The organism is Pseudomonas phoenicis (assembly GCF_047302395.1).
Taxonomy (GTDB): Bacteria; Pseudomonadota; Gammaproteobacteria; order Pseudomonadales; family Pseudomonadaceae; genus Aquipseudomonas.
In genome coordinates, this window is sequence record NZ_CP154852.1 from 2862018 (window position 1) to 3320511 (window position 458494).

Genomic DNA, 458494 nt, shown 5'->3' on the forward strand with positions numbered 1-458494 from the left:
TGCTCGAGCTGTCCCAGGTCGACCGCACCAGCCGGGCGCGACCGTTCATCCATCCGGAGGTCTCGTTACTGCGCGGGCAGTGCCTGGAACGGCAGAAGCTGTACGTCGATGCGGCGCAGACCTACCAGTACCTGATCCAGCGCTTCCCAGGCAACGAATACGCCTACCGCGCGGCTGCGCGCCTGGAAACGCTGGAGCGCCTGGGGCACTACCGACCCGCCGAAGCGGCGGTGGCCAGACCCGCGCCCGGTGCAACCTGGCGCTGAACGGTGATGGTGAACCCCACGCTTTATCTGCTATACCCAATGGATTGTGTCTTCGGATGATCGAAACCCACCTGCCAGTCGCGAGTTTTCCTGGCCCCACGTAGGAAAGCCATAAACGCCATGTTCACTGCCCGACAAATCGAACGCCACGAATTGCAACGCGTGTTGGAGGTCTTCAACCGCATCACTGGCTATTCCTTGGGTTACCTGGGCAACGTCTCGGAAAGTGGCCTGATGCTGATCAGCGAACTGCCGCTGATGGTCGGCCCGGATTTCGAACTGCAGATCCGCGTGCCGCTCAAGGGCGGCGGCGAGCAGTACATCAACCTGACCGCCAGTTGCGTGTGGTGCCAGGAAGACGAAACCCCAGGCCACTACAACTCCGGTTTCATGCTGTTGCAGGCGCCGCGCGACTACGATTCTTTCGTCCTGGCCTTGCAGGAGTTCTTCACCTTCCGCCAGATCGGCGCCTCGGCCTGACGCGGGCCTCGCCGCGGGCACCCGCGCCCCGCTAGACTCGGGTCGACCTACTGACAGGAAGACCCCGTGAGCTCCAGCATCTTCTGGCACGACTACGAAACCACCGGTATCAATCCGCGCTGCGACCGCCCCTTGCAAATGGCTGGGGTGCGCACCGACCTCGACCTCAACGAAATCGAAGCCCCGATCAGCCTGTACTGCCGGCCGAGCGACGACATCCTGCCGCACCCGGCCGCCTGCCTGGTCACCGGCATCACCCCCCAGCGCCTGGCCGAAGAAGGTTTGGGCGAAGCCGAGTTCATGACCCGCGTCCATGCCGAACTCGCACGACCGGGCACCTGCGGCGCCGGCTACAACACCCTGCGCTTCGACGACGAAGTGACCCGCTACAGCCTCTACCGCAATTTTTTCGACCCCTACGGCCGCGAGTGGCAGGGCGGCAACAGCCGCTGGGACCTCATCGACCTGGTGCGCACCGCCTGCGCTCTGCGCCCGGAAGGCCTGAACTGGCCGGAGCAGGACGGACGCATCAGCCTGCGCCTGGAACTGCTCAGCCGCGCCAATGGCATCGACCATGGCCATGCCCACGAAGCGCTGTCGGACGTGCGCGCCACGCTGGCATTGGCACGCTTGATTCGCGATCGCCAACCGAAGTTGTACAACTGGCTGTTCGAACTGCGCAGCAAACACAAGGTGCTGGAACAGATTCGGCTGTTGCAGCCGCTGGTACATATATCCGGGCGCTTCTCGGCCCAACGCAAATACCTGGGTGTGGTATTGCCCTTGGCGTGGCATCCGAGCAATCGAAACGCATTGATAGTCTGCGATTTACATCAGGATATTCTGCCATTGTTGCAGGAAAGTCCTGACGAACTGCGTCGGCGTTTATACACCCGACGCGAAGACTTGGGTGCCGATCAACTACCGGTGCCGCTCAAACTGGTACAGATCAATCGGTGTCCGGTGCTGGCACCGCTGTCGGTATTGCGTGCCGACGATGAGCAACGTCTGGGCATCGATCGAGGGCTGTATCTGCAACGTGCCGACGAATTGGTTCGGCAACAGGTCCGTTGGCAAGACAAACTCGCGCCGATGTACGGCGCGCAAGATTTTCAAGTCAATGAAGATCCCGAGCAGCAGTTATACGACGGTTTTATCGGCGAACGCGACCGTCGTTTGTGCGAGCAAGTACGTGCCTTGGACCCGCAGCAATTAGGCCAGGGCCAATGGATGTTCGACGATGCCCGTCTGCCGGAACTATTGTTCCGTTACCGCGCGCGCAACTTTCCCGCGACCTTGAACGAACAGGAGCGCCAGCGCTGGTACGCCTTCTGCCAACAGCGCCTGAGTCTGCCGCAGGCCGGCGCGCCCAATACCCTGGGCGACTTCCAGCAAGCGCTGCACGGCAGCCTCGCCACGGCGGACGAGGCCGGGCGGCGTGTGCTGCAGGCCTGGCACACTCATGCGCAGAGCTTGCAAGCGCGCTATGCCCTGTAACGCCAGCGGTATTCGCAGACCATAAAAAAACGCCAGCGAGTGCTGGCGTTTTCGATCAAGCAAGTGCGTGACGGATAATCAACCCAGCAGGGTCGACCAACCTTCAACCTCGTCACCGCCCCACTTGGCTTTCCACTCTTTCAGGGTTTTGTGGTTGCCACCTTTGGTTTCAATCACTTCACCGTTGTGTGGGTTCTTGTATTGCTTGACCTTGCGCGCGCGTTTGGTAGTCGCCGGTTTGGCGGCGCCACGTGGCGCTTTGCTGATTTTTGCATCGGGATCGAGCAGGGCGATGACATCGCGCAGCGACTTGGAGTATTCACCCATCAGGGCGCGCAGTTTGCCTTCGAACTCCAGCTCTTTTTTCAGCTTGTCGTCTTGCGAGAGATTGGCCAGGCGCGCTTGAAGTTCTTTGATGGCTTCTTCGGTGGCACGGTATTCATTGATCAGGGACATGGGACGTTCCTTGGTTGAAGATGTAGGGAGACAGTGGGGCAATAATAGACACGCGCCAGGGGCAAGTAAACAACTAACGTTGCCGGCTGAATATTTGCAGGCCCACACATGCCGATGTATTTGGTAAAAAATATTTTACTAAGCGGCCAGTGCCTGACTGCCTGTCTTCGTTCAACACATTGTCTGAGGCGCAAACGCTCGCCGTCGCCAGGCGACGATGATTACTGCGTTTTTTCCGACATGCCGCTACAATCGCCGCCTTTGCGAAGTTCTGGAGTCTGTTTGATGCGCACCTATCGTTTGGTGATCGCGTGCCCCGACCGTGTCGGTATCGTGGCCAAGGTCAGTAATTTCCTGGCGCTGTACAACGGCTGGATCAATGAAGCCAGCCACCACTCCGATGAGCAGAGCGGTTGGTTCTTCATGCGCCACGAAATCCGTGCCGACACCTTGCCGTTCGGCATCGAAGCGTTGCGCGAGGCGTTCGCGCCGATCGCCGAAGAGTTCTCCATGACCTGGCGGATCACCGATTCGGCGCAGAAGAAACGCGTCGTATTGATGGCCAGCCGCGAATCGCATTGCCTGGCCGACCTGTTGCACCGCTGGCATACCGATGAACTCGATTGCGACATTCCCTGCGTGATCTCCAACCACAACGACCTGCGCAGCATGGTCGAGTGGCACGGCATTCCGTTCTTCCACGTGCCGGTCGATCCACAGGACAAACAGCCGGCTTTCGCCGAAGTTTCGCGCTTGGTCGCCGAGCACTGCGCCGATGTCGTGGTGCTGGCGCGCTACATGCAAATCCTGCCGCCCCAGCTGTGCCAGGACTACGCCGAGCGCGTGATCAACATCCACCACAGCTTCCTGCCTTCGTTCGTCGGTGCCAAGCCGTACCACCAGGCGGCACTGCGCGGGGTGAAACTGATCGGCGCGACGTGCCACTACGTCACCGAGGAGCTGGACGCAGGCCCGATCATCGAGCAGGACGTGGTGCGCGTCAGCCACGCCGACACCATCGAAGACATGGTGCGTTTCGGCCGCGACGTGGAAAAGATGGTGCTGGCCCGCGGCCTGCGCTACCACCTCGAAGACCGTGTGCTGGTGCACGGCAACAAGACCGTGGTCTTCGACTGAGGCTCAGCCGGCCTGGCGCCGCCAGCGTTGCAACAGCGGGCGCGCCAGCAGGCAGACGAACACCGGCCCTCCGGCCAGCATATAGAAGTAATAGGTGATCGCCCGCCAGATGACGATCGCCGCCGCCGCGGTCGAGCCGCCCACCAGCGGCGTGAGCAGCGTGGCCGAGGTCAATTCGGCAGCCCCGGCACCCCCCGGCAACAGGCTGAACTGGCCCGCGCTCAAAGCCAGCATCTGCACCAGGAAGCTGGGTATCCAGCCCAGGTCGGTCTGCAATCCCCGTAAAACCAGATACATCACGCTGAAGCGCAGGCTCCAGTGCGCGCAGGTGAGCGCGAACACCAGCGCCAGCGTGCGTTTGGGCAGCCGCCAGGTTTGTGCCAGGGCATGCAGAAAGCGCAGCAGTTTGCGTGCCCAGCGCCGCTGGCGCGCCGCCGACAGGCCCATCCGACGCAGCACCCGACCATTCCAGCCCATCGCTTGCCGGCGCCAACGCATCAGCGCCAAGAGCAAGGCCAAGGCCGCGCAGAGCATCAGCGCGCTGCCCATCAACATGGTCTGCTGGCTATGGCCCAGACGGTTGAATACCGCATAGCCTGCGATGGCCAGCATGGCGCAGAAAAAGAACAGCAAGTCGTTGAGCTGGTCCATGGCGAACGCCGCGCCGCTGCGCGCCGCACCGATGCCTTCGCGGTTGAGCAGGGCGATCAGCGCCAAGGGGCCGCCACTGCCGCCGGGGGTGGTGCAGATGGCGAACTCGGTGGCCATCAACACACCCACGCTGCGTACCCGACCCAAGTGCGCGCCTTGCTGGCCGAGCAGCAAGCGCAAGCGCCAGGCGTTGATCACCCAGCACAGCACGATCATGCCGAGCAAACTGGCCAGCAGGCCTGGGGGGAAACTGCGCAGGCGCGGCAGCAGTTCGCCGCCCCCGAGAAACAGCGGGACGGCCAGTGCCAGCAACACTGCCAGCCCCAGCCAGACCCAACGCGTCATGAAGCGAGCTGGCGGTCGAGCCAGACGGATTTGGTCACAGGTTCCCGGCCTTGGGCCATCAGCTCGCGCAGGGTGTCCATCCAGTACTCGCGGGACGAACGATGGCGCATGTCCACCGGGTGCAGGCCTAGGCGCAAGGTCTCGGCCGACGCCAGGCGCTTGCGTTGCCAGTCGCTGATCATCCTGGACATGCCGCGCCGCCAGGCGCTGCGCGCGCTCCACACCAGCCCAGGGGCGTCGATGGCGGCGAAGTCCGGCAAACGATACAGGTGCTGCGGGGTGCTGGTGTAGCGCAGCGGCAATTGGCGCAAGGCCTGCCGGGTGCCTTCGCTCATCAGCCAGGCCGGGGCGACGAAACCGGCGACCGGCCAGCCCTGCGCCTGGAACAGTTGCAACCCTTCGCGCAATCTGTGCAGCGCCTGCGCCTGGTCCAGGCCATAGAACTCGCCTTCGTGGGTGTACACACGACGCATGAACAGCTCACGCGGCGTACGCGGCGTCGGGCCGTCGTCGGCGTGGTAGAAGCCGTGCAGGGCCAGTTCGTCGCCCTTGGCCAGGCGTTCGTCCAGCAAGCGGCAGAAGTCGGGAGCCTGTTGCAGGGCATTGCGATGATGGAAGTCCGGCACCACCAGCCAGGTCATGGGCACGTTGCCCAGCGCATCGACCGCCTCGACGAAGGGACGGTAATCGGGCCAGGTCTCCGGTGCCACATCGTGCAGCACCAGCATCACGCTGGGGGGGTTGGACGAGGTCTCACGCATGGACACGCACCATCGGCTGATGGCCGAGCACGGCCTGGTAATGGTCGAGCAGGCCGTTGACCACGCTGCTCCACGAATACTGTTGCTCCACGTGGCTGCGGGCTTGGGTGCCAAGCTTGCGCACGCCCTCTTCGAAGGCCTCGTGCACGGTGACGGCCATGGCCCTGCCGTCGTTCGGCGCGCACAGGCGGCCGCAGTCTTCGCGCACGATTTCGCTGAACGCGCCGGCGCGCACGGCCACCACTGGAGTGCCGCTGGCCATGGCTTCGAGAATCACCAGGCCGAAGGTCTCCTGGTCGCCGGCATGCACCAGCAGATCGGCGCTGGCCAGCAGGTTGGCGACTTCCTGAGGTGGGCAGAACTGGTTGATCACCGTGACGTTGTCCGGCACGTTGGCCGGCATGCCCGAGCCCACCAGCAGCAAGTGATAGCGGCTGCCCAGTTGGCGTATGCAGTCGAGCAGCACGGGCAGGTTCTTCTCCCGCGAACCGCGGCCGGCGAAGACCAGCAGGCGCGTGGTGTCAGGAATGCCCAGGCGGGCCTTGAGCTGCGTGTCGCGGTGCGAAGGGTTGAACATGTTCAGGTCCACGCCCAAACGCTGCACATGCACGTCCTTGACGCCCAGGCGGGTGAGCTTGTCGGCCATCACCTGGCTCGGCGCCAAGACCCGGTCGAAGTTGCCGTACAGCTTGCTGACGTAGGCCTCCACGTTGGGCGTGAACCAATTGCCCATGCGGTTGCTGACCAGCAGCGGCAGGTCGGAATGGTAGAAGCCGATCACCGGCACATCGAGCTGGCGCCGCGCTTCGAGCGCGGCCCAGGCCGTGAGGTACGGGTCGCCGACTTCGATCAGGTCGGGCTGCAAGGTGCGCAGCGTGTTGCACCACGGTGCCAGGCGTACGGGAAAGCGGTAACCCTTGCCGAACGGCAGAGGCATGGCCGGAACCTGGTAGACCCCATTGTCTGCGGTTGCCGAGGCCCCCGGAATGAGCAGGCTGTGACGCACGCCGGACATGGCGTCGAGGCGTCGGTGTTTGGCATCAAGGTACGTTCGTACGCCCCCGCTTGCCGGGGCATAGAACATGGTGATGTCAGCAATGTGCACGATCGGTATCCCTCCGGGATCATCTTCGGTCCTGTCCTACGGCTGTAACACACCGTTACAGAACACGCTTGAAGGTTGACCTTGAAGAAGGGGGATTTGTTCGATCGACCTGTGCGATCAAGGGTTTGGCGCTGATCCGCGACGTGCGGCGAACCGTCCCGGAGCGCCGTGGCCCGCGCTGCAAGCGGCACCACGGCTGGGCGGGGAGGGGTCAGATCCTGAACGTGCCGACCAGGTGCTTGAGACGGCCGGCCTGCTGTTCCAGGTCGGCGCAGGCGCGCAGAGTGGCCTGCAAGTTCTCCACGCCCTCTTGGTTGAGCATGTTGATCTCGCTGATGTCGACGTTGATCGCTTCGACCACGGCGGTCTGCTCCTCGGTGGCGGTGGCGACCGATTGGTTCATGCCGTCGATCTCGCCGATGCGCCCGGTCACGCTGCCCAGGCGTTCGCCGGCCTGGTTGGCGATCTCGACGCTTTCCTGGCTGTGGCGTTGGCTCTGGTCCATGGTGTCCACCGAAGCCCGCGCGCCGACCTGCAGCTCTTCGATCATGCCCTGCACCTGCTGCGCCGATTCCTGGGTGCGGTGCGCCAGGTTGCGCACTTCATCGGCCACTACGGCGAAGCCGCGACCGGCTTCGCCCGCGCGCGCCGCTTCGATGGCGGCGTTGAGCGCCAGGAGGTTGGTCTGCTGGGAAATGCTGGTGATCACTTCGAGAATCTGCCCGATGTTCACCGTCTTGCCGTTGAGCGTTTCGATGTGGGCGCTGGAGGTGACGATCAGGTCGGACAACCGCGTCATCGCCTGGATGTTGCGCTCCACCACCTGCTGGCCTTCTTCGGCCAGTACCCGTGCGGAGCTGGCGTGCTGCGACGCCAGGGCGGCGTTGCCGGCGATCTCCTGGGCGGCGGCGCCCAGTTCGTTGATCGCCGCGGCCACGCTGTTGGTGCGGTTGCTCTGCTCGTCGGAATTGCTCATCGACGAGTTCGAGGCGCTGATCACCCGCAAGGCCACTTCGTTGACCTGCTCGGTGGCCGACGACACTTCGCGGATCGAGCTGTGGATCCGTTCGACGAAGCGGTTGAAGGCGTTGCCCAGGATGCCGAATTCGTCGTGGTGCTGGATGTCCAGGCGGCGGGTCAGGTCGCCTTCACCTTCGGCGATGTTTTCCATAGCGCGGGTCATGACGTGCAGCGGTTGCATCAGCACACGAATCAGCAGGCCGAGCAGGGCGATGATGATCGCCACCGCCACCAGGGTGGCGATCACCGCCGAGGTGCGGAAGGTACTGAGCATGGCGAAGGCCTGATCCTTGTCGATGGACAGGCCCACGTACCAGTGGGCGTTGGGCAGGCCCTTGATCGGCGTGAAGCTGAGCAGGCGGCTCTGGCCGTCGGCCTCTTGCACCTCGCTGAGGTCTTGGGTGAGTTTCGGCGCCTGGCCGGGGAACAGATCGCCCAGCGACTTCATCACCAGCGCCTGTTGCGGATGCACGAGGATCTTGCCCTGGTCGTTGACCAGGAAGGCATAGCCCATGCCGCCGAAGTTCAGTGAGTTGATGATCTTGGCCAGCCCGTCCAGGGCCAGGTCGCCACCGACCACGCCGACGTTGGTCGCGGCTTTGCTGATGATGCTGATGACCATCTTCTGTGTGGTCAGGTCGATGTAGGGTTCGGTGAGGATGGCGCCGCTGGCGCTCATGCCGTCCTTGTACCAGGGCCTGATCCGCGGGTCGTAGCCGTCGGGCATCTTGGCGTCGGGACGTACGGTGAAGCGGCCGTCGACCTGGCCCAGGTAGACGGTCAGGAAGCTTGAGGTCAATGCCGGTTGACCGAGCAGGGTGGCAGCCTCGGCCGGCGCCTGGGCGATGTTTTGCGCCAGGTTGTCGACCATGCGGATGCGCCCGTCGAACAGGCTGTTGACGTTGGTGGCGGTGGACTGGCCCATTTCGGCCAGGTAGCTCTCCAGGTCTTCGCGGATGGCGTTGCGTTGCAGGTAATCGTTGAACAGGGTGAACAGGCTGAAGGCGACGATCACGATCAGTGACGCGGCGAGAAGAATCTTGTGGCTGAATCGAAGGCTTTTGCGCATGGCGTGCTCGGCTCCGCTGGGCTTGTGTGTCGAGTGGTTGCCGCCTGCGCGCTGCGCAGCGATGGCCTGACGGTATCGGCCGGCAGGGCCTTGAGCTTGAGCCTTGGTGGCCAGAAAAAAGCAGAAAGCGGGTGTGTCGCCGGTTTTTTTACCCACCTACGAAAAAGGCGCCCCTGAGGGCGCCTTATCGCATACCGCTTAGGGCTATCAGCCGATGAAGCGCGTCGCCAGCCAGAACAGCGCGGCGGACAGGGCCACGGTGGCGGGCAGGGTCAATACCCAGGCCAGCAGGATGGTCTTGATCGTGCCGCCTTGCAGGCCGCTCTTGTTGGCGACCATGGTGCCGGCCACGCCCGACGACAGCACATGGGTGGTCGACACCGGCAGGCTGAACACGTTGGCCATGCCGATCGCACACGCCGCAGTGATCTGCGCCGACATGCCCTGGGCATAGGTCATGCCCTGCTTGCCGATCTTCTCGCCGACGGTGAGGACCACGCGCTTCCAGCCGACCATGGTGCCCAGGCCCAGGGCCAGGGCGACCGCGACGATGACCCAGAAGGGCGCGTACTCGGTGGTGGCGGTGAGGTCTTTGCGTAGCTTGTCGAGGTCGGCACGCTCGCGCGCTTCGAGGCCCGGCAGCTTGCCGACCTTCTTCGCGGTGTCGTCCAGGCACAGCAGGTAGCGACGCACTTCCACGCGCTTCTCGGCGCCCAGGTCGTGGTAGTCGGTCACGCCCTTGAGCGAATGTTGCAAGGCGCTGATGGTCGGTTCGGTCTGCTTGGGGTCGCAGCTGAACTGGCCTGGCAGATCGCTGGCAGGGGCCTTGCCCAGGGCCAGGAACTCGCCGAGGGTGTCGGCGTTGCGCTGGTAGAACTGGCTCAGGTGCAGGGTGGCGTCGCGGGTGCGTTCGATCTGGTAGGTGCTGCTGCCCAGGTCGAGGACGAATTGCGAAGGCACGATGCCGATCAGCACCAGCATGATCAGGCCGATGCCTTTCTGGCCGTCGTTGGAACCGTGCACGAAGCTCACACCCATCGCCGAGATCACCAGGACCAGGCGATTCCAGAAGGGCGGGTGCTTCTTGTCGTCCAGCTTGCGCCGCTGCTCCGGCGTCTTGTGCATCTTCGACAGCGGCCGCCAGCGCTTGAGCATCAGCAGCACCAGGGCGGCGACGATGAAGCCGGCCAGCGGCGAGAACACCAGCGACAGGCCGATGTCGATCGCCTTCTGCCAGTTGACGCCATCACCCAGCGGGATGTGGTTGATCAAGGCATTGGCCAGGCCCACGCCGAGGATCGAGCCGATCAGCGTGTGCGAACTGGAAGCGGGAATGCCGAAGTACCAGGTGCCCAGGTTCCAGGCGATGGCGGCGGCGAGCAGGGAGAAGACCATGGCCAGTCCATGCCCGGTGTTCACGTTGATCAGCAGTTCCACCGGCAGCAGGTGGACGATCGCGTAGGCCACGCCCACCCCACCGAGCAGCACTCCCAGGAAGTTGAACACCCCCGAGAAGAACACCGCCAGATGCGGCGGCATGGCTTTGGTGTAGATGACGGTGGCTACCGCGTTGGCGGTGTCATGAAAGCCATTGATGAACTCGAAAGCGAGCACAAAGGTCAGCGCGAGCACCAAGCTCACGGCTACCCAGGCATCCAGTCCGCTGAATAAATCAATCATGAAAAGTTTTCTGGCGGTCGAAAGGGGGCCGGATTATGCCAGAAAAACCAGAGATTCGAAGCACCCGCTTTGACTCTAAAATCTTGCGTCAGGTCACATCAATGTGCGGTTGCGGGTCATCTCCCTGTCGTTGGCAGGGCATCAGCGTTTTTCGACGCCCTCGCCACGCAATTCCTTTTCCATCTTGTCGAGCTCTTCGGCGAAGGCCTGATCATGGATGGTGGAGCGTTTGCGCCACGGTTTGCGTTCCGGTTCCGGTTGCGCGGCATAGGTGGTGACTTCGCCGCCATAGAGTCCGGTAAAACGTTCGGCCTGACGCTCGAGTTCGGCGCGCAGTTCATCTTTTGTCACAACAATACCTGCCAATGGAAAGTTATATCCCGGTCGGCGACAGTTGTAGAAATGTCTGTCGGTTACGGACCTGGGGACGTCGCGCTGCCGTAACGTCAGGTTGAAGCTTGTCTGGAAGTTGCCGCCTACCGAAGACGCTGGCCGGCGTGGTCGGGCCGGGGAGGGCGCAGACCCGTTGGCGAAGCCGGTTGGCACGGGCGATCGGTCGAGCAAAGTTTGGCATCGAGCGATGAAGACGGCGAGATTATAACCAACTTGCCGGTCAGGCAAGATAGAGGCTCGAACATGGCGCGGTGCCCGCTAAGTGGCACGTGCGCTGTTTGACGAAACCGTTCGTCACGCAACTTCCGCCGTTACGAGCTTGGAACACTTGGCCAGCAGGAAAGTTCGCGGGTCCCTATAAATGAAAACGGCCTCGCTGTAGGGCGAGGCCGCTGCCTTGAAGCTTCCACGGTGGGTACCTGACCAGTCTCTCCAAAGAAGCCACATGGGCAGGTAGAAAGGTATAAGCAAACGTGTCGGCGGTCAATTGCGATTATCGGCCGCTTGTTCGATAATCGCACAACGCACCGTTTTCTTGAGGCAAGTCCCATGAGCGAAGAAACCCTCGACAGCGCAGGCGCCAACCCTCTGCGCGCCGCCAGCGCAGCGCTCGCGCCGCCCATCGTGGCCTCGGCGGCCAAACGCATTCAGGCGTTCACCGGCGATCCGGATTTCATGACTTCGCTGGCCCGCGGCCTGGCGGTGATCCAGGCCTTCCAGGAACGCAAACGCCACCTCACCATCGCCCAGATCAGCCACCGTACGGAAATTCCCCGCGCCGCCGTGCGGCGCTGCCTGCACACGCTGATCAAGCTCGGCTACGCCACCACCGACGGACGTACCTATTCGTTGTTGCCCAAGGTGCTGACCCTGGGCCATGCCTATCTGTCGTCCACGCCCCTGGCGGTCTCGGCGCAGCCGTATCTGGACCGCATCAGCGAAAAACTCCACGAAGCGGCCAACATGGCCACCCTGGAAGGCGACGACATCCTCTATATCGCCCGTTCGGCCACGGTCGAGCGGCTGATTTCGGTCGACCTGTCCGTCGGCGGGCGTCTGCCGGCCTACTGCACGTCGATGGGGCGGATCATGCTGGCGGCGCTGGACGATGCCAGCCTGCGCGAATACCTCGAACGCGCCGACCTCAAGGCCCGCACCAGCCGCACCCTGCACGACGCCGAATCGCTGTTCGCCTGTATCCAGCAAGTGCGCGAGCAGGGCTTCTGCGTGGTCGACCAGGAACTGGAGCAAGGCCTGCGTTCGATCGCCGTGCCCATCTACGATGCTTCCGGGCAGGTGCTGGCCGCGCTCAACGTCAGCACCCATGTGGGCCGGGTCAGCCGCAGCGAGCTGGAGCAGCGTTTCCTGCCCATCCTGTTGGCCACCAGCCAGGACCTGTGCACCCAACTGTTCGGCTGAAACGCACGGGAGCGGCAAGCCCTGCTCGGCGTTTAGCGTTCGGTAACCGCACACACTCGGGGCGCGTCAATTGCGCCCCTCGCGCTCGCTGATTACTGTTGTTGCCATCGGTCGGCCCTGCCGACCGCACAATAACAACAGGCGAGAACCCTCCATGAAAACGACTGCTTCGCTGCCGCGGCCGAGCGCACCTGCCGTGCCCCCGCATCCCGTCTAGCCAAAGGTTGCACCACATCCATTCCCCCACGGCTGCACTGTCGACAGTGCAGGCGTCCGTTTGTGCGCACCGTCTGGACGACCCCATGACCCTGACTTTCGACAAAGCCCCCGCGCCTGCCGGGCAGATCCTCGATGTACAACGCTTGATCAACCAGCAACCCCTGTCGCGCTATCAGTGGCGGGTGGTGCTGCTATGTTTCCTGATCGTCTTTCTCGACGGCCTGGACACCGCAGCCATGGGGTTCATCGCCCCGGCACTGTCCCAAGAGTGGGGCATCGACCGTGCCAGCCTGGGCCCGGTGATGAGCGCGGCATTGATCGGCATGGTCTTTGGTGCCTTGGGTTCGGGGCCGCTGGCCGACCGCTTCGGCCGCCGCGGCGTGCTGATCGGTGCAGTGCTGGTGTTCGGCGGTTTCAGCCTGGCCTCGGCCTATGCCACCTCGGTCAACGAATTGCTGATTCTGCGTTTTCTCACCGGGCTGGGTTTGGGGGCGGGCATGCCCAACGCCACCACCTTGCTCTCGGAGTACACCCCCGAACGGCTCAAGTCGTTGCTGGTCACCAGCATGTTCTGCGGCTTCAACCTGGGCATGGCCGGCGGCGGCTTCGTCTCTGCCAAACTGATTCCGGCCTACGGCTGGCACAGCCTGCTGGTGCTGGGTGGGGTACTGCCCTTGCTGCTGGTGCTGGCACTGCTGCTATGGTTGCCGGAGTCGGCGCGCTTTCTGGTGGTGCGCAAGCGCGGCACCGAGCAGGTGCGCAAGACCCTGGCGCCGATCGCGCCGGCCCTCGTCGCCCAGGCCCAGGGCTTCAGCGTGCCGGAGCAGAAGGCCGTGGCCGCGCGCAACGTCTTCGCGGTGATCTTCTCGGGCACCTATGGGCCCGGCACCCTGCTGCTGTGGCTGACCTATTTCATGGGCCTGGTGATCGTCTACCTGCTCACCAGCTGGCTACCGACCCTGATGCGCGACAGCGGCGCCAGCCTGGAGCAGGCCGCGTTCATCGGCGCCCTGTTCCAGTTCGGCGGGGTGCTCAGCGCGGTGCTGGTGGGCTGGGCGATGGACCGCTACAACCCGCACAAGGTCATCGGTGTCTGTTACCTGTTGGCCGGCGGCTTCGCCTACGCGGTGGGCCAGAGCTTGGGCAACATGGCATTGCTGGCGACCCTGGTGCTGGTCGCCGGCATGTGCGTGAACGGTGCGCAATCGGCCATGCCATCGCTGGCGGCGCGCTTCTACCCGACCCAGGCCCGGGCCACGGGTGTGTCCTGGATGCTGGGCATCGGCCGTTTCGGCGCAATCCTCGGCGCCTGGAGCGGGGCCACGCTGCTGGGCCTGGGTTGGACCTTCACACAAGTGCTCACAGCCTTGCTGGTACCGGCTGCCCTCGCGGCGCTAGGGGTGATAGTCAAGGGCTGGGTCAGTCATGCGGATGCCACATGAAGCCACGCCCGTCGAACACGCGCGAGTCGGCACATACCGTTCGATAATCGCCCATATAGACGATTATCGGATTGTAAAGGCCTGGCCCGGCTCCTTACTCTGAGCCCATCGCAGTGCCGCTCGCGCGCACTGCCCACCGCATCGACGCTTCCTGACCAGGAGTCTCCAATGGCAGCAATCCTTTCGCTTCACGAGGCCGTGAAGCAGTTCGTCCACGACGGCGACACCGTCGCGCTGGAAGGCTTCACCCACCTGATTCCGACCGCCGCCGGCCACGAGCTCATCCGCCAGCGCAAGCGCGACCTGACTCTGGTGCGCATGACCCCCGACCTGATCTACGACCAGCTGATCGGCGCCGGCTGCGCCAAGCGGTTGATCTTCTCCTGGGGCGGCAACCCCGGCGTAGGCTCGCTGCACCGGCTGCGCGACGCCGTGGAAAAGCAATGGCCGCATGCCTTGGAGATCGAAGAGCACAGCCACGCCGACCTGGCCAACGCCTACGTCGCCGGCGCCTCGGGCCTGCCGTTCGCGGTACTGCGCGCCTATGCCGGCTCCGACCTGCCCAAGGTCAACCCGCTGATCAAGAGCGTCACCTGCCCGTTCACCGGTGAGGTGCTGGCCGCCGTGCCCTCGGTGCGTCCCGACGTCACGGTGATCCACGCGCAGAAGGCCGACCGCAAGGGCAACGTGCTGCTGTGGGGCATTCTCGGCGTGCAGAAGGAAGCGGCGCTGGCGGCCAAGCGCTGCATCGTCACCGTCGAAGAAATCGTCGACGATCTGCAAGCACCGATGAACGCCTGCGTGCTGCCCACCTGGGCACTGAGCGCGGTATGCCTGGTGCCGGGCGGCGCGCACCCGTCCTACGCCCATGGCTACTACGAGCGCGACAACCGCTTCTACCAAGCCTGGGACCCGATCGCCCGCAGCCGCGAAGCCTTCAGCGCCTGGATCGACACGCACATCCACGGCACCGCCGATTTCAACGAATTCAAGGCCCGCCTGGCCAGCACCTCGGAGGCCGCGCAATGAACTACTCAACGTCCGAAATGATGACCGTCGCCGCTGCCCGGCGCCTGCGCAACGGCGCGGTGTGCTTCGTCGGCATCGGCTTGCCGTCCAAGGCCGCCAACCTGGCGCGCCTGACCTCCTCGCCCGATGTGGTGCTGATCTACGAATCCGGCCCGATCGGGGCCAAGCCCCGCGTGCTGCCACTGTCGATCGGCGACGGCGAACTGGCCGAAACCGCCGACACCGTGGTGCCGACCGGCGAGATCTTCCGCTACTGGCTGCAAGGCGGGCGCATCGATGTGGGCTTCCTCGGCGCTGCCCAGGTCGACCGCTTCGGCAACATCAACACCACCGTGGTCGGCGACTACCATGCGCCGCGCACGCGCTTGCCGGGGGCAGGGGGCGCGCCGGAGATCGCCGGTTCCGCCAAGCAGGTGCTGATCATCCTCAAGCAGTCGCCGCGGGCGTTCGTCGAGAAACTCGACTTCATCACTTCGGTCGGCCACGGCGAGGGCGGCGACTCGCGCCAGCGTCTCGGCCTGCCCGGCGAAGGGCCGGTGGGCATCATCACCGACCTGTGCATCCTGCAGCCCGAAGCCGGCAGCCATGAGTTCGTGGTGACCTCCATCCACCCCGGCGTGACCCGCGAACAGATCGTCGCCGCCACCGGCTGGGCGATTCGTTTCGCCGACGATGTGCAGACCACCGAAGCGCCCAGCGCCACCGAGCTGGACGCCCTGCGCGATCTCGAAGCGCGCACCGCCAGCGCCCACGGCCAAACGCCAGGAGAAGCCTGATGCGTGACGTATTCATCTGCGATGCCATCCGCACCCCCATCGGCCGCTTCGGCGGCGCCCTGGCCAGCGTGCGCGCCGACGATCTGGCGGCGGTGCCGCTCAAGGCGCTGATCGAACGCAACCCCAGCGTGCAATGGGCGCAGCTCGACGAGGTGTTCTTCGGCTGCGCCAACCAGGCCGGCGAAGACAATCGCAACGTGGCGCGCATGGCGCTGCTGCTGGCAGGCCTGCCGCCGAGCGTTCCGGGCGTGACCCTCAACCGTCTGTGCGCTTCGGGCATGGACGCCATCGGCACGGCCTTCCGCGCCATCGCCAGCGGCGAAATGGAGCTGGCCATCGCCGGGGGCGTGGAGTCGATGTCGCGCGCGCCCTTCGTCATGGGCAAGGCCGAAAGCGGTTATTCGCGCAGCATGAAGCTGGAGGACACCACCATCGGCTGGCGCTTCGTCAACCCGTCGATGCAGCAGCAGTACGGCGTCGACTCGATGCCCGAAACGGCCGACAACGTGGCCGACGAGCATCAGGTGTCGCGCGCCGATCAGGACGCCTTCGCCCTGCGCAGCCAGCAGAAGGCCGCGGCGGCACAGGCGGCCGGGTTCTTCGCCGAAGAGATCGTGCCGGTGCGCATCGCGCATAGGAAGGGCGAGACGGTGGTCACCGAGGACGAACACCTGCGCCCGGACACCACCCTCGAAGCGCTGGGCCGGCTCAAGCCGGTCAATGGCGCGGACAAGACGGTCACCGCCGGCAACGCTTCGGGCGTCAACGATGGCGCTGCCGCGCTGATCCTGGCGTCGGCCGAAGCGGTCGAGCGTCACGGCCTGACGCCGCGCGCACGGGTCCTGGGCATGGCCAGCGCCGGCGTGGCGCCGCGGGTGATGGGCATCGGCCCGGTGCCGGCAGTGCGCAAGTTGACCGAGCGCCTGGGCCTGGCGGTGGCCGACTTCGACGTCATCGAGCTCAACGAAGCCTTCGCCAGCCAAGGATTGGCGGTATTGCGCGAGTTGGGCGTGGCTGACGATGCGCCGCAGGTCAATCCCAACGGCGGCGCGATCGCCCTGGGCCACCCGCTGGGCATGAGCGGTGCGCGGTTGGTATTGACGGCCCTGCATCAGTTGGAGAAAAGCGACGGCCGTAAAGGGTTGGCGACCATGTGCGTGGGTGTCGGCCAAGGTTTGGCCCTGGCCATCGAGCGCGTGTCGTAGGCGCCGACCGTCTCTCACCAGGTGCCGCGTTGATCTTAGGTGATCGAGGTCGAGGCCATTGGGGCGGCGTTGCCGCCCATCGCGGCTGATCGGAGCGCCGAACCGGCCGCTCCTACAAGGTGGCAGAGTTTCGACTGCCTCCACAGTGTAGGAGCGGTTTCGAATGTTTCCACAGTGTAGGAGCGGCTTCAGCCGCGATGGGCGGCAAAGCCGCCCCAGGCCAGGCATCGCACAACTTCAGGCTTCCTGCGGTGGCGGTTAGGCGGGGATCGAAGACAAGCCCGCACCCCAGGCCAACCGCCACTGTTGAACAAGCATGTAACTGGGTATGTCTAGACTTACCTGTGACCTTCCAGGAGCAACCTGCCCATGACTACCCTCCACTACACCGGTGAAGAGCGCAAAAAACGCATCTTCGCCATCGTCGGCGCCTCATCGGGAAACCTGGTGGAGTGGTTCGACTTCTACGTCTACGCCTTCTGCGCCATCTATTTCGCGCCAGCGTTCTTCCCTTCCGACGACCCCACCGTGCAGTTGCTCAACACTGCCGGCGTGTTCGCGGCCGGCTTTCTGATGCGGCCAATCGGCGGCTGGATCTTCGGCCGTTTGGCCGACCGTCACGGGCGCAAGAACTCGCTGATGATCTCGGTGCTGATGATGTGCGCCGGCTCGCTGATGATCGCCTGCCTGCCCACCTACGCCAGCATCGGCACCTGGGCGCCGGCGTTGCTGTTGCTGGCGCGCCTGATCCAGGGCCTGTCGGTCGGCGGCGAATACGGCACCACCGCCACTTACATGAGCGAAGTGGCGCTGCGCGGCCAGCGCGGCTTCTTCGCCTCGTTCCAATACGTGACCCTGATCGGCGGCCAGTTGCTCGCGGTGCTGGTGGTGGTGATCCTGCAACAGCTGCTCACCGAACAGGAACTGAGCGCCTGGGGCTGGCGCATTCCGTTCGTGGTCGGCGCGGTGGCGGCGGTGATTTCGCTGATGCTGCGCCGCTCGCTGGAAGAGACCAGCAGCGCCGAAACCCGTCAGGACAAGGACGCCGGCTCCATCGGCGGGTTGTTCCGCAATCACGGCGCGGCGTTCGTCACCGTGCTCGGCTATACCGCCGGCGGCTCGCTGATCTTCTACACCTTCACCACCTACATGCAGAAGTTTCTGGTCAACACCGCCGGCATGCCGAAAAAGGACGCCAGCTATGTGATGACCGGCGCGCTGTTCCTGTTCATGCTCATGCAGCCGTTGTTCGGCATGCTCTCGGACCGTATCGGCCGGCGTAATTCGATGCTGCTGTTCGGTGCGTTGGGCACGCTGTTCACCGTGCCCCTGCTGTTGGCGCTGAAGACCGTCACCAGTCCATGGCTGGCCTTCGCCCTGGTGACGGTGGCGATGTGCATCGTCAGCCTCTACACCTCGATCAGCGGCCTGGTCAAAGCCGAGATGTTCCCGCCGCAGGTGCGCGCCCTGGGCGTGGGCCTGGCCTACGCGGTGGCCAACGCGGTGTTCGGCGGCTCGGCCGAGTACGTGGCGCTGAACCTCAAATCGATGGGCATCGAAAACACCTTCTATTGGTACGTCACCGCCATGATGGCCGTGGCCTTCCTGTTCAGCCTGCGCCTGCCCAAGCGGGCCGCGTACCTGCACGACGATCACTAAGGAGCGACCATGACCTCGCCTGCGGACAACCGCCTGCTCGACGCCTACTTCACCGCAGCGCCCATGCGCGAGGTATTTTCCGATCAGGGCCGCCTGCAAGGCATGCTCGATTTCGAGGCAGCGCTGGCCCGTGCCCAGGCGTCGGTAGGGCTGGTGCCGGCCAGTGCGGTGCCGGCCATCGAGGCCGCGTGCAAGGCCGAGCGGTATGACGTGGGCGCGTTGGCCGAGGCGGTGTGCAGCGCGGGCAACTCGGCCATTCCCTTGGTCAAGGCGCTGGGCAAGGTGGTGGCCAGCGGAGTGGCCGAGGCCGAGCGCTACGTGCACCTAGGCGCTACCAGCCAGGATGCGATGGACACCGGTCTGGTGCTGCAACTACGTGCGGCCCTGGATCTGATCGAAAAGGACCTGGCCCAGCTGGCCGAGACCCTCGCCGGACGAGCCTTGCAGCATGCCGACACGGTCATGGTCGGGCGTACCTGGCTGCAGCACGCCACCCCGGTGACCCTGGGCATGAAGCTCGCCGGCGTGCTGGGCGCGCTGACCCGCCATCGCGAGCGTTTGCGCGAACTGCGCCCGCGCCTGCTGGTGCTGCAGTTCGGCGGTGCTTCGGGCAGCCTCGCCGCCCTGGGCAGCAAGGCTTTGCCGGTGGCCGAAGCCCTGGCTGGGCAATTACGTCTGGGCCTGCCTGAGCAACCTTGGCACACCCAACGCGACCGCCTGGTGGAATTCGCTGCGGTGCTCGGCCTGGTCGCCGGTAGCCTGGGCAAGTTCGGCCGCGATGTGAGCCTGTTGATGCAGACCGAAGCGGGCGAGCTGTTCGAGCCTTCGGCACCGGGCAAGGGCGGCTCGTCGACCATGCCGCACAAGCGCAATCCGGTGGGTGCGGCGGCGCTGATCGGCGCCGCCACGCGCGTGCCGGGGCTGGTCTCGACCCTGCTCGCCGCCATGCCTCAGGAGCACGAACGCAGCCTTGGCCTGTGGCACGCCGAGTGGGAAACCCTGCCGGAGATCTGCTGCCTGGTGTCCGGTGCTCTGCGCCATGCCCAGGCCATCGCCGAGGGCCTGGAGGTGGATGCCGAGCGCATGCGCCGCAACCTCGACCTGACTCAGGGCCTGGTGCTGGCCGAAGCCGTCAGCATCGTCCTCGCTCAACGCTTGGGCCGCGACCGCGCCCATCACCTGCTGGAGCGATGCTGCCAGCGGGCGGTCGCCGAACGGCGGCATCTGCGCGCGGTGCTGGGCGAGGAGCCGCAGGTGGCCGAGCAGTTGTCGGGCGACGAGCTGGACTCTTTGCTCGACCCCGCCCATTACCTTGGCCAGGCCCGCGTCTGGGTGGCGCGCGCCGTGGCCGAACATCAACGTTCCATTGCCTGAAGGAGATCGCTGTGGCGCATGTGCAATTGGCCGATGGCGTACTGAACTATCGATTGGAAGGCCCTGAAGGGGCGCCTGTATTGGTGTTGTCCAACTCCCTGGGCACGGACCTGGGCATGTGGGACGCCCAGGTGGCGGTCTGGCGCGAGCACTTTCGGGTACTGCGCTACGACACCCGCGGGCATGGCGCTTCGCTGGTCACGGCGGGTCCCTACAACATTCCCCAATTGGGCGCCGATGTGCTGGCGCTACTGGACGCGCTGGACATCGCCAAGGCGCATTTCGTCGGCCTGTCGATGGGCGGTCTGATCGGCCAATGGCTGGGCATCGACGCCGGCGAGCGCTTGCTCAGCCTGACGCTGTGCAACACCGCCGCGCAGATCGGCACGGCCGAGGTGTGGAACACGCGCATCGACACGGTGCGCGAAGGTGGCGAGCAGGCGATGCGCGACCTGGGCGAGGCGTCGTTGGCACGCTGGTTCACGCCAGCCTTCGTGCAGACGCAGCCGGCGCAGGCTCAGCGCATCACCCGGATGCTCGCCGATACTTCGCCCGAAGGCTACGCCGCCAACTGCGCTGCGGTACGCGATGCCGACTACCGCGAGCAGGTGGGGCGGATCAGCGTGCCGACGCTGATCGTAGCCGGTAGCGACGACGCGGTGACCACGCCGGCGCACGGGCGCTTTCTGCACACGCAGATCGCCGGGGCGCAGTTCGTCGAGTTTGCGGCGGCGCACCTGTCCAACGTCGAGGTGGGCGCGCCGTTCACCCAGCGTGTGCTGACCTTCCTGCAAGCCTGCTGAGGATTTCCCATGGACGAGCAACAACGTTACGAAGCCGGCATGCAAGTACGCCGTGCGGTGTTGGGCGATGCCCATGTGGACCGCAGCCTGGACAAGCTGAACGACTTCAACGGCGAGTTCCAGAACATGATCACCCGACATGCCTGGGGCGACATCTGGACCCGCCCCGGCTTGCCACGCCATACCCGCAGCCTGATCACCATCGCCATGCTGATCGGCATGAACCGCAACGACGAGCTCAAGCTGCACCTGCGCGCCGCCGCCAACAACGGCGTGACCCGCGAAGAGATCAAGGAAGTGCTGATGCAGAGCGCGATCTATTGCGGCATTCCTGCGGCCAATGCCACGTTCCACCTCGCCGAGTCGGTGTGGGACGAGGTCGACGGCTGACAGCAGCGCCGAACCGGCCGCTCTAACAGGCCCCTGTAGGAGCCGCCTCTGTAGGAGCGGCTTTAGCCGCGATGGCCGGCAACGCCGGCCCAATGCCCTATACCCAAATCACCCAGGCGGGTGTGGCACCTGGACTAGGGCCGCGTTGCGGCCCATCGCGGCTGATCGGAGCGCCGAACCGGCCGCTCCTACAGGCCCTGCGGACTTCCATAGGCTCGCACAGGCTTTCACAGCCTCACGCAACCGGGCCTGCCACTGCCTCCACAGCGTGCTGCACCTCGCGGCGCCAGCCCAGCATGAATGCTACTTCTGCCACCACGAACAGCGGCCCGATGATCAGGCCGCTGAGGTCGTCGACGAAGGCCGGCTTGCGCCCCTCGAAGTAATGCCCGACGAACTGGATCGCCCAGCCCAGTACGAACAAGCCGATACCGCTGCCCAGCCACAGGCCGGTGCGCTGCCGCGCCAGCGCCTGCCCGGCCCATAGGCACAGACCCAGCAGCACGCCCATGGCCAGACCGAAACGGCGGTCCAGGCGCAGGTAGAACAGCGCTGCCGCCAGCGCCGCCAGCAGAGCGGGCGAGAGCCACAGTCCAGCCACCGCCACACCGGGCCGCGACAGCAGGGCGGTCACGGCCAGGACGATCAACGGAATGCCGAGCAAATGACTGAGCAGGTTGCGCCGGTCGCGGTGGTAACCGGCGTACTGGCTGAGGTGGTCGACCAAGGTTTTCATGCACGCCTCGAGAGGTTGTCCAGACAGCGCTGAGCATAGCGGGTCGCAGGTCGCCTGCACGTTGGCAGGTTGCAAACGCCGCGCCGGCTGCGGCGGTATCGAAGCTTTTGAAATGCTGTCCGCAGCGCATCGAACATGAGGATTTGCCGTGCGGCTGCGCCTGTGTAAACGCTGCGCCGGCTGCGACGGTACCGAGGCTTGCGAAACGTCGTCCGCAGCGCAACGATCATGCCGGGTCGCCGTGCGCCTGCGCGATGCACAGGCGTCGCAGCGGTTACAGCACGCTCAGTGGGTAGCTGACGATCAGGCGGTTCTCGTCGAAGGCATTGGTGTTGTAGTCACGGCGCATGGTGGAGTTGCGCCACTTCAGCGCCAGGTTCTTGAGCGCGCCGGACTGCACCACATAGGCCAGCTCGCTTTCCCGCGCCCATTCCTTGCCGTCGTCGACCGTCGCCGTCTGCACGTGGTCGCCTTTGATGTAGCGGTTCATCAGGGTCAGGCCGGGTAGGCCGACGCTGGCGAAGTTGAAGTCGTGGCGCACCTGCCAGGAGCGCTCCTTGGCGTTGTCGAAGCTGGAGTTGTAGCTGTCGTTGGCCAAGGTGCCGCCGCTGGTACCGTTGACCCGCAGCCAGGCGTCGTCGCCGCTGACTTTTTGCAAGCCGACATAGAAGGTGTGGCCCTGGTAGCGCGCCGAGAACAGACCGGAAGCGGTGCGGTTGTCCAGGTCGCCCGCGCGGGCGCTGCCGTCTTCCTGGCCGATGAAGTAGCCGAGGTTGGCCGTCAGCGTCCAGTCGCCGACGGGCTGGCTGTGCTGCAGGTTCAGGTACTGCTGCTGGTAGATGTCTTTGAGCTGGGCATGCCACAAGCCGAGCAAGGTGCGCTTGTCGTTGAAGGCATATTCGCCGGCGGCGAAGTTGAAGCGGTCGGAGGTCGCGGCGGGGCGGCCGTTGAGGAACATGTCCTCCATGCTGGCATCGTTGCGCGGGCTGTTGCCGCGGAACTGGCCGCCATACAGGCTTAAGCCCTCGATCTCCCGCGAGGCGATCTGCGCGCCCCTGAAGGTCTGCGGCAGCGAGCGGCCGTCGTCGGCGCGCAGGATCGGCAGCACCGGCATCCATTCGCCTACCTTGAACTCGGTTTCCGACACCTTGGCCTTGAACGCCACACCCAGGCGACCGAAGTCATCCGCCGGGCGGCCGTCGTCGTGCACCGGCAACAGGTGGGTGCCCGCCGTGCCGCGACCCCCATCGAGCTTGACCGAATACAGGCCCAGCACGTCCACGCCGAAACCGACGGTGCCCTGGGTGAAGCCGGAGCGGGCATCGAGGATGAAGCTTTGCGTCCACTCCTCGGCCTTGCTCTGGGCATTGTTGGGGTCGACGAAATTACGGTTGATGTAGAAATTGCGCAGGTTCAGCGTGGCTTTGGCGTCTTCCAGGAAGCCGCTCTCGGCGGCCAGGGCCGGCAGGCTGTAGGAAACGGCCAGCAGGCCAGGCAGCAGGTGGCGTGCGGGATGCGAAGTGTTCATCTGTCGAAGATCTCTTGTTGTTATCGGTGTGGCGCTACGTCGCGTTTCGACCCTGGGCTGAGCAGCTTGTGGGGAAGAAGCCAGATATGCGCCCACGCCGATGGTGCTGCGCAGAAGCAAGGCAGGACAATTGCGGACGAACGGAACCGGGCGATTACCGCACGGAATGTTCCAGTTGGTTCATTTTGCCTGGATGTGTGAGCGAGTGCACGAATCGGAGGGGGGAGAGGTGTTACACGAGGGGCAGACAGGAAGCCATGTGCAGGCATCATGGAGAGAGGTGACCCTGAACGAATGGGCCCGTCACAGTGGACGGGCCCATACGCGGATCAGCGAGCGGCTTGCCGATTGGCCTCGCCGGTACGCTCATACCAACCGCCGCCGAGCGCCTTGTACAGGTTGACCTCGCTGGTCAGCTGCGACAGCCGGTCGGTGATCAGCGCCTGTTGCACGCTGAACAGCGAGCGCTGGGCGTCGAGGAAGGTCAGGTTGCTGTCGATGCCGATGCGGTAGCGGCGCTCGGCCAGGCGGTAGTAGTCCTGGTTGGCGGCCACCAGATCGCGCTGGGCCTGCAACTGTTCCTTGTAGGTCTTGCGCGCGGTCAGGCCATCGGCGACTTCCTGGAAGGCGGTCTGGATGGTCTTCTCGTAACGGGCGACGTTGATGTCCTTCTGGATCTTCGCGTAGTCCAGGCTGGCGCGCAGCGCACCACCGTTGAAGATCGGCAGGCTGATCTGCGGTTGGAACAGCCAGGTGCCGGAACCGCCGCTGAACAGCCCGCCCATGTCCGGGCTCAGGGTGCCGGCGTTGGCGGTCAGGCTGATGCGCGGGAAGAACGCGGCACGCGCCGCTCCGATGTTGGCGTTGGCAGCCTTGAGCAGATGCTCGGCTTCCTGGATGTCCGGGCGACGCTGCAGCAGGTCCGAAGGCAAACCGGCAGGCACTTCGGACAACTGGTCGGCGTCGAGCTTGAGCGGCTCGGGCAGGTTGTTCGGGATGCCGGTGCCGATCAGCACGGCCAGGCTGTTGACATCCTGCGCGACCAGGCGCTGGTACTGCGCCAGCTTGACCCGCGCGCCTTCCACGGCGGTACGCGCCTGGCTCAGGTCGAGCGCCGAGGACACACCCACGTCGCTGGCGCGCTGAGTCAGGCTCAAGCTCTGCTCGTACGCCTTGAGGGTGTCCTGGGTCAGCTTGAGCTGGGCCTGGTCGGCCTGCCAGGCGTAGTAAGCGTTGGCCACACTGGCCACCAGGGCGATCTGTGTGGAACGCCGTGCCTCTTCGCTGGACAGGTAGGTTTCCAGCGCCTGTTCGCTGAGGCTGCGTACCCGGCCGAACAGGTCGAGCTCATAGGCGCTCACGCCCAGGGTCGCCGAGTATTGGCTGGAGATGGTCGACTGGCCGGAAGGCGACAGGTCGTCCGGCAAGCGCTGGCGAGTACCGGCACCTTCAGCCGACACCGCTGGCAGCAGATCGGCGCGCTGGATGCGGTACTGCGCGCGGTAGGCGTCGATGTTCAACGCCGCGACACGCAGGTCGCGGTTGTTTTCCAGCGACGTCTGGATCAGCTGTTGCAGCGCAGGATCGGTGAAGAACTGACGCCAGCCTTGTTCGGCAGCGGCGACGTTGGCCGATTCGGCCGGCGAATACGCCGGCCCCTGCGGGAACTGCGCCGGCACCGGCGCTTCGGGGCGCTGGTAATCGGGGATCAGCGAGCAGCCGCCCAGGATGAAGGCGGTGACCGCCAGGGACAACAGCGACTTGGTCATTGCCCAGCCTCGTAACGTGGAGTTTCAGGATTGTCAGGGGTGTCGTCTTTTTTCGGTTCCTTGCTGCCGAACAGCGAAGAAACGGCGACGAAGAACAGCGGCACCCAGAAGATGGCCAACACGGTCGCACTGATCATGCCGCCGATCACACCGGTACCGATGGCATGCTGGCTGCCCGAGCCGGCGCCGCTGGCGATGGTCAACGGTACCACGCCGAGAATGAACGCCAGCGAGGTCATGATGATCGGGCGCAGACGCATGCGGCACGCCTCGATGGCGGCGTCGTACAGACTGCGGCCCTGTTCGTGCAGTTCCTTGGCGAACTCGACGATCAGAATCGCGTTCTTCGCGGCCAGGCCGATGGTGGTCAGCAGGCCGACCAGGAAGTACACGTCGTTGGACAGCCCGCGCAGACTGGTGGCGATCAGCGCACCGATGATACCGAGCGGCACCACCAGGACCACTGCGATCGGGATCGACCAGCTTTCATACAGCGCCGCCAGGCAGAGGAACACGAACAGGATCGAGAGGGCGAACAGCGCCGGCATCTGCGAGCCCGACAACTTCTCCTCGTACGACATGCCGGTCCACGCATAGCCGATGCCGTCCGGCAGCTCGCCGGCGATGCGCTCGACTTCGGCCATGGCTTCGCCGGTGCTGTAGCCAGGCGCCGGAGTGCCGAGCACTTCGACCGCTTCCACACCGTTGTAGCGCGACAGTTTCGGCGAACCGTAGGTCCACTCGCCGCTGGCGAAGGAGGAGAACGGCACCATCTCGCCCTGACCGTTGCGTACGTACCACTTCTGCAGGTCTTCAGGGCTCATCCGGGCGCTGGATTCGCCCTGGATGTACACCTTCTTGACCCGACCACGGTCGATGAAGTCGTTGACGTAGCTGCCGCCCAAGGCGATCGACAGGGTGTTGTTGATGTCGGAGATGGTCACGCCCAAGGCGCTGGCGCGCTCGTCGTCGACGATCAGCTGGTACTGCGGCTCGTCGTTCAGACCGTTGGGTCGTACGCCGGCGAGGATCTTGCTCTGCGCGGCCTTGGCCAGGAGCTGGTTGCGCGCCTCCATGAGTTTCTCGTGGCCCACGCCTGCGCGGTCTTGCAGGAACACGTCGAAGCCGCTGGCGTTACCCAGTTCCAGCACCGCCGGTGGGGCGAAGGCGAACACCATGGCGTCGCGGAAGCTGAAGAAATGCTGCTGCGCGCGCTGGGCCAGGCCGAACACGCTGTTCTCGGCGCTGCGCTCGCCCCACGGCTTGAGCATGATGAAGGCCATGCCCGAGCTCTGGCCGCGACCGGCGAAGTTGAAGCCGGTGACCGTGAACACCGACGACACGGTGTCGGCTTCGTCCTTGAGCAGGTAGGCGCGCATCTGGTCGACCACATCCTGGGTACGTTCGGCACTCGAACCGGCCGGGGTCTGCACCTGGGCGAACAGCACGCCCTGGTCTTCCTCGGGCAGGAACGCGGCCGGAATGCGGGTGAACAGCCAGATCATGCCGACCACGATCAGCGCATAGGCCAGCAGGAACGGGATCTTGCGGCGCAGGATGAAACCGACGCTGCGCTCGTAGCGCTGCACGCTGCGGTCGAAGGTGCGGTTGAACCAGCCGAAGAAGCCACCTTTGGCGACATGGTGCTCGCCTTTTTTCAACGGTGTGAGCAGGGTGGCGCACAGCGCCGGGGTGAACACCAGCGCGACCAGCACCGACAGGCCCATGGCCGAGACGATGGTGATCGAGAACTGCCGGTAGATCACGCCGGTGGAACCGCCGAAGAAGGCCATCGGCAGCAGTACCGCCGAGAGCACCAGGGCGATACCGACCAGGGCGCCCTGGATCTGCTCCATGGACTTCTTGGTCGCCTGTTTGGGCGGCAAGCCTTCTTCGGACATCACCCGCTCGACGTTTTCCACCACCACGATGGCGTCGTCCACCAGCAAGCCGATGGCCAGGACCATGGCGAACATGGTCAGGGTGTTGATACTGAAGCCGAAGGCGGCCAGGATGCCGAAGGTACCGAGCAACACCACCGGCACGGTCATGGTGGTGATGATGGTGGCGCGGAAGTTCTGCAGGAACAGGTACATCACCAGGAACACCAGCACCACGGCCTCGATCAGGGTGTGGATCACCCCGCTGATCGATTCGGTGACCACCGGGGTGGTGTCGTACGGGAACACCGCCTTCATCCCAGGCGGGAAGAAGGGCTCCAGGTCGCTGATGGTCTGGCGCAATGCCTTGGCGGTGTCCAGGGCGTTGGCGCCGGTCGCCAGCTTGACCGCCAGGCCCGAAGCCGGCTTGCCGTTGAACTGGGCGCTGACCGAATAGTTCTCGCCACCCAGGCCGACCTTGGCGACGTCACGCAGGCGCACCTGGGAGCCGTCGCTGTTGACCTTGAGCAGGATCTTCTCGAATTGCTCGGCGGTTTGCAGACGGGTCTTGCCGATGATGGTGGCGTTGAGCTGCGTGCCGGGTACTGCAGGCAAACCGCCGAGCTGGCCGGAAGACACCTGCACGTTCTGCGCGGTGACCGCCGTGCGCACGTCCACTGGGGTCAGCTGGAATTTGTTCAGCTTGGCCGGATCGAGCCAGATGCGCATGGCGTACTGGGCACCGAACACCTGGAAGTCGCCGACGCCTGCGGTACGCGAGATCGGGTCCTGCATGGTGGAGACGATGTAGTTGGCCAGGTCGTCCTTGGTCATGCTGCCGTCTTCGGACACCAGGCCGATGACCATGAGGAAGTTCTTCACCGCCTTGGTCACACGGATACCCTGCTGCTGCACTTCCTGCGGCAACAGTGGGGTGGCCAGGTTGAGCTTGTTCTGCACCTGGACCTGCGCGGTGTCGGGGTTGGTGCCCTGTTCGAAGGTCGCGGTGATGGTCATGCTGCCGTCGGAGTTACTTTCCGAAGACACATAACGCAGGTTGTCGATGCCGTTGAGCTGCTGCTCAATGACCTGCACCACGGTGTCCTGCACGGTTTGCGCAGAAGCGCCCGGGTAGGTCACGGCGATGGCGATGGCCGGCGGCGCGATGCTGGGGTACTGGTTGATCGGCAACTTGAAGATCGACAAGGCGCCGACCAGCATGATCACCAAGGCGATCACCCACGCGAAGATCGGGCGATCGATAAAGAACTTCGACATGGTTTACTCCGCTTTGGCGTCTGCGTCGCCGGCCTTGGCTTGATCGGGGTCGTTGGACTTCTTCAGGTTAGTGGCTTCGCTGACCTTCACCTCGACGCCGGGGCGTACGTATTGCAGGCCCTCGGTGATCAGGCGGTCGCCCGGGTTGAGGCCTTCCTCGATCAGCCAGTCGCTGCCCAGGGTACGGTTGGCCTTGAGCTCGCGCAGCTCGACCTTGTTGTCCTTGTTCACCACCAGTGCGGTCGGCGTGCCCTTGAGGTCACGGGTCACGCCTTGTTGCGGCGCCAGAATGGCGTTGGCGTTGACCCCGGCCTGCAGCCGCGCATGCACGAACATGCCGGGCAGCAAGGTGTGCTCGGGGTTGGGGAAGATCGCGCGCAGGGTTACGGAACCGGTGGTTTCGTCGACCGCCACTTCGGAGAACTCCAGGCGGCCCTTCTGCTGGAACAGGCTGCCGTCTTCGAGCACCAGTTGCACTTCGGCGGCGTTGTCGCCGGCCTTCTGCAACTGGCCGCTGGCCAGATCCCGGCGCAGCTTGAGCAGCTCGGCGGTGGACTGGGTGACGTCGACGTAGATCGGATCGAGCTGTTGGATGGTGGCCATGGCGTTGGTCTGGCCGTTGCTGACCAAGGCGCCCTCGGTATAGGCCGAGCGCCCGATGCGACCGCTGATCGGTGCCAGGACCTTGGTATAGCGCAGGTCGATCTGTGCGCTCTTCAAGGTGGCCTCGGCTTGCAGGCGCTTGGCGTTGGCGTCGTCGTATTCCTGACGGCTGACGGCCTGCTCGTCGATCAACTGCTTGTAGCGACCCGCCAGCGAACGCGTGGCCTGCAGGTTGGCCTGGGCCTGGGCGAGGGTGGTTTCGTACACCGCTGGATCGATCTGGTAGAGCTGCTGGCCCTGCTTGACGTCGCTGCCTTCCTTGAACAGGCGCTTGAGGATGATGCCGTTGACCTGCGGTCGTACTTCGGCCACACGGAAGGCGCTGGTACGGCCCGGCAGTTCTTGGGTCAGCGTGAACGGTTGGGGTTGCAAGGTGACGACGCCGACCTGAGGAGCCTGCGCAGCTGGCGGCGCCTCTTCTTTCTTACAGCCGCTGAGCAGTGTGGCCAGGGCGACGGCGGAAACCAGAGCGGTGACAGCTGGCTTGAAGTGCATGAGGATCCTCGGATCGCAAGAGCAGGGGAGCTCGAGGGTAATAGGTAAGGTTTTACGGAAAGGCTACCGGTTGGATAAATAGCTTGCTAAGGAATATACTTACGTTCATGGTTGTTTGTAAATACCGTGCGGCGGCAATCGATTACCCCCGCACGCCGAAGAATTCAGTTCCGGAAGGCGCACGTTAGAGGCGCCCCGGCAGATCCCGCGCCGTCGTTTCGGCGCGGAGCCTGATTGAGGTATGTGCTGCCATGGTCCGTCGTACCAAAGAAGAAGCCCAGGAAACCCGCGCCCAGATCATCGACGCCGCGGAAAAAGCCTTTTACCGCCGGGGCGTCGCACGCACCACCTTGGCCGACATCGCTCAGCTGGCCGGCGTCACCCGCGGTGCCATCTACTGGCACTTCAACAACAAGGCCGAGTTGGTGCAGGCACTGCTCGACATGCTGCACGAAACCCACGACCACCTGGCCCGCGCCAGCGAGAGCGAGGACGAACTCGACCCACTCGGCTGCATGCGCGAGCTGTTGCTGCAAGTGTGCCGTGAGCTGGTGCTGGATGCGCGCACCCGGCGTATCAATGAGATTCTGCATTACAAGTGCGAGTTCACCGACGACATGTGCGAGATTCGCCAGCAGCGCCAGCATGCCGTGCTGGACTGCCACCGAGGCATCGTGATCGCCATGGGCAACGCCGTGCGCCGTGGACAGCTGCCGGCTGATCTGGACCCCGAGCTCGCAACCGTAGCACTGTTCGCCTACATCGATGGCCTGCTCGGCAGTTGGCTGTTGCTCCCCGAACGCTTCGATCTGCTCGGCGATGCGGAGAAATGGGTGGATGCTGGATTGGATATGCTGCGCTTGAGCCCGGCCCTACGCAAACGGTGATTTGTGAAGGTTTGTTAGGGCAGCGTTTCCCAGGGGCGAGCGGGCCGCCTTTCTCTCAATGACCGCGCAGTTGCCGATCTGGCAGCGCCACCGCCGCCGCCAGGGCTAACAGTGCCACCGCCGCACTGCCCAGCAGGACCTGACGAAATACCTCGAGCAGCTGCTGTTGCGCCTGCGCGTCCACCGGGCTGCCGCTCAGGCTCCCCAGCAGCGGATCGTCCTGCAACGCGATGCCGCCTCGCTGCAGGAGTGCCAACAGTAGCGTGGAGACGATCGCGACCCCCATTGCGCCCCCCAACGAACGGAACAGATTGGTGGTGCTGGTCGCCACGCCGATGTCCTGCCTGGCCACGGCGCTCTGCGTACCGACCAGCGAGGTCGGGAATTGCAAACCGCCGGCTACACCCGCCAGCAACATGAACAGCGCGCTCGGCCAGGTCGACTGCGGCGCGCTGAACGCCATCCCCAGGATCGCCAATGGCATCAGCAAGGCGCCTGCGAGAATCTGCGGCTTGTAACGCCCGGTGCGCGTGGTCAGGCGCCCGCCGGTGAAGGCACCGAGCGGTAAGCCCATGGCCAGCGGCAGCAGGTGCAGGGCAGCGCTGTCGGCACTGGCGCCCGTGATCGCCTGGTAGCGCAATGGCATGAGCATGGTCAGGGAAATCGACTGGAAGCTGGCGAAGAAGATCGCGCACCAGCACAGCACCGCCACTCGGTTGCGCAACAGCCCCAGCGGCAGCAGCGGCTCGGGGAAGCGCCGTTCGTGGACCAGCAGCAACGACAGCCCGACCCCGGCCCCTGCGAACAACCCCACTACCGGCAGCGAACGCCAATCCTGACCGTGACCGACCAGACTGATGGCCAACAGCAAACTGCCAAGGCCGAGGACCATCAGCAACGCCCCCAGGTAGTCGACCTGCGCCTGGCGCCGCGTGACCGGCAAGCCGGCCATCGCACGGTGCAGTGCCCACAGCGCCACCAGCCCCAACGGCAGGTTGATCCAGAACACCCAGTGCCATGACAGGTAGGCCGTCAACCAACCGCCAAGCACCGGCCCGGCGACACTGGCCAAGGCGTACATGCTGCTGAAATAGCCCTGATAGCGCCCGCGCTCGCGGGGCGGCACGTAATCGCCGATGATCGCCTGGCTGACCGAGACCATACCGCCTGCACCCACCCCTTGCAGCACCCGCGCCAGTACCAGTTGCTCCATGTTCTGCGCCAGTGCGCAGGCGACCGACGCCAGGGTGAACACAGCGGTCCCGGTCAGAATCATCCGTCGTCGGCCATACAGGTCGCCGAGCTTGCCGTAGATGGGGACGGCCACGGTCATGGCCACCAGATAACCCGAGATCACCCAGGCGAGCAGGCCGACGTCGTTGAAATCGGTGGAGATGGCCGGTAACGACACCGCCACGATGGTCTGGTCCAGCGCACCCAGGAAAATGGCCAGCATCAGCGCCGTGAGCACGGTGCGCAGTGCGGAGTCGGGAAGGGCAGTGGTCACGGTTCACCTTCGCATGCGGATTGGGTTCTGTCTGAAATGCGGGTGCTTGCCCGCACCGGGCTCAAAACCGGCGGGCTCGCCAGCAGCTCGGCCTGGCTTGGTCCCAGAACCTCTCAGGCAGAACTTGGAAAACAAGAGTTACAAAGCTTGGCGACAACGGAGTGTATCCCGAGTTACATAGCTATCTATGTAAAACATGCATCCCCTATGCACGATCGGCATACCAGCTTTCATTCTGGTATACCTGGCCGCGTGCTATCGTGGCAGCGCCCAACAGGCGGAATACATGGCTTTGCACCACCTTGGTGCAGCACATTGCCGCAGTATTTCTCGACATAGCATCCCACGCTTTCTATTCCCTGCTTGCATGCGACGCATGGAGTGCTTCCCATGGCAATGATTGGAACAGGTCGGCAAGGCCGGCTCTGGGAGCCAGTTAATATTTGACGTACTAGCGGAGTGACCATGCCCAAGGCTTCCCACCACGATCTGCGTTTGGCGTTTCGCCAGTTGCTCGCTGCGAACGCGTGCTACCACACCGCTTCGGTCTTCGACCCCATGTCCGCGCGCATCGCTGCCGACCTCGGCTTCGAAGTCGGTATTCTCGGCGGCTCGGTCGCCTCGTTGCAGGTGTTGGCCGCCCCGGATTTCGCCCTGATCACCCTCAGCGAGTTCGTCGAGCAGGCCACGCGCATCGGCCGCGTCGCACAACTGCCGTTCCTCGCCGATGCCGACCACGGCTACGGCAACGCACTGAACGTCATGCGCACGGTAGTCGAGCTGGAGCGTGCCGGGGTCAGCGCGCTGACCATCGAAGACACGTTGCTGCCTGCGCAGTTCGGACGCAAGTCGACCGACCTGATCTCGGTCGAGGAGGGTGCCGGCAAGGTCCGCGCCGCCATCGAGGCCCGGGTGGACTCGGCCATGGCGGTGATCGCCCGCACCAATGCCGGCGTGCTCAGCACCGAGGAAGTCATCCATCGCACGCAGAGCTACCAGAAAGCCGGCGCCGACGGCATCTGCATGGTCGGCATCAAGGACTTCGCCCACCTCGAGCAGATTTCCCGACACCTGAACGTGCCACTGATGCTGGTCAGCTACGGCAACCCGAACCTGCGCGACGACCAGCGCCTGGCCGAGCTCGGCGTGCGCATCGTGGTCGACGGCCATGCCGCTTATTTCGCCGCGATCAAGGCGACGTACGACTGCCTGCGCTTGCAGCGCGGCCAGCAGAACAAGTCAGAAAACCTCAGCGCCACCGAGCTGTCGCACACCTACACCCAACCGGAGGACTACATCCGCTGGGCCAAGGAATACATGAACGTCGAAGAGTGAAGTGGGTAGGCACGCCGTTGCCCGCCATGGCCGGCAACGCCGCAGTAGTGCAGCAGCGGCCGGTTCGACGCCTCGATAAGCCGCAATTGCCCGCAATGCCGCGGTGACTGTAGGAGCGGCCGGCGCACCGGTTCAGTCGCGATGGCCGGCCACGGCGGCCCCATTCAGCCACTGCGATCTGACAAGAGTACTGTATCGCGGCAATTGGGCCGGCGATGCCGGCCATCGCGGCTCAAGCCGCTCCTACAGGAGTGGACTGCCCCCCAATTGTTGGACACCCGTCCACCTTTGGGGCGCAGCTCAGGGTGAAAACCCTGGCTTCGGATGGGTTTTCCGGGAGCGCAGTGCACTGACCGATGGGAGCACCGCAGCGGCAACGCCAACTGGAGCTCATTGCGCAGGCCTCAAGGTGTGGCCAGCGCCACCTGCATCAACGCCGCCTCGAAGTCCCGCACGAAGCGCGGCGTATCGAACAGCACCGACGTCTCCCGCCCCGACCGCAAGCGCTCGCGCAAGGCCGTCAGCCGGCTCGGCTGGTTGGCCAGTTCCACCGCACGGTCTTCGTACGCCTGCAACGAATCGCAGATCAGTTCGGGCAACTCCAGCGCCGTCAACAGGCTCCCGGCCATGCGCGAAGCGAAGGTGCGTCCGGAGCGGGTCAGCACCGGCAGGCCCATCCACAACGCGTCGTTGGCCGTGGTGCCGGCATTGAAAGGGTAGGTGTCGAGGAACAGATCGGCGGCCGCGTAGCGCGCCAGGTACTGCGCCGGTGCCACGCGCGGGGCGAACAGCAGGCGTTGCGGGTCGACGCCGCGGTCGGCGGCGCGGGCGCACAGGTTGGCCTGGGCCCAGAGGTTGTCGGCCAGCAGCCACAGGACACTGTCCGGGCTGCGCTGGAGAATGCGCAGCCAGCAGTCGAACATCGCCTCGTTGAACTTGTAATTGTTGTTGAACGAGCAGAACACGAAGCGATCTTCCGGCAGCCCGCACTCGGCACGGCTGGGCAGGTCGCCTACCGGGCGCTGGCGGTCGCTGCACTGGTAGATCTGCGCCAGGTACAACGGCGTTTCGCTGTAGAAAGGCTGTTCGCCGTCGGGAATCAGGTAACGGTCGGCGATCACGTAGTCGATGCCGGGCAGGCCCGTGGTGCCGGGAAAGCCCAGGTAGGTGATCTGCACCGGTGCCGGGCGCCAGGCGGGAATGTCCGGGCGGGCGCCAGCGGTCAGGCCGTGCAGGTCGATGAGCACGTCGATTTCGTGCTCGCGGATGCAGCGCGCGGCGGCAGCGTCGTCCAGCGCGTCGATGCGCACGAAACGGTCCATCGCCCGCTTGACCCGCTCACGCAGCGGCGAGCCGTCCTCGCGGCTCCAGCAGAAACCGTAGACCTCGAACTGCGCGCGGTCGATCAGCTCGAACAGCTCCACGGTCAGCAGCGACACGGCATGCAGGCAGAAGTCCGAAGACAGGAAACCGATGCGCAGCCTGCCGTGGCCGTAACCACCGCTAGGTGCCAAAGCCGTGCCCGGCGCATTCACCCGGTCGCGCACGAAACGCATGGCCGCCGCCAGCTGCAAGCCCGGATCGTCGCTGGCCGCCAGCAACGCCAGGGGTGACGAAGCCTTGAGCAGATCGCCCTGGCTGATGCCGACGGGCGGCGCATAGGTCGGCCACACGCACTGCTTCTGACGCAGGTGCAGCCAATGCTGGATCACCTTGGGTTGCCGAGGATCGGCGGCAAGGCTAGCCCCCAGCGCCCGTTCGGCCGCCTGCAACTGCCGGGTTTCTTCGCTCAGGCGGCCGATGGCGTTGCAGGTCATCAGGTACAGCTCGCGGCTTTCGCCGGCGTCGACCAACTGCTCGTCGAGCATCGATTGCCAGGTGGTCAGGGCCCGCTGTGGCTGCTGCTGACGCTCCTGCAAGGCGCCGAGGTTGAACCAGGCCTGGGCGAAGCGGGCGTTCTGCGCGATGGCCGCCCGGTACGCCTGTTCGGCGGCGTCCAGTTGACCCAACAGGGTCAGGGTCGCGCCGAGGTTGAATTGGACGATGTAGTCGACCGCCGACTGGCAGTGTTGCAGCCAGTGTCGGTACAGCGCGGCCACATCGTGCGGACGTTGCGCTGCATTGAGCCGCTCGGCGATGTCGAGCAGCTGCATCGGTTCCAGGGCCACGCGTTCAATCGCGTGCAGGCTGGTGGCCAGCAGGCCGTCGAGATCGAGTGGCTGAGAGGGATCGGTAGGCATGAACGCCACTGTCTCCGAATAAGAACAGCTCCGTACAAAAAAATACCGAGCTCTTTCGAGCCCGGTATCGGGTCAGTCAAGGTTTACCACCGACGATCAGTGAATCCAAGTCTGCACGTCGGTCGCCACCAGCAATTGCACGTCACCGTCGTTGAACACGTTGTAGCTCGCGCCGTTCACCTCGGTGGTGCCCGCCGCCTGCCACTGGCCGGCATCGCCGGTGACGTTGAGGGTGTCGTTGGCGTTGCCGTCGACGATCATCTGCACCGGTGCTGCGGCGCCGTTGCCGGCATCCACTTGTCCGGCCTGGCCAAGGGCTGCCACTGCGGCCGCATCCACGGTCAGGGTGGTGGCCTGGCCGCCGTCGGCCGCAAGGTCGAGGTGGCCCAGAGCATGGGCACCCACCGCTTGCGGGTCGAGCTGGGTCAGGTCGATCGACTGCGCCCCGTTGCCGTCGGTACGGAACCATACGTCAGCAATGGTGTGGCTCTGACCGTCGCTGGTCTCGAAGCTGCCGTTCAGGCCGATCAGGTTGCCGTGGTTGAGCTCGGCGGTCTTGTGCGCATCCAGGTTGAACTGGGTGATGCCCAGGTCGTGCAGGCTGTGCAGTTCGCCAGCATCGGTGACCCCGTCGTTGTTGCGATCGACCCACACTTGCAGCGCCGAGAACAGCGTGTCGCTGGCGTTGACCACGCCATCATGGTTGCTGTCCAGGCTGGTCAGCGCTTCGAAACCGTCCTTGGCCAGCGAGCCGTCGGGCAGGCGGAAGGACGAACCGAAGAGTTCGCTGCCGTCGTTGACCTGGCCGTCGCCATTGCGGTCGAGCACCAGCAGGCCATCACCGCCGCTGGCCCAGCCGGTGGTTTCCTTGTGCCCGTCGGCGTTGAGGTCGAACTGCACCCCGGCGCGCAGGTGCTGGGTTTGCACGCCGTCACCGTTGAGGTCGAGCACCAGCGGCGTGGACAGCGCCAGGGCATCGATCTGCGTGGCGCTCATCGCTTGCAACTGCGCCGAGGTGAAGGCATCGACCTGATTCATCGACAGGTGCGACAACTGCGCGGTGGTCATGGCCGCGGCCTGGGCCGTGGTCAATGCCGCCACTTGCGCAGTGGTCAGCGCCGCCATGTCGGCGGTTTCGATGGCGGCGATCTGCGTAGTGGTCAAGGCTGCGACGTCGGCGGTTTCCAACGCGCTGATCTGAGTCGGCTTGAGCGCGACGATCTGGGCGGTGGTCAGCGCTGCGACTTGCGCGGTGGTCAGGGCGACGATCTGCGGCGCGGTGAGCGCGGCGATGTCGGCGGTTTCCATGGCCGCCACTTGCGTGGTGGTCAGGGCCGCGATCTGCCCGGCCTTGAGCGCCGCGACCTGCGCGGTGCCGAGGGCCACCACCTGGGCGGTGGTCAAGGCGGCGGTCTGTGCGGTGGTCAGGCTGGCGATGCTGGTGAGCGACAGGGCAGCCACGTCAGCGGTTTCCAACGCGGCCACTTGCGTGGTGGTCAGGGCGGCCGCCTGCGCGGTGGTCAGCGCCGCAACCTGGGCGGTGCTCAACGCGACGACCTGGGCGGTGGTGAGGGCGGCCACGTCGGCCGTCTCCAGCGCGGCGATCTGGACCGCTTTCAGCGCGCCGATCTGCGCGGTGGTCAAGGCCGCGACCTGCGCGGTGGTCAGCGCAGCCAGCTGCACATTGCTCAGCGCGGCCAGGTCGGCATTTTCCAGGGCCGCCACTTGCGTGGTGGTCATGGCGGCGACCTGGGTGACTTTCAACGCGCTGACCTGGGCCGTGGTCAAGGCCACCACTTGCGCCGTGGTCAGGGCCGCGAGGTCGGCGTTTTCCAGTGCGCTGACCTGTGCGGGTTTGAGCGCAGCCACCTGGGCTGTGGTCAGCGCCGCCACTTGCGCGGTGGTCAGGGCGACGATGCCGGCCGTGGTCAGCGCTGCGACATCGGCGGTTTCCATGGCCGCCACTTGCGTGGTGGTCAGTGCCGCGACCTGGGCCGGCTTGAGCGCGGCGACCTGGGCGGTGGTCAGGGCCACCACCTGGGCGGTGGTCAAGGCGGCGGTCTGCGCCGTGGTCAGGGCTGCGATGCTGTTGGCCGGCAGTGCGGCCAGGTCGGCCGTTTCGATGGCCGCCACTTGCGCGGTGGTCAGTGCCGCCACTTGCGCCGTGGTTAAGGCGCTCATCTGCGCAGTGGTCAGGGCGACGACCTGGGCCGTGGTCAGCGAAGCGACGTCGACGGTCTGCATCGCAGCGATCTGCGTCGGCTTGAGCGCGGCGACCTGGGCGGTGGTCAAGGCCGCGACCTGTGCGGTGGTCAGCGCCACGATGCCGGCCGTGGTCAACGCGCCGAGGTCGGCGGTTTCCAGGGCGGCCACTTGCGTGGTGGTCAGGGCGGCCACTTGAGCGGTGGTCAGGGCGGCGACCTGGCCGGTGCCCAGTGCCACCACTTGCGCAGTGGTCAGGGCGGCGACATCGGCCGTGGTCAAGGCGCCCACCTGGGTGGCGGTGAGCGCGGCGACCTGGGCCGTGGTCAGGGCGGCTGCTTGAGCGGTGGTCAAGGCGGCGACACCGGCAGTGGTCAAAGCCGCCAGATCGCCCGGCTGCATGGCCGCCACCTGGGTGGTGGTCAAAGCCGTGACCTGCGCGGGTTTGAGCGCAGCCACCTGTGCGGTGGTCAGCGCCACGACCTGCGCCGTGGTCAACGCGGCGGCCTGTGCGGTGCTCAGGGCAGCGATGCTGCCCGCGCTCAGCGCGGCGACGTCAGCGGTTTCCAGTGCGGCCACTTGCGTGGTGGTCAATGCCGCGACCTGGGTCGTGGTGAGCCCAGCCACCTGGGCGGTGGTCAGGGCCACCACCTGGGCGGTGGTCAGCGCAGCCACGTCGGCGGTCCCCAACGCCACGAGCTGGGTCGGCTTCAACGCCGCCACTTGCGCGGTGGTCAGTGCGGCCGTTTGCGCAGTGGTCAGCGCCGCGACTTGCGCGGTGGTCAGCGCGGCGACATCGACGGTTTCCAGCGCCGCGATCTGGGTGGTGGTGAGCGCGGCGACCTGCGTCGGTTTGAGGGCCGCCACCTGCGCCGTGGTCAGCGCCACGACTTGCGCGGTGGTCAGCGCGGCCACATCGGCGGTTTCCAGCACGGCGACCTGGGTCGGCTTGAGCGCGGCCACCTGCGCGGTGGTGAGGGCCGCGACCTGGGCGGTGGTCAGGGCGACGATGCCGGTAGTGGACAGCGACGCCACATCGACGGTTTGCAGCGCGGCGACCTGGGTGGTGGTCAGGGCGGCGACCTGGGTCGGTTTAAGTGCGGCCACCTGGGCGGTGGTCAGCGCCACCACCTGATCGGTGGTCAATGCGGCGGTCTGCGCCGTGGTCAGCGCCCCGACGCTGGCGACGGTGAGGGCGGCGATGTCGGCGGTTTCCATGGCCGCCACTTGCGCGGTGCTGAGGGCGGCGACTTGCGCGGTGGTCAGGGCCGCGACCTGGGCGGTGGTCAGCGCCACCACCTGGGCCGTGGTCAATGCCGCGACGTCGACGGTCTGCAAGGCAGCGACCTGGGCCGGTTTCAGCGCCGCGATCTGGGCGGTGGTGAGTGCGGCGACCTGCGCGGTGGTCAGGGCCACGACACTGGCCGCACTCAGCGCGGCGATGTCGGCGGTGACCATGGCTGCGACTTGCGTGGTGGTCAGCGCGGCCACTTGGGCAGTGGTCAGCGCCGCGACCTGTGCTGTGGTCAGGGCCGCCACTTGTGCGGTGGTCAGGGCGGCGACGTCGGCAGTTTCCATGGCCGCGACCTGGGTCGGCTTGAGCGCGGCGACCTGGGCGGTGGTCAGTGCGGCGACCTGTGCGGTGGTCAGGGCCACGACGCCGGCGTTGCTCAGCGACGCCACGTCGGCGGGCTGCAGGGCGGCGACCTGGGTGGTGGTCAAAGCGGCGACCTGGGTCGCCTTCAGGCCGGCCACCTGGGCGGTGGTCAGGGCCACGACCTGGGCGGTGGTGAGGGCGGCGGTTTGCGCGGTGGTCAGCGCGGCCACGCTGTTGACCGGCAAGGCGGCGATGTCGGCCGTTTCCAGTGCGGCCACCTGAGTGGTGGTCAGCGCTGCCACTTGGGCGGTGGTCAGGGCAGCGACCTGGCCGGTGCTCAAGGCCACGATCTGCGCGGTGGTCAACGCGGCGACGTCGGCGGTTTCCAGTGCGGCGACCTGGGTCGCCTTCAAGGCGACCACTTGGGCGGTGGTCAGTGCTGCGACTTGGGCGGTGGTCAGGGCGACCACGCCAGCGGTGGTCAGCGACGCCACGTCCGCAGTTTGCAGGGCGGCCACTTGGGTAGTGGTCAAGGCGGCGACCTGGGCGGGCTTGAGCGCGGCGATCTGGGCAGTGGTCAGGGCCACGACCTGATCGGTGGTCAGCGCGGCGGTCTGCGCCGTGGTCAGGGCTGCGATGCTGGTGGCCGGCAAGGCGGCCAGGTCGGCGGTTTCCAGGGCGGCGACCTGCGCAGTGGTCAGCGCCGCCACTTGCGCGGTGGTGAAGGCGCTCATCTGCGCAGTGGTCAAAGCGACGACCTGGGCGGTGGTCAGCGCCGCTACGTCGACGGTCTGCATCGCAGCGATCTGCGTCGGCTTGAGCGCGGCGACCTGGGCCGTAGTGAGGGCGGCGACCTGCGCCGTAGTCAAGGCCACGACACTGGCGTTGGTCAGCGCGGCGACATCGGCGGTGCCCAGGGCGGCCACTTGCGCGGTGGTCAAAGCAGCCACTTGCGCGGTGGTCAGGGTCGCGACCTGCGCGGTGGTCAGGGCGACCACCTGGGCCGTGGTCAATGCGGCGAGGTCGGCGGTTTCCATGGCTGCGACCTGGGCCGGTTTCAGCGCCGCGACTTGCGCGGTGGTCAGCGCCGCCACTTGCGCGGTGGTCAGGGCGACGATGCCGGCGGTGGTCAACGCGGCCAGGTCGCCAGGTTCCAAGGCCGCCACCTGCGTAGTGGTCAGGGCCGCGACCTGCGCGGGTTTGAGTGCGGCGACCTGGGCCGTGGTCAAGGCCACTACCTGCGCAGTGGTCAGGGCGGCGGTCTGTGCGGTGGTCAGCGCCGCGATGCTCGCGGCGGGCAGGGCGGCGACGTCGGCCGCTTCCATGGCCGCCACTTGCGTGGTGGTCAGGGCCGCGACCTGCGCGGGTTTGAGCGCGGCCACCTGGGCAGTGGTCAGAGCCACCACCTGAGCAGTGGTCAAGGCGGCGACGTCGGCGGTTTCCAGCGCCGCCACCTGGGCGACCTTGAGTGCGGCGACCTGGGCCGTGGTCAGGGCAGCCACCTGGGCGGTGGTCAGGGCCACGACACCGGCGGTGGTCAGCGCACCGAGATCGGCGGTTTCCAGCGCCGCCACTTGCGTGGTGGTCAGGGCGGCCACTTGCGTGGTCTTCAGTGCGGCCACTTGCGCGGTGGTCAGGGCCACCACTTGCGCGGTGGTCAGTGCGGCGGTCTGCGCGGTGGTCAGGCTGGCCAGCAGCGTGGCGGGCAGGGCGGCGACGTCGGCGGTTTCCAGGGCCGCGACCTGCGTGGTGGTCAGGGCGGTGACCTGAGTGGCCTTGAGCGCACTCACCTGGGCGGTGGTCAAGGCCACGATCTGAGCCGTGGTCAGGGCCGGCAACTGGCTGGTGGACAGCACGGCGATGTTGGGTTTGCTGATGACGGCGATCTGCGCGGTGGTCATCTGGGCCAGCTGAGCGGTGCTCAGCGCCGCGACGTCCTGGGTTGCCAGCCCGGCGATCGTGGTCGTACTCAAGGCAGCGACTTGCGCTGGAGTCAACGAAGAGATGTAGCTCATGAACGCATCCTGTCTAGGGTTTTAGTGCGCTGCCAGCGTTGTCGCCGTAGCCTTGGGCAGGACATTTGGTGGCCTCCCAGTCGTTTAGCGACGTGGCCTTGAGAAACATTAAGAATCTTTTTTGATGGCACTTTGCTGTTTGCTGCTTTTTGGTTATAAAAAGCAAGCTATCTATAGGCTGAGCTTGTAACGGCGCGGCTTGGCTTCGGGGTGGGTGCCGGCCCTCGAGCGCGCCGTTTCCAAGCCTTTCGGATGAGTGGTAGGGAACGATTCTGCGGTGTTCTGCCCTGGCTTGACCGCCTGGGCTCGGCGCACTAGTGTGCGCGGAACGCGGCCCCGTCGAGGCATGCTCGTGCGACCGCGCTCATCCTCTCCCTGTCATCCCGCGCGAGTAGCCGATTGTGAAAACCTTCCTGCATGTAGGTTGCGGTCCCAAGAACAAGAGCGGCACCACGCCGGGCTTTGCCTCCGCCGATTGGCACGAGCTGCGCTTCGACATCGACCAGAGCGTCAACCCGGACTTGATCGGCACCATGACCGACATGTCGCAGGTCGCCGACGCGTCGGTCGATGCAGTGTTCTCCAGCCACAACATCGAGCACCTGTACCCCCACGAAGTCCCGGTGGCCCTGGCCGAGTTCAAGCGTGTGCTCAAACCGGGCGGCTTTCTGGTGGTCACCTGCCCGGACTTGCAGTCGGTGTGCGCGCTGATCGCCGAAGACAAGCTGACCGACGAGGCCTACCGTTCCCCGGCCGGCCCCATCGCGCCCATCGACATCCTCTACGGCCACCGTCCGGCCATGGCCAACGGCAATCTGTACATGGCCCACCGCTGCGGTTTCACCAAGCGCGTACTGACCGGCTCGCTGCAGGCAGCCGGTTTCGACATGGTGCTGCCGATCCAGCGCGGGTACCCGGCGTTCGACCTGTGGGCCGTGGCGGCGCTGGCGCCGATCACCCAGGAAGCGGTGGTGGAGATCGCCAAGCAGCACTTCCCTGAATGACTACCTGAAACAGGCTTCACTTAATCTTTCGCAAATGCAGGTGTATCGTATTCGCCCTTGAGCGCCGGCCATGCCGGCAGACTGACTGCGTTTTACGAGGTGCCTGCTGCAATGTCCTTCACCCGTCGACAGATTCTTACGGGCCTCGCCGGTCTGGCAGTGGTGGGCCTGGGCGCCGGAGGGGCGACACGCTACTGGCTGGGCCGGGTCGAAGACGAGAACGCCGGGCACGATTACCAACTGATCGCAGCGCCCCTGGACGTGGAGCTGGTGCCAGGGCACACCACCGAAGCCTGGGCCTTCGGCCCTTCGGCGCCCGGCACCGAGTTGCGGGTGCGCCAGGGCACCTGGCTGCGCGTGCGCTTCATCAACCACCTGCCGGTCGAAACCACCATCCATTGGCACGGTATCCGCCTGCCGCTGGAAATGGACGGCGTGCCCTATGTGTCGCAGTTGCCGGTCAAGCCGGGCGAGTACTTCGACTACAGATTCCGCGTGCCGGATGCCGGTAGCTACTGGTACCACCCCCACGTCAGCAGCTCGGAAGAACTCGGCCGCGGCCTAGTCGGGCCGCTGATCGTCGAAGAGCGCGAGCCTACCGGCTTCCTGCACGAGCGCACGCTGAGCCTGAAAACCTGGCACGTCGACGAGCAGGGCGCGTTCATGCCCTTCAGCGTGCCGCGCGAAGCGGCACGTAACGGCACCGCCGGGCGCCTGATCACCATCAACGGCAAGGCCGATGCGGTCAGCGAGCTGCCGGCCGGGCAGGTGGTGCGTGTGCGTCTGCTGAACCTGGACAACACCTGGACCTACCGCATCAACCTCAAGGGCAACTGCGAAGCGCGCATCTATGCCCTCGACGGCAACCCCATCACCCCGCGCCCACTGGACGACGACTACTGGCTCGGCCCGGGCATGCGCATCTGCCTGGCCATCCGTATTCCCGAGGCGGGCGAAGAGATTTCCCTGCGCGACGGCTTCGTGCGCCTGGGCACCCTGCGTTCGGTCGCAAGCAGCCAAGCGCCCAGCGACTGGCCGCCGGCGCTGCCGCCCAACCCCATCGCCGAACCGGACCTGGCCAACGCGGAAAAGCTCAACTTCAACTTCGAATGGGCCGGCAAAGTGTCGGTAGGCGTGGAAGACGGCCGCCCGCCCAGCCTGTGGCAGATCAACGGCCAGGCCTGGGACATCACCGACAAGACCTGCGCCGACCGCCCCATCGCCACCTTGCAGAAGGGCAAGAGCTACATCTTCGAACTGAAGAACATGACCCAGTACCAGCACCCTATCCATTTGCACGGCATGAGTTTCAAGGTGATCAATTCCAACCGCCACGACATCCGCGAGCCGTGGTTCACCGACACCTACCTGCTGGGCAAGAACGAGCGCGCGCAGGTGGCGCTGGTCGCGGATAACCCCGGCACCTGGATGTTCCACTGCCACGTCATCGACCACATGGAAACCGGCCTGATGGCGGCGATCGCGGTGGTCTGATGCGTAACCGGATCATCGATCGCAGCCGCGATCAGGACTTCATGCGCCAGGCGCTGGACCTCGCCGCACAAGGCGCGGCCCTTGGCGAAGTGCCGGTGGGCGCGGTGCTGGTGCGGGACGGCGAGGTCGTCGGCGCCGGCTTCAACCGGCCGATCCTCGACAGCGACCCCAGCGCCCACGCCGAGATGGTCGCCATCCGCGCCGCCGCGCAGGCGGCCGGCAACTATCGGCTGCCGGGCAGCACCCTGTACGTCACCCTCGAGCCCTGCAGCATGTGCGCCGGTTTGATCGTGCACGCGCGCATCGCACGGGTAGTGTTCGGCGCCAGCGAGCCGAAAGCCGGGGTGGTGCAGAGCCAGGGGCGTTTCTTCGACCAGCTGTTTCTCAACCACCGGGTGCTGGTCGAAGGCGGGGTGTTGGGCGAAGAGTGCGGGCAGGCGTTGAGCGCCTTCTTCAAGGCGCGCAGAGCCAAGGATTGAGGCGTCGCACAGGCGATGTGGGCATCGCGCCAGAGCCATCGGTAGTCGAGCCAAGCTGGGCCAAGCGAGGCCTTTTTCCTGCCAGCGCACGCGACCTCAGCGTTGGCTGGGCTGCTCCGCCGGCTTGTCCTTGTTGATCCCCGGCTGGTGCAGGTTGGCATCGGCCGGCTGGCCTTCGAGCTGCGGTTGCGTCACCCAGGTCAGGATGTCGTAGTAGCGGCGGATGTTGGCCACGAAATGCACCGGTTCTCCGCCGCGGGCGTAGCCGTAGCGGGTCTTGCTGTACCACTGCTTCTGCGCCAGGCGCGGCAGCATCTTCTTCACGTCCAGCCATTTGTTCGGGTTCAGGCCTTCGCGCTTGGCCAGGGTGCGGGCGTCTTCCAGGTGGCCGCTGCCGACGTTGTAGCCGGCCAGGGCGAACCAGGTGCGGTCCGGTTCCTTGATGCTGTCGTCGAGCTGGTCCTTGACCAGCATGAAGTACTTGGCGCCGCCCATGATGCTCTGGCGCGGGTCGAGGCGGTTGGACACGCCCATGGCCTGGGCGGTGCGCTGGGTCAGCATCATCAGCCCGCGCACACCGGTCTTGGAAGTGACCTCCGGCTGCCACATCGATTCCTGGTAGCCGATGGCGGCCAGCAGACGCCAGTCGACCTGTTCGGTCTTGGCAGTGGCCTTGAACTGCTTTTCGTATTTGGGCAGGCGTTGCTGCAAGTGCTGGGCGAAGGTATAGGCGCCGACGTAGCCGAGCACGTCGACGTGGCCGTAGTAGCGTTCCTTCAAGCGTTGCAGGGTGCCGTTCTTTTCGGCTTCGTCGAGGAAGGCGTTGGCCTTGTCGAGCAGGCTGGTGTCTGCGCCGGCGGCCACGGCCCAACGCTGGTCGCGCGCTTCGCCCAGGTCGAAGGCCACGCGCACGTTGGAGAAGTACACCTGGTTCATGGCCAGTTCGTTGGAGTCGACCAGGGTCAGATCGATCTGGCCTTCGTCGACCATGCGCAGCAGGTCGACCACCTCGACGGCGTCGGATTCTTCGTATTCCAAGGCCGGGTACTGCTTTTTCAACTCGGCCAACTGCTCGGCGTGGCTGCTGCCCTTGAGCACCATGATCTTCTTGCCCACCAGGCCGCTGGGCTGGGTCGGGCGCGGGCGGCCGTTGCGGTAGATCACCTGGGGGGTGACTTCCAGGTAAGGGTGGGAGAACTGCGCCTGGGTCTTGCGCTGCGCGCTGCTGACCAGGCCTGCGGCGGCCAGGACCGGGCCGGAAGGCTGGCCCAGTTGGGTGAAGAGGTCGTCGAGGTTGTCGGCGGCCTCGATCTTCAGCTCCACCCCTAGCTCGTCGGCGAAACGCTTGACCAGCTCGTATTCGAAGCCGGTTTCGCCGTTGCGGTCCTGGAAATAGGTGGCTGGGCTGTTGCGGGTGACGACGCGCAGCACGCCGTCTTCCTTGACGCGCTCGAGTGTGCTGGGTTTTTCAACACAGGCAGCGAGCATCAGGAAGAGTCCGGTTGCGATGAGCCATTTGGCACAGCGCTGGCGCAAAGCAGTGTGGGCGAACATGGGGTGCAGTATACGCAAAGGGCCGGTTCCGCCATATCTCGACAACGCCGATGTTGTCTGATAGCGCCGCATGCGGCCCGGCAGCGCCCGTGCCATGGCGTCCCGAACGTGGGGCGAGTGCCCATGGCCTGCGACCGGACAGCGCTTTCTGCCCTGTGGCGGGTGCCGATTTCCCCTCACTTAGGCTAGAATGCCCGGCCTCCAAGCACACCCCTTCTTGAGGCTGTCCCGACGATGTTGATCCTGCGCGGCGCTCCTGCCCTTTCTGCCTTTCGCCACGGTAAGTTACTCGAGCAACTGAGCCAGAAAGTTCCCGCTGTTACCGGTTTGTATGCCGAATTCGCCCACTTTGCCGATGTCGACGGCGAGTTGAGCGCCGACCAGCAGCAGGTGCTGGGCCGCCTGCTCAAATACGGACCGAGCGTCGCGGTACAGGCGCCCGAAGGCCGTCTGTTCCTGGTGGTGCCACGCCTGGGCACCATTTCGCCCTGGGCCAGCAAGGCCAGCGACATCGCCCACAACTGCGGCCTGCAGAGCATCCAGCGTCTGGAACGGGGCATCGCCTACTACGTCGCCGGCGACCTGAGCGAGGCCCAGGCCCAACAGGTCGCGGCCGAGCTGCACGACCGCATGACCCAGCGCGTGCTGGCCCGTCTGGAAGACGCCGCCGACCTGTTCAACCACGCCCAACCGCGGCCGATGACCTCGGTGGACGTGCTCGGCGGTGGCCGCGCGGCCCTGGCGCAAGCCAACGTCGACCTGGGCCTGGCCCTGGCGGACGACGAGATCGACTACCTGGTCAACGCCTTCCAGAACCTGGAGCGCAACCCCAACGACATCGAACTGATGATGTTCGCCCAGGCCAACTCCGAGCACTGCCGGCACAAGATCTTCAACGCCACCTGGGACATCGACGGTCAGGCCCAGGAAAAAAGCCTGTTCGGCATGATCAAGAACACCTACCAGATGCACAGCGAAGGCGTGCTGTCGGCCTACAAGGACAACGCCTCGGTCATCGTCGGCAACGTCGCCGGGCGCTTCTTCCCCAACCCGGACAGCCGCGAATACGGCGCGGTGCAGGAACCTGTGCACATCCTCATGAAGGTCGAGACGCACAACCACCCGACCGCCATCGCGCCGTTCTCCGGCGCCTCCACCGGCTCCGGCGGCGAAATCCGCGACGAAGGCGCCACCGGTCGCGGGGCCAAGCCCAAGGCCGGCCTGACCGGCTTCACCGTGTCCAACCTGCGCATCCCGGGCTTCGCCCAGCCTTGGGAACAGGCCTACGGCAAGCCCGAGCGCATCGTCGACGCCCTCGACATCATGATCCAGGGCCCGCTCGGCGGCGCGGCGTTCAACAACGAGTTCGGCCGTCCGGCCCTGACCGGCTACTTCCGTACCTTCGAGCAGTCCATCGCCACCCCCCACGGCAGTGAGGTGCGCGGCTATCACAAGCCGATCATGCTCGCCGGCGGCATGGGCAACATCCGTGAAGACCACGTGCAGAAGGCCGAGATCACCGTCGGCGCCAAGCTGATCGTGCTCGGTGGCCCGGCCATGCTCATCGGCCTGGGCGGCGGCGCCGCCTCGTCGGTGGCCACCGGTGCCAGTTCGGCCGACCTCGACTTCGCCTCGGTCCAGCGCGAAAACCCGGAAATGGAACGCCGCTGCCAGGAGGTCATCGACCGCTGCTGGCAGTTGGGCGAGCACAACCCCATCGCCTTCATCCATGACGTCGGCGCCGGCGGCATCTCCAACGCCTTGCCGGAGCTGGTCAACGACGGCGGCCGCGGCGGGCGCTTCGAACTGCGCGACGTGCCCAACGACGAACCGGGCATGGCCCCGCACGAAATCTGGAGCAACGAGTCCCAGGAGCGTTACGTGCTGGCCGTCAGCGCCGTCGATTTCGAGCGCTTCCAGGCCATCTGCGAACGCGAGCGCTGCCCGTTCGCGGTGGTCGGCGAGGCGACCGCCGAGCCGCACCTGACCGTCACCGACCGCCACTTCGCCAACACCCCGGTGGACATGCCGCTCGACGTGCTGCTGGGCAAACCGCCGCGCATGCACCGTTCGGCCACCCGCGAAGCGGAACTGGGCGATGCCTTCGACCCGGCCGCCCTGGAATTGGAAGACGCCCTGCAGCGCGTGCTGCATCACCCGGCCGTGGCCAGCAAGAGCTTCCTGATCACCATCGGCGACCGCACCATCACCGGCCTGGTCGCCCGCGACCAGATGGTCGGCCCGTGGCAGGTGCCGGTCGCCGACTGCGCCGTCACCGCCACCAGCTTCGACGTCTACACCGGCGAAGCCATGGCGATGGGCGAACGCACACCGCTGGCGCTGCTCGACGCCCCGGCATCCGGGCGCATGGCCATCGGCGAAACTCTGACCAACCTGGCCGCCGCGCCCATCGCCAAGCTGTCCGACATCAAACTGTCGGCCAACTGGATGTCCGCCGCCGGCCACCCCGGCGAAGACGCGCGCCTGTACGACACGGTCAAGGCCGTGGGCATGGAGTTGTGCCCGGCGTTGGGCATCACCATCCCGGTCGGCAAGGACTCCATGTCCATGAAGACCCAGTGGAACGAGGCCGGCGTCGACAAGAGCGTGACCTCGCCGCTGTCGCTGATCATCACCGGTTTCGCCCCGGTCACCGACGTGCGCAAGACCCTGACTCCAGAGCTGCGCATGGACAAGGGCGAAACCGACCTGATCCTGATCGACCTGGGCCGCGGGCAGAACCGCATGGGCGCCTCGATCCTGGCACAGACCCACGGCAAGCTGGCCGACAAGGCCCCCGACGTCGACAACGCCGAAGACCTCAAGGCCTTCTTCGCGGTGATCCAGGGCCTCAACGCCGACGGCCACCTGCTGGCCTACCACGACCGCTCCGACGGTGGCCTGATGACCACCGTGCTGGAAATGGCCTTCGCCGGCCATTGTGGCGTGAACCTCGACCTCAAGACCCTCACCGGCGATGCGGACAAAGCCTGCGCCGTGCTCTTCAACGAAGAGCTGGGTGCGGTGATCCAGGTGCGTCGCGATTCCACCCCCGTGGTGCTGAGCCAATTCAGCGCGGCGGGCCTGGGCGAGAATTGCGCTGCGGTCATCGGCCAGCCGATCAACAACAACGACATCCACGTGCGCCTGGGCGATGAGGTGCTTTACAGCGGCAAGCGCTCCACCCTGCAGCGCGAGTGGGCCGAAACCAGCTACCGCATCCAGCGCCTGCGCGACAACGCCGAATGCGCCGACCAGGAATTCGACGCGCTGCTCGAAGAAGACAATCCCGGCCTGTCGGTCAAGCTGGGCTTCGACGTCAACGACGACATCGCCGCACCCTACATCAAGAAAGGCATTCGTCCGCAAGTGGCGATCCTGCGCGAGCAGGGCGTCAACGGTCAGGTGGAGATGGCTGCGGCCTTCGACCGCGCCGGTTTCGCCGCCATCGACGTGCACATGAGCGATATCCTCGCCGGTCGCGTCGATTTCGAAGCCTTCAAGGGCCTGGTCGCCTGCGGTGGCTTCTCCTACGGCGACGTGCTGGGCGCCGGTGAGGGTTGGGCCAAGTCGGCGCTGTTCAACAGCCGTGCGCGGGATGCCTTCCAAGCCTTCTTCGCCCGCAGCGACAGCTTCGCCCTGGGTGTGTGCAACGGTTGCCAGATGATGTCCAACCTGCACGAGCTGATCCCGGGCACCGAGCACTGGCCGCATTTCGTGCGCAACCGTTCGGAACAGTTCGAGGCCCGTGTGGCCATGGTCGAGGTGCAGAAGTCCAACTCGATCTTCCTTGAGGGCATGGCCGGTTCGCGCATGCCGATCGCCATCGCCCACGGTGAAGGCCATGCCGAGTTCGCCAACGAGCGGGCCCTGCAACAGGCCGATGCCTCGGGTTGCGTGGCGCTGCGCTTCGTCGACAACCATGGCAAGGTCACCGAAACCTACCCGGCCAACCCCAACGGCTCGCCGCGCGGGATCACCGGCCTGACCAGCCTCGACGGCCGTGTGACCATCATGATGCCGCACCCCGAGCGGGTCTTCCGCGCGGTGCAGAACTCCTGGCGCCCGGACGACTGGCAGGAAGACGCGGCCCTCATGCGCATGTTCCGCAATGCGCGGGTTTGGGTGGACTAAGGGGTGTACAAGCTGGCCTTCTTCGTGCCCGACAGCCACGTCGAAGCGGTCAAGGCCGCCGTGTTCGCCGCTGGTGGCGGGCACATCGGCAGCTATGACCACTGCGCCTGGCAGACCCTGGGCCACGGCCAGTTCCGCCCGCTGGACGGCAGCCAGCCGTTCGCCGGGCGTCAGGGCCAGGTCGAACGGGCGGAGGAGTGGAAGGTCGAGCTGGTGGTGGACGATGCGCTGATCGTTCCGGTGGTCGACGCGTTGAAAGCCCACCACCCGTACGAAACGCCCGCTTACGAAGTCTGGCGTCTGCTGGACATCTGAAAGGCCTCGCCCGGTTGCGTCCTGCGCCGGGCGGTGTCTGTTGCTTCTTGCTCGATTGTGCAACGGTCCAGCAGTTTTTCGCCCTCCGGCAGGAGGACGAGCCGCGGCACCCTCGATATCACTGCGTACCGATCTCGCCACCGTCGTCGCGCTGGATGACCACCGTCGCCGAGCGCGGCCGTACGCGTTGTCCGGCCGGGGTCGGTTCGGTGGCCCTGTCGCTGTAGGGCCAGTTGCCCGGATGCTGGATGTTGACGAACAGCGTCTTGTTGTCGGGCGTGAAGGCGAGGCCGGTCACTTCGCAGCCGTTGGGGCCGACGAAGAAACGTCGCAGCTCGGCCTGGTTGTCGGGATTGATCGGCGCCGACTTGCCTGCCGCATCGACCAGGCGTTGCGGCACTACGGCCAACAACTGGTCGTTGGTGTAGTCGGCGACGCTCGCCTCGCTGTTGTCGGTCTCGAACCACAGCACGCCGCGGCTATCGAAGCGCATGCCGTCGGGGCTGGCGAACTGGTTGAGCTCGGTCAGCCCCGAGCGGTTGAGTTCGGCGCCGCCCGTGGCATTGGCGCCGAATACGAAGATGTTCCAGGTGAAGCTGCGCCGATCGTCGGCCTCGTGCCAGCGAATGATGTGGCCATGGCGGTTCAGCCCGCGCGGGTTGGCGGCATCGGTCTTGTCGGCGCTGCGCACGCTGTTGTTGGTCAGGGTCACATAGACGTCGCCGTTGAGCGGGTTGACGGCGGTCCACTCGGGGCGGTCCATGGGTGTGGCGCCTACGGCATCGGCGGCGCTGCGGGTATCGAGCAGAATGCCCGCCAGGTCGCCGAAGCGCGCGCCGAGCGTGCTGCCGTCGCGGGTGGGGCTGGCGGCGTCGAGCGGCAGCCACAGACCACTGCCATCGGCGTCGAACCGGGCGACGTAGAGCGTGCCGTGGTCCAGGTACTTGGCGCCGGTGGCCAGTCGATCGGCCGGGTTGGCGTCGGCGGGGTCCCAATGCGCATCGGACACGTACTTGTACAGGTATTCGTTGTTGGAATCGTCGCCCATGTACCACACCAAGGGTTCGCCGGCCCGGGCCAAGCCCGGGCAGCAGCCTTCGTGGCGAAAACGCCCCAGGGCGGTGCGCTTGGTAGGCAGGGTGCGTGCGTCGTAGGGATCGATCTCGACGATGTAGCCGTAGGTGCTGGCCTCGTTGCGGTAGTCCTCGCTGGCATGGGCGGCACGGGGCGTGATGTCGAAGCGGGCGAACTCGTCCTGGTTTTCGTCCGCTGCGCCCGCTGCGCTTTCCCAACGGTACTGCCCGGTGCTGGTGGACACGCCAAGGCGCACCTGGTCGGCGCTGGGCGTGGCGGTGTTGACGAAGATCGCCGGCCAGTTCTCCTCGCACGTCAGGTAGGTGCCCCAGGGTGTGTAGCCGTTGCCGCAATTGTTGTTGGTGCCGCGGCAATGGCTGCCGTCAGGCGAATAGCGGGTCTTGACGTGTTCGCTGCCGTGCAGGGGGCCGGCGATGCGCATGCGCGAGGCGGTGGTGAAGCGGCGGTTGAGCGGATGGTTGTCGACCACTTGCCAACGCCCCTGGCGTTTGCTCAGGCGCACCACGCCCGCGCCGTGGGCGTTGATCTCCTTGCGCACCTCCTCGACCGGGCGCTTGCCGTCGGCTGTGCGGGTGGGGCCGGCGGGATGCAAGGCGGCAGGGTCGATGTATTCGAAATTGATCGCCAGCAGGCCGTCCTCGGCGCTGCCGTCGATGGGGAAAAAGTGCATGCCGTCGTGGTGCATGCCCATGGCGTTGGCCTGGTCGGCGGCGCTGTTGCTGCCGTCGCGCTGCCAGGGGCGGCCGCGCTCGTTGAGCGGCGTGCCCCAGGGCGCCAGCACATAGGCACTGTAGCCCGCTGCCACGGTACAGCCGTCGGTGCGCGAACCGGGAATGGAGGTGAAGCCTAACGCCAGAGGTCGAGCGGAGGCTGGCGCTCGACGATCGGCAACGGGTGCCGCGGCATGGGCCATGGCGCCGCCACCCAGCCCCACGCCAGCGATCATGGCGACAGCGGCGCCAAGGCTGCCGTGCAGCACGCTGCGACGGCTCAGGCGAGCGTCCATGACCCGCTCCAGGCTGAGGTTGCCACTGGTATTGCGATCCACGCTGTCGCCGCTTGCTCGACTCATCGGGTGTCCTTTTTCCTGTAGAGGGGGGAGAGAAGGGCGACTGTAGAGCCCTCTTGTGATGGTTTTGTGACGTCGGTTTCGTTTATTGACTGCGCGCAACGCCAACGGCCCGCGAAGGGCCGTTGGACGTTTGCCGATGGCTCAGGGTTTGCCGGCCTGTTGCTGGATCGACGCGGCCCACTCGCCGTCGCGGCTGTAACCGCTGGTGCGCAGCAGGCCGAGGTCCAGCGCGTTTTCGCCGTCCGCCGCGCCTTTGCCTTTGCTGAACTCGGCTACGGCCGTGCCCAGGTCGGGCGCCGAGTTGGACGCATCGATGCCGACGTCGCGGCGGTAATCCTGGCCGCGCAGCGTCTGCTGGGTGATGGCGCTGCCGCCCAGATCGACGCTACCGCGTGGCGCCTGCAGACGGGCACCGATCAGTTGCGTGTCGCCGGCGACGGTCAAGGCGATACCTTCGCTGCCCTTGAGCCCGCTCTGCTGGGCCACGCTGTCGCGGGCGATGCGCGAAGCATCGACCTTCAGGGTCGGCGAAAGGCCGGGGTCGATCGTGCTCAGGGCCGAGCCCGCCTTCTCCTTGACCTTGTCGGCTGCCGGCCCCGCCACTGAGGTGGCGGCATTCAGGTAACCCTGCGGATTCTTCTCATGGCTCAAGCGCGCATCCACTTGCACGCGGGTGCTGTCGACATGGTCCTTGCGGCTGGCGACCACCAGGTTGCCGTCGATGGCACCGCCGATGCGCTCGCCCTCGACGCGCACGCCCTCCACGCGGGTATCGCCGGCGCTGCTCAGGGTCACCTGATCGGCGCGCCAGGCGCTGTCGTTCCAGGTCAGGTTGTCGCGCTTGTCCAGCTCGACCTTGACCCGACCGTGCAGGCCGCGCACATCGTCGGCTGCCAGTGCGGCCTTGCTCAGATTGAAACCGGCACCGGCGGTGATCGCCAGGTTGTCGCGCCGGTCATAGCCGCTCGACGCTTCGGCGAGGACACCGCCCTTGGCGGCGTCGAGCGCCAGCGCCTGGGCATTGACCTGCAAGCCTTGCAGGTGGATGGCCTGGTCTTCGCGGGCCTGGCTGGCGGCGGTCAGCGTGCCACGGCTGTGCACGCTCGGGTCCTGGGCGGTCCGGCTGTCTTCGTCGACCTTGCCCGAGGTCAGGTGCCCGCCCAGTGCGCCTGCGCTGCTCGCACCATATGAGCCTGCCAGCTCCACGCCACCGCCGAGCACGCTACCCTTGGCCTGGTGCGTGTCGTAGGCGGCCACATCCTTGAGTACGCCAGCGCTGTCGAGCGTCACCTCGCCGACCGGCGCTTCGCGGCGGCCGATTTTCACGCCTTCGAGGGTGAGGTCGCCGCCACTGCGCAAGGTCACGTCGCCTTTGGCGTCGAGCTGTGCGACCTGGGCCTTGCGATCGCTGGCCTGGTGACTGGCGTAGTCGCCATAGACGCGTGCGTCCAGGCCAGTCCTGGCTGGGTTGTTGCCGCCTTTGCTCCACAGGTTGGCGTCGAGTTCGCTGCTGGTCTTGTCCAGCGAATCGCTGGCGGCGCTGACCGTCAGTGGGCCGGCGCTGTCTATCAGGATCGGGCCATCGCCGCCGTCCATACGCGTGCCTTCATACAGGCCATCGCTGCCCAGTTGCACCTGGATACCGCTTTGGCCCTGCAAGCTGCCGACCTTGGCCGTGCGGGTGGCGAGCCGGCTGTGGTCCTTTTCTACCGCACCGGTGACGCGTACGTTGACGTCCGCGCCGGTGCTGGTGTCGACACGTACTCCGCCATCGACCTTCAGCGTGTCGTCGATGAGCGTCCGGCTGTCGTGTGCGGCCAGCAGGTGGTGTTGCTGCGCGTCTATCGCCACTTGGCCAGCGCTGGCTTTGTAGGTGGTGCCGACGTCAGTGAGGGTGTCGGCCTTGAGTTCGATGGCGCCCGCGTCCAGTTCGGTCACGTGCGCCGTGGTTTGGGTGTCCAGACGCTGGCTGCTCACATGGGCGAGCGTGGCATCGGCGCCGACGCTGGGTGGCGCCATCGCATCCTCAGGGGACGCCTGCTGGAAGCGCGCCGCTTCCTCGCCCTGCGCCAGGCGTTCGATGGGCCGGGTGATGTCGCGGTACTCCAGGCTCGCGCCGAGGCTGGCGTTCCAGTTCCGGGTGCGGGTGTCGGTGTGCTCGATGTCGTCCGCCGCGCGGCTCTCCACCCGCTCGGCAACCATCTTCAGTTTGGAGCCCGTTTTGATCAGGGTGGCCTCGTTGACCACATCCGGCGCATCGATACGGACCTCGCCGCCCGCGCTCAGCTCACTGCGTTGGATCCGGCTTTCGAGACGTTCGGTGACGGTCTGGTCATGTTTGCCATGGAACGCGCTACCGACCCGATCGATGCCACCGGTCACGGCCAGGCCGCCACCGCTTTCGGTACGCGTGGTGAGTTCGCGGCTGTCGTTGCGTGTCACGCCCAGGTCGACTTTTTGCGCGGCCAGCGTGACGTCGCCCCCTTCGGCGCTGACCTTCGAGCCTTTGACCTGCAAGGTGTTGCCGCTGCGCAACGCGACGCTGGCGCCGCTGAGTTCGCTGGCGGTCTGCTGGGTGGCACTGCTGTGTTTTTCCGTGCTCGCGACTTCGTAGCCGACGCCCGCATCGAACTGCCGCGAGCCGGCTTTTTCCCCTTCGGCCTCACGGGTCTGTCTGGCGTGGGCGCTGAACGTGCGTTGCCGCTCGGCCTGCTGGCTGCTGCTCCGGCTCGCCGCACTGACGATGCTCAGGTCGCCGCCGGCCTCGGCCGTCAGTTGCTGGTCGGCATGGACGCGGGCGCCTTCGATGTGCAGGTCGCCGGCACTGGCCAGACGCAGATTGGTGCGCGAGCTGAGGTCGCTCGACAGCACCTGCTGCTCGCGGTCGGTACGCGCGCTGCTGTTGCCGAACACGCCGAACACTTTGCTGCTCGAAGCCGTGCGGCTTTGCGTGCTTTCGCCGGTGGCTGCGGCCACCTCCAGTGCGCCGACCGTGCTGTGCAGCAGCGCATCCTTGTCCCCGAACACTTCACTGCCGCGGATGCTGGCACGCTCTGCGGTGACCTTCAGCACTCCGTCTGCACGCACCTTGCTACCGACCATCCTACCGGCTTCGCCGTCATGGCCCTGGCGATCGCCGAAGAAAGTGCCGGACACCAGGTCGCCGCGATAGTCGCGGTGCTGCTCGCGCTCGTCGAGGCGCTGGGCGTCGATCTGCACATGGCGGCCGCTGATCTGCAGATCGTTCTGGCTCAGCACCTGGCTGCCGACGATGTGCACGTCGCCGCCCGCACCGAGCTGCACATTGGCGCCTTTGAGCACGCTAGGCACGGCGCTTTCACGGTACTGGTCGCTGTCGCTGTCGCCGCGCCAGAGGTGCTTGCGGTGGCGAACCTGACGCTGCTGCCGGTCGCTGTCGCTGGCGGCGAGGAGGTCGAGCCGGCCGCCGCTGTCCAGGTGCAGTCGGTCGGCGGCCGCGAGTTCAGTGCCGGTCAGGCGCATGTCGCCGCTGGCACGCAGTTTGATGTCGTCGCTGGCGGTGAGCAGCACGCCGTAGTGTTTACGCTGGGTGCGGGTGTCTTGCCGGCTGTAGGTTTCGGTGGTGACGAACCACAGCTTCTTGTTCCACTCGTCGCGGCTGCGGCTGACGTCTTCACGGGTTTTGCCGTCGAGCGTCAGCGCCTTGCCGGCCGCGACATCGACCGTGCGTGCGCTGCCGCTGACTGCGCTCAGGTGCAGGTCGCCAGCGGCCTCGAGGGTCAGGTCGCCCTCCGTCACCTGCAACCTGCTGTGGCCGCGTTCGCTGCCTTCCACGGTCAAGGACCCAGCCGAGCGTACGGTCAATTCCTTGTCCGCCGTTGCCTGCGTGGGGCCCATGCGCACGCCTGCCCCCTCGGCGGTGGACACGATGCGGATGCGCCCTGCGTGCATGGCGCCGAACAGGCTGGCATCGACGCTGCCCGATTCGCCAGGCAGGTGCTCCAGCACGTCCAGCGAGCCGCTGGCCAGGCGGTTGCGTCCGGCCAGCACGTTGAGGTCGCCTGCTGCCAGCAGCGAGCCGCTGCTGGTCACTTTGGGCGCGATCAGGTCCAGGCCGCCGCCGCTGTTGGCAGCGCCGCGCTCCAGCACCTGCAACTGACCCGTGGCGTCGAGGGTGTCCAGGCGCTTGAGCTGCTGGTCTTCGATCACAGGCTTGCCGACCAGGAAACTGGCCCGCGAGGTGTTGATGAACTGGCCGCCGTTGACCGTGATGCCATTAGGGTTGGCCAGGATGTAGTCGGCGGGGCGGCCGAAGATCTCTTGCGCGCCTTCGACCAGCGAGGCGTTGCGGCTGACCACTTCGTTGATGATGGTGGACGCGGCCTGTCCGTGGAACTGCGCATTGCCGGCCAGGGCGCCGGCCAGTTGCGACTGCCCCTCGCTCAACGAATTGTTCAGGACTACCCCCGCCTGGCCGACGTTGTAGTCGAGGAACTGGTTGTGCGACAGGCCGTTGGCGTTGGGGGCGACGATGTCGATCACCGGTACGCCGTGGCTCAGGTCGACCGACGCCATGCCAGCGGGGCCGCCGACGGCTTGCAGGGCATCGGCGGCAACGCCGAGCCCAGGGCTGGCCAGACACATGAAGATGGTCCAGCGCAGTACGTCGGGGCGGCGCTTCGAGGTTTCTCGGGCTTCATTCATGGTGATGCTCTCTTGTGGGTGAATCACAGGTTCAGTTGCCATTCCACGGCCCAGAAGCCGGGCTCCAGGGCGTGGCGGGGAAGGTCGCTGGCGTGCAAGGCGCGCTGGTATTGCAGGCGCAGCTGTTGCCTGCCTGGCAGTTGCAGGTCCAGCCCCACGGCCGCCCCGATCAGCCGCTGGGAGTCGACTTCGCCCTGCCGGCGTTCGAGGCGGGCGGCGCGATGATGGCGAGCCCAGCCCACGTCCAGGGCCAGATGGGGACGTACCGCCAAGCCAGGCCACCAGGAAAGCGAGAAGGTCTGGCCGAGTTCGTTGCGCCAGCTCAAGCCGCTGGCGGCGGCCACGCTGCGCTCGCGAAAACCGCGCACGGCGTTGTCGTTGTTCAAGGCGAGCTGTTCGATGGCTGGCAGCGGATCGGGGCTGTACTGGGCCTCTATCTGACTTTGCAGGCTGAGGCTGGCGTCGGCCGACAGCGCGCGGCGGTGCAGGAGGCTGGCTCGGTACTGGTTGAAACGCGGCGCGGCACTGCGGCGTTTGGGGTCGTCGCTGACGCTCTGGCCATAGCCCAGGCCGAGCGAGGCATACCACAGGCCGGGTCCGCGCCAGAGCAGGTTCACTCCCAGGTCGGCAGTCAACAGTTGCGGGCTCTGCACATCGATGCGCCAGCCGTTGAGGTCGCTGTGCAAGCGCTTGTGCGACACGCGCAGAGCGCTGCTGAGCAGGCCGCGCTGTCCGCGCCAGAGCAGCCGCTCGACGTTCGCGCCCAGCAGCTGGGTGGCGCCATGGCTGCGCAGACGCGTCTGTGGAATGGGCGTTTCGTGTTGGCTCTGCGCTACGAAGCCGGCGAAGGTCCAGGCCCCGTAAGGCAGGCTGTAGGAGCCGCCCCAGGCCAGGCTCTGGCCCGGCGCATGGAACACCAGGCGCTGCGCGTACAGGCGCAGGTCGCCATTGAGCCCCAGCGGGCTGTCCAGGCCGAACGTGAGGTTGAGTCGATGCCGGCCGCCGTACGCCGTGCCACGGTTGTCGAGCCTGGCATCCAAATGCCAGCGCTTGTCGGGTTGCCGGTTGTGCAGACGTATCCGCGATCCGCCTTGCAGTTCGCCTGGCAGCACGTCGAGGCCGAATTCGAAGGCGCGCAGGCGGTTGAGCTGGTCCAGGCCCTGTTCGAGTTGGGGCAGATACAGCGGTTCGCCGAGCACGCCGGGGAAAGCGCCGCGCAGCGACAGTGCCTCGGTGGGGTCGGCCAGTTCGATGCGTTCGACGAAGCCTTCGTCGATGAAGATGTCCAGCGGCGCGCCGTCTTCGGGTTGGCCGAGCAACGTTGGCCGGCTGGTCGGATAGCCGGCTGCCACATAGCGCGCGGTGAGGGCACGCAGTATCCGGTTGATGCCTTCGACCCCGACGCATGCAGTCAGAAGCGGTTGCAGTGCCTGGCGCAAGGTGTGCTCATCGAGGCGCCGGTTGCCGCGCAGGCGAATGCCGTCGAGGCGCCAGCACTGAGTGTCGGCATGGACGGGAGGTTGGCGCTCGGTGTGGTGCTCGACAGGCTCTTGTCGGCGTTGCCAACGCTCGATGCGCAGACGTTCCTGTTCGGTCCGCAGCGTCTGTTGCTGTTCGCGCAACACCCGTGTGGCGAAGTCTTCAGCCGCTGAGGATAGGGTGACCGTCGAACCCAGCAACAGGCCATACAGACAAAGCCGGACCTGCCGATTACTCACTTTGAACATCGCTCGATTCCGCAAAATGCGTACGTATCCGTACTTTTTGTTTGCGAAAAGTCTACGAGCGCAGGTCGATGGCGCGCTGCCGTACCCTACCTACATGGGTGTCAGGCAGAAGTGCAAAGTTTGTAGGCGTTTTCTTTGCGATCAGATCGAGACCGCAGGGTCAGGGGCGAATTTCCACCATGGTGCCGTCCTTGACCAGGCTCCAGACCTCACGCATGTCGGCATTGCGCATGGCGATGCAGCCTTCGGTCCAGTCCAGCGTATGGAAATACCACTCCGGGTACTGCTCGTCGATCGGCGTACCGTGGATCATGATCATGCCGCCGGGCGGCACGCCCTCCTGCTTGGCGCGCGCGGCATCGGCGACGTTGGGGTAGGAAACGTGCATGGCCAGGTTGTAGCGGCTGCTGTTCTTGCGCCAATCGATCCAGTAGAAGCCTTCGGGCGTGCGTTTGTCGCCTTCGCGCAGCTTGGCGCCTTTGGGTTGCTTGCCCAGGGAAATGCGGTAGGTCTTGAGCGGCTCGCCGCGGCTGAGCAGTTGCAGGCGGCGCTCGGATTTGACCACCAGGATCTTGTCCACCGCCGCGGCCGGCCGCACCGTGGTCACCGCAGGCGCGGCGGCGGGCGTCAGCGGTTTGCGAATGATGACTTCGGTGAAGGCGGCCTGGGCCGTCGAGGTCAGGCACAGGCAGAGCACGGCAAGCAAGCGACGCATGAAACGTTATTCCCGGGAAAGAGGGTTGGCAGAGGCGAGGTTCATCGGCTGCACGTATTCATGGCCAACGGGGTAGCGCTGCTCGATGCGGTCGCGATAGTAGCACTGCAGCGTGCGCGCCACGGTGCGAAACGCCAAGTGGTCCCAGGGAATCTCGTGCTCTTCGAACAGCCGCACTTCCAGGCTCTCGATGCCCACGGCGAAATCCAGGTCTTGCAGTTCGGCGCGGAAGAACACGTGCACCTGATTGATGTGCGGCAGGTCGAACAGCTGGTACAGGCTGGCCGCGCCGACCCGCGCGCAGGCTTCTTCGCCGGTTTCGCGGCGCGCGGCCTGTTCGAGGGTCTCGCCGTTTTCCATGAACCCGGCCGGAAGCGTCCAGAAGCCGCGGCGCGGCTCGATGGCACGGCGGCACAGCAGCACCTGGCTGCCCCAGGTCGGCAGCACGCCGGCGACCATGTTGGGGTTCTGGTAATGAATGGTGTGGCAGTTCGGACACACGAAGCGCAAACGGCTGTCGCCTTCGGGAATGCGTTGGATCACCGGGTTGCCGCAGGCGCTGCAAAAATTCATGTCGATGGCCGTCGTTCGAAAGTGCGGCTATCTTGGCGCGCCGCAGGCAGGCTCGGCAAGCAGGCCTTGCCGGGGCTTGGGCGACCGACGGCTTTTGGTGCATCATGCCGGGCAGACCCTGAAACCGAGAGTGCGTGAATGTTGGACGAGCTGGTTCGCAGAATGGGGAGCCACGTGCCTGCTGCCCTGGAAACGGACCGCCGTTTCCCGGAAGCGGCGGTGTTGCTGCCCATCACCCGCGGCGAGGTCCCCGAGCTGGTCCTGACCCTGCGCGCCCAAGGCCTTTCGACCCATGGCGGGGAGGTCGCCTTTCCTGGCGGCCGGCGCGACCCGGAAGACCCTGACCTGGTCTTCACCGCGCTGCGCGAAGCCGAAGAGGAAATCGGCCTGCCGCCCGGGCTGGTGGAAGTGCTCGGCCCGCTCAGCCCGCTGATCTCGCTGCACGGCTTGAAGGTGACGCCATTCGTCGGGCTGATCCCCGACTACGTCGACTACCGGCCCAACGATGCCGAAATCGCCGCCGTGTTCAGCGTGCCGCTGGCCTTCTTCGCCCAGGACCCGCGCGAGCACACCCATCGCATCGACTATCAGGGGCGCAGTTGGTACGTACCCAGCTATCGTTATGACGGCTACAAGATCTGGGGGCTGTCGGCGATCATGATCGTCGAGCTGGTCAACCTGCTGTTCGATGCCGGCATCAACCTGAATGAGCCGCCTGCGCGCTCCACTCCCATTTGAGCGGGACCACCCGCCAGCCGTGCAACCTGAGGACACCATCATGCATTACCGCCTGGGCCCGTTGCGGGTCGAAGCCCATCCCAGCAGTTGGACGGCGCCGAACGCCACGCTGATCGGCAAGGTACGCCTGCAAGCGCGCGCCAGCGTCTGGTTCAACGCCGTGCTGCGCGGCGACAACGAACTGATCGACATCGGCGAAGACAGCAACGTGCAGGACGGTGCGGTAATCCATACCGATCCCGGTTCGCCGCTGACCCTGGGCAAGGGCGTGACCATCGGCCACAAGGCCATGTTGCACGGCTGCACGGTCGGCGATTACAGCCTGATCGGCATCAATGCGGTGATCCTCAACGGCGCGCGTATCGGCAAGCACTGCATCATCGGCGCCAACGCGCTGATCCCCGAGGGCAAGGAGATTCCCGACGGCTCGCTGGTGATGGGCTCGCCCGGCAAGGTGGTGCGCGAGTTGACCGACACGCAGAAACGCATGCTCGAAGCCAGCGCCGCGCATTACGTGAGCAACGCCCAGCGCTATGCCGCCGAGCTGGTGGCCGACGATGAGTGAGCGGGCGGGGCGGCCGGTGGCTTCGCCGTGCGTGAGCATCTGTGCGTTGGACGAGCAGGATATTTGCACCGGTTGCCAGCGCAGCGTCGCGGAGATCGCGCGCTGGTCGAAGATGGACGACGACGAGCGGCGGGCGGTACTGGCGATGTGTCACGAGCGGGCTGTGGCGGCGGGATTGGTGTTCTCGTAAGCGGGGCGGGCGCAGGATGGAACGGGTTGCTGGCAGGTTTGGCAGGTCTTGGTGGGTTGATAGGTATGGGACCGCTTTGCGGTCCATCGCGGCTGAACCGGAGCGCCGGCCGGCCGCTCCCACAGGAGTCGGTAGAGGCCGCTTGGTGGTCCATCGCGGCTAATCGGAGCGCCGCCTGGCGGTTCAATGCGCGTGAATCGGCGTGCCCACACGGCCGTTCCTGCCGCAGGAGTGGGAGCGGCCGGTTCGGCGCTCCGATTAGCCGCGATGGCCGGCAACGCCGGCCCAACCCTGGCGACGCCATTCCAGAACTGTTCACAAAACCTCACTAATTCTGGCGACGCCATTCCAAGGCCGCTCGCAGCACCTGACCAACCCTCGCTTCAGCATCTTCGCCAGCCGACCCACAACGCCACCCACCCCATGGCCGGCTGCATTGCCCAGGGAAATTTAGTACCCTGTGCGGCTTGTCCGAAGGTCTACGTGCATGCTCTTTCTCATCGCCTACATCGGCAGCGTCGTGCTGATCAACTTCGCCTTCTCCAGCGCGCCCCACCTGGATGTGATCTGGTCCGCCTGGGGTGGGTTGGTGTTCATCCTGCGCGACATGGTGCAGACCCGCTACGGCCATGGTGCGCTGCTGGCCATGCTGGCGGCGCTGGTGCTGTCCTACGTCACTTCGCAGCCGGCCATCGCCCTGGCCAGCGCCACGGCGTTCTTCGTCTCCGAACTGATCGACTGGCTGGTCTTCAGCCTCACCCGCCGCCCGCTGCGAGACCGTCTGTGGTTGAGCTCGGCGCTGAGCATCCCGGTCGACACCCTGATTTTCTTCGGCATGATCGGCGCACTGACGCCCGTTGTGGTCGGCACGGCCATGGCTTCGAAATTCGCTGGTGTCACCGCCGTCTGGCTGGCCATGAGCTGGCGCGCGCGGCGTGGCGCGGCGCTGTCGTAAGCGCCTCCATACTTTCGCATCCCCCGTTCGCCTCCGGCGAGCGTCGCTATCCACCTGGAGAACCTGTGATGACCCGTATCGGAACCCCATTGTCGCCGACCGCGACCCGTGTACTGCTCTGTGGCTGTGGCGAGCTGGGCAAGGAAGTGGTGATCGAACTGCAACGCCTGGGCGTGGAGGTGATCGCCGTCGACCGTTATGCCGATGCCCCGGCCATGCAGGTGGCGCACCGCAGCCATGTGGTCAACATGCTCGACGGCGTGGCATTGCGCGCAGTGATCGAGGCGGAAAAGCCGCACTACATCGTCCCGGAAATCGAGGCCATCGCCACTGCCACCCTGGTCGAACTGGAGAGCGAAGGCTTCAACGTGGTACCCACCGCCCGCGCCACCCAGCTGACCATGAACCGCGAGGGCATCCGCCGCCTGGCCGCCGAAGAGTTGGACCTGCCCACCTCGCCTTACCACTTCGCCGACACCTACGAGGACTACGCCAAGGGCGTGGCCGACGTCGGTTATCCATGCGTGGTCAAGCCGGTGATGAGCTCCTCGGGCAAGGGCCAGAGCCTGCTGCGCAGCGACGCCGAGCTGCAGAGCGCCTGGACCTACGCCCAGGAAGGCGGCCGTGCCGGCGGCGGGCGGGTGATCGTCGAGGGCTTCATCGACTTCGACTACGAAATCACCTTGCTGACCGTGCGCCATGTGGGCGGCACCACCTTCCTCGAACCGGTCGGCCATCGCCAGGAAAAAGGGGACTACCAAGAGTCGTGGCAGCCCCAGGCGATGAGCGCCACGGCCCTGGCCGCCGCCCAGCACGTGGCCAAGGCGGTGACCGATGCCCTGGGCGGGCGCGGCCTGTTCGGCGTGGAGCTGTTCGTCAAGGGCGACCAGGTGTGGTTCAGCGAAGTCTCGCCACGGCCGCACGACACTGGCCTGGTGACCCTGATTTCCCAGGACCTGTCGCAGTTCGCCCTGCATGCCCGGGCCATCCTCGGTCTGCCGATTCCGGTGGTACGCCAGTTCGGCCCGTCGGCCTCGGCGGTGATCCTGCCCCAGGGCACCTCGACGCAGACCGCTTTCGCCAATCTGGGCGCGGCCCTGAGCGAACCCGACACGGCCCTGCGCCTGTTCGGCAAGCCGCAGATCGACGGCCAGCGGCGCATGGGCGTGTGCCTGGCGCGCGACGAGTCCACCGACGCTGCGCGGGCCAAGGCGAGCCGCGCCGCGCAGGCGGTCAACGTCGAGTTCTGAGGCCGGTCCGGCTGCTGGGCGGGTGGGAGTCACCTGGGGTCGCTGCCCTTGATCCCTGCCAGGTGGCCTGGTCGTCAGGACAGACCGCCATCTGACCTTCCAAGGGGCCAGCCCGGATACCGGCACAAGGTGCAATGCCTCGTGCCGGTTCTGCCTAAAGCTCGGTGTCGCGGGTTTCCTTCAGGCACAGCACCGCGATCAGGCTAAGCACCGCTGCCGCTGACACGTATCCGCCTACCCAGCTCAAGCCACCCATGCTCACCAGCTTCTGCGCGAAGAACGGTGCCGCCGAAGCCCCGACGATGCCCCCCAGGTTGTAGGCGGCCGATGCGCCGGTGTAGCGCACATGGGTCGGGAACAGCTCGGGCAGCAAGGCCCCCATCGGCGCGAAGGTCACCCCCATCAGGAACAGCTCCAGGCTCAGGAACAGCGCTACGCCCGCAGTCGAACCCGAGGTCAGCAGCGGCTCCATGGTGAAACCCGACGCCACGGCCAGGAGGCAGCCGACGATCAACACCGGCTTGCGCCCATAGCGGTCACTGAGCCAGGCCGACAACGGCGTTGCCAGCGCCATGAAGACCACGGCCAGGCACAGCAGGCCGAGGAAGGTTTCGCGGCTGTAGCCCAGCGTGGTCACGCCGTAACTCAGCGAGAACACCGTCGAGATGTAGAACAGCGCATAGCACACCACCATGGTTGCGGCGCCCAACACGGTCGGGCGCCAGTAGTGGGCGAACAGGTCGACCACCGGCAGCTTGACCCGCTCCTGAAGCGCCACGGCCTTCGCGAACACCGGACTTTCTTCGAGCTTGAGGCGCACGTACAGACCCACCAACACCAACGCGGCGCTGAGCAGGAAGGGGATGCGCCAGCCCCAGGCGCGGAATTGCTCGTCGCTCAGCAGCAGGGCCAGGGTCAGGAACAGACCGTTGGCGGCGAGAAAGCCGATCGACGGGCCGAGCTGCGGAAACATGCCGAACCAGGCGCGTTTGCCGGCCGGAGCGTTCTCGGTGGCCAGCAAGGCTGCGCCGCCCCATTCGCCGCCCAGGCCCAGACCCTGGCCGAAGCGCAGCAGACAGAGCAGGATCGGCGCCCACACGCCGATGCTGTCATAGCCCGGCAGCACGCCGATCAGCGTGGTGGAGACCCCCATCAGCAGCAGCGAGGCGACCAGGGTCGACTTGCGCCCGATGCGGTCGCCGAAGTGGCCGAACAGCGCCGACCCCAAAGGGCGGGCCAGGAAGGCGATGCCAAAGGTGAGAAAGGCCGCCAGCATCTGCACCGTGCCGGACCCGGAGGGGAAGAAGATCGGCCCGATCACCAGCGCTGCAGCCGTGGCGTAAACGTAGAAATCGTAGAACTCGATGGCGGTGCCGATGAAGCTGGCGGTCGCCACGCGGGCAGGTGAGTTGACTGGCGCGGACGGCCGGACGGAGGTGTCGCTGATGGTCATCGAGTAGGTCCCTGACGGTCGGATTCGCTACGCGGAGCTACCCACGGGCATGTCGCCACACGGCAAGACAGGCGCAGGTGGGTGAAGGCCGGAGCGTATTGTTGTTGTCGTGCTCGCCGGACTGACGATAGCCCAAGTGGGTAGGGGCGGGTGGGCGCTGTTCGGGGTATTGAAGCAGAACCGTGCGGGTGTCAGCGAAGCGGGCTGGCCGTGGGGCGCCGGGTGCGGGTAGCGGGCGGGACGGCAGGGCTGGATAAGCGTGAGCCGAGTATAACTAGGCTCTGGCTGAAAAGTCCTGATACTCGTCCAGGCTGCGTTGAAAACCCGTTCGGAATGCTCATGTACTTCAATACAGTGCGCTTGCTCACTGATTTACGCGGGGCCACCTTCGGCGGGGCCACCTTCGGCGGGGCCTGGCCTTCGTCTCAGAACTTTTCAGACAAAGCCTAACGCGCTGCAGTCCAGACCAGCACCTTGCTGACGCAATTGTCCTCGGTCTCGAAGACCTCCAGGCGATGCTTGCCGATCTTCAGGCATACCGCGCTCTGCGGAATGCTCTCCAGCGCTTCGGTGATCAGCCCGTTGAGGGTTTTCGGGCCACCGTCGCAGGGCAGGTGCCAGCCCAGGCAGCGGTTGATCTCGCGCAATGGGGTCGGCCCATCGATGAGGAAACGACCGTCGTCTTGCAGCGCGATGTGCGGATTTTCGAGGGTCTGCTCGTTTTCGAACTCACCGACCACTTCTTCGAGCAGGTCTTCCAGGGTGACGATGCCCAGCACCTCGCCGTATTCGTCGACCACGGTCGCCATGCGCCGCTGCTGCTTGTGGAAATTGAGCAACTGCAAGTGCAAGGGTGTGTTTTCGGGGATGAAGTAGGGAGCGTGGCACGCCGCCCGCAGGCTGTCCTTGCACAGTTGGCCGGCGTCGAGCAGGTGCTTGACCAACTTGACGTTGAGTACGGCCTCGATCTGGTTGATGTCGGCGTGGAACACCGGCAGGCGCGTATGGCGGCTGGCGCGCAACTGGGCGGCGATCAGCTCGATGGGGTCGTCCAGGTTGATGCCGTCGACTTCGTTGCGCGGAATCAGGATGTCCTGCACGGTGACCCGCGCCAAGGCTTGGAGGCTGTCGCCCAGACCCGTGCGCTTGGGCGCTGGCAGCGGCTCGTCTTCGAGTGCGTCGTCTTGCGTCTGCCCCGTCGCGTCGGTGGCTTGCGCTGGCCGTTTGAACGGTAGCAGCAGCAGACGGGCACAAGCGTCGAGCAGGCAGGCCAGGGGCTGCATGAGCACCAGCAAGGGTTTGAGCAGGTGCGTGCCGAGGGTGTGGCAGGCGGCAGCGTGGCGGCGCGCCATGCGTCGCGGCAGGTACTCGGCCACCACCAGCAGCACCAAGGCCGCGCCTAGCCCGGCCAGCCAGAAACCTTGTTCGCCCGCCTGCCGGTAACCCAGCAGGCATGCCAGGCACAGCACCAGCCATTTGCCCAGGGAAGCGCCGAACACCAGAGCCTGTGCAGGCAGGGCAGGCTGCGGGCGTTGGTCGTCCGCGCTGGCACTCGGCGCGCGTCGGGCAGCGTCCACGGTAGTGAACAGCGCTGCCCAAAGCAGCGCCAGGGCGAGCATGCCGTATAGGGTGGCAGGCGGCGGGATGGTCATGGGCGATCGTCAGATGTGCAGGATGAATTCACGTACCAGCTTGCTGCCGAAATAGGCCAGCATCAGCAGGCAGAAGCCGGCCAGGGTCCAGCGGATGGCCTTGTGGCCCCGCCAGCCGAGGCGGGTGCGGCCCCACAGCAATACGCCGAACACGATCCAGGCCACGCAGGCGAGCAGGGTCTTGTGCACCAGGTGCTGGGCGAACAGGTTGTCGAGGAACAACCAGCCCGAGAGCAGCGAGGCGCTGAGCAGGACCCAACCGGCCCAAAGGAAGCCGAACAGCAGGCTTTCCATGGTTTGCAACGGCGGGAAGTTGCGGATCAGCCCGGACGGATGCTTGTGCTTGAGCTGGTGGTCCTGCAACAACAGCAGCAGCGACTGGAACACGGCGATGGTGAACAGGCCATAGGCCAGGATCGACAACAGGATGTGCGCCAGGATGCCCGGTTCTTCGTTGATCAGCGGTACCGTGCCAGCCGGCGCGAATTGCGACAGCAGGGCGGTGATGGCGCCGAGCGGGAACAACAGCACCAGCAGGTTTTCCACCGGGATGCTCAGACAGGCGAGCAGGGTCAGGGCGATCACCGCCACGGCGATCAGGCTGGCGGCGCTGAAGAAGTCCAGGCTCAGGCCCAGGGGCGTGATCAGCTGGAAGAACAGCGCGCCGCCCTGGGCGAGCACGGCCAGCACGCCGAACAGGCCCAGCAGGCGTTTGTCGGCCAGGGTGCCCTGGCGGATGCGCGAGGCCTGGTAGAACGTGGCGAGCAGATACAGGCCAGCGGCGAGCAGATTGGGGATGAGGCTGGGTGAAGAGAGCATAAGTCCTGGCAGGCAAGCCCTTAAAGAAGCGGAGTGTGGCATAGAAGATAGCGGGCAAGGAAGTCTGCGGCCCATGCCGCGCACGCCTCTCCGGTGCTGGATCGGCGAAGTGCGTGTCCGTCGGCTGCGCGCTGTGCGCGATCCCAGGTCTGCGCTATAATCGCCGGCTTGCTGCGCCTCGGGCGTGTCCATCTTGCCCTCGGGCGCCTGACCACCCTCGGCTTTAATTGGGCCTGAAAGGATCACCATGTTCGAAAACCTGACCGACCGCCTGTCACAGACGCTGCGCCACGTTACCGGCAAGGCCAAGCTGACCGAAGACAACATCAAGGACACCCTGCGCGAAGTGCGCATGGCGTTGCTCGAGGCCGACGTGGCCTTGCCGGTGGTCAAGGATTTCGTCAACAGCGTCAAGGAGCGCGCGGTCGGCACCGAAGTCTCGCGCAGCCTCACGCCGGGCCAGGCCTTCGTCAAGATCGTCCAGGCCGAACTCGAAAGCCTGATGGGCGCGGCCAACGAAGAGCTGGCGCTCAATGCCGCGCCGCCTGCCGTGGTGCTCATGGCCGGCCTGCAGGGCGCGGGCAAGACCACCACCGCCGGCAAGCTGGCCCGCCACCTCAAAGAACGCAAGAAAAAGAGCGTGATGGTGGTCTCGGCCGACGTCTATCGTCCGGCGGCGATCAAGCAGTTGGAAACCCTGGCCGACGAAGTGGGCGTCACCTTCTTCCCGTCGGACCTGTCGCAAAAGCCGGTGGCCATCGCCGAAGCGGCGATCCGCGAGGCCAAACTCAAATACATCGACGTGGTCATCCTCGACACCGCCGGCCGTCTGCACGTAGACGCCGACATGATGGACGAGATCAAGGCCCTGCACGCTGCGGTCAAGCCGGTCGAAACCCTGTTCGTGGTCGACGCCATGACCGGCCAGGACGCCGCCAACACCGCCAAGGCCTTCGGTGAAGCGCTGCCGCTGACCGGCGTGGTGCTGACCAAGGTCGACGGCGACGCCCGTGGCGGTGCTGCGCTGTCGGTGCGCGCCATCACCGGCAAGCCGATCAAGTTCCTCGGTATGGGTGAGAAGAGCGATGCGCTCGAGCCGTTCCACCCCGACCGCATCGCCTCGCGCATCCTCGGCATGGGTGACGTGCTCAGCCTGATCGAGCAGGCCGAGCAGACCATCGACAAGGCCAAGGCCGACAAACTGGCCAAGAAGCTGAAGAAGGGCAAGGGCTTCGATCTTGAAGACTTCCGCGACCAGCTGCAGCAGATGAAGAACATGGGTGGCCTGGGCGGTCTGATGGACAAGCTGCCGAGCATCGGCGGCGTCAACCTGTCGCAGATGGGCAACGCTCAGGGCGCCGCAGAGAAGCAGTTCAAGCAGATGGACGCCATCATCAGCTCCATGACCCCGGCCGAGCGCCGCGACCCCGAGCTGATCAGCGGCTCGCGCAAGCGCCGCATCGCGTTGGGTTCCGGCACCCAGGTGCAGGACGTCGGCCGGCTGATCAAGCAGCACAAGCAAATGCAGAAAATGATGAAGAAATTCTCCACCAAAGGTGGCATGGCCAAGATGATGCGTGGCCTTGGCGGCATGATGCCCGGTGGCGGCATGCCGAAGCTGTAACCCATTCAGGGCGCTGGTGGTTCGCCGCCAGGCCCGGAACCCCCGTTTCGGCGGGGTCATCGCTGCCCGCCCTGGCTGGCAGCTTACCGTGCAGATCGTCACGCAGGCCTTCGCTCGATGCAAAAGGCATTTGCAAATGCCCGTATATTCCTTGAGAATGTGCGGCCTTTCGGGCGCCCGTGTGCCTGAAAGGATCACGATTTGCAGCACCGACTACAGGAACGATGTTCAATGCTAACCATCCGTCTTGCCCGTGGCGGCTCCAAAAAGCGCCCATTCTACCAACTGACCGTAACCGACTCGCGCAACCCGCGTGACGGCTCGCACATCGAGCAGGTTGGCTTCTTCAACCCCGTCGCTCGTGGTCAGGAAGTTCGCCTGTCCCTGAAAGAAGATCGCGTTGCTCACTGGTTGAGCGTCGGCGCGCAGCCGTCTGAGCGTGTTGCTCAGCTGCTGAAGGAAGCGGCCAAGGCTGCAGCCTGAACCGTATGAACGCGACGCCAGAAAAGGCTGACGACCTGATCGTCGTTGGCAAGATTTTTTCGGTTCACGGCGTTCGCGGCGAGGTGAAGGTCTTTTCCTTTACCGATCCGATTGAAAACCTGTTGGATTATCGTCACTGGACGCTTCGGCGCGAAGGGTCGGTCAAGCAGGTCGAGCTGGTCAGTGGCCGTTCCAATAAAAAGGACCTGGTCGCGAAACTCAAAGGGCTAGACGATCGTGACGAAGCGCGTCTTCTGAGCGGTTACGAGATCTGTATCTCACGCAGCCTTTTGCCCAACCTGAACGACGACGAGTACTACTGGTACCAGTTGGTCGGTCTGAGCGTCATCAACCAAGACGAGCAATTGTTCGGCAAGGTCGATCACCTGTTGGAAACCGGCGCCAACGATGTAGTAGTGGTCAAGCCTTGCGCGGGCAGCCTGGATGATCGCGAGCGTCTGTTGCCCTATACGCGGCAATGTGTGCTGGCCATCGATCTCGAGGCCGGTGTGATGCGGGTCGAGTGGGACGCGGACTTCTAAACGATGGGCAACCTTCGCGTAGACGTCATCACGTTGTTCCCCGAGATGTTTTCGGCCATTACCGAGTACGGCATTACCAGCCGCGCGGTGAAGCAGGGTCTGTTGCGACTGACTTGCTGGAATCCGCGGGACTACACCACGGATCGTCACCACACGGTGGACGATCGGCCTTTCGGGGGTGGTCCGGGAATGGTGATGAAAATCAAGCCTCTGGAAGACGCCTTGGCCAACGCCAGGCAGGCGACCGGAGCAGCGGCGAAGGTGATCTACCTCTCGCCACAAGGCCGCACGCTGACCCAGCAAGCGGTCAAAGACCTGGCAGAACAGGAGTCGTTGATCCTGATCGCCGGTCGTTACGAAGGCATCGACGAGCGTTTCATCGAAGCTCATGTCGATGAAGAGTGGTCGATTGGCGACTATGTACTGTCTGGTGGCGAGCTGCCAGCCATGGTCCTGATCGATGCGGTTACACGGCTGCTGCCCGGAGCTTTAGGGCATGTAGGCTCGGCGGAGGAAGACTCCTTCACCGATGGCCTGCTCGATTGCCCGCACTACACCCGACCCGAGGTGTATGCGGATCAGCGTGTACCCGACGTGTTGCTCAGCGGCAACCATGCACACATCCGGCAGTGGCGCTTGAAGCAGTCCTTAGGCAGGACCTTCGAACGACGCGCCGATCTTCTGGAAAGTCGCTCACTTTCTGGAGAAGAGAAAAAGCTGCTCGAGGAATACCTCCGCGAGCGGAACGATAGTTAACGTATCGATGGTGGATAAAGTTATCCACCTTAGGAGCACAGCATGACCAACAAGATCATCCAGCAGCTCGAAGCCGAGCAGATGAGCAAGGAAATCCCAACCTTCGCACCGGGCGACACCATTGTCGTCCAGGTCAAAGTGAAGGAAGGCGAGCGTTCCCGTCTGCAGGCGTTCGAAGGCGTCGTCATCGCCAAGCGTAACCGCGGTCTGAACAGCGCTTTCACCGTGCGCAAGATCTCCAGCGGCGTAGGCGTCGAGCGTACCTTCCAGACCTACAGCCCGCAGATCGACAGCATGGCCGTGAAACGTCGTGGTGACGTGCGTAAAGCCAAGCTGTACTACCTGCGTGACCTGTCCGGTAAAGCAGCTCGCATCAAGGAAAAACTGTCCTGAGTGCAGTTTGACCGGCAACCCAGGTTGCCATGCGAAAGAGAAAGCAGCCTTAGGGCTGCTTTTTTGTGGGCGTGATTTGCCAGACGACCGACGCACGAAAAGGCGGCCAATGGCCTAATGCCGGTCAGTTAAGCAATCGGGGCCGCTCAGCGGCTCCAATTACACCGGTCCGCTTACCTCAAGATGGAATAGCCCATGACCCTCTCCCGAGAGCAGGAAATCCAACGCCGCACCGAGCTGTCGGTCACCCGTGTGACCAAAGCGGTCTTCCCCAACACCACCAACCACCACAACACCCTGTTCGGCGGCACTGCGTTGGCCTGGATGGACGAAGTGTCGTTCATCGCCGCCACGCGCTTCTGTCGTCTGCCGTTGGTGACCGTGTCCACCGACCGTATCGACTTCAAGCACCCGATCCCGGCGGGCACCATCGTCGAGCTGGTGGGTACGGTGGTCAAGGTCGGCAACACCAGCCTGCAGGTGCAGGTCGATGTGTTCGTCGAGAACATGTACCTCGATGGCCGCGAGCGGGCGATCCACGGCGTGTTCAGCTTCGTCGCCATCGACGAGGACAAGCGGCCGGTACCGGTGTTGCCCTAGGCTCGGCGGCTGCTCATCGCTTGCCAAAACCACGAGACCGGACTGATAAAAATGCCAGTAGCCGCCCAGCCGTTCGACGCGCAGGATTGAAACCAGTTGGACGATGCTTGGCATCGGCGCTACCAGCTACTCGATCTTCAGACGATAAGGTGAGCGACGTGAATGACAGAAAAAATGGCACCGTGAAGTGGTTCAACGATGAGAAAGGCTTTGGATTCATCACGCCGGAGGACGGTGGCGCCGACTTGTTCGTTCATTACAAAGCGATTGAAGGAGGCGGTTTCAAAAGTTTGAAAGAAGGCCAGAGGGTGAGCTTCATTCCTGAACAAGGCCACAAGGGCATGCAGGCTTCCCAGGTTCAAGAGCTCAAGTAGGGTCTGTTACTTGCCCATCCGAGACACGCTCGAACAGAGGGCGTGTCACATGGAGACGCCATCATGTCCAGAAAAGATGTCCAGCCGAACCTGTCGTCCACAGCGCTCGATTTAACGACCGAGCCGGCAGCGCAAGAAGTCTATTTCCTGCCCGAAGTCGGCCAGCAGTTTCGCGAGGGTCAGACCGTCACCTACGAAGTTGGCACGGACGAAGCGGGTCGGCACTATGGATTCAACATACAGATCGTCGACGAACCTCCAGTGCATTAATACAGTACCTTGCGCCGTTGCCACAGGCTGTTCGGTTCTTGCGGGCTGTCAGCGATCTCAACCGCCATCGGCACGTTTGGGTGGCGGTCTTTACCGCACGTACATACCGGCAAGGCAGACAAGCCGCCTACCCTGTGAAACACTTGCCGGCTACCCGTTTACCAGCACCTTGCCATGCCCACCCTCGAACACCCCCTGATCGACCAATTCCTGGACGCCCTCTGGCTCGAAAAGGGCCTGTCGGACAACACCCGGGCGTCCTATCGCAGCGATCTGACCCTGTACAACGGTTGGCTGCACGCCCGTAGCGTGCGGCTGCCCGACGCCGATCGTCCGCTGATCCTCGACCACCTGGCCTGGCGCCTCGAACAAGGCTACAAGCCGCGCTCGACCGCGCGCTTCATTTCCGGGTTGCGCGGTTTCTATCGCTACCTGCTGCGGGAGAAGCACATCGGAGTCGACCCGACGCTGTTGGTGGAGATGCCGCAGCTGGGCCGGCCGCTGCCCAAATCGCTGTCCGAGGCTGACGTCGAGGCCCTGTTACGGGCGCCGGATCTGGGCGAAGCCATCGGCCAGCGCGACCGCGCCATGCTCGAAGTGCTGTACGCCTGCGGGCTGCGCGTCACCGAACTGGTGAGCCTGACCCTCGATCAGGTCAACCTGCGCCAGGGCGTACTGCGCGTGATGGGCAAAGGCAGCAAGGAGCGCTTGGTGCCCATGGGCGAAGAGGCCATCGTCTGGGTCGAGCGCTACCTGCGCGACGGTCGCGCCGAACTGCTCCACGGCCGGCCGAGCGATGTGATGTTTCCCAGCCTGCGCGGCGAGCAGATGACCCGGCAGACCTTCTGGCACCGCATCAAGCACCATGCGCGGGTGGCCGGCATCGACAAACCGCTGTCGCCGCACACCCTGCGCCACGCCTTCGCCACGCACCTGCTCAACCACGGCGCGGACCTGCGCGTGGTGCAGATGCTGCTGGGCCACAGCGACCTGTCGACCACGCAGATCTACACCCACGTGGCCAAGGCGCGCCTGCAGCAGTTGCATGCCCAGCACCACCCCCGAGGGTGAACGAAATTCATGTTCGGCCGAGCGGCGCCAGTGGCCACAGCCAGTACGGGCCCAGTGTGGTAGGCTTGGCCGGTTTTGTAGCAAGGGTCGTAGGGTGGTCGCGCCATGTACGCAGGCCGCACCCGCACGCCCCGTCCGATCTCAGGAGTATCCATGCGCATGACCCGGATTTTCGCTGCCGCCGCCCTGGCGCTGGCCAGCACCTTTGCCGTTGCGGCCCCAGCTGCCACGGCCGCTGCCGACAGCAACCCAGGCGCCGAGCAGGCCATCCGCAAGACCTTGCAAACCCTTGAACTGGACGTGCCCGTGGAAAGCGTGGCTGCAAGCCCCGTCGGCGGGCTGTACGAAGTCAAGCTGCAAGGCGGCCGCGTGCTCTACGCCAGCCCCGACGGGCAGTTCGTCATGCAGGGCTACCTCTACCAGATCAAGGACGGCAAGCCGGTCAACCTCACCGAGAAGACCGAGCGCCAGGGCGTCGCCAAACTCATCAACGGCATTCCGACCGGTGAGATGGTGATCTATCCGGCCAAAGGCGAAACCAAGTCGCACATCACCGTCTTCACCGACACCACCTGCCCGTACTGCCACAAGCTGCACGCCGAAGTGCCCGAGCTCAACCGCCAGGGCATCGAAGTGCGTTATCTGGCCTTCCCGCGCCAGGGCATGGGTTCGGACGGCGACAAGCAGTTGCAGGCGGTCTGGTGCTCCAGCGACCGCCGCGCGGCGCTGGACAAGATGGTCGAAGGTAAGGACATCAAGGCCGCCAAGTGCGCCAACCCGGTGAGCAAGCAATTCGAGCTGGGCCAGTCGATCGGCGTCAACGGCACGCCGGCCATCGTCCTGGAAAGCGGCCAGGTGATTCCGGGCTATCAGCCGGCACCGCAACTGGCCAAACTGGCCCTGGCCAAATAATTTCAGCACGCCGTCGCTATGGGGCGATGGCACGTTTCACGGACGGCGCAGGGCGCCGGCCGTTCTATGGGGAGTTCGCAGTGAAACCGGTCAAAGTAGGCATCTGTGGGTTGGGGACCGTCGGTGGCGGTACCTTCAATGTGCTTCAGCGTAACGCCGAGGAGATCGCCCGCCGTGCCGGGCGTGGTATCGAAGTGGCACAGATCGCCATGCGCTCGCCCAACCCGAACTGCCAGATTACCGGTACCCCCATTACCGCGGACGTGTTCGAGATCGCCAGCAACCCCGAGATCGACATCGTCATCGAGCTGATCGGTGGCTACACCATCGCCCGCGACCTGGTGCTCAAGGCCATCGACAACGGCAAGCACGTGGTCACCGCGAACAAGGCACTGATCGCCGTGCACGGCAACGAAATCTTCGCCAAAGCCCGTGAGAAGGGTGTGATCGTCGCCTTCGAAGCGGCGGTGGCCGGTGGCATTCCGGTGATCAAGGCCATTCGCGAGGGGCTGTCGGCCAACCGCATCAACTGGCTGGCCGGCATCATCAATGGCACCGGCAACTTCATCCTCACCGAGATGCGCGAGAAAGGCCGTGCCTTCCCCGACGTGCTCGCCGAAGCCCAGGCGTTGGGGTATGCCGAAGCCGACCCGACCTTCGACGTCGAAGGCATCGATGCCGCGCACAAGCTGACCATCCTGGCGTCCATCGCCTTCGGCATCCCGCTGCAGTTCGACAAGGCCTACACCGAAGGCATCACCCAGCTGACCACCGCCGACGTGAACTACGCCGAAGCCCTGGGCTACCGGATCAAGCACCTGGGCGTGGCGCGCAGCACGGCGGCCGGTATCGAGTTGCGCGTGCACCCGACCCTGATCCCCAGCGACCGGCTGATCGCCAACGTCAACGGCGTGATGAACGCGGTCATGGTCAACGGCGATGCCGCAGGTTCGACCCTGTACTACGGTGCCGGCGCCGGCATGGAGCCCACCGCTTCGTCGGTGGTGGCCGACCTGGTCGACGTGGTCCGCGCCATGACCTCCGACCCGGAGAACCGCGTACCGCACCTGGCCTTCCAGCCCGACTCGCTGTCGGCGCATCCGATCCTGCCGATCGAGGCCTGCGAAAGCGCCTATTACCTGCGTATCCAGGCCAAGGACCACCCTGGCGTGCTGGCCCAGGTGGCGAGCATCCTGTCCGAGCGCGGCATCAACATAGAATCGATCATGCAGAAGGAAGCCGAGGAGCAGGACGGCCTGGTGCCGATGATCCTGCTGACCCATCGGGTGATCGAGAAAGGCATCGACGACGCCATCGTCGCGCTCGAAGATTTGCAGGACGTAGTCGGCAGAGTCGTGCGCATCCGCGTCGAACAGTTGAATTAAGTGGCGAGCCTCGGGCGGTGGGCTGTATGTGAAGCAGCACCGCCCGCAGGCTTCATACCGTGAATATTCGTGGCAGCGGACAGCCGCAGCGCACCAGGGTGAGACCGCTCCCCACGCCGCTTGCGACCAGACGCCAGCCACCCAGCAAAGGTTTGCACCCATGCGCTATATCAGTACCCGTGGCCAAGCGCCTGCCCTGAACTTCGAAGACGTGCTGCTCGCCGGCCTTGCCAGCGACGGCGGCCTCTACGTGCCGGAAAACCTGCCGCGCTTCACCCAGGAGGAAATCGCCTCCTGGGCCGGCCTGCCGTACCACGAGCTGGCCTTCCGGGTGATGCGCCCGTTCGTCGAAGGCAGCATCGCCGACGCCGATTTCAAGAAGATCCTCGAAGAAACCTATGGCGCCTTCGCCCATTCGGCGGTCGCACCGCTGCGCCAGCTCGACGGCAACGAGTGGGTGATGGAGCTGTTCCACGGCCCGACCCTGGCGTTCAAGGACTTCGCCCTGCAACTGCTGGGTCGCCTGCTCGACCATGTGCTGGCCAAGCGCAACGAGCGCGTGGTGATCGTCGGTGCCACCAGCGGCGACACCGGCTCGGCCGCCATCGAAGGCTGCCGCCGTTGCGACAACGTCGACATCTTCATCCTGCACCCGCACCAGCGCGTGTCGGAAGTGCAGCGCCGGCAGATGACCACCATCCTGGGCGACAACATCCACAACATCGCCATCGAGGGCAACTTCGACGACTGCCAGGAGATGGTCAAGGCCAGCTTCGCCGACCAGTCGTTCCTCAAGGGCACGCGCCTGGTGGCGGTCAACTCGATCAACTGGGCGCGGATCATGGCCCAGATCGTTTACTACTTCCATGCGGCCTTGCAGTTGGGCGGCCCGGCGCGTTCGGTGGCGTTCTCGGTACCGACCGGCAACTTCGGCGACATCTTCGCCGGTTACCTGGCGCGCAACATGGGCCTGCCGATCAGCCAGCTGGTGGTCGCGACCAACCGCAACGACATTCTGCACCGCTTCATGAGCGGCAATCAGTACGTCAAGCAAACCCTGCACGCCACCTTGTCGCCGTCCATGGACATCATGGTCTCGTCGAACTTCGAGCGTCTGTTGTTCGACCTGCACGGACGCAACGGCGCCGCCATCGCCGACCTGATGGGCAACTTCCGCCAAGGTGGCGGCTTCAGCGTCGAAGAAGACCGCTGGACCGAGGCGCGCAAACTGTTCGATTCCCTGGCGGTGACCGACGAGCAGACCTGCGAAACCATCGCTTCGGTGTTCGCCAGCACCGGCGAAGTGCTCGACCCGCACACCGCCATCGGCGTGCATGCCGCGCGCGAATGCCGTCGTAGCCTGAGCACGCCGATGGTGGTGCTGGGCACGGCGCACCCGGTGAAATTCCCCGAAGCGGTGGAGCAGGCCGGTGTAGACAAGGCCCTGGAACTGCCGGCGCACTTGAGCGACCTGTTCAGCCGCGAGGAGCGTTGCACGGTACTGGCCAACGATCTGAAGGCCGTGCAGGCCTTCGTCAGCCAGCATGGCAACCGCGGCAAGCCGCTGTAATCCGCCTCGCGCCAACCGAATTGCCTTCTCTGTAGGAGCGGCCGGCCGGCGCTCCGGTTTAGCCGCGATGGGCGGCGGCGCCGCCCCACCTCAGGCACCGCTGAGCATCTGGCGCAAGCCGATTCTAGCCATTGGGCCTGCTGCGCAGGCCATCGCGGCTAATCGGAGCGCCGAACCGGCCATTCCTACGTGGCGGCCAGGCTGGGTCGCAGGGCGGCCCCAATCACTGCAACCTGGGAAGCGAGTGTTGTCACACAGGGGCGTGAAACGCCCCGTGTGGTGATGCCAGTCGCGCCTCGGGTTCCTGAGCCGCATAGACGTCAGACGTTCCATACCGCCTGAGGGTATGGGACGCTTCTGATCGCCGATTAAGTAATTTCCTATATATCTAGCCCGGGTGCTTTCCTAGAGTGGCGCGTCTTTCTCGCCGCGCAGGCGGCATGCGGAGCGATCCATGCAACGGCTCAGCGTCCTGATCCATCAGCAGCATCCTTTTCATCAAATTGCCCTGCACCAGGCCTGCAATGCACAAGGCGTCTATCGCGTGCGGCTGCTCGACGATCCTGAGTTGAGCTCGCAGCCACTGTATGCCGGCGCCCCTACGGATTTGCTGATCCTCGATCAGGCCATGCCGGTGCAACCCGCCAAGGCGCTGATCGAGCGACTGCGCAACGCAGCAGGTGTCCCGGCTGTGCTGTTCGTGGGGCGAGCGCGAATCCAGCAAGCCAGTCTGGCGCATCTGGCACGTGAGCAGGGCTTGTGCGTGGTAGGGGAGCTGCCTTGGCCGTTGTCCACCCCGGCCTTCGGTCACGCGTTGCGCCATGCGCGCCAACTCGCCAAGGCCGCTCGGCCAATGCCGGTAGCGCCGCTCTAGCAAGCGGCACGCGAACTTTCCGCTTCGCTTGCAGGTCTCTACCCCGTATCCAACACAACAAGCGAGTACGCCGGATGGAACGAATCTGCAGACTGCTCAACGATGCCTTGACGCCTTACCACACCCAGCTCGGCGCAGAAGATGCCAGCGGCCAACGCTTGCTCACCGTCCTCGACAGCCAAGGTCAGCAGACGCTCAGCCGCACGGTCAGCCGACATCAACTACAGGATCAGCGCCTGCTGATCGACCTGGTCGACGGTCTGCACCGCGACTTGCAGATCGCAGAAGGTCGTTTGCAGCCTTGTGTGATCGCGGCGTTGCAACAATGCAAGGTGCCGCAGGGAACCTTCGCCTGAGCGCACCGTCAGATTCATCAATGGTCGTCGGTACGGTACTCAGCTCCGGTACCGGCCCGATGTCCACGCAAAGCCCAGACTTGGCTTTGGCTTCGACCCCGGTCGTCTTTCCCCAGCGACCGGGGTTTCTTTTGTCCGCGTTTCGAGCACGGCATCGGCGCTCAGATCGCTCCGTCGCGGCGCAGCGCGGCGATGGCGGCAGCGTCGAAACCGAGTCCGGCCAGCAGGCTGTCGGTATGCTCGCCCAACGCCGGGCCTACCCATTCGGCGCTGCCCGGCGTCTCCGATAGCTTGGGCACGATACCCGGCATCTTGAACGGCTTGCCGTCCGGCAAGGTGGCTTGCAGCAACATGTCGCGAGCCAGAAATTGCGGGTCGCCGAACATGTCTTCGGCCGAATAGATGCGGCTGGCCGGCACCTCGGCGGTGTTCAGCGCACCCATCACCTCATCCAGCGTCAGGCCATTGACCCAGCGGTCGATCACCCCGTACAGCTCGTCGCGGCGCAGGTCGCGGCCGTCGTTGCTGGCCAGGCTCGGGTCTTCGGCCAGATCCGCGCGCCCCAGTGCGTGCATCAGGCGTTTGAAGATGGCATCGCCGTTGGCGCCGATCTGCACGTGACGGCCATCGGCGCTGGTGTGGATGCACGATGGGGTGATGCCCGGCATGATGTTGCCGGTGCGCTCGCGAATGAAGCCGAACACATCGAACTCCGGCACCATGCTTTCCATCATGGCGAAGATGGCTTCGTACAGCGCCACGTCCACCACCTGGCCATCGCCGCCGTTGACCTCGCGGTGACGCAAGGCCATCAGCGCCCCGATCACGCCCCAGAGCGCGGCGATCGAGTCGCCGATGGAGATGCCGGTGCGCACCGGCGGACGGTCCTCGAAGCCGGTGATGTAGCGCAGCCCGCCCATGGATTCGCCGACCGCGCCAAAGCCCGGTTGGTCTTTCATCGGCCCGGTCTGGCCGAAGCCCGACAGACGCACCATGACCAGGCGCGGATTGAGCGCGTGCAGCACGTCCCAACCCAGGCCGAGCTTTTCCAGCACGCCAGGGCGGAAGTTCTCGATCAGGATGTCGGCCTCGGCGAGCAGACGCTTGAGCACTTCGCGCCCGGCCTCGTGCTTGAGGTTGAGGGTCAGCGACCGCTTGTTGCGCGCCTGCACGAACCACCACAGCGAAGTACCCTCGTAGAGCTTGCGCCATTTGCGCAGCGGATCACCGCCGTCGGGGGATTCGACCTTGATCACCTCGGCGCCGAACTCGGCGCAGATGCGCGAGGCGAAAGGGCCGGCGATCAAGGTGCCGAGTTCGATGACCTTGAGGCCGGCGAGCGGTTTGCTGGGCGTAGACATGCGCGGTTCCATGGCGGCAGGGCAGAGCGGGGGGTTGTATCACAGGCCGCGACCAGCCGGTACCGGCCGGGTCGACGGTCCGCCGCTCGCGGTCGCGATCGGGTAGACTGGCGGACTTTTTTTACATCGAGCACGAAGCCCTTCCTATGGCCCAGCCGTCAACCACCTACAAATTCGAACTGAACCTGACCGACCTCGACCGAGGCGTTTACGAGAACGTCCGTCAGACCATCGCCCGCCACCCTTCGGAAACCGAAGAACGCATGGCCGTACGCCTGCTGGCCTACGCGCTCTGGTACAACGAAAACCTGTCGTTCGGTCGTGGGCTGTCGGACGTCGATGAAGCGGCTTTGTGGGAAAAGAGCCTGGACGATCGCATCCTGCACTGGATCGAAGTCGGCCAGCCCGACGCCGAGCGTCTGACCTGGTGCTCGCGCCGTACCGAGCGCACCAGCCTCTTGGCCTATGGCAGCCTGCGCGTTTGGGAGACCAAGGTGGTCGGCGCGGTGAAGTCGCTGAAGAACCTGAACATCGCCGCCGTGCCGCAGGAGGTGCTGGAAACCCTGGCCAAGGACATGCCGCGCACGATCAAGTGGGACGTGATGATCAGCGAAGGCACGGTATTCGTCACCGACGACCATGGCCAGCACGAAGTGCAGCTGCAATGGCTGCTCGGTGAGCGCGGCTGACCTGACTTTCCACGGATTACCCAAGACCCCATGCGTATCGAACCTCGAGCACTGCCTTCGCCGTTGCCTGTGCTGGGCAACCTTCCGCCCCTGTTGACCCGCCTGTACGCCGCCCGTGGCGTGCAGAGCGAGGCCGAGTTGGACAAGCGCCTGGCGCGCCTGCTGCCCTACCAGCAGCTCAAGGGCATCGACGCGGCGGTCGACCTGCTGGTGGCGGCCATCGACCAGGGCCAGCGCCTGCTGATCGTCGGCGACTTCGATGCCGATGGCGCCACCGCCAGCACGGTCGGGGTGCTGGGGTTGCGCCTGTTGGGCGCGGCGCATGTCGATTACCTGGTGCCCAATCGTTTCGAATACGGCTATGGCCTGACCCCGGAAATCGTCGAGGTTGCCCTGCAGCGCCAGCCGCAGATGCTGATCACCGTGGACAATGGCATCTCCAGCGTCGAGGGCGTGGCGGCGGCCAAAGCGGCGGGCCTTACGGTGCTGGTCACCGACCACCACTTGCCAGGTGCGCAGTTGCCCGCAGCCGACGCCATTGTCAACCCCAACCAGCCGGGCTGCGAGTTCCCTAGCAAGGCGCTGGCCGGGGTCGGGGTGATCTTCTACGTGCTGATGGCCTTGCGCGCGCGCCTGCGCAGCCTGGGCCGCTACGAGCACCGGCCGCAGCCCAACATCGGCGAGCTGCTCGACCTGGTGGCGCTGGGCAGCGTCGCCGACGTGGTGCCGCTCGATGCCAACAACCGCATTCTGGTGCACCAGGGCCTGGAGCGGATCAGGGCAGGGCGGGCGCGTCCAGGCCTGAAGGCCATCCTGGAAGTGGCTCGCCGCGACCACCGGCGGATCACCTCCACCGACCTCGGCTTCATCCTCGGCCCGCGCCTGAACGCTGCCGGCCGCCTGGACGACATGAGCCTGGGCATCGAATGCCTGCTCTGCGAAGACCCGTCCACGGCGCTGGCCATGGCCCAGGAGCTCGATGGCCTGAACCAGGACCGCAAGAGCATCGAACAGGGTATGCAGCGCGAAGCCCTGGCCCAGCTCAAGGACCTCTCGCTGGACGACATGCCCTACGGCCTGTGCCTGTTCGACGCAGACTGGCACCAGGGCGTGATCGGCATCCTCGCCTCACGCCTGAAGGAGCGCTACCACCGCCCGACCATCGCCTTCGCCGATGCCGGCGACGGCCTGCTCAAGGGCTCGGCGCGCTCGGTGCCGGGCTTTCACATCCGCGATGCGCTGGATGCGGTCGCGGCCCGTCATCCGACGCTGATCAGCAAGTTCGGCGGTCATGCCATGGCCGCGGGGTTGACCTTGCCGGCCGAGCATTTCGCCACCTTCGCCCAGGCCTTCGACGAGGAAGTGCGCCGGCAACTGGTGGAAGACGATCTGACCGGGCGGCTGTTGTCCGACGGCAGCCTGGCGGTGGAGGAATTCCACCTGGAGCTGGCCCGCGCCCTGCGCAATGCCGGGCCTTGGGGGCAGCACTTTCCCGAGCCGCTGTTCCATGGCGTGTTCGAGCTGGTGGAGCAACGCATCGTCGGCGAGCGCCACCTGAAGGTGGTGCTCAAAAGCGAGTGCGGGTCGTTGCGCCTGGACGGCATCGCCTTCGGCGTGGACCGCGAGGTATGGCCCAACCCTGGCGTGCGCTGGGTGGAACTGGCCTACAAACTGGACGTCAACGAGTTTCGTGGCAACGAAAGCGTGCAGTTGCTGATCGCCCATATCGAAGCGCGCTGACAGGATCTGGCGGGGAGCCCGTGCCACGCGGCGGCAGGGCAGGCAATCGAGTGGAACCATCGGCCTGCCCGTACGGGTCTAGTTTCTGAGAGCGGTAGCGGAGGCGGTCGTCAGACGCGCCTTTGCGCTGCATTACCTTTGGAACCTTGGGAGGTCTGTCCATGAGCCTGCTGCTCGAGCCGTACACGCTGCGTCAACTGACGCTGCCCAACCGCATCGTCGTCTCACCCATGTGCCAGTATTCGTCGGCCGACGGTCTGGCCAATGACTGGCATCTGGTGCACCTGGGCAGTCGCGCCGTCGGTGGTGCCGGGCTGGTGATCGCCGAAGCGACCGCCGTCACCGCCGATGGCCGCATCACTGCCGGCGATCTGGGGTTGTGGAACGATGAGCAGATCGCACCCTTGCAGCGCATTACCCGTTTCATCACTGCGCAAGGCGCCGTGCCGGGGCTGCAACTGGCCCACGCCGGGCGCAAGGCCAGCACCCATAAGCCCTGGACTGGCGAGCATGGCAGCGTGCCGGAAAGCGAGGGTGGCTGGCAGACCGTAGGCCCGTCGCCGATCGCCTTCGACCCCGAGCATGCTGCGCCGCGTGAACTCAGCGAAGCTGAGATCGCCGACATCGTCAAAGCCTTCGTCGACGCTACGCACCGTGCCTTGACCGCAGGCTTCAAAGTGGTCGAAGTGCACGCTGCGCATGGCTACCTGCTGCATCAGTTCCTCTCGCCGCTGAGCAACCAGCGCCGCGACAGCTATGGCGGCTCGTTCGAAAACCGTATCCGCCTGACCCTGGAAATCACCCAGGCCATGCGCGACGCCTGGCCGGCCGAGTTGCCGCTGTTCGTGCGCGTGTCGGCCACCGACTGGGTGGAGGATGGCTGGAACCCCGAGGAAACCGTCGAATTGGCGCGGCGTCTGCGCGCCATGGGTGTCGATTTGATCGATGTGTCCTCCGGTGGCACCTCGGCCAATGCCGAAATCCCCACCGGCCCGGGCTACCAGACCCGTTTTGCCGAATCCGTACGCAAGCAAGCGGACATTCCTACCGGCACAGTTGGCATGATCACCGAGCCTGCCCAAGCCGAGCACATCTTGCGCACCGGCCAGGCCGACCTGATCTTCCTGGCCCGCGAGTTGTTGCGCGACCCGTACTGGCCGCTGCACGCCGACGACGATCTGGGCGGCCACCAAGCGACCTGGCCTGCGCAGTACCAGCGCGCGACCAGCCGCTCCAGCCCGATCCATGAATCCGATCTGCGGGATTGACCGAGGGCGGGCCGCACTGCGGCCCCAACCCCCAGGGCTGAGCTTCGGACCCTGTGTCTGTGACCCCTTAGCCCGCTGCGCTTAGGCGCGATCCAAGTGCTCGAGCCTCTACAGCGCTCGATCGGTTCTTGAGCAACATCCCGAAGCAAATCTCATCACCGCTCAGCGCCAATCCCCGAACGCCCATCGGCTCGCATCAGTCCTATTTGGCACACCCCATCCCGTCTACGGAGATTCGCCATGAATACACGCGGCCTGCTCGATCAACTGCTCAAATCCGGTCAGGACCTGCTCCAGCAACATGCCGGTAAGGCCAGCGGCACGCCCAGCGGGGGCAATGCGGGGCTTGGTGGCGGGTTGGGCGGCTTGCTCTCGGGTATCGGCGGCAAGGCGCTGGGTGCCGGGGCCTTGGGCGCACTGCTCGGCGGCAAGAAAACCCGCAAAATGGGCGGCAAGGCCATCAGCTACGGCGGCCTGGCTGCGCTCGGCATGCTGGCCTACAAGGCCTACGGTGCCTGGCAGGCCAATCAGGTGAACCCGGCCAGCCAGGCCACTGCCGGTAGTACGGCGCCGCGCGAGCCGCAAACCCTCGACCGTGTCCCTGCCGATCAAGCCGAACAGCATAGCCAGGCGGTCCTTCGGGCGCTGGTGGCGGCGGCCAAGGCCGATGGGCATGTCGATGATCGCGAGCGAGCCTTGATCGAAGGCGAGTTCAGCCGTCTGGACGGCGATGCAGAGGTACGCCAATGGCTCCAGGCCGAGCTGGCCAAGCCGCTCGACCCGGCCGAAGTGGCGCAAGCGGCGCAGACCCCGGAAATGGCCGCCGAAATGTTCCTCGCCAGCCTGATGATGGTCGATCAGGAAAACTTCATGGAACGCGCCTATCTCGATGAGTTGGCCCGGCAACTGCGCCTGGATCCGGCTCTGCGCCAGGAACTGGAAAGCCAGGCGCATTTGGCCGGCGCGCAATGAGTACGACGTAGCGGGCGCAGACCGGCCGTGACGCGCGTTTGCCTTCAGGTTCAACAGGTCGACATTTTTTCTAGTCGTTGTCGGCTTGGCTGTCTCTGATAGACGCGATCCCCGTGCTAGGCGCTTTCTGGGCGAAAATACCTTTGCGTGTGGGAGCGACCTCAGTCGCGATGGCCGGCAAGGCCGGCCTAATGAACGCAACATCGCCCAACTGGAAGTGAAGGGTGCTTGAGTGGGGGGCGGCGCTGCCGCCCATCGCGGCTAAAGCCGCTCCCACGGGGTAGCGACTTCAAATTCTGAATGCGCCGAGGGGAAGGGTAGACACTCAAGTTCTGAGCGTACGGAGCCGCCAGTCCTGAGGCGGCCAACAGTTCGAGACGACCCGGTCTTGGTCGCGCTCAAGCGGCCTTGGCCGTATAACTTCTGACCAACGGTAGATTGACGAACCTCCAAACATTTGTTGTATTGAAACCGGTTTCATCAGCCCATTACAACGCCAACAAGGCTCGCAATGACCATCTCGTCACCCCCAAGCCAGTCCCGCGTCACCATCAGCGAAGTGGCCAAAGCCGCAGGCGTCTCCAAAGCCACCGTGTCGCGCTTCATCGGCGGCGACCGGCGGTTGCTGGCCGAAGCCACCGCCCGGCGCCTGGACGAGGTGATCCAGCATTTGGGTTACCGCCCCAACCAGATGGCCCGTGGCCTCAAGCGCGGACAGACGCGCCTGATCGGCATGCTGGTCGCCGACATCCTCAATCCCTATTCCGTCGCGGTGATCCGCGGTGTGGAAACGGCCTGCCGTCAGCACGGCTACAGCCTGATGCTGTGCAACACCAACCGCGACGACGAGCAGGAACGCCACCACTTGCAGGCGCTGCAGTCGTACAACGTCGAAGGCCTGATCGTGAACACGCTCGGCCACCAGCCCAGCCAGTTGCTCGACCTGCATCGGCGCCTGCCCATGGTCCTGGTGGATCGACAGCTGGCGGACCTGCAGGTCGACATGGTCGGGCTGGACAACACCGACGCCGTCGAGCAGGCCCTGGACCATCTCCAGGCCCAGGGCTACCGCGACATCGTTGCCATCGGCGAGCCGTTGGACGGCACCAGTTCGCGGCATGAGCGCGTGCAGGCCTTCACCACCTCTTTGCAACGGCGTGCCGGTATGCGCGGTCGTGTGCTGAGCCTCGATGCCCAGTTGCCGCAAGCACTCGAGCAGTGCCTGGCCAGCGACCGCCATGGTCCCCAGGCGCTGCTCACCTTCAATGGTGTCGCCACATTGGCCGTGACCCGCCTCTTGCAGGCGGCCGGGCGGACACTGGGCTGTGGCTTGGGCCTGATCGCCATCGACGAACTGGACTGGTGCCCGCTGGTCGGCCCTGGCATCACCGCTCTGGCCCAGCCCACCGAACGCATCGGCGCAGCCGCATTCGAGTGCCTGCTCGAACGCCTGCGCGGCAGTGAAGGGTCAGTTCGGCGCTTGGATTTCAAAGCCCGGTTGATCGTGCGCGGCTCCACCTCCCTTACCCCCTGACGAGATTGCAAAGACTCACCGCAGCCTGCCGCTGCGATAAAAATGAAACCGGTTTCATCCGAAGCAGACGAGGACAATAACAATGCAGCCCAATCCTGTTTCCATCAGCCTTTCCAGCTACGGTGCCGAGCAGGTGCGCAAGCGTGGCCAGGTCGCTTTCATCGACGTACTGGCCGACGCTGGCGTCGACCGCATCGAGCTGCGCGAAGAGTTGTTCACCGAACCGCCCGACACTGCCCGGCTCCAGGCCGCGATCGCCAGTCGGGGCCTGGAATGCCTGTACTCGGCGCCTCTGGAGTTGTGGACGCGCCATGGCCGACCCGACCCGCAGTTGCCGCAGGCGCTGGCCACGGCCCGAGCCTTGGGTGCCGTCGCGCTCAAGGTGTCGCTCGGGCATTTCCGCGCCGAGTGCGACCTGGCTGACCTGGGCCCTTGGCTCAAGCCAGGCGGCCCGCTGCTGCTGGTGGAAAACGACCAGACCGCGCACGGTGGTCGGCTCGAGGGGCTGCTGAGCTTCTTCCAGCGCGCGCAACAGGCCGCGCTGCCAGTGGGCATGACGTTCGATATCGGCAACTGGCAATGGCAGGGCGAATCGGCAGCGCACGCGGCGCGCCATCTGGGGGGTTGGGTGCGCTATGTGCACTGCAAGGCAGTGGCGCGCAACCCCGATGGCCGCCTGGTCGCCGTACCACCGCAGCCAAACGAACTGGCGGACTGGCAGCGCTTGTTCGCGCACTTCCCGGCAAGGGTGCCGCGGGCCGTAGAATATCCTCTGGTCGGCGCCGACCTCACCGCCGTGACCCATCTGCATGCCAGCGCCCTGGCGAGGCTCGGCACCCACCCGGAGGTGAGCCATGCTTGAGCATGACGTGCTGTGTTTCGGCGAAACCATGGCGATGTTCGTGGCTCAGCAAACGGGCGATCTGGACCAAGTGGAGACTTTCGCTCGGCGTATCGCCGGCGCCGACAGCAACGTGGCGATCGGCCTCGCGCGGCTGGGCTGGCGGGTGCGCTGGCTCAGCCGGGTGGGCGACGATGCGCTGGGCCGCTTCGTGCTCGCCAGCCTGCGCCGCGAAGGCCTGGACTGCAGCCAGGTGGCGGTCGATCCATGCCATCCCACCGGCTTCCAGCTCAAGGCCCGTCGCGACGACGGTGGCGATCCGGCGGTCGAATACTTTCGCGCCGGATCGGCGGCGAGCAAATTGTCGGTCGAGGATCTGGGCGTGGCCTTGCCCCAGGCGCGGCACTTGCACGCCACCGGCATCGTTCCGGCCTTGTCCGAGCGTTGCCGGCAGTTGTCCCATGCGCTGATCGAGCGTATGCGCGCAGCGGGCGCGAGCGTTTCCTTCGACCCCAACCTGCGGCCGTCCCTGTGGCCGGACCGCCGGACCATGATCCGTGAGATCAACGCCCTGGCGATCAAGGCGCATTGGGTGCTGCCGGGTCTCGAGGAAGGCCGCGTGCTGACGGGTTGGACCACGCCCGCCGACATCGCCGCGTTCTACCTCGACCAGGGTGTGCAGCGCGTGGCGATCAAGCTGGGTGAGCAGGGTGCCTACTACCGCGACGCGGCCGGCGAAGGGCTGGTCGCCCCAGTGCAAGTGGCCAAGGTCATCGACACCGTCGGAGCCGGCGATGCCTTCGCCGTGGGCGTGATCAGTGCGCTGCTCGACGGCCTGCCACTGGCGCTGGCCGTGGCCCGCGGCAACTGGTGTGGCAGCCGCGCCGTACAAAGCCTGGGCGACATGGAGGGCCTGCCGCTGCGCAACGAACTGGCCGCCCATGAGCTGCGCGCCAGCGCCTGATGAACATCGCCGGTCCGCCGGCCTGCTGAGACAACAACAATTCGCTCAGGAGCAATCCCATGCACTCGAACAAACTCGCCCCGCGGCGCTGGTGGTACCTGATTCCCATCGTCTTCATCACCTACAGCTTGGCTTACCTGGACCGCGCCAACTATGGCTTCGCTGCGGCCTCGGGCATGGCCGACGACCTGCAGATCACCCCGGCGCTGTCCTCGCTGCTGGGGGCGCTGTTCTTTCTGGGCTACTTCTTCTTCCAGGTGCCCGGTGCGCTTTACGCGCAGAAGGGCAGCGTGAAGAAGCTGATCTTCGCCAGTCTGATCCTGTGGGGCGGCCTGGCGACCCTCACCGGGATGGTCAGCAACGTCTACCTGCTGATCGCCATCCGCTTCCTGCTCGGCGTGGTGGAGGCGGTGGTGATGCCGGCGATGCTGGTGTACCTGTGCCACTGGTTCACCCGCGCCGAGCGCTCGCGGGCCAACACCTTCCTGATGCTCGGCAACCCGGTGACCATCCTCTGGATGTCGGTGGTCTCCGGCTACCTGATCAAACACCTGGACTGGCGCTGGATGTTCATCATCGAAGGCTTGCCGGCGGTGCTCTGGGCCTTCGTCTGGTGGCGTCTGGTGGACGACCGGCCGGCCCAGGCGAAATGGCTCGGCGAGGAAGACAAAGCCCGCCTGGCCCAGGCGTTGGCCGACGAGCAGCAAGGATTGAAACCGGTGAAGAACTACCGCGAGGCCTTTCGCTCGCCCCAGGTGATCATCCTCTCGCTGCAATACTGCTGCTGGAGCATCGGGGTGTACGGCTTCGTGCTGTGGCTGCCGTCGATCCTCAAGCAGGCCGCCCAGGTCGACATCGTCGAGGCCGGCTGGCTGGCCTCGGTGCCGTACCTCGCGGCCGTGCTGGCGATGGTCGGTGTGTCCTGGGCCTCGGACCGGCTGCAAGTGCGCAAGCGTTTCGTCTGGCCGCCGCTGCTGATCGCGGCCGTAGCCTTCTATGGCTCCTACGCGCTGGGCAGCGAGCATTTCTGGCTGTCTTACGCTTTGTTGGTCATCGCGGGCGCATGCATGTATGCGCCTTATGGTCCGTTCTTCGCCATCGTGCCGGAAATCCTGCCGAGCAACGTCGCCGGCGGCGCCATGGCCCTGATCAACAGCATGGGCGCGCTGGGCTCGTTCGGCGGGTCGTGGCTGGTGGGCTACCTCAACGGCATCACCGGCGGGCCGGGCAGTTCGTACCTGTTCATGGCTGGGGCGCTGCTGCTCGCCGTGGCGCTGACCGCCGCCTTCAAACCGCCGCATGGCGCCAGGCGCGACGCCCTGGGCGCGGTACCGCTGGCGACCAGTCATTAGGAGCTGACATGAACAAACGTATCGTCGTGTACAAAGCCCTGTCCCCCTCGCTGCTCGAGCGTCTGGAGCAGCATGTCGACGTCACCCAGGTGGACCTCACTGCCAGCGATGGGCTGGCCCGCCTGCGCGATGCCTTGCCCGGCGCCCATGGCCTGCTCGGCGCCAGCCTGCCGTTGGGCAATGATTTGCTGGACCTGGCGCCAGACCTGGAGGTGGTGTCGAGCATCTCGGTGGGCGTGGACAACTACGACATCCCCGACCTGACGCGGCGCAGGGTGATGCTCACCCACACCCCGGACGTGCTCACCGAAACCACCGCCGACACGGGTTTCGCGCTGCTCCTGGCCAGCGCGCGGCGGGTCGTCGAGCTGGCCAACTGGGTGCGCGACGGCCACTGGCACAAGAGTCTGGGGCCGGCGCATTTCGGCACCGACGTGCAGGGCAAGACCCTCGGCATCGTCGGCATGGGCCGCATCGGCGACGCCCTGGCGCGGCGAGCCGCCGCCGGCTTCGGCATGCGCGTGCTGTACCACAGCAACCAGCGCAAGCCCGACGCCGAGGCACGCCACGGGGCACGCTACCGCAGCCTCGACGCCTTGCTGGGCGAAGCCGACTTCGTCTGCCTGACCGTACCCTTGAGCGCCAGCACCGAAGGCCTGATCGGCGCCCGGGAATTGGCGCTGATGAAGCCCGAGGCGATCCTGGTGAACATCGCCCGCGGGCGTGTGGTCGACGAAGCGGCGCTGATCCAGGCCCTGCGCGACGGGCGCATTGGCGGCGCGGGGTTGGATGTCTTCGAGCAGGAACCACTGCCGGCCGACTCGCCGCTGTTGCGCTTGAGCAACGTGGTGGCGACGCCGCACATCGGCTCGGCGACCCACGAAACGCGCGAAGCCATGGCCCGCTGCGCGGTGGAGAACCTGCTCGAGGCATTGGCCGGGGAGCGGCCGAGGTATTGGGTCAACCCGTTCTGAGGCTGCAAGCGGGTGGCGGCGAGTACGGCTGTGCCGCCCGCATGCCGCGTCCGTTGGCGAATCCGCCGTTTGGCTTCACGGCCGCTCCACCCAGAGCGGCTCTACCGTCCCTCAAGGTACGGCCCAAGTGTCGGCTGCGATATCGGCACGCCAGCGCGCAGGATACTGGCTACCTGCCACAGTGGTTTATCTTGATCGGCCCATCAAGTTCTTGCCGCGCACGCCGCTGTTCATCATGGCTGGGCCTGATTTCGTAAGGAATAAGGCGTCCAAGTCGTAAGAACTATCCCGCAAACGTGTAGGAAGGCTGGGCTATACTCTGGCGATTTTTCCCGCTCCTAGAATGTCGCCGAGGGCTGAACGTGAAGAACTGGACCATGCGCCAACGGATTCTGGCGAGTTTCGCCGTGATCATCGCCATCATGCTGTTGATGATCGTGGCCGCCTACTCGCGCCTGATGGCCATCGAAACCAGTGAGGAGGCGGTGGGCTCCGACAGCATTCCGGGCGTGTACTACAGCTCGATGATCCGCAGCGCCTGGGTCGACAGCTACGTCAGCAGCCAGCAGTTGGTCGGGTTGTCGCGCCATCGTGAAATCACCACGGCCGACGTGGAGATGTTCAAGAGCTTCGAGCAGCGCTTGCAACAATCGATGGCCAGCTACCAGCAGACCATCCGCACGCCCGAAGACCGCGCCAGCTTCGATGCCTTCGTGGTCATGCAGCAGCGTTACGTCGAGCTGATCGATCAGGTGTTGCAGACCTACCGTCAACAGAACTACGCCGAGGCCGAGCGGCTGATCATCGAGGTGCTCACCCCAGCCTGGGCCGAAGGGCGCAAGCACCTCAACGAAGTCATCGAGCGCAACCGCGACCGCGCCAACGACGCCTCGCGCGACATCGTCGATGCCGTGGCCACGGCCAAGTTCAGCATGAGCGTGTCGCTGGTGCTGGCGATCATGGCCGCCGGCATCTGCGGGCTATTGCTGATGCGCGCGATCTTCGACCCCATGCACAAGATCGTCCAGGCCCTCGACCGTCTGCGCTCGGGAGATCTGAGCATGCGCCTGAACCTGGCGCGGCGCGACGAGTTCGGCGCCATCGAAACCGGCTTCAACGAGATGGCCGAATCCCTGGCCAACCTGGTGGCCCAGGCCCAGCGCTCTTCGGTGCAGGTGACCACCTCGGTGACCGAGATCGCCGCTACCTCCAAGCAGCAGCAGGCCACCGCCACCGAAACCGCAGCCACCACCACCGAGATCGGCGCCACCTCGCGGGAGATCGCCGCCACCTCGCGCGACCTGGTCCGCACCATGAGCGAAGTGACCAACGCCGCCGACCAGGCTTCGAGCCTGGCAGGCGCCGGGCAGCAGGGCGTGGCGCGCATGGAAGACACCATGCACCAGGTGATGGGCGCGGCCGAGCTGGTCAACGCCAAGCTGGGCATCCTCAACGAGAAGGCGGGCAACATCAATCAGGTGGTGGTGACCATCGTCAAGGTCGCCGACCAGACCAACCTGCTGTCGCTCAACGCTGCCATCGAAGCCGAGAAGGCCGGCGAGTACGGGCGCGGTTTCGCCGTGGTCGCCACCGAAGTGCGGCGCCTGGCCGACCAGACCGCCGTGGCCACCTACGACATCGAACAGATGGTGCGCGAGATCCAGTCGGCGGTGTCGGCCGGGGTCATGGGCATGGACAAGTTCTCCGAAGAGGTGCGCCGCGGCATGTTCGAAGTCACCCAGGTCGGCGAGCAACTGACGCAGATCATCCAGCAGGTGCAGGCCCTGGCGCCGCGCGTGCTGATGGTCAACGAGGGCATGCAGGCCCAGGCCACCGGCGCCGAACAGATCAACCAGGCGCTGGCCCAGCTCAGCGACGCGAGCACGCAGACCGTGGAATCGCTGCGCCAGGCGAGCTTTGCCATCGACGAGCTGAGCCAGGTCGCCGCCGGCCTGCGCGGTGGCGTCTCGCGGTTCAAAGTCTGAGCCGCCATGACCGACTCGCATGATCGCGTGGCGCCTGCGCGCGCCGGCAAGGGCAACCTGTACCTGCTGTTTCGGCTCAATGCCGAGCGCTTCGCCCTGGACGTGCGCGAGGTGATCGAGGTCCTGCACCATCGCCCGCTCAAGCCCATCGCCCAGGCCCCGGCCTGGGTGGCCGGGGTGTTCGCCCATCGCGGCGTGCTGGTGCCGGTGATCGACCTGGCGCAACTGACCTTCGCCACGCCCTCGCAGCAGCGCACCAGCACGCGCCTGGTGCGCGTGCATTACCGGCCGGGCGATGGCCGCGACCTGCAACTGGGCCTGATCCTCGAACAGGCCAGCGACACCCTGCGCTGCCACCCCGACGAGTTCCAGCCGTACGGCTTGGACAACCCCGACGCCAGCTACCTGGGGCCGGTGCGCCAGGACGGCCGTGGCTTGGTGCAGCGCATCCAGGTCAACGATCTGCTGACCGACGCCGTACGCCAGTTGCTGTTTCCGCGCCTCGGCGCCGAGGGCCGGCGATGAACGACACGCGCTTCTTCCGTTTCCTGCAACAGCGCATCGGCCTGGACGTCGACTCGGTCGGCGCCGCCATGATCGAGCGGGCCTTGCAGCAGCGCTGCGTGGCGGTGCAAGCCGAGGATCTCGACGACTATTGGCTGCACCTGCAGCAATCGGCTGGCGAGCAACAGGCGCTGATCGAGGCGGTGATCGTCCCCGAGACCTGGTTCTTCCGCTATGCCGAATCCTTCGCGGCGCTGCTGAGCCTGGCCCGCAAACGCTTGGCCGAGCCGGGCCGGGAACGGCCGCTGCGGCTGCTCAGCCTGCCGTGCTCGACCGGCGAGGAGCCGTATTCCATCGCCATGGCCCTGTTCGACGGCGGCCTGGCGGCGGACAGTTTCAGCATCGATGCGCTCGACATCAGCCCGTTGTCCATCACCAAGGCCGAGCAAGCGCTGTACGGGCGCAATTCGTTCCGCGGCGGCGAACAGGCCTTCAAGGCCCGCCATTTCGATGAGCGCGAAGGCGGCCAGCAGTTGCACGAGCGGGTACGGCGTCAGGTGACCCTGCAAGTGGGCAATGTCCTCGATCCGGCGCTGCTGGCGCGCGAGGGGCTGTACGATTTCGTCTTCTGCCGCAACCTGCTGATCTATTTCGACCTGCCCACCCAGCAGCGCGTGTTCGAGGTGCTCAAGCGCCTGATGACACCCAGCGGCGTGCTGTTCATCGGCCCGGCCGAAGGCAGCCTGCTGGCGCGTCTGGGCATGCGTCCGGTGGGCATCGCCCAGTCCTTCGCCTATGTGCGTGAGCAAGCCCCCAGCGTGGCGCCAGGTCTGATATCGCGCACCCTGCTCGGGCAGGCGCCATTACCGCAACAGACGCCACGTCCGCGGTCCGCTCGGTCCGATACGACTCGGTCCGATACGACCCGGTCTGACGCGACCCGGTCTGACGCGACCCGGTCCGACGCGACCCGACCTCATCTAGCCCGGCCGCCGGTCGCGGCCGCGCCGCGCTTGGCCGATCCGAACCCGCCAACGACGATCCCCCCGACCCAGAGCGAGGCTACCCTGCTGGCGCAAATCGCAGCGCAGGCCAATAGCGGTGACAGCCGCCAGGCCCGTGCCAGTTGCGAACAGTACCTGCGCCAGTTCGCACCCAAGGCCCAGGTCTATTACTGGCTGGGCCTGCTCAGCGATACCGAGGCCGACACCTCGCAGGCCCTGGCCCATTACCGCAAGGCGCTGTACCTGGAGCCGCAGCACGCCGAGGCGCTGATGCACCTGGCCGCACTGCTCGCGGCCCAAGGCGACCACAGCGGCGCGCGGCGCTTGCAAGAGCGTGCCGCGCGCGCCGGCCGGAGGGCTGACGGATGAGCGAGATCGATGCCTTGAACCTAGTGGCCCAGACCGACCAGCTCATCGACGACTGCTGGAACCGTATCGGCGTGCAGGGCGACAAGCAGTGTCCGCTGCTCGCCCGGCACATCCACTGCCGCAACTGCGAAGTCTACGCCGAGGCGGCCACGCGCTTGCTCGATCGCTATGCGCTGATGGCCGACGAGCAGGTCGAGCCGCCGGCCCCCGTGGAAGAAGACAGCGGCCGTTCGATGCTCCTGCTGCGCCTGGGCGAGGAGTGGATGGCGCTGGCCACCGCGTGCCTGGCCGAAATCGCCCCGACCCAACGCGTGCATGCCTTACCGCATCAGCGTGCGCGGGCCTTGCAAGGCGTGGTCAACGTACGTGGCGCACTGGTGCCGTGCCTGTCGCTCGCCCAGCTACTGGGACTGGCGCCTGTGCCTGCCGTGGAGCGCGCCACACGCAGCCTGCCGCGCATGCTCATCCTCTCGGCCGAAGGTGGACCGGTGGTGTTGCCGGTCGATGAGGTGGACGGTATCCACCGGCTCGATCCGACGCGTCTGCACAGCGATCGCAACGGCGCCGAATTCACTTTGGCCGTACTGCAGTGGCGGGGCCGTAGCGTACGCATCCTCGACGAGCGTCAGTTGTTGTCGGCCGTCAACCGGAGCCTGTCATGACCCCCGAGCAAATGCGCGATGCCTCGTTGCTCGAACTGTTCGGCCTGGAAGCCGAGGCGCAGACCCAAGTGCTCAGCGCCGGCCTGATGGCCCTGGAGCGCAGCCCGACCCAGGCCGACCAGCTGGAAGCCTGCATGCGTGCGGCACACTCGCTCAAGGGGGCGGCGCGGATCGTCGGCATCGATGCCGGGGTCAGCGTCGCCCACGTGATGGAGGACTGCCTGGTGGCGGCGCAGGAAGGGCGCCTGCTGCTGCGTCCCGAGCACATCGATGCCTTGTTGCAGGGCACCGATCTGCTGATGCGTATCGCCACCCCAGGCGACACGGCGGCGGCGACGGCTGTGGCGCCGTTCCTCGGCCAGATGGCCAGCCTGCTCGAGCCGACGGCCCAGGCCGCTGCTGGCCGACATCTGCCGCCGCCCATGCAGACCCCTGCGCCTACGTTGCCCACGCCCACGTCCACCCCTAGCGTGGCCGAACCTGCGCTTGCGCCGGCCGATCCCAGTGTCGAGCCGGCACCGCGGCGCGCTGCCGGGGAGAGCGGCGAGCGCGTGTTGCGGGTCACCGCCGATCGGCTCAACAGCCTGCTCGACCTGTCGAGCAAGTCGCTGGTGGAAACCCAGCGGCTCAAGCCTTACCTGGCCACCCTGCAGCGCCTCAAACGCATGCACGGCCAAGGGCTGCGTGCCCTCGACGGGCTCAAGGCGCAGCTCGAAGGGGGCGGGCAAAGCCCCGAGGTGCTCGAGGCGCTGGCGCAGACCCAGCGCATGCTGGTCGAGACCCAGCAGATTCTCGCCCAGCAGGCCGCCGACCTCGACGAGTTCGGCTGGCAGGCCAGCCAGCGCGCGCAATTGCTCTACGACACCGCGCTGGCCTGCCGCATGCGCCCGTTCGCCGACGTGCTCACCGGCCAGAGCCGCATGGTCCGCGATCTGGGCCGTTCGCTGGGCAAGCAGGTGAGCTTGCAGATCGATGGCGAGAAGACCCAAGTCGATCGCGACGTACTGGAAAAGCTCGATGCGCCCCTGACCCATCTGTTGCGCAACGCGGTCGACCACGGCATCGAAGCGCCCGAACAGCGCCTGCGCGCTGGCAAGCCCGAAGCCGGGGAGATCCGCCTGCGCGCCTCGCATCAGGCCGGTCTGCTGGTGCTGGAACTGACCGACGACGGCGCCGGCATCGACCTGGAGCGTCTGCGCCGCAGCATCGTCGCCCGCGCCCTGTCGCCGGCCGAGACCGTGGCGCAGATGAGCGAGGAGGAGTTGCTCAGCTTCCTGTTCCTGCCCGGCTTCAGCCTGCGTGATCAGGTCACCGAGGTGTCGGGCCGCGGCGTCGGCCTGGATGCGGTGCAGCACATGGTGCGCAACCTGCGCGGCGCCATCGCCCTGACCCACACGCCGGGGCAGGGCTGTCGCTTCCACATCGAGGTGCCGTTGACGCTGTCGGTGGTGCGCAGCCTGGTGGTGGAGGTCGGCGGCGAAGCCTATGCCTTCCCGCTGGCACACATCGAGCGCACCCTCGACGTACCGGCCGAGGCCATCGTGCAGATCGAAGGCCGTCAGCATTTCTGGCACGAAGACCGCCACATCGGCCTGGTCGCGGCCAGCCAGTTGCTCAACCGGCCGGCGGCTCAGGACGAGCGCAGCAGCCTGCGGGTGGTGGTGATCCGCGAGCACGACCAGTTGTACGGCGTGGCCGTCGAGCGCCTGGTCGGCGAGCGGGTGCTGGTGGTGATGCCGCTCGACCCGCGCCTGGGCAAGGTCCAGGACATTTCTTCCGGCGCCCTGCTCGACGATGGCTCGGTGGTGCTGATCATCGACGTCGAGGACCTCTTGCGGTCGGTGGAAAAGCTGCTCGCCACCGGGCGCCTGGAGCGCATCGAGCGCGGCGCGCAAGGGCCGGGCCTGGCGCGCAAGCGCGTGCTGGTGGTCGACGACTCGCTGACCGTGCGCGAGCTGCAACGCAAGCTGCTCGGCAACCGCGGCTATGAGGTGGCCGTGGCGGTGGACGGCATGGATGGCTGGAACGCACTGCGCAGTGACGATTTCGATCTGCTGATCACCGACATCGACATGCCGCGCATGGACGGTATCGAACTGGTGACCCTGGTGCGGCGCGACAATCGGTTGCAGTCGTTGCCCGTGATGGTGGTGTCGTACAAGGACCGCGAAGAAGACCGTCGCCGCGGGCTGGACGCTGGTGCCGACTACTATCTCGCCAAAGCCAGCTTCCATGATGATGCACTGCTGGATGCGGTGGTCGAGCTCATTGGAGAAGCCCAGGGATGAAGATCGCCATCGTCAACGACATGCCCATGGCCGTGGAGGCCCTGCGCCGGGCCATCGCGCTGGAGCCCGCGCACCAGGTGGTGTGGGTGGCCAGCACTGGCGCCGAGGCCGTCGCGCGTTGTCTGGAAGACACGCCGGATCTGCTGTTGATGGACCTGATCATGCCGGTCATGGACGGGGTCGAAGCCACGCGGCTGATCATGGCGCAGACCCCTTGCGCCATCGTCATCGTCACCGTGGACCGCAAGCAGAACGTGCACCGTGTGTTCGAAGCCATGGGCCATGGCGCGCTGGACGTGGTCGATACGCCGGCGTTGGGGGCAGGTGACCCGCGCGAAGCGGCGGCGCCTCTGCTGCGCAAGATCCTCAACATCAGTTGGCTGATCGGTCAGCAAAAGCCCGCCAGCGCGCGCGCAGTGACCACGGCACCGCGTCAGGACACGCAACGCCGCACCTTGGTGGCGATCGGCTCGTCAGCCGGTGGGCCGGCTGCGCTGGAGGTGTTGCTCAAGGGGCTGCCGAAGCATTTTCCGGCGGCGATCGTGTTGGTCCAGCACGTCGACCAGGTGTTCGCCAGCGGTATGGCCGACTGGCTGGCCGGGGCCTCGGGCTTGCCGGTGCGCCTGGCCAAGGAGGGCGAAACGCCGCAGCCGGGGCAGGTGCTGCTGGCCGGCACCAACCACCACCTGCGGCTGTTGCAGAACGGCACGTTGGCCTACACGCCCGAGCCGGTCAACGAAATCTACCGGCCTTCGATCGACGTGTTCTTTGAAAGTGTGGCGCGCTACTGGAGCGGCGATGCGGTCGGGGTGCTGCTCACCGGCATGGGCCGTGACGGTGCCCAAGGGCTGAAACTGATGCGCGAGCACGGTTTCCTGACCCTGGCCCAGGACCAGCAGAGCAGCGCCGTGTATGGCATGCCCAAAGCTGCGGCGGCGATCGGTGCCGCCGTGGAAATCCGCCCGTTGGAACGCATCGCCGGGCGCTTGACGGAAATCTTTTCGAAATGACGATAGTTGAGTCGTGCCGTGACATCGGTACAGGCCAGGTGAACAGGCATGAGTGAGTTACAGCTCGAGGGCTTCAACGGGGCCGACGAAAATTCGGCGATGGTGCTGCTGGTCGACGATCAGGCCATGATCGGCGAGGCGGTACGCCGCGGGCTGGCCCAGCAAGACAACATCGACTTCCATTTCTGCGCCGACCCGCACCAGGCGGTGGCCCAGGCCATCCGCATCAAGCCCACGGTGATCCTGCAAGACCTGATCATGCCGGGCCTCGACGGCCTGACCCTGGTGCGCGAATACCGCAACAACCCGGCCACCCAGGACATTCCGATCATCGTCCTGTCGACCAAGGAAGACCCGCTGGTGAAAAGCGCGGCCTTCGCCGCCGGCGCCAACGACTACCTGGTCAAGCTGCCCGACACCATCGAGCTGGTGGCGCGCATCCGCTACCACTCGCGTTCCTACATGACCTTGCTGCAACGCGACGAGGCCTACCGCGCCCTGCGCGTAAGCCAGCAGCAACTGCTCGACACCAACCTGATGCTGCAGCGCCTGATGAACTCCGACGGGCTGACCGCGTTGTCGAACCGCCGCCACTTCGACGAGTACCTGGAGCTGGAATGGCGCCGTGCCATGCGCGAACAGCAGCAGTTGTCCCTGTTGATGATCGACGTCGACTACTTCAAGGCCTTCAACGACACCTTCGGCCACTTGGCCGGTGACGAGGCGCTGCGCCAAGTGGCCGACGCCATCCGCCGCTCCTGCTCGCGGCCCAGCGATCTGCCGGCCCGCTACGGTGGCGAAGAGTTCGTCCTGGTGCTGCCCAACACCTCGCCCGGCGGCGCGCGCCTGGTGGCCGAGAAACTGCGCCAGACCGTGCTGGCGCTGGACATCGCCCACACCCGCCCGCAACCCGACTCGCGCCTGACCGTGAGCATCGGCCTGGCCACCCAGACGCCGGAGATCGGCAGCCAGTGCCGGCAATTGATCTCGGCGGCGGACAAGGGTCTCTACCAGGCCAAGGCCGAGGGCCGCAATCGCGTCGTGGTGGCCTGAGACGCGGCCTGGACCGATGAGGCGCTGTGTCGGATGGCCTGCCGCCGACCGGCAGAGTCGTTTATACTCTCCGGCTTTTCACCGAATCCCGCACGAGAGCCCGCCGACCATGGAAATCCAACCGATCCTCAATACCATCAAGGACCTCACCGAGCGGTCCCAGTCGATTCGGGGGTATCTTTGACTACGATCACAAGCATGACCGCCTGATCGAAGTCAATCGCGAGCTGGAAGACCCCAACGTCTGGAACAAGCCCGAATACGCCCAGGCCCTGGGCCGTGAGCGCGCCATGCTGATGCAGGTGGTCGAGACCCTGGACAAGATGTCCGGCGGCCTGGCCGACTGCAAGGACCTGCTCGACATGGCCGTCGAGGAAGACGACGAAAGTGCGGTCGCCGATGTGGTCGCCGAGCTGGACGGTCTGGAAACCGAACTGGCCAAGCTCGAGTTCCGCCGCATGTTCAGCGGCGAGATGGACATGAACAACGCCTACGTCGACATCCAGGCCGGCTCCGGCGGCACCGAAGCCCAGGACTGGGCCAACATCCTGCTGCGCATGTACCTGCGCTGGGCCGACAAGCGCGGCTTCGACGCCACCATCATCGAACTGTCCGAAGGCGAAGTCGCCGGCATCAAGGGCGCCACCGTGCACATCAAGGGCGAGTACGCCTTCGGTTGGCTGCGCACCGAGATCGGCGTGCACCGTCTGGTGCGCAAGAGCCCGTTCGACTCCGGCGCCCGTCGCCATACCTCGTTCTCGGCGGTGTTCGTGTCCCCGGAGATCGACGACAAGGTCGAGATCGACATCAACCCGTCGGACCTGCGCATCGACACCTACCGCTCCTCCGGTGCCGGCGGCCAGCACGTCAACACCACCGACTCGGCGGTGCGCATCACCCACGTGCCGACCAACACCGTGGTGGCTTGCCAGAACGAACGCTCCCAGCACGCCAACAAGGACACCGCCATGAAGATGCTGCGGGCCAAGTTGTACGAGCTGGAAATGCAGAAGCGCAACGCCGCGTCCCAGGCGCTGGAAGACAGCAAATCGGACATCGGCTGGGGCCACCAGATCCGTTCGTACGTGCTGGACGACTCGCGCATCAAGGACCTGCGTACCGGCGTCGAACGCAGCGACTGCAACAAGGTGCTGGACGGCGACATCGACCAGTATCTGGAAGCCAGCCTCAAGCAGGGCCTGTAAGCCTCCAGTCCCAGGCCGGCGCCGCCGTGCGGCGGTCCGGCGGTCCGGCGACCCGGCGATCCCTCACCCGCGAGGGCCACGAACACCTGATGGAAAGAATGACGAAATGAGCGACCTCAAGACCGAAGCCCAAGACCTGCAACAGGAAGAAAACGCCCTCATCGCCCTGCGCAAGGAAAAGCTGGCGGCCGAACGCGCCAAGGGCCAGGCCTTCCCCAACGACTTCCGCCGCGACAGCTACTGCGACGACCTGCAGAAGCAGTACGCCGACCAGACCAAGGAAGCCTTGGAAGCCGCAGCGATTCCGGTCAAGGTCGCCGGTCGCATCATGCTCAACCGTGGCTCGTTCATGGTCATCCAGGACATGACCGGGCGCATCCAGGTCTACGTCAACCGCAAGACCCTGCCGGCCGAAACCCTGGCCGCCGTGAAGACCTGGGACCTGGGCGACATCATCAGCGCCGAAGGCACCCTGGCCCGTTCCGGCAAGGGCGACCTGTACGTCGAGATGACCGACGTGCGCCTGCTGACCAAATCCCTGCGCCCGCTGCCGGACAAGCACCACGGCCTGACCGACACCGAGCAGCGCTACCGCCAGCGCTACGTCGACCTGATGGTCAACGAAGACACCCGCCATACCTTCCGCGTGCGCTCGCAGGTGATCTCGCACATCCGTCAGTTCCTCATCGAGCGCGACTTCCTCGAGGTCGAGACGCCGATGCTGCAGACCATTCCCGGGGGCGCCGCAGCCAAGCCGTTCGAAACCCACCACAATGCCCTGGACATGGCCATGTTCCTGCGCATCGCGCCGGAGCTGTACCTCAAGCGCCTGGTGGTCGGCGGTTTCGAGAAGGTCTTCGAGATCAACCGCAACTTCCGCAACGAAGGTGTCTCGACCCGGCACAACCCCGAGTTCACCATGCTCGAGTTCTACCAGGCCTACGCCGACTACCGCGACAACATGGACCTCACCGAGGAGCTGTTCCGCGAGTTGGCGCAGAAGGTGCTGGGCAGCACCGACGTGCCGTACGGCGACAAGGTGTTCCACTTCGGTGAGCCGTTCGTGCGCCTGTCGGTGTTCGACTCGATCCTCAAGTACAACCCGGACCTCACCGCCGCCGACCTGCAGGACGTCGAGCGCGCCCGCGCGATCGCCAAGGAGGCCGGTGCCAAGGTGCTCGGCCACGAAGGCCTGGGCAAGCTGCAGGTGATGATTTTCGAAGAGCTGGTCGAGCACAAGCTGGAGCAGCCGCACTTCATCACCGAGTACCCGTTCGAGGTCTCGCCTCTGGCGCGCCGCAACGACGACAACCCGGCAGTCACCGACCGTTTCGAGCTGTTCATCGGCGGCCGCGAAATCGCCAACGCCTACTCCGAGCTCAACGATGCCGAAGACCAGGCCGAACGCTTCCTGGCCCAGGTGGCCGAGAAAGACGCCGGCGACGACGAAGCCATGCACTTCGACGCCGACTTCGTGCGTGCACTGGAGTACGGCATGCCGCCGACGGCGGGCGAGGGCATCGGCATCGACCGTCTGGTCATGCTGCTGACCAACTCCCCGTCGATCCGCGACGTCATCCTGTTCCCGCACATGCGCCCGCAGGCTTGATCGACCAGCCGCCTTTCGAGGCGGCTTTTTATTGCCTGTGTATGCCGTATGCGTGCCGGTCGCCGTTACAGGAGATTGCCAATGACCCCCGCCATGCCCCACCCAGGCGCCGCCGGCATCGCCAGCGCGGTTGCCGAAAGCGTGCAGTACCAAGGGCGCAAGACCGTGCGCCACGGCAGCGAACAGCGCCGTCAGCAGATTCTCGACGCAGCCATGCGCATCGTCGTGCGCGATGGCGTGCGTGGCGTGCGCCACCGTGCCGTGGCTGCCGAGGCGCAGGTGCCGCTGTCGGCCACCACCTATTACTTCAAAGACATCGAGGACCTGCTGACCGACACCTTCGCCCAGTACGTCGCGCGCAGCGCCGACTACATGGCCACCCGTTGGGCCAGCACCGAAATCCTCTTGCGCGAGATGATCGCCCGTGGCGATGGCGGCGCGGCGGCACGCGCCCAGCTGGCCGACGAGGTGGCGCGCATGGCGGTCGATTACGTGATGCGCCAGTTGCAAGGCCGCCGTGATTACCTGGTCGCCGAACAGGCCTTCCGCCAGGAGGCGCTGTTGTGCCCGCGTCTGGCCGAACTGGTCAGGGCGCACGAGCAGATCCTGCTGCACGGCGCGCGCCAGTTGCTGCAGGTGATCGGCTCGCCCCAGCCGGAGCAGGACGCGCTGATGTTGACGGCCATCATCGAGCAGATGGAATATCGGGGGCTGCTCGAACGGACCGACACCCAGAGCGAAGCGCAGATGCTCGCCATCCTCAGCCGTTTCCTGCACCTGGTGCTGGCGGCGGGTTGAGCGCCACCGACCCTTTCAAGGAGAGCCCGATGAAACCCTGGCCCGTGCTGTTGGCGATGTCGCTGCTGCTGTTGGGCGGCTGCCTGGACACCTTCGAACACCCATTGCCCGGCGCCCAGGCCGCGCCCAAGGCCCTGCTCGGGCAATGGCGCAGCAAGGACGCCTGGCGCGAGCCGCTGACCTTGGCCATCAGCCAAACCAAGGGCGGTGCCTACCAGGCCGTGGCGCGGGCCAAGGGCAAGCCGGCGCAGACCTACCGTTTCAGCGTGACGCAGCATGGCAACCGCTGGTACGTCTCGGGTGCGGCCGCCCAAGCGGCAGGGCAGGGCTTCGTCATCGGCGGCTTCGAGCTGAACCAAGAGCAGCAACTGCTGCTCTACAGCCTCGATCCCGAACAACTGCGCCAGGCGGTCGAGCAGCATGCGTTGAGCGGGCGCAGCCGCGCGCCGGGCGATGACGACGAGATCGGCGCAGCCCTGCACATCGACAGCCCAGCGGCGCAAGTGGTGTCCTACCTGGACGATCCGGCCAATTCCGACGTGTTCGTGGAAGCCGCACGCTTCCAGCGCGTCCACCCTTGAGCGTTCGCCTTTAAGGAGTCCGTCGTGGACGAGTACCAACAGACCATCCGTGCGCTGTCCGACCGCATCGTCGCGGCGCAGACGCCGATTCGCGTGCTCGACGCAGTGAAGTGGGACGAGGGCATCAAGCAAGCGTTCATCGAGCACAACGGTACGGTGCCGCCTGCGGTGGACCGCGCCTATTACCAGAACCGGCCGCTGGGCTTCGACTCGAATGCGGTCAAGGCCGAGTTCCAGAGCATCGAGCGCGACATCACCCGGCGCCTGGGTCAGTTCAACCCGGTCGGGCAGATCATGCGGCGCATGTGCAAGGAGTACCGCATGGTGGTGCGCATGCTCGAAGCGCGCGGCACCGAGGATTTCGGCCTGATTTCCCAGGAGCTGTACGGCGCCGCCTCCGACGCCTTCCATGCCGGCGACCCGACCCTGGCCGACCTGGGCCTGATGCTGTCCGACTACCTGGACAACATCGACGGCCGCGGCGATCTGAAGGACGAGCCCAAGAACCTCACCGCCAAGGAAGCGGTGGAGATCCTCCAGCGGCGTCTGAACAAGGTGTTCGGCGAGGCGGAAAGCACCATCCGTGTGTTCGAGTCCGACGGCATCGTCGCCGACGCCGCCGCCGGTGCCGACTACATCAAGGTGCGCGCCGACGCGCTGTTCAACAGCCGCGATGTGCGCGCCCTGGAGGTGCACGAAGGGCTGGTGCACGTGGGCACTACCCTGAACGGTCTGAACCAGCCGATCTGCACTTTCCTGGCCAAGGGCCCGCCCTCGTCGACCGTGACCCAGGAGGGCCTGGCGATCCTCATGGAAGTGATCGCCTTCGCTTCCTACCCCAGCCGCCTGCGCAAGCTGGCCAACCGCACCCGTGCCATCCACATGGTCGAGCAGGGCGCCGACTTCATGCAGGTGTATGCCTTCTTCCGCGAGCAGGGCTTCGACCTGGGCCAGAGCTACAGCAACGCCAGCCGCGTGTTCCGCGGGTCGGTGCCCAACGGCCTGCCGTTCACCAAAGACCTGTCCTACCTCAAGGGCTTCATCATGGTTTACAACTACATTCAGTTGGCCGTGAAGAAGGGCAAGCTCGAACAGATTCCCTTGCTGTTCTGCGGCAAGACCACCCTCGAAGACATGCGCACCTTGCGCCAACTGGTCGAAGAGGGCCTGGTGGAGCCACCCAAATACCTGCCCGAGCAGTTCCGCGACATCAATGCGCTGGCGGCCTGGATGTGCTTCTCCAACTTCCTCAACCACCTGAGCCTCGACCGCATTGAAGCCGACTACGCGAACATTCTCTGAGCGCCTGCGCACCCTGGCCCTGGCCTCGACCCTGTTGCTGGTCGGCGGGTGCAGCAGCCTGCTGTTCTACCCCGAACCCGGTCAGCCCTTCACCCCGGAGCGTGCCAAGATCGCCTGGCGCGACCTGACCCTGACCACCGCCGACGGCGTGCGCCTGCATGCCTGGTGGTTGCCGGCCAAGGCCGGGCTGGCGGTCAAGGGCACGGTGCTGCACTTGCATGGCAACGGCGGCAACCTGGCCGGGCACCTGGGCGGTAGCTACTGGCTGCCCGAGCAAGGCTATCAGGTGCTGATGATCGACTATCGGGGTTATGGCCTGTCGCAGGGCACCCCGAGCCTGCCGGCGGTCTATCAGGACATCGCCGCAGCGCTGGACTGGCTTGACCGTGCGCCCGAGGTGCAAGGCAAGCCGCGCTATCTGCTGGGGCAGAGCCTGGGCGGTGCCATGGCCATCCATTACCTGGCGGCCCATCCCGAGCAGCGCCAGCGCTTCAGCGCACTGGTGTTCGACGGCGTTCCGGCCAGCTACCGCGACGTCGGCCGCTACGCGCTCGGCACCTCCTGGCTGACCTGGCCGTTGCAAGTGCCGCTGGCCTGGCTGGTACCCGACGGCGACAGCGCGATCCGTTCCATCGAGCGGCTCGACAGCCCGCCCAAGCTGTTCTTCCACAGCATCGACGACAACCTCGTGCCGCTGGACAACGGCATCCGCCTGTACCAGCACGCGCCGCCACCACGGGTGCTGCAACTGACCCGTGGCGGTCATGTGCAGACCTTCGCCGACCCCAACTGGCGTGAGGTGATGCTGCGCTTCCTCGACGACCCCCATCGTTTCAACGGGCTGCGGCGCCTTGCCGAAGTGCCCAGTTATCCAGAGCCCAAGAGCCCGCAATGAGTGAAGAACGCAACGCCATCCCACTGATCCTCACCGGGATCGGCAGCATCTTCGTGACGGTGGGCGCGCTGTGGTACTACGGCTACCTGCATTTCGCCAAGCCCGAAGACGCCTTGTTGTTGCAGGACTACACCATGCTCAAGACCCTGCCTGGCGAGGACTACAAAGTCTCGCTGCCACCGGCCGATCAGGTGGCGCAGTGCATCGACGGTGTGCTGGTACTGTTCGACACCCAGCAGAAGGGCTTGACCGGGGTGCTGGTGGACAACCGCAAGAGGGCGGTGCGCTGTACGGTAGCGCCTGCGCAGCCCTGATCTGGCGGCGCTTTGGCATATCCGCTCGTGTATCGCAGGCATAAAAAAACCCGCCATGGACAGCATGGTGCCATTCAGTTAAGCGACTAGGGCCGCCCTGCGGCCCATCGCGGCTGAAGCCGCTCCTACAGAATATAGATCCCTCTGTAGGAGCGGCTTCAGCCGCGATGGGCCGCAGGGCGGCCCTAAGCGATCACATGAATACCATTAAGCCATAAAAGCGAGGTTTTCACGTCCAGCCACAAGGCTTAGCGCATGGTGGAGCGCGCTTTCACTGGCTGGTTGTCGTTGGAAATGGTGACTTCCACGCGACGGTTCTGGGCACGGCCCGAGTTGCTGGAGTTATCGGCGATCGGGTATTCCTTGCCGTAGCCTTGCGAAACGATGCGCGATGGATCGACACCGGCGCGAACCAGGGCAGTGCTGACGGCGCCGGCACGGCGGTCGGACAGCGACAGGTTGTAGCTCTGCGAGCCGACGCTGTCGGTATAGCCTTCGACGATCACTTTGCGCTCTGGGTTCTCGGACAGGAACTGAGCCAGTTTGGTGATGTTCGGCAGGGCGCTAGGCTTGAGCTGGGCTTTGTTGAAGTCGAACAGCACGTCACCGAAGGTCACCAGGGTGCCACGGTCGGTCTGCTTGGCGTTCAGCTCGTTCTGCAGTTTCTTGATCTGCGCGTCACGGGCGTCCAGACGGGCCTTGGCGCGCTCGGCAGCAGCACCCTTCAACTCGCCTTCGGCGGTGCGCAGGGCGATGGTCTGCTTGGCGACTTCGACGCGCTGGTTGGTCAGGTAGGCCAACTGGTCGACTTTCTTTTCGTCTTCGCGGTCCATGTAGGCTTTGTCGGCCTTGTTCAGGAAGTCTTGCGCGTCCTTGGTTTCCAAGGCGGCGACTTTGCTCGACTGCGGATCGCTCTGCAGGGACGAGAAGTTGGTGCGGGCCGATTCCAGATTGGGGTTCGGATCGTGCGAGCAAGCTGCAAGACCGACGCTCAGGGCCAGAAGGGCAGGGATCATGACGTGTTTGCGCATTGTGTTCTTCCTTTGATCGTTAACGAAGTCTGGAGAGGGTAGGGCAGCGCTTATTCAGCGGCGCGCAGGCCTTCTTCACGTACGTCCTGGACCCCTTGGCGAGCGTCCTGTACGGCTTTCTGGGCCTTGGCGGCCTGAGCCTTACGCTCGGCTACGCGGGCATCCCATTCGGCCTGCTCGGCGAGGACCTTGGCGTCTTCGTACTTCTTGTCGTGCATGGCGATTTCGGCTTTCTTGAACTTGTCCTGGGCAGCTTTCATTTCCACTGCCGCGAACTCGGTGCCGCCAGCGCTGACCGCAGAGTTCACCGCCGACTGGGTCACGGCATACTGCTCGGTCGGGGGCTTGCCAGCGCAACCGGCCAGTACCAGGCTGCTGCCCAGGGCCAGTGCTGCCAGCTTGAGCCCGCGCACGTTGAAGGAAGAGGATTTTGCGATGCGGGTCTTCATGGTGGTCAACTCCATTGGTCACTCCTGATAACGACGATGTCCGACGGATCTATCGCTGTTTCCCTGGTCGTATCGAGCGCCGCAACGCCCGTGTTTACAGGGTTCTGCCGTGATGGCTACTGGGTGTGACCGGGCCGTTTTTTGAATAGTTCCGATAAATTCGTGCGCTAACGATCTTTTTAGCTGACTGATTGGTCAGGCATTTTTCATGGAACTAACCCGCGTAAAAAAGGCTCTGCCAAGCGCCCGAACTCCCGAACTCCCGAACTGCCCCAACTGTAGGAGCCAACTGTCTTTCACCTGCCACCGATCAGCGGTCATGTTCCAGGCGTTTTCATCTTGAAAACGCCCTGAACAGGCGCCGTCACACAGGCTGATCTCGCCACGGCGTACCATCCCTGACCATTGCGTTGAGCCTCACCAACAAGACTCTCATGCACGCCACCAACGCTACCTTCTTTGCTTTGCCACGGTTACACAGTCGTTCATAGCGCGCTTTGAAGTCCGGGTTATGGCGCACCATCACCAGTACGCTCATGTACGCTGCCCGTCGTAATTTCGCCCTGCCGCCGTAAATGCTGCGCTTACCACTCTTGGTGCCACTGTCGTTGTTGTAAGGCGCAACTCCGACCAAGGCACCTACCTGTTTGCGGTTCAGATCGCCTAATTCGGGCAAGTAACAGAACAGGCTGGCAATCGTGACGGGACCTATCCCTTTGATCACTTTCAATTGCTCCAGCAGTTGAGCATTTATCTTTTGCGTCTGCTGAGCGATCTGTTTATTGCAGGACTTGATCAGCATCTGCAGCTGCACCTCAAGCGTCTTGTAGGTCTGCTGCACGAACGCCGAGTCGGCCTGTTTGATCCGGCGTCGATTGTCGTCGCGTTGCTGGACCAGGCTTTCGCGCTGATTGACCAGCTGGGTCAACTCCTCGCGGTCTGCGTCGGGCTGGCAGCAGGGCTCTTCGTCAAGGTTGGCAGCGAACCGTGCCAGGATACGAGCATCGATTTTGTCAGTCTTGGCGCGCTTGTTCATTGAAAGCGCATACGAGCGGGCACGTACAGGATTGACGCGCTGAACTTTGAAGCCAGCACCCGCCAGCAACCTCACCGCCAACTTCTCATAACCGCCTGTGGCTTCCACAAGCACGCGATGGACGTCGTGCGCTTTGAAGTAATCCATGGCACTCGCCAGCCCTTCAGGCGTGTTGGCTACAGAGAGATCATCGGCTTGGGGATGCAGGGCAATCTGCAACGTCGCTTTAGAAACATCGATTCCGGCATAGGCAGACATGAATAAATTCTCTAGGCTCAGAAGTGAGAGATCACTCTGGCTTAGCTCCCGCTTGTTGTTCGAGGTCGGACTCAGTCAACTGTTCGAGCTTAAGGCCAGAGTGAGAAGAGTGGGCGACAGCTTGGCTCCTACACGTGCTCCAGGGCACCCCGGCGTTACAGCTGCCGCTCACTCCTCTCACCTTCGAATTTAGCTGCTTTGAAGACACAAGCGGCTTCAGCCGCGATGGGCGGCAACGCCGCCCCGTCCCAGGCACCGCTGAGCCCCTGAAGCTAAATAGCCTTGGCTATTAGGCCTGCTGCGCAGGCCATCGCGGCTGATCGGAGCGCCGAACCGGCCGCTCCTACAGGAACATGCAGATCTGCGGCTGAACTTGCTACAGCGAGGATTCGTGGTAGCGGCGGTTGATTGGGTGCCCCGATCGGTCGCAAAGCGGCCCGTACGAGGCTTCCCAAGCTTTCTGCAAACCAGCACCGTCCGCTCTCCGCTCTCCGCTCTCCGCTCTCCTTCGACTCTGCAGTCACTATCGCGCTGATGTGGGGTCAGGCTCTTCAGGTCGGCGCAAATGCTCGCGCGCCAGTGCCAGAAAACGTGGCGTGGCGCCAATGTCTTCATACAACGGGTCGCCTTCTTCGTCCGTGGCGATCACCTGCGTGCCTTTGACATAAGGAAAGCTCGCTTCCAACTCTTCCAGCGCCGCGCCGACCAACTCGCCCAGCAGCTCCTGGGCCGTACGTTTCGGGTACATCTCCACCAGCGCGGCCAGGCGCGCCTCGGATTCCGGGTCCAAGTGCAGGACATGGCCGGTCGGGCTCAGGGCGCCCTTGGCAGTGTTTTCCCAATGCTGGGCCAATTCGCGGATTTTCATGATCACCTCCGAGGTTTGGGCATGACTCTGTTTCAGAGAGGCGCCGGCACCGGTTAGTTGCGCTTGCTTTGGCGCGGCCTGCGTGGGCACTCTTGGTCACGAGCTGTTTCCAGGACCGGAGAAAGGCCGATGACCGATATCGATGTGCGCCTGCGTGAAGATGTCCACGTGTTGGGAGAGCTGTTGGGTGAAACGATTCGCCAGCAGCACGGCGACGATTTTCTACGCAAGATCGAAGCCATCCGCCACAGCGCCAAGGCCGACCGCGGCGGCGCCGACCAGCAACTGAGCGCTACGCTCGACTCGCTCGAGGACGACGAGCTGTTGCCGGTCGCCCGGGCATTCAACCAGTTCCTCAACCTCGCCAACATCGCCGAGCAGTACCAGCTGATCCACCGCCGTGGCGACGACCAGCCGGTACCCTTCGAGTCGCGCGTGCTGCCCGAACTGCTCGAACGGCTCAAGATTGCCGGCCATGAGCCACAGGCCCTGGCCACGCAGTTGGGCGGGCTGGACATCGAACTGGTGCTCACCGCGCATCCCACCGAAGTGGCGCGCCGCACGCTGATCCAGAAATACGACGCCATCGCCGCGCAATTGGCCGCGCAGGACCACCGCGACCTGACCGACGCCGAGCGCCAAACGGTGCGCACGCGCCTGCAACGGCTGATCGCCGAGGCCTGGCACACCGAAGAGATCCGCCGCAGCCGCCCCACCCCGGTGGACGAGGCCAAATGGGGCTTCGCCGTCATCGAACATTCGCTGTGGCAGGCCATCCCCGATCACTTGCGCCAGGTCGATCAGGCGCTGCTCGCGGCCACCGGCCAACGCTTGCCGCTGGACGCCGCACCCATTCGTTTCGCCTCGTGGATGGGCGGCGACCGCGACGGCAACCCCAACGTCACCGCGCCGGTCACCCGCGAGGTGCTGTTGCTGGCGCGCTGGATGGCCGCCGATCTCTTTCTGCGCGATATCGATGCCCTGGCTGCGGAGCTGTCCATGCAGGCCGCCAGTGCCGCGCTGCGCGAGCAGGTCGGCGACAGTCGCGAGCCGTACCGCGCCTTGCTCAAACAGCTGCGCGAACGCCTGCGCGCTACCCGCGCCTGGGCTCAGGCGTCGTTGGGCGGCCCGCAGGCCGCAAGCGCCGACGTGCTGGTCGACAACCACGACCTGATCGCGCCACTGCGTCTGTGCCACGACTCGCTGCACGCCTGTGGCATGGGCGTGATCGCCGACGGCCCATTGCTCGACTGCCTGCGCCGTGCGGTGACCTTCGGCCTGTTCCTGGTACGCCTGGACGTGCGCCAGGACGCCGCGCGGCACCGCGACGCCCTGGCCGAAATCACCCGTTACCTGGGCGTGGGCGACTACGCGGAGTGGGACGAGGCGCAGCGCGTGGCGTTTCTGCAAACCGAGCTGGCCAACCCGCGGCCGTTGCTGCCGGCGCATTTGCGCGCCGAGGACGACACCGCCGAGGTACTCGCGACCTGTCGTGAGGTGGCGGCGGCACCGGCGGCGTCGCTCGGCTCGTACGTCATCTCCATGGCCGGCGCAGCGTCCGATGTGCTGGCCGTGCAACTGCTGCTCAAGGAGGCCGGGCTGACCCGCGCCATGCGTGTGGTGCCACTGTTCGAGACCCTGGCCGACCTCGACCACGCCGGGCCGGTGATCGAACAGCTGCTGCAATTGCCGGGCTACCGCGCCGGTCTGCAAGGCCCCCAGGAAGTAATGATCGGTTATTCGGATTCGGCCAAGGACGCCGGCACCACGGCCGCAGCCTGGGCGCAGTACCGGGCCCAGGAAAGTCTGGTGCAGATCTGCGAGGCGCATGGCGTGGAGCTGCTTCTGTTCCATGGCCGCGGTGGCACGGTAGGGCGCGGCGGCGGTCCGGCGCATGCGGCGATCCTGTCGCAGCCGCCAGGCTCGGTGGCTGGACGTTTCCGCACCACCGAACAAGGCGAGATGATCCGCTTCAAGTTCGGCCTGCCGGGCATCGCCGAGCAGAACCTCAACCTCTACCTAGCCGCCGTGCTGGAAGCGACCCTGCTGCCGCCACCCTTGCCGCAGCCGGCCTGGCGCGAGGCGATGGACCAGCTGGCGGCCGACGGTGTAGCGGCCTACCGCGGTGTGGTGCGCGAACATGCCGACTTCGTCGAATACTTCCGCCAATCGACGCCCGAGCAGGAACTGGGTCGCCTACCGCTGGGCAGCCGCCCAGCCAAGCGCCGTGCCGGCGGCATCGAGAGCCTGCGCGCGATTCCGTGGATTTTCGGCTGGACCCAGACGCGGCTGATGTTGCCGGCCTGGCTCGGTTGGGAGACTGCGCTGAGCAATGCGTTGGCGCGTGGGCAAGGCGAGCTGTTGGGGCAGATGCGCGAGCAATGGCCGTTCTTCCGCACGCGCATCGACATGCTGGAAATGGTGTTGGCCAAGGCCGACGCGCAGATCGCCGAAGCCTACGACCAACGTCTGGTGCAACCGCACCTGCTGCCTTTGGGGGCTCACCTGCGCGACCTATTGTCGCAGTCGTGCCAGGTGGTGTTGGGCCTGACGGGGCAACCGGTGCTACTGGCCCACAGTCCGGAGACCTTGGAGTTCATCCGCCTGCGCAACACCTACCTCGACCCGTTGCACCGCCTGCAAGCCGAACTGTTGGCGCGCACCCGAGGCCGTGAAGCGGTGCTGGACAGCCCATTGGAGCAGGCGCTGCTGGTGACCGTGGCCGGTATTGCCGCCGGTTTGCGCAATACCGGGTGAGCCGATCCGGCGCCCACCTGCCATGCCCCACAACGGTGCCGTGCCAGGGTATGCAGTATGGGGTTGCGCTGGTCGCAACCCCTGCGACCCACAGTCGCAAGGGGCCTATTCCTGCCACTTTGGGATGCTTGTCTGGCTGACGGGCGCTGTGTATCTTGAGCAGCCTTTTGACTGCTTTTGCGGTCGAGACCGTTTTTCCGGAGTTGGCCCTTTCAGCCGAATCCATTGATTTACATAAAAATTATGAGGAGCACGAGATGCGCGTAATTCTGCTGGGAGCTCCCGGGGCCGGCAAAGGTACTCAGGCAAAGTTCATCACCGAAAAGTTCGGTATTCCGCAGATCTCCACCGGCGACATGTTGCGTGCCGCGGTCAAGGCCGGCACGCCGTTGGGCCTGGAGCTGAAGAAGGTCATGGATGCCGGCGACCTGGTTTCCGACGAGCTGATCATCAACCTGGTGAAAGAACGCCTGACCCAGCCCGACTGCGCCAATGGCTGCCTGTTCGACGGCTTCCCGCGCACCATTCCCCAGGCTGAAGCGATGCGCGACGCGGGTGTCGAAATCGACCATGTGCTCGAGATCGCCGTCGACGACGAAGAAATCGTCGGCCGTATGGCCGGCCGCCGCGTGCATCTGGCTTCGGGCCGTACCTACCACATTCTGTACAACCCGCCGAAAGTCGAAGGCAAGGATGACGCCACCGGCGAAGACCTGATCCAGCGCGAGGACGACCTCGAAGAGACCGTGCGCAATCGTCTGTCGGTCTACCACACCCAGACCAAGCCGCTGGTGGCCTTCTATCAAGCGCTGTCCGCCCAGAACGGCAAGCCCAAATGCAGCCATATAGCAGGCGTGGGCTCGGTGCAGGCGATCACCGATAAGGTGCTGGCCGCGCTCAGCTGAAGCACACCGCGCATCTCGCCACGGCCCGCTTGCGGGCCGTTGTCGTTTATACTGCCGCTCCTTTTTCCTTGCCTGGATACCCTGTTCGATGACCACCCTGCTGGCCCTGGATACCGCCACCGAAGCCTGTTCCGTCGCGCTGCTGCATGCGGGTGAGGTCACCAGCCACCATGAGGTCATTCCGCGCCAGCACGCGCAGAAGCTGCTACCGATGATCAAGCAGATTCTGGCCGAGGCCGGCCTGTCGCTGAGCGACCTGGACGCCATCGCCTTCGGCCGTGGCCCGGGCGCTTTCACCGGCGTGCGGATCGCCATCGGCGTGGTCCAGGGCCTGGGCTTCGCCCTCGAGCGGCCGGTGTTGCCGGTCTCCAATCTGGCCGCATTGGCCCAGGGCGCGTTGCGTGCGCGTGGCGTGCAGCAGGTGGCTGCGGCCATTGATGCGCGGATGGACGAGGTCTACTGGGGCTGCTACCAAGCCGAGCAAGGCGAGATGCGCTTGCTGGGGCATGAGGCGGTATTGCCGCCCGAGCAGGTGGCATTGCCGCAAACTGCCGTCGCGACGTGGTTCGGTGCGGGCACCGGCTGGGGCTATGGCGAACGTCTGGCCGCCACCGTCGAGCAGGCCGACGCTCAGCTGCTACCGACCGCACAGGACATCCTGGCCTTGGCCCGTTTCGCCTGGGCACGCGGCGAAGCGGTCGCGGCCGACCAGGCGCAACCTGTGTATCTGCGCGACAACGTGGCGACGCCCAAGGCGCGTTGAGGCCAGGGTGGGGGAGAAGGCGTCCGTCGGCTGTCGGCCGTCGCGTTAAACCTTCCCCATTACCTGTGGTCCAGTTATCAATCAGGCAGTAACGCTATCCGCGTAATTACTGTTAGATTGCCATTACTGCCTCCGAGTTTGCTTCCATGCGTATCGACGGTTTTTCCCCCCAATCGTACCCGATCAAGCGCTTGCCACCGCGCAAGGCGCCCGTGGTCGACGACAGTGCGGAAGAGGCCGAGACCCTCGAAGAAGCCGACTTGGTCGCCCTGGCCAAAGGCCAGCGCCGTGGCGGCTTGCCCGCTCGCCAGCAAGATCTCATCTTTCCCCGCGCCCGCGATCGGCGCACCGCAAGCGCGCTCGCCAGCTACCTGGCGACCGCCGGCTACAACAGCGAGTGGGACATGGATGTGCTCGGGCTCGACCTGTACATCTGAGCCATGACCGCACCTGCCATGCCTTATCACCTGGGTTGTCCGTCATGGGCCGACAATACCTGGCGCGACTATTTCTATCCGCAAGACGCCAAGCCAGGCGAGTTTCTCGGCCACTACGCCCAGGTCTTCAACGCCGTGGAAGGCAACACCACTTTCTATGCGCGCCCTTCGCCCAAGACCCTCGAACGCTGGGCGCAGACCATGCCCGCAGACTTTCGCTTCACCGCCAAATTCCCCCGCGAAGTCAGTCATGAGGGCGACCTGCGCGACAACCTGGACTCTGCTGCGGACTTCGTCCGATTGTTGGCGCCCTTGGGGCAGCGCGTTTCGCCCCATTGGCTGCAACTTCCGGCCAGTTTCGGGCCGCAGCGCCTGGCCGAACTGGAGCACTTCCTGCGCGAAATCGGCGTGACCGTGGCGGTGGAGGTGCGCCATCAAGCGTTCTTCGCCCGCGGCGCCGAGGAACGGCAATTGAACCGCATGCTGCACGGGCTGGGCGTGGAGCGTATCTGTCTCGACCCCCGGGCACTGTTCAGTTGCACCTCCACCTCACCTTCGGTGCTCGAAGCGCAGGCGAAGAAGCCGCACGTGCCGCTGCGCCCGGCGGCTTTCACCGACTACCCGCAAGTACGCTTCATCGGCCACCCGCAGTTGGCCGAGAACGAGCCGTTCATGACGCCGTGGATCGACAAGGTCGCCGGCTGGATCGAAGAGGGCAAGCATCCTTACGTGTTCCTGCACACCGCCGACAACCACCTGGCGGCGGCCTTGGCGATGCGTTTCCATGAACGCCTGAGCGAACGCCTGCCGGGGCTTGCGTCCCTCACGGCGATACCTCGGGCGCCCGAGGCCGAACAGCTCGGCCTGCTTTGAGCGACCTGTCATGCGTTTATTGGGAATTGCGCTGTTCGTTCTGTCACTGGTCGCCGGCCAAGCCTGGCACTTGGGCTGGCGCCCCCCGGACGCCTGGAACCCGTGGGCGGTGTTGGACGTCAGGCAAGCGCCGAACGCGCTGACCGCCTACAAGCTGTCGCGTCTGCGCGACGATCCGGCGCTGTGCCGTCAGGCCTTGGAAACGTCGCAGCTGCGCTACCGCGCCCAGAACGACAGCCCCGAGACCGCCAACTGCCCACTGCGCAACGTCTGGCGCGTCGAGGCCGGGCAGGCCCGTCTGAGCAGCAGCTTTCTCGCTACCTGTCCCTTGGCGGTGGCCTACGCCCTGTTCGAGCGCAACGGCTTGCAGCCGGCCGCGCAGCGCCTGTACGGCCAGCCGGTGGCGCAGGTCGACCACCTCGGCAGCTTCGCTTGCCGCAACGTCTACCATCGCAAGCAGGGGCGTCTGAGCCAACACGCCACTGCCAATGCCCTGGACATCAGCGGTTTCCGCCTGCAAGACGGCCGGCGCATCGTGCTGGCTCGAGATTGGAAGGGGCAAGGGCGTGACGCCCAGTTCCTGCGCGAGGTGCAGCAAGGGGCGTGCAAAGCGTTCAACACGGTGTTGGGGCCTGAGTACAATGCCGCCCACGCCAACCACTTCCATCTGGACATGGGCCTGTGGCAAGCCTGCCGCTGAATCAGGCGTAGGCGCGCACGTTGTTCAGCACCACGGGGCGCGCCCAGTGCAGATCGAAGGCCAATGCCTGTTCCTGTTCCGCCAGGGTCGACTCGGTGAAGGGCTCGGCGGCCGGTTCCAGCAAATCCAGTTCGAATTCGGCGATCGGCAGATGCAGAGGACGCGGTGCCGGGCCTGGCGCAGGCTCCCCCAGGGCTTGACCTTGGCTCATCACGACCGGTCGCAACCAGCTGTTGCTCAGGTCCAGATCGCGTTGCTGGGCGATCAGCTCGGCCGCGCCGAAGGGCTCCGGTGCCGGTGGTAGCAACGCGGCTTCGAGTTCGGCCTTGGGCAGGAACAATGGCTCGGGCGGCTCGACGATGTGGTCCTGCACGCCACAGGCGCGCTGGGCGTCGATCAGTTCCAAGGCACGTGTGCCGCCCAAGGGCTCGCCACTGTTCGGATCGTAGCGCACCAGCGACTGGCTGAAAGCATCGACCGGCAACGCCTGCTGTTCGGCCATGGCGCTGGCGAAGAAGTCCTGCCACAAGTGGCTGACGCCGCCCAGGGCCTGGGTGTTCTGCTGGCCGTAGTGGCCGACAGGGGACAGGTAGGTCAGGCCGATGGGAAGGACGTCAGTCATGGCGGTCGCGGAGGGGGCGCTCTGGCACAATGGGTGATGTAGCTTCTATCGGCCACGGCCGGGGTTTCATTAATTTTTCGGGTAAGTGGGTCATGGTCGAGCAAGAGCACAGCACAGCAATCCGCGTCGAGGCCCTGGCCGCCTCGTTTCAGGCCCAGGCCGAAACCTGGGCGCAGCGTCTGGGATTGCCGTTGCACGATGAGCAGGCAGGCTTTGCCGTGCAGGTAGGCGGCGACGGTTTGCAGATCCAGCAGTTGGGACCGGACGCTCCAGGGCCGGTACGGGTGGATTTCGTCGAGGGGCAAGCCGCGCATCGGCGTCTGTTCGGCGGCGGCAGCGGACAGATGATCGCCAAGGCCGTAGGCATTGCCCAAGGCATCCGGCCGCGCGTGCTCGATGCCACCGCAGGTTTGGGCAAGGACGCTTTCGTGCTGGCCAGCCTGGGCTGCGAGATGACGCTCATCGAGCGCCAGCCCCTGATTGCCGCCCTGCTCGAAGACGGCTTGGCCCGCGCTCGACTGGATACACACGTCGCGCCCATCGTCGAGCGCATGCGCCTGCTGACCGGCAACGCCATCGAACATTTGCGCGATTGGCAAGGCGAAGCGCCGCAGGTGATCTACCTCGACCCGATGTTCCCGCACCGCGACAAGAGCGCCTTGGTGAAAAAGGAAATGCGCGTGTTCCGCCCGTTGGTGGGCGACGACCAGGATGCGCCAGCGCTCCTCGCCGCTGCCTTGGCCCTGGCCACCCATCGGGTGGTGGTCAAGCGTCCGCGCAAGGCACCGATCATCGAAGGTGCCAAGCCCAGCCTCAGCATCGACGGCAAGTCGAGCCGCTACGACATCTACCCGAAGAAAACCCTCAAGGCGCCCGCCGCCTGAGGGGCGCTACTTGCGTGCCAGCAAGGTCGCACGGCGTGGCGCTGGCAGGCCTTCGACGGTGCGCGAGCGGTCGTCCGGATCGAGGAAGTCGCTCAGGGACTGGTAGCGCATCCACTCGGTGCTGCGCTGCTCTTCGACGCTGGTGACACACACGTCCACGCAACGCACGTCGCTGAAGCCGGCGCGGCGCAGCAGGCGTTCCAAGGCCGGCACCGACGGCAGGAACCAGACGTTGCGCATCTGCGCGTAACGGTCTTCGGGCACCAGCATCCGCTGTTCGTCGCCTTCGACGACCAAGGTCTCCAACACCAGCTCGCCGCCTTTGACCAGGCAATCCTTGAGCGCCAGCAGATGCTCGATGGGCGAGCGGCGGTGGTAGAACACGCCCATGGAGAACACCGTGTCGAATCCCTCGAGCTGGGCGGGTAGCTCTTCCAGCGCGAAGGGCAGATGCCAGGCGGCATGCTCGGGCAGGTAGCGCTGCACGGCCTGGAACTGGCAGAAGAACAGCCAATTGGGGTCGACGCCGACCACCGTCTGCGCACCGGCGCCGAGCATGCGCCACTGGTAGTAGCCGTTGCCGCAGCCCACATCCAGCACGCGCTTGCCGGCCAGGTCCAGATGCGGGGCGATGCGCGCCCACTTCCAGTCCGAGCGCCACTCGGTGTCGACGTGCACGCCGAACAGCTCGAAGGGGCCTTTGCGCCAGGGCGACAAACCCATCAGCGCACCGTGCAGCTGCGCGCGGGTGGCCTCGTCGCAGGGGCCGTCCAGACGCAAACCGTTGCGCAGGTCGATGTCGGTGGTGTGCAGAGCGGGCAGGGCCGCCAGCGCGCCGCGCCAACGCTCGAGGTCGCCGTGGCCTTTGTCCAGCTTGGCGTCGAGTTGCGCTTGCAGGCCGCCGGCCCAACGCTGTAGGGGCGTGCCAGCCAGGCGCTGGACGAGTGCGGATAGATCGATCATGGCAGGGCTATCAACGAGGCGAAATTCAGGCATTGGAACCAAGGCACGACTTTGCTGAAGCCGGCGGCGTGCAAACGTTCGGTATGAGTGTGCAGGGTGTCGGGTTTCATTACGTGCTCGATGGCGCTGCGCTTCTGGGCGATTTCCAGCTCGCTGTAGCCGTTGGCCCGTTTGAAATCCAGGTGCAGCTCGTTGAGCAGGTCCTGCTCCTGCGGATCGGCCATCAGCAATTTTTCCGAAAGGATCAACGCCCCGCCCGGCAGCAGTGCTCGACGGATGCGGGTCAGTAACGACAGGCGCTGGTCTGGAGCAATGAATTGCAGCGTGAAGTTCATCGCCACGACCGAAGCGGGTTGCAGGGGCAACTCGAGAATATCGGCCTCGAGGATCTGCACCGGCAGCAGCTCCTGAAACATCGAGTCCTGCGCGACCAGGTACTGCCGGCAACGCTCTACCATGGCCGCCGAGTTGTCCACCGCGATCACCCGACAGCCCTCACTGCGCACATGTCGGCGCAAGGCCTGGCTGACGGCTCCCAGGGAAGCGCCAAGATCGTACAGTGCGGTATGCGGCTGCGCGAAGCGCGCCGCCAGCACGCCAAGGTTCTCGACGATGGTCGGATAGCCGGGCACCGAGCGCTTGATCATGTCGGGAAAGACCTGCACCACGTCTTCGTTGAAGACGAAGTCAGGAACCTGCTCCATAGGCTGAGCGAACAGGCGGTCGGGGATTTTGCTCACGAGAATCCAATGCGCTGACGGAAAAGGGCATGCATTCTAGCCAAACTGCGCCATACGTGCATGGCTACGCAGGGTGTGTGGCGTAAACGATCCGATTGTCTGGGTACCAGGGCATTGTCATTTCGAGGGTGAACGACCTGCCGCTCGCAGGTTGAAAGGAATACTTGCCAACTGCTTCACGAATAGTCGATGCCATAGCGTGGAGCTCCCAGGCCCTTTCAGGCCTGCGTAAGGAGCAACGCAATGAATCTGGATAGCCCTGAATATCTCGAGCTTCAAAATAATGCCGCTACACAACCCCTCGTACTGACGCGAGCCTTGGTCGACCTCGATGGGGAGGAACAAGGAGGCTTGACCCTTACCCGTGAGCACATCATTACCCTGAAAAACTACTACGACTTCGCGATGACGCTGCCGATCGCCGAGGCCGAAGCCATCCAGTGGCTAGGGTATGAAGAGATTGCCAAACCCGAACTCATGCCGGCGAGCATGGCTGAACTGTTCACTGAAGTCCGTAAGCACGCCAGTGGTTGGGATCCTTTGTCGGATGAATGCAAGCAGTTGGCGCACTCGTTGGGCACGACGGCGCAAGCGATCACGGCAGCAGGTGAGTTGGTGCTTTCAGCCTGTAAGGAGGTGAAAAAAATCGGTGGTGGAAAAACACCTTGGCAGGAGATCAAACTCAAAGAACCGGTCGCCTTGGACGCTGATGATCACGTCGTCATCGATGAAGTGACGACGTTCATCGAAGAAATCAAAAGAAAGGCGCTTGATTATGACCAGAAGGTCAGGGCGGTCATCGCCCACACCGAACAGTTCCGCTCGACGCTGTCGGATGAGTTGATTCCAAAAACGAAAAACAAGAGCCGCGCCATCGGGCAGTACCAGGACGATCAAAAAGTCGCCGGTGTCAAAGCCCAGATCACCGAACTCGATCAGGAGATCACGGCGCTGCAAAAGGAATATGACAGCCTGGTCGGCAAAGCTTTAGGTAGCGCCTCGGGTGGGTTGCTCGCGTTGATCATTGCGGGGAGCATCTTCGGCTATCAGGCCGAGACCGCGCGAAAGGCCAGGAACCGAGCACAAGAAAAGAGACGGGCGCTGAGTGTCGAACTCAAGAAGCTCGTCAAAATAGATGGCGCCATTGAAGAATTGGCAACCAATACCAGTATGTTGATGGATCGGCTCAGCGACGCGCGAACGGCTGCTAATTACCTGCATACCGCATGGGGCAGCGTCGGATCTTACTTGCAGGCGTCGCTCGATAGTTTGAAGAGTATTGACGATACGCAAAAACTACTGATCTTCATTTTGCACTTTTCAACGTTCCTGAAGCAGTGGGGGGAGATCAAAGATAAATCCCATCGCCTCACCATCATATTCGACGAAGCCGTTCAGGCTTGAAGGAGCTCCGCATGTCCACTACCTCCGCCGTTAGCCCATCCCCCTTGGACTCGGTCAAAATAGATGCGATGGCATCGGCCACGAACTTTTATCTGAAAACGTGGCAGCAGAATGACTTCGAATTTTCCCCGCGTGTCGCGGATGTCATGTCGCGTCACACCAAACTTTTGGAACGGTTTCGCGATAAATTCATAAGTACGGCTCAGCGCCTCGAAGCCAAGATGTCGCCCGATGCGCTAGGCGCCATCATGGAGATGTCCAACGAACAAGACGACGCCGATTTGATCGAGCAGGCCCGGGAAGAGGTGTCGGGCATCGCTGATCTGCTTGCCCAGCAAGTAAGCTTCGTGGCTCAGGAGTTCAAGGCGCTGGCTTCGCTGCCCGAACTGGATGCGCTGGACGACATACAGCGACTGCGTAAAAGTCTGGAACAGAAGACCTCATCTACCACCGCGGCCGAGCAAGTGGCTGCGCAACTGGCTGCCGAGCTTGAATCCGTGGATAAGGCCATTGCAACCCTGAAGGGCAGCAACGTGGAAATCAAATCCGGTGGTCTGGTACCCGCCGCCGACCAATTGACCCACCTGTTGGGCACTGCAGCCAACGCCGAGCCTGTCATCGCGGGCGTGCAATTGGCGTTGAAGACGCTAGAGCAGGTATTAGGGTCTGCGGTCTCAGGGATAGGGTTCAAAAGTTTGTACAACCAAGCCAATCAACTGCGCGAACGTGCCCATCAAAAAGCCGCCGAAGCGAGGGAGTTGTCGACCCAGTCCTCAACACTTAAAAGCCAGATCGACGTGCTCGAAAAATTGCCGCAACTTCAGCAACAGCTTGAACAATGGAAGGGCGCTGGAAAGCAGTTGTCGGACCGATTGGTCCAATATCAAAATGCGCTGAGCGCCGTCGTCGTGCAAAAGATTTCAAATGTTCGCGAACTGCAGCCCCTGTGCCATGAGTTGTTGTCGTTCGAGCGCACACTGATGACGCAAATGGAAGGCTGACTCCAGGCTGAAGTCCTATACCGCTTGGCCTGCATGGCAAGATGATTCAAACATTGTTGGACCTTGAACACACCGGTCGTGTGCCCGCCGTGAGCCGTTGCGCCACCGACCGGGTGTGCAAGTTGAAGGATCTCGAGGGACCTTATGTACAAGGAGTCGTAATATGAATCTAGCGTCTTCGACACACCCTGGCGTTGCCGATGATGTAGTGGGATCGCCCATGGCGAAGCTCGATGCCTATACCCGAATATATACAGGTGGCCTGAACCAGCTGACGCTCAACCGCGAACATGTCGTGACATTGAATCGGTACTATGAATATGCCACTGCCCTGCCGACCGATGCAGCGACGCTCGGTGCCGGGTCGAGCGCTGCTTTCATCGCGTCTTCGGGTTTATCGCCACTTGCCGCCCAGTCCCTATTCGATGCCGTGCGCGAACATGCCGCACAGTGGCCGTTACTTGCCGGCGAAAGTACAAAGCTCGCGAGTTACCTGGCCAGTGAAAAAACGGTGTTGCCCAATTGGGATGACACGATCATCGCGCACTACCCTGCGCTGGCGGACGGGGATCGGTTGAGCGTTTGGCAAACCCTGTCGTCAGCCGCACCCGTGAAATTAGCGGCGAACGTCAAAGCAGACATTTCGAGTTTCCATGAGGCTTTCGAAGACTTTCAGGGTGAGATGATCGCCTACACGTTCATGGTGGCGCGTATTTCTGAACAAGCCGTGACGTTTCGGCGTGGATTATCTGAACAACTGATCCCTGCATTGAAAAAAGCATGGTCCAGCCTCGCCAAGTCGGCTATCGCGCGTGACGGTAGCGATGCGCCGCGAAACATTGATGCGCTCGATAGCGACGTCGAGCAGTGTGCGCAGGCTTATCTGCTCGCCAAACAGAAGTGTCTCGACGCGCTTATGCAAGGCGTCGCCGACGTCGATAAGGACTTGCAATACCTCGAGGCCAGGTTGCGGCACTACAAGACAGCCTGCCAAAAAAGAAGTGAAGCGCTTCGCGCTTTGCCGCTCGGAGGTCGGGTCGAAAACACGCTCACGGAGTTGGTGCTGCGTCTTGTCGAACTCGGCACGCTTCTGGAAGACGTTCGCACCGCCGCGAATCATCTGCATACCGCATGGGGCAGCATCGGTACCTATATCAGTGAGGCGCTCGAGCGCGTGCAGTCGATAGAGGATAGCCAGGCACTGGCAACATTCATGATCAACTACCTCTTGTTCCGGCGTTGCTGGGATGAGATTCGGGGGCGCGCCACTCAGGTGACAGCAGTGTTTGCCGAAGCCAACAATCACATCGCCACAAGGACATCTCCATGACCGCTAGTCTCTCCACGCTCGACGTCGGTTTGCGCACTGTCGACCTTACGAACATGGTCGAAGCGTCTCGCCAACATACCCAAATCTGGGAAGAGAGCGATTTCCGCGCCTTGCCCTTGGTGCAGGAAAATCTCGAACGGTACAAGAAACTGCTCAGCCGCTGCATAGACCGCACGGTCAGCACAGCACGTAACCTGGAAACGCATCTGAGCTCGCACATGCTCAACGATGTCATCCACGCCTGGACCATGGAGGACAGTGCCGAACTGCTCGAGGTGGCCGAGCAGGAGAGAGAAAAAATCACGTCACTGCTCCAGGCCCAGATCACTTACCTGGAGGAAGAATCCAAGGCATTGGTCTCGTTGCCTGAACTCAACGGCACGCACGAACGTGCGCGCTTGCGTGCAACACTGCTCAACAATGCCGAGCATACTCAAATCGGTACCGAGACAGTGGAGCGCTTGGAGGAAGACCTTCGCAAGGCGTTGTGTGCGCTCGACACGCTGGAAATCAGTGATCTACCGCATTATTTCGTGGGGCGCTTGCCATCCATCGAGGCGCTGCTCGAGGCATCGGTTCTCGACACCATCAAACTGCGGACTCCGGTGGGCATCGTCGGCCAGGCGCTCAACGACCTGGAGGCTGCGCTAGGCCAGACGCCAACGGGGATGTCTTATGCCGAGCTGGTCGAGCAGATCGATCTGCTGATCAAGCGCGTGGGCGAGGAGCGGGCTTTGTTGCGTCAGGCTGCGCAGAAGCAAACTACGCTCACCGGCACACTGGCGGCGCTCGACAGTCTTGAACCTTTGACGCTACAGCGCTGTAAGTGGAAAGGCACGGTGGCGCGTCTGGTCCATGCTTTGAGGTTGCACATGAACCTGTTGCATGACCTCAAGGGCCAGACGTTGGCCGATGTGCTGCGCTTGGACAGCCTGGCCAACAAACTCTTGAACTTTGAACGCCACATGCTCGGCCAACTGCTGCGCTGAGGGCGCGCGCTTGACGAGAACACCGTCTTCAAGACGGTGTTCTCGTTCTAGGGTTTCTCGATGGCCTATCCGTATGAGGCCATTACAGGCGGTCTGTTCGACGGCTAAGGCTCAACGCTAGGTTTCATTGAAACAGCACCTGCGCTACGTCTGCATATTTACGAGCGAAATGCACCGTCATCCCTTCCCGCAAGTAGGCTGGCAGTTCCTGGAAGTCGCCACGGTTGGCTTCGGGCAGAATCAGCTCGAAGATCTTCTGCCGTCTGGCCGCGATGACCTTCTCGCGTACGCCACCGATGGGCAGTACCTGCCCGGTCAAGGTCAGCTCCCCGGTCATCGCCACGCCTTTCTTCGGCGCCTGATCCCGCGCCAGCGACAGTAGGGCACTGGCCATGGTCACCCCGGCACTGGGGCCGTCCTTGGGCGTGGCGCCTTCGGGCACGTGCAGATGGATGAACGCTTCGTCGAAGAAGCGCGGATCGCCGCCGAACTGCTCGAGGTTCGAGCTGACGTAGCTCAGGGCGATGTCCGCCGACTCCTTCATCACATCGCCCAGTTTGCCGGTCAGCTTGAAGCCGCGATTGAGGGTGTGGATACGCGTCGCTTCGATCGGCAGGGTGGCGCCGCCCATGCTGGTCCAGGCCAGGCCTGTGATCACGCCCTTGCCCGACAGTACCTGTTCGCTGCGGAACACCGGTACGCCCAAGGCAGGTTCGAGGTCTTTGGGGCCGATCTTGAGTTTGGCATCCGGATTCTCCAACAGCTTGAGCACTGCCTTGCGCACCAGCTTGCCCAACTGCTTCTCCAGTTGACGCACGCCGGCCTCGCGGGCATAGCCCTCGATCACCAGGCGCAGGGCGCTGTCGCTGATACTCAGGCTGGTCTTGGCCACACCGGCCTTGGCCAGCTGTTTGGGCCAGAGGTGGCGTTTGGCGATGGCCAGCTTTTCCTCGGTGATATAGCCCGACAGACGAATCACCTCCATACGGTCGAGCAACGGGCCGGGAATGGAGTCGAGGGTGTTGGCGGTGCAGACGAATAGCACCTTGGACAGGTCCAGACGCAGGTCCAGATAATGGTCGAGGAAATCGACGTTCTGCTCCGGGTCCAGGGTTTCCAACAGTGCCGACGCCGGATCGCCCTGGTAGCTCTGGCCCATCTTGTCGATCTCGTCGAGCATGATGACCGGGTTCATCACCTCCACATCCTTGAGCGCCTGCACCAGCTTGCCCGGCTGGGCGCCGATGTAGGTGCGGCGGTGGCCCTTGATCTCCGCTTCGTCGCGCATGCCGCCCAGGCTGAAGCGGTAGAACGGCCGGCCCAGGGATTCGGCGATGGACTTGCCGATACTGGTCTTGCCCACGCCGGGCGGGCCGACCAGCAACACGATGGAGCCGCTGATCTCACCCTTCCAGGCACCGACCGCGAGGAATTCGAGAATGCGTTCCTTGATGTCGTCCAGGCCCGCATGATGCTGGTCGAGCACCTTGCGCGCATGCTTGAGGTCTAGCTTGTCCTTGCCGTACACGCCCCAGGGCAGCGCGCTTGCCCAGTCCAGGTAGTTGCGGGTCACGGCGTATTCCGGCGATCCGGTTTCCAGGATGGCCAGCTTGCCCATCTCTTCCTCGATGCGTTTTTTTGCCTGCTCAGGCAGGGTCTTGCCTTCCAGGCGCTGTTCGAATTGCTCCAGGTCGGCGCTGCGGTCGTCCTTGCTCAGGCCCAGTTCCTGCTGAATGACCTTGAGCTGCTCCTTGAGGAAGAACTGGCGCTGATGCTCGCCCACCTGGCGGTTGACCTCGGCGGAGATCTCGTTCTGCAAGCGCGCCACCTCGACTTCCTTGCGCAGCATCGGCAAGACCTTTTCCATGCGCTTGAGCATGGGCACGCAGTCGAGCACTTCCTGCAACTGGCTGCCGGTGGCGGAGGTGAGGGCGGCGGCGAAGTCGGTGAGCGGCGAAGGGTCGTTGGGGCTGAAGCGGTTGAGGTAGTTCTTCAGCTCTTCGCTGTACAGCGGGTTGAGCGGCAACAGTTCCTTGATCGCATTGATCAGGGCCATGCCGTAGGCCTTGACCTCGTCGGTAGGCTCGGACAATTGCCGCGGGTACTCGACTTCCACCAGGTACGGTGGGCGATGGTGCTTGAGCCAGGTCCGGATACGCACGCGGGTCAGGCCTTGGGCGACGAACTGCAACTTGCCGTTTTCCCGGGTGGCGTGGTGCACCTTGACCAGGGTGCCGTACTCGGGCAGTGCCTGGGTGTCGAAGTGCCGGTGGTCTTCGGCCGGGGTGTCCATGAAGAACAGCGCCAGGGAGTGGTGCGGCGTCTTGGCGACCAGGTCGAGGGTCTCCGCCCATGGTTCTTCGTTGACGATGACCGGCAATACCTGGGCTGGGAAGAACGGGCGGTTGTGGATGGGGATGACGTGGACTTTGTCCGGTAGCTGCTGGCCGGGGAGGGCCAGGTAGCGGCCTGCATCGGCGTCGGCTTCGATATGCTCGACTTCGCTGCTTTCGTCGTGATCCGGATGATCCTGCTGGTCGCTCATGGGGCACCTGCGTGATGGGCAATGGTGCTTAGATGGGGCGGCGGGGGAGTGGTTTCAATGAACAGCAGGCGAGGGGGGATAAGTGCGCAGCAGCATGGCGGCGGTTCCGCTTGGGTAGGCGCGAACCGCTGCTGCTGAAAACAGATATTGCCTACGTCGCTTGGCAGACACGCTACGTAGGCGATGGCGCCCCACGAAGGGGCGCCGAGGCTCAATCGGCCAGTTTGTAGGCGATGATGTAATCGCCCATCTTGGTCCCCAACGACCCATGCCCACCCGCGGTGACCAGCACGTACTGCTTGCCATCTTTGCCGGTGTAGGTCATGGGCGTGGCCTGACCGCCAGCCGGCAGACGGCCTTTCCACAGCTCCTTGCCGTTGTTCACGTCATAGGCGCGCAGGTACTGGTCCAGCGTGCCGCTGAGGAAGCCCACGCCGCCGGCGGTGACCATCGAACCGCCCATGCTCGGTACGCCGACCGGCAGGCCGATCGGCACCGGGGTGCTGTCACGCGTAGTGCCGTTCTTGTGCTTCCACACCACTTTGTGGGTGAACAGGTCGATGGCCGCCACATAGCCCCAGGCCGGGGCCTGGCACGGCATGCCGAACGGCGACAGGAACGGATGCATGGTCACCGCGTACGGTGCGCCGGTGTTGGGCTGCACGCCGCTGGTCTCGCTCTCGCGCTTGCTGCCGGCATCGACTTGCTCGCGCGGCACCATCTTCGACACGAAGGCCATGTAGTTCGGCGAGGTGAACAGCAGCTGGCGCACCGGGTCGACCGACACGCCGCCCCAGTTGAACACGCCGACGTTGCCTGGGTAGACCAGCGAACCCTGCTCGGACGGCGGAGTGTACTGGCCCTCGTAACGCAACTCGCGGAACTGGATGCGGCACAGCATCTGATCGAACGGCGTGGCGCCCCACATGGCCTGCTCGGTCAGCTCAGGGCCCAGCAGGTTGAGGTCGGAACGGGCCTGGGTAGGCGCGGTGTGGTCACCCTTGACCGCACCTTGCGGCACCGGAATCTCGCGGATCGGCACGATCGGCGTACCGTCGCGGCGGTCGAGCACGTACAGGCTGCCCTGTTTGGTCGGCACGATCACTGCGGGCTTGACGCCGTCATCGGTCTTTAGATGCGTCAGGGTCGGCTGGCTGCCGACGTCCATGTCCCACAGGTCGTGGTGGGTGAACTGGTAGTTCCAGCGCACCTTGCCGGTGGCCAGGTCCAGGGCGACCAGACCGGCGCTGTACTTCTCGGCACCGGGGGTACGGTCGGCACCCCACTGGTCGGGGGTCTGGTTGCCCAGCGGCAGGTAGACCATGCCCAAATCTTCGTCGACGCTGGCGATGGACCACATGTTGGCCGAGTTGCGCGTGTACATCTGGCCGTCGGCCAGAGGCGCGGTGTCTTCAGGCTTGTTGCTGTCCCAGTTCCATACCAGGCGGCCGTCGTGCACGTCGTAGGCGCGGATCACGCCGGAGGGCTCGTTGGTCGACTCGTTGTCGGTGACGTGGCCACCGATGATCACCAGGTCGCGGGTGACCGAAACGGGCGAGGTGGAGTAGTAGCCGCCTGGGGTGAAGGGGCCCAGGCCGCGGGTCAGATCGACGGCGCCTCGGTTGGCGAAGCCTTCGCAGACCTTGCCGGTATCGGCGTTGAGGGCGATCAGACGGGCATCGGCAGTCGGCAGGTAGATGCGGCGTGGGCAGGCCTGGGCGACCTGTTTGCCGGCATCGGAGATCTGCGGCGCGGGGCTGCCGTCACGGCTGACGTAACGGTTTTCGTCGTAGTACGACACGCCGCGGCAGGTCATGTGGGCGAAGCCCTTGAACGACTTGTTCGGGCTGGTGATCTGCGGATCGAAGCGCCAGATCTCCTTGCCGGTGTCCGGGTCCAGGGCCAGCACCTTGCTATGCGGTGTGCAGGCATAGAGCATGCCGTTGGCCTTGAGCGGCGTGTTTTCGTTGGTCAGCTCCACCGGGTCATCGCCGGTCGGCAGGTCGCCGGTGCTGATGCGCCAGGCTTCTTCCAGATGCTTGACGTTCTGCGCAGTGATCTGGCGCAGCGGCGAATAGCGATCGCCGTACTCGGTACGGCCATAGGCCTGCCAATCGCCTTCGGGCATGTTCGGCGCGGCGCTGGCCATTTCGCTGCTATCGCGGCCCAGTTCGCCAGCGATTTCGCCGGGGTGGGTGAATTGGCTGGCGACGGCGCAGGCACCTGACGCGAGCACCGCGACGGTCAGCAACGCGGTGTTGGCGCCGGCTGCCGAGCCTACCAGCGGGCGACGCGCCCAGGGCAGCAGCAGGACCACGCCGAGGGCGAACCACAGCGACAGGCGCGGCACCAGTTGCCACCAGTCCAGGCCTACTTCGCTCAGGGCCCAGGCCGTGCTGGCCAGCAACACCAAGCCGTACAGGCCCAGGCCCAGGCGGCGGCGGGCCAGCAGCAGCAAGCCGGACAGGGCGAAACCGACCCCGGCGAGAATGTAGTACAGCGAACCGTTCACCTGAATCAGGCGAACACCCCCGGCGACCAACGCCAGGCCCATCAGCAACAGCAGGACGCCCATCAGCCGTGGTAGCCAGGGCGAGGCGTGTTTGGCACCGTCAGTGCTCATTGCAGGTTCTCCGTCGTGTCAAAGTGATGAATGTTCAAAAGCTGCTCTGTAGTTTCAGCCCGGCCACCAGTGCGTCGTCGACCCGTTCGACACCGCCGGGGTGGCGGATGTATTGCAGGTTGGGGCGCAGGGTGAGCCAGTTGGCGAGGTGGATGCCGTAGTAGAGCTCGGCGCTGTATTCGGTGTCCTGCACGGGCAGGAAACCAGGGTTGGCATAGTCGTCGATGCCGCGGGCCAGGTTGGCCAGGCGGGCGTTCTTGCGAAAGGCCGGGTTGACGTGGACGGCGGCCACGGCGAAACCGATGTCGTCTTTGGCACGGACGTCGAAGGGGCCTTGGTAGACCAGGCCGGCTTGCACGTAGTGATCGATGGCATTGGTTTTCTTGTCATGCAGCGTGGCATTGGCGAACAGGGTCAGGCCGCGAGACGAATCGCTGGCCTGCGCGCTCACTTGCTGCTGCACGCCCAACCACAGGCCATGCTTGCTGGCACTGCTGCGGTAGGCGGCGCCACTGAGTGCGGCGGGCTGTCCGTGTTCGTCCTTGAGCACATCGTTCGCGTGGGCACTGCTGTAGTAGTAGCCGGCGCGATACTCCCCTTTAAGGCCATTGACCATTGGGCTCCACACCAGTTCGATGGGCATCACCGCACCTTGTGTGCCACTGCCGCTGAGCTTGAAGCCGTTGCCGGTTTCCAGGTTCGACGGGTTCTGCTCGAACACGCCGATCTGGGCGAACAGGGTGGCGCTCAGGTGGTAGCGCGCACGCAAGGCCCATTGGCTGACCGGCCAGTTGTACCAGATGCCACCGACCCAGTTGCCGACTTGCGAGCCGCAGAACGCCAGGTTCTGGAAGTCGCAGGGAAAGCTGTTGAAGTCTTCGCCTTCGCCGAAGCGGCCGACTTTCAGATCGAGAGCGCCGTCCAGGTATCGCTGGCGCAGCCACAGTTGCGTCAGCCGCCAGGTCTGGCCGCGACCCCAGACTTCCTGGGCCGAGGTGAAGCCGCCGACGCGCGGGTCGTTGATGCGGTCGTTGCTGATGTTCTGGCCGCTGCGTTCGGTCACGGTGAACTGCAGATCGGTGGCATGCCAACCGAAGATCTTCTGCAGGTCCAGGTGGCTGGCGAAGGTGAACTGGTCGCTGTAGCGCGCGGTGCGGTCGTGGTCATGGCCGCCGTGCAGGTTGCTGCCCATCTCGCCGGTGTAGCCGAAGGTGAAGTCGTAACCTTGTGCCTTGAGCTGGCTGCGGGCGCCGTTCCAGTCGCCGAGCATCCAGGGCGAATCGCTGCTGAACGCTGGGTGATCTTCGGCGCGCACTTCAGGAGAGAGGCTGGACAGGGCAAGCGTGAGGACGGCAGGTACGAGCAAGGGCCGAGCCCGAAAACTCGCAAGGTAAAGCTGTCTTGTCATGGTTAGAACGAATGCCAAAGGCATCGAGGGTGGCGGACACCAACGATGGAACAGGGGTAGTAAGGAGGCTGAAGCGTTTCAGCGAGCCGGGAGGATATAGAGGATCGCTGCGGAAAAAAAGACAAAATGTCGCAGGGCACTGTTGCCTGGCGTGCAACAGTGCGAGCGACCGTTTGCATCCTGCGCGTCTCGGTGACGCGCGGTTCGATGGAACGTCAGAACGTGGTGCGCAGGCCGACTTCCACGCTGCGCCCACCTGCTGGCGCGACATCACGCAGGATCGAGCTGGCGTAGCGCACGGTCTGGTCGGTCAGGTTTTCGCCACGCACGAAGGCTGTCCACTGGCTCTGGCCGACGTCGAAACGGTAGTCGAGGCTGGCGCCGAGGGTGGTGTAGCCGCCGGTATGGGTCTCGTTGGCCGGGGTGCGGCGCTGCGCGGCGGCATGCTGCACGTCCAGACGCGCCTGCCAGCGCTCCAGCGACCATACCAACCCGCTGTTCAGGCGCAGCGGTGCGATACGCGGCAGCGGCTCGCCGCTGTCGAGGTTCTTCGCCCGGGTGTAGTCGCCTGACAGCTCCAAGGCGAAGTTGCCGTAGCGGTTCTGCGTCAGTTGCCAGCGATCTTGTGCCTCGATGCCGTAGAAGCGTGCGCGTACGCCTTGGTAGAGGTATTCCGGGATACCTTCGTCGTGGTCGTGGTCGTGGTCGTCTTCGTCCCCATGGTCGTGGTCATGCCCCTCGCGCAGGTTGCCGCTGCCGATCAAACCGATGTAGTTGCGAAAGTGGCTGTAGAACACGCCCACGCTGCCTTTGTGCGTACCATTGTCGAAGCGCAGTGCCAGGTCGCCGGAAATGGCCTTCTCCTTGTTCAGCCCGGCATCGCCCACTTCGTAGGCGCCGGTAGCGACATGGGCGCCGTCGGCATACAGCTCGTAGAACGTCGGTGCGCGTTCGGTGTAACCAAGGTTGGCGGCCAGCGCCCAGGTCGGGTCGAGCTGGTACACCGCGCCCGACGACAGGCTCACTGCGTTGAACGCTCGGCTGCTGCCTTCGTTGGCGAAGGTTTCGTTGCCTTTGGCATCAGGGTCGATGCGGGTGTGTTCCAGGCGTGCGCCGAAACTCAGGTCGAGGCGCTCGCTGGCTTGCCATTGTTCGAGCAGGAACAGGGCCAGGCTGTCGGTGTCGGTGTGCGGCACGAAAGCTTCTTCGCCCAGTGCGGAGAATTCGTTGCGGCTGACCTGTGCGCCGACCACCCCTTCGACCGGCCCCAGCGGTTGGTGACGCGCCTCCAGCCGTGCTTCGTAGCCCTTGTTCTTGAACGTGGTGTGCACCTCGCCCTCTTCGATTTCGCGGTGCTGATAGTCGGTGTAGCCGGCGTCGAGCTTCACCGAGCTGAAGGGGCCTTCGAGGTCGCGCAGCTCGGAGGCGAAGGCGTAGTGGTCCTGTTGCATGTCCAGGCGCACGCCAGGTTCTGCGACCGAGCCGTAGTTGCTGTCGTAGCGGCTGTACGACAGCCCGCCATAGCCGTGCTCCCACTGGTAGGAACCGCCGATGGCGCCGCCGTCCTGGCGGCCGTCGCTGTTGTCCAGACGGCCGTGGCTGCCTGGCTCGTCCGCTTCGCGGACCTTGCCGCTGCGCGCGTAGCCAGGGATGCGCAGGTCGTTGAACTGACGGCTGTTGGCGTCCAGGTGCAGGGCGAAGGTGCCGTCGCCGGCTTCGAGCTTGCCCGCACGGCTGCGCGTGGTGTCGGCGCCGCCGTAGCGCAGTTCGCCGGCGCCGTGGATGCCATCGATGGGCGTGTCCGGGATACGGTTGTCGAAGGTGTTGACCACGCCGCCGATGGCATTGCCGCCATAGAGCAAGGCGGCAGGGCCGCGCACGATCTCGATGCGCTCGACGACGTTGGGGTCCAGGGGGACGGCGTGGTCGTAGGAGAGCGACGAGGCGTCCAGCGCGCCCACGCCGTTGCGCAGGATTCGGATGCGGTCGCCGTCCAGCCCGCGGATCACCGGGCGGCTGGCACCTGGCCCGAACCAGGTCGAGGCCACGCCAGGTTGGCCGTTGAGGGTTTCGCCAAGGCTCGATTGCTGGTGCTGGAGCAACTGATCGCCTTCGAGCACGGTGCTGGGAGCGGCCAACTGTGCGTTGCCCAGAGGGTTGGCGGTGATGACCTGAGGTTGCAGTTCAACGGCATGGCTCGACATCGAAGCCAGGTACAGGGCAGCGGCAAGGGGTGAGAGAGAAGCGGGGTAGCGGCGCATGGTTGGGGTGAACGTCCTTGAAAGCTATCGATATAGTTACAATATAACGTTTCTATTGCAGCATGGCGACGCGCTGTCTGGCTAGCGGTTTCTGTTTCGTCGCAAGTCTTGCCGCCTGCCCGGGAAACCGCGTGGTGTGCTTGGGGTCTGAATCCACCACGGCGCGCGTCGGCGGTGTACAGTGCGCCCCTTTTCTTCCGGAGCCTTCCATGAGCATCCCCGAACACAACGCCCTGCATGGCAAGACGCTCGAACAGATCCTTACCGTGCTGGTCGCGCATTACCAATGGCAGGGCTTGGCCGAGCGGATCGACGTGCGCTGCTTCAAGAGCGACCCGAGCATCAAGTCGAGCCTGACCTTCCTGCGCAAAACCCCCTGGGCCCGCGCCAAGGTCGAGCAACTGTACGTGAACCTGCAGCGCGGCCGCTGATGCCTCGTCATCCCTGGCTGTTGCTGGCCGCGGTGTTGGGCTGGACGGGCCTGGGCGTGCAGGTCTGGCTGGTGCTGCTGGCACGGTGGCAGGCCGAGGCCAGCCTGATCGGTGGGTTGGTGAGCGTGTTCGGTTACTTCACCGTACTGAGCAATACCCTGGTGGCCACGGTGTTGACCCATGCCGCCTGGGATCGCACGAGCGCCGCCCGGCGCTGGTTCCTGTCAGCGGCGGTGAGCACGGGGGTGGCGGTGAGCATCGTGGTGGTGGCCGTGGCCTACAGCCTGCTGCTGCGGCACTTGTGGCATCCCGAGGGTTGGCAGTGGCTGGCCGACGAGCTGCTGCACGACGTGATGCCGCTGCTGTTCGTCGTGTACTGGTGGCGGGTGGTGCCCAAGGGCACGCTGCGTCTGCACCACCTGGCGTTGTGGAGCCTTTATCCGGCGCTGTATTTCGCCTTCGCCTTGTGGCGCGGGTTCGAGATCGGCGTGTATCCCTATCCGTTCATCGACGTGGCGCGGCTCGGCTACCCTCAGGTGATGCTCAACGCCTTGGGCGTGCTGACCGGCTTCTGCGCCACGGGCCTCTTGTTCATCGCCCTGGACCGCTGGCGTGGGGCACGCGCGCCGGCCCAGGGCTGAAAAGCTCAGTCCTCTTCCGGCGTGCCGTCGGCGCGCCAGTAGGCCACGGCCTTGAGCGCCTGCTCGTCGACGCCTTTGTCCAGCAGCACCGCCTTGACCTCACGGCTCAGGCGCTTCTCCAGCGCCACCCAGGCGTACAGGCTGCCGGTGGGCAGGGCCAGGGCGCGGACCTGTTGCACCAAGTCCTGCGCATGACGCAGCACCCACACCACCTCGACGTTCGCCGGGCTGCTCAGCGGCTGCCGTTCCTGCGCGTCTTCGATCTGCACCAGCACCAAGGCGCGACGTCCGGCCGGCAGCTCCTCCAGACGCCGGGCGATGGCCGGGATGGCGGTTTCGTCGCCGATCAGCAGGTAGCTGTCGAAGGCATCGGTGACAACCAGCGACGCCCGGGGGCCGGCGATGTGCAGGGTCTGGCCAGGGGCGGCTTGCGCGGCCCAGGTCGAGGCAGGGCCGTCGCCGTGCAGGACGAAATCGATGTCCAGTTCCAGCGCCTGCGGATCGAAGCGCCGTGGAGTGTATTCGCGCATCGTGGGGCGGGTGCTGGCGTCCGCACCCAGCTCGCCGGCGTCGAGGGCCGCTTGTTGCGCCGCGTCGTTGGCGAACAGCAGCTTGACGTGGTCATCGCTGCCCAGGCTGACGAAGCCTTCGAGCGCAGCGCCGCCAAGGGTCACGCGGCGCATGCGTGGGGTCAGGTCGGTGACCCGCAGCACTTGGAGTGCGCGGCGATGGATCGTGTGGTTCACGCGGTAGATGGCGTCTGTCATTGCGGCGTTTCCTCGGATAGGGGGTTGGGGCCGCCGGCGATGGCCTTGGCGGCATCGTTGAGCAGGCGGCTGACGCGCTCGATTTCCTCTTCGCTCCAGTGACCGTTGTGCAGGTGCAGGGCGTGGCGCAGGTTGCCGACAGCCTGATGGATGCGTTCCGGACGTTCGTGGCCGCTCAGGGCGCGCTTGCTGACTTCGAGGCGCATGCGCACGCCCTCAAGAGCTGCAGCCTGCTCGCGCAGGTGCTCGTGACCCCGTTCGGTGACGGTGTACAGACGCTTGCTACCCTGCGCCGCGCCGCGCACCCACTCGGCTTCCTCGAGAAAGTTCAGGGTGGGGTAGATGACGCCGGGGCTTGGGCTGTAGCTGGCATCGAAGAGTTGCTCGATCTGACGGATCAGGTCGTAGCCATGGCCGGGCTGTTCGGCCAGCAACGACAGCAACAGCAGCTTGAGATCGCCCGCTGCGAACACCCGCGGGCCACGGCCGCCTCGGCGTTCGAAGGGATCTGGGGAAGAAGGGGAGCGCATTTAGGGATCCTGGGCATCTGATAAGGCTTGAGATATTACTCAAGATATATCTTTGCATCATCCCTGAATGCGCATGATTATCATCGACTAAATCGATCGATGCTCGTCTGCCCCTGTCGTACCAGGCCGTAGCACCTCCGCGGCGACGAAGCCTGGCGCCTTGCATGCGGTCTCGCCTGTGGGTTCGAGGTAGGGCATCAGAATCGGTGCCATGCCTTTGAGCACTTGCACCGGCAGCGCCGAGGTGAACGTGAAGGCTTCGGCCGAGTGCCCTGGCACGAAGGCGGTCAGGGTGCCGAAGTGGTTGTCTCCGAGGAAGAACACGAAGGTGGCGGTGCGGTTGAGCGAACGCGAGCCGATCAGGCGCCCGCCGGCACCGAAGCTTTCGATGCGGTTGTCGCCGGTGCCGGTCTTGCCGCCCATGACCAGCGCGGTCCCATCCTGCCGCGTGAAGCTGCCGGCGATGCGCCGTGCGGTACCGGCATCGACCACTTGCGACATCGCCCCCTTGAGCGCCCGCGCCACCTCGACCGGCAGAATCCGTTTGCCGCGGTCCGGGTCGCTGACCAGCTTGGTCTCATAGGGTGTGTCGGCGGCCAGGTGCAGGGTGTCGATGCGCAGGGTGGGCAAGCGCACGCCATCGTTCTGGATGATCCCGACCAGCTCGGACAACGCCGCCGGGCGGTCACCGGAACTGCCGATGGCAGTGGCCAGCGACGGCACCAGATGATCGAACGGATAGCCCACACGCTTCCAGCGCTGGTGGATGTCGAGGAAGGCTTCGATCTCGACCATGGTGCGGATGCGGCTGTCGCGCGCGCCCTGGTGGCGGCTTTTGAACAACCAGCCGTAGACTTCCTGGCGCTCGAAGCGACTGGCGTTGATCGCCTCGCGCTGGCTGGCGCCGGGGTTCTTCAGCAGGTAGCCGAGCAGCCACAGGTCGAGCGGATGCACTTTGGCGATGTAGCCCTGGTCGGGCAGGTCGTACTTGCCGGGGCCGTAGGCTTCGTACATCTCGGCCAGGCGACCGTCGTTGAGTTTGGCCAGCGCGGCTTTGTTGTCCTGGCTGTGCGCGCGCACGAAGGCGTTGAAGGTTTCCTGGCGCGCCTCGGGGAACAGATAGCGGTGCACCGCCGCCAGGCGCTGCGGCGTGGTACGCAGGCTGTCGAGGAAAGTGTCCAGGCGCTGCTGCGAGGTCTTGCGCTGGTATTTCTTCCAGAAGCGCAGCAGGTAGTTGGTGCCTTCGCGGTCGGCGAAACGCGCCAGATACTCTTGGCGACGCGGATCGGCATCGTCCTTGAGCAGCGGCTCGCGGTTGTAGGGCTGCTGGTAGGTGACGTAGCGCACCACGTCGCGCATCAGGCGAATGAACGGCAGGTTGATCGACTCGCGCAACGCATCCTTGAGGCTGGGATTGCGACCATCGTCCTGACGGCGGAAGTTGTTGAATCGGTGCATGCCGCCCCCGGTGAAGAACCCTTCGCCGGTGCTGGCCGAGTACTTGCGTTCCAAGGCGGCGTCGAGCATGGCGTCAAGATTTGGGTCGCGGCTGTTCTGCATCAGCCAATCGAGCGACCAGCGGCTGAGGCGGTCGAGGTCCGCCACTTCGACCTTGCGCAGTTCGGCCAGCGGCTTGCCGGCGTAGCGCTCGTGCAGCTCGGCGATGATTTCCAGGTAGGTGGTCAGCACCCGCAGCTTGGCCGTCGAGCCCAGCTCCAGCTTGCTGCCTTCGTTGATGTCGAAGGGCTGGTTGGTGCTGTCGGTCTGCACCCGCACCCGCGAGCCGTCGGCGGTGCGCTCGAACAGGGTGAAGCTGTAGCTCACCTGGTCGGTGGTGCTGGCGGTCAGCAAGCGATGGCCGATCAGGCCGATCTGCGCGGCGAAGGCCGGGTCGGCGAGGTTCTTCAGGTATTGGCTGACCTGCACTTGCAGGCCGGCTTGCAGCGTGCTGGTGGCGGACAGGTCGAGACGGTCGAGGTCGTACAGCGGGCGGCTGAACATCGCCGCCAGGCGATTGCGCGCCAGGCTGATGCCTTTGTTGGTGACGATCGGGACGATGGTCGGCTGCGCGACCCAGTCGCGGTACACCGCCTTGCTGGCCAGGGCCGCGTCGGCCAGAGGCGGCGTGACGATGCCGTTGGCGGCCAGCACGCGCAGGTGCGCGTCGACCAGTTCGGCCAGCTCGATCCGCCCTTTGGACAGGTAATGCGAGGGGCGACGTTGGGCGATGATCAGCGACAGCACCTCGCGCAGCGCCAGGCCGCGCTCGGCCAGGCTCTTGGCATCGACGGCGGTACCGTTGAGCGAGGCGTTGATCTGGTCGAAGTCGGCGCCGAACCACACCCGTAGCCCTTCGGCCATGCCATGCACTTCACCGTGGCCGGGCACTGCCGAGAGCGGCACGCTGTTGAGGTAGTCGCGCACGATGCGCTGGCGCGCCAGCGTGGTGTCCGGCCCGTCCTGGTAGGCACGCACGCTGGCCGAGAACATCTGCCGCAGTTTTTCGGCCCCCGATACGGTCAGCCCGTCGGGCGAATGGCGGTATTTTTCCAGTTGCGTGGCCAGTGTACTGCCTCCTGCCGATTGACCGGGCAGGGCCAGGTACTTGGCGACCTGGCTGTAGGCGGCCTTGGCGAAGCGGGGCCAGTCCACGGCAGGGTTGCTCTGCGGGTTGCGGGTGTCGAGCAGGTCGCGGTTCTCGATGAACAGCAGGCTCCTGACCATCACCGGAGGAATGTCGGCGAAGGTAGGGTAGAGCTGCTGCGGGTAGTTGTACTGGTAGAGGATGTCGCCACGGCAATCGGTGATCGACAGCCCGGCCTGGCCTTTTTCTGCGTAGGGCACGAACAGGCCATGGCCGACATAGTCGATCAGTGCCGGAGAAAAGCGTGTCTGCGCCTGGATCACGTAGTCGCGCTTGAGCAGGCGCGGCAGGAACTCACCGATGCTGCTGTAGCCCAGGCGCTTGTCGAACGGACCTTCGCCGGGATAGAGCACCGCGTCGCTCGGGCCTGGCTGCAGGGAATAGGTGAGGGTGCTGGCCAGGCGGCTGAAGGTGCGCGCTTGCAGCTTGGATGTCTGGACTTCCTGGTAAACGGCGATGCCCGCCACGGCGATGGCCAGCAGGAAGATCAGGGCCAGCAGCAACCACCACAGCCGACGCCGACGGCGGGGCTTTGGCGCAGTGGCAGGGGCCTGCTCGGTATCGGGCGATTCCATTCGGGGAGGTTCCGTGTGCCGCAGTGTACCCATAGTTCGAGATCCGACCGAGTGGTTTCATCGTTCTGGCCTGAAGCTTAGACGGTGAGCGGCTGATGTGAAAATTTTGTCAATGATTGTCGCGACTTACTGTGACCGTCGTCGCCTTGAAGAGGTTGCGCGGGTTTTGCGTCATTTCACTTATAGATCCGCACAAAGCGTGAAGCGGGACATGTGCGGCTAGTCGTTCATCGGGGAAAGGTTGTCGAGAACGGTTCTTGAGAATTATGTTATATAGTATCAATAGTCATCCGAGATCGTTGCCATGAAGCCTAACATCCACCCTTCCTACCGCACCGTGCTGTTCCACGACACCGCCGCCGACGTCTACTTTCTGATCGGTTCCACCGTAGACACCGACCGTACCCATCTGCACAGCGATGGTCAGACCTACCCCTACGTGGCTCTGGATGTTTCCAGCGCTTCGCATCCGGTCTACACCGGCCAGCAGCGCAAGACCACCGTCGAAGGCCGGGTGGCCGGCTTCAACAAGCGCTTCGCCGGGTTTTCCGCCAAGCGCAACGGTTGAAACGAACGCGCCGACCTTGCTGGAAGGAGGCGAGCATGGGAAGCTCGCCCGCCCATCGCACGAGGTCGTTCCATCATGTCCACCGTCATTCGCGTTGCCGCGGCGTTGTTGATCGACGCCCAACAGCGCACGCTGCTGGTGCGCAAACGCGGCACCCAAGCCTTCATGCAGCCGGGCGGCAAGATCGACGCCGGTGAAACCCCTCGGCAAGCTCTGGCCCGCGAGCTGTTCGAAGAGTTGGGCTTGCGCATCGACCCGGAGCACGCCGTGGCGCTGGGCAGTTTCAGCGCACCGGCCGCCAATGAACCGGGCTGCCAGGTACAGGCCGACCTGTTCGAGGTGTTCACCGCGCAAGCCGTGATGCCTGCGGCCGAGATCGAACAGGTACTGTGGTTGGCCGCCGATGACGCACCTGCCGTGGAGCTGGCCCCGCTGACCGCCGAGCAGATCCTGCCGCTTTACCGCGCGCGGCTCAACGCGCCGCGCTGACGCCGTCGAGGGTGGCGAAGGAAGTGTCCTTCGCGGTCAGCAGGAAGTCGCGCATGTACGGCGCATCGAGCATGTCGGTACGCACTGCCGCGTACAGCGTCGCGAACAGACCCTTCTCGCCCAGGCGCTTGCCCTTCACATAACCGCGGTCGCTGTATTCGTGCAGCGCCCAATGCGGCATGCCGCACACGCCCCGCCCACTGGCCACCAGTTGCATCATCATCACGGTCAGTTCGGAGTTGCGCACCGCGGCCGGCTCGATGTCGGCAGGTTCGAGAAAGCGGGTGAAGATTTCCAGGCGGTCGCGCTCGACCGGATAGGTGATCAGCGTCTGGTCGATCAGGTCCTGCGGCACCACGTAGGGTTTGCTGGCCAACGGATGCTGGTTGGCCACCGCGAGCATGGCCTCGTAGGTGAACAGCGGGACGTAGGTGATGTTGGCCAAGTCCAGCGGGTCGGAGGTGACCACCAGGTCGAGGTCGCCACGGGCCAGGGCCGGCAAGGGGGCGAAAGCGAAACCCGAGGCCAGGTCCAGCTCCACTTCCGGCCAGGAGTCGCGGAACTGGTCGATGGTCGGCATCAGCCACTGGAAGCAGCTGTGGCACTCGATGGCCATGTGCAAACGTCCGGCCGTGCCACCTGCCAGGCGTGCGATGTCGCGCTCGGCACCGCGCAGCAGGGGCAAGGTGGCATCGGCCAGTTGCAACAGGCGCAGGCCTGCGCTGGTGAAGCGCAGCGGCTTGCTCTTGCGCACGAACAGCGGCAAGCCGAGGCGTTCTTCCAGTTCCTTGAACTGGTGGGACAGCGCCGACTGGGTGAGGTGCAGACGTTCGGCGGCCTCCACCAGGCTGTCAGCCTCGCGCAAGGCATGAAGGGTTTTCAGGTGGCGGATTTCCAGCACTTGCAGCTCCGGGATGAAGGTCGTTGGCACTCAGGGAGCGGATGAGTTTCCCTCATGTTGCTGGAGCTGTCGACCGCTGCCGCGTTGCGCTCGACGGTTTCCTGGCTGGGTCGAGGCGACCGCTCCGTCTCAGCCCAGGCCGTATTTCTTCACTTTGTCGAACAGCGTGGTCTTGGCCATGCCCAGTTCCTGGCTGGCCTGGCTGAGATTGCCACCGGTGCGCAGCAGCGCTTCGCTCAGCAGGTTGCGCTCGAAGGCTTCCACGGCCTCGGCGAAGCCCAGGCCCTGGCTGGCACCGGCCACGCTCTTCTTGAATGCCGGCAGGCCCAAAGCGAAACGCTCGGCCACGTTGCGCAGTTCGCGCACGTTGCCCAGCCATTCGTGGGCCATGATCTGCGACAGGGTCTGGCTGTCGAGTTCGGGTGCCTGGCGGTCGAAACGCAAGGCGGCCTGCTCGAGGAAGTGCTCGAACAGTTGCAGGATGTCTTCGCGGCGTTCACGCAGCGGGGGCAGTTCCAGGGTCACCACGTTCAAGCGGTAATACAGGTCGCTGCGAAACTCGCCGCGCTGGCCCAGGCTCTGCAGGTCGGACTTGGTCGCCGCGATCACCCGGCAGTCCACCGGGATGCTTTGGTTCGAACCCAGTCGCTCCAGGGTGCGCTCCTGCAACACGCGCAGCAGCTTGATCTGCAAGTTGATCGGCATGCTCTCGACCTCGTCGAGGAACAAGGTGCCACCGTTGGCATGTTCGATCTTGCCGATGCGGCGCTTGCCGGCGCCGGTGAAGGCATTGGCTTCGTGGCCGAAAATTTCGCTTTCGAACAGGTTTTCCGGCAACCCGCCGCAGTTGATCGCCACGAACGGCTGGCCCTGGCGGCGGCTGAACTCGTGCAGGCAGCGCGCCACCAACTCCTTGCCACTGCCGGTTTCGCCCTCGATGAGCACGTTGGCCGAGGTGTCGCCCACGTTGCTGATCAGCTCGCGCAGGTGCTGCATGGCCGGCGAGCGGCCGATGATCCGCGCTTCGAGCGAGCCTTGCCCGGCCAACTGCCGACGCAGCGCGCTGACCTCGCGCGACAACCCACGCTGCTCCAGGGCGCGGCGCACCACATCGACCAGGCGCTCGGGCGAGAAGGGCTTTTCCATGAAATCGTAGGCGCCGTTGCGCATGGCCCCGACCGCCATGTCGATGTCGCCATGGCCGGTGATCAAGACCACCGGCAGGCTACGGTCGCGGGCCTTGAGCCGGGCGAGCAGCTCCAGCCCGTCGATGCCGGGCAGGCGGATGTCGCTGACGACGATGCCGGCGAAATCCTCACCGATGCGTTCGAGTGCCAGTTCCGCGCTGCCCACGCCTTCGCAGGCGATGTCTTCGAGGGCCAAGGCCTGCTGGCAGCCGAGCAGCACATGGGGATCGTCCTCGACGATCAGGACGGTGAGGGGGGCTTGGGTCATGGGAGCTCGGCCGTGTCGGTGGAAGGGGTGACCAGAGGCAGCAACAGCACGAAGGCACTGCCGCCCTCGGGCGGATGTTCGACGCTGAGGCTGCCTTTGGCAGCGGCCGCCAGACTGGCCGAGAGGGTCAGGCCCAGGCCCAGGCCATGCTCGCCCGGTTTGGTGGTGAAGAAAGGCTCGAACAGGCGCTTGCGCATTTCAGGGTCTATGCCATGGCCGTTGTCGCGCACCTGCAAGCGATACTTGTCGCCTTGCAGCTCGCCCTCCAGCCACAGCGTGGGGCGCTCCCGGTCGCCGGTGGCATCCAGCGCGTTGCTGATGAGGTTGGCGAGGATCTGCTCCAGGCGCGTCTGATCGATGGCCAGACGTTGCTCGTCGAAATCGCGGTGCACGCGCAACCCACTGCTGGACAGACGCGCCGCCAGCAGCTGCTGGCAGGCATCGACCGCCTTGCACAAGGACGCCTGGCCGCTGTCGTCGCCGCGTCGGGCGAAGGAGCGCAGGCTGGCCGTGATGCGACCCATGCGGTCGATCAGGTCGTTCATGGTGCGCAGGTTGGTCGAGGCCACGTCCATGGCGCCGCGTTCGAGGAAGCGCACGGTGTTGCCCGACAGCGTACGCAGCGCCGCCAGCGGCTGGTTCAGCTCATGGGCGATGCTGGTGGACATCTGCCCGATGGCTGCCAGTTTGCCGGCCTGGACCAGTTCGTCCTGGGCCTGGCGCAGGGTCTGTTCGGCGTGCCTGCGTTCGCGGATCTGCCCCTTGAGCCGTTCGTTGCTGGCTCGCAGGTCAGCGGTACGTTCGGTGATGCGCCGCTCCAGTTGATTGTTGGCTTCCTGTAATGCTTCGCGGGCGGCCAACCGCGTGGCGATGACTTTGCGCCGTTCGTTCCAGGCGATGCCAAGGATGGTCAGCAAGGCGAAGGCGAAGGCCACCAACGCGCCTTGCACCATCGATTCGCGGCGCAGGTCCTGCAACGGCGTCAGCAGCGTGAAGTGCCAGGGGGTATCGGCCAGGCGGCGGGTTTGCGACAGATAACTCACCGCTTCCGGGCCGCCGGGATCGGTTTCGTCGTGCGCGGGGAAGGTGAGCTTTTCCACGCCATCGCCCAAGGCTTCGCGGTCCAGCGGTTGCAGCTCGTTGATCGGCCACCAGTAGTATTGCAGGCTGCGCGCCAAGCGCTCCTTGACCTGCGGGGTCAGCGGCTGCAGCGACTTGAGGCGCCGCGTCGGGTCGCTGGAGAGAATGATGATGCCGTTCTCGTCGCTGACGAACGCCTCCAGGCGTGCCCGTTGCCAGCGTTCCTCGAGCGTGTCCAGACGCACCTTGACCACCGCGACGCCGACGATCTTGCCATGTTCTTCCAGACCGTGAGCGAGGTAGTAGCCTGCTTCGCCGGTGGTGCTGCCGATGCCGTAGAAGCGTCCGGGCTTGCCCCGCACCGCATCCTGGAAATAAGGGCGGAAGGCCAGGTCTTCGCCGAGAAACGAGTCTGCATCGCGCCAGTTGCTGGTCGCCTGCACGCGGCCTTGGGTGTCGAGCACGAAGATCACCCGGCCATTGCTACGGCGCTTCATGCCTTCGAGGTATTCGTTGACCGCTTGTCGGTCGGTGGCGTCGGGGTCGGTCAACAGACGCGAGACGCTGTTTTCCAGCTCCAGCAGGCTGGGCAGATAGGTGTATTTGCTGATCTCGCTCTCCACCGTGCGCGCATGCAGCTCGAGCTGGCGCTCGCCGTTTTCGCTCAACACACGAATGCCGTTGTTCTCACTGATCAGGTAGGCGATCACACCGAAGCCGAGCATCAGCAGGATGATCAGGGGTGGAATGAGCAATTGGCGAAGCAGGCGGGATTTCACGGCAGGCTGGTTGAGGCGTATGAGCGCGGGGGTGCATTTCATCACAGTGGCCTTGTCATCGCCAGCCTGCGCCGCTCGCGGCGGCGCAGGCCGGTGACACTCAGTGCTGCAGGATCTTGCTGAGGAAGTGCTGGGTCCGCTCGTGGCGCGCGCTCGGGTCGCCGAAGAAGGCTTCCTTCTGGCAGTCCTCGATGATGTGGCCTTTGTCCATGAAGATCACGCGGTTGGCAACCTTGCGGGCGAAGCCCATCTCGTGGGTGACGCACATCATGGTCATGCCTTCGTGGGCCAACTCGACCATGACGTCGAGCACCTCGTTGACCATTTCCGGGTCGAGCGCCGAGGTCGGTTCGTCGAACAGCATGACGATCGGGTCCATCGACAGGGCGCGGGCGATGGCCACACGCTGTTGCTGGCCGCCGGACAACTGCCCGGGGTGCTTCTTGGCATGGGCGCTGAGACCGACCCGGTCGAGCAGGGCCAGGCCCTTCTTGGTGGCTTCGGCTTCGCTGCGGCCCAGCACCTTGCGTTGGGCGATGGTCAGGTTCTCGGTGATGCTCAGGTGCGGGAACAGCTCGAAGTGCTGGAACACCATGCCCACGCGCGAGCGCAGCTTGGGCAGGTTGGTCTTGGAGTCGGCGATCGACGTGCCGTCGACCACGATGTCGCCTTTCTGGAAAGGCTCCAGGGCATTGACGCACTTGATCAGGGTCGACTTACCCGAGCCCGAGGGACCGCACACCACCACCACTTCACCTTTCTTCACTTCGGTGTTGCAGTCGGTCAGTACCTGGAAGTCCCCGTACCACTTGTTGACGTTCTTGATGGAAATCATACGGCGATCCTTTTTTGCAGACGCTTGACCAGCCACGAAGCGGAGAAGCTGATGATGAAGTACACGGCACCGGCGAACAGCAGGAACTCATGGGAGCGCCCGATGATGTCGCCACTGGCGCGCGAAGCGTTGAGGAAGTCGATCAAGCCCACGGTGTAGACCAACGAGGTGTCCTGGAACAGGATGATGCTCTGTTGCAGCAGCAGGGGCGTCATCTTGCGGAACGCCTGAGGCAGGATGATCAGGCGCATGGTCTGGCCGTAGCTCATGCCCAGGGCCTGGGCGGCGCCCATCTGGCCCTTGGAGATGGACTGCACGCCAGCACGCACGATTTCGCAGAAATACGCCGCCTCGAACATCATGAAAGCCACGACGCAGGAGGTGAACGCACCGATCGGCGTGTCTTCGCCAGTGATCCAGCGCAGCACGAAGGGCACCGCCAGATAGAACCAAGTGATCACCAGCAGCAACGGAATGGAGCGGAAGTAGTTGACGTAGGCACCTGCCACACGCGACAGCAGCTTGCTCGAAGACAGCCGCATCAGCGCCAGGACGGTGCCCAGCGCGATGCCGCCAACGACGCCCATTACCATCAGTTGCAGGGTCAGCAGCATGCCGTTCCACAAGGCTGGCAGGGCAGGAATGATTTCGCTGAAATCCAGTTCCATTTACTTGCCTCCTACGGAAATCAGGCCAGGCACGGCCACTTTTTTCTCGACCAGGCGCATCAGCAGCATCAGGCCCATGTTCAGGGTGAAGTAGATGAGCGTGGCGAGGGTGAAGGCTTCGAACAGGTTGGCAGAGAACTCCGCGGTCTGTTTGGTTTGCGCCAGCAACTCCATCAAGCCGATCAGCGACGCCACCGACGAGTTCTTGAACACGTTGAGGAATTCGGAGGTAAGCGGTGGAATGATGATGCGGAACGCTTGCGGCAGCAGCACGTTGCGGTAGATCTGCGACAGGCTGAAACCCATGGCGCGGGCCGCCGATTCCTGACCCCGAGGCAATGCCTGGATACCGGTGCGCACCTGCTCGCAGACCCGTGCGGCGGTGAACAGGCCTAGGCAGATGATCACGCTGATCAGTGCCGAGGTGGTGGGGTTGAGGTCTTGCTTGAACCATTCCTGCAGCCCTTCGGGCAACAGGTCCGGTACCAGGAAGTACCAGATGAACAGTTGTACCAGCAGCGGCACGTTGCGGAACAGTTCCACGTACGCGGTGGCGATGCCCGATACCAGGCGATTCGGTACGGTGCGCATGACGCCGAGCACCGAACCCAGCGACAGGGCGATGATCCAGGCAGAGATGGCGATGGCGATGGTCCAGCCCAGACCGGTGATGTACCAGTCGAGGTAGGTTTCGCTGCCTACGCCGGTGGACTTGAAGAAAACACCCCAGTCCCAGTTGTAATTCATCGGGATTTCCCCTCAGACGGTTGTTTCACAGGCACCTTCCGACATTCGGGGGCGCGAACGCCCTCGAATGAAAGGTTAGACACTTAGGGAAGGCCTGCCGGGTTAAATCGCGCGCGCGATGCGCTGCAGGCCAGGCACAGGGGTCAGGATTTCTTTTCGTCAGCAGCTTTGTCGGTCGGCTCTGCAATCAGCTTCTTGAGCTCGTCGCTCATCGGGAACTGCAGGTTCAGGCCTTTTGGCGGAATCGGCTGTTGGAACCACTTGTCGTAGCTCTTGTTGACTTCGCCGGATTTGAAGTAAGCCACAATGGCGTCATCGACCGCTTTCTTGAAGGCAGGGTCGCCGTTGCGGACCATGCAGCCGTAGATCTCATAGGACTGCGGTGTGCCAGTGATGACCCAGTCCGAGGGCTTCTTGGCTTTGGCCATTTCACCGGCCAGCAGAGCGTCGTCCATCATGAAGGCTACGGCACGGCCGCCTTCGAGCATGTTGAAGGCCTCGCCATGGTCCTTGGCGGAAATGACGTTCATCTTCATCTGCTTGTCGGAGTTCATGGCCTTGAGCAGACGCTCGGAGGTGGTGCCTGCGGTGGTCACGACGTTTTTACCGGCCAGGTCGGCGAAGTCTTTGTATGCGGGCTGGCCGTCTTTGACCTTGGTCAGCAGGCGGGTGCCGACTTCGAAGATGCCTACCGAGAAGCCGACTTGCTGCTGACGCTCGACGTTGTTGGTGGTCGAACCGCATTCCAGATCGACGGTGCCGTTTTGCACCAGTGGGATGCGGGTCTGGGACGTCACCAGGTTGTATTTGACGTTGATGTCGGTGCCCAGTTGCTTTTTCAGCGCTTCGACGACCGCCAGTTGGATGTCGTGGGAGTAGCCCACCGGCTTGCCCGTCGCGTCAGCGAAGTAGGAGAACGGGATGGAAGAGTCGCGGTGACCCAGGGTGATGGTGCCGGAGTCCTTGATCTTTTTCAGTGTACCGGTCAGCTCTTCGGCCATGACCGGAGAAGCGATGACTGCAGCTGCGATGGCCGCGCCCAGCAATTGACGAACGATTCGCATCAAATTTTCCTCGACGTGTTTGTTTTTTTTATTGAGCCGTTGGCGGACTCTTTCGTTTCAACGAATACGAGAGCATTCGGACCTCTAGTGTAGAGCATTAGTCATGCCAATAAAGCCTGCGATGCGCCAGTTTGCCGTTCGAGGGCTTGGCGCCTAGTCCGGAACAGTGGCTTGGGTGGTTAAATGGCCGGTAATCCGAACATGGCATATTTCCGCGTTCGGGATTCCGAATGATTCGCGGGGATCACCGTCTTTGTGGCTTGGATTGGCGGTAGACCCTTGGTGCATCTGGAATGGAGCGATCGTGTTCTCTGTCGTTTTGACAGGAGCATGCCCCATGACGATGCATTCGGTGCCAGACGATTCGATCGATGCTTTGATCGCCAAGCGTTTGCCGACCTGGTTGATCCATCCCGATGTCGATCAGCTGCGTTCATTGCAGCGGGCGATGAATCGCGAACAACGCCTCGCCGCGCAAATCGCCAGTCATTTCCGGCGCCTGCCCGCGATCGACAGCTTCGCCATACCCTTGTTGACCCAGACACTGAGGCAGGCAGGAATCGAAGGCCCAGATGTACGTAACCTTTACGTGCACATCGAACAGTCGATCGAGGTACCGAGCGCTTCGCCAAAACTGCAGATCAACCGCCATACCTACCACTCACGCCAGAACCTGCTCGCTGCCGCACTACACAATTTCCATGTCGAAGAGCTGACCCCAGACCTGTTCCGCAAGGCATGGCTGGCCGATGCCAACGGCCGACGGCTGGCGTTGGGTTTCGAAACCTTTGCGCGTTGCTGCAGGACGCTGGATCTCGGCGGGCAGTACCAGCGGATGTTGCAACAGCTGTTGACGCCGAAGGAGCGCCCCACAGCGCCCGGCGGTTCGGCGGCCCGCGCCGTCAAGGCGATGCTGGAAGACAGCGTGCGCGCCCAGTTCGAAGCCGCCATGCGACTGGCCAGATTGAAAGGCGAAATGGAAGACTACGATTTTTATCGGACCGTACCGCTTTGGTCGCCGCAGCCGCTGGTTCCACTCGTGCCTGGATCGGTGGTGCCGCGGCAGTTGTACTTGTTGGGTAAATGCATCCGTGGGGTGGTGGCACTCGAACAACGCGACGTTGAAGGCGGGAAGCTGAACTCCATCACGCTTTGGATTCCACAAGACCCCAAAGGCCCGATCACTCGACATGCCTCTTGGAGCGCCGTGTATCGATGGCTGGGTGAGCGCCTTCGCCGGTCCAGCTACCGCCGTTTTTTTGCACGCTTCATCAGCGAGCGTGACCGCCCCGCATTCGTGCACGCTTTGAATCGCGCCAGCGACGATGCCAGCGCGAAGGATCCGTTGCAGGTCGATGGACGCAATCTGGCTGTCGATAAGCCTCTGTTCGTCCATCTGCGCGAATTGCGCGTCAACAAGATTCTGGACGATGCACGGGTCCTTGCAGTTCCCACAGGGGACGAAGACCTGGCCAGCCGCCACGAGCGAATCCAGGCCTGTACCAGCGCCGGGCTCGATGTGCTGGGGTTGGCGGCATTCTTCGTACCCGTTCTGGGCGAGGTCATGCTCGCCGTTTCGGCCGTGCAGATCGCCCACGAAGTTTACGAAGGATACGAAGATTGGCGGATCGGCGACCGCGAAAGTGCCTTGAGCCATCTGTTCGGTGTAGCCGAAGGGGTGGCGGCAGGGTTGGTCATCGGAGCGGTTGGAACGGCTGCGTTGAGTACGCTCGAGCGGACGGTATTCGTCGATGGCCTCACACCGATCTGCGATGAATTCGCTCAGGTCAGGCTCGGTCAGGGTAGCCTGGGCGCACATCGCCTCGAACAGCCCGGCGAGATGCTCAGGCATTGGGGCGGTCCGTTCGAAGACATGCCCGATTGGCAGGCCGAGACATTGTCGCAGGTGACGCACCTCAAGCCTGACCAACTGCGACGCCTACTGGCCGAAGGCGCAGACCCGCTGGCCAGGATGCACGATGTCAGCGAACGCATGCTGCTGCACACGCAATCGCCGCAGCTTCGCGGGGCGCAACTCGAGGCCGAGCTTGCGGCGCGGCAAACGCCTCCTGCGGCCGACCAAGCGTCGTTGCTCAACACCTTTGCGAGTCTGTCTCCGCGTCAGGCTGCGGAAATTCTCGAGAATGCCAGCTCCACTGATAGAGCCAGGTTGCAGAGCAGCGGGCGCATCCCGCTGGCCATCGCCGAACGGGCACGCTGGGCCGCTTGTGATGCTCGACTGGATCGGGCCTGCCTTGGCCTTCATTTCCCAGCAGCGGCGGGCACGGATAGCGAACGTTTGGCGCTTGGCTTGATCGAGCGTTCGGCGCCTTGGTCGAACGAGGCCGGGGTGGAGATCCGCGACGGCAGCGTCGATGGCCCCCTGTTGGCCTCGACTCGGGTTCATCACGGCGCGCAGGTCTGCATCATCGTGCGCACTGCCGATGGCTATCTCGTCCCCCGCGGCCAATCGCAACTGACCCAAAGCATGAGCCTCTGGGAGGCGCTGCTGTCCAATCTCGACACGGCCCAGAAGCGCTTGTTGGGCCAAGTGGATCTGAACGAAGAACAACTGCAGCAATGGGTGGCCGAACAGGCTGGCGTCGACCGCGAGCGCTGCGCCGTCATCCTGGGCATGACACAACCCGGCAGCTCAGCCATGCGGCCGCCGCTGCGCCTCGCCGACGGGCGCCTGGGCTACCCACTCAGCGGACGGATGCCGGGCGGGCGTCAGGCGATTCGCGATGGGCTGCATCGGCTCTTTCCCTTGCTCAGTGAAGTACAGATGGAGCGTTACCTCGCCGATCTGCTGAATCGTCGTGTCGACCTTTGGCAGCACTATGCCAACCTGAGTCAGACCTTGTCCCGGCTGAACCAGGCATTGACGCTCTGGCGTGATGAGGCTGGGGTGATGGCCTCTCTGCGCCGCAGGCGCGTTGCCAGTCAGTTGAGGCGTTGCTGGCGACGAAAGCTGTTCGACTATGCCGGCGACTTCGTATTGGAAATCGATGGCGAGCGCGTGGGCAGCTTGCCTCAACTACCTGCCGACGTGGACTTTTCCCATGTCAGGCGGTTGACGTTGAGGGACATGGACCTGACCGAGATCGATGAAGCGTTTATTCGGCGGTTCAGCCAGCTCAGGGAGTTGGATTTGCAGCAGAATCGGCTGACCGAGATTCCTCCCGGCCTAGAACGACTGACCCATTTACGCGTAGTGCGCCTTTCGCGCAATCAAATCGTCATGACGCACGAGGGCAGCCGACGCCTGGCTCAGCTGTCGCGCCTGCACTCGCTGGATTTGAGCAACAATCCACTGGAACGTGCTCCGGCGTTAGCCAACCTGAGTCGTCTGACGCAGTTGAACCTGCGCAACACAGGCCTGCAAGCGCTGCCTGAGCTGACGGAAACGTTGCCAAGTGCGGCTCATCTGGATTTGCGCAACAACCGCATCACGCAACTGCGCCAGGATGTGATGGACTTATGGCACAACCTGCAGCGCGTCAGTCTGCACGACAATCCGCTGGACGCCGCCAGCGTCCAAGCACACGACCGTCTCAGCCTCGCCAATACGGGCAGTCCACGTTCGAGCATTGCCTATACGCATCGAGAGGTCGACGAAAGCGTGCTCAATCAATGGCTCGGTTCGTCGACGTCCGCAGAACGCTCGCGACGTACGCAACTGTGGGATGAGCTGAGCGCGGAAACGGGCTCGCAGGATCTGTTTCAGTTCTTGGCCGACTTTGTCGAAACCACCGATTTCGACCAGAGTACGGAGCATTACCAGCGCCGCATGTGGGACATGCTCGAGACCGCCCACGGCAATGAGGCCTTGCGTACCCGGCTGTTCGAAACAGCCGGAGGTGAGCGGACCTGCGACGACCGGTTGCTGCTGATCATGTCGCAGCTGGAACTGAGCGTGTTGGTCGAGCAGGCATTGATCGATGGGCCAGCCGAGCAGGTCGAAGCCCGTTTGTTGAGGCTGCATCGCTCGCTGTTCAGACTGGATCTGGTGGATGAGATCGCAGCGCGGCACCTCGAGTATATGCACACGATCGACATGGGGCAGATAGACGATATCGAGGTTCGGCTCTATTACCGCGTGATGCTCAGGCAAGAACTGGATTTGCCGGCAACGCCCGATGCCATGCATTACGCCGAATACGCACAAGTGAGCCAGCGAGAACTCACCCGGGCAGCACGCACGGTGCTGTCAACGGAAACGCCTGAAACGCTGGCCGCTTCACTGGCTCAGCGACCCTTCTGGCAGCGCTATGTGAGAACGCATTACGCGGAACGTTTCGAGGCGCTGATAGCGCCCTTCTATGAGCGTCTGGAAAGCCTCGAAGGCGAAGCAGTCAATTCCGCTCAATGGGTGCAGCACAGCAATCAGCTCAGGCAGGAGCTGGAGGCTGCCGAGCAGCAGCTGATTCGGAGCCTCGCCGACGAGGCTTATGCCCGAACGGTTACGCAGGCGTAGCCGCTCGAGCGAAGCGGGTCGAACCCTCAGGCAGCGTCGAACCGCGCAGCGCCGGTTTGCCGCTGCGCGAGGTAGTCCTGCAGGGCCTGTTGTTCAGCCGGCGTGGTGACCAGTCCCAGTTTGGTACGGCGCCAAAGGATGTCTTCGGCCTTCACTGCCCACTCATGCTTGCAGAGGTAGTCGACTTCTCTGGCGAACAGACCAGCGCCCATGCGTAGGCCGAGATCCTCAGGGCCGTTGACCCCTTCCAGCAAAGTCCATACACGGCTGCCATAGGTTTGCGCCCAGCGGTGGGCGATCTCGGCAGAAAGCCAAGTGTGTCGGGCCAATAGCGCCTCGACCAAGGCGGCGACCGTGGTCATGTCCTCGCCACCAGGCAACGGCGCGCTGGCCGTCCAGCCGTTGCCCATCTCATTGAAAAAGGGCTTGAGCCGCACCATGGCCGATTCGGCCAGCTTACGGTAGGTGGTCAGCTTGCCGCCAAATACCGACAGCAGTGGCGCTTTGCCGCCTTCGTCCGAGAGCGCGAGGGTGTAGTCGCGGGTGACCGCCGAGGGGTTATCGGACTCGTCGTTGCACAAGGGGCGTACGCCGGAAAAGGTATGCTTGATGTCGCTGCGGGTAATCTGGTGGTTGAAATGGGCATTGACCACGTTCAACAGGTAGTCGGTTTCCGCCTCGGTGATCGCCACGTTGGCCGGGTCGCCGCTGTACTCGCGGTCGGTGGTACCGACCAAGGTGAAGCGGTCCAGGTAGGGGATGCAGAACACGATGCGTTGGTCTTCGTTCTGCAGGATATAGGCCTGCTCGCCTTCGTACAGGCGCGGCACGATCAGGTGGCTGCCCTGAATCAAACGGATGCCGTAGGGGGCGGTGAGCTGCAAGTCGTCTTTGATGAACTTGGCGACCCAGGGCCCGGCGGCGTTGACCAGCGCACGTGCCTTGATCGATTCGCGGCGGCCGTCGCCATGCTCCAGCTCCACGTGCCACAGGCCGTCGACGCGCTGGGCGCTCAGGCAGCGGGTACGGGTACGGATATCGGCACCGTGTTCACGGGCAGTCATGGCGTTGAGTGCTACCAGACGCGCGTCGTCCACCCAGCAGTCAGCGTATTCGAAACCGCGGGTGATGGCTGGCTTGAGGGGGTAGCCGGGGCCGAAGCGCAGGCTGCGCGAAGCGCCCAGGCGTTTGCGTTTGCCCAGGTGGTCATACAGGAACAGGCCGGCGCGGATCATCCAGGCGGGGCGCAGGTGCGGGCGGTGGGGCAGCACGAAGCGCATCGGTTTGACGATATGCGGCGCCTTGGCCAGCAGCACTTCGCGCTCGGCCAGCGCCTCGCGCACCAGACGGAATTCGTAATGCTCGAGGTAACGCAGGCCACCATGGATCAGCTTGCTGCTGGCCGAGGAGGTGTGTTGCGCCAGATCGTCCTTCTCGCACAGAAAGACTTTCAAGCCGCGCCCGGCCGCGTCAGCGGCGATGCCGACACCGTTGATGCCGCCACCGATCACGGCAACGTCGTAGCAGTCGGCAGGGGAGGGGATGGGGCGGGCTGGCTGGGACACGGTAACGGTCTCCTGGATATTCGAATGATCGAAAATGAACGTTTGTGTTCGTTTGCGAAAATACTAGCGCATGTGCATGCAGCCTGCCAGCCCATGTATCGATAAATCGACGACGTGACGGCTAAGTGAACATAAACGAACATTTTGATGAAGGTATTACACCCGCGCCGCACCTCGGGGAACTAGACCACGTCCAGGCGGACCTTGTTCTGCGCCAGCAAGTGGCTCAATGCAGCGCTGGGCTGACGATCGGTCACCAGGCAGTCCACCAGGCTGATCGAGCCCAGGCGCACCATGGCGTTGCGCCCGAATTTGCTGGAGTCGGCGGCCAGGATCACCTGCCGTGCGTTGGCGATGATGGCTTGCGACACGCGGACTTCCTGGTAGTCGAAGTCCAGCAGACTGCCGTCCTCGTCGATGCCGCTGATGCCGACCACGGCGAAATCCACTTTGAACTGACTGATGAAGTCGACGCTGGCCTGGCCTACCACGCCACCATCCGGACGTACCGTGCCGCCGGCCATCAGCACTTCGAAGTCCTCCTTGGCGCCCAGGATCGAGGCCACGTGCAGGTTGTTGGTGATGATCTTCAAGTGGTGGTGGTTGAGCAGGGCGCGGGCAATGGATTCGGTGGTGGTGCCGATGTTGATGAACAGCGAGGCATGGTCGGGAATCTGTCGCGCCACGGTCTCGGCGATGCGCTGCTTCTCGTCGCGCATCTGGTCGGCGCGCATGGTGTAGGCGGTGTTCTCGATGCTCGAGTCATGGGCTGCGCCGCCATGGTAGCGACGCAGCAGCGTCTGCTCGGCCAGTTGATTGATGTCACGGCGAATGGTCTGCGGGGTAACGACGAACAACTGCGCCATTTCCTCGATGCTGACATAGCCGCGTTCGCGGACCAGCTCGAGGATTTGTTGTTGGCGTGGGGGCAGGTTCATGGGCGGTCCTTTGGGGCAGCCGAAAAATCCTGCAATCATGCCGTAGGAAACGTCTGGCGACCAGCGCAAGGGCGGCGCCTGCCGTTGCTCCAGCGCCTCGAGCGGTTCCGGAGCTACGGCACGGTCACGCTCAGGCGTCGTGGTCTTCCCAGTCACGGGTGCGGGCGATGGCTTTTTTCCAGCCGGCGTAGAGTTTCTCCTTCTGCGCCGTGTCCAATTGCGGGCTGAACTCGCGCTCGATCACCGCTTTGTTGCGCAGCTCGTCCAGGCTGCTCCAGAAACCGCAGGCCAGGCCTGCCAGGTAGGCCGCGCCCAAGGCGGTGGTTTCGCGCATTTTCGGGCGCTCGACGCAGGTGCCGAGGATGTCGGCCTGGAACTGCATGAGGAAGTTGTTGGCCACCGCACCGCCGTCCACCCGCAGCTCGGACAGACGCTCGCCGCAGTCCTGCTGCATGGCGTCGAGCACGTCGCGGGTCTGGTAGGCGATCGACTCCAGCGCCGCACGAATGATGTGGTCGACCTTGACGCCGCGGGTCAGGCCGAACAGCGCGCCACGGGCATAGGGGTCCCAGTAGGGCGCGCCGAGGCCGGTGAAGGCCGGCACCAGGTACACACCGTTGCTGTCCTTGACCTTGCTGGCGAAATATTCGGTGTCGAGCGCGTCGTTGACGATCTTCAGTTCGTCGCGCAGCCACTGCACGGTCGAGCCACCATTGAACACGGCGCCTTCCAGGGCATAGGCCACTTCGCCGCGAGGGCCGCAGGCGATGGTGGTCAACAAGCCATGGGACGACTTGACCGCCTTGCTGCCGGTGTTCATCAACAGGAAGCAACCGGTGCCGTAGGTGTTCTTGGTCTGGCCGGCCTCGACGCACATCTGGCCGAACAGCGCCGACTGCTGGTCGCCAGCGATACCGGCGATGGCGATGCCGCTCTTGGTGTGGCCATAGACTTCGGAGGACGCGCGTACCTCGGGCAGCATCTGCCGCGGAATGCCGAGAATCTCCAGCAGCTTGGCGTCCCACTCCAGGGTATGGATGTTGAACATCAGGGTACGCGAAGCGTTGGTGTAGTCGGTGACGTGCACCTTGCCGCCGGTGAATTTCCAGATCAGCCAGGTATCGATGGTGCCGAACATCAGCTCGCCGCGCTCGGCGCGTTCGCGAACGCCCTCAACGTTGTCCAGGATCCACTTGAGCTTGGAGCCGGAGAAATAGGGGTCGATCACCAGCCCTGTGGCTTCACGGATGTAGTCTTCGTGTCCGTCGCGCTTGAGCTGCGCGCAGATATCGGTGCTGCGGCGGCACTGCCAGACGATGGCGTTGTACACCGGGCGCCCGGTTTCGCGGTCCCAGACCACGGTGGTTTCCCGTTGGTTGGTGATGCCGATGGCCGCCACCTGGGCATGGCTGATGCCGGCCTGGGCCAGGGCTTCGACCATGGTGCCGCTCTGGGTGGCGAAGATTTCCATCGGGTCATGCTCGACCCAGCCGGCTTGCGGGTAGTGCTGGACGAACTCGCGCTGGGCGGTGCCGACGACGTTGGCGTCGCGGTCGAAAATGATCGCGCGCGAGCTGGTGGTGCCCTGGTCGAGGGCGATGATGTACTGCTTATCCTGGGTGTCGGTCATGGTCGTTGGCCTGGAAAAGATAAGGGACGGTCTTGCGGGTGTGGCCACCCGGCATGACCTCAGGAAATCTGGGTTTCGCTCTGGGCATTATCGCCGGCCTGGGCGGGCAGCCCAACCGGCAGATGGCGGGCGATCAGACCGCGATACAGGCCCGCGCCGACGCAAGCGCCAAGGATGGGGGCACAGATCGGGATCAGGAAATACGGCACGTCGCGCGCGCCCGTGAAAGCGATTTCGCCCCAGCCGGCAAAGAAGGTCATCAATTTGGGGCCCAGGTCGCGCGCCGGGTTCATGGCGAAGCCGGTCAACGGGCCCATGGCGCTGCCGATCACGGCGATCAGCAAGCCGATCAGCAACGGCGCCATCGGGCCGCGCGGCAGGCCGTTGTTGTCGTCGGTCAGGGCCATGATCACGGCCATCAGGATCGCGGTGATCACCGCTTCCACCAGAAACGCGCCACCGATCGACAGCGACGGGTGAGGGTAGGTGGAAAATACCGCTGCCAACTCCAGGCTGGCTTCACTGCCACGGACGATGGCGTGGGAATTTTCGTAATCGAAAAATAGCGCGCTGTACAGGGTGTACACCAGCGCGGCCGCGCAGAATGCGCCGGCGACTTGAGCGAGGATGTAGAACGGCAGCTTGCGCTTGTCGAAATCGGCGAACACCGTCAGGGCGATGCTGACCGCCGGGTTCAGATGTGCGCCCGAAACACCCGCGGTGAGGTAGATCGCCATGCTTACGCCGATCCCCCAAATGACGCTGATTTCCCAAAGGCCGAAGCTGGCCCCCGCGACCTTGAGCGCGGCCACGCAACCTGTGCCGAAGAAGATGAGGAGCGCGGTGCCGAGAAACTCGGCCAAGCATTGAGCGGCCAGGGTAGGCTGGCGTAGTGCAGTCGTCATGTGGGACCTCGTTCTTGTTGTAATGCGCCGTAATGGCCGGACAGCAACGCTCGCAACTACCCAAACGCGGGCGGACGAGCAGAATGGCGCACTAGGAAAGTGCACCCTCTATTCAAAAACGAAAAAATATAGACAAGAAACGCGGATGTCAAAGGTCGAAAGTGAACGCGTGGCCACATTCTGACCAAGCGCCGCGGACACGACCTTTCGAGCGCCATCGTCCTGATTGGCTGCCGCACGCGCCATCCCTTAAAGTGGAGCTCCCCTCGACGGCCGTTGGAGCTGCGCATGACCCCCGCCCTTGACCTGCTGAACAAAGCCCGTGCCGAGCACCGTGTGCATAGCTATGAGCATGATCCCAAGTCGGCATCCTATGGACTGGAGGCAGCGGAAAAGCTGGGTCTCGATCCTCGGCAGGTGTTCAAGACCTTGTTGGCCAGTACGGAAAAGCACGAGCTGTTGGTGGCGGTCGTGCCCGTGGTGGGCAGCCTGGACCTCAAGGCACTGGCCCAGGCTGCCGGCGCCAAGAAATGCGAAATGGCCGACCCTGCCGCAGCGCAGCGCGCCACCGGGTATCTGGTAGGAGGGATCAGCCCGCTGGGACAGAAGAAGCGCCTGCGCACCTTCATCGACACATCGGCGCAACAAGTGCCGACCGTGCATGTGAGCGCAGGGCGCCGTGGGCTGGAAGTGGAGCTATCGGCGGCAGTCCTGGCGCAGCATACCCAAGGCACCTTTGCGCCTATCGGTCGCGCTTGAGAGAAAAGACACGCCTGCCGCCACGCAGGGGCAGGCGAACGACCCGGGCGCTTAGCTGTGGCGCCGCACGCCAGCCTGCGCAGGGTGCAATTGCGCGGCGACGCTACCAGGCACGGCGAACAGCACTAGGTGATCGGCGGCCACGCCGATGCCGACTTCGTCGCCCAGTGCGTGATTGTCATGGCTTGGAAAGATCGCTTCCAACTGGCTGCCGGTCGGCAGTTGCAGGCGGTAGAGCGTCGATGCGCCGAGAAAACTCTTGCCCGTTACCCGCGCGCGCAGTGGACTCTGCGGCGCATGCACGATGTCGTCCGGACGCAGCAGCACATCCACTGGCGTGCCCGCAGTCATGGGGTAGGCGCGGTTGCCGCGCAGCTCGCCCAGCTCGGTGCCGACGGCTTCGTGGCTGTTCATCTGGCCGCGGATGAAATAGCCCTGACCGACGAAGCTGGCGACGAACGGCGTCTGAGGTTCGTGATAAAGGTTGTAGGGCGTGTCCCACTGTTCCAAGCGGCCTTCCTTGAACACCCCGACCTGATCGCTGACGGCGAAAGCCTCCTCCTGGTCGTGGGTCACCAGAATGGCGCTGGTACCGCGGCTTTTGAGAATGTCGCGCACTTCATGGCTCAGGCGCCGACGCAGCTCCACGTCGAGGTTCGAGAACGGCTCGTCGAGCAGCAGCAGCTGCGGCTCGGGCGCCAACGCCCGGGCCAGTGCCACGCGTTGTTGCTGGCCGCCGGACAGCTCGTGCGGATAACGCCCGCCCAGCCCCTTGAGCTTGACCAACTCGAGCATTTCATCGACCACCGCCGCCTGCTGCGGGTGCTTGCCGATACCGAAGGCGATGTTCTGTGCCACGGTCAGGTGAGGGAACAGGGCGTAGTCCTGGAACACCATGCCGATCCGGCGTTTTTCCGGGGCCAGGGTGAAACCTGGGCGGGAGATCACTTCGCCCGCCAGTTGGATTTCACCTTCGTGTACCGGTTCGAACCCGGCGATGGCGCGCAAGGTGGTGGTTTTGCCACACCCGGACGAGCCCAGCAGGCAACCGATGTCGCCGGCATTGAGGTGCAGGTTGAGCGTCTGGACGATGCGTTGATCGCCATAGCCGCAGGCCAGGTTGCGCAGGTTCAGCAGTAGGGGAGCACTCATGCGTGGTGGTAAGCCGGTTCTATGACGAATTCGAGGAGCGCCTTCTGCGCATGCAGGCGGTTCTCAGCCTGGTCCCAGGCGACCGAACGCGGGTCGTCGAGCAGATCGTGGCTGATTTCCTCGCCGCGGTGGGCGGGCAGGCAGTGCATGAACAGGGCATCGGGTGCCGCCAGGTCGAGCAGGTCGCGGGTGACCTGGTATGGCGCGAAGTGCGCCAGGCGACGTGCAGTTTCCTCCTCTTGGCCCATCGAAGTCCAGACGTCGGTGGTCACCAGGTGCGCACCACTCACTGCTGCCTTGGGATCGCGCACGATCTGCACCTGGTCGCCACCCAGGGCCAGGAAGCGTGGATCGGGTTCATAGCCTTCCGGACAGGCGATGCGCAGTTGGAAGCCGAACTGCACGGCCGCTTCGATGTACGAGTTGCACATGTTGAAACCGTCGCCCACCCAGGCCACGGTCTTGCCCTGGATGGAGCCGCGATGCTCGAGGAAGGTCTGCATGTCGGCCAGCAGCTGGCAAGGGTGCGACTCTTCGGACAGGCCGTTGATCACCGGTACGCGCGAGTGCTCGACGAACTCGGTGAGGGTGGTATGGGCATGCGTACGGATCATGATCGCGTCGACCATGCGCGACAGTACCTTGGCACTGTCGGCGATCGGTTCGCCACGGCCGAGCTGGGTATCGCGCGGCGACAGAAAGATCGCCTGGCCGCCCAACTGGATCATGCCAGCCTCGAACGAGACCCGGGTGCGCGTCGAGGATTTTTCGAAGATCATCCCCAGTACGCGGTTTTTCAGCGGCTCGAACACCACGCCGCGGTTACGCAGGTCTTTTAGCTCGATGCCACGACGGACCACGCCGAGCAATTCGTCAGCGGTGAAATCCATCAGGGAGAGAAAGTGCCTAGCGTTCATGATTGAATACCTTAATTGCAACGTTCGGCAGGCGTGCCGCTGCTTTTTTCGACAACGGGCAAGACCTGCGGCGTAAGCCGCACGGGGCGGACAGAAAAAGGGGAAGACGCAATACTATAATTAAATGTCGCTCGAAACCAAGGGGCGCACGGATGCGTATTTGGTTAGGGCGTATGTCGGTCCGGTCGAGCAGGCACGTTGGCTTTCCGATACAATGGGGCACCGTGCCGACGAATCTGTCGGAAAGTTCAGCAGAGGTGCTTCATGGATATCATCGAAACAATCAAAGAGCAGATCGCCAACAACACCATTCTGCTTTATATGAAAGGCTCGCCCAATGCCCCGCAATGCGGCTTTTCGGCGAAGGCTTCGCAAGCCGTGATGGGCTGCGGTGAGAAGTTCGCCTACGTCGACATCCTGCAGAACCCGGAAATCCGCGCCAACCTGCCCAAGTACGCCAACTGGCCGACCTTTCCGCAACTGTGGGTCGGCGGCGAGTTGGTGGGCGGCAGCGATATCGTCATGGAAATGTTCGAAAAAGGTGAGCTGCAGACCTTTATCAAGGATGCCGCTGCCAAGGCCAAGTCCGCCGAAGCCTGAGCCTGTCGAAGCCCAAGGGCGGCGCCAAGCCGGCCCTTCGGTGCAAATGGCTCGTCCCACGAAAAAGCCCCGCTACTCGGTGAAGTAGCGGGGCTTTTTTCATTGGCGGTGTGGATGGACGTTTATTCTTCGCCCATCTGCGATTGCAGGTAATTCTCGATGCTGATCTTGTCGATCAGGCCCAGCTGGGTTTCCAGCCAGTCGATCTGCTCTTCCTTGGATTCGAGGATGTCTTCGAGCATCTCACGGCTGCCGAAGTCGCCCGAGGTTTCGCAGTGGGCGATGGCGCCTTTGAGTTCGGCCAGCCCGCGCCGCTCGAGCACCAGGTCGCACTCGATCATTTCTTTGGCATGCTCGCCGATCAGCAGCTTGCCCAGGTCCTGCACGTTGGGAATGCCTTCGAGGAACAGGATGCGCTTGATCAGCTTGTCGGCATGTTTCATGGCGTCGATCGACGCTTTGTATTCGTGCTTGCCGATGGCATTGAGCCCCCAATCTTCGTACATGCGGGCGTGCAGGAAGTATTGGTTGATGGCGACCAGCTCGTTTCCGAGGACCTTGTTGAGATGCTGGATGACGCTGATATCGCCTTTCATGTCTGAATGCCTGCCGTGGGGAATGTGCCAATGGTGCAAGTTTGAGCGTGGCTGGGCAGGCTGTCAAACCTAAGTATTTGAATACTAAGTGAAAATTAATAGGAATAAGAATGTTTGTGAACCGCGTTGGCGACCTAACTTGTTGAATTACGGGCATAAAAAAGCCGGACCTGAGGTCCGGCTTCTCGAATCGGGGCTGTTATGCGGCAGTAAATTCGACCGGGTAAGCGAGTGTCGTCTGCTGACTGACCTGCAGTTCGGTCAGGGTTTCGCGAACCACCTGTTTGGCCAGGCAAGCGCATTTACCGCATTGCGTACCCACTTGCGTGGTTTCGCGGACTTCCCGGTAACTGCAGCATCCTTCGTAGATCGCTTCGCGGATCTGTCCATCGGTGACGCCGACACAAAGACACACATACATGAGGCTGACCGTCGCTGGGTGATTCGATGGTCTGGAGAGTAATGGTAATGATAATGCTTGTCAAAACGCCAGGGCGCTCGGTACCGCCGGGGCGACCGGCGGTAGACTCGGCCTGTTCCTGCAAGGCGTGTATGATGGTCGGCCTTGTGTGATTCCAGAGGACAGGTTCCTCCGGCCTTTAATCATTCCCACCATCAGGAGATAAAGAATGAGCGTACTCGTAGGCAAGCAAGCCCCTGACTTCACCGTTCCCGCCGTACTGGGCAGCGGCGAGATCGTCGACAGCTTCAACCTGGCGTCGGCCATCAAAGGCAAGTACGGCCTGGTGTTCTTCTACCCACTGGACTTCACCTTCGTCTGCCCGTCCGAGCTGATCGCCCTGGACAACCGTATTCCGGACTTCGTCGCCCGTGGCGTGGAAGTGATCGGCGTGTCGATCGACTCGCACTTCACCCACAACGCCTGGCGTAACACCCCGGTCAACAATGGCGGCATCGGCCCGGTCAAGTACACCCTGGCCGCCGACATGACCCACGAGATCTGCAAGGCCTACGACGTCGAGTCCGAAGGTGGCGTCGCGTTCCGTGGTGCCTTCCTGATCGACACCAACGGTGTAGTGCGTTCGCAGATCGTCAACGACCTGCCACTGGGTCGTAACATGGACGAGCTGCTGCGTCTGGTCGATGCCCTGCAATTCCACGAAGAGCACGGCGAAGTCTGCCCGGCCAACTGGAAGAAAGGCGACAAAGGCATGAACGCTTCGCCAGAAGGCGTCGCTGCTTACCTGAGCGAGAATGCTGGCAAGCTGTAAGGCTGAGTCGGAGACGAAAAAACCGGCCGCAATGGCCGGTTTTTTCATGGGTGCGGTATAGCGACAGGTCAGTCGTTGAAGTCGCGCCAGCCGCCCATGTCCTTCCAGCGGTTGACGATGGCGCAGAACAGTTCGGCAGTTTTCTCGGTGTCGTAACGCGCCGAATGTGCTTCACGCCCATCGAAATCGATGTCGGCGCTCTGGCAGGCGCGGGCCAAAACGGTCTGCCCGTATGCCAAGCCCGCCAATGTAGCGGTGTCGAAGCTGGAGAAGGGGTGGAACGGATTGCGCTTGATGTCGTTGCGCGCAACGGCGGCGTTGAGGAAGCCCAGGTCGAAGCTGCTGTTGTGCCCGACCAGGATCGCCCGCTTGCAGCCGTTGGCTTTGAGCGCCTTGCGGATGCCGCGGAAGATGTCGGTCAGGGCCACGTCTTCGTTGACCGCCATGCGCAGCGGATGGTCGAGCTTGATGCCGGTGAATTCCAGCGCGGCCGGTTCGACATTGGCGCCCTCGAACGGCTCTACCCGATAGAAGTAGGTGTGCTCGGGAAACAGGAACCCTTTCTCGTCCATGCCGATGGTCACGGCGGCGATTTCCAGCAGGGCGTCGGTGGCGCTGTTGAAGCCACCGGTTTCCACATCCACCACTACGGGCAGATAGCCACGGAAGCGCTCGGCCATCGGGTGGCGCGAACCTGGGCTGCCGGTTGTGTCCTGCTCGTCTTCGTAATGTTCGTCGGTCACGCTTGATTCTCCAGCAAACGCCAGCGCAGGGTTTCACCTGCACGCAGCGGAACTACGGTCTGCTCGCCGAAGGGCAGGCTGGCCGGAGCCGTCCATTCTTCGCGTACCAGGGTGATGCGATCGGTGTTGGCCGGCAGGCCGTAGAAGGCCGGGCCGTGCAGGCTGGCGAAGCCTTCGAGCTTGTCCAGCGCACCGCGCGATTCGAAGGCTTCGGCGTACAGCTCGATGGCGGCGAAGGCGGTATAGCATCCGGCGCAGCCGCAGGCGTTTTCCTTGGCATGGCGTGCATGGGGCGCCGAATCGGTACCCAGGAAGAACTTCGCGCTGCCGCTGGTGGCTGCATCGAGCAGGGCCACCTGGTGGGTGTTGCGCTTGAGGATCGGCAGGCAGTAGAAGTGCGGACGGATGCCGCCGACCAGCATGTGGTTGCGGTTGTACAGCAAGTGCTGCGCAGTGATGGTCGCCGCGACGTTGGCCGGCGCCTCGCTGACGAACTGCGCCGCATCGCCTGTGGTGATGTGTTCGAACACGACTTTCAAGTCAGGGAAACGCTCGACCAGGCGCCGCATGTGCTCGTCGATGAAACGTTTCTCCCGGTCGAACACGTCGATCTCGGGGCGCGTCACTTCACCGTGCACCAGCAGCGGCAGGCCGGTTTCGGCCAGCGCCTCGATAGCGGGAAAGATCTTGTCGATGCTGGTCACGCCGGAATCGGAGTTGGTCGTCGCGCCGGCGGGATAGAGCTTGGCGGCATAGACGATGCCGCTGGCCTTGGCCGCCAGAATGTCCTCGCGGCGCGTGCGGTCGGTGAGGTACAGCACCATCAGCGGCTCGAAGCGGCTGCCCATCGGGCGCGCAGCGAGGATGCGCTCGCGGTAGGCGCTCGCTTCATCGGCACTGCGGACCGGAGGCACCAGGTTGGGCATGATGATGGCGCGGGCGAAAGTGCGAGCCACATCCGCGACGGTGTGCTGCAGCACCGCTCCGTCGCGCAGGTGGATGTGCCAGTCGTCGGGGCGCAGGAGGGTCAGGCGATCGGACATTGGGGATTCCAGGCGGGTCGAACTCAGGGCGCCCATGCTACCGGAAAACCGCCGTTCGAGCATCAGCGCAGCCGGGAGCCAGTGGCCACTATCAAGTTTTGCCCGACGCGTCCGATAGCCTGCAGGTATGCCGCAACGATTCATGGAGCCGCCCGTGCGCCAGCGTTACCTGATCCTGCTTACCCTGTTCGCCAGCTTGCCGGCGGGCGCCGTGACCTTGCAGAGCCGTCTTGAAGATGCGGTTTGGAAGGTCGAGGGCGATCAGTTCGAGTGCCGTCTGATCCAACCCATCAAGGGGTTCGGCAGCGGTGAGTTCGTCCGCCGTGCTGGCGAGCAACCGACCTTCGGCCTGCGTTCGGACAGCCACCTGCTCGGCACCGGCAGCGCCACGCTGTCGGCTGCGGCCGCGCCCTGGCAGCCCGGCCGGGGCGACATCGGGCTGGGTAGCGTGCGCCTGGGCGCCGGCGGCGTGTTGTTCAGTTCGACCCAGGCCCAGGCCAGCCGCGTGATCAGCGGGTTGCTCGACGGTCGCAGCGCGGTGGTGCGCAAGGGCTCGGGCGAGGGCGGTCAACCGATCGAAGTGCGTGTGCTGCCGGTGAACTTCAACAAGGGCTTCGAGGATTACCTGGCCTGCGCCGGCAAGCTGCTGCCGATGAACTACGATCAGGTGCGCCAGACCCAGGTGGGATTTCCGGGTGCCGGGGTCGATCTGGACGCCGCCGCCCGTGCGCGCCTGGACCTGATCCTCGCCTATCTCAAGGCCGATCCGACGATGAACCACATCGAGCTGGACGGCCACTCCGACAACAGCGGCAACCGCCTGAGCAACCGCGACACCTCGCGGCGGCGCGCGCTGGCGGTGGCCGATTACCTGGTGAGCCATGGCGTGCCCATGGAGCAGATCGTGGTGCGCTTCCATGGCGAGCGGTATCCGCTGGCTAGGAACAACAGCGCCGCCAACCGGGCACGCAACCGCCGCGTGAGCGTTCAACTCGAGCGCGTCGCGCCTGTGGCCAAGCCTGCGCAGAGCACGCCGGCTTCGCCTGCGCCAGCGCCGGCAAGCAACCCCGCGGCGGATACCGCGCCGACGACGCCAACCAGTGCGCCAGCCGCTACATCGCCAGCGCCCGCCGCTGCCAAGAGCCCGGCGCCCAGTGCCGTGAAGCCGGGCGGCACCTGAGATCCTGTCGCTTTGCCGTCACAAGCTGTCGCGCCCCTGTAAATCTGCGCGCAAGGCCGGTAGAATCCGGGGCTTTCCGTACAACCCGTGGAGTGATGGCATGGCGGACGTAAAAAAGGTCGTACTGGCGTATTCCGGCGGCCTTGATACTTCGGTGATTCTCAAGTGGCTGCAAGATACCTACGACTGCGAAGTGGTGACGTTCACCGCTGACCTGGGGCAGGGCGAAGAGGTCGAGCCGGCCCGCGCCAAGGCCCAGGCGATGGGCGTCAAAGAAATCTACATCGACGACCTTCGCGAAGAGTTCGTACGCGATTTCGTCTTCCCGATGTTCCGCGCCAACACCGTGTATGAAGGCGAGTACCTGCTGGGTACTTCCATCGCTCGTCCGCTGATCGCCAAGCGCCTGATCGAAATCGCCAACGAGACCGGCGCCGACGCCATTTCCCACGGCGCGACCGGCAAGGGCAACGACCAAGTGCGCTTCGAACTGGGCGCCTACGCGCTCAAGCCGGGCGTCAAGGTCATCGCGCCATGGCGTGAATGGGACCTGCTCTCGCGCGAAAAACTGATGGATTACGCCGAAAAGCATGCCATCCCGATCGAGCGCCACGGCAAGAAGAAATCGCCGTACTCGATGGACGCCAACCTGCTGCACATCTCTTATGAAGGCGGCGTCCTGGAAGACACCTGGACCGAGCACGAAGAAGACATGTGGCGCTGGAGCGTCTCCCCGGAAAACGCGCCGGACCAGGCCACCTACCTGGAACTCACCTACCGCAATGGCGACATCGTCGCCATCGACGGTGTCGAGAAGAGCCCGGCTACGGTGCTGGCCGAGCTCAACAAGATCGGCGGCGCCAATGGTATCGGTCGCCTGGATATCGTGGAAAACCGTTACGTGGGCATGAAGTCCCGTGGCTGCTACGAAACTCCAGGCGGCACCATCATGCTGCGTGCCCATCGCGCCATCGAGTCGATCACCCTCGACCGTGAAGTGGCTCACCTCAAAGACGAGCTGATGCCCAAGTATGCCAGCCTGATCTACACCGGCTACTGGTGGAGCCCGGAGCGCGTCATGCTGCAGCAGATGATCGACGCCTCGCAGGTGAACGTGAACGGTGTCGTGCGTCTGAAGCTGTACAAAGGCAACGTGACCGTGGTCGGCCGCAAGTCCGACGACTCGCTGTTCGATGCCAACATCGCGACCTTCGAAGAAGACGGCGGCGCCTACAACCAGGCCGACGCCGCAGGCTTCATCAAGCTCAATGCCCTGCGCATGCGCATCGCCGCGAACAAGGGGCGTTCGCTGCTCTGACAGTTGGTGGCATTGCGAAAACCCCAGCCATTGGCTGGGGTTTTTTTTTGCCGCTGTGCCAGCTCAGTAGCCGGGTGGAACCTTGTCGGGGCTGAGCACCAGACAGACACGCCTGCGTTTTTCGAGGTCGAAAATGACCCATGCGCGCTCATGCTCCAACTCTTGGGATATGGCTTGGAGCAGGCGTTGCTCGATTTGCCGGGGGGTGTCGTTGCCCGACAGCGCCAGAGTCAGCGGCGGTTCGGCCAGAGCGAAGGGCAAGAGGTCGGGTGCCATGGGGACCACTGTGGGCGGTATGGGCCGGTAGGCAGGTTTCCACAGCGAGCGGTAATTGAAGTTGAGGGTGAGAAAGAACAGTACGGTCAGAAAGAAAGGGAATCCGACCAGAAACCAGGTGTAGATGTATTGGCTTTCGCGGCTCAGGAACGGCAGCGACGCCAGTGCCGAGGCTTCGATGATTCCAGCGAAAATGGCGATGAGGGACAGTGGACTGATGGGGTCTGTCTTATTCATGGCGGCGGTGTCTGCAAGGGCTTTTAAGCTATCTACAGTTGCTTGGCTCAGATTGACACCCGGGCTACTTCCCTATGCTCGTGTCGAGCACACTCTTCGCGGCGTCTGGGTATCCTCGGGTCTTGCTGTCATACAAGGCTGTAGTGCCGGCCAATACTGTTTAAATTTCTGACCAAATGTAGGAATTTTCCTTACTTGCTGTAGGCCTGATCTTGGCGCTCATTACTGGCCGGACAGCGTGAGTTCCTGAGGTTAGTCTTGCTCGTTATTGCGCTTCTCTAATTCAACAACGAGTAGATGGATATCGCATGAATAAAGTGCTGATCGTGGACGATCACCCGGTCATTCGTCTGGCTGTACGCATGTTGATGGAGCGGCACGGGTACGACGTCGTCGCAGAAACCGACAATGGCGTCGATGCGCTGCAACTCACCCGGGACCTGCTGCCCGACATCGTCATTCTCGACATCGGTATTCCCAAGCTCGACGGGCTTGAGGTCATCGCACGAATGAAAGCCTTGAGCCCAGAGAGCAAGGTGCTGGTGCTGACCTCGCAATCGCCTGGGCATTTCTCCATGCGTTGCATGCAGGCCGGAGCTGCCGGCTACGTTTGCAAACAGCAGGAACTGACGGAGTTGTTGAGCGCGATCAAGGCGGTGTTGTCGGGTTACAGCTACTTCCCCAACCAGGCCATTCATACCACGCGTAGCCCTGGAGGCGGCAGCGAATCGGAGATGGTCCAGCGACTGTCCAGCCGCGAAATGATGGTATTGCAACAGTTGGCAAAAGGTCGGTCCAACAAAGAGATCGCCGACAGCATGTTCCTCAGTAACAAAACGGTAAGCACCTATAAAAGCCGTCTGCTGTTCAAGCTCAATGCTCGTTCGCTGGTCGACCTGATCGAACTCGCCCAGCGCCATAGCCTGGTCTGAGCGCAGCGCCAAGGACGGCCCCTACCGGGGGTTACGAGCATTCAGAAGTCATAGTCGAAGTCCGTAAGCTGTCGCTGCAATCGCCGCTCTTCGAGCAGGTTGTCGATGGTCCGGCGTTTGCTCAGATTGGTTTTCGCTTGCTCGATGGGGGCAGGCGCATCCTCTTCGGCAGTGAAGTCGTCATCGAGCAGGTCGTCGTCTTTATCGGTACTCATTCATCACTCCACGGCATAAAGGGCCAATGGCCGTCCTTATAGCGAGAATGCCGAGTGCGGTAAAAAAGATTTTTTCAATCAATGGTGCAGCTAATTTCTATTGCTTCAATCGTCGGAGGTTTTGTGCTTGTACTCGCACAGGTCTTCGATTCGGCAGCTGCCGCAACGCGGCTTGCGTGCCTGGCACACATAGCGGCCATGCAGGATCAGCCAGTGGTGGGCATCGAGTAGATAGGCCTTGGGCACGAATTTGACCAGCTTCTTTTCCACTTCCACCACGTTCTTGCCCGGCGCGATCCCGGTGCGGTTGCTGACACGGAAAATATGCGTGTCCACCGCCATGGCTGGCTGGCGGAAGGCCGTATTCAGCACCACGTTGGCCGTCTTGCGGCCAACGCCCGGTAACGCCTCCAGGGCTTCACGGGTTTCCGGCACCTGGCTGCCATGCTGCTCGACCAGCAAGCGGCAGGTCTCGATCACGTTCCTGGCCTTGCTGTTGTACAGGCCAATGGTCTTGATGTACTGGCTCAAGCCCTCTACACCCAAGGCGTAGATCGCTTCGGGGGTATTGGCGACCGGGTAAAGGCGAGCGGTCGCCTTATTGACGCCCACGTCGGTTGCCTGCGCCGACAGTATCACGGCAATCAGCAACTCGAACGGCGAGGTGTAGGCTAATTCGGTTTTGGGCTCAGGGTTGTCTTCATGCAGCCTGCGAAAGATTTCCAGGCGTTTGGTTGCGTTCATGGTTCTGTCGATGGAATGGCGATGTCCGTGTGGGTCGCGCAAGCCGACGGACGTCACGTTGAGCGTTGAAAGTACTGGCCAGGCGTTAGCGCCGTGACCAGTACCGGCTGGGATCACTTGATGCGTTGGCCTGGCTTGGCGCCGCTGTCGGGGCTGAGCAGGTAGATTTCCGCGCCGCCGGGGCCTGCGGCCATGACCATGCCTTCGGACACGCCGAAGCGCATTTTCCGCGGTTTGAGGTTGGCGACCATCATGGTCAGCCGGCCTTCGAGCTGGCTCGGGTCCGGATAGGCGGACTTGATCCCGGAGAACACGTTGCGTTGCTCGTCACCGATGTCCAGGGTCAGGCGCAGCAGTTTGTCGGCGCCCTCGACCGCCTCGGCCTTGACGATCAGTGCGACGCGCAGGTCGACCGCATCGAAAGTGTCGAACTCGATCTGCGCGGCCAGAGGGTCTTTCTTCAGCTCGCCATTGCCGGTTGCGGCTTCGGCGTTGGCGGCAGCCAAGTCTTCCTGGCTGGCCGCGACCATCGCCTCGACCTTGGCCGGCTCGATCCGGCTCATCAACGGCTTGAAGACGTTGAGCTGGTGGTTTTCCAGGCGCGAGCCCAGGTCGCTCCAGCGCAGCGGCGGCACGTTGAGGAAGGCTTCTGCGTCGGCGGCCAGCAACGGCAATACCGGCTTGAGGAAGATCACCAACTGGCGGAACAGGTTGATACCCTGCGCACAGATGGCTTGGACTTCAGCCTGCTTGCCTTCTTGCTTGGCCAGCGCCCAAGGCGCCCGCTCGGCGATCCAGGCATTGGCACGGTCGGCCAGCGCCATGATTTCGCGCATGGCGCGTGCGAAATCACGGTGCTCGTAGGCCTCGGTGATCGACGCCGTGGCTTGGGCGAACGCCTCGGTCAGCGCCGGTGCGGCATCGCCGGCCACCAGCACGCCGTCGTTGCCCTTGTGGATGAAGCCCGCACAGCGACTGGCGATGTTGACCACCTTGCCTACTAGGTCGGAATTGACCTTCTGCACGAAGTCTTCCAGGTTCAAATCGAGGTCGTCCACCCCACGGCCCAACTTGGCGGCGTAGTAATAACGCAGGTATTCGGGCGCCAGATGATCCAGGTAGGTGCGGGCCTTGATGAAGGTGCCACGCGATTTGGACATCTTCGCACCGTTGACCGTCAGGTAGCCGTGCACGTTGACCGCCGTCGGCTTGCGCAGGCCGGCGCCTTCGAGCATGGCAGGCCAGAACAGGGCGTGGAAATTGACGATGTCCTTGCCGATGAAGTGGTACAGCTCGGCCGTGGAATCGGCGCTCCAGAACGCATCGAAATCGAGCTCCGGGCGGCGCGCGCAAAGGTTTTTGAAACTGGCCATGTAGCCGATTGGCGCATCCAGCCAGACGTAGAAGAACTTGCCGGGTTCGCCGGGAATCTCGAAGCCGAAATACGGCGCATCGCGGGAAATGTCCCACTCATGCAGGCCTGCATCGAGCCATTCGGATAGCTTGTTGGCGACCGCATCCTGCAAAGTGCCGCTGCGTGTCCATTGCTCGAGCATGGTCTGGAAGTCGGGCAGTTTGAAGAAGAAGTGCTGGGAGTCGCGCAGCTCGGGCGTGGCACCGGAAATGGCCGACTTCGGGTTTTTCAATTCGGTGGGCGCGTAGGTGGCGCCACATTTTTCGCAGTTGTCGCCGTATTGGTCGTCGGCAGCGCATTTGGGGCAGGTGCCCTTGATGAACCGATCGGCCAGGAACATGCCTTTTTCCGGGTCGAAGTACTGCGTGACCGAGCGCGTGGCGATGTGCCCGGCGTCTTTCAGGCGGGTATAGACCCAAGCCGAAAGTTCCCGGTTCTCTTCGCAATGCGTGGAGTGGAAGTTATCGAAATCGACCAGGAAATCGGCGAAGTCGCCACTGTGTTCGGCCTGGACGTTGGCGATCAGTTGCTCGGGCGTGATCCCTTCTTTCTCGGCGCGCAACATGATGGCCGAACCGTGGGCGTCGTCGGCGCAGACATAGATGCACTGATTGCCACGCATCTTCTGGAAACGCACCCACATGTCCGTCTGAATGTACTCCAGCATATGGCCAAGGTGGATCGAACCGTTGGCATATGGCAAGGCGCTGGTGACTAGGATCTGGCGTGGCTCGGACATGGTGGCTCGGCTACTTATCTGCTTTGAATGACGAAAAGTTGATCGGCCACTATAAAGTGCCGGGCGATATATTTCATCCCGTGTGCACATCTGCTGACGATTGACGGGTTAGCATAGTCCCCTCGATCCATTGACTGTCTTGCAGCGGGAGCCTCCATGAGTGCCGTCACACGTGCCGCAGTAGAAGATGTACTGCGCCAGTACACCGACCCCTATCTGAATCAGGATCCGCTCAGCGCCGGTTGCGTGCGGGCCATCGACATCGACGGTGGCCGCGTCGGCGTGCGACTGCAATTGGGTTATGCCGCTGGGCTGTTCGTCCAGGGCTGGGCGCAAGTGCTGTCCACCGCCCTGGAACACATCGAGGGGGTCGAGCAGGCGTCGGTCAGCATCGATTGCGTCATCGCGCCGCACAAAGCCCAGGCCCAGGTGCCGGGCATGAGCAACGTCAAGAACATCATCGCCGTGGCCTCTGGCAAAGGTGGTGTGGGCAAGTCGACGACCGCCGCCAACCTGGCGCTGGCACTGGCGCGCGAGGGCGCTCGGGTGGGCATTCTGGACGCCGACATCTACGGGCCCAGCCAAGGGATCATGTTCGGCATCGCCGAAGGCACGCGGCCCCAGGTGCGTGAGCAGAAATGGTTCGTGCCAATCAAGGCCCACGGCGTCGAGGTGATGTCGATGGCGTTCCTGACCGACGACAACACACCGATGGTCTGGCGTGGCCCCATGGTCTCGGGCGCGTTATTGCAACTGGTGACGCAAACCGCCTGGGACGATCTCGACTACCTGGTCATCGACATGCCGCCGGGCACGGGCGACATCCAGCTGACCTTGGCGCAGAAGGTGCCGGTGGCCGGCTCGGTGATCGTGACTACGCCTCAGGATCTGGCCTTGCTCGATGCCAAGAAGGGTGTAGAGATGTTCCGCAAGGTCAACATTCCAGTCCTGGGCGTGGTCGAGAACATGGCCGTGCACATCTGTTCGAACTGCGGCCATGCCGAGCACCTGTTCGGCGAAGGCGGCGGCGAGAAGCTCGCCAGCCATTACGATGTCGACCTGCTGGCTTCGCTGCCGCTGTCGATGCTGATCCGCGAACAGGCCGACAACGGTAAGCCTACCGCCATCGCCGAGCCGGACAGCCAGATAGCCCTGGTGTATCAGGAGTTGGCGCGTTCGGTCGGTGCGCGTATCGCCCGGCAGGCGAGCATCGCGCCGGCCATGCCGAACATCACCGTCAGCGACGATTGATTCAACCCCTGTGCGGCGACACTGCTGCCGCCGCACGGGATCCGCCTGAATCGCGTCCATAAAAAAACCCGCCGAGGCGGGTTTTTTCGAAGCGAGGAAGCGAGATCGACTTAGGCGATCTGAACTTCTTCAGCCTGCATGCCTTTCTGGCCGCGGGTAGCGACGAAAGTAACAGCTTGGCCTTCTTTCAGGGTTTTGAAGCCGTCAGCTTGGATGGCTTTGAAGTGCACGAACAGGTCATCGCCCGATTGCGGGGTGATGAAGCCGTAGCCTTTCTCATCGTTGAACCACTTAACAGTACCGTTTTGACGGTTGGACATGTGTCTGTCTCCTTGGACAAAGTTGATTTCGGCACAGGAAACGCCCCGGCCGGACTGAGTGCAAAGAGTAGGAAAATTCAGCGATGGGCCGATGGAAATCGTGCATCAAACTAGAGATTCTCGGTGTCACGTGCAGCACAGTGGCGACACCTTAACCCACTTTCCACAGCCTGCCAATGGTCTAGATGCGCATTGCATCGATTCAGCTCGACGGACGGCCCAAGCCGCGCCGCACAAGGGGCCGGGGCAGGGAACTTTAACCCTGGCGCCGGGACCGGTAAGATGCGCCTCTCGTTTTCCTTCGTACTTTCAGGACACCCCGCCATGAGCATCAAATCGGATAAGTGGATTCGCCGCATGGCACAGGAGCACGGCATGATCGAGCCGTTCGTCGAGCGTCAGATGCGCGGCGGCGAAGACAGCCGGGTGATTTCCTTCGGCGTCTCCAGCTACGGCTACGACGTGCGCTGCGCCGACGAATTCAAGGTCTTCACCAACATCAACTCGGCCACCGTCGATCCGAAGAACTTCGATGCCGGCAGCTTCGTCGACATCAAGAGCGACGTCTGCATCATTCCGCCCAATTCGTTCGCCCTGGCGCGTACCGTCGAATACTTCCGCATCCCGCGCAACGTGCTGACCATCTGCCTGGGCAAGAGCACCTATGCGCGCTGCGGCATCATCGTCAACGTCACGCCGCTGGAACCGGAATGGGAAGGGCACGTGACCCTCGAGTTCTCCAACACCACCACGCTGCCGGCGAAGATCTATGCCAACGAGGGCGTAGCGCAGATGCTCTTCCTGGAATCGGACGAAGAGTGCGAAGTGTCCTATAAAGACCGCGGCGGCAAGTACCAAGGCCAGCGTGGCGTCACATTGCCACGTACCTGAGCCCGACAAGCTGCGGGAATTGTTTCTCGGATAGGCACTCCAAACAGTCAGTAACGCCGCAGGCGCATAACGCGCCGCGGCGCTTCGTCAGGAGAAGCCTATGAAACTTCATGCTGCTGTCAGCGCCAAGCTGGCCGGACTCCAACCTAACCAGATCGGCGCACCTGTCTGGTCGCTCCTCGCCCACCCGCCCGTGCCGCCCATGCCTCATTACCTAGGGGGTAAACCCGGCCAGCCCGATCCTGATTTCCCGCAGCCGCAAGAACCCGGCGAGCCGACCGTGCCAGACGAGCCGCCACCCACGCCTGTCGCCTGATCGGGTTACACCGGCCAGACCTGTCCAGCGCCCGCGACGAACAAGCGGGTGCCTGGTTGGCGCTCGACGTTCCAACCCCCGGTGAATTCGCCGAAGGCTGGCAGAAGGCTGACGTGCTCGTCGATCACGAAGCAGGGCAGGCGCAGCCGCTGTTTACCGCGCCCGCGCAGCACGAATGCCGGGTGCACGTGGCCGGCCAGCACCGGTCGTTGCGGATGCGGATCCGGTTCGTGTTGCAACGCGAAGGGACCGAGCAGCCAGGGCTCTTCGACGATGACCATGTTGAGTTCGCTCGGCGGGTCGCCCGCATGGCGGTCATGGTTGCCACGCACCAGTACCATGTCGAGCGCCGGATGCGCTTCGCGCCAGGCCTGCAACCGTGCAAGGGTAGCCGGCGAACGACCGCTGCGCGCATGCAGGAAGTCCCCCAGAACGATCAATCGTTCGCAGGGGTAGTGCGCCAACAAGGCTGTCAGGCGATCCAGCGTCGCTTGGGTGGTGCCGCGCGGCACGGGTTGGTGCAGCGCTCGATAACTGGCGGCTTTACCGATGTGCACATCGGCCACCAACAAAGCCTTTTGCGCTGGCCAGTAGACGGCTTTGTCCGGTAGCAGCCACAGAGGCTCGCCCCCGTGTTCGATCACGCGGTGTTCGCCGATCGACGCCGCCGCCATGACGGCACCGGATAGCAGCAGTTCATCCACGGTCCGCCACCTTTTCCAAGTCCGCCACCATCCGGGCGATGCGATCGGCCAGTTTCTCGCTGCTCATGGTGTCGCGTAAGCCCTCGACGAGCAGGGCGAAACCCAGGGGACTGGGACGCTGCAAGCGATGCAGGTCCAGGCGCAGCCCGGTGATGCGCAGCAGTTGTTCGTTCAAGCGCTCGATTTCCAATTCCTCTCGCAATACTTCGTCGCGGGCTTGGCCCAGCAACAGGTTGTCCGCATCGTGCTTGCGGAATACTTCGTAGAACAAGCCACTGGACGCTTGAATCTGGCGGGTGCTCTTTTGCGCCGCCGGGTAGCCGCCGAACACCAAGCCGGCGATCTGGGCGATTTCGCGGAAGCGTCGCAGGGCCATTTCACCCGCGTTGAGGCTGGCCGTCACGTCCTCCAGCAGATTGTCGGTGGACAACGCCGCCGGCAAGTGCGCAGCCCAATCCACGACGCTGGGGCTGAGCAGCTCGAAGCCATAGTCGTTGACGGCGATGGAAATCGACAGTGGCTGGGCCTGGCTCACGCGCCAGGCGATCAGGTTGGCCAGGCCCAGGTTGGCCAAGCGCCCGGCGAAGGGGTAGAGGAACAGGTGCGAACCCTGCCGCGTATCCAGGGTTTCGGCCAGCAGCGTCGCGGCGGTAGGCAGTGCCGACCAGTCGGCCTGCACCGCCAGCAGAGGGCGTACGGCGCGCATCTCCGGGCTGTCGTAGCGCCCATGGGCGGCACCGTCCAACTGCGCCACCAAGGCCTGGGCCAGTTCGCCCGACAAAGGCATGCGCCCACCGCTCCAGCGCGCCACGGCAGCCTTGCGCGCGGTGCTGCGGCGCACGTAGGCGGTCATGTTTTCCACGCGCACCAGTTCCAGCACGCGGCCGGCGAAGACCAAAGTGTCGCCGGGGCGCAGGCGCGAGATGAAGGATTCCTCGACACTGCCCAAGTGCTTGCCGCCACCGCCCTTGCTCCAGTATTTGAGCTGCAGGGTCGCGTCGCTGACGATGGTACCGATGCCCATGCGGTGGCGCCGCGCCAGGCGCTCGCTGGCGACGCGATAACGACCGTCGGGGTGCAGTTCGACACGCTGGTAGTCAGGATAGGCGCTGAGCGAGTCGCCGCCATGGCAGACGAAGCTCAAAGCCCATTGCCATTGGCTGTCGCGCAGTTCGTGGAAGGCCCAGGTACTGCGCACTTCGGCCAGCAGCTCTGCGGCGACGAAACCGCTGCCCAGAGCCATGCTCACCAAGTGTTGCACCAGCACGTCCATGCACAGCCGGGGCGAGCGCCGACCCTCCAGGTATCCGGCCGCCAGGGCCTGACGGCAGGCTGCGGCTTCCACCAGTTCGAGGCTGTGGGTCGGCACCAGGGTGATGCGCGATGGCCGGCCCGGCGCGTGGCCGGAGCGGCCGGCACGTTGCACCAGGCGTGCGATGCCTTTGGTCGAGCCGATCTGCAGTACGCGCTCCACCGGCAGAAAGTCCACCCCCAGGTCCAGGCTCGAGGTGCAGATCACGGCCTTGAGCGTGCCCTGCTTGAGGCTGCGCTCGACCCAATCGCGGGTGTCGCGCGCCAAGGACGCATGGTGCAGCGCGATCAGCCCGGCCCAGTCGGGACGCGCATCGAGCACGGCCTGGTACCAGAGCTCGGATTGCGCACGGGTGTTGGTGAACACCAGGCAATTGCTGCTGGCCTCGATCTGCTCGATGACCGGGCGCAGCAGCTTCAAGCCCATGTGCCCGGCCCAGGGGAAGCGTTCGATGTCGGGCGGTAGCAGGGTGTCGACGTCCATGCGTTTGTCCTGCCGTCCTTGGATCAACTGGCCGCCGCCTGGCACCAGCACGTCCAGGGCATGGTCTAGGTTGCCCAGGGTCGCCGACAGGCCCCACACCACCAAACCCGGATGCCAGCGGCGTAGGCGCGCCAGGGCCAGTTGCAGCTGCACGCCGCGCTTGCTGCCGAGCAATTCGTGCCATTCGTCGACCACCACCATGCGCAGGCTGGTGAAGTCCTGCTCGGCCTGGGCACGGGTCAGCAGCAGGGTCAGGCTTTCCGGTGTTGTGATGAGCGCGGTGGGCAGGCGGCGTGCCTGCCGTGCACGCTCGGCGCTGCGGGTATCGCCGCTGCGCACGCCCACCGACCAGTTCAGGTGCAGGTCTTCGAGTGGCGCTTGCAGGGCCTTGGCGGTGTCGGCGGCCAAGGCGCGCATGGGCGTGATCCACAGCACCTGCAAAGGCGCGGGCTGGCGCAGCGAGCCGCTGGCACCGCGCTTGCCGGCCAGGGCGCGTACGGCGGCCAACCAGACCGCGTAGGTCTTGCCCGCGCCGGTGCTGGCATGCAACAAGCCGGACTCGCCGCGGCCGACGGCTGCCCAGACCTTGCGTTGGAAAGCGAAGGGCGTCCAGCCGCGAGTGGCGAACCATGAGCTGGCGGGGTCAGAGGGTGCTGGCATGCGCGGCCGATCCTGGCTGGGGCTGTGCTGCAACAGACCGCGCGGCGTCCCGGTTGGTTTTACCGGCGCTTCAGTTACCCAGCAGGTAACCGCTGCGGCAGACCTGCTCGCCGGCGATGTGGGCGACCACCATACCGCTGGTGGCCAGACGCCGTACGCTGCGCGCGTAGAGCAGGCCCGGCTGGGTGCTGTGCAAGCGTTGCACCTGGTCGGTGAGCGGATCGATGACCTCGGCGATCAGGGCTCCGGCTTGCAGCCACTGCCCGGGATGGGCGTGGTACACCAGCAGTCCGCCGCTGGCCGCCGTCACCAGCTCCACCGCCGCCAGTGGCGTAGCGGGTCGACGTAGTGCAGGCAGGACGGGCGCCTGGCCCTGGATGACTTGACGGTAGGTGAGGAAGTCTAGGATGGCCTGACAATCCTGCGCGGCCAGTTCATGGCTGACGTCGCTCTGCCCACGCAACTCCAGTGTGACGGCAAGGCTGCCCAGCGGGATCGGGAAACGCTTGGCGAAGCGCTGTTGCAACTGCCACCAGACCAGACTGAAACATTCGTCGAACGACTGCCCGCCCGAGTCGGTGGCCAGCAGGCTGGCTTCGGCGCCCAGGTAGCGCGCCAGCGGTTCCACGTGCGGCCAGGCGTCTGGCGTGGTGTAGAGGTGCTCGACGGCTTCGAAATCGCAGTGCAGGTCGAGCACCAGCTCAGCGTCGCAGGCCAGCCGCTGCAAGGCCAGGCGTAGCGACTGCAAGGGCGTGTGGGCACGGTGCTCGGCCAGGGCGGCGCACAGTTGCTGGCGGATAAGCTCCAGGTTGCCTTCGCCATCGTCGCCAAGCCGGGCCTCGATACGGTCGCCGACCTCGTCGGCCAGGTCGACGAAGCGCCGGTTGAAGTTCTCGCCGCTGTGCAGTTCGAAACGGCCGAGCGGCGCATCGAGCAGTACCTGCTCCAGGCCGATCGGATTGGCGACGGGCACCAGCACGACCTCGCGGTGCAGGCGCCCGGCCTGTTCCAGGGCCAGCAGCTGGCGCTTGAGGTGCCAGGCCACCAGCATGCCCGGCAATTCGTCGGCATGCAGCGCCGCCTGGATATACACCTTGCCGGCCCCGTGCGGGCCGAAGTGGAAGCTGTGCAGTTGGCGGGTGACGCCGGGGACGGGTGAAAGCAGGTCGTGGCTGACGAGGTGCATGAAGGGTCCTGAAGATGCAGTGCGGGTGGGCAAACGGTACGGCGCGATGGCGCAAGCGCGCGGCGCCTGCCAATGAAAGCACAGGATCGCCGCGCCTGCCCGCTATCGCGTCATGCCAGCAGCCCTTGCAGGATCGCCAGGTCGTCGGCCTGCTCGACGGTCTTGTCCTGGCGCCAGCGCAGCATGCGTGGGAAGCGCACGGCGATACCGCTCTTGTGCCGTTTGGACAGCGCGATGCCCTCGAAGCCCAGCTCGAACACCAGGGTCGGGGTTACACTGCGCACCGGGCCGAAGGTCTCGACCGTGGTTTTGCGCACGATCGCATCGACCTTGCGCATCTCTTCGTCGCTCAGCCCCGAGTAGGCTTTGGCGAAGGGCACCAAGGTGCGTTCCGGTGTGCCGGGCGGGCCGTCCCACACCGCGAAGGTGTAGTCGCTGTACAGGCTGGCCCGCCGGCCGTGGCCGCGTTGCGCATAGATCAGCACGGCATCGACGCTGAACGGGTCGACCTTCCATTTCCACCACACGCCCATGTCCTTGGTGCGGCCCACCCCATACAACGCTTCACGCTGCTTGAGCATCATGCCTTCGACGCCCAGGCGCCGCGACGCTTCGCGCTGCTGATCGAGGTCGGCCCAGTCCTTGCCCTGGATCAAGGGCGAGAGCAGCACCGGGGCCAGTGGATGCTCGTCGACCAGACGTTCCAGTTGACTGCGCCGTTCGTGCTGCGGGCGGCTGCGCCAATCCTCGCCTTGCCATTCGAGCAGGTCGTAGGCCTGCAACGCCACAGGGGCATCGGTGAGCAGTTTCTTGCCCAGGGTCTTGCGCCCCAGGCGCTGTTGCAGCAGGGCGAAAGGCTGCACGGCGACGTCTTCGGCCGAGCTGCCGGGTTTCCAGACCAGGATTTCGCCGTCCAGTACCACGCCGTCGGGCAGGGTATCGCCCAAGCTGTGCAGCTCTGGAAAACGTTCGGTGACCAACTCTTCGCCGCGCGACCAGATCCACAGCTGGCCGTCGCGTTTGACCACTTGGGCACGGATGCCGTCCCACTTCCATTCGATCTGCCAGTCGCTGGGTGCACCGAGCAGCCCGTCGAACTGGTCGGTGGGCGCCTGCAAGGCATGGGCGAGAAAGAAAGGATAGGGCTGGCCGCCACGCTCGCTGTGCTCGGCATCGGACTCTTCGGCGATCAGCTTGAGGTAGCGCTCGGCAGTGGGCCGATGGCTGAGGTCGGTGTAGCCCACCAGGCGCTGAGCCACGCGTTTGGGGTCCAGCTCGGCCAGTTGCGCCAGCGCGCGGGTGACCAGCAGCTTGGACACGCCGACGCGGAAACTGCCGGTGATCAGCTTGAGGCACAGCATCAGGCTGGGCCGGTCGAGTTGCGCCCAGAGCCTGGGCAGGCGCTCGTGCAGTTCCTCGGGCGTCTGCCCGCGTAGCGGCAGCAGATAGGCCTCGACCCAGTGGGCCAGGCCCTCGTCGCTGAGGTATTCGGATTCGGGCAGCAGTAGCGAAATGGTCTCGGCCATGTCGCCTACTGCCTGGTAGCTCTCTTCGAACAGCCATTCCGGCAAACCCGAAAGCTGCGTGGCCAGCTCGCGCAGCACGCGGGTCGGCACCAGTTGCCGCGGCCTGCCGCCGGCCAGGAAGTACACCGCCCAAGCGGCATCGTCGGGCGGCGCTTCGGCGAAGTATTCGCGCAGGGCCAGGAGCTTGGCATTGCTGGAGGTGGTGGCGTCCAGGCGCAGGTACAGCTCGGCGAAGGCTTTCATGGGTGTGGCTCCGCCGCAGTGGCGTCGTCTTCCTCGCCGTACTCGGTGACGAAGCCACGCGCATCCAGGCCCTGCTCGCAGAGGTAGCGCACCAGGATGTTGACCGAGCCATGGGTGACCATGACCCGCTGCGCCTCGGTCTGCTCGATGGCCCATAGCAGCCCGGGCCAGTCGGCGTGGTCGGACAGCACGAAGCCACGATCCACACCGCGGCGACGGCGGGTGCCGCGCAGGCGCATCCAGCCGCTGGCGAAGGCGTCGCTGTAGTCGCCGAAGCGCTTCATCCAGCTGCTGCCGCCGGCCGACGGCGGCGCGACGATCAGGGCGCTGCGCAGCAGGGGATCGTTGCGCGCGACGTCGCCTGCGTAACGTGTGTCAGGCAAGGCGATGCCGGCTTCGCGGTAGACCCGGTTCAGCGGCTCCACCGCGCCATGCACCAAGATGGGCCCGATGCTCGCATCGATGCCGTGCAGCAGGCGCTGGGCCTTGCCGAAGGCATAGCTGAACAGCACGCTGGCCTTGCCCTGCTCGACATTGCCACGCCACCACTCGTTGACCTGGGCGAAGATCTCGGCCTGGCTGGGCCAGCGGTAGATCGGCAGGCCGAAGGTCGATTCGGTGATGAAGGTGTGGCAGCGCACCGGCTCGAAGGGCGCGCAGGTGCCGTCGGGCTCGACTTTGTAATCGCCCGAAGCGACCCAGACTTCGCCCTGGTATTCCAAACGCACCTGTGCCGAACCGAGCACGTGGCCGGCCGGGTGCAGGCTCAGGGTCACGCCGTTGTGCACCAGGCGCTCGCCATAGGGCAGGGTTTGCAGATTGATGTCCTGGCCGAGGCGGCTGCGCAGCACGCCTTCGCCGGGCGCTGCGGTCAGGTAGTGGCCGTTGCCGGGTCGCGAATGGTCGCCATGGCCGTGGGTGATGACCGCGCGGGAAACCGGGCGCCAGGGGTCGATGTAGAAATCTCCCGGCGGGCAGTACAGCCCTTCGGGTCGAGCGATGACGAGGTCCATGCGGTGCGCCCCTCAGGATGTTCCTGTTGGGAGCGCGCCGCCATGATGGAAGTTCGACCGAATCGGGCGGCTACTTGCCGGGCACCAGCGACAGGCGCTGCTTGCCGTAGGCGCGCTCGAAGTGCTGCGGCTGGGTCGGCAGGGTCATGTAGCGGCCTTTGAACCAGGCCTCGAGGCCTTTGCCGGCGAGGGCGTCGGACGCTCCGGTGCTGGTCAGCACTTGCAGCGGCTCGGCCTGGCTGAAATCGACCAACATGCGTGCCGAGGCCGGCAGTGCCGTGTCGAAGTCGCTACCCCAGGCATAAGGCGTCAGCGCCAGGGTGCTGAAGTCGCCGCCGGCGGCCATGGGCGGGCGCTCGGGCCCTGCGGTCGCACCGGGCAACGCCGGGGCGGGCCAGCGGTACTGGTGCAGCGCCCCCCACTGCCAGGTGCGGCGGTCGGCGCCCAGGCGCTGGGTACCGTCGCGCATGGCGGCGGCCAGGCTGCGGGCGAGGATGGTCGGCTTGTCTTCGCGCTGCGCGGTGCTGCGGTCATCCCAGAACGGGCTGTCGTCGCGGCCCAGCAGGTGGTCGGCCTGGGCCGAATACGACAGCCGCGAATTGCCGACGAAAGCCTGCCAGGCGGCGCTCGATTCGGGGCCAAGCTCATCGAGGAAGGTCTGCCGCGCCACTGCCTGGAGGAACAGCTCATACAGTGCGGCGTCCGCCGAGCCGGCGCTGAGCCGGCCGTCGAAGGCCCGCAGCCGCGACAGCGCTTCGCGTGCCTGCTCCCGGTCAGCGGCCGGCAGGGCGTCGATGGCCTGCTTGAGCGGCTGCGCCATGCCGGGCGCTTCGAGCATGCGCTTGAGCTTGTCGGCCATGGGCGTGACCTGGTCGTCGGGCAGCGCCATCAGGCTACGAGCGTCGTGGCGACCGTTGCCGGCCAACTGCGCCAGGCGCTCGGCGCGCTCGGGGTAATACCAGCTGCTCGACAGCTGCATGCCGTAGCCTTTGGGCTGACTGCGCTCGTTGGCGTGGCCGATCCAGCCACTGGCCGGGTCCTGATCGTAGGGATGCAGCATCGGGTCGGCGTAGCCGTCCCAGTCGTAGCGCGCGTCCCAGCCGGGCGAGGGCAGCAAGCCCTGGCCTTCGCGGCGGTTCGGGTAGCGACCGCTGACCTGCCAGCCGATGTGCTGCGGTTCGGCGAAGACGAAGTTGAGCGCGGCGGCGCCGATCTCGCGGGTGCTGTCGAAGGCTTTTTCCACCGATTTGGCGCGGGTCAGGTCGAACAGCGCATCGAGGCTGCGATCGCCCTTGAGCGAAGGCAGGTGCAGTGCCAAAGCCAGGCCACCGTTGCCCGGTTGGCCGAGCAGCACGCCGTGACGGGTTTCGTATTGCACCTCGCGCACCGGGCGCTGCCCTTTGACCAGGAAGGTTTCGCTGCGCGCCCGCGCCGCCAGCCATTTGCCGTCGGCGAGGTAGGTCAGGCGGTCGCCTTGGCGACGGACCTGTTCCAGGTACAGGTCCTGGTCGTCGGCCAGCACTGCGCTGCTGCTCCAGGCCAGCTTGCCGTTGTAGCCGGCCAGCATCAGCGGGAGGCCCGGCAGGGCCAGGCCTGCGACCTGGTACTTGGCGGTGTGCAGTTGCACCGGGCTCAGCGCCCAGGCGGCGCGGCTGTCGCTGACCAGCAGGCTGTTGCCGCTACGGCTGCGTTGCGGGCCGAGGGCAAGGTTGGTCGAGCCTGGGGTGCCCAGCAATTGCGCATCGGCCAGGCGTTTGGCAGCGGTCGCTACGGCGGCGAAACCCGGCAACTGGCGGGCGAGGTCCAGGCCCTTGAGCTTGTCGACTTCGGCCTCGGCCAAGGGCTCGTCGGCGGCTACCGGCAACAGCCAGGCCAGCTTGTCGCTGCCGACGTGCTGGGCCAAGGTCACGGCCGACAGCTCTTCGTGCAGGTTCACCGATTGGGTGAAGGCATACAGGCTGAAGATCAGCGCCGAGTCTTCGGGTTTCCAATACTCGATGCGGTAGCCGTTGCGCGCCAGGCCTGCGGGCAGGTCGTTGCGGTAGCGGTACAGGTAGGCGTTCACGCCGCGCGCATACACCTCGAAGAAGCGCTGCAAGCGCGGGGAGGCATCGGCGTATTGCTGGGCAGCGGTCTGGCGCAGGTTCGTCGCCCGCATGAGACGGTCGATGTCCAGGGCCTCGGCACCTGCCAGCTCGGCCAGACGGCCCTGTGCCAGCAAGCGCAGGGTGACCATCTGTTCGATGCGGTCCACGCCCTGTACGTAGCCCAGGCTGAACAGCGCATCGTGGAAGTTACCGCTCTCGATCAGCGGCGCGCCCATGTCGTTGCGGCGCACCGAGGCGCCTTGGGCCAGGCCCTTGAGCGGCTGTACGCCGACGCTGGGCGGCACGTTGCCCGGTGGTGCGGCCATCTGGCAGCCGGCCAGGCCAAGCGTGCCGAGCAGCGCGGCGACGGCGCTGAGGCGTGGGCGAAAGGGCGCGAAGGCGGCGGCCATGGCGGGAGCTCCTGCAAGGCGAGGGTGGTTGGCGAAAGGCGCTACGTTAGTGATGGGTCGGCCGGTAAGCAAGCGGCGACGCGGGCTTTTTTGCGCGCCCGGACGAGGCCGGACAAGCGCTGTTGCCTGGGTTTGCGGGCAGCGGCATGCGATATGGCTCGCAAAGTCATGGAGATGATTCGGCCAGGCGTAGAACCTGTGGGCCTCGAACGCGTCGAAGCATGACGGCAATAGGCCATCTGAGGTGAACAACATGACACGTCCATCCACCCCCACCGGCTCACCCCGCCCGGTCGGTTGCAGCCGGTGCGCCGACCAGGCGCCGCTGCCATTCGATTTCAGCATGGCGTTCCAGCCGATCGTCGATGTCGACGAGCGGCGTGTGTTCGGTTATGAGGCGTTGGTAAGGGGCACCGATGGCAGTGGCGCACATAGCATTCTTCAGCAGGTCACCGAAGACAATCGCTACACCTTCGACCAGACGTGCCGCGTCAAGGCGGTGGAGCTTGCCGCCAAGCTGCAGTTGCAAGGCTATCTGAGCATCAATTTCCTGCCCAACGCGGTGTACCAGCCGGCGGCGTGCATCCGTGCCACGCTCGAGGCAGCACGTCGGGTCGGCTTTCCCACCCAGCGCATTCTGTTCGAGGTCACCGAAGGCGAGCAGCTCACCGATCGCGCACATTTGAAGAACATCCTGCTCGAGTACCAGCGGCAAGGGTTCAAGACCGCCATCGACGATTTTGGCGCCGGTTATGCAGGGTTGGGATTGTTGGCCGAATTCCAGCCGGACATCGTCAAGCTCGACATGGAGTTGATACGCAACATCCACCTGGACTCGACGCGTTTCACCATCGTCGAAGGCATCGTCGGCATCTGCCGGAAGTTGGACATTCGCCTGATCGCCGAAGGCGTCGAGCAACTCGACGAATACAGGGTGCTGAAAACGCTGGGGATCTCGCTGTTCCAGGGCTACCTATTCGCCAAGCCCAGCTACGAGGCGCTGCCGCCTGTGGAATGGCCGCTGGGCTGACCCCAGCGACCCTCAAGCCAAGCGTCGGTCAGGCGCCGTGGCACTTCTTGTATTTCTTCTCGCTGCCGCATGGGCAGGGGTCGTTGCGGCCTACGTCCTTGAGGGCGTTGCGCACCGGCTCCTGGTGGCCATGGTTGCAGTGCGGGCCGTGCACATGGCCGTGATCGTGATCGTGATGATCGTGACCATGGTTGCAGTCGGGGCCATGAACGTGGGGTTGTTGGGTCATTGCGGGTCACTCCGGTAGAAAATCGCTGTGCAGTATCTCACCACTGCGCGAGACGTGCAGGTCCGTGAACCAGAACAGGCCGGTATGGATGTCGGCCTTGAGTCGGTAAGTGAGCGGCTGCTTGCTGCGGATCAGTTTCGCCAAGGGTTTCATGTGGCGCCACAGGTTGGTGCGTACGGTGATGTTGAAATTGCGTGAATCCTCGCCCGCTACGCTGCGCCAGAGGCTGGCCTGGTCGACCACCAAGGGGATGTCGTTGAGCATGATGGCGTAGTCGAGGCTGCGGATGAACAGGCGGCTGTCGTTGGGGTTGTCGACCCGCAGACGCAGAACGAACTCCTGCTGGTGCAGGCTGGCCTTGACCGTTTTCACCTTCACCAGGTGCACTTGCGGTTGGCGCCATGGGTCACCGCCCCAGCTCACGCAGCCGGTCAGCAGGCCTAGCAACGTACTCAGAACCAGCAGACGGCTTAAGAGGGTCATGGGTCATCCTGCCAGATAGCTGGCGCAGCATTTCTTGAATTTCTGCCCGCTGTCGCAGGGGCAAGGGTCGTTGCGGCCGGCCTTGAGCGGCACGGTGGGGTCGATGAAGTACCAGCGACCCTCGCGCTGTACGAAAGCCGAGCGCTCGCGGTGCTGGTGGTCGCCTTCGCCATCGTGCCAGCGTGCGGTGAAGGTGACGAAGGCATGCTCCGGTTGACCGCCGAATACTTCCACCTCGTGAACCTCCAGCCCCAGCCATGTGCTCTGGGCGCTCCACGCAGCGATCGCGGCGCGGTCCAGGCCCGCGTGCTGGGCGGGCAGGGTGGTGTCGTGCAGGTAGTCGATCAGGCCCAGCACGTAGGCGCTGTAGCGTGAGCGCATCAAGGCCTGGGCATCGGGCGCCGGCGTGCCGGCATGCCAATGGCCGCAACAGGCGTCGAGTAGGTTGCCACTGCCGCAAGGGCAGACCGAAACGCTCATGAAATCACCACCAGTACTTGCCAAAATTTTCCGGGTTGGCCCAGAACCGGGCGTTGAGCCAGTCCGGTACCTGCTTGTAATCGCGTAGATCATAGGTGAACAGACACAACTGCTGCTGATCGCGGCGGAACCGTTCGCTGGCCGACAGGGCCAGGGCGAAGAAGTCGGTGTCCTGCCAGCCGCAGGCGTGCAGGTCAGCCAGCACCGCGACTTTGCTGGCGTTCAGATTGCGGATGCCGCCGAGCAGTTCCAAGCCGCTGCGCTTGCTCAGGTGTTCCAGGCATTCGACCAGAATCGCCAGGTCGTAACGCTGGCCGGCCATCGCGGCGGGCAGGGGACCTGGTGCGGCGACATCGATGACGCACTGCGGATGCGCCTGGGTGAACGCTGTCAGCGCGGGGAACCGGCTGCCGACAAGCAGCAGGCGCTGCGGGCGCACCCTTTCGAGCAGGGCCGCCAGGGCTTGTTGCGGAGTGCGTTCGGAAAAACTCGTGGTCATTGCCGCTCCTCGTTATGACGCTCAAGACTAGCCCTCTGCGGCCCGTGGGCATAGAGGCCGCCGGGTGCAATGCTGGCGTAACGCTGGCAGCCCTGCAAGACAGGGTCTTTACTGCGATGAGCCGGCCACCGGGCCGGCCCTACCCCTGGGAGAAGCCACGCATGAGCATAGTCCGTACGGCGTTACCTCTGGTGCTGCTTTCCGGTCTGTTGACCGGTTGCGCCGGCCTGCAGAAGACCGATTGGCCCAAGTGCGCCGCTATAGGTGGCGTGGGCGGTGCCGCCCTGGGCGCCATCGAGAGTTCCAGTTGGACAGGCTGGGGCGCGCTGCTCGGTGGCGGCCTGGCCGCCGGCTACTGCTGGGCCCATGGCGATGGCGACGAAGACGGCGATGGCGTGCCGGACAGCCGCGACAAGTGCCCAGGCACCCCGCGCGGGGTGCAGGTCGACGCCACCGGCTGCCCGTTGCAGCCGCCAGCGCCCCCGCCGGTGGTCGAAGAAGTGGTGGTGGTCGAGAAAGAAGAAGTGATCGTGATCCGCGACGTGCACTTCGAGTTCGATTCGGCGCGCCTGACCGCCGCCGACAAGGAGCGTCTCAACACCATCGCCACCCGCCTCAAGCAGGAAGCGGCCGGCGTTCGTTTGAGCGTGACCGGGCATACCGACAGCGTCGGCGCCGATGGCTACAACCAAAGGCTGTCCGATCGCCGCGCCCATTCGGTGACCGATTACCTGATCAGCAGCGGCGTGCCCCGCGCGAGCTTCGTCGTAGTGAGCGGTGCCGGGGAGAGCCAACCGGTGGCCGACAATGCCACGGCCGAGGGCCGCGCCATGAACCGCCGTACGGAAATCAAGATCGAGCGTTGAGTGGGCCGCGCCCGCGTGCCCTCCAGGCGCGCGGGTCGCCCCTTGAACCGGGCGATGACCGGGCTCGTGCCGCACGACGGTCTACGGCATGCTGGGCAGCTACCGGACGCCATCGAGGAGAGGCGGGATGAAAGCCGTTCTGATGCTGGGTAAAGCGCTGACCGTGCTGTTCTGGGGTGTGGTGCTGTTCAACCAGTTATTACCCCAGGCCATGCCGTTCGCGTTGCTGATCAAGGCTGCCGGCCTGCTGCTGTTCGGCCTGCACGTGCTGGAAATGCTCGCCTTCAATGGCAGCCTGCGCGAGCGCAGCCACCGTTGGTTCGACCGTGTGCAGATCCTCTTGACCGGCATCTTTCACGTCATGTCCATTCCACGGCCCTTGTCCCGGCCCTAGACTTGGCAACGCTTTGGGCGAGTATTCACTTACAGGCTGCAGCGCGCACTGGCCAGGGCCACTACCGCTAGCCCTAGCAACAGGTTGCAGCCCACCATCCGTCGGATACCGTTCATGACCCGCGCGCCTTCGGCCCAGTCTTCTTTCTGCACTGCGGTGTGCAGCTGTGGCAGCAGCAATGCTTGCACGCGCAGGAACAACGCGACCATCACGATGCCCCCGCCGATCATCCACTGCACATAGCGCGGCGCCGTTTCGAAGCCGGTGAAGCGCTGATGCAGCATGATCACACCGCTGATCGCCAAGCTCGCTATGGCCACCCAGACCCATCCGAAGAAGCGTGGGAAAACTTCCACCCAGACTTTCAGCCGGCTCGGCCCGTCCAGCGCCGCAGCCAGCGCCGGGCGCAGCACCAGCCAGGCGAAGAACATGCCGCCGACCCAGATCAGCGCGGCAAGCACATGCAGTGTGTAGGGCAGGGCAAGGACGAGCATGTGGATCTCCATGCGGCATAACGGACAATTGCCGGGTATAGTACCCGGCCCGTGTAAAGCACTGAAAATATATCCAGCCCTCGGGCACGCAGACCATGATCAGCAACGAACTCAAAGCCACCATCCAAGGCGCCTATTCGCGTTTCCTCGAAGCCAAGAGCCTCAAGCCGCGCTATGGCCAGCGCTTGATGATCGCCGAGGTCGCCAAGGTGCTCGGCGACATCGCGGTGGACGAAGAAGGCCGGCGCAGCGGCGAGCCCGCCGTGGTCGCGGTCGAGGCCGGCACCGGTACCGGCAAGACCGTGGCCTACAGCCTGGCCGCCATTCCCGCCGCGAAAGCGGCGGGCAAGCGGCTGGTGGTCGCCACCGCCACGGTCGCCCTGCAAGAGCAGATCGTCTTCAAGGACCTGCCCGACCTGATGCGCAACAGCGGCCTGAATTTCAGCTTCGCCCTGGCCAAGGGCCGGGGCCGCTACCTGTGCCTGTCCAAGCTCGACATACTCTTGCAGGAAGGCCAGGCGCAGTCGGCCACCGCACAGTTGTTCGAGGAGGAGGGCTTCCACATCGAGGTCGACGAGCGCAGCCAGAAGCTCTTTGGCAGCATGATCGAGAAGCTGGCCGGCAACCGCTGGGACGGCGATCGCGACAGTTGGCCGGAAACCCTCGAAGACCAGGATTGGGCGCGCCTGACCACCGACCATAGCCAATGCACCGGCCGGCATTGCCCGAATTTCCAGCAGTGCGTGTTCTACAAAGCGCGCGAAGGCATGGGCAAGGTCGATGTGATCGTCACCAACCACGACATGGTCCTGGCCGACCTGGCCCTGGGCGGTGGTGCCGTGCTGCCCGACCCGCGCGACACGATGTACGTGTTCGACGAAGGCCATCACCTGCCCGATAAGGCCATCGGCCACTTCGCCCACTTCTCGCGCCTGCGCTCCACCGCCGACTGGCTGGAGCAGACGGCCAAGAACCTGACCAAACTGCTGGCCCAACAAGCTCTGCCGGGCGATCTGGGCAAGTGGATCGAACAGGTGCCGGAGCTGGCGCGGGAACTGCGTACCCAACAGCAGTTCATGTTCACCTTGTGCGAACAGGTCGCCGATTTCCGCCCCAGCGAAGACAACGAAGGGCGCGAACGCCCGCGCTACCGCTTCGAGGGTGGCGTGGTGCCCGAAGCGATCCGCGAGGCCGGCATCGAACTGAAGAAGGGCTTCGCCCGCCTCAACGACCTGTTCACCCGCCTGGCAGACCTGCTCAAGGAAGGCATGGACGCTGAAGTCAGTATCGGTATCCCCAGCCACCAGGCCGAAGAATGGTACCCGCTGTTCGGCAGCCTGCTGACCCGCGCCCAGGGCAATTGGGAACTGTGGACCGCCTTCACCGCCGAAGACCCGGAAGACAGTCCGCCCATGGCGCGCTGGCTGTCGCTGGCCGACAGCGGTGCGCAGTTCGACATCGAGGTCAACGCCAGCCCCATCCTCGCCGCCGAAATGCTGCGGCGCAATTTGTGGAACGTGGCCTACGGCGCCTTGGTCACCTCGGCCACCTTGACCGCCTTGGGCAAGTTCGACCGCTTCCGCATGCGTTCGGGCCTGCCGCGCGACGCCATGACCTGCGTGGTGCCCAGTCCCTTCGTGCACGGCGACGCCGGCGTGCTGCGCGTGCCCGACCTGCGCGCCGACCCGCGCGACGCCACGGCGCACACCGCAGCCATCATTCGCGACCTGCCGGGCATCGTCGAAGACGCGCGCGGCGCGCTGGTGCTGTTTTCCTCGCGCAAGCAGATGCAGGACGTGTTCGACGGCCTGGACCGCGACTGGCGCAAGCTGGTGCTGATCCAGGGCAACCTGTCCAAGCAGGAAACCCTGAACAAGCACAAGGCGCGCGTCGACGACGGCCAGCACAGCGTGCTGTTCGGCCTGGCCAGCTTCGCCGAAGGCGTCGACTTGCCGGGCGCCTATTGCGAGCACGTGGTCATCGCCAAGATTCCCTTCGCCGTGCCGGACGATCCGGTCGAAGCGGCCCTGGCCGAGTGGATCGAAGCCCGCGGCGGCAACCCGTTCATGGAGATCGCCGTGCCCGACGCGTCGTTGCGCCTGATCCAGGCCTGTGGCCGGTTGTTGCGCACCGAGCAGGACCGCGGCGTCATCACCTTGCTCGACCGGCGTCTGGTCACGCAGCGCTACGGCAAGGCTATTCTCAACGCGCTACCGCCGTTCCGGCGGGAAATCGGCTGACCGCCGGCGCACGGTGCGCCGGCCCATTGCCTCCCATTCGGTCGTGAGCCCTGTAGCTCTACAAGGGCCGGTCTCTACAAGGAGTGACACCGCCCCATGATCCCTCGCAGCCTGCCTGCCTTGCTTGCCCTGATGTTCGCTGCGCCTCTGTGGGCCGGGCAGCAGGCAGTGTTCAGCTTCGTTCGGCCGACCTCGGTCATCAATGTGCTGACGCAGGACACGGCCTTGCCGCAGTACAACGCCGAGCAGACCGCCCAAGGCGAGGTGCTCAGGCGGGTGGTGTTCAACCCGGCCGAACGTCCGACCTTGCAGCTTGCGCCGCAGAGCGGCAGTTGGGACTGGTCGAGCGGACAGTTCCTCACCCTGCGCCTGCAAAGCGGCATGGATTGGGCGCTGAGCGTGGACGTGGTGGTCGAGAGCCGCGACGGCCAGCGTCTGACCAGCCGTGTCGACTTACCTTCGGGGCCGGCGCAAACGGTACTGGTGCCTCTGACCGCGCGCTCCCCGCTCGGCCAGGGCATGCGTGCCGGTCCGCCCATGCCATGGAGCCATCAGGGCCAGCGACTGTTGTTCACCAGCAGTGTCGGCGCAGTCGATCTCAAGCAGGTCAGCTCGGTCAGCCTGAGCATTCCCAAGCCCAACGTCGCGCAAAGCCTGCTGATCGAAAAGGTCGGTGTGCAGGACGATGACCAGGCCTACAACGCCGCCTATGCCGAACTGATCGACGCCTACGGCCAGTCGACGCGTGCCAACTGGCCGGACAAGATCGCCACTGACGAACAACTCAAGGCTTCGGCGCAGCGCGAACGACAGCAGCTCAAGGGCTGGCTGGCCGAACGCGAGGGGCGCAAGCTCGACCCTTATGGCGGCGTGATGGCAGGCCCCGCGTTCGATGCCAGCGGATTTTTCCGCACCGCAAAGCGCGATGGACGCTGGTATCTGGTGACGCCCGATGGCCACGGTTTCTTCTCCCTGGGCGTCAACGCCGTGGCCGCCGACAGTGGGCGCACTTATGTCGCCGGGCGCGAGGGCATGTTCAAAGCCCTGCCGGCCGAAGGCGAACCGCTCGCCGCGTTCTATGGGCAAGGCAACAACGACGACGGCAATGCCTCCTCGCAGGGCCGCGGGTTCAAGCAAGGCCGTTGGTACGATTTCTACGCCGCCAACCTCCATCGCAGCCACGCGGCGCCTTGCCCAGCGCCGGTCGAAGGCCAAGCAGACAGCGCCTGCCTGGCGCCAAAGCTGGCTGCCGAGCAATGGCAGACGCAGGCCATCGACCGCTTGCTGGCCTGGGGTTTCAATACCTTGGGCAACTGGAGCGATCCGGCTCTGGCCCAGGCCCAGCGTGTGCCCTACACCCTGCCGTTGGCCATCGTCGGCGACTACGCCAGCATCAGTACGGGCATGGACTGGTGGGGGCGTATGCCCGATCCGTTCGACCCGCGCTTCGCCATGGCCACCGAGCGCGCCGTGGCCATCGCCGCCCGCGACCACCGCGACGATCCATGGCTGATCGGTTACTTCGCCGACAACGAACTGGCCTGGGCCGCGCCCGGCGCCGATGCCAATGCCCGCTACGGTCTGGCGTTCGGCACTTTGCGCCTGACCACCGACGTGCCGGCCAAGCGCGCGTTCCTCAAGCAACTGCGCGACAAGTACCGCAACCAGCAAGGGCTGTCCAAAGCCTGGGGCATCGACCTGCAAGCCTGGGAGCTGATGGAAGATCCAGGCTTCGAGGCACCGTTGCCGACGCCCGAGCACCCGGAAATCGAACGCGACTACCAGCATTTCCAGGATGTGTTCGCCCAGACCTACTTCAAGACCATTTCCGATGCCCTGAAATGGCACGCCCCCAACCACCTCTTGCTGGGCGGCCGCTATGGCGTCACCTCGCCCGAGGCGGTCAAAGCCTGTGCCGAGTTCTGCGACGTGTTGAGCTTCAACTTCTACACGCTCAAGCCACAGGACGGTTATGACTTCGCGCAGTTGGCCGAGTTGGACAAGCCATTGCTGGTCTCGGAGTTCCAGTTCGGTTCGCGCGACCGTGGCCCGTTCTGGCCGGGGCCACTCGAGCTGGCGCGCGAGGAGGATCGCGGCGCTGCCTATGCCACTTTCCTCGATGCTGCCCTGGAACAACCGACCATCGTCGGCGCGCACTGGTTCCAGTACCTCGATCAGCCTGCCAGTGGGCGTCTGCTCGATGGTGAAAACGGCCACCTGGGCCTGGTGGCGATCACCGACCTGGCCTGGAGCGGTTTCGTCGAGGCGGTGCGCAAGCGCAACCTGCTGCTCGATCAACAACTGGCCAAACGCCTGGCCGCACCCGCGCCTTGATCTTCGTCAGGCTCAGGCTCGCGGTGATGGCCTGGCCCTGCATTGGTTGCAGTTGACCTGTATGCAAACGCGTCGAGTGCTGAAACAATGCACGCCTTTTTCCAACCCGCCGGGAGAACAAGGCCGTGCAGATCCAGGGGCATTACGAACTGCAATTCGAAGCGTTGCGCGAAGCCTTCGCCGCCGTATTCGACGATCCCCAGGAGCGTGGCGCGGCGTTGTGCGTGCAGTTGGGTGGCGAGACGGTACTGGACTTATGGGCCGGCACAGCCGACCGCGACGGGCAGCAGGCCTGGCACAGCGACACCATCGCCAACCTGTTTTCCTGCACCAAGACCTTCACTGCCGTGACCGCGCTGCAACTGGTGGGCGAGGGCAAACTGGCGCTCGATGCGCCGGCAGCACGCTACTGGCCCGAGTTCGCCCAGGCCGGTAAAGAAGGGGTGACCCTGCGCCAGTTGCTCAGCCACCGCGCCGGCCTGCCGGCCATTCGCCAACTGTTGCCGGCCGAGGCGCTGTACGACTGGCAGGTGATGACCGACGCCCTGGCTGCGGAACGTCCGTGGTGGACGCCCGGCACCGAGCATGGTTATGCCGCCATTACCTATGGCTGGTTGATCGGCGAGCTGATCCGCCGCGCTGACGGTCGGGGTCCGGGCGAGTCGATCGTCGCTCGGACCGCCAAGCCGCTGGGCCTCGATTTTCATGTCGGTCTGGCCGACGAGGAGTTCCACCGCGTGGCGCACATCGCCCGTGGTAAAGGCAATGCCGGAGACGCTGCGGCGCAGCGCCTGCTGCAGGTGACCTTGCGCGAGCCGGAGGCGCTCTCGACACGCGCCTTCACCAATCCGCCCGCGATCCTGACCAGCACCAACAAACCCGAGTGGCGGCGCATGCAGCAGCCGGCCGCCAATGGCCACGGCAATGCGCGCAGCCTGGCCGGGTTCTATGCCGGCTTGCTGGACGGCAGCCTGCTCGAATCCGAACTGCTCGACGAACTCACCCGCGAGCACAGCCTGGGCGAAGACCGCACGCTGCTGACGCAGACGCGTTTCGGGCTGGGCTGCATGCTCGACCAGCCGCAGATCGCCAACGCCACTTTCGGGTTGGGCGCGCGTGCTTTCGGACACCCGGGGGCGGGCGGGTCGGTGGGCTTCGCCGATCCCGAATACGATGTGGCCTTCGGCTTCGTCACCAACACGTTGGGCCCTTACGTGTTGATGGATCCAAGGGCGCAGCGCCTGGTGCAGGTGCTGCGGACATGCCTTTGATCGGGTAGTTCGGTATTGCTCGAATGCTTTGTCTATTCTGAGGGCCACTGCTCGATGTGCGCTGGCAAAATTCCTTTTCAATTCATGGTGTATCGCTGATGTCCTCACATAAAACCTTAGCTCTCGCCCTGTGCCTGGCCATGACTGGCTGCGCTCAGCACTCGCAACAGAATGCCTCGAGCGACAGCGGCCGTAGCTGGTGGCCATTCGGCTCGGACCAGGTCGCCGACAAGGACGTGAAGGACGCCGTCACCGAAAAAGTCGCCCAGGCCGATGCCAAGGCGGCCGGCAAGAGCGATTCGGGCAATCGCTGGTGGTGGCCGTTCGGCGGTGAGGGCAAACAGGACCAGGCACCTGTGGCGGCGGTGCCGAAGATCGACCAGAAAGCGACTCAGGCTTGGCTCGACCAATACGAGCCCAAGTTGCGCGAAGCGCTCAAGGACAGCACGTTCCAGCTGGAGCGCCGCGACGATGTGCTGGCCGTGACCATTCCCGTCGATGGCTCGTACAACCCCGACCGCCCGAACATGCTGCTGCCGATCACGCTGGCACCGATCACCCGCGTAGCCAAGGTGGTCGAGGGCGATCCAAAGACCGCCGTACTGGTCCTGGGCCATGCCGACAGCACCGGCGCTGCCGTCGCCAACCAGCGCCTGAGCCTGGAGCGTGCGGCTTCGGTGTCGGCGATCTTCCGTCTCAGCGGCTTGCAGCGTGACCGTCTCAACCTCAAAGGCATGGGCTCGGTGATGCCGCGCGCGGCCAACGACAGTCCGCAAGGGCGTGCCCTGAACCGCCGCGTCGAGCTGCTGCTGACCCCGCAGAACACCATGCTGGCATTGTTGGCCAAGTACCAGACTCCAGCGCCGGCGCCAGCGGCCATGGTCGCTGCGCAAGACGTCAAACCGGTCGCCGCTACTGCGCCTGCCACCAAGGCACCGGCCAAAGCCAAACCGGCTGCCAAGGCTGCTGCCAAACCGGCTGCGAAAAAGCCAGTGGCCAAGGCCAAGGCATCGGCCAAGCCGGCTGCCAAAAAAGCCGCGCCCGCCAAAGCTGCGGCCAAAAGCAAGACCGATGACAAACGCGTCGCGGCCAATACCAAGACCAACTGATCGGCGAGGAGCGCTGGAATGACTTCGTCTTTGGCCGACATGCGCCGCGACTACACCCGTGATGGCTTGGTCGAGGATCAAGCCCCTGGCGAGCCCTTCAGCCTCTTCCAGCAATGGTTCGCCGACGCCGTGCAGACCGAGCAGGCGCCGGTCGAAGCCAACGCCATGACCCTGGCCACGGTCGACGCCGACGGTCGTCCGCACTGCCGGGTCTTGCTGCTCAAGGGGTTGGACGATCGAGGCTTTACCTTCTTCACCAACTATGACAGCGCAAAGGGCCAGCAACTGGCTGCGCGGCCTTTCGCCGCCATGACCTTCTTCTGGCCGGCGCTGGAGCGGCAGGTGCGCATCGAAGGCCGGGTCGAGAAAGTCTCGGCGCAAGAGTCGGACGCCTACTACCAGGTCCGCCCCTTGGGCAGCCGCCTGGGCGCCTGGGCGTCGCCGCAGAGCCGAGTGATCGCCGATCGTGAGGCGCTGCAAGCGTTGGTCAAGGCGACCGAAACGCGCTTTTCCGACACCCAGCCCCATTGCCCCGAGCACTGGGGCGGTTACCGCTTGATGGCCGACCGCATCGAGTTCTGGCAGGGGCGCCCCAGCCGCCTGCACGACCGGCTCAACTACCGTCTCGATGACGGGCATTGGCACCGCGAGCGTCTTGCGCCCTGAGCCGCCTGGCGCCGGAGCCGCACACACACAGTGCAACGATCGGCGCCACCTTTTTGTCACATCTCCATAAGGCATTCGTGTCGCGAGCGGTCCAAGCTGTACGTGGGCTGAACGGCATGCTTTTTTCTTCGCCGCGTCCGTGACAGCCGTCAGCGCGCGGCGTCTAATGAACACCTTACCAACGGAGATTCCACCCATGCGTAAATCCGCCTTGCTGGTAGCGACCTTCACTACCGCGTCGCTGTTGCTCGGAGGCTGTGCTTCCAACCTGACCGGTGACAGCTACTCTCGTGACGAAGCCCGCCGCGTGCAGACCGTACGCCTGGGCACCATCGAATCCTTGCGCCCGGTGAAGATCGAAGGCACGAAAACCCCTATCGGCGGCGGCGCGGGCGCCGTGGTCGGCGGCGTGGCGGGCAGTGCCATCGGTGGCGGTCGTGGCAGCCTGGTGGCGGCTGTGATCGGCGCGGTCGCCGGTGGCCTGGCCGGCTCGGCAGCCGAAGAGGGCCTGACCCGCACCCAAGGGGTCGAGATCACCGTGCGTGAAGACGACGGCAGCATGCGCTCCTACGTGCAGCAGGTGCAGCAGAACGAAGTGTTCCGCGTCGGCGAGCGCGTGCGCATCATGACCGTCGATGGCACCAGCCGCGTTTCCCACTGAGCGCACTGGCGTCGCACGGGCGACAAAAAACCCGACGGACTAGGTCCGTCGGGTTTTTTCATGGCTTCGGTTCAGTTGCCGTCAGCTGTCATACAGGCGGGATCATGGCTGGCGCGCATCGAGCATGGCCGTGGCCACCGCTTCGGCGATGCGGATGCCGTCGACCCCTGCCGAGAGAATGCCGCCCGCATAACCGGCGCCTTCGCCGGCCGGGAACAGGCCCTTGAGGTTGACGCTCTGGAAATCCAGGCCACGGGTGATGCGCAGCGGCGAAGAGGTGCGCGTTTCCAGACCGGTCAGTACCGCGTCGTGCAGGCTATAGCCCTTGATCTGTCGCTCGAAGGCCGGTAGCGCCTCGCGGATCGCTTCGATGGCGAAGGCCGGCAGGCTCGTTGCCAGATCGCCCAGGGTCACACCCGGTTTGTAGGACGGCTCGACACTGCCCAACGCCGTCGACGGGCGGCCTGCGATGAAATCTCCGACCAACTGCGCCGGTGCCTGATAATTGCTGCCGCCCATCTCATAGGCCAGGGTTTCGAGACGCTCTTGCAACTCGATGCCGGCCAATGGCCCGCCTGGGTAGTCACGCTCCGGATCGATACCGACCACCAGACCCGAGTTGGCGTTGCGCTCGTTACGCGAGTACTGGCTCATGCCGTTGGTGACGACGCGTCCTGGCTCGCTGGTCGCAGCCACTACGGTACCGCCAGGGCACATGCAGAAGCTGTACACCGAGCGACCGTTCTTGGCGTGGTACACCAGCTTATAGTCCGCAGCGCCCAGTTTCGGGTGGCCGGCATACTTGCCCAGGCGCGCCTTGTCGATGAGCGTCTGCGGGTGCTCGATACGAAAGCCTACGGAGAACGGCTTGGCCTCCATGAACACGCCTTTGGCGTGCAGCATGCGGAACGTGTCGCGAGCACTGTGGCCCAAGGCCAGAACCACGTGCCGTGACAGCAACTGCTCGCCGCTTTCCAGCACCACGCCCGCCAGTTGTTCGCCTTCGATCAGCAGATCGCTGACTTTTTGCTCGAAACGCACCTCACCACCCAGGGCGATGATTTCCTGGCGCATGGTCTCGACCATGCCGGTCAGGCGGAAGGTGCCGATGTGCGGCTTGTTGATGTAGAGAATCTCGTCCGGCGCGCCGGCCTTGACGAACTCTTCCAGCACCTTGCGGCCATGGTGCAGGGGGTCCTTGATCTGGCTGTACAGTTTGCCGTCGGAGAACGTGCCCGCACCGCCTTCGCCAAACTGCACGTTGGACTCGGGGTTGAGTTCGCTCTTGCGCCACAGGCCCCAGGTATCCTTGGTACGTTGCCGCACTTCCTTGCCACGCTCCAGCACGATGGGTTTGAAGCCCATCTGCGCCAGCAGCAGCGCGGCGAAAATGCCGCAAGGCCCGAAACCCACGACCAAGGGACGTTCCTCAAGCTCACTGGGCGCATGGCCGACGTATTTGTAGGTCACATCCGGTGCCGGGCCGACGTTACGGTCGTCCTCGAACCTGCGCAGCAGCTCGGCTTCGTTGCTGGCCTCCAGATCGATGGTGTAGATGAACAGCAGCTCGCTGTTCTTCTTGCGCGCATCGTAGCTGCGCTTGAACAGCGTGAAGCTGAGCAGTTGTTCACCGGCGATGCCCAGGCGCTGCAGGATGGCTTCGCGCAGCGCTTCATCGGGATGATCCAGGGGCAGCTTCAGTTCGTTGATTCGTAGCATGACAAGGTCCACTCTCCCGGCCCGGGATGGCCGGCGGCTTTAAACAAACGGCGGAGTATAAGGGTTTCGCTGCCATCGCTGGCAGCGTAAACGCATTCATCCGATCAGTTGTCCCGCGCGCCGCCGAAGTAACCGCAGCCCTGCAAGGCCTGGCCGTCGATGCGCAGCTCGGTGCGCAGGTGGCGAATGGCGCCGCTGGAAGGGTCGACGCAGCGCTGTGGAGCAGCCCACAGTTCCACATGCTGGCCGTTGGCTTCGCTGCTCAGGCTCAGGCCACCGCCAGGGATTTCTTCTTCGAGAAACGGCAAGGGCAGCGGCTCCTTGCCCGCGCGCTCGACGATCATGCCGCGGCCACTGGCCTTGACGTTCCAATCAGGAGAGTAGCCCTCGGCGCGTAGGGTCAATTGTTTGAAGTTCGGGTCCAGGCAGCCGTCGCCCGCAGGTTCCAGGCGGTACAGGCGCTGCACGTCGAATTGTCCTTGGCTGTCGACCTGACGGCTGCCGCCCAGACGACCGCGCAGGTCGGCGAACAGTCGGGTCTTGGCGCTCGCTGCCAGGTTGTCGGCTTCCTGTAACAGGCCAGTATTGCCAGCGTCGTTGACGACGAAACGACGGCTCTCGTTGCACGGCTGGAACAGCAGCTTGCCGTTGCTGGCGCTCAGCTCGCCTTGCAGGCGGGTACCGCCGACGTTCGGGTCGCTTGGAGGTTCGGCCAGCAACTGGCAGCCAGCGAACAGCGGCAGCAAGGCGGCGAGCAACAGCGTGGAAGTGGCGCGCATGGGTAGCTCCAGCGTTATGGCGAAAAAGAGGGGGCACGTTACCGAGCCGGAACGTCGAGCTCAAGGGGCCCTGGGCTCATGGCAAAACAGCGGGCAGAAAAAAGGGCCCGAAGGCTAATGCCGATCAGTTAAGCAATCAGGGCTGCTTCGCAGCCCATCGCGGCTAATCGGAGCGCCGAACCGGCCGCTCCCACAGGGTTCGCTCCTGTAGGAGCGGCTTCAGCCGCGATGGGCTGCAAAGCAGCCCCAATCGACATGTTCAGGCTGACTGGCATCAGCCCTGAGGCCCTTCGTTCAACCGCCCAGGTACGCGTCGCGTACTTTCGGATCCACCAGCAGCGCCTCGCCCGTGCCCTGCATCACCACATGGCCGTTCTCCAGCACATAGGCACGATCGGCTACTTTCAACGCCTGGTTGGCGTTCTGCTCGACCAGGAACACCGTCACGCCATCGCGGCGCAGTTGCTCAATGATGTCGAAGATCTGCTGGATGATGATCGGCGCCAGGCCCAGCGAAGGCTCGTCGAGCAGCAGCAGCTTGGGCTTGCTCATCAACGCCCGGCCGATGGCGAGCATCTGCTGTTCGCCCCCGGACATGGTGCCGCCGCGTTGCACGTAGCGTTCCTTGAGCCTCGGGAACAGGTGCAGCACCTTGTCGAGCTGCTCCTGGTAGTCACCCTTGTTGGTGAAGAAGCCGCCCATGGCCAGGTTCTCTTCCACCGTCAGGCGGGCGAACACACGGCGGCCTTCGGGCACCACGGCGATGCTCTTGCGCATGATCAGCGAGGAGGGCTGGCCCACCAGCTCTTCTCCCAGGTACTTGATGCTGCCGCTGTGGGCTTGGGGCGAGCCGCACAGCGTCATCAACAAGGTCGACTTGCCCGCACCGTTGGCGCCGATCAGGGTGACGATCTCGCCCTGGTTGATCTCGACGTTGACGCTGTGCAGCGCCTGGATCTTGCCGTAGAAGGTGGAAACGTTTTCGAACTTGAGCATTTACGCTTCCCCCAGGTAGGCCTTGATCACGTCAGGATTGTCACGAATCGCTTCGGGCGTGCCGTCGGCCAGGGGCGTGCCCTGATTGATCACCACGATGTGGTCGGAAATGCTCATCACCAGTTTCATGTCGTGTTCGATCAGCAGCACGGTCAGGTTATGGGATTCGCGCAGATAGCCGATCAGCGCCTTGAGGTCTTCGGTTTCCTTCGGGTTCAGACCCGCAGCGGGCTCGTCGAGCATGATGATGCGCGGCTGGGTCATCATGCAGCGAGCGATTTCCAGACGCCGTTGCTGGCCGTAGGCGAGGGTGCCGGCGGTGCGGTTGGCGAACTCGGTCAGGTTGACCTTGTCCAGCCAATAGGCCGCGCGCTCCATGGCCTCCTTTTCACTGCGGCGAAAACCTGGTGTCTTGAAAAGACCGGCGAAGAAGTTGGTGTTCAGGTGACGGTGCTGGGCGATCAGCAGGTTTTCCAGCGCGGTCATCTCTTTGAACAGGCGCACGTTCTGGAACGTGCGCACCACGCCCTTGCGGGCGATGAGATGGCCCGGTAAGCCTTGGATCGGCTGGCCGTCGAGCAGGATGCTACCGCCGCTGGGCTTGTAGAAGCCGGTCAGGCAGTTGAAGACGGTGGTCTTGCCGGCTCCGTTCGGGCCGATCAGTGCCACGACCTGTTTTTCCTTGACGGTCAAGGCCACGCCGTTGACCGCCAACAAGCCGCCAAAGCGCATGCTCAGGCCGCTAACCTTCAGAATTTCGCGGCTCATCGACGCAGCTCCATGTGGGGACGTTGCATTGGCAGCAGGCCTTGCGGGCGCCAGATCATCATCAGCACCATCATGGCGCCGAACATCAGCATCCGGTATTCGCTGAACTCGCGCATCAGCTCGGGCAGCAGGATCATCACGATGGCCGCGAGGATCACGCCCAGTTGCGAGCCCATGCCGCCCAGCACCACGATGGCGAGGATGATCGCCGATTCGATGAAGGTGAAGGATTCCGGTGTCACCAGCCCCTGACGTGCGGCGAAGAAGCTGCCGGCGAAACCTGCGAAGGTCGCGCCCAGGGTGAAGGCCGAGAGCTTGATGATGGTCGGGTTCAGACCCAGGGCGCGGCAGGCGATCTCGTCTTCGCGCAGCGCTTCCCAGGCACGGCCGATGGGCATGCGCAGCAAGCGGTTGATCACGAACAATGCCACCAGCGCCAGGACCAGGGCGACCAGGTACAGGAAGATGACCTTGTTCATCGAGTTGTACGGCAAGCCGAAGTACTCATGGAACGTCTGCATGCCTTCGGCGGCGCGGCGCTCGAACGTCAGGCCGAAGAAGGTCGGCTTTTCGATGTTGCTGATGCCGTTCGGTCCGCCCGTCCAGTCGGTCAGGTTACGCAGGAACAGCCGGATGATCTCGCCGAAGCCCAGGGTCACGATGGCGAGGTAGTCGCCACGCAGGCGCAGCACGGGGAAGCCCAGCAGGAAACCGAAGGTCGCGGCCATCAGGCCGGCGATCGGCAGGCAGATCCAGAAGCCCCAGCCCAGATAGTGCGAGAGCATCGCGTAGCTGTAGGCGCCGACGGCGTAGAAGCCCACGTAGCCCAGGTCCAACAGCCCCGCCAGGCCCACCACAATGTTCAGGCCCAGGCCCAGCATCACGTAGATCAGGATCAGGGTGGCGATGTCCACCGCCCCGCGCGAGCCGAAGAACGGCCAGGCCAGCGCCGCCACGACCAGCCCGAGGATGATCCAGCGTTGCGTCTTGGGCAGGGTCAGGAAGTTGCTGACCGAAGCGGGTACCAGTGTGCGTCCGGAACGTTGGCCGAGGGTCGCGCTCCATTGCCGGTCGAACAGCACGCGCAGGAACATCAACACCGAGCACACGGCGATCACCGTCAGGGTGAACTCGCCTTGGCTGTGCACTACCAAGTGGATGCCGTCGATGCTCAGCTTCAGCCCCAGCACCGGAAACGCCACCGCCCACACCAGCACGGCGCTGAACAGCGCCTGTTTGAGATTCTTGTTCATACTTTCTCAACCTCCGGACGGCCCAGGATGCCGGTCGGCCGGAACAGCAGGACGAGGACCAGCAGGCCGAACGCCACGACGTCCTTGTACTGGTCACCGAAAATGTCGGCGCCGAACGCTTCGGCCACCCCGAGCACCAGCCCGCCGAGCATGGCGCCCGGGATGCTGCCGATGCCGCCGAGCACGGCGGCGGTGAACGCCTTGAGCCCGACCAGGAAGCCCGCGTTGGGGTTGATCACGCCGTATTGCATGCTCAGCAGCACTGCCGCAACCGCAGCCAGCGCGGCGCCGATGACGAAGGTCAGGGCGATGATGTTGTTGGTGTTGATGCCCAGCAGGTTGGCCATTTTCAGGTCTTCGGCACAGGCGCGGCAGGCGCGGCCCAGGCGTGAACGGGAGATGAACAGGGTCAACAGGGTCATGGCCACCAGGGTGACGACGAACACCAGGATCTGCATGTACGACACCAGGACCTCCTCCGCGCCACCTGGACCGAAGGAGAAGCTGCCCGGAATGAGGTTGGGGATGGATTTGTCCTTGGAGTCTTGCGACAGCAGCACGGTGTTCTGCAGGAAGATCGACATTCCGATGGCGGAAATCAGCGGAATCAGGCGGTTGCTGTTGCGCAGCGGCCTGTACGCCACCCGCTCGATGCTGTAGCCATAGGCACTGGTGACGAAGATGGTCGCCACGAACGCTACGGTCATCAGGATCGGCAACGAGTCGATGCCCATCATGGCCAGACCCGCCAGAGCGATGAAGGCCACGTAGGAACCGATCATGTACACCTCGCCGTGAGCGAAGTTGATCATGCCGATGATGCCGTACACCATGGTGTAGCCGATGGCGATCAGGGCATAGGTGCTGCCGATGGTCAATCCGTTAACCAGTTGTTGGAAGAAGTGATAGAGCTCGGGCATTGAAGCGCTCCTAAAAACCTGACGTGCATTCGCTGGCGGGGGATAACCCGGCACGCTTCGTGGCCTGGGCGACGAAGACGGGCTTGGCCAGGGAACCGCGGGTGACGGTTTTAAGATTTTCAGGTGGGGAGGTTGCCGGATCGCGGCAATCGGCCCATGAACCTCGTAAAACAAAGCCCACTGCTCGCACAGTGGGCTTGTAGGTCAACCAGTGATCGGACCGTTACTGAGGGGAGACTTCGGTTTTGGGCTTGCCGAAGTGCCATTCGTAGACCACGAACTTGAAGTCTTTCAGGTCGCCCTTGTCGTCGAAGGACAATTCGCCGGTCGGGGTCTTGAAGGTACCTTCGTGGATGGCTTCAGCGACTTTCGTCGTGTCTTCGCTCTTGGCTGCCGTGATACCTGCAGCAATCACTTCCACTGCCGAATAGGATGGGAACACGAACGGGCCGCTCGGATCCTTGTTGTCGGCCTTGATGGCATCGACGATGGCCTTGTTCTGCGGGTCGGCGTCGAAGGATTTCGGCAGGGTGACCAGCAGGCCTTCCGAAGCGTTCTGGGCAATCTGCGAGATGGAGTCATTGCCGACGCCTTCCGGGCCCATGAACTTGGCTTTCAGACCTTTTTCCTGAGCTTGGCGCAGGATCAGGCCCAGCTCTGGGTGGTAACCACCGTAGTAGACGAAGTCGACGTTGTTCTGCTTGAGCTTCTGGATGACCGAGGAGAAGTCCTTGTCGCCGGCGTTGAGGCCTTCGAACACAGCGACCTTGGTGCCCTTGCTTTCCAGAGTCTGCTTGACCGCAGTGGCGATGCCTTCACCGTACTGCTGCTTGTCGTGCAGCACCGCGACGACTTTGGGCTTGACGTGGTCGGCAATGTAGTTGCCGGCCGCTGGGCCCTGGGCGCTGTCCAGGCCGATGGTGCGGAAGATCATCTTGTAGCCGCGGCTGGTGATTTCCGGGCTGGTGGCCGCTGGCGTGATCATGATCACGCCTTCGTCTTCGTAGATGTCCGAAGCGGGTTGGGTGGAGCTGGAGCACAGGTGGCCGACCACGAACTTGACGCCATCGTTGACCACTTTGTTGGCTACGGCCACGGCCTGCTTGGGATCGCACGCGTCGTCGTATTCTTTGGCTTCGAGCATCTTGCCGTCGATGCCGCCTTTGGCATTGATGTCCTTGATGGCCTGCTTGGCACCAACGAACTGCATGTCGCCGTATTGGGTGACAGGGCCGGTCTTGGGCCCGGCGATACCGATCTTGATGGTATCAGCGGCGAAGGAATGGCTGGCGACACCGGCCAGTACCATTGCAGCGAACAGCTTGGAAATCTTGATCATAGTGCTCCACTCATCCTGTTGTAATTTTTATAGTCCTGGCGGCCAGGGCTACAGACCGGCGCGAGGGTTGCGGTGCAAGACTGCCACTGCAAGCCTGGCTTCCCCTGGAACATGCTCCGGAACTGTACCGGTACAGTGTAGAGCGCTGTCCGAGCGCTTGAAAAGCCGGCATAGCGCTCCGAATTCAGGGGGTGTCGCGTGATCGATACAAAGATATATAAACGCGCCATCGGGCCCTGTTGGTCGCATGGCACCCATACGCGTTCGAGGCCAATCGATCAATTACGTGTTTGAAACCAGGGTTTTCTGCAAAAATAGCGGCCTTTTTTATCAGCCATTTTCAGTGCAAGGGCCCCATGACCGATCACACAAGCACCCTCTATGCCAAATTGCTCGGCGAGACGGCAATCATCGAATGGAAAGCTTTGGAACGCTTTTGGGCCAAAGGTGACCTGATTTGGGTCGCGCCCGAGCTCGATCTGATCGAAGTCGCTGCCGCGATGGCGCAAAACCACAGTGAACACGTGGCAAAGTGGCGCTCTGATGGCACCGTTTCCGCTGTGCCGGATGAAGTGGCGCTCAGCCTGCAAACCCGCGATCCAGAGATATGGGCGGTGGTCGTATCGCCTTTTGTTCTGATCCAGGAAAAAACTCGTAACGATAAGTGATTTGTTTTGGTGCGGGGTCTCTGCGCTTGGCGCCATTTCAGAGCAATTTCCGTTGTGGCTAGGGTGCAGGTTGGTAACAACGAGTCGCCTATTTGCACACTGAGGTAACAACTTACGCAGGGCGTAATAACTTGCGAATCATCTAGAGGGGGTATCCATGACTAGCGCATTACCTTCATTGGGCTTTGCCGGCATCGGCCTGATGGGGCTGCCCATGTGCAAACGCCTGTTGGCGGCGGGTTATCCGCTGACGGTGTGGAACCGCAGCCCTCGCAAGTGCGATGCGTTGCTCGCGGCCGGCGCCCGTCTCGCCGGTACTCCCGCGCAGTTGTGCCAGGAAGCCGACATCGTCCTGACCTGCCTGGCGGACGTAGCAGCAGTGCGTGAGGTGGTGTTAGGCGCGCAGGGTATCGCTACAACTGGGCGCGCTCGTAAAGTGCTGGTGGACCTTTCTAGCACGGAGCCGGCAGCGACCCGCGAGATGGCTGCAGAACTCGCCGCCACTTGCGCCATGGGCTGGGTCGACGCTCCCGTGTCGGGCGGTATGCAAGGCGCCCAGGCGGGCACTTTGGCGATCATGGTGGGGGGTGAAGCCGAACCGTTGCAGCGGGTGCGTGACATTTTGCTCACGCTAGGCGAACGCGTCACACACATGGGTGGGGTGGGAGCAGGGCAGGTGACCAAAGCCTGCAATCAGATGATCGTGGCCTGCAATGCGCTGGTGATCGCCGAAGCCGTGGCCTTGGCCGAGCGTTCGGGGGTGGACGCGCGTTTGCTCGCGCAAGCCTTGGCCGGTGGCTTTGCCGATTCCAAACCCTTGCAGATACTTGCACCGCAAATGGCCGAAAACCGCTTCACTCCGGTCAAATGGCACGTACGGACCTTGCTCAAGGATTTGGACGGCGCGGTGAGGCTTTCCCATGATCAGGGCTCGGCAACGCCCATGAGCGGCCTGGCTGCGCAACTGATGCGCCTGCACGGCGGCAAGGGCCATCTGGATCACGACCCTGCCACCCTGGTGCAGTTGTACCGCCAGAAATCCTGAGTCGGCCCATGCGCGCTTGTCACAGCACGCGCAAGCCTGGGCATTGCGTCACCCGGCGACCAGGATACGGATGGCTTCCAAGCGCAAAGCCGCTTTGTCGAGCATGGCCACCCCATCCTCACGCAACTTGCGCAGCGCATCGAGTTCGGTTTCACGAACGTTGGGGTTGACCGCTTTGAGGGCGGTCATGCGCGCCAGTTCTTCGTCCGCTTCTGCTGCCAGGCGCTGCTGGGCGTCGGCTACCCGCTGGATGTGGGCCGGCATGATCCTCTCTTCGCCCGCCGCGATACGCTTGGACAACACGTCGCGCTGGGCCTGGACGAACTTGTTGGCGCTGGCGCGCGGCACGCTTTCGAGTTGCTCGTTGAGTGTCTCGAACGCGACCTTGGCGGCCAGGTCGTTGCCATTGGCATCGAGCAAGCAGCGCAAGGCGGCAGGCGGCAGGTAGCGACCCAACTGCAGATGGCGCGGTGCGACCACTTCGCTGACGTACAACAATTCCAGCAACACGGTACCGGGCTTGAGCGCCTTGTTCTTGATCAGCGCCACCGAGGTGTTGCCCATCGAGCCGGACAAGACCAGGTCCATGCCGCCCTGCACCATGGGGTGTTCCCAGGTGATGAACTGCATGTCCTCGCGCGACAGTGCCTGAACACGGTCGTAGGTGATGGTCACACCTTCGTCGTCGCCGAGCGGGAAGCTGGCGTCGAGCATTTTCTCGCTGGGCTTGAGAATCAGCGCGTTCTCGGAATGGTCCTCGCTGTCGATGCCGAAGGCGTCGAACAGCGTTTCCATATAGATCGGCAGGGCGAACTGGTCGTCCTGTTCGAGAATCGCCTCGACCAATGCCTCGCCTTCGCCGGCCCCGCCGGAATTGAGTTCCAGCAAGCGGTCGCGGCCGCTGTGCAAGTCGGCTTCCAGACGCTCGCGCTCGCTGCGCGCGTCGGCCACCAGCGCATCCCAGGCCTGGCTGTCGCCACCGGCCAAGAGCGCCAGCAGGCGTGCGCCGAACCGATGCTGCAAGGCATTGCCGGTGGGGCAGGTGGCGAGAAAGGCGTTGAGGCCATCCTGGTACCACTGGTACAGGCGTTCTTGCGGGCTGTCCTGCAAATAGGGCACATGCAGCTCGATGGTGTGCTTTTGACCGATCCGGTCCAGACGGCCGATGCGCTGTTCGAGCAAGTCGGGGTGGGCCGGCAGGTCGAACATCACCAGGTGATGGGCGAATTGGAAGTTGCGGCCTTCGCTGCCGATTTCCGAGCAGATCAGCACCTGGGCGCCGAACTCCTCGTCGGCGAAGTAAGCTGCGGCGCGGTCGCGCTCGAGGATGTTCATGCCTTCGTGGAAAACCGTGGCGGGAATGCCCGAACGCACACGCAGGGCGTCTTCCAGGTCCATGGCGGTTTCGGCGTGGGCACAGATCACCAGAACCTTGGTGCGCTTGAGCATCTTCAAGGTGTCGATGAGCCAGTCCACGCGCGGATCGAATTGCCACCAGCGCACATCTTCGATCTCGCCCAACCCTTGGGCCTGGAAGGCCACTTCCGGATACAGCTCGGCGCGCTCGCTGGCATCGAGCTCGGTATAGCGCTCGGGGTTGGGCAGGGGATAGGCGTGCAACTGACGCTCGGGGAAGCCTTGGATGGCGGCGCGGGTGTTGCGGAACAGCACGCGGCCGGTGCCGTGGCGGTCGAGCAGTTCGCGGATCAGGCGTGCACTGGCCTGGCTGTCGCCGTCGTTGACGGCAACGAGCAGGGCCTCACCTTGGGCGCCGAGAAAATTGCGAATGGTGTCGTGCGCCTGGTTCGACAGGCGTCCTTCGTCGAGCAGCTCCTGCACGGCTTCGGCGACGGGGCGATAGTGCTCGCTCTCGGCGCGGAAGGCGGCCAAGTCATGGAAACGATCCGGATCGAGCAGACGCAAGCGCGCGAAGTGGCTGTCCTGGCCCAGCTGTTCGGGGGTGGCGGTGAGCAGCAGGACGCCGTCGATCACCTGGGACAACTGCTCGACCAGGGCGTATTCGCGGCTGGCGTGCTCTTCATGCCAGACCAGATGGTGCGCTTCGTCGACCACCATCAAGTCCCAACCGGCCGCGAACAGCGCATCCTGGGCCTTTTCATCCTCGACCAGCCATTCGAGCGCGACCAGTGCCAGTTGCGCATCTTCGAACGGGTTGCTGGCATCGCTTTCGATAAAGCGCTCAGCGTCGAACAGGGCGACTTCCAGGTTGAAACGACGGCGCATTTCCACCAACCACTGATGCTGGAGGTTTTCCGGCACCAGGATCAGCACACGGCTGGCGCGTCCTGACAGCAATTGGCGATGGATCACCAAGCCCGCTTCGATCGTCTTGCCCAGGCCCACTTCGTCGGCCAGCAGTACCCGCGGGGCGATACGGTCGGCGACTTCACGAGCGATGTGCAGCTGATGCGCGATAGGCTGGGCGCGCACGCCGCCCAGACCCCACAGCGAAGACTGCATCTGCTTGCTGGTGTGCAGCAGCGTGTTGTAGCGCAGCGAGAACCACGGCATTGGATCGATCTGTCCAGCGAACAGGCGGTCGCTGGCCAGGCGGAACTGAATGAAGTTCGACAGCTGCGTTTCGGGCAGGGTGCGCGGCTGGTTCTGCGCGTCCAGGCCGTGATAGACCATCAGGCCATCGACGTCGTCGACTTCGCGCACGGTCAATTTCCAGCCGTCGAAGTGGGTGATCTGGTCGCCTGGTGAGAAGCGCACCCGTGTCAGCGGCGCGTTGCGTACGGCGTACTGCCGGGTTTCGCCGGTCGCCGGATAGAGCACGGTGAGCAGACGGCCGTCCTGCGCCAGAATGGTGCCAAGGCCAAGCTCGGCTTCGCTGTCGCTGATCCAGCGTTGCCCGGGTTGATACTGCTGCGCCATACTGGCTGAACTCCCGCGATGAAAAGCCGCCTATGGTAACGGATAGGTCCGGCCGGACCAATCAGTCTAGTGCGTTCATTGAACAATACCGCTTTGCCATGAGGAGCGAGGATCGAGATGCCTGCCAAGTACCGCTGGTTGAACGCTTGTGTGGCCATGGGTAGCGTCGTGCTGCTATCGGGTTGTGAGCAGAAACCCTTCGAAATACTGCCGCCCATCCCCACCGAGCAATTGGAAGTGCTGGGCGTACAGGCGCCGCTCAAGAGCGTGCATTTTCGCGATAAGCAGGGCGAGGGCTTGTTGGTGTTGAGCCGAGTCGACGGCCAGGCGACCGACGCCGACACCGAGCAGGAAGTCGACCGCGTCGTGCTCAAGGCCACCTTATATGAACGTGCCGGCGACAAGGCCTTCGCTCCGCGCTGGAACACCGAGCAGGAGACCACCTGTGCCGGGCTCGACCTGGACGTCGACTTCTACACCGACGTCAGCGACGTGACCGACCTCGACGACAATGGCATCGCCGAGGTGACGATCGCCAGCCATGCCTATTGTGGAGGTGGTATCGAACCGCAGGGCATCACCATCGAACTGCGTGAAGGGCAGTCGGTCTACTCCTTGACCGGACAATCGCTCATCAGCCCAGCGGGTGAGGAGCCCTTTGGGGGCGAGCGCGAAGACGGTGCTTCCTTCAAGAATGCGCCCAAGGCTCTGCGTGAGCACATCGAGAGCGTCTGGCAGCAGGTCTACAAGCGGCCGTGGAGCGAAGTCAGTGCGCCATCGGACGCCGACCCCGAGGACGATTCTCAATAAAGGAGTGCCGTTTCGTGTGCGTGCTGCTGCCTTTGGTCGTCGTACGCGCTCCGCGTCGCCAAGGCCGCTCATGGTGATCGGTATCGAGCCGATACAACTCTAATAAAGGAGACTCGCCATGCTGCCCCCGATCATTCCGCTCAGCGCCGTGCCCGTCACGTCCCAACTCGATCCGGTCAAGCCGACCCCGGACATTCCGCCGGTGGTGCCAGTACAGGCCACATCGGACGATACTGGCGTCGACCTTCGCCAGCGTCAGGACCCCGAGGGGCAAGCCTTGCTGTTGCTGGACGAACAACGTGGACGCCAACAGCAAAGAGAGCAGGGTAAGAACGCGGACGATCGCTACAGCGCAGAGCCCGGCCATGAGCTCAATGCCGATAACACCGTACCGGTGATAGCCATGGGCGAGCCAGTACGCCAAGGCCTGTTGGTGGACATCGAAATCTGAGGGCTGGTCAGCGCCGGCGTGCCCCTGCATCATTCTCTTCTCTGCCCACCCGTCGAGCCTGTGATGAGTCAAGACAACCTGATCAATTTCGGTGCCGAGCGCGCCAAGCGCATCCACGACCTCAACGACAAGCGTCTGGACGACATGCGCCAAGCGTTCGAGCAGGCCATGCCGCTGGGCAAAACCGGCAAGCCCAAGCGTAAAGGCAAGTCCAGGAAGCGCTGAGCGCTGACTTGCGTCAATTTCCATACGCCTCGCGCGCTCGCCCTCGGGCGCTATTGACCTCGGTCAATTCCCAACCCTGGATAACGGGTTACTTTGCATCCATCGGACGACGGCAAACGAATGGAGGTCGGCATGTTCTTCGACAATGTGATTGTCGCAGGCGTGATAACGGTCGGTTTGATGATTGCATTCTTTGTCGGTCTAGGCATTTTTATCTGGAAGGATTCCAGCAAGCGTAAACCGCGCTGATCGTTCCAGTTACATGGGCACGCAAGGCATTTAGGGCGACTTCGGTCGCCCATTTTTTTGCCTGGCGTTTCGAGATTGGCTCAGGTTGGCGCCAGTGGGTACTTGGCAGTCGAAGAGGTAAAGCATGTCCATCACGTCCTACGACATTTGCAGTGCGGCTGATCGGCTCGAAGGGCTGGTCGGCTTTCATCTCAAGCAGGGCAAGCATATCGTCAGGTTTTCCGAAGACGCCTTTGGCCTGGACGTAGTGCAAGACAGCCTGCAACCCTGTAGCGAGTTCGTCTGGCGCTTGGTGGGGGAGGGGCGTATGGCGTTATGTCGTGCACGGCTGGGGCTGCTTTTCGAACAGCACATGGATGATCGGTTGAACATTGGCGAGTCGCTGCGGCTGTATCTCAAGCGCAGCGATTTGCCCGAGATCATCGCCGAACGGGTGGCGGTCAGGCCAGACGCAGCCCAGTGAATTCTGGTGTGGCGAAATCGACGCGATCGCGTCCCTGACGCTTGGCGTTGTACAGCGCGCGATCGGCGTCTTCCAGCCATTGCTCGGAGTCGATGAAATCGCCGTGGAATGCGGAAAGGCCAATGCTCAGGCTAATGCGCAGTTCCGGAAAGTTGGGATCGTGATAATCGGCCGCCCGCTCGCGTAAACGCTCCATGGCCAAGCAGGCATGTTCCTGGGTCGTTTTGGGAAAAATCACACAAAACTCGTCGCCGCCGTAGCGACCGGCCAGGTCAGTCTCCCGCAGGCTTTGTTTGAGCTCGGTGCTTAGATGGCGTAGCACACGGTCGCCTATCAAATGACCGTAGGTGTCGTTGATCGCTTTGAAGTGATCAATGTCGATCAGCGCGACCACTGCCATGCCGCAGCGTTGCTGACAGATGAGATGCTTGCGGCGCAGTCGATCCTTCCAATAGCCATGGTTGAACAGGCCGGTGAGGCTGTCCGTTCGACTGAGGTCGCTCAAGCGTTTCTTGTGTTCGCTAAGATTGGTGGCCAGCTGATAGGACACCCAGCCCAAGGCCATGGGATACAGCGTCAGCATCGGCAAGCTGGCATAGACCTGCAGATCGGTGGCATGCAGTTGCAGGTGCGGGCCTAGGAAAGCCATGCCCAACAGCATACCGCTGGCTTGAGCCAGGGCTCCGCGCTGTACCAGAGTACGCCCGCCGGCCGCGACATTGTTCATGGTTACCATCGATAGGATGGTCAAGCTCGGTAGGGGGTTGAACTGCATGGAGGCTGCCCAGAACCCAGCCATCAACGAGTCGATCACCAGGTTACGTTGCTCAGCGTCATAGGGCGCTTGGGAGTGCATGGCCCAGCGGTAAGCGATGTGTGGCCAGAGAACTCCATTGATGAGCATCAACACCCACACCCAGACAGGAGGGGCGATCGGCAACAACGCAGCGGTCACGGCAAGCATTCCCACGGTCTTGCCAAGGATACGGGGCAAATAGATACGCTTGACGAAGGAAAAGCCCTTGCCCGAGGTGATGTCCATGGCGGTGTCGATTCTGTGGGAAAGAAGAAGCGCGTTATCGCATAAGTTCCCAAATATTGTTGAACATTCGACAGGCTGTCGCTACTGACCTTGGAGGCCAAATCATGGTTGATACGGGCAGGGAAGCATATTCGTATGTCTATAAAGAGACCGCCGTACATTCGAACCCAGAGCGGCGGTCCTTCGTATCAGTCTTTTGCTGATCGTCTCTTGTCTGAAGGCGACTCCTGGTCGAGCAGTTTCGACAGCCCTTCGCCAGTGTCGCTGCGCACCTGAGCATGACTGATCAAGCCAAAGATCAAGCTGCCCCCGACGATGTTGCCTGCCAGCGTAGGCAAGGCGAACTCCAGGGCGAAGCGCTGCCAGGTTTCTTCGCCTGCCCATACCAGGTAGGAGACTTCAACGGTACCTACGACGATATGGGTGAAATCGCCCAGGGCCATCAGATAGGTGATCAGCACGATGACCCAGATCTTGGCGTTTTCCGCTGATGGGATCATCCAGACCAGGGTCGCGATCATCCAGCCAGAAATGATGCCCTTGGCGAACATCTGGCCCATGTCGTTTTCCATGACCTTGCGGCCGATTTCCAGGAAAGCGATATCGGTCTTGTGATCGAAGATCGGCAGCTCGAGCATGACCCAAGCTACGAAGATGGTGCCGACGAGATTGCCTAGCAACACAATGCCCCATAGCCGCAGCAAACGACCGAAGTTGCTCAGCGTCGGTTTGGTCATGATCGGCAGGACGGCGGTCAGGGTGTTCTCTGTGAAGAGCTGCTGGCGTGCAAGGATCACGGCGAGAAAACCTGCGCTGTAACCAAAGCTTGTAATGACGTGGTAAGCATCGCCGTCGGGAAGCCGTGAAGAAAGCAAGCCCATGGCCATGAACGACAGGCCCATGGTCAGACCGGCTGCCAGTGCCGACCACCATAAAGCGGCGATGGTGCGCTCCAGCTCGTGGTCGCCCTGGGCCCGAATCATTTCATGCAGCACGGCTGCGCGCGGGGGTTGATGCTCGTCGACCTCCTGTTCTTCGTCTGCCGAGAGGCCAGGGGTCTTTTCGTCGTTCTCGTCGTTCATTGCCGATGCGCTCGAAGGAGGGGATTCTCTACAGATCGACAAGGGTTTGAATAGTTGCCTGGAACGAAGAAGCGCTAGGAACGTTTTTTCTTCTTTGAGGCGTTGACACAGTTCTGGAATAACGTATTATTCGCCTCCCGCAGCGATGCATTTCGAAGCGGGGTTGGAGATGAAGCTGGAGTGGCCTTGCCAAGCAGATGAAATCTTCATAAGGCAGTTGACAGCAGGTTGTAACGCTGTATGATTCGCCTCCCGCTACGAGAGATCGCAGCGAGCCAAGTGGTTGAAGTTGAACGAGATTCTCGCAAAACACTTCAAAATAAACACTTGACAGACACTGAGGACAGCGTAGAATGCGCGCCTCGGTTGAGACGAAAGGCTCAACCAACCGCTCTTTAACAATTTGAATCAAGCAATTCGTGTGGGTGCTTGTGAGTATGGACTGATAGTCACCAAGATTATCAGCATCACAAGTGACCATGCGAGAAATCACATAGTCATTTGAGATTGCTGAGCCAAGTTTAGGGTTTCTTAAAAACCCAAGCAGTATTGAACTGAAGAGTTTGATCATGGCTCAGATTGAACGCTGGCGGCAGGCCTAACACATGCAAGTCGAGCGGATGAGAAGAGCTTGCTCTTCGATTCAGCGGCGGACGGGTGAGTAATGCCTAGGAATCTGCCTGGTAGTGGGGGACAACGTTTCGAAAGGAACGCTAATACCGCATACGTCCTACGGGAGAAAGCAGGGGACCTTCGGGCCTTGCGCTATCAGATGAGCCTAGGTCGGATTAGCTTGTTGGTGAGGTAATGGCTCACCAAGGCGACGATCCGTAACTGGTCTGAGAGGATGATCAGTCACACTGGAACTGAGACACGGTCCAGACTCCTACGGGAGGCAGCAGTGGGGAATATTGGACAATGGGCGAAAGCCTGATCCAGCCATGCCGCGTGTGTGAAGAAGGTCTTCGGATTGTAAAGCACTTTAAGTTGGGAGGAAGGGCAGCTAGCGAATACCTGGTTGTTTTGACGTTACCGACAGAATAAGCACCGGCTAACTCTGTGCCAGCAGCCGCGGTAATACAGAGGGTGCAAGCGTTAATCGGAATTACTGGGCGTAAAGCGCGCGTAGGTGGTTTGTTAAGTTGGATGTGAAAGCCCCGGGCTCAACCTGGGAACTGCATCCAAAACTGGCAAGCTAGAGTATGGTAGAGGGTGGTGGAATTTCCTGTGTAGCGGTGAAATGCGTAGATATAGGAAGGAACACCAGTGGCGAAGGCGACCACCTGGACTGATACTGACACTGAGGTGCGAAAGCGTGGGGAGCAAACAGGATTAGATACCCTGGTAGTCCACGCCGTAAACGATGTCAACTAGCCGTTGGAATCCTTGAGATTTTAGTGGCGCAGCTAACGCATTAAGTTGACCGCCTGGGGAGTACGGCCGCAAGGTTAAAACTCAAATGAATTGACGGGGGCCCGCACAAGCGGTGGAGCATGTGGTTTAATTCGAAGCAACGCGAAGAACCTTACCAGGCCTTGACATGCAGAGAACGTTCCAGAGATGGATCGGTGCCTTCGGGAACTCTGACACAGGTGCTGCATGGCTGTCGTCAGCTCGTGTCGTGAGATGTTGGGTTAAGTCCCGTAACGAGCGCAACCCTTGTCCTTAGTTACCAGCACGTTATGGTGGGCACTCTAAGGAGACTGCCGGTGACAAACCGGAGGAAGGTGGGGATGACGTCAAGTCATCATGGCCCTTACGGCCTGGGCTACACACGTGCTACAATGGTCGGTACAGAGGGTTGCCAAGCCGCGAGGTGGAGCTAATCTCACAAAACCGATCGTAGTCCGGATCGCAGTCTGCAACTCGACTGCGTGAAGTCGGAATCGCTAGTAATCGTGAATCAGAATGTCACGGTGAATACGTTCCCGGGCCTTGTACACACCGCCCGTCACACCATGGGAGTGGGTTGCACCAGAAGTAGCTAGTCTAACCTTCGGGAGGACGGTTACCACGGTGTGATTCATGACTGGGGTGAAGTCGTAACAAGGTAGCCGTAGGGGAACCTGCGGCTGGATCACCTCCTTAATCGACGACATCAGCCTGCTGATGAGCTCCCACACGAATTGCTTGATTCATTGTACGAAGACGATGCTGTAACGCGACCCTGTTATAGGTCTGTAGCTCAGTTGGTTAGAGCGCACCCCTGATAAGGGTGAGGTCGGCAGTTCAAATCTGCCCAGACCTACCAGCTTCTGGGGCCATAGCTCAGCTGGGAGAGCGCCTGCCTTGCACGCAGGAGGTCAGCGGTTCGATCCCGCTTGGCTCCACCACCTTTTAGCATCGTTTGCTGTTCAGAACTTAGAAATGAACATTCCACCCAGGTCATCGGGTGCGCTGAATGTTGATTTCTGACTTTTGTCAGATCGTTCTTTAAAAATTCGGATATGTGATAGAAATAGACTGATGGCCACTTTCACTGGTGGTGATCAGGCTAAGGTAAAATTTGTGAGTTCTGCGCGAGAGCGCAACATGCGAATTTTCGGCGAATGTCGTCTTCATAGTATAACCAGATTGCTTGGGGTTATATGGTCAAGTGAAGAAGCGCATACGGTGGATGCCTTGGCAGTCAGAGGCGATGAAAGACGTGGTAGCCTGCGATAAGCTTTGGGGAGTCGGCAAACAGACTGTGATCCAGAGATCTCTGAATGGGGGAACCCAACCAGCACAAGCTGGTTATCTTGTACTGAATACATAGGTGCAAGAGGCGAACCAGGGGAACTGAAACATCTAAGTACCCTGAGGAAAAGAAATCAACCGAGATTCCCTTAGTAGTGGCGAGCGAACGGGGACCAGCCCTTAAGTTGGTTTGAGAGTAGTGGAACGCTCTGGAAAGTGCGGCCATAGTGGGTGATAGCCCCGTACACGAAACGCTCTTATCAATGAAATCGAGTAGGACGGAGCACGAGAAACTTTGTCTGAATATGGGGGGACCATCCTCCAAGGCTAAATACTACTGACTGACCGATAGTGAACCAGTACCGTGAGGGAAAGGCGAAAAGAACCCCGGAGAGGGGAGTGAAATAGATCCTGAAACCGTATGCGTACAAGCAGTGGGAGCCTACTTTGTTAGGTGACTGCGTACCTTTTGTATAATGGGTCAGCGACTTATATTCAGTGGCGAGCTTAACCGAATAGGGGAGGCGTAGCGAAAGCGAGTCTTAATAGGGCGTTTAGTCGCTGGGTATAGACCCGAAACCGGGCGATCTATCCATGGGCAGGTTGAAGGTTAGGTAACACTGACTGGAGGACCGAACCGACTACCGTTGAAAAGTTAGCGGATGACCTGTGGATCGGAGTGAAAGGCTAATCAAGCTCGGAGATAGCTGGTTCTCCTCGAAAGCTATTTAGGTAGCGCCTCATGTATCACTGTAGGGGGTAGAGCACTGTTTCGGCTAGGGGGTCATCCCGACTTACCAAACCGATGCAAACTCCGAATACCTACAAGTGCCGAGCATGGGAGACACACGGCGGGTGCTAACGTCCGTCGTGAAAAGGGAAACAACCCAGACCGTCAGCTAAGGTCCCAAAATCCTGGTTAAGTGGGAAACGATGTGGGAAGGCTTAGACAGCTAGGAGGTTGGCTTAGAAGCAGCCACCCTTTAAAGAAAGCGTAATAGCTCACTAGTCGAGTCGGCCTGCGCGGAAGATGTAACGGGGCTCAAACCAGGTACCGAAGCTACGGGTATCACCTCTGGTGATGCGGTAGAGGAGCGTTCTGTAAGCCTGTGAAGGTGAGTTGAGAAGCTTGCTGGAGGTATCAGAAGTGCGAATGCTGACATGAGTAACGACAATGCGAGTGAAAAACTCGCACGCCGAAAGACCAAGGTTTCCTGCGCAACGTTAATCGACGCAGGGTTAGTCGGTCCCTAAGGCGAGGCTGAAAAGCGTAGTCGATGGAAAACAGGTTAATATTCCTGTACTTGCAGTTATTGCGATGGAGGGACGGAGAAGGCTAGGCCAGCTTGGCGTTGGTTGTCCAAGTTTAAGGTGGTAGGCTGAGATCTTAGGCAAATCCGGGATCTCAAGGCCGAGAGCTGATGACGAGTTGCCTTTAGGCGACGAAGTGGTTGATGCCATGCTTCCAAGAAAAGCTCCTAAGCTTCAGATAACTGGGAACCGTACCCCAAACCGACACAGGTGGTTGGGTAGAGAATACCAAGGCGCTTGAGAGAACTCGGGTGAAGGAACTAGGCAAAATGGCACCGTAACTTCGGGAGAAGGTGCGCCGGTGAGGGTGAAGGACTTGCTCCGTAAGCTCATGCCGGTCGAAGATACCAGGCCGCTGCGACTGTTTATTAAAAACACAGCACTCTGCAAACACGAAAGTGGACGTATAGGGTGTGACGCCTGCCCGGTGCCGGAAGGTTAATTGATGGGGTTAGCGCAAGCGAAGCTCTTGATCGAAGCCCCGGTAAACGGCGGCCGTAACTATAACGGTCCTAAGGTAGCGAAATTCCTTGTCGGGTAAGTTCCGACCTGCACGAATGGCGTAACGATGGCGGCGCTGTCTCCACCCGAGACTCAGTGAAATTGAAATCGCTGTGAAGATGCAGTGTATCCGCGGCTAGACGGAAAGACCCCGTGAACCTTTACTATAGCTTTGCACTGGACTTTGAATTTGCTTGTGTAGGATAGGTGGGAGGCTTTGAAGTGGGGACGCCAGTCCTCATGGAGCCATCCTTGAAATACCACCCTGGCAACTTTGAGGTTCTAACTCAGGTCCGTCATCCGGATCGAGGACAGTGTATGGTGGGTAGTTTGACTGGGGCGGTCTCCTCCCAAAGAGTAACGGAGGAGTACGAAGGTGCGCTCAGACCGGTCGGAAATCGGTCGTAGAGTATAAAGGCAAAAGCGCGCTTGACTGCGAGACTCACACGTCGAGCAGGTACGAAAGTAGGTCTTAGTGATCCGGTGGTTCTGTATGGAAGGGCCATCGCTCAACGGATAAAAGGTACTCCGGGGATAACAGGCTGATACCGCCCAAGAGTTCATATCGACGGCGGTGTTTGGCACCTCGATGTCGGCTCATCACATCCTGGGGCTGAAGCCGGTCCCAAGGGTATGGCTGTTCGCCATTTAAAGTGGTACGCGAGCTGGGTTTAGAACGTCGTGAGACAGTTCGGTCCCTATCTGCCGTGGACGTTTGAGATTTGAGAGGGGCTGCTCCTAGTACGAGAGGACCGGAGTGGACGAACCTCTGGTGTTCCGGTTGTCACGCCAGTGGCATTGCCGGGTAGCTATGTTCGGAAGAGATAACCGCTGAAAGCATCTAAGCGGGAAACTTGCCTCAAGATGAGATCTCACTGGGATCTTGAATCCCCTAAAGGGCCGTCGAAGACTACGACGTTGATAGGTTGGGTGTGTAAGCGCTGTGAGGCGTTGAGCTAACCAATACTAATTGCCCGTGAGGCTTGACCATATAACACCCAAGCAATCTGCCAAGACGCAGGTTGTGTGTAAGACGCATCGCCGAAGATTCGCACACAGATCATCACATATCCGAATTGGCTGGCCCGTCGGCAACGACGTACCGGCAACCGAATTTCTTGACGACCATAGAGCATTGGAACCACCTGATCCCATCCCGAACTCAGCAGTGAAACGATGCATCGCCGATGGTAGTGTGGGGTTTCCCCATGTGAGAGTAGGTCATCGTCAAGATTCATTTCGCAAAACCCCTATCTGCGCGAGCAGGTAGGGGTTTTGTCTTTTCTGCGCAGAAAAAACCACGCCCTTCCTGAATGGGTCGTCGCTATTCGCGACGCCCAGCAAACAACGCACGCCCAATATTTACTCCGTTGCACCCTTGAACGGCGAAAAGTGCGTACCCTTACGTGACTTGTCCAGGCTTAGCCTGCGTCAAGATTCAGTTCGTGGCGGTTCATCTGCTGCGAGCCCTATAGCTTGGCGTGCTGCCAAGTACGTTGATCCATTACCGCAATATCACGTGAGGTTACAAGCGAGATGGCCAAGGCCGCCGATGTCGTTGTGCAATGTCTGGAAAACGAAGGTGTCGAGTATGTGTTCGGTATTCCAGGTGAGGAAAACCTCGACCTGCTCGAATCCCTGCGCAAGTCCAAGATCAAGTTGGTTCTGACCCGCCACGAGCAGTCTGCCGGTTTCATGGCCGCCACCTACGGCCGCTTGACGGGCAAGACCGGTGTAAGCCTTTCCACCCTCGGCCCTGGCGCCACCAACCTGGTTACCGCCAGTGCCTATGCGTACTTGGGCGGCATGCCGATGATGATGATCACTGGCCAAAAGCCGATCAAAAAATCCAAACAGGGTCGTTTCCAGATCATCGACGTGTGCGGCATGATGGACCCCATCACCAAGTACACCCATCAGTTCGCCTCGGCCGACAACATTCCGGCGCGCATGCGCGAAGCCTTCCGCCTGGCTGAAGAAGAAAAGCCAGGCGCTGTGCACCTTGAGCTGCCTGAGGACATCGCTGCCGAGCAGACCGATGCGCTGCCGATCCCGCGTAGCCTTCATCGCCGTCCGCTCGCTGAGCATGTGGCGATCGAAGCCGCTGTCGAGAAGCTGCAAAAGGCCCGCAGCCCAATCCTGGTCATCGGTGCAGGTGCCAACCGCAAGATGACCGCCAAGGTGCTCAAGCAACTGATCGACAAGACCGGCATTCCGTTCGTGACCACCCAGTTGGGTAAAGGCGTGGTCGACGAGCGCAACCCACGTTTCCTGGGTAACGCTGCGCTGTCGTCCGGTGACTTCGTGCACCGCGCGATCGAGGCCTCCGACCTGATCATCAACATCGGCCACGACGTGATCGAGAAACCGCCATTCTTCATGGTCCGCGGCGGCACCGAAGTCATTCACATCAGCTTCCGCTCCGCTGAAGTCGATGCCGTGTACTTCCCGCAGGTCGAAGTGATCGGCGACATCGCCAACGCCGTGTGGCAGATCGCCGAAGGCCTGGGCGACACCTCGCACTGGGACTTCACCCGCCTGCTGGCCATCCGCGAAGCCAACGAAGCGCAGATCATCGAAGGCGCCGACGACGACCGCTTCCCGGTATACCCACAACGCCTGGTGGCCGACATCCGTCGCGTGCTGCCTTCCGAAGGCATCGTGGCGCTGGACAACGGCATCTACAAGATCTGGTTCGCCCGTAACTACAAGGCGCACAAGCCCAACACCGTGTTGCTCGACAACGCCTTGGCGACCATGGGCGCCGGCTTGCCGTCGGCCATGGCCGCGCATCTGGTCTACCCGGATCGCCCAGTGATCTCGGTCTGCGGCGATGGCGGCTTCATGATGAACAGCCAGGAACTGGAAACCGCCGTTCGCCTGGGCATGCATGTCACCGTGGTGATCCTGCGTGACGACGGTTACGGCATGATCCGCTGGAAACAGGCCAACATGGGCTTCACCGATTTCGGCTTGGACTACGGCAACCCGGACTTCGTCAAATATGCCGAAGCCTATGGCGCCAATGGCCACCGCGTGGAAAGCGCCGAAGGCCTGCTGCCGCTGCTGCAGCATTGCATCAGCACCCCGGGCGTTCATGTGATCGACTGCCCGGTCGATTACAGCGAGAACGACCGTATCCTCAACAGCGAGTTGCGTGAGCGCGCGCTGGCCGTGTAAGCCCCGAGGGCTCGCTTTCAGCCGGAAGCGAGCCCTGCGCCCCATCGTTGACCGCAGCGCCACGTCAGGGTGGCTCCCTTCCGCTTTTCAGGACTTCCCATGCTTCCTCCACTCAGCGAAAAAGAACTGCATCGCCTGGACGATCTATTGATCACCTACGGCAATGATTATTCGGTGCTCAATGTGGCCGAGCTCAATGGCTTCTTTACGGCGCTGGCCAGCTCGCCCACGGTCGTGACCCCCGAACATTGGTTGCCGACCGTCGCCGGTGGCAAGGTGCCTACGTTCAAGAAACCTGCTCATGAAGAAGCCTATACAGCGCTGATGTTGCGTTACGCCGATCAGGTCGCCGAATCCTTGGCGAACGATCTGGAACACTTCCAACCCCTGTTCGAAGTCAATGAAACCGAACAAGGGCCGGTTGTGATTCTGGAGGAATGGTGCTTCGGTTACATGCGTGGCACACAAGTGGCGCAATGGTCGGATCTGCCGGCCGAGCAACAGAAGCAGCTCGACGCCATTTCCTTGCATGGGCTGGAAGATAACTTCGAATTGCTCGATGCGATGAGCGATGAAGACCTGAAGGCCTGTATACCGATCGTCACCGCTGCGGCTCGCGCACTCTATCTCCACCAGCGAACGTCGCGTGATTGAACATGATGCTCTGCTGCTGAAATGTTTTGCCTGGGCTGCCACAATTTGACTGTTGCCAATGAACCTCGCTCTGGGTATCCAGTCGTTATCCTGCAAGCACTCTATTCCACACGCTTACAGGAACGTTCATCATGCATGAAGCAGCATCGCCCGCGACGGGCAACCTGATCGGCAAATACGGTTACGGCAAAGCCTTGCAGATTTTCACCGGTGTGCTCGCCGCCTTCATGTTGGGCATCGCCGGTTTCCTGGGCTATCTGAGAACCACCGTCAGATTCCCTGGCGACCCGGCCCCTGCCAATGGTTCGACCACGACCTTCAACGGTGCGCCGGAAATGTTCACCTACACCATGGCCTTTCTGGTATTCGTGGCTTTGTGTCTGGTCGCAACGATCTTCTGGCAGAAAAAGCTGCGCAATGCGCGTTACGAGGTCTACGAAAAAGGCATTCGCCAGATTACGTCCAGTAACGACGAATTCGTCGCGTTCAAGGAGATGGACGACCTCTACCTGTTCGCCTCGGGCCAGACGCTTACCGCCGGGCTGATCAACAATCTGGCTTACCGCCGCAGCGCCAACGAGCCGTTCCGACGCGTGAATGCGCACCTGCACAAGCTGGAGGAATTCATTCAGGTTGTCCGCGAGCGCTACGTAGAAGAGCGTATGCCGGCGATGGCCGATACGCTCGATCAAGGTGGCGCCGTACGCTTCAACTATGCCGACACCAAACAGGTATGGGGCAAGCGCGTCACTGGCAACTTCCTCGATGTGAAAACCAAGCCGCTGATCATCACCCCGCAATATCTCGAAGTGGACGGCCGTCGTTTCCCCATTGCCCTGTTGCGCGAAGCCAACACCAGTGCCTGGAGCGAGAAGGTGGTCATCAAGGACAACGATGGCCAGGTCGTGCTGTCGACCATCGCCAGCGGCATCATGGGCATGGACCTGTTCTTCTGCGTGCTCGCCTGGTTGCAGGAAAACCATCAGACGCCGTCGGTCGCCAAAGTCGCGCCTGGTTACTGAACGCAGAACACCACCGACTTCGGCGACTGAACGAAAAGAGCAGGTGTCGATCAAGCCACCGCGCTTTCCTCGCGCGGTTGGGCATGGCGATTCTGCGGCACCTGCAAGCCAAAACTGTCGCGCAACGTATCCCCTGGATATTCGCGGCGCAGCAGACCGCGCGCCTGCAATAGCGGCACGACCAACTCGGTGAAATATTGCAGCCCGTCGGGCAGCAGCGAGTTGATGATGAAACCGTCGGCGGCGCGGTCTTCGAACCAGTCCTGCAAAGCGTTGGCCACCTGTTCCGGCGTGCCTGTGAAGTCGCGCTTGGGCCGCGAGAAGCGCAGGGCCAGTTCGCGCAGGGTCAGGCTTTCGTCACGAGCCAGTTGCTTGAGGTAATCGGAGGTGCCTCTGTGGCTGTTCTCGCCCAAGGTGCCTAGGTCGGGGAAGGGCGCATCGAGATCGTGCCGGGTGAAGTCGTAGTCGTTGAATGGCCGGCCGAGGGCGACCAGAGCATCCTCGATGCTGACCAAGTCAACGGCCTGCTGGTAGCGGCGTTCCACCTCGGCCTCGTCGCGACCGATGATCGGGCGGATGCCCGGCAGGATGAACAGCTCGTCCGGGTTGCGTCCATGGCGCACGGCGCGCTGCTTGAGGTCGCGGTAGTAGGCGCGGGCCTCGCTGAAGGACTCGGGATTGAGGAAGATCGCGTCGGCATTCTGCGCGGCGAACTCGCGACCGTCTTCCGATACCCCTGCCTGGAAGATCAAGGGTTGGCCCTGGGGCGAGCGCTGGATGTTCAGCGGGCCCTTGACCTGGAAGAACTCGCCCTGGTGGCCCAGGGTGTGCAGCTTGGCCGGGTCGAAGAACTCGCCGCTTTGTTTGTCCCGTGTGAAGGCATCGTCTTCCCAAGAGTCCCATAAGCCCTGAACCACCTTCACGTGCTCGCGCGCTATGCGGTAGCGCACGGCGTGGGGCGGGTGTTCGGCTTTGCTGAAATTGTCGGCGGTGCCCGAGAGCCACGAGGTGACCACGTTCCAACCGGCGCGCCCGCCGCTGATCAGATCGAGTGAGGCCAACTGGCGCGCGACCTGGAAGGGCTCGGTGTAGCTGACCGTGACCGTGGCCACCAGACCGATGCGGGTGGTCACCGCCGCCAGCGCCGAAAGCAGCGTCAGCGGTTCGAAGCGGTTGAGGTAGTGCGGGCTGGAGCGGGCGTGGATGTGCAAGCTGTCGGCGATGAAAGCGAAGTCGAAGCGCGCCGCTTCGGCCAGTTTCGCCTGCTGCTGGTAGAAACCGAAGTTGACGCTGGCATCGGCTAGGGCATCCGGATGACGCCATTCGCCCCAGCCGTGGCCGACACCGTGGATCATGGCGCCAAGGTGGATCTGTCGTTTGCTCATGGGAGTTCCTCTGGAGGCATGGGTTGAAGGCTTCCGGAGGCGTGCCTGCGCAGTCAGCGCAGGCGAAGGTCGAACCCGCAGGTCCACGCCGGAGGAAGACACAATGAAAGGCCTCCACCGGGTGGGGGGTCGGACTCATGTGGGGGACGTTAACGTGGCGCAGAGGATGTTGTGAAAGGCTTTGTGGTTCTAAGCTAATTATGTGTTTATCTGATATTCATAATCTAATTAATGCGGATAAAGAATAAAAAGAATCCGTTCATCCAGGCTTTCCCAACCCCCTAGCGCAGGCTGCGCTCACACCGCCACCGGCAGCACATGCCGCGAATGCCCTGGAATGGCCGCGATCAGTTCGCGCGTGTATTCTCCACGCGGTTGCCCGAACACCTGCACGGCCGGCCCTTGCTCGACCACCTCGCCCCGGCGCAGCACCACGACCTGATCGGCCATGCTCGCCACCACGGCCAGATCATGGGACACCAGCACATAGGCGATCCCCAGCTCGCGCTGCAGCCTTTCCAGCAACGCCAGAATCTGCGCCTGGACCGAGACGTCCAGCGCGCTCACCGGTTCGTCCAGCAACAGCAACGCAGGCTCCAAGGCCAAGGCGCGGGCGATCGCCACGCGCTGGCGCTGCCCGCCGGACAGCTCTCGCGGCAGACGGTCGAGAAAATCCACAGGCAGTTGCACCTGCTCGAGCAAGGCGCGTGCCCGCAGTTCCAGCGCCTGGCCTTTCAGCAGCCCGAACGACACCAGCGGCTCGACGATGCAGTCGAACACGGTGAAACGCGGGTCGAGCGCTGCGAAAGGGTTTTGCTGGACCAGTTGTACGCGCCGACGCAGCGGCCGGAACTGCTGCCAGGTGTAATCGCCGACCGCCTCCCCCTCGATCTCGACGCTGCCCTGGCTGGGACGCTCCAGACCCAAGGCGATGCGCAACGCCGTGCTCTTACCGGAACCGGACTCGCCGACGATGGCCAGGGTCTGACCGGCATACACCTCCAGGTGCAGATCCTGCAAAGCGCTGACCGGCTGCTGGCGGCCGGGCACTGCGAAGCGTTTGCCGACGCCGCTCAGGCGCAGCAAGGGCACGTCTCCTGCCGGCCCTGGGGGCCTGTGCCGAGGCACGAAGGCGGGCGCCGCGTTGAGCAACTGGTGCGTATAGGGCTGCGCCGAACCCCACAGCACTTGCCGGGGCGAGGCCTGCTCGACCAACTCGCCTTGCTTCATGACCAGCAGCCGGTCGGCTCGGTCGCAGGCCATGCCCAGGTCGTGGGTGATGATCAAGAGTGAAATCCCGCGTTCGGCCACCTGCCGCTGCAGGTGGTCGAGGATCTGCCGCTGTACCGTCACATCCAGGGCGCTGGTGGGCTCGTCGGCGATGATCAGGCGTGGTTCGCCGGCCAAGGCGATGGCGATCAGCACGCGCTGGCGCATGCCGCCGGACAGCTCGTGCGGGTACTGGCGGGCACGCAACACAGGGTCGTCCAGGCCCACCTGCTCCAGCAACGTCAATACGGCGCTGTCCGGGTTCGTCGCTGGGCGGCCGGCCCTGGCGGGCAAGGCTTCGGCGATCTGCCGGCCGATGCGTTGGGTCGGGTTGAGGCTGACCATCGGGTCTTGCGGCACCAGGGCGACGGTACGCCCGCGCAGCTGGCGCCGCGTCCGTTCGTTGGCGTGGCCCACTTCGACGCCGTCGATCCACAGCTCCCCCTTTTCGATACGGGCGTTGCCAGGCAGCAAGCCGAGCAAGGCGTTGGCCAGGGTCGATTTGCCCGAGCCGGACTCGCCGACGATGGCCAGGGTTTCGCCCTGGGCCAGGCTGAAGGACAGTTGGCGCAGCGCCTGATGGCGCTGCCCGGCGAAGGCGTAGCTGATGCTCAGGTCGCGCACCTCGACCAAGGGGGATGAAGTCATCGGGCATGCTCCTCGGCGCTGCGCGCCAGATGGTTGAGGCTGAACACCACCGCCACCACGAACGACCCCGGCAGCAGCGATACCCAAGGGGCGGTGATGAGAAAATGGCGGCCGTTGGCGATCAAGGTGCCCCATTCTGCGGCCGGTGGCGCCGCGCCGAAACCCAGGAAGCTCAGGCCGGCAGTGGCCAGGATGGCCGCGCCGAAGTCCAGCGTGGCGAGCACCGCCACCGGCCCCCAGGCATTGGGCAGCACATGGCGCAACAGCGTGCGCGTCCAACTGGCGCCGCCCAGGCGCGCGGCCTCGACGTAGGGCAGGGTCTTGATGCGCAGTACTTCGGCGCGGGTGGTACGGGCAAAGCCCGGAATGATGCCGACTCCCACAGCGACCGCCACCGGCACCGTGCCGAAGCCGATGGCGGTGACGATCGCCAGTGCCAGCAGCAGGCTGGGCAAGGCCAGCAGCACATCGACCAGGCGCATCAGCGCAGCATCGATCCGCCCCCCGGCAAAGCCGGCCAGCACGCCGATACCGAGCCCGCCGAGCAGGGCGATGGCCACCGCCAGCGACGCTGCCAGCACCGACAGTCGCGCGCCGTACACCACGCGCGTATAGAGGTCGCGGCCCAGTTCGTCGGTGCCGAACCAGTGCACGGTACTGGGCGCGCTGAGTTTGTCGAGCGGAGAGGTGGCATAGGGATCGAAGCTGCTCGATACCTGCGGTACCAGCGCGCAGAGCAGGGCGAACACGACGATCAGCAGTGCCAGGCTGAAACCTGGCCGGCGCAGCAAGGGAATCCATGCTTGACGCATGCGCTGCCAGCGCGAGCGACGCTTCCACACAGGCGGGGCGGCTGTGGGCGCAGGCGAAGTCAGGGAAAGATCGTGGCTCATGTCCATTCACCCGTAGCACTGTTTCGGGAACGTGCTTCCCGTGGATTGGAAGGCGGCATGCCAGCGAATCGGGAGAGGTTGCCGTTCATGTCAGCTCACCCTCGCTCGATGGGTAATGCGTGGGTCCAGGTAGGGATAGAGCAGGTCGACCAGCAGATTGACCGCCACGAACGCCGCCGCCGACACCGCGACGATCGCCAGCACCACGGGAATGTCCTGGCGCAGCACCGCTTCCTGGGCCAGCCGCCCGACGCCGTTACGGGAAAAGATGGTTTCCACCAGCACCGCGCCCGACACCGTGTTGCCCACCTGCAAGCCGACCAGCGTCAGCAGCGGCAGGGCCGCGTTGCGCAGACCGTGGCGGGCCTGCACCTGGCCGCGGCTCAGGCCTTTGGCGAAGGCCGTGGTGATGTAGGGCTCCTGCCACACCCCCTGGAAACCCCGTTGCAGCACTTGGGCATACACCGCCGCGCTGGGAATCGCCAGGGTGATGGCTGGCAGTACCAGGCTGTCCAGGCCCTGGCTGCCGGTGGCCGGCAACCAGCCCAGGGCGAAGGCGAACACCTGGATCAGCAACAGCCCCATCCAGAACACCGGTACCGAGAAGCCCAGCGCAGGCAGGCGCGCCAGCGCGGTCTTGAGCGGGCGCCATTGGACATAGGCCGTCACGTACGCAAGACCGATGCCGACCACCAGCGACAGCACGATGGCGCTGCCGGCCAAGGCCAAGGTCTGCGGCAGACGCTCGGCCAACAGCGCCGTGACCGGCCGTCCAAGCGACAGCGACTGGCCCAGATCGCCGTGCAGGGCGCGGCCGAGCAGGTCGAGGTACTGCCCCAGCAGGCCCTTGTCCAACCCGTAGTAGGCACGAGCTTTGGCCAGGTCCTCCGGTGACAGGCCATCGGCTTCCATGCCCGAGGCGCTGAGCATGATCGCCAATGTGTCGCCCGGCAGCAGGTAGAGGATCAGGTAGGTCAGGGTGTAGGCGCCCCACAGCACCAACAGGGCCTGGCCGATGCGGCCGATCAGGTAGCGCTTCATGGCTGGCCGACCTGGATGTCGCTGAGCAGCGCGAAGCCCTCGGCGGTCCAGCGGAAGTCCTTGACCCGTGGCGCCGTGGCCGCCTGCCAGACCCGTTCGTACAGCGGGAAGGCCGCCGCTTGATCGAGCAGCAAATCCTGCAACTGTCCGTAGGCCTGCGCCCGTTGCGCATCGGTGGTGGCGCGCAGGCCCTGGTCGAACAGCGCCTGCGCCTGTTCGAGGGTGGCGGGCTCGTAGGCGTTGGTGGCCATGGTCGCGCTGTTGGCCGCGCGCGGGTCGAGGATGGTCTGCAGGATGATCGGGTCGGCGCGGGTCATGTAGGTGGAGGTGAGGTCGTAGTTGCCCGACGCGTTACCGGCGACCCACTCGGCGCGGGTCAGCACGTTGAGCTTGAGGTCGATGCCGACCTTGCGCAGTTGATCCTGCACCAGCACATCGCCAGCGCTTTCGGCCGGGGTGAGGTTGTAGCGCAAGGTCAGGCGCTTGCCGTCCTTGTGCCGGTAGCCGTCCTCGCCCTGATGCCAGCCTGCGGCGTCCAGCAGACGCCCGGCCGCTTGCGGGTCGTAGGCGAGCTTGTCGGCCTGGGGTTTGAAGAAGGGTGTAGTGGTGTCATATACGCCGCTGACCACCGGAAATTGCTTGTTGTAGACGGTGTGCGCGTAGCTGGTGCGGTCGATGGCCTTCTGCAAGGCCAGGCGCACCTGGCGGTCGGCCAGCAGGCGGTCGTTGCGCGTGTTGGGGTAAAGGTTCAAGGCTGGGCCCGGCAGCGAACGGCTCTGGATGCTGGCGCCCTTGGACTGGAACAGCTGCTGGTCGACCTCGGAGAACGGCTGACGGGGCCAGAGGATGTCGACCTTGCCCTGTAGGAATAGACCGTTGCGCACGCTTTCCTCCGGGATGTAGCGCACCTCCACGGCATCCAGATGGGCTGCGCCCCGGTTGCGCACGTTGGCAGAGGCCCAAGCGTAGTCGGCACGCTTGACCAGACGTGCGCCGACCTCCGGGGTGTAGTGCTCGAGGGTGAACGGCCCGGTGCCGATGATCTGGCCCTGGGAGCGCTGCTGGGCACTGAGCCGGTAGGACGCGGGCGCGAGGACCGCCAGGTTGGTGGTGGAGGTCGCTTGCAGAAAGCCCGCGTTGGGCCGCGACAGCACCAGCTTGACGGTGAAGTCGTCGAGCACCTCGCTGTGATCGTAGCCGGCCAGGTAGGTGGCGCCGAAGGTGGCCGGCAGCTCGCGGGCGAAGGCCTTGTCGCTGTCGAAGGCGGTCTTCACGGCATGCGCGTCGAAGCGCTCGCCGTTGCTGAAGGTGACGTCCTGGCGCAGGTGGAAGGTGTAGCTCAGGGCATCGTCGCTGACCTCCCAACTGCGTGCCAGCCAGGGGATGATGCGACCGCTTTGCGGGTCCTGGTCGGTGAGCGATTCGGCGACGTTGCGCAACAGCACGCGGTGTTCGAGCCAATAGACCTGGAACGGGTCGACGCTGACCAGGGTGGTGTTGTCGCCCCAGAACGCGATGTTCAGGGTGTTGCGGGTGGCGCTGTCATCGCCCGGCGAGCAGGCGGTGAGGCTCAGCGTCAGGGCGCCGAGGGCGAACAGGCGGTGCAGTGCGGCCATGGAGGTGAAGTCCTTGAAGTGAGGGACGCGTGTTCGCGCAGGCGCCGGAGCGCGGGTTGTCCGTCTCTACAGGGCGTACTCGCGACCGCCGCGCTCCAGTTGCCGCACCAGCGCATCCCAGTGCCGCTGTATCCCTTCCCCCAATCCATCGGCAAACCGCTTGGATTGCTCGTGCACCTTGGCGATGGCCGCGGGCGAGGCATGCAGCAAACCGTCGTTGCCGCCCGCCTGGGCCGCCACCGGATGTTGCAGGCACGCTCCAGCCCATGCAGTTCGCGGAACGCGTGCTCCACGCTGATGCCGGCGGTAAGCAAACCGTGGTTGCGCAGGATCAGAATGTTGCTCCGGCCCAGGTTGGCCACCAGGCGTTGCTGCTCGTCCAGGTCCAGGGCCACGCCTTCGTAGGCGTGGTAGACCACTCGGCTGTAGTAGGCCAGGGCGTGTTGCGAGATGGGCAGCAGGCCCTCGCGCTGCGCCGACACCGCCACGCCATCGCGGGTATGGGTGTGCAGCACGGCCTGCAAGTCGGGCCGCGCGCGGTGGATGGCGCTATGGATCACGTAACCGGCCTGGTTGATGCCCAGCCCCAGCGGGTCGTCGATGACCGTGCCGTCGACGTCCACCTTGACCAAGTTGGAGGCGGTGATCTCGTCGAACATCAGACCGAAGGCGTTGATCAGGAAGTGCTCGTCAGGCCCCGGCACGCGGGCGGAGAAGTGCGTGTAGATATGGTCGGTCCAGCGAAACAGCGCGGCCAGGCGGTAGGCGGCCGCCAGCTTGACGCGCACCTCCCATTCTTCGGCGCTGACCCGCTCGCGCAGTGACGGTGGGGTGGAGGGCAGGGCGGACAATGCAGGCATGGGGGACGCTCCGAGGGTTCAGTAGCCGCGTGCGAGGTCGACCAGGTTGGCCAATGGCGCCTGCTCGCGGTAGCGGTGGAAGTTGTCGATGAAGGCTTCGAGAAAGGCCGGATGGCCGTCCTCGGACAGGGCCGAGGTGTGCGGCGAGAGGAACACGCGCGGATGCCGGTACAGCGGATGCCCGTCGGGCAGCGGCTCGGGGTCGCTGACATCCAGGCTGGCGCGACCTATCAGGCCGCTGTCCAGCGCGTGCAGCAAGGCGTTCTGGTCGAGCAGCCCGCCACGGGCGATGTTGATCAGGTGCAAGCCGGCGCGCGCATGGCTCAATACCTGCTGGTCGATCGCGCCACGGGTGGCGGCGGTGAGCGGCACGGCGAGCACCAAGTGGTCGCTGCCGGCGAACAGTTCGGCGAGGTCGGCGGCCTGGGCCACTCCCGGCTGCGCGGCGATCGCCTGGCCGGGGCGGTTCAGGGCCAGTACCGACATGCCCAGGGCAGTGGCCTTGCGCGCCAGACTCTGGCCGATGCTGCCGAAGCCGAAGATGCCCAGGGTTCGGCCGCGTACAGGCGCCAAGGGACTCAGGTGCCACTCGGCGTTCCTGACCCACAGGCCGGGCAGCTGTTTGGCTGCGGCGAAGATCAGCGCCAGGGCGAACTCGGCCACGTGCTCGGCGTTGGCCCCCTTGGCGCTGGTGACGGGTGCGCTTTCGAAGAGCCATTCGGGGTAGGCGTCGATGCCTGAGGAGAGCAGTTGAATCCACTTCACCTGCCACGGCCATCCCGCCGGCGCACCATGCAGATGCTGGCCGCGCAGTTTGTGCGGCCGCAGGATCAAAACGTCGGCGGGGGCGTCGACGCTCAGTTGGCCGAGGGCAAGGTCGATGACCCGATGCCCGGGCAGGCGCTCGCGCAGGTGTTGGTTGGACGCCGCGTCGAGCTGACTGGCGATGATCGAAGCACTCATGGTGATACTCGTGTGAAGGAAGTGGGGACGTGCCGAGTGCGGTGGTTGGGTGAAACGGTGCGAGGCGAGCGGCTCATGCCACCTCCCGCGCCAGCGCACGGCGGCCGGCCTGATTGAAGACGACATCGTCCTGCGGTGTATGAATGCGCGCGCACAGCACATTGCGGTAGTGCCGTTCCAGCGCCTGCTGGCGCGACAGGCCAGGGTTGCCAGCGGCTTGCACCGCCAGCGTCACGGCCTCGATGGCCTGGGCGCTGACCAATTGCTTGAGTTGGCCCGCATGGGCGGCGGCGGTATGCCCCGCAGCGGCGCTGTCGAGCAGGCTCTGGTTGGCGAACAGCAAGGTGTCGATGCGCCCGAGCACGTCCTGGAAACGCGGCAGGCTGGCCAGCGGGGCGCCAAGATTGGCGGGCGCACGCGCGTGCAGGAAACCCACCAGCCAGTCGCGCGCGGCACGGGCCACAGCGTCGTAGACCGAGGGCAGCAACACCGCCATCCACAGTTGGGCGCGGTCGTCCAAGGCCGGTAGTGGGGCGCTGGCCGGGCTGACGCCAACGGCGTGGTCGAGCGGGATCAGCACGTCGTCGAAGCGCATTTCATGGCTGCACGTGGCGCGCATGCCCAGGTGGTCCCAATCCTCCTCGATGCGGATGCCGGGCGTGTCGCGGTGCACCAGAAAACCGCCGACCAGAGGGTCGGCATCGTCGCTGCGCGCCCACACCAATAGCCAGCTCAGGCCATGGCTGCCGGTGCAGTAGCGCTTGCGTCCGCTCAGGCGCCAACCGTCCGCCGTGCGTCGCGCCACGGTGGCCGGCAAGCCGCCGCGGGCCGGGCTGCCGAGGTCGGGCTCGACGCGCAAGGCATTGATCAAGGCGCCGTCGCGTACTGCCTCCTCGGTCACCCGCAGGCGCAGGTGTTCGGGCCAGCGCGGGTCGTGTTGCAGGCGTTCGTGCTGCAAGTACTGCATGACCAGAATCAGCGCAGTGGCTGGGTCGCCCTCAGCGACCGCACTGACGATCCGCCGTGCCTGGACGAGGTCCGCACCCCCGCCGCCGAGCGCGGTGGGTGCGACCAGGCCAAGCAGACCGTGGCGGTGCAGCAGGTCGAAATTGTCCTGGGGGAAAGCGGCACTGCGATCGAAGCGTTCGGCGTTGGCTGCCAGGGCCTGCGTCAGCGCGGTGAGGACGCTGTCGGCGGGGAGGGTCATGGGCTTGCATCCCTGAATGACGGTCGTGGGCTAAGACCGTATTCGTCTGGATAGAAGCTGTAAAAGTCTTTCTGGTTCTAAGCTAATTATTTGTTTTGCGGATTTTAATTCTCTTGTTTATGCGATTTTGGCATTTAAAGCGGTGGCGATTCATTGCCCTTGGTCACCGTTAGGAGGCAGCAGCGATCGATACTCGAAAAATAAACGCATATTAGTTTATTCCTAAAATCAATTTAATTTATCTAAAAGAACTCGCTACATTCGCTCCCCAAGGGCCGCACCACGCTGTCCATTCCGCTACCAAGGAGCGTCATGTCCATTCGATCGAAGCTGTTGATCCTCGCCTCGGCCCTGCTGTTGGCGGGGCAGGCCACCGCCAGCGAGCGCCTGACCCTGCGCATCGGTGACCAGAAGGGCAACATGCGCGCCCAGCTCGAAGCCGCCCAAGCCCTGAAGAATCTGCCCTACGACATTCGCTGGGCCGAATTCCCCGCTGCGGCGCCCTTGGCCGAAGCGCTCAACGCCGGCGCCATCGACGCCGGCATCATCGGCGATGCGCCGCTGCTGTTCGTGCTCGCCTCGGGCGCGCCGGTCAAGGCCATCGCCGTAGACAAGTCCGATGCCTATGGCACCGCCTTGCTGGTGCGGCCCGACGCACCGTTGCACAGCGCCAGCGACCTCAAGGGCAAGCGCATCGCCACCGGCCGCGGTTCGATCGGTCATTACCTGGCGCTCAAGGCGTTGGATCAGGCTGGCTTGACCGAGAAGGACGTGGAGTTCCGTTTCCTTGGCCCGGTGGACGCCAAGATCGCCCTGGCCAACGGCTCGGTGGACGCCTGGTCGACCTGGGAACCCTACACCGCCCTGGCCGAGGTCAGCGGCCAGGGCAGGGTGCTGGTCAATGGCCGCGGGCTGTCGAGCGGCAACAGTTTCCTGGCCGCCACCGACCAGGCGCTGGCCGACCCCGCACGACGCGCTGCGCTACAGGATTATCTGAACCGTCTGGCCGACGCCCAGGCATGGGCCAACCATAACCTGGACAGCTATTCGAAGACCCTGGCCGCCATCATCGGCTTCCCCGAGAACGCTGCACGCCTGCAATTCGAGCGCCGCCAGTTGCGCTGGCAGGTAATCGATCCGACTACCGTCGCCGAGCAGCAAGCCACCGCAGATTTCTACCAAGCCCATGGACTGATGAACCAGCACCTCGACGTAGCACCCACCTTCGCCAGCGGTTTCACCTTGAAAACCCGTGACGATGTGGCGGTGCAGCCATGAGCCCCGCGTCGACCTTACGCCGCTGGGGCCTGGCATTGCTGGCTGGCGCGCTGCTGCCGGGCCTGGCCCACGCCGAGCAGACCTTGCGCATCGGCTACCAGAAGTCCTCCACGCTGCTGACCTTGCTCAAGGCGCAGGGCACCTTGGAACAGCGCCTCAAGGCGGACGGCATCCGCGTCAGCTGGCACGAGTTTCCCAGCGGTCTGCCGCTGCTCGAAGCGCTCAACCTGGGCAACGTCGACCTGTCCGCCGATGTCGCCGACACCGTGCCGGTGTTCACCCAGGCCGCCGGTGCCAAGCTCACCTATTTCGCCCGCGAGGCGCCGTCGCCCACCGCTCAGGCGATCCTGGTTCCGGACGACTCACCGCTGCAGACCCTGGCCGACCTCAAGGGCAAACGCATCGCCGTGACCAAGGCGGCCGGTAGCCACTATCTGCTGATCCAGGCCCTGGCCAAGGCCGGGCTGAGCTTCAAGGACATCTCCCCGGCCTACCTCATCCCCGCCGACGGCCGCGCCGCGTTCGAAAACCGCAAGGTCGACGCCTGGGTCACCTGGGACCCGTACGTCGCCAGCGCACAACGACAGCAACAGGCCCGGGTGCTCGCCGACGGCAAGGGCCTGGCCAGCTACCAGCGCTATTACCTGGCGGGCAGCGATTATGCGAAGGCGCACCCCGAGGTGTTGCTGCAGGTCTATGTGGCGTTGCGCCAAATCGGTACCTGGACCAAGGCGCATCCGCGCGAAGCGGGGGCCATTCTCGGCCCGCTGTGGGGCAACCTGGACAGCGCCACCGTGCAGCAGGCCAACGCGCGTCGCAGCTATGACGTGCAGCCGGTGAGGGTGGAGGACCTGGCCGAACAGCAGCGCATTGCCGATGCGTTTCAGCGTGAGGGGCTGCTGCCCAGGCGGGTGGATGCGCGGGATGTGGAGTTGTTCGAGCCCAAACCGCAATGAGGGCACAGACGTGCCCTGGTACACGCAGAGGCTCGTAGCGCAAGAAGTGCCAAACCTGCGTTAGCAGGGTGCCACCTTCGCCACGACCGGTAGTTCAGGCTGCCGCTTCCTTTAATCCAGGAAGCTCGACCATGACCATCGGATCTACCCACAACCATCCTGCCGACCTGGCCATCACGCCCGAATCACCGAGCCTGCCATGGGCTGCACGCTTTCCCAATCCACCCGACCTGTGCTTCGACTACCGCCGGCTGATCGAACAGACCGGCGGCATTGCCCAGGCAACGCGGCCAGAGCATCGCATCGCCATCGTGGGTGCCGGCATCACGGGCTTGACCGCTGCCCGTGAATTGCTGCGCTGCGGCTATACCCACGTCACCCTGTTCGAACAATCGCAGCGTGTCGGCGGCCGCCACCTGACAGTCCCCAGCACACCGTCAGCATCCGCACAGGCCTGCACTCCCTTCGAGCTGGGCGCGATGCGCATGCCCTTCTTCAACAGAACCGGCGAGCCCCCAAAAGCAGGGCGCTCGCTCATGGCGTACTACGCCGACCTCTTCGAGTTGCGCATTTCCGACTTTCCCAATCCCGGTACGCCTTGGGTCAACGCTACCGGCATCTATCTGCGCGAAGGGCAGCTGGAGGGGGAGGGCGATCCTACCTTGCTGATATGGCGCAATGCCCAGGGCGACACACCGCCGCCTACCTCGATACTGCAGCGCGTGCAGGAAAAATGGCTGAGCTTCGCCAAACGTTTCGCCGTTGAAGTGGCCGGTAGGTATGGCACGGCCGAATGGCCGGCATTGTGGTCCGCCATCGTCGAGCGCTATCACCGCTTGTCGTTCCGCGACTTGGTGGACTTGCCCAAGCTGGACGCATTGAACCCCGAGCAGCCAGGTGACTTCGGGGGGCTGGGCATGACGGCCGACGAATCCGCGATCTTCTACTCGATCGGTATCGGCGACGGCAGTTGGGGGGCGTTCTACGACGTGTGCTGCCTGTACCCTCTACGCACTGCAATCTTCGGTTTCAGCAGCCACCTGCAACTGGTGCATGGACGTGTGGACGAACACGGCCAGCCGCTGCCGGCACCTCATCTGCATGCGCAACCCTTGCCCGACAGCCAAGGGCTGCCGTTCCAGCCGCCCGGTTATGTCGGGCTGGTGGCGATGGACGAATGCCAGCTGTTCATGAACATCGCCGAGCTAGGCACTTCCTTGTACGAACACTGCATCGCGCGCCAGGACGGACTGTTGACCGACAGTTCGGTGGTCGCTCTGCAAAAACGTGAAGACGGCAGTATCCGGGTCAGCTACCGCTGGCAGCACAGCGCTTCTGACCACGCGCAATTGCGCAGTGAGGATTTCGAAAGCGTGATCCTGACCCTGCCGTCATGGCTGATCGAGACCAACCTGCGCCTCGAAGGCTTCGGCAAGGCGTTATTACCGTTCTCAGTGATCGATGCCTGGAAACACGCGCACTGGGAAACCAGTTGCAAGGTCTACGCCGGATTGGACAAAGCCTTCCTCGATCACCATCCGCAGCTGCCGCAGATCCTGGTCACCGACAGCTTCGTGCACGATGTCTATGCGTATCGCTACAACGGCAGCTACGCGCAAGACTGCATCCTGCTCAGCTACACCTGGGAAGACGATGCCAGCAAGCTGGCCAGCTTCGATGACGGCGAGTTGGTCGAAAAATGCCTGAAGGAGCTGGACCGTATCCTGCTGCGCTGCACCAATATCGCCGAACCGATTTCCCCTTACGTGGATGTCGGCAACATTCGGATACAGCGTTGGCTCACCGATGCCAATGCCCTGGGTTGCGCCAAGCTGTATCGCGCTGGCACCTACTATGACGCGGTCAGCCTGATGAAATACAACCGCGACCTGGGCGGCGAATCCGGGCTCTACCTGGCTGGAGAGTCTTTTTCCGTCGATGCCGGCTGGACCGAGCCCTGCTTGCGTACCGCCGTCGACGCGGTGATCAACGTGTGCCAGCGCACTCAGGCACGCTTCAACGGCGACTTCATCCTCGACCACTATCCGCATTACCAAGTGCGTTGACGTTTATCAGGAGGCGGGCCTTGTAGGGCGCCTCCCTCAACCGCGTGCGACTATTCCTTCAAGCCCTTCGGAATTTCCCGACTGTCGGCGCTCGACCATCCCCGTTGTACTGGCCGCCTTCCACAACAAACCCAAAAAAGGAAGCCGGAATGACCGACCATTGCACCGCTGTCAGCCCCGTCCGCATCGCCGTCATCCAGTTCGACCCACAAGTGGGTGTCGAACATGGCGAGCGCAACCTCCAACACAGCCTGGCCTTGGCGCGACAGGCGATTGCCGCCGGCGCCAACCTGATCGTGCTGCCCGAACTCTGCAACACCGGTTACACCTTCTCGTCCCGCGCCGAGGCCTATGCCCATGCCGAGACGCTGGGCGCAGGCGATAGCGTGTGTGCCTGGGCGGACCTGGCCCGTGAGCATGGCGTGTACCTGGCGGCCGGCTTCGTCGAGCGCGACGGCCTGAAACTGTACGACAGCGCCGTGCTGTTCGGCCCCGACGGCCTGCTCGGCCACTACCGCAAGGCTCACCTGTGGAACCAGGAAAAGCTCTGGTTCACGCCAGGCGATCTGGGCTTTCCCGTGTTCGAAACGCCCATCGGCCGCATCGGCCTGTTGATCTGCTGGGACATCTGGTTCCCGGAGGTGCCGCGTCTGATGGCCGCCCAGGGCGCCGACATCATCTGCAGCCTGAACAACTGGGTGTGGACGCCGCCGCCGCTGTTTGATGCGGCCGGTCGCTGCATGGCCTCGTACCTGACCATCACCGCGGCCCACGTCAACAACCTCTACATCGCCGCCGCCAATCGCATCGGCAGCGAGCGCGACGGGCGCTTCCTCGGCTGCTCGCTGATCGCCGGCACCAACGGCTGGCCCATCGGCGAGGTGGCCGGTGCCGAAGAGCAATGCATCCTCTACGCCGACGTCGACCTCACCGCCGCGCGCAGCGCGCCCATCTGGAACAGCCTCAACGACCTGCAGCGCGACCGTCGCACCGACCTGTACGACGCTGCGCTCGGCTATCGCCTGCACGCACCGATGCCACGCTGAGGAGGCCGCATGAACCGTCCTACTTCATCTGTCGTATGCCCCAGCACGGCGCTGTTCGTGGCGCTGTCGACCCTGTTGCTGGCCAGCCTGGTTGCCGGGCAGTGGCCCGATTACGCCACGCTCTCCAGCACCCTGGACCAACCCCTGAGCCGCCTGCGCTGGATACTTGGCGACATCAGCGAAGTCGCGTTCTACAAACACGAGTTGCCCGCGCTCGGGCTGCTGTTGGGCGCCTGCCTGGGCCATTGGGCCAATGCGCGAGGGTATCGCTGGCAGGGCTTCGCCATCTGTTACGGCACCGGACTCTGGCCCTGGGTGTTCGTCAGCTCCTTGCTCGGCCTGCTGTTCAGCCACGTGCTGTGGGGCTGGACGTTGAACGGCGGCACCTGGCAGCCGACCTTCGTCGCCTTCGTCTCGCTCCCGGCGGCCATGGTGCTGATGTTCGGTGGCGGCTGGCGCGTGGCGCTCAACGGTGCGCTGTTGGGCGCGCTGCTGGTGACGCCGGCCAGCCTGCTGCTGGTCAACTACCTGTGCTATCCGCTGGGCTTGCCGGTGGTGATCGGCAACGTGCTGGGCATGGCCGTGGCGAGCGTGCTGGCGTTCGTGTTGTGCAAGCGGTGTCCGGTGCTGGTCAGCGGTGGTCTGCGGCCGGAACCTGTGACCGTCGCTGCACCGCCGCCGCGCTATGGCATCGGCTGGACCTTGCGCCGCGTGCTGGCCGATTTCAGCGAAGCACCTTTCTTCGGCAACGAACTGGCCAGCCTCGGCTTGCTGCTGGGCGCCTTCCTGGCCTGGTGGCTGACCCCGGCCGCGCCGGCCTATGGCTCGCAACTGATCGTGCAGATCATCGCCGGGCAGGCGCTGGCCTCGTTGACGGGTGTGCTGTTGTGGCGCAGGCAATGGCAGGCGCGCGGCTGGTACCCGACTTACATTCCGATCGTTTCGCTGGTGCCGGCCGCGGTGCTGACGGTCGGTGGGCACTGGCAGGTGGTGGTGGGCAGCGCATTGCTGGGCGCCGTGTTCGCACCACCCTTGGCGGTAGCGATCAGTCAGCGCCTGCCAAGTTACATGCACGGCTACATCGGCAACGTGCTGTCGATGGCGTTGACCACCCTGGCCCTGGTGCCGCTGTTGGCTTGGGCATTTCCCGGAGGTGAGGGATGAGCCGGTCGAACGTACTGCCCTGGGTGTCGGTCGGCAGCCTGGGCGGCACGCTCAGCATGCAGCCCGACGGCGAGCGTCAGGGCGTCACGCCGAGCCTGGACTGCGAAGCCCTGCTACGCAGCGTGCCGCAGCTCGCCGATCTGGCGCAGGTGCGGGCGCGCACGCTCTGCCTGCAACCCAGCGCCTCCCTCGACATACCCACGCTGCTCGAAGCACTGGGCTGGGCGCAGCGTGAGGTCGAGGCCGGTGCGCGGGCCGTGGTGCTGACCCAAGGCACCGACACGCTGGAGGAGACGGCCTACTTGCTCGACCTGCTCTGGCCCTGCGCCGCGCCGTTGGTGATGACCGGCGCCATGCGCTCGGCGCGCCAGCCGGGCGCCGATGGGCCAGGCAACCTGCTGGCGGCGGTGCAGGTGGCCCTGGCCGAGCGCAGCCGTGGTCGAGGTGTGCAGGTGGTGCTCGACGACACCATCCACCACGCCAGCCAAGTGCGCAAAACGGCCAGCCTGGCGCTGGCGGCGTTCGAGTCGCCTGGTGTCGGGCCCGAGGGCGTGGTGGTCGAAGGCACTGTGCATTACTACCGCCCGGGCCGCGCGCATGCGCCGCTGCCAGTGCCCACCGGGCCGATGCCGCCCGTCGCATTGCTCGAAGCCTGCCTTGGGGCGGATACGGACCTGCTGTGGGCATTGCCGGAGCTGGGCTATGCCGGTGTGGTGATCGCAGGGTTCGGCGCAGGGCATGTGTCGCATGCCTGGGCCGAGGCCTTGGGTGAGCTGGCGGCACAGATGCCTGTGGTGGTCGCCACGCGTACGGGCAATGGACCGACGGCGAGGTCGAGTTATGGGTTCGTCGGGGGAGAGATAGACCTGCAGGCGCGTGGGGTGCACATGGCAGGGGCTTTGTGCCCGCGCAAGTGCCGAGTTTTGCTGGGGCTGCTGTTGGCTTGCGGCAATGTGGGGTTGTTGGAGGGGTGGTTGCGGTAGCTCTGGATTTACCCATCCAGTCTGAACGGGCGTCCTTTCGGGTCGCCCATGACAGTGTGAGTGCGATTCGGATATCTACATCCGCTTATGGATCGATACCGCATTCGCTATCGCAGTTTCTGAGCTCCCATGGCCTGGAGCGCGACGCTCAGCTCGGGTTCGCTCAGGTGATGCCCGTAGTGCCCTACCAGATCGGATTCCCAGCTCATCACTTCGTCGATCACCGCCAATGCCTCTGGCTCGGACAGCTTGTAGTGCTCGCACTGGCTGAGCAATGTAGAGGTAGGGGCTGGCCATCAGAAATCTTCTCTTGAAACGCGCTTGAGACGCACCCGATGTTCCGTGGCGAACGACGCGGGGGAGGTCATCGGCACGTCCTGAAACGCTTCGTCGAGCACGCCCAGGTGCCACAACGCGATCATGTAGCTACGCATCTCCACGGTAGGTGTCCCGGCTTCGATCTTGCCGAGGGTGGTGAGCGACAAACCGGTCTGCGCGGCCAGGTCTTTGCGACGAATTTTCTGTTCGAGTCGACGGGTTCTGGCTAGAAGCCCTATTTTCATTAGCCTGTCGGCACATGCGAGCGGGAAAACTGTCATTTTAAGAACTTCCAAAAAGGTTCTTACAGGCCATAAGGATTGTTATGAAAGATTTTATATAGCTTAAGAAGGCATGGATCAAGTCTGTTGTTTGGCTATGTGAGTACAGCTGCGCAAGCTCGCCGGTGATTGTTATTCCCAGACTTCAGCAGGTCAGTAGACGCGACAGGTCGGTCGATCAATTGCGCATCCGCCTTCAGCCAACGTAGGCTTTCAGGCCTGCCCATTCCAACGTTCAACGATAGCGAAGCCCAATCCATGATCCTGCGCACCCTTCGAAACTGCCTCGGCCTGCTCGTGCTGCCCATCATGGCCGCGTGCAGCGGTAATCAGACCCAGCGCACCGTGGTGTATGAAAACACCGTGCACCACTGGCGAATCGAGCACGTGGTGCAAGAGAATTTTCCAGCCGGGTCGCATCAGTACTACCAGGTCTTTCTCAATGAACGTCCGCTGATACTGCCGGCGAACGCCTTCAACGACGAACGCGATATCCAGAGGTTCCTGGCCGCAGGCGGATTCGACATTGGTGATTGGCGCAACGATTCGGTCGTGGTTACGTTCGAGAACATTCAGGTGCGTGAAGGGAAGACGTATCACTTGATCCGCTCAGTGATGATCACCCCGCAGCTCAACGAACGTGAAGTGGCGTTGACGGATTTGCTGACGCAGCAACAGGTGTTGGTGGATCGGGTGGAGGCGCCCGCTAAAGGCGCAGATTCGAAACCTTGACTGGACATCGTTTCCAGCAAGAAGCTCGTTCGGTCATGTCTACGCCCACGTACAACCCCGGCGGCCTGGTTCACCCCCATGGCAGGCCTCTTGGGGCTGTAGCGCATTCAGTACCGGCCTAGACTGGTACATCGCGCTAATCCCTCAATACTTCCTTTGTAGAAAAACACGTTGGCGAGACCCGCCCCGACTTCCAAATCGAGGCGTGCGGGTACGGCTGTCATGGCTATTTTGCTTCGCCGATGGCTTACCCATCATTAACGCTGTTAATCCCTATATATGGGATAAAGTTTTACATATTGGAATTTCCGCTTCCCCAGGTTTATAGTCGCTTCACTCACTGCCAAAAACACAACAGGTGAAGCGATGCAGGCGCAATTGATCGCGCTCGACTGGGGTACCACCTCTCTTCGTGCTTACAAACTCGCAGCCGACGGCCAGGTATTGGACGTGCGCGCATTGCCCAGCGGCGTCATGCAGCTACCCACCACCCCACGCCCAATCAAGGGTGAGCTGTGCAGCGACGGTTTCGAACTGGCCTTCGACGACGCCTGCGGCGACTGGCTCGACGCCCAGCCCGATTTGCCGGTGATCGCCTGCGGCATGGTCGGCAGTGCCCAAGGCTGGAGCGAAGCGGCCTACCGAGACACCCCCGCCGATGTCACCAGCCTCGGTGCCGCGCTGCATACCGTGCACAGCCGGCGAGGCGTCGACGTGTACATCGTGCCGGGCGTGATCCAGCGCTCGCGCCTGCCCAATGTCATGCGCGGCGAAGAAACCCAAGTGCTCGGCGCGCTGCCCAGTCTGCCCGATGGCGACGTGCTGATCGGCCTGCCTGGCAGCCATTCGAAGTGGGTGCAGGTGGCCGATGGCTGCATCCAGCACTTCGACACCTTCATGACCGGTGAGGTGTTCGCAGTGCTCAGCGAACACAGCATCCTGGGCCGCACCCAACGGCGTGGCGGCACCTTCGACGCTCTGGCGTTCGACCGAGGTGTGCAGGTCGCGCTGTCGAGCGAGGGCGACATCGGCCTGCTTTCCACCCTGTTCAGCGCCCGTACCCTGGGCCTGACCGGCGACTTGAGCGCGACGGCACAGACCGACTACCTCTCGGGCCTGTTGATCGGCCACGAACTGGTAGCACTCGCGAAGGTGCAGCGCCAACGGCACGACAGCGCGCACCTGCCCGCCGTGGTGCTGATCGGCAGCGCCCCGTTGTGCGCGCGTTACGACCGAGCGTTGCAAGCCTGCGGCTTCGGCGCCGCGAGCATCGCCGAACACGCCACCGCGCGCGGCCTCTGGCAACTGGCGCTGGCCGCCGGCCTGGTCCGTGCCGGCACTCCACCTGCCCTTTGAAAGGAGCCCCCAAATGCTCGAACAAGCACTGGCACAGAACGGTTTGATCGCAATCCTGCGCGGGCTGAACCCCCGTGAGGCGGTAGCGGTGGGCGAAACGCTGTATGCCGCCGGCTTTCGCGTCATCGAAGTGCCGCTCAACTCCCCCGAGCCGTACCAGAGCATCCGCCTGCTGCGCGACAGCCTGCCTGCCGATTGCCTGATCGGCGCCGGCACCGTGCTCACGCCCGCCCAGGTGGCGGACGTGAAAGCGGCGGGCGGCCAACTGATCGTCATGCCCCACAGCGATCCACAGGTGCTGCGTGCCGCCAAAGCCGCTGGCCTGTGGTTGGCGCCTGGCGTCGCCACGCCGACCGAGGCCTTCGCCGCCCTGGCCGAAGGTGCCGACGTGCTCAAGCTGTTCCCTGCCGAGCAGATGGGCCCGGCGGTGGTCAAGGCCTGGCTGGCGGTGTTGCCTGCCGGCACGCTGCTGGCGCCGGTCGGCGGCATCACCCCCAGCAACTTGCAGCAGTTCCACGACGCTGGCGCCCGCGGCTTCGGCCTGGGCTCCGGCCTGTACAAGCCAGGCATGACGCCCGAGCAGGTCGCGGCCAATGCCAAGGCTTACGTGACCGCCTGGCAAGCCCTGCGCTGAGCCATCACCGCGCTGCATCCAACAAGAGAGACAAGCAGATGAAAATCACCAAACTGACCACCTTCATCGTTCCGCCGCGCTGGTGCTTCCTCAAGGTCGAGACCGATCAGGGCGTGACCGGCTGGGGCGAGCCCGTGGTCGAAGGGCGCGCCCATACCGTGGCCGCCGCCGTCGAGGAACTGGCCGACTACCTGATCGGCAAAGACCCGCGCAACATCGAAGACATCTGGACCGTGCTCTACCGCGGCGGCTTCTACCGCGGCGGCGCCATCCACATGAGCGCCCTGGCCGGCATCGACCAAGCGCTGTGGGACATCAAGGGCAAGGCCCTGGGCGTCTCGGTCAGCGACCTGCTCGGCGGCCAGGTGCGCGACAAGATCCGCGTGTACTCCTGGATCGGCGGCGACCGCCCGGCCGACACCGCCCGCGCGGCCCAGGAAGCCGTGGCCCGCGGCTTCACCGCCGTGAAGATGAACGGCACCGAAGAGCTGCAATTTCTCGACACCTTCGACAAGGTCGACCAAGCCCTGGCCAACGTCGCCGCCGTGCGCGACGCGGTCGGCCCGAACGTCGGCATCGGCGTCGACTTCCATGGCCGCGTGCACAAGCCGATGGCCAAGGTGCTGATGAAGGAGCTCGACCCCTACAAGCTAATGTTCATCGAAGAGCCGGTGCTCAGCGAAAACTACGAGGCGCTCAAAGAGCTGGCACCGCTGACCAGCACGCCGATCGCGCTCGGCGAGCGGCTGTTCTCGCGCTGGGATTTCAAGCGCGTCCTCAGCGAGGGCTACGTCGACATCATCCAACCCGACGCCTCGCACGCCGGCGGCATCACCGAAACCCGCAAGATCGCCAACATGGCCGAGGCCTACGACGTCGCCCTGGCGCTGCACTGCCCGCTGGGGCCCATCGCCCTGGCCGCCTGCCTGCAACTCGATGCCGCCTGCTACAACGCGTTCATCCAGGAGCAGAGCCTGGGCATCCACTACAACGAGAGCAACGACCTGCTCGACTACGTGCGCGACCCCGGCGTGTTCGACTACGAGCAGGGCATGGTGAAGATCCCCAACGGCCCGGGCCTGGGCATCGAAATCAACGAGGAATACGTGATCGAGCGCGCAGCCATCGGCCATCGCTGGCGCAACCCGATCTGGCGCCACGCCGACGGCAGCTTTGCCGAGTGGTAGCGGCGCGCCCATCCAACCGCTGAACCGACCTCAATAATCACAACAAGAGGCCCCCCCCATGCAGCCGCAGATCCTCGCCGGGCAACCCGTCCTGGTGGCGCCCAGCCGCAAGCGTTTTTTTATCATGGTGCTGCTGTTCATCACCGTGGTGATCAACTACCTCGACCGCAGCAACCTGTCGATCGCCGCGCCCGCGCTGACCAGCGAACTGGGCATCGACCCGATCCACGTCGGCCTGGTGTTCTCGGCGTTCGGCTGGACCTATGCGGCCATGCAGATCCCGGGCGGCTGGCTGGTCGACCGGGTGCCGCCGCGCATTCTCTACACGGCGGCGCTGGTGCTGTGGTCGATCGCCACGGTGTTGCTGGGCTTTGCCGCCAGTTTCATCGCGCTGTTCGTGCTGCGCATGGCGGTCGGCGCGCTGGAAGCGCCGGCCTATCCGATCAACAGCCGTGTGGTCACCACTTGGTTCCCCGAGCGCGAGCGGGCCACGGCCATCGGCTTCTACACCTCCGGGCAATTCGTCGGCCTGGCCTTCCTGACCCCGGTGCTGGCCTGGCTGCAACATGCTTTCGGCTGGCACATGGTGTTCGTCGCCACCGGCGCGGTGGGCATCCTCTGGGGCGTGATCTGGTACCTGGTCTATCGCGAGCCACGCGATTTCAAAGGCGCCAACGAGGCGGAAATCGAATTGATCCGCGCCGGCGGCGGGCTGGTCGACATCCAGGCCGAGCAGGCCAAAGTCAAAGCCAAGTTCAGCTGGGCGGACCTCGGCATCGTGCTCAGCAAGCGCAAGTTGTGGGGCATCTACCTGGGGCAGTTCTGCCTGAATTCGACGCTGTGGTTCTTCCTCACCTGGTTCCCGACCTATCTGGTGAAATACCGCGGCATGGACTTCATCAAGTCTGGCTTGCTGGCCTCACTGCCGTTTCTCGCAGCCTTCGTCGGCGTGCTGTGCTCGGGCTTCTTCTCCGACTGGCTGATCCGCCGCGGCGCCAGCGTGGGCTTCGCCCGCAAGCTGCCGATCATCGGCGGCCTGCTGATTTCCACGGCCATCATCGGTGCCAACTTCGTCGACTCCACGCCGCTGGTGATCGCTTTCCTGGCCCTGGCCTTCTTCGGCAACGGCCTGGCCTCGATCACCTGGTCGCTGGTCTCGACCCTCGCCCCGGCGCGCTTGCTCGGGCTGACGGGCGGAGTCTTCAACTTCATCGGCAACCTCTCGGCCATCGTCACCCCGATCGTGATCGGCTTCCTCGCCAGCGGCGCCTCGTTCGCCCCGGCCATCACATACATCGCGACACTGGCGCTGCTCGGCGCACTGTCGTACATCCTGCTGGTGGGCAAGGTCGAGCGCATCGAGTTGTAGCCTCGGCCTGCGGGCGACCATACTGTCGCCCGCCCATCCGTTCACCGTCGCAGGCCACCCATGCAAGACCCTACCAAGCCCTCCAAGGATGCCGCTCCCACCGGCACCCAGACCCTCCTGCGTGGCCTCGGCGTAGTCCAGGCCGTGGCCGCCGGCGCCCGCGACCTCAAGGCCATCGCCCAGCACATCGGCACCACCCGTAGCACCACCCACCGTCTGGTCAGTTGCCTGGTGGAGGAGCGCTACCTGCGCGTGCTGCCCCAGGTCGGCTACCTGCTCGGCCCCAAGCTGATCGAACTGGGCTTTCAGGCCCGTGAAGAGCTACCCCTGGTGACGCTCGCCGCGCCGTACCTCGACGAGCTGTCGGCCCTGACCGGCGACACCATCCACCTGGCCATCCGCGAAGGCGATGAAGTGCTCTACCTGCACAAGACCCCCGGCCGCAACGGCCCGGAAATGCGCTCCCGCGTCGGCCACCGCATGCCGCTGGCGCGCACCGGGATCGGCAAGGCGATGATGATCGACGACACCCCGGCCGAGTGGCAGCGGCTGTATGAAACCAGCCTGCCGGCCGGCGGCAAGAGCGCGTTCTGGCCGCAGCATGTGGAGCAGACCTGGGCGCAGTTCGAGCGACGCATGGTCGAGTATGCGACGGGGGGGTATGCGTTCGATCTGGAAGACAACGAACCGTCGATACGCTGTGTGGCGGCGCCGGTGCGCGATGCCAGCGGGCGGATTGTGGCGGGGGTGAGTGTGGCGAGTACGGTGCCGTATATGTCGGAGGGGAAGATGGGGGAGTTGGTGCCGGTGGTGAAGGGGGTGGTGGGGCGGTTGTCGGGGGAGTTGGGGTGGGGGTAGGGATGCCGTTTTCCGGCATCCCAGCAAGCGATGTGAACTGGCCGACATGGGTGCGCAGAGGTTGCGAAAGGTGGGCGTCCGTTGAGCTCGGGCTGAAGCCGGGGCGCTGTCACGACCATTATCTTCATAGAGAGTAGCCCTGCATGGCGTCTATCAATATCCGCATCGACGACGTGCTCAAAGCCCGTGCGTACCAACAGCTCGAACGACTGGGTGTCACCCCGTCTGAGTTCGTGCGCCAAGCGCTGCAATATGTGGCCGAAAAAGGAGAACTGCCGTTTTGGCCTGTCTCGATGAGCGAGGAAGACGAACACCTGATCGCGATTGCCAGGGAGCGGCTTGCTTTGCCCCAACGCGTGAAGGCGCAGCTGGAAGACCTATAGCTTCCGCTTCGAACTGATTTATCGATGTTTATGTAAGGGGCTAATCAGACGAAGAGGTCAGTCTTGGATCGTGCTTTTTCCTGACCCGCTGGGGCTGGCAATAAGACGACGTTTAGGCGCACCCACCGATTTTGCGCACGCTGAAGCGCTTTCCCATCGTCACCTTCATACCGGGTTTCGTCTCCGCCATTACTTCAATACGCCCATCTGCGTATCTGGCCATAAGACGGTTTTGCTCGAGGGTTACCACGGTGTGGCCTGCCGCTACGGCTTGGAAATAGGCGAGGCGAGTCGCCGCTGCGGCTATCGCTGGAATCTGGCTTTCCAGATATTCGATGACTTCATCGCTAAGGCGTGTTTGATGCCTAGTTTTCATCGGGCTACCCGAGTCATCTGGTGGAACCTGAACCACTGCGTTGAGCCAGCCGGCTCACCAAAGCGTGAGCCGTGCAATCGTCTCGGAACGCTCCGGCCTGCTCAAAGACCAGCTCTAAAGACGACCAGGCCGCTTAACGGCCCAATTAGCGGACGTCTCAATTACTCATCATGTCGATAGCCTCAACGCCTGGCGCGCACGTGCCATCCAGCTCACATTCGATCGCCTCGACATACATACACGTTCTTCAGCGTCGATCAGCCTTGGCATGTCTCTGATGCGCATCCAACGCTCACCACCCCAGTACATAAAACTCGTCACGTGCCCGCCGGGCCAAGCCATGGAATCAAGGTGTGGCGAGTGCGCATCATCACTGCAAGCGCCCCTGCGTAATGCCTCGACTACCTCGTGCGTGAGCCAATGACGAAGGCTGCGATTCTCGGGAATATAGTGATGCGCAAGCAACGTAGAGGCGCCAGACTCACTAATCATTGTTGTCTCGCTGAACTGGCCATAGCGAAACAGCTGCACGACTCGATGTTGATCGGCATCGAGCTTACGGATGCAGCGCTGATCGTAGAGTCGGCCGGCCATACGACCCAGCTCGTGGGCGCAGAACCAGGCTTGGGCGTCGAGCCAAAGCGTGTGAAGGGGGCGGTTGTGGCGGGTAAACAGACTAGGTTCGAAACGAGTGTTCATATAGGGCCTTCCTTGATCAGGAGAGCCGTTGCTAACGGGAACGGGTTCCGCCGCGTGAGCGTTCTTAAGCGCTGGGAAACGTTATCGTGAGATGTTGAGTTAGGCAATAACGGCAGTGTAGGAGACTTCCTAACTTAGAGAGCCAACCTTAAAAATGTATTCCGAGCAATAAAAAGGCTGCCAAATGGCAGCCCTTCCAGTTCCAGCCCGGACCATCAGTCCCAGCTCAACGCCCCACCCGTCTGATACTCAATCACCCGCGTCTCAAAGAAGTTCTTCTCCTTCTTCAAGTCCATGATCTCGCTCATCCACGGGAACGGGTTGGTCGTCCCTGGGTACTCTTCCTTCAAGCCGATCTGCGTCAGACGACGGTTGGCGATGAACTTGAGGTAGTCCTCCATCATCGCCGCGTTCATGCCCAACACACCGCGCGGCATGGTGTCGCGCGCGTATTCGATTTCCAGCTGGGTGCCTTGCAGGATCATCTGCGTGGCTTCGTCTTTCATCGCCGAGTCCCACAGGTGCGGGTTCTCGATCTTGATCTGGTTGATCACGTCGATGCCGAAGTTCAGGTGCATCGACTCGTCGCGCAGGATGTACTGGAACTGTTCGGCGACGCCGGTCATCTTGTTGCGGCGGCCCATGGAGAGGATCTGGGTGAAGCCGCAGTAGAAGAAGATGCCTTCCAGTACGCAGTAGTAACCGATCAGGTTGCGCAGCAGTTCTTTATCGGTTTCCGGGGTGCCGGTGTTGAATTCCGGGTCGGAGATGGCGCGGGTGTACTTCAGGCCCCAGGCGGCCTTTTTCGCGACCGACGGGATCTCGTGGTACATGTTGAAGATCTCGCCTTCGTCCATGCCCAGCGATTCGATGCAGTACTGGTAGGCGTGGGTGTGGATCGCTTCCTCGAAGGCCTGGCGCAGGATGTACTGGCGGCATTCGGGGTTGGTGATCAGGCGGTACACGGCCAGCGCTAAGTTGTTGGCGACCAGGGAGTCGGCGGTGGAGAAGAAGCCCAGGTTGCGCATGACGATGCGCCGTTCGTCTTCGGTCAGGCCGTCCTGGCTCTTCCACAGGGCGATGTCGGCGGTCATGTTGACCTCTTGCGGCATCCAGTGGTTGGCGCAGCCATCGAGGTACTTCTGCCAGGCCCAGTCGTACTTGAAGGGTACGAGCTGGTTGAGGTCGGCACGGCAGTTGATCATACGCTTTTCGTCGACCGCGACGCGGGCGGCGGAGCCTTCCAGCTCGGCCAGGCCTTCGGCGACGTCGAGGTCGTTCAGCGAGGCCTTGGCGCGCTTGACCGCGTCGGAGTCGGCGGCGGTGGCGGCGCGGGCTTCCTGGGCGGCGGCGTCGCCGGCGCTGTCGAGGCGGTCCAGGTTGGCGGTGGCGGCGGCCTGGGCAGGCGTAGCGGTCTTGGCGGCGACTTCGCCGTCTTCTTTATCGAATTCGTCCCAGCTCAGCATGGTGGATGCTCCGGCTTGAGGGCCCTATGCAGGTAGGGCCGTGGAAAGGGGATGCGGTTCCTGACCCTTTGTCGGGGTGATGCAGTGCACGCAAATCAGGTAAGCCCGGTATGGGGCGGCCGAGGCGGCTAGGCCTCGGTTTGTTGTGTTGAGTGTTGCGGTGGCGCGTCCGTGTTGTATGGCGCTGCCCGGCGGAAGCATGGGGGAGGCCGGACTGACGATGACTGCAGCTGTCAGGGCTGCTGCGCAGCCCATCGCGGCTGAAGCCGCTCCCACAGGGACCGCGCTCGATGCGCGGCGTCGGGCCTTATTGGCAGGCTTCGCAATCCGGCTCGTCGATGGCGCAAGCTTTAGGCACCGGGGCGGGGCCGGCGGCCTGGGCCGGGGCGCTGTCGCCGCCGCTCGATACGGCGTTGAGCTTGCCGGTGTTGATGGTCGACTTCTCGGTGCTGGTCGCGGCCAGGGCACGGAGGTAGTAGGTGGTCTTCAGACCGCGGTACCAGGCCATGCGGTAGGTCACGTCGAGCTTCTTGCCCGAAGCGCCGGCGATGTACAGGTTCAGCGACTGCGCCTGGTCGATCCACTTCTGGCGACGGCTGGCGGCATCGACGATCCACTTGGTCTCGACTTCGAACGCGGTGGCGTACAGGTCTTTGAGTTCCTGCGGGATGCGCTCGATCTGCTGCACCGAACCGTCGTAGTACTTCAGGTCGTTGATCATGACCGCGTCCCACAGGCCGCGCGCTTTCAGGTCGCGGACCAGGTACGGGTTGATCACGGTGAATTCGCCCGACAGGTTCGATTTCACGTACAGGTTCTGGTAGGTCGGCTCGATCGACTGCGACACGCCGGTGATGTTGGCGATGGTCGCGGTCGGCGCGATGGCCATGATGTTCGAGTTACGGATGCCTTTCTGCACGCGGGCACGCACCGGCGCCCAGTCCAGCGACTCTTCCAGGTTGACGTCGATGTACTTCTGGCCACGGGCTTCGATCAGGATCTGTTGCGAGTCCAGCGGCAGGATGCCCTTGGACCACAGCGAACCCTGGAACGTCTCGTAGGCGCCGCGCTCGTCGGCCAGGTCGCAGGAAGCCTGAATGGCGAAGTAGCTGACCGCTTCCATCGACTTGTCGGCGAACTCGACGGCCGCATCCGAGCCATAGGCGATGTGCTGCAGGTACAGCGCGTCCTGGAAGCCCATGATGCCCAGGCCCACCGGGCGGTGCTTGAAGTTCGAGTTGCGCGCTTGCGGCACCGAGTAGTAGTTGATGTCGATCACGTTGTCGAGCATGCGCACGGCGGTGTTGACGGTGCGTTGCAGCTTGGCGGTGTCGAGCTTGCCGCCGACGATGTGGTTCGGCAGGTTGATCGAGCCCAGGTTGCAGACCGCGATTTCGTCCTTGTTGGTGTTCAGGGTGATCTCGGTGCACAGGTTCGAGCTATGCACCACGCCCACGTGCTGCTGCGGCGAACGCAGGTTGCACGGGTCCTTGAAGGTCAGCCATGGGTGGCCAGTCTCGAACAGCATCGACAGCATCTTGCGCCACAGGTCTTTGGCCTGGATGGTCTTGAACACCTTGATCTTGTTGTACTCGGTCAGGGCTTCGTAGTACTCGTAGCGCTCTTCGAAGGCCTTGCCGGTCAGGTCGTGCAGATCGGGCACTTCGCTCGGCGAGAACAGGGTCCACTGACCGTCGTCGAAGACGCGCTTCATGAACAGGTCGGGGATCCAGTTGGCGGTGTTCATGTCGTGGGTACGACGGCGGTCGTCACCGGTGTTCTTGCGCAGCTCGATGAACTCTTCGATGTCCAGGTGCCAGGTTTCCAGATAGGCGCAGACCGCGCCCTTGCGCTTGCCGCCCTGGTTGACCGCGACGGCGGTGTCGTTGACCACTTTCAGGAAGGGCACGACGCCTTGGGATTTGCCGTTGGTGCCCTTGATGTAGGAGCCCAGCGCACGCACCGGGGTCCAGTCGTTGCCCAGGCCACCGGCGAATTTCGACAGCATGGCGTTATCGTGGATCGCGTGGTAGATGCCCGACAGGTCGTCCGGCACGGTGGTCAGGTAGCAGCTCGACAGCTGCGGACGCAGGGTACCAGCGTTGAACAGGGTCGGGGTCGACGCCATGTAGTCGAACGACGACAGCAAGTTGTAGAACTCGATGGCGCGGGCTTCTTTGTCTTGTTCTTCCAGCGCCAGGCCCATGGCCACACGCATGAAGAATACCTGCGGCAGCTCGAAGCGGACGCCGTCCTTGTGGATGAAGTAACGGTCGTAGAGGGTCTGCAGGCCCAAGTAAGTGAACTGCTGGTCGCGCTCGTGATCGATGGCCTGGCCCAGGCGCTCGAGGTCGAAGTCTTTCAGCGCAGGGTTGAGCAGTTCGAATTCGACGCCCTTGGCGATGTAGGCCGGCAGGGCCTTGGCGTACAGCTCGGCCATCTCGTGGTGGGTGGCGCTGTCGGCCACTTCCAGGAAGCCCAGGCCTTCGGCGCGCAGGGTGTCCATCAGCAGGCGGGCGGTGACGAAGGAGTAGTTCGGCTCGCGCTCGACCAGGGTCCGGGCGGTCATCACCAGGGCGGTGTTGACGTCTTTCAGGGCGACGCCGTCGTACAGGTTCTTCAGGGTTTCGCGCTGGATCAGGTCGCCATCGACTTCGGCCAGGCCTTCGCAGGCTTCGCTGATGATGGTGTTCAGGCGGGTCATGTCCAGCGGCGCCTTGCTGCCGTCGGCCAGGGAGATGCGGATGGTCGGGTGCGGCTCGACCACGGCGTCGGCGTTGGCGCGGGTGGCACGCTCCTTGGCACGCTGGTCGCGGTAGATGACGTAGTCGCGGGCGACTTTCTGCTCGCCGGCGCGCATCAGGGCCAGTTCGACCTGGTCCTGGATCTCTTCGATGTGGATGGTGCCGCCCGAGGGCATGCGACGCTTGAAGGTGGCGGTGACCTGCTCGGTCAGGCGCGCGACGGTGTCGTGGATGCGCGACGAGGCGGCAGCGGCGCCGCCTTCAACTGCGAGAAACGCCTTGGTGATGGCTACGGTGATCTTGTCGTCGGTGTACGGGACGACAGTGCCGTTACGCTTGATCACGCGCAATTGGCCGGGCGCAGTGGCGGCCAGATCCTGGTTGGAAGCGGCGCCCTGTGGCAGCGTCGTCTGCAGGTTCTCGCGAGTTGTGTCGGTTTGCATCGGTGGGTGTCTCCACAGTTTCTATAGTGTTCGGGCGCCTTGTGGGCGCCCACCGGTTCTGTCCACGTTATTAACCGCCGAACAGCGATGCGACGCGCGCATTCGCTCGTTCGGGCGTGCCGACTCCGGGACAGACTCAGGAATTAGGGCAGACGAATGCCACTCCCTGGCCGAAGTCAAAGGCTGCGGGCAAGCCCGTAACCCATTGCCGTCTGGTGCTTCGCGTGAGCTGGGCACCTATGACCGGACGGGGCCCAGGCGGGCTGCTTCGGTCACCTCTGCAGGAGCGATTTGTCTGCTGATGCCGCTTGAAGTTCCGCACAAAAAATCATTTGAATTCTTGTCCGTACTTGTGTTTGCAATCGGGCGCAAAACCCAACATGTAGTGGTTGGCCGCGAATGCGATACAAGATAATGCGGTCCTGGCCCCTTTGCAAGGCGACCCGCCTGTGGATAAGTTGTGGGTACTGTGTGCGTGAAATCTCGTTATTCGCTGTAGGCCTTGTCCCAAGCAGGTTGCGGCGTTTTTCAGGACACAGCGACGCAGGCAAGAAATTTTGCGGTTGATTTTCAGCCCGTAAATTGCTTGCGACCGCCTGTCCAGCCGCGGCTGTTTCAGACGCTGACCAGGCTCAAAAGATGCTTGTCGGTCAAGCGGAATTGTCCCTCCAACTCCACGCCTTTTCGCCAGCGCGGCGACAGGTCCGTCAGCAGGCGTAGCCGCGCCGTGCCCGCTGGCGACCACTCCACTATTTCGGCATGTTCGAAGTAAAAGCGCTGCTGGGTGAGGGGGTAGAGGGTCTTGAACAGGCTTTCCTTGAGGGAGAAGGTCAGCGTCACCGTCAGCCCGACCAGTGCCGGGTCCAGGCGCTGCAATTCGGCCGGGGTCAGGATTTCAGCAGCCAGGCGCTCGGCGCGCTCGTCGTCGAGCAGGCATTCCTGGTCCAGGCCGATGCCCTGGCAAGCGCCGTCGGCCACCACCACTGCCGCGGCCCAACCCTTGCCATGGGTGATCGAACCATGGATGCCGGCCGGCCAGGCGGGCGAGCGGTCGGTTTGCGTGGCAGGCACATAGAGGCGGCCATCGAGGCGCTGCAAGGCTGCGCGGGCGCAGACGCGGCCGGCCAGGTATTCGGCCTGGCGCTTGGCGACCGAGCGGTGCAGGGCCACCGTCTGTTCGATGCCCGCGCGCTGGAAGTCGTCGGCCGCCAGCCGTGACGGGTCGAAGGCGCAACTGGCCAAAACCGCGCCCGATACGGGGCGGGGCAGAGGCCAGTGGAACTGGATCGGGTCACAGCAAGCGGGCTGCGGGGGCAATGCGGGCATTGAGGCACATCCGGGGAAAGCGGTTCATGGCTGTGCGCCAGGCGGGCCAGCCATGCAACTCAGGGCGGCTCGAGGGCCTGTTACAGGGTGCGTACGGGCAGCGGATTCAGCCAGCGACGAAGTTCGGCGGCGACACCAGCTCGACGGTCTGCTGCTTGCGCGGCGCGAGGATTTCGGCTTCGCCTTCGACCACCAGTTCGTCGTTCTGGTTGTAGACGTTGGTGGCGATACGGACCTTGAATTTCGGCAGTTTTTCGAGAATTTCCAGGCGTACGGTCAGGGTGTCGCCGATCTTCACCGGCTTCTGGAAGCTCATCTTCTGGCCCAGGTAGATGGTGCCGGGGCCGGGCAGGGTGCAGGCCACGGCGGCGCTGATCAGCGCGCCGCTGAACATGCCATGGGCGATGCGCTCGCGGAACATGCTCTTGGCGGCGAATTCGGCATCCAGGTGCACGGGGTTGTGGTCGCCGGACATGGCCGCGAACAGCTGGATGTCGCGTTCTTCGACCGACTTCTCGTAGCTGGCGGTCTGGCCGACTTCGAGGGCTTCGTAGGGCGTGTTGCTGACCTGGGTCATCGGGGTTCCTCAACGGGCGGTCGGGAGAGACAAATGGGTCGGTGCGCGCAGGTCGACCGTGTACCGGCGCGCGCTCAAGCCCGCCAGTATATCGGCGGTTGGGGTTTTGCGACCGATTTCCTCGACCGATCGCTGCGGTCCCGCGAGTCCGCCACGGCAGAGGGCATTGGAAAAAGCACGCTGTGCAGTCCGCAAGGTAGGTCTGGCCATGCCGATCGAAGCTCAAGGATAGGCTGCCTTGGGAAAATACGATTCACGATGTTAATGGCCAGCGCCAGTCGGGCGGGCAACTGCTAACGTCGATGGGTGCCGTGCCGGCTCCAGGGCACGGCGCCGCCAGGGTCAGGCCCCTGGCCAACCGACATTCCCCGTCCAGGCAAAGGAACAACAATAAATGCACGCCGACTTCTGGAACGACAAACGCCCGGCAGGTGTACCCACCGCCCTCGACATCACCCGCTACGCCTCTGTGGTAGAGGTCTTCGAGCACGCCTGCCAGCGCTTCGCCGACCGGCCGGCCTTCAGCAACCTGGGCCTCACCCTGAGTTACGCCGACCTCGACCGGCACAGCGCGGCCTTCGCCGCCTGGCTGCAACAGAACACCTCGCTCAAGCCCGGCGACCGCATCGCGGTGCAACTGCCCAATGTGCTGCAGTATCCGATCGCCGTGTTCGGCGCCATGCGCGCGGGGCTGGTGGTGGTCAACACCAACCCGCTGTACACCGCCCGGGAGATGCGCCACCAGTTCCGCGACGCCGGCGTGCGCGCGCTGGTGTACCTGAACCTGTTCGGCGATCGGGTGCAGGAGGTGCAGGCCGATAGCGGCATCGAATACCTGATCGAAGCCAGGCTCGGCGATCTGCTGCCCAGCGCCAAGGGTTGGCTGGTCAACCTGCTGGTGGACAAGGTGAAGAAGATGCCGGCCTACCACTTGCCCCAGGCGCTGTCCTTCAAGCAAGTGCTGCGCGACGGGCGCCGGCTACGCCACACACCCATCCCGCAGACCAAGGCCGACATCGCCGTGCTGCAATACACCGGCGGCACCACCGGTCCGGCCAAGGGCGCCATGCTGACCCACGGCAACCTGGTCGCCAACATGCTGCAAGTGCTGGCCTGCTTCGCCCAGCACGGCGTCGACGGCCAGCCGATGATCGAGGAAGGCCGCGAGGTGATGATCGCGCCGCTGCCGCTGTACCACATCTATGCATTCACCGCGAACTGCATGTGCATGGTCGCCACCGGCAACCACAACGTGCTGATCTCCAATCCGCGCGACATTCCCGCTTTCGTCAAGGAGCTGGGCAAATGGCGTTTCTCGGCGCTGTTGGGCCTGAACACGCTGTTCGTCGCGCTGATGGACCACCCCGGTTTCAAATCGCTGGACTTCTCCGCGCTGAAAGTGACCAACTCTGGCGGCACGGCCCTGGTCAAGGCCACCGCCGAGCGTTGGGAGCAGGTGACCGGTTGCCGCATCGTCGAGGGCTACGGCCTGACCGAAACCTCGCCGGTGGCCAGTACCAATCCCTATGGGCAGATGGCCCGTCTCGGCACGGTGGGGGTGCCGGTGGTGGGCACCGCCTTCAAGGTGATCGACGAGCAAGGCCACGAGCAACCCCTGGGTTCGCCAGGCGAGCTGTGCATCCAGGGGCCGCAGGTGATGAAGGGCTACTGGCAACAGCCAGCGGCCACGGCCGACACGCTCGACGCCGACGGTTGGCTCAAGACCGGCGACATCGCCGTGATCGACCCGGACGGCTTCACCCGTATCGTCGACCGCAAGAAAGACATGATCATCGTCTCGGGTTTCAACGTGTACCCCAACGAGGTCGAGGACGTGGTCATGGGCCATCCGCAGGTGGCCAACTGCGCCGCCATCGGCGTGGCCGACGAACGCACCGGGGAGGCGGTGAAGCTGTTCGTGGTCGCTCGCGAAGGCGGTGTCGATGTCGAAGACCTCAAGGCCTACTGCAAGGCCAACCTCACCGCCTACAAAGTGCCGCGCCAGATCGTGGTGCGCGAGGCGCTGCCCATGACCCCGGTGGGCAAGATCCTGCGCCGCGAACTGCGCGACTCGGCTTGAGCGTCGGATCGAAACAGCCTGCGGGCCAGCGCCGGATTCGTCGCCAGCGGCACTGGCCCGCAGATTACAGCGCACTTGTGAAACGCACGCGTGGCTATTTTCGTTTGTGACTGATATACGCAAATAAGTCCTTTTAATGACCGATTGGCCCTCGCTCGAATGTGGTCGCCCCCTGGCAAAGCTGATACTCTCGGCGCGCTTTCGATGCTCCGGTTGCAGTCAGCCGCCATCGCCTCCCAATAATAAGTGCATGAATGCGCGAGAATTCGCTGTTGCTAAAGGAGTGGGGCTCCATGATCGAACATTTCTGGAAGGACAAATATCCGGCCGGCATCGCGGCCGAGATCGATCCTGACGAATTTCCCAACGTCCAGACGGTCCTCAAGCAATCCTGCCAGCGCTTCGCCGACAAACCGGCGTTCAGCAACTTCGGCAAGACCCTGACCTACGGCGAGCTCTATGCCCTGTCCGGCCAGTTCGCCGCCTGGCTCCAGCAGCACACCGACCTACAGCCCGGCGATCGCATCGCCGTGCAACTGCCCAACGTCCTGCAATACCCGGTCGCGGTGTTCGGCGCCATGCGCGCCGGCCTGATCGTGGTCAACACCAACCCGCTGTACACCGCGCGGGAAATGGAGCACCAGTTCAAGGATTCCGGCGCCAAAGCGCTGGTGTGCCTGGCGAACATGGCGCACCTGGCGGAAAAGGTGGTGCCCCAAACCGCCGTCAAGCACGTGATCGTCACCGAAGTGGCCGACCTGCTGCCGCCCCTCAAGCGCCTGCTGATCAACAGCGTCATCAAATACGTGAAGAAGATGGTGCCGGCCTATCATCTGCCCCAGGCCGTGCGTTTCAACGACGCACTGGCCAAGGGCCGTGGCCAGGCGGTGGTCGAGGCCAACCCGGCTGCCGACGACGTGGCGGTGCTGCAATACACGGGCGGCACCACTGGCGTGGCAAAAGGCGCGATGCTGACCCACCGCAACCTGGTGGCCAACATGCTGCAATGCCGCGCCTTGATGGGGGCCAACCTCAAGGAAGGTTGCGAGATCCTCATCACGCCGCTGCCGCTGTACCACATCTATGCCTTCACCTTCCATTGCATGGCCATGATGCTGATCGGCAACCACAACGTGCTGATCAGCAACCCCCGCGACTTGCCGGCGGTGGTCAAGGAATTGCGCAAGTGGAAGTTCAGCGGCTTCGTCGGCCTCAACACGCTGTTCGTGGCGCTGTGCAACCACGAAGGCTTCCGCGGTCTGGACTTCTCGGCACTGAAAGTCACCCTGTCGGGCGGCATGGCCCTACAACTGAGCGTGGCCGAGCGCTGGAAAGCCGTCACCGGCTGCGCCATCTGCGAAGGCTACGGCATGACCGAGACCAGCCCGGTCGCTACGGTCAACCCGGTGCAGGCCATCCAGATCGGCACCATCGGCATTCCCGTGCCGTCGACCCTGTGCAAGGTCATCGACGACAGCGGCGCCGAACTGCCGCTGGGCGAAGTCGGCGAGTTGTGCGTCAAGGGTCCGCAGGTCATGAAGGGTTACTGGCAGCGCGAGGAGGCCACAGCGGAAATCCTCGACGACCAGGGCTGGCTGAAAACCGGCGACATCGCCGTGATCCAGCCCGATGGCTACATGCGCATCGTCGACCGCAAGAAAGACATGATCCTGGTCTCGGGTTTCAACGTGTACCCCAACGAGATCGAAGACGTCCTGGCCGGCCTGCCGGGCGTGGTGCAGTGCGCCGCCATCGGCATTCCGGACGAAAAGTCCGGCGAGCTGATCAAGGTGTTCCTGGTGCTCAAACCCGGCACCACCCTGACCAAGGAACAGGTGACCGAGCACATGCGCGCCAACCTCACCGGCTACAAGGTGGCGCGGCAGATCGAGTTCCGTGATTCGCTGCCCACCACCAATGTCGGCAAGATCCTGCGCCGCGAGCTGCGCGACGAAGAACTGAAGAAACTCGGCATCAAGAAAAGCGCCTGACCTGGCCGGCGCTCGCAACGACGCCGCTACCCTGCACCGATGAAGGCCCTCAGCGGACCTTCGTCGGCAATCCGCTCGACGACGATCCCCCGCCTGCCACAACAGCCCCCATCGTGCCGAACAGGCACAAATCTGCGACAATCGCGCCCCTATGAATGCCGATCATGCCCAGGCAGGCCAGCCCTGCTCACGCCCGAGACCCATGACAGACCACACCATCGACCAGCTGCTGCACAACCTCGACCACGCCATGATCGCCGACCGCCACCGCCTGCGTCGGCAACTGCACGACCTGCGCAAACGGCCAGACGAAGCACGCCTGGAGCAGTGGGTCGAGAAGGTACAGGCATCCTGCGCGCAAGTGGTGGCCCGCGAGCGGAGCGTGCCGGTCATCCGCTATGACGACAGTCTGCCCATCGCCGCCAAGCGCGACGACATCAAGAAGGCCCTGGCCGAACATCAGGTGCTGGTCATCGCCGGCGAAACCGGTTCCGGCAAGACCACCCAGCTGCCCAAGATCTGCCTGGAGCTGGGCCGCGGCCGTCATGGCCTGATCGCCCACACCCAACCGCGGCGCATCGCGGCGCGCAGCGTGGCGGCGCGGGTGGCCGAGGAAGTCGGCACGCCCCTGGGCGGGCTGGTCGGCTATCAGGTGCGCTTCGAAGACCAGAGCGACGCCAACACCTTGGTCAAGCTGATGACCGACGGCATCCTGCTGGCCGAAACCCAGCACGACCGCCTGCTCGAACGCTACGACACGATCATCGTCGACGAAGCCCACGAACGCAGCCTGAACATCGATTTTCTGCTCGGTTACCTGAAGACGCTGCTGCACCGGCGTCCCGAGCTCAAGCTGATCATCACCTCGGCGACCATCGATCTCGAGCGCTTTTCCAAGCACTTCGACGACGCGCCGATCATCGAGGTGTCGGGGCGCACCTTCCCGGTGGAGACCTGGTACCGCCCGCTGACCAGCGAACAGGACGAAGAGGGCAATGCTCTGGAAGACGACCTGACGGTCGACCAGGCGATCCTCGCCGCCCTGGACGAGATCGCCGCCCACGAGCGCGGCCAGAGCAAGGGGCCGGGCGACGTGCTGGTGTTCCTGCCCGGCGAGCGGGAAATCCGCGACGCCGCCGACATGCTGCGCAAGGCGCAACTGCGCCACACCGAGATTCTGCCGTTGTACGCACGGCTGTCACCGGCCGAGCAGCAGCGCATCTTCCAGTCACACCCCGGGCGGCGCGTGGTACTGGCCACCAACGTCGCGGAAACTTCGCTGACGGTGCCGGGCATCCGCTACGTGATCGACAGCGGCACCGCGCGCATCAGCCGCTACAGCTACCGCGCCAAGGTCCAGCGCCTGCCCATCGAGGCGGTGTCCCAGGCCAGCGCCAACCAGCGTAAAGGCCGTTGCGGCCGGGTCGAGCCGGGCATCTGCATCCGGCTGTACAGCGAAGAAGATTTCAACGGCCGGCCGGCCTTCACCGACCCCGAGATTCTGCGCACCAACCTGGCGGCGGTGATCCTGCAGATGCTGCACCTGCGCCTGGGCAAGATCGACGCTTTTCCGTTCATCGAGCCGCCGGATGGCAAGGCCATCACCGACGGTTTCAACCTCTTGCAAGAGCTTTCGGCGGTCAACCGCGAGAATCAGCTCACCCCCCTGGGCCGGCAACTGGCGCGCCTGCCGATCGACCCGCGCCTTGGCCGCATGCTGCTCGAAGGCGCGCGCCAGGGCAGTTTGCAGGAAGTGCTGATCGTCGCCAGCGCCCTGTCGGTGCAGGACCCACGCGAGCGTCCGCCCGAGCGCCAGCAGGCCGCCGACCAGGCCCACGCGCAGTGGAAAGACGCGGACTCGGACTTCGCCGCGCTGGTCAATCTGTGGCGCGGTTTCGAGGAGCAGCGCCAGGCGCTGACCGCCAACCCGCTGCGCGCCTGGTGCCGCAAGCAGTTCCTCAACTACTTGCGCTTACGCGAATGGCGCGATGCGCACCGGCAACTGGCGCTGATCTGCCGCGACTTGCAACTGGTCGTGAACAAGGAGCCGGCAGATTTTCCGCGTATGCACAAGGCCATCCTCAGCGGCCTGCTCAGCCAGATCGGACAGAAAAGCGAGGAGGGCGACTACCAGGGCGCACGGCAACGGCGCTTCTGGGTCCATCCTTCGTCAGGCATCGGCCGCAAACGGCCGCAGTGGGTCATGGCCGCCGAACTGGTCGAGACTACCAAGCTGTACGCACGCATGGTGGCCAAGATCGAGCCGGACTGGATCGAGCCCCTGGCCGGTCACCTGATCAAGAAAAACCACTTCGAGCCGCACTGGGAGAAAAAGCGCGGCCAGGTGGTGGCCTTCGAGCAGATCACCTTGTACGGCCTGATCGTGGTCGGCCGCCGCCCGGTGCACTTCGGCCCCATCGACCCGGTCGCCTCGCGCGAACTGTTCATCCGCGAAGGCCTGGTCGGCGGGCAGATCCAGTCCCGTGCCAAGTGCCTGGCGGCCAACAAGCGCCTGCTCGAACAGCTCGACGCGCTGGAGGCCAAGGCCCGTCGGCGCGACATCCTGGCCGACGAAGAGACCCTCTACGGCTTTTACGAAGCACGGCTGCCGGCCGAAATCCACCAGACCGCGACCTTCGACGCCTGGTACCGCATGAACAGCCAGAAGCAGCCCGACCTGCTGATCATGCGCGAGGAAGACGTGCTGGCGCGCGAAGCCAGCGAGGTGACGGCGGCGCAGTACCCCGACAGCCTCAAGGTCGGCGATCTGCGTCTGCCCTTGACCTACCATTTCGAACCCAACCACCCGCGCGACGGCGTGACCGTGCGGGTACCGGCGCCGTTGCTGCCGAGCCTGCCGGGCGAGCGCCTGGAATGGCTGGTGCCGGGCTTGCTGGAAGCCAAGTGCATCGCCCTGGTGCGCAATCTGCCCAAGGCGCTGCGCAAGAACTTCGTGCCGGTGCCGGACTTCGTCAAGGCGGCACTGGCCCGGCTGAGCTTCGGCGCGGGGGCCTTGCCCCAGGCGCTGGGCCAGGAACTGCTGCGCATGACCGGTGCGCGGGTGTCGGACGAGGCCTGGGCCGAGTCGGTGGCGCAGGTGGAAAGCCATTTGCGCATGAACATCGAAGTGGTCGACGGCCAGGGCAAGTTCCTCGGCGAAGGCCGTGACCTGGCCGAGCTGACCGCACGCTTCGCCGCCGCCAGCCAGGCCGCGCTGGCCCTGCCGCGCACCGACAAAGCCGAGCAGCCGGTGCAGGCCAAAGCCTTCGCCCAGGTGGCGCAGACCACCCAGCAGAAGATCGCCGGCCTGTCGCTGACCGTGTACCCGGCGCTGGTCGAGGAGGGCGGCAGCGTGCGCGAAGGCCGCTTCTCGACCCAGGCCGAGGCGCAGTACCAGCACCGCCGCGCCTTGCAGCGCCTGCTGTTGCAGCAGTTGGCCGAGCCCGCCAAGTTCCTGCGCGGCAAGCTGCCGGGGCTCACCGAGCTGGGCCTGCTGTACCGCGAGTTGGGTCGCAGCGAAGCGCTGGTCGAAGACATCCTGCTGGCCAGCCTCGACAGCTGCATCCTCGAAGGCGAAGCGCAGTTGCCCCGCGAAGGCGCAGCCCTGGCGACCCTGGCCGAGCGCAAACGCGGCGCTTGGGCCGAGCATGCCGAGCGCTTGGCGCGGCAAACGCTGGAGGTGCTCAAACTATGGCACGGCTTGCAGAAGCGCTTCAAAGGCAAGATCGACCTGAGCCAGGCGGTGTCGCTCAACGACATCCGCCAGCAACTGGGCAACCTGGTCTATCCCGGCTTCGTACGCGAGACCCCGAGCCAGTGGTTCAAGGAGCTGCCGCGTTACCTCAAGGCCATCGAACTGCGTCTGGAAAAACTCGGCGCCCAGGTGCAGAAGGACCGCGTCTGGAGCGGCGAGTTGAGCAACCTCTGGGCGCAATACAAGGCTCGCCTCGACAAGCACGCCCAAGAAGGCAAGCGCGACGAGCAACTGGCCCTGTACCGCTGGTGGCTGGAGGAATACCGGGTGTCGCTGTTCGCCCAGCAGTTGGGCACCAAGGTGCCGATCTCGGACAAGCGCCTGAGCAAGCAGTGGAGCCAGGTGGAGGGTTGATTCCTTAATTTGTGGCACACTGGCCGCCGTTTACCTATTGAGCTGACACCCCCGGTTTCACTGGGGGATGTCGCCGTTTCAACGTTGGTACGCCCGTGCCAGCATCCTGACCTTTGCCGCCGCCCGTCTGGAGGCTGGCCCCCGATTAGAGGAACCACCGTGCATAACGTCGTGATCAGCGGCACCGGCCTGTATACCCCGGCCCAGAGCATTTCCAACGAAGAGCTTGTGGAATCCTTCAATACCTGGGCGCAACAGGCCAACCGCGAGCAGGCCGAGGCCATCGAGCGCGGCGAGGTCGAGCCTTGGCCAGAATCCAATGCCGCGTTCATCGAAAAGGCGTCGGGGATCAAGAGCCGCTACGTCATGGACAAGGCCGGCATTCTCGACCCGCAACGCATGAAGCCGAACCTGCCCGAGCGCAGCGACGACGAACCCTCGGTGCTCTGCGAGATGGCCGTGGCCGCCGCGCGCCAGGCGCTGCAACGTGCCGGGCGCAGCGCCGCCGACGTCGACGGGGTGATCGTCGCCTGCTCCAACCTGCAACGCCCATACCCGGCCATCGCCATCGAAGTGCAGCAGGCGCTGGGCATTCAGGGCTTCGCGTTCGACATGAACGTGGCCTGTTCCTCGGCCACCTTCGGCATCCAGACCGCCGCCAACAGCGTGCAGCTGGGCCAGGCCCGTGCGGTGCTGATGGTCAACCCGGAGGTGTGCACCGGGCACCTCAATTTCCGTGACCGCGACAGCCACTTCATCTTCGGCGACGCCGCCACCGCGGTGCTGATCGAGCGCCAGGACAAAGCCACCTCGGCGCACCAGTTCGACATCGTCAGCACGCGCCTGCTGACCCAGTTCTCCAACAACATCCGCAACAACTTCGGCTTCCTCAACCGCGCCGCCGAAGGCCATGCCGCCGATGCCGACAAGCTGTTCGTGCAGGAAGGGCGCAAGGTGTTCCGCGAGGTATGCCCGATGGTCGCCGAGCTGATCGCCGAGCACCTGAGCGAGAACGGCATGCAGCCGAGCGACGTGCAACGTTTCTGGCTGCACCAGGCCAACCTCAGCATGAACCACCTGATCGTCAAGAAGCTGCTGGGGCGCGAGGTGAGCGAGGACGAGGCGCCGGTGATCCTCGATCGTTACGCCAACACCAGTTCGGCCGGCTCGGTGATCGCCTTCCACCTGTACCAGGACGACTTGCAACCGGGCGCGCTGGGCGTGCTCAGCTCGTTCGGCGCGGGGTACTCGATCGGCAGCGTGCTGCTGCGCAAGCGCTGATGCCGTAGCGGCACCGGGCATGAAGACGAAAAAACGGGAAGCGACGCTTCCCGTTTTTCGTATTGCCAGAAGGCGATGAGGCTTAGAACTTCGCTTCCAGGTCCACCTGCAAGGTATCGACGCTGGCGTTGCTGTCGGGCAGGTTGGAGTAGTCGGTCTTGGCCATCAGGTAGGCCGCGCCCAGGGAGAAGTTCTTGTCGATCTCGTAGCCGACCTTGAGCTTGTGGCCGCGCGAACCGGTGAAGCCGTTGCCGAAGTCCGAGTCGGTGAAGGCGCTGACCACTCCGTTACGCTGCACGTCGCGGTAGTTGTAGTCCAGGCTCCAGGCGCCGAGCTTGGTCTTCACGCCGGTCAGCCATGCCTGGTCCATGCCGTCGGTGCTTTCGGTGTTCTTCACGTATTGGCCATAGGCCGACAGCGGGATGGCAAAGCCGGTGTAGTCGATCTGGCCGAAGCCTTCGACCAGCTGGAACTCGTCGGTGGTGTTGCCCAGGGCGCGCAGGAAGGCCGACGGCTTGTCGTTGTCGTAGGCGTACAGGCTGGCGCCCAAGGTGAACTTCAACGCATCGGTGGCGGCGAACTTGGTGCCCAGTTGCGCGTGGTACAGCTGCGCGTCGTGCTTGTACTGCACGCCGTCGCCGTCGACGTTGTCCTTGAGCGTGTAGTGGCCGGCACTGCCGAACACTTCGGCGCCACCCAGGTCGTGCTTGTAGGTGGCGGCCACGCCTTCGGGGTTGAGGTCGCTGTCCCAGATGATGTCGCCCACGCTCATCCATGGCTGCGGCATCTTGCCGCCGATCAGGTGCAGGTTGGGGATGCCGGTGGGGTGCCAGTCGAGGTAGGCCAGGTCCACCCACAAGGATTTCTTCTCGAAGTAGTTGTCCAGGCTCTGGTTGGTCGAGCGGCCGTCGGCGCTGCTGCCGGTGGCGATGCGCACGCCGGCGTCGACCTGCGGGTTGATCTCGCTGTAGAAGCCGACCCGAGCACGGACGCGCTCGCGGTCCTGGTTGTTGCTGCGGCTGATCGGGTTGTCGACGTTGACGTCTTCGTAGCGCAGGCGCACATCGCCTTTGACCTGGGTCTTGGCGGCCCAGGCGACTTTCTGTTCGAAGGAGCTCGCGCGTTCGACCTGCGCCTTCTGCGCGGCCTTTTCCTTGTTCTCGTTGGCGAGATCCGCCTGCAATTCGCTGTATTGCGCCTGATTGATCGAGCCGTTGGCCCGCAGCATGTCCAGCAGCTTGGCGTCGACGGCAGCACTGGCCGGAGTGCTCAGGGCCAGCACCAGGCCGGTCAGGCTGAATCCGGTAAGTGTAGAAACAACGCGCATACAGTTCTCCCGTTGGAAAGTGTGGGGGAGGCGCAGATGCCTGCCCCGGCAAAGTTGGCGAGCTTCCGGAAAGGCCCTGTCTAGACAGGTTTCTCGGGTTCCGGAAAACAGGCGCAAGTATTGCGGGGGGGGCGTGACAGAATCGTGTCCGATTGATGGCGGTGCGGTTAAGGCATCAGGGTTTGAGTCGGGGTAGGTTGTTACTGGATACTGCATCGACCTCCTGCTTGAGTAGATGCCGTGATCAGCCTGCACAGCCTTGCCCACCTGCACGACCTGCCCGCAAGCACCTGGGACGCTTTCGTTCCGGCCGACCAACCCTTTCTGCGCCATGCCTTTCTCAGCGCCCTGGAAGACAGCGCCAGCGTCTGCCGGCAAACCGGCTGGGCGGCCGAGCACCTGGTGCTGGAGCGCGATGGCGAGGTCTGCGCGCTGCTGCCGGCGTACCGCAAATGGCACTCGTTCGGCGAATACGTGTTCGACCATGGCTGGGCCGAGGCCTGCGAGCGGGCGGGCATCGCCTACTACCCCAAACTGCTCGGCGCGGTGCCCTTCAGCCCGGTGAGCGGCCCGCGTCTGCTGACCCGTGATGCGGCGGATGGGCAAACCTTGTTGCAGGCGTTGCCGGAATATTTGAACAAAGGGCAGTTGTCGGGCGCGCACATCAACTTCACCGATCCGGCGTTCGATGGTTTGTTGGCGGGGCAGGCCGATTGGCAGGAGCGCCTGGGCTGCCAGTTCCATTGGCGCAACCGCGGCTATCGGGACTTTCAGGACTTTCTCGACACCCTGACCTCGCGCAAGCGCAAGCAGATGCGCAAGGAGCGCGAGCAGGTGGCCGGGCAGGGCATCGCCTTCGAGCGCTTCACCGGGGCGCAGTTGAGCCAGGCGCAGTGGGATTTCGTCTACCGTTGCTACGCCAACACCTACGCCGTGCGCGGCCGTGCGCCGTACCTGACCCGCGAGTTCTTCAGCCTGATCGGCGAGCGCATGCCCGGGGCCATCCAGGTGGTGATCGCCCGGCAAGGCAGCCGCGACGTGGCCATGGCCTTGAGCCTGGTGGGCAGCGAAACCTTCTACGGACGTTATTGGGGGTGCCTGGACGAGTTCGACCGGCTGCACTTCGAAACCTGTTTCTATCAAGGCATGGAACTGGCCATCGAACAGGGCCTGAGCCGTTTCGACGCCGGCGCCCAAGGCGAGCACAAACTGATCCGCGGCTTCGAGCCGGTGATCACCCGGTCGTGGCATTACCTGCGGCATCCGGGCTTGCGCAAGGCGGTGGAGGATTTTCTCATCGAAGAGCGGGCTGGCGTTCAGGCCTATGCCGCAGAGGCGCGAACGCTGTTGCCCTACCGGGTCGAGTAGCGGCCGGCAGCGACCGGTTCGGCACTCCGATTAGCCGCGATGGCCGGCAACGCCGGCCCTATCCAGGCAGTACCTTCTCTTGGCGAACCCTGTCAGCTGGACTGGGCCTGCGGTACGGGCTCGCGGCCAATCGGAGCGCCAAACTGGGCACTCCCACATTTGGTAGCGATGCACGCCGATCTGTCCAACCCGGTCAATCCACCCCCACGAACCCACCTGTCTGGTGCTGCCACAACCGCGCATACAATCCCTTCTGCGCCAACAGTTCGGCATGGCTGCCGATCTCCTTGATACGCCCCTGTTCCAGCACCACCAGCCGATCCATGCGCGCAATGGTCGACAAACGGTGGGCGATGGCGATCACGGTCTTGCCTTGCATCAAGGTCTCCAGGCTCTCCTGGATCGCCGCTTCCACCTCGGAGTCCAGCGCCGAAGTGGCCTCGTCCATGATCAGGATCGGCGCGTTCTTGAGCAGCACCCGCGCGATGGCGATGCGTTGGCGCTGGCCGCCGGAGAGCTTCACGCCACGCTCGCCGACGTGGGCGTCATAACCGGTGCGGCCTTCGGCATCGGACAACAGCGGGATGAACTCATCGGCACGCGCTTGGTGCACCGCGTCGCGCATCTGCGCCTCGCTGGCCTCGGGCCGACCGTACAGCAGGTTCTCGCGGATCGAGCGGTGCAGCAGCGACGTATCCTGGGTGATCATGCCGATCTGCGCGCGCAGGCTGTCCTGGTCGACCTCGGCGATGTCCTGCCCATCGATCAGAATCTGCCCACCATGGATGTCGTACAGGCGCAACAGCAGGTTGACCAGCGTCGATTTGCCCGCGCCGGAAGGGCCGATCAGGCCGATCTTCTCACCGGGACGGATGTTCAGCTCCAGTCCCTGAATGACGTTACGCGCCTCGCCGTAGTGGAAGTCCACCTGATGGAAGTGCACCGCGCCGCGCTCGACCTGCAGCGCCGGCGCATCGGGCTTGTCGCGTACGGTCAGCGGCTGGGCGATGGTCTGCAAGCCATCCTGGACCATGCCGATGTTCTCGAAGATGCCGTTGACCACCCACATGATCCAGCCCGACATGTTGACGATGCGGATCACCAGACCCGTAGCCAGGGCGATGGCGCCGACGCTGATCAGCGACTGCGACCACAGCCACAGCGCCAACCCCGTGGTACCGACCACCAGCAGCCCGTTGAGGCTGGTGATGGCCACATCCATGCTGGTCACCACGCGCGAGGCGAGCTGGGTCTTTTCGGTCTGCTCGCGGATCGCTTCGCGGGCGTAGCGCTGCTCGTGGTCGGTGTGGGCGAACAGCTTGAGCGTGGTGATGTTGGTGTAGCCGTCGACGATGCGCCCCATCAATTTGGAGCGGGCGTCGGAGGAGATCACCGAACGTGCCTTGACCCGCGGCACGAAATAGCACAGCGCCGCGACATAGCCGAAGATCCACGCCAGCAGTGGCAGCATCAGCCGCCAATCGGCCTCGGCGAACAGCACCAGCGAAGTAACGGCATAGATCAACACGTGCCACAGCGCGTCCACCGCCTGCACCGCCGAATCGCGCAACGAGTTGCCGGTCTGCATGATGCGCTGGGCGATGCGCCCGGCGAAGTCGTTCTGGAAGAAGTTCAGGCTCTGGCGCAGCACGTAGGTGTGGTTCTGCCAGCGGATCAGGCTGGTCATGCCGGGGTTGATGGCCTGGTGCACGAGCAGGTCGTGCAGGCCGAAGAACACCGGCCGCAGGATCAGCACCACCACCAGCATCCAGGTCAGCTCGCCGCTGTGCTCGCTGAAGAAGTTGACGTTGGGTGCGCCCTGGGCCAGGTCGATGATGCGGCTGAGGAAGCTGAACATCGCCACTTCGATCAGCGAGGCGACCAGACCGACCACCAGCAGGGCAAGGAAACACGGCCAGACCTGGCGCATGTAATAGAGATAGAACGGCAGCACCTGGCTGGGCGGCGCTTCGCTCGGGGCTGCGCGGAAGATGTCGATGAGGCGTTCGAAACGGCGGTACAACATGGGTTACAACACTCCTGATCATTGCGTCCGCGGTGCGGTGCACATCCTTGTGCAGCCAGCGGTCAGTCGATGCGTTTGGCCGATTTGATGAACACCGGATCGGCCGGTACGTCGCGCATGCCTTTCTTCACGGTGGTGGGCGATTTGACGATCTGGTCGACCACCTCCATGCCCTTGGTCACCTTGCCGAACACCGCGTAGCCACTGTCGCGCCCCGGGTTGAGGAAGTCGTTGTCGGCTACGTTGATGAAGAACTGGCTGGTGGCCGAGTTCGGGTTGGAGGTACGCGCCATCGACAGCGTGCCGCGGGTGTTCATCAGGCCGTTGCTGGCTTCGTTGCGGATCGGGTCGGCGGTTTCCTTCTGCACCATCTGTTCGGTGAAGCCGCCGCCCTGGACCATGAAGCCCGGGATCACGCGGTGGAAGATGGTGTTGTTGTAGAACCCCTTGTCGACGTAGCTGAGGAAGTTCTTGGTGCTGATGGGCGCCTTCTCGGCGTTGAGCTCGATTTCCACCGGGCCGAAGCTGGTGTCGAGCAGTACGTGCGGGGTCTTGTCGGAGGCCATGACGCTGGTGGCCAGGGCCAGGGAGCAGGTGGCGAGCAGTAGTTTTTTCAGCATGGGCGTGAAAGTCCTTGTAGAAAGAGGCCGCCGTCGAAAACCAAGGCGGGGCAGGTTGGCAGGAATGCGGTGAACGCAGCGGCATAGCCTGCCGGGATTCTTCGATGACTGCCAGCCAGGGGTGCCGAATCAGGCGGCATGGGGCGCCTGAGGGGGCGCCACGCCAGTGGGCGCCATGCTGGGCGACGATCCCCTGCGTTCGGACAGTGGGTTGGCGTGAAGCGTTCCACCAGGCCCGGCTGACATAAGCTTGGCAACGCCGCGCTGTTCAGGGCTGCGCAGCGGCCTTGATTGCCCAAGCGAACAGCAGCAGCCAGGCCGCCGAGGGGATGCTACGGGTAATGGCTATGTCCCGCTCCTTGCCCGAATGCCGCATCAAGCCTGCGCCGGCGCCGCAAACGGCACGTCCAGCGGGGCGGTGTCGAAGTTGCGCAGCAGCTCGATGAGGATCTGCGTGGCCGGCCCCAAGCTCTTTTCCTTGCTCGAGTACAGGTAGAACAAAGGATGCCGGCGCCCGCCCTGGTCCAGTGGCAAGGGCTTGAGCACGCCCTCGCGCAGCTCGCGCTCGATCATGTGCCGCGGCAGCCAGGCAAAGCCCAGGCCACTGCTGACGAAGGTGGCCGCCGTGCCCAGGCTGCCCACCGTCCAGCGCTGCTCGGCGCCAAGCCAGCCCACATCGCGCGGTTGCGCGCGGCCCGAGTCGCGGATCACCACTTGCAGCTGGCTTTCCAGGTCCTGGAAGGTCAGTTCGCGGTTGGCGCGGTGCAGGCTGTGTTCGGGGTGGGCGACGGCGACGAACTCCACCGCGCTCAACTCGCTGCCCAGGTAACCGCCGATGCTGTAGCTGCTGATGGCCAGGTCGGCGATGCCTTCGTGCAGCACTTCCTCGACCCCCGACAGCACCTCCTCGCGCAAGCGCACGCGGCAGCCGCGGCTCTGCGGCATGAAAGCGCTGAGCGCACGCACCAGGCGCGCACTGGGGTAGGCCGCGTCGACCACCACCCGCACCTCGGCCTCCCAACCCTGTTCCATGTGGTGGGCGAGGTCTTCCAACTGGCTGGCCTGTTTGACCAGATGCCGCGAACGGCGCAGCAGCACGCTGCCGGCCTCGGTCAGCACGGCCTTGCGTCCGTCGATGCGCAGCAGCGGCACGCCGAGCTGCTCCTGCATGCGCGCCACGGTGTAGCTGACCGATGACTGCGAACGGTGCAAGGCTTCGGCGGCCTGGGCGAAACCGCCGTGGTCGACCACGGCCTGCAAGGTCCGCCACTGATCCAGGGTTACGCGTGGCGCTTTCATCTCGATCTCCCGATGGCCTAAGCTGCGCGCTTCAAGGAGCGCGCCCAATGAATAGATATTGCCTGGTCTTGCTGAGTTGCCTGCCGCTGGCCGCCATGGCCTATCCCATCGAGGTGGAAAAACGGCTCGACGGCGTCAAGGTCGACGCCAGCGCCAGCGACCCCGCGCCCGACCTCGGCGCGATCACCCTGAGCAATTACGGCCAGGTGCCGGCGGCGTGCAAGGTGACCTTGCGCAACGGCCCCGAAGCGCCCCGCGTACGGCGCCTGACGGTAGAGCCCGGACAGCGCGCCAGCGCGACGGTGCGCTTCCACCGCGAAGTGCTGCGGCTACGCGTCGTCGTCGAGTGCGCAGGCAAATAAGCGAAGTATTAGATAGATAGCACCCACTTTTTACGCTTTTTTATCGATCGGTCAATCGGTAATCTCGTCTCCATTGCAACGCACCCCGTTCCCGATGGAGGCTCCATGGCCCACGTACTGATCATCGAAAGCAGCGCCCGCCAGCAGGACTCCACCTCGCGTCAGCTGACCCGCGAATTCGTCAGCCAGTGGCAGAGTGCGCACCCGGACGACGTCATCTCGCTGCGTGACCTCGCTGCCAAGCCAGTGCCGCACCTGGACGCCGACCTGCTCGGTGGCTGGACCAAGCCCGAAGCCGAGCGCTCCGGTGCCGAGATCGAGGCGCTGACCCGTTCCAACATCCTCACCGACGAACTGCTCGCCGCCGATGTCCTGGTGCTGGCCGCGCCCATGTACAACTTCACCATCCCCAGCACGCTGAAAGCCTGGCTCGACCACGTGCTGCGCGCCGGCATCACCTTCAAGTACACCCCGACCGGTCCACAGGGGCTGCTCAGCGGCAAGCGCGCCATCGTGCTCACGGCCCGTGGCGGTATCCATGCCGGGGCGGCCAGCGACCATCAGGAACCCTACCTGCGCCAGGTGCTGGCCTTCATCGGCATCCATGACGTCGATTTCGTGCACGCCGAAGGCCTGAACATGAGCGGCGAGTTCCACGAAAAGGGCCTGCGCGACGCCAAGGCGCGCCTGGCCGCCGTGGCCTGAGCCTTCTGAATTCCCAAAACCTGACACCCGTTTTCGCTCCTTTGGGTGTAGCTGCCCGGCCCAGATGGTCGGGCTTTTTTATGCGCGTGTTGAACTGCCGCGGCCCAGCCGCTAAGGTCGCCGCCTTGTATTTCGAGGGGCCACCATGGGCTATCTGATCGTCGTCGCGCTGATCCAGGCGTTTTCCTTCAACCTGATCGGCGAGTACCTGGCCGGCCAGGTCGACAGCTATTTCGCCGTGCTGGCCCGCGTGGTGCTGGCGGCGCTGGTGTTCCTGCCGCTGACCCGCTGGCGCCAGGTCGAGCCGCGCTTCATGCGCTCGCTGCTGCTGATCGGCGCTCTGCAGTACGGCATCACCTACGTGTGCCTGTACCTGAGCTTTCGCGTGCTCAGCGTGCCGGAGGTGCTGCTGTTCACCATCCTCACACCGCTGCACGTGACGCTCATCGAAGACGCCCTGAACCGGCGCTTCAACCCTTGGGCGTTGCTGGCCGCCGCCGTGGCCGTGGCGGGCGCCGCAGTGATCCGTTTCGACAGCATCAGCGGCGACTTCCTCATCGGCTTCCTGTTGCTGCAACTGGCCAACTTCACCTATGCCGCCGGCCAGGTGCTGTACCGCCATCTGGTCGCACGCAACCCCAGCGACCTCCCGCATTACCGACGCTTCGGCTACTTCTACCTCGGCGCCTTGCTGGTGGCCTTGCCCGGTTTCCTGCTGTTCGGCAACGCCGCGCACCTGCCGAGCACGGCGGTGCAGTGGCAGGTGCTGGCGTTCCTTGGGCTGGTGCCCACCGCGCTGGGGCTGTACTGGTGGAACAAGGGCGCCTGCCTGGTGCCCGGCGCCACGCTGGCGGTGATGAACAACCTGCATGTGCCGGTGGGGCTGGTGCTGAACCTGCTGATCTGGAACCAGAGCGCGCCGCTGGGGCGGTTGTTGCTCGGCGGTGGGGTGATTCTGGCGTCGGTGTGGATGAGTCGGTTGGGACAGCGGCCAGTAGTCATTGCGGGGGTTGGCCAGAAGCGATGACGCCGGATACTGGATGCGCTTTCGGCAGCTGACCGGCCGCTTTCAACCGCCCCGGCGCACTCCAGGACGGCGTCTATGGTCCAAGCGAACGCACTCGAGGCCGCTCGCCCCCTATGATCCAAAACAGGAGTTGATTCGATGACGCAGGACAATCCCGTGGACTACACCCGCATCCCAACCGGCATGTTGCCCTTTCCCAGCGCCGAGGCCGTTTTCGTGCCAGACCAGCTCGATCTGGCCGAGCACCTCCACCCCTTGTTCAGCCTGGACATCGCCACGCTGAACCCCGAGTGGTCGGGCGTGCTGCACATGCTCAGCCCGCTGGAGCCCTACGAGGGCCTGGTCGGCGAGCACACCGAATGGGAAGGCTTCCACGGCGATCTGCTCAAGACCAACTGGATCGGCTTCAAGGTGGAGGAGGGTCGTTACCGTCTGTGTGGCGATCCACGCTATTTCTTCCTGCACCGTGACAACGTCCCGCAGCACGCGCAGTCGCCCGAACTCAAGGCCGAACTGGAGCAGCATTACGCCGATCAGCACCAGTCTTACGCTGCCACTGTGCAAGCGTTCCGCGCCAGCGGCACGTTACGGCGTTTGGAGTGGCCGGACTCGGCACCCCAGGAATTCGTCACGCAACTGGGCGGCGAGGTAGACGGCCGCGCCAATTGGGTCGAAACCGTCGAGTTTCCCATGCACATCGTCGAGGCCGACGACGACAGCGGCGACTCGGCCGTCTACCCCCTCAGCCCGGCCGGCCGCCGCTTCCTGCACATTGCCAGCGTGCCGGGCTGGCATTACCGCACCCAGGGTGCGGACACCATCGTGATGTTCTATGAACCGGTGGAAGGGTTGGTGTTGTTCACTTTCGACTACAGTTAGCGAGCCGCCCACGCATTGAACCGCTCCTCCAACTCCTCGCCATGGTCCACCCAGAACTCGGCGTCCACCAACTGCGCCTGGGCCAGGTTTTCCGGGGCGGTGGGCAGTTGCCGTTGCACGTCGGCAGGCAGTTTGGCCAGGGCGTCCTGGCGGATCGGGCCGTAAGGGATCTGGGTCGAGAAGGCCTGCTGCGCGTCGGCCTGGCTGGCGAAGCGGATGAAGGTTTCGGCCAGGGCCTTGTTCGGGCTGCCGCGCACGATGGCCCAGTGGTCCGGGTCGTACAGGCTGCCCGGCCAGACGATCGACAGCGCCGAACCTTCCTTCTGCGCCGAGGCGATACGGCCGTTGTAGGCCGCCGACATCACCACATCGCCCGCCACCAGCCACTGCGCCGGCTGCGCGCCGGCCTCCCACCACTGGATGCTGGACTTGATCTGGTCGAGCTTCTTGAACGCGCGGTCCACACCTTCGGGGGTGGCCAGCACCTTGTACAGGTCTTCACGCGACACGCCGTCGGCCAGCAGCGCCACTTCCAAGGTGTACTTGGCGCCCTTGCGCAGGCCGCGCTTGCCGGGGAAGCGCTGGATGTCCCAGAAGTCGGCCCAGGAGGCCGGGCCTTGCTTGAGCTTCTGCGGGTTGTAGGCCAGCACCATCGACCATACGTAGCTGGCCACCCCGCATTCGCTCACGGTGCCGGGCAGGAAGGTCGAGGCCTCACCGATGATCGAGGGGTCCAGACGCTCGAACAGCCCCGACTCGCAGCCGCGGATCAGCTCGGGGCTTTCCACCTCGACCACGTCCCAGGACACATGGCCGACATCGACCATGGCCTTGATCTTCGACAGCTCGCCGTTGTACTCACCGGCCACGATCCTGCCCGCGCCGCTCTGCTCGAAGGGTTTGAAGTAGGCATTCTGCTGCGCGACCTTGGTCGCGCCGCCAAAGGAGATCACGGTCAGGCTGGAGGAATCGGCGACGGCCTGCAGGCTGGCGGCGGCCAGCAGCGCAAGGCCCAGAGACGCGGTACGGGTACGCATGGAAACTCCCTCATTACGTGTGGTTGTGATTATTCAGAGGCAGTAAGAGGTGCAGCACGCAGCGGGTCGCCAGTGGCGCCCGACACTGTTCTTGTCAGCGATGTTGCGATGGTGCGCCACTGCGGGCCGTGGGAAAACGATTAAAAATATGCTTCGTTCCCATGAAAAAGCTCTCCAAGGTGTTAGGCCCTTTGCGCTACTGTGCAGGTCGGCTTTCCCTGCTGGCGCACGGCCACTCCGGCCTGCCGGCCCTACGAGGTGCCCGTGGCTGCCTACACCTTGCGGCAATTGAAGTATTTCGTGACCACCGTCGAGGCCGGCAGCGTGGCCGAAGCGTCGCGCCAGCTGTACATCGCCCAGCCGTCGATCGCCACGGCCATCAAGAACCTGGAAGGCAGCTTCAACGTCCAGCTGTTCATCCGCCACCACGCCCAGGGCGTGTCGCTCACCCCCAGCGGCAAGCGCTTCTACCACAAGGCCCGCGAGCTGCTGCGCATCGCCCACGAATTCGAGCAGAACGCCCTGGCCGACAACGAGGTGATGAGCGGGCAGATCGACATCGGCTGTTTCGAAACCGTCGCGCCGCTGTACCTGCCGCAACTGATCGCAGGTTTCAGCAAGCAATACCCTGGCGTGGACATTCGCCTGCGTGACGGCGACCAGCAAGAGCTGGTCCAGGGCCTGACCGCCGGCGCCTTCGACGTGGCGTTCCTCTACGACCACGAGCTGGACAACACCATCGAAACCGAGCCTCTGATGCCGGCGCAGAAACCCTACGTGCTGCTGCCGGCCAACCACCGCTATGCCGGTCAGCGCGAAGTGTCGCTGCGCGACCTGGTGCGCGAGCCGATGATCCTGCTCGACGTGCTGCCCAGCCGCACCTACTTCGTCAGCCTGTTCCACGAACTGGGCCTGACGCCGAACATCGTCTTCGGCTCGCCGTCGATCGAAATGGTGCGTGGCATGGTCGGCCAGGGCTTCGGCTTTTCCTTGTTGGTGACGCGGCCGTTTTCCAGCCACACCTACGACGGGCAGAGCCTGGTCACGCTGGACATCGCCGAGCCGGTCACGTCCTCGGGGCTGGTCAGCGCACGGCTGCGCAAAGGGCAACTGACCAAACCGGCGCAGGCCTTCGTCGACTACTGCCGCGAGCGGCTCACGGCATTGAGTCAGGCCGGTTGAGCGCGCTTAGTGCTGCAAATGATCGGCCAGGCGCTGGAGCATGGCATCGCAGCCGTCGAGCTGTTCCAGGGTGACGAACTCGTCCGGCTTGTGCCCTTGCGCCATGCTCCCCGGCCCACAGACCACGGTCGGAATGCCCGCTTCGTCGAACAGCCCGCCCTCGGTGCCGAACGCCACGGTGGTGAAGGCCTCCGAACCGCACAGATATGCCAGCAAGCGTGCCGCCTCGCTGTCGGTCGCGGTGGCCAGCCCAGGGTAGGCGCTGAGCGGTTGCAGGCGGATGCCCGTGTCCGGATCGACCGCGTGCATGCGTGGCAGCAGCCGTTGCTGGGCATAGGTCTGCAAATCGTCGACCACCTGCTGGGCATCGAAGCCGGGCAAGGTGCGCACCTCGAAGTCGAAGGCGCACTCGGCCGGTACGATGTTCAAGGCGCGGCCGCCGTGGATGACGCCGGTCTGCACGGTGGAGTAGGGCGGGTCGAAGCGCGTGTCGTGGTGTTCGGGCGCGGCCAGGGCCTCGCCGAGGTCACCCAGATGGCCGATCAGCCGCGCGGCGTATTCGATGGCGTTCACGCCCGAGGGCGCATGGGCCGAGTGGCAGGCCAGGCCCTGCACCTCGCAGCGCATGGCCAGCTTGCCCTTGTGGCCGAGCACCGGTTGCAGCTCGCTGGGCTCGCCGATCAGGCACAGGCGCGGCTTGTGCGGGCGTTGATCGAGCGCGGCGAGCATCGGCCGCACGCCCAGGCAACCGACTTCTTCGTCGTAGGAAAACGCCAGGTGCACCGGGCTGCGCAGGGGTTTGGCCAACAGCTTCGGTACGGCGGCCAGCACGCAGGCGATGAAGCCCTTCATGTCGGCCGTGCCACGGCCGTACAAGCGGCCATCGGCCTCACTCAGCTCGAACGGTGGTACCGACCAGGCCTGGCCATCCACCGGCACCACGTCGGTGTGGCCCGAGAGCACGATGCCGCCGGCGATGTCCGGGCCCAAGGTGGCGAACAGACTGGCCTTGTCGCCGGCCTCGTTGAACAGCAGCTCGGCTTCGATGCCATGGCCGCTCAGGTACTGGGCGATGAACTCGATCAGCGCCAGGTTCGAGTCGCGGCTGACGGTGGCGAACCCCACCAAATGCGCGAGCAGCGCGCGGCTGCTGGGCTCATTCATCGCCCGGCACACCGTAGGTGGGCGCGGCGGTGGGGTCCAGGGCGCGGGTCAGGTAGTCCTGCATCTGCGGCTGGTAGGCGCGCCACAGCCCGTCGAGCTGACCGATCGGGTCGTGCTCGGCCCAGTCCACGCGCAGGTCGACGATCGGCCAGACCAGGTCGCCCGCGATCTTGAGGGCTGCCGAATGCACAGGGCCGGCTTCGCCGCCGGCCGCCATCGCCGCGTGCATGGCCGCCAGCAATCGGTCGGCCAATGCACCGGTCGTCTGCTCGAAGGCATCGACCATGGCCTGGATCACCTCGGGCGCGGCCAGCAGGTTGCCCGCTGCGGCGCACTGCTCGCCCTGTACGGCGTTGAAGATGCCCAATGCCTGCCGACCGCTGAACAGCGCCACCCGACCTTGGCCGTCGATCACCGTCACTTGTCGGTACTGGCTCCAGCCGCTGGCGTTCAAGGCGCGCTCCAGCGCTTGTTGCGGGCTGAGCGACTGCTGTTCGAGCAGGTCGAGGATGTCCGGGCCGAGCGCGGGCAAGGTGACGTTCTGCGTCGACACCGCGCCGACCCCTGCGCGCACCCAGGGGCAGCGCGCACCGACGGCGATGCTCGAAGAGCTGATGGCGATGCCCAGCTGGCCGGTGTCGGCGCAGCGGCCGATGATCGAAAAGGTCATGGGCGCGACGCCTCTGCTTCGGGGATCACGGCGATCACATCGATTTCCATCAGCCACTGCGGCTGCCCCAGGGCCGAGACCACCAGCCCGGTGGAAATCGGATACACCCCGCGCAGCCATTTGCCTACCACCTGGTACACCGGTTCGCGGTAGCGCGGATCGATCAGGTAGGTGGTGGTCTTGACGATGTGCGACAGGTCGCTGCCGGCCTCTTCGAGCAGTTGCTTGACGTTCTTCATGGCCTGTTCGGCCTGCGCTGCGGCATCGCCCAGGCCCACCAGGTTGCCGTCGAAGTCGGTACCGACCTGGCCGCGCACGTATACGGTGTTGCCGGCGCGCACGGCCTGGCACAGGTCGTTGTCCAGCGACTGGTTGGGGTAGGTGGTCTTGGTGTTGAACATGCGGATGCGGGTATGGGTCGGCATCGAAAGCTCCTTGAATAGGCTGGAAAAGAGTGGCGAACGGGATCAAGAACCGGCCTGGCGCTGCGCGGCATCGCGGTAGGCGCCATAGCTGCGTTGCGTGGCGATGTGCCCGGCCACGTGCTTGGCGTCGTGCCACACCCCCCAGATGAAGCTCGACCCCCGTCGCGACAGCCACGGCAGACCGAGGAAATACACGCCCGGCTCGCTGGACACGCCACGCTGGTGCTTGGGCTTGCCTTTGTCGTCGAAGGCGTCCACCTGCAACCAGCCGTAGTCCGTCGAATAGCCCGTGGCCCAGATCACGCTGGTGATGCCGGCTTCACGCAGGTCCAGGCTCAGGATGGGTTCGCTGACGCAGTCCGGGTCCGGGTAGCGGTGGCGCGCCTGCGGCTCTTCCGGCAGGTCCAGGCCGTTGCGTGCGATATAGGCGTCGGCGGCGTCGAGCACGGCCAGGTAGTTGGCATCGCCTGCGGCCAGGTTGGCGGCCAGGTCGGGCTGGAAGGTCACCACGCCATCCTCGAAGGACTTCGTCAGCCCGACCAGGGTCATGCCCTCATGGGCCAGGGCACGGAAGTCCACCGTGTTGCCGCCACGCGCGCCGCTGACGGCGATGGTCACGTGTTCGCGGCCCTGGCGCGGGGTTTCCGCATCCCACTCGCCGAGCACCCCCAGCCACCAGCAGAAGTCGCGGTTGCGGTAGCGCCGTGGCGGGCGGTCGTGGGCGCCGACCGAGAGATACACCTGCTTGCCGGCGCGTAGCAGTTCATCGGCGATCTGCGTGCCCGACGAGCCTGCGCCCACCACCAGCACCGCGCCTGCGGGCAATTGCTCGGGGTTGAAGTAGTCGGCCGAATGGATCTGGTACAGCGCCGGGTCTTGCGGCGCGATGGGCGGAATCACCGCCTTCTGGAACGGCCCGGTGGCGACCACGATGCGTTGCGCCTCGATCACCCCATCGCTGGTTTCCACCCGAAAGCCGCTGCGCCCCGCGTTGCGCACCACCCGCGTGACGTCCACGCCGGTGCGCACTGGCACGTCGAACTTCTTCACATAGGCTTCGAAGTAGTCGGCCACGCGGTCCTTGCCGGCGAAGGCGTCCGGGTCCAGCTCTGCGAAATCCAGCCCGGGGAAGCGGTCATGCCACACCGGCCCGTTGGCCACCAGCGAATCCCAGCGGCCGCTGCGCCAGGCTTCGGCGATGCGCTTGCGCTCGAGCACCAGGTGCGGCACGCCCTGGGCGCTCAGGTGTTCGCTGGCGGCGATGCCGGCTTGGCCGGCACCGATGACCAGGGTGTCGATGGATGTGGGGTGTGCGGGCATGGGAGTGTCCTTCGAAGAGGTCATGGGGAGCGGACCGGAGTGGAGCCAGACCGGATGGGAAGCCCCGGAAGTGAACGTACGGTGGGGCTGGCGTGGGTCAATAGTGGGGAGAAGGGCGGGGGAGCGAAACGAGGATTTTTGTGGTGATTGCAGAGGAAAAAGATGGGGCGGGGTATCCGCGCCATTGACCAATGGGAGAAGCTTTTTTGTTTTTTCAAAAGGCTACAAAGGCCGTGCACGCTCGAAGGAAAGACTTGAGAGAGGTTGCAATAAGGTCAGTGCGCAGAGGTGAGATCATCTGAGGCGAGCGAAGTGTAAAAAAATATGCCAATTGTAATTTGGTTTGTAAGAATTTTCGCTTAAATAAATGTAAGAACAGGACTACATAAAAAAGTGGGAAATTTCAGTTAAGTCTAAAGGGTGGGTATCTAGCACCACTAAAGTCGGTTTTTTTATTAATATTGGGAAGCGTCTTACGTAAGCGCAGGGTTTATTCCTGGTCATTGGCCTAGGAGATTTCCTACTTAAATTAATTGCTGGCGATCGCTAAGCAATGTCGGCAAGCATTCTCCGCTCCCAAGCTATTGACGTCAGGGACTATGGGCGACAAAACTGAAGTTCCTCAATGTCGAGGAATAACCAGGAGAATGTGATGAGCCAGAAGTTTGGTGAATTTGAACTGGAAATTGAAGACGCTGACGTCCACGCGGTGCTGCAGGCTAACGGCGGATCGGGCGGAGCAGGAGGTTGCGGTGGAAGTGGCGGCTGCGGCGGTGGAGGTGGCTGTAGTGGCGGCTCTGGCGGCTCCGGTGGGCATGCGATAACTGACGGGTCAGAAGAATAACTGAGCCCAGTGCGTCCTCGTGAAACTTGCGAGGGCGCCACGTCAGGATAGCTAAAATGAATATAAAAATTTGCAACTATGAGATGTTGAATTTCGACGCCACTGCTGCCGTATACACGTCTCGAGGGATCGTAAAGATTAACAATCCAGACGTCGTGGATTTGTTAAAGCTCTACGAGGACAAGGTAGATGCAGAGTTGTCCCTGGATACGTTATGCTCCTGTATTGAAGGGCATGGTCTTGATAGTAGGGAGGTTGTAGATTTTCTAAAGGGTATAGCGGTGTTGGCAGATGTTCAGCCCAAGCCGATCATGCAGTCTGTTGTGATCGCTAGCCCCTGGCCGATGCCTGAAGGATTAAGCAGCATGCTTAGTGCAGAACTTGCACTAGAGATCTCTTTCATGAGTCTCGATAAATTATCAGTGCACAAAAGCTCTGTGCCGACCTTTTATGTGGTTCTGGCAAAGTCACTGGATATCCGATATCTGAAATCATTGTATTACGGTATTAGCTCGCGTAATCCAGATTGTGCAATCAGTTTGGGTTATGCGGATCACACACACTTTCATCTTGCAGCCCCTTATCTACCCAGTCTCGGTAATCCATGTGCATTTTGCGCACTCGAAAGGGTGCTTCATTATGAAACAACAAAGCCAAGCGAGAATGCTTGGGCGAAGCTGCTTGCGTTTTGCTACAGAACTAATATAAGTCCGCCGACAACCCGGTTGGATATTATGAGTAAATTGAGAATATTGTCGCTCGTGGTGCGAAGTATTAAGCCATTCGTAAAAGCGCCAGACGTCCGTGTCACTCAGGATCGAGCATTGTGCTCCATCGAGATGGACCTGTTCAGTGGGGTAACTCAGACGCGTGCAGATGTACATTGGCCAATGTGCGAATGTTTGGAGCGCAAATTATGAGTATTCCGCACGACCAGTATCTCAAATACACAGACGAACAAGTATTGAGCGAAATCGCGGAATTCCATTCAAAAGGAAATTATACCGTTCATCCGGTCAGTCAGCAGATGACAACGTTGCATCACCTGCGCTCACGTGATGTGGAGAGTCTATCTGGCAATGAGCTTAGGTTGAATATCCTAAGCTCATTGCCTCATCGAGATAATGCCGAGCTGCACGGACTGTCCGCTGACCATCCGCTGGTGCGCAATGATTCGTGCGAGCGTTTTGACTATCAACCTCTAAGTTTCGGACAGCTTGAGGCCCTCTTGGTCCCTTTGATGGCGAAAGCGAATTCTACGTTTCGCAGAGGGTATCCTAGTGGAGGCGCTTTGTATCCAGTCGAGGTATTTTGTTGCAATCTTGGACACGACCAGTCGGATTGGCCCAATGGCGCTGAAGTCCTTCACTTATTGCCCTCATCGCGTACCTACGAGCTATTGCCGCCTGGTTCAAACAACGGCAGGTTATGCGACGCCGTAGTTCAAGCTTCCCAGAGTATAGGGAGACCTTCGTGGGCGTTGATCTATATAATGTACTTACCGAAGACGCTTTTCAAATACCGCTATCGAGGCTATCGATTAGCATTGATCGAGTCAGGAGCAATGTCAATGGTAGTTGATTTGCGTTGTAAAGAGCTTGGCCTGAAAAATAGAATGTGGTCCGGCTTCACTGATCACCAGATCACTAGAGGCCTGGGATTGAATCCCGCTTTATTTTTTCCCGCCTGCATGCAGTTAGTGGGGTGATTATATGAATCATTCGAGCGCACTCAATAAGTTCCTCGAACCCGATTTTAGCTTTTTGCAATCCAGCGCTTTGTGCACTTATCCACACAGCGTGGAGTCGGGAAGTCGCTGGGATACATACGGTTCGAGCAGTGGATGGGGCAGCAACCTATGGTTTTCTGCACTCGGGGAATATGTAGAGCGAAAGCACTTTTACCTTGAAGTCTTGCCCGACTTCTGCGCGCGCTTGGGAGAGGTGCTTAGGGCGGCTGAGGTGGTGGATTTGGTTAACGCCTTCGTACAAACTTCAACCCATGCTACCCGCTTCAGGATAATGGATGCCATGTTTTCCATGACTGCCGTATGCAGAATGGAAGATTATAGTGCATGCCACATTCCTACCGCGTTGCTGTCACTGACGCCGACTGTACAGACGATGGGTGACGAATTTTATCCTGTAAGGGATACCTGTGGATGCAGCGCGCATACGACAGTGCAGGCAGCAATCTATGGGGCGATTAAAGAGTCCATGGAACGTCAGTTTTTACTAAGGTTTTGGCTGACGAGGAAGTTTAACGTGAACGTTGGCGAGTCGGAAGCGTTGGCGCTTACTCAGGGTTGTTCTGAAGGGCATTTATATAGACAGCTTTCGCAGTGTGGTGATCTCCAGATTTTGGATATCAGTGATCCAGACTTTCCAGGCACGTGTTTCTTTTTATGCTATGGGTCAAGCGTAGGCGTCAATGGCGTCTACTATTGCGCGGGCATGTCGTACGCTGAGTCACGTTCAGAGGCATTGCGTAAGTCTCTCGTCGAACTCTGGCAGACTTATAGATTCATGTACTCATTTAACGCGAATAGGCGAAGTCTTTCTGAGTTAAAAGATCCTTATCTGGTGCATTTTTTTAATTGCAATAAATATGAGACTTTTGAGGCTATCCAAGGCTTTGCGTCTCGAGATTATGTTCCAGATTCAGGGCGCTTGAACGTCGGGGGGTTGATTGATTCGATGAGGTCGAATGCCCTAGGTGGGTACATTTATCTTCGACAGATCGGGTTCGGTGTGGAGAAAAAGTTTGTCTGCAAATTTACAGCTCCTAGGATTTTTTTGCACATGAACAACGCAATGGGGTCGAACCTAAAAAATGATTATTCATCCAGGTTTTGGAATGAGGTTGATAAGAATCAGTTGAATAACATGGTGCCATTTCCATGAAAAGCGCGAAGCTTGGTATATTAATGAATACGAGAAATGTATCCTGCATCTTTTTAAAGGAGCAGCTCCGGGAACCGGCAGCCGTATTGTGGTCGATCCTCTATCCTTGCATTCTGTGCGTCATGCTATACGGGCTCGCAGGGGATGCGGATGTTCCAATCGAATCGTATGCAAAGTCGGTTTCGTGGTTCTATACATACATCGCTGCTACTACAGCACTCTTTGGCCTGAGTTTTTACTTGATTGGGCGTCGCGAAAGCGGTTTTGTAAGGTCCTTCATTTATAAATCCAATGCTGTCTCGATCTTTCTCGCCGCTCATATCGGTACACACTTCATTTTGAGCGTGGTGTATGCAGGCGTCTTCTACATGGTGACGCGCCTGAGCTTCGGTATGCCCGATGTTCTACAGTGTTTGCATACCCTGTTCGCTTATTCACTGATTTATCTGTTTTTTGCAGGCGTGGGTCTCATTGTGGCAGTGTTGCCCTTGAAGTTCTCAAGTGCAAGCACTCTGTTTTCCGTGTTTTCATTCATGATGCTCGCGTCAGGCTTTTTGGGCGCTTCTTACAGTCTGCACGCAAGCGGGATGTTCAACTCAGGTACGCGGGTGCTGATCAATACCCTGTTCGAAGATCCCTACCGCGTTGAGTTCATCTGCCCAGTACTCGGATTTTTCATCGCGACGGTTTTCATATCCAAACGTTACTTTAGAATCCAACCGGTTGGGAGGCGATACTGATGAATGTTTTTAGCATGAAGAATATGAGGTTTTCTTATGGAGGAAGGCCCCTGTTCACCGAGGCGAGCATAGAAATACCTGCAGGCGCTATTACAGGTATCATAGGTGCCAATGGGGCAGGCAAGACGACTTTTTTTGATATGCTAAGCGGCCTTGTCAGAGTAGAGGATTCGGTGTGCTTCGATCACGAAATCGATCTTTTATATCTGTCGCAGATCATCACCGTTCCACCGGCGCTCACAATGGCCGAAATCTACCGTCTGATTGCTAATTTGAGCGGTCGTCAGCCCTTGACTGAGGTTGAGCTATTTGCAAGGTTTAAGCAAATCTCATCACGCCTTGCACACCGTTACATCACCCTATGGAGTAAGCGTTCTTGTTTCTGTAGCTATGGTGAAGTCCGAAGTTTCCTGGCGCTATCGCTGCTCACGCTACCCGCCGATCTTTACATTCTGGATGAGCCGACGGCAGGCATAGACCTCGAGCTTCAACACTACGTATGGCTCGCTGCGCGGCATGCTTGTGAGGCGGGAGCAAGCGTCGTCGTGTCTTCTCATAACATCGAGGAGATTGCAAACAACTGCAATACGTTTCACATGCTACGCAACCAGTCATTCACTCCATTTCGTTCAGGCGCCGAGTATATGGAGACCTACGCTGCCGACAATCTTGTGCAGGCATTCCTGAACGCGTTGGAAACCGAGAGCGCTCCTGCTCATTCCAGCCTGTAAACCCAGTGTCTAAGAGGCTCATCGGCTGCTCGACTAAATCCAGTTCGGTAACCTTAGACACAGGCCTGTCCATAACGAAACAGTTCGGGATGATTCCGATACGTGAAGACTCTAGGGTCTGTACGAATAGTCTTGAGACGCTGGCCAGGCAAGGCCGATGGCGGCCCCGCGAAAACAGGTGGGGGCGCCTAGCCGAAAAAGCGGAGCGTACTGTAGTACGTGGGCATTTTGTCGGGGGCGCCCAGCCCGGGCTGGCGATCCAGTCTGTTTTCAACGCAGCATGGCCGAGTATCAAGGCTTTTCGTACAGAGCCTAGCGGACAGCTATGGGATCTCTCCGACCTCTCCAACACGTCTTGCCAAAGTCCTCGGCACTCCCGAAAATGAGATTCATTTCCATATGAATCCACCAGGTACGCGCAATGCCCCCTGTCGATCCCGCGCCTCAGCATGACCTCCAGGCTCTCTACGCCGAGCATCATCCTTGGCTGTGCGCGTGGTTGCGCAAGCGCCTGGGTTGCTTCGAGCATGCGGCGGATCTGGCCCAGGACACGTTCATCCGCGTGCTGCTGCAACGCAAGGCGCCGGAGTTGCGTGAGCCGCGCGCTTACCTGAGCAGCGTGGCACGCAGCTTGATGATCGATCTGTTTCGGCGGCGGGCGGTGGAGCAGGCGTACCTGGAAACCTTGGCGGCGCGGCCCGAGGCGTTGGCGGTTTCGCCCGAAGCGCGCTTTCTGATCATAGAAACCCTGCTGGAAATCGACCGTTTGCTCGATGGGCTGGGCACACGTACGCGGGAAATCTTCTTGCTGGCCCAACTCGATGGCCTGAGCTACGTGCAGATCTCGCAGCAGATGAACGTGTCGGTCACCACGGTCAAGAAACACGCCGTTCGGGCATTGACCCATTGCCTGCTGGCGGTCGAGGAGTAAGCCATGGCTCTGGACCGCGCAATCCTCGAGGCAGCCGCCTCCTGGTATGTCGAGTTGCGCTGCGCCGAGGCCGATTCCGCTACTGCCGCCGCCCATCTGCACTGGCTGGAGGCGGACCTGCGTCACCGGCAGGCCTGGGAACGGCTCAATCGCTTGCAGTCGCGTTTCGAACAGGTCGACATCGGCCTGGCGCGCCCGACCCTGCTGAGTGCCCGCCACAAGCGCCGTGAGATGTTGAAAGTGCTCTCGGTGCTGTTGGCGGCAGGCGGCACAGGCGCTGTCTGCTGGCGAACCCTGCCGCTGCCGGACCTGCTAGCCGACGCCCGCACCGCCGTCGGCGAACACCGGACCGTCCTTTTGCACGATGGCAGCCGCTTGCAACTCAACACCGCCACGGCCCTCGACATCCGTTATTCGTCGGTGCTGCGCGAAGTGCGCCTGCTGCGCGGCGAAATCCTCGTCGAAACCGCGCACGAGGCCCAAGCCCGGCCCTTCGTGGTGCACACCGCGCAGGGCAGCATCCGTGCGCTGGGCACACGTTTCCTGGTGCGTGCCGACGAAGGCCAGACCCGCGTCTGCGTGCTGCAACATGCTGTCGAGGTGCGTAGCGCGAAGCGGTTGTCGCCAACGCGGGTCGACGCCGGTCAACAGGTGCGTCTGCGCCAGGGCGAGGTCGGCGCGGTGTGCCCAGCGGACCCGCAAAGCGCTGCCTGGACCCAAGGCATGCTGGTCGTCGACGGCTGGCGCCTGCATGAGGTGATTGCCGAACTGCAGCGCTACCGCCCCGGTTATCTGGGCTGCGCGGAAGCTGTCGTCGAGCTGCGCATTTCCGGTACCTTCCACCTCGCAGACATCGACGCCGTGCTGGGCAACCTGGCCTCGACCCTGCCGCTGCGCATCCGCCGCTTCACCCCGTACTGGACCCGTGTCGAACCGGCGTGAGGCGCTCGGCGACAAATAATTCGTCGTGGGGGTTATCGATTTGCCGTCTCGTTCGACTTGGTAGCAATGGCGCGATTCGACGCCACCACTGACTGCCACGGAGCGAAGAGAACACGTATGTCTGCACGCAAGCCAACCCATCACAGCGCCGACGCCTTGCGCCGCGCGATCCGCCAAGGCCTGTTCGGCCTCACTCTGGGCACGCCCGCGCTGGCGCTGGGCCTGCTGTCCTGCAGCGTGGCCCAGGCCGCTGCCGACATCCGTTTCGACATTCCTGCCGGTCCGATCAGCGCCGGCCTGGCGCAATTTTCCGCACTGACCGGCGTGAACATTTCCTACGATCCGCACCTCGCGCAAGGGCAGCGCTCGGCCGGTCTGCATGGCGCCTACGCCACTGACGCGGGGTTGCGTCAGTTGCTCGCCGGCAGTGGTCTGCAAGCGGTTTCCCTGGGTAATGGCAGTTACTCGCTGGTAGCCGCCGAGCCGACCCAAGTGCAACTGAGCCCCACCAACATCGACGGCCAGACTCAGGAATCCGCCGCCGGGCCCGTCGAGGGCTATGTCGCCACCCGCAGCAGCGCCGGCACCAAGACCGACACGCCGATCATCGAAACGCCCCAGTCGGTTTCCGTCATCACCCGCGAGCAGATGCAGGCCCAAGGCGTACAGACCGTGACCGACGCCTTGCGCTACGTGCCCGGTGTCAAGGTCGAGGCCTATGGCCTGGACCCCAAGGGTTTCGACTGGCTCTACCTGCGCGGCTTCAACGGCCAGGCCAGCAGCGACTACCTCAACGGCCTGCGCCAGCAGAACAACAGCTATGCGTTCTTTCGCAGCGAGCCCTATGCCTTCGACCGCATCGACGTGGTGCGCGGCCCGGCATCGACCCTGTTCGGGCAGGGCGATGCCGGAGGCATCGTCAACCGGGTCAGCAAGAAGCCCGAAGCCGACCATGTCAATGAAGTCCAGCTCAGCGCCGGCAACCACGATCGCCGCCAAGGGCAGTTCGACGTAGGCGGGGCGCTGAACGACGATGGCACGCTGCTGTACCGGGTGGTCGGCCTGGCGCGCGATGCCAACACCCAGGTCGAGTACGACGATGGCCACGAACTGCACGACGACCGCCTGTACATCGCACCGTCGCTCACCTGGGCGCCCGACGAAAACACCCGCTTCACGCTGCTGGCCGACTATCTGCGCGACCGCAACGGCGGCTCGCTGTTCGCCTACAGCACGCCGCGCGGCCACACCACCGGCACGTTGATGGGTGACCACAGCTTCAACCATCTCGATCAGGACCAGCACAGCCTGGGCTACGAGTACAGTCATCGCTTCGACGACACCTGGGAGTTCCGCCAGAACGCCCGTTACGGTCAGGTCGATCTGATTTTCCAGAACCTGCTGCCTGCGGCGGTCAATGCCGGCACCGGCAACGTCACGCGCATCGCCGACCGCTTCGACCAGCACCTGGACACGTTCAACCTGGACAACCAGCTGCAGGCCGACTTCGCTACCGGCCCCCTGACCCACACCCTGCTCATGGGCGTAGACTACGCCTGGCAGGACGCCGACATCACCCGCTGGCGGACGTTGGGGCCGACGCTGAACGTCTACCGCCCGCAATACGGCCTGGACGTGGCGCGACCCTCGGCCAGCAATAGCCTGAGTTCGACCGACTACGACCAGACCATCCAGCAGGTCGGCGGCTACCTGCAAGACCAGATCAAGTTCGACGACCACTGGGTGCTCACCGCCGGCGGGCGCTACGACTACGTGCGCAATGACCTGGACAACCACGTGGGCGCCTCGAGCAACCAGAAGGACAACGCCTTCACCGGCCGCCTGGGCCTGACCTACCTCACCGACTTCGGCCTGGCGCCCTACGTCAGCTATGCCGAGTCGTTCAACCCCAACACCGGCACCGACCGCAGCGGCAGCACCTTCGACCCGAGCGAGGCCCACCAGTGGGAAGTCGGGATCAAGTACCAGCCCAGCGATGCCATCCTGATGACCCTGGCGGCCTACGACCTGACCAAGACCAACGTCATCACCCGCGAAGTGGTCGGCGGTGTGACCACGGGCTTCTCGGTGGCCTCCGGCGAGCAGCAGTCCCGGGGCATCGAAGCCGAGATCAAGGCGCGCCTGGATCGCCACTGGGACCTCTTGGCTTCCTACACCTACACCGATGCCCAGATCAGCAAGAGCAACAACGGCGACCAAGGCAAGCGCCCGGCCAATGTGCCCAGGCACATGGCCTCGGCCTGGCTCAACTACACCTTCCACGAAGGCCTGCTCGATGGCCTGAGCCTGGGCGGCGGGGCGCGCTACACCGGTGTGCTGTACGGCGACAACGCCAACACATTCCACATCGACAACTACACGTTGTTCGATGCCGGCGCGCAGTATCGCTTGAACGAGCATGTGACCCTGGCCCTCAACGCGCAGAACCTGCTCGACGAGCGCTACGTGGCCACCTGCGACGACGCTTACGAATGCTATCCGGGCTTGCGCCGCACCGTGCTGAGCAGCGTGAAATACAGCTGGTAGCGCTTGCGCTGGCTGGCGTCAGGCTTCGCTCAGGCGAAGCCGGCCAGCCGGATTGCGTTTGTACAAAGCGCTGGGCAGGCGGCACTCAGCGCCTGTCGCCGGGCAACGACACCTTGGCAGCCCACCCTTTGCTCGCGCTTAAGCAAGCTGCGCCTCACAAGCGATTTGAGCGTCATAGAAATTTCTTGAAACGATTAGTCTGTCTTCCTGCTCTGACCACTCAGTATCGAAGAGCCGACTATTTCTCAGCAATGCCTGACGCTTGAGGCTTTTCAGCGAAACAGTGGTTCAACAGCTAGAAACCCTCTGCGACAAATCGCCTGTTGACGGATAAAGGTGATTTGAAGTTACGAGCGGTTAAGTAGGCTGCTATCATTCAGCCTCCGTGTACCGAGCCGCACCCCATGACACAGGCCAAGACCCGTGCATGCCCGATGTCCCCGCTTCCCGATCGACCCAGAAAAATACAACAAGAATCGCCACAGACGCCTTACGGGGCGCAGGCCATGATCCAGGAAACAAGCGCGTCCCAGACAGGGCAGGGTAGCCACTCGGTTCGTTGTGATCAGCCATAGGTGCCATGCATGTTATTAGCCACACAAACGTCGAGGAGGAAGTTCCTGTTGTCCTCCCTGATCGCCTTGCCCGCCATGGGCATCGCCGTCAAAGGGCTGTCCGCTGCGGCCGCCGCCGAACTGGCCGCGCCGAGCCTGGACGCCTACAAGCCGACCTTCTTCACCCCAGCCGAGTGGACGCTGGTCCTGGCCGCCTGCGACCGCCTGATCCCCGGCGGTGGCCGTGGCCCCGGCGCGCTGGAAACCAACGTGCCGATCTTCATCGATCAGCAGCTGGCCGGCGACCTGGGCAGCGAGGTGTACCTGGAAGGGCCGTTCGACCTCAACGCGCCGCCGACCTTGGGCTACCAACTGCCCTACACCATCCAGCAGATCTACCAGAAGGGTATCGCGGCGTTCGACGCCTGGTGCCAGAAGGCCTACGGCGAGCACTTCGCCTTGCTCGAACTGGCCAAGCGCGACGATGCCTTGAAAAAGCTGCAAAGCGGCGAAGTCGATTTCGCGGCCTCCGGCGAAAGCGTGCTCAACGGCAAGCTGTTCTTCAACGAACTGCTCAACCATACCCGCCAGGGCTGGTTGGCCGACCCGGTCTACGGCGGCAACAAGGGCATGAAGGCGTGGATCGCCATCGGCTTTCCCGGTGCCCGCGCCAGTTACCTGGAATGGGTGACGCAGCACAACGTCCCGTACCCCCTCGGCCCGGTCAGCCTGACCGGTCAGCGCGGTTGAACCCTTCGCCCAGCGACACAGCATTCAAGGTTACCCATGTCAAACATCACCAATGAGGAAGTCGATGTCGTCGTGGTCGGTCTCGGTTGGACCGGCTCGCTGATGAGCATCGAACTGGCCCAGGCGGGCCTGCGGGTACGCGCCCTGGAGCGCGGCGAAGACCGCAGCAACGCCGATTTCACCTACCCCAAGCCGGCCGACCAATATGCCTACGCCGTACGCAACAAGGTCATGGTCACGCCCAAGGACGCGGCCCTGACCGTGCGCCACGGCATGACCGGCACCGCACTGCCGACCCGCCAGTGGGGCGCCTTCGTGCCCGGCACCGGCGTAGGCGGCTCGGGCCTGCACTGGACCGGCGTGCTGATCCGCCCGACGCCCACCGACCTCAAGCTCAAGACCTACGCCGACCAGGCCTACGGCCCAGGCGTGTTGCCGGGCAACATGACCATCGGCGACTTCCCGTTCACCTGGGACGAAATCGAGCCCTACCTCGACAAGTTCGACAAGATCTGCGGCCTGTCGGCCAACACCGGCAACCTGCGTGGACAGCTCATGCCGGGCGGCGACCCGTTCGAAGGCCCGCGCTCCAATCCATGCCCGCTGCCGGCGCTGGAAGACACGCTGAACAACACGATGTTCGCCGACGCTGCGCGTAAGCTGGGTTACCACCCGTTCCCCAACCCCTCGGCCAACGTCTCGCGGGCCTGGAAGAACCCCTACGGCAACCAGATCGCGCCCTGCAACTACTGCGGCTATTGCAGCAAGTATCCGTGCCTGAACTTCTCCAAGGCCTCGCCGCAAACGGCGGTGATGGACGCGCTCAAGCGCATGGACAACTTCGACTACAAGGTCAACGCCAACGTCCTCAAGGTCGAACTGCACCCCGACGGCAAGACCGCCAAGGGCGTGACCTACGCCGACGCCGACGGCAACACCGTGTTCCAGCCAGCGAAGATCGTCGTGCTCGCGGGCTTCCAGTTCGTCAACGTGCGTCTGATGCTGCTCTCGGGTATCGGCAAGCCGTACGATCCGGTCTCCAACACCGGCACCGTCGGCCGCAACTACGCCTATCTGAGCGTCGGCGGCACCACGCTGTTCTTCAAGGACAAGCAGTTCAACCCGTTCGCCACCGCCGGCGCCACGGGGCAGATGTTCAACGACATCTCGCCGGGCAACTTCGACGGCCCGGCGCTGGGCATCATCGGCGGCGCCAAGATCCACAGCTCCCAGGCCACCGGCACGCCCATCGGTACGGCCCTGCCGTCCGGCACTCCGGAATGGGGCCAAGGCTGGAAGGATGGCATGCAGGACTGGTACGGCCATTCGATGAAGGTCAGCATCTCCACCGGCTGCATGTCGTACCGCGAGCACTACGTCGACCTCGACCCGACCTACAAAGACCCGTGGGGCCTGCCGCTGCTGCGCATCACCTTCGACTGGAAGCCCAACGAACTGCGCCTGCAACAGCATCTGCGCGGCATCGTGCAGAACATCACCAAAGAGCTGAACCCGGACAGCTACAGCGAAAGCTACCTAGGGATGGACTCGCACTGGGACATCACCAAGTACGTCTCCACCCACAACGTGGGCGGCGCGATCATGGGTGAGTCGCCGGAAACCAGCGCGCTCAACCGCTACCTGCAGAGCTGGGACGTGCACAACGTCTTCGTGCCGGGCGGCAATGCCTTCCCGCAGAACTTCCAGGCCAACCCCACCGCGCTGATCGGCGCAATCACCCTGTTCGCGGCCCAGGCCATCAAGGAACAGTACCTGAAGAACCCCGGTCCGCTGGTGCAGGCGTGAGGAACGAGACGATGAAGAACAAATCCCGTTCCGTACTGCTCACCTTGCTGGTGATCGCCTTGGTCGTCGCCTTGCTGGCCTGGGGCGTGAGCTTCCTGCTCAACCGCTCCGGCGACCCGACCGCCAAGCTCGAACAGCCCATCACCCCGCAACTGGTGGAGAAGGGCGCGTATCTGGCGCGCGTCGGCGACTGCGTGGCCTGCCACACCGCGCCAGGCGGCAAGCCGTTCGCCGGTGGTCTGGGCATCGGCTCGCCGATCGGCACCATCTACTCCACCAACATCACCCCGGATGCCAAGAGCGGGATCGGCAACTGGACCTACGGCGATTTCGAGCGGGCCATGCGCCGCGGCATCAACCACAACGGCGACGCGCTGTACCCGGCGATGCCGTACCCCTCGTACGCCAAGATCTCCAACGAAGACCTGCAGGCGCTGTACGCCTACTTCATGCAAGGTGTGGCGCCCGTGGAGCAGCCGAACAAGGCCAACGACATTCCTTGGCCATTGTCGATCCGTTGGCCGCTGGCGTACTGGCGCACGCTGTTCTCGCCACTGCCGGATGATGAGGCCAAACCCTTGGTCGCCGTCGAAGGCGCCACGGCGCAGGAGCAACGCGGCGCTTATCTGGTGCAGGGCCTGGGCCATTGCGGCTCGTGCCACACGCCACGCGCGCTGACCTTGCAGGAAACCGGGCTGGACGAGTCGGCCAAGGGTTACCTGACCGGGGGTAACCTCAATGGCTGGGCGGTGCCGTCGCTGCGCGGCATGCCGCACTGGACCCAGGAGCAGATCGTCGACTACCTCGGCACCGGACGTAACAGCGCAGCCTCTGTGGCCGGCGAGATGAAGGACGTGATCGCCAACAGCACCTCGCACATGAGCGACGCCGACCTGACCGCCATGGCGGTCTATCTGAAGTCGCTCGAAGGCAAGCAGCGCGAGGTCACCCAGGCCAAGCCCGACCGCGACCAGGCCACCACGGCCAAGTTGACGGCAGCCAAGGACCTGACCCTGGGCGAGCGCCTGTACATCGACAACTGCAACGCTTGCCACTTCGTCAACGGCGAGGGCGCCCCCCACGTGTTCCCACGCCTGAACGGCGCGTCGGTGGTCAATGCCGACAACCCCGGCGCGTTGATCAACGTGATCCTCGCCGGCGCACAGACGCCTTCCACCGAGCGGGCGCCGTCGGTGCTGCCGATGCCGGGCTTCGCCAAGCGGTTGAGCGATTCGGAGGTGGCGGAACTGGCCACCTTCCTGCGCGGCGGCTGGTCGAACCAGGCCGGCGCGGTGACGGCCGATCAGGTCGAGTCGGTGCGTGACACGCTGCATGGGCATTGATGGCTGAGCCGTCACGGCGCCCCCGCTGAAAGATCACCCGCTCGGGAGTGCCTGAGTGGGTGATTTTTTTTTGCGTGCGGGAAAGACAGAACGAGGCCGGCTGCGATGGGCGAGCTGCGTGATAAGCTGCCAGGCCCTCTGAAATCCCGGTCACGCCTCAGGATCGATCATGCTCGATATCAACAACCTCCCGCTGTTCATGCTGTCCGTCTTGCTGTTGTCCATCACGCCCGGCCCGGACATGGCCTATGTCATCGGGCAGAGCGTGGCCAACGGACGACGCGCCGGCGTGATTTCGGCGGCCGGCGTGGCACTGGGCAGTTGCACCCATGCCCTGGCCAGCGTGGTGGGGCTCACGGCGCTGATCGCCGCGTCGCCGTTGATGTTCTCGATCGTCAAGTACGTGGGCGTGCTGTACCTGACCTACCTGGGCGCGAAGCTGATTCTCGGCACGTTCGGCACAGCGCACAGCGACGTCGACCCTGCCGCAGGCATCAAGCGGGGTGCCAGCCTGGGCGACCTGCTGAGCAAGGGCTTCATCACCACCTTGATGAACCCGAAAGTGCTGCTGTTCTTCATCTCCTTCTTCCCCCAATTCGTGGTGCCGGGCGGCGAACACCACACCGCCTCGTTCCTGGTGCTGGGGCTGGCCTATGCGCTGGTGGCCTTTGCCACCGACGTCACCTTCGCACTGCTGGCCGGCAGTGCGGCGGGTGGGTTGTCGAGGAATCGGACGTTGCAGGTGTGGATGGACCGTGTAGTGGGTGGGGTGTTCATGGGGTTGGGGATCAGGTTGGCGTTCGTGCGCAATTGAAACGCCGACGCCTGAGCGGTATCGCATTCAAATTTCGAGGTCCAACAGCGCCGCCCCCAACGCCTTGCCATGCGCATCCAGCGCTAACGACCGCGTCACCCCCCCGCGCAAGATGCCGGGCAACACGAAGTTCAAAGCCCCCAGCTGCGGCAGCTCATATCGCCGAACGGGCGGCCCTGCCGGGTCCAGCAGTTCGGCGAAGTGTGCCGTGACGCGTTCCACCGTCAGCCACTCTGCCAAGCGCGGATAGTCGTTCGGGTCGAAGGCGATCACCGAGATGTTCGAGGTGTCGCCCTTGTCGCCGGTGCGGCTGTGGGCCAGTTCGCGCAGTTTCGTCGCCGTGCTCATGCCATGTCCTCCAGGTGCACCCGCAGCGTGACGGCGTCTCGCGGCAGCAACAGCGACGCCACCGCCACCACCTGGCGCACCGACTTGCTCGCGCCGCCACCGCCGTAGGGGCCGTTGGTGTAAAGGGTTTCCACTTCGTTGCCGATGCGCACCGCATCGCGTTTGCTGGCGCAGCGCGCCGCCACCCGCAGGCGCACCTCCCAGGGTTCGCCCGCGGCGCGCTGGCCCAGGTCGTCGCCGTGCAGGGCGCTGACGCCGATCAGTTCGGTGCGGATGTCGTCGCAGGCTACGCCCATCAGTTGCAGGCGCTTGCGCACGATATCTTCGGCCAGGCGCCCACGGGCGACGGCACCGGGGCCACCATAGGACATCTGCCCTTCGCCGATCCAACCGTCGAGAAAACCGACCGACACCTTCAAATCCTCAGGGCGCGTATGGCCGTTTGCGCCCTGTACCCGGATGTGGTCCAGGGCAGTGGTTTGGAACGCCACCTGGGTAAAGTCGGCGCTTACGTCGGGGGTGAGGTAGGCGGCTGGGTCGTGCACTTCGTACAGCAGTTGCTCGGTGCAGGTGGCAGTGTCGATGCGCCCGCCGGAGCCGGCCACCTTGCTGATCACGGCATTGCCCATGGCATCGATCTCGGCCAGCGGGAAGCCCAAGCGGTCGAGGTCGGGCACGTCCTTGACGCCGGGGTCTGCGAAGTAGCCGCCGCTGATCTGCCCGGCGCATTCGAGCAGGTGCCCGACCAGGGTGCCGCGCCCGAGCAGGGTCCAGTCGTCGGCGCGCCAGCCGAACTCGAACAGCTGCGGCGCGAGAAACAGCGAGGGGTCGGCCACGCGGCCGGTCACCACTACATCGGCATCGGCCTGCAAGGCGTGCACGATGCCCTCGGCGCCCAGGTAGGCGTTGGCCGATATCAGCCGGTCGCCCAGTTCGGCCAGAGAGGCGCCGTTGTCGAGCGTCTGCTCGGGCCGTTGCAGCAGAGTGGCGAGCACGTCGTCGCCGGTCAGCGCCGCCACCTTGATGTCGGCCAGGCCCAGTTCGGCCGCGATACGGCGGATTTCACGGGCGGCGCCCAGCGGGTTGGCCGCACCCATGTTGGTGACGATGCGCAGACGCCGCCGCGTACCGTCGCCTTTGCCGACGTAGGGCAGCACGCGGCGCATACGTTCGCCCAGCAGGGGATCGAAACCGGCATCGGGGTCGAGCAGCCGCGCTTGCTGCGCCAGGGCGATGGTGCGTTCGGCCAGGCATTCGAATACTAGGTAATCCAGCTCGCCGCGCTGCGCCAACTCGATGGCCGGTTCGATGCGGTCGCCCGAGTAGCCGGCGCCGGCGCCGATTCGTAGGGTGTTCATCTAGAAAACTCCAATGACCAGGGCGGTCAGGGTCATCAAGACCGAGGCCGCGAACAGGAAGGGGATGGTGAAGCGCTGGTGGTCGGCCAGTTCGATCTTGCACAGGCCCACCAGCAGGAACGTGGCGGGGGTCAGCGGGCTGACCGGGAAGCCGGTGGTGTGCACGCCCAACAGCGACGCCTGCGCCACTTGCATGGGGTCCACGCCCAGGGCTTTGCCCACTTCGGCGACCACCGGCATGATGCCGAAATAGAACGAGTCGGGGTCGAACAGCAGGCTCAGGGGCATGGACAGGAACCCCACCACCGCCGGAATCAATTGGCCGTGCCCGGCCGGAATCTGCCCCACGGCCACTTCGGCCATGGCCTTGAGCATGCCGGTGCCTTGCATGATGCCGGTGAACACGCCCGCGGCCAGAAGGATGCTGGCCATGGTCAGCGCGGTTTTGGCGTGGGCGTCGATGCGCGCCCGTTGCGCATCCACGTTGGGGTAGTTCAGGCACAGGGCGAGCACGGTGCCGACCATGAACATCACCACCGGGTCCACCACGCCTGCGATCATCACGCCCATCACCACCAGCGTCAGCAGCAGGTTGGGCCAGAACAGGCGCGGCTTGCGCAGCTCGCGCTCGGCCTCGGTGAGCACGCGTTGGTGGGGGGTGACGTCGAGGTGGTTCGGGCCCAGGCCCAGACGCCGTTCTTCGCGGCGCCCCAGCCAGTAGGCGCAGGCGAAGACGAACACCAGCCCGACGATCTGCACCGGAATCAGCGGCTGGAACAGGTCGGCCACCGGCACGTGCAGCGCCGCCGACGAGCGCAGTACCGGCCCGGTCCAGGGCAGGAAGTTGACCCCGGCCGCCATGGCCGTGACGCAGGCCAGGATGCGCTTGTCCATCCCCAGGCGCGTGTACAGCGGCAGCATGGCCGGAATGGTCACCAGAAAGGTCACCGCGCCCGAACCGTCCAGATGCACCAGCAGCGCCAGCAGGGCCGTGCCCATGACGATGCGGGTCGGGCGGGTGCCGACGCGCTTGAGGATGCGGTCGATGATCGGGTCGAGCATGCCGGCGTCGGTCATGATGCCGAAGAACAGGATGGCGAAGACGAACATGCCCACCACCGGGGCGACGTTCTTGATGCCGGTGACGATGAACGCGCTGGTGTGCAGGCCGAAACCGCCGAGCAACGCGGCGACGATGGGCAAGGCGATCAGGGCGACCAGGGGCGAGATGCGTTTGCTCATGATGCTGACGAGCATGCACAGGATGGTGACGACACCGAGGGTGGCGAGCATGGAGGATTCCTCTTCGGCTTCTGCGCTCGTGGGTGCGAACGTAAGCCCTGTTGTTGTTTTGCAAGAGTAATAACAACGGCGCTACGCTCTGTGAATTGAAATATTCGGCAGGCCTCGTTCGGAAAAACAAAATGAAAAATGCGATCCAGCTCATCCGCGCCTTTCTCGCCGTGGCGCAGACCGGCAACTTTTCCAGAGCGGCCATGGCCCTGAACCTCTCGCCCTCTGCGCTCACGGTGCAGATCCAGCAACTCGAAGACTGGCTCGGCGTGCTCTTGCTCGAACGTAGCCCGCGGCACGTGGGCCTGACGGCAGCGGGGCAGAACGCACTGTTGCCGATGGAGAAGCTGCTGCTCGACCTGGACAACATCGTCGACGCGGCCCGCGACCATGCCGCCTCCCGGCGCGGCGTACTGACCATCGCGGCTTTGCCGTCGCTGTGCTCCGGACTGCTGCCGGGGGTGCTGCAACGCTTTCGCGAGCGTTTCCCCGGCGTCGAGGTGCGGCTGCGCGATGTCGTGGCGCAGCGCATCGACACGCTGGTGCTGGAGCGCGAGGTGGATTTCGGTCTGGGCGTGCAGGCGCGGCCCACACAAGGGTTGGCTTTCAAAGCGATTCTCGAAGACCGCCTGTGCCTGTACGTGCCGCATGACCATCCGTTGGCCACACGTCCTGAAGTGACGCTGGCCGAAGCGGCCGCGTACCCCATGCTGCTGACCGGCCGCGACAGCAGCGTGCGCCACCTGGTCGAGCGGCTGTTCGCCGACGCGCGACTGCCGTTGGCGGCGGGTCTGGAGGCCAACTACATGTCGACCGTGCTGGCACTGGTGCGCCAGGGGCAGGGCGTGGCGTTGTTGCCCGAATCGGCCGACGAGGGACGCTCCGAGGTGAGCAAGGTGGCAGTGGCGCATCCGGGCGTGGTGCGCGATATTGGTGTGATCACGCGGGCGGAGCAGGTGATGGCGCCGGCGGGGGTGGAGTTCTTGCGTTTGTTGGAAGGGCTCTAAGCATGCCAGACGTAAGTAGTGGAGCAAACGGCGCTTCGTCGTCGGTCAGGGTCGAGCATGAGGCGGTTTGCCAGGCATTCGACGCGCGCATCGAGTCGGCCGACGCAAGGCTCGCCATGCTGTCTCGCCAAATCAAGCGTCTGGAATTGGCCCGGCTGGTGGTTTTTCTGGCCCTGCCGACCCTGCTGTATCACGGCTACGAGACCGGCTTCGATGCCTGGGTGATGAGCCCGTTCATGCTCTGCCTGGTAGGCTTCGTCTGGCTGGTAAGACGTCACGCCCGGCTACGAAGCAACAGCGAGCATGCCCGACATCTGCGTGCGCTGAACCAGGACGCGCTGGCCAGAACCGCGCGGGATTTCAGCGCGCTGCCCACCGGGCGCGGCGAGACGCTCGACGGTCTGGACAAGCAGGACCTGGACATCAACCTGTATGGCCCAGGCTCGCTGGGGCAATTGCTGTTCAACCAGTCCACCCACCTGGGGGATGCGCGTATCAAGGCCTGGTTCGCCCACCCCGCACCCTTGGCCGAACGCCAAGCGCGCCAGCAGGCCATCGGCGAATTGCGGCCGTTGCTCGATCATCGCCAGGCACTCGGCGCCCACGCCCGTACCCTCACTGCCAAAGGCTATGACCTGGGCAAACTGCTGCGTTGGATCGCGGCCGAATCGCTGCCACCCATTCCACGCACGGTGCAGGCACTCGGCTACGGACTGACCGGCTTGACGCTGCTGTGTGGGCTGGGCGTGGGCTTGTCTCTCCTGCCACCCATGCTCCTGATGGGCTGCGTGGTGGCCAACGTGCTGTTCTACGCGCTCTGCGTACGGCCGCTGCACAAGGTGTTCGAAGGCGCCGACGATAACTGCGACGCACTGGGCGCATTGGTCGAGTGGATGGAGTGCTGCGCGCGAACCCGTTACCACAGCCCGATGTTGGCCATGGCCCAGGCGCGGCTGTTCACCGAGGGCAAAGGGCCGGTGTCGGCACTGCGGCAACTGGCGTCGGTTCTCGGCTACGCGGGATTGCGGCATAACGCGACCCTGAGCGTATTCGCCCAAGTGGCGCTCAACTGGGATTTCCATACCGCGCTGGCCGTGTCTCGTTGGAGGCGCACCTATCGGGCGCACCTGCCGGATTGGCTCGAGGCCATGGCAGAGATCGAGTGTGCGTGCGCCTTCGCCCAGTTGGCGTACGAAAACCCCGCTTGGACGTTTCCCAGCGAATCCACTGACTGTCGCATCGTGGGCACCGAGGTCCGTCACCCGCTGATTCCGGCATCACGCGCCATCGCCAACGACGTTGACTTGCAGCCAGGCAGGGTGGTCATCATCACGGGCTCGAACATGTCGGGCAAGACCACCTACATGCGCGCTATCGCGCTCAATCTACGCTTGGCGCAGGTAGGCTCGGTGGTGGCGGCTTCGGCGTTTCGCTTCGTTTCGGCGAAGATAACGTCGTCCATCTCGGTCGCCGACTCCCTGGAAAAAGGCTTGTCGTACTTCATGAGCGAAGTGGCGCAGGTACGTGATGTGATCGAAACGGCAAAAACCCACACGCCAGTGGTGTTCTTGCTCGACGAGCTGCTCAAGGGCACCAACGAAAAGGAGCGCAACATCGCCATCGTGGAGATCCTGCAGACCTTGTGCGCGCATCAAGCCATGGGGCTGCTCACCACACACAACGTGGCGCTGGCGACCGATTCGGCGTTGGCAGGCTGCGCGCGCAACATCTATTTCGAAGAGGCGCTCACGCTTGCAGACGAGCCGGCGTTGCGCTTTACCTACCGGCTCAAGGAAGGGGTATCGCAGAACACCAATGCCATCCGCCTGCTGCGTTCAATGGGTGTATTGGAGTAGGCGCGGGTAGACGCTGCAATTGGGTGGTAACGGAAGGCGAAGCCTTCCAACGGCGATGCCCAGGCTGGGACAGGCAGAGGCGATACCTGGAGTAGGGCGGTGTTGCCGCCCATCGCGGCTGATCGAGCGCTGAACTGGCTATCCCTACAGATTCAGTGCATCCCCCGACGAAACACGCATCACTGTTGGAGCGGCCGGTTCGGCGCTCCGATTAGCCGCGATGGCCTGCAGTACAAGCCCAGCCCTGCCAGTGTGATCTGCCAGGAAGCTGTAGGAGCGGCTTTAGCCGCGATGGCCTGCAGCGCAGGCCCAGCCCAGCCAATGTGATTTGCCAGGAAGCTGTGTCGCCAGGATGGGGCCGGCTGCGCCGGCCATTGCGGCTAAATCGGAGCGCCGAACCGGCCGCCCCTACAGGAGGGGAGGCTCGATCCTAGAAGTGAGGCATCAGCCCGGGATCGGCCGGCCATCCGATGTGGCCGAGCATTTGCACGTAAAGCGTCGGGTGGAGGGTTGCTAGACAAAGGGTATTCATCCCTAATCGTTAACCTGGACGTAACGATTCGTCCGCCGCCTTGATTGATGGAACCCGCCGACCCTCCTTAAATGACCTCCACGCAAGCGGACCCGTGGAGCTTCCAATGCCAACAACATCCTCCCCCCCACCGCAATGGTCGCGGCGGCGCGCCGAAAAGCAGCGCCGGCTCGAGCAGGTGCGCGCACTGGCCGATGGCGCGGTGCTGCCCAGCGAGCGCATCGTCGAGGCCCTGCAACGGCTGATCGCCCCCGGTGACCGGGTGGTGCTCGAAGGCAACAACCAGAAGCAGGCGGATTTCCTCTCGCGCTCCCTGGCCAAGGCCGATCCGGCACAGCTGCACGACCTGCACATGATCATGCCCAGTGTCAGCCGCGCCGAGCACCTGGACCTGTTCGAACGGGGCATCGCACGCAAGCTGGACTTCTCCTTCGCCGGGCCGCAGAGCCTGCGCATCGGCCAACTGCTGGAAGACGGCCTGTTGGAAATCGGCGCCATCCATACCTACATCGAGCTGTATTCGCGCCTGCTGGTCGACCTGATCCCCAACGTCGCGCTGGTCGCAGGCTTCATGGCCGACCGCGAAGGCAACATCTACACCGGCGCCAGCACCGAAGACACCCCGGCCCTGGTCGAACCGACCGCCTTCAGCGACGGCATCGTCATCGTGCAGGTCAACCAGCTGGTGGACGATGTGCGCGACCTGCCACGGGTCGACATCCCCGCGTCCTGGGTCGATTTCGTGGTGGTGGCCGACAAGCCGTTCTACATCGAGCCGCTGTTCACCCGCGACCCGCGCCACATCAAGCCGGTGCACGTGCTGATGGCGATGATGGCGATCCGCGGTATCTACGAAAAACACAACGTGCAGTCGCTCAACCACGGCATCGGCTTCAACACCGCGGCCATCGAGCTGATCCTGCCGACCTACGGCGAGTCGCTCGGGCTCAAGGGCAAGATCTGCCGCAACTGGACGCTCAATCCGCACCCCACGCTTATTCCTGCCATCGAAAGCGGCTGGGTGCAGAGCGTGCACTGCTTCGGCACCGAACTGGGCATGGAGCACTACATCGCCCAGCGCCCGGACGTGTTCTTCACCGGCCGCGACGGCTCGATGCGCTCCAACCGCATGATGTGTCAGCTGGCCGGGCAATACGCCGTCGACCTGTTCATCGGCGCCACCTTGCAGGTCGATGGCGACGGCCACTCCTCGACCGTCACCCGCGGGCGCCTGGCCGGCTTCGGCGGTGCACCGAACATGGGCCACGACCCACGCGGCCGACGCCATGCCACCCCCGCCTGGCTGGACATGACCGAACCGGTGACGATGCTCGAGCGCGGCCGCAAGCTGGTGGTGCAGATGGTGGAAACCTTCCAGGAGGGCGGCAAGCCCACCTTCGTCGAGCGCCTGGATGCCGTCGACGTGGCGAAGAAGGCCGGCATGCCCCTGGCGCCGGTGATGATCTACGGCGACGACGTGACCCACCTGCTCACCGAAGAGGGCATCGCCTATCTGTACAAGGCGCGCACCCTCGAAGAGCGCCAGGCGATGATCGCGGCCGTGGCCGGCGTCACCGCCATCGGCCTGCGCCACGACCCGAAAGAGACCGCACGCATGCGCCGCGAAGGCTTGATCGCACTGCCCGAAGACCTCGGCATCCAGCGCACCCAGGCGTCGCGCTCGCTGCTCGCGGCCAAGAGCATCGCCGAACTGGTCGAGTGGTCCGGCGGCCTGTACGAGCCCCCTGCACGTTTCAGGAGCTGGTGATGAGCGCATCCCTCCATCGTTCCAAGCCCTTGCCGCTGTCCCATCGCTTGGCCGACCTGGCCGTCGAAGCGCTGATCGACGAGGCCGACCTGTCGCCCAAGCCGGCCCTGGTCGACCGCCGCGGCAACGGCGCCCACAGCGACCTGCACCTGGGTTTGATGCACGCTTCGGCACTGGCTCTGTGGCCGTGTTTCAAGGACATGGCCGACGCCGCGCAGGCCGTGGGCGAGGTGGGCCAGCCGCTGCGCGAAGCGCTGGGGCGCATCGGTCGCGAAGGCGAGGCGGCGATGCTGGCCGCCACTGGCGGCGTCAACACCCATCGCGGCGCGATCTGGGCCTTGGGGCTGCTGGTCGCGGCCCACGCCCTGGCCCCGGCCGAGCCCGGTGCGGCCGCGATCGCCGCACGGGCAGGGCGCATCGCTCTGATCGACGACCGCTTCGCGCCCGCACAGCCCGCCAGCCATGGCCAGCAGGTGCAGCGCCGCTATGGTGCGCGCGGCGCACGTGAAGAGGCGCAGTCGGGCTTTCCCAGCGTGGTCGTGCATGGCCTGCCGCAACTGCGGCGCAGCCGCCGCGCCGGTAGCGGCGAACAGCCCGCACGGCTGGATGCGCTGCTGGCGATCATGGCCCGCTTGGACGACACCTGCGTGCTGTGGCGCGCCGGCCGCGATGGGCTGGACGCCATGCAGCAGGGCGCGCAACGCGTGTTGGCCGCAGGCGGCAGCGCCACCCTGGCCGGCCGCCGTGCCCTGCGCACGCTGGACGAGCGTCTGCGCGCCCTCAACGCCTCACCCGGTGGCGCCGCCGACCTGTTGGCCGCCTGCCTGTTCCTCGATCACCTTGGGAGCCACTGAACATGGAAACCTTGTCTTTCACCTTTGCCGCCAGCGCCCCGGCGAAGCGCCGCGCGCTGGTCGGTTGCGTCGGCTCGGGCGACTTGGAAGTGCTGCTCGAACCCGGCGCCCCCGGCGTGCTGGCGATCAACGTCGTAACTTCGGTCGACGGCAGCGGTCCGCGTTGGCAGCAGTTGTTCCAGCGCCTGTTCGACGAGCAGCCCTGGCCGGCCCTGAACATCGACATCCACGACTTCGGCGCCACCCCAGGGGTGGTCCGGCTGCGCCTGGAACAAGGCTTGGAGGAGCTCGCCCATGACTGACGTCGCGCACCTGTTGCAGACCCGCAGCTTCGTCGAACTCGGCGCCCGCGAGCGCGCCAAGGCGTTGCTCGATGCCGGCAGCGCCCGTGAGCTGCTCGGGCCGTTCGACCGGCTGATGTCGCCCTGGCTGCCCGCACAGGGCATCGTCCCGCAGGCCGACGATGGCGTAGTCATCGTCAAAGGCACCTTCAACGGGCAGCCGCTGCTGGTGGCGGCCATCGAAGGCGTGTTCCAGGGCGGCAGCATGGGCGAAGTCGGCGGGGCGAAGATCGCCGGTGCCCTGGAGCTGGCCGTCGAAGACAACCGCAAGGGCATCGCCACCGCCGCCGTGCTGCTGCTGGAAACCGGTGGCGTGCGCTTGCAGGAGGCCAACCTGGGCCTGGCGGCCATCGCCGAGATCCAGGCGGCCATCGTCGAACTGCGCCAGTACCAGCCGGTGATCGGCCTGATCGCAGGTTCGGTGGGCTGCTTCGGCGGCATGTCGATCGCCGCCGGGTTGTGCAGCCAGTTGATCGTCACCCGTGAAGCTCGCCTGGGCCTGAACGGGCCGCAGGTGATCGAGCAGGAGGCCGGCATCGAGGAATACGACGCGCGCGACCGCCCCTTCATCTGGAGCCTGACCGGCGGCGAGCAACGCTACGCCTGCGGCCTGGCCGACGCTTTCGTGGCGGACGACCTCGCGCAGGTGCGCGAGGTGCTGGGCGAGCGCCTGGCCGCCGGCGAGCCGGCCCAGCCGCGCAGCCGCCGTCACGCCGACTTTCTGGCCTTGCTGGGCACGCTCGGCGGCCAGGCCGAACAACTGGACGCCACCCAAGTGCGCGGCCTCTATCAGGAGCTACAGCCATGAGCCGAGGATTGCAGTGGATTCGAGCGCTGGCCGCAGGCCGCGAACTGCCGGGCTATCCCGCCTCGGTGAAGGTCATCGATGGCGAATTGGGCAACCGTCCGGCACGCTTCATCGCCGTGGTGCCCGATGCGCAGAACCCATTCCCGCGCGCGCGCCAGGGCGAGGTGGGGCTGCTCGAAGGCTGGGGACTGGCCAAGGCGGTCGATGATGCCATCGACGCCGACGCGGGCGGGCTGGCACGGGTGCTGGTGGCGGTGGTCGACGTGCCGAGCCAGGCCTATGGCCGCCGCGAGGAAGCGCTGGGCATTCACCAGGCCCTGGCCGGCGCGGTGGACGCCTATGCCCGGGCGCGGCTGGCGGGCCATCCGCTGGTCGGGCTGCTGGTGGGCAAGGCCATGTCCGGGGCGTTCCTCGCCCACGGTTACCAGGCGCAACGGCTGGTCGCGCTGGAAGACCCCGGCGTGATGGTGCACGCCATGGGCAAGGCCGCCGCCGCGCGCATCACCCTGCGCAGCGTGGAAGAGCTGGAAACGCTGGCGGCCAAGGTGCCACCCATGGCCTATGACCTCGCCAGCTATGCCTCCTTGGGCCTGCTGTGGGAGCGGGTGGCGGTCAAGGCCATCGAGCAGCCTGGCGCCGACGACATCGACAGCGTGCGCGACGTGCTGGTGCGCGCCGTGCAGGACATCGGCGACAGCACCGACCTGCGCGCGCGCCTGGGTGCGCCGAATCGGGCGATGTCGACCCTGGTGCGCGAGCGCCTGCGCGCGCAATGGTGAGGCCATGAACCCACACGATCTGCTGTGGGGCCTGCGCCCCGAGCACCTGGCCGGCGACGCCCCCGAGTGGGCGCGGCAGGTGCTGCTCGCCGGCCAGCCGGTGGTGGTGCGGCGTGCCGTGGTGGCCGCGGATCGTGTGGCGGTGGGTGTGCGCGGGGCGCAGCGCTCGCAACGCTGGGCGGCCGAATTGCCGGTCGGCTGTGTCCAGCGCCGCTGCCGACCCGAGCAGTTGCGCGTCGCCGGCGAGGTCGAGCTGCCTGCGCTGCGCGCCCTGCAAGCCGTGGCGCCATGGTTGGACGCCACCGGCTTGGGCTGGGGACCGACCGGCGGGGTGGGCTATCAGTTGGCGACCGGTGTGGCGGTGCTGCATGGCGAGAGCGATCTGGACCTGGTGCTGCGTACCGCCGCGCCCTGGCCCCGCAGCCAGGCGCAAGCCTTGTTCGCAGCGCTGACGGCAATGCCATGCCGAATCGACCTGCAATTGGAGACACCCCAAGGCGCCGTCGCCCTGGGCGACTGGGCGGGCACGGCGCGGCGCGTATTGCTCAAGCGCCGCGAGGGTGCCTGCCTGGTCGAAGACCCATGGGCTTTCGCAGAGGTGCCGGCATGAGCGGCCCTGTCGCGTCCCTCGGCCGGCGCCCACAGCGGGCCGGCAGGCTGCGCGCGCTGCCAGGCACGGCCATGCCGCCCGCCTGTCTGGTCGAAGACGCTTGGACCTGCGCGAGGGTGCCGGCATGAGCGTCTTGTTCGCCTTCCCCGGCCAGGGCGCACAACGGGCCGGCATGCTCCACGAGCTGCCGGACATGCCCGCGGTGCGCGCCTGCCTGGAGGAGGCGAGCGACGCGCTGGGTGAGGCGGTGCTGCACCTCGACAGCGCCCAGGCCCTGGCCGATACCCGTGCAGTGCAGCTCTGCCTGCTGGTGGCGGGAGTGGCCCAGGCGCGTCTGTTGTTGCAAGACAAACCCGCCCCCGAATACGTCAGCGGCCTGTCCATCGGGGCCTATCCCGCAGCGGTGGTCGCCGGCGCGCTGGGCTACGCCGATGCCGTGCGCCTGGTGGCCGAGCGCGGCGCGCTGATGCAGCGCGCCTACCCCGAAGGCTATGGCATGACCGCCATCCTCGGCCTGGACCGCACGACCGTGGAACACCTGATCGAAACCGCGACGACGCCCGTGTTCCTGGCCAACGTCAACGCCGACAACCAGCACGTGATCGCTGGCAGCGATCCGGCCATGGCCGCCTTCGCCGCCCGTGCGCTGGCGCTTGGTGCCAGTGCGGCCAAGCGCCTGGCGATGAGTGTGCCGTCGCACTGCGCGCTGCTCGACGAGCCGGCGCGCGAACTGGCCCAGGCCTTCGCCAAGGTGCCGGTCCAGCGCCCGACCCTGGGCTACCTGAGCAGCACCTGCGCCCGCCGGCTATACGACCCCCAGGCCCTGCGCGACGACCTGGCCTTCAACATGTGCCGCACCGTCGACTGGTACGCGACCTTGCGCAACGCCCACGAGCGCGGTGTGCGCCTGCTCGTCGAACTGCCCCCCGGTGTGGTGCTCAGCGGCCTGGCCCGGCGCGTGTTCACCTCCGGCACCGTGGTCGCCTGCCAAGGCACCCGCCGCGATACCTTGAGTGCCCTGATACGGCGGGAGGTGAGCAGCGACCATTGATCGCCCGCATTTCGAAGAACAACAACAAGCAACTTCGACTGAACATGAGGACAACGACAATGATTATCTACGGTGTGGCACTACTGGCCATCTGCACGCTCGCAGGGGTCATCCTGGGCGACTTCCTCGGCGTGCTGCTGGGCGTCAAATCCAACGTCGGCGGTGTCGGGATCGCCATGATCCTGCTGATCTGCGCCCGTCTGTACATGCAGCGCAACGGCGGCATGAGCAAGGAATGCGAGTTCGGCGTCGGCTTCTGGGGTGCGCTGTACATTCCCATCGTGGTGGCCATGGCGGCGCAGCAGAACGTCGTCACCGCCCTGCACGGCGGCCCGGTGGCGCTGATCGCCGCCGTGGGCTCGGTACTGGTGTGTGGCCTGACCATCGCCTTGATCAGCCGCATGCACCGCGGCGAGCCGCTGCCGCAGGAGCTGCCGGTGGCCGCCGTCGAGCCGGTCGCCGTACCGGCCGGGGGGCGCTGACATGGACCTCATCCTCAAAGCGCTGGAACACAACGGCCTGGTCACCGCGTTCGCGGTGGTCGGCGCGGTGATGTGGCTGTCGGTGATCCTCTCCAAGCGCCTGACGTTCGGTCGCGTGCACGGCTCGGCGATCGCCATCGTCATCGGCCTGGTCCTGGCCTGGGTGGGCGGCACGCTCACCGGTGGGCAGAAGGGCCTGGCCGACCTCACGCTGTTTTCCGGCATAGGCCTGATGGGCGGCGCCATGCTGCGCGACTTCGCCATCGTCGCCACGGCCTTCGAGGTGCAGGCCACCGAAGCGCGCAAGGCCGGCATGATCGGTGTGGTGGCGCTGCTGCTGGGCACGGTGTTGCCCTTCATCGTCGGCGTGGCGGTGGCCTGGAGCTTCGGCTACCGCGATGCGGTCAGCCTCACCACCATTGGCGCGGGTGCGGTCACCTACATCGTCGGGCCGATCACCGGCGCGGCCTTGGGTGCGACCTCGGACGTGATGGCCCTGTCGATCGCCACCGGCTTGATCAAGGCGATTCTGGTCATGGTGTTCACCCCCGTCTCGGCGCGCTTGCTGGCGCTGGACAACCCGCGCTCGGCGATGGTCTTCGGCGGGCTGGCCGGGACTGTCAGTGGTGTCACCGCAGGCCTGGCCGCGACCGATCGGCGGCTGGTGCCTTATGGTGCGTTGACGGCCACCTTCCACACCGGTCTGGGCTGCCTGCTGGGGCCGTCGGTCCTGTACTTCTGTGTGCGGGGGCTGGTGGGCTGAAGTCCGCCCGTGGCGAACCCCGGCTCGCAGCGCTGGGGTGGCGGCACCCGTACCTCTTCGAAGGCCGACGTGCCTGTCTTGCTGCGTCGGGGCTGCCACCGGCCTGAGGCATGCGTGCCGCTGACTCACACTTGCGCGGTGCCGACCTTGCGCTGATCGCCTTGCAGGCTGTACATACGGCACTCGGCGACCAGCGCCAACAGGTTCGGGTCGCGTTCGCGGGTCTTGAGGAACAGCACGCCGATGTGCTGCTGCAAGCGGTAGCGCGCCTGCAACGGAATCAGCCGGATACGGTTCTCGTACACCGCCGAAATCCGCCCCGGCAGCAGCGCGTAGCCCACGCCCGAACTGACCATGCTGAGCAAGGTGAAGATGTCGTTCACCTGCATGGCCACGTTCGGCTCGAACCCCGCCTGCTGGAACACGCGTTCGCCGTCGCGGTGGGTGGCGAAGCCCTGGGTGAGGGTGATGAAGGTGGAGTGGGCCAGGTCCGCCAGGTCCACTTCCTGCTCCTGGGCGAAGGGCGATTCGTTGGGTACGGCGAGGAAGATGTCGTCGGAGAACAGCGGCAACTGCTCGCAGGCCGGGTCGCAGGTGCTTTCGTTGAGCGACACCAGGATGGCGTCGAGCTCCAGGTTCTTCAGGCGGTACATCAGGTCGACGTTCGAGCCCAGGGTCAGGTCGATGTTGAGTGCGCTGCGGCGCAGCTTCAGACCCATGATCAACTGCGGCACGGTCTTGACCGTCAGCGAATACAGCGTGCCGAGCTTGAAGCGCTCGGCGGAGAAGCCGGCCGCCTCGCGGGTGGCGCGGACCATCTCGCTGGTGTCCTGGATCAGCTTGCGCGCTTTCTCTTCCAGCACGTAGGCGCTTTCCAGCGGCGTCAGCGTGCGTCCTTCATGCTTGAACAACGGGCAGCGCAGGGCGTTCTCCAGCGAATGGATGGCCCGGTGCACGCTGACGCTGCTGGTGTCCAGCGCGCTGGCGGCACGGGCCAGATTGCCGCTGTGCATGAAGGCGAGAAATATTTCGAGCTTCTTCAGGGTGAGCTCTTCGTCGATTTGCATGGTGTGTCCGTTCCGGGCCGTGACGCGGGGAGGGATGTGCACGCGTCGTCGTCGCAGCCTAAGGGGGTTCGCCCAATGCTCGCAACATCATTGGGCCAGGCCCCGCGCGGTACCGGACCTGGTCGCTATGCACAACCAGGCTTGGAACGCGTCCTGAGGCGGTGCTGGGCGGACGGCCGTAGGCGCCTGTAGCGTTCGGACGGTGTTGGCTCGGTCACAACTCGAAGCTCACTCGCACGCCCACCTCCCGCGGCGGGCTGTACACGGTCACCGCGCCGTTGAGCAGCCCACTGGCGTCGTAGCGCTGGTTGGTCAGGTTGTCGACGTAGGTGCTGACGGTGTACTGGCCGAAGCGGTAACCGCCGCTCACATCCACCAACCCGTAGCCAGGCCGGCGATAGTTGTTGGCCGCGTCCAGATAGACCTTGCCCACCGCACTCACCGCGCCTTGCACGTACCAGCCGGCATCGGCGTCGTAACGCAGGCCCAGATGCCCGGTGACGTCCGGAGCGAAGGGGTTGCGGTTGTCCCGGTAGTCGTTGGCGCCCTCGCTGAAGCGGTCGAAGCGGGTGCGGTTCAGGCCCAGGGCGGCGGTGAGGGTCCAGCGCTCGCCGAGCAGGTATTCGAGGTCCAGGTCCAGGCCGGTGGACGTCGCCGACGCCGCGTTGGTGATGTACACCAGCCCTTGCTGGATCAACTGCTGCACCTGCATGTCGCGCACTTGCATGCGGTACAGCGCCGCCGAGTAGCGCAGGCGCTGATCGGCGCTCAGGCCCTTGATGCCAAGCTCGTAACTGTCGACCTTTTCGGGGTCGTAGGCCGGGTTGCCGGCACTGCTGGCGAAGGCGTTGAAGCCACCCGCGCGCATGCCCTGGGTGTAGCTGAGGTAGGCCTGGGCGTCGTCGGTCAGGGCGTATTGCAGCGCCACCTTGGGCGTGAAATGCCGCCAGCTGTCGGACTGGCTGGCCGTGCCGGCCGGGTCGATCCAGGCGCGGGCGTACTCGTAGCGCCCGCCCAGGGTCAGCGACCAGGCGTCGGAGAGCGGCTGCAGCCATTGCCCGAACACCGCTGCGGTGTTGCCGCCCAAGTCGGTCTGGGTACGGTTCAGGCCGAAGGGCAGCTTCTGTTCGTAGTCCAGGGCGTGGTCCTCGCGGTCGGCATACAGGCCCAGCAGCCAGCGGCTTTGCCCCTGGCTGCCGCTCAGGCGCAATTCCTGGCTGAGGGTTTCGAAGTGGTAGTCGCGTGCCAGGTGCATGAGGTCCAGGGGTTGGAAGTCCGTGTCTTGGCGCAGGCGATCGTCGAATACGCTGCGCGCGGTGATCGAGCGCAGCTCCACGTCTTCGCCCAACGCACGGCGCACGTCCAGCGACCAGGTGTCGCCGCTGGAGTGGTTGCGCCCGGCCAGACCCGAATTCACCGCTCGGTCGGGGCCGGTTCGGCTGCCCCACTGCGAGGCCTCGTCGCGGTATTTGATGCGGCTGTAGCGCAGGGTCGCGTCAGTGAGCGCGTCCGGCGTCCAGCGCAAGGTCAGGCGGCCGCTCTGGCGCTCGCGGTCGTCGGCCTTGGCGCCGGCGAAATCGTCGTCGAGGTAGCCGTCCTGGCGCGTGAACTGGCCGGCGAAGCCGGCGTACAGGGTGTCGTCGACCAGGGCCGTGCTGAGGTCGGCGCTGTAGGTTTGCTTGTGGCGGGTGCCGAACCCGGTTTCCACGCGGGCGTAGTCTTCGGCGCCAGGCTGGCGGGTGTTCACACTGAGCACCCCGGCCTCGGCATTGCGCCCATACAGTGCCGACTGCGGGCCGCGCAGAATCTCCACCCGTTCGACGCCGACCAGGTCGTTGTCGAAGCCTTGCCCGCGCAGCACCGGCACACCGTCCACCAGCATCAGCAGCGAGTTGGAAAATGCCGTGGCGTTGGAGGTCAGGCCGCGCACCACCGGCAGCTGGGTGCCGGACTGGCCGAAGGGCTGGAACGTGAAACCGGGTGTGCGCCGCACCAGTTGTTCGAGCGAGTCCACCGGCGCGCTTTGCAGGGTGCTGGCGTCGATCACCGAGAGGCTCGCCGGCAGTCGATCACGCGTTTGTTCGAGCTTATCGCTCTCCACCACGATGTCTTCCAGTTCCACGCGCTCGTTGCCCTGCGCGTGCGCCATGCCCGCCGTCACCGCCCAGGCGCCGATGACACCCCCTAGCCATGCCCTTGCCATCTGCACTCCCCATTGCTTGCAAGACGCGTCTCGGAAGAACGCGTGAAGGCGGGCATTCTAGCTTCGTATCGAGAATCATTTTCATCGGTATCCGTATGCGCGAGCGCGAGATTCCTATGCGCTGCGCAAGGGTGGCCATCATGATCCAGTACTGCGGTCGTGCAACGTGACTCGTCGGTAGGGTCGCCGGGTTTGCGCCGTGCCGCCCGATGCGCCTAAGCTCACGGCCCCGTCTGGATGCCCGATTCTGCGCCCTGTGAAAAAGATTCCCCGTATCGACGACCTCCAGGTCTTCGTCACCACCGCCTCGGCTGGCAGCTTTTCCGCCGCCGCCCGGCTGCTGGACATTTCCCCCGCCCTGGCCAGCGGCGCGGTGCAGCGCCTCGAAGGCAGCCTCGGCGCCCGCTTGTTCGTGCGCTCGACACGGCGCTTGCGCTTGTCCGAAGACGGCGAACGCTACCTGGGCCACGCGCGTCAGGCCTTGGATGCGCTGGGCAACGGCGAAGTGGCGCTCAACGAAGGCCGCAACGAAATCGCCGGTACCCTGCGCCTGTCCATGCCTTCGGATGTCGGCCGCAACCTGTTGCTGCCCTGGCTGGACGCTTTCCAGCAGGCGCACCCCAAGGTGCTGCTGCAATTGCACATCAGCGATCAGATGGCCGATCTGGTAGGGCAGCAACTGGACGCCAGCATCCGCTACGGGCAACTGGCCGACTCGGGGCTGGTGTCGCTGGCGTTGGCGCCCTGGAACCGCCGCACGGTGTGCGCTTCGCCCGACTACGTGGCGCGGCACGGGCGGCCGGACACGCTGCAAGACCTGGCTGCACACAATTGCTTGCGTTACGTGATGGGCGACCAGACCTACGAGCGCTGGTGCTTTCACCTGCCCAGCGGCGGCATGACCGTGCAGGTCACCGGCAACCGGGTCAGTGACGATGCCGATGTGGTACGGCGCTGGGGCGTGGCCGGGTTGGGCATCGTCTACAAATCGCGGCTGGACGTGCTGGATGACTTGCGTGACGGGCGTCTGATCGAGTTGTTTCCAGGCGAGCAGGGGCAACCGGCGCCTTTGCAACTGGTGTGCGCCCACCGCACCTCGCTCACGCCGGCCATGCAGGCGTTGCGGGCGTTTCTGGCGGAGCGGTTGGAGCTGTATTGGGCGGATGGGATGTGAACGGCACCCGGTGCTCGACTCCCCTATGCCTTATCAGCTGCATGGGGATCGAGCGCCGGGTGCTTCGGGTGAAACGGCTTCAGTCCATCTTCGCGGGTTTGGCGTCGATCTTCACGCGCAACAACTCATAGGGCTTGACGCGCTTGTCTTGCCCCTCGTTGAAATTCGCCGAGCGGTGCAGCTGGTTGGCGATGAAATACAGGTAGCCGTCCGGACCGATCGACAGAGTGTCCGGCCAGAGCATCCGCGCATCCTCGACCACCGTCTGCCAACGGCCGTCTGCCAGGCGTTTGCGAATGGCGTTGTGTTCGTAATCGCCTGCGTACACCGCGCCGTCGGCAGCCGCTTCGAGACCGTCCGAAGCGCCTTTCTCGCCCAGATCCACTACCGCCTGCTGCAACGCTGCGTCGCTGACCTGCGGATCGCGCAGCAGCTCGGTCGGCACCGCATACAGGTGTCGGCTGGACAAAGGGCAGAAGTACAAGGTCTTGCCGTCGCTGGACAACGCGACGCCATCGCTCGCTATCGCCAGCGACCCGGCTTCGCCCTTGGCATTGCGTGTGACCAGTGCAGGCTTGCCTTCGATCCTGGGCACGAAGGCCGGGTCGGCCGAAGTGGATTGAGCGCCTGACAGTCGGCGCGCTGCTTTTCCGCTGGCCAGATCCACCACGATGATGCCGCCAGGGCCGCTCACCGAAGAGTCGGTGATGTACGCCGTGCCTTCGGCGCCGACCCGGAAGTCGAAGCGCACATCGTTGACGTAGGTCGTGGGCAGTACGACCGCTTCGGGCAGCACGATCGTCTTCACTACCGCGTTCGAACGCAGGTCCATGGCGACCAGTTTCGCGCCGCCGCGGGTGGGCGCGGCGAACTTCGGCGCGGCGGTGTCCAACGCCCACACGCGGCCTTTGCTGTCGGCGACCACGCTTTGCACACTGATGAACGCGTCGGCCGGATGCTGCAGGTCGGGCGTATTGGTTTTCAGGTCGGGGTAGGGCACCAAGCGCCCATCGACGATTTCCGCGACCGTGTAGGGCACGTCATCGCCCCAGCGTGGGAAGTTGACGAAAATCCGGCCCTCTGGCGTGACCGTAACGCCCGTGGGCATCGCGCCTGTGAAGGCGTGCACCGGTTCCAGGCGAGGGCTGGACGTCTCGCCGGCAACCGCGCCGGCAGCGAACGAAACGGCCAGGGCCAGGCCTGCGGCTTTGAATAGCGTCTTCATGTTCGAATCCTTCACTGCGACCGATCGAATCCTTCCAACACGATCTTGCCCTTGGCCTTGCCGCTTTCCAGCAGGGCATGGGCACGCTTGAGGTTGCTCGCATCGATGGTGCCGAAATGCTCGCCCAGGGTGGTCTTAATCACGCCTTCGTCGATCAGGGCCGACACCCGCTCCAGCAGGCGATGCTGCTCGATCATGTCGTCGGTGTGGTACAGCGAGCGGGTGAACATCAGCTCCCAATGCACCGACAGCGATTTGCGCTTGAGCGGCATGATGTCGAGCTGCTCGGGGTCGTCGATCAGCGCCAGCTGGCCCTGCGGGCGCAGCACCTCGACGATCTGCGGCAGGTAGCTGCCGGTGTGGGTCAGGCTGATGACGTGGTCGATGGGGCCCAGCTGCAACCGCTCCAGTTGCGCCGCGAAAGGCTGGGTGTGGTCGATGACGTGGTGCGCGCCCAGTTGCTCGACCCAGGCCTGGGTTTCGGGGCGCGACGCCGTACCGATCACCGTCAGTTGGGTGAGCTGGCGGGCAAGCTGCACGAGGATCGAGCCCACGCCGCCGCCGGCGCCGATCACCAGCAGGGTCTGGCCCTGGCCGCCGTTTTCCTGCACGCCCAGGCGGTCGAACAGCAGTTCCCAGGCGGTGATGGAAGTCAGCGGCAGGGCAGCGGCACTGGCGTCGTCCAAACTACGCGGCTTGTGCCCGACGATGCGTTCGTCGACCAAATGGTATTCGCTGTAGCTGCCGGGGCGATCGATGGCGCCGGCGTAGAACACTTCGTCGCCCTGCTTGAACAGCGTGACCTCGGCCCCGACTTCGCGCACCACACCCACGGCGTCCCAGCCCAGCACTTGCGGCTGGTCGCTGGTGCTTCGGGCGCGCACCTTGGTATCGACCGGGTTCACGGCGATGGCCTTGATCTCCACCAGCAGGTCCCGCGCGCCGGGGGTGGGGGTGGGCAGGGTGTGGTCGTAGAGCGAGCGGGCGTGGTCGATGGGCAGGGCGGGGGTGTCGAATACGATGGCTTTCATGGGCAGGGGCCTCGGGTTAGGAAAGGTGACAGGCTAGGCGCGCTGCATCCGTTCGGAAACAGGCGTTTCGCCGGAAGACTTTCCGCGTTTCGTTGAAAGTCCCAGGGTTGGGTCGTGGCACGCACGCCGACGTTCAAGTGCGTCGATCGACTGCGCGTAGCAGGTTGCCCACCGCCAAGGCGGCGCCGACGAGCACGGCCAGCAAGCCGGTCAGTTCGAGCGCGGCGGGCCAGCGCCCTTCGAAACACAGGCCCAGCAGCGCCGCGAACAAGAACCGACATCGAGGTGCATGTGCTGACTTCGACGCGACCGCTTGCCGAATTCATCCACCATTTCGAAGTGGCGCTGCAAACCACCGGACGTGCCAGTGACCGTCATCGCCTGGCCTTCACGGCGGCCGATGAAGCGTTCCCCGGGTGCAGCCCGAGTTACCTTGGCAGCACCGCGCCGCTCATCCACGAGGCGCTGCGGTGCCGAGGCGCGAGGCGAGGTGCCGGGAGTGCTGGCCCGGTTGCAGCGTCAGTTGCTCATTGAACGTTAGCGTCGGCAAGGCGCCGAGAGGGCGACCAGCCGCCGCCGAGTGCCTTGTAGACCGCTATCGCTGCCCGTGCCGTTTCGACTTCGGCCATCACCCTGGCGTCTGAGGTCTGCAACAACTGGCGGTCGGCATTGAGCACGTCGATGAGACTGGCGACACCGTTTCGATAGGCCGCGAACGAGGCGTGTCTGGCCCGTTCGAGCGAGGCCTCGCCTTGAGCCAGGCGTTGGGCCTGGATCTGCCGATGGAGTGACGCCGACAGGGCGTTTTCGACCTCTTCGCTGGCAGTGAGTACCGACTGGCGGTAGTAGGCCAGGGCTTGCGTCTCGCGTCCTTTGGCGCGGTCGATCTCGGCATCGATACGGCCGAAGTCGAACAGTCGCCAGCGCAGCCCGAGAAACGCCGACGACTGCTGCGCGCCTGCGCTGAAAAAAGTGCCGCCCGAGGTGGACGCACTGCCGATCAACGCCCCCAGGGAGAACCTGGGGTAGTACTCGCTGATCGCGCTGCCGATCGCGGCATTGGCTGCCATCAGGCGGTGTTCGGCGGCGATCAGGTCTGGCCTGCGGCGAAGCAGCTCAGCGGGTGTGCCGATGTCCGTCAACCGCGGCGGGTGCGGAAGGGTCGGCGTGCTGGCCAGTTCGGCACGGTGCGTGCCAGGCGGGCTTGGGCTTGAGCCAGGTCGAGGTTGTGCGCCAGCGCCTGGGCGACGTACCGCGTGAGCAAAGGATCGGCAAATTCTTCCCACCACGTATCGAAGCGTACGGGTAGCGCCGCACTTCGGGGCTGCGACGCGACGCTGCCCAGATAACGATCGGCCAAGGCCACCGACGGCTGTTTATAATCGGGCCCGACCGTGCACCCTGGCAGGCCAACACTCAATACAAGCGCAATCGTTCTAAAGGGCGGCATGGGTCGTTCCCGTTGTGAAAAGTTGTGACCATATTATGTATTGGTCACAATCTGTCAATCTGTCGTTCAGCAAGGTACGCTCTGCCCATGACTACTCAGACTTCCTCCCCCTCCCAGCGCGGCCCGGCAGACCACGATGTTCGAGATCAGGTGATCCAGGCCGCGATGGAACATTTCGCCCATTACGGCTACGAAAAAACCACGGTTTCCGACTTGGCCAAGGCTATTGGTTTTTCCAAGGCGTACGTCTACAAATTCTTCGACTCCAAGCAGGCCATCGGTGAGGTGATCTGCGCCAACCGACTCGCGCTGATCACGCAGATCGTCAGCGAGGCTGTCGCCCAGGCCCCTACCGCTTCGGAGAAGATACGCCGCCTGTTCCGCGCCACCGCTGAGGCCGGTAGCGACCTGTTCTTCCACAATCGCAAGCTCTATGACATCGCGGCGGTCGCTTCGCGCGACCGCTGGCCGTCGGTCGAAGCCCACGAGTTGCGCATTCGCCAACTGATCCAGGCGATCGTGCTGGAAGGACGAGAGCAGGGCGCTTTCGAGCGCAAGACCCCGCTGGATGAGGCGACCCAAGCCATCTACCTCACCCTCAGGCCGTACGTGAACGCTGTGCAGTTGCAGTACAACCTCGATACGCTCGAAGAGGCGACGGTGCTGTTACCCGCACTGGTCTTGCGAAGCCTGGCGCCTTGAACGATTGTGACGATTGACAGTTTTGGTCACTAGAATAAGAATGGGATCTTCAATGGCTCCTTGAGTAAGCGATCCCATGCGCCTGCACTCCACCGCATTCGTCCTTTGCGTACTGCCCCTTTTCCTAGCGGCCTGCGGCGGCCCGTCCGCCGACAAAGACCCACGTGACAAACCGCCGTTGGTCAAGACGGCGACAGTCGAAGAGGGCGTCATCGCTGCCCGTTCGTTCACCGGCGTGGTAGTGGCCCGTACGCAGAGCGACCTGGGTTTCCGGGTCGCGGGCAAGGTCCTGGAGCGGCTGGTCGACACCGGCGAGCAAGTCAAGCGTGGGCAGCCTTTGCTGCGGCTCGACCCCGTGGACCTGAAACTCCAGGCCCGCGCACAGCAGGACAGCGTGGCGTCGGTTCGCGCGCGGGCTCGGCAGGCGACGGACGACGAAGCCCGCTACCGTGGCCTGGTCGCCGAGGGCGCCGTTTCCGCTTCGGCCTACGATCGGATCAAGGCCGCAGCCGACACCGCCAACGCCCAGTTGAGCGCCGCACAGGCCCAAGCCGACGTGGCGCGCAATGCCACGGACTATGCCGTGTTGCGCGCAGACGCCGATGGCGTGGTAATGGAAACCCTGGCCGAGCCAGGTCAGGTGGTCAGCGCCGGAGCGCCAGTGGTGCGTATAGCGCGTGCCGGGCAACGCGAAGCGCTGGTGCACTTGCCGGAAACCCTACGCCCTGAGCCAGGTTCGCAGGCCTTGGCCCGTCTTTATGGCGCTTCTGGCTCGGCGTTGCCGGCCAAGCTGCGTTTGCTTTCCCAAGCGGCCGATGCGACCACCCGCACGTTCGAGGCCCGCTACGTACTGACCGGGCACTTGGCCGATGCCCCGCTGGGCGCCACCATCACGGTGCAGATCGCCCAGCAGGCGGACAGCATCCCGGTGCGGCAGGTGCCTGTGTCGGCGCTGTCTGACCTTGGCAATGGCACTGGCGTGTGGGTCATGTCGGGCCAACCCACCACCGTGTCCTGGCGGCCGGTACGCGTGCTGGATGTCGGCGACGACGCCGCCCGCGTGGTCGGTGAGCTGAACGCCGGCGAGCACGTGGTCGCCTTGGGCGTGCACCTGCTGCGCGAGGGCGAAGAAGTGCGCAGTGCTCCTGCGCTGGCTACCCAGGCCGGGGAGCACCGGCCATGAGTGAGCAGCGTTTCAACCTCTCGGCCCTGGCGGTGCGCGAGCGCTCGATCACCTTGTTCCTGATCCTGCTGATCGCCTTTGCCGGCATGCTTGCGTTCTTTCAACTGGGGCGGGCGGAAGATCCACCTTTTACCGTCAAGCAACTGACCTTCATCGCGGCGTGGCCCGGCGCCACCGCCCAGCAGATGCAGGACCTGGTCGCAGAGCCCTTGGAAAAACGCATGCAGGAGCTGCGCGACTACGACCGCACGGAAACCTATACGCGACCAGGCCTGGCCTTCAGCGTGGTCTTTCTGCGCGACAGCACGCCGCCGGATCGTGTCCCGGAAGCGTTCTACCAGGCACGCAAAAAACTCAGCGACGAGGCCAGGACCTTGCCCGCCGGTGTCATCGGGCCGATGGTCAACGATGAGTTTTCGGACGTGACCTTTGCGATATATGCCTTGAAGGCCAAGGGTGAACCGCAACGTCAACTGGTGCGCGATGCCGAGGCGCTCCGCCAGCGCCTGCTGCACGTGCCGGGCGTGAAGAAGGTCAACATCCTGGGCGAGCAGGCCGAACGCATTTTCGTCTCGTTCTCCCATGACCGTCTGGCCACCCTTGGCGTAACGCCCCAGGCTATTTTCGCCGCGCTCGACGGCCAGAACGCCCTGACCCCCGCCGGCTCGATCGACACCCAGGGCCCGCAAGTGGTGATTCGTGTGGAAGGCGCCCTGGATCAGCTGGCCAAGATTCGCGAGACGCCGGTCGCCGCCAATGGCCGGGTGCTCAAGCTTTCGGACGTGGCCGAGGTGCGGCGTGGCTATGAAGACCCGGCCACGTTCCTCATTCGCAACGACGGCGAGCCGGCCCTGTTGCTCGGCATCGTCATGCGCGAAGGCTGGAATGGCCTGGACCTGGGCAAGGCGCTCGAGGCCGAGAGCGCCGACATCAACGCCGGTCTGCCACTGGGCATGACGCTCAGCAAAGTGACCGACCAGGCGGTGAACATCAGCGCCTCGGTCGACGAGTTCATGGTCAAGTTCTTCGTCGCGCTGCTGGTGGTGATGCTGGTGTGCTTCATCAGCATGGGCTGGCGGGTCGGGATCGTGGTGGCCGCAGCCGTACCCCTGACGCTGGCCATGGTCTTCGTGGTCATGGCGGCCACCGGCAAGAGTTTCGACCGCATCACGCTGGGTTCGCTGATCCTGGCTTTGGGCCTGCTGGTCGACGACGCGATCATCGCCATCGAAATGATGGTGGTGAAGATGGAGGAGGGCTACGACCGTCTCAAGGCATCGGCCTATGCCTGGAGCCATACGGCTGCGCCGATGCTGGCCGGTACCTTGGTCACCGCAATCGGCTTCATGCCCAACGGTTTCGCCCAATCCACGGCTGGCGAATACACCAGCAACATGTTCTGGATCGTAGGCATCGCATTGATCGCTTCCTGGATCGTCGCGGTGGCCTTCACCCCTTATCTGGGCGTGAAGCTGCTGCCGACCGTCGATACCGTCGAAGGTGGGCATGCGGCCCTCTACGACACCCGCCACTACAATCGTTTCCGTGCGCTGCTTGCGCGGGTCATCGCACGTAAATGGCTGGTGGTCGGCGGCGTGGTCGGCGCCTTCGTGGTCGCCGTGCTCGGCATGGGCCTGGTCAAGAAACAGTTTTTCCCCACTTCGGACCGACCGGAAGTGCTGGTGGAGTTGCAAATGCCCTACGGCACCTCCATCGAGCAGACCCACGCCGCCGCAGTGAAGGTCGAATCCTGGTTGCGTCAGCAAGAGGAAGCGAAGATCGTCACCGCTTATATCGGGCAGGGCCCACCGCGTTTCTTCCTGGCAATGGCGCCCGAACTGCCGGACCCTTCCTTCGCCAAGATCGTCGTGCTGACCGACAGCCAGGACGCACGCGACGCCCTCAAGCTGCGGTTGCGTGAGGCGGCTTCCGAAGGACTGGCGCCCGAAGCCCAGGTACGGGTGACGCAACTGGTCTTTGGCCCGTATTCGCCGTATCCCGTGGCCTACCGGGTGATGGGCCCCGATCCCACGCAACTGCGCCAGATCGCCGCGCGCGTCCAGGGCGTGCTGCAGGCCAGCCCGATGATGAAAACGGTAAACGGCGACTGGGGCCAACCTGTGCCGACCCTGCATTTCGCCTTGGACCAGGACCGTCTGCAAGCGGTTGGGTTGAGCTCTGCCGTAGTCGGTCAGCAGCTGCAGTTTCTGCTCTCCGGCGTACCGATCACCTCGGTGCGCGAAGGCATTCGCTCGGTCCAGGTGGTGGGCAGGGCAGCGGGCGACATCCGCCTGGACCCTTCGCAGATACGCGACTTCACCCTCGTCGGCGCCGCTGGCCAACGCATTTCGCTGTCGCAGGTCGGCAGCGTCGAGGTGCGCATGGAAGACCCTGTGTTGCGCCGTCGCGATCGCACGCCGACCATCACCGTGCGGGGCGACATCGCCGAAGGGCTGCAACCGCCGGACGTTTCCACGGCGCTGTGGGAGGAGCTGCAGCCGATCGTCGCAAGCCTGCCCACGGGCTATCGCATCGAAATGGCGGGCTCGATCGAGGAGTCGGCCAAGGCCAGTCAGGCCATCGTCCCGTTGCTGCCGATCATGATCGCATTGACGTTGCTGATCATCGTGCTGCAGGTGCGTTCGATGTCGGCGATGGTCATGGTATTCCTCACCTCGCCCTTGGGACTGATCGGCGTGGTGCCTGTGCTGTTGTTGTTCGGTCAGCCGTTTGGCATCAATGCCCTGGTCGGGTTGATCGCGCTATCGGGCATCCTGATGCGCAACACCCTGATCCTGATCGGCCAGATCCACCTCAACCAACGCGAAGGGCTGGCACCGTTCGAGGCCGTAGTGGAGGCCACGGTGCAGCGAGCACGGCCAGTGCTGTTGACGGCGCTGGCAGCGATCCTGGCGTTCATTCCGCTGACCCATTCGGTGTTCTGGGGCACGTTGGCCTACACGCTGATCGGTGGGACATTGGTGGGCACGGCCATCACGCTGGTGTTTCTTCCGGCGATGTATGCGATCTGGTTCAAGATCCGGCCGCAGGTGAAAGCCAAGGGTGCCCAAGCGTGACGGGCCGCCGTTTTCGAACGGTGCCACGCCCTGCTTGGCTTCGAACCGATTCGGGGTAAGGTAGTCGATACTTGCCGTCACCCGATCACCACCGGCACTGCCTTGAAGAGGTTCGACCCCATGACGACCGCCCACGCACCGCTCGCCAACGTGCTCGAAGCACTCGCCTGCCTGCTGGAAAGCGACGGCGACCAACACTGGAGCCGCTGGATGCGCACGGCACGGGCACGCCTGCTCGACGACGACCCCGACGCCATCCGCTACCTGCTGTCGGCCTACGGCGGCATGGGCTCGTTCAACGACCTAGTGTTGGGGCAGCGCTACGACAGCAACGGGTTTTCCTGGAAGCCGGGGTATGCCGAGCTGAACCAGCATTTCGATGAGCTGCGCGGTGAGGCGTACGACTTGGCGCAACGCATCCGACGCGCACGCGCACGGGCAGCGGGCGGAGATAGCCATTAGCCGTTCGATGCAAGGTCGGGCTCGAACCCGTATGCTCTCGGCGCCAATCAAAGGAGCCTTGCATGAACAAATTAGTCGTCCCCGCCGCCATCTTCGTAAGCGTCTTGGGCGTAGGCCAGGTGTGCGAGCACTACGGCATGAGCGCCAATTGGAAGATCGGCGTGCTGTGCATCGTGGCGCTGGTGGTGCAGATCGCGGTCAGTCGCTTTCAGCGCCGCCAGGGGCCTGGCCAGCACTGATCAAAACTCATCCTCGGACAGCCTCAGGCTCGCCGACTGACCGCTGGCGACCTTGTACAGGGTCACGGTGGTGATGTTGTATTCCGTGCCCCGCGTTGTGGTTTTCTCGGTCAGTTGCAGCGGCTGCGAGCGGGACAGTTCCCCCGAGTCCAAATCCCGATAACGCACGTCATAGCGACCGGGCGTGATGTGCTCGAGCGTGAATCGACCATGGGCCGGCACGAACACCTGCCGCGCCGTATGCGCGCCGTCGTCTTGCAGGGCGACGAGTTTGAGCAACACATCGGCCGTGTTGCGGCCGTTGTCGATGACGATCTGCGAATACCCCGTGCTCATCGCCTGCGGCTCGCCTGCGAGATAACCCGCAGCCGACGGCCAGGGCAGGCCGTTCGGCGCCGTGGTCGGGCGTACGTAGGCAGGCTTGGCGTCCAGGTTGCGCAAGGCGTCCCGGACCGCGTCGGGCCCCGGCATGCCTGTGGCGTCCGCTGCACGGGGCTGGGCAGAGGAGGGCGCCGGTTCGGAAAAGGAGAAGTAGCGCGACAAGGACGTATTCGCCACGCCCCAGGCGACGCCCGCCGCCACCAGCACCAACGCCGCCGCCTGTACGAAGAAGCGCGTGTGCAGGCGCCCCCAGCTGTTCTTCAACTGCTTGGCTTCGGCAGGCGCGCCCAATTGCCGAATCAAGGCTTCGAGGTTGTGCGTCAAACGCGTCTTCTCTTCACCCGCCGCGCCGCCTTTGCTCAAGGTGTTGGGAATCTTGCCGCAGTACGCCAGCGCATGCTGGGCCAGCGAGTGCGCCAGGTCCGCCCGGCCAATGGCGCGAAAGTAATAGGCCTGGTGGCCTAGCATGCGAGCGTTGTCCAGCGGCGGCTGGGTACCGCCGAGCAGGTTGGTGACCAAGGCCTGCAGCGAATACAGCGGCCCCCATGGAATGCTCCACCAGCCAAGCACCCAGGTAACGGCCGAGGCCTTGAGCGCCGCCTTGTGCGCGCATTCGCTGCAGAACACGCCGGCGATGGGCTTGCGTACGGTGACCAGCAGAAAACTTCTCACCGAAGGAAACACCAGCACCCGAGGCTGCGCGGAAATCTTCGCGCACCCGGCGCAGACGATCGGCGTCGGTACCGCAGGCGCCGTCTGTTCGCGACCGCCACCCTTGATCAGGTAAGCCTCGTATTTGGCCCGGGCCGCAGGGTCCGAAAGCACGGCATAGGCGTCGTTGAGGTGCTGGAACTGCTCGGTGGTGTCGTGGCCGGGATTGCGGTCGGGGTGCAGGTCCATGGCGCGGCGGCGGTAGGCGGCTTTGATCTGCGCTTCGGTGGCGCTTGGGAGCAGACCCAGTACCGAGTAATAACCCTTGGGGTCGGCTTTATCGGAGTGCATGAAGCGGTCCTTGTGGCGTCAGGAGTGAGCCGGTCACGTCGGTTTTGCCGGGCGGCCTTTTCATTGATCGACCCGATCCAAGGAACCTTGAGAGGCCCCGACGAGTGTTTGGCCAAGCCGCTTGGGTGTTCAGGGCAGATGTAAGTAAAGTTGTGAAAAATATGTCAAAAAGTTACACGAGCCATATTGCTGCTGCAAATGCCCAATGGCATGATTGCGAACCAATATCATTCGCAAGCTTGTAGGAGCTTTTGCCGTCCATGCGCAAACCCATTCCCCTGACCGTGTCGGCGCTGTCGCTGCTCACCCTCAGTCTCTTCAATCAGGCCCAGGCTGAGGACAGCACCCTGAACCTGCCGGCCACCACCATCGACACCACCTCGGTTGCGCAGGACGGCGCACCCACGGCGGGTTACCAGGGCAAGCCCAGCAGCACCACCACCCGCTTGAACCTCACCGCCAAGCAAACGCCGCAGGGCGTCACCGAGATCAAGCGCGAGCAACTGGACGACTTCAAGCTCAACAGCATCCGCGACGTGCTCACCAGCACGCCTGGGGTGAACGTGCAGAAGGTCGAGACCGACCGCACCTATTTCACCGCGCGTGGTTTCGACATCACCAACTTCCAGTACGACGGCATGGGCATGCCCCTGACCAACGGCCTGCTGGTGGGCGATTTCGACATGGCGCCTTACGAACAGGTAGACATCCTGCACGGCGCCAACGGCCTGATGACCGGCAACGGCAACCCCTCGGCCACCGTCAACTTCGTGCGCAAGCGCCCGACCTACGAACCCCAGGCCTCGGTGACCGTGGGCGCCGGTTCATGGGACAAGCGCCGTGTCGATCTCGACGTGTCCGGGCCGTTGACCGACAGCGGCAATGTGCGCGGGCGTTTGGTGTATGCCAACGAAACCGGGAATTCCTACCTGGATCGCTACTCCCGCGAGAAGAACATCTTCAGCGGCACCCTGGCCTTCGACCTGAGCGAGCGCGACACCCTCACCGTCGGCTATGAAGACCAGAAGACCAATGCCAACGGCGCCAGTTGGGGCGCGTTGCCCCTGGTCGACAGCAACGGCAATGCCATCCACTACAGCAGCCGCTCCAGCAACATCGCGCAGCCGTGGGTGTATTGGGACGTGCACACCATTCGCACCTTCGCCGAGTGGCAGCACCAGTTCGACAACGACTGGAAATCCACCGTCACCCTGACCGGTGTGGAGCATCGCGAGGATACCGAGATGCTCTATATCCTCAGCAGCGCCGCTGCCGAGACTGGCTATCAGGGCCTCTCGTCCAAATACAAGGACAAGAACCGCGAAGTGGACGGCGACGTCTCCTTCAGCGGCCCGATCAGCCTGGGCGGCCGCGAGCACCAGCTGACCTTCGGCGCCAACGTGGCGCGTACCCGCAACAAAGAAACATCGCTTTACGGCAAGGACTCGTACTACGTCCCCGTTTCGCTGGAAGACGCCCTGCACGGCAGCATCCCGCGCACGACCCATTGGAACGACGTCAGCGCAGCCAACACCTCCAACTACACCGACCGCCAGAAGAGCCTCTACGCCGGTGCGCGCTGGAGCCTGACCGACGACCTGCACCTGATCACCGGCGCACGCATGCTCAGCGCCGACAGCGACGGCGTCAGCTACGATGCCGCGCGGGATGTGCGCATCCACGGCAAGGTCACCCCCTACGCCGGCGTGGTCTACGACCTGACCCCGCAGTACGCGCTGTACGCCAGCTACACCGAAATCTTCAACCCGCAGTATTCGCTCAACCCGCAGGGCCAGGTGCTCGACCCGCTGGAAGGCAAGAGTTACGAAGCCGGCATCAAGGGCAGCCTGCTCGACGACAGGTTCGACTTCAGCGCCGCCGTGTTCCATACCCAGCAGGACAACGTCGCCAGCTATGCCGGTTACGACGCCAGCCTGGGCGGCTACCTGTACAACGCCGAGTCCTTCGACAGCGACGGCGTGGAGCTGGAAGCCTCCGGCGAGCTGGCCCCCGGCCTGCAAGTCAACGGTGGCTACACCTACGTGTACATCACCGACGACGACAACAGCCGTGGCCGCCGCTTCATTCCGCGCCATCAGTTCAATGGTTCGCTGACCTACCAGCTGCCCATGGCGCCGAAGGTCAAGGTGGGGGGCAACCTGACCTGGCAGAGCAAGATCGAGAACGACGACCTGCCGGCTGCCAACCAAGGCGCTTACGCGTTGCTGGGCTTGATGGGCAAGTACGACATCGACGAGCACTGGAGCACGCAGGTCAACCTGAACAACCTGACCGACCGCAAGTACCTGCAAAGCGTGCGCTATGCGCAGAGCAACTTCGGCGATCCGCGCAACGTGATGGCGTCGGTGACGTGGAAGTATTGAGCAAGGGCTGCCTGACAAGCTGCCTTGATCTTGGCGTGTTCGAGGAGCGAGCACTCGCTAGACACCACGTTTGACGCATTGACCAGGAAAGGCGCGTGCCCAGCTGATGCCGCTGGGCACGTTCTGCGATCTGCCAATGGTTTCTCATACTGTCACGCTGACGCCAATTGCCTCGCATCAATGACACGCACCGTCATTCGCGCGCCTTGAGCCACAACCCGAACGTCTTCATCACCGCGACCACCGGCTCCAGCCGTCTTCCGTCGGCGGTGAGTTCGTACTCGACCGTTACCGGTAGGGTCGCAAATACCGTTCGCTTGACCAGCCCCGCTTCTTCGACGGAACAGCCCGATAGGGGGCAGGCGCAATGGCTGACCAGCTACTACAAGGCCGATATCCACTTCGACGGCTTGCAGCATCTTCAGGCGTGGTACGAGCGGCTCAAAGCGCGCCCTGCGGTGTGTCGCGCGCTACGTGCGGAGGGGCTCGCTTGAACACATGCCCATCGCCTCGAAGCGCAGTGACGATAAAAAGGGGGATGACGTTCTCTTCATCGTGAGTGGCATCGCCCTGCCTCCTGTCATTCGCGCCGCTTGAGCACAGGCACTGCCTGGAGCCTGTACTCACGCGGCGAACGTGCCATGACGCGTTTGAAGGCATGGCTGAATGCACTGTCTGAGTCATAGCCCAGCTTTTGCGCGATGCGCGAGACCGAGGTGTCGGTGTTTTTCAGCCATCCCGCCGCCAACTGCATGCGCCAGCGCAACACGTAGGCCAACGGCGAGACGCCCGATTTCTGCTTGAAGCGCAGCGCGAAGGTGGAGCGGGAAAGGCCCGCGACCTCGGCCAGGCACTGCACTGTCCAGGCCCGCGCCGGATCGGCGTGAATCGCTTGAATGGTCGCGCCGATGCGCGGGTCGCTGAGTGCCGACAACCAGCTCGGCGCGCCATCGCCCATTTGGCTCGAATAGAGCCGCAGCACCTGCACCAGCATGATGTGCCCCAGGTGCCGGACCACGAGCGCACTGCCCAGCGAGGGCTCGATCATTTCCTGGGCGAGCCGTTGCAATGCCCAGTTCAGGACGGACGCTTGATCGGAGCCGCTTTTGACGAGGGCGACGCTGGGCAGGCCTTCCAGCAAGAGGCTCGCCTCGTCGCCAAAGGCGAAGCGCCCCCCGATCAGGAAAAAATCACGGGCAGTACCGCAACGGGCGATGCCATTGATGGCGTGTCGGTAGATCGTGTCCGAGTGCACGGCAGGTAACCCCAAGTCACTGCACAGGGAAAACGCTCGCCGATGCGGCAATAAAAAGCAGTCGCCTGCCACCAGGTGGAGGGGCGTTTCCATGCCTTCCACCTTCAGCCAGCAGGCGCCTTCGAGCACGGCGTTGAACTTGATGCCTTCAGGCGGCGGGAAATCGATCGCCCATTCGCCGCCCGCCTGCAGACCTGCGAAAAATGAGCTTTGTGTAGTAAGCAGTGCCAGGGTTTCGGACAGCGGATCTATAAGCACTTCGGACGATCTCGATAAAAACCAGGACTTTGCTGCATTCCCAGTCCCAAATCCAGTCGGGACAATGACGCCTCTGTTCCTTATGTCTTTTTCAGTCTATCGAGGATGCGTCATGGCCGACCCACAAACACCCATCGCTTCACCCTTCGATGCAGCAACCACGGCGGCGCAACTCGTCGAAGGACGCGATCTCTCCAATACCACCGCCCTGGTCACCGGCGGCCACTCCGGACTGGGCCTGGAGACCACCCGTGCGCTGGCCTGCGCGGGCGCGCGGGTGGTCGTTGCGGCGCGCGATGTCGCCGCCGCGCGTGCCCGAACCGCTGGCATCGCTGACGTGGAAGTGGCGCGGTTGGACCTGGCCGATCTGGCCAGCGTGCATGCCTTCGCCGAGCGCTTCCTGGCAAGGCATCGGCGTCTCGATCTTTTGATCGCCAGTGCGGGAATCATGGCGTGCCCTGAAACCCGTGTAGGGCAGGGGTGGGAGGCGCAGTTCGCCACCAATCACCTCGGGCACTTCGCCTTGGTGAACCTGCTGTGGCCGGCACTCAAGGGCGGGGCCAGGGTGGTGGTCGTTTCCTCGGCGGGGCACCATGCATCGCCCATCCGCTGGAGCGATGTGCACTTCTCGCACGGCTATGACAAATGGCTGGCCTATGGGCAGTCTAAAACCGCCAACGCGTTGTTCGCCGTGCATCTCGACCGGTTGGGTCGGCACGAAGACGTGCGCGCCTTCTCGCTGCATCCCGGCAAGATCCTTACGCCTTTGCAGCGCCATCTACCGCAGGCGGAGATGATCGCCGCAGGCTGGCTCGATGCGCGTGGCGAATTGGCCGACCCGACGTTCAAGACACCGCAGCAGGGCGCGGCGACACAGGTCTGGGCTGCGCTGTCTGAACAGTTGGGAGGAAAGGGCGGTTTGTATTGTGAGGACTGCGACGTTGCCACCTTGGCCTTGGACGAGTCGCCTACCTATGTAGGTGTGCGGCCCTATGCCATCGATCCCGAACAGGCAGAACGGCTTTGGGCTCTGTCAGGTCAACTCACCGGCCTTGGTGGCTGCCTTTGACGGCACTCCACACAGGCGCGCAAAGGAAATGCCCAAGTTTCGCAATGCGACACTTGGGCATTCATGCCGAGCGCTGTGCATGGCGCTCGGCGATGGGCGTGGCTACCCGCGCTTCAGCGGCGCAGCAGACGGCCCAGTACGACCAGGGCCACGGCGCCGATGGCGGCGGCAGCGACTGGCTTTTCCTTGGCGAAGGTCGACACACAGTTCAGTGCGTCGCCATAGCTCTTGGTCAGCTGACCGGACGCTTCACGGCCTGCGCCTTCGGCTTCCAGCTTCGAGTCGCCGAAGATTTTCCCGGCTACGTTTTGCGCCTTGCCCGCTACTTTCTCTACAACGCCTTCGACCTGTTCGCTTTTCATAATTCACTCAACCTTGACTGTGTAAGTGGACGACCCGGGATTGGCCCGGGCTTGAGATAAGCTGCACAGTCTTAGGGGGAGAGGGCTGATGCTTAGTTCAACATTTTTGCAGATGGGTCCATTGCATGAAGCTGCGATCCGTCTCGCTCATGGCCGGCGTTTGCCGACCGCTCGCTCGGGCACCAGACCGTGTCGTTCCCGATAGGCCTGGATTTGATCGGCGTCCACGTCTTTTCGGTAGCACAGCGTGTCATAACCCCCCGCGCGGCTATAGGCGCTGCGTCGGCCACATTGGCTACCATTGCGGGCGCGGTTGTACGGGCAGGCACAAGGGCCAGGGTAGCCGGCGATCGATTCATCGATGAGCCGCTGGGCAATTTGCTCGTCGCTGACGGCGCCTTGCAGGGCAAGCGTTGGCGTCGCCACCGCAGCCAGAGAGAACGCAATGCAAAGAAAGAAGGTGCGCATGAGTATCGTCCGTGAGTGCGTCGTTCCTCTATCGGCACGGTCCGCAGGCACTTTAACAAGGCCATCGTAGATCGTATCGGCGGGCCACTGGACCTGCGGCCAGGGTTCGAAAAAACCGCTGTCGATCATGGCGCAGTGACACGCTCGCCTGCATACTTCGCCGACTTTGCATTTACTGGCGCGCCGGTGGGGTGCAGCACCGCCAGGCTTTTGAAGGAAGCGCACGATCGTGGCGACCGACTGTTCGTTCGAAGACAAGACATTACTGATCGCAGCGCCGGACAAGGGCGATGGCGTCAGTCTCAGCGCGCTATTGGGCGAGACCTACTCGGTGCACGTTCATCGCAACGTGCAGAGCCTTTCGACGGCATTGGATGAATCCACCGGGGTCGTGATCCTCACCGAAGAAAGCCTGTCGGGTGGGCTGCTCGGTTTTGGTCGGGCGCTGGAGTCGCAACCTGCCTGGTCGGAAATCCCCATCATTCTGCTCGCTTCGAACGACGCAGGGGCAAAACGGGGCGCAGACACGGCCCGGCACAAGCTGCCCAAATCGGCAGGACACGTGGTCGTTCTGGAACGTCCCCTGAGTGCGGCCTCATTGTTGAGCGCGACCGCAGCGGCCTGGCGCTTCCGCCTGCGCCAGTTCGAAATGCGCGACAACGTCGCACAACTGGCCGAAGAGCGCAGCCGGTTGAACATCCTGCTAGAAAACATTCCGGTCGGCGTGTGCTTCATGGACACCGAAGGCGCGGCATTGGTCAGCAATCCGCTGTATCGCCAGTACGTGCCCAGCGGCACCATGCCTTCCAGGCAGCCCGAGGAAGTGTCGCGCTGGGTGGGCCTCGACGCGCAGGGCCACCGCCTGGAACCTCACCAGTATCCCGGTGCCAGGGCGTTGAGGGGCGAGGCCGTCAGCGGTTTGGACTTCTACCATCATCAGGCGAACGGGCAGCAATCGTGGCGCCGCGTCAGTGCCGTGCCGCTGTACGACGAAGGCCGCAGCATCATCGGTGCTGCCACCGTCATTGTCGACATCGACAAGGAAAAACAGGCCGCCCTGACACTGCGCCGCTTCAACGAGGAACTGGAAATCCAGGTTGCGGCGCGCACGCGCGAGTTGAACGCCGCCGTCGAGCAATTGAAAGCCGAAAGCGAAGAGCGCGCCCGCGCCGAAGAGCAGTTGCGCCAGTCCTTGAAAATGGAAGCCGTCGGCCAATTGACCGGCGGCATCGCACACGATTTCAACAATATGCTCACTGGCGTGATCAGCGCGCTCGACCTCATGAAGCTGCGGATGACGAAAGGCCAGTTCGAAGGCTCCGAGCGATTCATGGATGCTGCGCTGGCCTCGGCGCGCCGTGCGGCGTCGTTGACCCACCGGCTGCTGGCGTTCTCGCGTCGGCAGTCGCTGGATGCGAAGCCGATTTCGGTCAACCAGCTGCTGCAAGCGCTGGCCGATCTGTTGCAGCACACCGTCACCGAAAACATTGCCCTGAGGCTGGACCTGAGCCCCCATAACCCGTGGATTTTCGCCGACGCCAACCAGTTGGAAAATGCGGTGCTCAACCTGGTGCTCAATGCGCGAGACGCCATGCCCGAGGGCGGTGATCTGACCCTGTCGACCTGCGTGGAGGAGGGGCAGTCAGCCGACGCTGCCCGGCATGTGTGCATACGGGTGCGCGATAGCGGGCAGGGCATCGCCAAGGATCACCTCGACAAGGTCACCGAGCCGTTCTTCACCACCAAACCCATCGGCGAGGGTACTGGGCTAGGGCTTTCGATGGTCTATGGCTTCGCCAATCAGAGCAATGGCCGGTTGGTGATCGACAGCACGGTCGGAGCTGGCACCACGGTGTCCATCTGCCTGCCCGAGCATGGCAGCATCGAAGCGCAACCCCCCGTTGCGCTCGCCGAAACCACCACAGGGCAGGGTCAGCTCATCTTGCTCGTCGAAGACGACGATTCGGTACGCCTGATCAACCAGGAAGTGCTCGAGACCCTGGGCTACCGTGTGCGCACGGCCTGCGACGGGGAACAGGCGTTGAAATTGTTCAATGAGTTGAAACGGGTCGATCTGTTGCTGACGGATGTCGGTCTGCCGGGCATGAACGGCAGGCAGTTGGCGGAAATGCTTCAGCAGTCCCAGCCGCGCTTGCCGGTGTTGTTTCTGACCGGGTATGCGCAGGGCGCAATGGCGCAGGCGGATTTTCTCGGGCCTTGCATGCGCTTGTTGACCAAGCCGTATACGTTGGAGCAGTTGGCGGGGAGTGTGGCGCGGATGCTGGATGAGCGAGGGCCGCTCGGTCTGGGCACGTTCGTGGATGCAACGTCGACCGAGCGAATGGCGTAAAAGCGTCCGCCTGGCCGTTACCCGTGCGGCCAGCCCCGTGGTTCGAGCCACCAACAGCATTTGAGCATTCAGGCGTTGGCGCGGCTCATCGGGGTGACCGAGAAGCAGTTGACCAAGTCCTTCGTGCAGAACCTCAAGGTGACGCCCTCGGCGTTCTGGCGGGAGTTGCGGCTGGACCATACGCATTGGCTGGTGCAGAACACGGACAGGTCCGTGGCACAGATCGCGTACGAGTGCGGGTTTGCGGACAGTACGCATTTTTGCAAGAGCTTCAAGAAGCGCTTCGCGATTTCGCCGGCGCGGTTGAGGAAGCAGCATAAGGCGATGGGATGTGTCTGAGCGCGCCATGCCCGCACGTCCTTGGTTTGCAGGCCGCTACAGGCCTTTGCCACAGGCACGTTTCTCTAGGGCACAGCGGCTGAGGCTGTGATAATGGCTGCACTCAAAAGGGCCCTCCCATGCTGACCATCTCCAATACCGTCAACCTGCCGGATACCGATATCGAACTGACCTACATCCGCGCCCAAGGCGCGGGTGGGCAGAACGTCAACAAGGTGTCCAGCGCGGTGCACCTGCGCTTCGACATCCGCGCATCGTCACTGCCCGAGTTCTACAAAGAGCGACTGCTGGCGCTGCGCGACTCGCGCATCACCGGCGATGGCGTGTTGATCCTCAAGGCCCAGCAATACCGTACCCAGGAGCAGAACCGCAACGACGCGCTGGCGCGGCTTGCGCAATTGATCGTCGTCGCCGGCAAGACCGAGAAGAAACGCCGCCCGACCAAGCCGACGCTGGGGTCGAAGACGCGCCGGCTCGAAGGGAAGGCCAAGCGGGGGACGATCAAGGCGGGGCGGGGTAAGGTGGATTTCTAGCCGCCGTGCGGCACCGCTCGACCCCTTCACGATGCAACGCTGCTTTCCACCTCCAGCTGCCGGCGCCGGAACTGTCCTGGCGGCAAGCCATGGATCTGCCGGAAGCGCCGCGAGAAATAGGCCTCGTCGGCGAAGCCGCACAGCCTGGCCACTTCACCCACCGGTTTCGAGCCGCCCAGCAACAGGCTGCGCGCCGCATGCATGCGCCGCTCCAGCACCAGTTCGCTGAAGGTCTTGCCGATCTCCTTGCGCAGCCAGTGGCTGAGGTAGGTGGGTGACAGGTACGCGGCCGCGGCGGCCTTGGTCAGGCTCAGGTCGGGATCGGCCAGATGCTTGCGCACGTACTCGCTCATGCGCCCCAGGGCATCGCGGCGGCTGGCCTGGGCGGCGTTGTCCTCGGCCAGCCGGCTGAAGGGTTCGGCGTACAGCATGCACACCTGGCCGATCATCTGCAGCAGCAGGCCCTTGATCACCTCGCGGCTACCGAACTGGCGCTGCGCGTCCAGCTCGCGCATCTGCCGGACCAGCACGCAGATCCGCTCGAAATCCGCCTGCCCGAGAATGAAGTCCAGGTGCTCCTGGAAACGAAAGGGCGACAGCTCCGGTGCCAGCGCGATCGACACTTCCTCCAGGTCCATCGGGTCGCATTGCAGGTGCGGCAGCAGGAAAGTCTGGGAAAAGTTGATGACCATGAAATGGCTGTTGGCCGGGTGCGGAATCATGTGCAAGCGGTGCGGCAGGATGAAGGCCAGGGCGTTGCGCGGAAACGGCCGCTGCACGCTGCCGATGTGCTGCACGGTGTCGCCGCCCAGGTTGACCTGGACCTGGAAATACTCGTGGCGGTGCAGGGCGGTTTCCGCCGGACGCCCTTGCTCGTCACGGATATAGAAGTCGGCGCGCTCACTGCGTTGCTGCATGCCGTAGGTCGGCACCCGGCTGACTGAGTGCATGTCCATCTCCCTTTCATTGGATGGCTGCCCGATGTCGGCTGCCAGGATCATGCAGCGATTCTGTACAGCGTGGTGGGGTGCTGGCAAGTAATTGTACGATGACTTGACCCCTGACCAAGCAGGCAGTGACTTGGACAAAACCGTTTCGATGTCCGGCAAGTCGCTTCTCGCGAATAGCAGCAAAGGCCTCTGGGACGGTAGTTTCAGCGACTAACGCAGTGCTCTGGAAGGCCCGGATGTTGTCGCCCTTTTTGGACAGGTCGTTCGTCCGAGCAGCCTCTGTACAAAATCGATCTAAAAACAGCGTTGCTTTTTGATTGTTGTACGACCACCTTGATAGGCGTTGCCGCAGACATCTACCAACAATAAGCAAAGGGTGCTCGCACAATGAATCCCGTCCATCGCTCGGCGCATGCGCCACCGCCCGTCCTTCGCGCCCGGTCATCTGGCCAGGGCTGATCCCGCTCCTCTGCACTGCACGACCTGCACCTTCCGCATCGGGAAGGCCGGTCAGTGCCGCCTGAAAACCTCGATAGATCCCAATAACAATGAGGTTCCACCATGTCGAGTCTTCCCAACTCCCAGGCCGTGCCTGTCGCCACCCGCACGGCGCCTGCCGAAGCCGCCGGCTCCCTCGCCCTGCCCACCCGCCGACGCTGGTTCATGCTCAGCCTGTTGTTGGTCGCGACCATCATCAACTACGTCGACCGGGTCAACATTTCCATCGCAGCGCCCTTCATGGCCAAGGACCTGGGGCTGGACAAGATCCAGATGGGCCTGATCTTCTCCGCGTTCGCCTGGACCTACGCCCTGGCCCTGGTGCCGGCCGGCTTCATCGCCGACCGCTTCGGCTCGCGGCTGACGTATGGCGTGTCGTTGATCAGTTGGTCGGCGGTCACCGTCTGCCAAGGTTTCGCCAGCGGCTTCGCCACGCTGTTCGGCCTGCGTCTGGCGGTCGGTGCCATGGAAGCGCCGGCGTTTCCGGCCAACAGCCGCGCAGTGACGGTATGGTTCCCGGCTCGCGAGCGCGGCATGGCCAGCAGCATCTACGTGTGCGGCCAGTACCTGGGCACCGCGCTGTTCACCGGCGCACTGCTGTGGCTGGCCACCACCTGGGACTGGCGCCACGTGTTCTACAGCACCGGCGTGGTGGGCATCCTGTTCGGCGTGGTGTGGCTGTTCCTGTACCGTGACCCACTGAGTTGCAAGAAGGTCAGCAAGGAAGAACTGCAGTACATCGAGGACGGCGGGGGCCTGGTGAAAAGCAGCCAGGAGCGCACCAAGTTCAACTGGCGGCAGGTGGCCGAGCTGTTCCGCTATCGGCAGGTCTGGGCGATCTGCATCGGCAAGTTCGCCAGCACCTCGGCGCTGTACTTCTTCCTCACCTGGTTCCCCACCTACCTGATCGAAGAGCGCCACCTGACCACCATCAAGGCTGGCATCTTCGCCGTGCTGCCCTTCATTGGCGCGACGGTCGGCATCCTGCTCGCCGGGATCGTCTCGGACCTGCTGATACGCCGTGGCTACAGCATGTCGTTCGCCCGCAAGCTGCCGCTGGTGGTCGGTTCGATGCTCGGTATGTCGATCATCCTGGTCAACTTCACCGACTCCAACCTGGTGTGCATCGCCATCCTCACCGTGGCGTTCTTCGCCCAAGGCATCGCCTCATCGTCCTGGGCGGCCGTGTCGGAAATCGCGCCCAAGGAACTGATCGGCCTGACCGGTGGGGTTACCAGCCTGGCGGCCAACATCGGCGGCATCGTCTGCCCCATCGTGGTGGGGGCCATCGTGCACGCCACTGGCACCTTCGCCTGGGCATTCTGGTTCATCGGCGGTGTGGCGCTGATCGGCACCCTGTCGTATTCGCTGCTGCTGGGCCGGATCTACCGCATCGAGCTGCAAGCGAAATAGCCCCGTTAACTCCAACGCGAGGCGGCTTTCGTCCAACTTTGCCGGACGCCGCCGCCTTAGGCTGGAGCCATCGAATCGAACTTAAGCGAGCCAGGCCACTATGAACGACTTCGTCTTCACCCCCGTCCCGCACCCCAGCCTGCCTGTGGTGGGGAGCGAGCAGCGCTTTCCGGTCGGCCGGGTGTTCTGCGTAGGGCGCAACTACCCCTGGAGCGATGACCAGCCGCGCAGCGCGCCATTGTTCTTCATGAAGCCGGCCAGCGCCGTGATCGAGGCGCATGGCGAAATCATCTACCCGCCGCACACCGAGGAGTTCTGTCACGAGATCGAGCTGGTGGTGGCGATCGGCAGCGGCGGGGCGGACATTCCCGAGAGCCAGGCACTCACCCACGTCTGGGGCTATGCCGCCGGCCTGGACCTGACCCGGCGCGACTTGCAGCGCGCCGCCAAGCAGGCCGGCCTGCCTTGGGAAGGTGCCAAGGCCTTCGACGGCTCGGCGCCGGTCAGCGCCATCCGGCCGGTCGGCGACCAGGACCATCCGCAACACGGGGCGGTGTGGCTGCAAGTCAACGGCACCGAGCGCCAGCGCTCGCACTTGCAGAGCCAGCTGTGGTCGGTGGCGCAACTGATCAGTCAGCTGTCCACGACCATCACCCTGCTGCCCGGCGACCTGATCATGACCGGCACTCCCGAGGGCGTTGCCGCTTTGCAGCCCGGCGACCTGATCAGCGCCGGCGTCGAAGGCGTGGGGCAGATCGAGGTGCGCGTGGCGCCGCGCGCCGCCTGAACCGACCACTTTCAACGGGAGACGCAGCATGACTGACAACCACACTTCGAAAATCGCCCTGGTCACCGGGGCCGGCAGTGGCATCGGTAAGGCCGTGGCGCTGCGCTCCGCCTGAACCGAACACTTTCAACGGGAGATGCAGCATGACTGACAACCACACATCGAAAGTCGCCCTGGTCACCGGGGCCGGCAGTGGCATCGGTAAGGCCGTGGCGCTGGGGCTATTGCAGGACGGCTACAGCGTCGTGCTCGCCGGGAGACGCCTGGAGCCCTTGCTCGGCGTCGCCGAACAGGCCGCCGCCCAGGGCTGGCAAGCGCTGCCGGTGGTCACCGATGTGCGCGACCCGGCCAGCGTCAAGGCGCTGTTCGCCACGGTCGAGGAACGTTATGGGCGCCTGGACGTAATCTTCAACAACGCCGGCGTCAATGCCCCGGCCGTGCCCATGGACGAGCTGCCGGTCGAGACCTGGGACAACGTCATCGCCACCAACCTCAACGGCGTGTTCCTGTGCTGCCGCGAAGCCTTCGGGCTGATGCGCCGCCAGCAGCCCCAGGGCGGGCGAATCATCAACAACGGCTCGATCTCGGCGCACACGCCGCGGCCCTTCACCGCGCCCTACACCGCCAGCAAGCACGCCGTGTTGGGGCTGACCAAGGCCCTGGCGCTGGACGGCCGCGAGTTCGACATCGCCTGCAGCCAGATCGACATCGGCAACGCCCTGACCGAGCTGTCCGAGCGCATGACCCGCGGCGTGCGCCAGGCCAACGGCCAGATCGCCGTCGAGCCGATGGTCGACGTGCAGCACGTGGCCGATGCGGTGCGCTACATCGCGGCGCTGCCGCTGTCGGCCAACGTCCTGAACATGACCGTGATGGCCACCAAGATGCCCTTCGTGGGCCGTGGCTGACCACGGCATCGTTCCTTGTATCTGTAGGAGCGGCCGGTTCGGCGCTCCGATTAGCCGCGATGGCCGGCAACGCCGGCCCAACAAGAGTCCACCCTGTAGCAGCGGCCGGCCGGCGCACCGGTTCAGCCGCGATCCCAACGCCACCGAATTTTTCAAGAGGCAACCCCATGAAACCAGAAGTCCTGCAACTGAGCCCGATCCTGATCCCGCAGATCCGCGAACGCCTCGAGCAGCTGTTCGTCATGCGCCCCTACTACCAGCAGACCGACAAAGCCGCCTACCTCAAAGAGCACGGCGCCAACATCCGTGGCGTGGTCACCGGCGGACACACCGGCATCAGCCGCGAGGTGCTGGCGCAGTTGCCGCGCGTGGAAGTGGTGGCGGTCAATGGCGTGGGCACCGATGCAGTGGACCTGGCCTACTGCCGCGACCTGGGCATCCGCGTCACCGCGACCATCGGTGCCTTGACCGACGATGTCGCGGACCTGGCCATCGGCCTGCTGATCGCCGCGTGCCGTGGCCTGTGCACCGGCGACCGTTACGTGCGCACCGGCCAATGGCAGCACAGCCCCACGCCGCTGGCACCCTTGCCCCTGGCGCGGCAGTTCAGCGGCATGCGCATCGGCATCGTCGGGCTGGGCCGGGTAGGGCGTGCGGTGGCGACCCGCGCAGCGGCGTTCGGCTGCCCGATCAGCTACACCGACTTGCAGGCCATCGACGGCGTCGACTACCGCTACGTAGCCGACCTCACGGAGCTGGCGCGTGACAGCGATGCGCTGATCCTGGCGGCGGCTGCGGATGGCGGGAAGGCTATCGTCGATGCCCGCGTGCTCGACGCGCTGGGGGCGGAGGGTTATCTGGTCAACGTGGCGCGCGGCAAGTTGGTGAACGAAGACGACTTGGTGGCCGCGCTTCAGGCGGGGCGGATCGCCGGGGCGGCGCTCGATGTGTTCGTTGACGAGCCGCGGGTGCCGGAGGTGTTGTTCGGCAATGAGCAGGTGGTGCTGCAACCGCACCGTGCCAGCGCTACGGTGCAGACGCGTACGCGTATGGGGGAGATGGTGATTGATAGTTTGGTTGACACGTTTGCCGGGAGGAAGCCGGCGGGGTGTGTGACGGGCTGAGGCGTTTCACGCATTTCTCATGATTCGCCCCGTTTGTAATCAGGCCCTGTGCATAACCTCTATACGGTAGCGGCTAGAAGCAAACGGGGCGGTTCCAAAGGCCGGATGTGATCTCAGGCTATTGCATTGGGGCGGACGCTGGTCTGTTCATTTCCAAGGTGATGGGCATGCTCACTTGGCCTCCACACGCTGCAACACGAACTGGGTCAGGGTTTTGACCATCTGTAGTTGATGGGCTGTATTCACCAGCATGGGCATCCCAGGTTCGCCGGCGTTGGCGCAGATGTATTCGTCGAGGGTGGTTTCGATGCCGGCCATGAGTTCGAGGGTGTGGCTCAGGGCGTCGAGGGGGGTGAGGTCTTGGTTGATCAGGTAGTAGTTGCGGGTGTTCTGGATGTGGGGTGGGTCGGGGACGGGCTTTTTCATCGGACAACTCCTTGCGGGGGCCAGAGAAAACCGCGACCCAACCTTCTCACGGGTTTGGGTGGCGGTCATACGCGGGGTGAGAAACCGAGCGAGCAAGGAGCCCCGGCCAGACCGAAGTCTGCCCGCGCATGACCACCATGAAAGGCAGCTGAACTTACTCGTTACGGGTTCTCACACCCGGTCGTCGAAACGACGCGGTGGACGTTAGTCCTGAAGCATTTCCCCGACAACGGTGAAAATTCGGCTTGGCGCGTAGGATAGTTCGCCGGTGCGCTGATCTTGAAGCATTTGGTATTGGATTCAGAAAAGTCTTACAGAATCGACGCAAGGCGGGAGGGAATCGCCGCCGTAGGCGGGCCGTCCCGACTCTGGGCGTCGCGTGCCGCGCCATGGGTGAACAGCATGGCCAACCGCAGCGAAGTCTCAGGGAAACCGTTCAGGAATCACCTGGGCGCCGCCGATTAGATGGCCGAGACCTACTGCTGCAGTCTCCACGACCGCCAGCAGCCTTAGCTCATCCCAACCTTCCTTCGCCGCAGCCGACAGCCCAAGCATGGTCGCAGAGAGATAGTCCACGACGTGACCAGCAGCGGGGGTGCCGGATGCTTCGAGAAACGCCAGCACTTTTGCACGGTTCTCGTCTGCGATCCGCTTGGCAGCCATGCCCGACTCCGTGGCGCCGGCTTTCGCGTGCTCCAGAATGAAACACCCCCGGCGGTTCGGATGGGCAGCGTAGGCATGCGCCGCAGCCCTGAGGATGTCCTTCAGCACAGCCAGCAACGGTTTGTCCGGGACCAAGAAGGTATCCAGTGGCACAACGGTGGCTGAGTAGTGCCTCAACGCGTCGTTGAAAAACGCACCCTTGCTACCGAAGGCCGTATAGAAACTGGGCGCCGTGATCCCGATCGCTTCGGTCAGCGAGGCGACGCTGACGTTCTCGTAGCCGTGCTCGTGGAACAGATGCTGGCCGACCTGGACGGCGTCCTCAAGGATGAATTGGCGTGGCCGTCCACGCGCTCGCTTATTTTCGTTAGTGGTCATTACATAATCCGTTTACTTCGGGGCTTACGAATAATATAGTGGCTATTAACGTAAATAGCCACGCTGTCAGGCAGCGCTTCACACGGCAGCCAGTACGGCACTCGCGAGGAAAATCATGCAGCTTTCCCCATCACGAAGCCTGTCCGACGAAGCGCCCGCCAAGCGTTCGGGACTACCCATCGCAGCGCTGGTCGGCCTCGCCGCCGCCGGCTTTCTCTGCATCGTCACCGAAACGCTACCCGCCGGTCTGTTGCCCAGCATCGCTTCGGGTCTGCAGATATCCGAAGCCATTGCCGGGCAGCTTGTCGCCATCTACGCCCTTGGATCGCTACTGGCGGCCATACCGCTCACGACCCTGACCCAGGGCTTGCGTCGCAGGCCCGTCTTGCTGTCAACGATCATCTGCTTCGTCATCGGCAACACGTTGACCGCGCTGGCCGGGTCGATCGGTGTCGTGCTGGTCGCACGCTTCATCGCCGGATGTGCGGCGGGGTTGGCGTGGGGAATATTGGCCGGCTATGCCCGTAGCCTCGTACGCCCCGAGCAGACGGGGGCTGCGATGGCGGTCGCGATGGTCGGTGTGCCCTTGGCGCTGTCGTTGGGTGTGCCGCTGGGCACGTTTCTGGGGAGCTTGGTGGGGTGGCGTGGATCGTTTCTGATCCTTTCGGCACTTGCCGTGGCGTTGATCGGCTGGGTCCTGGTGAAGGTTCCCGATGCGCCTGGCCGGGTAGGGGAGGACCGTCCCTCGCTCAGAGGCGTCATCAGGACAAAGGGCATCGTGCCGATCCTGCTGGTCATTCTGGCCTGGATGACGGCCCACAACATGCTCTACACCTACATCGCACCGTTCTCGACCGCCTCGCAGTCAAGGGTCGATCTGGTCTTGTTGGCGTTCGGCGTCAGCTCGCTGGTCGGCATATGGCTAATCGGGCGTTGGGTCGACCGGATGCTGCGCGTGATGGTCCTTACAGCGATCGGTTCGTTCGCACTAACCGCTGTGGTCTTGAGCATCGCTGGCGAGCAAAGCATGGCGGTGTACTTGGGCGCCATCGTCTGGGGGCTGGGCTTTGGCGGCGCAGGCGCCATGATGCAGACAGCGTCGGCTGACGCCGCCGGCAACGGCGTCGACTTGGCCCAGGCCATGGTCACCACTGCATGGAACCTGGCGATCGCGGCGGGCGGCGCCGTTGGCGGAGCGCTCCTCATGCAAGGCGGTACGGCCGCGTTGCCGCCCGCTGTCGCCATCCTCGCGCTGCTCGCTTTTCTCATCGCACTGGCGGCACGCCGCCATGCCTTTCCTCCCGGCAATCGCGCTCAACGTAATCGCTGATTGCCCAGCCTTCTATCGTCCCACCAGGTGAACAACATGAAGTTTCACGCAATTGCACTCGCCGTTGCTGCGCTCGCCATGGGCGCAAATCAGGCCAACGCCGCACAGGTCCAGCCCGCACGACCTCCAGCTGTCAGCGCCCAACAGGCGGAGTTTCCGCTACCCAAAGGCTTTACCAGCGCTTATGAAACGGTCGACGGTGTGAAGCTGCATTTCGTACGTGGCGGCAAAGGCCCCCTCGTGCTGCTCGTCCATGGCTTCGGCCAGACCTGGTACGAGTGGAACAACCTCATGCCGCAACTTGCAGAGCGCCATACGGTAGTTGCCGTCGACCTGCCAGGCCTGGGCCAGTCAGCGCCGCCCAAGACGAGTTACACCGGCGTGGATGTTTCCGAATATCTGCACACGCTCGCCCTGCGCATCAGTATGGGCAAGCCTTTCTCCGTCGTTGCCCACGACATCGGTATCTGGAACACCTATCCCATGGTTGCCCGCCATCCGGGCGACATCGTGAAGGCCGCTTTCATCGAGGCGACCATTCCCGACGACACGCTCTATTCGCTGCCAGCCTTCGTCGAAACCGGAGAGGCACCGGGATGGCATCACAGTTTCTTCGCAGCCTCGGGCCAGTTGGCCGACGCGATGGTCAAAGGCAACGAGCGGCAGTTCCTGACGCACTTCATCCGTCACCATGCCAGCAACCAGGCGGTGTTCACCGATGCGCTGCTGGAGCGTTATGTCCGCTCATACGCCAAGCCTCGGACGTTCCACCATGCATTTGAGTATTACCGGGCGCTGCCCCAGTCGATTGAGCAGAACGAAAAGCTGAGGGCCACGAAGTTGACGATGCCCGTGCTCGCGGTGGGCGGTGGGGGTAATGGCGGGTTTGGTGCGCAACAGCCTGAGAACATTCGCCGCTATGCCACTGATGTCGAATCGCATGTGTTGCCAGGTTGCGGCCATTGGGTTCCAGAGGAGTGTGCGCCTGCGTTGAATGCTTTGATCGATGGTTTCTTGGGTCGACCTTGAGGGGGGAAGTGCGCAATGTCCGGCAACGTGCTATGGCCGTACACGGCACTAGGGCGCCTGCTCAACACGCTGCAGTACGAACTGGGTCAGCGTTTTGACCATCTGTAGTTGATGCACCGTATTCACCAGCATGGGCATCCCGGGTTCACCGGCGTTGGCGCAAATGTATTCGTCGAGGGTGGTCTCGATGCCGGCCATGAGTTCGAGGGTATGGCTCAAGGCGTCAAGGAGGCTGAGGTCTTGATCGATGAAGTAGTAGTTGCGGGTGTTCTGGAAGTGGGATGGATCGGGAACGGGCTTTTTCATGGCATCGGCTCTTCGTTTGTGCGGGAAAAGCCACAACCCAACCTTCTCACGGATTTGGGTGGCGGCCCTGCGCAGGGTGAGAAACCGAGCAAACGAAGAAACCCCGGCCAGACCGAAGTCTGCCCGCGCAGGGCCACCATGAAGGACAGCCAGATTCATCGTGTTCGGGTTCTCACACCCGGTCGTCGAAACGACGCGGTGGACGTTAGTCCTGAAGCATTTCCCCGACAACGGTGAAAATTCGGCTTGGCGCGTAGGATAGTTCGCCGGTGTGGTGATCTTGAAGCATTTGGTATTGGATTCAGAAAGGTCTTACAGAATCTTGGCGGGGCAAGGAGTGTATTCACCCAGCCCATCCTCAGCTGGTGAACCCACTGCCTCGAGGGAAGGCTCAAACATTGCCACGCACAATCACGTTGCTACCCACTAGAAGCGTCTGGCTGAGGCTTTGTTCCAACGGCGGGCGCCTAATGGCTGCAACCAGCAGCTTCAACCCTGGGAGGGCTGTATTGGCGATGGCGTGAAAGGGAGACCTGCAGGCTTCTGAGTGGCCGAGTTGGCTGCTTCTTTTGCCATACCCTCAAGGCCCCCCTGTTGCTGATAGAAGTTATATAGAGAGAAACAGCCGAAAATCAGCAGTGCAACGATCACGGAAGCTAAGCCACTGAGCATGTGATTGCCAAAGGCAGGCCAGAATTTCCATTTCAACCCATCAACTTTGGTGATGACAGTGATTTCCAACGCGGACACCTTGGTGTTGAAGACACTATCGAGTTCTTGGATTTTGGTGATGACCTCACCTTCCATGATCGAGCTACGCATTTCGGCTTCCAGCTGATCGAGCGAGACATCGATGAAATTTTTCGCCATCTGCTCGGCTTGATACCGGTACATGCCTAACTGCTGAGGCGTGCATGCGACCTTTTTGAAGGCCTCATGATCGTCGTCTGGATGCGCTTCAATCCACTCAATTTTGTGGCGTTTGTAGAGGGAGTAGGCGAGCAATCCCAAGAAGTCATCCGGTGATTCCATGAGTTTCCGAAAGACGTCAAAAGGGATGCGTGAGCACAAAGGCGCCGGCTCGGGTTCAGTCGCCTGGTAAGGCGCTTGATCGGAGTCGACTTCTGGGATAATTGGCGGGGCAGGGGCGTGGCTGGGAGCGCCGGGTTGCTGATGGTTCAAAGTGGCGATCCGTGGTCAGCGAGACAAGCGATTGAACGCCTTTTTCATCAGGTTGTTGATCGTGTCAGCCGACAGCTTCGATGAGCGGGTAGCAACGGATTTCTTTGCAGATGTGGAAAGCATTTTGTTGCTCTCTTTGATCAGCGCAATCGAGACGTTGGACATCGCTAGCTCCTGGTTCAGGGTTAAAGCTCAAGTCGGGGATGGATGGGGTTCGTCGGTTATTTTTGAGCGCGGGTGAAACTGAGTCAACCAATGGCAGCACATTTATGCTGTAGGAAAAATCCATTGTCCGTATTGGAAATCTAGCCGATCTGTAGTGGTCTAATGATTCCGGACACCCATTTAGGCGAGAATGCTCGCCATATAGAGGTGTCTGCTGACCAAGCAACGCCGTACCTTTACTCCTGAGTTCAAGCGGGAAGCTGCATGACTGGTGCTTGATCAAGGCTACAGTCATGCCTAGGCATCCCGCTCGCTCGGCCTGGTCGAGTCGACACTGCGCCGATGGGTTAATCAGCTTCAGCATGAGCGCGGCAGCGGTACGCCGGCCAGCAAAGCGTTGACGCCAGAGCAGCAGAAAATCCAAGAGTTGGAAGCTCGAACCACGCGGCTTGAGCGCGAGAAATCGATACTAAAAAAGGCTACCGCGCTCTTTATGTCGGAAGATCTCGAGCGTACTCGCTGATACACCAGATCAGCGCCCATGAGCCCGTTGATTGGTTGTGCAAAGTGTTTGAAATCACTCGCTCAATTTATTACGCATATCGCCATAAACGGCGAACTCCAGACATTGATCGACTGCGGTTGCGCAGTCGAGTGAATGAGCTGTTTACACGAGGGCGAAGTGCGCCCGGCAGCCGTACCATCATGGCAATGATGCAAGAAGAGGGTGAGCAAATCGGGCGGTTCAAGGTACGCAGCCTGATGCGTGAGCTGGCGTTGATCAGCAAGCAGCCAGGATCACATGCGTACAAAAAGGCCACAGTGGAGCGGCCAGATATTCCGAATATCTTGAACCGAGCGTTTGATGTCGAAGCGCCAAATCAGGTCTGGTGTGGAGACATTACTTACGTCTAGGCGCAGGGCAAATGGCACTATCTGGCAGTTGTCCTGGATCTCTACACACGCAGAGTGATTGGTTGGGCCTTATCAGAAAAGCCGGATGGAGACTTGGTGGTCAAAGCGCTGGACGTGGCTTACGAACAATGTGGAAAGCCTCAAGGACTACTGTTCCACTCCGACCAGGGTTCGCAATATGGCAGCCGTCAGTTCCGCCAGAGACTATGGCGCTACCGCATGTGCCAGAGCATGAGCCGCCGAGGCAACTGTTGGGATAATGCGCCGATGGAGCGGGTATTTCGTAGTTTGAAATCGGAGTGGATACCGACCATGGGGTACCTGACTGGGCAGCAAGCTCAACGAGACATTAGCCAGTACCTGATGAACCACTGCAACTGGATCCGACCCTATCAATTCAACGATAGACTGGCTTCAGCGAAAGCCGAAGGAAAACTCAAAACCGTGTCCGGCATGAGTTGACCACTATAATCACGCAGGCTGAACTAGGCCGGCTGCGCCGGCCATCGCGGCTGAAGCCGCTCCTACATGAAGCCCGCGCTTGGTTGACGGGTATCAACAGGGCCCGGTCCTTTAACTTTCCATTTGCTCGGCTTGCTTCCGATATCCAGGCTTCTGTAGCTCCAAGCGCTCCACAACCCGCTCCCCACCCGAAAACCCCACCCGCATATCCCGCCCCGTCGGCTGCTGATACAAACTCAGCCCAAACTCCGGCAACACCGCCAGCAGGTAATCAAAAATATCCCCCTGAATCCGCTCGTAATCCGCCCACGCCGTAGTCCGGGTGAAGCAGTACAGCTCCAGTGGCACACCCTCGGCAGTAGCCTCCATCTGCCGCACCATGCAGGTCATGTTCTGATGGATGTCGGGGTGGTTCTGCAGATAGGCCAAGGCATAGGCGCGGAAGGTGCCGATGTTGGTGAGCTTGCGGCGGTTCGCGGCGAGTTCCTCGCCCAGGCCCTGGGCCTCGTTCCACTCATGCAATTCCTTGCGCTTGGTGGTGAGGTAATCGCCCAGCAAGCGCACGTTGATCAGGCGCTGCTCTTCTTCGGGGGTGAGGAAGCGCACGCTGGACACATCGATGCTCAAGCCGCGCTTGATCCGCCGCCCACCCGATTGCTGCATCCCGCGGTAGTTGCGGAACGACTCGCTCATCAGGCGCCACGTGGGAATGGAAACGATGGTCTTGTCGAACCTTTACACCCGTGAGTAGCTTCTAAGATGGACAAATAAATCTCTTACAAAACAGGCAGTTACTGAGATCGTGAAATGTCCATCTTTTCACCCGAAAATGGACAGGCCGGCTAGCCACCCTGGCGGCACCGGTTACTGCTCCATCCATCTGACCGCTTTCAACGCTCCCGCTTCTGATGCCATAACCGACGTAACGTCGACTCAGGCATTCCGAGCTGTCTCGCAGCCTCACCTTGAGTAAACCCTTTTGCCTTCAGCTCCTGTACCGCCTGCCATTTCTCTCGCGCTGACAAAACGTTAAGCGGAACCTTGCAGTCAGGCTCTGAGGGCTGGTGAGCATCAGCCAATTCGAGGGCTTCGATCTCGGCCAGTGAGGCGAGAAGGACTTCCCGGGGCGTGCGATTACTGTCGCGAGAAACCGTCAGAGCAACCATGGTGGTAAGTTCAAGATCAAGCGCTGCAGCCAATTTTTGGCTTACATCCAAGGTCACCGAGTGCTTCCCACTCTCCACCTTGCTGACGGTCGTTTGATCCAGTTGGGCAGCCATGGAGTGCTGCCTGACGCCCTTACGCTGACGCAGCATTTGGAGCACTGCCGCAAAGGATTGACGGAGCGACATTACAAATCCCCAAAAACCAAGAGGTATGCCGCGTTTGCTTGCCGCCAAACAAAGGAATATATTCATCACTTTGGCGGAGAGGCCTTTGGCCTGCAATTTATGGGAAATGAAATGCGAGGTTGCGCTTGATGGAAAGCCCACTCAACGACGGGTTGCTGGGGGAGGGAGGAGTTGAGCTGATCGGTTCCGAGTTGACCCTGGAGGGTGTGATCCTCGCGGCCCGTGAGCGCTATAAGTGGATGCCGATTTGCGTGGTTGAGGAGTGGGTGATCCTGGATGCCATCCTCACGGAAGATGAGCTTGCCAAGGTGGCTGCAGCTGGATGCCAGCCGATGTTCTTGTTTGCCCACAAAGTCGTACATGACGAACAGCGGCGCTTCGAGCCTGGTCACTGGGTGCGGTCGACAATCGCTCGAACCTTCACTGAAGGGTACCTCTTCGAGACCAGGAACACCGTCTACCTGTTGCTCGGGCCTGGCCATCGCAAGTCTTCCTCCATCGAAGCGATATTTTCTCTTTTCTGATTACCAACCGGTTCTGCTGGACAACTGACCTGCTCCAGCAGCTTGAGGCGACACATGTTCAGAACCATAGACAGCGACCTGATTGGCGTCCCAGGATTGTTCGGGGAGGGCGTATCCCATTGGCGCGGAGTGTCAAGGCTGCTCCGAACTCCTTGGTACCACTTGACCCTCAGCGTCGAAAATGAAGGTCGGCTCAGTGAGTGTGCGGTGATGATTGATGACACCCGCCAGCTTCAAGAGATTCTGATGAGCCAAGGCTCCGACTTAGGTATCACCGAAATCATGGCTGTGACCCCGTCCTGGATGAATAAGACCACAGGCTGGCAAATGGGGCGATTGACCAGGTTGAGCGTAGGCGAGGACAGAATTGGCTCTGAGGTTTGCGTCCTAGAGGTGGGTGAGGGTGAGGTTTACCACACCTCGCACCAACCAGATTTCCAGATCGAAGCGCTTGCGAACGTAAGGCCCGTCTTTCTCTCGAACATGATTCGATCCGCCTGAAGATTACCAGTAGTCCCCCGCGATACCAGCGCTCCTGGTTGCGCGTGCAATTCCTGATGACACCATACAGACCGCAACCGGAGCTCAATAATGCTGGACACCATAGATGTCAATTTTCACGGAAAGCGCCATACAGATTTCGATCTCCGCCGAATCATAAAAGCGCAAGAGCAGGGTTTTGACTTACCGGTGACGGCGTATCTTTGCGGAGTATCCATAAGGGCGCGCTCAGGCATCGGTGTGGTGTTTGGCCACAAGAGGAAAGACCAGTACGGTCGGTTCGGAGACGGCCATTTGATCCGTACTTCTGACGTATTAAAAATTGAGCGCGAAGGCAGATTTTGGGTGATGACCACAGTTAATTCGCGCTACGTGCTGACAACGTTCCAGAAGGGCAATGGGCGAGCCTCCCTGCGTGAATATCTCCGGCTCTCAACGGGCCTGAACCATCTAACTCCGCGAGTGCTGCAGTAGCATTCGTCATCAGGGGGGAGCATTGCATTGTATACTCGGAGGGCCAAAACCTAGAAACTCGGATGTCGAGTTCCTCAATTTTTCATGTGGGCTGCGAAGAGGTGCTCGGGCGCGAAATAAATTTTGCCGCGCGCACGAGTGCAAGCCACATAGAGTTTGTTTTTGGTTCTAGGCTTCATTTTATACAGTTGCCCATTTTCGTATTGTTGCCACTGAGTTTTGCTCAGGATAATGCATACGTCCTCGTAGTGGTCTAGACCCTTGCATGCCCCCCAGTTATTTGAATGGCATTCGTAGCGGTGATGGGTATCGTAGAATAGTTTTACAGTGTTATTATCGCTGCGAACAAAGTCAGCAAAAGTCTGATCATGGATCTTGATTATTCCGGTGTGGCGTTCATTAGTAGGGTATATTTCGATCTTGAGGTTTTCCCTGATAAAGTCGCAAACTGTTGTTCCGCATCTCCAGCTAGCCTTAAGTGTTTCCTTGTCGACCTTGTAGCCCGCTGTCGTAAATCGCTTTTCATATTTTACTATGTCTTTATGCAGGCTGCAGTTAATGTTCCCATCTCGACTGGTATCGAAGGTGTGCTGATAAAAGTCACCGACTAAAAGCATTTCTGTTTTGGCGGGGCATAGAGCCATCAAGAAATTGAAGTCATTCGCGGCAAAGTCTTGAACCTCATCGATAAAGATTTGATCATAGAACCGTTCTAAACGATTTATGACGTCGCCGTATGATTTGGTTTGATCCAGAAATTTTGCAAGCCTGTTGTAGTAGAGCCGTCCACTGGCGTGGCGGTAGTGAGACATTTTGTCTCTAGCTCGTGTTACCGATTCGGCAGGCAGCTTAAGATATAGACCTTTGGTTCTCATTTTCTGCTGGAGCAGTGGGCGGTAACAGAAACCATGCAGAAATGAGAAATAGGTCATAACGCTGATGTGGCTCGGCATGTGCCCAAATTTTTCCATCACCTTATTCCGGAGATGCTTGTAGTTGTTTTCAGTGTAGGTAATGAGAATGGCACGTTTGCCGGCGTTCAGCCTGTTGATAATCTCGCTAGTTTTCCCAGATCCAGCGACTGCAAAAATCACTTTCTTATCCATGATACTGCCTCTTTGATATAGTCGGGAGCAGTTAGGCTTTGATGATTGTCTTCAAGCAACGCGAAGGCCGCCTCTGCTTTATTCTTCAACATGTAGTCCTGAACGCTAAGCGTCTTCCGATCCTTGCCAAAAAGTTTGTCGCAGATTTCCTTGTTGTCTAGATACAGGCCGACTTCGAAGGTATAGCGTTGGCTATCCTTATCAGAGAAAATTTTGGCGTTTTCGGAGGTGTGGCCTTCGTAATTTTCTACGCAATTTTGTTCATAATTTTTGTCGTTGTCCCGGATTGCTGCGACTTTTATGTTCAAAAGATTCGCTAGTTCAAGATAGCGCTTGAAGCTAGTGCCGCCAATCGAAATTATGTGAACTTGGTCGCCCTGGGGTGTACCCCCTCCAGAGATGCGATTGTAGAATTGTTCCATCAGAATGAACTCAGCGTCACCTTCGACCAAAATTACCTTCTTAGACAGCGCAAACTCCAGCACATTGTTATCGGGAGCTTTCATAAAGAATCCTGCGGTCTTAGGAGAAAGCTTTTTCAGTCGACCCGTATTTTGAAGAGTTCCCAGCAGAAGTGCGTTACGCAGGTCGAGCCTAGAGCAGATGTGGCTGCTATGGGTGGCAATAAAAAGCTGTGTTGATCCGGTGTGAGCGAGCTGTTCCACCAACCTTTTCATATTGGTGTGGCTGAGGTGATTCTCTGGCTCCTCAAGCAGTAGTACATCAAGGCCTCCTTGCACGTCGCGTCGACCCAAAGCGAACTCGGTTTTGATAAAGCACTGTGCGCCTTTGCCTCGATTCTCAATCGATATCCCGTCCTGAGTAATGACCAAGTCTGTTTCTAAACTCGCCCGAGTGCTACTGCGGATACCGAACTCGTAAGGAGGAAGCTTCTTGTTGACGTCACTTAGCTGTTTGTCTCGGAAGCCTTCCTTGCCCCTTCTGTAAAGGTTCTCGAGCCGGTGTCTCTCGGCAATTTCTGTATGAAGGCCGAAGACCGCTCGTGTGTACTCTTTGGCGGCGTACTCACTATCGATCCGGGAACTGTCCAGGTGAAGATGCCTGAGCGGGCGCCGGTAGCTGTTGAACGGCTCTCCAGAAAAGGTATGGAATGTGACGGAGTAGTATTCAAAGGGAAAGTTTTGAGGGTCGTGCTCTAACATCTGTTTGATCGCGAGATGGTAGTCATCTGATACGGCAATTTTCATCCGTATGCCATCGTAATCGTCACCTATCTGGTTTTGTCGTCCATTGAAGTAAGGTTGATCACCCTCTTGCAGGAAAACGTCAACCATCACGACCGGTAAGTCTGAGAATTTTTTCTCGCTATCTAGGTAGGCTAGGACTGCTTGACGGTTAATGATCGCTTCTAGCCCAAGAGTTTCGACGCGGCTGCGGCTAGCGCTGTTCACTAGATCAATCGCGAGCAGCACGGTGCTTTTACCCGTTTCGTTATCCCCGATGAGCACATTCGTGCCAGGGTCAAAATCCATCTCGAGAGCAGGGAACTGCTTGAAATTCTGGAGCATCAGTTTGGTGATAGCCGGCATCTCTAATCCTTAGTCATGACTTCCATGGCCTGGACACTTAAGCGCCCAGGTCGACGCGTGCTCCTTTGATCTGCTCGAATTGGCATTGCTCGACGAGGCGGGATCTGAAGCTGATAGCCTATTGATACCTAATTTCTCGGCTGTGATCGAGTGTGGAAAAGGAAAGGACATTGAAAATTGCTATGGCCGCTAGGGTGGAGGCGGGGGAGCCGCTGGGCTAACCGGTTGAGCGCTTCGCCTCCAGACGTCCAGCGCCTGGTCTGCGTCAGTTGGTAGCCACTGCCCCTTTGCACTATTGCGATGCGCCGCTAGGTGTATGTGCAAGCTTAGAGGCATCTCGACGGTCGATTGGTTTCCATAGACAGGGTCAGCTAACCTGATTCAACGTCCTTTACCGTCTTCAGGTCATTGGCCGCTATCAACCCAAGGAAGAATCATGTCAAAGGCAAAGCTCCCCCCAGAGTCCGAAGTCGTGTCTTGGCTAAAACAGATCATCGAGAATGAGGAACTGCTCGAGTTGATCCAAGGGCAAGAAGCGATCACTTCCTTGACGGACGCTGTTGTTCAGGAGCATTTCCTTCCCTCCTTTGGCATCGATTACATATCTCGAAGAGCCTCAGCTGAGGCGGCAGACTTTGTGCTGGGTCGCTTGAGTTTGCTAGAAATTATATCGATCAACACCAGCATTTCATTGACCACTGGAGAGGTGCTACGCCCGGACATTCTTTGTTTCAATCCTGAAACCAAAACGCTGGTGGTATTTGAGGTCAAGCGAGCGAGCGAAACTGAGCGCCAAACTGTCACTGAGCTAGCCGGGTACGAGCAGGAGCTTCGAAACATGCTTCCCTTCCTGGGCGGTTTCGACGTGTGCTTTGTAGTCGTAGCTGCTGACTGGTCAACACTTCTTGTCCATGCCGTCGGCAGCATGAACGCCTGGTCTGGTAAACAATGCTTGGCACTCAAGCTGATCAATGATGACTCTGGATTTGGCTTAGTGGCTCATCTTCCTGAGGCCTGGCACCTCACCGGTAGTACAAATCTCCCGGTAGAGACACTTCCTTCAATTGATCTTTATCTGGCTTACAAAGGTATCGACCATGGTATTGACCAAGGGGAGGTCGATTCCGTCAGGGCAGATGACGCGGACGTAGTATGGCCTCCGAGGGTTGTTCTTACCGCCATGGATGTGATTTCACGGGCTGGGGATAGGGCTGGATCGCATGGTTTTATGATGCTTTGGCGTGACGTGAATGGTTTTGGGCGTGGTCGGTGGTGCATCACCCTTGCGGCCATTGATCCTTACACAATGCACGCTTGGTGCCGAGACAATGGTCTGCCGCAGAGGGAATCGGAAGCCGCAGCTTTTCTTCACGAGCGCAGAGGTGACCTCTTAGGGCAGACGCCCACAACTGTCTATGACATTGCTAAAGCTGCATTTCCGATACTCCAGGAACATTTTGATCCTGAGTTTGGTGGGGATTTCCATTGGCACCTGAAGACGCGCCAGTATCGCCATAGAGCAGTACCAACAAGGTTTGATTTCTGGGGTAGCCTCGGCCAGCACGCCCGCGAATTCGTGTGCAATCCTGCTGTTCGGAACAACTACATGCCCTTTGTAGGATCCAACCAGTTGGATTGGACGGATCCCGCAGTTGCGATGACGCTAGTGACGAACCTGTCACAGGGAAATCCGTTTCCCAGAGGGGTAATCAAGTGCAGCGACGCGTTTTTAGTCGGACGCGTGCTTGGGGATCTCTTAGGGGCAGCCTTCAACACTGCTCCTGACAAGGAGCTAGCGGCGAAGTTTGAGCCCCTGGTGGAGTGGGCTCAACTGGAGGCGCTGCGCTTCGCGATAGAGATGAAGCAAATGTACGACATCACGGACGAAATAATTACGCCGATGCCCATGCTTTCTAGAGATCCAGCTACGCGCATGCAGGCCACGGTGGAACTAGCCCAATGGGTTAGCACGGATCTCATCAGTAAGCGGCATCCGTTCCATCAAGCATGCTTTGATCTAGGTTACCGACACGCTTGGCTATTCAATCTGCTGGCTGCGCAGCGCGCTGATCAGGCTGACCCGAGCGAGCATGAGGCAGCAGCATCAATCACCCGCAATATTGCCAAGGGGCTACTTTCTCGTGCGGAGGGTAGCCAAGGGCAAATGTTCCAATCCTCCGGTTTCGTAGATTTTATGGCTTTCCTTGAACCGTATTTTGTCAATGGGCTCGATCTGAGCGATACGCAAAAAATGAATGAGGCGATTGAAGCTATCCCCACCTATGCGCTGCTGGCGGGGTTCCCAAAAGCTATCGTGGATGGCGCAGATTCCATAATCCCCGTAGTCCTCCACAAGACTCGTGCGCCTTTCCCCGTCCGAGTTGATTGGGAATGGCTGAAGAGCGGCATCCTGGCATTGTTTGAGAGTGGGGATCATTGCCCTGCCATCGTTTTCAGCCAGGATGGAACGGTAGGCAGTTGCCGCTTGGTAGAGCCTTTCAGGCTACTTGCTCCCATCAGTGATCCTAACGAAGAGGTGTATGTCGTTGATGAGTCGTCCGCAGTAAATATCGCGATCAAAATGACTTGGAGCGAGGTGAAAGATTTCTACGCCAAGCGAACTCAAGGGTATGAGGCTTTAGAGTGATTGAGACTGCTCCAAGTATGCCGCTGTTCGCAGTGTACTGTGGGTTGCTTGGAATCACACGAGAGTCTCAATGATCGTTTCCTTCTCGGATCTGCTGTGGATTTGCGAGCTGGCACAGTTGAAGCATTTTGTAACATTGAGAAACACCCGGTATAAATCAGCTCGTTCTTGTGACATCTAGGCGCTTCCCTCAGAAAATGCGACGCCCATTCATGACATCGCGTCATATACCCATTCGCCATCATCCCTCTAATAAACTCATGGATTGCGCTTGATAATGATTCTTCCTGCGGCGAAGGCCGGCAGCTTGAATGATTGAAGGAAGCGTTCATGACTCTCAAATTCAAAGCGTCTCTTATTCTCGCAACCTCGGGAATTTTCACCTCCCTTTCGACGGGGGCGAATACGGCCTCGCAGGCCCAAGCAGCAGATGCGTTTGACCTAATTCCTGAACGCCCCTCGAGTGTCTACGTGGATGCGACTGCAACCCACGTGCCTATCGCGCCTAGCCTTCACTCAACCGATTCTGTGTTCATCGATGTCGACCACGACGGTGACCTGGATGTGGTCGTTTCGGTAGAGCACGGTGTTAACCGCCTTTACTTGAACAATGGCAAAGGTCTGTTAACCAACAAACCTGGTGCATTTGGCAAGGCCATTCATGACAGCGAGCATGTGCGTGCTGCCGACTTCAACGGCGATGGCAACATGGATGTTGTGTTTGTTGCAGAGGCCGACGAGGTTCACCAGCTGTTCCTTGGAGATGGAAAGGGTGGCTTCAATGACGTGAGTGATCGCCTACCTGCCACTAGCCAAGGCAATGGCCTGGCGCTTGGCGATATCAACGGCGACAACCTGCCAGATATCATCATCGGCAGCACTGGCGAAACTGATTACGCGCCCGATGCCAAGATTATCCCGGCTCGAAACCTTCTGTTTTTGAATGATCCCAAGCGGCCTGGGCACTTCATCAATGCAACGGAAACCCACCTGCCGAAGACCAACGACCAAACTGAAAGTATCGCTTTGGCAGACATGGATGGAGACGGCGACCTCGACATGGTTCTCGCGAGCCCAGCTCATCCAAACCGTCTGTTGATCAACGACGGCAAAGGCCGCTTCACAGACGCCTCTGACCGTCTGGAGCTACTTGTTCCTATGGAAACGCGGGACGTGCACGCCGTGGATGTGAACCAGGATGGCCACATGGACATCGTCTTTTTCAACATCACGAGCAACAACTTCGGTTGGGACAAAGATCCTCAAACTCGAATTTTGATCAACGACGGCAAGGCGGGCTTTAAGGACGAGACGTCCAAGCGCCTGCCAACCCATATGTTCTCCAGCTGGGCCGGCACGGTCGTCGATTTCAACGCCGACGGGAAGCCTGATTTGCTTGTTGGATCTATCCAGGTACCAGGTTTCGTGCCGCTTCAGCTTCGAGCCTGGCAAAACGACGGAAAGGGCGTTTTCAAAGATGTGACGCTCGATGTAATCCCTGGCGTAACAGTTGGCCGTAGCTGGAACATGGGGCAGGGCGATCTTGATGGTGATGGGAAGGCTGATGTATTCATCGGCGGTTGGGGTACACAAGCACGCTTGTTGCTTACCGATAAAGAAGCCTATCAAGCCACGCTTCCCCCGCTACCTGCCCTTAAGCCAGCGCCTAGCAAAAGTTGAAACACGTGAAGACATTTGCGTGCGTGTTTTGAGTTACCGGAGATTTCAGCATTAGTCGCGCTTTTGGGGCGGATCCCCTAAAAGCTCCGTCTCATGGAGTTGTCCGTTATTGATGAATTTGATTCACAGTGTCGTACGGTTCGTCTAAACGTTCACGAGGGGAAGCCGTAGGTATCATCAAAACTAGCGCGCGAGTCAGGCTTGGCCAGCGTCTTCAAACCTCTTCGAATTAGGTAGGAATCGTGTTTCATATTTATTTGACTATCGCATATCTCTATATGCTTGTGCGTTTCGTTTACCCGCTGCCATTGTCATGGATGAGTCGTGGGCTCATCGGATTTGTGCTTCTGGTTGCTTCGAAATATCACCTGCTCTCCGTATTGTTCTACGGAAATATGTGGTCGCCAGAACTTCCTTTCGCAGTTGTGCTTCTTCTTGGCTGGCTGTTTTGCTCGTTTGTTCTGCTGCTTGTTTTCACGCTCGTTACTGATGTGGTTAGCCTCTTGGTGCGGATCATAGGCGGTCGCGATGCCCTGAACGCTGTCGGAATCAAACTGCGTATTGGCGCTGCAGCTGCCGCTGCCGGTTTTGGCGGGTTTGGTGTCTATCAGGCCATCCAGGTGCCAGAGATACACCGTGTAGAGCTCGCTATTGAAGGCCTGCCGGCTGAGCTGGATGGCTTTAGGTTTGTGCAATTGAGTGATCTGCATATCAGCCGTTTGTTTCCAGAACCTTGGGTGCGTGCGGTTGTGGAACGCACTAATACCTTGTCCGCAGACTTGATCGTCATCACTGGAGACTTCATCGACGGTTCCAAGGAAGCGAGACAGGCGGACGTTGCACCGCTGACCGATCTCCGCTCGCTGCACGGTGTGATTGGCATCCCAGGTAACCATGAATACTACTTCGATTACGCTAAATGGGAGCCGGTGCTGGAAGGGTTAGGGATACGGATGCTGATCAACGAGCACGAGTTGATTCAGCATAAGTCTGCCGAGCTGACTATTGCCGGAGTCACTGATGCGGCAGCGACGAATTACGGTTTCGCCGGCCCTGACCTAGAAAAAGCGTTGGAAGGTGTCTCGCCGTCGTCGACGACGATTTTACTGAGCCACAGACCAGAGGGTGCTGTGATCAACGAGGCAGCAGGAGTTGATGTACAGCTATCAGGCCACACACATGGCGGCATGATCAAAGCATTGAGTATGTTCGTCGCGAACGCGAATGAAGGTTTTGCTTCTCGCGGATATGACGTCGGAAAAATGAGACTCTATGTAAGTAACGGCACAGGACTTTGGATGGGTTTTCCTATTCGCCTAGGCGTACCTTCTGAGATTACGGAGTTTACGTTACGACCTGCCACTTGAGTAGGGTTTCAAGCTTGCAGTGTCACTATAAAAATTACGTCGTCAGGCGTTCACAATAATGACGTTCGAAAAAATATCAAGCCCTTAGCGCGGTTATTGACGCGCTCAGTGTTTGGTGGTGGAAGTAATAACTGTTTAACCAACATACATACGTGTTTTACGGGCATACATGAATGTATGAGTAAGACATGACAAGAGCTTTCGCTCGCGCTTTCTTTTGTCATATCAGACTGAGGTCGACATGTTTAATTTGAAGTCAAAAGCCGGTTATTCCGGCGGAGTTCTGCTGTTTGTTATCGCCCTCTCAGGGTGCGAGAAACAGCAAGAGGCTGCTGCGCCGAAGCCTTTCGAAGTCGGTGTTATTACGGTGAAAACCAGCTCGGTGCCTTTTTACAGTGACCTCTCTGGACGCACCAGCGCCTTTTTGGTCTCTCAGGTGCGTGCCCGAGTCGATGGCATCGTCCTGCATCGTGAGTTTACCGAAGGCGCCAACGTCAAAGCGGGACAGCGGCTCTATAAGATCGACCCGGCACCCTATGTGGCCGCATTGAACAGTGCAAAAGCCACATTGGCACGAGCCAAGGCCAACCTTGTTGCTCAAAACGCTCAGGTCGAACGCTATGAAGTGCTGGTCGCTGGCAATGCGATCAGTAAGCAGACCTACGACAACGCAGTTGCCACGCACGGGCAGGCAGCCGCAGACGTGGCAGCCGGTCAAGCAGCTGTGGAGCGTGCGCAGATCAATCTCAGCTACACCGACGTCGTATCGCCCATCAGCGGACGAATAGCCAAAATGCAATCGGTACGGGCGTTATTGGCGGCATGCTTGCGTCCACCTTCCTCGCGATTTTTATGACACCGCTGTTCTTCGTCGTGATCAGCAGGCTGACGACGTCCAGGCGCAAGAAGAAAGCCTCTGTAGGCGACGAAAGTCTTCAAGTCGAAGGAGGGCATTGAGATGAAGCTCATCAAAGGATTTTTCTCCTTTCGCTGTGACCTTGGCTGCGGCTTTAACTGCCGGCTGCAGTATGCAACCCGCTTACGAACGTCCAGATTCATCGGTCGAAACGGCGTATCCCACCGGCGCCGCCTATGACCGCCAGCCAGGGGCTACAGCTCCCGACGGCGGGGCCCGAAGCTCGGGCGGGAAAGCGGCAGTCGATATCGGCTGGCGGGATTTCTTTGTTGATGCGCGATTGCAGTCAGTCATCGAAATTGCTCTACAAAACAATCGTGATCTGCGCGTGTCGATGCTCAATGTGGAGGCAGCGAGGACGCAGTACCAAATCACACGCGCCGAGCTCTTTCCGTGGGTTGATGCGGCCGCATCGTCCACCCGTGAACGCACGCCAAGCAATTTATCTACAGGTGGTTCAACCTCCAGCACGGTCTACTCCGTCGGCGCGAATGTAGCTTGGGAACTGGATTTTTTTGGCCGTGTGCGAAGCTTGAAGGACGAAGCTCTGGCGCAATATCTGTCGCTCGCTGAAACCCGCAAAGCGGCAGAAATGGCATTGATTTCACAGGTGGCTATCTAGTACCTGACGATGCTCGGGGAAGAGGATCAGTTGGCAGTCACCCAGGCCACGTTGAAGAATGCTGAAGAGTCTTTCCGGATCACAAAACTAAGTTTCGACAACGGCATCGCTACCGAGCTTGACCTGCAGCAGTCTCAAGGAATTCTGGAACAAGCCTCAGCGACACTGGAGGCCTATTCACGTGCGCGGGCACAGGATGAAAACGCCTTGGTCATGCTGACAGGGCAGGCGTTGCCTGGTGACTTACCAGCAGGAAAGCCACTTTCACGGCAAAACCTGCTGACCGACGTCCCTGCCGGGTTGCCTTCCGAACTGCTGCAACGTCGTCCCGATATCGCTGCGGCTGAGCAATCACTTTTGGCAGCCAATGCGTACATAGGGGCTGCGCGAGCTGCTTTCTTTCCGAGCATTTCCCTGACGGGAAGTTTTGGAACCTTGTCACCCTCCACCAGCGGTCTTTTTAGTGGCGGCCAGGGGGCCTGGAGCTTCGTACCGCAGATCACCGTTCCTATCTTCAGGGGCGGCGCAAACAGAGCCAATCTTGAATTAGCTCAGGTTCAGAAGCGTATAGAAATTGCGAGGTACGAAAAGGCGATCCAGACCGCTTTCCGAGAGGTGGCGGATGGTTTGGCGGCTCGCGGTACCTATGACCGGCAGATCCAGTCATTACAGCGCTACGAGACAATGCAAACGCGGCGCTTGGAGTTGTCGAACATGCGTTATAGAAGCGGGGTCGACGACTATCTGTCGGTGTTGCAGGCGCAGACTGACTTATTCGAGGCGCAGCAAAGTCTTTTATCCGCGAAAGTCGCGAGGGCTAACAATCTTGTGACGCTTTACAAGGCGCTTGGAGGTGGGTGGGTGGAGCATTCTGCTGACCAACCTCGGAGCTCTGAAGCGGGCCTCTCAGCATCTAAACAATAGCTGCGACATTGCGTGGATTTGCATGAAGTATTGAGTTTTATTCAAGGCACGTCAGCGAGCTCAGAGCCTCGAAATTTATCCAGACGCCAATTTTTCAGAAATCCAATTCACAAGGAATGAAACATTGAAATCGTTCAATTTACTCCTGACTGCTGCCCTCGGATTTTCGAGCGTATCTGCGACTGCCCAAGTCATCGACATGGAGGATATCCCGACCAAGGGCGTTCGTGCTCCTGATCAAGCCGCGCAGGCAGGGCAGCCGCTACCACGCAATAGTCCTATTGCGCCGAAGCAGGAGCCTGCATTTCCAGGTCAGACACGGGCTCCTTCGGTGGTAACCACAACGCCGATTGAAACCCGCGTCGTCACAAAGAATCTGAATCATCCCTGGGGCATAGCGTTTATCGGTAACGGACAGGCGATCATCACCGAGAAGCCTGGTGCAATGCGCATCGTTGACTTGAGCTCTGGCTCGGTAACGGCCAACGTTCAAGGCGTTCCAAATGTCGTCTACGGGGCTGATGCGGGGCTGCTGGATGTCGTAACCGATCCTCAATTTGCCACTAACCAACAAATCTTTTTCACCTATGTTGAACCACGTGGCGGCAAGGAGAACGGCATAGTTGTCGCCAAGGCCAAGCTGGTTCAGGAGGTGCGCGAAGGCGAACCGGCTCGCTATACGTTGCAGGGGCTGGAAACCGTTATTCGTGTAGAGCCGGGAATCGTGGGCGAGAAGCACTATGGCTCCCGCCTGGTCTTCGACCGTGAGGGGTATCTTTTTGTTTCGCTCGCGGAGCGGTTCTTCTCGCCATACCGTGACGAAGCACAGTCGCTCTACAGTTGGGCAGGCAAGATTCTGCGTGTCACAACCGATGGCAAGCCAGCTCCTGGGAATCCATTTGCCACCGATCAAAAGGCTGAAAACCATACCCGCGCCGAAATCTGGAGTTATGGTCAGCGCAACCCTCAAGGACTCGCGATTCATCCAGAAACAGGTGAGCTATGGGATGGTGAGCACGGGCCCCAAGGGGGCGACGAGATTAACCTGATCAAGCGTGGGCACAATTACGGTTGGCCGCTTGTGCCCTACGGCACCAACTATGACGGGACTGCTATCTACGGAGGGCGTTCTCAGCTCGAAGGCACCGAACAACCTCGCTATTACTGGGATCCCGCCATTGCACCTGGAGGTATGGGGTTCTACTCAGGGAAGGCTATTGCTGAGTGGAAAAATAATCTTTTCGTTGCGGCACTGGCCGGTCAGCATCTTGCTCGGTTGGTGATAAAGGGCGACAAAATCGTAGGAGAGGAGCGACTTCTGCAAGATCAGCATCAACGAATTCGCGATGTAAAAGAAGGCCCTGATGGAGCGTTGTGGGTGATTACAGACGACGCTGCAGGTCGCTTGATACGTATCGCGGCCAAACCTCCGACTCCTTGAGCGCTGAGCTCGCTTGGATCGCTCGGAGTGTTGTCATCGAAGAGGCATGCAGGCGCCTTGCACAAGGCTGCCTGTGCCAACTCCAATGGACTCAAAGGTACCTCGAGGAAGCTCGAGTATGGCAATTGCCGGCAGGAACGACGAACGCTTTTCCGTGCTCAGCGGATTCAAATCCAGCACTGCTTGGATCTCACCTCGGCCATCAATCCACGCTGCTGACAGCGGGGTTTTTGTATTCTTCATCCAAACCCTTCTGACGGCTGGTTTTGACCACACGAATAGCATTCCTGGGGTCGGATCAGTTCGTCCCATCAGGCCTTGTCTCATTTCCTTTGACGTCCGTGCGACGGGGACGGTTAGTGATGCTCCGTTATTGAACGTTAGAGCGCATCTCTCTGAGGGAGGAGGTTCCAGCGCGAAAACGTACTGGCATGTCACAAGCGAGAGGGCAGCACAGGCTTGATACCAGAATCTGAGTGCTAGTCGGGTATGCCCCTCGCGCAATTCACGCAACCTGATCAAGCCTCATGCTCGGTATGACGCCTGTCCAGCGGAGTTGCGACAAGCCGACTCCTCGGTATATCGCAGCGCATTTACCAACATTTGAAATGCAGGGGTGTTTTGGCGTCGGCTAGGGTAGTAGAGGTGATATCCAGGGAAAGGAGGACACCAGTCTGCCAGGAGAGAAACGATTCTCCCAGCTTCCAGGTGCGCTACCACTTGTGACTTCAGGAGATATCCCAGACCGAAGCCCTCCAGTACGGCCTCTATAATCATTTCTGGCCGATTGAACGCCAGTTGTCCCGAAACCCGAATTTGCGCCTGCTCGCCGTCCTTTTCGAATTGCCAAGCTGAGAATCCACCAAGAGAGGCATGTCGTCGGTTGATGCATTGATGCAATGCGAGATCATCTGGTGAATGTATGGGCGGATGCTTAGTCAAATATTGGGCTGACCCGAAAAGGATCATTTGTTCTGGCGGGCCGATAGGAACGGCAATCATGTCTTTGTTTACGTTCTCACCTAGCCTAATGCCTGCGTCATAGCGCTCAGCAACGATGTCGACGAAGCTGTTGTCGACAGTGACCTCGACAGCAACGTCAGGGTAGTCTGGGAGAACGCGCCGCAATATGGGCCAAAGGATTGTTTCTGACGCGTGATCTGCAGTCGTGATGCGCACATTACCTGCTGGTTTGTCTCCCACGACAGTCAGAGCACTCAACTGCGCCTCGATAATCGCGAGCGCAGGCCCCAAGGTTTCGAGCAACCGTTCGCCAGCTTCGGTGAGTGCAACGCTGCGTGTTGTTCGCGTCAGAAGGCGAATTCCCAGGCGAGCTTCCAGTCTTCGGATCTTGTGGCTCACTGCTGATTGAGAAGTACCCAGCTTTCCCGCAGCTCGGGTAAAACTTTGAGCTTCGGCAACAACTACGAACGCCGCCAAGCTCCCGAACTCTTCATGAAGCATTGAATCATCCATGTCGTAAGCGGCCAGCGATGTGACCAGTCGAAGAAAGATAACGGGTATAGAAGCCGGGTGCGAGATCTGTTTGTTTCATGGCGTTTCGTCATGTATTGACCTCTTAGCTAAGCCTCTCACTTGGGTCACTTGGGCGTTCCTGGGACATCTGGTGCCGTTATGAGTTAAACGCTTACTGCCCAAGTCATGGGAACGATGTGCCGCTTTGCTGCATAGCCGTGCGCTGGAAATGGGTGGGCAAACTCAGCGGGTGGCTGCCTGAGATGAGCTGTGTGGCAAAGCCGAAGCAGTGCTTAAGAATCGGCGGAAAGCCCGCCTCCTTCGGGAACGTCTTGTATAGGGAGATATTCTCTACTGGCCTTCGTAACTACTGCCCTCATTAGTAGCAATGTTCTTTCTCCTATGGGTCGTATGCATAAGGGAATATTAGGGTCATACGTTCATGATGATGGAATTTTAAAGCGATTTTGACTTATGGGAAAGTAGTATCATTCAATGCGCCATCAAATTCAGCTCAACAGTTAATTTGAAACTATTGGGTTTCAAAGGTCACAAATCATTAGTCCGCGCTATGTTGGAGACTCATGTGAAGAATTTAACGCCTGATATTGATGTATTAGCTTCTGGATTAGGTTTCATCGAGGGGCCAGTTTTCAGAGATGGAGTCCTATACATCTGCGATATTAAAGGAGGCGTCGTATGGCGGGTTAATGGAAGTGAAAAAGCTGTAGTCGCCGATCTGGGTGGCGGGCCTAACGGGTTGGCATTCGGGCCTGATGGCCTCCTTTATGTGGCTAATAATGGAGGAAATATGCGCTGGGAGAAGGTGGGAGATTTAACTCTTTCTCATGGATTCGAAACTAAAGGCTACGAACCAAGGATTGAGAGGATCGACTTATCCACCTCAAAAGTTGAGCGTGTAGTCGATCACATAAATAGTCGAAAATTTGAAGCGATAGATGACATTATTTTCGATCCGCGAGGTGGTTTCTGGTTCACCGACCTTGGGAGAGACGGTCATCACCATCGTACTTATGGAGGGATCTATTGGTCAGACGGCTCTCAAAACGACTGTCGCCAACTGGCGTATCCCCTGCCGATGGGTGCTAACGGAATAGGGCTAGCCCCTGATAGCACCAAGTTGTACGCGACAGAGTATGGCGCGGGTCGTTTGTGGGTGTGGGATACCAATGCACCAGGTGAGCTTGAGCATTCTGGTAAGGCGGCACATGGCGGGCGTCTCTTATGGCAAGCACCCGACGCCCAATTGCTCGACAGCTTGGCTGTTGCTCCGAACGGCAACATTTTCATAGCCAATCAGCCGAGTGGTGTGTTTTCGGTGATTTCTCCGCAAGGAGCTCATCTTGCTAATTTGCATATGCCGGAGCATTTCCCAACCAACCTGTGTTTTGACCCAGACCTTCCGAACGTCGCTTTCGCCACATTATCCAGCACTGGGAGTCTTGCTCGTATCCAGTGGGATGAGCTCGCATTCTGATTGACAAACCGTTGTGGAGACTTCAATGATTCAGCTAACTGACCATACAGGCGGCCCAGCCACCCAGCATCGGGTTCAAGTAAACGGTATCGAGCTGCATGCTGTGACCGCCGGAGAGGGCGAACCCTTGCTGCTGCTACATGGCACGCCAAAGACCCACATCTATTGGCGTACCTTGCTGCCAATTCTGACGCCCTATTTCAAAGTCATTGCCCCTGACTTGCGTGGAGCCGGCCTCAGCGGGCATCCGTACGCAGAAAAGGGTTATCTGTCTTCAACCATCGCTGAAGACCTCGTGCAGCTCCTTGATGCACTTGAGGTAGAAAAGGCCTATGTTCATGGCGAAGACCGAGGCGCCGAGTATGGTTTCGTCTTGGCTGCAAGCCATCCGGAACGGGTAAAAGCGTTGAGCTTCGCAGAAATGCTGCTCTCAGGCTTCGGGTTGGAAGACCGCTCCTTCTTCACTGAGAAAAACGTGAATGAGGCAGCCAACCATTCCGGTGTGTGGGAGTGGCATGTCCCTTTCTTTTTCACCCCTGATGTTCCGGAAATGCTTCTGGCAGGCAAGGAGCGTGAGTTCTGGACGTACTGGCTGAACAAGCAAAGCTACGACCCGACTGCTTACCCTGAGGATTTAAAGGAGGAGTGGATAACGCTCTTGTCTACGCCTCATGGACTGCGTGGGACACTGGATACCTACAAGGCTACGCTTGAGAACGCCAAGATAAATCGGACGTTAAAAGCCACGCTTCCCGACCTGCCTGTGATGACCATCGGCGCCTCGCACTTTTTCGGAGATTTGGTACGTCAAAGTGTATCCAGCATAGGCATCGAGCCCACCCGCAATTTGATCTTTGATCGGTGTGGCCATGGCTTGGCGCTTGAGCAGCCATTGAACCTTGCGAAGGCGTTAAAGGATTTCTTCGGCGCAGCATGAGTGATAGCTGCAGCGTCGATGTTGCCGTGGCGATTTGACGCTGCCGCTTTTATCTTGGACTCACGAAGGTAATCCTGCTCTAAACATATCCACCAGCTCGCGAAGACCCGGCGGCATCTGCCGTCGTCCGGGGTAGTACATATAAAACGCCGGTTCGATGGGAGCCCAATCCGGGAGAACGATTTGCAACTCTCCGCGAGCCAAGTGACCACTGACGCGCTCTTCGAGGCAGTAGGTAATTCCTCTATCTGCAAGAGCCATCTCGATCCCGAAAGTCGTCTCGTTGACACACAGCTGGCCAGGGACATCGATGGCTTGGTGGTCGCCATCCTTCTCAAAATCCCAGCGGTAGATGACGCCGTTCCCCGTTCGAATCTGAATGCAGTTATGGTTCTTTAAGTCCTCGGGAACCAAGATGCGAGCATTTGCGTTCAGGTATCGAGGGGAGGCCACCGCGACCCATCGCAGCTCTTCGCTTAGTCGAACTGCAATGAAGTCCTCAGGAATGGTGTTGCCGAAGCGAATACCTGCATCGAAACCTGCCGCCACGATATCGACCATTTTGTCGTCGACTGCGACTTCTACCGAGACCTCGGGGTAGGCCTCCAGAAAAGGAGGAAGAAACTTTGTGAACAGTAAGCGGGCGCCATCGGCCAGGACGTTGAGACGAAGTCTGCCGGAAGGCCTATCTCTGTGGCGATCTAGCGCCGCAAGAGCGCCGCTTATCTCGGTAAAGCCCACAGCCAGTCGCTTGGCAAGAGCGGCTCCAGCGTCTGTCGGGGAGACCGTCCGGCTTGTCCGATTCAGCAGCCGAACACCGAGCCGGCTTTCCAGATTCCGGATCGCGTGACTCAGTGCAGAGGTGGTGATACCGAGTTCTACAGCCGCGTGGGTAAAGCTTCGCATCCTCTCGACTGCTAGGAAGGAGTTCAGATCGGCTAGGTCTGCTCGAGAAAGCCGCGTAGTAGGCAGTACAGGCATGGCGCATCCGTTGTTGATTTGGATTCAATGGAAGATGCAATCTCGCTAATCAATAGCGTGATTTATCTCATGTACTATTAATTCCACTCAACTATTGCTACGTCAACTGCTCAATGACGTTATTTCTCAGGCGCATCCTCTGCTAGGAGAATTCCTATGAATAATCATCCAGCCATCCGTAAAGGCGCCGTCGCGGTCATCACTGGAGCAGCTGTTGGTATCGGTTACGCCATTGCGCGCCGCGTTGCCAGCGAGGGTATGAACGTCGTTCTTTTTGATCGCGATCCGACTGCATTGGACGGCGCGACCAAGGCGTTGCTCAACGAATTTCCTGAGGTAAAGCTGCTAGTGATCAAGGGTGATGTCACCTCCGAAAGCGATCTTCACCAACTCTATGAAAAATCATGCGAATTCGGTGAGGTGTCCTTGTTGGTGAACAACGCAGCCATCATCAAAGGTGCAGGCCCTTGGGATGGCGTGTCCAAATGGCGAACGTTGATGGACATCAACTTCTGGAGCGTACTAACACTGCAACAGTTGTTTGTGGAAACGATGTTTTCCCAGAAAGGGCCTGCTGCCATCGTGAACTTGGGCTCCAAGGAAGGCATCACGACTCGACCGGGTAACGCCGCATATTCCGTTTCAAAGGCTGCCGTTAAAGTCCTTACTGAACAATTGGCTCATGAGCTGCGCGAGAAGGTTGGTGATCGTATTTCGGCACACCTCCTGATTCCTGGCTACACCTTCACGCCCATGAATTTTCCTGGGATGACCAATGATACCCAAAAGCCTGACAGTCCTTGGACTGCTGACCAAGTGGCGGATCGTTTGATCGGTGGAATGGGACAGGGCGACTTCTACATTTTCTGCGAAGACAACGAATCCAACTGGGCGCTGGATCAACGTCGGATGCAGTGGTCGGCGGACGACATGATCCAGAACCGGCCAGCGCTCTCCCGGTGGCACAAGGAGTATGCGGAACAATTTGCAGACTTCATCGCGGACGTCGCTGATAAGTAGGCTCCGCAGTTTTTCTATTTTCATAAGGTGCCCTCGGTACCACTTCATCGGAGGTGTCGCTGATGACAAGTGAATCCTGTATCAATACGAACACTTTGCAAGATCAGCCCGCAGTCGACGTGCCACACGGTACCGGCATGGCTATCACTATGCTTGGCCTAGGTGGGCTATTCATCGGCACAGGGGAGTTCGCCTCCATGAGCTTGCTGCCAGGTCTAGCTTCGAGCACCGATGTCTCTATCCCCGTTGCAGGGGGCTACATCACGGCTTACGCCTTGGGTGTCGTGGTGGGTGCACCTTTGATTGCTATCCTTGCTGCACGATGGCCTCGTAAAGCGCTGTTGATCGCATTGCTAGCGTTGTTTGCGGTCGGGTACGGAGCGAGCGCCGTTGCTTGGAACCACGCCACGTTGCTAGGGGCGCGATTCCTTGCGGGCTTACCTCATGGCGCCTACTACGGAGTCGCATGCCTGGTGGCGGCATCCATGGTGGCCGAAAACCGAAAAGCTCAAGCCGCAGGTTACGTGATGGCGGGGCTGGCAGCGGCCAATGTCGTCGGGGTTCCCGCTGCAACCTGGATCGGTCAGCTTGTCGGCTGGCGTGGCGCATTTGGAGCATTAGCAGCCGGTGGTGCCATTGCCATTCTTCTGTTCTGGGTTTTCATTCCTACCGTCCCCCGAGATGAATCTGCTAGCCCAAAATCTGAACTCAGCGGACTCAGGAAACCTCAGCTCTGGCTCACACTTGCGACCGCCTCCATCGGTTTCGGGGGCATGTTCTCTGTGTACAGCTACATCACCCCCACGCTCACAGAGGTGACCGGCTTCACATCCGGTCAAGTGCCTATGGTTTTGGCGCTTTGGGGCATTGGCATGATTGTCGGCAACCTTGTGGGTGGGTGGCTGGCTGACCGTGCGTTGGTTCCTGCGATTTTCTACATCATGATCTGGAATGCCGTTTTCTTGGGCTTCTTCTCCGTATTCGCATCCTCAGGAATCGGCACGCTAGCCGTGCTCTTTTTCATCGGCTGCGGATTCGCTCTAGTACCTGCGCTCCAGGTACGTCTGATGAGCGTTGCCGGCAAAGCTCAGACGCTTGCAGCCGCGTTAAATCACAGCGCCTTCAATATTTCGAACGCCGTAGGTGCGTCGCTTGGGGGGCTGGCCATCGCTGGTGGCTTAGGATGGGCATCGACAGGTTGGGTTGGCGCTGCCTTGGCTGTTCTCGGGATCGTTTTTTTTGCCATCTCTATTGGTGTAGAGAAACGCTCGTCGAGTGGTGCAAGGACGTAGTTATACGGCCTGACTTAGGGCGGCGAGCCCGCACGGTCGTGCTGTTCCTATGAGGGTGACTCAGTTATGAAAAAGGAGTTTGATCCATGGTAAAGCCTCAGCTGACCATCCAGCTTTCTGATACACAGCGCATTCCTCAAGTCGGTTTGGGGGTGTGGCAAGCCAGTGATACGGATGCACGTACTGCGGTGCGTACCGCTTTGGAAGAAGGTTATCGTCACGTCGATACTGCATCGATCTATGGCAATGAGAAAGGTGTAGGTGAGGGGCTTCGAGACGCCGGCACGGCCCGAGAGCAGGTCTTCTTGACCACCAAGATCTGGAATGACGCCCACGGTTTCGATGCAGCTACTGCGGCATTGGAGGAAAGCCTGGAGCGATTAAACGTGGAATACGTCGACCTGCTTCTCGTTCACTGGCCCACACCCAGCCAGGATAACTATGTCAATACCTGGCGGGCATTGATCAACGCGCAACGCAACGGAAAAGCTCGATCCGTTGGCGTCTCGAACTTCAACCAAGATCACCTGCAAAGATTGATCGATGAGACCGGGGTCGCACCGGTCTTGAACCAAATCGAGCTACATCCTTTCATGCAGCAGGCAGCCCTTCGAAGTGCTCATGAGTCGATGGGCATCGCCACGCAGTCCTGGAGCCCGTTGGGTCAGGGCAGTGCATTGACGAATCCGGCCATTCTGGAGGTTGCTCAGAAGCATGGTAGGACGGCTGCTCAGGTCATCATTCGCTGGCACCTGGAGCTCGGGCTCATTGCGATCCCGAAATCAGTAACGCCTGAACGTATTCGTGAAAACTTCAATGTTTTCGACTTCGCACTGGATGCGTCCGACCTCTCTGCCATCGCGGCATTGGATAGTGGCAAGCGACTCGGCCCAGACCCAAGCACATTCGGCTAAGCGCTTCCGAAGAGGGTCTTGGGATAAGGTCTAGTCCCAAGCCCTGTGCCCTATATCCTTCTGAAACGGACACACATCTCGATCCAGTTCGAGTTTGAACCTGCAGCTGTGTTCTGGATTAATCGTTGAAAACAAAGTCCCGGAATTCTTGAGTGAACTCCATCACTCCGAACGGCGGGCCGAAATGCCGTGAGGCCATTATGCTGGGATAAATCTCGTCCCAAACAGTTAGAATTTCTCTTGAGTAGGGCTTGAAATCTGGTCGCTGCATGAATCCTTTGACGAAAAGATGAATGGTTTCATCACTGGCGACTCCCTTGCTGTAGTTCCAAAAAAAAGACCCTAGATCTGCTGCTTGTTTCGTCATGCTGACCAGACGTCTGCGTTGCCCATCAAACTCAAATGCTTTCAGTAGGATCTCAGTGAGCTCGTAAATATGAGGCGCACTACGTTCAAGTCGATAGATAGGGCTGGGATGGGAGCCGGTTATAGGGGTAACGACTTGGGGACTAGAGCCGGCGTTGAATCGGTAAAAAATGCAGGCGAGGCTGCAAGTCAGCAAATATACACTGCCAATAAATACTTCAGCACCATCACTCTCATCCACGAGTGGCCCTTCCAAAAAGTGCCGAGCTGATTCAATCAGACACAGAGTAATTGCCTCCGAGTCAGCCGCTAACTCTGTAGCGTGAGAAATGGAAGCCTTCCGACCGGTAAGGATTTGAGCGGCATGAGCGTCAAGCTCCTGGATGGCCGTTGTAGCAGCAGTCGAGCCCCTGTCATTTCTAACTCTCCCGTGCTCTTGCATCAGATGCCCGAGCTCATGGAAATAAACCCATGTCAGCGACCCGAGGAACATGTTTTGGATACAATCCTCAAGCGTAAAGCACTCAGGAAGGAGATCGGTAGCGTCATCAGCAAATTTTGTTTGAATCAGGCGTTTCGTTTGTCCATCCGACGCGAATGAGCAAAAGGCCTCTGCATCTCGGTAGAGGAGGCGCGCCAGCTCGTAGTGCAGAACAATATTATGCTGGGGAGGGCCGCCGTCTACAGTGCCGGACTCTGCCCATGCATTGAATTTCAGTGCGGGTGCCCAACCGAACGACAGGGAACCATGGAGATCTTTATAAATTGTATCTGTCAGGTTTTGAGTTATTCCGGCCAGCACATTGTTGGCTAAATCATAAATTTCAGCATCCGTCCGGCTCGGCAAAGTTAGCTGCTCCCTGCAATTTTGTGACGCCTTCAATGTAGGCTTTGTTAATAATACAGGCTGGATCCGACAATCGGCGCCATTCCCGCTAGAAATCCATCTATGCAATCCGATCTATGCAAATCCAGGCACGCAAGGGGCCTCAAGGCGTCTGATCTCATCGTCGCTGAGCGCTACGTCCAGCGCAGCAATAGCGTCATCCAGATGATGCACTTTGGACGCTCCCACGATAGGGGCTGACACCCCTCGTTTAGCTAGCACCCATTCTAGAGCTACCTGTGCCGTCGGTACACCTTTCTCATTGGCCACCTGCTCGACGACGTCAATCGCGCGACCGTCTTCGACTTAAGTGGCCTGGTAAAACGATTGTCCCGAAATTTCGGTCTTGACGCGCTCGGTCAGTTGGCCATGGGGTCTGGTCAAACAGCCCCGCGCCATAGGGCTCCAAGGCATCGAACCCACGCCCTGATCAAGGCAGAGCGGAACCATTTCCCGCTCCTCTTCTCGATACACAAGGTCGAGGTAGTTCTGCATGGACACGAACTTGCTCCAGCCCCTTGCGTGAGTTATCTGCTGAGCTTTGGCGAATTGCCAGGCATGAAGCGCCGATGTATCCGGCTTTTCCCGCTTTCACGATGTCGTGAAGCGCCTCTATGGTTTCTTCGATAGGGGTGCCATAGTCCCAGCGGTGAATCTGATACAGATCGACGTAATCGGTGCGTAGGCGCAGGGGTGCGTACCGGCGCCATGATCTTGGAAGGTCATGCAGCCTAGGTACAGTCTGGAGATATCCAGACCCGTGCTACCAAGTTTCACGTATTTCATGAGCCCTCCATCAAATTGATGTCTGTTCAGTCATTCCGAATGTCGTTCTCCCCCAACGCACCCTTGGTTGAAGTCAGTGTTGAGCTGATTTCAATGCCGCGTTGACCTAAATCGAAGGGTTGTTCGATGTAGGTGGGAGTCAGTAACGGGGTAGGGCGAAATCATTCGCTCATAGCCCTGGAGGACACATGTCTCAAACAATCAAGCGCGTAGCAGTCACAGGTGGCCACGGTAAGGTCGGTAAGGTTCTGGTGCCATATCTGAAAGAGAAGGGCTACGACGTATTCGTGATTGATAGGGACGACCCACTGGATCCGGACGAGTTAATGATGAAGGCCGACCTTGAGGACTTCGGTCAGGCGTTGGATGCCCTGTCATCGGTTGGTGAAGACGTATATGCCCGCCCAGAGCCAAAAGGCTTTGATGCGGTTATTCACCTTGCCAGCATGCCGCACCCTCGCATGATTCCTGACAGCGATGAATTCCGTCTGAACATGGTAGCTACCTACAACGTGTTCGAGTCTTGCCGTCGCCTTGGCATCAAAAACATTATCTGGGCGGCAAGTGAAGTAGGTACCGGTGTGCCATACGACAAAACGGATGCTCCTTACGTCCCAGTGGACGAGGATTATCCGATGCGAGGCTACAACGTCTACTCACTTACCAAGGTGCTAGGTGAAGAAATGGCGCGTCAGTTCTGCCTGAACGATCCGTCCCTGCGAATCACTTGCCTGCGTCTTTCGAATGTCATGAACCCGGAAGAGTACGCCAAGTTCGAGACTTGGCAGGACGATCCAACCGTCCGTTTGTGGAATTTCTGGACGTATGTTGATAACCGTGACGTAGCGCAGGGCATCGAGTTGGCGTTGCATCACGATGTTCGGGGCAAGGACGAGTTCTTCATCACCAACGATGAGACCGTCATGCGTACGCCAAGTAGCGAGCTGCTCGATCAACACTACCCGAACATCGAGCGCCGCAAGCAGATCATCGGCAACGAGGTTTTACTTTCGAACGACAAGGCGAAGCGGGTACTGGGCTTCAAGCCTGCTTATTCGTGGCTGACAGAAGTAGAAAAGAAAGCCTGATCTGGCGTAGACGTTTGCCTTCGTGCAGCCGGAAGGCGGATAGCACTCATTGCCCCATTCGCTGGGGCAATGTCTTTCTGTATGACTAAAACTCACGACGCATACCTAGGGGGCGACCAGATGGCAAAGCTAGAAGAAGTAGGTTTTCTAGGGTTCGACGTATTTGGCACTGTTGTCGATTGGCGAAGTGGCGTTGCGCGAGCGGCTGCACCCTTCCTCAAACGCCACAGGTTGAACCTAGACCCCCTTGTATTTGCGGATCAATGGCGTGGGCTATACCAACCGTCTATGCAACGTGTGCGGTCAGGGGAGCGCCCTTTTGTGACTCTGAACGTTCTTAATCGGGAAAATCTAGAGACGGTACTTTCCAGCCACGACGTAGATTTTGCGCAGATCACTGATGCAGAGCTGACGGAGCTGAACAAGGCTTGGGAGCGGTTAGATCCATGGTCTGACTCTGTGGCCGGTCTCACGCGTCTGAAGCGCAGATTCTCTATTGGCCCTCTGTCTAACGGGCATATCGCCGGGATGCTCAATCTAGCCAAATTCGGTGGGCTGCCCTGGGACGTAATCCTAGGCGCCGAAGTTGCTGGATCATACAAGCCACAGCCGCAGGCCTACCTGAAATCTGCCAAAGCAGTGGGCCTGGCACCTGAGGCAGTCGCAATGGTTGCCGCTCACAATTCTGACTTGGCTGCTGCGCGCGCCAACGGGCTTAAGTCCGTTTTCATTCGACGCCCGTCCGAGCATGGGCCGGGCCAGACGTCCGATCTGATTGCTGAGCAAGACTGGGATGTGATCGTCGACTCTCTCACTGAAGCAGCCGACGCCCTCGACTGCTAACTCTATTTTTGGAGCATCACCATGACCGACTTACGTCCACTCGCTCTGGTCACCGGGGCATCCAGTGGCATTGGCTACGAGCTGGCGCGCTTGTTCGCGGCTGATGGTTACGACCTGATCATCACGGCAACAGGCAAAAATGATGGCTTGGAGCGTACTGCTGATGCAGTCCGTGCAACTGGAGCCGATGCGATCATTGTCAAAGCCGACCTGACTGAGTCAAAAGGCGTAGAGCGCGTTGTAGAGGCGGTACACGCATCGGGACGTCCACTGGATGCAGCAGCGCTAAACGCAGGATTAGGCCTAGGCGGGTTTTTCCTTGGCGGTACCCAGCTTGAAGACGAAATGAAGCTGATCCAGCTCAACACGGCGTCTCAGGTGCATCTCACAAAGTTATTGCTTCCAGACATGGTCGCGCGTGGCCAAGGACGCCTGCTTTACACCGCGTCGATTTCCGGAACGATGCCTACGCCTTATGAAGCGGTATATGGTGCGACGAAGGCATTTCTGATTTCCTTCGTAGAGGCTGTGAAAGCGGAGATCAAAGACAGCGGCGTTAGCCTGACTCTGTTGTTGCCTGGAGAGGTGGATACAAACTTCTGGCATCGAGCAGGAATGGACACGAGCAAGCTTGGGCTGGGCCCCAAAGCTGCGCCTACGAAAGTGGCGGAGGAAGGGTACGAAGCGATGAAAGCAGGAAAGGATCGAATCGTTGCGGGCAAGCCCGACAGCAAGTTCATCGGCAATGTCGTTAACAACCTTCTTCCTGACACTGTGACGGCACGCTTGCATGCGAAAGGGGCGCGACCTGGCTCAGGGGTAGAACCTCAGGACGATTAGTCCAAGTCTGCAAGACTTAGCCTCGCCGACGGCCAATCTGGTTGGCCGTCGGCTTTTCATTACCAGTCCTGCTTGGTCGGGTGAATAACGATGTCATTGATGGTGAGGTTGTTAGGCTGGTCTAGGGCATAGGCCACGGCATCGGCAACCTGCTCGGGCGTAATGGCAATCTTGTTGAGCTCCTGTGCTGCCTTCTTGCCTTCACTATTGTTGACCTTGTCCGCCCAGCCGGTATCAATCACGCCAGGGCTGATCATCGAGACCTGGATGCCATGCTCGACACCAACTTCCTTGCGTAGGCTTTCGGTGATGCCTCTGATGAAGAACTTCGTCGCGCTGTAGACACCGCTTGAACCACCGACATGAAGCCCGGCTACGGAGGACATGTTGAGGATCTTGCCGTGGCCTTGCGCAATCATGCCCGGCAGAGCTGCCGCGATGGCATGCAGATATCCACGGATATTGGTGTCGATCATCTGATCCCAGTCATCGACAGCAACATCCTTCCAATCAGAAAACAGCATCAGCCCCGCGTTGTTAACCAGGCTATCTACTTTTCCGTATTTGGAAACAGCGAATTTGACAAGATCCTCAAGGTTGGAGCGTTCGGAAACATCGGTGACGTGGTACGACGCTTCACCGCCTGCATCCTTTATCTGCGACACGAGTTTCTGAAGCTTTTCCTCGTTCCGAGCTGCCAAGACTATCTTGCTGCCTTTCCCGGCGAGCTTCAGCGCCGTGGAAGCACCGATACCTGATGAGGCGCCAGTGATGATGGTTACGGTGTTTTCCAAATTCGACATTTCCTGTTCCTCTGTAAGCTAGGGGTACAGCGTCCGACCGTCAGGGAACTGCGATGACGTTGTATGCGCACCAACGCTCCGTTGAATCCATCTCATGGATCGTTCGGCTCTGGCGACTCTCCGATGGTAAGTGACACACATTTACCCCAGAGGAGAAAACCATGACTGTTACACGACCACTCGCTCTAGTAACTGGAGGCTCTTCAGGGATCGGTTTTGAACTGGCCAAGCAGTTCGCGCAGAACGGATTTGACCTGGTGATCTCTGGTTCGAGTGACAAAGTTGAGCAATCTGCGGAAGAGATCAAGAAGTTAGGAGTGGAATGCTTCCCACATCGGGCCGATGCGGCCACCTACGAGGGCGTTCAAGGCCTCTGGGATTTCGTCGTATCGCTGAATCGTCCACTTGAAGCTGCTGCGCTTAACGTGGGGGTCGGTCAAGGTGGGGCCTTCATTGATAACAAGCTTGAAGATGACTTCAAACTGATCGCTATCAATATCACCGGTACGGTGCACATGGCCAAGCGAGTTGCTCAACACATGGTGGCGAACGGGAAGGGCCGTATCCTCATCACGTCCTCAATTTCCGCGACTCAGCCGACCCCTTACGAAACGGTCTATGGCCCATCGAAGGCATTCGGATTTTCCTTCGCCGAGTCCTTGCGTGAAGAGCTTCGCGAGACCGGCGTCACGGTGACTGCTTTGCTACCTGGTGCGACTGATAGCGAGTTCCACAAGAACGCTGGCATGGCCAACAGCGCTATCGGCGAATCGAAGAAGAACGACAAAACTGAGGTCGCTCGTCAAGGCTTTGAGGCCCTAATGAACGATGTTGATCATGTCGTCGGCGGCGACGAAGAAACCAAGCAAAAGGCAATTGAAAACCGTACGACCCCAGAAGTCGTGAAGGCTCAGCGGCATGCAAAAAATGCTCGCTTGAAATAAACGCAAGGTGCCCCACGAAGGTGTGGCTTTCTTAAAGAGAGCCTCGCCTTAATAGGTATCCCTCGTCTCATGAGTTATAGGAGCAACCATTGAAAGAGTCCGAAAGCTATGAAATGAACTGGTGCTCGGTAGACGTGGGCGATGGAGTGAGGATTCGCTACGGCGTGGCGGGGAGCGGGGGTAAACCTGTCCTTCTCATCCATGGCTACCCGGAGACAGCGATTGCGTGGCGAAGAATCGTAGGCCCACTGGTCAAGCAGGGGTACAAAGTAATCGCGCCCGACGTCCGAGGCGCGGGTGGATCGAGTCGGCCACTTCACGGGTATGACAAAAGCACAATGGCGGAGGATTGTTTCAGCGTGCTCCAGGATGCTGGCGTTGCGGCACCCGCTCTAATCGTCGGACATGATATTGGGCTGATGATCGCCTACGCCTTTGCTCGCAAATACCCTGAGTCCACCAGAGGGCTCGCTGTCCTTGACGCGCCACTGCCAGGTACTGCGGCGTTTGATCGGGTAAGTATGGATGACCGACGCGTTTGGCACTTCCACTTTCATCAAGCTCCGGATATGCCCGAGGCGCTCACAGCCGGAAAGGAGGCTTATTACCTTGAGCGCTTTTGGCACGACCTTGCCTACGATGCAGGAGCCATCGATGAGATAACCAAAGCCAGCTACATTTCCAGCTTCAGTGGGCCTGGTGGAATGAGAGCGGGGTTCGAGCTGTACCGATCCTTTACCGTCGACGCTGAATTCAATCGTGCTCAATTAGCTGCGCATGGGAAGACAAAAATCCCGGTGCTCGCCTTGGCAGGAGAATCGAGCGCGTTCAGCACGATCATGAAACTCATGATGGAGGAGGTGGCTGACTCCGTCAGTTTTGTCACCATTGATAAGGCAGGCCACTGGCTCTCAGAGGAAAACCCTACCGCAGTGGCGCAAGCGTTGATCGACTTTGATGCATTGATCCTCGGGTACGACAGCTGAATTAGCTTCGCCAATTAGCCCCAGAGCGAACGCGACATTTGTCAGGGACTGCTGCCCTCTGTGAAGCAATCCGAGACAGCTGATTAGCACGACTGACTACGTCGAGCATGGATTATATTTCGATAACTATTTTCCCGATCTGCGCATTCGACTCCATGTATTGGTGCGCTTCAATTATTTCGCTGAACGGGAACGTTTTTGAAACCACTGGTTGCAGGGAGCCACTTTCAAGCCCTTTAGCGATGAAGTCTTTGGCACGGTTCAGACGTTCAGGATCTTGGGTGATCTCAAAGAGCTGGTAGCCGCGAATGGTCAGGTCTTTGCCCAGCAATTCCATGACTGGAACACTCAGGTCGGTGGTTTCAAGCGCTCCGTATTGGAAAAAAATACCCAAGTACGAAAGGGCTCGAAGGATGTTTGCGACCTCAGGGCCGCCGACTGGATCAAACGCCATCCGCGCGCCTTTGCCCTCAGTTAAAAAATTCACTTCAGCTACCAGATCCTGCTCCGACGTTGCGATCACGTGCGCAGCGCCGGCATCCAGAAGTGCTTGTCGTTTTTCACTGGTACGGGTCAATGCCACGGGAATAGCACCTAAGAGGTTCGCGATCTGAATGGCCGCCAACCCAACGCTACTCGATGCCGCACGAATCAATACGGTTTCGCCTTTTTGCAGGTTGCCGATGTCTACCAGCGCGCCGTAGGCAGTTACGTACTTCATCCATGTCGCAGCCGCCTGGATGGATGTCAGTCCTGCTGGCTGCTTCACAAGCGCGTGTGCCGGAGCAACGACGAGCTCTCCATACATTCCGTAATCCGCAAAAGAAAACGCTGGTATGACGTTCACCTCGTCGCCTACGGCATGTCCAGAGACACCTTCACCGACCGATTCAAGAGTGCCTGCAGCTTCATACCCGAGGATCGCTGGCATGTCCGGGGTGAAGGTGTACTGGCCCGACCTGTACATGGCCTCGGCACGGTTCAGCCCGAGTGCTTTCACCTTGATGCGCACTTCGCCGGCGGCAGGTGCTCGCACATCCACGTCATCAATTTGTAGGACTTCTGGGCCACCCATGCGGTGAAAACGAACGACTTTAGACATTGCCAGTTCCTGCGATACGGAAAAGGTCAAAACTAATCGCTCGCAGCGGCTTCAGGAAGATCGCCTGCAGTCACACACTGTTATCCAGAAAATACCAATTGGCATCACGCCAGATGGTGGGTAGCCATCAGCGCTTTCAACCATTCTATGAAGACTGCCACTTTGGGTGGCAAAAGTTCGCGGTGCGGATACAAGATCGAAACCCGCTTTGCTGGAACCTCAATTTCGCTGAGCACCTGTACAAGCAAACCATCCTGCAAATGGCTGCGTACAGATATCTCCAACCCCTGAAGCAATCCAAAGCCAGCCAACGCCGAAGCCACAAACGCCTCAGTGTCGTTGACTCTGATTCCTGACTCCAACCGCATTCCTCTCACTTGGCCGTTCACTGTGAACACCCACTCGATAGGGCGCGGGTTGTTGCCTGAAAAGTAATTTACGGCGCGGTGTGTTTCCAGGTCAGCTAGGGTTTGAGGTGTTCCAAAGCTCCCAAGATAGGAGGGAGCAGCGCATGTCACCATTGGCAGATAGCCAATACTGCTGGCGATTAGGCTGGAGTCTTCAAGCTCCCCCATCCTGACCACGCAGTCAACACCTTCACTGAGCATGTCGATGGGTTTATCACTCGCTCCGATGGTCAGCTCAATCCCTGGGTACTGACTTTGAAAGTCCATCAGTGCAGGAATAATCAAGAGCTTCGCAAGGCTAACCGGCATGTCTACACGAAGCTTTCCGATAAGGCGGGCAGGGCGATTGCCCAGAGAAGACATGGTCTCCGAAACGTCGGCCAGGATCGTTTTGCAACGTTCATAAAACGCCTCACCCTCAGGGGTCAGATTTACCTGACGCGTCGTCCTGTTGAGCAGCCGACCACCCAATTGTTGTTCGAGGAGCTGAATCGTTTTGGAAACGGCGGGGCGGTGCAGGTGTAGAGCTTGCGCGGCCTTGGTGAAGCTGCCGGTTTCGATGACGCTGACAAAAACCTGCATCGAGTGAAAGACGTCCATCAGATACACCCACGGAAATTGGAAGTTAGACTATCAAAAATCTTTGGATGACTTTCATAAGCTGGCTGGTATTCCCTGTCGGATTGGTAATTTAGGAGAACCAGTGTTGTGCTCAGGGACGATCTTCACCTGCGCTGAATTGGTACGTAGGGTGTGGGCCAAATACGTCTTTTGAGATCAAAAATGTCGACCCTTCCCCGTTCTACTGACCTTTTCGACGCTATCACCGTGGGTAATCTGTCGCTTTCCAACAGGATAGCGATGGCCCCATTGACCAGGAGCCGCATGGGCTCAGATGGCGTGCCGACGGCTTTGCACGCAACCTACTATTCCCAGCGGGCGACTGCCGGGCTGATCATCAGCGAGGCTACAAATATTTCTTTGCAGGGGAGAGGTTATGCCTATACCCCTGGTATCTGGAGTGATGAACAGGTTGCCGGATGGAAACTGGTGACGGATGCGGTGCATGAGGTTGGCGGCAAGATTGTTTGCCAGCTTTGGCACGTTGGTCGGTTTTCTCACACGTCTCTTCAGCCGGAGGGTGGCGCTCCAGTCGCACCGTCTGCGATTCAAGCTGAAGGGCATACGTTTACAGAAAACGGATTCGAGCGGGTCTCGGTACCCAGGGCACTGACTACAGACGAAGTCGCTAGCCTGTCCGGGCAATACAGGCATGCCGCTGAGTGCGCCAAGCGGGCAGGGTTCGACGGGGTCGAGGTACATTCGGCCAACAGTTATCTGCTCGACCAATTCATCCGCGACTCCACGAATAAGCGCACGGATCGGTACGGTGGATCCATCGAAAATCGTACACGCTTGACGCGCGAGATCGTGGAGGCGGTGCTTGAGGTGTGGGATAGCGGTAGCGTTGGCATCCGCCTTTCGCCGACTACGCCCGATGCCGGCAACACTCCGATGGACAGCCAGGTCATGGAGACTTACGGGTACCTGATCGACAGGCTGAATGCTTATGACCTTGCTTACCTGCACTTTGTTGAGGGTGCCACGGCAGGCTCTCGCGACCTACCTGAAGGCGTTGATCTGGATGCACTGCGGAAGCGGTTTAAGGGCGTTTACATGGGCAATAATGGCTATGACCTCGAACTCGCCATCGAGCGCCGAGAAGAAGGTTTGGTAGACCTGGTGGCATTTGGGCGGCCATTCATTGCCAACCCTGACCTCGTAGAGCGGCTCAAGCAAAAGCTGCCGCTCACAGAGTCCACTCGTGACGACTATTACGGTGGTGGTGCGAAGGGATACACGGACTGGGGGACAGCAACCGCATTGCCTTGAGGCCGTTGGATGATTGGCAGGCAGACCTAATCACCTCAGTGGATGCGTCGTCCACTCCGACGCAGCCGTGATAAGGTCGCTCGAGTCCGCGCTTAAGTGCGGAATGAGCAATGACAATCATCTAGCGGGGCAACGAAATGGATATTCGGTTCTTCCTTGAACAGCGGCTCGCCTTCATAGAACAGCTCTATCTGAATGGGGCCAACCCGTTTGAGGATCGCAAAAGGAAAATTGAGAGCGAGGAAGATCCCTTCATTCCACCCTACATTGAAGATGGTGAGCCGGCCTATCTGAGTGAGTGGCTGGAAGCTGATTCGTCAGTACAAGTTTTAGGTAGCGCATGTTTATCAATGATTGCTGCGTCGCTACACCTGTACTTCACTGAGTGGGAGCGCCAGCTGGGGCCCGCTCCTGGGCCTTCACTTAAATCAGCATTCAAAAACGGGGGGTGGCCAAACGGCTACCGGGCGTTCTATTTGGCCCATGGCTCAGACCGGTTTGAGGATGGCCCCTTCGATTTCGCTTTGATTGAAGAACTCGTTCTGGCCAGGAACAGCATCCAACACCCCGACTCATTGGTGTTTGAGACATCTCGATATTCTGACGACACGCTGCAAAAGATGCCGAGCCCCTTTTTCGTGAGTGATCGGGAGAAAAGCCTGATTGAGGAATCCGATGGGGAGAGCCGGCAATGGTTGTACCGACCCCATATTCACATCACTACCGAGAAATTCCTGCATGCCATTTCTCAGGTGTCGGCATTGGTGAAGTGGCTGGAGGATCAAGGGGAGACCATCATGCACAAACGGTATCTTGAGCGAAAACGTCAACGGGAAATCGACGCGGGCTCCAGTCCGTCGTAAAGCCTACCCCGCTCAATCATCGGGGCGAGCAATGTTTTTCCTAGATATGCTTCTGTGGGCTGCCCGCCTAATCGTGCGATCCTCGGGCGATAATAGGCATTGTTGCGCCGTGTCGAACGTCGCGTTGATAGAAATTCAAGGGTGAGCAGGCGGTATTTCCATTAAAATAATGCGCTGCGAATTCGGACGTCCGCTGACCTACCAGTGGTCGCTGACACCCTGAGTATTTCATATCGCACATTTAGAGCCAGGCTTCCAAAGTAGAATCTGCCCTCCTGGTATAGATCACCAGTCCTCCATCGCCGGGACGAATTGGCTTGAGGTTCCTCAAGCATCAGCGCATCAAGCTGCCTCTCGTCGCAGCCCCACCATCTAGAACAGAGGACAAATGACCAATTCGCTAAACCCGAAAGTGTACGTACTGACGTTTACTGCTTTTGTGATGCTCTCATCAGAATTCATCGTAGCTGGCCTTCTACCTGAAATCGCGACAGGTCTGCACATAACCGTCGGAAACGCGGGCTGGCTGATCACAGCATTTGCCTTGGGGATGGGAATCGGTGCCCCTGTAATTGCGGCCTTTACACATCGTGTGCGCATGCGCTCGTTGCTGATAGCGGCCTGCGTTGCGCTCTTTTTAGGTAACACCGTTGCGGCCTTGACTGAGAACTTTCCCTTGCTATTGATCGGACGTGCTTTAGGCGGGGTAGGGGTCGCAATCTTCTGGACGAATGCTGCATTGATTGCAGCTGCGATGTCCTCAGATCAGACCAAGAGCCTCGCGGTTTCCAGGGTTTTGATTGGCGTATCGATTGCCTCCGTTGTAGGTGTCCCCGTCGGAAAGGCTGTCAGTGATTTATGGCATTGGGAAGGAGCATTGATTTTGATGTCTGGCTTGAGCGCGGTGGCGCTCTTGATGGTCATCAAGTGGATCCGTCCACCTGAGTCAAATGCATCAAGGCCAGCTACCACATTGCTGAGCCGACTGAGCGAAATCTGGAAGAAGGATATCGTGCTGATGCTGTTGAGCTCGGTGCTGATATTCGGCGGCATCATGTCCGTGTTCAGTTACCTCGCCACCTTCTTGATCCGACATACGGGCTTTCCTGCTGTACAGGTAACGATGATTTTGGCGCTTTATGGTGTTGCGGACATCGTGGGCAACCTGGTGCTGTCCAAGCAAGTTCCCAATCCCCTAGACGCCTTGTTCAAGCGTCTACTCCTGATCTTGGCCGGATCACTGGCAGCTATCACCTTGTTGGGCGATGAAATGTGGCTTCTACCCCTTGCAGTTGCCGCAGTGGGTGGGTGTCACGCAATGACTGGGTTGTTGATGGGTATTGATGTCCTGCGAAGAGCGGGCAGTAGCGCGCAGCTAATCGGTGCCGTCAACGTCACTGCTATCAATCTTGGGATTATGCTGGGAGCTTTGGCCGGAGGCTTTTTGATCGACCACATCGATCTGAGATATATCGGTCTGCTGGGAGGAAGCTTTGTGTTGCTGGGGTGGAGCGTTCGTACCCGTTTACAACCGCTACCTCGCATAAGCTAAACCTCGGGGTGAAGCTGAGGCTGTCCTGACCGATTTCTAGCTGAACATCTCGTTGACCTCCGTAGGAGCACGGCCCAATGACTTAATCGAGATGCTTCCGGCGTCATTCTCACCAACATGCCAGAGCGCAAATTTCGGCAGGTTGAGCCAAGCCGGTGGCTGCGCCGCGACTGGATACGCGGAGCGGGTTTCGTAGGTGGCTGCGCCTTCAATTATTGACACCAAAGCTATGCCGTGCGCTTTAGCGTATTTTATAGCGCCGGATTGAAAACCAGTCGTGGTGAACAGCATGCCTTTATGAGCACCGACTGATCTAACCTTGTCGTGCAGTACCTGAACGAGCTCTCGCTCGACCGCGCTTCGGTATTTTTTGCACTCAATCAGCACGATAAATTCGGCCCCTGCAAAGGCTTGGAATTTCGCCAGCACGTCGATCTGGTAGCTAGAGTCGTAGGCCTCGACCTTTACGTCGTGCTTCACCTCCAGCGATGTCAGTTCACCACCCTGTTTGAGGATCCAGTCCCTGACCAAGCACTCGAATTCAGTGGCGCTGATATCGAGGTTGGGGTTTGCCATTGGTGGGAGCATTTTTCGTCCTTGAATTGAGCGGTTACACGCCTAGTTTTGGCCGGTAGGGCGGGCTCCTGTACCCACAGCCCTGGCAAGTTCACTGTGAGGTAAGCCAAGCTTCCATTTTCCCAGCCTGCCCACTTCAAGTAGTCTCGGCTTGGTCAAATCTAAAAGCTTAAGAAGCCCTTCTTTATCCTGAGGAGCGGGAAACCACTCATCGACCTCGACCTCGACCTCGACCTCGACCTCGACATTACACTGCACAGGCTCGCTACAGATTCAGCGTGTGCATCCCCTTCGCATAATGCGGGCCTACGCAAAGTGCAGTCTTATCTAGAACCGGGTCAACCATGGAGGTCGTCATGATGACCTGAAAGGGCGTGGAATTATGATGCGACAGGGACTCTACCAAAACTCGCTGGAAATTTTGACTGCGGTCGGAGTTCATTCCCTTGTCTTCTGTGTTGTCCAGCAACAGAAGCCTAGGGTAACGCATCGTCTGATCTTCCAGCGACTCCAGTAGAATAGCAAGATGAAAGCTGTTCTTAAGGATCGTTTCCGAACTTGCGGAAAATTTTGAACGGCCATCAACAAGCATAAAATCTTTGCCGAAATCGAACATCACCAATTCGGCGTCATTGAAGGCTGGCTCGAAACCACCGTCTTGCTTCAGTAATTCGACTGTCTTTTCAGATATGCGGCTTTCAACAGTTTCTCTGCGCGTGCTTGTTTGACTCTTCTTAATCTTGATGTCTTCTGCCAGATTTAGGATGGACTCATTAAGAACCCGTTTCTTCTCGATGAGACCTTCTATCGCAGCAACCAGCTTGGCTTTGGTGTCGTAATTTTTAATTCGCTCCTCTACGCTTCCGATTTTTGCAGATATCTCGTTAAGTCTCAGAGTTCGGCCGGAGCTTATACGTAAAGTCGTGACATGCTTGGCCCTTAAAGCTTGAAGTGCAAGCTGGTTAGATTCCAGATAGTGAGAATGCTCACTAAATTTCGTCCTCATTTCAAGTAATACTTGAGTGCTTTCCTTTTTTTGAAAAATCAGCTCATTTAAGGCTGCTAAATAAGAGGCTTCTCTAGAGTTTGTATCAATCTCGGTTTTGCACAGGTGGCACTGATCTCTCTCGTGATTGGTAATGGCGGAAAGGCAGCTTGGGCAAAACTTAAATCTTACTTCGCCAAAAAAATCATAGGCTGTCTTCGATTCTTTGAGGGATTTGATTCTGGAGTCTATTGCCGAAATGAAAAGTTCGGATTCTACTATTTCATTCACCATCTCCGCTTGCTTAGCAGTTCGAATGTCGATTTCCTTAGAGAGCTCACCAATGGCTTTAGCCGCCTTCTCCGCCTCTACATTAAGCGCCGCGTCAGAGGTCTCTTCAGGCTGGACAATCAGGCGCTCGCGTTCCGCTAGAAGCTCCTGTAGTTCGATATTTGAATTTTTGATGGCAGTATTGAGTGAGGTCTCACGCAACGTGCCTTCGGATGGCGATACGTATCTATAGATTGAGTCTAATTGTCCATCAATTTTGGCGAATTCTGATTCGGCTTTTGCGAGCTTTTGCTTCAGCGAGTAAATCCCAAGATCATCAAGGCCGAGTAGGAAGTCACCTATTGCCTGGCGCATGCTAGGTTTGTCGAAGGTTGTGTGCTCGGCCCTCAAGATCTTGTTGACTGCGGTGCCTTGGTCAACATAAATCAGTCGCAAGATCTGATGAATGGTCAAGTTGGCAAAGTCGTCAGTTTGGTCATGAGGCCAATCTAGTAACTCAAAGATTTGTTGAGAAAAGCTCAATTTTTCGTCGGTTCGAATCAAACCATATTTTTGCCACACGGCTGACGTGCCTGCTTCGCGGAGTTCATTGTATGACCCTCCGAAAAAGCTCATGGGTGGCTTCTTTCCAGGCTCTACCGTTCTGTGTATGGTCATCACGTGACCGTTAATCTCAATTTCGGCAAAAACGCCATCACAGGTTTGTGCTTCTTCATTCCATCGATCTTCGGCTATATCCCCACCTAGGCAGCTAAATAGAAAGTCCATGATCGTTGACTTTCCGACACTGTTAGCACCTCGGATTATATTGACGCCCTTGTGGAACACTGCGTCATATACCGCCTTGCCCGACCTGGTGATTATGAATCGGTTCACAAATAATGTTGAAGGCTTAGATGTCATAGATAAATTCCATTAGGCCGGAGCGAGATTTGAGTCCGTTCGATCCGTAAAAAGGTGCTTCTGGTAGAGCTTTTGTAATGACTATGAATGCGTCGCTCTTCAAAAACTCATCGGTTTCGAGGAGTGCAATATAACCGGGCGGCAAAGCGTCTGGTTCTAACTGCATGATGCCTTTGTCGAATTTGGATTTCGATAAACAACCTTTCGCAATAAGCTCGAGTGTTGCTGCCTTTTGGAAACTTTGGAGGTCAAAGAATGTGCGAGCGGGATTTGTCAAATCTTCGAACTGATCTTGAATGTTAGCAGTTTTTGATTTGTATTTTCCGATTTCCCTAGGCCACGGTTTTATCGCCTTAAGCTGGCTAGGGAACAAATAATAAAAATCAAGCATGCGAAACAGGGGCCAACTAATCGGCGTGCTACCAGTTGCATTGAGAATTGATACTGTTCTGTAAAGGCAGTGGTTTGCATCGAAGGCTGGGTGATACATCAGCATTTTGGCTTCTCCCAGATCAAGTGGCACTTCCCAGTGAGAAAATATAGCATCCCTGAAATCATGTATTGATCTATTGTGAAGTCTTCCGCCATAACCTCCCGGTAAATGGTATCGACAATACCGTTCAGGATTGCCCCATCGATAACATCATTAGGAACACCTTGTTTTATTAGTGGTCGAATCGATTCTTCGAAGCCAAAACTAATTTTTTGGAGAATGTAGAGAAAGATAGCCTGTCGTCTTCGATTGAGCTGGGACTTCATTAACCTCTTCGCAAAGGCATCTTTTCGCTCGATTGCTACCTCTAGCAAATCCTCACGGCCCCCGTTTTTGAGTTTTTGCTCCAGACCGATCATCGGAGACTGAGTTTTCTGGTTGGTAAAAAAATCCAGACGCTCGATAAAGTACACGAAATCTTCATCGTGCTCACTCAACTCCTGGATTCTTGCAAGTGCGCGAGTAATTGCAGTCGGATCTGCAGGAGGTAGGTTGATGACGTAGTTTGTATCATCACCCACACGCACGCCGCCCTGGATGCTGGAGCCCAAAATGCTTGCTTTATTCATTTGGGCGGGTTGTTTGTGTCGTTGCCCGCCCGAACTGAACCATGAACCGTGGAACCTTTGATGGTGACGGTATTGTTTCCAGAGCGTCCTTTCGTGCCGGCATTAATCAATGCCACGCATAACGCGAAGGTCATGACCACCAGAAGGCACATCAGAGCGAACAGCTCGGTATGCGTCAAATTCTCGATGTAAGGTGAGGAGATGATTTGCGGATAAACCGTGTACCCCAACAGGCCGGCTAGCGCCGCACTGCCGCAATACTTGACGGCGCTTTTCCAAAATTCGTCCATGATGAACCCGAGCTGGTAGTCAAAACGCTATCATCATGTATCCGAGGGCCTTCGTAAAGGCACGGAACCGTGAACTCACGCAATCGGATGCGAACCGATGGCGTTAGCCTTTCCTTTGACGTGGAGCCGCCTGCATACGGGGCTTGTTTTGGTTTAGATCGACGTATCTGAGGTAATTCACGCAGTCCCGGCATCAGACTAGAGGGCTGTGAGGGATCCAGCGTGACGCCAGTTTTTGAGGGGCGACGTCTGTGGTCGGGGGTATCAAGAATGCGCTGAGGCAAGCGTGATCATGTGAAAGGGCTTCACCACCCAGGATCGCGGCAGTGTAGCGTTCAACCATCTTCAGGGGGCATCCCCTCCAATGACGCTTTGAGCCCGTCAATGATCTGACGATGCCCCGTCAAATCTGGCATTGCGTTGAAGAGCATGAAAGGCTCTGATTTACCTAAGCGCTGTTGAAGATTTGAAGACCAGATTTCCACCGACGCATTACAGTACAAGGCGAATTTAAACTCCTGAAGGGAGAGTTCCGACTGGATGTCACTTCTGCTATCACGCCTCTCATTTAGTAAGCCACAACCGGCGAGAGGATCAATTAGAAGACGCTCGTTTCTGAAATCCATCCAGAAAATAAACGCCACTCGACCGTTGGCCGACTCCAGACGAACACCTACCTTTCCGTTATCCATGCCAGCGGATACAAGGCGCATATTTCCAAGGGGAGCGCATGACTTTCCTTTGCGTGCGAGTACGTAAAACTCATCAGGAATTTCGCATTGCCGGTTCGGAGCCAGCTCACCCCGCTTCAGGCCGTCCAACTGCTCTTGGTCAAACAGGGCACGAAATCCTTCGAGCTCATACAGGTGCTCGCGTTCATATGCCCATCGTGGCTGCACCCCAAGACGCTCCTCCATAGCAAGCTCAGCAAGATGTCTCATCAGTGGCTTGTCCATGTGAATCCGTTGGTGATCATCCGGGTCATCAGGATCTACGATATCGTCGCGTTCGGCATGGGCGATAGCATGGCGGCCTTGTGTTGCTAGGTAGTCGGAAATGTCGGTGCCAAGAGCCTGCAACTCATCACGACGGGCAATTGAGTCTCTTTCCGTTAATACCGGGAGGGCTTGCTGGATCCACGGCCCTCGTTCTCGGCCAACAGGTAAAGAGCGGGCAAACGCTTTGTAGAATCCGAGAAACGAGTAGAAGGGATTACCGAGTGACAGCCCTTCGCGATAGTAGGCCATTGCTTTGCGGGCTTCATCGCTTTGAGGGGAATGGAGGTTTTCGTCAGAAAAAAACTCGGTAAAGGCATTGTTGCGAAGCATGCCTACTCGATGTGGATGGCTACCACCACCCCACATGACGATCTCTACTTTCGCACCCTCACGCCAGGCAATTGCAGTCGCCAGGCGCATCACTGCAGCTCGCCCCTCATTGACAGTCATGCCTTGACCATTAACTCGAAGCGCGATTGCAGGGAGGCTCCGATGCTGCCCTTCAGATATAGCTGGCTGCAGCAGAAACTCTAGCGCCTCAAAGTTTATCAGTTGAGCCCTATTCGGCCAGAAAACCTGGGTTTCCAGCCCGCCAACCACCCATTCACCTCGCTGGGCCTGATATTGCTCTGCTTGTTCGAATGGATCATCGGTCGCCAGCATTGTGAATGCTCCTACGGTTTGGCGGTTACAGGGGGCAACCTCAGTTTATATTGGTTGTCGATGCAAGCGTGACCGGAAGCCTAGCTATGTAAGACCGGCACCTGCAGAACATTGGATCATGTCGGCCCATGGGAAGATGGAAGTCTCTTAGCCAAGACGCATGCAAGGGCGAGCGGCTTGGTTTACGCCCCATGCTCGTAAGGCGTGCCCCATTCCGGTTTAACCGGCCACTTGGTGGGCCATCGGAGCGAACGTAAGCGCCAGATCGCCCGTCCAGGCTGACATCGCAACCATTACCTCGCTACCATCTACAAGAGCGATGTCACACGTGCTCGAGACTGTTTCGCTGATGGCCGAAACTTCGCTAATCAACGTAAGCATGTAGGTGACCACCACCTCTCTCAGCTGATCAGTAGAAAGCGATTTGATTGATGCAGTTACCACATCCTGTAGCTTGGCCTGCAGCTCCTGCGCTTGCTCCAAGGAAAAACCGCCGGGGAAGCACATCACTCGGCCCACATCTAAGCGCCTCAGCGAATCAGCTCCGTGCTGCTGGTGGTAATAGACGAACCGAGTAACCGATTGATCGTCCACTACAGTTGGATACGTAAACATCCAGGAGGTTTCGGCTAGATCAGCTTGAAGGCGAGGATTTTCAGCATGGAGCTTGGAGAACGAGTCGCGGGTACGTAGGATCAAGTCCAAGACATCATCAGGGCTCTTGAAACCATGATCTCTGACAAAGGACTTGACTGGCTCTAGCATCGCCATTGAGCCCGCACCAGTGATGACGCCAATTTTAGTCCTAACGATCTTTTCCTCGTTGTCACCGCAGGGGATTTTCACCCCGTCCTGGTTGATTTCGGTGACACGTTTGTCCGCAGCGATGATGACCTCATCACCTAGATGAGCAACCAAAATACAAGTCATGGCTTCTCTCTCTGAAAATGAGGCAGGCAGGCTGAAGGCGCGATTATGAAAGCGCATCGACTGAGGACATGGCATGGTTCACTGTAGCCGACCCATCAAGGCGCCTACTATTCAATATGGTTTTTAGAGCGCCTTCAGCAGGCTCTCAAGCGTCTGATGCTCCCACATGCTAAGCAGCGCTATAGGGTCAGTCCCGTATCGATCTCCCGAGTCGGACGACCAGCGCCGTCCATCCGAGCTCACGCACGCTTCGCAGTAATCAAGCTCATCACAGTCGTTGAATATCGTGATGCTCCATCCCTCGACGTCGACCACGAACATCCCTGCATAGAGCTCCTCCCACGTCTGATGGCTTGCTCTAACCATCACGCGCCGGCCAAACGCGACCTCGCGCAATACGTGGCAAATTTCCCTGGCCGTGAGAGCAGGCATAGACTCGTCAGGGCAATCGGTTGAAGTCATAAAATAGACCAGCTGGCGTTGATCGTTTTGCCAAAGGTACACCGGGATGCATGAATCAGGTGCTCACATGGAGGAGAAGGTGAAGCTATTTTTGGACTGCGGGTTCACTCAGCTCAACCGAGATACGAAGCTGATTTCCCTGGCACTCGTGTCCGAAGCCGGCCACGAATACTACGTCGAGTTCACAGACACATACGTGACTCAAGACTGCAGCGACTTTGTAACTCAAAATGTCCTGCCACAGCTCAACCTGGCTGCGCACGGGCAAACCTTGGTCGAAGCCCAATCCTCCTTGCTTGCTTTCCTGAGTGGTCTGAAAGGCCCCCTCGAGGTTTGCTCCAATGCTCCAGAATGGGATTGGGATTTTTTCTGCGAGCTGGCCTACGTTAACAACCGTTGGCCAGCTCACTTCGCTAATCGCGCAACCAATCTGATCCTGCTGTTCAGGCATCTCGAAGCGGATGATATCGGCGACGTGGTGCTGCCAGAACTTCCACACCATGCATTGTTAAATGCTCGTCTCCTGGCCGACCTTTATCGTCGGCTGGCAACGGGTTCCAATCGAGGCATTGGACATGGTCGATAATCTTCGTTCGCGCGAGTCTGTCAGGCGCAAAGCGCTCTGGACACTGTCGCACCTGATACCGGGTGATCCGAAGTCTGCCGCGATTGTGGATGTTCTCGACGACATCGAAGGCCAGGAGCGCGTCGACCTCAACCATAGTCATCCAAGTCTCGATTTGGATACTGTCCGCAAGGCAGTTCAGATTGAGCGCCATAGCTCCGGGATCAACATTGTGCGCGAGGCCAGCATTCCACAGCCGTGGCGTGAGCGTTTTCTGCAAGCGAGCATTGGGTCGACGCGCTTGAACGTAGGCCCGTACCCTCATGATTGGGAAAAATTTCTGGCTCAATGGCAGGTTGAAATGCGGCACCTCGACGCACACCGGGCTGCTAGGGGAGCACGTTAGCGTTAAGCATCCGGCACACCTTCGATTGTGTACCTTGGATGGCGATGACTATACTGCCATCACTAAATATCTGAGGTGTTACATGTCCCGTCTCGCTGAATTTCGCGCGCTTGAACAGCAGCTTGCTGCCCAGTTGGCAGAGCTTGAAACACTGAAAAACGATGATGGCCTGAAGCGTGAGATCCAGTTCGAGCAGAAGCTTCGTGATCTGCTGGGTGAGTATGGTTACAGCTTGCGCAACATTGTCGCCATCCTGGATCCCCAGTCCAATAGCCGCCGCGCTCCAGCTGTTGCTGAGGCTAAGAGCACCCGCAAAGCCCGCACAGTCAAGGTTTACAAAAACCCTCATTCAGGTGAAGTGGTTGAGACCAAGGGTGGCAATCACAAAGTGCTGAAGGAATGGAAAGCCGAACACGGTTCCGACACAGTCGAGAGCTGGCTGGCCCAGTAAAATCTCTTGAGTACAAATGGAGGGCCCACCGGGGCCCTTTTTTATGGGCCAAGCTGTGGTCTCGGCTGATCAGTGCTGGAACCCACCGACTTAGGGCCCTAAGTGTCGGTCAATAGACTCTTTTGAAAACGGAGGTCGTGCAGAGTAATTCAGCCCTTTTGGTTATTTCTCACTAGGTGCCCGGTAGCGCGCAGGCAACCTAGTCGGGGCCCTGACACACCCTGAACGCAAGCGGGGCGTTCGCAAGCGAAAAAATCCTTGAGCAATAAAAATTCACAATCCTGGCGGGCGAATCGTCTCGCCGAAATAAGAACAGTTCTGATGGATCATTTGATAGCTGGCTAAACATGTCCTAGCAATCATTATTGATTTTTTGGCCTGTCGTCAGGCAATATCTTCTGCACCACTTAGCCTGCGATTGGGTAGCTAAGTAGGCTAGCACCTTATTCAGATTGCATTCGATCACAGGCGCTATAGACTATAAATGATTTGAATTGGAATAAGGCATGGAGCTAGATTTGGATTACTCTTCAGGTGAATTGGTTCAATCAATCCTTAATAGAATTGAAGACTCAACAGCTCGTAAAGGCAAAGGAAAGTTCACATATATTATTGGAAATAATGGCTCGGGAAAAAGTAGAGTCCTTGGTGCCCTATCTGAAAAATTAGAGTCTAAGCAGCCACGAAGCATAGTTGCCTGTATTGCCAGTTCTATTCATGATCGATTTCAATACGGCGATCACGGAAATGTAAAATATATGGGTGCCCGGAATGCAAGAAATGCTGTGTTTTTAACAGCTATCGAGCGGGATCTCAGCCGCTACATACTCCAAGCCATGCTGATTGATAGGGCGCTATTCAAAGTGCTCTGCGAATCCGTTAATTTAGAAATTACGTTCTCTATAGGTGAAAAGTCAGTCGCGTATTTGCAACCAAGCTTTAATGAGGAACTGCGGGATGCAATCCGGTTACGCAGCAAAGCGGAGGAACTTGGTTTGCTACGCGCGAGACCATTAGGAATGCTTAACAGAATAGCTCAAGGTAACGGACGTTTCGATCAGTTGTCTTCGGCGCAAATGCCAGCATTAATTGTATATCTCGACGCGAATATTGAAATAAAACTAAAAATTAAAAATAAACGCGGCTTAGTTACGGAGTTTGAGGGTCTAAGCACTGGTGAGCAAAATCGCCTGCTTATGTTTGCCAAAATACTTAGTGTGATGGAGGAGCGCACGGTTTTTTTAATAGACGAGCCGGAGCTAAGTTTGCACTTGCATTGGCAAATGGAATTTCACAAAACCATACTGAAGATATTGTCGAGACTCGACAGGTTTCATGTTGTTATTGCAACTCACTCTCCTATTATGATCAGCGAAGGAGTGCGCACAGACGGTAATCCCGATAATGTCGTTGCCGTATTGGATGCTCGGGTTGATGGTGGGGTAAAGGCAAGCTCAAAAGAAAATTATAATAAAGGTGTGTCGTATGAATTCTATAGTTTTGTGAAGGTTGCAAGTCATGAGCAGTTGGTGTTACGGCAGTTCCATACTTCACCGTATCAGACTCGGGAAGTGAGCGTGGAGATTGCTGATACCGTGCTTGATTACGCCGAAGGCGCAACTGAACGAGCCGAAGCGATAAAACTGTTGCGCAGCTTGAGCTCTGCAATGGGATTATCCGAGCAAGCTGAAAAGCAGATCCAGGCCGCTATTAAGTTTGTACAGAAAGGTTTAACTAAATCAATCAAGGATAAGATTTCAATATGAAATCTCTTTGTGTAGACGGCGACGAAGAAAATCATCTGCAAAAGCTTATTGATCTGATAAGAAGCAAGGATATGGACGGAGGTGAGGCTTGGTCGGCTTTTTCCGCACCTGCAGCTTCAAAGACCTTCAAAAGAGGGGAGGCTGATTCTAGGACATTTGATTTTAGTCCGGTTGAGCGAGCAACATATAAAAACCTTAGGCAGCGCGTACAAAATCATCTATTCAATAAATGTGCTGGATCTTGCGCATATTGCCGTCGCCCTGTTGGACATTATGGCTGGGCGTGGCATATAGAGCACGTTCTTCCGAAGTCAAAGCACTCGTCACTTACCTTCTCACTTGACAATCTGACGGTTGGATGCGTGCATTGTAATCAATGGAAAGGCGCTCGGATTGATAGATATCTGGTAGGCAAGATACTGCCGATAATTAATCCATCACTTCCAGGTTTTATTTACTCTGCTCATCTCACGTACGTACAGATTAGCACCGACTCACTTAGCTTTGCAAAATATTCACATTGTTCGCCTGAAGGGGCTAAGACTTACAAAGAACTTTCATTCGAGATGCTTGAAAGGTCTTACGCTATTAATGGGATGCATCCACCTTTAGCATCTTTGCATGAAAAAATTGAAAGAGCTATCGGAGTTGGACTTTCAGCGGTTGAGGGACAAGGTCTAGCAGAGCTGCTATTTGAGCTAAAAAAAAGTATATACAAACTCAATTAGCTGGTGGTTGGTCGCATATTGCCAGTGTTCTACAAAAGAAAGTGTGTGGCCTTCCACTATGGAACCGAGCTATGTGCTTGAATTCTCATGGCGGAGGGACATAGTATAAGTTTATTTCTCCACTAGATCTTTGTACATTTCTCTTGCGTTTAGGATCTGATCCCTGAGCTCTTCAGGATCAATCCTCACACCGCCACGAGGAGTTACCTGCAATGGTTTCAGGGAGTTGGCTGCTTTAATGAACGCTCGCTCTTCCGTCTGAATCCATTGAGGACGCTTGTCTTTCCAAAAGAGCCATGCCATTTCGCCTTACCTCACTTCTCGATGGATAGGAGCTAGTATCTGGTAGCTGCAGGAGATGTCCAATCTACGTGGTGACTTCGACATCCTGCAAGTGGAGCGCGCAGACCAGGAGGGTCGAAGGGCATGAGGATGGAAGCCTGAAGGGCCAAGACCTGTCGTAGACAGGGCTTGGTTAACGACAGCCGTCCCTGCTAGGGCATGCCACGACAACCGCAGCGTCGAATACTACCTCAAGGCGCGTTGTTCAAATGACCGAGGCACAACGCCCTGTGTGCAAAGATCATACGTTTTTCGCAATGCTGCCTCGTCGCCAGAGGACACCCTCGCGTGGGTAAAGATCGTCGACAAAAAACGCTTCCGTTCGCCATTGCCGAGTTCAGACCAGACCCTTGGCTGACCTTGTGCATCCGGCACCCCAAGCTGGTCTAAGAAATACCGCTCCAAGCTGTGAAGCCGTTGCTGACCGTCGACCAGAATCTCGCTGTTCTCCGCCAATGCCCTACCAGTGCTCGCCGGCTCCGACCAGTCGTTTGTAAGGTAGCTTCCCAGGTCTCCCCCTGACCACACAGCAGTAATGAAACGAGCCTGCTGGCCAACGTTCCACTTCACGCCGCGCATCCAGGTTGGTACAGGCATGCCCATGACAAATCGTTCAGCCCACGGAAATCTCTCACAAGCGGATGAGGGGTCTACCAGATACTTTTCCCAGTGACCTACCAGAACATCAATTGGATAATGACTGACGGTTGTAGCCAGAACTCGCTGCGGCATCTGGATGCGTAATTCAGACGGTACGTCATCGGCATAGCGTTGAAAAGTAGAGGTCATAGTTCTCACTGGTGGCTAAAAATTGGTGGGGATGCTGGAGTTACTACGGGCGCATCGCCAAGCGTCGACAGTCTCGATGATCAACAAATCTCGGTCGATGGAAATCCCGATCTGGCCGCTATCCACAAGCGCGTGTGCATAGCCTTCAACATAGGCTGCAGCCTTATCGAACTCGGATGTGCAGGTAGAAGATTTGATGTTGTTGATGAGCCGCACCCATGCGCGGTGCTGGCGGTTGCCTTGTAGCGTGCAAGGGAACGATATGGCGCCGCTGAGACGATCTACGAAGGGATCACTAGGAATGGTCAAAGCCGTTGCTCAAAGGGATACATACTTATGAAAAACGGTTGGTTCTGAAAAACCTTGAGCATGTGCGGAAGATTTCTTCTGCAAGGGCGGCACTGCAGGTTACAGGCTCGTAACCAAGTCCTTAAGCAAGAAGTTCCAGGGCAGATGTGTAGGCGAGGGGGCTTGAGCCGCACCACTGCTTTTGTAGGTCTTTGGCAATCTTTTTCAGGCCACTAGGGCGGAGGGGGTCGTTCGGATGTACTGGTACGCGCATTGGCAGTTCTCCAATAACGTCGAGGCGTCGGCTGCCCGCTGACTGTTGTCGAAATGCGTGCGATGAGAAGGGTGTAGCAAACCTGTGGCACTGAGGCCTTCGCGAGCCGACCGCCCGATCCAGATACATCGGTGGGTGAAAACTATCACGTCGATCTTCGACCTGTCCACCAGACCGGGGCCTGTGGCCGAGATGGCTGCTGAGGCCTGCTGCGGTAGCACGCGGACATCGTCTCGACGAAAAAAAAGCACGCACTTTCAGCGATCTACCCAGACGATTATTTCTCGCTCGCAATGGAGAAGGCGGACATCTTGGTATGTCATGAAGCGCCGAGTTGTCACCCGTACGGCTACTCGGAGATCGATGAGCTTGCCCAGGCTATGGGAGCGAAGATGGTCGTGCATGGGTACCACCATGACCGCCTGGACTACAGATCAGATTGACCCAGGCTCGGTTTTGAGGCTTACGGTGTGTCGTTCAGAGCGATCATGGCCATCACTGGCGAATCCGTTACGTGATAGCCGGCTGCGAGCCGATTTGAGGTTAACCAATGCTGGTATTTCTGCGAGCGCAGACAGTGACGCCCCCACCTTGGATTAATGCTGATCTAGTTTCTAGAGTTCGCAATCTCGGCGGCCCGTGCAACCTTGACTGCCTTGATTATAGATTCAGCGTCCATCGCATGATCATGTGCTGGAGCCGGGTAGCCGGCTGCCGCAAGGGCCGCTGCCCGGCGCTCAACCTCTAGCCTCTCCGGGTCTCTGGTTTTTTGAAACTGCATGTTCCCTCCCGCAAATGGTCACGTAGGTGATTCACCGTTCCTTACTTATTGCGCCTACCTCTTTGAGGTATCGCGAGTGATCATGCGCGATCTGATCAAGCATGGCCTGGTTGAGGAAGTCAGGTCGCTTCCGGTTTTGTTTCTGCTCGTATGCGGCAGTGGCCTCCTTGCTCTTCGTATTTTTTTCGTCTGAGGTCATCGGTGCGGCCTTGGATGGATTTACGGTCAGTTTATGTACTGCAACTTGGCAGTCTATCTCTTGAGCAAGATAAGCATCAGGCATTGTTCGGCACATTTTCCATCATTCATATCCGGAACCAAATAGCCGTGTGAGCAATTCCCCTGCGGGCGTGCCGGTGTACCTTGTCTGCAGCTCCTCCTGCTTAGCCACACGGCGTTCTCCGGACAGCAAGCTCAATCCGTGCAGGGCATTCATCAGCTGCTGCATGCCGGTGATATCGTCAGCCAGTGTAAGCCAGATAGAAGTGATCTGCTGCGCACGTGCCTCGGCATCACGGCTGGCGATCTGCGACTCGATAAGCTTGTTCACACTCAGCAGTGTCTTGAGTGACGTCAGCGACTGCTCAAGCTCGTTCAGTTGCTCACCGAGGCGCTCTGCCTGGTCGAGCCCTGAGGCTTTACCATCCACGTAAACGACGTCGTCCCGCACCGAGTAGATCGCCAGAGGGCCATCCCCACCGCCAGTGACATCTAGGGCAAGGACATTCCCGAGGCGCAGAGAACGCGGAATCCAGGTGTGCCCGACACAGACACGCCAGGCACCCGGAACACCGCCGCGATGGTGCTTTTTGATGCGCTCACGACCCCACAGCGCGACATCCTGAAATTGGGGGTCATCAAGGCCCTGGGTGAAATCATCCCAGGTCAATCCGACTGGCACATCAGCGTGTACTACACCGACCACGCCCTGAGCCGTCTCCACCTCAATAGCCAGCGGCAAGCTATCCAGCTTGTCGATAACCATGGGCTTGGACTCGTCATCAATCGTGAGCCACCACCGGGCGCCATGAGCGGAGTAGGGCAGGTGTGGGTTAGCTCGATAGGCGTCGATGAGCATCTGCTCGTGGTTGCCCCGCACTGTGAAGAACCAGGGTTCACCCAGCAGCTTCAGCCCATCCAGCATGCCTGGCCCACGGTCGATGAGATCCCCCACAGCTATCAGCCGGTCGACAGATTTTTCAAAACCGATAGCTTGCAGGGCTTTATGAAGCTCTCGGGTTTTGAAGTGGATGTCACCCACGATGAAGTCGCGGCCCGCATGATTCTGTTGGAGTTTAAGCAGATGGGGCATGAGCTACGAACGCTCCAAAATTCAGCTTGGAAGACCGCAAGATTTTACCTGATGGTGATACGCATATGGTTGATGTAGATGCCGATGCTGAGGAAGCGACCTCAAACGAGCTGATGCCTATGACCCGCGAGCGGCAAGCGGAGCGCGCAGACCAGGAGGGTTGGAGGTGCGAGGATGGAAGCCCGTAGGGCCGAGCCACGCAGTGGCTTGGTTTACGACAGCCGTCCCCAACGAGGCGCGCCACTGAGCTGCTAGAGTGCTTTTAACATTCGCTCCAGGCTCTGATGCTCCCAGGTCGACAGCAGCGCAATCGGATCTGTACGAGCACCAGGGTCGAAATCCCATCGCTGCCCATCGGGGCTCACCGCATGCTCGCAGTAATCGAGCTCATCGCAGTCGTTGTAAATCGAGATACGCCATCCCTCCGCATCCACCTCAAAGTGGCAGGCGTAGACCTCGTCCCACGTCTGTGCGCCCACCTTTGTCATATGTCGACGTCCAAGCACGACTTCGCGCAGCACGTGGCTGACCTCACGTGCTGTGAGCTCGTTTGATGAACTATCGTCGGAGTCGTCGAGTTCCATGTTGCCAGGCCTGCTCTCAAAAATTTCGTCTACTGAATATCCAAGCTGCATCACCATGGCACCGCGATAAGGAGAAACCGCCTCCGTTCGGGATGTGATTAGCTATCTCGTACTCTCGCCAGTCAGCCATGGCACGGCCATCGAGAAGCTGAGGTCTGACCTCTAATAGCCAAGCGACTGCGTTTAGGAACTGCCCGTGGGAAAACATGACGATTTCAGTGGCTGAATGCTGAGCGAGTCGATTCAAACAGGCCCGCGCTCGAGCGACGAAATCCAGGAAGGATTCTGCGCCGCATCCGTCGCGATGGGCGGGGGCGGCTCTCAGCCAGTATTCATCCACCCAGCCCTTCCGCTGAGCGACCGTGGTGTCGATGCAGCGAGTAGGTTCCAGATACGTAAACTCTTGGATCGGCCATGTCTCAACGGGCGTCCTAGGGAACACAGCGGCTGTCGCCAAGGCGGTGGCCTGCGCTCGTGTGAAGGGTGAGGCGACAATGAGGTCAGGAACAATCGAAAATGAACTGGCTACCCTCTGTGCCTGATGCAAGCCGAGGGCGGTCAAAGGGATGCTTTCATGATCACGGCTCGGATGGCCTGCGTTCGCAGCACTCTGCCCATGTCGAACAAACCTGACTTGTTGCATTGATGATCGTCCTTGCTTGAATAAATTCTTGCTGACTCGCCTGTGCCAGGCTTGCCAGATGCAGATTCTGACCTTGGTCAGTCTTGCTTGCCAGGAGACCCTGGACGCGAGGAGCTCATACGCGCTGGGCGAGACGTAAAGCAGGCGAAATCCGATCAGACGAGAATGCCCTCAAAGCAAGGAAAGCGGTTACTGCCGCCAAGGGTGCCCCGTCTGGTGGACTGACGGCAGCCCGGACTATAAACCTCACAAGGTCATCAACACGCCCTACGCGGAATGGTTCGCTTCGCTGACCTTGCCGGGCTAGAAGGAGGTTCAGCGAGGCGCGCCGTATTGAAACTGGCGCGAAGCTAAGCTACCGTCTGGAGACATATCGAACAGCCTGGGAGCATCTGATGACTATCATCTGTCGCGAAGAAGACTGGATCTAGATCCTCGCATCAGGGGAACGCACGGCAGAGAAGGGTCGGTAGCATGCGTGATGCTGACCCCTCCAAGAAGTGCTCTCGGCTGCTGACATCGAACCGCACCTGATTGACGTGGACGACCGTTGCGCCATTCCCCAGGGCGCGAAGGGGTAGCTCGGCTGCTGGGTAAACCATCCCTGAAGTCCCGACCGATAGAAAAAAATCGCAAGCCTCTACTGCTTCAAGGGCGTCGTTCCAAGCTTGCTCAGGCAACATCTCTCCAAACCAGACTACTCCCGGACGAATAGACCCATTGCATGCGCTGCATGCCGGCGGTTCCAGCCGAGCCCCACCTTCGGGAAGGGTATCGAAGGGGAGGGCAAGCGTATGGGTTAGCCCACAGTCGATACACCTGGGGGAGTTCAGACTGCCGTGTAGGTGGATCACCTCAAGGCTCCCAGCACGCTCGTGTAAATCATCGACGTTTTGCGTGACGACAGTGAGCTTTGGCACATGTTTGACAAGGTCAGCGATTGCACGGTGCGCGTCGTTCGGCTGAGCAAGCTCTACTTTCCTCCGGCGCCACTCATACCAGCCCCAACAGAGGGACGGGTCTGCACGATAAGCTTCAGGGGTCGCTAACTGAGCGGGATCGAATCGTTCCCAAAGTCCAGTCAAAGCATCTCTGAAGGTCGGGATCCCGCTCTCAGCTGACGCGCCCGCCCCAGTGAACACCACTACATGTTTCGCTTCGCGCAGGCTGCGTGCTGCAGCATCCATAGTCATGGTTATTTCCTGGAGGGCAGGCGTAATGGGCAAAAGGTAAAAACCGCCAGAAAGCGTTGCAGAGGTGCTGCTCGAGGTTTCCGGTTGTTGTGAGCGGGCTTTAGGCGTGCTCATCAACAGGTCATTTTCTCGGCTGAGTGTCTGGTGCCGGACATATACCCTGTAAGGGTATGTGAGGAAGCATATCCACCTCAAGTGCTGACGAGTCTGACCAGGGCTCATCTGTCTCACCTGCATACCCAGCCCAGAACCAGCAATGCGACTAAGCCCCGTCCTCCTTAACCTTCAGCGTTCCAGTATTTGCGAACCGTGCTGTCAGCGATCTCGAGCTTCTCAGCGATGGTCTTCTTGTCCAAACCCAAGGCCTTGAGCTCTCGGATGGCGTCTGCGTTTCGAGGCTGCTTGGGCTTACCTTGCCGGCGCTTCACGAGCTTCCCATCCGCAAACTGCTCAGTGACCAGCTCCCAGCCTCCGTTTGCTTCGAACTCTCTCGTGCGAAGGACAGCATCCTCAAGAACTACTGACGGGTTCAGGCCGGTCTGTGTTGCGATAGCTAGCGCCACTACCGTAAGCAGATCGAGACCCAGGTGCTCGGCTATCTCCTCAAGCTTTTCAAGCGTCGGATTGGCTCGAGCTTGCTCAAGCATGCCGACGTACGTGCGGTGAGTCGCTCCAGCTAGCTCTTCATAGCTCAAACCCTGGTGAGCTCGCGCTCCGCGCAGAACCCCGGCTAATGCTTCTTTAAGCTGCATGGAGCCATCCCCAAAAATCGAGGATAGAGCCATGCATTGCCCGTTTCGATAAACTGAGCATGCTGATATTATTGTGGCATGTGGCGTGCTTGAGGGGCCGTTGGCTGCTCGCTTTGCTGGATGCAAGGGGACGCCTGTAGAAGGGCTGACGCACCTGGAGTGGCTCACGGGCTCAAAAACCAAGGTGGATACTGATCTTTGGGCGTGGGCTGATGGTTGCGCTTGGCTTGGAGGGATGACCATACCTGTACGCAGCCACGGTTGATCATCTATCAAACATCTGGGGAAGACAGCACACGGATGGGGCTGTGAGTAGCCTCGAATCAAGAGGAGCCAAATGTCTTCTGCTGCCTGAATTTTACCGGAATATTTTGACAGGAGTTAAATTTAGTATGTTTGTTGACTGTTTGAAAATGTCGGGCAACCTTGATGACATTCGCGTGTTTAAAGAAAAAAGCGACGGTGTTGAAGTCATCCTGAAAATCGATGGCGTGATAGTGCCCAATATTGAAGTTCCAATGGCGCTATTCGAGGAGCTGGATAAAGGTAGTCGCTATGAACTCTATGGTATATACAAAAAATCAAAAGATAAGACAAAAAACAAAGGCATTATTTACGCGATAAAGCCGCAGGATGGGAACATGCGGACGGTCACGAAGCTGCGATTTGGGGTGCCCTTGATGATATCTGTCAGTGCAGCCATTGCTGCTGTAATGGCTTACGTTCTAACTTGGGTCGTCGCAATCCTGCCCATGTCTAAGAATGCCCCAAGTATCAGCGAAGCGTTCGTGGACATTCATCATCTTGCACTATGGATTGGCGCTCTACCTATCGTATTTTTCGCACTCTGTGCATGGAATTTCCTCCGTAAGACTGGAAATCTTGAGGAGTGGCCGACGACAGCGCCGAGCGTGGTAGTAGAGCGCTTTAGCAAGCTTCACAAGTAAGAGAGGAAGGCGGCTTCACCATCGCCGTCCTCGCTGTATTCCTCCGCTGTGCCAGGGGGCGTCGTCCAGGCAAGCGGAGCGCGCAGGCGCGAGGATGGACGCCCGGAGGGCCGAGACGCCGCCATGGCGAGCGGCTCGGTTTACGACAGCCGGCCCGCAAGGGCGCGCCCGACCACGAGAGTTTTTTGGAGATCCCATGGCCAGAGACGCCAAGGACACTGTGTATTGCAACATCCAAATGCCCATCGGCCAAGGCCGAGAGCTCTTGGAGCTGATAGCAAAGCTCCGCTCCTCTGGTGCTCACGCATCGCTTGACTCGGTCTTGAAAGAGGCTGAAGGCGAGTTGGAGATGTCTATCGAATATGTTGAAGGGATGCTTGCCGGCGAAGGCGGGCTCGGTTGCAGGCCTCACTAGGGGTCGACACGATGTCCATCGACGACGGTCTGAAGCTTCGCGAGTCGGCACGGCGGAAAGCGCTGTGGGCGCTCGCTGATTTCAAGCCTGGTGATCCACGCGCCGCTGATTCCCTAGCCATCCTAGATGACATCGACCGACACGAGCTACGCAGCTCAGTCCCATCGGTATCGGCCACCCTGCGACCAGGTGGTAGTTTAATCGTGTGTGATGCAGATATCCCCCAACCGTGGAGAGAGCGGTTTCAGTGTGCGAGCAGAGGCTCAACACGCCTGATCGAAGGCGCGTATTACCGTGACTGGAAGAAATTTGTACGCGAGTGGCAAAGGGAAATGGCCCACCTTGAACTTCACAGGTATTCACGTGTTATGGGGTAAGGAGGAATAGTACACGACGTGTACTTTTGAACCTACTCATCCCACATGCCGAACATGAATACCTACGGCGTCGTTGTCAGCTTGAACGACAAGCATTCATTGCATGTGGAGGGAGTAGGGTGTTCTAGCCTGGTACTCATAGGTTGCGCTTGCTGACCGCAGGTGCCCAGGTAAACCCGTCTTTGAGGACACTATAAGGGTATCCAAACATCCGACTGTTTTCAACTCACATTCCTAGGTCTAGTTCAAGCTTCCAACCTCTGAGGCGGCGCGACGAAAATCCTAGAATAAAGAGCGTCTCAAATAGAGCCTCGTTAAAGTCATTCCATTCGCTATCGAGTGGGGGCAAGCAGTCCATAGGCCACTGCTTCTTGATCAAATCGCGCAACATTCCGCTGAGAATGTAGCAAGGGTCGCTGATAGAGCCTTGTGGGCATTCGAATTGAAGCGTCTCTTTCCCAGTGACGAAATACACGCTCCGGTTGAGCAGAGCTGAGACAGTAGGCTTTGCGAGGATGGGGGAAAAAACGTCTCTAATGACTGCCTCTGACAGATGGAGAGATGATAGCTCCCACACTTCTTGAATCAGTTCATGCCTCCATCCCTTTGTTTTGCCTGACCACACGATTGCCTCGCTGATCACCTTGGTGGTAATGAATGGCTTCCGTTTACCGCCCATTACAAAGCTCCTTTGGTTTTTTTCTTCATATGCCTGGATCGCGGACTCTAGGCAGGTATGCCATGTCAACTTATTGCTAGTAATGGCCTTTACGGTATTACCCCGCACAGCACGGCTACCTTGCAGCCCGTACTGACAGGTGATGCTCGATGAAAATCGCTCTGCAGCTATCACAGAACAAACGCCTTTATCAGAGACCAGGAGCTCGTACCGAACCGCCGATGCGTGATCCAGGCGCCTCCATGCGTACCGCTCCATGATTATTCCAGTAGCCCCCATTGGCAGAGGATGCTCAGTCTGCGGGGCACTATCATGCTGCCTAGCAAAGCTCAGGATCGCTCCCTGACCTCTTCAGGATCCATCGAAATGCCACCCTGATCGGTCACATAGAAGTTTTTCAATCTGTTGACAGCGTCTATGAAGAGTCGCTCTCGCTTCCTCTCCCAATCACTCCGTTGATCCGGCCAGAAAAAATTTAGGATCTTATTGAGGGTATTCATTTCTCTTCAGTCCCTCGGTTGGATTTCTTTCGGCTGGCAATGTTAGTCACGTTGCTCATGGCCGAAAGGTCTTTCTCCAACTCGTCAATCTGCGAGATAAGCATCAGTTCCCTGGCCAAACTCTCGTGGTAGAGATCTTTGAAGAGCTTCTCAGCACCCTTGTTGGGCTTCGCACTACCTTCTTTTTTTTGTACTGCAGCAGCAGCCTTGATTTTCTCGCGGAGATCATCGAAACACTCACGATCTTTTCTGATGGAGCCTTTGCCGCGTCCAGCTTCCAACGCTACGTTGTCATTATTGATCTTACTGCCTGGTGGTAAGATTTTTGGCTTGTTTTCAATCAGTCGTTGCAGGGCTGCTTCATATTGAAGAATGACATCGGAAATCATGGGTTCATGTCATCCATGTGGATTTGAGAATACTGTGATTGAATTTTGTGGATGCATCCAGCACCAGGGTCTTTTTTCTTCATGGCAGCTTTCCCTCGCCATGCTGCTTTAGTTACATCGTCGCAGCTGATTTTCACGCCAGATGAGGTAGGCTGACTACCACTCAGTCGCTGGGAAGTAGTCTTATAATGTTCAATAATATTTAAACTCATGCGACCACCTTGGAGATTTTTTTTTTAAAGAACTGCAACATGCTGAGTTTGGTTTTTTCTGTATTGTGGGCAAACGTACCCTCGGGAATACTCTCGATGATTTTGATTTGAATTAAAATGGTCTGGTCGAGCTTTTTTTCCTTGATGCAGGCGCTACTGCAGTCTATGCAGCTAACAAAGTTATGGTGCGCTCGCTCCTTGCACTCTCCAACCTTGAAGCAACCACCAAGAATAGTTTCTTTGTAGGAGAGTAGTCCCTGTTTGACCTTTTTCAATGTTTCGGCAAAATTGGTGGCGATGTTGCCGAGGAACGACTCTTTAACATTGCGCTCATAAAAAGTGCCTGCGGCACCATGAATGGTTGCTTCCTCCATAATGACGTCTTTCAGGAATAGGCTAGACTCAGCTGGAATCGCTTGTTCTTTAAAGTATCTAGCAATCTCAGGATTTACGTCTTCAAAAAGGAATTTTGCTGTAGCAAACCCCTTGGTGTAATAGAGTGACATTTGGAGTAACGTGTGCTGTAACATTCGTTTCAAAGATGGGAGCGATACGAGGCCGCTTTGCGCGGCGTAAACCGCCATTGACCGCCTAAACTGATGAGTGGTTAAATTCCAATGCTGACCTGGCTGGAATTCTTCTTTTGAGTGCCACTCCCTGAGGGGGTCTAGCATCAGAAGCTCATTGTAATCTTCAGCTGTGATGACGCTAGCAGGAAAGCTCGGCTCGAAATTCAGAGGATTTAGAGAGGCTTGAACCAGCTTCGTGGATTTGGAGCTTTTATTATATTGATTGGACGTGGGTAGATATGAAACTGACAGGAACAAATATTTATTCGTGGCAATATGATTTGGCATGAATTCCTTGATGAGCTTTGTAATTTTCATTGCCATTTTATAAGGGAAGAGAATATCAGCTGAAGTCACCCATTGGGCGGGGCGGGGTTCCTTAGTCAGCTTCAGCGTTAACCCATGCACAGTGTAGGTATCGGCTGAAACTTTTTTGACGCATGACTCTTTCAGTAAGTATGCTTCACTTTCTCGCATTGCCGTGAAGACATGAATGAGCATTTTTGCTGCGTAATAACAGCGGTTGAGATAGTTGCCAATATTCGATAGTTGGTTGAAGCCGTATTTTTCACTGAGTTGGGTTAGTCCGCACTCATCAATAGCTTGGTGAAAAGGCACATTGGGGCGTAGCGGGTCTGAGGAAATTTTTTTCATTCTCCCATAAAAAGGGTTGGCGGCAACCCTGAGGTTCAGTTCTCTTATTTTGTTTGCATAGGATTTATATTCTTCAAGTAAGCTGTTGTAGTTAGATATTTTTTGGAAGAGTATGCGTCCAGGTATCACTGGGTGCTGCTCAGATTCATCCTCGGATTCTTTTATAAGTTGTTCTAACAGCCTGATTGCGAGAGGAGATACGGAGTGAATGCTGTCTTCGAGCAGCTTATTTAGGAGGGTTTGCAAAAGTCTAAGGTTGATCCGGGAGTCGATATGTCGAATGTATTCACCCATCTCGATTGGGTCGTCAAAAAGATCTGATAGGCTCAAGCGCTTCTGTTTTGCGAAGCTATACAGCTTCCGAAGCATTCCCAGGTTTGCCATTACCGAGTCGTGGCTTGGAAAAGAACCGGTTCTTTTTGAGGGTCGAAAAATTTGTGTGCAGATGATTGTCTTGGCCAGGTTTAAACTTTCAATCTCGACCTCGGTATGAGCATGAAATTTAGCGAAACATACCGCCGAAGATTTAATGTGATGGTTGCTGAGCTGAGGGGTATGCCACTTGGTGTCACTGAGAAGTGAAAGAATGTATCCCTGGTCATCCCTGCTGATAATTGTGTTGCCATTAATTTCGCTCACGGGCATGCCAAGGTATGCTTCATTATACGTGGTTGAGGCATGTTTCACTGTTTTTTGTTTCACGCTAATGCTCCTATTCGCACCAAGTTATCAATTAATGCGCTCCAATAGTCTGACAAAGCTTCTTTGGTGAACACCTCCTCTTCTACCTGGTCGATAGCAGCACTGAACTCTTTTGAGGTGGTGCGAAGCTTTTGAATGATGAGCTCGATTTGTTGAAGGGTTGGCCCATTCAGGGTGTCGTACTCCACGGTTGAGGTAGATTGATGGCGTATTTCATACAAAAAATACTTAAGGCTGAGAAGCTTTCGTACATCGTTTTTTGTGGCATGTGCCACGAACTTTTCGCAGAAAAGGCAAGTAATGAAATTGGCGCAGTCTGGTTCGCTTATGGGATGTTGAATATCAATAAGAGCTATTGCATTGCCAGGTTCGATGCAATGCCCGGAGGGCATGCTTTCGTGCTTTCTTTTCTTGAGCGTTTCAGAGAACAGGTTGTAATAAGCGCTGATCTCTTTCGTGGCTACTTCGTCAGCCGCAGTAGAATAAGCCTTGGAAATCGTGCCAAGGTTGCTTTGCATGATTTGGCTTGCAACAACAATACCAAATTTACTGAGGAGGTAGTTGTATTTATAGAGCCGGAATTGTCGGTAGCTGAGGAATGGGAAGCCACTATCAAAATACATCCGCATGGCATCGCCTAGTTTTCTTAAGGCGTTGGCGCTCAGTGGTTTCCAGCGGTTGTGCATCAGGACGGGAAGCTGGATGAACAGTGAGTTCAGTGGCCTGTCTCTGGTTATGTGTGATCTCAGCTCCAAATAACGCTTAAAGTTCTTCACGAAGCTAGTTGCGATTGTGAAGCTTTGTATTTTTCTTCCGGCTCGCCATTTTATTGTCCGAAATCCCTGAACGCTGGGCACAATTTCGTATTCGTCAGTTAACCATTCCAAGTCCCTGATCTGCTGTTCATTCATGCCTGTATTGGCAGTGAACATAAGTAGGAAGCAGTCATGCGCCCACTTACCTAGGCGGTGCCTGTATGGCGTTAGCGCTTGAGGAGAGCGGTTCTCTTCGGATAAGACCGCAAGCGCCTTGTTGTAAATTTTCACACGATGTTTTGGTTGCTGTTCTTTGAGGGTGCCAGTTTCATAGCACCATATTCCGGTACTCACCTCTGGTGGCGAAAAGTTTAGTGGGTGACATAAGTAGAGGTGTGGAATAACCCACAATTTCTCATTCAAGATCTTAGCTTGAAATGGATATTTCGCAGCATTTAAAATGGCGTCTGTGAATTCGTTAAATACGTCGGTGCACAGAGCTAGGCTATGAGCAATAGCTTGCTCCGTCGGTACTTCTGTTTCATTTCTAATTCTATTTACTGGAACTTTTGGAAGTGCCGGCTTGAAATTGTTAACTGAGTGCGGGAAAAGTCGATGGATTACATTGAGCGGGCAGGTCTGCTTAAGAATTGCCGTATGGTAGGCCCACTTGCCCGCCATGTGAGTGTCGTACACGTATCTTGAGTATGCTGAGTACGCTTGGTAGTAAATAATGTCACTATCCAGTAAGTCAGGATAACCGTTATCATAAGCCCAGCATAGGAACTGATTGAAATCCCTTGCACTAGACATGAATGTCCTCTGACTAATAGCCCCGGTCTTGACGTCAGTAGCAATGTCTCTTGCCCAGCCATCAAGGGCAGAGCATTTGTTAAGGTTCAGTTCATGCTCTTGGCAGTTGTAAAGGGACGTGCTTCCGATCCGGTATCGATTTATGAAGCAGTGGGAGCCGACGTGAAATACTTCTTCGTCTTTGGTCGCGAAAGCGATCTGATGGATGCCAACCTCATCTATCTTAGCGTTAATTTCCAAGAGGGAGAGTTTGTCCAGATCGAGCACGGTAATCTCGGAAATATTCCGCAGATATGACTTAGTCTTAACCGTGTACATAATTTTCCGATATCTTCTGCAGGTGCTGCTCGAACATTGTCTGTGCCTGAAATATCATTTGTTTATCTTCACGGAAGCTGAGATATCTTCGGGTGGTAGAGATGTCTGCATGCCCCATGCGTTGTTGGACTTTGCCTAAGGCTCTCGTGTGTGCCACAGAGTCTGAGCTTAAGCCTTTGATTTTTTCTTCTAGAAGGTTCATGCCAAAACTGGCTCTCAAGTTGTGAAACCGGAATTTGAACGGGGATTCAGTTTTGTCTAGTGCAGGTTGAATTTTTTCTGAAATGAACTTCCGTACAGAATTTCCTTCCTGGATCGGCTGCGCTTGTCCTCTCCTCATGTCTCCTTTAGCTATGTGGAATGGGTTGCCATGTGAAGTTAAGAATACGTATTGCGCGCCATCTGTCGGCTGTCCCGCTTTAGCGACTCTGCGTTTGTAGCGCTCGGAATTGATGTATGTATAGATAAGGTTATTTAGCCAGGCTGGAATGTAGATTTTCATTTTTTTGTTGTTTTTGTTGTCAATATTAGTACGGCGGCCAATATTGATGGCTACCTCGCAGCCTTTTATTGTTCCAGGATTTGCTATGTCAGAAATTCTTAAGGTGTATGTTGCAAGAGCGCGCGCGCCGCTAGTTAACGCTACTAAAAAGCTCAGGATCATCTCTGTGTTTTGAGTTTCTAAGAGGATCTTTACGGCTGTGCGCTGCTGCTCTTCGCTATATGGGTATAACTTACCACCATCTACGATGTACTCACCTGTATTGATCTCTTGTGATTGTTTTATATTAAGATCGGTTGTAATTACGTCCTTACCGCTACTAAACCCCTGCGGGTTGCTGAAGCGTACGTATCGTTTTTTTTCAACCCAGAGAGCTTGCGTGGGATGGTAATCGTATCGGCTTTTCATCCATCGATAAAAGTTAACGACAGAACTAATGCGTGAATTTGCAGTAGATACCGCAAGTAGGTTGCCATTTATTCTGTCTTCAAGTTCGGCCCTGTAGTAGTAGGTCGGCCGAAGACTTCTGTGCAATGGAGTAGAAAGGTAGTCTATTTGATCAATAGCTAAGGTATTGAGGTAATCAACTAATCCTTTTGCATACGTTTTAAGCGTCTGGTCGGAAGGAGGGCTGTACTCAGAAGCGCGTGATAGCAAATAAAGAGAACCGTGGTGCCATATTGAGCCGTCTGGCCTCAAAATGACGGGGACATTTCTTAATTCATACTTACCCGAGCCGCTTTTATACGGCTGGATGACATATTTGCCTTGGATAATAGCCACTGCACCAGGGAGATCATCAGATGCCGCTGTCTCAGCCTTGAATACGGAGATGCGTGGCAGTACGACATATCTGTACTTCCGGTATGGGGTTGGACGCGGTTTTCGGTTTACTACTGCTGGCATGTGCAGACGAGCTGAGTGGGACTGAGGTAGGGGATTTAAGGTTCTAGGGCAGCCACTGTCAAGCATCATCCAAAGTATGCTAAAAGTGTACTCTTAAACTGTTGCTGTGAGGTATTTGATAATATTTGCTTAATTGACAATCTGTTTTTTCTTATTAGGATTTCTCTGTTTTTTTTGTGGAGAATCTCGCAGGCGTGATGTCTCTAGGCGTTGCGTCAGTTGGCGGGTGGGATTGTGATAAGAGGTGATGCAGTTGTGTGGGGCTATACCGCAGTAAGTATCCTATAAAAATAGTATTAGTGGGCGTGGGCGTTTTCTTATTTCCATACTTTGATCACCTGATCAGCGGTCAGCTAGTAGGTTCCTAGAGGGTATAGCTCTGAGACGAAATCTTCATGGTGAGGGCCTGCGGCTGTGGGCCGGCCACGAGACGGAGTAGCCCTGCCTACCAGAGGACACTGCAACGCTCACTCACGTTACTGCTCGCGCCCTTTGGGAGCAGCTTGTGGTTATCAAGCGGAAGTCCCGATGCGTGTGCGCCGGTGGCGGCGAAGCGCAGAGTGAGTTGGCTGCGCTCATTTTCGAGCGACGCAGTGATGATTTATCTAGGGAACTCGCAAAGCTTGCTTGAAACCGACTCACACAGCATGCGCCTCACCCTAACGATAGAAATGGACATTCAGCCTGCGCACCGCGCCAGGCTCACCACGTCCCTTTTGGTTACCTAGTGGAGGGCCTACGAGTCACTCTGATTTTTTCTTGAGCGTAAGCGCTAGCACCATACACGGGAGGAGATCCGACTAAGGTGACCTGAAATGCGTTGGAGCACGCACCGATCTGATGGGTTTTTTTAGTGACTGATAGAGAAGGGAGTCGATGATTGTGACCCGATGTCGGGCCATCAGTGCTCCTTCCTGATGAAATGAAGGAGGTGGGTAATTGCTGCTTTGTTAGTGAAAATCCCTAGAGACGAGGTTGTCCATTTTTTGAAGGAATTCCTGGGTATTAGTCAATCGGTGAAAACTCACGGGTAGTTCTGCACCTTGACCGTGTTCAGGCTGATGTCCACCACGTCGCCATCGGCACCCACTTGCGGCATTTCGATCCAGTCGCCCACATGCAGCATGTCGTTGCTGGTCAGCTGCACGCTGGCCACGAACGACAGCAGCGTGTCCTTGTAGACCAACAGCAGCACCGCCGACATGGCGCCCAAGCCCGAGAGCAGCAACAGCGGCGAGCGGTCGATCAGGGTGGCGACGATGACGATGATGGCGAACACCCACAGCACCATCTTGGCCAGTTGCACGTAGCCCTTGATCGAGCGGGTGCGGGCGTGTTCGGTGCGGGCGTAGATGTCAAGCAGGGCGTCGAGCAGGCACGACAGCGCCAGGCTCAGGAACAGCAGCGTAGTGGCCAGGGCGACGTTGTCGAGGAAGTGCTCGGCGGTGGCGCCCAGTTGCGGCACCAGTTTCAGGCCGAACTGGATCACCAGCGACGGTACGGTCTGCGCCAGGCGGTGCAGCACTTTGTTGTGGCGCAGGTCGTCGACCCAGCGCAGCGCCGGTTGCCGTGCCAGCAGGCGGGCGCCGTGCAGCACCACGAAGCGGGCCAGGCGGCCGAGCAGGAAGGCGATCAACAGCAGCACGGCAAGGCCCAGGCCTGCGTGCAGCATGGGGTGTTGGTCGAGGGTGCCCCAGACATCCAGGGCTTCGGTCCACAGTTGTTGGAAGTTCATAGCGATCAGCAAAACCTGTGTAGCGGTGTGGTGTGCACTCGGCGTGCACGCGGGGGAGGGAGTTTGCCAAAAGAAACTCGGCTCCTTCGGCGGAAAACGTTACCCTATGCAACTGAATTCCCGCTACTTGTCCGAGGTTACCTCCGTGTTTTCCCAACTCACCCTGCACGAACGCCTGCTCAAAGCCGTGGCCGAGCTGAATTTTGTCGAGCCGACCCCGGTGCAGGCGGCGGCCATTCCCTTGGCCCTCGAAGGGCGAGACCTGCGGGTGACCGCGCAGACCGGCAGCGGCAAGACAGCGGCCTTCGTGCTGCCGATGCTCAATCGGCTGATCGACCTCAAAGGCCCGCGTGTGGAAATCCGTGCCTTGATCCTGCTGCCCACCCGTGAGCTGGCCCAGCAGACCCTCAAGGAAGTGCAGCGCTTCGCTCAGTTCACCTACATCAAGGCTGGACTGGTCACCGGCGGGGAAGACTTCAAGGAACAGGCCGCCATGCTGCGCAAGGTGCCGGACGTGCTGATCGGCACCCCTGGCCGTCTGCTCGAGCAGCTCAACGCCGGCAACCTCGACCTGTCCCACGTGCAGGTGCTGGTGCTCGACGAGGCCGACCGCATGCTCGACATGGGTTTCGCCGAAGACATGGAGCGTCTGTGCCACGAATGCGCCAACCGCGAGCAGACCCTGCTGTTCTCCGCCACCACGGGCGGCGCTGCCCTGCGCGACATGATCGGCAAGGTGCTGAAGGAGCCTGAGCACCTGATGCTCAACAGCGTCTCGCAATTGGCCGAGGGCACTCGCCAGCAGGTCATCACCGCCGACCACGATCAGCACAAAGAGCAGATCATCCAGTGGCTGCTGGCCAACGAGACCTTCAAGAAGGCGATCATCTTCAGCAACACCCGGGTCATGGCCGACCGCATCTACGGGCATCTGGTGGCCAAGGACATCAAGGCCTTCGTGCTGCACGGCGACAAGGACCAGAAAGACCGCAAGCAGGCCATCGACCGCTTCAAGGAAGGCGGCTCCAAGGTGCTGGTGGCCACCGACGTGGCGGCCCGTGGCCTGGACATCGACGGCCTGGACCTGGTGATCAACTTCGACATGCCACGCAGTGGCGACGAGTACGTGCACCGCATCGGCCGTACCGGCCGCGCGGGTGGGGAAGGGTTGGCGATTTCGCTGATCACCCACAACGATTGGAACCTGATGTCGAGCATCGAGCGCTACCTGAAGCAGCAGTTCGAGCGCCGGGTGATCAAGGAAGTCAAAGGTACTTACAGCGGGCCGAAGAAGGTCAAGGCGTCGGGCAAAGCCGCTGGCGTGAAGAAGAAAAAGACCGATAAGAAAGCCGGAGACAAGAAGGCGGGTGACAAGAAGGTCGCAGCCAAGCGTAAGCCAACTGCCAAGCCGAAGAAGAACGCGCCGCTGGCCAGTGCCGATGGCATGGCGCCGTTGAAGAAGCGGGCGCCGGCTGCTGAGTGAGTTATGTATTTGCCGGGGCGCGGCCGTAGTGGGCGGTGATGCTTTGGTGATGTTTCATTAGATTTATGGCAGTCAGTTGGGAATGGGTGGGAGCCGACGGTCTTTCGCCTATTACCTGCCGACCGGCCGGCTTGGCTCAGGCGATGCGCTGATGCCAGGTCTATGGTGTTGAGGCTGTTGGGCCGGCGATGCCGGCCATCGCGGCTAAAGCCGCTCCTACAGGGGGGCATATGGGGATTCTGTGGTCGTGCCATGCCTTTCAGGCGTTCGTGGCCCGGCGGAGCATTGAACTGGCGGCTCCTAAGGCATTAACTGACCCGCATCGCTTTTAGCCTGTCTTCTTCTCTGCCGCTTTCAACTCCTGCATACGGCGGTCGATCAGTTGGCATTTGTCCGGTAAGTCCTTGCTGGCGCTGTCCAACTGCATGTTCTGCAACTCTTCGTTGATCTCCTTGGCTTTCTGCGGATTCTGTTCGGTCAGTTGTGTGACCAGGTCGGCCAGTTCTTCGCGTTTGGCGGTGGCTTCTTCCGGTGTGCAGGCCCAGGCGGGCAGGGCGCACAGCAGTGCGGCGGCACAGGCCAGATTCGAAAGTGGTTTCATAGTGCAGGCTCCATTGCAGATGTCAGCGGTGGAGCAGCCACGATTGGCGAAGTTCAGCGAAACTGACTGAGCAGTCAGTCTGGATCGTTCTGAACACTGCTTCGCCGTGCCGGTCCCAAGCATGTCATTCATCCGTTGCTTCGCGAGGTTACGCCGATGTCTACCTATGACTGGGATCTGATCGAACGCCTGCTCCATGAAGTGCAAAACGGTGCAGGCGAAAACTTCACGCCACGCCCTTACGCCGAGCAGCACGCCGCTGCCAAAGCCGCCGCCGGCGAGTCGGTCGGGGATGTCGATGAGCTCAAGAGCCGTGCCTGCGAGTACGAGAAACTACTGCTCGAACGCGGTTTCATCGATCATCGCCCGGAAAGCGAGGGCGGCAATGGCGAGAACTTCGTGCTCACGCCGACCGGTTCGCGGCTGTTGAGTTTGATCGACAGCAGCATTCCGGGGTTCGAGCATCCGCGTCAGGTACTGGACGAGCAGTCCGATGCGTTGGACCCGACTACGTTCGAGCACGTCTCGGCCAAGGTGCAGATCTCTGGAGGGGCATACCAATAGGCGTGAGCGCACAGGTCTCACCTGTTGGAAGAATGCCGTGGTCGTTCGGGTGTATGGACGATCACGGCTCACGTGGCATGGACGTTGGTAAAAGCGACCGTGTCCGAATGGAGACAGTTCGGGCCGTCGCAGTTATTCGTAGATCTTGCCGCAGTACAGGAATACCGCGAACTGTTGCCACGGATTGGAGGGTGGCAGCCCTTGGCTGATCCCGAAGTCGCTGTCCTCGGCCCAGGCAATGGCACTTTCCAGGAATCCCTCGACCGTAACGTTCTGCCAGTCCGTATCGTCGCTGGAACATGCGGTTTTATCTGCCATGAGAGCGCGTGCGAAGCGTAGGAAGGTTTGGGGGTCATGTACCTGATGGAGCAGGGGTTGCAAATCCACTGTTGTCTGTCCTTTTTGGCTCTGTCTGAAAAATTCCGATACTCGTCCAGACTGCGTTGAAGACCCGTTCGGAATGCTCATGTATTTCACTACACTGCGCTCCTTCGCCGATTTTGGCGGGGCCACCTTTGGCGGGGCCACCTTTGGCGGGGCCACCTCCGGCGGGGCCGCCCTCAGCCTTGCCTGGCCTTCGTCTCAGAACTTTCGGACAAAGCCTGGCAAACGAGCACAGGGCGCGAGTGCGACGCCGATGGGTGCCTGAATGTCTGTCGGTGATGCAGCGGCTGGATATCATATTGACCGTGCCTGCTCAGTAGCACATCTGCCTGTTCCCCCCGAAATCCAAGTAACCCTCGGCAGTCACCGCGAAGCACCATGTCCCGGACGAATCGAAGAAGTAATGATGCTGCGGGATGTCGTTGACCACATAGGCCAAAAACGCTGGAAAGATCTCGGGCCTGATCGACAGCGCAACGTTGAGCGCGGCGTCGTTGATATAGAAAATCTCCCCGTGTTCAGGCAGTTTGCTCAACACGTCGCCGGCTTTCAGGAAAGCATTCAATTGCGGTGTGCAGTCGGCTTGGCGCAGATCGATAGGCTGCGTGCGATGCCAGTTCAACCGCCCCCAAGCGATTTTCGAACCTTGCCAGGGAAACGCAGTGGACAGTATGTCCGCTATCGGCTCCCAGTCTTCGATGACGTTTGGTTGGGGGCTGAACCTCTTGATCTCCATCAGCACCTGATCTTCGATATTCATGTGGGTCCCTCTGTGATCCGAATGCGGGTCGAACGGCACTTGCCATTCAATGGCTGATGGCCAGACAACGTGCAGCGTGTAAGGCCCCTATATTTAACATCTTCGATTGTGGGTGCCCTAAGATCACCGTGCCCAATCCTGTGGAATGCCAAACCCAACCTGACTGTCGACCGAATGACGTCGCCGGTGTCGGCTCGTGCTCCGAACTTTTCGTTGAGCCCCTGGCGAGCGAAGAGGCTGCACCGGATAATCCCCCGCTTTCATGTATCAAGAGCCATTGCCATGCCCACGCTTTACCTTAGAGGCCACTCATGAGCGCAGTGCGCAAACAGCCCGACCGCTTCGCTTTCCAGTTGATGATGCTGCTGTGCCTGATCTGGGGCAGTCAGCAGATCATGATCAAGTGGGCCGCGCCGGACATCGACCCGGTGATGCAGGCGGCCTTGCGTAACGGCATCGCCGGGCTGCTGGTGGGGCTGCTGGTGTGCTGGCGGCGGGAATGGGGTCAGCTTGCCCAAACATGGCGCGGTGGGCTGTTGGCGGGTGCCTTGTTCGGCTTGGAGTTTCTGTTCATCGCCGAAGGGTTGAAGCTGAGCTCGGCGGCGCACATGTCGGTGTTTCTGTACACCGCACCGATCTTCACGGCGTTGGGCCTGCACTTCATGTTGCCCAGCGAGCGTTTGCGCCTGTTGCAATGGGTAGGCATTGCCCTGGCCTTCGCCGGTATCGCCACGGCGTTCGCAGGGGGTACGCCGTTGAGCGAAATGGATGGACGGGTCCTGCTGGGGGATGCCTTCGGCGTGCTGGCCGGCCTTGCCTGGGGGGCCACCACGGTGGTGGTGCGTGGCTCGCGCTTGTCGGAAGCGCCAGCGTCGTTGACGCTGTTCTACCAGTTGCTGGTGGGCTTTGCCGGTTTGCTGGTGGTGGCGCTGCTCAGCGGCAAGATCGGCCAGGTGTCGCTGACGCCGTTGGCCATCGGCAGCGTGCTGTTCCAGGGGGTGGTGGTCTCGTTCGTCAGTTACCTGACCTGGTTCTGGTTGCTGCGCAAATACCTGGCCTCCAATTTGGCGGTGTTTTCGTTCGTCACGCCTTTGTTTGGCGTGACGTTCGGCGTGCTGTTGCTGGGCGAGTCGCTGAGCCTCAATTTCGTGTTGGGCGCGTTGTTGGTGCTGGGTGGGGTAGTGCTGGTCAGTGCCGAACCCTGGGTACGTCGGCAGTTGCGGCGGTGGCTCGGTTGAGCACTGCGAAAGACTGCCTGAACGGATATGCGATCTTCAGCAACAAAGGGAAATAGTTAGCCGACTGTCGGGACTGTCCTTCAGCCCTTGAACCAAGGCAGACTTACCTCCATCTGTAGGATTAGTTGGGTGCGTAGTGCAGTAATCGGATTAGGATCTGTACGAAACATCGCTGAAACGTTTTGCCGTAAGGCTTACCCGTAAAGGGGGCACCATGAACGACCGTATGCACAACTGGCTCCACGACCTCGGCGTCGCGCTTGGCCTCATTCCACCGCCCTTACAGCCGGTGCCGATTCCTACTGACGAGCAGCGCAAGCGCCAGCCGCGCCGACGTTGATCGCAAAGCCGACACCGCATCCGCAGGTGTCGGCTTTTTTCATGGACCGGGCAAGCGCTGGATGTTCTTCGAGTTGTGGCACACTGCCGCCGCTTAGGAGAAGCCCATGTCCCGACCTCGTTGCGAGCGCTGCCTGCGTCCGCTCACCCATTGCCTCTGTGCGCTGATTCCGCATCTGCACAGCCGCCACCGCGTATTGCTGCTGCAGCACCCCAGCGAGAGCGCCCATGCCTTGAACACCGCCCGGCTGGCCGCGCTGGGCCTGACCAATGCGCAACTGGCGGTGGGCGAAGTGTTTTCTGAGCTGGCCGATTGGCTGGCCCTGCCCGGCTACCGGCCGGTGCTGCTGTTTCCGGGGGATGCGGCGGTGACGCTTGCCGATACGGGTTCGGCAGCAGATCCACGGCCACTGTTGCTGGTGGTCCCCGACGCCACCTGGCGCAAGGCGCGCAAGCTGCTGTACCTCAATCCTGCCTTACAAGCGTTGCCACGCGTGACGTTGAGCGGCGGTGGGGTATCGCGCTACCGCGTGCGCAAGGCGCCCACGGCGGAGGCGTTGTCGACCATAGAGGCCGTGGTGCAGGCGTTGAACGAGTTGGAGGGGGAGGGGCGATTCGATGCGTTGCTCAGGCCGTTCGAGGCGCTGATCGAGGGGCAGATCCAGGCGATGGGTGAAGAGACGTTCGCACGCAACCATGGGGGTAGGTGAATCGATCGGGGCCGCTGTGCGGCCCCGGTCTGTGTAGCTTGCGACTCCAGTCGGTAACTCAGTTGCCCTTCACCGACTTGCCGTCCACCGTGCCATCCTGCAGCACGATCACGTACTCCTTGCCGTCGGTTTCCACCTGGCGCAGTTGCACCAACAGGTAGTCCCAGCTTTTGGCGAACCACAGCTCGGTGATGCGCTTGCTCTGGCTCGGATCGCGTACGCGTTCGACCTTGATCGCCTCGACGTTGCCGGTTTTGGTGGCGACGCTTTCGGCGCCCAGCACGCGGAAGTCGTAGGTGTCGATTTCGTCGCCATCGACAACCTGGTAGGTCATGCTCTTCTTGCCGGCGGCGACGTCATGCTGCAACGCCAGCTGATACGAAGACTTGTCCAGCACACCGCGGTTGAGCGGCAGACTGACGGCATCGCCGCGATCGCTGCCGGTGACCTTCTTGCCTGCCCAATCGAACTTCAGGTCGACCTTCTTGGCCTTGCCCAGCCCGCCGCGCTCGAAGTGGTACGTCTGCGGTTGCAGCGTATCGTTCTCCATGCGCACGGTGCTTTGCTCGGTCAGGCTGGCGATCATCATCGAGGCTTTGAAATTGAGATCCCAGGTGCCGTTGGCGTTCTTCACTAGGCTACGCTCGGCGGTGCCACTCATGGGCAGTTGCTTCCAGTCGGCGGTGTAGCTGGCCGAAAACGGCTTCAATTCAGCGGCCTGCAAGGGCAGGGCGAGCACGGCGAGAGCCATGAGCAGGGCACGACGCATACATTCTCCTAAAGTCGGATCAGGTGACCGCTGGCCGGCAGCGGCGAGCCATCGAGTAACGCACCCCGGTCGCCAAGGCGCAAGCGCCCTTCGGCGAACCAGCGCACGGCCAGCGGGTAGATCTGGTGTTCCTGGTGGTGCACACGCTGAGCCAGGCTCTGCGCGGTGTCGCCAGGTTCAACGGGAATCACTGCCTGTACGACCAACGGCCCACCATCGAGTTCCTCGGTGACGAAGTGCACGCTGCAGCCGTGCTCGGCATCGCCCGCTTCAAGGGCGCGCTGATGCGTGTGCAGGCCCTTGTAGCGTGGTAGCAGGGAGGGATGGATGTTCAGCAGACGCCCTTGGTAGTGGCGAACGAAATCGCCACTGAGGATGCGCATGAAGCCGGCGAGGATCACCAGGTCGGGTTCGAAGCCGTCGACCAGCGCCATCAGCGCCGCGTCGAAGGCTTCGCGCCCGTCGAAACCGGTATGTTCCAACAGTGCCGTGGGAATCCCGGCAGCCTTGGCCCGTTGCAGGCCATAGGCATCGGCGCGGTTGGCGATCACGCCGCACACGCGCACCCGGTTGTGCGCGTCGCGGCTGCTGTCGATCAGGGCTTGCAAGTTGCTGCCGGAACCCGACAGCAACACCACCACGTTGCAGAAAGCCTCGGGCATCAGTGTGCCTTGACGTTGTGCAACACCACCTGTGCGGCGCCTTCGGCGGCCTGCTCGATACGGCCGATCACCCAAGGCTGCTCACCGGCGTCGCGCAGCGAAGCGAGGGCTGCATCGACGTGCTCTTGCGCCACGCAGATGACCATGCCCACGCCGCAGTTGAGCACGCGGTGCATTTCGTGTTCGTCAACGTTGCCTTTTTCCTGCAGGAAATCGAACACCGCCGGGCGCTGCCAGCTGGCCACGTCGACCACGGCCTGGGCGTTCTTGGGCAGTACGCGCGGGATGTTGTCGAGCAGGCCGCCACCGGTGATGTGGGCCATGGCCTTGACCGCGCCGGTCTGCTTGATCAGTTGCAGCAGGGGCTTGACGTAGATGCGCGTCGGCGCCATCAGCAGGTCGGCCAGTGGCGTACCGTCCAGTTGGGTGGCGTCGATGTCGGTGCCGGACACTTCGAGGATCTTGCGGATCAGCGAGTAGCCGTTGGAGTGCGGGCCGGAAGACGGCAGCGCGATCAGCGCGTCGCCTGTCGCGACTTTGGAACCGTCGATGATCTCGGCCTTTTCCACAACGCCCACGCAGAAGCCGGCCAGGTCGTAGTCTTCGCCTTCGTACATGCCGGGCATTTCAGCGGTTTCACCGCCGACCAGCGAGCAGCCGGCCAGTTCGCAGCCGGCACCGATGCCGGTGACCACGGTGGCGGCCACGTCGACGTTGAGTTTGCCGGTGGCGTAGTAGTCGAGGAAGAACAGCGGCTCGGCGCCACAGACCACCAGGTCGTTGACGCACATGGCGACCAGGTCCTGGCCGATGCTGTCGTGCTTGTTCAGGTTCAGCGCCAGGCGCAGCTTGGTGCCGACGCCGTCGGTGCCGGAGACCAGCACAGGCTGTTTGTAGCCGGCCGGGATCTCGCAGAGGGCGCCGAAGCCGCCCAGGCCACCCATGACTTCAGGGCGTGCGGTGCGCTTGGCCACGCCCTTGATGCGTTCGACCAGTGCTTCGCCGGCGTCGATGTCTACACCGGCGTCCTTGTAGCTCAGGGAGGGTTGCTTGCTCATTGATCCAGGCCTTTAACGGGGAGGGATTCGGGAAAACGACCCTGACGGGCAAGACCGGCGGTGGCGGCCGGCTGCCGGAGACGTCAGCGGTCTGCGAAGGCGCGCGATTTTATCAGGCTTGCCACGCAGCGGCCATCCTCAGGCCGACGGGCAGGGCGCTAAATGGGCAAAAACAGCTGACTGTGCGGTATGCAAGCAAAGCCTCCATAGATAGAAGCGCACGGCCAATGCCACACGCCTGGCAAATCGCAAGCCGTTGATTTTCCTACCGCTGCCCGGCAGCGCGATTGTGCGCCCTGCACGGCGGGTATAGACTTTGCCGTCTTTTCACCTAAGGCCCCTGGGTTCTCGTGACCGCCGCCAGCATGAAACCGATCCAGTTGCCCCTGGGTGTGCGCCTTCGCGACGACGCCACCTTCATCAACTATTACCCCGGCGCCAACGCTGCGGCGCTGGGCTACGTCGAGCGGCTCTGCGAGGCCGACGCCGGCTGGACGGAAAGCCTGATCTACCTGTGGGGCAAACAGGGCGTAGGGCGTTCGCACCTGTTGCAGGCGGCCACGCATCGCTTCCAGCAGTTGGGCGAACCTGCGGTCTATCTGCCTCTGGCGCAGCTGCTCGACCGCGGCATCGAGCTGCTCGATCACTTGGAACAGTTCGAGCTGGTGTGCATCGACGACCTGCACGTCATCGCCGGCAAGGCCGATTGGGAAGAGGCCATGTTCCATCTGTTCAATCGCCTGCGCGACAGCGGTCGACGCTTGCTGTTGGCCGCTTCCAGCTCGCCCCGTGAACTGCCCATACGCCTGCCGGACCTCAAGTCCCGGCTGACCCTGGCGCTGATCTTCCAGATGCGTGGGCTTTCCGACGAAGACAAGCTGCGCGCCCTGCAACTGCGTGCTTCGCGCCGCGGTTTGCAGATGACCGACGAAGTGGGCCATTTCATCCTCACCCGTGGCACGCGCAGCATGAGCGCCTTGTTCGATCTGCTGGAGCGCCTCGACCAGGCCTCGCTGCAAGCGCAGCGCAAGCTGACCATCCCGTTTTTGAAGGAAACCTTGGGCTGGTAACTGCCCAAGCGCTGCCTTGGATCACTGCAAAAACGAAAAGTCACATTTTTTTCGATTAAATTTGCAAATGGTTACAGGTGACGGCATAGTCTCCCCCTTCCAAAACCACTTACTCGCCACGGTCGTGCCCATGCTTACTCGCTTCGCACCCCTCGTGCCTCTCGCACTGGTGACCCTGCTTTTTGGCTGTGCCACTCAACCCGGCACCGTTTCCCAGCCTCAGGTTCAACCACACGTCGCCTCCCAGGTTTCGATCAAGGCCAAGCCATCGGCCTCTTCCGTCTTCACCGAACAAGACCTGGCCCTCGACGAAGAACAACATCCCGTCTTTTCCAGCGCCCAGCCCTACAAGTTGCCCGTGCTGGCCGACAGCATTCTGGAGCGCGGCAAGGAGCTGATCGGTACGCGCTACCGGTTCGGCGGCACCTCCGAGCAATCGGGCTTCGATTGCAGCGGCTTCATCGGCTACCTGTTCCGCGAAGAGGCGGGCATGTCACTGCCGCGCTCGACCCGCGAAATGATCAACGTCGACGCGCCGAAAGTCGCTCGCAACAAGCTCAAGCCGGGCGACTTGCTGTTCTTCAGCACCAACGGTCGTGGCCGTGTCAGCCACGCCGGCATCTACCTGGGTGACAACCAGTTCATCCACTCCAGCAGCCGCCGCAGTGGCGGTGTGCGCATCGACAGCCTGGGCGATCGCTACTGGAGCAAGACCTTCATGCAGGCCAAGCGCGCTTTGGCCATGGCGCCGACCAATATCGCACGCAACTAATCGTTGCGGGGTGTTGTCGGTACACACGGCGATTAGCTGAAAAGCTAATCGCCGTGTGCATTTACAGAAAGCGTCTAATCTAATTTCTCAACTCTTTCCGGCTATGGCCGATCGGTTTCCTACAGGACGTTCCGACCATGACGACAATGGCGCGCTTCGCTTTCCTGATGTCCGTTGCACTGCTGGGTGCCTGCTCCAGCCAGGCTCCAGCCCCGGCGCCTGCGCCGGTGATCAAGCCGCAAATGACGTTCAACACCCAGCCGAGTTTCTCCCCCGTGGCCTCGGACGTGCTGTTCCGCGCCATCGGCCTGGTGGGCACGCCTTACCGCTGGGGCGGCAATACGCCGGATTCCGGATTCGATTGCAGTGGCCTGATCAAATACGTGTACAACGATGCCGCCGGCATCAGCCTGCCGCGCTCGACACGGGAAATGATCGTCATGCGCGCACCCAGTGTGAACATCAACGCGCTGCAGTCGGGCGACATCGTGTTCTTTGCCACTGGCGGCGGCTCGCAGGTCAGCCATGCCGGGATATATGTCGGGGAAGGGCGTTTCGTGCATGCGCCGCGCACGGGCGGTACGGTGCGCTTGGATTACCTGTCGAACAGCTATTGGGCCAAGGCCTATCTGCAAGCCAAGCGGATCATTCCGGCGGGGCATTTGGCGCAGAATCCGTAGAACACGATGAGCCTAGGCTGGACCGCTCAGCGGTCCTAGCCTGATCCACTGGAAACTGCGCTCGCTCTAATCGATCGGCTCACTGCCCAGCCTTCGTCACCCGCCAAACCACATTCCCCACATCGTCCGCCACCAGCACGCCCCCGCGCCCATCGCCCACCACCCCCACTGGCCGCCCCATCGCCTTGCCCTCGTCATTGACGAAGCCCCCCAGCAAGTCCAACGGCTGCCCACTGGGCTTGCCGCTGTCGTCGAACGGCACGAACAGCACCTTGTAGCCGCTGAGCGGTTTGCGGTTCCACGAGCCATGCTGGCCGATCAAGGCGCCTTGGCTGAAGGGCGCCGGCAAGGTGCCGGGTTCGATGAAGGTCAGACCCAGCGAAGCGGTGTGCGGGCCGACGGCGAAATCCGGCACCAAGGCGCTGGCGACCTTGGCCGGATCTTGCGGGTCGACGCGCGCATCCACATGCTGGCCGTAATAGCTGTAGGGCCAGCCATAGAAGCCGCCGTCCTTGACCGAGGTGATGTAGTCGGGCACCAGGTCGCTGCCGATCTCGTCGCGTTCGTTCACCGCCGTCCACAGGGCGCCGCTGTGCGGCTCCCACGCCAGACCGTTGGGGTTGCGCAGGCCGCTGGCGAACAGGCGCTGCTGGCCGTTGGCCGGGTCCACTTCCCAAATGGCGGCGCGGCCGCGTTCCTGCTCCAGCCCGTTTTCGCCGACGTTGCTGTTGGAGCCGACCGTCACGTACAGCTTGCTGCCGTCCCGGCTGGCGATGACGTTCTTGGTCCAGTGGTGGTTGAGCGGGCCGCCCGGCAAGTCGACCACTTTCTGCCCTGGATCGCGCAACTGCATGGCGCCTTCGGTGTAGGCGAAACGCAGCAGCTTGTCGGTATCGGCGACGTACAAGGTGTTGCCCACCAGCGCCATGCCGAAAGGTGAATTGAGGTTTTCGATGAACGGCACACGTAGCTCGGCGACGCCATCGTGGTCGGCATCGCGCAGCAGCGTGATGCGATTGGCGCTGGACACGCCGGCGCCCGCGCGTTTCATCACCTTCTCCGCGATCCAGCCCTTGACGCCCTTGCTGTCGTCGGGCTTGGGCGGGGCGTTGGTTTCGGCCACCAGCACGTCGCCGTTAGGCAGCACGTACAGCCAACGTGGGTGGTCCAGCCCCTCGGCGAAGGCTTTGACCTGCGTGCCCTTGGCGGCGATCGGTTTGCCACCGTCCGGCCAACCGATGGCCGGGGCGATGTTCACCGTGGGAATGAGCGTCTTGTTCGGCGCCGGCAGCTCGGGCGCCGGGCCCATGCCGTCGGAGACCTGCAAACGGGCGGACTCGCCACAGGCCACCAGGCTTGTGGTCAAGGCAATCAGCAAACCGACACGCATCCGGGCCATGCAGGCATCCTCCGCAAATGGGAACCATCGACAAGATTGAGAGAGGCCGTACTGGAGCGAGTTCACTCGCGATGGACCGCAAAGCGGCCCCGGTAGCCCTAGTGGCGTTCTGCCAAGGGAGTGGGCGAGCTGCAGTCGAAGGCGCTTTCCAGTCGTCATGCACAGCTACCCCACCCATTCCCGCCATCCACATTGACGCTCCCGGTGCAACCCTCTAACCTTCGCCGTTCGTTTCAGGTGCCCCGTGGACACGCTTCCACCGGGGTGAAACTGGGAAGCCGGTGGGCGCCACAGCGGTGCGATTCCGGCGCTGCCCCCGCAACGGTAGGTGAGTCGAGCGATGCGCACGGCCAGAAGGGTCATCCTCTGGTGAGCGGCACGCCGCCCGAGGGCCAAAGCCCCGCTCGCAAGCCCGGAGACCGGCCTGTCACAGTCTTATATCGGTATCACGGAGGGTGATGCGCGGTGCTCCGTGGCGTAAGGCCGTGGCTGCTGCGCGCCTCCGTGTCTGCCTGCCTTATCGACCCACCGGTGCCTGTTCGGGCGCCGTGGCCTGCGGAGACCCCCATGAACGAATCCCCCGAGCGCGACGAACGCCACCTGGCCCGCATGCAGCGCAAGAAAGCGCTGATGGACGACCGCATCGCCAATTCCCCCAACGAATGCGGCCTGCTGCTGGTGCTGACCGGCAACGGCAAGGGCAAGAGCAGCTCGGCCTTCGGCATGCTCGCCCGCGCCATGGGCCATGGCATGCGCTGCGGTGTGGTGCAGTTCATCAAAGGTCGCAACAGCACCGGTGAGGAACTGTTCTTCCGGCGCTTCCCCGAGCAGGTCAGCTACCACGTGATGGGCGAAGGCTTCACCTGGGAAACCCAGGACCGCCAGCGCGACATCGCCGCCGCCGAAGCGGCCTGGGCCGTGTCGCGACAACTGCTGCAAGACCCGGCCGTGGAGTTCGTCGTGCTTGACGAACTGAACATCGCCCTCAAGCACGGCTACCTGGACCTCGACCAGGTGCTGACCGACCTGCAGGCGCGCCCGCCCATGCAGCATGTGATCGTCACCGGCCGCGGCGCCAAGCCCGAACTGGTCGAACTGGCCGACACCGTGACCGAGATGGGTGTGGTCAAGCACGCCTTCCAGGCCGGCATCCGCGCGCAGAAGGGCGTGGAACTGTGAGCGAACGCCGACACTGCCCGGCGGTGCTGATCGCAGCGCCCGCCTCCGGGCAGGGCAAGACCACCGTCACCGCCGCCCTGGCACGCCTGCACCGCAACCTTGGACGGCGGGTGCGCGTGTTCAAGTGCGGGCCGGACTTTCTCGACCCCATGATCCTCGAACGCGCCAGCGGCGCGCCGGTGTACCAACTGGACATGTGGATGATCGGCGAGGCCGAAAGCCGGCGGCTGCTTTGGCAGGCCGCGGCCGAGGCCGACCTGATCCTCATCGAAGGGGTCATGGGCCTGTTCGACGGTACGCCGTCGAGCGCCGACCTGGCGCGGCATTTCGGCGTCCCGGTGCTGGCGGTGATCGACGGCACGGCCATGGCCCAGACCTTCGGTGCCCTGGCCCTGGGCCTGGCGCGCTACCAGCCCGACCTGCCGTTCGCCGGGGTGCTGGCCAACCGGGTCGGCAGCCTGCGCCATGCGCAATTGCTCGAAGGCAGCTTGAGCGAGGGGTTGCGCTGGTACGGCGGGCTGTCGCGCGAGCGCGGCATCGAACTGCCCAGCCGCCACCTGGGGCTGGTCCAGGCCAGCGAACTCAATGACCTGGACGCGCGCCTGGACGCCGCCGCGCAGGCGCTTGGCGAAAGCTGTGACGCCGCCTTGCCGCCTCCGGTGGGCTTCGACGCGCCGCAACCGGTCGAGGTGCGCCCAGCCCTGCAAGGCGTGCACATCGGCATCGCCCGCGACGAGGCCTTCGCCTTCGCCTACGGCGCCAACCTCGACCTGCTGCGCGCCCAGGGCGCGACCCTGCATTTTTTCTCGCCCCTGCACGATCAGGCGCTGCCCGCCGTCGACAGCCTGTACCTGCCCGGCGGTTATCCCGAGCTGCATCACCACGCCTTGGCCGCCAACGCGCCGATGCTGGCGGCGATCCGCGCCCACCATGGGGCCGGTAAACCGCTGTTGGCCGAATGCGGCGGCATGCTCTACCTGCTCGATGCGCTGACCGACGTCGCCGGCGAGCGTGCCGAACTGGTCGGGCTGCTGCACGGCGAAGCCACCATGCAGAAGCGCCTCGCGGCCCTGGCCCTGCAATCGGTGACGCTGCCAGAAGGCACGTTGCGCGGGCACACCTACCACCACTCGCTGACCACCACCGACGAGACGCCCATCGCCCGTGGCCTGAGCCCCAACGGCGGGCGCGGCAACGAGGCGGTGTATCGCCTGGGCCGCACGACCGCCTCCTACGTGCACTTCTATTTCCCTTCCGACCCCGAAGCGGCGGCGGCGCTGTTGCGACCATGAATGAACATGCTTTCACCGAAGCCGAACGGGCTGCGGTCTACCGCGCCATCGGCGAGCGTCGCGACATGCGCCATTTCGCCGGGGGCGAGGTGGCGCCGGACCTCTTGCAACGCTTGCTGCACGCCGCGCACCAGGCGCCGAGCGTCGGGCTGATGCAGCCCTGGCGCTTCATTCGCATCACACGCCGGGCGCTACGCAGCGACATCCATCGATTGGTCGAGGCCGAGCGTCTGCGCACCGCCGAGGCGCTGGGCGAGCGCGGCGACACCTTCATGCAGCTCAAGGTCGAAGGCATCCATGACTGCGCCGAGGTGCTGGTCGCAGCACTGATGGACCAGCGCGAAGCACACCTCTTCGGCCGCCGCACCTTGCCGGAAATGGACCTCGCCTCCCTGGCCTGCGCCATCCAGAACCTGTGGCTGGCCGCCCGCGCCGAAGGGTTGGGGTTGGGCTGGGTGTCGCTGTTCGATCCGCAGGCGTTGGGCGACTTGCTGGGTCTGCCGGCCGGCGCCAAGGCCGTGGCGGTGCTGTGCCTGGGGCCGGTCACCGCGTTCTACCCAGCGCCCATGCTGGTCCAGGAGCAATGGGCCCAAGCCCGGCCCCTCGAAGACATGCTGTACGAAAACCATTGGGGAGAGCGCCCGTGAGCGTCGCCATGCTGACCGTGGCCGGGGTGGCGCTCGACGCCTTGCTCGGCGAACCTTCGCGCCGCCACCCGCTGGTCGGCTTCGGCAACCTGGCGAGCGCCCTGGAGCGACGGCTCAACCCCGGTGGTCGCGGTTGGCGCAGCCATGGCGTGAGCGCCTGGTGCCTTGCCGTGCTGCCGCTGACGCTGCTGGCACTGATCCTGTCGTGGCTGCCCATCGTCGGCTGGCTGGTGGACGTGCTGGCGCTGTACTGCGCGCTGGGCCTGCGCAGCCTGGGCGAGCATGTGCTGCCGGTGGCCAATGCGTTGCGCCAGGGCGATCTGGACGAAGCGCGGCGCCGCGTGGGTTATCTGGTCAGCCGCGAAACCGCCGAGCTGGACGCGCCCGCCGTGGCCCGCGCCGCCACCGAATCGGTGCTGGAAAACGGCAGCGATGCGGTGTTCGCCACTTTGTTCTGGTTCGTCGTGGCCGGCGCGCCGGGGGTGGTGCTGTACCGCCTGAGCAATACCCTCGATGCGATGTGGGGCTACCGCAACGAACGCTTCGAGCGCTTCGGCTGGGCCGCAGCGCGGATCGACGACGTGCTCAACTACATACCCGCGCGGCTGGTGGCGCTGACCTACGCGTTGCTGGGCCAGACGCGCCTGGCGCTCGCTTGCTGGAAGCGCCAGGCACCGCTGTGGGACAGTCCCAACGCCGGCCCGGTGATGGCCGCCGGGGCCGGTGCCTTGGGCGTGGAACTGGGCGGACCGGCGGTGTACCACGGCGAGCTGCACGAGCGCGCGCGCCTGGGTGCGGGCGAGGGTGCCGACGCCACCGCCATCGAGCGCGGCTGGGACCTGGTGCAGCGCAGCGTGTGGCTGTGGTTGCTGATCATCTGCCTGGGAGCCTATCTGGATGCTTGAACACGGCGGACGGCTGCTGCGCGCCAGCCTCGACTACGGCATCGCCCGCGGCGACTGGCTGGACCTGTCCAGCGGCATCGCGCCCTGGGCGTACCCCATTCCCGAGATTCCCCTCGCGGCCTGGGCGCGTCTGCCGGAAAGCGAAGACGGCCTGGAGCAGGCGGCGCGTGCCTACTACGGTGCCACGCAGCTGTTGCCGGTGGCCGGCTCCCAGGCGGCGATCCAGGCCTTGCCGTTGCTGCGCGCGCGCAGCCGGGTCGGGGTGCTGAGCCCGTGCTATGCCGAGCACCCGCATGCCTGGCAACGCGCCGGGCACGAATTGCTGGCACTGGCCGACGACCAGGTCGAGGCCGCGCTCGAGGGGCTGGATGTGCTGCTGCTGGTCAACCCCAACAACCCCACCGGTCGGCTGCTGCCCCGTGCGCGCTTGCTCGACTGGCACGCACGTCTGGCCGCGCGCGGCGGCTGGCTGGTGGTCGACGAAGCCTTCATCGACAACGATCCGCGCCAGAGCCTGGCCGACTGCGCCGAGCGCCCAGGCCTGATCGTGCTGCGTTCGTTCGGCAAGTTCTTCGGCCTGGCCGGGGTGCGCCTGGGCTTCGTGCTGGCCGAAGCCGAGCTGTTGCAGCGCTTGGCCGAATCCCTGGGGCCATGGACCATCGCCGGGCCGACCCGCGTGCTGGGCCAGGCCTGCCTGGCCGACGGCGCCACCCACGACCTGCAACGCATCCGCTGCGCCGCCGCCAGCCGCCGCCTGGCCGCCCAACTGAGCGGCGCAGGCTTGGCGCCCAGCGGCGGCTGCGACCTGTTCCAGTACCTGCGCCTGCCGCAGGCGGCGCAGTTGCACGATTTTCTCGCCCGCCGCGGCATTCTCGTGCGTCTATTCCACGAGCCCGCCGCCCTGCGCCTGGGCCTGCCGCCCACTGCCGCCGACGAGCGTCGCCTCGGCCAGGCGCTGGCCGCTTATCAGAAGGACCACCCATGACCACCCTCATGGTGCAAGGCACCACCTCCGATGCCGGCAAGAGCACGCTGGTCACCGCGCTGTGCCGTTGGCTGCTGCGCCATGGCAACGCCGTGGTGCCGTTCAAGCCGCAGAACATGGCCCTCAACAGCGCCGTCACCGCCGACGGCGGCGAGATCGGCCGTGCCCAGGCGGTGCAGGCCCAGGCCTGCCGGCTGGTGCCGCACACCGACATGAACCCGGTGCTGCTCAAACCCAACAGCGACACCGGCGCCCAGGTGATCATCCATGGTCGCGCCGTGGCCAGCATGAACGCCGTGGCCTACCACGACTACAAGGCCATCGCCCTGGAGGCCGTACTCGCCTCGCATCGGCGCTTGCAGGCGCAGTACCCGGTGGTGATGGTCGAAGGCGCCGGCTCGCCGGCCGAGATCAACCTGCGCGCTGGCGACATTGCCAACATGGGTTTCGCCGAAGCGGTGGACTGCCCGGTGATTCTGGTCGCCGACATCAACCGCGGCGGCGTCTTCGCCCACCTGGTCGGCACCCTGGAGCTGCTTTCGCCCAGCGAGCAGGCACGGGTGAAAGGCTTCGTCATCAACCGCTTCCGCGGCGACATCGCCTTGCTGCAGCCGGGGCTGGACTGGCTGGAGGCGCGCACGGGCAAACCGGTGCTGGGGGTGTTGCCCTTCGTCACCGACCTGCACCTGGAAGCCGAGGACGGCATCGACCGCCGGCAGACCGCCAAAGAAGCGCAGGTGCTGAAAGTGGTCGTGCCGGTGCTGCCGCGCATCAGCAACCACACCGATTTCGACCCGTTGCGCCTGCACCCGCAGGTGGACATGCAATTCATCGGCCCCGGCCAGGCGATTCCGCCCGCCGACCTGATCATCCTGCCTGGCTCCAAGAGCGTGCGCGGCGATCTTGCGCAGTTGCGCGCCGGTGGTTGGGACACCGCCATCGCCCGCCACCTGCGCTACGGCGGCAAGCTCATCGGCATTTGTGGCGGCTTGCAGATGCTCGGCCATGACGTGCACGACCCCCACGGCCTGGAAGGGCCGGCCGGCAGCAGCGCCGGGCTGGGCCTGTTGGACTACGCCACGGTGCTGGAGCGGGAGAAGCAGTTGCGCAATGTGCAGGGCGAACTGACCCTGGGCCAGGTACCGGTGACCGGCTACGAAATCCACGCCGGCGTGACCCAGGGCCCAGGCCTGGAACGTCCGGTGGTGCAACTGGCCGATGGCCGCTGCGACGGTGCCCTGAGCGCCGACGGGCAGGTGCTGGCAACCTATCTGCACGGCCTGTTCGAGGGCCGCGAGTCGTGCGCCGCGCTGCTGCGCTGGGCCGGGCTGGAGGCCGTGCGGGAGATCGACTACCACGCCCTGCGCGAACGCGACATCGAGCGATTGGCCGATCTGGTCGAGCGCCATCTGGATACCGCACTGTTGCGCCGGTTGTGTGGAGTGGCCTGAACTCATGCATGGCTTTGTGCCTGGCGCGGCCCGTACGGACGAGCGCCCTTGGGCGGCAGACGTGAAGACCGACCTCCTGCCCCCTACGGGAGTGGTCTGAACCGATGCCGTCTTTTCAGCCCGTCGGGTGAGCGGTGTTCAGCCCTCGCCCTGACCGACGATCTCAGTCCCTTCAAAGGAAGCTCCTGAACCCATGCACAGTTTCATCCTCGGCGGCGCCCGTTCGGGCAAGAGTCGCCTGGCCGAAGGCCTGGCTGCCGACAGCGGCCTGGCGGTCACCTACATCGCCACCAGCGCACCGCTCGACGGCGAGATGCACGAGCGCGTGCGCCTGCACCGCGAGCGCCGCCCCAGCGAGTGGGCCTTGGTCGAAGAGCCCCTGGCCCTGGCCGAGGTGTTGCGCACCCATGCCGGCGAAGACCGCTGTCTGTTGGTCGATTGCCTGACCCTGTGGCTCACCAACCTGCTGATGCTCGAAAACGACGCGCGGCTCGATGCCGAATGCGCGGCGCTGCTCGACTGCCTGGCGCAGTTGCCGGGCCGGGTGATCCTGGTCAGCAACGAAACCGGCCTCGGTGTGGTGCCCCTCGGCGAACTGACCCGTCGCTACGTCGACCTGGCCGGCACCCTGCACCAAGCGGTGGCCGCGCGCTGCCAGCAGGTGGTGCTGAGCGTGGCCGGTCTACCCCTGACCCTCAAAGGACCTGCGCTATGACTTCATTCTGGTGGCAAGACGCTTGCTGTCCCGTCGATACCGCTGCCATGGCCCAGGCCCAGGCGCGCCAACAGCAACTGACCAAGCCTGCGGGCTCGCTCGGCCAACTGGAAACCCTGGCGATACGCCTGGCCGGCCTGCAAGGCTGCGAGCGGCCGAGCCTGGATCAGGTGGCGATCGGCATCTTCGCCGGCGACCACGGCGTGGTGGCCGAGGGGGTGTCGGCCTATCCGCAGGCAGTGACCGGGCAGATGCTCGGCAACTTCGTCGCCGGGGGCGCGGCGATCAGCGTGCTGGCGCGGCAACTCGACGCCAGCCTGGAGGTGCTGGACCTGGGTACCGTCGATGCGCAGCTGACGCTGCCGGGGGTGCGCCACCTGCGTCTGGGCGCGGGTACCCGTAATTTCCTGCGCGGCCCGGCAATGGACGAGGCGCAGCTGCACGGCGCCTTGCAAGCCGGTCGCGACTGCGCTTTGCGCGCCCGGTGCGGCGACGCCGGACGCAGCGGCGCCCGACGCAACTGCGCCCGCTTGTTCATCGGCGGTGAGATGGGCATTGGCAATACCACCGCCGCCGCAGCCGTGGCCAGCGTGCTGCTGGCCTGCGCGCCGGGCGACCTGAGCGGCCCGGGTACGGGGCTGGATGCCGACGGGGTGCGGCACAAGGCGGTGGTGATCGAGCAGGCCCTGGCCCTGCATGGGCTGCGCGCGGACGAGCCGCTGCGGGCGCTGGCCTGCGTGGGCGGCTTCGAAATCGCCGCCTTGGTGGGCGCCTATGTGGCCTGTGCCCAGGCCGGCATCGCGGTCCTGGTCGACGGCTTCATCTGTAGCGTCGCAGCGCTGCTGGCGGTGCGCCTGAACCCGGACTGTGCGGCCTGGTTGCTCTACGCCCACAGCGGCGCCGAGCCCGGGCATGCCCGCGTGCTGGCGGCCTTGCAGGCCGAACCGCTGCTGCAACTGGGCTTGCGCCTGGGCGAGGGCAGCGGTGCGGCGCTGGCGGTACCGCTGTTGCGCTTGGCCTGTGCGCTGCACGGACAGATGGCGACGTTCGCCGAAGCCGCCGTGGCGGATCGTCCGGCATGATCCTCGACCTCTTGCGCCACGGCGAGACCGAACTGGGCGGCGGCCTGCGCGGCAGCCTGGACGATGCCCTGACCGAGCTTGGCTGGGCGCAGATGGACGCCGCCGTCGCCGTTGCGGGGCCGTGGGACGTAGTGCTGAGCTCACCCTTGCAACGCTGCGCGCGGTTCGCCGAAGGGCTGGCCGAGCGCCTCGAACTGCCGCTGGACATCCTCCCGGCCTGGCGGGAGTTGCATTTCGGCAAGTGGGAAGGGCGCAGCGCGGCGCAGTTGATGCAGACCGATGCCGATGCGTTGGGGCGTTTCTGGTCCGACCCCTATGCCTACACACCGCCCGGTGGCGAACCGGTGGCAGCCTTCGCCGAGCGCGTGAAGCAGGCTTTGCGGCAGGCGCGTCAGCGTCATCGGGGCCAGCGGGTGCTGCTGGTGACCCACGGCGGGGTGATGCGCTTGCTGCTGGCCCAGGCCCGCGGCCTGCCGCGCGCGCACTTGCTGCAAGTGGAAGTGGGCCACGGTGCGCTGCTGCGTCTGGACCTGGATGGCTACGATGCCCATGACACGGAGATGCCTTGAGATGCCCATTGCTTCGCTGCGGTACTGCAAGCGTATCGAAAGGCTGTGGTCTCTACCCTGGCGCAGGCGTGAGCGGCAGGCTTCGCCGTCGTCGCTTGCCCAGCCTGGCTACCTTGGGCATCGCGCGACAGGAGCTTACTGACATGCTGCCTTGGTGGATCGCCCTGCAATTTCTCAGCAGCCTGCCGGTGAGCCTGCCGGGCATGCCGACGCCTGCCCAGCTGGGTCGCTCGGTATTGTGGTACCCGGCGGTGGGCCTACTCTTCGGCGCCTTGCTGTGGGCCGGCAGCCTGCTGCTGCACGGCAGTCCCACGCCGTTGCAGGCCGCGCTGCTTTTGAGCCTGTGGGTGGGCTTGAGCGGTGCGCTGCACCTCGACGGGCTGGCCGACAGCGCCGACGCCTGGTTGGGCGGCTTCGGCGATCGCGAGCGTACCCTGCAGATCATGAAGGACCCGCGCAGCGGCCCCATCGCGGTGGTGACCCTGATGCTGGTGCTGCTGCTCAAGTTCTGTGCGCTGTGGGCCTTGCTCGAACGGGGCGCCGGCGCCTGGTTGCTGCTGGCGCCGGTGGTCGGGCGCACGGCCTTGCTGGCGCTGCTGCGCGATACGCCCTATGTGCGTGCAGGCGGACTGGGCGCGGCCTTGGCCGAACACCTGCCGCGCGACCGCGCCTTGCGCGTGGTGCTGGGCTGCGCCGGCGGCTGCGTGCTGCTCGGCGGCTGGACCGCGGTGTGGCTCCTGTTGCTGGTGCTGAGCGCCTTCCATCTGCTGCGCCGGGCCATGTGCAAGCGGCTGGGCGGCACCACGGGCGACACTGCCGGCGCCCTGCTGGAGTTGCTGGAACTGGTGGTGGTCGTAGGGCTGGCGCTGGCCTTGGGCTGAGTCCTGGGAAAGGTCTGACAGGATTGGGCGACTCACCTCGCGCGGCGCATCCACACCCTGTAGACGCGCTGCCCCGCGAAGGCTGGTTAAGCTTCAGCCCCCTCCAACGACCGAGCCTTCCTCCATGCTGCGATGGTTACTCGCCGGCCTGCTGGCCCTGGCGGCCTGTTCGGCCTGCGCCGCCGATCTGATCGATTTCTGGGACGCGCCCCGCAAGGGCGGCAACAGCTTCAATCGCCTGCCGCCAGACCAGGCCTATTTCGACGCCCTGGCCGACTATGGCGCGACGTGGGTGCGCCTGTCCTATGACAAATGGGCGCCGGCCAAGCGCGACTTTCTCCTGGGCGATGCCGATCACTACCAAGGGTTGGTCGAGGCGGACCTGGCCACACTGGTGCAGGTGCTCGACCGCGCTCATCGGGCGGGGCTCAAGGTGGTCGTCGCGCCGCTGTCACTGCCTGGCATGCGCTGGTCGCAGAACAACGGCGGTGCGTTCGACGACCGGCTCTGGCAGCAACGCCGCTATTGGATGCAGGCGGCCGCCTTCTGGCGCGACCTGGCCAAGGCGCTGCACGCCCATCCTGCCATCGCCGCCTACAACCTGATCAACGAACCGGCGCCGGAGAAAATGGCCGGTTTGCCCGAGCATGCCGACGCGTTGGCCATGCGCCAGTGGTACGCCGTCCAACAGGGCGGCACGCGCGATCTGCCGGCGTTCTACCAGCAGTTAGTGGCGGCGATCCGCGAAGTCGACGGCGGCACGCCGGTCATGCTCGACGCCGGTTGGTACGCCGCTGCCGACGCCTTCGGCTATTGGCCGGCGCCGTTGGAGGATGCGCGAACGCTCTACAGCGTGCACATGTACGAGCCGTACGGCGCGACCAGCGCGCCCAATCTGCTGCGCGCGCAGCCCTACGCCTACCCGGGCGGTACGCCGTTCGCCGGTCGCTGGCAGCGCTGGGACGCCAGGCGCGTGCGTGACTATCTCGAGCGCCCCCTCCATTGGGCCGACGCCATGGGCGTGCCGCGTAGCCGCCTGGTGGTCGGCGAATTCGGCTGCATGCGGCGCCTGCCCGGCTGCGTGCAGTACCTGGAAGATGTGCTCGGTGTACTCGACGAGCACCGTTTGCACTGGGCGTTCTACAGCTTCCGCGAAGATGCCTGGGACGGCATGGACTACGAATTGGGCAAGGCCAAGGTGCCTTGGCGCTATTGGCAGGCGATGGAGCAGGGCAAGCCCGACCCGCTGCCGCGTCAGGCGACCGAGGCCTTCGAACCGATCCTGCGTCGGTTGCGCCAGTAGTATTTCGACACATTTTCCTGACATGCACTGTCAGGCGCTTTCGGCCTGTGAGACAGTGCGCGGCATTGCACTGTCAGGAGATAACGACAATGAACGCTCTCTGGCGCAACAGCGGCTGGGTGCTGCTCGGCGCTGCGCTGATCCTCGCCTTGTCGCTCGGCGTACGCCACGGCTTCGGCCTGTTCCTCGCGCCGATGAGCGCGGACTTCGGCTGGGGCAGGGGGGTGTTCGCCTTGGCCATCGCCCTGCAAAACCTCGTCTGGGGCTTGGCGCAGCCCTTCGCGGGCGCCTTGGCCGATCGGCTCGGCGCTACGCGCGTGGTGGCGGTCGGCGGCGTGCTGTACTGCATGGGGTTGATATTGATGGCCCTGGCCGACTCGCCCTGGTCGTTATCGCTCAGTGCCGGGCTGTTGATCGGCATCGGCCTGTCCGGCACCTCGTTCTCGGTGATTCTGGGCGTGGTCGGCCGGGCGGTGCCGGTCGATCAACGCAGCATGGCCATGGGCATCGCCAGTGCGGCAGGCTCGTTCGGTCAGTTCGTCATGCTGCCAGGCACCTTGGGCATGATCCAGTGGTTGGGCTGGTCGGCCGCGCTGCTCACGCTCGGCCTGTTGGTGGCGTTGATCGTGCCCTTGGTGGGCATGCTGCGCGACCGGCCGTTGCCCCATACCGGTGTGGAGCAGACCTTGGGCCAGGCGCTGCGCGAGGCCTGTTCGCATTCAGGATTCTGGCTATTGGGGCTGGGCTTTTTCGTCTGTGGGTTCCAGGTGGTGTTCATCGGCGTGCACCTGCCTTCCTATCTGGTCGACCAGCACTTGTCGGCTTCGATCGGCACCACGGTGCTGGCCCTGGTGGGGTTGTTCAACATCGTCGGCACCTACAGCGCCGGCTGGCTGGGTGGGCGCATGTCCAAGCCGCGCCTGCTGACGGCACTGTATCTGTTGCGCGCGGGCGTCATCGGGCTGTTCCTGTGGGTGCCGGTCAGCGAGCTCAGCGCTTACATGTTCGGCATCGCCATGGGTCTGTTGTGGCTGTCCACGGTGCCGCTGACCAACGGCACCGTGGCCACGCTGTTCGGTGTGCGCAATCTGTCGATGCTCGGCGGCATCGTATTCCTGTTGCACCAGTTGGGGGCTTTCCTCGGGGGCTGGTTGGGCGGCATGGTATACGACCGCACGGGTAGCTACGACTTGGTCTGGCAACTGTCGATCCTGCTCAGCCTGTTGGCCGCAGCTCTGAATTGGCCGGTGCGCGAGCGGCCGGTGGCGCGGTTGCAGGTGGCGTCGTGAGGCCGGCCTGGGCGGTGGGCGTCTGTGCGGGGATGGTCGTGGCGCTGTTGCTGCTGGGGTGGTGGGGCTGGCGGCAAGGCGGGCTGGCGTTGATGCAACTGGGCATGGGGCAGTGTTGAGCGCTACTCTGCCGGTTTCGATCACTGGCTAGGACATACCCATGAAGCTGATGCGATGGATGGCAATACCGCTACTGACCTGGGCCGCGGCGGGCTCGGCCTGGGCCGCCGACTGCCCGGCCGTGCTGCAAGGCAGCTTGCCGGAATTGCGCGGCAAAGGGCAGATCGACTTGTGCGAGCGCTATGCCGGCAAACCCTTGGTGGTGATCAATACGGCCAGTTACTGCGGCTTTGCTCCGCAGTTCGAAGGGCTGGAGGCGCTGTATCGGCAATACCATGGGCAAGGCCTGGAAATGCTGGGCGTGCCGTCGAACGACTTCAAGCAGGAGGACGCCGACAGCGCGCAGACGGCCAAGGTGTGCTACGCCAACTATGGCGTGACCTTCACCATGAGCAAGGCGCAGCCGGTGCGTGGCGCCGACGCCATCCCCCTGTTCGCCGAGCTGGGCCGGCAAAGCGCGGCGCCCAAGTGGAATTTCTACAAGTACGTGGTGGACCGCAAAGGCCGGGTGGTCGAGCAGTTCTCCAGCCTGACCAAGCCTGACGATCCTGCCTTCAAAGCGGCCATCGACAAGGCCATCGCTTCGAAGCCCTGAGCGGCCCTGGAGCTTTGCCCGGGACCACGTGCGGCGTCGGGTGCAGCTCAATGCGGATGCACGGTCAGTGCCACCAGACGCAGCACGATGGGGCGTACGAGCAGCACGCAGACGAAGGCCACCGGCATCGCCAGGCGGTAGGCCTTCAATACGTTATTCAGATACGCCTCATCGATGCCGGCGTTGGCCGCCGTGATCACGAAGCACATCAGCAAGGCCATGATGGCCGACATGTACAGGGCGAACACATAGGGCGTGGCGGTCGCGCGCAGTTTGCGGCTGCGGGGGAATTGGCACTCGTTCATGCAACCTCCTTCAGATCAGGGAGGCGGCAGATTAGCGTCGGGTCGCGGGCGCGAGTAGACCGGCGCCAGTGAGTTCTTTATAAAGGTGAACTTACGAATGCAAGGAGCGCAGCCGTGGACCTGCTCAATGCGATCCGCAGTTTCATCAAGGTCGTCGAAGCGGGCAGCCTCGCCGGTGGCGCGCGCAGCCTGGGCGTCAGCCCGGCGGCGGTGAGCCAGACGGTGGCGCGCCTGGAGCGGCATCTGCAAGCGCGTTTGCTGTCGCGCACTACCCGCAGCATGACGTTGACCCCAGCCGGGACGCTGTATTACGAGCGTGTACGGCATATCGAGCGGGAGCTGGACTTGGCCGGTGAAGCGCTCAGCACGCCGGACAGCGAACCTCATGGGCGACTCTGCATCGCCTCGACTTCGGCTTTCGGCCGACATGTGCTGGCGCCGCTCATACCTGCCTTCAGCGAGCGCTATCCACGGCTTTCGATAGAGTTGCTGACGACCGACCGCAAAGTCGATCACGAGCGCGAAGGCGTCGATGTCAGTGTGCGCATCGATGCGCAACTGGACGATCACCTGCTGGCTCGCCATTTGGCACGCATTCCTTTCATCTGTTGCGCCTCACCCGGCTATCTGGCTGCAGCCGGCCATCCTGCCACGCCCGAAGCGTTGCGCGAGCACCGCTGCCTGGCGTTCCGTTATCCGGTAAACGGGCGCTTCCTGCGCTGGGGGTTCGTGCGTGACGGGGGTCGGTTGGAGGCCGAATTCGATCGTGTGCTGGTCAGCGACGACATCGACGCTTTGGCGCAGATGGCCGTGCGGGACGGCGGCATCGCGCGCCTGGCCGAATTCATCGCTCGACCGCACCTGGATGCCGGACGCTTGGTGCCGTTGTTCGAAATCGGGCAACCCGGCCAGGCGTATGCGCAAACCGAGCCAATGGATATCTACCTGTGTGTATCCGACCGTAGCGCCATGACCCATAAGGTCAGGCTGCTGTTGGAATACCTGCAGCAGCACTTGATCTCGAGCTGCCCACGTCAGACATGAAAAAGCCGCCCGAAGGCGGCTCGATCTTGCATTGAGCGTGAATCAGAAGCGGTAGGTGAGCGATGCGCCCAGACCATGTGCGCTGTTCTCGTACTTGGCCTGGTATCTGCCCTTGGTGGCGCTGGCCTGGTTGACCTTGGTGTCTTCTTCCCACAGGTAGGAGTAAGCCACATCGATGGTCATGTCGTCGGTTGGGCTGTAGCCGGCACCCAGGCTGAAGATGCGGCGGTCGCCGGTAGGGATGCGCGGCGAACGGTCGTGGTTGTTGGTCGGCGACTGGTCCACGGAGAAGCCGGTGCGCAGGGTCCACTGCTTGTTGACCTTGTAGGACGCACCGACGGCATGGGCCCAGGTGTCGTGCCAGTTCTGCTCTTCCTTGATGGTCTGGAAGGCCGAGCCAACCAGCGGCCGTGGCACCTCGTTGTCGACGGTGATGTCTTTCAGGCGGCTCCAGCGTGTCCAGGTGCTGCCGGCGTACAAGGTCCACTGGTCGTCCAGCTCGTGGGTGACCGACAGGTCGACCGACTCGGGCGTCTTGATCTTCAGCGAGGCGTCGAACTTGCTGCCGCTGAGGCGCCCGAGCTGGGTGGAATTGACGCGCGTCTTGCCTTCGAGCTCGTAATCGACCATGGAGTGGTAGGTCAGGCCGACACGGGTGCGGTCGGTGGCCTGGACCAGCAGGCCGACGTTGTAGCCCACGGCCGTATCGTCGCCTTTGATCTTCACTTCGCCGTCGTTGCGCCCCGGGCTGGCCGGGTTGATCAGGTTCGAGCCCAGTTCGCCGCGAATACGGTTGAAGGTGGGGCCGATGCCGATCGAGACCTTGTCGTTGAAGGCGTAGCTGACGGTAGGCTGGAAGGTGATGACTTCGACGTGGCTTTTCTTGCCCCAGTAGCGCGCGGCATCGTCGCTACCGTAGTCGGTGACCAGGCCGAAGGGCACATAGACACCGAAGCCGACGCTCCAATTGTCGTCGAGGGGTTTGACGTAGTAACCCATCGGTACGCCGACCAGTGGAACCATGTCCCCATCGGTTTCCCCACCGAGGTTGCTGCCTGGCCCAGAGATATCGGTTTTGGCGATGACCGCCGCGCCGCCGACGGTGACTTGCTGACGCTTGAGCCGCGACATGCCGGCAGGGTTGCCATACACGGTGCTGGCGTCATCGGCAGCGGAAGAACGACCCGCGAAACCCGTCCCCATGCCACTGACGCTTTGCTCGTTGAGCGCGAAGCCGGCGGCGAACAGCTGGGTCGATGCGAGGGCAACGGCCATGCTGAGGGAGGTTTTGAGCATTACTTTTTTCATTATTAGAAAACTCCTTGGGATCTCCGGGGCGAAACGCTACCAACAAAAACTACGCCGCGCTAGCTGTGTTATCGCGGCTAATCGTGCGTTTTTGTAGGACAATCCGACCAGAATCTTCCTTTTTCCTGTGGGTTTGTAGGACGCATCTTAAATAGCGGGCGAAAAAGCGGGATTAACGCAGTTTTCCCAGGCATTTCGGAAATCCCGAAGCCGTCCGTGGGGGCTAAAAATTTGTCGCCAAATGCGTGCCAAACCCATGATGTCGTCTGCAGCGGGCAATGCAGTGGCCCGTTGTTCGATCAACAGCCAGGCGATGGCCGTCGCGTAACGCAGGTTGACCGTCAACTCCAGGTGCGGACCGCCTAAAAAGGCATGCTGGCTGGCCAGCCCGCGGACCCGGCTGGCCATATCCGGATCGCGTGCGAGGAAGTGGTCCCATAGAAGGTTATGGCGGCTTTCGTCGATACGATAAAGGCCATGCCCGCGGCGATCATGCAATGCCGCGCCCAAGGACGATTGGCTGGCCGCCACGCCCAACAGCAGCGCTTCGGCGCTGGCGCAATGCCGATCGAGATAGACCAGGGTGGGGCGAATGACGTACTGGCTCAATTCCTTGGCAGCGATACCCATGATGCCCTCGCAACGAGTAAGGGCCGACGGGCGCTGGAGCTTGGCAGCAGGGGAGGATCAGGCCCGTCGGAAGCGGCAAGCGCCACTCGAATTGAAGTGTAGTGTGAGAATCATGGGGTAAAGGGCTGTTTTTAAATCGATTACTGCCTGACTGACCGGTCGATATGACGGGTGGCGATTAGCCGGGAGGGTGTCAGGCAGTTAGAGAAGGCTGGCATTCACAGGTTGAATGGCCAGGTATTCGCCAATCACGCGGTGAGCGATTGGCGAGTGCGGTCGATGACCGCCTGCAGCGGGGCAGCAGAGCTGTACTGCTCGACGTACAGACGTTCGCTATGGCAAGCGATACCGTTCTCGTCGACGAGGGTGAAGCTGAAGCTTTCCTTGCGGGGTGCCACGATCAGGCAAGTGAGCGGTGCAAAGGCCTGGGAAAGGGTTCCGAAGGCGGATTGGATATGATGAGTCGTCATTTTTTTGAGGTTCCTGCTCAAGACACGGGATTCGATCCGTGCACTATAGAAACGTTCCAGTGACGCCATTATTAAACGGCGAAAAACCTGGCTGGAACAAATAGCAGTCAGCAAGGCGCTGATAAGTGATGCGCTGGGCTGGCTGGTAGGTACTTGGAGAGGTGGGCAACGAGCCAGGGCGAAGGTTCAGGCCACTGGTGAAGATCCCGATCAATCATCAGGTGATTCGCGCTGCAACAGCGATGGGCTGTGAGGGAAATCATCGAGTGCGTCGGTCCTGGTTTCAGCGAAGCGTCGAAAGTGGTGACGGGATCGCAAGGACGGGACGATTGGAATTGACGTTCTGCTTGGGTACTAACGGAAAGCACCTTACCTCAGCGAACGTTGACACGCAAGGATTATTTGTTACCCGTTGGACAAGCCGGCCATTATGCCTGCAAACCCATGGACCGACCAGCCACCCCCAGCCGACCAGACAGCTGCTTAGCACACTGTTGCGGGGCGTACAGTGCTGCAGTCAAGCACTTGTACACACGGACAACGCGAGAGGTTTCCCACAGGTAGGCAGGCCATCGTCGATCGCCAATGCCTTGACTGCTTGCTTAAGTCAATGAAAAAAAACACTATTTTTGACTGGTGAAAAAATCGTCAGTTTGACTGGAGGCCCCATTCTATAAGGGTTTGCAGGCCGATGAGTGGGGTTGTCCACCGAGTTATCCACAGCTTCTGTGGATTGTCGGCAGCGCTTGCTCTAGCACGGGCACCTTGCCCAGGGTCGCCCGCCCTGCACCCACGATGCGATTGACTGGGTGCAGCATGGACCAGAAGCAAAAACGTCAAGAAACGATCATCGATTGTTTTCCGAAACGCTCTCGTCGCATCCGAGCCATCGGTCGCAAAAAGGAGTAGAGTGGCGCGCTTTTCCAAATCGCTGTTGTTGTGCGCCCATGATGTTTCGCGAAAAAACCGTTTCCAGCGTCGCTTCTCAAACCCTGCCAAGACCCAAGCGTTTGTCACTGAAAGTGGCATTGTGGCTGCTCGACAGCCCCCGCCTGGGTGACAAACCCCCTATCAAGCACTTCGCCGGCCGCCTGTTGAAGCAGCCCGCGCGCCAAGGCATCGTGGCGGCGCAAAGCCGCTTGGGGCAACTGCTGTGCCGCGACTGCGGCCACCCGCGTGACCGCCGTATCGGTCATGAGCTGCTGCGCCAGGCGGCGCGTGCCGGCGATGCACAAGCCCAGCAGGCCTACGCCCGGCTCACCGACCCGCACGGCTGAAGCCAAGCGCATGGGGGCCCGCGCCCAGCCGAGCTGATAAGCTGGCGGCTTTTCACTGGCAAGCATTGGGAGCCCTCATGGCCGTTGACCTTTCCAGCATTCTGCTGGGCTTCATCGTGGCCGCCGTGCCGTGCCTGGGTTGGGCGTTGAAGATCCAGCGGCGGCTCACCAGGGCACAGGCCGACCAGGCCATGGCCGAAGAGCGCCTGGGCAGCGCGCAACTGGCCCAGGAAGGGTTGCAAGCCCAGTTGGACGCCACCCGCGACGAGATCAGCGACCTCAGCGAAGCCAACGCGCTCAAGCAGGCCAATCTGGCCGCCCAGCAGCGCGAAGTGGAGCTGCTGCAGATCGAGCGCGACAACGCTCGCGATGCCGCCCACGCCTGGCACCTGGAGCGTGTCAGCCGCGAAACCGAACTGCGTCGTCTCGAAGCCCAGGCTGCACGCCTGGAAACCGAGCTGCGCGAACAACAGGAAAACCATCAGCAGCGCCTGGAAGACTTGCAACAGGCCCGCGACACCCTGCGTGCGCAGTTCGCCGAAATGGCCACCAAGATCTTCGACGAGCGTGAACAGCGCTTCGCCCAGACCAGCCAGCAGCATCTGGGCCAGTTGCTCGACCCGCTCAAGGAACGCATCCACGCGTTCGAAAAGCGCGTGGAGGAAAGCTACCAGCAAGAAGCCCGCGAACGCTTCTCGCTGGGTAAGGAGCTGGAGCGCCTGCAACAGCTCAACCAGCGCCTGTCGGACGAAGCCACCAACCTGACCCAGGCGCTCAAAGGCCAGAAGACCCAGGGCAACTGGGGCGAGCTGATCTTGGAGCGGGTGCTCGAGCATGCGGGTCTGGAAAAGGGCCGCGAATACCAGACCCAGGTCAGCTTGAAGAGCGCCGACGGCGAGCGCTTCCAGCCCGACGTGCTGATCATGATGCCGGGCAACAAGCAGGTGATCGTCGACGCCAAGGTCAGCCTGACCGCTTACCAGCAGTACGTCAGCGAGTCGGACAGCAGCCGTGGCCAGGCGGCGCTGAAGCAGCACGTGCAGTCGCTGCGCAGCCATGTCAAAGGCCTTTCCGGGAAGGACTACAACCGCTTGGAAGGGCTGCACAGCCTCGACTTCGTGTTGCTCTTCGTACCGATCGAGGCAGCCTTCTCGGCGGCTTTGCAGGCCGAGCCGAATCTGTTCCAGGAAGCCTTCGACAAGCAGATCGTGATCGTCAGCCCCACCACGTTGCTGGCCACGCTACGGGTGATCGACAGCCTGTGGAAACAGGAGCGGCAGAGCCAGAACGCCCGCGAGATCGCCGAGCGCGCCGGCTGGCTGTACGACAAGTTCGTGTTGTTCATCCAGGACCTGGACGAGCTCGGCAACCGTCTGCAACAGGTCGACAAAGCCTATGCGGCGGCGCGCAACAAACTGTGCGAAGGGCGCGGCAATCTGATCAGCCGCAGCGAACAGCTCAAGCTGCTCGGCGCGCGCGCCAGCAAAAGCCTGCCGGCCGATCTGCTGGAGCGCGCCTTGACCCAGGAAGTCAATGCACCAGGCTCAGATGACGGTTGAGCAAGGCCCGCAGCGCCGCAGGCTTCACCGGTTTGGAGAGAAAGTCCAGCCCTGCGGCATGCACCTGGGCGATGGTTTCGCTGCGCCCATCGGCACTGATCACCACCCCCGGCACCGGCTCGCCGAGCCGCGTGCGTAACCAGGCCATCAACTGCGTGCCGGTCTCGCCCTCGTCCAAGTGGTAATCCACCAGCGCCAGGTGCGGGCGCAGGCCGTTCTCCAGCAGCGCCTGGCATTGCGCCCGATTGCGGGCGGTCCAGACCTGGCAGCCCCAGCGCCCCAGCAGGCTGGTCATGCCTACCAGGATGCTGTCTTCGTTGTCCACGCACAGCACTTGCAAGCCTGCCAACGGCTGACCCGCCTGCTCCGGCAAGGGCGCGGCGATAGCGGCGGGCGCGCGGGAGATCGGCACGCCGACGCGGAACACGCTGCCCTTGCCGGGCCATGAACGCACCTGCAAGGGATGGCCGAGCACCCGGCACAGGCCGTCGGCGATCGCCAGGCCCAGACCCAGACCCTTCTCGGCACGGGTCTGGTGGCTGTCCAGGCGTTTGAATTCCTCGAAGATCACCTGCAGCTTGTCGTCGGCGATGCCCGGACCGCGGTCCCACACCTCCAGCCACAGCAGCTCGCCCTCGCGCCGCGTGCCCAGCAGGATCGGGCCCCGACCATAGCGCAGGGCGTTGGTCAGGAAGTTCTGCAGCACCCGGCGCAGCAGCTTGATGTCGCTGGCCACGCGCAGGCGGCTGCCGCGCAGGCGGAATTCCAGCTGTTTCTCCGCCGCCAGCACCTTGAACTCGGCGCCCAGGGTATCGAGCAGCTCGCCCAGGGCGAATGGCTTCACGTCGGGGGTGATCTTGCGGTTTTCCAGACGCGAGATGTCCAGCAGGTCGCTGATCAGTTCCTCGGCCGAGCGCAGCGAGCTGTCCAGGTGCCGCACCAGTTGCCGGGCATCGTCGGTCAGGCCGTCGTCTTGCTGCGACAGTGCGGCGGAGAACAGTCGTGCGGCATTGAGCGGCTGCATCAGATCGTGGCTGACCGCCGCCAGAAAGCGCGTCTTCGATTGGCTGACCGCTTCGGCATGGCTCTTGGCCTCTGACAGCGCCTGGTTCAGTTGCGACAGCTCATGGGTGCGCTCGGCGACCCGTTGCTCGAGGCTTTCGTTGGCATCCTTGAGCGCCTGCTCGGCGTCGCGGAACGGCGTGATGTCGGTGAAGCTCATGACGAAGCCGCCGCCGGGCATGGGGTTGCCGATCAGCTCGATCACCCGACCGTTGGGGAATAGCCGCTCGGAAGTATGCGCCCGGCCCTGGCGCATCCAGTGCAGGCGCCGCGCCACGTGCACTTGGGCCTCGCCCGGGCCGCACAGTCCGCGTTCGGCGTTGTAGCGGATGATGTCGGCGATCGGCCGGCCCACGCCGATCAAGCCTTCGGGGTAGTTGAACAGCTCCAGGTAGCGGCGGTTCCAGGCCACCAGATGCAGGTTCTGGTCGACCACGCTGATGCCCTGGTTGATGTTCTCGATCGCCCCTTGCAGCAGCGCGCGGTTGAACTGCAACACTTCCGAAGCTTCGTCGGCGATGCGCACCACGTCTTCGAGCTGCATGTCGCGACCTTCGATGGCGGCCTTGACCACGGCGCGCGTGGACGAGGTGCCGAGCACCCCGGCCAGCAACCGCTCGGTGTGCTCGATCCAGTCGCCATCGGCGTTCTGGCTGGGGTTGAAGCTCTTGCCCTGCAAGGCGGCGAAGCGCATGAAGCTCTGCCGCGCGCGCTCCTCGCCGACGAAGCGCGCCGCCAGGTTGAGCAGGTCGTCGATCTGCACCGCCAGCAGCGAGCGGTGACCCGGGCGGGCGCTGCTCTGCTGGCCGATGAAGCGTCCGGCCTGCCAGTGCTCCGACACGCGCGTGCGCGACAGCACCGATACCCAGGCGAACAAGGTGAAGTTGCCGGCCAGCGACAGCACCACGCCTTGGGTCAGCGGACTGATCGGCAGGTTGAGCGGGTTGCCGTGCAACCATTCCAGCCCTGGGAACAGCGCCAGCGACCAGCCCAGGCTGTGGGCGGTGATCGGCAGCACCAGGGTGTAGAACCAGAGGAAGGTGCCGGCGGCCAGCCCGGCGAATACGCCGCGGCGGTTGGCCTGTTTCCAGTACAGCGCGCCGAGCATGGCCGGGGCCAGTTGGGTGACGGCGGCGAAGGCGATCTGGCCGATGGTCGCCAGGCTCGCGGTGGAGCCCAGCAGGCGGTAGCTGACGTAAGCCAGCAACAGGATCACCACGATGGTCACGCGGCGCACCGAGAGCATCCAGTGGCGGAACACTTCGAACGGGCGCTCGGCGTTGTTGCGACGCAGCAGCCAGGGCAGCAGCATGTCGTTGGAGACCATGGTCGACAGCGCCACCGCCTCGACGATGACCATGCCGGTGGCCGCCGAGGCGCCGCCGATGAAGGCCAGCAGGGCCAGACTGGGATGTGCCTCGGCCAATGGCAGGCTGATCACGAACGAGTCGGACATCACCGTGCCAGGCAACAGCATCTGCCCGGCCAGGGCGATGGGCACCACGAACAGCGCGGCCAGCGCCAGGTACAGTGGGAACACCCAGCGCGCCATGCGCACGTCCTGCGGGTCGATGTTCTCCACCACGGTGACGTGGAACTGCCGCGGCAGGCAGATGATCGCCATCATCGCCACGCAGGTCTGCACCACCATCGACGGCCAGTTGATGGTTTCCTGCCAGTAGTGCTCCAGGTGCAGCGACTGGCGCGCCTGGCCGAGCAGGTCGTCGAAGCCGTCGTACAGGTTGAACACCACGAACACGCCGACCGCGAGAAACGCCAGCAGCTTGACCAGCGACTCGAAGGCGATGGCCAGGACCATGCCGCGGTGGTGCTCGGTGACGTCCAGGCTGCGCGTGCCGAAGACGATGGCGAACAGCGCCAGCACCAGCGACACCACCATGGCGGTGTCCTGTACCCGCGTACCGGTGGCGTCGGCACTGGCGCCGATCAGCAGGTTCACGCCGAGCACGATGCCCTTGAGCTGCAAGGCGATGTAGGGCAGCACGCCGACCAGGCAGATCAGCGCCACTACCACCGCCAGGCTCTGCGACTTACCGTAGCGGGCGGCGATAAAGTCGGCGATGGAGGTGATGTTTTCCTGTTTGCTGATCAGCACCATCTTCTGCACCACCCAGGGCGCGCCGATCAGCAACAGGATCGGCCCCAGGTAGATCGGCAGGAACGCCCACAGCTGCTCGGCGGCCTGGCCGACAGCGCCGAAGAAGGTCCAACTGGTGCAGTACACCGCCAGCGACAGGCTGTAGACCCAGGCGCGCAGGCGCGGGGGCAGGGGGGTACTGCGCCGGTCGCCATAGAAGGCGATGGCGAACATGATGGCCATGTAGGCGAGGGCGACGACGGCGATCAGCCCGCTGGACAACGACATGAAAACTCCGCAGGGCAGTGGAACGGTCGGTTCGGAAGGCGCGAGTCTGGCACGTCGGGGGCATGCGCGTCAGGTTCGACGAAGGTCTGTAGGAAGCGGCCGGCTCGGTATTTCCGGAAGGGGGACGCCGTCACCGAAAGCACAATGACCGACCTGTGGGAGCGGCTTAAGCCGCGATGGGCTGCTTAGCAGCCCTGATCCAGGCGATGGGGTGATGCCGGGTAGATGGCTTAGGGGCCGTTGGGCCGGCGTCGCCGGCCATCGCGGCTGAAGCCGCTCCCACAGGGTTAGGGCCATTCCCACAGGGTTAGGGCCATTCCCACAGAGTTGGGGCCATTCCCACAGAATTAGGGCCGCCCCCACAGGTTAGGGCTCTCCATAGGTCAGGGCATTGTCGGGGGGAATGGGCACCGTTGGTAACGGCGTTTGTTACATAAGGCGCAAGACACTGTTGCATCTAAGACTAAGGTCGTCTGGTTGCCTTTACCGCTGCGCCTAAAGTTGACACGGGTATTCCCTAATCTGTGCTGCTAGGACAAAAACAATGAACGACAGCATTTATCTCTCGATACAGAACAGTCCGCGCTTCAAGGAACTGGTGCGCAAGCGCGAGCGCTTCGCCTGGATCCTCTCGGGCATCATGCTCGGGCTGTATTCGGCTTTCATCCTGCTCATCGCCTATGGACCGCACTTGCTCGGCGCCAAGCTCAGTTCCGGCTCTTCGACCACCTGGGGCATCCCGCTGGGGATCGGGTTGATCGTCGCCGCTTTCATCCTCACGGCCATCTACGTACGCCGTGCCAACGGCGAATTCGACGAGTTGAACCAAGCCGTGCTCCGGGAGGTGCAGCCATGATGCGCCTTTCCGCTTCACTGCTGGCCTTGGCCGGCGCCACCCTGGCTCCGTTCGCCAGCGCCGCCGACGCCCTGACCGGCGAAGTGCACAAGCAGCCGCTGAACGTCGCGGCCATCGCCATGTTCCTGGCTTTCGTGCTGTTCACGCTGGGGATCACCTACTGGGCGTCCAAGCGCAACCGTTCCGCCGCCGACTACTATGCTGCGGGTGGGCGCATCACGGGCTTTCAGAACGGCCTGGCGATCGCCGGTGACTTCATGTCGGCAGCCTCCTTCCTGGGGATTTCCGCGCTGGTGTACACCTCCGGCTACGACGGCCTGATCTACTCCATCGGTTTCCTGGTCGGCTGGCCGATCATCCTCTTCCTGATCGCCGAACGCCTGCGCAACCTGGGCAAGTACACCTTCGCCGACGTGGCCTCCTACCGCCTGGGGCAGAAGCAGATCCGCACCCTGTCGGCCTCCGGCTCGCTGGTGGTGGTGGCCTTCTACCTGATCGCGCAGATGGTCGGCGCCGGCAAGCTGATCCAGCTGCTGTTCGGCCTGGACTACCACGTCGCGGTGATCCTGGTCGGCATCCTCATGTGCCTGTACGTGCTGTTCGGCGGCATGCTGGCCACCACCTGGGTGCAGATCATCAAGGCCGTGCTGCTGCTCTCGGGCGCAAGCTTCATGGCGCTGATGGTGATGAAGCACGTAGGCTTCGACTTCAACACGCTGTTCTCCGAAGCGATCAAGGTGCACGCCAAGGGTGAGGCGATCATGAGCCCGGGCGGTTTGGTCAAGGACCCGATCTCGGCCTTCTCCCTGGGCCTGGCGCTGATGTTCGGCACCGCCGGCCTGCCGCACATCCTGATGCGCTTCTTCACCGTGTCCGACGCCAAGGAAGCGCGCAAGAGCGTGCTGTACGCCACCGGCTTCATCGGCTACTTCTACATCCTGACCTTCATCATCGGCTTCGGCGCGATCCTCCTGGTCAGCACCAACCCGGCCTTCAAGGACGCCGCAGGCGCCTTGCTCGGCGGCAACAACATGGCGGCGGTGCACCTGGCCGATGCCGTGGGCGGCAGCATCTTCCTGGGCTTCATCTCGGCGGTGGCCTTCGCCACCATCCTCGCGGTGGTGGCCGGTCTGACCCTGGCCGGTGCTTCGGCGGTGTCCCACGACCTGTACGCCAGCGTATGGCGCAAGGGCAAGGTCAACGACAAGGATGAAATCCGCGTCTCGAAGATCACCACCGTGGCCCTGGGCATCCTGGCCATCGGCCTGGGCATTCTGTTCGAGAACCAGAACATCGCCTTCATGGTGGGCCTGGCCTTCTCCATCGCGGCCAGCTGCAACTTCCCGGTGCTGCTGCTCTCGATGTACTGGCAGAAGCTGACCACGCGCGGCGCGATGATCGGCGGCTGGCTGGGCCTGATCAGCGCGGTGGGTCTGATGATCCTCGGCCCGACCATCTGGGTGCAGATCCTGGGGCATGAGAAGGCCATCTACCCGTACGAGTACCCGGCGCTGTTCTCCATGGTCATCGCCTTCGTCGGCATCTGGTTCTTCTCGATCACCGACAAGTCCGCGGCTGCCGAAAAAGAGCGCGCATTGTTCTTCCCGCAGTTCGTACGCTCGCAGACCGGCCTTGGCGCCAGTGGCGCGGTGTCGCACTGATCGGCATTGCGTTTGGGTAATGCTTGACGCCCCGCTTGCGGGGCGTTTTTGCATCCGGGTTTTGCGCATCGGCAAGCCTTGGGAAATTTCCGCACGTCCTTGGGAAGGGTCTGGGTCCACGCTTACAGCCTTTTACGAATAATCCTTGTGTCGACGGCATTTCGCCGGGCTGACGTACAGCCTGCACCGTGCTTGCAGGCCCCTTCAAGGAGATTGAATTCGTGAAACGCATCCTTCTGGCCCTTCCTCTGGCCTTGCTCAGCGCCACCGCCGCGCTGGCGGCCGATCCCATCGAGAAGCAAGTGCAGGTCATCGCCACCGTTCCGACGGCCGCGTTCTATGTCGAGCCGGTCGGTGGCGGCTGGATGAACGATCCACAGGAGCTGCCGTGGAACTCGTTCCAAGGCGGGTTCGACACCATCGACAAGCAATTGCAGGTCATGAGCACCGTGGGCGACATCTCGGCCTATCTGGTCTCGAATCCGGTCATTTCCAGTGGCGCCAACTCCATCGACCTGGACGTCAAGGTCGCCGGCACCTCGCTGGCCACTACCGCCGCCACTGTGGTGCCTGCCGCCCAGGCCAGCGGCGGCGCGATCGTCGGCTTCCAGATCGCGGCCAAAAAACCGAAAACCGGCAACTTCGAACCCGGCGATTATCACGGCTTGGTCAGCATGGTGTTCGAAACCGCCGGGCCTTGAGCCGGCTCACCTAGATCCCCTTCAATCCGTCACTGCCGGTCCTCGCTTCGCGCGCGCTCGCGATCCCAGGATCGGCACTGCCAACGGACAGCCAGATGGCCAGATTCCCTCTCTATCCTTCCCGGCATGGCGCGCTGTGCGCCTGCCTGTGTCTGGGCGCTTGGCTGGGCTGCGGCCCGGCCGGCGCCGGCGTGCTCGGCGACCTGGTGCCGGCCCAAGGGCTGCCCAGCGGTTTCGAAGCGCATTTCTTCGACGTGCCTCTGGCGGTCAGGGTCGATCTGGACGGCCGCTACCTGGGCGACGCCATGGTGGTGCTGTCGCGCGACGATCGTGTGCAACTGCTGGAGTTCACCGACGTGCGGGAAAGTCGGGAACCGGCTACCGTACGCCGCCGCTGGCAGGCGCGGCTGAATGCCGGCCGGCCCTTGGGCGACTGCCGCCAGGACTGCCCTGACAAGCTCAAAGCCATCCACTACAGCCTGGTCAATTCGCAACTGTCCCTGCTCACCGAGAATGCCGAACAACAAAGCGAGGCGCCGCGTTATCACACCTTGCCGGAAGACGGCAGCTACGGTCTGCTGCTGCGCAACCAGCTCAATCTGGTCGACGGCGGCAACGGCACCACCGGCCGTTACGCGCTGCAGGGCCAGGGCAGCCTGGGCGCCTGGAGCACCCTGGCGCAAGCGCAAGTGGACCGCAGCAGTGGGTATCGGCAAGGCACGCGCCACCGCCTCGACCAGCTGTACGCCGAGCGCGTGATCGACGACCGTTTCTATCGCCTCGGCTACTTCACACCCGATGGGCAAGGCCTGACCCGCCAGCCCAGGCTGTATGGCAACAGCCCGCAAACCACCCTCGGGGTGATGCTGGGCAGCAGCGACAGCCTGCTGATCGACGCGGGCCAGCCCAGCACCACACCGATCTACGTGACGCCCAACCGACCCGGCATCGTCGAGCTGTACCGCAACGGCGTACTGATCAACAGCCAATCCGTGCAGCCGGGCTTGCAGACCCTCGACACCCGCGTGCTGCCGTCCGGCATCTACGAGGTCGAAGTGCGCTTGATCGAAGACGGCGAGCAAACCGCGCGCACCCAGGAATTCGTCTACAAACCCAGCACCTGGCGCAATCTCGACAACCGCTGGCGCTACAACCTCTACCTGGGGCAGCGCTCCACGCTGCTGAGCAACTGGGATGACGACCGTGACGCGCGCCTGAGCGCCGGGGTGCTGACCAACTACCTGCTGCATCCCACTGCCGTCCTGGGCCTGTCCGCGCAGCAGGTCGAGCAGACCCAACAATATGGCGCCTCGCTCGATTGGGATATCCGCGAGCGGCTGAAATTCTACGGTAGCCTGTACCAGACCTCCGGCCAGGGCAGCGGCTACGATCTGCAACTGATCCACGACCAGGACCTGGGTTCGTGGGTCGCCAGCTTCAGTCGCAGCCGCGTGTTGGTCGGGCGGGGGCGGCGCGGGTCGTATCACGATCAAGGCGACGTGACCCAGGCCTCGCTGTCGTGGAACCGGCGCCTGAGCAACCGCAGTACCGCCACGCTACGCCTGGCCCACAGCAGCGGCGCGTCCGCAGGGCTGGGCATCGATCTGGGCTGGGCCTTCTACGGCAAACTGTTGGGCTCTGACGCCAACTGGCGGGTGTCGCTGTTCGACCGGCCTGGCACCCTCAGCACGGCGAACGCCCGCGACCGTGGCGTCAACCTGAGCGTGAGCATGAGCCTGGGCGCTCCCGGCCAACGGATCGGTGCCACCTTCGGCAGCCGTACGTCGCGCGACGGCGGCCGTGACCAGAACGCCGCGTTGACCTACCAACAGAAGGTCGAGCTGGGCGCTTTGCGCACGGTGTCCGGCACGGCCAGCTTCGACCGTTATGGCATGGGCCTGGCAAGCAACCTGCAGTTCCACAACCAGCACCTGTATGGCGATGCCTTCGCCCAGCGCTCGTCCTACAGCGGCCGGTTCAGCGGCGGCTTCAACCTGCAGAGCCTGGTGGCGGTGGGCGGTGGCGCGGTGGCCTTGAGCGGGCAGATCATTCCTCAGGACGCCGGTCTGATCGTCGATGTGGACACCGACCTGCCGGACCTGGAACTGCGTGCCTATGACAGCCAAGGCGCCAGCACCCGCCTGAGACCGGGGCGCAATGTGGTGCCCGTCTCCGCTTACAAGGCCGGCAACGTGGAGTTCGATTTCGCCGGCCAGGACGACCCGGTGGCGGTCATCCAACCCTCCACGGTCGACTATCACCTCAACCGCGGCGCCGTGGCGTTCGAGCAGGTGCGCATCCTGCGCACCCTCACCGTGCTGGGGCGGCTCGTGGATGAGCAAGGACAAGGTATGCCGGGCGTGGCGGTGATCAACCACGCCAGCCGCAGCGTCACCGAGGCCGACGGCTATTTCGCCGTACAGATGAGTCAAGCCTCGCCTTCGCTGGAAGTGCGCCAGGGCAGCCGGTCGCTGTGTCAGTTCGAGCTGGACCTGGCGCGCTACACCCTGGAACGCCAAACGGTGCTGGCCGGTGATCTGACCTGCGCGCAATCCCCGCTGCTCTCGACCCGTGGGTCGTATGCGCCCGGTAAGGGCTGAGCGTGCGCAGCGAGGCTGCCGCGCTTCCAATATTTTTTTCGTGTGGAGCACTGCGATGAAGCATGAGCATTTCCCGGTCCGGTGGCTCGCCGCCATGGGACTGGCGCTGATGGTCGAGGCTGGGGGCGTGCAGGCGGCGGACGTTTTAATCACCGCCAGGTACATCGCGGGCGTGGACCGTGAATTCGAGAACACGACACCCCCGTCCGGCTGGTGCAGTGAGGTGCCCGAGATGTGCAACGGCATGCAAACCGTCGGTTTGCCGATCAAATACCACAAGATCAGCGTGGCGTACGCGCCGAATGTGCGAGACCGGTACTACATCCAACTGCCAGGCAGCCGCAAGGTCACCGTCAGTAATGATCGGGGGGAAACCCATACCCTCGATCTGATGTTCTCGGCCATCGGCCAGAGCATGTGGAGCTACTCCAGCAACCCACCTGCGGATGCCGGTGACCTGAGGGGCGGATGCACCGAATTGAGCAGTGGTTATGATGAGCCTACGGACGATCCCTCGGTCGCCCGTTGGAGCTACTACGCATGGCGCATCACCGACCCGAACAGTCCGAGTGCCTGTTACTCGGACTCACTCGAAGCCTCGGCCGGGGACCGCTACGAGGCAACGGTCGAATCGTCTTCCATCGGTTATCGCCTGTTGTTGCCCAACCCCAATCGGATGCGCCAGGGCCTCTACCGCGGCAGCGTGGTCTACCGGATCGGTCCGGGATTGGACATCGACCCGGGCAACAACGTCAGCCAGCTCAACGATTCGACCCTGACCGTGCATTTCGAACTCAATGTCGAGCACGCCCTCGACATTCGTTTTCCGCCTCGCTTCGAAGAGGCTGTGCTTGAGCCGCCTGGCGGATGGCAGGCGTGGATGGCAGGCCGCGGAGCGCCGCCCAAGCTGCACCGCGACCTCCCATTCTTCCTCTGGTCCACAGGCCCCTTCAGCGTCTTCAGGCGTTGCGAACATCAACTTGCAGACCAATGTGCGATCCGCAACGCGCAAGGCCGGCAAGTCCCGGTACAGGTGGCGTTGACGTTGCCGCGTACGGCGACGATGGGCAACGCGCCGATCGATCGAGTACCTATCCCCCACATGAGCGCAGCACCCCTTCGAGTGGAGCAGTCGACGGCGATGGCCGACGAACGCAGCCAGTTGCACTTCATGGTGGATAAAGCAGGCGTGGACGAAATGGTGCGCGATCCTGGGAGTACCTACCGCGGGGATGTGACGGTGGTATTCGATGCTGATCTGTAAACCGCCATCAGAAATTTCTCTTTTTCTTTGAGACATTTCTGGCATCCATTTCGCCGCCCGTTCGTAACAATGCGTCGGTGATGTTTTTTTGCTATCAATGAGGAGGGTGCATGGCTTTGGGTAGGTGTCTGATATGGCTGGCCGCGCTGGCAGTGGCCTGGCCGGCGACGGCCGCGCCGCAACTCAACGTCGGCGCGCTGTACGACTATCTGGATGCTGGCTCCAGCACGCTGCTCAAGCGTATCCGCAACGGCGGCGATTCCACGGCCTTCGTCAAGGTCAGCGTAATCGAACTGGTCTACGACGCACAGGGCAAACCGCGCGAGATCGACCTCGACAAATTGCCGCTGCCCGAGCGCGGCTTGGTCGTCAGCCCGGCACGGCTGATCGTGCCGGCCCACGGCACGCAGGCGATGCGCCTGCTGTACCGTGGCGAGCGCGAGCGCGAGCGCTACTTCCGCTTGCGTTTCATTCCGGTGTTGCCCGAGCAGGGCGATGGTTTCGCCCTCAGCGCGGCCGAAGCCAAAGCCTACGGCGACACGCTCAAGGCTGGCGTGCAGCTGCTGGCCGGCTACGGCACGCTGCTGTTCGTGCGCCCCGAACGCACCCACTTCGAGACGCCCATACAAATGCGCGAAGGGCGCCTGCACATCCGTAACCTGGGCAATGCCACGGTGGTGCTCGACCACCTGCGCCACTGCGCGCCCACAGGGCTGGAGTGCGCCACTGCGACCAAGCTGCACCTGCTGCCCGGCCGCGAGCGCGAGCTGCCCGCCCAGCCTGGGCGCACCTACAAGCTGCAATTGCAGGAAGGCGACAAGACCCAGGACTTGGCCTTCGACCGCTGAGCCGACGCAACCGCTAGTGGAGCATGGATATGTACAGAGCCCTGGTGGTCGACGACCACCCCTTCATTCGCGCCAGTGTCCGCCTGCAGCTCGGCCATGAGCAGGTGCAGGTGGTGGGCGAGGCCGACAACGGCGTGGATGCCCTGCACCTGATCAAAGAGCACAGGCCTGATCTGGTGGTGCTCGACATCGCCTTGCCCGGCCTCGATGGCATGCAGGTGCTGCAACGTATCAGGGCACTGGACGCGCCGCCCAAGGTGCTGGTGCTTACCTCGCATCTGGCCGATACCTTTTCGCTGCGCTGCATGAAGGGAGGGGCTGTGGGCTTCGTGTGCAAGAGCGACGATCTGTCCGAGTTGGGCAAGGCGGTATTGGCCATCCGTTCGGGCTACACCTACTTTCCCGATGTGCTGTTCAGCTCGGTGCGCCGCCAGGACATGCAGACGTCCGAGATCAACTGCCTGGCCAACCTCAGCGACCGCGAAATGGTGATCCTGCAATACCTGGCGCGAGGGTTGAGCAACAAGCTGATCGGTGAGCTGATGCTGCTGAGCAACAAGACCGTCAGCACTTACAAAGCACGCCTGTTGCAGAAACTGGGCGTGAACACCCTGATCGACCTGGCCGATCTGGCCAGGCGTAACGGAATCGTGTGATCGACGCGAACCGTGGTTAGTCTGCTGCAGAGCGCCGGGCTGCTGCTCTGGCTGCTGCTGTGTATGCCCCTGGGCTGGAGCGAGGAGGCACACCCGCCCCTGTTGGGCCGCTCCTCCTTGGGCCGCACGCTGGCCTACCCGGACGACGAGCAGCTGCGCTGGCTCTGGGCGCGCCGCAACCTGCGCCTGGGAGTGCTGCGCGCCGACCATCCTCCCTTCGACCTGATCGGCCCCGGCCAGGAGTACGAAGGCATCACGGCCGACTACGCCGGGCTGCTAGGCGAATTTCTGCAACTGCCGATCGAAGTGCATGTCTTTGCGTCCATGGACCAGGCCGGCGCCGCGCTGCGCGAGGGGCGGGTGGATGCCTTGGGCGGTGTGGGTCAGGCCCAGGCCCAACGGACCGGCCTGCGCTTGTCGTTGGCCTACGCCCAAGACGTACCACGGCTGGTGGTCGACGACGAGCGGCGCATCGGCTGCGCCAGCGACGCCGTGCTGCGCCTCGCCCTGCGCGAGGGCTACCGGCCGCCCGAGCAGGTCCGCGGCGACTATCCCAACGCCCAGCTCGTACCGTACGCCACGGCCCGCGAGGCCATCCTTGCCGTTGCTTTCGGACAGGCCGATGCCTTCCTGGGCGGCGCGTTGGAGAGCCATTATCTGGTCGGTCGCGGCCCGGGCACGCGCCTGCGGGTCCGCGAATGCCCTGGCTGGAGCAGCCAGGCGGTGGGTTTCGCCACCCTGACTACGCAACCGACCCTGGGCCGCTCGATCGACCAGGTGCTGAGCGAGGTACCGTCAGCCGAGCACGCGCGCATTCGCCAACGCTGGGTGCCTTTCGTAGAACCGCTGGTGGAACCTGCGCCCTTGCGTTTGAGCGCTGCTGAAAAGCGCTGGCTGAAGCGTCATCCACGGCTTCGTGTATTGCTTGGCAAACAGATGCTGCCGCTCAGCTACCAGAGCGACGACGGTCAGCTCAAGGGCTTGAGCGTCGACGTGCTGCAACGCATCGGGCGCATGACCGGGCTGGAGTTCGAGCTGGCCGCCGGCGGTACGGTGGAGCAGATGGTCGACGATGTGCGCCAGGGCCGCGCCGATCTCGTCGCTGCGCTGACCCCCAGCCCCAGTCGCGAGGCTGCGCTGACCTTCAGCCGTGCCTACCTGACCACGGCCAGAGTGCTGGTGGCTCCGCCCGGCGGCCCGGTCATCGACGACCTGGCCGCTCTGCAAGGGCAGCGGGTGGCGGTGCTGGCCAGCGGTTGGCCGAACCAGTACCTGGGTGAGCGATACCCGAGCATCGAGCGCGTGCCGAGCCTTGGCCCGCTGGATGCGGTGCTCAAGGTGGTCAACGGTCGCGCGCAAGCGGCGATCGTGCCGCTGGTCAGCGCCCGTGTGTTGCTGCAAAGGCTGGCGCCCGGCAGCTTCAGGATCGTCGGCGGGTTGGGTCTGCCGCCGGCGCACATTGCACTGGCCACCGGCCACGGCGAATCCGAGCTGATTTCGATCCTCAACAAGGCGCTGGCCAGCCTGGCGCCCCAGGAACTCGACAGCATGGCCTGGCGTTGGCAGGGCGAGCTGATCGTCAGCGACAACTTCTGGCATCGCCATCGCCGCGAGGTCTTGCAGGGGGCCATGGCCGTGACCGTGCTGCTGGTTCTGGCGCTGGTCTGGGTGCGCTATCTGCGCCGCCTGGTGCGCGTGCGCGAGCAGGCCGAGCAAGCGCTGGCCGACCAGTTGCAGTTCATGCGCGTGATGATCGACGGCACGCCCCACCCGCTGTATGTGTGCGACCGTAACGGGCGTCTGTTGACCTGCAACAGCTGCTATCTGGAAACCCTGGGCGTGAGCCGCGAAGAGGTGGTCGGCCAGTTGCTCGGCTGCATGCCGCACCTGGCCTGGCAGCGGGGCTGGCGCGAAGTGCTGGGCAGCGGCAAGGTGCAGGTCGAAGACCGCCACGTGGTCCTGGCCGACGGGCGTATGCGCACCTTCTACCACTGGATGCTGCCATGCCTGGGCGGGCACGCCGAGGCCAGCGTGATCGCCGGCTGGATCGACGTCACCGAGCGCCATCACCTGCAGGCCGAGCTGCAGCGCGCCAAGGAACAGGCCGAGCGCGCCAACCAGGCCAAGAGCCACTTCCTCGCCACCATGAGCCACGAAATCCGTACCCCACTCAACGCCGTACTGGGCACGCTGGAGCTGGCCCTGGGCAAGGCCGAGCAGGGCGTGCTCGACCGGCTGTCGATCGCCGTGGCCTGCGACGCGGCACGTGGGCTATTGGCCTTGATCGGCGACATCCTCGACATGACCCGTATCGAGGCCGGGCATCTGGAACTGAGGTTGGAGCCGGTCCAATTGGCCCACGAAGCCGGGGCCGTGGTGCACCTGTTCCAGCAGCAGGCCCAGGGCAAGGGGCTGGCGCTGTCGTTGGTGTTCGAGGGTGAGGTGCAGACCCCCGTATTGCTCGACCCGGTACGCTTCAAGCAGATCCTCGCCAACTTGCTGAGCAATGCCATCAAGTTCACCCAACAGGGCGAGGTGCGCGCCGCCTTGCGTCTGCGGCCCGAGCACGGCCGGTTGGGCTTGACGCTGACCGTCGAAGACACGGGCATCGGTATCGCCGAAGCCGATCTGGCGCGCTTGGGCGAGCCGTTCTGGCAGGCCTGCCAGCAGGACCGTGGCACCCGCCGCGGCGCAGGCCTGGGACTGTCGATCAGCCGTACCCTGAGCGACCTGATGGGGGCGAGCATGACCCTGAGCAGCACGCTGGGGCAGGGCACCCGGATCGCCCTGCACCTGCTGGTCGATCGAGCCGCCGGCCCAGTGCTGCTCGAGGCCGAGTCGTCTTCCCGGGTCGTTCAAGAAGCGCCACGGCGCACACTGCGGGTGCTGGTGGCCGACGATTACCCCGCCAACCGGCTGCTGCTGGCCAATCAGCTCGACCATCTGGGCCATCGGGCCAGCCTGGCCGAGCAGGGCGCCGAGGCGCTACGCCTGTGGATGAGCCAACCGTTCGACCTGCTCATCACCGATTGCCGCATGCCGGTACTCGACGGTCATGGGCTGAGCCGCGCCATCCGCCTGCACGAGCGGCGCCATGGTCTGCCGCGTTGCCGCATTCTCGGCCTCACCGCCAATGCGCTGGCCAGCGAACGCAGACGCTGTCTGGCCTCGGGTATGGACGACTGCCTATTCAAGCCGCTGAGCATGGCCAGCCTGCGCCAGGCCCTGGAAGCGGTGCCGGAAAAGGTGGAAGGTGCCGAGCCTGGCGCGGATGGCAGCGAACCGGTGGCCGATCTTTCCAGCCTGTTGCGGCTGGCAGACGGACGGGAGGGCGCGTTGAAAGGATTGCTGGACGATTTGCTGGAAAGCAACGATCGCGACGTGACCCGATTTTGCGAATTGGCCAAGGTCGGCGACCAGCGCGGCCTTGCCGAACAGGCCCATCGCATTAAGGGTGGCGCGAGGATGGTCAAGGCGCAGCGGCTGGTACGCCTGTGCGAGCGGGTCGAACGCGCGTGTGGACGGCCGGGCGTTACATCCGCCGAGTTGAGCGATTGGGTGGAGTGCCTTCGCGAGGCCGTGTGGGCTGTGCAAACGGCGTTGGAGCAGGCATTGGGTGAAGACCTGCCTACAGCGTACCCGCCCAGCGATGCTCAAGTGCGAAACGGCCCCGGTCTTGCCGATGCGTCTTACATCTCGTAAGGCGCGATAGGCGACCGGGGCCGTTTCGATGCATGGGGCGGGTGGTCGTGGCACCGACCGGCCGCCCCTGCAAGCCGTTATATCCGGCCGAGCACCAGCAGGATCAGCAGGACCACCAGGATCACGCCAATGATGCCGGACGGACCGTAGCCCCACGAGCGGGAGTGAGGGAACACTGGCAGGCCGCCTACCAGCAGCAGAATCAGGACGATGATGAGGATCGTGGTCATGGTTGAATCCTTGCGTGAACGAATGATTGGGGAACGTCGAGCGTCCGGTGTTCCATCAAGTTTGGCCGCTTGTAAATTCCGACCGATGGGCCGTGAAGAAAGTTTTATCCAATTGTCACCCCACTTGCGTTTCATGCCGCTTTATTCAGCACCTTGATCGTTAGCGGCCCAGGAGGCGGAGTTGGCTAGACTGCTCGCACATCCACTGCGTCGAGGCACGCGGCATGCACAAGCGAATGATGATCACCGGCGCGGGCTCGGGGCTGGGGCGCGAAATCGCCTTGCGTTGGGCCCGTGAGGGCTGGCGACTGGCCCTGGCCGACATCGATCAGGACAGTGTCCGGCAAACGCTGCGACAGGTGCGCGAGGTGGGCGGCGATGGCTTCGTCCAGCATTGCGACGTGCGCGACTACAGCCAGTTGACCGCCTTGGCGCAACGCTGCGAGGCGGAGCTGGGCGGTATCGACATCGCGGTCAACAACGCTGGCGTGGCGTCGGGTGGGTTCTTCGCCGAGCTGTCGCTGGAGGATTGGGACTGGCAGCTGTCGATCAACCTGATGGGCGTGGTCAAGGGCTGCAAAGCCTTTCTGCCGTTGCTCGAACGCAGCCGGGGACGGCTGGTCAACATCGCCTCGATGGCGGCCTTGATGCAAGGGCCGGGCATGAGCAACTACAACGTGGCCAAGGCTGGGGTGCTGGCCTTGTCAGAGAGCCTGCTGGTGGAGTTGCGGCCGTTGCAGG

Annotated in this window: 397 protein-coding genes, 2 tRNA genes, 3 rRNA genes, 9 pseudogenes and 1 riboswitch (2 of these 412 only partly in view); of the genes and pseudogenes, 241 read left to right on the forward strand and 170 right to left on the reverse strand. The window is 62.3% G+C overall.

The annotated features are described in order from the left end of the window. From AA0Z93_RS12860 to sbcB, 3 genes are all read left to right on the forward strand, one after another. A protein-coding gene (locus tag AA0Z93_RS12860) for a tetratricopeptide repeat protein (RefSeq protein WP_413048585.1) crosses the window boundary here: on the forward strand, positions 1-266 show its 3' portion. It extends 121 nt beyond the left edge of the window; the window shows 266 of its 387 coding nt (coding positions 122-387); its start codon lies beyond the left edge, outside the window; it ends in the stop codon at positions 264-266. 120 nt (positions 267-386) lie between these two features. Beyond that, positions 387-746: a PilZ domain-containing protein gene (locus AA0Z93_RS12865; RefSeq protein WP_413048584.1), complete on the forward strand. Its 360-nt coding sequence runs from the start codon at positions 387-389 to the stop codon at positions 744-746. Between the two features lie 66 nt (positions 747-812). Then, complete coding sequence (gene sbcB / locus AA0Z93_RS12870; RefSeq protein ID WP_413048583.1) at positions 813-2243, forward strand: exodeoxyribonuclease I; 1431 nt, start codon at positions 813-815, stop codon at positions 2241-2243. Positions 2244-2321: 78 nt separating this feature from the next. Here sbcB and mvaT read toward each other — a convergent pair whose 3' ends face one another. Continuing rightward, positions 2322-2699, reverse strand: a complete 378-nt coding sequence (mvaT, locus tag AA0Z93_RS12875; RefSeq protein ID WP_296263256.1) for a histone-like nucleoid-structuring protein MvaT — start codon at positions 2697-2699, stop codon at positions 2322-2324. A gap of 285 nt (positions 2700-2984) precedes the next feature. Here mvaT and purU point away from each other — a divergent pair, with 285 nt between their 5' ends. Continuing rightward, positions 2985-3836, forward strand: coding sequence for a formyltetrahydrofolate deformylase (gene purU, locus AA0Z93_RS12880; RefSeq protein ID WP_413048582.1), 852 nt, complete (start codon positions 2985-2987; stop codon positions 3834-3836). A gap of 3 nt (positions 3837-3839) precedes the next feature. Here the strand turns inward: purU and AA0Z93_RS12885 are convergent, their stop codons facing one another. The 7 genes and pseudogenes from AA0Z93_RS12885 to AA0Z93_RS12915 form a co-directional block, all read right to left on the reverse strand. Further along, the gene (locus AA0Z93_RS12885) at positions 3840-4832 is read right to left on the reverse strand and encodes a lysylphosphatidylglycerol synthase transmembrane domain-containing protein (protein WP_413048581.1); all 993 of its coding nucleotides are present in this window, start codon (positions 4830-4832) and stop codon (positions 3840-3842) included. After that, positions 4829-5593, reverse strand: a complete 765-nt coding sequence (locus AA0Z93_RS12890; RefSeq protein ID WP_413048580.1) for a DUF2334 domain-containing protein — start codon at positions 5591-5593, stop codon at positions 4829-4831. Before AA0Z93_RS12890 ends, AA0Z93_RS12885 begins: the two co-directional genes overlap by 4 nt. Further along, positions 5586-6707 (reverse strand): glycosyltransferase family 4 protein, encoded by a 1122-nt coding sequence (locus AA0Z93_RS12895; RefSeq protein WP_413049015.1) that lies wholly within the window; start codon positions 6705-6707, stop codon positions 5586-5588. The genes AA0Z93_RS12890 and AA0Z93_RS12895 overlap by 8 nt, the downstream gene beginning before the upstream one ends. A gap of 202 nt (positions 6708-6909) precedes the next feature. Then, entirely contained in the window at positions 6910-7674 is a 765-nt protein-coding gene (locus AA0Z93_RS12900) for a methyl-accepting chemotaxis protein (RefSeq protein WP_413049014.1), read from the reverse strand. A 93-nt stretch (positions 7675-7767) separates the two neighbouring features. Beyond that, positions 7768-8787 (reverse strand): annotated as a pseudogene (locus AA0Z93_RS12905) (cache domain-containing protein); the annotation flags it as partial. 207 nt (positions 8788-8994) lie between these two features. Then, entirely contained in the window at positions 8995-10467 is a 1473-nt protein-coding gene (locus AA0Z93_RS12910) for an inorganic phosphate transporter (RefSeq protein ID WP_413048579.1), read from the reverse strand. A gap of 141 nt (positions 10468-10608) precedes the next feature. After that, on the reverse strand, positions 10609-10818 hold the full coding sequence (locus AA0Z93_RS12915) for a hypothetical protein (RefSeq protein WP_296263268.1): 210 nt from the start codon (positions 10816-10818) through the stop codon (positions 10609-10611). Between the two features lie 591 nt (positions 10819-11409). Between AA0Z93_RS12915 and pcaR the strand changes: the two genes are divergently transcribed. The 9 genes from pcaR (at position 11410) to pcaC (ending at position 21176) form a co-directional block, all read left to right on the forward strand. Then, positions 11410-12279 carry a pca regulon transcriptional regulator PcaR gene (gene pcaR, locus AA0Z93_RS12920; protein ID WP_413048578.1) on the forward strand — a complete coding sequence of 290 codons (870 nt, stop codon included), beginning with the start codon at positions 11410-11412 and terminating at the stop codon, positions 12277-12279. Positions 12280-12581: 302 nt separating this feature from the next. Beyond that, on the forward strand, positions 12582-13940 hold the full coding sequence (locus tag AA0Z93_RS12925) for an MFS transporter (protein WP_413048577.1): 1359 nt from the start codon (positions 12582-12584) through the stop codon (positions 13938-13940). A 168-nt stretch (positions 13941-14108) separates the two neighbouring features. Then, positions 14109-14969, forward strand: coding sequence for a CoA transferase subunit A (locus tag AA0Z93_RS12930; RefSeq protein ID WP_413048576.1), 861 nt, complete (start codon positions 14109-14111; stop codon positions 14967-14969). Further along, positions 14966-15745, forward strand: a complete 780-nt coding sequence (locus tag AA0Z93_RS12935; protein WP_413048575.1) for a CoA-transferase subunit beta — start codon at positions 14966-14968, stop codon at positions 15743-15745. The genes AA0Z93_RS12930 and AA0Z93_RS12935 overlap by 4 nt, the downstream gene beginning before the upstream one ends. Continuing rightward, a complete protein-coding gene (gene pcaF / locus AA0Z93_RS12940) occupies positions 15742-16950 on the forward strand; it encodes a 3-oxoadipyl-CoA thiolase (protein WP_413049013.1) in 1209 nt (402 codons plus the stop codon). The genes AA0Z93_RS12935 and pcaF overlap by 4 nt, the downstream gene beginning before the upstream one ends. Positions 16951-17319: 369 nt before the next feature. Next, entirely contained in the window at positions 17320-18609 is a 1290-nt protein-coding gene (locus tag AA0Z93_RS12945; RefSeq protein ID WP_413048574.1) for an MFS family transporter, read from the forward strand. 9 nt (positions 18610-18618) lie between these two features. Further along, complete coding sequence (locus AA0Z93_RS12950; RefSeq protein WP_413048573.1) at positions 18619-19983, forward strand: 3-carboxy-cis,cis-muconate cycloisomerase; 1365 nt, start codon at positions 18619-18621, stop codon at positions 19981-19983. Positions 19984-19994: 11 nt separating this feature from the next. After that, positions 19995-20786 (forward strand): 3-oxoadipate enol-lactonase, encoded by a 792-nt coding sequence (gene pcaD, locus AA0Z93_RS12955; protein ID WP_413048572.1) that lies wholly within the window; start codon positions 19995-19997, stop codon positions 20784-20786. 9 nt (positions 20787-20795) lie between these two features. Then, positions 20796-21176: a 4-carboxymuconolactone decarboxylase gene (gene pcaC, locus AA0Z93_RS12960; protein ID WP_313738665.1), complete on the forward strand. Its 381-nt coding sequence runs from the start codon at positions 20796-20798 to the stop codon at positions 21174-21176. A 235-nt stretch (positions 21177-21411) separates the two neighbouring features. Here the strand turns inward: pcaC and AA0Z93_RS12965 are convergent, their stop codons facing one another. The 5 genes from AA0Z93_RS12965 to AA0Z93_RS12985 all read right to left on the reverse strand — a co-directional run bounded on the left by AA0Z93_RS12965 (position 21412) and on the right by AA0Z93_RS12985 (position 29525). Then, entirely contained in the window at positions 21412-21912 is a 501-nt protein-coding gene (locus AA0Z93_RS12965; RefSeq protein ID WP_413048571.1) for a DUF962 domain-containing protein, read from the reverse strand. A gap of 274 nt (positions 21913-22186) precedes the next feature. Then, complete coding sequence (locus AA0Z93_RS12970) at positions 22187-23440, reverse strand: OprD family porin (RefSeq protein WP_413048570.1); 1254 nt, start codon at positions 23438-23440, stop codon at positions 22187-22189. Positions 23441-23769: 329 nt separating this feature from the next. Beyond that, positions 23770-25209, reverse strand: a complete 1440-nt coding sequence (locus AA0Z93_RS12975) for an AdeC/AdeK/OprM family multidrug efflux complex outer membrane factor (protein ID WP_413048569.1) — start codon at positions 25207-25209, stop codon at positions 23770-23772. Then, entirely contained in the window at positions 25206-28367 is a 3162-nt protein-coding gene (gene ttgB, locus AA0Z93_RS12980; protein WP_413048568.1) for a multidrug efflux RND transporter permease subunit TtgB, read from the reverse strand. Before ttgB ends, AA0Z93_RS12975 begins: the two co-directional genes overlap by 4 nt. Positions 28368-28370: 3 nt before the next feature. Then, positions 28371-29525, reverse strand: coding sequence for an efflux RND transporter periplasmic adaptor subunit (locus tag AA0Z93_RS12985; RefSeq protein WP_413048567.1), 1155 nt, complete (start codon positions 29523-29525; stop codon positions 28371-28373). A gap of 251 nt (positions 29526-29776) precedes the next feature. Between AA0Z93_RS12985 and AA0Z93_RS12990 the strand changes: the two genes are divergently transcribed. After that, a complete protein-coding gene (locus tag AA0Z93_RS12990) occupies positions 29777-30412 on the forward strand; it encodes a TetR family transcriptional regulator (protein ID WP_413048566.1) in 636 nt (211 codons plus the stop codon). 55 nt (positions 30413-30467) lie between these two features. On the opposite strand, the gene AA0Z93_RS12995 is transcribed toward AA0Z93_RS12990, so the two are convergent. Next, the gene (locus AA0Z93_RS12995) at positions 30468-31919 is read right to left on the reverse strand and encodes an MDR family MFS transporter (protein WP_413048565.1); all 1452 of its coding nucleotides are present in this window, start codon (positions 31917-31919) and stop codon (positions 30468-30470) included. 465 nt (positions 31920-32384) lie between these two features. On the opposite strand from AA0Z93_RS12995, the gene AA0Z93_RS13000 reads away from it, so the two are divergent. Beyond that, entirely contained in the window at positions 32385-33254 is an 870-nt protein-coding gene (locus AA0Z93_RS13000; protein WP_413048564.1) for an isocitrate lyase/PEP mutase family protein, read from the forward strand. Positions 33255-33658: 404 nt separating this feature from the next. Here the strand turns inward: AA0Z93_RS13000 and AA0Z93_RS13005 are convergent, their stop codons facing one another. Together AA0Z93_RS13005 and AA0Z93_RS13010 are read right to left on the reverse strand one after the other, a co-directional pair. Next, positions 33659-35494, reverse strand: coding sequence for an acetylglucosamine transferase (locus AA0Z93_RS13005; protein WP_413048563.1), 1836 nt, complete (start codon positions 35492-35494; stop codon positions 33659-33661). 96 nt (positions 35495-35590) lie between these two features. Beyond that, a complete protein-coding gene (locus AA0Z93_RS13010; RefSeq protein ID WP_413048562.1) occupies positions 35591-41308 on the reverse strand; it encodes a hypothetical protein in 5718 nt (1905 codons plus the stop codon). Positions 41309-41709: 401 nt separating this feature from the next. On the opposite strand from AA0Z93_RS13010, the gene AA0Z93_RS13015 reads away from it, so the two are divergent. The 3 genes from AA0Z93_RS13015 to tadA all read left to right on the forward strand — a co-directional run bounded on the left by AA0Z93_RS13015 (position 41710) and on the right by tadA (position 44285). Next, positions 41710-42312, forward strand: coding sequence for a class I SAM-dependent methyltransferase (locus tag AA0Z93_RS13015; RefSeq protein WP_413048561.1), 603 nt, complete (start codon positions 41710-41712; stop codon positions 42310-42312). A gap of 111 nt (positions 42313-42423) precedes the next feature. Further along, positions 42424-43806, forward strand: coding sequence for a multicopper oxidase family protein (locus tag AA0Z93_RS13020; protein ID WP_413048560.1), 1383 nt, complete (start codon positions 42424-42426; stop codon positions 43804-43806). Next, positions 43806-44285 carry a tRNA adenosine(34) deaminase TadA gene (gene tadA, locus AA0Z93_RS13025; RefSeq protein WP_413048559.1) on the forward strand — a complete coding sequence of 160 codons (480 nt, stop codon included), beginning with the start codon at positions 43806-43808 and terminating at the stop codon, positions 44283-44285. The genes AA0Z93_RS13020 and tadA overlap by 1 nt, the downstream gene beginning before the upstream one ends. Before the next feature lie 96 nt (positions 44286-44381). Here tadA and mltF read toward each other — a convergent pair whose 3' ends face one another. Next, entirely contained in the window at positions 44382-45839 is a 1458-nt protein-coding gene (mltF, locus tag AA0Z93_RS13030) for a membrane-bound lytic murein transglycosylase MltF (RefSeq protein WP_413049012.1), read from the reverse strand. Between the two features lie 234 nt (positions 45840-46073). On the opposite strand from mltF, the gene purL reads away from it, so the two are divergent. Together purL and AA0Z93_RS13040 are read left to right on the forward strand one after the other, a co-directional pair. Continuing rightward, entirely contained in the window at positions 46074-49973 is a 3900-nt protein-coding gene (purL, locus tag AA0Z93_RS13035) for a phosphoribosylformylglycinamidine synthase (RefSeq protein ID WP_413048558.1), read from the forward strand. Between the two features lie 3 nt (positions 49974-49976). Beyond that, positions 49977-50288 (forward strand): NGG1p interacting factor NIF3, encoded by a 312-nt coding sequence (locus tag AA0Z93_RS13040; protein WP_413048557.1) that lies wholly within the window; start codon positions 49977-49979, stop codon positions 50286-50288. Between the two features lie 118 nt (positions 50289-50406). Here AA0Z93_RS13040 and AA0Z93_RS13045 read toward each other — a convergent pair whose 3' ends face one another. The 5 genes from AA0Z93_RS13045 to AA0Z93_RS13065 all read right to left on the reverse strand — a co-directional run bounded on the left by AA0Z93_RS13045 (position 50407) and on the right by AA0Z93_RS13065 (position 60153). After that, a complete protein-coding gene (locus AA0Z93_RS13045) occupies positions 50407-52455 on the reverse strand; it encodes a PhoX family protein (protein ID WP_413048556.1) in 2049 nt (682 codons plus the stop codon). 141 nt (positions 52456-52596) lie between these two features. Further along, positions 52597-57138: a hemagglutinin repeat-containing protein gene (locus tag AA0Z93_RS13050; RefSeq protein WP_413048555.1), complete on the reverse strand. Its 4542-nt coding sequence runs from the start codon at positions 57136-57138 to the stop codon at positions 52597-52599. 23 nt (positions 57139-57161) lie between these two features. Continuing rightward, positions 57162-58865, reverse strand: coding sequence for a ShlB/FhaC/HecB family hemolysin secretion/activation protein (locus tag AA0Z93_RS13055; RefSeq protein WP_413048554.1), 1704 nt, complete (start codon positions 58863-58865; stop codon positions 57162-57164). A 160-nt stretch (positions 58866-59025) separates the two neighbouring features. Next, on the reverse strand, positions 59026-59580 hold the full coding sequence (locus AA0Z93_RS13060; protein ID WP_413048553.1) for a L,D-transpeptidase family protein: 555 nt from the start codon (positions 59578-59580) through the stop codon (positions 59026-59028). 6 nt (positions 59581-59586) lie between these two features. Next, on the reverse strand, positions 59587-60153 hold the full coding sequence (locus AA0Z93_RS13065; protein WP_413048552.1) for an NUDIX hydrolase: 567 nt from the start codon (positions 60151-60153) through the stop codon (positions 59587-59589). A 138-nt stretch (positions 60154-60291) separates the two neighbouring features. Here AA0Z93_RS13065 and AA0Z93_RS13070 point away from each other — a divergent pair, with 138 nt between their 5' ends. The 5 genes from AA0Z93_RS13070 (at position 60292) to purT (ending at position 63851) form a co-directional block, all read left to right on the forward strand. Then, the gene (locus AA0Z93_RS13070) at positions 60292-60891 is read left to right on the forward strand and encodes a CoA pyrophosphatase (protein WP_413048551.1); all 600 of its coding nucleotides are present in this window, start codon (positions 60292-60294) and stop codon (positions 60889-60891) included. Positions 60892-60931: 40 nt separating this feature from the next. After that, on the forward strand, positions 60932-61456 hold the full coding sequence (locus AA0Z93_RS13075; protein ID WP_413048550.1) for a gamma carbonic anhydrase family protein: 525 nt from the start codon (positions 60932-60934) through the stop codon (positions 61454-61456). Continuing rightward, positions 61449-61646: a DUF1289 domain-containing protein gene (locus AA0Z93_RS13080; RefSeq protein WP_413048549.1), complete on the forward strand. Its 198-nt coding sequence runs from the start codon at positions 61449-61451 to the stop codon at positions 61644-61646. Before AA0Z93_RS13075 ends, AA0Z93_RS13080 begins: the two co-directional genes overlap by 8 nt. Positions 61647-62133: 487 nt before the next feature. Beyond that, entirely contained in the window at positions 62134-62601 is a 468-nt protein-coding gene (locus AA0Z93_RS13085) for a VUT family protein (protein ID WP_413048548.1), read from the forward strand. Between the two features lie 68 nt (positions 62602-62669). Further along, positions 62670-63851 carry a formate-dependent phosphoribosylglycinamide formyltransferase gene (gene purT, locus AA0Z93_RS13090; protein WP_413048547.1) on the forward strand — a complete coding sequence of 394 codons (1182 nt, stop codon included), beginning with the start codon at positions 62670-62672 and terminating at the stop codon, positions 63849-63851. Between the two features lie 154 nt (positions 63852-64005). Here purT and AA0Z93_RS13095 read toward each other — a convergent pair whose 3' ends face one another. The 3 genes from AA0Z93_RS13095 to AA0Z93_RS13105 all read right to left on the reverse strand — a co-directional run bounded on the left by AA0Z93_RS13095 (position 64006) and on the right by AA0Z93_RS13105 (position 67775). Continuing rightward, positions 64006-65304 (reverse strand): MFS transporter, encoded by a 1299-nt coding sequence (locus AA0Z93_RS13095; RefSeq protein WP_413048546.1) that lies wholly within the window; start codon positions 65302-65304, stop codon positions 64006-64008. A gap of 446 nt (positions 65305-65750) precedes the next feature. Beyond that, positions 65751-66956, reverse strand: coding sequence for a transporter associated domain-containing protein (locus AA0Z93_RS13100; RefSeq protein ID WP_413048545.1), 1206 nt, complete (start codon positions 66954-66956; stop codon positions 65751-65753). 9 nt (positions 66957-66965) lie between these two features. After that, positions 66966-67775: an inner membrane protein YpjD gene (locus tag AA0Z93_RS13105; RefSeq protein WP_413048544.1), complete on the reverse strand. Its 810-nt coding sequence runs from the start codon at positions 67773-67775 to the stop codon at positions 66966-66968. 247 nt (positions 67776-68022) lie between these two features. Between AA0Z93_RS13105 and ffh the strand changes: the two genes are divergently transcribed. The 14 genes from ffh to AA0Z93_RS13175 all read left to right on the forward strand — a co-directional run bounded on the left by ffh (position 68023) and on the right by AA0Z93_RS13175 (position 78985). Next, positions 68023-69399 (forward strand): signal recognition particle protein, encoded by a 1377-nt coding sequence (gene ffh, locus AA0Z93_RS13110; RefSeq protein WP_413048543.1) that lies wholly within the window; start codon positions 68023-68025, stop codon positions 69397-69399. 231 nt (positions 69400-69630) lie between these two features. After that, entirely contained in the window at positions 69631-69882 is a 252-nt protein-coding gene (rpsP, locus tag AA0Z93_RS13115; protein ID WP_296263346.1) for a 30S ribosomal protein S16, read from the forward strand. 5 nt (positions 69883-69887) lie between these two features. Continuing rightward, a complete protein-coding gene (gene rimM, locus AA0Z93_RS13120; protein ID WP_314488262.1) occupies positions 69888-70424 on the forward strand; it encodes a ribosome maturation factor RimM in 537 nt (178 codons plus the stop codon). 3 nt (positions 70425-70427) lie between these two features. After that, positions 70428-71180, forward strand: coding sequence for a tRNA (guanosine(37)-N1)-methyltransferase TrmD (trmD, locus tag AA0Z93_RS13125; protein WP_413048542.1), 753 nt, complete (start codon positions 70428-70430; stop codon positions 71178-71180). A gap of 42 nt (positions 71181-71222) precedes the next feature. After that, positions 71223-71573, forward strand: a complete 351-nt coding sequence (rplS, locus tag AA0Z93_RS13130) for a 50S ribosomal protein L19 (RefSeq protein ID WP_296263352.1) — start codon at positions 71223-71225, stop codon at positions 71571-71573. A 195-nt stretch (positions 71574-71768) separates the two neighbouring features. Continuing rightward, positions 71769-72173, forward strand: coding sequence for an acyl-CoA thioesterase (locus AA0Z93_RS13135; protein WP_313740889.1), 405 nt, complete (start codon positions 71769-71771; stop codon positions 72171-72173). 158 nt (positions 72174-72331) lie between these two features. Beyond that, positions 72332-72547: a cold-shock protein gene (locus AA0Z93_RS13140; protein WP_413048541.1), complete on the forward strand. Its 216-nt coding sequence runs from the start codon at positions 72332-72334 to the stop codon at positions 72545-72547. Between the two features lie 63 nt (positions 72548-72610). Continuing rightward, positions 72611-72817, forward strand: a complete 207-nt coding sequence (locus AA0Z93_RS13145; protein WP_413048540.1) for a hypothetical protein — start codon at positions 72611-72613, stop codon at positions 72815-72817. Between the two features lie 174 nt (positions 72818-72991). Further along, positions 72992-73888, forward strand: coding sequence for a site-specific tyrosine recombinase XerD (gene xerD, locus AA0Z93_RS13150; protein ID WP_413048539.1), 897 nt, complete (start codon positions 72992-72994; stop codon positions 73886-73888). 153 nt (positions 73889-74041) lie between these two features. Next, positions 74042-74800, forward strand: coding sequence for a DsbC family protein (locus tag AA0Z93_RS13155; RefSeq protein WP_413048538.1), 759 nt, complete (start codon positions 74042-74044; stop codon positions 74798-74800). Positions 74801-74880: 80 nt separating this feature from the next. Continuing rightward, positions 74881-76185 (forward strand): homoserine dehydrogenase, encoded by a 1305-nt coding sequence (locus AA0Z93_RS13160; protein WP_413048537.1) that lies wholly within the window; start codon positions 74881-74883, stop codon positions 76183-76185. Positions 76186-76345: 160 nt separating this feature from the next. After that, positions 76346-77755: a threonine synthase gene (gene thrC / locus AA0Z93_RS13165; RefSeq protein WP_413048536.1), complete on the forward strand. Its 1410-nt coding sequence runs from the start codon at positions 76346-76348 to the stop codon at positions 77753-77755. Between the two features lie 454 nt (positions 77756-78209). Continuing rightward, complete coding sequence (locus AA0Z93_RS13170; RefSeq protein WP_413048535.1) at positions 78210-78629, forward strand: histidine kinase; 420 nt, start codon at positions 78210-78212, stop codon at positions 78627-78629. A gap of 74 nt (positions 78630-78703) precedes the next feature. Continuing rightward, a complete protein-coding gene (locus AA0Z93_RS13175) occupies positions 78704-78985 on the forward strand; it encodes a DUF3509 domain-containing protein (RefSeq protein ID WP_413048534.1) in 282 nt (93 codons plus the stop codon). 161 nt (positions 78986-79146) lie between these two features. Here AA0Z93_RS13175 and AA0Z93_RS13180 read toward each other — a convergent pair whose 3' ends face one another. After that, the gene (locus AA0Z93_RS13180; RefSeq protein ID WP_413048533.1) at positions 79147-80358 is read right to left on the reverse strand and encodes a CaiB/BaiF CoA transferase family protein; all 1212 of its coding nucleotides are present in this window, start codon (positions 80356-80358) and stop codon (positions 79147-79149) included. 134 nt (positions 80359-80492) lie between these two features. On the opposite strand from AA0Z93_RS13180, the gene AA0Z93_RS13185 reads away from it, so the two are divergent. The 23 genes from AA0Z93_RS13185 (at position 80493) to AA0Z93_RS13295 (ending at position 106259) form a co-directional block, all read left to right on the forward strand. Beyond that, a complete protein-coding gene (locus AA0Z93_RS13185; protein WP_296263365.1) occupies positions 80493-81035 on the forward strand; it encodes a YaeQ family protein in 543 nt (180 codons plus the stop codon). A gap of 30 nt (positions 81036-81065) precedes the next feature. Continuing rightward, a complete protein-coding gene (recJ, locus tag AA0Z93_RS13190; RefSeq protein WP_413048532.1) occupies positions 81066-82775 on the forward strand; it encodes a single-stranded-DNA-specific exonuclease RecJ in 1710 nt (569 codons plus the stop codon). A 161-nt stretch (positions 82776-82936) separates the two neighbouring features. Beyond that, on the forward strand, positions 82937-84043 hold the full coding sequence (locus AA0Z93_RS13195; RefSeq protein ID WP_413048531.1) for an NADH:flavin oxidoreductase/NADH oxidase: 1107 nt from the start codon (positions 82937-82939) through the stop codon (positions 84041-84043). 240 nt (positions 84044-84283) lie between these two features. Continuing rightward, positions 84284-85015 (forward strand): tellurite resistance TerB family protein, encoded by a 732-nt coding sequence (locus tag AA0Z93_RS13200; RefSeq protein WP_413048530.1) that lies wholly within the window; start codon positions 84284-84286, stop codon positions 85013-85015. A gap of 511 nt (positions 85016-85526) precedes the next feature. Continuing rightward, entirely contained in the window at positions 85527-86549 is a 1023-nt protein-coding gene (locus AA0Z93_RS13205) for a LacI family DNA-binding transcriptional regulator (RefSeq protein WP_413048529.1), read from the forward strand. Positions 86550-86631: 82 nt separating this feature from the next. Further along, positions 86632-87411 (forward strand): sugar phosphate isomerase/epimerase family protein, encoded by a 780-nt coding sequence (locus AA0Z93_RS13210; RefSeq protein ID WP_413048528.1) that lies wholly within the window; start codon positions 86632-86634, stop codon positions 87409-87411. Further along, positions 87404-88354 (forward strand): sugar kinase, encoded by a 951-nt coding sequence (locus AA0Z93_RS13215; protein WP_413048527.1) that lies wholly within the window; start codon positions 87404-87406, stop codon positions 88352-88354. The genes AA0Z93_RS13210 and AA0Z93_RS13215 overlap by 8 nt, the downstream gene beginning before the upstream one ends. Before the next feature lie 59 nt (positions 88355-88413). Continuing rightward, a complete protein-coding gene (locus AA0Z93_RS13220) occupies positions 88414-89706 on the forward strand; it encodes an MFS transporter (RefSeq protein ID WP_413048526.1) in 1293 nt (430 codons plus the stop codon). Between the two features lie 8 nt (positions 89707-89714). After that, on the forward strand, positions 89715-90680 hold the full coding sequence (locus tag AA0Z93_RS13225; RefSeq protein WP_413048525.1) for a 2-hydroxyacid dehydrogenase: 966 nt from the start codon (positions 89715-89717) through the stop codon (positions 90678-90680). A 362-nt stretch (positions 90681-91042) separates the two neighbouring features. After that, a complete protein-coding gene (locus tag AA0Z93_RS13230; protein WP_413048524.1) occupies positions 91043-92665 on the forward strand; it encodes a methyl-accepting chemotaxis protein in 1623 nt (540 codons plus the stop codon). 6 nt (positions 92666-92671) lie between these two features. Beyond that, entirely contained in the window at positions 92672-93190 is a 519-nt protein-coding gene (locus tag AA0Z93_RS13235; protein WP_413048523.1) for a chemotaxis protein CheW, read from the forward strand. Further along, a complete protein-coding gene (locus AA0Z93_RS13240; protein WP_413048522.1) occupies positions 93187-94542 on the forward strand; it encodes a CheR family methyltransferase in 1356 nt (451 codons plus the stop codon). The genes AA0Z93_RS13235 and AA0Z93_RS13240 overlap by 4 nt, the downstream gene beginning before the upstream one ends. Next, a complete protein-coding gene (locus AA0Z93_RS13245; protein ID WP_413048521.1) occupies positions 94539-95204 on the forward strand; it encodes a chemotaxis protein CheW in 666 nt (221 codons plus the stop codon). The genes AA0Z93_RS13240 and AA0Z93_RS13245 overlap by 4 nt, the downstream gene beginning before the upstream one ends. Further along, positions 95201-97492 (forward strand): hybrid sensor histidine kinase/response regulator, encoded by a 2292-nt coding sequence (locus tag AA0Z93_RS13250; protein WP_413048520.1) that lies wholly within the window; start codon positions 95201-95203, stop codon positions 97490-97492. The genes AA0Z93_RS13245 and AA0Z93_RS13250 overlap by 4 nt, the downstream gene beginning before the upstream one ends. Next, complete coding sequence (locus AA0Z93_RS13255; protein WP_413048519.1) at positions 97489-98502, forward strand: chemotaxis response regulator protein-glutamate methylesterase; 1014 nt, start codon at positions 97489-97491, stop codon at positions 98500-98502. The genes AA0Z93_RS13250 and AA0Z93_RS13255 overlap by 4 nt, the downstream gene beginning before the upstream one ends. A gap of 48 nt (positions 98503-98550) precedes the next feature. Then, complete coding sequence (locus AA0Z93_RS13260; protein WP_413048518.1) at positions 98551-99555, forward strand: diguanylate cyclase; 1005 nt, start codon at positions 98551-98553, stop codon at positions 99553-99555. Positions 99556-99664: 109 nt separating this feature from the next. Then, positions 99665-100760, forward strand: a protein-coding gene (prfB, locus tag AA0Z93_RS13265) for a peptide chain release factor 2 (RefSeq protein ID WP_413048517.1) whose coding sequence is annotated in 2 segments (ribosomal slippage) — positions 99665-99736 and positions 99738-100760 — 1095 coding nt in all. Because the reading frame shifts where the segments join, the coding sequence is not laid out codon by codon here. Between the two features lie 106 nt (positions 100761-100866). Next, the gene (lysS, locus tag AA0Z93_RS13270; RefSeq protein WP_413048516.1) at positions 100867-102369 is read left to right on the forward strand and encodes a lysine--tRNA ligase; all 1503 of its coding nucleotides are present in this window, start codon (positions 100867-100869) and stop codon (positions 102367-102369) included. Positions 102370-102462: 93 nt separating this feature from the next. Further along, entirely contained in the window at positions 102463-103167 is a 705-nt protein-coding gene (locus tag AA0Z93_RS13275) for a TetR/AcrR family transcriptional regulator (RefSeq protein ID WP_413049011.1), read from the forward strand. 29 nt (positions 103168-103196) lie between these two features. Continuing rightward, positions 103197-103748 carry a hypothetical protein gene (locus tag AA0Z93_RS13280; protein WP_413048515.1) on the forward strand — a complete coding sequence of 184 codons (552 nt, stop codon included), beginning with the start codon at positions 103197-103199 and terminating at the stop codon, positions 103746-103748. 24 nt (positions 103749-103772) lie between these two features. Beyond that, positions 103773-105050, forward strand: coding sequence for a flavohemoglobin expression-modulating QEGLA motif protein (locus tag AA0Z93_RS13285; protein ID WP_413048514.1), 1278 nt, complete (start codon positions 103773-103775; stop codon positions 105048-105050). Continuing rightward, positions 105022-105945, forward strand: coding sequence for an alpha/beta hydrolase (locus AA0Z93_RS13290; RefSeq protein ID WP_413048513.1), 924 nt, complete (start codon positions 105022-105024; stop codon positions 105943-105945). Before AA0Z93_RS13285 ends, AA0Z93_RS13290 begins: the two co-directional genes overlap by 29 nt. Beyond that, the gene (locus AA0Z93_RS13295) at positions 105942-106259 is read left to right on the forward strand and encodes a hypothetical protein (RefSeq protein ID WP_413048512.1); all 318 of its coding nucleotides are present in this window, start codon (positions 105942-105944) and stop codon (positions 106257-106259) included. The genes AA0Z93_RS13290 and AA0Z93_RS13295 overlap by 4 nt, the downstream gene beginning before the upstream one ends. A gap of 248 nt (positions 106260-106507) precedes the next feature. Here the strand turns inward: AA0Z93_RS13295 and AA0Z93_RS13300 are convergent, their stop codons facing one another. From AA0Z93_RS13300 to AA0Z93_RS13315, 4 genes are all read right to left on the reverse strand, one after another. Continuing rightward, positions 106508-107290 (reverse strand): OmpA family protein, encoded by a 783-nt coding sequence (locus AA0Z93_RS13300; RefSeq protein WP_413048511.1) that lies wholly within the window; start codon positions 107288-107290, stop codon positions 106508-106510. Between the two features lie 50 nt (positions 107291-107340). Beyond that, positions 107341-107754: a DUF4398 domain-containing protein gene (locus AA0Z93_RS13305; RefSeq protein WP_296263407.1), complete on the reverse strand. Its 414-nt coding sequence runs from the start codon at positions 107752-107754 to the stop codon at positions 107341-107343. Positions 107755-108103: 349 nt separating this feature from the next. Further along, positions 108104-109033 (reverse strand): IS110 family transposase, encoded by a 930-nt coding sequence (locus AA0Z93_RS13310; protein ID WP_413045967.1) that lies wholly within the window; start codon positions 109031-109033, stop codon positions 108104-108106. 523 nt (positions 109034-109556) lie between these two features. Continuing rightward, positions 109557-109901 carry a pilin assembly protein gene (locus tag AA0Z93_RS13315; RefSeq protein ID WP_413048510.1) on the reverse strand — a complete coding sequence of 115 codons (345 nt, stop codon included), beginning with the start codon at positions 109899-109901 and terminating at the stop codon, positions 109557-109559. A 129-nt stretch (positions 109902-110030) separates the two neighbouring features. Here AA0Z93_RS13315 and ppc point away from each other — a divergent pair, with 129 nt between their 5' ends. The 6 genes from ppc to AA0Z93_RS13345 all read left to right on the forward strand — a co-directional run bounded on the left by ppc (position 110031) and on the right by AA0Z93_RS13345 (position 116336). Continuing rightward, on the forward strand, positions 110031-112658 hold the full coding sequence (gene ppc / locus AA0Z93_RS13320) for a phosphoenolpyruvate carboxylase (protein WP_413048509.1): 2628 nt from the start codon (positions 110031-110033) through the stop codon (positions 112656-112658). A gap of 257 nt (positions 112659-112915) precedes the next feature. Beyond that, a complete protein-coding gene (gene adk / locus AA0Z93_RS13325) occupies positions 112916-113563 on the forward strand; it encodes an adenylate kinase (protein ID WP_413048508.1) in 648 nt (215 codons plus the stop codon). An 88-nt stretch (positions 113564-113651) separates the two neighbouring features. Further along, positions 113652-114326 (forward strand): tRNA (adenosine(37)-N6)-threonylcarbamoyltransferase complex dimerization subunit type 1 TsaB, encoded by a 675-nt coding sequence (gene tsaB, locus AA0Z93_RS13330; RefSeq protein WP_413048507.1) that lies wholly within the window; start codon positions 113652-113654, stop codon positions 114324-114326. A gap of 146 nt (positions 114327-114472) precedes the next feature. Beyond that, positions 114473-114763, forward strand: coding sequence for a hypothetical protein (locus AA0Z93_RS13335; protein WP_413048506.1), 291 nt, complete (start codon positions 114473-114475; stop codon positions 114761-114763). 3 nt (positions 114764-114766) lie between these two features. Beyond that, entirely contained in the window at positions 114767-115636 is an 870-nt protein-coding gene (locus AA0Z93_RS13340; protein WP_413048505.1) for a DUF72 domain-containing protein, read from the forward strand. Between the two features lie 10 nt (positions 115637-115646). Beyond that, positions 115647-116336 carry an extensin family protein gene (locus tag AA0Z93_RS13345; RefSeq protein ID WP_413048504.1) on the forward strand — a complete coding sequence of 230 codons (690 nt, stop codon included), beginning with the start codon at positions 115647-115649 and terminating at the stop codon, positions 116334-116336. A gap of 1 nt (position 116337) precedes the next feature. On the opposite strand, the gene AA0Z93_RS13350 is transcribed toward AA0Z93_RS13345, so the two are convergent. Further along, positions 116338-116958, reverse strand: a complete 621-nt coding sequence (locus AA0Z93_RS13350) for an energy transducer TonB (RefSeq protein ID WP_413048503.1) — start codon at positions 116956-116958, stop codon at positions 116338-116340. 92 nt (positions 116959-117050) lie between these two features. On the opposite strand from AA0Z93_RS13350, the gene AA0Z93_RS13355 reads away from it, so the two are divergent. Then, on the forward strand, positions 117051-117842 hold the full coding sequence (locus tag AA0Z93_RS13355; protein WP_413048502.1) for a class I SAM-dependent methyltransferase: 792 nt from the start codon (positions 117051-117053) through the stop codon (positions 117840-117842). A 6-nt stretch (positions 117843-117848) separates the two neighbouring features. On the opposite strand, the gene cmoB is transcribed toward AA0Z93_RS13355, so the two are convergent. Both cmoB and cmoA read right to left on the reverse strand, forming a co-directional pair. Beyond that, positions 117849-118805, reverse strand: coding sequence for a tRNA 5-methoxyuridine(34)/uridine 5-oxyacetic acid(34) synthase CmoB (gene cmoB, locus AA0Z93_RS13360; protein ID WP_413048501.1), 957 nt, complete (start codon positions 118803-118805; stop codon positions 117849-117851). After that, on the reverse strand, positions 118802-119509 hold the full coding sequence (cmoA, locus tag AA0Z93_RS13365; protein WP_413049010.1) for a carboxy-S-adenosyl-L-methionine synthase CmoA: 708 nt from the start codon (positions 119507-119509) through the stop codon (positions 118802-118804). Before cmoA ends, cmoB begins: the two co-directional genes overlap by 4 nt. A 279-nt stretch (positions 119510-119788) precedes the next feature. On the opposite strand from cmoA, the gene AA0Z93_RS13370 reads away from it, so the two are divergent. The 4 genes from AA0Z93_RS13370 to AA0Z93_RS13385 all read left to right on the forward strand — a co-directional run bounded on the left by AA0Z93_RS13370 (position 119789) and on the right by AA0Z93_RS13385 (position 124269). Further along, positions 119789-120949, forward strand: coding sequence for an alpha-xenorhabdolysin family binary toxin subunit A (locus AA0Z93_RS13370; protein WP_413048500.1), 1161 nt, complete (start codon positions 119789-119791; stop codon positions 120947-120949). An 11-nt stretch (positions 120950-120960) separates the two neighbouring features. Next, positions 120961-121950, forward strand: coding sequence for an alpha-xenorhabdolysin family binary toxin subunit B (locus AA0Z93_RS13375; RefSeq protein WP_413048499.1), 990 nt, complete (start codon positions 120961-120963; stop codon positions 121948-121950). A gap of 220 nt (positions 121951-122170) precedes the next feature. Then, positions 122171-123280, forward strand: coding sequence for a hypothetical protein (locus AA0Z93_RS13380; protein WP_413048498.1), 1110 nt, complete (start codon positions 122171-122173; stop codon positions 123278-123280). 29 nt (positions 123281-123309) lie between these two features. Beyond that, complete coding sequence (locus AA0Z93_RS13385) at positions 123310-124269, forward strand: hypothetical protein (protein ID WP_413398528.1); 960 nt, start codon at positions 123310-123312, stop codon at positions 124267-124269. A 124-nt stretch (positions 124270-124393) separates the two neighbouring features. On the opposite strand, the gene lon is transcribed toward AA0Z93_RS13385, so the two are convergent. The 4 genes from lon to AA0Z93_RS13405 all read right to left on the reverse strand — a co-directional run bounded on the left by lon (position 124394) and on the right by AA0Z93_RS13405 (position 133106). After that, positions 124394-126814, reverse strand: coding sequence for an endopeptidase La (lon, locus tag AA0Z93_RS13390; protein WP_413048496.1), 2421 nt, complete (start codon positions 126812-126814; stop codon positions 124394-124396). A gap of 211 nt (positions 126815-127025) precedes the next feature. Further along, complete coding sequence (locus AA0Z93_RS13395; protein WP_413048495.1) at positions 127026-129437, reverse strand: glucose/quinate/shikimate family membrane-bound PQQ-dependent dehydrogenase; 2412 nt, start codon at positions 129435-129437, stop codon at positions 127026-127028. Between the two features lie 34 nt (positions 129438-129471). Then, entirely contained in the window at positions 129472-130845 is a 1374-nt protein-coding gene (locus tag AA0Z93_RS13400) for a carbohydrate porin (RefSeq protein ID WP_413048494.1), read from the reverse strand. Between the two features lie 215 nt (positions 130846-131060). Further along, on the reverse strand, positions 131061-133106 hold the full coding sequence (locus AA0Z93_RS13405) for a TonB-dependent receptor (protein ID WP_413048493.1): 2046 nt from the start codon (positions 133104-133106) through the stop codon (positions 131061-131063). Between the two features lie 209 nt (positions 133107-133315). Between AA0Z93_RS13405 and AA0Z93_RS13410 the strand changes: the two genes are divergently transcribed. Together AA0Z93_RS13410 and AA0Z93_RS13415 are read left to right on the forward strand one after the other, a co-directional pair. Then, positions 133316-133537, forward strand: a complete 222-nt coding sequence (locus tag AA0Z93_RS13410; RefSeq protein WP_413048492.1) for a VF530 family DNA-binding protein — start codon at positions 133316-133318, stop codon at positions 133535-133537. Beyond that, entirely contained in the window at positions 133537-134178 is a 642-nt protein-coding gene (locus AA0Z93_RS13415) for a Pr6Pr family membrane protein (RefSeq protein ID WP_413048491.1), read from the forward strand. Before AA0Z93_RS13410 ends, AA0Z93_RS13415 begins: the two co-directional genes overlap by 1 nt. 5 nt (positions 134179-134183) lie before the next feature. Here AA0Z93_RS13415 and AA0Z93_RS13420 read toward each other — a convergent pair whose 3' ends face one another. The 3 genes from AA0Z93_RS13420 to AA0Z93_RS13430 form a co-directional block, all read right to left on the reverse strand. After that, positions 134184-134945 (reverse strand): siderophore-interacting protein, encoded by a 762-nt coding sequence (locus AA0Z93_RS13420; protein WP_413048490.1) that lies wholly within the window; start codon positions 134943-134945, stop codon positions 134184-134186. After that, positions 134942-135475: a PadR family transcriptional regulator gene (locus AA0Z93_RS13425; protein WP_413048489.1), complete on the reverse strand. Its 534-nt coding sequence runs from the start codon at positions 135473-135475 to the stop codon at positions 134942-134944. The genes AA0Z93_RS13420 and AA0Z93_RS13425 overlap by 4 nt, the downstream gene beginning before the upstream one ends. Before the next feature lie 87 nt (positions 135476-135562). Then, positions 135563-138727 (reverse strand): transglycosylase domain-containing protein, encoded by a 3165-nt coding sequence (locus AA0Z93_RS13430; RefSeq protein WP_413048488.1) that lies wholly within the window; start codon positions 138725-138727, stop codon positions 135563-135565. A 271-nt stretch (positions 138728-138998) separates the two neighbouring features. Between AA0Z93_RS13430 and AA0Z93_RS13435 the strand changes: the two genes are divergently transcribed. Together AA0Z93_RS13435 and AA0Z93_RS13440 are read left to right on the forward strand one after the other, a co-directional pair. Next, positions 138999-139262: a type B 50S ribosomal protein L31 gene (locus AA0Z93_RS13435; RefSeq protein WP_413048487.1), complete on the forward strand. Its 264-nt coding sequence runs from the start codon at positions 138999-139001 to the stop codon at positions 139260-139262. A 75-nt stretch (positions 139263-139337) separates the two neighbouring features. Further along, the gene (locus tag AA0Z93_RS13440; RefSeq protein ID WP_413048486.1) at positions 139338-139751 is read left to right on the forward strand and encodes an NUDIX hydrolase; all 414 of its coding nucleotides are present in this window, start codon (positions 139338-139340) and stop codon (positions 139749-139751) included. Here the strand turns inward: AA0Z93_RS13440 and metR are convergent. The 7 genes from metR to AA0Z93_RS13475 form a co-directional block, all read right to left on the reverse strand. Continuing rightward, on the reverse strand, positions 139735-140652 hold the full coding sequence (gene metR, locus AA0Z93_RS13445; RefSeq protein WP_296263616.1) for a transcriptional regulator MetR: 918 nt from the start codon (positions 140650-140652) through the stop codon (positions 139735-139737). The genes AA0Z93_RS13440 and metR overlap by 17 nt on opposite strands. A gap of 129 nt (positions 140653-140781) precedes the next feature. After that, complete coding sequence (locus AA0Z93_RS13450; protein WP_296263456.1) at positions 140782-142107, reverse strand: sigma-54-dependent transcriptional regulator; 1326 nt, start codon at positions 142105-142107, stop codon at positions 140782-140784. Continuing rightward, entirely contained in the window at positions 142104-144008 is a 1905-nt protein-coding gene (locus tag AA0Z93_RS13455; protein WP_413048485.1) for a sensor histidine kinase, read from the reverse strand. The genes AA0Z93_RS13450 and AA0Z93_RS13455 overlap by 4 nt, the downstream gene beginning before the upstream one ends. Before the next feature lie 58 nt (positions 144009-144066). Beyond that, positions 144067-144801, reverse strand: a complete 735-nt coding sequence (locus AA0Z93_RS13460) for an amino acid ABC transporter ATP-binding protein (protein WP_296263460.1) — start codon at positions 144799-144801, stop codon at positions 144067-144069. Then, the gene (locus tag AA0Z93_RS13465; RefSeq protein WP_296263462.1) at positions 144798-145469 is read right to left on the reverse strand and encodes an amino acid ABC transporter permease; all 672 of its coding nucleotides are present in this window, start codon (positions 145467-145469) and stop codon (positions 144798-144800) included. The genes AA0Z93_RS13460 and AA0Z93_RS13465 overlap by 4 nt, the downstream gene beginning before the upstream one ends. Next, positions 145470-146216, reverse strand: a complete 747-nt coding sequence (locus AA0Z93_RS13470; RefSeq protein WP_413048484.1) for an amino acid ABC transporter permease — start codon at positions 146214-146216, stop codon at positions 145470-145472. Between the two features lie 143 nt (positions 146217-146359). After that, positions 146360-147280, reverse strand: a complete 921-nt coding sequence (locus AA0Z93_RS13475; protein ID WP_413048483.1) for a glutamate/aspartate ABC transporter substrate-binding protein — start codon at positions 147278-147280, stop codon at positions 146360-146362. Positions 147281-147617: 337 nt separating this feature from the next. Here AA0Z93_RS13475 and AA0Z93_RS13480 point away from each other — a divergent pair, with 337 nt between their 5' ends. Beyond that, positions 147618-151757 carry an NEL-type E3 ubiquitin ligase domain-containing protein gene (locus AA0Z93_RS13480; RefSeq protein ID WP_413048482.1) on the forward strand — a complete coding sequence of 1380 codons (4140 nt, stop codon included), beginning with the start codon at positions 147618-147620 and terminating at the stop codon, positions 151755-151757. 26 nt (positions 151758-151783) lie between these two features. On the opposite strand, the gene glpD is transcribed toward AA0Z93_RS13480, so the two are convergent. The 4 genes from glpD to AA0Z93_RS13500 form a co-directional block, all read right to left on the reverse strand. Beyond that, a complete protein-coding gene (gene glpD / locus AA0Z93_RS13485) occupies positions 151784-153322 on the reverse strand; it encodes a glycerol-3-phosphate dehydrogenase (protein ID WP_413048481.1) in 1539 nt (512 codons plus the stop codon). Between the two features lie 182 nt (positions 153323-153504). After that, the gene (locus AA0Z93_RS13490) at positions 153505-154260 is read right to left on the reverse strand and encodes a DeoR/GlpR family transcriptional regulator (protein WP_413048480.1); all 756 of its coding nucleotides are present in this window, start codon (positions 154258-154260) and stop codon (positions 153505-153507) included. Positions 154261-154390: 130 nt separating this feature from the next. After that, positions 154391-155890, reverse strand: a complete 1500-nt coding sequence (gene glpK / locus AA0Z93_RS13495; protein ID WP_413048479.1) for a glycerol kinase GlpK — start codon at positions 155888-155890, stop codon at positions 154391-154393. A 59-nt stretch (positions 155891-155949) separates the two neighbouring features. Beyond that, the gene (locus tag AA0Z93_RS13500) at positions 155950-156795 is read right to left on the reverse strand and encodes an MIP/aquaporin family protein (protein ID WP_413048478.1); all 846 of its coding nucleotides are present in this window, start codon (positions 156793-156795) and stop codon (positions 155950-155952) included. Positions 156796-157083: 288 nt separating this feature from the next. On the opposite strand from AA0Z93_RS13500, the gene ybaK reads away from it, so the two are divergent. Continuing rightward, the gene (gene ybaK / locus AA0Z93_RS13505; RefSeq protein WP_413048477.1) at positions 157084-157554 is read left to right on the forward strand and encodes a Cys-tRNA(Pro) deacylase; all 471 of its coding nucleotides are present in this window, start codon (positions 157084-157086) and stop codon (positions 157552-157554) included. 51 nt (positions 157555-157605) lie between these two features. Here ybaK and AA0Z93_RS13510 read toward each other — a convergent pair whose 3' ends face one another. Together AA0Z93_RS13510 and argF are read right to left on the reverse strand one after the other, a co-directional pair. Further along, on the reverse strand, positions 157606-158706 hold the full coding sequence (locus AA0Z93_RS13510) for an ABC transporter ATP-binding protein (RefSeq protein WP_413048476.1): 1101 nt from the start codon (positions 158704-158706) through the stop codon (positions 157606-157608). Continuing rightward, positions 158703-159623: an ornithine carbamoyltransferase gene (gene argF, locus AA0Z93_RS13515; protein WP_413048475.1), complete on the reverse strand. Its 921-nt coding sequence runs from the start codon at positions 159621-159623 to the stop codon at positions 158703-158705. The genes AA0Z93_RS13510 and argF overlap by 4 nt, the downstream gene beginning before the upstream one ends. A 264-nt stretch (positions 159624-159887) precedes the next feature. On the opposite strand from argF, the gene grxD reads away from it, so the two are divergent. After that, on the forward strand, positions 159888-160223 hold the full coding sequence (grxD, locus tag AA0Z93_RS13520) for a Grx4 family monothiol glutaredoxin (RefSeq protein ID WP_413048474.1): 336 nt from the start codon (positions 159888-159890) through the stop codon (positions 160221-160223). Positions 160224-160345: 122 nt separating this feature from the next. Here the strand turns inward: grxD and bfr are convergent, their stop codons facing one another. Together bfr and AA0Z93_RS13530 are read right to left on the reverse strand one after the other, a co-directional pair. After that, positions 160346-160819, reverse strand: coding sequence for a bacterioferritin (gene bfr / locus AA0Z93_RS13525; RefSeq protein WP_313739910.1), 474 nt, complete (start codon positions 160817-160819; stop codon positions 160346-160348). A gap of 199 nt (positions 160820-161018) precedes the next feature. Beyond that, entirely contained in the window at positions 161019-161240 is a 222-nt protein-coding gene (locus AA0Z93_RS13530) for a bacterioferritin-associated ferredoxin (RefSeq protein ID WP_413048473.1), read from the reverse strand. A gap of 208 nt (positions 161241-161448) precedes the next feature. Between AA0Z93_RS13530 and AA0Z93_RS13535 the strand changes: the two genes are divergently transcribed. Next, positions 161449-162051, forward strand: a complete 603-nt coding sequence (locus tag AA0Z93_RS13535) for a peroxiredoxin (protein ID WP_413048472.1) — start codon at positions 161449-161451, stop codon at positions 162049-162051. A 68-nt stretch (positions 162052-162119) separates the two neighbouring features. Here AA0Z93_RS13535 and rnt read toward each other — a convergent pair whose 3' ends face one another. Together rnt and pyrC are read right to left on the reverse strand one after the other, a co-directional pair. Continuing rightward, positions 162120-162731 carry a ribonuclease T gene (rnt, locus tag AA0Z93_RS13540; protein ID WP_413049009.1) on the reverse strand — a complete coding sequence of 204 codons (612 nt, stop codon included), beginning with the start codon at positions 162729-162731 and terminating at the stop codon, positions 162120-162122. 59 nt (positions 162732-162790) lie between these two features. Next, on the reverse strand, positions 162791-163837 hold the full coding sequence (gene pyrC, locus AA0Z93_RS13545; RefSeq protein ID WP_413048471.1) for a dihydroorotase: 1047 nt from the start codon (positions 163835-163837) through the stop codon (positions 162791-162793). Positions 163838-163991: 154 nt separating this feature from the next. Between pyrC and AA0Z93_RS13550 the strand changes: the two genes are divergently transcribed. Then, entirely contained in the window at positions 163992-165017 is a 1026-nt protein-coding gene (locus AA0Z93_RS13550; RefSeq protein WP_413048470.1) for a flagellar protein MotY, read from the forward strand. Positions 165018-165117: 100 nt separating this feature from the next. Next, entirely contained in the window at positions 165118-166335 is a 1218-nt protein-coding gene (locus AA0Z93_RS13555; RefSeq protein ID WP_313739915.1) for an argininosuccinate synthase, read from the forward strand. A gap of 63 nt (positions 166336-166398) precedes the next feature. Here the strand turns inward: AA0Z93_RS13555 and AA0Z93_RS13560 are convergent, their stop codons facing one another. Continuing rightward, positions 166399-166848: a hypothetical protein gene (locus tag AA0Z93_RS13560; RefSeq protein ID WP_413048469.1), complete on the reverse strand. Its 450-nt coding sequence runs from the start codon at positions 166846-166848 to the stop codon at positions 166399-166401. 308 nt (positions 166849-167156) lie between these two features. On the opposite strand from AA0Z93_RS13560, the gene AA0Z93_RS13565 reads away from it, so the two are divergent. Beyond that, positions 167157-167780 carry a response regulator transcription factor gene (locus AA0Z93_RS13565; RefSeq protein ID WP_296263501.1) on the forward strand — a complete coding sequence of 208 codons (624 nt, stop codon included), beginning with the start codon at positions 167157-167159 and terminating at the stop codon, positions 167778-167780. Between the two features lie 41 nt (positions 167781-167821). Here AA0Z93_RS13565 and AA0Z93_RS13570 read toward each other — a convergent pair whose 3' ends face one another. The 3 genes from AA0Z93_RS13570 to metG form a co-directional block, all read right to left on the reverse strand. After that, positions 167822-167995, reverse strand: coding sequence for a PA3496 family putative envelope integrity protein (locus AA0Z93_RS13570; RefSeq protein ID WP_413048468.1), 174 nt, complete (start codon positions 167993-167995; stop codon positions 167822-167824). Between the two features lie 105 nt (positions 167996-168100). Then, positions 168101-168739 (reverse strand): endonuclease III, encoded by a 639-nt coding sequence (nth, locus tag AA0Z93_RS13575; protein ID WP_413048467.1) that lies wholly within the window; start codon positions 168737-168739, stop codon positions 168101-168103. Between the two features lie 113 nt (positions 168740-168852). After that, on the reverse strand, positions 168853-170892 hold the full coding sequence (metG, locus tag AA0Z93_RS13580; protein ID WP_413048466.1) for a methionine--tRNA ligase: 2040 nt from the start codon (positions 170890-170892) through the stop codon (positions 168853-168855). 156 nt (positions 170893-171048) lie between these two features. Here metG and apbC point away from each other — a divergent pair, with 156 nt between their 5' ends. Continuing rightward, the gene (gene apbC / locus AA0Z93_RS13585) at positions 171049-172143 is read left to right on the forward strand and encodes an iron-sulfur cluster carrier protein ApbC (protein WP_413048465.1); all 1095 of its coding nucleotides are present in this window, start codon (positions 171049-171051) and stop codon (positions 172141-172143) included. A 110-nt stretch (positions 172144-172253) separates the two neighbouring features. Here the strand turns inward: apbC and AA0Z93_RS13590 are convergent, their stop codons facing one another. After that, positions 172254-172463, reverse strand: coding sequence for a cold-shock protein (locus tag AA0Z93_RS13590; protein ID WP_012273869.1), 210 nt, complete (start codon positions 172461-172463; stop codon positions 172254-172256). Positions 172464-172787: 324 nt separating this feature from the next. Here AA0Z93_RS13590 and dcd point away from each other — a divergent pair, with 324 nt between their 5' ends. Then, positions 172788-173354: a dCTP deaminase gene (dcd, locus tag AA0Z93_RS13595; protein WP_313739921.1), complete on the forward strand. Its 567-nt coding sequence runs from the start codon at positions 172788-172790 to the stop codon at positions 173352-173354. Positions 173355-173454: 100 nt separating this feature from the next. After that, positions 173455-173670 (forward strand): hypothetical protein, encoded by a 216-nt coding sequence (locus tag AA0Z93_RS13600; protein ID WP_413048464.1) that lies wholly within the window; start codon positions 173455-173457, stop codon positions 173668-173670. A 5-nt stretch (positions 173671-173675) separates the two neighbouring features. Here AA0Z93_RS13600 and pdeM read toward each other — a convergent pair whose 3' ends face one another. The 6 genes from pdeM to AA0Z93_RS13630 all read right to left on the reverse strand — a co-directional run bounded on the left by pdeM (position 173676) and on the right by AA0Z93_RS13630 (position 183294). Further along, the gene (gene pdeM / locus AA0Z93_RS13605; protein WP_413049008.1) at positions 173676-174344 is read right to left on the reverse strand and encodes a ligase-associated DNA damage response endonuclease PdeM; all 669 of its coding nucleotides are present in this window, start codon (positions 174342-174344) and stop codon (positions 173676-173678) included. Positions 174345-174366: 22 nt separating this feature from the next. After that, a complete protein-coding gene (locus AA0Z93_RS13610; protein WP_413048463.1) occupies positions 174367-176829 on the reverse strand; it encodes a ligase-associated DNA damage response DEXH box helicase in 2463 nt (820 codons plus the stop codon). Between the two features lie 70 nt (positions 176830-176899). Beyond that, the gene (locus AA0Z93_RS13615) at positions 176900-178015 is read right to left on the reverse strand and encodes a succinylglutamate desuccinylase/aspartoacylase family protein (RefSeq protein WP_413048462.1); all 1116 of its coding nucleotides are present in this window, start codon (positions 178013-178015) and stop codon (positions 176900-176902) included. 110 nt (positions 178016-178125) lie between these two features. Further along, positions 178126-179784 (reverse strand): ATP-dependent DNA ligase, encoded by a 1659-nt coding sequence (locus AA0Z93_RS13620; protein ID WP_413048461.1) that lies wholly within the window; start codon positions 179782-179784, stop codon positions 178126-178128. Then, positions 179781-180797, reverse strand: a complete 1017-nt coding sequence (locus AA0Z93_RS13625) for a ligase-associated DNA damage response exonuclease (protein WP_413048460.1) — start codon at positions 180795-180797, stop codon at positions 179781-179783. The genes AA0Z93_RS13620 and AA0Z93_RS13625 overlap by 4 nt, the downstream gene beginning before the upstream one ends. A gap of 70 nt (positions 180798-180867) precedes the next feature. After that, positions 180868-183294, reverse strand: coding sequence for a penicillin acylase family protein (locus AA0Z93_RS13630; RefSeq protein WP_413048459.1), 2427 nt, complete (start codon positions 183292-183294; stop codon positions 180868-180870). Between the two features lie 253 nt (positions 183295-183547). Here AA0Z93_RS13630 and AA0Z93_RS13635 point away from each other — a divergent pair, with 253 nt between their 5' ends. Next, positions 183548-184324, forward strand: coding sequence for an EAL domain-containing protein (locus AA0Z93_RS13635; RefSeq protein WP_413048458.1), 777 nt, complete (start codon positions 183548-183550; stop codon positions 184322-184324). Between the two features lie 28 nt (positions 184325-184352). Here AA0Z93_RS13635 and AA0Z93_RS13640 read toward each other — a convergent pair whose 3' ends face one another. The 4 genes from AA0Z93_RS13640 to AA0Z93_RS13655 are packed head-to-tail and all read right to left on the reverse strand — an operon-like array spanning position 184353 to position 186015. Then, positions 184353-184553: an SEC-C metal-binding domain-containing protein gene (locus AA0Z93_RS13640; RefSeq protein ID WP_313740817.1), complete on the reverse strand. Its 201-nt coding sequence runs from the start codon at positions 184551-184553 to the stop codon at positions 184353-184355. 6 nt (positions 184554-184559) lie between these two features. After that, positions 184560-185036, reverse strand: a complete 477-nt coding sequence (locus tag AA0Z93_RS13645; protein WP_413048457.1) for an LEA type 2 family protein — start codon at positions 185034-185036, stop codon at positions 184560-184562. A gap of 3 nt (positions 185037-185039) precedes the next feature. Next, on the reverse strand, positions 185040-185516 hold the full coding sequence (locus AA0Z93_RS13650) for a YchJ family protein (protein ID WP_413048456.1): 477 nt from the start codon (positions 185514-185516) through the stop codon (positions 185040-185042). Between the two features lie 4 nt (positions 185517-185520). Then, positions 185521-186015, reverse strand: a complete 495-nt coding sequence (locus tag AA0Z93_RS13655; RefSeq protein ID WP_413048455.1) for a DUF6231 family protein — start codon at positions 186013-186015, stop codon at positions 185521-185523. 161 nt (positions 186016-186176) lie between these two features. On the opposite strand from AA0Z93_RS13655, the gene AA0Z93_RS13660 reads away from it, so the two are divergent. Then, positions 186177-186881 (forward strand): OmpA family protein, encoded by a 705-nt coding sequence (locus AA0Z93_RS13660; RefSeq protein WP_413048454.1) that lies wholly within the window; start codon positions 186177-186179, stop codon positions 186879-186881. A 127-nt stretch (positions 186882-187008) separates the two neighbouring features. Beyond that, entirely contained in the window at positions 187009-187275 is a 267-nt protein-coding gene (locus AA0Z93_RS13665) for a DUF1145 domain-containing protein (RefSeq protein ID WP_413048453.1), read from the forward strand. Between the two features lie 29 nt (positions 187276-187304). Here AA0Z93_RS13665 and AA0Z93_RS13670 read toward each other — a convergent pair whose 3' ends face one another. Continuing rightward, complete coding sequence (locus AA0Z93_RS13670) at positions 187305-187769, reverse strand: CopD family protein (protein ID WP_413048452.1); 465 nt, start codon at positions 187767-187769, stop codon at positions 187305-187307. Between the two features lie 95 nt (positions 187770-187864). On the opposite strand from AA0Z93_RS13670, the gene dinG reads away from it, so the two are divergent. The 6 genes from dinG (at position 187865) to AA0Z93_RS13700 (ending at position 196050) form a co-directional block, all read left to right on the forward strand. Then, positions 187865-190009: an ATP-dependent DNA helicase DinG gene (dinG, locus tag AA0Z93_RS13675; RefSeq protein ID WP_413048451.1), complete on the forward strand. Its 2145-nt coding sequence runs from the start codon at positions 187865-187867 to the stop codon at positions 190007-190009. 96 nt (positions 190010-190105) lie between these two features. Continuing rightward, positions 190106-192343 (forward strand): beta-galactosidase, encoded by a 2238-nt coding sequence (locus tag AA0Z93_RS13680; protein WP_413048450.1) that lies wholly within the window; start codon positions 190106-190108, stop codon positions 192341-192343. Between the two features lie 125 nt (positions 192344-192468). Then, entirely contained in the window at positions 192469-193614 is a 1146-nt protein-coding gene (locus tag AA0Z93_RS13685) for a serine hydrolase domain-containing protein (protein WP_413048449.1), read from the forward strand. 98 nt (positions 193615-193712) lie between these two features. Beyond that, positions 193713-194723, forward strand: coding sequence for an OmpA family protein (locus AA0Z93_RS13690; protein WP_413048448.1), 1011 nt, complete (start codon positions 193713-193715; stop codon positions 194721-194723). A gap of 18 nt (positions 194724-194741) precedes the next feature. Beyond that, positions 194742-195389 (forward strand): pyridoxamine 5'-phosphate oxidase, encoded by a 648-nt coding sequence (gene pdxH, locus AA0Z93_RS13695; RefSeq protein ID WP_413048447.1) that lies wholly within the window; start codon positions 194742-194744, stop codon positions 195387-195389. 196 nt (positions 195390-195585) lie between these two features. Continuing rightward, positions 195586-196050: a glycine zipper 2TM domain-containing protein gene (locus AA0Z93_RS13700; protein WP_296263556.1), complete on the forward strand. Its 465-nt coding sequence runs from the start codon at positions 195586-195588 to the stop codon at positions 196048-196050. A gap of 102 nt (positions 196051-196152) precedes the next feature. Here AA0Z93_RS13700 and AA0Z93_RS13705 read toward each other — a convergent pair whose 3' ends face one another. From AA0Z93_RS13705 to AA0Z93_RS13735, 7 genes are all read right to left on the reverse strand, one after another. After that, positions 196153-197769, reverse strand: a complete 1617-nt coding sequence (locus AA0Z93_RS13705) for an NAD(P)/FAD-dependent oxidoreductase (protein WP_413048446.1) — start codon at positions 197767-197769, stop codon at positions 196153-196155. Positions 197770-197873: 104 nt separating this feature from the next. Then, positions 197874-198548 carry a COG3650 family protein gene (locus AA0Z93_RS13710; protein ID WP_413048445.1) on the reverse strand — a complete coding sequence of 225 codons (675 nt, stop codon included), beginning with the start codon at positions 198546-198548 and terminating at the stop codon, positions 197874-197876. Between the two features lie 294 nt (positions 198549-198842). Beyond that, complete coding sequence (locus AA0Z93_RS13715) at positions 198843-199544, reverse strand: ABC transporter ATP-binding protein (RefSeq protein WP_296263562.1); 702 nt, start codon at positions 199542-199544, stop codon at positions 198843-198845. Continuing rightward, the gene (gene livG, locus AA0Z93_RS13720; protein ID WP_314488508.1) at positions 199545-200312 is read right to left on the reverse strand and encodes a high-affinity branched-chain amino acid ABC transporter ATP-binding protein LivG; all 768 of its coding nucleotides are present in this window, start codon (positions 200310-200312) and stop codon (positions 199545-199547) included. Beyond that, complete coding sequence (locus AA0Z93_RS13725; RefSeq protein WP_296263567.1) at positions 200309-201565, reverse strand: high-affinity branched-chain amino acid ABC transporter permease LivM; 1257 nt, start codon at positions 201563-201565, stop codon at positions 200309-200311. Before AA0Z93_RS13725 ends, livG begins: the two co-directional genes overlap by 4 nt. Continuing rightward, on the reverse strand, positions 201562-202485 hold the full coding sequence (gene livH, locus AA0Z93_RS13730; RefSeq protein WP_296263568.1) for a high-affinity branched-chain amino acid ABC transporter permease LivH: 924 nt from the start codon (positions 202483-202485) through the stop codon (positions 201562-201564). The genes AA0Z93_RS13725 and livH overlap by 4 nt, the downstream gene beginning before the upstream one ends. 223 nt (positions 202486-202708) lie before the next feature. Beyond that, entirely contained in the window at positions 202709-203824 is a 1116-nt protein-coding gene (locus AA0Z93_RS13735; protein WP_413048444.1) for a branched-chain amino acid ABC transporter substrate-binding protein, read from the reverse strand. 356 nt (positions 203825-204180) lie between these two features. Here AA0Z93_RS13735 and AA0Z93_RS13740 point away from each other — a divergent pair, with 356 nt between their 5' ends. Next, positions 204181-204492 carry a DUF2288 domain-containing protein gene (locus AA0Z93_RS13740; RefSeq protein ID WP_413048443.1) on the forward strand — a complete coding sequence of 104 codons (312 nt, stop codon included), beginning with the start codon at positions 204181-204183 and terminating at the stop codon, positions 204490-204492. Between the two features lie 157 nt (positions 204493-204649). Further along, entirely contained in the window at positions 204650-205537 is an 888-nt protein-coding gene (locus AA0Z93_RS13745; protein WP_413048442.1) for an NAD(P)-dependent oxidoreductase, read from the forward strand. 48 nt (positions 205538-205585) lie between these two features. Here AA0Z93_RS13745 and rapA read toward each other — a convergent pair whose 3' ends face one another. Beyond that, a complete protein-coding gene (gene rapA / locus AA0Z93_RS13750) occupies positions 205586-208435 on the reverse strand; it encodes an RNA polymerase-associated protein RapA (RefSeq protein ID WP_413048441.1) in 2850 nt (949 codons plus the stop codon). Between the two features lie 117 nt (positions 208436-208552). Between rapA and AA0Z93_RS13755 the strand changes: the two genes are divergently transcribed. The 5 genes from AA0Z93_RS13755 to AA0Z93_RS13775 all read left to right on the forward strand — a co-directional run bounded on the left by AA0Z93_RS13755 (position 208553) and on the right by AA0Z93_RS13775 (position 210633). Next, complete coding sequence (locus AA0Z93_RS13755; RefSeq protein ID WP_413048440.1) at positions 208553-209245, forward strand: M949_RS01915 family surface polysaccharide biosynthesis protein; 693 nt, start codon at positions 208553-208555, stop codon at positions 209243-209245. A 118-nt stretch (positions 209246-209363) separates the two neighbouring features. Continuing rightward, positions 209364-209696, forward strand: coding sequence for an aspartate-semialdehyde dehydrogenase (locus AA0Z93_RS13760; protein ID WP_413048439.1), 333 nt, complete (start codon positions 209364-209366; stop codon positions 209694-209696). Positions 209697-209759: 63 nt separating this feature from the next. Then, complete coding sequence (locus tag AA0Z93_RS13765) at positions 209760-209921, forward strand: hypothetical protein (protein WP_413048438.1); 162 nt, start codon at positions 209760-209762, stop codon at positions 209919-209921. 132 nt (positions 209922-210053) lie between these two features. After that, positions 210054-210170, forward strand: a complete 117-nt coding sequence (ccoM, locus tag AA0Z93_RS13770) for a cytochrome c oxidase subunit CcoM (protein ID WP_413048437.1) — start codon at positions 210054-210056, stop codon at positions 210168-210170. Positions 210171-210294: 124 nt separating this feature from the next. Further along, a complete protein-coding gene (locus tag AA0Z93_RS13775) occupies positions 210295-210633 on the forward strand; it encodes a DUF2025 family protein (RefSeq protein WP_413048436.1) in 339 nt (112 codons plus the stop codon). On the opposite strand, the gene AA0Z93_RS13780 is transcribed toward AA0Z93_RS13775, so the two are convergent. Both AA0Z93_RS13780 and AA0Z93_RS13785 read right to left on the reverse strand, forming a co-directional pair. Beyond that, the gene (locus AA0Z93_RS13780) at positions 210611-211675 is read right to left on the reverse strand and encodes a diguanylate cyclase (RefSeq protein ID WP_413048435.1); all 1065 of its coding nucleotides are present in this window, start codon (positions 211673-211675) and stop codon (positions 210611-210613) included. The genes AA0Z93_RS13775 and AA0Z93_RS13780 overlap by 23 nt on opposite strands. Positions 211676-211863: 188 nt before the next feature. Continuing rightward, positions 211864-212757, reverse strand: coding sequence for a formate/nitrite transporter family protein (locus AA0Z93_RS13785; protein WP_413048434.1), 894 nt, complete (start codon positions 212755-212757; stop codon positions 211864-211866). A gap of 551 nt (positions 212758-213308) precedes the next feature. Here AA0Z93_RS13785 and AA0Z93_RS13790 point away from each other — a divergent pair. The 8 genes from AA0Z93_RS13790 (at position 213309) to AA0Z93_RS13825 (ending at position 222104) form a co-directional block, all read left to right on the forward strand. Further along, positions 213309-214845 (forward strand): 16S ribosomal RNA (locus AA0Z93_RS13790). A gap of 86 nt (positions 214846-214931) precedes the next feature. Further along, positions 214932-215008: transfer RNA gene (locus tag AA0Z93_RS13795), tRNA-Ile, on the forward strand. 6 nt (positions 215009-215014) lie between these two features. After that, a tRNA-Ala gene (locus AA0Z93_RS13800) sits at positions 215015-215090 on the forward strand. Positions 215091-215347: 257 nt separating this feature from the next. Further along, positions 215348-218239: ribosomal RNA gene (locus AA0Z93_RS13805) — 23S ribosomal RNA — on the forward strand. 126 nt (positions 218240-218365) lie between these two features. Continuing rightward, positions 218366-218481: ribosomal RNA gene (gene rrf, locus AA0Z93_RS13810) — 5S ribosomal RNA — on the forward strand. Together the 16S, 23S and 5S rRNA genes with 2 tRNA genes alongside form the textbook arrangement of a ribosomal RNA operon. Before the next feature lie 303 nt (positions 218482-218784). Then, entirely contained in the window at positions 218785-220428 is a 1644-nt protein-coding gene (locus AA0Z93_RS13815) for an acetolactate synthase large subunit (RefSeq protein WP_296269010.1), read from the forward strand. A 99-nt stretch (positions 220429-220527) separates the two neighbouring features. Then, complete coding sequence (locus tag AA0Z93_RS13820) at positions 220528-221082, forward strand: UPF0149 family protein (protein ID WP_413048324.1); 555 nt, start codon at positions 220528-220530, stop codon at positions 221080-221082. Positions 221083-221213: 131 nt separating this feature from the next. Further along, positions 221214-222104: a hypothetical protein gene (locus AA0Z93_RS13825; RefSeq protein WP_413048323.1), complete on the forward strand. Its 891-nt coding sequence runs from the start codon at positions 221214-221216 to the stop codon at positions 222102-222104. Between the two features lie 50 nt (positions 222105-222154). Here the strand turns inward: AA0Z93_RS13825 and AA0Z93_RS13830 are convergent, their stop codons facing one another. The 8 genes and pseudogenes from AA0Z93_RS13830 to AA0Z93_RS13865 all read right to left on the reverse strand — a co-directional run bounded on the left by AA0Z93_RS13830 (position 222155) and on the right by AA0Z93_RS13865 (position 231986). Next, positions 222155-223489, reverse strand: coding sequence for an LLM class flavin-dependent oxidoreductase (locus AA0Z93_RS13830; protein WP_413048322.1), 1335 nt, complete (start codon positions 223487-223489; stop codon positions 222155-222157). Positions 223490-223786: 297 nt separating this feature from the next. After that, a complete protein-coding gene (locus AA0Z93_RS13835; protein WP_413048321.1) occupies positions 223787-225406 on the reverse strand; it encodes a dipeptide ABC transporter ATP-binding protein in 1620 nt (539 codons plus the stop codon). Then, on the reverse strand, positions 225403-226299 hold the full coding sequence (locus AA0Z93_RS13840; RefSeq protein WP_413048320.1) for an ABC transporter permease: 897 nt from the start codon (positions 226297-226299) through the stop codon (positions 225403-225405). Before AA0Z93_RS13840 ends, AA0Z93_RS13835 begins: the two co-directional genes overlap by 4 nt. A 90-nt stretch (positions 226300-226389) precedes the next feature. Next, complete coding sequence (locus tag AA0Z93_RS13845; RefSeq protein WP_413048319.1) at positions 226390-227340, reverse strand: ABC transporter permease; 951 nt, start codon at positions 227338-227340, stop codon at positions 226390-226392. Then, positions 227337-228956 (reverse strand): ABC transporter substrate-binding protein, encoded by a 1620-nt coding sequence (locus AA0Z93_RS13850; protein ID WP_413048318.1) that lies wholly within the window; start codon positions 228954-228956, stop codon positions 227337-227339. Before AA0Z93_RS13850 ends, AA0Z93_RS13845 begins: the two co-directional genes overlap by 4 nt. 66 nt (positions 228957-229022) lie before the next feature. Beyond that, positions 229023-229816, reverse strand: a pseudogene (locus tag AA0Z93_RS13855) (class II aldolase/adducin family protein). 18 nt (positions 229817-229834) lie between these two features. Beyond that, complete coding sequence (locus AA0Z93_RS13860; protein WP_413048317.1) at positions 229835-230779, reverse strand: NAD(P)-dependent oxidoreductase; 945 nt, start codon at positions 230777-230779, stop codon at positions 229835-229837. Between the two features lie 73 nt (positions 230780-230852). After that, on the reverse strand, positions 230853-231986 hold the full coding sequence (locus AA0Z93_RS13865) for an acyl-CoA dehydrogenase family protein (protein WP_413048316.1): 1134 nt from the start codon (positions 231984-231986) through the stop codon (positions 230853-230855). 312 nt (positions 231987-232298) lie between these two features. Here AA0Z93_RS13865 and AA0Z93_RS13870 point away from each other — a divergent pair, with 312 nt between their 5' ends. The 6 genes from AA0Z93_RS13870 to AA0Z93_RS13895 all read left to right on the forward strand — a co-directional run bounded on the left by AA0Z93_RS13870 (position 232299) and on the right by AA0Z93_RS13895 (position 239479). Beyond that, positions 232299-233264 (forward strand): ABC transporter substrate-binding protein, encoded by a 966-nt coding sequence (locus tag AA0Z93_RS13870; RefSeq protein WP_413048315.1) that lies wholly within the window; start codon positions 232299-232301, stop codon positions 233262-233264. Continuing rightward, positions 233261-234220: an aliphatic sulfonate ABC transporter substrate-binding protein gene (locus AA0Z93_RS13875; RefSeq protein ID WP_413048314.1), complete on the forward strand. Its 960-nt coding sequence runs from the start codon at positions 233261-233263 to the stop codon at positions 234218-234220. The genes AA0Z93_RS13870 and AA0Z93_RS13875 overlap by 4 nt, the downstream gene beginning before the upstream one ends. 131 nt (positions 234221-234351) lie before the next feature. Beyond that, positions 234352-236286, forward strand: a complete 1935-nt coding sequence (locus AA0Z93_RS13880) for a flavin monoamine oxidase family protein (RefSeq protein WP_413048313.1) — start codon at positions 234352-234354, stop codon at positions 236284-236286. A 149-nt stretch (positions 236287-236435) separates the two neighbouring features. After that, on the forward strand, positions 236436-237332 hold the full coding sequence (locus AA0Z93_RS13885; protein ID WP_413048312.1) for a nitrilase family protein: 897 nt from the start codon (positions 236436-236438) through the stop codon (positions 237330-237332). Positions 237333-237341: 9 nt separating this feature from the next. Beyond that, positions 237342-238496 carry a hypothetical protein gene (locus AA0Z93_RS13890; RefSeq protein ID WP_413048311.1) on the forward strand — a complete coding sequence of 385 codons (1155 nt, stop codon included), beginning with the start codon at positions 237342-237344 and terminating at the stop codon, positions 238494-238496. After that, positions 238493-239479: an asparaginase gene (locus AA0Z93_RS13895; protein ID WP_413048310.1), complete on the forward strand. Its 987-nt coding sequence runs from the start codon at positions 238493-238495 to the stop codon at positions 239477-239479. The genes AA0Z93_RS13890 and AA0Z93_RS13895 overlap by 4 nt, the downstream gene beginning before the upstream one ends. A 296-nt stretch (positions 239480-239775) precedes the next feature. On the opposite strand, the gene AA0Z93_RS13900 is transcribed toward AA0Z93_RS13895, so the two are convergent. Continuing rightward, positions 239776-240042, reverse strand: a complete 267-nt coding sequence (locus tag AA0Z93_RS13900; protein ID WP_413048309.1) for a helix-turn-helix domain-containing protein — start codon at positions 240040-240042, stop codon at positions 239776-239778. A 294-nt stretch (positions 240043-240336) separates the two neighbouring features. Between AA0Z93_RS13900 and AA0Z93_RS13905 the strand changes: the two genes are divergently transcribed. The 7 genes from AA0Z93_RS13905 (at position 240337) to AA0Z93_RS13935 (ending at position 246597) form a co-directional block, all read left to right on the forward strand. Then, complete coding sequence (locus tag AA0Z93_RS13905) at positions 240337-240810, forward strand: hypothetical protein (protein ID WP_413048308.1); 474 nt, start codon at positions 240337-240339, stop codon at positions 240808-240810. A gap of 366 nt (positions 240811-241176) precedes the next feature. Further along, positions 241177-242166, forward strand: coding sequence for a 2-dehydro-3-deoxygalactonokinase (locus AA0Z93_RS13910; protein ID WP_413048307.1), 990 nt, complete (start codon positions 241177-241179; stop codon positions 242164-242166). Between the two features lie 13 nt (positions 242167-242179). Next, a complete protein-coding gene (locus AA0Z93_RS13915) occupies positions 242180-242800 on the forward strand; it encodes a 2-dehydro-3-deoxy-6-phosphogalactonate aldolase (RefSeq protein ID WP_413048306.1) in 621 nt (206 codons plus the stop codon). Between the two features lie 38 nt (positions 242801-242838). Continuing rightward, positions 242839-243987, forward strand: coding sequence for a galactonate dehydratase (gene dgoD, locus AA0Z93_RS13920; RefSeq protein ID WP_314491043.1), 1149 nt, complete (start codon positions 242839-242841; stop codon positions 243985-243987). 58 nt (positions 243988-244045) lie between these two features. Continuing rightward, positions 244046-245356 carry an MFS transporter gene (locus AA0Z93_RS13925; protein ID WP_413048305.1) on the forward strand — a complete coding sequence of 437 codons (1311 nt, stop codon included), beginning with the start codon at positions 244046-244048 and terminating at the stop codon, positions 245354-245356. A 60-nt stretch (positions 245357-245416) separates the two neighbouring features. Beyond that, entirely contained in the window at positions 245417-246214 is a 798-nt protein-coding gene (locus tag AA0Z93_RS13930; protein ID WP_413048304.1) for an IclR family transcriptional regulator, read from the forward strand. A 143-nt stretch (positions 246215-246357) separates the two neighbouring features. After that, on the forward strand, positions 246358-246597 hold the full coding sequence (locus tag AA0Z93_RS13935; protein WP_413048303.1) for a type II toxin-antitoxin system RelB/DinJ family antitoxin: 240 nt from the start codon (positions 246358-246360) through the stop codon (positions 246595-246597). A gap of 544 nt (positions 246598-247141) precedes the next feature. Here the strand turns inward: AA0Z93_RS13935 and AA0Z93_RS13940 are convergent. The 5 genes from AA0Z93_RS13940 to AA0Z93_RS13960 all read right to left on the reverse strand — a co-directional run bounded on the left by AA0Z93_RS13940 (position 247142) and on the right by AA0Z93_RS13960 (position 254228). Then, positions 247142-247672: a Bro-N domain-containing protein gene (locus tag AA0Z93_RS13940; protein WP_413048302.1), complete on the reverse strand. Its 531-nt coding sequence runs from the start codon at positions 247670-247672 to the stop codon at positions 247142-247144. A gap of 215 nt (positions 247673-247887) precedes the next feature. Next, positions 247888-249138, reverse strand: coding sequence for a ribonucleotide-diphosphate reductase subunit beta (locus AA0Z93_RS13945; protein WP_313741308.1), 1251 nt, complete (start codon positions 249136-249138; stop codon positions 247888-247890). Positions 249139-249445: 307 nt separating this feature from the next. Then, a complete protein-coding gene (locus AA0Z93_RS13950) occupies positions 249446-252325 on the reverse strand; it encodes a ribonucleoside-diphosphate reductase subunit alpha (RefSeq protein ID WP_413048301.1) in 2880 nt (959 codons plus the stop codon). A 615-nt stretch (positions 252326-252940) separates the two neighbouring features. Next, on the reverse strand, positions 252941-253651 hold the full coding sequence (locus AA0Z93_RS13955) for a 4'-phosphopantetheinyl transferase family protein (protein WP_413048300.1): 711 nt from the start codon (positions 253649-253651) through the stop codon (positions 252941-252943). 106 nt (positions 253652-253757) lie between these two features. Continuing rightward, positions 253758-254228: a MaoC family dehydratase gene (locus tag AA0Z93_RS13960; protein ID WP_296268982.1), complete on the reverse strand. Its 471-nt coding sequence runs from the start codon at positions 254226-254228 to the stop codon at positions 253758-253760. A 394-nt stretch (positions 254229-254622) separates the two neighbouring features. Here AA0Z93_RS13960 and fadD2 point away from each other — a divergent pair, with 394 nt between their 5' ends. The 4 genes from fadD2 (at position 254623) to AA0Z93_RS13980 (ending at position 263688) form a co-directional block, all read left to right on the forward strand. After that, positions 254623-256308 (forward strand): long-chain-fatty-acid--CoA ligase FadD2, encoded by a 1686-nt coding sequence (gene fadD2, locus AA0Z93_RS13965; RefSeq protein WP_413048299.1) that lies wholly within the window; start codon positions 254623-254625, stop codon positions 256306-256308. A gap of 293 nt (positions 256309-256601) precedes the next feature. Next, positions 256602-258299, forward strand: coding sequence for a long-chain-fatty-acid--CoA ligase FadD1 (gene fadD1 / locus AA0Z93_RS13970; protein ID WP_413048298.1), 1698 nt, complete (start codon positions 256602-256604; stop codon positions 258297-258299). A gap of 202 nt (positions 258300-258501) precedes the next feature. Then, a complete protein-coding gene (gene hrpA, locus AA0Z93_RS13975) occupies positions 258502-262407 on the forward strand; it encodes an ATP-dependent RNA helicase HrpA (protein WP_413048297.1) in 3906 nt (1301 codons plus the stop codon). Between the two features lie 159 nt (positions 262408-262566). Then, entirely contained in the window at positions 262567-263688 is a 1122-nt protein-coding gene (locus tag AA0Z93_RS13980; protein ID WP_413048296.1) for a beta-ketoacyl-ACP synthase III, read from the forward strand. 82 nt (positions 263689-263770) lie between these two features. Here the strand turns inward: AA0Z93_RS13980 and AA0Z93_RS13985 are convergent, their stop codons facing one another. After that, a complete protein-coding gene (locus AA0Z93_RS13985; RefSeq protein WP_413048295.1) occupies positions 263771-265015 on the reverse strand; it encodes a putative porin in 1245 nt (414 codons plus the stop codon). A gap of 240 nt (positions 265016-265255) precedes the next feature. Between AA0Z93_RS13985 and AA0Z93_RS13990 the strand changes: the two genes are divergently transcribed. Continuing rightward, entirely contained in the window at positions 265256-266383 is a 1128-nt protein-coding gene (locus tag AA0Z93_RS13990) for a GNAT family N-acetyltransferase (protein WP_413048294.1), read from the forward strand. Positions 266384-266576: 193 nt separating this feature from the next. On the opposite strand, the gene AA0Z93_RS13995 is transcribed toward AA0Z93_RS13990, so the two are convergent. The 3 genes from AA0Z93_RS13995 to AA0Z93_RS14005 form a co-directional block, all read right to left on the reverse strand. Further along, positions 266577-268409, reverse strand: coding sequence for an ABC transporter ATP-binding protein (locus tag AA0Z93_RS13995; RefSeq protein ID WP_413048293.1), 1833 nt, complete (start codon positions 268407-268409; stop codon positions 266577-266579). Positions 268410-268471: 62 nt separating this feature from the next. Next, positions 268472-269029 carry a peptidylprolyl isomerase gene (locus tag AA0Z93_RS14000; RefSeq protein WP_413048292.1) on the reverse strand — a complete coding sequence of 186 codons (558 nt, stop codon included), beginning with the start codon at positions 269027-269029 and terminating at the stop codon, positions 268472-268474. 375 nt (positions 269030-269404) lie between these two features. Continuing rightward, positions 269405-270328 carry a LysR family transcriptional regulator gene (locus AA0Z93_RS14005; protein WP_413048291.1) on the reverse strand — a complete coding sequence of 308 codons (924 nt, stop codon included), beginning with the start codon at positions 270326-270328 and terminating at the stop codon, positions 269405-269407. Between the two features lie 47 nt (positions 270329-270375). Here AA0Z93_RS14005 and AA0Z93_RS14010 point away from each other — a divergent pair, with 47 nt between their 5' ends. From AA0Z93_RS14010 to AA0Z93_RS14025, 4 genes are all read left to right on the forward strand, one after another. Beyond that, the gene (locus AA0Z93_RS14010) at positions 270376-270690 is read left to right on the forward strand and encodes a 3-phosphoglycerate kinase (RefSeq protein WP_413048290.1); all 315 of its coding nucleotides are present in this window, start codon (positions 270376-270378) and stop codon (positions 270688-270690) included. A gap of 105 nt (positions 270691-270795) precedes the next feature. Beyond that, positions 270796-271395 (forward strand): FMN-dependent NADH-azoreductase, encoded by a 600-nt coding sequence (locus tag AA0Z93_RS14015; protein WP_413048289.1) that lies wholly within the window; start codon positions 270796-270798, stop codon positions 271393-271395. A 145-nt stretch (positions 271396-271540) separates the two neighbouring features. Then, a complete protein-coding gene (locus AA0Z93_RS14020; protein ID WP_413048288.1) occupies positions 271541-272422 on the forward strand; it encodes a carboxylate/amino acid/amine transporter in 882 nt (293 codons plus the stop codon). 138 nt (positions 272423-272560) lie between these two features. Beyond that, positions 272561-273301, forward strand: a complete 741-nt coding sequence (locus tag AA0Z93_RS14025) for a hypothetical protein (RefSeq protein WP_413048287.1) — start codon at positions 272561-272563, stop codon at positions 273299-273301. Here the strand turns inward: AA0Z93_RS14025 and AA0Z93_RS14030 are convergent. Then, positions 273298-274338 (reverse strand): ABC transporter substrate-binding protein, encoded by a 1041-nt coding sequence (locus AA0Z93_RS14030; protein WP_413048286.1) that lies wholly within the window; start codon positions 274336-274338, stop codon positions 273298-273300. The genes AA0Z93_RS14025 and AA0Z93_RS14030 overlap by 4 nt on opposite strands. Before the next feature lie 264 nt (positions 274339-274602). On the opposite strand from AA0Z93_RS14030, the gene AA0Z93_RS14035 reads away from it, so the two are divergent. Further along, a complete protein-coding gene (locus AA0Z93_RS14035; RefSeq protein WP_413048285.1) occupies positions 274603-275520 on the forward strand; it encodes a LysR family transcriptional regulator in 918 nt (305 codons plus the stop codon). Between the two features lie 6 nt (positions 275521-275526). On the opposite strand, the gene argE is transcribed toward AA0Z93_RS14035, so the two are convergent. From argE to AA0Z93_RS14055, 4 genes are read right to left on the reverse strand one after another with little or no spacing between them, the layout of a single operon-like run. Continuing rightward, positions 275527-276684 (reverse strand): acetylornithine deacetylase, encoded by a 1158-nt coding sequence (gene argE, locus AA0Z93_RS14040; RefSeq protein WP_413048284.1) that lies wholly within the window; start codon positions 276682-276684, stop codon positions 275527-275529. Beyond that, the gene (locus AA0Z93_RS14045; protein ID WP_413048283.1) at positions 276677-277354 is read right to left on the reverse strand and encodes a DUF1028 domain-containing protein; all 678 of its coding nucleotides are present in this window, start codon (positions 277352-277354) and stop codon (positions 276677-276679) included. The genes argE and AA0Z93_RS14045 overlap by 8 nt, the downstream gene beginning before the upstream one ends. Beyond that, the gene (locus tag AA0Z93_RS14050; RefSeq protein ID WP_413048282.1) at positions 277351-277779 is read right to left on the reverse strand and encodes a RidA family protein; all 429 of its coding nucleotides are present in this window, start codon (positions 277777-277779) and stop codon (positions 277351-277353) included. Before AA0Z93_RS14050 ends, AA0Z93_RS14045 begins: the two co-directional genes overlap by 4 nt. Positions 277780-277821: 42 nt before the next feature. Next, complete coding sequence (locus AA0Z93_RS14055) at positions 277822-279099, reverse strand: flavin-containing monooxygenase (protein ID WP_413048281.1); 1278 nt, start codon at positions 279097-279099, stop codon at positions 277822-277824. Positions 279100-279751: 652 nt separating this feature from the next. On the opposite strand from AA0Z93_RS14055, the gene AA0Z93_RS14060 reads away from it, so the two are divergent. From AA0Z93_RS14060 to AA0Z93_RS14120, 13 genes are all read left to right on the forward strand, one after another. Continuing rightward, positions 279752-279943, forward strand: coding sequence for a hypothetical protein (locus tag AA0Z93_RS14060; RefSeq protein ID WP_413048280.1), 192 nt, complete (start codon positions 279752-279754; stop codon positions 279941-279943). A 56-nt stretch (positions 279944-279999) separates the two neighbouring features. After that, positions 280000-280863 carry an McbB family protein gene (locus tag AA0Z93_RS14065; protein ID WP_413048279.1) on the forward strand — a complete coding sequence of 288 codons (864 nt, stop codon included), beginning with the start codon at positions 280000-280002 and terminating at the stop codon, positions 280861-280863. Then, positions 280860-281651, forward strand: a complete 792-nt coding sequence (locus tag AA0Z93_RS14070) for a SagB/ThcOx family dehydrogenase (protein ID WP_413048278.1) — start codon at positions 280860-280862, stop codon at positions 281649-281651. The genes AA0Z93_RS14065 and AA0Z93_RS14070 overlap by 4 nt, the downstream gene beginning before the upstream one ends. A 4-nt stretch (positions 281652-281655) precedes the next feature. After that, a complete protein-coding gene (locus AA0Z93_RS14075) occupies positions 281656-282846 on the forward strand; it encodes a YcaO-like family protein (protein WP_413048277.1) in 1191 nt (396 codons plus the stop codon). After that, on the forward strand, positions 282843-283586 hold the full coding sequence (locus AA0Z93_RS14080; protein WP_413048276.1) for a hypothetical protein: 744 nt from the start codon (positions 282843-282845) through the stop codon (positions 283584-283586). Before AA0Z93_RS14075 ends, AA0Z93_RS14080 begins: the two co-directional genes overlap by 4 nt. Beyond that, positions 283586-284317, forward strand: coding sequence for an ATP-binding cassette domain-containing protein (locus tag AA0Z93_RS14085; RefSeq protein WP_413048275.1), 732 nt, complete (start codon positions 283586-283588; stop codon positions 284315-284317). Before AA0Z93_RS14080 ends, AA0Z93_RS14085 begins: the two co-directional genes overlap by 1 nt. 421 nt (positions 284318-284738) lie before the next feature. Beyond that, positions 284739-285248 (forward strand): sigma-70 family RNA polymerase sigma factor, encoded by a 510-nt coding sequence (locus AA0Z93_RS14090; protein WP_413048274.1) that lies wholly within the window; start codon positions 284739-284741, stop codon positions 285246-285248. A gap of 3 nt (positions 285249-285251) precedes the next feature. After that, entirely contained in the window at positions 285252-286190 is a 939-nt protein-coding gene (locus AA0Z93_RS14095) for a FecR domain-containing protein (protein ID WP_413048273.1), read from the forward strand. 117 nt (positions 286191-286307) lie between these two features. Beyond that, positions 286308-288737 carry a TonB-dependent siderophore receptor gene (locus tag AA0Z93_RS14100; RefSeq protein WP_413048272.1) on the forward strand — a complete coding sequence of 810 codons (2430 nt, stop codon included), beginning with the start codon at positions 286308-286310 and terminating at the stop codon, positions 288735-288737. Positions 288738-289360: 623 nt separating this feature from the next. Beyond that, positions 289361-290041, forward strand: a complete 681-nt coding sequence (locus AA0Z93_RS14105; RefSeq protein ID WP_413048271.1) for a gluconate 2-dehydrogenase subunit 3 family protein — start codon at positions 289361-289363, stop codon at positions 290039-290041. A gap of 36 nt (positions 290042-290077) precedes the next feature. Next, a complete protein-coding gene (locus tag AA0Z93_RS14110) occupies positions 290078-291847 on the forward strand; it encodes a GMC family oxidoreductase (protein WP_413048270.1) in 1770 nt (589 codons plus the stop codon). An 11-nt stretch (positions 291848-291858) separates the two neighbouring features. Beyond that, complete coding sequence (locus AA0Z93_RS14115) at positions 291859-293190, forward strand: c-type cytochrome (RefSeq protein WP_413048269.1); 1332 nt, start codon at positions 291859-291861, stop codon at positions 293188-293190. 169 nt (positions 293191-293359) lie between these two features. Next, complete coding sequence (locus AA0Z93_RS14120; protein ID WP_413048268.1) at positions 293360-294004, forward strand: LysE family translocator; 645 nt, start codon at positions 293360-293362, stop codon at positions 294002-294004. Positions 294005-294031: 27 nt separating this feature from the next. On the opposite strand, the gene AA0Z93_RS14125 is transcribed toward AA0Z93_RS14120, so the two are convergent. From AA0Z93_RS14125 to AA0Z93_RS14135, 3 genes are read right to left on the reverse strand one after another with little or no spacing between them, the layout of a single operon-like run. Continuing rightward, the gene (locus AA0Z93_RS14125) at positions 294032-294352 is read right to left on the reverse strand and encodes a hypothetical protein (protein WP_413048267.1); all 321 of its coding nucleotides are present in this window, start codon (positions 294350-294352) and stop codon (positions 294032-294034) included. Beyond that, entirely contained in the window at positions 294349-295710 is a 1362-nt protein-coding gene (locus AA0Z93_RS14130; RefSeq protein ID WP_413048266.1) for an acyclic terpene utilization AtuA family protein, read from the reverse strand. Before AA0Z93_RS14130 ends, AA0Z93_RS14125 begins: the two co-directional genes overlap by 4 nt. Continuing rightward, positions 295711-297003, reverse strand: coding sequence for a CitMHS family transporter (locus tag AA0Z93_RS14135; protein ID WP_413048265.1), 1293 nt, complete (start codon positions 297001-297003; stop codon positions 295711-295713). It abuts the gene before it with no gap. A gap of 131 nt (positions 297004-297134) precedes the next feature. Here AA0Z93_RS14135 and AA0Z93_RS14140 point away from each other — a divergent pair, with 131 nt between their 5' ends. The 11 genes from AA0Z93_RS14140 (at position 297135) to madM (ending at position 307854) form a co-directional block, all read left to right on the forward strand. Beyond that, positions 297135-298010: a LysR family transcriptional regulator gene (locus tag AA0Z93_RS14140; protein WP_413048264.1), complete on the forward strand. Its 876-nt coding sequence runs from the start codon at positions 297135-297137 to the stop codon at positions 298008-298010. Positions 298011-298012: 2 nt separating this feature from the next. After that, positions 298013-299866 (forward strand): MutS-related protein, encoded by a 1854-nt coding sequence (locus AA0Z93_RS14145; protein ID WP_413048263.1) that lies wholly within the window; start codon positions 298013-298015, stop codon positions 299864-299866. Positions 299867-300504: 638 nt separating this feature from the next. Next, positions 300505-302166, forward strand: coding sequence for a malonate decarboxylase subunit alpha (gene mdcA, locus AA0Z93_RS14150; protein ID WP_413048262.1), 1662 nt, complete (start codon positions 300505-300507; stop codon positions 302164-302166). After that, positions 302166-303020 (forward strand): triphosphoribosyl-dephospho-CoA synthase, encoded by an 855-nt coding sequence (locus tag AA0Z93_RS14155; protein ID WP_413048261.1) that lies wholly within the window; start codon positions 302166-302168, stop codon positions 303018-303020. Before mdcA ends, AA0Z93_RS14155 begins: the two co-directional genes overlap by 1 nt. Before the next feature lie 2 nt (positions 303021-303022). Further along, positions 303023-303322, forward strand: coding sequence for a malonate decarboxylase subunit delta (locus AA0Z93_RS14160; RefSeq protein WP_413048260.1), 300 nt, complete (start codon positions 303023-303025; stop codon positions 303320-303322). Beyond that, positions 303315-304169: a biotin-independent malonate decarboxylase subunit beta gene (locus tag AA0Z93_RS14165; RefSeq protein ID WP_413048259.1), complete on the forward strand. Its 855-nt coding sequence runs from the start codon at positions 303315-303317 to the stop codon at positions 304167-304169. The genes AA0Z93_RS14160 and AA0Z93_RS14165 overlap by 8 nt, the downstream gene beginning before the upstream one ends. After that, positions 304166-304948, forward strand: coding sequence for a biotin-independent malonate decarboxylase subunit gamma (mdcE, locus tag AA0Z93_RS14170; protein WP_413048258.1), 783 nt, complete (start codon positions 304166-304168; stop codon positions 304946-304948). The genes AA0Z93_RS14165 and mdcE overlap by 4 nt, the downstream gene beginning before the upstream one ends. Positions 304949-304952: 4 nt before the next feature. Beyond that, the gene (locus AA0Z93_RS14175) at positions 304953-305558 is read left to right on the forward strand and encodes a malonate decarboxylase holo-ACP synthase (protein ID WP_413048257.1); all 606 of its coding nucleotides are present in this window, start codon (positions 304953-304955) and stop codon (positions 305556-305558) included. 124 nt (positions 305559-305682) lie between these two features. Beyond that, on the forward strand, positions 305683-306609 hold the full coding sequence (gene mdcH / locus AA0Z93_RS14180) for a malonate decarboxylase subunit epsilon (protein ID WP_413048256.1): 927 nt from the start codon (positions 305683-305685) through the stop codon (positions 306607-306609). A 59-nt stretch (positions 306610-306668) separates the two neighbouring features. Further along, a complete protein-coding gene (madL, locus tag AA0Z93_RS14185) occupies positions 306669-307091 on the forward strand; it encodes a malonate transporter subunit MadL (RefSeq protein WP_296268944.1) in 423 nt (140 codons plus the stop codon). Position 307092: 1 nt separating this feature from the next. After that, positions 307093-307854 carry a malonate transporter subunit MadM gene (gene madM, locus AA0Z93_RS14190; RefSeq protein WP_413048255.1) on the forward strand — a complete coding sequence of 254 codons (762 nt, stop codon included), beginning with the start codon at positions 307093-307095 and terminating at the stop codon, positions 307852-307854. 125 nt (positions 307855-307979) lie between these two features. Here the strand turns inward: madM and AA0Z93_RS14195 are convergent, their stop codons facing one another. Both AA0Z93_RS14195 and AA0Z93_RS14200 read right to left on the reverse strand, forming a co-directional pair. Then, complete coding sequence (locus tag AA0Z93_RS14195; RefSeq protein ID WP_413048254.1) at positions 307980-308921, reverse strand: LysR substrate-binding domain-containing protein; 942 nt, start codon at positions 308919-308921, stop codon at positions 307980-307982. Between the two features lie 214 nt (positions 308922-309135). Next, positions 309136-311124, reverse strand: coding sequence for a TonB-dependent receptor (locus tag AA0Z93_RS14200; protein WP_413048253.1), 1989 nt, complete (start codon positions 311122-311124; stop codon positions 309136-309138). A 265-nt stretch (positions 311125-311389) separates the two neighbouring features. Between AA0Z93_RS14200 and AA0Z93_RS14205 the strand changes: the two genes are divergently transcribed. Beyond that, complete coding sequence (locus AA0Z93_RS14205; protein ID WP_413048432.1) at positions 311390-312298, forward strand: LysR substrate-binding domain-containing protein; 909 nt, start codon at positions 311390-311392, stop codon at positions 312296-312298. Positions 312299-312377: 79 nt separating this feature from the next. Here the strand turns inward: AA0Z93_RS14205 and AA0Z93_RS14210 are convergent, their stop codons facing one another. The 4 genes and pseudogenes from AA0Z93_RS14210 to AA0Z93_RS14225 all read right to left on the reverse strand — a co-directional run bounded on the left by AA0Z93_RS14210 (position 312378) and on the right by AA0Z93_RS14225 (position 316004). After that, complete coding sequence (locus AA0Z93_RS14210; RefSeq protein WP_413048252.1) at positions 312378-313523, reverse strand: L-dopachrome tautomerase-related protein; 1146 nt, start codon at positions 313521-313523, stop codon at positions 312378-312380. 11 nt (positions 313524-313534) lie between these two features. Continuing rightward, a complete protein-coding gene (locus AA0Z93_RS14215; protein ID WP_413048251.1) occupies positions 313535-314554 on the reverse strand; it encodes a zinc-binding alcohol dehydrogenase family protein in 1020 nt (339 codons plus the stop codon). Between the two features lie 133 nt (positions 314555-314687). After that, on the reverse strand, positions 314688-314825 hold the full coding sequence (locus AA0Z93_RS14220) for a hypothetical protein (protein ID WP_413048250.1): 138 nt from the start codon (positions 314823-314825) through the stop codon (positions 314688-314690). A 256-nt stretch (positions 314826-315081) separates the two neighbouring features. Continuing rightward, positions 315082-316004, reverse strand: a pseudogene (locus AA0Z93_RS14225) (TolC family protein). Positions 316005-316091: 87 nt separating this feature from the next. On the opposite strand from AA0Z93_RS14225, the gene AA0Z93_RS14230 reads away from it, so the two are divergent. From AA0Z93_RS14230 to AA0Z93_RS14250, 5 genes are all read left to right on the forward strand, one after another. After that, the gene (locus tag AA0Z93_RS14230; protein ID WP_413048249.1) at positions 316092-316706 is read left to right on the forward strand and encodes a TetR/AcrR family transcriptional regulator; all 615 of its coding nucleotides are present in this window, start codon (positions 316092-316094) and stop codon (positions 316704-316706) included. Positions 316707-316782: 76 nt separating this feature from the next. Further along, complete coding sequence (locus AA0Z93_RS14235) at positions 316783-317889, forward strand: efflux RND transporter periplasmic adaptor subunit (protein ID WP_413048248.1); 1107 nt, start codon at positions 316783-316785, stop codon at positions 317887-317889. After that, positions 317886-320966, forward strand: a complete 3081-nt coding sequence (locus AA0Z93_RS14240) for an efflux RND transporter permease subunit (protein ID WP_413048247.1) — start codon at positions 317886-317888, stop codon at positions 320964-320966. The genes AA0Z93_RS14235 and AA0Z93_RS14240 overlap by 4 nt, the downstream gene beginning before the upstream one ends. Before the next feature lie 120 nt (positions 320967-321086). After that, a complete protein-coding gene (locus AA0Z93_RS14245; RefSeq protein ID WP_413048246.1) occupies positions 321087-321428 on the forward strand; it encodes a DUF6966 domain-containing protein in 342 nt (113 codons plus the stop codon). 62 nt (positions 321429-321490) lie between these two features. Next, positions 321491-321667, forward strand: coding sequence for a hypothetical protein (locus AA0Z93_RS14250; protein WP_413048245.1), 177 nt, complete (start codon positions 321491-321493; stop codon positions 321665-321667). Here AA0Z93_RS14250 and AA0Z93_RS14255 read toward each other — a convergent pair whose 3' ends face one another. Then, positions 321668-323050: a J domain-containing protein gene (locus AA0Z93_RS14255; protein WP_413048244.1), complete on the reverse strand. Its 1383-nt coding sequence runs from the start codon at positions 323048-323050 to the stop codon at positions 321668-321670. Between the two features lie 260 nt (positions 323051-323310). On the opposite strand from AA0Z93_RS14255, the gene AA0Z93_RS14260 reads away from it, so the two are divergent. After that, complete coding sequence (locus AA0Z93_RS14260) at positions 323311-325434, forward strand: TonB-dependent siderophore receptor (protein WP_413048243.1); 2124 nt, start codon at positions 323311-323313, stop codon at positions 325432-325434. 193 nt (positions 325435-325627) lie between these two features. On the opposite strand, the gene AA0Z93_RS14265 is transcribed toward AA0Z93_RS14260, so the two are convergent. Then, the gene (locus AA0Z93_RS14265) at positions 325628-325813 is read right to left on the reverse strand and encodes a winged helix-turn-helix transcriptional regulator (protein ID WP_413398592.1); all 186 of its coding nucleotides are present in this window, start codon (positions 325811-325813) and stop codon (positions 325628-325630) included. Between the two features lie 201 nt (positions 325814-326014). Next, positions 326015-326941: an AraC family transcriptional regulator gene (locus tag AA0Z93_RS14270; RefSeq protein ID WP_413048430.1), complete on the reverse strand. Its 927-nt coding sequence runs from the start codon at positions 326939-326941 to the stop codon at positions 326015-326017. A 118-nt stretch (positions 326942-327059) separates the two neighbouring features. Between AA0Z93_RS14270 and AA0Z93_RS14275 the strand changes: the two genes are divergently transcribed. Then, on the forward strand, positions 327060-328016 hold the full coding sequence (locus tag AA0Z93_RS14275) for an SDR family NAD(P)-dependent oxidoreductase (protein WP_413048242.1): 957 nt from the start codon (positions 327060-327062) through the stop codon (positions 328014-328016). Positions 328017-328129: 113 nt separating this feature from the next. Here AA0Z93_RS14275 and AA0Z93_RS14280 read toward each other — a convergent pair whose 3' ends face one another. Then, positions 328130-328378 carry a CsbD family protein gene (locus tag AA0Z93_RS14280; protein ID WP_296268925.1) on the reverse strand — a complete coding sequence of 83 codons (249 nt, stop codon included), beginning with the start codon at positions 328376-328378 and terminating at the stop codon, positions 328130-328132. 147 nt (positions 328379-328525) lie between these two features. Further along, entirely contained in the window at positions 328526-328846 is a 321-nt protein-coding gene (locus AA0Z93_RS14285; protein ID WP_413048241.1) for a hypothetical protein, read from the reverse strand. 229 nt (positions 328847-329075) lie between these two features. Between AA0Z93_RS14285 and AA0Z93_RS14290 the strand changes: the two genes are divergently transcribed. The 3 genes from AA0Z93_RS14290 to arfB all read left to right on the forward strand — a co-directional run bounded on the left by AA0Z93_RS14290 (position 329076) and on the right by arfB (position 332068). After that, positions 329076-331196 (forward strand): response regulator, encoded by a 2121-nt coding sequence (locus AA0Z93_RS14290; RefSeq protein WP_413048240.1) that lies wholly within the window; start codon positions 329076-329078, stop codon positions 331194-331196. A gap of 60 nt (positions 331197-331256) precedes the next feature. After that, the gene (locus AA0Z93_RS14295) at positions 331257-331535 is read left to right on the forward strand and encodes a helix-turn-helix domain-containing protein (RefSeq protein ID WP_413048239.1); all 279 of its coding nucleotides are present in this window, start codon (positions 331257-331259) and stop codon (positions 331533-331535) included. Between the two features lie 119 nt (positions 331536-331654). Then, on the forward strand, positions 331655-332068 hold the full coding sequence (arfB, locus tag AA0Z93_RS14300; protein ID WP_413048238.1) for an alternative ribosome rescue aminoacyl-tRNA hydrolase ArfB: 414 nt from the start codon (positions 331655-331657) through the stop codon (positions 332066-332068). Positions 332069-332094: 26 nt separating this feature from the next. Here arfB and AA0Z93_RS14305 read toward each other — a convergent pair whose 3' ends face one another. Then, positions 332095-333018 carry a helix-turn-helix transcriptional regulator gene (locus tag AA0Z93_RS14305; protein WP_413048237.1) on the reverse strand — a complete coding sequence of 308 codons (924 nt, stop codon included), beginning with the start codon at positions 333016-333018 and terminating at the stop codon, positions 332095-332097. 561 nt (positions 333019-333579) lie between these two features. Between AA0Z93_RS14305 and AA0Z93_RS14310 the strand changes: the two genes are divergently transcribed. The 4 genes from AA0Z93_RS14310 (at position 333580) to AA0Z93_RS14325 (ending at position 337748) form a co-directional block, all read left to right on the forward strand. Then, positions 333580-334929, forward strand: a complete 1350-nt coding sequence (locus AA0Z93_RS14310; RefSeq protein WP_413048236.1) for an MFS transporter — start codon at positions 333580-333582, stop codon at positions 334927-334929. A 100-nt stretch (positions 334930-335029) separates the two neighbouring features. Beyond that, the gene (locus AA0Z93_RS14315) at positions 335030-335716 is read left to right on the forward strand and encodes a fumarylacetoacetate hydrolase family protein (RefSeq protein WP_413048235.1); all 687 of its coding nucleotides are present in this window, start codon (positions 335030-335032) and stop codon (positions 335714-335716) included. Positions 335717-335859: 143 nt separating this feature from the next. Then, positions 335860-336624: an SDR family oxidoreductase gene (locus tag AA0Z93_RS14320; protein ID WP_413048234.1), complete on the forward strand. Its 765-nt coding sequence runs from the start codon at positions 335860-335862 to the stop codon at positions 336622-336624. A gap of 167 nt (positions 336625-336791) precedes the next feature. Further along, entirely contained in the window at positions 336792-337748 is a 957-nt protein-coding gene (locus AA0Z93_RS14325) for a 2-hydroxyacid dehydrogenase (RefSeq protein ID WP_413048233.1), read from the forward strand. 171 nt (positions 337749-337919) lie between these two features. On the opposite strand, the gene AA0Z93_RS14330 is transcribed toward AA0Z93_RS14325, so the two are convergent. Both AA0Z93_RS14330 and AA0Z93_RS14335 read right to left on the reverse strand, forming a co-directional pair. Continuing rightward, the gene (locus AA0Z93_RS14330; protein ID WP_413048232.1) at positions 337920-338174 is read right to left on the reverse strand and encodes a hypothetical protein; all 255 of its coding nucleotides are present in this window, start codon (positions 338172-338174) and stop codon (positions 337920-337922) included. Between the two features lie 423 nt (positions 338175-338597). Then, positions 338598-339215: a TetR/AcrR family transcriptional regulator gene (locus AA0Z93_RS14335; RefSeq protein ID WP_413048231.1), complete on the reverse strand. Its 618-nt coding sequence runs from the start codon at positions 339213-339215 to the stop codon at positions 338598-338600. 115 nt (positions 339216-339330) lie between these two features. Here AA0Z93_RS14335 and AA0Z93_RS14340 point away from each other — a divergent pair, with 115 nt between their 5' ends. Both AA0Z93_RS14340 and AA0Z93_RS14345 read left to right on the forward strand, forming a co-directional pair. Beyond that, positions 339331-340545, forward strand: a complete 1215-nt coding sequence (locus tag AA0Z93_RS14340; protein WP_413048230.1) for an MFS transporter — start codon at positions 339331-339333, stop codon at positions 340543-340545. Positions 340546-340581: 36 nt separating this feature from the next. Continuing rightward, positions 340582-341574, forward strand: coding sequence for an alpha/beta fold hydrolase (locus AA0Z93_RS14345; RefSeq protein ID WP_413048229.1), 993 nt, complete (start codon positions 340582-340584; stop codon positions 341572-341574). Between the two features lie 48 nt (positions 341575-341622). Here AA0Z93_RS14345 and AA0Z93_RS14350 read toward each other — a convergent pair whose 3' ends face one another. The 3 genes from AA0Z93_RS14350 to AA0Z93_RS14360 form a co-directional block, all read right to left on the reverse strand. Next, positions 341623-342039 (reverse strand): hypothetical protein, encoded by a 417-nt coding sequence (locus AA0Z93_RS14350; RefSeq protein WP_413048228.1) that lies wholly within the window; start codon positions 342037-342039, stop codon positions 341623-341625. A 330-nt stretch (positions 342040-342369) separates the two neighbouring features. After that, positions 342370-343062: a hypothetical protein gene (locus AA0Z93_RS14355; protein ID WP_413048227.1), complete on the reverse strand. Its 693-nt coding sequence runs from the start codon at positions 343060-343062 to the stop codon at positions 342370-342372. Positions 343063-343077: 15 nt separating this feature from the next. Beyond that, positions 343078-343227, reverse strand: a complete 150-nt coding sequence (locus AA0Z93_RS14360; RefSeq protein WP_413048226.1) for a hypothetical protein — start codon at positions 343225-343227, stop codon at positions 343078-343080. Between the two features lie 268 nt (positions 343228-343495). On the opposite strand from AA0Z93_RS14360, the pseudogene AA0Z93_RS14365 reads away from it, so the two are divergent. Continuing rightward, positions 343496-344604: pseudogene (locus AA0Z93_RS14365) on the forward strand (IS3 family transposase). A gap of 111 nt (positions 344605-344715) precedes the next feature. Here the strand turns inward: AA0Z93_RS14365 and AA0Z93_RS14370 are convergent. Further along, a pseudogene (locus tag AA0Z93_RS14370) lies at positions 344716-345336 on the reverse strand (mechanosensitive ion channel family protein); the annotation flags it as partial. Between the two features lie 158 nt (positions 345337-345494). Continuing rightward, a complete protein-coding gene (locus AA0Z93_RS14375; RefSeq protein ID WP_413370089.1) occupies positions 345495-345956 on the reverse strand; it encodes a helix-turn-helix domain-containing protein in 462 nt (153 codons plus the stop codon). 128 nt (positions 345957-346084) lie between these two features. Between AA0Z93_RS14375 and AA0Z93_RS14380 the strand changes: the two genes are divergently transcribed. The 3 genes from AA0Z93_RS14380 (at position 346085) to AA0Z93_RS14390 (ending at position 347455) form a co-directional block, all read left to right on the forward strand. Further along, positions 346085-346480, forward strand: coding sequence for a DUF6957 family protein (locus AA0Z93_RS14380; protein WP_413048224.1), 396 nt, complete (start codon positions 346085-346087; stop codon positions 346478-346480). A 162-nt stretch (positions 346481-346642) separates the two neighbouring features. Beyond that, positions 346643-346981 (forward strand): hypothetical protein, encoded by a 339-nt coding sequence (locus tag AA0Z93_RS14385; protein ID WP_413048223.1) that lies wholly within the window; start codon positions 346643-346645, stop codon positions 346979-346981. Positions 346982-347071: 90 nt separating this feature from the next. Further along, on the forward strand, positions 347072-347455 hold the full coding sequence (locus AA0Z93_RS14390; RefSeq protein ID WP_413048222.1) for a hypothetical protein: 384 nt from the start codon (positions 347072-347074) through the stop codon (positions 347453-347455). Between the two features lie 74 nt (positions 347456-347529). On the opposite strand, the gene AA0Z93_RS14395 is transcribed toward AA0Z93_RS14390, so the two are convergent. Together AA0Z93_RS14395 and AA0Z93_RS14400 are read right to left on the reverse strand one after the other, a co-directional pair. After that, positions 347530-348561, reverse strand: coding sequence for an AAA family ATPase (locus AA0Z93_RS14395; RefSeq protein WP_413048221.1), 1032 nt, complete (start codon positions 348559-348561; stop codon positions 347530-347532). Further along, positions 348546-350111 (reverse strand): ATP-dependent nuclease, encoded by a 1566-nt coding sequence (locus AA0Z93_RS14400; RefSeq protein ID WP_413048220.1) that lies wholly within the window; start codon positions 350109-350111, stop codon positions 348546-348548. The genes AA0Z93_RS14395 and AA0Z93_RS14400 overlap by 16 nt, the downstream gene beginning before the upstream one ends. Positions 350112-350547: 436 nt before the next feature. On the opposite strand from AA0Z93_RS14400, the gene AA0Z93_RS14405 reads away from it, so the two are divergent. The 7 genes and pseudogenes from AA0Z93_RS14405 (at position 350548) to AA0Z93_RS14435 (ending at position 359708) form a co-directional block, all read left to right on the forward strand. Beyond that, positions 350548-352758 (forward strand): hypothetical protein, encoded by a 2211-nt coding sequence (locus tag AA0Z93_RS14405; RefSeq protein ID WP_413048219.1) that lies wholly within the window; start codon positions 350548-350550, stop codon positions 352756-352758. A 330-nt stretch (positions 352759-353088) separates the two neighbouring features. Next, on the forward strand, positions 353089-354438 hold the full coding sequence (locus AA0Z93_RS14410; RefSeq protein ID WP_413048218.1) for an FG-GAP repeat domain-containing protein: 1350 nt from the start codon (positions 353089-353091) through the stop codon (positions 354436-354438). 242 nt (positions 354439-354680) lie between these two features. Continuing rightward, the gene (locus tag AA0Z93_RS14415; RefSeq protein ID WP_413048217.1) at positions 354681-355805 is read left to right on the forward strand and encodes a metallophosphoesterase; all 1125 of its coding nucleotides are present in this window, start codon (positions 354681-354683) and stop codon (positions 355803-355805) included. 241 nt (positions 355806-356046) lie between these two features. Beyond that, positions 356047-356661, forward strand: coding sequence for an efflux RND transporter periplasmic adaptor subunit (locus AA0Z93_RS14420; protein ID WP_413048216.1), 615 nt, complete (start codon positions 356047-356049; stop codon positions 356659-356661). Continuing rightward, entirely contained in the window at positions 356628-356762 is a 135-nt protein-coding gene (locus AA0Z93_RS14425) for a hypothetical protein (protein ID WP_413048215.1), read from the forward strand. The genes AA0Z93_RS14420 and AA0Z93_RS14425 overlap by 34 nt, the downstream gene beginning before the upstream one ends. A 71-nt stretch (positions 356763-356833) precedes the next feature. After that, positions 356834-358267: pseudogene (locus AA0Z93_RS14430) on the forward strand (efflux transporter outer membrane subunit). Positions 358268-358391: 124 nt separating this feature from the next. After that, a complete protein-coding gene (locus AA0Z93_RS14435) occupies positions 358392-359708 on the forward strand; it encodes a PQQ-dependent sugar dehydrogenase (protein WP_413048214.1) in 1317 nt (438 codons plus the stop codon). Between the two features lie 33 nt (positions 359709-359741). Here the strand turns inward: AA0Z93_RS14435 and AA0Z93_RS14440 are convergent, their stop codons facing one another. Beyond that, a complete protein-coding gene (locus AA0Z93_RS14440; RefSeq protein WP_413048429.1) occupies positions 359742-360146 on the reverse strand; it encodes a DUF192 domain-containing protein in 405 nt (134 codons plus the stop codon). An 87-nt stretch (positions 360147-360233) separates the two neighbouring features. Continuing rightward, entirely contained in the window at positions 360234-361172 is a 939-nt protein-coding gene (locus AA0Z93_RS14445; protein ID WP_413048213.1) for a LysR family transcriptional regulator, read from the reverse strand. 598 nt (positions 361173-361770) lie between these two features. Here AA0Z93_RS14445 and AA0Z93_RS14450 point away from each other — a divergent pair. Both AA0Z93_RS14450 and AA0Z93_RS14455 read left to right on the forward strand, forming a co-directional pair. Continuing rightward, positions 361771-362682 (forward strand): SMP-30/gluconolactonase/LRE family protein, encoded by a 912-nt coding sequence (locus AA0Z93_RS14450; RefSeq protein ID WP_413048212.1) that lies wholly within the window; start codon positions 361771-361773, stop codon positions 362680-362682. 25 nt (positions 362683-362707) lie between these two features. Further along, a complete protein-coding gene (locus AA0Z93_RS14455) occupies positions 362708-363619 on the forward strand; it encodes an alpha/beta fold hydrolase (RefSeq protein ID WP_413048211.1) in 912 nt (303 codons plus the stop codon). A 60-nt stretch (positions 363620-363679) separates the two neighbouring features. Here the strand turns inward: AA0Z93_RS14455 and AA0Z93_RS14460 are convergent, their stop codons facing one another. After that, complete coding sequence (locus tag AA0Z93_RS14460) at positions 363680-364600, reverse strand: LysR family transcriptional regulator (RefSeq protein ID WP_413048210.1); 921 nt, start codon at positions 364598-364600, stop codon at positions 363680-363682. Between the two features lie 156 nt (positions 364601-364756). Between AA0Z93_RS14460 and AA0Z93_RS14465 the strand changes: the two genes are divergently transcribed. The 3 genes from AA0Z93_RS14465 to AA0Z93_RS14475 all read left to right on the forward strand — a co-directional run bounded on the left by AA0Z93_RS14465 (position 364757) and on the right by AA0Z93_RS14475 (position 367826). Next, positions 364757-365620, forward strand: a complete 864-nt coding sequence (locus tag AA0Z93_RS14465) for an SDR family NAD(P)-dependent oxidoreductase (protein WP_413048209.1) — start codon at positions 364757-364759, stop codon at positions 365618-365620. A gap of 137 nt (positions 365621-365757) precedes the next feature. After that, positions 365758-366912: an MFS transporter gene (locus tag AA0Z93_RS14470; protein ID WP_413048428.1), complete on the forward strand. Its 1155-nt coding sequence runs from the start codon at positions 365758-365760 to the stop codon at positions 366910-366912. 86 nt (positions 366913-366998) lie between these two features. Then, positions 366999-367826: an aldo/keto reductase gene (locus AA0Z93_RS14475; RefSeq protein WP_413048208.1), complete on the forward strand. Its 828-nt coding sequence runs from the start codon at positions 366999-367001 to the stop codon at positions 367824-367826. A gap of 118 nt (positions 367827-367944) precedes the next feature. On the opposite strand, the gene AA0Z93_RS14480 is transcribed toward AA0Z93_RS14475, so the two are convergent. Both AA0Z93_RS14480 and AA0Z93_RS14485 read right to left on the reverse strand, forming a co-directional pair. After that, positions 367945-369039: a hypothetical protein gene (locus tag AA0Z93_RS14480; RefSeq protein WP_413048207.1), complete on the reverse strand. Its 1095-nt coding sequence runs from the start codon at positions 369037-369039 to the stop codon at positions 367945-367947. 114 nt (positions 369040-369153) lie between these two features. Continuing rightward, a pseudogene (locus AA0Z93_RS14485) lies at positions 369154-369864 on the reverse strand (aldo/keto reductase). 188 nt (positions 369865-370052) lie between these two features. Here AA0Z93_RS14485 and AA0Z93_RS14490 point away from each other — a divergent pair. The 3 genes from AA0Z93_RS14490 to AA0Z93_RS14500 all read left to right on the forward strand — a co-directional run bounded on the left by AA0Z93_RS14490 (position 370053) and on the right by AA0Z93_RS14500 (position 372635). Continuing rightward, positions 370053-370952: an NAD-dependent epimerase/dehydratase family protein gene (locus AA0Z93_RS14490; RefSeq protein WP_413048206.1), complete on the forward strand. Its 900-nt coding sequence runs from the start codon at positions 370053-370055 to the stop codon at positions 370950-370952. A gap of 120 nt (positions 370953-371072) precedes the next feature. After that, the gene (locus tag AA0Z93_RS14495; RefSeq protein ID WP_413048205.1) at positions 371073-371795 is read left to right on the forward strand and encodes a haloacid dehalogenase type II; all 723 of its coding nucleotides are present in this window, start codon (positions 371073-371075) and stop codon (positions 371793-371795) included. A gap of 21 nt (positions 371796-371816) precedes the next feature. Next, entirely contained in the window at positions 371817-372635 is an 819-nt protein-coding gene (locus AA0Z93_RS14500; RefSeq protein WP_413048204.1) for an SDR family NAD(P)-dependent oxidoreductase, read from the forward strand. Between the two features lie 59 nt (positions 372636-372694). Here the strand turns inward: AA0Z93_RS14500 and AA0Z93_RS14505 are convergent, their stop codons facing one another. After that, a complete protein-coding gene (locus AA0Z93_RS14505; protein WP_413048203.1) occupies positions 372695-373438 on the reverse strand; it encodes an SDR family oxidoreductase in 744 nt (247 codons plus the stop codon). Between the two features lie 161 nt (positions 373439-373599). Here AA0Z93_RS14505 and AA0Z93_RS14510 point away from each other — a divergent pair, with 161 nt between their 5' ends. Both AA0Z93_RS14510 and AA0Z93_RS14515 read left to right on the forward strand, forming a co-directional pair. Beyond that, a complete protein-coding gene (locus tag AA0Z93_RS14510; RefSeq protein ID WP_413048202.1) occupies positions 373600-374382 on the forward strand; it encodes an SDR family NAD(P)-dependent oxidoreductase in 783 nt (260 codons plus the stop codon). A gap of 89 nt (positions 374383-374471) precedes the next feature. Further along, entirely contained in the window at positions 374472-375368 is an 897-nt protein-coding gene (locus AA0Z93_RS14515) for an alpha/beta fold hydrolase (RefSeq protein ID WP_413048201.1), read from the forward strand. Positions 375369-375480: 112 nt separating this feature from the next. Here AA0Z93_RS14515 and AA0Z93_RS14520 read toward each other — a convergent pair whose 3' ends face one another. Both AA0Z93_RS14520 and AA0Z93_RS14525 read right to left on the reverse strand, forming a co-directional pair. Beyond that, entirely contained in the window at positions 375481-376470 is a 990-nt protein-coding gene (locus AA0Z93_RS14520; RefSeq protein WP_413048200.1) for a zinc-dependent alcohol dehydrogenase family protein, read from the reverse strand. A 104-nt stretch (positions 376471-376574) separates the two neighbouring features. Beyond that, on the reverse strand, positions 376575-377477 hold the full coding sequence (locus tag AA0Z93_RS14525; protein WP_413048199.1) for a LysR substrate-binding domain-containing protein: 903 nt from the start codon (positions 377475-377477) through the stop codon (positions 376575-376577). A 183-nt stretch (positions 377478-377660) separates the two neighbouring features. Between AA0Z93_RS14525 and AA0Z93_RS14530 the strand changes: the two genes are divergently transcribed. The 3 genes from AA0Z93_RS14530 to AA0Z93_RS14540 all read left to right on the forward strand — a co-directional run bounded on the left by AA0Z93_RS14530 (position 377661) and on the right by AA0Z93_RS14540 (position 381185). Next, a complete protein-coding gene (locus AA0Z93_RS14530; protein WP_413048198.1) occupies positions 377661-378770 on the forward strand; it encodes an alkene reductase in 1110 nt (369 codons plus the stop codon). Positions 378771-378907: 137 nt separating this feature from the next. Further along, positions 378908-379633: a hypothetical protein gene (locus tag AA0Z93_RS14535; protein ID WP_413048197.1), complete on the forward strand. Its 726-nt coding sequence runs from the start codon at positions 378908-378910 to the stop codon at positions 379631-379633. A gap of 388 nt (positions 379634-380021) precedes the next feature. Beyond that, positions 380022-381185: an MFS transporter gene (locus tag AA0Z93_RS14540; RefSeq protein ID WP_413048196.1), complete on the forward strand. Its 1164-nt coding sequence runs from the start codon at positions 380022-380024 to the stop codon at positions 381183-381185. A 36-nt stretch (positions 381186-381221) separates the two neighbouring features. Here the strand turns inward: AA0Z93_RS14540 and AA0Z93_RS14545 are convergent, their stop codons facing one another. From AA0Z93_RS14545 to AA0Z93_RS14575, 7 genes are all read right to left on the reverse strand, one after another. Further along, on the reverse strand, positions 381222-381773 hold the full coding sequence (locus AA0Z93_RS14545; RefSeq protein ID WP_413048195.1) for a restriction endonuclease: 552 nt from the start codon (positions 381771-381773) through the stop codon (positions 381222-381224). Between the two features lie 253 nt (positions 381774-382026). Then, positions 382027-383805, reverse strand: coding sequence for a hypothetical protein (locus tag AA0Z93_RS14550; protein WP_413048194.1), 1779 nt, complete (start codon positions 383803-383805; stop codon positions 382027-382029). 124 nt (positions 383806-383929) lie between these two features. Then, positions 383930-384436, reverse strand: coding sequence for an ABC-three component system middle component 5 (locus tag AA0Z93_RS14555; RefSeq protein WP_413048193.1), 507 nt, complete (start codon positions 384434-384436; stop codon positions 383930-383932). Then, positions 384430-385002: an ABC-three component system protein gene (locus tag AA0Z93_RS14560; RefSeq protein ID WP_413048192.1), complete on the reverse strand. Its 573-nt coding sequence runs from the start codon at positions 385000-385002 to the stop codon at positions 384430-384432. Before AA0Z93_RS14560 ends, AA0Z93_RS14555 begins: the two co-directional genes overlap by 7 nt. Further along, complete coding sequence (locus AA0Z93_RS14565; RefSeq protein ID WP_413048191.1) at positions 384999-385292, reverse strand: hypothetical protein; 294 nt, start codon at positions 385290-385292, stop codon at positions 384999-385001. Before AA0Z93_RS14565 ends, AA0Z93_RS14560 begins: the two co-directional genes overlap by 4 nt. A 335-nt stretch (positions 385293-385627) precedes the next feature. Continuing rightward, complete coding sequence (gene mauJ / locus AA0Z93_RS14570) at positions 385628-386953, reverse strand: methylamine utilization protein MauJ (RefSeq protein WP_413048190.1); 1326 nt, start codon at positions 386951-386953, stop codon at positions 385628-385630. A gap of 219 nt (positions 386954-387172) precedes the next feature. Next, a complete protein-coding gene (locus AA0Z93_RS14575; protein ID WP_413398532.1) occupies positions 387173-387940 on the reverse strand; it encodes a hypothetical protein in 768 nt (255 codons plus the stop codon). A gap of 472 nt (positions 387941-388412) precedes the next feature. Between AA0Z93_RS14575 and AA0Z93_RS14580 the strand changes: the two genes are divergently transcribed. From AA0Z93_RS14580 to AA0Z93_RS14600, 5 genes are all read left to right on the forward strand, one after another. After that, positions 388413-388931: a hypothetical protein gene (locus AA0Z93_RS14580; protein WP_413048188.1), complete on the forward strand. Its 519-nt coding sequence runs from the start codon at positions 388413-388415 to the stop codon at positions 388929-388931. After that, entirely contained in the window at positions 388921-389316 is a 396-nt protein-coding gene (locus tag AA0Z93_RS14585; protein ID WP_413048187.1) for a hypothetical protein, read from the forward strand. Before AA0Z93_RS14580 ends, AA0Z93_RS14585 begins: the two co-directional genes overlap by 11 nt. 82 nt (positions 389317-389398) lie before the next feature. Further along, positions 389399-389767 carry a histone-like nucleoid-structuring protein, MvaT/MvaU family gene (locus AA0Z93_RS14590; protein WP_413048186.1) on the forward strand — a complete coding sequence of 123 codons (369 nt, stop codon included), beginning with the start codon at positions 389399-389401 and terminating at the stop codon, positions 389765-389767. Between the two features lie 506 nt (positions 389768-390273). Beyond that, entirely contained in the window at positions 390274-391533 is a 1260-nt protein-coding gene (locus AA0Z93_RS14595) for an AAA family ATPase (RefSeq protein WP_413048185.1), read from the forward strand. Next, positions 391530-392261 (forward strand): HNH endonuclease, encoded by a 732-nt coding sequence (locus AA0Z93_RS14600; RefSeq protein WP_413048184.1) that lies wholly within the window; start codon positions 391530-391532, stop codon positions 392259-392261. Before AA0Z93_RS14595 ends, AA0Z93_RS14600 begins: the two co-directional genes overlap by 4 nt. 528 nt (positions 392262-392789) lie before the next feature. Here AA0Z93_RS14600 and AA0Z93_RS14605 read toward each other — a convergent pair. The 6 genes from AA0Z93_RS14605 to AA0Z93_RS14630 form a co-directional block, all read right to left on the reverse strand. Continuing rightward, on the reverse strand, positions 392790-393392 hold the full coding sequence (locus tag AA0Z93_RS14605; RefSeq protein ID WP_413048183.1) for a hypothetical protein: 603 nt from the start codon (positions 393390-393392) through the stop codon (positions 392790-392792). A 1644-nt stretch (positions 393393-395036) separates the two neighbouring features. Further along, positions 395037-396047: a metallophosphoesterase gene (locus tag AA0Z93_RS14610; protein WP_413048182.1), complete on the reverse strand. Its 1011-nt coding sequence runs from the start codon at positions 396045-396047 to the stop codon at positions 395037-395039. Between the two features lie 251 nt (positions 396048-396298). Beyond that, positions 396299-396631 (reverse strand): hypothetical protein, encoded by a 333-nt coding sequence (locus AA0Z93_RS14615; RefSeq protein WP_413048181.1) that lies wholly within the window; start codon positions 396629-396631, stop codon positions 396299-396301. 16 nt (positions 396632-396647) lie between these two features. Further along, the gene (locus AA0Z93_RS14620) at positions 396648-397274 is read right to left on the reverse strand and encodes a histidine phosphatase family protein (RefSeq protein ID WP_413048180.1); all 627 of its coding nucleotides are present in this window, start codon (positions 397272-397274) and stop codon (positions 396648-396650) included. A gap of 440 nt (positions 397275-397714) precedes the next feature. Continuing rightward, positions 397715-398467 carry an SIR2 family NAD-dependent protein deacylase gene (locus AA0Z93_RS14625; protein ID WP_413048179.1) on the reverse strand — a complete coding sequence of 251 codons (753 nt, stop codon included), beginning with the start codon at positions 398465-398467 and terminating at the stop codon, positions 397715-397717. 278 nt (positions 398468-398745) lie between these two features. Continuing rightward, positions 398746-399219, reverse strand: coding sequence for a helix-turn-helix domain-containing protein (locus AA0Z93_RS14630; RefSeq protein ID WP_413048178.1), 474 nt, complete (start codon positions 399217-399219; stop codon positions 398746-398748). A 308-nt stretch (positions 399220-399527) separates the two neighbouring features. Here AA0Z93_RS14630 and AA0Z93_RS14635 point away from each other — a divergent pair, with 308 nt between their 5' ends. Together AA0Z93_RS14635 and AA0Z93_RS14640 are read left to right on the forward strand one after the other, a co-directional pair. Beyond that, positions 399528-400166 carry a hypothetical protein gene (locus tag AA0Z93_RS14635; protein ID WP_413048177.1) on the forward strand — a complete coding sequence of 213 codons (639 nt, stop codon included), beginning with the start codon at positions 399528-399530 and terminating at the stop codon, positions 400164-400166. A 196-nt stretch (positions 400167-400362) separates the two neighbouring features. Continuing rightward, a complete protein-coding gene (locus tag AA0Z93_RS14640; protein WP_413048176.1) occupies positions 400363-400581 on the forward strand; it encodes a hypothetical protein in 219 nt (72 codons plus the stop codon). Positions 400582-402133: 1552 nt separating this feature from the next. Here the strand turns inward: AA0Z93_RS14640 and AA0Z93_RS14645 are convergent. The 4 genes from AA0Z93_RS14645 to AA0Z93_RS14660 are packed head-to-tail and all read right to left on the reverse strand — an operon-like array spanning position 402134 to position 406099. Continuing rightward, positions 402134-402526: a hypothetical protein gene (locus tag AA0Z93_RS14645; protein ID WP_413048175.1), complete on the reverse strand. Its 393-nt coding sequence runs from the start codon at positions 402524-402526 to the stop codon at positions 402134-402136. Next, a complete protein-coding gene (locus AA0Z93_RS14650; protein ID WP_413048174.1) occupies positions 402523-402738 on the reverse strand; it encodes a hypothetical protein in 216 nt (71 codons plus the stop codon). The genes AA0Z93_RS14645 and AA0Z93_RS14650 overlap by 4 nt, the downstream gene beginning before the upstream one ends. Beyond that, the gene (locus tag AA0Z93_RS14655; RefSeq protein WP_413048173.1) at positions 402735-404663 is read right to left on the reverse strand and encodes an integrase; all 1929 of its coding nucleotides are present in this window, start codon (positions 404661-404663) and stop codon (positions 402735-402737) included. Before AA0Z93_RS14655 ends, AA0Z93_RS14650 begins: the two co-directional genes overlap by 4 nt. Continuing rightward, positions 404660-406099 carry an integrase gene (locus tag AA0Z93_RS14660; protein WP_413048172.1) on the reverse strand — a complete coding sequence of 480 codons (1440 nt, stop codon included), beginning with the start codon at positions 406097-406099 and terminating at the stop codon, positions 404660-404662. Before AA0Z93_RS14660 ends, AA0Z93_RS14655 begins: the two co-directional genes overlap by 4 nt. A 225-nt stretch (positions 406100-406324) precedes the next feature. Here AA0Z93_RS14660 and AA0Z93_RS14665 point away from each other — a divergent pair, with 225 nt between their 5' ends. Then, a complete protein-coding gene (locus AA0Z93_RS14665) occupies positions 406325-406528 on the forward strand; it encodes a hypothetical protein (protein ID WP_413048171.1) in 204 nt (67 codons plus the stop codon). Positions 406529-406535: 7 nt separating this feature from the next. Here AA0Z93_RS14665 and AA0Z93_RS14670 read toward each other — a convergent pair whose 3' ends face one another. Together AA0Z93_RS14670 and AA0Z93_RS14675 are read right to left on the reverse strand one after the other, a co-directional pair. Next, on the reverse strand, positions 406536-407957 hold the full coding sequence (locus tag AA0Z93_RS14670) for a site-specific integrase (protein ID WP_413048170.1): 1422 nt from the start codon (positions 407955-407957) through the stop codon (positions 406536-406538). Positions 407958-408987: 1030 nt separating this feature from the next. Then, a pseudogene (locus AA0Z93_RS14675) lies at positions 408988-409692 on the reverse strand (mechanosensitive ion channel domain-containing protein); the annotation flags it as partial. Positions 409693-409798: 106 nt separating this feature from the next. Here AA0Z93_RS14675 and AA0Z93_RS14680 point away from each other — a divergent pair. Continuing rightward, positions 409799-411175 carry a DEAD/DEAH box helicase gene (locus tag AA0Z93_RS14680; RefSeq protein ID WP_314490841.1) on the forward strand — a complete coding sequence of 459 codons (1377 nt, stop codon included), beginning with the start codon at positions 409799-409801 and terminating at the stop codon, positions 411173-411175. A 328-nt stretch (positions 411176-411503) separates the two neighbouring features. Here AA0Z93_RS14680 and AA0Z93_RS14685 read toward each other — a convergent pair whose 3' ends face one another. Continuing rightward, entirely contained in the window at positions 411504-411776 is a 273-nt protein-coding gene (locus AA0Z93_RS14685; protein WP_413048169.1) for a hypothetical protein, read from the reverse strand. Between the two features lie 156 nt (positions 411777-411932). Between AA0Z93_RS14685 and AA0Z93_RS14690 the strand changes: the two genes are divergently transcribed. After that, positions 411933-412340, forward strand: coding sequence for a transcriptional regulator (locus AA0Z93_RS14690; protein ID WP_413048168.1), 408 nt, complete (start codon positions 411933-411935; stop codon positions 412338-412340). A gap of 132 nt (positions 412341-412472) precedes the next feature. On the opposite strand, the gene AA0Z93_RS14695 is transcribed toward AA0Z93_RS14690, so the two are convergent. After that, entirely contained in the window at positions 412473-412817 is a 345-nt protein-coding gene (locus AA0Z93_RS14695) for a hypothetical protein (protein ID WP_413048167.1), read from the reverse strand. Between the two features lie 220 nt (positions 412818-413037). After that, a complete protein-coding gene (locus AA0Z93_RS14700; protein ID WP_413048166.1) occupies positions 413038-413484 on the reverse strand; it encodes a hypothetical protein in 447 nt (148 codons plus the stop codon). A gap of 311 nt (positions 413485-413795) precedes the next feature. Between AA0Z93_RS14700 and AA0Z93_RS14705 the strand changes: the two genes are divergently transcribed. The 3 genes from AA0Z93_RS14705 (at position 413796) to AA0Z93_RS14715 (ending at position 415771) form a co-directional block, all read left to right on the forward strand. Continuing rightward, positions 413796-414722: a DMT family transporter gene (locus AA0Z93_RS14705; RefSeq protein WP_413048165.1), complete on the forward strand. Its 927-nt coding sequence runs from the start codon at positions 413796-413798 to the stop codon at positions 414720-414722. A 214-nt stretch (positions 414723-414936) separates the two neighbouring features. Further along, positions 414937-415062 carry a PA1414 family protein gene (locus tag AA0Z93_RS14710; RefSeq protein WP_314490828.1) on the forward strand — a complete coding sequence of 42 codons (126 nt, stop codon included), beginning with the start codon at positions 414937-414939 and terminating at the stop codon, positions 415060-415062. A 106-nt stretch (positions 415063-415168) separates the two neighbouring features. Then, complete coding sequence (locus tag AA0Z93_RS14715) at positions 415169-415771, forward strand: tRNA-uridine aminocarboxypropyltransferase (protein WP_413048164.1); 603 nt, start codon at positions 415169-415171, stop codon at positions 415769-415771. A gap of 58 nt (positions 415772-415829) precedes the next feature. Here AA0Z93_RS14715 and AA0Z93_RS14720 read toward each other — a convergent pair whose 3' ends face one another. From AA0Z93_RS14720 to purM, 3 genes are read right to left on the reverse strand one after another with little or no spacing between them, the layout of a single operon-like run. Next, positions 415830-416540, reverse strand: coding sequence for a DUF3108 domain-containing protein (locus tag AA0Z93_RS14720; protein ID WP_413048163.1), 711 nt, complete (start codon positions 416538-416540; stop codon positions 415830-415832). 8 nt (positions 416541-416548) lie between these two features. Further along, positions 416549-417202, reverse strand: coding sequence for a phosphoribosylglycinamide formyltransferase (purN, locus tag AA0Z93_RS14725; protein WP_413048162.1), 654 nt, complete (start codon positions 417200-417202; stop codon positions 416549-416551). Continuing rightward, entirely contained in the window at positions 417202-418260 is a 1059-nt protein-coding gene (gene purM / locus AA0Z93_RS14730; RefSeq protein ID WP_314490819.1) for a phosphoribosylformylglycinamidine cyclo-ligase, read from the reverse strand. Before purM ends, purN begins: the two co-directional genes overlap by 1 nt. 365 nt (positions 418261-418625) lie before the next feature. Between purM and hda the strand changes: the two genes are divergently transcribed. From hda to AA0Z93_RS14745, 3 genes are all read left to right on the forward strand, one after another. Beyond that, positions 418626-419330: a DnaA regulatory inactivator Hda gene (gene hda / locus AA0Z93_RS14735; protein ID WP_296269031.1), complete on the forward strand. Its 705-nt coding sequence runs from the start codon at positions 418626-418628 to the stop codon at positions 419328-419330. Positions 419331-419460: 130 nt separating this feature from the next. Next, positions 419461-420102 (forward strand): C40 family peptidase, encoded by a 642-nt coding sequence (locus AA0Z93_RS14740; protein WP_296268889.1) that lies wholly within the window; start codon positions 419461-419463, stop codon positions 420100-420102. Positions 420103-420239: 137 nt separating this feature from the next. Next, on the forward strand, positions 420240-420782 hold the full coding sequence (locus tag AA0Z93_RS14745) for a C40 family peptidase (RefSeq protein ID WP_413048161.1): 543 nt from the start codon (positions 420240-420242) through the stop codon (positions 420780-420782). Between the two features lie 79 nt (positions 420783-420861). Here AA0Z93_RS14745 and AA0Z93_RS14750 read toward each other — a convergent pair whose 3' ends face one another. Next, positions 420862-422172, reverse strand: coding sequence for a PQQ-dependent sugar dehydrogenase (locus AA0Z93_RS14750; RefSeq protein ID WP_413048427.1), 1311 nt, complete (start codon positions 422170-422172; stop codon positions 420862-420864). 227 nt (positions 422173-422399) lie between these two features. After that, a riboswitch (cobalamin riboswitch) is annotated at positions 422400-422624 on the forward strand. A gap of 124 nt (positions 422625-422748) precedes the next feature. On the opposite strand from AA0Z93_RS14750, the gene cobO reads away from it, so the two are divergent. From cobO to AA0Z93_RS14820, 14 genes are all read left to right on the forward strand, one after another. After that, positions 422749-423360 (forward strand): cob(I)yrinic acid a,c-diamide adenosyltransferase, encoded by a 612-nt coding sequence (cobO, locus tag AA0Z93_RS14755; RefSeq protein WP_296268886.1) that lies wholly within the window; start codon positions 422749-422751, stop codon positions 423358-423360. Continuing rightward, entirely contained in the window at positions 423357-424652 is a 1296-nt protein-coding gene (locus AA0Z93_RS14760; RefSeq protein WP_413048160.1) for a cobyrinate a,c-diamide synthase, read from the forward strand. The genes cobO and AA0Z93_RS14760 overlap by 4 nt, the downstream gene beginning before the upstream one ends. After that, complete coding sequence (bluB, locus tag AA0Z93_RS14765; protein WP_413048159.1) at positions 424649-425299, forward strand: 5,6-dimethylbenzimidazole synthase; 651 nt, start codon at positions 424649-424651, stop codon at positions 425297-425299. Before AA0Z93_RS14760 ends, bluB begins: the two co-directional genes overlap by 4 nt. Continuing rightward, positions 425296-426204: an adenosylcobinamide-phosphate synthase CbiB gene (gene cbiB / locus AA0Z93_RS14770; protein ID WP_413048158.1), complete on the forward strand. Its 909-nt coding sequence runs from the start codon at positions 425296-425298 to the stop codon at positions 426202-426204. Before bluB ends, cbiB begins: the two co-directional genes overlap by 4 nt. Next, a complete protein-coding gene (cobD, locus tag AA0Z93_RS14775; RefSeq protein ID WP_413048157.1) occupies positions 426197-427189 on the forward strand; it encodes a threonine-phosphate decarboxylase CobD in 993 nt (330 codons plus the stop codon). The genes cbiB and cobD overlap by 8 nt, the downstream gene beginning before the upstream one ends. Next, positions 427186-428640, forward strand: coding sequence for a cobyric acid synthase (locus AA0Z93_RS14780; protein WP_413048156.1), 1455 nt, complete (start codon positions 427186-427188; stop codon positions 428638-428640). The genes cobD and AA0Z93_RS14780 overlap by 4 nt, the downstream gene beginning before the upstream one ends. Before the next feature lie 193 nt (positions 428641-428833). Further along, positions 428834-429355, forward strand: coding sequence for a bifunctional adenosylcobinamide kinase/adenosylcobinamide-phosphate guanylyltransferase (gene cobU, locus AA0Z93_RS14785; RefSeq protein WP_413048155.1), 522 nt, complete (start codon positions 428834-428836; stop codon positions 429353-429355). Continuing rightward, positions 429352-430437: a nicotinate-nucleotide--dimethylbenzimidazole phosphoribosyltransferase gene (cobT, locus tag AA0Z93_RS14790; protein WP_413048154.1), complete on the forward strand. Its 1086-nt coding sequence runs from the start codon at positions 429352-429354 to the stop codon at positions 430435-430437. Before cobU ends, cobT begins: the two co-directional genes overlap by 4 nt. Next, positions 430434-431006 (forward strand): histidine phosphatase family protein, encoded by a 573-nt coding sequence (locus tag AA0Z93_RS14795; protein WP_413048153.1) that lies wholly within the window; start codon positions 430434-430436, stop codon positions 431004-431006. The genes cobT and AA0Z93_RS14795 overlap by 4 nt, the downstream gene beginning before the upstream one ends. A 143-nt stretch (positions 431007-431149) precedes the next feature. Continuing rightward, complete coding sequence (locus AA0Z93_RS14800; protein WP_413048152.1) at positions 431150-431887, forward strand: adenosylcobinamide-GDP ribazoletransferase; 738 nt, start codon at positions 431150-431152, stop codon at positions 431885-431887. A gap of 190 nt (positions 431888-432077) precedes the next feature. Continuing rightward, positions 432078-433190, forward strand: a complete 1113-nt coding sequence (locus AA0Z93_RS14805; protein ID WP_413048426.1) for a glycoside hydrolase family 5 protein — start codon at positions 432078-432080, stop codon at positions 433188-433190. An 89-nt stretch (positions 433191-433279) separates the two neighbouring features. Further along, on the forward strand, positions 433280-434479 hold the full coding sequence (locus AA0Z93_RS14810) for an MFS transporter (protein ID WP_413048151.1): 1200 nt from the start codon (positions 433280-433282) through the stop codon (positions 434477-434479). Then, positions 434476-434598, forward strand: coding sequence for a hypothetical protein (locus AA0Z93_RS14815; protein WP_413048433.1), 123 nt, complete (start codon positions 434476-434478; stop codon positions 434596-434598). Before AA0Z93_RS14810 ends, AA0Z93_RS14815 begins: the two co-directional genes overlap by 4 nt. 50 nt (positions 434599-434648) lie before the next feature. Next, a complete protein-coding gene (locus tag AA0Z93_RS14820) occupies positions 434649-435194 on the forward strand; it encodes a glutathione peroxidase (RefSeq protein WP_413048425.1) in 546 nt (181 codons plus the stop codon). Positions 435195-435241: 47 nt separating this feature from the next. Here AA0Z93_RS14820 and AA0Z93_RS14825 read toward each other — a convergent pair whose 3' ends face one another. Continuing rightward, complete coding sequence (locus AA0Z93_RS14825; RefSeq protein ID WP_413048150.1) at positions 435242-435499, reverse strand: DUF2798 domain-containing protein; 258 nt, start codon at positions 435497-435499, stop codon at positions 435242-435244. A 114-nt stretch (positions 435500-435613) separates the two neighbouring features. Between AA0Z93_RS14825 and AA0Z93_RS14830 the strand changes: the two genes are divergently transcribed. Continuing rightward, positions 435614-436543: a LysR family transcriptional regulator gene (locus tag AA0Z93_RS14830; RefSeq protein ID WP_413048149.1), complete on the forward strand. Its 930-nt coding sequence runs from the start codon at positions 435614-435616 to the stop codon at positions 436541-436543. Between the two features lie 42 nt (positions 436544-436585). On the opposite strand, the gene AA0Z93_RS14835 is transcribed toward AA0Z93_RS14830, so the two are convergent. The 3 genes from AA0Z93_RS14835 to AA0Z93_RS14845 all read right to left on the reverse strand — a co-directional run bounded on the left by AA0Z93_RS14835 (position 436586) and on the right by AA0Z93_RS14845 (position 438951). Beyond that, positions 436586-437851 carry an OmpP1/FadL family transporter gene (locus AA0Z93_RS14835; RefSeq protein ID WP_413048148.1) on the reverse strand — a complete coding sequence of 422 codons (1266 nt, stop codon included), beginning with the start codon at positions 437849-437851 and terminating at the stop codon, positions 436586-436588. Positions 437852-437998: 147 nt separating this feature from the next. After that, positions 437999-438481 carry a hypothetical protein gene (locus AA0Z93_RS14840; RefSeq protein ID WP_413048147.1) on the reverse strand — a complete coding sequence of 161 codons (483 nt, stop codon included), beginning with the start codon at positions 438479-438481 and terminating at the stop codon, positions 437999-438001. Positions 438482-438729: 248 nt separating this feature from the next. Beyond that, entirely contained in the window at positions 438730-438951 is a 222-nt protein-coding gene (locus AA0Z93_RS14845) for a hypothetical protein (RefSeq protein ID WP_313739486.1), read from the reverse strand. A gap of 947 nt (positions 438952-439898) precedes the next feature. Between AA0Z93_RS14845 and AA0Z93_RS14850 the strand changes: the two are divergent. Beyond that, positions 439899-440210: pseudogene (locus tag AA0Z93_RS14850) on the forward strand (sel1 repeat family protein); the annotation flags it as partial. 209 nt (positions 440211-440419) lie between these two features. After that, on the forward strand, positions 440420-441787 hold the full coding sequence (rmuC, locus tag AA0Z93_RS14855) for a DNA recombination protein RmuC (protein ID WP_413048424.1): 1368 nt from the start codon (positions 440420-440422) through the stop codon (positions 441785-441787). Here rmuC and AA0Z93_RS14860 read toward each other — a convergent pair. Further along, positions 441759-445235: a NahK/ErcS family hybrid sensor histidine kinase/response regulator gene (locus tag AA0Z93_RS14860; RefSeq protein ID WP_413048146.1), complete on the reverse strand. Its 3477-nt coding sequence runs from the start codon at positions 445233-445235 to the stop codon at positions 441759-441761. The two genes, rmuC and AA0Z93_RS14860, sit on opposite strands and share 29 nt — an antisense overlap. Before the next feature lie 544 nt (positions 445236-445779). Here AA0Z93_RS14860 and AA0Z93_RS14865 point away from each other — a divergent pair. The 8 genes from AA0Z93_RS14865 (at position 445780) to AA0Z93_RS14900 (ending at position 457523) form a co-directional block, all read left to right on the forward strand. Continuing rightward, positions 445780-446091: a DUF485 domain-containing protein gene (locus tag AA0Z93_RS14865; RefSeq protein ID WP_413048145.1), complete on the forward strand. Its 312-nt coding sequence runs from the start codon at positions 445780-445782 to the stop codon at positions 446089-446091. Continuing rightward, the gene (locus tag AA0Z93_RS14870; RefSeq protein ID WP_413048423.1) at positions 446091-447752 is read left to right on the forward strand and encodes a cation acetate symporter; all 1662 of its coding nucleotides are present in this window, start codon (positions 446091-446093) and stop codon (positions 447750-447752) included. The genes AA0Z93_RS14865 and AA0Z93_RS14870 overlap by 1 nt, the downstream gene beginning before the upstream one ends. A gap of 221 nt (positions 447753-447973) precedes the next feature. Further along, the gene (locus tag AA0Z93_RS14875; protein WP_413048144.1) at positions 447974-448453 is read left to right on the forward strand and encodes a CS1 type fimbrial major subunit; all 480 of its coding nucleotides are present in this window, start codon (positions 447974-447976) and stop codon (positions 448451-448453) included. 95 nt (positions 448454-448548) lie between these two features. Continuing rightward, positions 448549-451053: a CS1-pili formation C-terminal domain-containing protein gene (locus AA0Z93_RS14880; protein ID WP_413048143.1), complete on the forward strand. Its 2505-nt coding sequence runs from the start codon at positions 448549-448551 to the stop codon at positions 451051-451053. 55 nt (positions 451054-451108) lie between these two features. Further along, positions 451109-452317 carry a hypothetical protein gene (locus AA0Z93_RS14885; RefSeq protein WP_413048142.1) on the forward strand — a complete coding sequence of 403 codons (1209 nt, stop codon included), beginning with the start codon at positions 451109-451111 and terminating at the stop codon, positions 452315-452317. Positions 452318-452427: 110 nt separating this feature from the next. Further along, positions 452428-453165 carry a molecular chaperone gene (locus AA0Z93_RS14890; protein ID WP_413048141.1) on the forward strand — a complete coding sequence of 246 codons (738 nt, stop codon included), beginning with the start codon at positions 452428-452430 and terminating at the stop codon, positions 453163-453165. A gap of 29 nt (positions 453166-453194) precedes the next feature. Beyond that, positions 453195-453821, forward strand: coding sequence for a response regulator (locus AA0Z93_RS14895; RefSeq protein ID WP_413048140.1), 627 nt, complete (start codon positions 453195-453197; stop codon positions 453819-453821). Positions 453822-453833: 12 nt separating this feature from the next. Beyond that, complete coding sequence (locus tag AA0Z93_RS14900; protein ID WP_413048139.1) at positions 453834-457523, forward strand: transporter substrate-binding domain-containing protein; 3690 nt, start codon at positions 453834-453836, stop codon at positions 457521-457523. A gap of 77 nt (positions 457524-457600) precedes the next feature. On the opposite strand, the gene AA0Z93_RS14905 is transcribed toward AA0Z93_RS14900, so the two are convergent. Further along, entirely contained in the window at positions 457601-457753 is a 153-nt protein-coding gene (locus AA0Z93_RS14905) for a DUF3309 family protein (protein ID WP_296268858.1), read from the reverse strand. Between the two features lie 224 nt (positions 457754-457977). Here AA0Z93_RS14905 and AA0Z93_RS14910 point away from each other — a divergent pair, with 224 nt between their 5' ends. Further along, positions 457978-458494: the 5' portion of an SDR family oxidoreductase gene (locus tag AA0Z93_RS14910; RefSeq protein WP_413048138.1), read on the forward strand. 293 nt of this gene lie beyond the right edge of the window; only the first 517 of its 810 coding nucleotides appear in the window; its start codon is at positions 457978-457980; its stop codon lies beyond the right edge, outside the window.

Bases quoted from the DNA above. Each gene is read 5' to 3' on its own strand.
- AA0Z93_RS12865 (WP_413048584.1), top strand. From the start codon at position 387: ATGTTCACTGCCCGACAAATCGAACGCCACGAATTGCAACGCGTGTTG.
- mvaT (WP_296263256.1), bottom strand. From the start codon at position 2,699: ATGTCCCTGATCAATGAATACCGTGCCACCGAAGAAGCCATCAAAGAA.
- purU (WP_413048582.1), top strand. From the start codon at position 2,985: ATGCGCACCTATCGTTTGGTGATCGCGTGCCCCGACCGTGTCGGTATC.
- AA0Z93_RS12885 (WP_413048581.1), bottom strand. From the start codon at position 4,832: ATGACGCGTTGGGTCTGGCTGGGGCTGGCAGTGTTGCTGGCACTGGCC.
- AA0Z93_RS12890 (WP_413048580.1), bottom strand. From the start codon at position 5,593: ATGCGTGAGACCTCGTCCAACCCCCCCAGCGTGATGCTGGTGCTGCAC.
- AA0Z93_RS12900 (WP_413049014.1), bottom strand. From the start codon at position 7,674: ATGAGCAATTCCGACGAGCAGAGCAACCGCACCAACAGCGTGGCCGCG.
- AA0Z93_RS12910 (WP_413048579.1), bottom strand. From the start codon at position 10,467: ATGATTGATTTATTCAGCGGACTGGATGCCTGGGTAGCCGTGAGCTTG.
- pcaR (WP_413048578.1), top strand. From the start codon at position 11,410: ATGAGCGAAGAAACCCTCGACAGCGCAGGCGCCAACCCTCTGCGCGCC.
- AA0Z93_RS12925 (WP_413048577.1), top strand. From the start codon at position 12,582: ATGACCCTGACTTTCGACAAAGCCCCCGCGCCTGCCGGGCAGATCCTC.
- AA0Z93_RS12930 (WP_413048576.1), top strand. From the start codon at position 14,109: ATGGCAGCAATCCTTTCGCTTCACGAGGCCGTGAAGCAGTTCGTCCAC.
- AA0Z93_RS12935 (WP_413048575.1), top strand. From the start codon at position 14,966: ATGAACTACTCAACGTCCGAAATGATGACCGTCGCCGCTGCCCGGCGC.
- AA0Z93_RS12945 (WP_413048574.1), top strand. From the start codon at position 17,320: ATGACTACCCTCCACTACACCGGTGAAGAGCGCAAAAAACGCATCTTC.
- AA0Z93_RS12950 (WP_413048573.1), top strand. From the start codon at position 18,619: ATGACCTCGCCTGCGGACAACCGCCTGCTCGACGCCTACTTCACCGCA.
- pcaC (WP_313738665.1), top strand. From the start codon at position 20,796: ATGGACGAGCAACAACGTTACGAAGCCGGCATGCAAGTACGCCGTGCG.
- AA0Z93_RS12965 (WP_413048571.1), bottom strand. From the start codon at position 21,912: ATGAAAACCTTGGTCGACCACCTCAGCCAGTACGCCGGTTACCACCGC.
- AA0Z93_RS12970 (WP_413048570.1), bottom strand. From the start codon at position 23,440: ATGAACACTTCGCATCCCGCACGCCACCTGCTGCCTGGCCTGCTGGCC.
- AA0Z93_RS12975 (WP_413048569.1), bottom strand. From the start codon at position 25,209: ATGACCAAGTCGCTGTTGTCCCTGGCGGTCACCGCCTTCATCCTGGGC.
- ttgB (WP_413048568.1), bottom strand. From the start codon at position 28,367: ATGTCGAAGTTCTTTATCGATCGCCCGATCTTCGCGTGGGTGATCGCC.
- AA0Z93_RS12985 (WP_413048567.1), bottom strand. From the start codon at position 29,525: ATGCACTTCAAGCCAGCTGTCACCGCTCTGGTTTCCGCCGTCGCCCTG.
- AA0Z93_RS12990 (WP_413048566.1), top strand. From the start codon at position 29,777: ATGGTCCGTCGTACCAAAGAAGAAGCCCAGGAAACCCGCGCCCAGATC.
- AA0Z93_RS13000 (WP_413048564.1), top strand. From the start codon at position 32,385: ATGCCCAAGGCTTCCCACCACGATCTGCGTTTGGCGTTTCGCCAGTTG.
- AA0Z93_RS13005 (WP_413048563.1), bottom strand. From the start codon at position 35,494: ATGCCTACCGATCCCTCTCAGCCACTCGATCTCGACGGCCTGCTGGCC.
- AA0Z93_RS13010 (WP_413048562.1), bottom strand. From the start codon at position 41,308: ATGAGCTACATCTCTTCGTTGACTCCAGCGCAAGTCGCTGCCTTGAGT.
- AA0Z93_RS13020 (WP_413048560.1), top strand. From the start codon at position 42,424: ATGTCCTTCACCCGTCGACAGATTCTTACGGGCCTCGCCGGTCTGGCA.
- tadA (WP_413048559.1), top strand. From the start codon at position 43,806: ATGCGTAACCGGATCATCGATCGCAGCCGCGATCAGGACTTCATGCGC.
- mltF (WP_413049012.1), bottom strand. From the start codon at position 45,839: ATGTTCGCCCACACTGCTTTGCGCCAGCGCTGTGCCAAATGGCTCATC.
- purL (WP_413048558.1), top strand. From the start codon at position 46,074: ATGTTGATCCTGCGCGGCGCTCCTGCCCTTTCTGCCTTTCGCCACGGT.
- AA0Z93_RS13045 (WP_413048556.1), bottom strand. From the start codon at position 52,455: ATGAGTCGAGCAAGCGGCGACAGCGTGGATCGCAATACCAGTGGCAAC.
- AA0Z93_RS13050 (WP_413048555.1), bottom strand. From the start codon at position 57,138: ATGAATGAAGCCCGAGAAACCTCGAAGCGCCGCCCCGACGTACTGCGC.
- AA0Z93_RS13055 (WP_413048554.1), bottom strand. From the start codon at position 58,865: ATGTTCAAAGTGAGTAATCGGCAGGTCCGGCTTTGTCTGTATGGCCTG.
- AA0Z93_RS13060 (WP_413048553.1), bottom strand. From the start codon at position 59,580: ATGCGTCGCTTGCTTGCCGTGCTCTGCCTGTGCCTGACCTCGACGGCC.
- AA0Z93_RS13065 (WP_413048552.1), bottom strand. From the start codon at position 60,153: ATGAATTTTTGCAGCGCCTGCGGCAACCCGGTGATCCAACGCATTCCC.
- AA0Z93_RS13070 (WP_413048551.1), top strand. From the start codon at position 60,292: ATGTTGGACGAGCTGGTTCGCAGAATGGGGAGCCACGTGCCTGCTGCC.
- AA0Z93_RS13075 (WP_413048550.1), top strand. From the start codon at position 60,932: ATGCATTACCGCCTGGGCCCGTTGCGGGTCGAAGCCCATCCCAGCAGT.
- AA0Z93_RS13080 (WP_413048549.1), top strand. From the start codon at position 61,449: ATGAGTGAGCGGGCGGGGCGGCCGGTGGCTTCGCCGTGCGTGAGCATC.
- AA0Z93_RS13085 (WP_413048548.1), top strand. From the start codon at position 62,134: ATGCTCTTTCTCATCGCCTACATCGGCAGCGTCGTGCTGATCAACTTC.
- purT (WP_413048547.1), top strand. From the start codon at position 62,670: ATGACCCGTATCGGAACCCCATTGTCGCCGACCGCGACCCGTGTACTG.
- AA0Z93_RS13095 (WP_413048546.1), bottom strand. From the start codon at position 65,304: ATGACCATCAGCGACACCTCCGTCCGGCCGTCCGCGCCAGTCAACTCA.
- AA0Z93_RS13100 (WP_413048545.1), bottom strand. From the start codon at position 66,956: ATGACCATCCCGCCGCCTGCCACCCTATACGGCATGCTCGCCCTGGCG.
- AA0Z93_RS13105 (WP_413048544.1), bottom strand. From the start codon at position 67,775: ATGCTCTCTTCACCCAGCCTCATCCCCAATCTGCTCGCCGCTGGCCTG.
- ffh (WP_413048543.1), top strand. From the start codon at position 68,023: ATGTTCGAAAACCTGACCGACCGCCTGTCACAGACGCTGCGCCACGTT.
- rpsP (WP_296263346.1), top strand. From the start codon at position 69,631: ATGCTAACCATCCGTCTTGCCCGTGGCGGCTCCAAAAAGCGCCCATTC.
- rimM (WP_314488262.1), top strand. From the start codon at position 69,888: ATGAACGCGACGCCAGAAAAGGCTGACGACCTGATCGTCGTTGGCAAG.
- trmD (WP_413048542.1), top strand. From the start codon at position 70,428: ATGGGCAACCTTCGCGTAGACGTCATCACGTTGTTCCCCGAGATGTTT.
- rplS (WP_296263352.1), top strand. From the start codon at position 71,223: ATGACCAACAAGATCATCCAGCAGCTCGAAGCCGAGCAGATGAGCAAG.
- AA0Z93_RS13135 (WP_313740889.1), top strand. From the start codon at position 71,769: ATGACCCTCTCCCGAGAGCAGGAAATCCAACGCCGCACCGAGCTGTCG.
- AA0Z93_RS13145 (WP_413048540.1), top strand. From the start codon at position 72,611: ATGTCCAGAAAAGATGTCCAGCCGAACCTGTCGTCCACAGCGCTCGAT.
- xerD (WP_413048539.1), top strand. From the start codon at position 72,992: ATGCCCACCCTCGAACACCCCCTGATCGACCAATTCCTGGACGCCCTC.
- AA0Z93_RS13155 (WP_413048538.1), top strand. From the start codon at position 74,042: ATGCGCATGACCCGGATTTTCGCTGCCGCCGCCCTGGCGCTGGCCAGC.
- thrC (WP_413048536.1), top strand. From the start codon at position 76,346: ATGCGCTATATCAGTACCCGTGGCCAAGCGCCTGCCCTGAACTTCGAA.
- AA0Z93_RS13170 (WP_413048535.1), top strand. From the start codon at position 78,210: ATGCAACGGCTCAGCGTCCTGATCCATCAGCAGCATCCTTTTCATCAA.
- AA0Z93_RS13175 (WP_413048534.1), top strand. From the start codon at position 78,704: ATGGAACGAATCTGCAGACTGCTCAACGATGCCTTGACGCCTTACCAC.
- AA0Z93_RS13180 (WP_413048533.1), bottom strand. From the start codon at position 80,358: ATGGAACCGCGCATGTCTACGCCCAGCAAACCGCTCGCCGGCCTCAAG.
- AA0Z93_RS13185 (WP_296263365.1), top strand. From the start codon at position 80,493: ATGGCCCAGCCGTCAACCACCTACAAATTCGAACTGAACCTGACCGAC.
- recJ (WP_413048532.1), top strand. From the start codon at position 81,066: ATGCGTATCGAACCTCGAGCACTGCCTTCGCCGTTGCCTGTGCTGGGC.
- AA0Z93_RS13195 (WP_413048531.1), top strand. From the start codon at position 82,937: ATGAGCCTGCTGCTCGAGCCGTACACGCTGCGTCAACTGACGCTGCCC.
- AA0Z93_RS13200 (WP_413048530.1), top strand. From the start codon at position 84,284: ATGAATACACGCGGCCTGCTCGATCAACTGCTCAAATCCGGTCAGGAC.
- AA0Z93_RS13205 (WP_413048529.1), top strand. From the start codon at position 85,527: ATGACCATCTCGTCACCCCCAAGCCAGTCCCGCGTCACCATCAGCGAA.
- AA0Z93_RS13210 (WP_413048528.1), top strand. From the start codon at position 86,632: ATGCAGCCCAATCCTGTTTCCATCAGCCTTTCCAGCTACGGTGCCGAG.
- AA0Z93_RS13215 (WP_413048527.1), top strand. From the start codon at position 87,404: ATGCTTGAGCATGACGTGCTGTGTTTCGGCGAAACCATGGCGATGTTC.
- AA0Z93_RS13220 (WP_413048526.1), top strand. From the start codon at position 88,414: ATGCACTCGAACAAACTCGCCCCGCGGCGCTGGTGGTACCTGATTCCC.
- AA0Z93_RS13225 (WP_413048525.1), top strand. From the start codon at position 89,715: ATGAACAAACGTATCGTCGTGTACAAAGCCCTGTCCCCCTCGCTGCTC.
- AA0Z93_RS13235 (WP_413048523.1), top strand. From the start codon at position 92,672: ATGACCGACTCGCATGATCGCGTGGCGCCTGCGCGCGCCGGCAAGGGC.
- AA0Z93_RS13240 (WP_413048522.1), top strand. From the start codon at position 93,187: ATGAACGACACGCGCTTCTTCCGTTTCCTGCAACAGCGCATCGGCCTG.
- AA0Z93_RS13245 (WP_413048521.1), top strand. From the start codon at position 94,539: ATGAGCGAGATCGATGCCTTGAACCTAGTGGCCCAGACCGACCAGCTC.
- AA0Z93_RS13250 (WP_413048520.1), top strand. From the start codon at position 95,201: ATGACCCCCGAGCAAATGCGCGATGCCTCGTTGCTCGAACTGTTCGGC.
- AA0Z93_RS13255 (WP_413048519.1), top strand. From the start codon at position 97,489: ATGAAGATCGCCATCGTCAACGACATGCCCATGGCCGTGGAGGCCCTG.
- AA0Z93_RS13260 (WP_413048518.1), top strand. From the start codon at position 98,551: ATGAGTGAGTTACAGCTCGAGGGCTTCAACGGGGCCGACGAAAATTCG.
- lysS (WP_413048516.1), top strand. From the start codon at position 100,867: ATGAGCGACCTCAAGACCGAAGCCCAAGACCTGCAACAGGAAGAAAAC.
- AA0Z93_RS13275 (WP_413049011.1), top strand. From the start codon at position 102,463: ATGCCCCACCCAGGCGCCGCCGGCATCGCCAGCGCGGTTGCCGAAAGC.
- AA0Z93_RS13280 (WP_413048515.1), top strand. From the start codon at position 103,197: ATGAAACCCTGGCCCGTGCTGTTGGCGATGTCGCTGCTGCTGTTGGGC.
- AA0Z93_RS13295 (WP_413048512.1), top strand. From the start codon at position 105,942: ATGAGTGAAGAACGCAACGCCATCCCACTGATCCTCACCGGGATCGGC.
- AA0Z93_RS13300 (WP_413048511.1), bottom strand. From the start codon at position 107,290: ATGCGCAAACACGTCATGATCCCTGCCCTTCTGGCCCTGAGCGTCGGT.
- AA0Z93_RS13305 (WP_296263407.1), bottom strand. From the start codon at position 107,754: ATGGAGTTGACCACCATGAAGACCCGCATCGCAAAATCCTCTTCCTTC.
- AA0Z93_RS13310 (WP_413045967.1), bottom strand. From the start codon at position 109,033: ATGTCTGCCTATGCCGGAATCGATGTTTCTAAAGCGACGTTGCAGATT.
- AA0Z93_RS13315 (WP_413048510.1), bottom strand. From the start codon at position 109,901: ATGAAAATCCGCGAATTGGCCCAGCATTGGGAAAACACTGCCAAGGGC.
- ppc (WP_413048509.1), top strand. From the start codon at position 110,031: ATGACCGATATCGATGTGCGCCTGCGTGAAGATGTCCACGTGTTGGGA.
- adk (WP_413048508.1), top strand. From the start codon at position 112,916: ATGCGCGTAATTCTGCTGGGAGCTCCCGGGGCCGGCAAAGGTACTCAG.
- tsaB (WP_413048507.1), top strand. From the start codon at position 113,652: ATGACCACCCTGCTGGCCCTGGATACCGCCACCGAAGCCTGTTCCGTC.
- AA0Z93_RS13335 (WP_413048506.1), top strand. From the start codon at position 114,473: ATGCGTATCGACGGTTTTTCCCCCCAATCGTACCCGATCAAGCGCTTG.
- AA0Z93_RS13340 (WP_413048505.1), top strand. From the start codon at position 114,767: ATGACCGCACCTGCCATGCCTTATCACCTGGGTTGTCCGTCATGGGCC.
- AA0Z93_RS13345 (WP_413048504.1), top strand. From the start codon at position 115,647: ATGCGTTTATTGGGAATTGCGCTGTTCGTTCTGTCACTGGTCGCCGGC.
- AA0Z93_RS13350 (WP_413048503.1), bottom strand. From the start codon at position 116,958: ATGACTGACGTCCTTCCCATCGGCCTGACCTACCTGTCCCCTGTCGGC.
- AA0Z93_RS13355 (WP_413048502.1), top strand. From the start codon at position 117,051: ATGGTCGAGCAAGAGCACAGCACAGCAATCCGCGTCGAGGCCCTGGCC.
- cmoB (WP_413048501.1), bottom strand. From the start codon at position 118,805: ATGATCGATCTATCCGCACTCGTCCAGCGCCTGGCTGGCACGCCCCTA.
- cmoA (WP_413049010.1), bottom strand. From the start codon at position 119,509: ATGGAGCAGGTTCCTGACTTCGTCTTCAACGAAGACGTGGTGCAGGTC.
- AA0Z93_RS13370 (WP_413048500.1), top strand. From the start codon at position 119,789: ATGAATCTGGATAGCCCTGAATATCTCGAGCTTCAAAATAATGCCGCT.
- AA0Z93_RS13375 (WP_413048499.1), top strand. From the start codon at position 120,961: ATGTCCACTACCTCCGCCGTTAGCCCATCCCCCTTGGACTCGGTCAAA.
- AA0Z93_RS13380 (WP_413048498.1), top strand. From the start codon at position 122,171: ATGGCGAAGCTCGATGCCTATACCCGAATATATACAGGTGGCCTGAAC.
- lon (WP_413048496.1), bottom strand. From the start codon at position 126,814: ATGAGCGACCAGCAGGATCATCCGGATCACGACGAAAGCAGCGAAGTC.
- AA0Z93_RS13395 (WP_413048495.1), bottom strand. From the start codon at position 129,437: ATGAGCACTGACGGTGCCAAACACGCCTCGCCCTGGCTACCACGGCTG.
- AA0Z93_RS13400 (WP_413048494.1), bottom strand. From the start codon at position 130,845: ATGACAAGACAGCTTTACCTTGCGAGTTTTCGGGCTCGGCCCTTGCTC.
- AA0Z93_RS13405 (WP_413048493.1), bottom strand. From the start codon at position 133,106: ATGCGCCGCTACCCCGCTTCTCTCTCACCCCTTGCCGCTGCCCTGTAC.
- AA0Z93_RS13410 (WP_413048492.1), top strand. From the start codon at position 133,316: ATGAGCATCCCCGAACACAACGCCCTGCATGGCAAGACGCTCGAACAG.
- AA0Z93_RS13415 (WP_413048491.1), top strand. From the start codon at position 133,537: ATGCCTCGTCATCCCTGGCTGTTGCTGGCCGCGGTGTTGGGCTGGACG.
- AA0Z93_RS13420 (WP_413048490.1), bottom strand. From the start codon at position 134,945: ATGACAGACGCCATCTACCGCGTGAACCACACGATCCATCGCCGCGCA.
- AA0Z93_RS13425 (WP_413048489.1), bottom strand. From the start codon at position 135,475: ATGCGCTCCCCTTCTTCCCCAGATCCCTTCGAACGCCGAGGCGGCCGT.
- AA0Z93_RS13430 (WP_413048488.1), bottom strand. From the start codon at position 138,727: ATGGGTACACTGCGGCACACGGAACCTCCCCGAATGGAATCGCCCGAT.
- AA0Z93_RS13435 (WP_413048487.1), top strand. From the start codon at position 138,999: ATGAAGCCTAACATCCACCCTTCCTACCGCACCGTGCTGTTCCACGAC.
- AA0Z93_RS13440 (WP_413048486.1), top strand. From the start codon at position 139,338: ATGTCCACCGTCATTCGCGTTGCCGCGGCGTTGTTGATCGACGCCCAA.
- AA0Z93_RS13450 (WP_296263456.1), bottom strand. From the start codon at position 142,107: ATGACCCAAGCCCCCCTCACCGTCCTGATCGTCGAGGACGATCCCCAT.
- AA0Z93_RS13455 (WP_413048485.1), bottom strand. From the start codon at position 144,008: ATGAAATGCACCCCCGCGCTCATACGCCTCAACCAGCCTGCCGTGAAA.
- AA0Z93_RS13460 (WP_296263460.1), bottom strand. From the start codon at position 144,801: ATGATTTCCATCAAGAACGTCAACAAGTGGTACGGGGACTTCCAGGTA.
- AA0Z93_RS13465 (WP_296263462.1), bottom strand. From the start codon at position 145,469: ATGGAACTGGATTTCAGCGAAATCATTCCTGCCCTGCCAGCCTTGTGG.
- AA0Z93_RS13470 (WP_413048484.1), bottom strand. From the start codon at position 146,216: ATGAATTACAACTGGGACTGGGGTGTTTTCTTCAAGTCCACCGGCGTA.
- AA0Z93_RS13475 (WP_413048483.1), bottom strand. From the start codon at position 147,280: ATGCGAATCGTTCGTCAATTGCTGGGCGCGGCCATCGCAGCTGCAGTC.
- AA0Z93_RS13480 (WP_413048482.1), top strand. From the start codon at position 147,618: ATGACGATGCATTCGGTGCCAGACGATTCGATCGATGCTTTGATCGCC.
- AA0Z93_RS13490 (WP_413048480.1), bottom strand. From the start codon at position 154,260: ATGAACCTGCCCCCACGCCAACAACAAATCCTCGAGCTGGTCCGCGAA.
- glpK (WP_413048479.1), bottom strand. From the start codon at position 155,890: ATGACCGACACCCAGGATAAGCAGTACATCATCGCCCTCGACCAGGGC.
- AA0Z93_RS13500 (WP_413048478.1), bottom strand. From the start codon at position 156,795: ATGACGACTGCACTACGCCAGCCTACCCTGGCCGCTCAATGCTTGGCC.
- ybaK (WP_413048477.1), top strand. From the start codon at position 157,084: ATGACCCCCGCCCTTGACCTGCTGAACAAAGCCCGTGCCGAGCACCGT.
- AA0Z93_RS13510 (WP_413048476.1), bottom strand. From the start codon at position 158,706: ATGAGTGCTCCCCTACTGCTGAACCTGCGCAACCTGGCCTGCGGCTAT.
- argF (WP_413048475.1), bottom strand. From the start codon at position 159,623: ATGAACGCTAGGCACTTTCTCTCCCTGATGGATTTCACCGCTGACGAA.
- grxD (WP_413048474.1), top strand. From the start codon at position 159,888: ATGGATATCATCGAAACAATCAAAGAGCAGATCGCCAACAACACCATT.
- bfr (WP_313739910.1), bottom strand. From the start codon at position 160,819: ATGAAAGGCGATATCAGCGTCATCCAGCATCTCAACAAGGTCCTCGGA.
- AA0Z93_RS13530 (WP_413048473.1), bottom strand. From the start codon at position 161,240: ATGTATGTGTGTCTTTGTGTCGGCGTCACCGATGGACAGATCCGCGAA.
- AA0Z93_RS13535 (WP_413048472.1), top strand. From the start codon at position 161,449: ATGAGCGTACTCGTAGGCAAGCAAGCCCCTGACTTCACCGTTCCCGCC.
- rnt (WP_413049009.1), bottom strand. From the start codon at position 162,731: ATGGCCGAGCGCTTCCGTGGCTATCTGCCCGTAGTGGTGGATGTGGAA.
- pyrC (WP_413048471.1), bottom strand. From the start codon at position 163,837: ATGTCCGATCGCCTGACCCTCCTGCGCCCCGACGACTGGCACATCCAC.
- AA0Z93_RS13555 (WP_313739915.1), top strand. From the start codon at position 165,118: ATGGCGGACGTAAAAAAGGTCGTACTGGCGTATTCCGGCGGCCTTGAT.
- AA0Z93_RS13560 (WP_413048469.1), bottom strand. From the start codon at position 166,848: ATGAATAAGACAGACCCCATCAGTCCACTGTCCCTCATCGCCATTTTC.
- AA0Z93_RS13565 (WP_296263501.1), top strand. From the start codon at position 167,157: ATGAATAAAGTGCTGATCGTGGACGATCACCCGGTCATTCGTCTGGCT.
- AA0Z93_RS13570 (WP_413048468.1), bottom strand. From the start codon at position 167,995: ATGAGTACCGATAAAGACGACGACCTGCTCGATGACGACTTCACTGCC.
- nth (WP_413048467.1), bottom strand. From the start codon at position 168,739: ATGAACGCAACCAAACGCCTGGAAATCTTTCGCAGGCTGCATGAAGAC.
- metG (WP_413048466.1), bottom strand. From the start codon at position 170,892: ATGTCCGAGCCACGCCAGATCCTAGTCACCAGCGCCTTGCCATATGCC.
- apbC (WP_413048465.1), top strand. From the start codon at position 171,049: ATGAGTGCCGTCACACGTGCCGCAGTAGAAGATGTACTGCGCCAGTAC.
- AA0Z93_RS13590 (WP_012273869.1), bottom strand. From the start codon at position 172,463: ATGTCCAACCGTCAAAACGGTACTGTTAAGTGGTTCAACGATGAGAAA.
- dcd (WP_313739921.1), top strand. From the start codon at position 172,788: ATGAGCATCAAATCGGATAAGTGGATTCGCCGCATGGCACAGGAGCAC.
- AA0Z93_RS13600 (WP_413048464.1), top strand. From the start codon at position 173,455: ATGAAACTTCATGCTGCTGTCAGCGCCAAGCTGGCCGGACTCCAACCT.
- pdeM (WP_413049008.1), bottom strand. From the start codon at position 174,344: ATGGCGGCGGCGTCGATCGGCGAACACCGCGTGATCGAACACGGGGGC.
- AA0Z93_RS13610 (WP_413048463.1), bottom strand. From the start codon at position 176,829: ATGCCAGCACCCTCTGACCCCGCCAGCTCATGGTTCGCCACTCGCGGC.
- AA0Z93_RS13615 (WP_413048462.1), bottom strand. From the start codon at position 178,015: ATGCACCTCGTCAGCCACGACCTGCTTTCACCCGTCCCCGGCGTCACC.
- AA0Z93_RS13620 (WP_413048461.1), bottom strand. From the start codon at position 179,784: ATGAAAGCCTTCGCCGAGCTGTACCTGCGCCTGGACGCCACCACCTCC.
- AA0Z93_RS13625 (WP_413048460.1), bottom strand. From the start codon at position 180,797: ATGGACCTCGTCATCGCTCGACCCGAAGGGCTGTACTGCCCGCCGGGA.
- AA0Z93_RS13630 (WP_413048459.1), bottom strand. From the start codon at position 183,294: ATGGCCGCCGCCTTCGCGCCCTTTCGCCCACGCCTCAGCGCCGTCGCC.
- AA0Z93_RS13635 (WP_413048458.1), top strand. From the start codon at position 183,548: ATGACACGTCCATCCACCCCCACCGGCTCACCCCGCCCGGTCGGTTGC.
- AA0Z93_RS13640 (WP_313740817.1), bottom strand. From the start codon at position 184,553: ATGACCCAACAACCCCACGTTCATGGCCCCGACTGCAACCATGGTCAC.
- AA0Z93_RS13645 (WP_413048457.1), bottom strand. From the start codon at position 185,036: ATGACCCTCTTAAGCCGTCTGCTGGTTCTGAGTACGTTGCTAGGCCTG.
- AA0Z93_RS13650 (WP_413048456.1), bottom strand. From the start codon at position 185,516: ATGAGCGTTTCGGTCTGCCCTTGCGGCAGTGGCAACCTACTCGACGCC.
- AA0Z93_RS13655 (WP_413048455.1), bottom strand. From the start codon at position 186,015: ATGACCACGAGTTTTTCCGAACGCACTCCGCAACAAGCCCTGGCGGCC.
- AA0Z93_RS13660 (WP_413048454.1), top strand. From the start codon at position 186,177: ATGAGCATAGTCCGTACGGCGTTACCTCTGGTGCTGCTTTCCGGTCTG.
- AA0Z93_RS13665 (WP_413048453.1), top strand. From the start codon at position 187,009: ATGAAAGCCGTTCTGATGCTGGGTAAAGCGCTGACCGTGCTGTTCTGG.
- AA0Z93_RS13670 (WP_413048452.1), bottom strand. From the start codon at position 187,769: ATGCTCGTCCTTGCCCTGCCCTACACACTGCATGTGCTTGCCGCGCTG.
- dinG (WP_413048451.1), top strand. From the start codon at position 187,865: ATGATCAGCAACGAACTCAAAGCCACCATCCAAGGCGCCTATTCGCGT.
- AA0Z93_RS13680 (WP_413048450.1), top strand. From the start codon at position 190,106: ATGATCCCTCGCAGCCTGCCTGCCTTGCTTGCCCTGATGTTCGCTGCG.
- AA0Z93_RS13690 (WP_413048448.1), top strand. From the start codon at position 193,713: ATGTCCTCACATAAAACCTTAGCTCTCGCCCTGTGCCTGGCCATGACT.
- pdxH (WP_413048447.1), top strand. From the start codon at position 194,742: ATGACTTCGTCTTTGGCCGACATGCGCCGCGACTACACCCGTGATGGC.
- AA0Z93_RS13700 (WP_296263556.1), top strand. From the start codon at position 195,586: ATGCGTAAATCCGCCTTGCTGGTAGCGACCTTCACTACCGCGTCGCTG.
- AA0Z93_RS13705 (WP_413048446.1), bottom strand. From the start codon at position 197,769: ATGCTACGAATCAACGAACTGAAGCTGCCCCTGGATCATCCCGATGAA.
- AA0Z93_RS13710 (WP_413048445.1), bottom strand. From the start codon at position 198,548: ATGCGCGCCACTTCCACGCTGTTGCTCGCCGCCTTGCTGCCGCTGTTC.
- AA0Z93_RS13715 (WP_296263562.1), bottom strand. From the start codon at position 199,544: ATGCTCAAGTTCGAAAACGTTTCCACCTTCTACGGCAAGATCCAGGCG.
- livG (WP_314488508.1), bottom strand. From the start codon at position 200,312: ATGAGCCGCGAAATTCTGAAGGTTAGCGGCCTGAGCATGCGCTTTGGC.
- AA0Z93_RS13725 (WP_296263567.1), bottom strand. From the start codon at position 201,565: ATGAACAAGAATCTCAAACAGGCGCTGTTCAGCGCCGTGCTGGTGTGG.
- livH (WP_296263568.1), bottom strand. From the start codon at position 202,485: ATGCCCGAGCTCTATCACTTCTTCCAACAACTGGTTAACGGATTGACC.
- AA0Z93_RS13735 (WP_413048444.1), bottom strand. From the start codon at position 203,824: ATGATCAAGATTTCCAAGCTGTTCGCTGCAATGGTACTGGCCGGTGTC.
- AA0Z93_RS13740 (WP_413048443.1), top strand. From the start codon at position 204,181: ATGACCGATCACACAAGCACCCTCTATGCCAAATTGCTCGGCGAGACG.
- AA0Z93_RS13745 (WP_413048442.1), top strand. From the start codon at position 204,650: ATGACTAGCGCATTACCTTCATTGGGCTTTGCCGGCATCGGCCTGATG.
- rapA (WP_413048441.1), bottom strand. From the start codon at position 208,435: ATGGCGCAGCAGTATCAACCCGGGCAACGCTGGATCAGCGACAGCGAA.
- AA0Z93_RS13755 (WP_413048440.1), top strand. From the start codon at position 208,553: ATGCCTGCCAAGTACCGCTGGTTGAACGCTTGTGTGGCCATGGGTAGC.
- AA0Z93_RS13760 (WP_413048439.1), top strand. From the start codon at position 209,364: ATGCTGCCCCCGATCATTCCGCTCAGCGCCGTGCCCGTCACGTCCCAA.
- AA0Z93_RS13765 (WP_413048438.1), top strand. From the start codon at position 209,760: ATGAGTCAAGACAACCTGATCAATTTCGGTGCCGAGCGCGCCAAGCGC.
- ccoM (WP_413048437.1), top strand. From the start codon at position 210,054: ATGTTCTTCGACAATGTGATTGTCGCAGGCGTGATAACGGTCGGTTTG.
- AA0Z93_RS13775 (WP_413048436.1), top strand. From the start codon at position 210,295: ATGTCCATCACGTCCTACGACATTTGCAGTGCGGCTGATCGGCTCGAA.
- AA0Z93_RS13780 (WP_413048435.1), bottom strand. From the start codon at position 211,675: ATGGACATCACCTCGGGCAAGGGCTTTTCCTTCGTCAAGCGTATCTAT.
- AA0Z93_RS13785 (WP_413048434.1), bottom strand. From the start codon at position 212,757: ATGAACGACGAGAACGACGAAAAGACCCCTGGCCTCTCGGCAGACGAA.
- AA0Z93_RS13815 (WP_296269010.1), top strand. From the start codon at position 218,785: ATGGCCAAGGCCGCCGATGTCGTTGTGCAATGTCTGGAAAACGAAGGT.
- AA0Z93_RS13820 (WP_413048324.1), top strand. From the start codon at position 220,528: ATGCTTCCTCCACTCAGCGAAAAAGAACTGCATCGCCTGGACGATCTA.
- AA0Z93_RS13825 (WP_413048323.1), top strand. From the start codon at position 221,214: ATGCATGAAGCAGCATCGCCCGCGACGGGCAACCTGATCGGCAAATAC.
- AA0Z93_RS13830 (WP_413048322.1), bottom strand. From the start codon at position 223,489: ATGAGCAAACGACAGATCCACCTTGGCGCCATGATCCACGGTGTCGGC.
- AA0Z93_RS13835 (WP_413048321.1), bottom strand. From the start codon at position 225,406: ATGACTTCATCCCCCTTGGTCGAGGTGCGCGACCTGAGCATCAGCTAC.
- AA0Z93_RS13840 (WP_413048320.1), bottom strand. From the start codon at position 226,299: ATGAGCCACGATCTTTCCCTGACTTCGCCTGCGCCCACAGCCGCCCCG.
- AA0Z93_RS13845 (WP_413048319.1), bottom strand. From the start codon at position 227,340: ATGAAGCGCTACCTGATCGGCCGCATCGGCCAGGCCCTGTTGGTGCTG.
- AA0Z93_RS13850 (WP_413048318.1), bottom strand. From the start codon at position 228,956: ATGGCCGCACTGCACCGCCTGTTCGCCCTCGGCGCCCTGACGCTGAGC.
- AA0Z93_RS13860 (WP_413048317.1), bottom strand. From the start codon at position 230,779: ATGAGTGCTTCGATCATCGCCAGTCAGCTCGACGCGGCGTCCAACCAA.
- AA0Z93_RS13865 (WP_413048316.1), bottom strand. From the start codon at position 231,986: ATGACCCTCCCCGCCGACAGCGTCCTCACCGCGCTGACGCAGGCCCTG.
- AA0Z93_RS13870 (WP_413048315.1), top strand. From the start codon at position 232,299: ATGTCCATTCGATCGAAGCTGTTGATCCTCGCCTCGGCCCTGCTGTTG.
- AA0Z93_RS13875 (WP_413048314.1), top strand. From the start codon at position 233,261: ATGAGCCCCGCGTCGACCTTACGCCGCTGGGGCCTGGCATTGCTGGCT.
- AA0Z93_RS13880 (WP_413048313.1), top strand. From the start codon at position 234,352: ATGACCATCGGATCTACCCACAACCATCCTGCCGACCTGGCCATCACG.
- AA0Z93_RS13885 (WP_413048312.1), top strand. From the start codon at position 236,436: ATGACCGACCATTGCACCGCTGTCAGCCCCGTCCGCATCGCCGTCATC.
- AA0Z93_RS13890 (WP_413048311.1), top strand. From the start codon at position 237,342: ATGAACCGTCCTACTTCATCTGTCGTATGCCCCAGCACGGCGCTGTTC.
- AA0Z93_RS13895 (WP_413048310.1), top strand. From the start codon at position 238,493: ATGAGCCGGTCGAACGTACTGCCCTGGGTGTCGGTCGGCAGCCTGGGC.
- AA0Z93_RS13900 (WP_413048309.1), bottom strand. From the start codon at position 240,042: ATGAAAATAGGGCTTCTAGCCAGAACCCGTCGACTCGAACAGAAAATT.
- AA0Z93_RS13905 (WP_413048308.1), top strand. From the start codon at position 240,337: ATGATCCTGCGCACCCTTCGAAACTGCCTCGGCCTGCTCGTGCTGCCC.
- AA0Z93_RS13910 (WP_413048307.1), top strand. From the start codon at position 241,177: ATGCAGGCGCAATTGATCGCGCTCGACTGGGGTACCACCTCTCTTCGT.
- AA0Z93_RS13915 (WP_413048306.1), top strand. From the start codon at position 242,180: ATGCTCGAACAAGCACTGGCACAGAACGGTTTGATCGCAATCCTGCGC.
- dgoD (WP_314491043.1), top strand. From the start codon at position 242,839: ATGAAAATCACCAAACTGACCACCTTCATCGTTCCGCCGCGCTGGTGC.
- AA0Z93_RS13925 (WP_413048305.1), top strand. From the start codon at position 244,046: ATGCAGCCGCAGATCCTCGCCGGGCAACCCGTCCTGGTGGCGCCCAGC.
- AA0Z93_RS13930 (WP_413048304.1), top strand. From the start codon at position 245,417: ATGCAAGACCCTACCAAGCCCTCCAAGGATGCCGCTCCCACCGGCACC.
- AA0Z93_RS13935 (WP_413048303.1), top strand. From the start codon at position 246,358: ATGGCGTCTATCAATATCCGCATCGACGACGTGCTCAAAGCCCGTGCG.
- AA0Z93_RS13940 (WP_413048302.1), bottom strand. From the start codon at position 247,672: ATGAACACTCGTTTCGAACCTAGTCTGTTTACCCGCCACAACCGCCCC.
- AA0Z93_RS13945 (WP_313741308.1), bottom strand. From the start codon at position 249,138: ATGCTGAGCTGGGACGAATTCGATAAAGAAGACGGCGAAGTCGCCGCC.
- AA0Z93_RS13950 (WP_413048301.1), bottom strand. From the start codon at position 252,325: ATGCAAACCGACACAACTCGCGAGAACCTGCAGACGACGCTGCCACAG.
- AA0Z93_RS13955 (WP_413048300.1), bottom strand. From the start codon at position 253,651: ATGCCCGCATTGCCCCCGCAGCCCGCTTGCTGTGACCCGATCCAGTTC.
- AA0Z93_RS13960 (WP_296268982.1), bottom strand. From the start codon at position 254,228: ATGACCCAGGTCAGCAACACGCCCTACGAAGCCCTCGAAGTCGGCCAG.
- fadD2 (WP_413048299.1), top strand. From the start codon at position 254,623: ATGCACGCCGACTTCTGGAACGACAAACGCCCGGCAGGTGTACCCACC.
- fadD1 (WP_413048298.1), top strand. From the start codon at position 256,602: ATGATCGAACATTTCTGGAAGGACAAATATCCGGCCGGCATCGCGGCC.
- hrpA (WP_413048297.1), top strand. From the start codon at position 258,502: ATGACAGACCACACCATCGACCAGCTGCTGCACAACCTCGACCACGCC.
- AA0Z93_RS13985 (WP_413048295.1), bottom strand. From the start codon at position 265,015: ATGCGCGTTGTTTCTACACTTACCGGATTCAGCCTGACCGGCCTGGTG.
- AA0Z93_RS13995 (WP_413048293.1), bottom strand. From the start codon at position 268,409: ATGTTGTACCGCCGTTTCGAACGCCTCATCGACATCTTCCGCGCAGCC.
- AA0Z93_RS14000 (WP_413048292.1), bottom strand. From the start codon at position 269,029: ATGCTGAAAAAACTACTGCTCGCCACCTGCTCCCTGGCCCTGGCCACC.
- AA0Z93_RS14005 (WP_413048291.1), bottom strand. From the start codon at position 270,328: ATGAAAGCGCCACGCGTAACCCTGGATCAGTGGCGGACCTTGCAGGCC.
- AA0Z93_RS14010 (WP_413048290.1), top strand. From the start codon at position 270,376: ATGAATAGATATTGCCTGGTCTTGCTGAGTTGCCTGCCGCTGGCCGCC.
- AA0Z93_RS14015 (WP_413048289.1), top strand. From the start codon at position 270,796: ATGGCCCACGTACTGATCATCGAAAGCAGCGCCCGCCAGCAGGACTCC.
- AA0Z93_RS14020 (WP_413048288.1), top strand. From the start codon at position 271,541: ATGGGCTATCTGATCGTCGTCGCGCTGATCCAGGCGTTTTCCTTCAAC.
- AA0Z93_RS14025 (WP_413048287.1), top strand. From the start codon at position 272,561: ATGACGCAGGACAATCCCGTGGACTACACCCGCATCCCAACCGGCATG.
- AA0Z93_RS14030 (WP_413048286.1), bottom strand. From the start codon at position 274,338: ATGCGTACCCGTACCGCGTCTCTGGGCCTTGCGCTGCTGGCCGCCGCC.
- argE (WP_413048284.1), bottom strand. From the start codon at position 276,684: ATGAATGAGCCCAGCAGCCGCGCGCTGCTCGCGCATTTGGTGGGGTTC.
- AA0Z93_RS14045 (WP_413048283.1), bottom strand. From the start codon at position 277,354: ATGACCTTTTCGATCATCGGCCGCTGCGCCGACACCGGCCAGCTGGGC.
- AA0Z93_RS14050 (WP_413048282.1), bottom strand. From the start codon at position 277,779: ATGCCGACCCATACCCGCATCCGCATGTTCAACACCAAGACCACCTAC.
- AA0Z93_RS14055 (WP_413048281.1), bottom strand. From the start codon at position 279,099: ATGCCCGCACACCCCACATCCATCGACACCCTGGTCATCGGTGCCGGC.
- AA0Z93_RS14060 (WP_413048280.1), top strand. From the start codon at position 279,752: ATGAGCCAGAAGTTTGGTGAATTTGAACTGGAAATTGAAGACGCTGAC.
- AA0Z93_RS14065 (WP_413048279.1), top strand. From the start codon at position 280,000: ATGAATATAAAAATTTGCAACTATGAGATGTTGAATTTCGACGCCACT.
- AA0Z93_RS14070 (WP_413048278.1), top strand. From the start codon at position 280,860: ATGAGTATTCCGCACGACCAGTATCTCAAATACACAGACGAACAAGTA.
- AA0Z93_RS14075 (WP_413048277.1), top strand. From the start codon at position 281,656: ATGAATCATTCGAGCGCACTCAATAAGTTCCTCGAACCCGATTTTAGC.
- AA0Z93_RS14080 (WP_413048276.1), top strand. From the start codon at position 282,843: ATGAAAAGCGCGAAGCTTGGTATATTAATGAATACGAGAAATGTATCC.
- AA0Z93_RS14085 (WP_413048275.1), top strand. From the start codon at position 283,586: ATGAATGTTTTTAGCATGAAGAATATGAGGTTTTCTTATGGAGGAAGG.
- AA0Z93_RS14090 (WP_413048274.1), top strand. From the start codon at position 284,739: ATGCCCCCTGTCGATCCCGCGCCTCAGCATGACCTCCAGGCTCTCTAC.
- AA0Z93_RS14095 (WP_413048273.1), top strand. From the start codon at position 285,252: ATGGCTCTGGACCGCGCAATCCTCGAGGCAGCCGCCTCCTGGTATGTC.
- AA0Z93_RS14100 (WP_413048272.1), top strand. From the start codon at position 286,308: ATGTCTGCACGCAAGCCAACCCATCACAGCGCCGACGCCTTGCGCCGC.
- AA0Z93_RS14110 (WP_413048270.1), top strand. From the start codon at position 290,078: ATGTCAAACATCACCAATGAGGAAGTCGATGTCGTCGTGGTCGGTCTC.
- AA0Z93_RS14115 (WP_413048269.1), top strand. From the start codon at position 291,859: ATGAAGAACAAATCCCGTTCCGTACTGCTCACCTTGCTGGTGATCGCC.
- AA0Z93_RS14120 (WP_413048268.1), top strand. From the start codon at position 293,360: ATGCTCGATATCAACAACCTCCCGCTGTTCATGCTGTCCGTCTTGCTG.
- AA0Z93_RS14125 (WP_413048267.1), bottom strand. From the start codon at position 294,352: ATGAGCACGGCGACGAAACTGCGCGAACTGGCCCACAGCCGCACCGGC.
- AA0Z93_RS14130 (WP_413048266.1), bottom strand. From the start codon at position 295,710: ATGAACACCCTACGAATCGGCGCCGGCGCCGGCTACTCGGGCGACCGC.
- AA0Z93_RS14135 (WP_413048265.1), bottom strand. From the start codon at position 297,003: ATGCTCGCCACCCTCGGTGTCGTCACCATCCTGTGCATGCTCGTCAGC.
- AA0Z93_RS14140 (WP_413048264.1), top strand. From the start codon at position 297,135: ATGAAAAATGCGATCCAGCTCATCCGCGCCTTTCTCGCCGTGGCGCAG.
- AA0Z93_RS14145 (WP_413048263.1), top strand. From the start codon at position 298,013: ATGCCAGACGTAAGTAGTGGAGCAAACGGCGCTTCGTCGTCGGTCAGG.
- mdcA (WP_413048262.1), top strand. From the start codon at position 300,505: ATGCCAACAACATCCTCCCCCCCACCGCAATGGTCGCGGCGGCGCGCC.
- AA0Z93_RS14155 (WP_413048261.1), top strand. From the start codon at position 302,166: ATGAGCGCATCCCTCCATCGTTCCAAGCCCTTGCCGCTGTCCCATCGC.
- AA0Z93_RS14160 (WP_413048260.1), top strand. From the start codon at position 303,023: ATGGAAACCTTGTCTTTCACCTTTGCCGCCAGCGCCCCGGCGAAGCGC.
- AA0Z93_RS14165 (WP_413048259.1), top strand. From the start codon at position 303,315: ATGACTGACGTCGCGCACCTGTTGCAGACCCGCAGCTTCGTCGAACTC.
- mdcE (WP_413048258.1), top strand. From the start codon at position 304,166: ATGAGCCGAGGATTGCAGTGGATTCGAGCGCTGGCCGCAGGCCGCGAA.
- AA0Z93_RS14175 (WP_413048257.1), top strand. From the start codon at position 304,953: ATGAACCCACACGATCTGCTGTGGGGCCTGCGCCCCGAGCACCTGGCC.
- mdcH (WP_413048256.1), top strand. From the start codon at position 305,683: ATGAGCGTCTTGTTCGCCTTCCCCGGCCAGGGCGCACAACGGGCCGGC.
- madL (WP_296268944.1), top strand. From the start codon at position 306,669: ATGATTATCTACGGTGTGGCACTACTGGCCATCTGCACGCTCGCAGGG.
- madM (WP_413048255.1), top strand. From the start codon at position 307,093: ATGGACCTCATCCTCAAAGCGCTGGAACACAACGGCCTGGTCACCGCG.
- AA0Z93_RS14195 (WP_413048254.1), bottom strand. From the start codon at position 308,921: ATGCAAATCGACGAAGAGCTCACCCTGAAGAAGCTCGAAATATTTCTC.
- AA0Z93_RS14200 (WP_413048253.1), bottom strand. From the start codon at position 311,124: ATGGCAAGGGCATGGCTAGGGGGTGTCATCGGCGCCTGGGCGGTGACG.
- AA0Z93_RS14210 (WP_413048252.1), bottom strand. From the start codon at position 313,523: ATGAAGACGCTATTCAAAGCCGCAGGCCTGGCCCTGGCCGTTTCGTTC.
- AA0Z93_RS14215 (WP_413048251.1), bottom strand. From the start codon at position 314,554: ATGAAAGCCATCGTATTCGACACCCCCGCCCTGCCCATCGACCACGCC.
- AA0Z93_RS14230 (WP_413048249.1), top strand. From the start codon at position 316,092: ATGACTACTCAGACTTCCTCCCCCTCCCAGCGCGGCCCGGCAGACCAC.
- AA0Z93_RS14235 (WP_413048248.1), top strand. From the start codon at position 316,783: ATGCGCCTGCACTCCACCGCATTCGTCCTTTGCGTACTGCCCCTTTTC.
- AA0Z93_RS14240 (WP_413048247.1), top strand. From the start codon at position 317,886: ATGAGTGAGCAGCGTTTCAACCTCTCGGCCCTGGCGGTGCGCGAGCGC.
- AA0Z93_RS14245 (WP_413048246.1), top strand. From the start codon at position 321,087: ATGACGACCGCCCACGCACCGCTCGCCAACGTGCTCGAAGCACTCGCC.
- AA0Z93_RS14250 (WP_413048245.1), top strand. From the start codon at position 321,491: ATGAACAAATTAGTCGTCCCCGCCGCCATCTTCGTAAGCGTCTTGGGC.
- AA0Z93_RS14255 (WP_413048244.1), bottom strand. From the start codon at position 323,050: ATGCACTCCGATAAAGCCGACCCCAAGGGTTATTACTCGGTACTGGGT.
- AA0Z93_RS14260 (WP_413048243.1), top strand. From the start codon at position 323,311: ATGCGCAAACCCATTCCCCTGACCGTGTCGGCGCTGTCGCTGCTCACC.
- AA0Z93_RS14275 (WP_413048242.1), top strand. From the start codon at position 327,060: ATGGCCGACCCACAAACACCCATCGCTTCACCCTTCGATGCAGCAACC.
- AA0Z93_RS14280 (WP_296268925.1), bottom strand. From the start codon at position 328,378: ATGAAAAGCGAACAGGTCGAAGGCGTTGTAGAGAAAGTAGCGGGCAAG.
- AA0Z93_RS14285 (WP_413048241.1), bottom strand. From the start codon at position 328,846: ATGCGCACCTTCTTTCTTTGCATTGCGTTCTCTCTGGCTGCGGTGGCG.
- arfB (WP_413048238.1), top strand. From the start codon at position 331,655: ATGCTGACCATCTCCAATACCGTCAACCTGCCGGATACCGATATCGAA.
- AA0Z93_RS14305 (WP_413048237.1), bottom strand. From the start codon at position 333,018: ATGCACTCAGTCAGCCGGGTGCCGACCTACGGCATGCAGCAACGCAGT.
- AA0Z93_RS14310 (WP_413048236.1), top strand. From the start codon at position 333,580: ATGTCGAGTCTTCCCAACTCCCAGGCCGTGCCTGTCGCCACCCGCACG.
- AA0Z93_RS14315 (WP_413048235.1), top strand. From the start codon at position 335,030: ATGAACGACTTCGTCTTCACCCCCGTCCCGCACCCCAGCCTGCCTGTG.
- AA0Z93_RS14320 (WP_413048234.1), top strand. From the start codon at position 335,860: ATGACTGACAACCACACATCGAAAGTCGCCCTGGTCACCGGGGCCGGC.
- AA0Z93_RS14325 (WP_413048233.1), top strand. From the start codon at position 336,792: ATGAAACCAGAAGTCCTGCAACTGAGCCCGATCCTGATCCCGCAGATC.
- AA0Z93_RS14330 (WP_413048232.1), bottom strand. From the start codon at position 338,174: ATGAAAAAGCCCGTCCCCGACCCACCCCACATCCAGAACACCCGCAAC.
- AA0Z93_RS14335 (WP_413048231.1), bottom strand. From the start codon at position 339,215: ATGACCACTAACGAAAATAAGCGAGCGCGTGGACGGCCACGCCAATTC.
- AA0Z93_RS14340 (WP_413048230.1), top strand. From the start codon at position 339,331: ATGCAGCTTTCCCCATCACGAAGCCTGTCCGACGAAGCGCCCGCCAAG.
- AA0Z93_RS14345 (WP_413048229.1), top strand. From the start codon at position 340,582: ATGAAGTTTCACGCAATTGCACTCGCCGTTGCTGCGCTCGCCATGGGC.
- AA0Z93_RS14350 (WP_413048228.1), bottom strand. From the start codon at position 342,039: ATGAATCTGGCTGTCCTTCATGGTGGCCCTGCGCGGGCAGACTTCGGT.
- AA0Z93_RS14360 (WP_413048226.1), bottom strand. From the start codon at position 343,227: ATGTCCAACGTCTCGATTGCGCTGATCAAAGAGAGCAACAAAATGCTT.
- AA0Z93_RS14375 (WP_413370089.1), bottom strand. From the start codon at position 345,956: ATGTCGCTCCGTCAATCCTTTGCGGCAGTGCTCCAAATGCTGCGTCAG.
- AA0Z93_RS14380 (WP_413048224.1), top strand. From the start codon at position 346,085: ATGGAAAGCCCACTCAACGACGGGTTGCTGGGGGAGGGAGGAGTTGAG.
- AA0Z93_RS14390 (WP_413048222.1), top strand. From the start codon at position 347,072: ATGCTGGACACCATAGATGTCAATTTTCACGGAAAGCGCCATACAGAT.
- AA0Z93_RS14395 (WP_413048221.1), bottom strand. From the start codon at position 348,561: ATGGATAAGAAAGTGATTTTTGCAGTCGCTGGATCTGGGAAAACTAGC.
- AA0Z93_RS14400 (WP_413048220.1), bottom strand. From the start codon at position 350,111: ATGCCGGCTATCACCAAACTGATGCTCCAGAATTTCAAGCAGTTCCCT.
- AA0Z93_RS14405 (WP_413048219.1), top strand. From the start codon at position 350,548: ATGTCAAAGGCAAAGCTCCCCCCAGAGTCCGAAGTCGTGTCTTGGCTA.
- AA0Z93_RS14410 (WP_413048218.1), top strand. From the start codon at position 353,089: ATGACTCTCAAATTCAAAGCGTCTCTTATTCTCGCAACCTCGGGAATT.
- AA0Z93_RS14420 (WP_413048216.1), top strand. From the start codon at position 356,047: ATGTTTAATTTGAAGTCAAAAGCCGGTTATTCCGGCGGAGTTCTGCTG.
- AA0Z93_RS14425 (WP_413048215.1), top strand. From the start codon at position 356,628: ATGCTTGCGTCCACCTTCCTCGCGATTTTTATGACACCGCTGTTCTTC.
- AA0Z93_RS14445 (WP_413048213.1), bottom strand. From the start codon at position 361,172: ATGCTTCATGAAGAGTTCGGGAGCTTGGCGGCGTTCGTAGTTGTTGCC.
- AA0Z93_RS14455 (WP_413048211.1), top strand. From the start codon at position 362,708: ATGATTCAGCTAACTGACCATACAGGCGGCCCAGCCACCCAGCATCGG.
- AA0Z93_RS14460 (WP_413048210.1), bottom strand. From the start codon at position 364,600: ATGCCTGTACTGCCTACTACGCGGCTTTCTCGAGCAGACCTAGCCGAT.
- AA0Z93_RS14465 (WP_413048209.1), top strand. From the start codon at position 364,757: ATGAATAATCATCCAGCCATCCGTAAAGGCGCCGTCGCGGTCATCACT.
- AA0Z93_RS14470 (WP_413048428.1), top strand. From the start codon at position 365,758: ATGGCTATCACTATGCTTGGCCTAGGTGGGCTATTCATCGGCACAGGG.
- AA0Z93_RS14475 (WP_413048208.1), top strand. From the start codon at position 366,999: ATGGTAAAGCCTCAGCTGACCATCCAGCTTTCTGATACACAGCGCATT.
- AA0Z93_RS14490 (WP_413048206.1), top strand. From the start codon at position 370,053: ATGTCTCAAACAATCAAGCGCGTAGCAGTCACAGGTGGCCACGGTAAG.
- AA0Z93_RS14495 (WP_413048205.1), top strand. From the start codon at position 371,073: ATGGCAAAGCTAGAAGAAGTAGGTTTTCTAGGGTTCGACGTATTTGGC.
- AA0Z93_RS14500 (WP_413048204.1), top strand. From the start codon at position 371,817: ATGACCGACTTACGTCCACTCGCTCTGGTCACCGGGGCATCCAGTGGC.
- AA0Z93_RS14505 (WP_413048203.1), bottom strand. From the start codon at position 373,438: ATGTCGAATTTGGAAAACACCGTAACCATCATCACTGGCGCCTCATCA.
- AA0Z93_RS14510 (WP_413048202.1), top strand. From the start codon at position 373,600: ATGACTGTTACACGACCACTCGCTCTAGTAACTGGAGGCTCTTCAGGG.
- AA0Z93_RS14520 (WP_413048200.1), bottom strand. From the start codon at position 376,470: ATGTCTAAAGTCGTTCGTTTTCACCGCATGGGTGGCCCAGAAGTCCTA.
- AA0Z93_RS14525 (WP_413048199.1), bottom strand. From the start codon at position 377,477: ATGGACGTCTTTCACTCGATGCAGGTTTTTGTCAGCGTCATCGAAACC.
- AA0Z93_RS14530 (WP_413048198.1), top strand. From the start codon at position 377,661: ATGTCGACCCTTCCCCGTTCTACTGACCTTTTCGACGCTATCACCGTG.
- AA0Z93_RS14535 (WP_413048197.1), top strand. From the start codon at position 378,908: ATGGATATTCGGTTCTTCCTTGAACAGCGGCTCGCCTTCATAGAACAG.
- AA0Z93_RS14540 (WP_413048196.1), top strand. From the start codon at position 380,022: ATGACCAATTCGCTAAACCCGAAAGTGTACGTACTGACGTTTACTGCT.
- AA0Z93_RS14545 (WP_413048195.1), bottom strand. From the start codon at position 381,773: ATGCTCCCACCAATGGCAAACCCCAACCTCGATATCAGCGCCACTGAA.
- AA0Z93_RS14550 (WP_413048194.1), bottom strand. From the start codon at position 383,805: ATGGACTTTCTATTTAGCTGCCTAGGTGGGGATATAGCCGAAGATCGA.
- AA0Z93_RS14555 (WP_413048193.1), bottom strand. From the start codon at position 384,436: ATGCTGATGTATCACCCAGCCTTCGATGCAAACCACTGCCTTTACAGA.
- AA0Z93_RS14560 (WP_413048192.1), bottom strand. From the start codon at position 385,002: ATGAATAAAGCAAGCATTTTGGGCTCCAGCATCCAGGGCGGCGTGCGT.
- AA0Z93_RS14565 (WP_413048191.1), bottom strand. From the start codon at position 385,292: ATGGACGAATTTTGGAAAAGCGCCGTCAAGTATTGCGGCAGTGCGGCG.
- mauJ (WP_413048190.1), bottom strand. From the start codon at position 386,953: ATGCTGGCGACCGATGATCCATTCGAACAAGCAGAGCAATATCAGGCC.
- AA0Z93_RS14575 (WP_413398532.1), bottom strand. From the start codon at position 387,940: ATGCGCTTTCATAATCGCGCCTTCAGCCTGCCTGCCTCATTTTCAGAG.
- AA0Z93_RS14580 (WP_413048188.1), top strand. From the start codon at position 388,413: ATGGAGGAGAAGGTGAAGCTATTTTTGGACTGCGGGTTCACTCAGCTC.
- AA0Z93_RS14585 (WP_413048187.1), top strand. From the start codon at position 388,921: ATGGTCGATAATCTTCGTTCGCGCGAGTCTGTCAGGCGCAAAGCGCTC.
- AA0Z93_RS14590 (WP_413048186.1), top strand. From the start codon at position 389,399: ATGTCCCGTCTCGCTGAATTTCGCGCGCTTGAACAGCAGCTTGCTGCC.
- AA0Z93_RS14595 (WP_413048185.1), top strand. From the start codon at position 390,274: ATGGAGCTAGATTTGGATTACTCTTCAGGTGAATTGGTTCAATCAATC.
- AA0Z93_RS14600 (WP_413048184.1), top strand. From the start codon at position 391,530: ATGAAATCTCTTTGTGTAGACGGCGACGAAGAAAATCATCTGCAAAAG.
- AA0Z93_RS14605 (WP_413048183.1), bottom strand. From the start codon at position 393,392: ATGACCTCTACTTTTCAACGCTATGCCGATGACGTACCGTCTGAATTA.
- AA0Z93_RS14610 (WP_413048182.1), bottom strand. From the start codon at position 396,047: ATGCCCCATCTGCTTAAACTCCAACAGAATCATGCGGGCCGCGACTTC.
- AA0Z93_RS14615 (WP_413048181.1), bottom strand. From the start codon at position 396,631: ATGGAACTCGACGACTCCGACGATAGTTCATCAAACGAGCTCACAGCA.
- AA0Z93_RS14620 (WP_413048180.1), bottom strand. From the start codon at position 397,274: ATGCAACAAGTCAGGTTTGTTCGACATGGGCAGAGTGCTGCGAACGCA.
- AA0Z93_RS14625 (WP_413048179.1), bottom strand. From the start codon at position 398,467: ATGACTATGGATGCTGCAGCACGCAGCCTGCGCGAAGCGAAACATGTA.
- AA0Z93_RS14630 (WP_413048178.1), bottom strand. From the start codon at position 399,219: ATGCAGCTTAAAGAAGCATTAGCCGGGGTTCTGCGCGGAGCGCGAGCT.
- AA0Z93_RS14640 (WP_413048176.1), top strand. From the start codon at position 400,363: ATGGCCAGAGACGCCAAGGACACTGTGTATTGCAACATCCAAATGCCC.
- AA0Z93_RS14645 (WP_413048175.1), bottom strand. From the start codon at position 402,526: ATGATTTCCGATGTCATTCTTCAATATGAAGCAGCCCTGCAACGACTG.
- AA0Z93_RS14650 (WP_413048174.1), bottom strand. From the start codon at position 402,738: ATGAGTTTAAATATTATTGAACATTATAAGACTACTTCCCAGCGACTG.
- AA0Z93_RS14660 (WP_413048172.1), bottom strand. From the start codon at position 406,099: ATGGCGGGCAAGTGGGCCTACCATACGGCAATTCTTAAGCAGACCTGC.
- AA0Z93_RS14665 (WP_413048171.1), top strand. From the start codon at position 406,325: ATGCTCTTGGCAGTTGTAAAGGGACGTGCTTCCGATCCGGTATCGATT.
- AA0Z93_RS14670 (WP_413048170.1), bottom strand. From the start codon at position 407,957: ATGCCAGCAGTAGTAAACCGAAAACCGCGTCCAACCCCATACCGGAAG.
- AA0Z93_RS14680 (WP_314490841.1), top strand. From the start codon at position 409,799: ATGCAACTGAATTCCCGCTACTTGTCCGAGGTTACCTCCGTGTTTTCC.
- AA0Z93_RS14685 (WP_413048169.1), bottom strand. From the start codon at position 411,776: ATGAAACCACTTTCGAATCTGGCCTGTGCCGCCGCACTGCTGTGCGCC.
- AA0Z93_RS14690 (WP_413048168.1), top strand. From the start codon at position 411,933: ATGTCTACCTATGACTGGGATCTGATCGAACGCCTGCTCCATGAAGTG.
- AA0Z93_RS14700 (WP_413048166.1), bottom strand. From the start codon at position 413,484: ATGAATATCGAAGATCAGGTGCTGATGGAGATCAAGAGGTTCAGCCCC.
- AA0Z93_RS14705 (WP_413048165.1), top strand. From the start codon at position 413,796: ATGAGCGCAGTGCGCAAACAGCCCGACCGCTTCGCTTTCCAGTTGATG.
- AA0Z93_RS14710 (WP_314490828.1), top strand. From the start codon at position 414,937: ATGAACGACCGTATGCACAACTGGCTCCACGACCTCGGCGTCGCGCTT.
- AA0Z93_RS14715 (WP_413048164.1), top strand. From the start codon at position 415,169: ATGTCCCGACCTCGTTGCGAGCGCTGCCTGCGTCCGCTCACCCATTGC.
- AA0Z93_RS14720 (WP_413048163.1), bottom strand. From the start codon at position 416,540: ATGCGTCGTGCCCTGCTCATGGCTCTCGCCGTGCTCGCCCTGCCCTTG.
- purN (WP_413048162.1), bottom strand. From the start codon at position 417,202: ATGCCCGAGGCTTTCTGCAACGTGGTGGTGTTGCTGTCGGGTTCCGGC.
- purM (WP_314490819.1), bottom strand. From the start codon at position 418,260: ATGAGCAAGCAACCCTCCCTGAGCTACAAGGACGCCGGTGTAGACATC.
- hda (WP_296269031.1), top strand. From the start codon at position 418,626: ATGAAACCGATCCAGTTGCCCCTGGGTGTGCGCCTTCGCGACGACGCC.
- AA0Z93_RS14740 (WP_296268889.1), top strand. From the start codon at position 419,461: ATGCTTACTCGCTTCGCACCCCTCGTGCCTCTCGCACTGGTGACCCTG.
- AA0Z93_RS14745 (WP_413048161.1), top strand. From the start codon at position 420,240: ATGACGACAATGGCGCGCTTCGCTTTCCTGATGTCCGTTGCACTGCTG.
- AA0Z93_RS14750 (WP_413048427.1), bottom strand. From the start codon at position 422,172: ATGCGTGTCGGTTTGCTGATTGCCTTGACCACAAGCCTGGTGGCCTGT.
- cobO (WP_296268886.1), top strand. From the start codon at position 422,749: ATGAACGAATCCCCCGAGCGCGACGAACGCCACCTGGCCCGCATGCAG.
- bluB (WP_413048159.1), top strand. From the start codon at position 424,649: ATGAATGAACATGCTTTCACCGAAGCCGAACGGGCTGCGGTCTACCGC.
- cobD (WP_413048157.1), top strand. From the start codon at position 426,197: ATGCTTGAACACGGCGGACGGCTGCTGCGCGCCAGCCTCGACTACGGC.
- AA0Z93_RS14780 (WP_413048156.1), top strand. From the start codon at position 427,186: ATGACCACCCTCATGGTGCAAGGCACCACCTCCGATGCCGGCAAGAGC.
- cobU (WP_413048155.1), top strand. From the start codon at position 428,834: ATGCACAGTTTCATCCTCGGCGGCGCCCGTTCGGGCAAGAGTCGCCTG.
- cobT (WP_413048154.1), top strand. From the start codon at position 429,352: ATGACTTCATTCTGGTGGCAAGACGCTTGCTGTCCCGTCGATACCGCT.
- AA0Z93_RS14795 (WP_413048153.1), top strand. From the start codon at position 430,434: ATGATCCTCGACCTCTTGCGCCACGGCGAGACCGAACTGGGCGGCGGC.
- AA0Z93_RS14800 (WP_413048152.1), top strand. From the start codon at position 431,150: ATGCTGCCTTGGTGGATCGCCCTGCAATTTCTCAGCAGCCTGCCGGTG.
- AA0Z93_RS14810 (WP_413048151.1), top strand. From the start codon at position 433,280: ATGAACGCTCTCTGGCGCAACAGCGGCTGGGTGCTGCTCGGCGCTGCG.
- AA0Z93_RS14820 (WP_413048425.1), top strand. From the start codon at position 434,649: ATGCGATGGATGGCAATACCGCTACTGACCTGGGCCGCGGCGGGCTCG.
- AA0Z93_RS14825 (WP_413048150.1), bottom strand. From the start codon at position 435,499: ATGAACGAGTGCCAATTCCCCCGCAGCCGCAAACTGCGCGCGACCGCC.
- AA0Z93_RS14835 (WP_413048148.1), bottom strand. From the start codon at position 437,851: ATGAAAAAAGTAATGCTCAAAACCTCCCTCAGCATGGCCGTTGCCCTC.
- AA0Z93_RS14840 (WP_413048147.1), bottom strand. From the start codon at position 438,481: ATGGGTATCGCTGCCAAGGAATTGAGCCAGTACGTCATTCGCCCCACC.
- AA0Z93_RS14845 (WP_313739486.1), bottom strand. From the start codon at position 438,951: ATGACGACTCATCATATCCAATCCGCCTTCGGAACCCTTTCCCAGGCC.
- rmuC (WP_413048424.1), top strand. From the start codon at position 440,420: ATGGCCGAAGAGCGCCTGGGCAGCGCGCAACTGGCCCAGGAAGGGTTG.
- AA0Z93_RS14860 (WP_413048146.1), bottom strand. From the start codon at position 445,235: ATGTCGTTGTCCAGCGGGCTGATCGCCGTCGTCGCCCTCGCCTACATG.
- AA0Z93_RS14865 (WP_413048145.1), top strand. From the start codon at position 445,780: ATGAACGACAGCATTTATCTCTCGATACAGAACAGTCCGCGCTTCAAG.
- AA0Z93_RS14870 (WP_413048423.1), top strand. From the start codon at position 446,091: ATGCGCCTTTCCGCTTCACTGCTGGCCTTGGCCGGCGCCACCCTGGCT.
- AA0Z93_RS14880 (WP_413048143.1), top strand. From the start codon at position 448,549: ATGGCCAGATTCCCTCTCTATCCTTCCCGGCATGGCGCGCTGTGCGCC.
- AA0Z93_RS14885 (WP_413048142.1), top strand. From the start codon at position 451,109: ATGAAGCATGAGCATTTCCCGGTCCGGTGGCTCGCCGCCATGGGACTG.
- AA0Z93_RS14890 (WP_413048141.1), top strand. From the start codon at position 452,428: ATGGCTTTGGGTAGGTGTCTGATATGGCTGGCCGCGCTGGCAGTGGCC.
- AA0Z93_RS14895 (WP_413048140.1), top strand. From the start codon at position 453,195: ATGTACAGAGCCCTGGTGGTCGACGACCACCCCTTCATTCGCGCCAGT.
- AA0Z93_RS14905 (WP_296268858.1), bottom strand. From the start codon at position 457,753: ATGACCACGATCCTCATCATCGTCCTGATTCTGCTGCTGGTAGGCGGC.